The sequence below is a fragment of the Mycobacterium sp. ITM-2016-00316 genome (genome assembly GCF_002968335.2).
Taxonomy (GTDB): domain Bacteria; phylum Actinomycetota; class Actinomycetes; order Mycobacteriales; family Mycobacteriaceae; genus Mycobacterium.
The window spans coordinates 2,223,188-2,676,115 of the sequence record NZ_CP134398.1 but is presented as its reverse complement, the minus strand read 5'-3'; the positions used below and the strand labels follow the sequence as shown (position 1 = coordinate 2,676,115).

At 67.7% G+C, this 452,928-nt stretch carries 453 protein-coding genes, 4 tRNA genes and 3 pseudogenes (2 of these 460 only partly in view); 168 read left to right on the top strand and 292 right to left on the bottom strand.

The window, feature by feature from the left end; all coding sequences use genetic code 11:
* The 5 genes in view from tkt to pgl are tightly spaced (at most 41 nt apart) and all read left to right on the top strand, a layout consistent with a single transcriptional unit that may run on beyond the window.
* Window positions 1-1,455 carry the 3' portion of a transketolase gene (tkt, locus tag C6A86_RS12930; protein WP_105365080.1) on the top strand. The gene continues 636 nt to the left of window position 1, outside the view, so only the last 1,455 of its 2,091 coding nucleotides appear in the window; the start codon falls outside the window, past its left edge; its stop codon occupies window positions 1,453-1,455.
* A gap of 41 nt (window positions 1,456-1,496) precedes the next feature.
* Entirely contained in the window at window positions 1,497-2,615 is a 1,119-nt protein-coding gene (tal, locus tag C6A86_RS12925; protein WP_199196334.1) for a transaldolase, read from the top strand.
* Window positions 2,612-4,150 carry a glucose-6-phosphate dehydrogenase gene (zwf, locus tag C6A86_RS12920; protein WP_105365082.1) on the top strand — a complete coding sequence of 513 codons (1,539 nt, stop codon included), beginning with the start codon at window positions 2,612-2,614 and terminating at the stop codon, window positions 4,148-4,150. The genes tal and zwf overlap by 4 nt, the downstream gene beginning before the upstream one ends.
* A gap of 31 nt (window positions 4,151-4,181) precedes the next feature.
* Window positions 4,182-5,093 carry a glucose-6-phosphate dehydrogenase assembly protein OpcA gene (gene opcA, locus C6A86_RS12915; protein WP_105365083.1) on the top strand — a complete coding sequence of 304 codons (912 nt, stop codon included), beginning with the start codon at window positions 4,182-4,184 and terminating at the stop codon, window positions 5,091-5,093.
* A complete protein-coding gene (gene pgl, locus C6A86_RS12910; RefSeq protein WP_105365084.1) occupies window positions 5,086-5,805 on the top strand; it encodes a 6-phosphogluconolactonase in 720 nt (239 codons plus the stop codon). The genes opcA and pgl overlap by 8 nt, the downstream gene beginning before the upstream one ends.
* Window positions 5,806-5,807: 2 nt before the next feature.
* Here pgl and C6A86_RS12905 read toward each other — a convergent pair whose 3' ends face one another.
* Both C6A86_RS12905 and C6A86_RS12900 read right to left on the bottom strand, forming a co-directional pair.
* Window positions 5,808-6,893, bottom strand: a complete 1,086-nt coding sequence (locus C6A86_RS12905) for an alanine racemase (protein WP_105365085.1) — start codon at window positions 6,891-6,893, stop codon at window positions 5,808-5,810.
* Window positions 6,894-6,906: 13 nt separating this feature from the next.
* Entirely contained in the window at window positions 6,907-7,038 is a 132-nt protein-coding gene (locus C6A86_RS12900; RefSeq protein ID WP_255419479.1) for a hypothetical protein, read from the bottom strand.
* A 56-nt stretch (window positions 7,039-7,094) separates the two neighbouring features.
* Between C6A86_RS12900 and C6A86_RS12895 the strand changes: the two genes are divergently transcribed.
* Window positions 7,095-7,466, top strand: coding sequence for an ATPase (locus tag C6A86_RS12895; RefSeq protein WP_105365086.1), 372 nt, complete (start codon window positions 7,095-7,097; stop codon window positions 7,464-7,466).
* On the opposite strand, the gene C6A86_RS12890 is transcribed toward C6A86_RS12895, so the two are convergent.
* A complete protein-coding gene (locus C6A86_RS12890) occupies window positions 7,463-8,116 on the bottom strand; it encodes a TetR family transcriptional regulator (RefSeq protein ID WP_199196333.1) in 654 nt (217 codons plus the stop codon). The genes C6A86_RS12895 and C6A86_RS12890 overlap by 4 nt on opposite strands.
* Before the next feature lie 79 nt (window positions 8,117-8,195).
* On the opposite strand from C6A86_RS12890, the gene C6A86_RS12885 reads away from it, so the two are divergent.
* On the top strand, window positions 8,196-9,314 hold the full coding sequence (locus C6A86_RS12885) for an NAD(P)/FAD-dependent oxidoreductase (protein ID WP_105365088.1): 1,119 nt from the start codon (window positions 8,196-8,198) through the stop codon (window positions 9,312-9,314).
* A 3-nt stretch (window positions 9,315-9,317) separates the two neighbouring features.
* On the opposite strand, the gene ppc is transcribed toward C6A86_RS12885, so the two are convergent.
* The 13 genes from ppc to C6A86_RS12820 all read right to left on the bottom strand — a co-directional run bounded on the left by ppc (window position 9,318) and on the right by C6A86_RS12820 (window position 24,368).
* Complete coding sequence (gene ppc / locus C6A86_RS12880; protein ID WP_105365089.1) at window positions 9,318-12,113, bottom strand: phosphoenolpyruvate carboxylase; 2,796 nt, start codon at window positions 12,111-12,113, stop codon at window positions 9,318-9,320.
* Between the two features lie 115 nt (window positions 12,114-12,228).
* Window positions 12,229-12,573 carry a hypothetical protein gene (locus C6A86_RS12875; RefSeq protein ID WP_311101172.1) on the bottom strand — a complete coding sequence of 115 codons (345 nt, stop codon included), beginning with the start codon at window positions 12,571-12,573 and terminating at the stop codon, window positions 12,229-12,231.
* Window positions 12,570-12,806, bottom strand: coding sequence for a preprotein translocase subunit SecG (gene secG / locus C6A86_RS12870; RefSeq protein WP_105365091.1), 237 nt, complete (start codon window positions 12,804-12,806; stop codon window positions 12,570-12,572). Before secG ends, C6A86_RS12875 begins: the two co-directional genes overlap by 4 nt.
* Window positions 12,807-12,854: 48 nt before the next feature.
* Complete coding sequence (gene tpiA, locus C6A86_RS12865; RefSeq protein WP_105365092.1) at window positions 12,855-13,640, bottom strand: triose-phosphate isomerase; 786 nt, start codon at window positions 13,638-13,640, stop codon at window positions 12,855-12,857.
* Between the two features lies 1 nt (window position 13,641).
* Window positions 13,642-14,865, bottom strand: a complete 1,224-nt coding sequence (locus C6A86_RS12860; protein ID WP_105365093.1) for a phosphoglycerate kinase — start codon at window positions 14,863-14,865, stop codon at window positions 13,642-13,644.
* A gap of 32 nt (window positions 14,866-14,897) precedes the next feature.
* On the bottom strand, window positions 14,898-15,920 hold the full coding sequence (gene gap, locus C6A86_RS12855; RefSeq protein WP_105365094.1) for a type I glyceraldehyde-3-phosphate dehydrogenase: 1,023 nt from the start codon (window positions 15,918-15,920) through the stop codon (window positions 14,898-14,900).
* Window positions 15,921-16,007: 87 nt separating this feature from the next.
* A complete protein-coding gene (gene whiA, locus C6A86_RS12850; protein WP_105365106.1) occupies window positions 16,008-16,985 on the bottom strand; it encodes a DNA-binding protein WhiA in 978 nt (325 codons plus the stop codon).
* Window positions 16,982-18,016 carry a uridine diphosphate-N-acetylglucosamine-binding protein YvcK gene (gene yvcK, locus C6A86_RS12845; protein ID WP_105365095.1) on the bottom strand — a complete coding sequence of 345 codons (1,035 nt, stop codon included), beginning with the start codon at window positions 18,014-18,016 and terminating at the stop codon, window positions 16,982-16,984. The genes whiA and yvcK overlap by 4 nt, the downstream gene beginning before the upstream one ends.
* Window positions 18,013-18,888 carry an RNase adapter RapZ gene (gene rapZ / locus C6A86_RS12840; protein WP_105365096.1) on the bottom strand — a complete coding sequence of 292 codons (876 nt, stop codon included), beginning with the start codon at window positions 18,886-18,888 and terminating at the stop codon, window positions 18,013-18,015. The genes yvcK and rapZ overlap by 4 nt, the downstream gene beginning before the upstream one ends.
* Complete coding sequence (uvrC, locus tag C6A86_RS12835; protein WP_105365097.1) at window positions 18,885-20,993, bottom strand: excinuclease ABC subunit UvrC; 2,109 nt, start codon at window positions 20,991-20,993, stop codon at window positions 18,885-18,887. The genes rapZ and uvrC overlap by 4 nt, the downstream gene beginning before the upstream one ends.
* 10 nt (window positions 20,994-21,003) lie before the next feature.
* On the bottom strand, window positions 21,004-22,293 hold the full coding sequence (gene murD, locus C6A86_RS12830) for a UDP-N-acetylmuramoyl-L-alanine--D-glutamate ligase (RefSeq protein ID WP_105365098.1): 1,290 nt from the start codon (window positions 22,291-22,293) through the stop codon (window positions 21,004-21,006).
* Entirely contained in the window at window positions 22,286-23,617 is a 1,332-nt protein-coding gene (locus C6A86_RS12825) for a hypothetical protein (protein ID WP_311101169.1), read from the bottom strand. Before C6A86_RS12825 ends, murD begins: the two co-directional genes overlap by 8 nt.
* The gene (locus C6A86_RS12820; RefSeq protein ID WP_105365100.1) at window positions 23,610-24,368 is read right to left on the bottom strand and encodes a hypothetical protein; all 759 of its coding nucleotides are present in this window, start codon (window positions 24,366-24,368) and stop codon (window positions 23,610-23,612) included. Before C6A86_RS12820 ends, C6A86_RS12825 begins: the two co-directional genes overlap by 8 nt.
* Window positions 24,369-24,413: 45 nt before the next feature.
* On the opposite strand from C6A86_RS12820, the gene C6A86_RS29190 reads away from it, so the two are divergent.
* A complete protein-coding gene (locus C6A86_RS29190) occupies window positions 24,414-24,659 on the top strand; it encodes a hypothetical protein (protein WP_396835171.1) in 246 nt (81 codons plus the stop codon).
* 19 nt (window positions 24,660-24,678) lie between these two features.
* Window positions 24,679-24,915, top strand: a complete 237-nt coding sequence (locus C6A86_RS29185) for a GNAT family N-acetyltransferase (RefSeq protein ID WP_396835169.1) — start codon at window positions 24,679-24,681, stop codon at window positions 24,913-24,915.
* Here C6A86_RS29185 and C6A86_RS12810 read toward each other — a convergent pair.
* The 7 genes from C6A86_RS12810 to C6A86_RS12780 form a co-directional block, all read right to left on the bottom strand.
* Complete coding sequence (locus C6A86_RS12810; RefSeq protein WP_105365101.1) at window positions 24,890-25,429, bottom strand: PH domain-containing protein; 540 nt, start codon at window positions 25,427-25,429, stop codon at window positions 24,890-24,892. The genes C6A86_RS29185 and C6A86_RS12810 overlap by 26 nt on opposite strands.
* On the bottom strand, window positions 25,426-25,905 hold the full coding sequence (gene ribH / locus C6A86_RS12805) for a 6,7-dimethyl-8-ribityllumazine synthase (RefSeq protein WP_105365102.1): 480 nt from the start codon (window positions 25,903-25,905) through the stop codon (window positions 25,426-25,428). The genes C6A86_RS12810 and ribH overlap by 4 nt, the downstream gene beginning before the upstream one ends.
* The gene (locus C6A86_RS12800) at window positions 25,902-27,173 is read right to left on the bottom strand and encodes a bifunctional 3,4-dihydroxy-2-butanone-4-phosphate synthase/GTP cyclohydrolase II (RefSeq protein WP_105365103.1); all 1,272 of its coding nucleotides are present in this window, start codon (window positions 27,171-27,173) and stop codon (window positions 25,902-25,904) included. The genes ribH and C6A86_RS12800 overlap by 4 nt, the downstream gene beginning before the upstream one ends.
* A 153-nt stretch (window positions 27,174-27,326) precedes the next feature.
* Entirely contained in the window at window positions 27,327-28,955 is a 1,629-nt protein-coding gene (locus C6A86_RS12795) for a hypothetical protein (RefSeq protein ID WP_311101167.1), read from the bottom strand.
* Between the two features lie 81 nt (window positions 28,956-29,036).
* Complete coding sequence (locus tag C6A86_RS12790) at window positions 29,037-29,702, bottom strand: hypothetical protein (RefSeq protein ID WP_105362591.1); 666 nt, start codon at window positions 29,700-29,702, stop codon at window positions 29,037-29,039.
* Between the two features lie 43 nt (window positions 29,703-29,745).
* Window positions 29,746-34,383 carry an Ig-like domain-containing protein gene (locus C6A86_RS12785; RefSeq protein ID WP_105362590.1) on the bottom strand — a complete coding sequence of 1,546 codons (4,638 nt, stop codon included), beginning with the start codon at window positions 34,381-34,383 and terminating at the stop codon, window positions 29,746-29,748.
* 629 nt (window positions 34,384-35,012) lie between these two features.
* The gene (locus C6A86_RS12780; protein ID WP_105362589.1) at window positions 35,013-35,612 is read right to left on the bottom strand and encodes a riboflavin synthase; all 600 of its coding nucleotides are present in this window, start codon (window positions 35,610-35,612) and stop codon (window positions 35,013-35,015) included.
* A gap of 76 nt (window positions 35,613-35,688) precedes the next feature.
* Between C6A86_RS12780 and C6A86_RS12775 the strand changes: the two genes are divergently transcribed.
* A complete protein-coding gene (locus C6A86_RS12775) occupies window positions 35,689-36,399 on the top strand; it encodes an LppX_LprAFG lipoprotein (RefSeq protein WP_199196127.1) in 711 nt (236 codons plus the stop codon).
* Window positions 36,399-37,991, top strand: coding sequence for an MFS transporter (locus C6A86_RS12770; protein ID WP_105362587.1), 1,593 nt, complete (start codon window positions 36,399-36,401; stop codon window positions 37,989-37,991). Before C6A86_RS12775 ends, C6A86_RS12770 begins: the two co-directional genes overlap by 1 nt.
* A gap of 51 nt (window positions 37,992-38,042) precedes the next feature.
* Here C6A86_RS12770 and C6A86_RS12765 read toward each other — a convergent pair whose 3' ends face one another.
* From C6A86_RS12765 to C6A86_RS12720, 10 genes are all read right to left on the bottom strand, one after another.
* Window positions 38,043-38,927, bottom strand: a complete 885-nt coding sequence (locus tag C6A86_RS12765) for a sugar phosphate isomerase/epimerase (protein WP_105362593.1) — start codon at window positions 38,925-38,927, stop codon at window positions 38,043-38,045.
* A 148-nt stretch (window positions 38,928-39,075) separates the two neighbouring features.
* Window positions 39,076-39,225: a hypothetical protein gene (locus C6A86_RS12760; protein ID WP_158263246.1), complete on the bottom strand. Its 150-nt coding sequence runs from the start codon at window positions 39,223-39,225 to the stop codon at window positions 39,076-39,078.
* A gap of 170 nt (window positions 39,226-39,395) precedes the next feature.
* Window positions 39,396-40,397 carry a bifunctional diaminohydroxyphosphoribosylaminopyrimidine deaminase/5-amino-6-(5-phosphoribosylamino)uracil reductase RibD gene (gene ribD / locus C6A86_RS12755; protein WP_199196128.1) on the bottom strand — a complete coding sequence of 334 codons (1,002 nt, stop codon included), beginning with the start codon at window positions 40,395-40,397 and terminating at the stop codon, window positions 39,396-39,398.
* 23 nt (window positions 40,398-40,420) lie between these two features.
* Window positions 40,421-41,128: a ribulose-phosphate 3-epimerase gene (gene rpe, locus C6A86_RS12750; protein ID WP_105362585.1), complete on the bottom strand. Its 708-nt coding sequence runs from the start codon at window positions 41,126-41,128 to the stop codon at window positions 40,421-40,423.
* 5 nt (window positions 41,129-41,133) lie between these two features.
* Window positions 41,134-42,465, bottom strand: coding sequence for an RsmB/NOP family class I SAM-dependent RNA methyltransferase (locus C6A86_RS12745; protein WP_396835314.1), 1,332 nt, complete (start codon window positions 42,463-42,465; stop codon window positions 41,134-41,136).
* An 89-nt stretch (window positions 42,466-42,554) separates the two neighbouring features.
* Window positions 42,555-43,481 carry a methionyl-tRNA formyltransferase gene (gene fmt, locus C6A86_RS12740; RefSeq protein ID WP_105362583.1) on the bottom strand — a complete coding sequence of 309 codons (927 nt, stop codon included), beginning with the start codon at window positions 43,479-43,481 and terminating at the stop codon, window positions 42,555-42,557.
* Window positions 43,482-43,490: 9 nt separating this feature from the next.
* Window positions 43,491-44,033: a LemA family protein gene (locus tag C6A86_RS12735; RefSeq protein ID WP_311101163.1), complete on the bottom strand. Its 543-nt coding sequence runs from the start codon at window positions 44,031-44,033 to the stop codon at window positions 43,491-43,493.
* Window positions 44,027-45,841, bottom strand: a complete 1,815-nt coding sequence (locus tag C6A86_RS12730; RefSeq protein WP_311101162.1) for a DUF2207 domain-containing protein — start codon at window positions 45,839-45,841, stop codon at window positions 44,027-44,029. Before C6A86_RS12730 ends, C6A86_RS12735 begins: the two co-directional genes overlap by 7 nt.
* 26 nt (window positions 45,842-45,867) lie before the next feature.
* Complete coding sequence (locus C6A86_RS12725; protein ID WP_105362359.1) at window positions 45,868-47,868, bottom strand: primosomal protein N'; 2,001 nt, start codon at window positions 47,866-47,868, stop codon at window positions 45,868-45,870.
* Complete coding sequence (locus C6A86_RS12720) at window positions 47,865-48,590, bottom strand: lysoplasmalogenase (protein WP_199196104.1); 726 nt, start codon at window positions 48,588-48,590, stop codon at window positions 47,865-47,867. Before C6A86_RS12720 ends, C6A86_RS12725 begins: the two co-directional genes overlap by 4 nt.
* Between C6A86_RS12720 and C6A86_RS12715 the strand changes: the two genes are divergently transcribed.
* From C6A86_RS12715 to C6A86_RS12705, 3 genes are read left to right on the top strand one after another with little or no spacing between them, the layout of a single operon-like run.
* The gene (locus C6A86_RS12715) at window positions 48,589-49,518 is read left to right on the top strand and encodes an alpha/beta hydrolase (RefSeq protein WP_105362361.1); all 930 of its coding nucleotides are present in this window, start codon (window positions 48,589-48,591) and stop codon (window positions 49,516-49,518) included. The two genes, C6A86_RS12720 and C6A86_RS12715, sit on opposite strands and share 2 nt — an antisense overlap.
* Window positions 49,519-49,522: 4 nt before the next feature.
* Window positions 49,523-50,500, top strand: a complete 978-nt coding sequence (locus C6A86_RS12710; RefSeq protein WP_105362362.1) for an alpha/beta hydrolase — start codon at window positions 49,523-49,525, stop codon at window positions 50,498-50,500.
* 10 nt (window positions 50,501-50,510) lie between these two features.
* Entirely contained in the window at window positions 50,511-52,013 is a 1,503-nt protein-coding gene (locus C6A86_RS12705) for an NAD(P)/FAD-dependent oxidoreductase (protein WP_105362363.1), read from the top strand.
* Here C6A86_RS12705 and metK read toward each other — a convergent pair.
* From metK to mihF, 5 genes are all read right to left on the bottom strand, one after another.
* Window positions 52,010-53,209, bottom strand: coding sequence for a methionine adenosyltransferase (metK, locus tag C6A86_RS12700; protein WP_105362364.1), 1,200 nt, complete (start codon window positions 53,207-53,209; stop codon window positions 52,010-52,012). The two genes, C6A86_RS12705 and metK, sit on opposite strands and share 4 nt — an antisense overlap.
* A gap of 98 nt (window positions 53,210-53,307) precedes the next feature.
* Window positions 53,308-54,549: a bifunctional phosphopantothenoylcysteine decarboxylase/phosphopantothenate--cysteine ligase CoaBC gene (gene coaBC, locus C6A86_RS12695; protein WP_105362365.1), complete on the bottom strand. Its 1,242-nt coding sequence runs from the start codon at window positions 54,547-54,549 to the stop codon at window positions 53,308-53,310.
* Window positions 54,550-54,578: 29 nt separating this feature from the next.
* Entirely contained in the window at window positions 54,579-54,875 is a 297-nt protein-coding gene (gene rpoZ, locus C6A86_RS12690) for a DNA-directed RNA polymerase subunit omega (RefSeq protein ID WP_105362366.1), read from the bottom strand.
* Window positions 54,876-54,959: 84 nt separating this feature from the next.
* Window positions 54,960-55,538: a guanylate kinase gene (gene gmk, locus C6A86_RS12685; RefSeq protein ID WP_105362367.1), complete on the bottom strand. Its 579-nt coding sequence runs from the start codon at window positions 55,536-55,538 to the stop codon at window positions 54,960-54,962.
* A 16-nt stretch (window positions 55,539-55,554) separates the two neighbouring features.
* A complete protein-coding gene (gene mihF / locus C6A86_RS12680; protein WP_057165041.1) occupies window positions 55,555-55,878 on the bottom strand; it encodes an integration host factor, actinobacterial type in 324 nt (107 codons plus the stop codon).
* A 432-nt stretch (window positions 55,879-56,310) separates the two neighbouring features.
* On the opposite strand from mihF, the gene C6A86_RS12675 reads away from it, so the two are divergent.
* Window positions 56,311-57,360 carry a DUF2330 domain-containing protein gene (locus tag C6A86_RS12675; protein WP_105362368.1) on the top strand — a complete coding sequence of 350 codons (1,050 nt, stop codon included), beginning with the start codon at window positions 56,311-56,313 and terminating at the stop codon, window positions 57,358-57,360.
* On the opposite strand, the gene pyrF is transcribed toward C6A86_RS12675, so the two are convergent.
* From pyrF to pyrR, 7 genes are read right to left on the bottom strand one after another with little or no spacing between them, the layout of a single operon-like run.
* A complete protein-coding gene (gene pyrF / locus C6A86_RS12670) occupies window positions 57,348-58,148 on the bottom strand; it encodes an orotidine-5'-phosphate decarboxylase (protein WP_311101161.1) in 801 nt (266 codons plus the stop codon). The two genes, C6A86_RS12675 and pyrF, sit on opposite strands and share 13 nt — an antisense overlap.
* Window positions 58,145-61,492 (bottom strand): carbamoyl-phosphate synthase large subunit, encoded by a 3,348-nt coding sequence (carB, locus tag C6A86_RS12665; protein WP_311101160.1) that lies wholly within the window; start codon window positions 61,490-61,492, stop codon window positions 58,145-58,147. The genes pyrF and carB overlap by 4 nt, the downstream gene beginning before the upstream one ends.
* Window positions 61,492-62,622: a glutamine-hydrolyzing carbamoyl-phosphate synthase small subunit gene (carA, locus tag C6A86_RS12660; RefSeq protein ID WP_105361707.1), complete on the bottom strand. Its 1,131-nt coding sequence runs from the start codon at window positions 62,620-62,622 to the stop codon at window positions 61,492-61,494. The genes carB and carA overlap by 1 nt, the downstream gene beginning before the upstream one ends.
* Window positions 62,619-63,137, bottom strand: a complete 519-nt coding sequence (locus tag C6A86_RS12655) for a transporter (protein ID WP_105361706.1) — start codon at window positions 63,135-63,137, stop codon at window positions 62,619-62,621. Before C6A86_RS12655 ends, carA begins: the two co-directional genes overlap by 4 nt.
* The gene (locus C6A86_RS12650; protein WP_105361705.1) at window positions 63,134-64,462 is read right to left on the bottom strand and encodes a dihydroorotase; all 1,329 of its coding nucleotides are present in this window, start codon (window positions 64,460-64,462) and stop codon (window positions 63,134-63,136) included. The genes C6A86_RS12655 and C6A86_RS12650 overlap by 4 nt, the downstream gene beginning before the upstream one ends.
* The gene (locus C6A86_RS12645) at window positions 64,459-65,430 is read right to left on the bottom strand and encodes an aspartate carbamoyltransferase catalytic subunit (protein WP_105361704.1); all 972 of its coding nucleotides are present in this window, start codon (window positions 65,428-65,430) and stop codon (window positions 64,459-64,461) included. The genes C6A86_RS12650 and C6A86_RS12645 overlap by 4 nt, the downstream gene beginning before the upstream one ends.
* Before the next feature lie 31 nt (window positions 65,431-65,461).
* Window positions 65,462-66,004 (bottom strand): bifunctional pyr operon transcriptional regulator/uracil phosphoribosyltransferase PyrR, encoded by a 543-nt coding sequence (gene pyrR, locus C6A86_RS12640; protein WP_233212853.1) that lies wholly within the window; start codon window positions 66,002-66,004, stop codon window positions 65,462-65,464.
* A gap of 116 nt (window positions 66,005-66,120) precedes the next feature.
* Between pyrR and C6A86_RS12635 the strand changes: the two genes are divergently transcribed.
* Entirely contained in the window at window positions 66,121-67,323 is a 1,203-nt protein-coding gene (locus C6A86_RS12635) for a serine hydrolase (RefSeq protein WP_105361702.1), read from the top strand.
* Window positions 67,324-67,325: 2 nt separating this feature from the next.
* On the top strand, window positions 67,326-67,967 hold the full coding sequence (locus C6A86_RS12630) for a hypothetical protein (protein WP_105361701.1): 642 nt from the start codon (window positions 67,326-67,328) through the stop codon (window positions 67,965-67,967).
* Window positions 67,968-67,995: 28 nt separating this feature from the next.
* On the opposite strand, the gene C6A86_RS12625 is transcribed toward C6A86_RS12630, so the two are convergent.
* The 4 genes from C6A86_RS12625 to C6A86_RS12610 form a co-directional block, all read right to left on the bottom strand.
* A complete protein-coding gene (locus C6A86_RS12625) occupies window positions 67,996-69,609 on the bottom strand; it encodes a DUF222 domain-containing protein (RefSeq protein ID WP_311101158.1) in 1,614 nt (537 codons plus the stop codon).
* A 155-nt stretch (window positions 69,610-69,764) separates the two neighbouring features.
* On the bottom strand, window positions 69,765-70,244 hold the full coding sequence (nusB, locus tag C6A86_RS12620) for a transcription antitermination factor NusB (RefSeq protein ID WP_105366162.1): 480 nt from the start codon (window positions 70,242-70,244) through the stop codon (window positions 69,765-69,767).
* Between the two features lie 33 nt (window positions 70,245-70,277).
* On the bottom strand, window positions 70,278-70,841 hold the full coding sequence (gene efp, locus C6A86_RS12615; protein ID WP_105366163.1) for an elongation factor P: 564 nt from the start codon (window positions 70,839-70,841) through the stop codon (window positions 70,278-70,280).
* Window positions 70,842-70,860: 19 nt separating this feature from the next.
* On the bottom strand, window positions 70,861-71,955 hold the full coding sequence (locus tag C6A86_RS12610; protein WP_105366164.1) for a Xaa-Pro peptidase family protein: 1,095 nt from the start codon (window positions 71,953-71,955) through the stop codon (window positions 70,861-70,863).
* A gap of 33 nt (window positions 71,956-71,988) precedes the next feature.
* Between C6A86_RS12610 and C6A86_RS12605 the strand changes: the two genes are divergently transcribed.
* On the top strand, window positions 71,989-72,510 hold the full coding sequence (locus tag C6A86_RS12605; RefSeq protein ID WP_105366165.1) for a B-4DMT family transporter: 522 nt from the start codon (window positions 71,989-71,991) through the stop codon (window positions 72,508-72,510).
* Window position 72,511: 1 nt separating this feature from the next.
* On the opposite strand, the gene aroB is transcribed toward C6A86_RS12605, so the two are convergent.
* The 10 genes from aroB to C6A86_RS12555 form a co-directional block, all read right to left on the bottom strand.
* Complete coding sequence (gene aroB, locus C6A86_RS12600) at window positions 72,512-73,591, bottom strand: 3-dehydroquinate synthase (protein WP_199196431.1); 1,080 nt, start codon at window positions 73,589-73,591, stop codon at window positions 72,512-72,514.
* Window positions 73,584-74,219, bottom strand: a complete 636-nt coding sequence (locus C6A86_RS12595; protein WP_105366166.1) for a shikimate kinase — start codon at window positions 74,217-74,219, stop codon at window positions 73,584-73,586. The genes aroB and C6A86_RS12595 overlap by 8 nt, the downstream gene beginning before the upstream one ends.
* Before the next feature lie 3 nt (window positions 74,220-74,222).
* Window positions 74,223-75,428, bottom strand: coding sequence for a chorismate synthase (aroC, locus tag C6A86_RS12590; protein ID WP_105366222.1), 1,206 nt, complete (start codon window positions 75,426-75,428; stop codon window positions 74,223-74,225).
* A gap of 42 nt (window positions 75,429-75,470) precedes the next feature.
* Complete coding sequence (locus tag C6A86_RS12585; protein WP_105366167.1) at window positions 75,471-75,965, bottom strand: GNAT family N-acetyltransferase; 495 nt, start codon at window positions 75,963-75,965, stop codon at window positions 75,471-75,473.
* Window positions 75,966-75,979: 14 nt separating this feature from the next.
* Window positions 75,980-76,408: an A24 family peptidase gene (locus C6A86_RS12580; protein WP_105366168.1), complete on the bottom strand. Its 429-nt coding sequence runs from the start codon at window positions 76,406-76,408 to the stop codon at window positions 75,980-75,982.
* Between the two features lie 9 nt (window positions 76,409-76,417).
* Window positions 76,418-77,245: a shikimate dehydrogenase gene (locus tag C6A86_RS12575; RefSeq protein WP_233213261.1), complete on the bottom strand. Its 828-nt coding sequence runs from the start codon at window positions 77,243-77,245 to the stop codon at window positions 76,418-76,420.
* Complete coding sequence (gene mltG / locus C6A86_RS12570; RefSeq protein WP_105366170.1) at window positions 77,223-78,467, bottom strand: endolytic transglycosylase MltG; 1,245 nt, start codon at window positions 78,465-78,467, stop codon at window positions 77,223-77,225. The genes C6A86_RS12575 and mltG overlap by 23 nt, the downstream gene beginning before the upstream one ends.
* Entirely contained in the window at window positions 78,460-78,954 is a 495-nt protein-coding gene (ruvX, locus tag C6A86_RS12565; protein ID WP_105366171.1) for a Holliday junction resolvase RuvX, read from the bottom strand. Before ruvX ends, mltG begins: the two co-directional genes overlap by 8 nt.
* A gap of 5 nt (window positions 78,955-78,959) precedes the next feature.
* Window positions 78,960-81,650, bottom strand: a complete 2,691-nt coding sequence (gene alaS / locus C6A86_RS12560) for an alanine--tRNA ligase (RefSeq protein WP_105366172.1) — start codon at window positions 81,648-81,650, stop codon at window positions 78,960-78,962.
* Window positions 81,651-81,724: 74 nt separating this feature from the next.
* The gene (locus C6A86_RS12555; RefSeq protein WP_199196437.1) at window positions 81,725-82,114 is read right to left on the bottom strand and encodes a secondary thiamine-phosphate synthase enzyme YjbQ; all 390 of its coding nucleotides are present in this window, start codon (window positions 82,112-82,114) and stop codon (window positions 81,725-81,727) included.
* Between the two features lie 111 nt (window positions 82,115-82,225).
* On the opposite strand from C6A86_RS12555, the gene C6A86_RS12550 reads away from it, so the two are divergent.
* Both C6A86_RS12550 and C6A86_RS12545 read left to right on the top strand, forming a co-directional pair.
* Complete coding sequence (locus C6A86_RS12550; RefSeq protein WP_105366174.1) at window positions 82,226-82,537, top strand: GlsB/YeaQ/YmgE family stress response membrane protein; 312 nt, start codon at window positions 82,226-82,228, stop codon at window positions 82,535-82,537.
* 115 nt (window positions 82,538-82,652) lie between these two features.
* Window positions 82,653-83,273, top strand: coding sequence for an antibiotic biosynthesis monooxygenase (locus C6A86_RS12545; protein WP_199196432.1), 621 nt, complete (start codon window positions 82,653-82,655; stop codon window positions 83,271-83,273).
* A 1-nt stretch (window position 83,274) separates the two neighbouring features.
* On the opposite strand, the gene C6A86_RS12540 is transcribed toward C6A86_RS12545, so the two are convergent.
* From C6A86_RS12540 to C6A86_RS12495, 10 genes are all read right to left on the bottom strand, one after another.
* Window positions 83,275-83,748, bottom strand: a complete 474-nt coding sequence (locus C6A86_RS12540) for an SRPBCC family protein (protein ID WP_105366176.1) — start codon at window positions 83,746-83,748, stop codon at window positions 83,275-83,277.
* A complete protein-coding gene (locus C6A86_RS12535) occupies window positions 83,745-84,101 on the bottom strand; it encodes a helix-turn-helix transcriptional regulator (RefSeq protein ID WP_233213262.1) in 357 nt (118 codons plus the stop codon). Before C6A86_RS12535 ends, C6A86_RS12540 begins: the two co-directional genes overlap by 4 nt.
* Window positions 84,102-84,182: 81 nt before the next feature.
* Window positions 84,183-85,499: a replication-associated recombination protein A gene (locus C6A86_RS12530; RefSeq protein ID WP_199196438.1), complete on the bottom strand. Its 1,317-nt coding sequence runs from the start codon at window positions 85,497-85,499 to the stop codon at window positions 84,183-84,185.
* Window positions 85,500-85,576: 77 nt separating this feature from the next.
* Entirely contained in the window at window positions 85,577-86,407 is an 831-nt protein-coding gene (locus C6A86_RS12525) for a DUF3097 domain-containing protein (protein ID WP_105366178.1), read from the bottom strand.
* 115 nt (window positions 86,408-86,522) lie between these two features.
* Window positions 86,523-87,578, bottom strand: coding sequence for a putative zinc-binding metallopeptidase (locus C6A86_RS12520; RefSeq protein ID WP_105366179.1), 1,056 nt, complete (start codon window positions 87,576-87,578; stop codon window positions 86,523-86,525).
* Window positions 87,579-87,659: 81 nt separating this feature from the next.
* On the bottom strand, window positions 87,660-88,565 hold the full coding sequence (locus tag C6A86_RS12515) for a transglutaminase family protein (protein WP_199196433.1): 906 nt from the start codon (window positions 88,563-88,565) through the stop codon (window positions 87,660-87,662).
* Window positions 88,532-91,210, bottom strand: a complete 2,679-nt coding sequence (locus C6A86_RS12510) for a circularly permuted type 2 ATP-grasp protein (RefSeq protein WP_396835152.1) — start codon at window positions 91,208-91,210, stop codon at window positions 88,532-88,534. Before C6A86_RS12510 ends, C6A86_RS12515 begins: the two co-directional genes overlap by 34 nt.
* Window positions 91,210-94,524: a DUF2126 domain-containing protein gene (locus tag C6A86_RS12505; RefSeq protein WP_105366182.1), complete on the bottom strand. Its 3,315-nt coding sequence runs from the start codon at window positions 94,522-94,524 to the stop codon at window positions 91,210-91,212. The genes C6A86_RS12510 and C6A86_RS12505 overlap by 1 nt, the downstream gene beginning before the upstream one ends.
* A gap of 55 nt (window positions 94,525-94,579) precedes the next feature.
* Window positions 94,580-95,923 (bottom strand): hypothetical protein, encoded by a 1,344-nt coding sequence (locus C6A86_RS12500; RefSeq protein WP_105366183.1) that lies wholly within the window; start codon window positions 95,921-95,923, stop codon window positions 94,580-94,582.
* A 160-nt stretch (window positions 95,924-96,083) separates the two neighbouring features.
* Complete coding sequence (locus C6A86_RS12495; RefSeq protein WP_105366184.1) at window positions 96,084-96,581, bottom strand: helix-turn-helix domain-containing protein; 498 nt, start codon at window positions 96,579-96,581, stop codon at window positions 96,084-96,086.
* A gap of 98 nt (window positions 96,582-96,679) precedes the next feature.
* Here C6A86_RS12495 and C6A86_RS12490 point away from each other — a divergent pair, with 98 nt between their 5' ends.
* Window positions 96,680-97,864 (top strand): thiolase family protein, encoded by a 1,185-nt coding sequence (locus C6A86_RS12490; RefSeq protein WP_105366185.1) that lies wholly within the window; start codon window positions 96,680-96,682, stop codon window positions 97,862-97,864.
* A 15-nt stretch (window positions 97,865-97,879) separates the two neighbouring features.
* Here C6A86_RS12490 and C6A86_RS12485 read toward each other — a convergent pair whose 3' ends face one another.
* From C6A86_RS12485 to aspS, 4 genes are all read right to left on the bottom strand, one after another.
* Entirely contained in the window at window positions 97,880-99,244 is a 1,365-nt protein-coding gene (locus C6A86_RS12485) for a hypothetical protein (protein ID WP_105366186.1), read from the bottom strand.
* Window positions 99,245-99,329: 85 nt separating this feature from the next.
* The gene (locus C6A86_RS12480) at window positions 99,330-99,791 is read right to left on the bottom strand and encodes a nitroreductase family deazaflavin-dependent oxidoreductase (RefSeq protein ID WP_105366187.1); all 462 of its coding nucleotides are present in this window, start codon (window positions 99,789-99,791) and stop codon (window positions 99,330-99,332) included.
* Window positions 99,792-99,819: 28 nt separating this feature from the next.
* Window positions 99,820-100,686, bottom strand: a complete 867-nt coding sequence (locus C6A86_RS12475) for a DUF4436 family protein (protein WP_105366188.1) — start codon at window positions 100,684-100,686, stop codon at window positions 99,820-99,822.
* A gap of 50 nt (window positions 100,687-100,736) precedes the next feature.
* Window positions 100,737-102,509, bottom strand: coding sequence for an aspartate--tRNA ligase (gene aspS / locus C6A86_RS12470; RefSeq protein WP_105366189.1), 1,773 nt, complete (start codon window positions 102,507-102,509; stop codon window positions 100,737-100,739).
* Between the two features lie 118 nt (window positions 102,510-102,627).
* On the opposite strand from aspS, the gene C6A86_RS12465 reads away from it, so the two are divergent.
* Window positions 102,628-103,119: an SRPBCC family protein gene (locus C6A86_RS12465; protein WP_105366190.1), complete on the top strand. Its 492-nt coding sequence runs from the start codon at window positions 102,628-102,630 to the stop codon at window positions 103,117-103,119.
* Here C6A86_RS12465 and C6A86_RS12460 read toward each other — a convergent pair.
* Window positions 103,116-104,591 (bottom strand): carboxylesterase/lipase family protein, encoded by a 1,476-nt coding sequence (locus C6A86_RS12460; RefSeq protein ID WP_105366191.1) that lies wholly within the window; start codon window positions 104,589-104,591, stop codon window positions 103,116-103,118. The two genes, C6A86_RS12465 and C6A86_RS12460, sit on opposite strands and share 4 nt — an antisense overlap.
* Window positions 104,592-104,673: 82 nt before the next feature.
* Here C6A86_RS12460 and C6A86_RS12455 point away from each other — a divergent pair, with 82 nt between their 5' ends.
* Genes C6A86_RS12455 through C6A86_RS12435 form a run of 5 tightly spaced genes read left to right on the top strand, consistent with a single transcriptional unit; the run spans window position 104,674 to window position 109,107 of the window.
* Window positions 104,674-105,570 carry a neutral zinc metallopeptidase gene (locus tag C6A86_RS12455; RefSeq protein WP_105366192.1) on the top strand — a complete coding sequence of 299 codons (897 nt, stop codon included), beginning with the start codon at window positions 104,674-104,676 and terminating at the stop codon, window positions 105,568-105,570.
* Window positions 105,567-106,109: a DinB family protein gene (locus C6A86_RS12450; RefSeq protein WP_396835148.1), complete on the top strand. Its 543-nt coding sequence runs from the start codon at window positions 105,567-105,569 to the stop codon at window positions 106,107-106,109. Before C6A86_RS12455 ends, C6A86_RS12450 begins: the two co-directional genes overlap by 4 nt.
* Before the next feature lie 33 nt (window positions 106,110-106,142).
* Window positions 106,143-106,730, top strand: coding sequence for a TetR/AcrR family transcriptional regulator (locus tag C6A86_RS12445; RefSeq protein ID WP_105366194.1), 588 nt, complete (start codon window positions 106,143-106,145; stop codon window positions 106,728-106,730).
* On the top strand, window positions 106,727-108,289 hold the full coding sequence (locus tag C6A86_RS12440; protein ID WP_105366195.1) for an NAD(P)/FAD-dependent oxidoreductase: 1,563 nt from the start codon (window positions 106,727-106,729) through the stop codon (window positions 108,287-108,289). The genes C6A86_RS12445 and C6A86_RS12440 overlap by 4 nt, the downstream gene beginning before the upstream one ends.
* Window positions 108,286-109,107: a mycofactocin-coupled SDR family oxidoreductase gene (locus C6A86_RS12435; RefSeq protein ID WP_105366196.1), complete on the top strand. Its 822-nt coding sequence runs from the start codon at window positions 108,286-108,288 to the stop codon at window positions 109,105-109,107. The genes C6A86_RS12440 and C6A86_RS12435 overlap by 4 nt, the downstream gene beginning before the upstream one ends.
* 3 nt (window positions 109,108-109,110) lie before the next feature.
* On the opposite strand, the gene C6A86_RS12430 is transcribed toward C6A86_RS12435, so the two are convergent.
* Complete coding sequence (locus C6A86_RS12430) at window positions 109,111-111,453, bottom strand: arylsulfatase (protein WP_199196434.1); 2,343 nt, start codon at window positions 111,451-111,453, stop codon at window positions 109,111-109,113.
* Between the two features lie 82 nt (window positions 111,454-111,535).
* A complete protein-coding gene (locus tag C6A86_RS12425) occupies window positions 111,536-112,444 on the bottom strand; it encodes an acyl-CoA thioesterase II (RefSeq protein WP_105366198.1) in 909 nt (302 codons plus the stop codon).
* An 84-nt stretch (window positions 112,445-112,528) separates the two neighbouring features.
* On the opposite strand from C6A86_RS12425, the gene C6A86_RS12420 reads away from it, so the two are divergent.
* From C6A86_RS12420 to C6A86_RS12405, 4 genes are read left to right on the top strand one after another with little or no spacing between them, the layout of a single operon-like run.
* Window positions 112,529-113,170 (top strand): TetR/AcrR family transcriptional regulator, encoded by a 642-nt coding sequence (locus C6A86_RS12420; protein ID WP_105366199.1) that lies wholly within the window; start codon window positions 112,529-112,531, stop codon window positions 113,168-113,170.
* Between the two features lie 55 nt (window positions 113,171-113,225).
* A complete protein-coding gene (locus tag C6A86_RS12415; protein ID WP_105366200.1) occupies window positions 113,226-114,455 on the top strand; it encodes an amidohydrolase family protein in 1,230 nt (409 codons plus the stop codon).
* A gap of 13 nt (window positions 114,456-114,468) precedes the next feature.
* Entirely contained in the window at window positions 114,469-115,599 is a 1,131-nt protein-coding gene (locus C6A86_RS12410; protein ID WP_105366201.1) for an acyl-CoA dehydrogenase family protein, read from the top strand.
* Window positions 115,596-116,849, top strand: a complete 1,254-nt coding sequence (locus tag C6A86_RS12405; protein WP_105366202.1) for an acyl-CoA dehydrogenase family protein — start codon at window positions 115,596-115,598, stop codon at window positions 116,847-116,849. Before C6A86_RS12410 ends, C6A86_RS12405 begins: the two co-directional genes overlap by 4 nt.
* 9 nt (window positions 116,850-116,858) lie before the next feature.
* Here the strand turns inward: C6A86_RS12405 and C6A86_RS12400 are convergent, their stop codons facing one another.
* Window positions 116,859-117,365: a hypothetical protein gene (locus C6A86_RS12400; protein ID WP_105366203.1), complete on the bottom strand. Its 507-nt coding sequence runs from the start codon at window positions 117,363-117,365 to the stop codon at window positions 116,859-116,861.
* 157 nt (window positions 117,366-117,522) lie between these two features.
* Here C6A86_RS12400 and C6A86_RS12395 point away from each other — a divergent pair, with 157 nt between their 5' ends.
* A complete protein-coding gene (locus tag C6A86_RS12395) occupies window positions 117,523-118,269 on the top strand; it encodes a phytanoyl-CoA dioxygenase (protein WP_105366204.1) in 747 nt (248 codons plus the stop codon).
* Window positions 118,270-118,281: 12 nt separating this feature from the next.
* Here C6A86_RS12395 and C6A86_RS12390 read toward each other — a convergent pair whose 3' ends face one another.
* Both C6A86_RS12390 and C6A86_RS12385 read right to left on the bottom strand, forming a co-directional pair.
* Window positions 118,282-119,298 carry an Rv2578c family radical SAM protein gene (locus C6A86_RS12390; protein ID WP_105366224.1) on the bottom strand — a complete coding sequence of 339 codons (1,017 nt, stop codon included), beginning with the start codon at window positions 119,296-119,298 and terminating at the stop codon, window positions 118,282-118,284.
* A 48-nt stretch (window positions 119,299-119,346) separates the two neighbouring features.
* The gene (locus C6A86_RS12385; protein WP_199196435.1) at window positions 119,347-119,778 is read right to left on the bottom strand and encodes a hypothetical protein; all 432 of its coding nucleotides are present in this window, start codon (window positions 119,776-119,778) and stop codon (window positions 119,347-119,349) included.
* Window positions 119,779-120,008: 230 nt separating this feature from the next.
* On the opposite strand from C6A86_RS12385, the gene urtA reads away from it, so the two are divergent.
* Genes urtA through urtE form a run of 5 tightly spaced genes read left to right on the top strand, consistent with a single transcriptional unit; the run spans window position 120,009 to window position 124,841 of the window.
* Entirely contained in the window at window positions 120,009-121,271 is a 1,263-nt protein-coding gene (gene urtA / locus C6A86_RS12380) for an urea ABC transporter substrate-binding protein (RefSeq protein ID WP_105366206.1), read from the top strand.
* A gap of 36 nt (window positions 121,272-121,307) precedes the next feature.
* Window positions 121,308-122,192 (top strand): urea ABC transporter permease subunit UrtB, encoded by an 885-nt coding sequence (urtB, locus tag C6A86_RS12375; RefSeq protein WP_057164982.1) that lies wholly within the window; start codon window positions 121,308-121,310, stop codon window positions 122,190-122,192.
* A complete protein-coding gene (gene urtC / locus C6A86_RS12370; protein ID WP_105366207.1) occupies window positions 122,189-123,319 on the top strand; it encodes an urea ABC transporter permease subunit UrtC in 1,131 nt (376 codons plus the stop codon). Before urtB ends, urtC begins: the two co-directional genes overlap by 4 nt.
* A complete protein-coding gene (urtD, locus tag C6A86_RS12365) occupies window positions 123,316-124,149 on the top strand; it encodes an urea ABC transporter ATP-binding protein UrtD (protein WP_105366208.1) in 834 nt (277 codons plus the stop codon). The genes urtC and urtD overlap by 4 nt, the downstream gene beginning before the upstream one ends.
* Complete coding sequence (gene urtE, locus C6A86_RS12360) at window positions 124,149-124,841, top strand: urea ABC transporter ATP-binding subunit UrtE (protein ID WP_105366209.1); 693 nt, start codon at window positions 124,149-124,151, stop codon at window positions 124,839-124,841. The genes urtD and urtE overlap by 1 nt, the downstream gene beginning before the upstream one ends.
* Here the strand turns inward: urtE and dtd are convergent.
* The gene (dtd, locus tag C6A86_RS12355) at window positions 124,838-125,269 is read right to left on the bottom strand and encodes a D-aminoacyl-tRNA deacylase (protein ID WP_105366210.1); all 432 of its coding nucleotides are present in this window, start codon (window positions 125,267-125,269) and stop codon (window positions 124,838-124,840) included. The two genes, urtE and dtd, sit on opposite strands and share 4 nt — an antisense overlap.
* A gap of 22 nt (window positions 125,270-125,291) precedes the next feature.
* Here dtd and C6A86_RS12350 point away from each other — a divergent pair, with 22 nt between their 5' ends.
* A complete protein-coding gene (locus C6A86_RS12350; protein ID WP_199196436.1) occupies window positions 125,292-125,846 on the top strand; it encodes a hypothetical protein in 555 nt (184 codons plus the stop codon).
* On the opposite strand, the gene hisS is transcribed toward C6A86_RS12350, so the two are convergent.
* Window positions 125,843-127,102, bottom strand: a complete 1,260-nt coding sequence (gene hisS / locus C6A86_RS12345) for a histidine--tRNA ligase (RefSeq protein WP_105366226.1) — start codon at window positions 127,100-127,102, stop codon at window positions 125,843-125,845. The two genes, C6A86_RS12350 and hisS, sit on opposite strands and share 4 nt — an antisense overlap.
* Before the next feature lie 9 nt (window positions 127,103-127,111).
* The gene (locus C6A86_RS12340) at window positions 127,112-127,792 is read right to left on the bottom strand and encodes an MBL fold metallo-hydrolase (protein ID WP_105366211.1); all 681 of its coding nucleotides are present in this window, start codon (window positions 127,790-127,792) and stop codon (window positions 127,112-127,114) included.
* Window positions 127,793-127,929: 137 nt separating this feature from the next.
* Between C6A86_RS12340 and C6A86_RS12335 the strand changes: the two genes are divergently transcribed.
* The gene (locus C6A86_RS12335) at window positions 127,930-128,805 is read left to right on the top strand and encodes a peptidylprolyl isomerase (protein WP_105366212.1); all 876 of its coding nucleotides are present in this window, start codon (window positions 127,930-127,932) and stop codon (window positions 128,803-128,805) included.
* 4 nt (window positions 128,806-128,809) lie between these two features.
* Window positions 128,810-129,793, top strand: coding sequence for a peptidylprolyl isomerase (locus tag C6A86_RS12330; RefSeq protein WP_105366213.1), 984 nt, complete (start codon window positions 128,810-128,812; stop codon window positions 129,791-129,793).
* 10 nt (window positions 129,794-129,803) lie between these two features.
* On the opposite strand, the gene C6A86_RS12325 is transcribed toward C6A86_RS12330, so the two are convergent.
* From C6A86_RS12325 to yajC, 7 genes are all read right to left on the bottom strand, one after another.
* Window positions 129,804-130,097: a DUF4333 domain-containing protein gene (locus C6A86_RS12325; protein ID WP_105366214.1), complete on the bottom strand. Its 294-nt coding sequence runs from the start codon at window positions 130,095-130,097 to the stop codon at window positions 129,804-129,806.
* A 16-nt stretch (window positions 130,098-130,113) separates the two neighbouring features.
* Window positions 130,114-132,450, bottom strand: coding sequence for a bifunctional (p)ppGpp synthetase/guanosine-3',5'-bis(diphosphate) 3'-pyrophosphohydrolase (locus tag C6A86_RS12320; RefSeq protein ID WP_105366215.1), 2,337 nt, complete (start codon window positions 132,448-132,450; stop codon window positions 130,114-130,116).
* A gap of 65 nt (window positions 132,451-132,515) precedes the next feature.
* Window positions 132,516-133,052, bottom strand: coding sequence for an adenine phosphoribosyltransferase (locus tag C6A86_RS12315; protein WP_311101154.1), 537 nt, complete (start codon window positions 133,050-133,052; stop codon window positions 132,516-132,518).
* A gap of 19 nt (window positions 133,053-133,071) precedes the next feature.
* Complete coding sequence (locus C6A86_RS12310; RefSeq protein ID WP_105366217.1) at window positions 133,072-134,715, bottom strand: ABC transporter substrate-binding protein; 1,644 nt, start codon at window positions 134,713-134,715, stop codon at window positions 133,072-133,074.
* Window positions 134,716-134,726: 11 nt separating this feature from the next.
* Window positions 134,727-135,965 (bottom strand): protein translocase subunit SecF, encoded by a 1,239-nt coding sequence (gene secF, locus C6A86_RS12305; RefSeq protein ID WP_105366218.1) that lies wholly within the window; start codon window positions 135,963-135,965, stop codon window positions 134,727-134,729.
* A gap of 3 nt (window positions 135,966-135,968) precedes the next feature.
* Window positions 135,969-137,750 carry a protein translocase subunit SecD gene (gene secD, locus C6A86_RS12300; protein ID WP_311101153.1) on the bottom strand — a complete coding sequence of 594 codons (1,782 nt, stop codon included), beginning with the start codon at window positions 137,748-137,750 and terminating at the stop codon, window positions 135,969-135,971.
* 78 nt (window positions 137,751-137,828) lie between these two features.
* Window positions 137,829-138,188 (bottom strand): preprotein translocase subunit YajC, encoded by a 360-nt coding sequence (gene yajC / locus C6A86_RS12295; RefSeq protein ID WP_311101152.1) that lies wholly within the window; start codon window positions 138,186-138,188, stop codon window positions 137,829-137,831.
* 268 nt (window positions 138,189-138,456) lie between these two features.
* Here yajC and gabT point away from each other — a divergent pair, with 268 nt between their 5' ends.
* On the top strand, window positions 138,457-139,800 hold the full coding sequence (gabT, locus tag C6A86_RS12290) for a 4-aminobutyrate--2-oxoglutarate transaminase (RefSeq protein WP_105365291.1): 1,344 nt from the start codon (window positions 138,457-138,459) through the stop codon (window positions 139,798-139,800).
* Between the two features lie 48 nt (window positions 139,801-139,848).
* Window positions 139,849-140,949, top strand: coding sequence for a diguanylate cyclase (locus tag C6A86_RS12285; RefSeq protein ID WP_105365292.1), 1,101 nt, complete (start codon window positions 139,849-139,851; stop codon window positions 140,947-140,949).
* On the opposite strand, the gene C6A86_RS12280 is transcribed toward C6A86_RS12285, so the two are convergent.
* Window positions 140,946-141,743 carry an alpha/beta hydrolase gene (locus tag C6A86_RS12280; protein ID WP_311101151.1) on the bottom strand — a complete coding sequence of 266 codons (798 nt, stop codon included), beginning with the start codon at window positions 141,741-141,743 and terminating at the stop codon, window positions 140,946-140,948. The two genes, C6A86_RS12285 and C6A86_RS12280, sit on opposite strands and share 4 nt — an antisense overlap.
* 84 nt (window positions 141,744-141,827) lie before the next feature.
* Between C6A86_RS12280 and C6A86_RS12275 the strand changes: the two genes are divergently transcribed.
* Both C6A86_RS12275 and C6A86_RS12270 read left to right on the top strand, forming a co-directional pair.
* On the top strand, window positions 141,828-142,292 hold the full coding sequence (locus tag C6A86_RS12275) for a MarR family winged helix-turn-helix transcriptional regulator (RefSeq protein WP_105365294.1): 465 nt from the start codon (window positions 141,828-141,830) through the stop codon (window positions 142,290-142,292).
* An 88-nt stretch (window positions 142,293-142,380) separates the two neighbouring features.
* The gene (locus tag C6A86_RS12270; RefSeq protein ID WP_105365295.1) at window positions 142,381-143,451 is read left to right on the top strand and encodes a GGDEF domain-containing protein; all 1,071 of its coding nucleotides are present in this window, start codon (window positions 142,381-142,383) and stop codon (window positions 143,449-143,451) included.
* A gap of 5 nt (window positions 143,452-143,456) precedes the next feature.
* Here the strand turns inward: C6A86_RS12270 and C6A86_RS12265 are convergent, their stop codons facing one another.
* From C6A86_RS12265 to C6A86_RS12240, 6 genes and pseudogenes are all read right to left on the bottom strand, one after another.
* Window positions 143,457-144,116, bottom strand: a complete 660-nt coding sequence (locus tag C6A86_RS12265) for a hypothetical protein (protein ID WP_105365328.1) — start codon at window positions 144,114-144,116, stop codon at window positions 143,457-143,459.
* Between the two features lie 40 nt (window positions 144,117-144,156).
* On the bottom strand, window positions 144,157-144,546 hold the full coding sequence (locus C6A86_RS12260; protein WP_105365296.1) for a DUF1304 domain-containing protein: 390 nt from the start codon (window positions 144,544-144,546) through the stop codon (window positions 144,157-144,159).
* Window positions 144,547-144,551: 5 nt separating this feature from the next.
* A pseudogene (gene ruvB, locus C6A86_RS12255) lies at window positions 144,552-145,611 on the bottom strand (Holliday junction branch migration DNA helicase RuvB).
* Window positions 145,611-146,201: a Holliday junction branch migration protein RuvA gene (gene ruvA, locus C6A86_RS12250; RefSeq protein WP_105365298.1), complete on the bottom strand. Its 591-nt coding sequence runs from the start codon at window positions 146,199-146,201 to the stop codon at window positions 145,611-145,613. The pseudogene ruvB and the gene ruvA overlap by 1 nt, the downstream one beginning before the upstream one ends.
* Complete coding sequence (gene ruvC / locus C6A86_RS12245) at window positions 146,198-146,773, bottom strand: crossover junction endodeoxyribonuclease RuvC (protein ID WP_105365299.1); 576 nt, start codon at window positions 146,771-146,773, stop codon at window positions 146,198-146,200. The genes ruvA and ruvC overlap by 4 nt, the downstream gene beginning before the upstream one ends.
* Window positions 146,774-146,850: 77 nt before the next feature.
* Window positions 146,851-147,159, bottom strand: a complete 309-nt coding sequence (locus C6A86_RS12240) for a hypothetical protein (RefSeq protein ID WP_105365300.1) — start codon at window positions 147,157-147,159, stop codon at window positions 146,851-146,853.
* 31 nt (window positions 147,160-147,190) lie between these two features.
* Between C6A86_RS12240 and C6A86_RS12235 the strand changes: the two genes are divergently transcribed.
* The gene (locus tag C6A86_RS12235; protein WP_105365301.1) at window positions 147,191-147,838 is read left to right on the top strand and encodes an SDR family oxidoreductase; all 648 of its coding nucleotides are present in this window, start codon (window positions 147,191-147,193) and stop codon (window positions 147,836-147,838) included.
* Here C6A86_RS12235 and C6A86_RS12230 read toward each other — a convergent pair whose 3' ends face one another.
* The gene (locus C6A86_RS12230; protein ID WP_105365302.1) at window positions 147,839-148,594 is read right to left on the bottom strand and encodes a YebC/PmpR family DNA-binding transcriptional regulator; all 756 of its coding nucleotides are present in this window, start codon (window positions 148,592-148,594) and stop codon (window positions 147,839-147,841) included.
* Window positions 148,595-148,669: 75 nt separating this feature from the next.
* Between C6A86_RS12230 and C6A86_RS12225 the strand changes: the two genes are divergently transcribed.
* Window positions 148,670-149,899 (top strand): NAD(P)/FAD-dependent oxidoreductase, encoded by a 1,230-nt coding sequence (locus C6A86_RS12225; protein ID WP_105365303.1) that lies wholly within the window; start codon window positions 148,670-148,672, stop codon window positions 149,897-149,899.
* Here C6A86_RS12225 and C6A86_RS12220 read toward each other — a convergent pair.
* Complete coding sequence (locus C6A86_RS12220; protein ID WP_105365304.1) at window positions 149,875-150,471, bottom strand: TetR family transcriptional regulator; 597 nt, start codon at window positions 150,469-150,471, stop codon at window positions 149,875-149,877. The genes C6A86_RS12225 and C6A86_RS12220 overlap by 25 nt on opposite strands.
* 63 nt (window positions 150,472-150,534) lie before the next feature.
* Between C6A86_RS12220 and C6A86_RS12215 the strand changes: the two genes are divergently transcribed.
* From C6A86_RS12215 to C6A86_RS12205, 3 genes are all read left to right on the top strand, one after another.
* A complete protein-coding gene (locus tag C6A86_RS12215; protein ID WP_105365305.1) occupies window positions 150,535-152,247 on the top strand; it encodes a CocE/NonD family hydrolase in 1,713 nt (570 codons plus the stop codon).
* A gap of 47 nt (window positions 152,248-152,294) precedes the next feature.
* Complete coding sequence (locus C6A86_RS12210; RefSeq protein ID WP_105365306.1) at window positions 152,295-153,506, top strand: acyl-CoA dehydrogenase family protein; 1,212 nt, start codon at window positions 152,295-152,297, stop codon at window positions 153,504-153,506.
* A 98-nt stretch (window positions 153,507-153,604) separates the two neighbouring features.
* Entirely contained in the window at window positions 153,605-155,269 is a 1,665-nt protein-coding gene (locus C6A86_RS12205; RefSeq protein WP_105365307.1) for a cytosine permease, read from the top strand.
* Here the strand turns inward: C6A86_RS12205 and C6A86_RS12200 are convergent.
* Window positions 155,266-156,159, bottom strand: a complete 894-nt coding sequence (locus C6A86_RS12200) for an SDR family NAD(P)-dependent oxidoreductase (RefSeq protein WP_233213168.1) — start codon at window positions 156,157-156,159, stop codon at window positions 155,266-155,268. The two genes, C6A86_RS12205 and C6A86_RS12200, sit on opposite strands and share 4 nt — an antisense overlap.
* 49 nt (window positions 156,160-156,208) lie before the next feature.
* On the opposite strand from C6A86_RS12200, the gene C6A86_RS12195 reads away from it, so the two are divergent.
* A complete protein-coding gene (locus C6A86_RS12195) occupies window positions 156,209-156,781 on the top strand; it encodes a TetR/AcrR family transcriptional regulator (RefSeq protein WP_105365309.1) in 573 nt (190 codons plus the stop codon).
* Here the strand turns inward: C6A86_RS12195 and pdxT are convergent.
* The 11 genes from pdxT to C6A86_RS12140 form a co-directional block, all read right to left on the bottom strand.
* Complete coding sequence (gene pdxT / locus C6A86_RS12190; RefSeq protein ID WP_105365310.1) at window positions 156,778-157,368, bottom strand: pyridoxal 5'-phosphate synthase glutaminase subunit PdxT; 591 nt, start codon at window positions 157,366-157,368, stop codon at window positions 156,778-156,780. The two genes, C6A86_RS12195 and pdxT, sit on opposite strands and share 4 nt — an antisense overlap.
* Window positions 157,365-158,213 carry an acyl-CoA thioesterase II gene (gene tesB, locus C6A86_RS12185; RefSeq protein WP_105365311.1) on the bottom strand — a complete coding sequence of 283 codons (849 nt, stop codon included), beginning with the start codon at window positions 158,211-158,213 and terminating at the stop codon, window positions 157,365-157,367. The genes pdxT and tesB overlap by 4 nt, the downstream gene beginning before the upstream one ends.
* A 7-nt stretch (window positions 158,214-158,220) precedes the next feature.
* On the bottom strand, window positions 158,221-159,126 hold the full coding sequence (gene pdxS / locus C6A86_RS12180; RefSeq protein ID WP_105365329.1) for a pyridoxal 5'-phosphate synthase lyase subunit PdxS: 906 nt from the start codon (window positions 159,124-159,126) through the stop codon (window positions 158,221-158,223).
* A gap of 67 nt (window positions 159,127-159,193) precedes the next feature.
* Window positions 159,194-160,228, bottom strand: coding sequence for an NUDIX domain-containing protein (locus C6A86_RS12175; protein ID WP_105365312.1), 1,035 nt, complete (start codon window positions 160,226-160,228; stop codon window positions 159,194-159,196).
* Window positions 160,225-161,355 carry a glycosyltransferase family 4 protein gene (locus C6A86_RS12170; protein ID WP_105365313.1) on the bottom strand — a complete coding sequence of 377 codons (1,131 nt, stop codon included), beginning with the start codon at window positions 161,353-161,355 and terminating at the stop codon, window positions 160,225-160,227. The genes C6A86_RS12175 and C6A86_RS12170 overlap by 4 nt, the downstream gene beginning before the upstream one ends.
* The gene (locus C6A86_RS12165) at window positions 161,355-162,242 is read right to left on the bottom strand and encodes a phosphatidylinositol mannoside acyltransferase (RefSeq protein ID WP_233213169.1); all 888 of its coding nucleotides are present in this window, start codon (window positions 162,240-162,242) and stop codon (window positions 161,355-161,357) included. The genes C6A86_RS12170 and C6A86_RS12165 overlap by 1 nt, the downstream gene beginning before the upstream one ends.
* 92 nt (window positions 162,243-162,334) lie before the next feature.
* Window positions 162,335-163,000, bottom strand: coding sequence for a phosphatidylinositol phosphate synthase (gene pgsA, locus C6A86_RS12160; RefSeq protein WP_105365315.1), 666 nt, complete (start codon window positions 162,998-163,000; stop codon window positions 162,335-162,337).
* Window positions 162,997-163,566, bottom strand: coding sequence for an HIT domain-containing protein (locus C6A86_RS12155; RefSeq protein WP_105365316.1), 570 nt, complete (start codon window positions 163,564-163,566; stop codon window positions 162,997-162,999). The genes pgsA (C6A86_RS12160) and C6A86_RS12155 overlap by 4 nt, the downstream gene beginning before the upstream one ends.
* A complete protein-coding gene (gene thrS, locus C6A86_RS12150; protein ID WP_105365317.1) occupies window positions 163,563-165,617 on the bottom strand; it encodes a threonine--tRNA ligase in 2,055 nt (684 codons plus the stop codon). Before thrS ends, C6A86_RS12155 begins: the two co-directional genes overlap by 4 nt.
* A gap of 70 nt (window positions 165,618-165,687) precedes the next feature.
* Window positions 165,688-166,116, bottom strand: coding sequence for a TIGR02611 family protein (locus C6A86_RS12145; protein ID WP_105365318.1), 429 nt, complete (start codon window positions 166,114-166,116; stop codon window positions 165,688-165,690).
* Window positions 166,113-166,733, bottom strand: coding sequence for a PaaI family thioesterase (locus tag C6A86_RS12140; protein WP_105365319.1), 621 nt, complete (start codon window positions 166,731-166,733; stop codon window positions 166,113-166,115). Before C6A86_RS12140 ends, C6A86_RS12145 begins: the two co-directional genes overlap by 4 nt.
* Before the next feature lie 37 nt (window positions 166,734-166,770).
* Between C6A86_RS12140 and C6A86_RS12135 the strand changes: the two genes are divergently transcribed.
* Window positions 166,771-167,244, top strand: a complete 474-nt coding sequence (locus C6A86_RS12135) for a DUF1990 domain-containing protein (protein WP_105365330.1) — start codon at window positions 166,771-166,773, stop codon at window positions 167,242-167,244.
* Here the strand turns inward: C6A86_RS12135 and C6A86_RS12130 are convergent, their stop codons facing one another.
* The 4 genes from C6A86_RS12130 to C6A86_RS12115 all read right to left on the bottom strand — a co-directional run bounded on the left by C6A86_RS12130 (window position 167,245) and on the right by C6A86_RS12115 (window position 171,091).
* A complete protein-coding gene (locus C6A86_RS12130; protein WP_105365320.1) occupies window positions 167,245-168,012 on the bottom strand; it encodes an enoyl-CoA hydratase/isomerase family protein in 768 nt (255 codons plus the stop codon). It abuts the gene before it with no gap.
* 1 nt (window position 168,013) lies between these two features.
* Window positions 168,014-169,102 (bottom strand): acyl-CoA dehydrogenase family protein, encoded by a 1,089-nt coding sequence (locus C6A86_RS12125; RefSeq protein WP_105365321.1) that lies wholly within the window; start codon window positions 169,100-169,102, stop codon window positions 168,014-168,016.
* Window positions 169,089-169,967 carry an acyl-CoA dehydrogenase family protein gene (locus C6A86_RS12120; protein WP_105365322.1) on the bottom strand — a complete coding sequence of 293 codons (879 nt, stop codon included), beginning with the start codon at window positions 169,965-169,967 and terminating at the stop codon, window positions 169,089-169,091. Before C6A86_RS12120 ends, C6A86_RS12125 begins: the two co-directional genes overlap by 14 nt.
* A 71-nt stretch (window positions 169,968-170,038) precedes the next feature.
* Complete coding sequence (locus C6A86_RS12115) at window positions 170,039-171,091, bottom strand: phosphotransferase family protein (protein ID WP_105365323.1); 1,053 nt, start codon at window positions 171,089-171,091, stop codon at window positions 170,039-170,041.
* Between the two features lie 81 nt (window positions 171,092-171,172).
* On the opposite strand from C6A86_RS12115, the gene C6A86_RS12110 reads away from it, so the two are divergent.
* The 6 genes from C6A86_RS12110 to C6A86_RS12085 all read left to right on the top strand — a co-directional run bounded on the left by C6A86_RS12110 (window position 171,173) and on the right by C6A86_RS12085 (window position 180,756).
* Entirely contained in the window at window positions 171,173-173,671 is a 2,499-nt protein-coding gene (locus C6A86_RS12110) for a glycogen/starch/alpha-glucan phosphorylase (RefSeq protein WP_105365324.1), read from the top strand.
* Between the two features lie 10 nt (window positions 173,672-173,681).
* The gene (locus C6A86_RS12105; RefSeq protein WP_105365325.1) at window positions 173,682-176,060 is read left to right on the top strand and encodes a phosphoketolase; all 2,379 of its coding nucleotides are present in this window, start codon (window positions 173,682-173,684) and stop codon (window positions 176,058-176,060) included.
* A 199-nt stretch (window positions 176,061-176,259) separates the two neighbouring features.
* Complete coding sequence (locus C6A86_RS12100; RefSeq protein ID WP_105365326.1) at window positions 176,260-176,922, top strand: Abi-alpha family protein; 663 nt, start codon at window positions 176,260-176,262, stop codon at window positions 176,920-176,922.
* Window positions 176,919-178,154, top strand: coding sequence for a DUF445 domain-containing protein (locus tag C6A86_RS12095; protein ID WP_105365327.1), 1,236 nt, complete (start codon window positions 176,919-176,921; stop codon window positions 178,152-178,154). Before C6A86_RS12100 ends, C6A86_RS12095 begins: the two co-directional genes overlap by 4 nt.
* Window positions 178,155-178,242: 88 nt before the next feature.
* On the top strand, window positions 178,243-179,388 hold the full coding sequence (locus C6A86_RS12090; protein WP_311101144.1) for an LLM class flavin-dependent oxidoreductase: 1,146 nt from the start codon (window positions 178,243-178,245) through the stop codon (window positions 179,386-179,388).
* Between the two features lie 9 nt (window positions 179,389-179,397).
* Window positions 179,398-180,756 (top strand): NtaA/DmoA family FMN-dependent monooxygenase, encoded by a 1,359-nt coding sequence (locus C6A86_RS12085; RefSeq protein ID WP_105364226.1) that lies wholly within the window; start codon window positions 179,398-179,400, stop codon window positions 180,754-180,756.
* On the opposite strand, the gene C6A86_RS12080 is transcribed toward C6A86_RS12085, so the two are convergent.
* Window positions 180,740-181,843 (bottom strand): DUF1214 domain-containing protein, encoded by a 1,104-nt coding sequence (locus C6A86_RS12080; RefSeq protein WP_105364225.1) that lies wholly within the window; start codon window positions 181,841-181,843, stop codon window positions 180,740-180,742. The genes C6A86_RS12085 and C6A86_RS12080 overlap by 17 nt on opposite strands.
* Window positions 181,840-182,415 carry a TetR/AcrR family transcriptional regulator gene (locus C6A86_RS12075; RefSeq protein ID WP_105364224.1) on the bottom strand — a complete coding sequence of 192 codons (576 nt, stop codon included), beginning with the start codon at window positions 182,413-182,415 and terminating at the stop codon, window positions 181,840-181,842. The genes C6A86_RS12080 and C6A86_RS12075 overlap by 4 nt, the downstream gene beginning before the upstream one ends.
* Before the next feature lie 112 nt (window positions 182,416-182,527).
* Here C6A86_RS12075 and C6A86_RS12070 point away from each other — a divergent pair, with 112 nt between their 5' ends.
* Together C6A86_RS12070 and fdxA are read left to right on the top strand one after the other, a co-directional pair.
* Window positions 182,528-183,688, top strand: a complete 1,161-nt coding sequence (locus C6A86_RS12070; protein WP_233213073.1) for a sulfotransferase — start codon at window positions 182,528-182,530, stop codon at window positions 183,686-183,688.
* Window positions 183,689-183,742: 54 nt separating this feature from the next.
* Window positions 183,743-184,096, top strand: coding sequence for a ferredoxin (gene fdxA, locus C6A86_RS12065; RefSeq protein WP_105364223.1), 354 nt, complete (start codon window positions 183,743-183,745; stop codon window positions 184,094-184,096).
* A 3-nt stretch (window positions 184,097-184,099) separates the two neighbouring features.
* Here the strand turns inward: fdxA and C6A86_RS12060 are convergent, their stop codons facing one another.
* Entirely contained in the window at window positions 184,100-185,092 is a 993-nt protein-coding gene (locus C6A86_RS12060) for an LLM class flavin-dependent oxidoreductase (RefSeq protein WP_199196260.1), read from the bottom strand.
* Window positions 185,093-185,150: 58 nt separating this feature from the next.
* On the opposite strand from C6A86_RS12060, the gene C6A86_RS12055 reads away from it, so the two are divergent.
* Window positions 185,151-185,519 carry an STAS/SEC14 domain-containing protein gene (locus C6A86_RS12055; RefSeq protein WP_105364221.1) on the top strand — a complete coding sequence of 123 codons (369 nt, stop codon included), beginning with the start codon at window positions 185,151-185,153 and terminating at the stop codon, window positions 185,517-185,519.
* A gap of 4 nt (window positions 185,520-185,523) precedes the next feature.
* On the opposite strand, the gene C6A86_RS12050 is transcribed toward C6A86_RS12055, so the two are convergent.
* A complete protein-coding gene (locus tag C6A86_RS12050) occupies window positions 185,524-186,150 on the bottom strand; it encodes a flavin reductase family protein (protein WP_105364220.1) in 627 nt (208 codons plus the stop codon).
* A 60-nt stretch (window positions 186,151-186,210) separates the two neighbouring features.
* Window positions 186,211-186,282 (bottom strand) — tRNA-Val (locus C6A86_RS12045).
* A gap of 146 nt (window positions 186,283-186,428) precedes the next feature.
* Between C6A86_RS12045 and C6A86_RS12040 the strand changes: the two genes are divergently transcribed.
* The 8 genes from C6A86_RS12040 to C6A86_RS12005 all read left to right on the top strand — a co-directional run bounded on the left by C6A86_RS12040 (window position 186,429) and on the right by C6A86_RS12005 (window position 189,502).
* Complete coding sequence (locus tag C6A86_RS12040; RefSeq protein WP_105364219.1) at window positions 186,429-187,442, top strand: alcohol dehydrogenase catalytic domain-containing protein; 1,014 nt, start codon at window positions 186,429-186,431, stop codon at window positions 187,440-187,442.
* Between the two features lie 44 nt (window positions 187,443-187,486).
* Complete coding sequence (locus C6A86_RS12035) at window positions 187,487-187,903, top strand: DUF6636 domain-containing protein (protein WP_105364218.1); 417 nt, start codon at window positions 187,487-187,489, stop codon at window positions 187,901-187,903.
* A gap of 95 nt (window positions 187,904-187,998) precedes the next feature.
* Window positions 187,999-188,071: transfer RNA gene (locus C6A86_RS12030), tRNA-Gly, on the top strand.
* A 28-nt stretch (window positions 188,072-188,099) separates the two neighbouring features.
* Window positions 188,100-188,173: transfer RNA gene (locus C6A86_RS12025), tRNA-Cys, on the top strand.
* A gap of 13 nt (window positions 188,174-188,186) precedes the next feature.
* Window positions 188,187-188,261 (top strand) — tRNA-Val (locus C6A86_RS12020).
* Window positions 188,262-188,420: 159 nt separating this feature from the next.
* Window positions 188,421-188,585, top strand: a complete 165-nt coding sequence (locus C6A86_RS12015; RefSeq protein ID WP_233213072.1) for a hypothetical protein — start codon at window positions 188,421-188,423, stop codon at window positions 188,583-188,585.
* A complete protein-coding gene (locus C6A86_RS12010; protein ID WP_142407022.1) occupies window positions 188,582-189,163 on the top strand; it encodes a hypothetical protein in 582 nt (193 codons plus the stop codon). The genes C6A86_RS12015 and C6A86_RS12010 overlap by 4 nt, the downstream gene beginning before the upstream one ends.
* 120 nt (window positions 189,164-189,283) lie before the next feature.
* On the top strand, window positions 189,284-189,502 hold the full coding sequence (locus tag C6A86_RS12005; protein ID WP_142407021.1) for a hypothetical protein: 219 nt from the start codon (window positions 189,284-189,286) through the stop codon (window positions 189,500-189,502).
* Window positions 189,503-189,655: 153 nt separating this feature from the next.
* Here C6A86_RS12005 and C6A86_RS29180 read toward each other — a convergent pair whose 3' ends face one another.
* The 13 genes from C6A86_RS29180 to C6A86_RS11945 all read right to left on the bottom strand — a co-directional run bounded on the left by C6A86_RS29180 (window position 189,656) and on the right by C6A86_RS11945 (window position 197,564).
* A complete protein-coding gene (locus C6A86_RS29180) occupies window positions 189,656-190,009 on the bottom strand; it encodes a DUF732 domain-containing protein (RefSeq protein ID WP_158263282.1) in 354 nt (117 codons plus the stop codon).
* A gap of 118 nt (window positions 190,010-190,127) precedes the next feature.
* Window positions 190,128-190,340 (bottom strand): hypothetical protein, encoded by a 213-nt coding sequence (locus C6A86_RS12000; RefSeq protein WP_105364214.1) that lies wholly within the window; start codon window positions 190,338-190,340, stop codon window positions 190,128-190,130.
* 2 nt (window positions 190,341-190,342) lie between these two features.
* The gene (locus C6A86_RS11995; protein ID WP_105364213.1) at window positions 190,343-190,903 is read right to left on the bottom strand and encodes a hypothetical protein; all 561 of its coding nucleotides are present in this window, start codon (window positions 190,901-190,903) and stop codon (window positions 190,343-190,345) included.
* Between the two features lie 359 nt (window positions 190,904-191,262).
* The gene (locus C6A86_RS11990) at window positions 191,263-191,718 is read right to left on the bottom strand and encodes a hypothetical protein (protein ID WP_142407020.1); all 456 of its coding nucleotides are present in this window, start codon (window positions 191,716-191,718) and stop codon (window positions 191,263-191,265) included.
* A 71-nt stretch (window positions 191,719-191,789) separates the two neighbouring features.
* Window positions 191,790-192,191 carry a helix-turn-helix domain-containing protein gene (locus C6A86_RS11985; protein WP_142407019.1) on the bottom strand — a complete coding sequence of 134 codons (402 nt, stop codon included), beginning with the start codon at window positions 192,189-192,191 and terminating at the stop codon, window positions 191,790-191,792.
* Window positions 192,188-192,688, bottom strand: a complete 501-nt coding sequence (locus tag C6A86_RS11980; RefSeq protein ID WP_142407018.1) for a hypothetical protein — start codon at window positions 192,686-192,688, stop codon at window positions 192,188-192,190. The genes C6A86_RS11985 and C6A86_RS11980 overlap by 4 nt, the downstream gene beginning before the upstream one ends.
* A 550-nt stretch (window positions 192,689-193,238) precedes the next feature.
* Complete coding sequence (locus C6A86_RS11975; RefSeq protein WP_142407017.1) at window positions 193,239-193,535, bottom strand: DUF732 domain-containing protein; 297 nt, start codon at window positions 193,533-193,535, stop codon at window positions 193,239-193,241.
* A 162-nt stretch (window positions 193,536-193,697) separates the two neighbouring features.
* Entirely contained in the window at window positions 193,698-194,243 is a 546-nt protein-coding gene (locus tag C6A86_RS11970) for an LppA family lipoprotein (protein WP_158263281.1), read from the bottom strand.
* Between the two features lie 13 nt (window positions 194,244-194,256).
* Window positions 194,257-195,015, bottom strand: a complete 759-nt coding sequence (locus C6A86_RS11965) for an SPW repeat protein (protein ID WP_105364207.1) — start codon at window positions 195,013-195,015, stop codon at window positions 194,257-194,259.
* Window positions 195,016-195,106: 91 nt separating this feature from the next.
* The gene (locus C6A86_RS11960) at window positions 195,107-195,838 is read right to left on the bottom strand and encodes a hypothetical protein (RefSeq protein WP_105364206.1); all 732 of its coding nucleotides are present in this window, start codon (window positions 195,836-195,838) and stop codon (window positions 195,107-195,109) included.
* 18 nt (window positions 195,839-195,856) lie between these two features.
* Complete coding sequence (locus C6A86_RS11955; RefSeq protein ID WP_105364205.1) at window positions 195,857-196,165, bottom strand: hypothetical protein; 309 nt, start codon at window positions 196,163-196,165, stop codon at window positions 195,857-195,859.
* 48 nt (window positions 196,166-196,213) lie between these two features.
* The gene (locus tag C6A86_RS11950; RefSeq protein ID WP_105364204.1) at window positions 196,214-197,113 is read right to left on the bottom strand and encodes a PHB depolymerase family esterase; all 900 of its coding nucleotides are present in this window, start codon (window positions 197,111-197,113) and stop codon (window positions 196,214-196,216) included.
* A 19-nt stretch (window positions 197,114-197,132) separates the two neighbouring features.
* Complete coding sequence (locus tag C6A86_RS11945; RefSeq protein WP_105364203.1) at window positions 197,133-197,564, bottom strand: SRPBCC family protein; 432 nt, start codon at window positions 197,562-197,564, stop codon at window positions 197,133-197,135.
* A gap of 27 nt (window positions 197,565-197,591) precedes the next feature.
* Between C6A86_RS11945 and C6A86_RS11940 the strand changes: the two genes are divergently transcribed.
* A complete protein-coding gene (locus tag C6A86_RS11940) occupies window positions 197,592-198,422 on the top strand; it encodes a class I SAM-dependent methyltransferase (RefSeq protein ID WP_105364202.1) in 831 nt (276 codons plus the stop codon).
* Between the two features lie 16 nt (window positions 198,423-198,438).
* Here the strand turns inward: C6A86_RS11940 and C6A86_RS11935 are convergent, their stop codons facing one another.
* The 3 genes from C6A86_RS11935 to C6A86_RS11925 all read right to left on the bottom strand — a co-directional run bounded on the left by C6A86_RS11935 (window position 198,439) and on the right by C6A86_RS11925 (window position 200,860).
* The gene (locus tag C6A86_RS11935; RefSeq protein WP_105364201.1) at window positions 198,439-199,362 is read right to left on the bottom strand and encodes an AEC family transporter; all 924 of its coding nucleotides are present in this window, start codon (window positions 199,360-199,362) and stop codon (window positions 198,439-198,441) included.
* Window positions 199,363-199,398: 36 nt separating this feature from the next.
* Window positions 199,399-200,451 (bottom strand): 3-deoxy-7-phosphoheptulonate synthase, encoded by a 1,053-nt coding sequence (locus C6A86_RS11930; RefSeq protein ID WP_105364229.1) that lies wholly within the window; start codon window positions 200,449-200,451, stop codon window positions 199,399-199,401.
* 223 nt (window positions 200,452-200,674) lie between these two features.
* A complete protein-coding gene (locus tag C6A86_RS11925) occupies window positions 200,675-200,860 on the bottom strand; it encodes a hypothetical protein (RefSeq protein WP_105364200.1) in 186 nt (61 codons plus the stop codon).
* A gap of 25 nt (window positions 200,861-200,885) precedes the next feature.
* On the opposite strand from C6A86_RS11925, the gene C6A86_RS11920 reads away from it, so the two are divergent.
* The 6 genes from C6A86_RS11920 to C6A86_RS11895 are packed head-to-tail and all read left to right on the top strand — an operon-like array spanning window position 200,886 to window position 204,340.
* The gene (locus C6A86_RS11920) at window positions 200,886-201,536 is read left to right on the top strand and encodes a class I SAM-dependent methyltransferase (protein ID WP_105364199.1); all 651 of its coding nucleotides are present in this window, start codon (window positions 200,886-200,888) and stop codon (window positions 201,534-201,536) included.
* A gap of 14 nt (window positions 201,537-201,550) precedes the next feature.
* Window positions 201,551-202,054 (top strand): SRPBCC family protein, encoded by a 504-nt coding sequence (locus tag C6A86_RS11915; RefSeq protein ID WP_311101142.1) that lies wholly within the window; start codon window positions 201,551-201,553, stop codon window positions 202,052-202,054.
* A gap of 20 nt (window positions 202,055-202,074) precedes the next feature.
* Entirely contained in the window at window positions 202,075-202,791 is a 717-nt protein-coding gene (locus C6A86_RS11910; RefSeq protein WP_105364197.1) for a Clp protease N-terminal domain-containing protein, read from the top strand.
* Between the two features lie 8 nt (window positions 202,792-202,799).
* Entirely contained in the window at window positions 202,800-203,225 is a 426-nt protein-coding gene (locus C6A86_RS11905) for a PPOX class F420-dependent oxidoreductase (protein ID WP_105364196.1), read from the top strand.
* Window positions 203,226-203,273: 48 nt separating this feature from the next.
* Window positions 203,274-203,816, top strand: coding sequence for a hypothetical protein (locus C6A86_RS11900; protein WP_105364195.1), 543 nt, complete (start codon window positions 203,274-203,276; stop codon window positions 203,814-203,816).
* Window positions 203,789-204,340 (top strand): GNAT family N-acetyltransferase, encoded by a 552-nt coding sequence (locus C6A86_RS11895; protein WP_396835310.1) that lies wholly within the window; start codon window positions 203,789-203,791, stop codon window positions 204,338-204,340. The genes C6A86_RS11900 and C6A86_RS11895 overlap by 28 nt, the downstream gene beginning before the upstream one ends.
* On the opposite strand, the gene C6A86_RS11890 is transcribed toward C6A86_RS11895, so the two are convergent.
* Window positions 204,316-205,071, bottom strand: coding sequence for an alpha/beta fold hydrolase (locus C6A86_RS11890; protein WP_105364194.1), 756 nt, complete (start codon window positions 205,069-205,071; stop codon window positions 204,316-204,318). The genes C6A86_RS11895 and C6A86_RS11890 overlap by 25 nt on opposite strands.
* A complete protein-coding gene (gene zapE / locus C6A86_RS11885) occupies window positions 205,072-206,112 on the bottom strand; it encodes a cell division protein ZapE (protein ID WP_105364193.1) in 1,041 nt (346 codons plus the stop codon). It lies immediately after the preceding gene.
* Between the two features lie 35 nt (window positions 206,113-206,147).
* On the opposite strand from zapE, the gene C6A86_RS11880 reads away from it, so the two are divergent.
* From C6A86_RS11880 to msrB, 4 genes are read left to right on the top strand one after another with little or no spacing between them, the layout of a single operon-like run.
* Window positions 206,148-206,918 carry a pyrimidine reductase family protein gene (locus tag C6A86_RS11880; RefSeq protein WP_105364192.1) on the top strand — a complete coding sequence of 257 codons (771 nt, stop codon included), beginning with the start codon at window positions 206,148-206,150 and terminating at the stop codon, window positions 206,916-206,918.
* 31 nt (window positions 206,919-206,949) lie between these two features.
* The gene (locus C6A86_RS11875) at window positions 206,950-208,512 is read left to right on the top strand and encodes an alpha/beta hydrolase (protein WP_311101140.1); all 1,563 of its coding nucleotides are present in this window, start codon (window positions 206,950-206,952) and stop codon (window positions 208,510-208,512) included.
* Between the two features lie 20 nt (window positions 208,513-208,532).
* Window positions 208,533-209,822, top strand: coding sequence for an arabinofuranan 3-O-arabinosyltransferase (gene aftC / locus C6A86_RS11870; protein WP_105364163.1), 1,290 nt, complete (start codon window positions 208,533-208,535; stop codon window positions 209,820-209,822).
* The gene (gene msrB / locus C6A86_RS11865) at window positions 209,819-210,250 is read left to right on the top strand and encodes a peptide-methionine (R)-S-oxide reductase MsrB (RefSeq protein ID WP_105364164.1); all 432 of its coding nucleotides are present in this window, start codon (window positions 209,819-209,821) and stop codon (window positions 210,248-210,250) included. Before aftC ends, msrB begins: the two co-directional genes overlap by 4 nt.
* Here msrB and C6A86_RS11860 read toward each other — a convergent pair.
* The 4 genes from C6A86_RS11860 to hemE are packed head-to-tail and all read right to left on the bottom strand — an operon-like array spanning window position 210,198 to window position 215,668.
* Window positions 210,198-212,528 (bottom strand): bifunctional diguanylate cyclase/phosphodiesterase, encoded by a 2,331-nt coding sequence (locus tag C6A86_RS11860; RefSeq protein ID WP_105364165.1) that lies wholly within the window; start codon window positions 212,526-212,528, stop codon window positions 210,198-210,200. The two genes, msrB and C6A86_RS11860, sit on opposite strands and share 53 nt — an antisense overlap.
* Before the next feature lie 41 nt (window positions 212,529-212,569).
* On the bottom strand, window positions 212,570-213,262 hold the full coding sequence (hemQ, locus tag C6A86_RS11855; RefSeq protein WP_105364166.1) for a hydrogen peroxide-dependent heme synthase: 693 nt from the start codon (window positions 213,260-213,262) through the stop codon (window positions 212,570-212,572).
* Between the two features lie 4 nt (window positions 213,263-213,266).
* Window positions 213,267-214,622: a protoporphyrinogen oxidase gene (locus C6A86_RS11850; protein WP_105364167.1), complete on the bottom strand. Its 1,356-nt coding sequence runs from the start codon at window positions 214,620-214,622 to the stop codon at window positions 213,267-213,269.
* The gene (hemE, locus tag C6A86_RS11845; protein ID WP_105364168.1) at window positions 214,619-215,668 is read right to left on the bottom strand and encodes a uroporphyrinogen decarboxylase; all 1,050 of its coding nucleotides are present in this window, start codon (window positions 215,666-215,668) and stop codon (window positions 214,619-214,621) included. The genes C6A86_RS11850 and hemE overlap by 4 nt, the downstream gene beginning before the upstream one ends.
* A gap of 124 nt (window positions 215,669-215,792) precedes the next feature.
* On the opposite strand from hemE, the gene C6A86_RS11840 reads away from it, so the two are divergent.
* From C6A86_RS11840 to C6A86_RS11830, 3 genes are read left to right on the top strand one after another with little or no spacing between them, the layout of a single operon-like run.
* Window positions 215,793-216,329 (top strand): DUF3000 domain-containing protein, encoded by a 537-nt coding sequence (locus C6A86_RS11840; protein ID WP_235571392.1) that lies wholly within the window; start codon window positions 215,793-215,795, stop codon window positions 216,327-216,329.
* Window positions 216,329-217,597 (top strand): ribonuclease D, encoded by a 1,269-nt coding sequence (locus C6A86_RS11835; protein ID WP_105364169.1) that lies wholly within the window; start codon window positions 216,329-216,331, stop codon window positions 217,595-217,597. Before C6A86_RS11840 ends, C6A86_RS11835 begins: the two co-directional genes overlap by 1 nt.
* A gap of 12 nt (window positions 217,598-217,609) precedes the next feature.
* Window positions 217,610-218,095 carry a phosphate-starvation-inducible PsiE family protein gene (locus tag C6A86_RS11830; RefSeq protein WP_105364170.1) on the top strand — a complete coding sequence of 162 codons (486 nt, stop codon included), beginning with the start codon at window positions 217,610-217,612 and terminating at the stop codon, window positions 218,093-218,095.
* A 21-nt stretch (window positions 218,096-218,116) separates the two neighbouring features.
* On the opposite strand, the gene dxs is transcribed toward C6A86_RS11830, so the two are convergent.
* From dxs to C6A86_RS11815, 3 genes are all read right to left on the bottom strand, one after another.
* Window positions 218,117-220,039: a 1-deoxy-D-xylulose-5-phosphate synthase gene (gene dxs / locus C6A86_RS11825; RefSeq protein ID WP_105364171.1), complete on the bottom strand. Its 1,923-nt coding sequence runs from the start codon at window positions 220,037-220,039 to the stop codon at window positions 218,117-218,119.
* 27 nt (window positions 220,040-220,066) lie between these two features.
* Window positions 220,067-221,377, bottom strand: coding sequence for a Na+/H+ antiporter NhaA (gene nhaA, locus C6A86_RS11820; protein WP_105364188.1), 1,311 nt, complete (start codon window positions 221,375-221,377; stop codon window positions 220,067-220,069).
* Between the two features lie 171 nt (window positions 221,378-221,548).
* Window positions 221,549-221,863 carry a hypothetical protein gene (locus tag C6A86_RS11815; protein ID WP_142407016.1) on the bottom strand — a complete coding sequence of 105 codons (315 nt, stop codon included), beginning with the start codon at window positions 221,861-221,863 and terminating at the stop codon, window positions 221,549-221,551.
* Window positions 221,864-221,941: 78 nt separating this feature from the next.
* On the opposite strand from C6A86_RS11815, the gene C6A86_RS11810 reads away from it, so the two are divergent.
* A complete protein-coding gene (locus tag C6A86_RS11810; protein WP_105364173.1) occupies window positions 221,942-222,487 on the top strand; it encodes a TetR/AcrR family transcriptional regulator in 546 nt (181 codons plus the stop codon).
* Between the two features lie 36 nt (window positions 222,488-222,523).
* Window positions 222,524-223,789, top strand: a complete 1,266-nt coding sequence (locus C6A86_RS11805) for an HNH endonuclease (RefSeq protein WP_105364174.1) — start codon at window positions 222,524-222,526, stop codon at window positions 223,787-223,789.
* Here C6A86_RS11805 and C6A86_RS11800 read toward each other — a convergent pair whose 3' ends face one another.
* Window positions 223,790-224,986, bottom strand: coding sequence for a class I SAM-dependent RNA methyltransferase (locus C6A86_RS11800; protein ID WP_105364175.1), 1,197 nt, complete (start codon window positions 224,984-224,986; stop codon window positions 223,790-223,792).
* Window positions 224,983-226,977 carry an APC family permease gene (locus tag C6A86_RS11795; protein WP_105364189.1) on the bottom strand — a complete coding sequence of 665 codons (1,995 nt, stop codon included), beginning with the start codon at window positions 226,975-226,977 and terminating at the stop codon, window positions 224,983-224,985. The genes C6A86_RS11800 and C6A86_RS11795 overlap by 4 nt, the downstream gene beginning before the upstream one ends.
* 111 nt (window positions 226,978-227,088) lie before the next feature.
* On the opposite strand from C6A86_RS11795, the gene C6A86_RS11790 reads away from it, so the two are divergent.
* Window positions 227,089-227,760: a TrkA family potassium uptake protein gene (locus C6A86_RS11790; protein WP_105364176.1), complete on the top strand. Its 672-nt coding sequence runs from the start codon at window positions 227,089-227,091 to the stop codon at window positions 227,758-227,760.
* On the top strand, window positions 227,760-228,425 hold the full coding sequence (locus C6A86_RS11785; RefSeq protein WP_105364177.1) for a TrkA family potassium uptake protein: 666 nt from the start codon (window positions 227,760-227,762) through the stop codon (window positions 228,423-228,425). The genes C6A86_RS11790 and C6A86_RS11785 overlap by 1 nt, the downstream gene beginning before the upstream one ends.
* Here C6A86_RS11785 and C6A86_RS11780 read toward each other — a convergent pair.
* Window positions 228,413-229,003 carry a DUF3159 domain-containing protein gene (locus C6A86_RS11780; protein ID WP_105364190.1) on the bottom strand — a complete coding sequence of 197 codons (591 nt, stop codon included), beginning with the start codon at window positions 229,001-229,003 and terminating at the stop codon, window positions 228,413-228,415. The genes C6A86_RS11785 and C6A86_RS11780 overlap by 13 nt on opposite strands.
* A gap of 83 nt (window positions 229,004-229,086) precedes the next feature.
* A complete protein-coding gene (locus C6A86_RS11775; RefSeq protein WP_105364178.1) occupies window positions 229,087-229,458 on the bottom strand; it encodes an OB-fold nucleic acid binding domain-containing protein in 372 nt (123 codons plus the stop codon).
* 120 nt (window positions 229,459-229,578) lie between these two features.
* Here C6A86_RS11775 and C6A86_RS11770 point away from each other — a divergent pair, with 120 nt between their 5' ends.
* Window positions 229,579-230,280, top strand: a complete 702-nt coding sequence (locus tag C6A86_RS11770) for an alpha/beta fold hydrolase (RefSeq protein WP_105364179.1) — start codon at window positions 229,579-229,581, stop codon at window positions 230,278-230,280.
* Here C6A86_RS11770 and C6A86_RS11765 read toward each other — a convergent pair.
* Together C6A86_RS11765 and dut are read right to left on the bottom strand one after the other, a co-directional pair.
* Entirely contained in the window at window positions 230,277-231,008 is a 732-nt protein-coding gene (locus C6A86_RS11765; protein WP_105364180.1) for a DUF3710 domain-containing protein, read from the bottom strand. The genes C6A86_RS11770 and C6A86_RS11765 overlap by 4 nt on opposite strands.
* Window positions 230,984-231,448 (bottom strand): dUTP diphosphatase, encoded by a 465-nt coding sequence (dut, locus tag C6A86_RS11760; protein WP_105364181.1) that lies wholly within the window; start codon window positions 231,446-231,448, stop codon window positions 230,984-230,986. The genes C6A86_RS11765 and dut overlap by 25 nt, the downstream gene beginning before the upstream one ends.
* Window positions 231,449-231,473: 25 nt before the next feature.
* Between dut and C6A86_RS11755 the strand changes: the two genes are divergently transcribed.
* The gene (locus tag C6A86_RS11755) at window positions 231,474-231,962 is read left to right on the top strand and encodes a DUF3093 domain-containing protein (RefSeq protein WP_105364182.1); all 489 of its coding nucleotides are present in this window, start codon (window positions 231,474-231,476) and stop codon (window positions 231,960-231,962) included.
* Window positions 231,963-231,971: 9 nt separating this feature from the next.
* Here the strand turns inward: C6A86_RS11755 and C6A86_RS11750 are convergent, their stop codons facing one another.
* On the bottom strand, window positions 231,972-232,274 hold the full coding sequence (locus C6A86_RS11750; protein ID WP_105364183.1) for a DUF4193 domain-containing protein: 303 nt from the start codon (window positions 232,272-232,274) through the stop codon (window positions 231,972-231,974).
* A gap of 174 nt (window positions 232,275-232,448) precedes the next feature.
* On the opposite strand from C6A86_RS11750, the gene cei reads away from it, so the two are divergent.
* Window positions 232,449-233,102: an envelope integrity protein Cei gene (gene cei, locus C6A86_RS11745; RefSeq protein WP_105364184.1), complete on the top strand. Its 654-nt coding sequence runs from the start codon at window positions 232,449-232,451 to the stop codon at window positions 233,100-233,102.
* Between the two features lies 1 nt (window position 233,103).
* Here the strand turns inward: cei and C6A86_RS11740 are convergent, their stop codons facing one another.
* Window positions 233,104-233,931, bottom strand: a complete 828-nt coding sequence (locus C6A86_RS11740; protein ID WP_105364185.1) for an inositol monophosphatase family protein — start codon at window positions 233,929-233,931, stop codon at window positions 233,104-233,106.
* 72 nt (window positions 233,932-234,003) lie between these two features.
* Between C6A86_RS11740 and ppgK the strand changes: the two genes are divergently transcribed.
* Window positions 234,004-234,768 carry a polyphosphate--glucose phosphotransferase gene (gene ppgK, locus C6A86_RS11735; RefSeq protein ID WP_199196258.1) on the top strand — a complete coding sequence of 255 codons (765 nt, stop codon included), beginning with the start codon at window positions 234,004-234,006 and terminating at the stop codon, window positions 234,766-234,768.
* Window positions 234,769-234,975: 207 nt separating this feature from the next.
* A complete protein-coding gene (locus tag C6A86_RS11730; protein ID WP_233213069.1) occupies window positions 234,976-236,391 on the top strand; it encodes an RNA polymerase sigma factor in 1,416 nt (471 codons plus the stop codon).
* On the opposite strand, the gene C6A86_RS11725 is transcribed toward C6A86_RS11730, so the two are convergent.
* From C6A86_RS11725 to C6A86_RS11715, 3 genes are all read right to left on the bottom strand, one after another.
* A complete protein-coding gene (locus tag C6A86_RS11725) occupies window positions 236,388-237,182 on the bottom strand; it encodes a hypothetical protein (protein ID WP_105364187.1) in 795 nt (264 codons plus the stop codon). The genes C6A86_RS11730 and C6A86_RS11725 overlap by 4 nt on opposite strands.
* A 36-nt stretch (window positions 237,183-237,218) precedes the next feature.
* Complete coding sequence (locus C6A86_RS11720; protein WP_311101137.1) at window positions 237,219-238,052, bottom strand: SDR family NAD(P)-dependent oxidoreductase; 834 nt, start codon at window positions 238,050-238,052, stop codon at window positions 237,219-237,221.
* A gap of 66 nt (window positions 238,053-238,118) precedes the next feature.
* Window positions 238,119-238,487 carry a DUF952 domain-containing protein gene (locus tag C6A86_RS11715; protein WP_105361685.1) on the bottom strand — a complete coding sequence of 123 codons (369 nt, stop codon included), beginning with the start codon at window positions 238,485-238,487 and terminating at the stop codon, window positions 238,119-238,121.
* 135 nt (window positions 238,488-238,622) lie between these two features.
* On the opposite strand from C6A86_RS11715, the gene C6A86_RS11710 reads away from it, so the two are divergent.
* On the top strand, window positions 238,623-238,814 hold the full coding sequence (locus C6A86_RS11710; RefSeq protein WP_105361684.1) for a hypothetical protein: 192 nt from the start codon (window positions 238,623-238,625) through the stop codon (window positions 238,812-238,814).
* Between the two features lie 61 nt (window positions 238,815-238,875).
* Window positions 238,876-239,805 (top strand): YihY/virulence factor BrkB family protein, encoded by a 930-nt coding sequence (locus tag C6A86_RS11705; protein WP_105361688.1) that lies wholly within the window; start codon window positions 238,876-238,878, stop codon window positions 239,803-239,805.
* Here the strand turns inward: C6A86_RS11705 and C6A86_RS11700 are convergent.
* The gene (locus C6A86_RS11700; protein ID WP_105361687.1) at window positions 239,795-240,031 is read right to left on the bottom strand and encodes a DUF3039 domain-containing protein; all 237 of its coding nucleotides are present in this window, start codon (window positions 240,029-240,031) and stop codon (window positions 239,795-239,797) included. The genes C6A86_RS11705 and C6A86_RS11700 overlap by 11 nt on opposite strands.
* A 60-nt stretch (window positions 240,032-240,091) precedes the next feature.
* Between C6A86_RS11700 and C6A86_RS11695 the strand changes: the two genes are divergently transcribed.
* The 3 genes from C6A86_RS11695 to C6A86_RS11685 all read left to right on the top strand — a co-directional run bounded on the left by C6A86_RS11695 (window position 240,092) and on the right by C6A86_RS11685 (window position 242,436).
* Window positions 240,092-240,490, top strand: a complete 399-nt coding sequence (locus C6A86_RS11695) for a DUF3099 domain-containing protein (protein WP_233212851.1) — start codon at window positions 240,092-240,094, stop codon at window positions 240,488-240,490.
* A 147-nt stretch (window positions 240,491-240,637) separates the two neighbouring features.
* Window positions 240,638-241,597, top strand: a complete 960-nt coding sequence (locus C6A86_RS11690) for a sigma-70 family RNA polymerase sigma factor (RefSeq protein ID WP_057168796.1) — start codon at window positions 240,638-240,640, stop codon at window positions 241,595-241,597.
* A 134-nt stretch (window positions 241,598-241,731) separates the two neighbouring features.
* A complete protein-coding gene (locus tag C6A86_RS11685) occupies window positions 241,732-242,436 on the top strand; it encodes a metal-dependent transcriptional regulator (RefSeq protein ID WP_105361683.1) in 705 nt (234 codons plus the stop codon).
* Window positions 242,437-242,449: 13 nt separating this feature from the next.
* Here C6A86_RS11685 and C6A86_RS11680 read toward each other — a convergent pair whose 3' ends face one another.
* The 3 genes from C6A86_RS11680 to C6A86_RS11670 all read right to left on the bottom strand — a co-directional run bounded on the left by C6A86_RS11680 (window position 242,450) and on the right by C6A86_RS11670 (window position 245,929).
* On the bottom strand, window positions 242,450-243,490 hold the full coding sequence (locus tag C6A86_RS11680) for a DUF4192 domain-containing protein (RefSeq protein ID WP_105361682.1): 1,041 nt from the start codon (window positions 243,488-243,490) through the stop codon (window positions 242,450-242,452).
* 97 nt (window positions 243,491-243,587) lie between these two features.
* The gene (locus C6A86_RS11675; RefSeq protein WP_311101135.1) at window positions 243,588-244,589 is read right to left on the bottom strand and encodes a hemolysin family protein; all 1,002 of its coding nucleotides are present in this window, start codon (window positions 244,587-244,589) and stop codon (window positions 243,588-243,590) included.
* Window positions 244,586-245,929 carry a hemolysin family protein gene (locus tag C6A86_RS11670; protein ID WP_105361643.1) on the bottom strand — a complete coding sequence of 448 codons (1,344 nt, stop codon included), beginning with the start codon at window positions 245,927-245,929 and terminating at the stop codon, window positions 244,586-244,588. Before C6A86_RS11670 ends, C6A86_RS11675 begins: the two co-directional genes overlap by 4 nt.
* Before the next feature lie 174 nt (window positions 245,930-246,103).
* Between C6A86_RS11670 and sthA the strand changes: the two genes are divergently transcribed.
* The 4 genes from sthA to C6A86_RS11650 all read left to right on the top strand — a co-directional run bounded on the left by sthA (window position 246,104) and on the right by C6A86_RS11650 (window position 250,363).
* Window positions 246,104-247,510: a Si-specific NAD(P)(+) transhydrogenase gene (sthA, locus tag C6A86_RS11665; RefSeq protein WP_105361642.1), complete on the top strand. Its 1,407-nt coding sequence runs from the start codon at window positions 246,104-246,106 to the stop codon at window positions 247,508-247,510.
* 101 nt (window positions 247,511-247,611) lie between these two features.
* Window positions 247,612-248,592, top strand: coding sequence for a proteasome assembly chaperone family protein (locus C6A86_RS11660; protein WP_105361641.1), 981 nt, complete (start codon window positions 247,612-247,614; stop codon window positions 248,590-248,592).
* Between the two features lie 36 nt (window positions 248,593-248,628).
* Window positions 248,629-249,651: an alpha/beta fold hydrolase gene (locus tag C6A86_RS11655; protein ID WP_105361639.1), complete on the top strand. Its 1,023-nt coding sequence runs from the start codon at window positions 248,629-248,631 to the stop codon at window positions 249,649-249,651.
* 13 nt (window positions 249,652-249,664) lie between these two features.
* Window positions 249,665-250,363 (top strand): PhzF family phenazine biosynthesis protein, encoded by a 699-nt coding sequence (locus C6A86_RS11650; RefSeq protein ID WP_105361638.1) that lies wholly within the window; start codon window positions 249,665-249,667, stop codon window positions 250,361-250,363.
* A gap of 1 nt (window position 250,364) precedes the next feature.
* Here the strand turns inward: C6A86_RS11650 and nrdR are convergent, their stop codons facing one another.
* Both nrdR and C6A86_RS11640 read right to left on the bottom strand, forming a co-directional pair.
* The gene (nrdR, locus tag C6A86_RS11645; RefSeq protein WP_105361640.1) at window positions 250,365-250,826 is read right to left on the bottom strand and encodes a transcriptional regulator NrdR; all 462 of its coding nucleotides are present in this window, start codon (window positions 250,824-250,826) and stop codon (window positions 250,365-250,367) included.
* A 74-nt stretch (window positions 250,827-250,900) separates the two neighbouring features.
* The gene (locus C6A86_RS11640) at window positions 250,901-251,398 is read right to left on the bottom strand and encodes a LysM peptidoglycan-binding domain-containing protein (protein WP_158263344.1); all 498 of its coding nucleotides are present in this window, start codon (window positions 251,396-251,398) and stop codon (window positions 250,901-250,903) included.
* 175 nt (window positions 251,399-251,573) lie between these two features.
* Between C6A86_RS11640 and C6A86_RS11635 the strand changes: the two genes are divergently transcribed.
* The 4 genes and pseudogenes from C6A86_RS11635 to lexA all read left to right on the top strand — a co-directional run bounded on the left by C6A86_RS11635 (window position 251,574) and on the right by lexA (window position 253,592).
* Window positions 251,574-252,005, top strand: coding sequence for a MarR family winged helix-turn-helix transcriptional regulator (locus C6A86_RS11635; protein WP_105366297.1), 432 nt, complete (start codon window positions 251,574-251,576; stop codon window positions 252,003-252,005).
* Between the two features lie 19 nt (window positions 252,006-252,024).
* Window positions 252,025-252,446: pseudogene (locus C6A86_RS11630) on the top strand (organic hydroperoxide resistance protein).
* Window positions 252,439-252,885, top strand: a complete 447-nt coding sequence (locus C6A86_RS11625) for a hypothetical protein (RefSeq protein WP_105366295.1) — start codon at window positions 252,439-252,441, stop codon at window positions 252,883-252,885. The pseudogene C6A86_RS11630 and the gene C6A86_RS11625 overlap by 8 nt, the downstream one beginning before the upstream one ends.
* Window positions 252,886-252,917: 32 nt before the next feature.
* On the top strand, window positions 252,918-253,592 hold the full coding sequence (gene lexA, locus C6A86_RS11620; protein ID WP_105366294.1) for a transcriptional repressor LexA: 675 nt from the start codon (window positions 252,918-252,920) through the stop codon (window positions 253,590-253,592).
* 6 nt (window positions 253,593-253,598) lie between these two features.
* Here lexA and C6A86_RS11615 read toward each other — a convergent pair whose 3' ends face one another.
* Window positions 253,599-255,644 (bottom strand): hypothetical protein, encoded by a 2,046-nt coding sequence (locus C6A86_RS11615; RefSeq protein WP_105366302.1) that lies wholly within the window; start codon window positions 255,642-255,644, stop codon window positions 253,599-253,601.
* A gap of 116 nt (window positions 255,645-255,760) precedes the next feature.
* Window positions 255,761-256,918, bottom strand: a complete 1,158-nt coding sequence (locus C6A86_RS11610; RefSeq protein ID WP_105366293.1) for an acyl-CoA dehydrogenase family protein — start codon at window positions 256,916-256,918, stop codon at window positions 255,761-255,763.
* 97 nt (window positions 256,919-257,015) lie between these two features.
* Between C6A86_RS11610 and C6A86_RS11605 the strand changes: the two genes are divergently transcribed.
* The gene (locus C6A86_RS11605) at window positions 257,016-259,298 is read left to right on the top strand and encodes a molybdopterin guanine dinucleotide-containing S/N-oxide reductase (protein ID WP_105366292.1); all 2,283 of its coding nucleotides are present in this window, start codon (window positions 257,016-257,018) and stop codon (window positions 259,296-259,298) included.
* Here C6A86_RS11605 and C6A86_RS11600 read toward each other — a convergent pair.
* Genes C6A86_RS11600 through C6A86_RS11585 form a run of 4 tightly spaced genes read right to left on the bottom strand, consistent with a single transcriptional unit; the run spans window position 259,289 to window position 263,710 of the window.
* The gene (locus C6A86_RS11600; RefSeq protein WP_105366291.1) at window positions 259,289-259,858 is read right to left on the bottom strand and encodes a TetR/AcrR family transcriptional regulator; all 570 of its coding nucleotides are present in this window, start codon (window positions 259,856-259,858) and stop codon (window positions 259,289-259,291) included. The genes C6A86_RS11605 and C6A86_RS11600 overlap by 10 nt on opposite strands.
* Before the next feature lie 7 nt (window positions 259,859-259,865).
* A complete protein-coding gene (locus C6A86_RS11595; protein ID WP_105366290.1) occupies window positions 259,866-262,088 on the bottom strand; it encodes an acyl-CoA dehydrogenase in 2,223 nt (740 codons plus the stop codon).
* Window positions 262,089-262,097: 9 nt separating this feature from the next.
* Window positions 262,098-262,502, bottom strand: coding sequence for a Zn-ribbon domain-containing OB-fold protein (locus C6A86_RS11590; RefSeq protein WP_105366289.1), 405 nt, complete (start codon window positions 262,500-262,502; stop codon window positions 262,098-262,100).
* 2 nt (window positions 262,503-262,504) lie between these two features.
* A complete protein-coding gene (locus C6A86_RS11585) occupies window positions 262,505-263,710 on the bottom strand; it encodes a thiolase family protein (protein ID WP_105366288.1) in 1,206 nt (401 codons plus the stop codon).
* A 138-nt stretch (window positions 263,711-263,848) separates the two neighbouring features.
* On the opposite strand from C6A86_RS11585, the gene C6A86_RS11580 reads away from it, so the two are divergent.
* Complete coding sequence (locus tag C6A86_RS11580) at window positions 263,849-265,225, top strand: PE-PPE domain-containing protein (RefSeq protein ID WP_105366287.1); 1,377 nt, start codon at window positions 263,849-263,851, stop codon at window positions 265,223-265,225.
* Between the two features lie 71 nt (window positions 265,226-265,296).
* Here C6A86_RS11580 and hflX read toward each other — a convergent pair whose 3' ends face one another.
* The 5 genes from hflX to C6A86_RS11555 are packed head-to-tail and all read right to left on the bottom strand — an operon-like array spanning window position 265,297 to window position 270,095.
* A complete protein-coding gene (hflX, locus tag C6A86_RS11575; protein WP_105366286.1) occupies window positions 265,297-266,709 on the bottom strand; it encodes a GTPase HflX in 1,413 nt (470 codons plus the stop codon).
* Between the two features lie 33 nt (window positions 266,710-266,742).
* Window positions 266,743-267,591: a diaminopimelate epimerase gene (gene dapF / locus C6A86_RS11570; protein ID WP_105366285.1), complete on the bottom strand. Its 849-nt coding sequence runs from the start codon at window positions 267,589-267,591 to the stop codon at window positions 266,743-266,745.
* The gene (miaA, locus tag C6A86_RS11565) at window positions 267,588-268,487 is read right to left on the bottom strand and encodes a tRNA (adenosine(37)-N6)-dimethylallyltransferase MiaA (RefSeq protein WP_105366301.1); all 900 of its coding nucleotides are present in this window, start codon (window positions 268,485-268,487) and stop codon (window positions 267,588-267,590) included. The genes dapF and miaA overlap by 4 nt, the downstream gene beginning before the upstream one ends.
* 38 nt (window positions 268,488-268,525) lie before the next feature.
* A complete protein-coding gene (locus C6A86_RS11560; RefSeq protein ID WP_105366284.1) occupies window positions 268,526-269,206 on the bottom strand; it encodes a hypothetical protein in 681 nt (226 codons plus the stop codon).
* A gap of 4 nt (window positions 269,207-269,210) precedes the next feature.
* Window positions 269,211-270,095 carry a DMT family transporter gene (locus C6A86_RS11555; protein ID WP_105366283.1) on the bottom strand — a complete coding sequence of 295 codons (885 nt, stop codon included), beginning with the start codon at window positions 270,093-270,095 and terminating at the stop codon, window positions 269,211-269,213.
* A 162-nt stretch (window positions 270,096-270,257) separates the two neighbouring features.
* Between C6A86_RS11555 and C6A86_RS11550 the strand changes: the two genes are divergently transcribed.
* A complete protein-coding gene (locus C6A86_RS11550; RefSeq protein WP_105366282.1) occupies window positions 270,258-271,631 on the top strand; it encodes a DUF349 domain-containing protein in 1,374 nt (457 codons plus the stop codon).
* Here C6A86_RS11550 and C6A86_RS11545 read toward each other — a convergent pair.
* Window positions 271,628-272,236: a hypothetical protein gene (locus C6A86_RS11545; RefSeq protein ID WP_105366281.1), complete on the bottom strand. Its 609-nt coding sequence runs from the start codon at window positions 272,234-272,236 to the stop codon at window positions 271,628-271,630. The two genes, C6A86_RS11550 and C6A86_RS11545, sit on opposite strands and share 4 nt — an antisense overlap.
* Complete coding sequence (gene miaB / locus C6A86_RS11540) at window positions 272,224-273,762, bottom strand: tRNA (N6-isopentenyl adenosine(37)-C2)-methylthiotransferase MiaB (protein WP_105366280.1); 1,539 nt, start codon at window positions 273,760-273,762, stop codon at window positions 272,224-272,226. The genes C6A86_RS11545 and miaB overlap by 13 nt, the downstream gene beginning before the upstream one ends.
* An 81-nt stretch (window positions 273,763-273,843) precedes the next feature.
* Here miaB and C6A86_RS11535 point away from each other — a divergent pair, with 81 nt between their 5' ends.
* Genes C6A86_RS11535 through C6A86_RS11520 form a run of 4 tightly spaced genes read left to right on the top strand, consistent with a single transcriptional unit; the run spans window position 273,844 to window position 276,970 of the window.
* Window positions 273,844-274,572, top strand: coding sequence for an amino acid ABC transporter ATP-binding protein (locus C6A86_RS11535; RefSeq protein ID WP_105366279.1), 729 nt, complete (start codon window positions 273,844-273,846; stop codon window positions 274,570-274,572).
* Window positions 274,573-274,598: 26 nt separating this feature from the next.
* Window positions 274,599-275,411: a glutamate ABC transporter substrate-binding protein gene (locus C6A86_RS11530; protein WP_105366278.1), complete on the top strand. Its 813-nt coding sequence runs from the start codon at window positions 274,599-274,601 to the stop codon at window positions 275,409-275,411.
* A gap of 12 nt (window positions 275,412-275,423) precedes the next feature.
* Window positions 275,424-276,104: an amino acid ABC transporter permease gene (locus C6A86_RS11525; protein WP_105366277.1), complete on the top strand. Its 681-nt coding sequence runs from the start codon at window positions 275,424-275,426 to the stop codon at window positions 276,102-276,104.
* Window positions 276,101-276,970: an amino acid ABC transporter permease gene (locus C6A86_RS11520; RefSeq protein ID WP_105366276.1), complete on the top strand. Its 870-nt coding sequence runs from the start codon at window positions 276,101-276,103 to the stop codon at window positions 276,968-276,970. Before C6A86_RS11525 ends, C6A86_RS11520 begins: the two co-directional genes overlap by 4 nt.
* Here C6A86_RS11520 and C6A86_RS11515 read toward each other — a convergent pair.
* Window positions 276,949-278,178 (bottom strand): multidrug effflux MFS transporter, encoded by a 1,230-nt coding sequence (locus tag C6A86_RS11515; protein WP_105366275.1) that lies wholly within the window; start codon window positions 278,176-278,178, stop codon window positions 276,949-276,951. The genes C6A86_RS11520 and C6A86_RS11515 overlap by 22 nt on opposite strands.
* Before the next feature lie 67 nt (window positions 278,179-278,245).
* Between C6A86_RS11515 and C6A86_RS11510 the strand changes: the two genes are divergently transcribed.
* Together C6A86_RS11510 and C6A86_RS11505 are read left to right on the top strand one after the other, a co-directional pair.
* Complete coding sequence (locus tag C6A86_RS11510; protein ID WP_105366274.1) at window positions 278,246-278,686, top strand: MarR family winged helix-turn-helix transcriptional regulator; 441 nt, start codon at window positions 278,246-278,248, stop codon at window positions 278,684-278,686.
* Window positions 278,687-278,762: 76 nt separating this feature from the next.
* Entirely contained in the window at window positions 278,763-279,521 is a 759-nt protein-coding gene (locus tag C6A86_RS11505; protein ID WP_105366273.1) for a 3-oxoacyl-ACP reductase family protein, read from the top strand.
* A 16-nt stretch (window positions 279,522-279,537) separates the two neighbouring features.
* Here the strand turns inward: C6A86_RS11505 and recX are convergent, their stop codons facing one another.
* Both recX and recA read right to left on the bottom strand, forming a co-directional pair.
* The gene (gene recX / locus C6A86_RS11500; RefSeq protein WP_105366272.1) at window positions 279,538-280,065 is read right to left on the bottom strand and encodes a recombination regulator RecX; all 528 of its coding nucleotides are present in this window, start codon (window positions 280,063-280,065) and stop codon (window positions 279,538-279,540) included.
* Window positions 280,034-281,080 (bottom strand): recombinase RecA, encoded by a 1,047-nt coding sequence (gene recA / locus C6A86_RS11495; RefSeq protein ID WP_105366271.1) that lies wholly within the window; start codon window positions 281,078-281,080, stop codon window positions 280,034-280,036. The genes recX and recA overlap by 32 nt, the downstream gene beginning before the upstream one ends.
* Before the next feature lie 170 nt (window positions 281,081-281,250).
* On the opposite strand from recA, the gene C6A86_RS11490 reads away from it, so the two are divergent.
* Window positions 281,251-282,135, top strand: coding sequence for an alpha/beta hydrolase (locus C6A86_RS11490; RefSeq protein ID WP_105366270.1), 885 nt, complete (start codon window positions 281,251-281,253; stop codon window positions 282,133-282,135).
* Between the two features lie 4 nt (window positions 282,136-282,139).
* On the opposite strand, the gene C6A86_RS11485 is transcribed toward C6A86_RS11490, so the two are convergent.
* Together C6A86_RS11485 and C6A86_RS11480 are read right to left on the bottom strand one after the other, a co-directional pair.
* Window positions 282,140-282,334 carry a DUF3046 domain-containing protein gene (locus tag C6A86_RS11485; protein ID WP_105366269.1) on the bottom strand — a complete coding sequence of 65 codons (195 nt, stop codon included), beginning with the start codon at window positions 282,332-282,334 and terminating at the stop codon, window positions 282,140-282,142.
* Between the two features lie 9 nt (window positions 282,335-282,343).
* Complete coding sequence (locus tag C6A86_RS11480) at window positions 282,344-283,516, bottom strand: glycosyltransferase (RefSeq protein WP_105366268.1); 1,173 nt, start codon at window positions 283,514-283,516, stop codon at window positions 282,344-282,346.
* 42 nt (window positions 283,517-283,558) lie between these two features.
* Between C6A86_RS11480 and C6A86_RS11475 the strand changes: the two genes are divergently transcribed.
* A complete protein-coding gene (locus C6A86_RS11475) occupies window positions 283,559-284,002 on the top strand; it encodes a limonene-1,2-epoxide hydrolase family protein (protein WP_105366267.1) in 444 nt (147 codons plus the stop codon).
* On the top strand, window positions 283,999-284,409 hold the full coding sequence (locus C6A86_RS11470; RefSeq protein WP_105366266.1) for a DUF5313 domain-containing protein: 411 nt from the start codon (window positions 283,999-284,001) through the stop codon (window positions 284,407-284,409). Before C6A86_RS11475 ends, C6A86_RS11470 begins: the two co-directional genes overlap by 4 nt.
* Here the strand turns inward: C6A86_RS11470 and C6A86_RS11465 are convergent.
* The 4 genes from C6A86_RS11465 to pgsA (C6A86_RS11450) all read right to left on the bottom strand — a co-directional run bounded on the left by C6A86_RS11465 (window position 284,406) and on the right by pgsA (C6A86_RS11450) (window position 287,080).
* Window positions 284,406-285,230: a phage shock envelope stress response protein PspM gene (locus C6A86_RS11465; RefSeq protein WP_105366265.1), complete on the bottom strand. Its 825-nt coding sequence runs from the start codon at window positions 285,228-285,230 to the stop codon at window positions 284,406-284,408. The two genes, C6A86_RS11470 and C6A86_RS11465, sit on opposite strands and share 4 nt — an antisense overlap.
* An 8-nt stretch (window positions 285,231-285,238) precedes the next feature.
* The gene (gene pspA / locus C6A86_RS11460) at window positions 285,239-286,048 is read right to left on the bottom strand and encodes a phage shock protein PspA (protein WP_105366264.1); all 810 of its coding nucleotides are present in this window, start codon (window positions 286,046-286,048) and stop codon (window positions 285,239-285,241) included.
* A gap of 86 nt (window positions 286,049-286,134) precedes the next feature.
* Window positions 286,135-286,443, bottom strand: coding sequence for a transcriptional regulator ClgR (gene clgR, locus C6A86_RS11455; RefSeq protein WP_105366263.1), 309 nt, complete (start codon window positions 286,441-286,443; stop codon window positions 286,135-286,137).
* Window positions 286,444-286,486: 43 nt separating this feature from the next.
* A complete protein-coding gene (gene pgsA, locus C6A86_RS11450; RefSeq protein ID WP_105366262.1) occupies window positions 286,487-287,080 on the bottom strand; it encodes a CDP-diacylglycerol--glycerol-3-phosphate 3-phosphatidyltransferase in 594 nt (197 codons plus the stop codon).
* 42 nt (window positions 287,081-287,122) lie between these two features.
* On the opposite strand from pgsA (C6A86_RS11450), the gene C6A86_RS11445 reads away from it, so the two are divergent.
* A complete protein-coding gene (locus C6A86_RS11445; RefSeq protein ID WP_199196440.1) occupies window positions 287,123-287,632 on the top strand; it encodes an amino-acid N-acetyltransferase in 510 nt (169 codons plus the stop codon).
* Here the strand turns inward: C6A86_RS11445 and C6A86_RS11440 are convergent.
* Window positions 287,629-290,160 carry a DNA translocase FtsK gene (locus C6A86_RS11440; protein ID WP_199196439.1) on the bottom strand — a complete coding sequence of 844 codons (2,532 nt, stop codon included), beginning with the start codon at window positions 290,158-290,160 and terminating at the stop codon, window positions 287,629-287,631. The two genes, C6A86_RS11445 and C6A86_RS11440, sit on opposite strands and share 4 nt — an antisense overlap.
* A gap of 210 nt (window positions 290,161-290,370) precedes the next feature.
* Between C6A86_RS11440 and C6A86_RS11435 the strand changes: the two genes are divergently transcribed.
* The 5 genes from C6A86_RS11435 to C6A86_RS11415 all read left to right on the top strand — a co-directional run bounded on the left by C6A86_RS11435 (window position 290,371) and on the right by C6A86_RS11415 (window position 295,246).
* A complete protein-coding gene (locus C6A86_RS11435) occupies window positions 290,371-292,572 on the top strand; it encodes a bifunctional SulP family inorganic anion transporter/carbonic anhydrase (RefSeq protein ID WP_233213265.1) in 2,202 nt (733 codons plus the stop codon).
* Between the two features lie 39 nt (window positions 292,573-292,611).
* Window positions 292,612-292,926, top strand: a complete 315-nt coding sequence (locus C6A86_RS11430) for a putative quinol monooxygenase (protein WP_105366259.1) — start codon at window positions 292,612-292,614, stop codon at window positions 292,924-292,926.
* An 8-nt stretch (window positions 292,927-292,934) separates the two neighbouring features.
* On the top strand, window positions 292,935-293,753 hold the full coding sequence (locus tag C6A86_RS11425) for a mycofactocin-coupled SDR family oxidoreductase (RefSeq protein WP_105366258.1): 819 nt from the start codon (window positions 292,935-292,937) through the stop codon (window positions 293,751-293,753).
* Window positions 293,753-294,628, top strand: coding sequence for an SAM-dependent methyltransferase (locus tag C6A86_RS11420; RefSeq protein WP_105366257.1), 876 nt, complete (start codon window positions 293,753-293,755; stop codon window positions 294,626-294,628). Before C6A86_RS11425 ends, C6A86_RS11420 begins: the two co-directional genes overlap by 1 nt.
* A 138-nt stretch (window positions 294,629-294,766) precedes the next feature.
* Window positions 294,767-295,246 (top strand): NUDIX domain-containing protein, encoded by a 480-nt coding sequence (locus tag C6A86_RS11415; RefSeq protein ID WP_105366256.1) that lies wholly within the window; start codon window positions 294,767-294,769, stop codon window positions 295,244-295,246.
* 978 nt (window positions 295,247-296,224) lie between these two features.
* Here the strand turns inward: C6A86_RS11415 and C6A86_RS11410 are convergent.
* Both C6A86_RS11410 and C6A86_RS11405 read right to left on the bottom strand, forming a co-directional pair.
* Window positions 296,225-296,962, bottom strand: a complete 738-nt coding sequence (locus tag C6A86_RS11410; RefSeq protein WP_158263343.1) for an endonuclease/exonuclease/phosphatase family protein — start codon at window positions 296,960-296,962, stop codon at window positions 296,225-296,227.
* A complete protein-coding gene (locus C6A86_RS11405) occupies window positions 296,962-297,945 on the bottom strand; it encodes a hypothetical protein (protein WP_105366254.1) in 984 nt (327 codons plus the stop codon). Before C6A86_RS11405 ends, C6A86_RS11410 begins: the two co-directional genes overlap by 1 nt.
* Before the next feature lie 450 nt (window positions 297,946-298,395).
* Here C6A86_RS11405 and C6A86_RS11400 point away from each other — a divergent pair, with 450 nt between their 5' ends.
* The 3 genes from C6A86_RS11400 to C6A86_RS11395 are packed head-to-tail and all read left to right on the top strand — an operon-like array spanning window position 298,396 to window position 301,788.
* Window positions 298,396-299,358, top strand: coding sequence for an NAD(P)-dependent oxidoreductase (locus C6A86_RS11400; RefSeq protein ID WP_158263342.1), 963 nt, complete (start codon window positions 298,396-298,398; stop codon window positions 299,356-299,358).
* Window positions 299,352-301,055 (top strand): carbamoyltransferase C-terminal domain-containing protein, encoded by a 1,704-nt coding sequence (locus C6A86_RS29175; RefSeq protein ID WP_105366252.1) that lies wholly within the window; start codon window positions 299,352-299,354, stop codon window positions 301,053-301,055. Before C6A86_RS11400 ends, C6A86_RS29175 begins: the two co-directional genes overlap by 7 nt.
* The gene (locus tag C6A86_RS11395; RefSeq protein ID WP_105366251.1) at window positions 301,048-301,788 is read left to right on the top strand and encodes a hypothetical protein; all 741 of its coding nucleotides are present in this window, start codon (window positions 301,048-301,050) and stop codon (window positions 301,786-301,788) included. The genes C6A86_RS29175 and C6A86_RS11395 overlap by 8 nt, the downstream gene beginning before the upstream one ends.
* Window positions 301,789-301,870: 82 nt before the next feature.
* Here the strand turns inward: C6A86_RS11395 and C6A86_RS11390 are convergent, their stop codons facing one another.
* Both C6A86_RS11390 and dapA read right to left on the bottom strand, forming a co-directional pair.
* A complete protein-coding gene (locus C6A86_RS11390; RefSeq protein ID WP_105366250.1) occupies window positions 301,871-303,466 on the bottom strand; it encodes a ribonuclease J in 1,596 nt (531 codons plus the stop codon).
* Between the two features lie 138 nt (window positions 303,467-303,604).
* On the bottom strand, window positions 303,605-304,507 hold the full coding sequence (gene dapA, locus C6A86_RS11385; RefSeq protein WP_105366249.1) for a 4-hydroxy-tetrahydrodipicolinate synthase: 903 nt from the start codon (window positions 304,505-304,507) through the stop codon (window positions 303,605-303,607).
* 83 nt (window positions 304,508-304,590) lie between these two features.
* Here dapA and C6A86_RS11380 point away from each other — a divergent pair, with 83 nt between their 5' ends.
* Complete coding sequence (locus tag C6A86_RS11380) at window positions 304,591-305,160, top strand: nucleoside deaminase (RefSeq protein ID WP_105366248.1); 570 nt, start codon at window positions 304,591-304,593, stop codon at window positions 305,158-305,160.
* An 86-nt stretch (window positions 305,161-305,246) separates the two neighbouring features.
* Here the strand turns inward: C6A86_RS11380 and C6A86_RS11375 are convergent, their stop codons facing one another.
* From C6A86_RS11375 to C6A86_RS11350, 6 genes are all read right to left on the bottom strand, one after another.
* The gene (locus tag C6A86_RS11375) at window positions 305,247-305,969 is read right to left on the bottom strand and encodes an SDR family oxidoreductase (protein WP_105366247.1); all 723 of its coding nucleotides are present in this window, start codon (window positions 305,967-305,969) and stop codon (window positions 305,247-305,249) included.
* A gap of 82 nt (window positions 305,970-306,051) precedes the next feature.
* Window positions 306,052-307,143, bottom strand: a complete 1,092-nt coding sequence (locus tag C6A86_RS11370; RefSeq protein WP_105366246.1) for a diguanylate cyclase — start codon at window positions 307,141-307,143, stop codon at window positions 306,052-306,054.
* A 47-nt stretch (window positions 307,144-307,190) separates the two neighbouring features.
* Window positions 307,191-308,081, bottom strand: coding sequence for a haloalkane dehalogenase (locus C6A86_RS11365; protein WP_105366245.1), 891 nt, complete (start codon window positions 308,079-308,081; stop codon window positions 307,191-307,193).
* A 3-nt stretch (window positions 308,082-308,084) separates the two neighbouring features.
* Window positions 308,085-309,293 (bottom strand): winged helix-turn-helix domain-containing protein, encoded by a 1,209-nt coding sequence (locus C6A86_RS11360; protein ID WP_105366244.1) that lies wholly within the window; start codon window positions 309,291-309,293, stop codon window positions 308,085-308,087.
* 43 nt (window positions 309,294-309,336) lie between these two features.
* Window positions 309,337-309,804, bottom strand: a complete 468-nt coding sequence (locus C6A86_RS11355; RefSeq protein WP_105366243.1) for a dihydrofolate reductase — start codon at window positions 309,802-309,804, stop codon at window positions 309,337-309,339.
* Window positions 309,801-310,601: a thymidylate synthase gene (locus tag C6A86_RS11350; RefSeq protein ID WP_105366242.1), complete on the bottom strand. Its 801-nt coding sequence runs from the start codon at window positions 310,599-310,601 to the stop codon at window positions 309,801-309,803. The genes C6A86_RS11355 and C6A86_RS11350 overlap by 4 nt, the downstream gene beginning before the upstream one ends.
* 140 nt (window positions 310,602-310,741) lie before the next feature.
* On the opposite strand from C6A86_RS11350, the gene C6A86_RS11345 reads away from it, so the two are divergent.
* Complete coding sequence (locus C6A86_RS11345) at window positions 310,742-311,479, top strand: dienelactone hydrolase family protein (protein ID WP_105366241.1); 738 nt, start codon at window positions 310,742-310,744, stop codon at window positions 311,477-311,479.
* 1 nt (window position 311,480) lies between these two features.
* On the opposite strand, the gene C6A86_RS11340 is transcribed toward C6A86_RS11345, so the two are convergent.
* The 4 genes from C6A86_RS11340 to dapB all read right to left on the bottom strand — a co-directional run bounded on the left by C6A86_RS11340 (window position 311,481) and on the right by dapB (window position 313,660).
* Window positions 311,481-311,939, bottom strand: a complete 459-nt coding sequence (locus C6A86_RS11340) for a hypothetical protein (protein ID WP_105366240.1) — start codon at window positions 311,937-311,939, stop codon at window positions 311,481-311,483.
* Between the two features lie 70 nt (window positions 311,940-312,009).
* Window positions 312,010-312,411, bottom strand: a complete 402-nt coding sequence (locus C6A86_RS11335; RefSeq protein WP_199196441.1) for a flavodoxin family protein — start codon at window positions 312,409-312,411, stop codon at window positions 312,010-312,012.
* A 44-nt stretch (window positions 312,412-312,455) separates the two neighbouring features.
* The gene (locus C6A86_RS11330; protein WP_105366238.1) at window positions 312,456-312,926 is read right to left on the bottom strand and encodes a hypothetical protein; all 471 of its coding nucleotides are present in this window, start codon (window positions 312,924-312,926) and stop codon (window positions 312,456-312,458) included.
* Entirely contained in the window at window positions 312,923-313,660 is a 738-nt protein-coding gene (gene dapB / locus C6A86_RS11325; protein ID WP_105366237.1) for a 4-hydroxy-tetrahydrodipicolinate reductase, read from the bottom strand. Before dapB ends, C6A86_RS11330 begins: the two co-directional genes overlap by 4 nt.
* 37 nt (window positions 313,661-313,697) lie before the next feature.
* Between dapB and C6A86_RS11320 the strand changes: the two genes are divergently transcribed.
* Together C6A86_RS11320 and C6A86_RS11315 are read left to right on the top strand one after the other, a co-directional pair.
* Window positions 313,698-314,462: an META domain-containing protein gene (locus C6A86_RS11320; protein WP_105366236.1), complete on the top strand. Its 765-nt coding sequence runs from the start codon at window positions 313,698-313,700 to the stop codon at window positions 314,460-314,462.
* A 51-nt stretch (window positions 314,463-314,513) separates the two neighbouring features.
* Entirely contained in the window at window positions 314,514-315,416 is a 903-nt protein-coding gene (locus C6A86_RS11315) for an NAD(P)-dependent oxidoreductase (protein WP_105366235.1), read from the top strand.
* On the opposite strand, the gene C6A86_RS11310 is transcribed toward C6A86_RS11315, so the two are convergent.
* From C6A86_RS11310 to C6A86_RS11270, 9 genes are all read right to left on the bottom strand, one after another.
* Window positions 315,413-316,240: a hypothetical protein gene (locus C6A86_RS11310; RefSeq protein ID WP_105366234.1), complete on the bottom strand. Its 828-nt coding sequence runs from the start codon at window positions 316,238-316,240 to the stop codon at window positions 315,413-315,415. The two genes, C6A86_RS11315 and C6A86_RS11310, sit on opposite strands and share 4 nt — an antisense overlap.
* Entirely contained in the window at window positions 316,237-317,415 is a 1,179-nt protein-coding gene (locus C6A86_RS11305; protein WP_233213264.1) for an NHL repeat-containing protein, read from the bottom strand. Before C6A86_RS11305 ends, C6A86_RS11310 begins: the two co-directional genes overlap by 4 nt.
* A gap of 9 nt (window positions 317,416-317,424) precedes the next feature.
* On the bottom strand, window positions 317,425-318,330 hold the full coding sequence (locus C6A86_RS11300; RefSeq protein ID WP_105366233.1) for a NifU family protein: 906 nt from the start codon (window positions 318,328-318,330) through the stop codon (window positions 317,425-317,427).
* A complete protein-coding gene (locus tag C6A86_RS11295) occupies window positions 318,327-319,580 on the bottom strand; it encodes a hypothetical protein (RefSeq protein WP_105366232.1) in 1,254 nt (417 codons plus the stop codon). Before C6A86_RS11295 ends, C6A86_RS11300 begins: the two co-directional genes overlap by 4 nt.
* 16 nt (window positions 319,581-319,596) lie before the next feature.
* Window positions 319,597-319,800: a hypothetical protein gene (locus tag C6A86_RS11290; protein WP_105366231.1), complete on the bottom strand. Its 204-nt coding sequence runs from the start codon at window positions 319,798-319,800 to the stop codon at window positions 319,597-319,599.
* Window positions 319,797-320,558 carry a hydrogenase maturation protease gene (locus tag C6A86_RS11285; protein ID WP_105366298.1) on the bottom strand — a complete coding sequence of 254 codons (762 nt, stop codon included), beginning with the start codon at window positions 320,556-320,558 and terminating at the stop codon, window positions 319,797-319,799. Before C6A86_RS11285 ends, C6A86_RS11290 begins: the two co-directional genes overlap by 4 nt.
* A gap of 65 nt (window positions 320,559-320,623) precedes the next feature.
* Window positions 320,624-322,234: a nickel-dependent hydrogenase large subunit gene (locus C6A86_RS11280; protein ID WP_105366230.1), complete on the bottom strand. Its 1,611-nt coding sequence runs from the start codon at window positions 322,232-322,234 to the stop codon at window positions 320,624-320,626.
* Between the two features lie 58 nt (window positions 322,235-322,292).
* Window positions 322,293-323,258: a hydrogenase gene (locus C6A86_RS11275; protein ID WP_105366229.1), complete on the bottom strand. Its 966-nt coding sequence runs from the start codon at window positions 323,256-323,258 to the stop codon at window positions 322,293-322,295.
* A 49-nt stretch (window positions 323,259-323,307) separates the two neighbouring features.
* A complete protein-coding gene (locus tag C6A86_RS11270) occupies window positions 323,308-323,835 on the bottom strand; it encodes a DUF1641 domain-containing protein (RefSeq protein ID WP_105366228.1) in 528 nt (175 codons plus the stop codon).
* A gap of 205 nt (window positions 323,836-324,040) precedes the next feature.
* On the opposite strand from C6A86_RS11270, the gene C6A86_RS11265 reads away from it, so the two are divergent.
* Window positions 324,041-325,102: an AraC family transcriptional regulator gene (locus C6A86_RS11265; RefSeq protein WP_105366227.1), complete on the top strand. Its 1,062-nt coding sequence runs from the start codon at window positions 324,041-324,043 to the stop codon at window positions 325,100-325,102.
* A gap of 11 nt (window positions 325,103-325,113) precedes the next feature.
* Here the strand turns inward: C6A86_RS11265 and hypE are convergent, their stop codons facing one another.
* The 4 genes from hypE to hypF are packed head-to-tail and all read right to left on the bottom strand — an operon-like array spanning window position 325,114 to window position 329,861.
* Complete coding sequence (gene hypE, locus C6A86_RS11260; protein WP_311101131.1) at window positions 325,114-326,181, bottom strand: hydrogenase expression/formation protein HypE; 1,068 nt, start codon at window positions 326,179-326,181, stop codon at window positions 325,114-325,116.
* Window positions 326,174-327,274: a hydrogenase formation protein HypD gene (gene hypD / locus C6A86_RS11255; protein ID WP_105361556.1), complete on the bottom strand. Its 1,101-nt coding sequence runs from the start codon at window positions 327,272-327,274 to the stop codon at window positions 326,174-326,176. The genes hypE and hypD overlap by 8 nt, the downstream gene beginning before the upstream one ends.
* A complete protein-coding gene (locus C6A86_RS11250) occupies window positions 327,271-327,558 on the bottom strand; it encodes a HypC/HybG/HupF family hydrogenase formation chaperone (protein ID WP_105361555.1) in 288 nt (95 codons plus the stop codon). Before C6A86_RS11250 ends, hypD begins: the two co-directional genes overlap by 4 nt.
* Window positions 327,531-329,861, bottom strand: a complete 2,331-nt coding sequence (gene hypF, locus C6A86_RS11245; protein WP_105361554.1) for a carbamoyltransferase HypF — start codon at window positions 329,859-329,861, stop codon at window positions 327,531-327,533. The genes C6A86_RS11250 and hypF overlap by 28 nt, the downstream gene beginning before the upstream one ends.
* A 162-nt stretch (window positions 329,862-330,023) precedes the next feature.
* Between hypF and C6A86_RS11240 the strand changes: the two genes are divergently transcribed.
* Window positions 330,024-330,401 (top strand): hydrogenase maturation nickel metallochaperone HypA, encoded by a 378-nt coding sequence (locus C6A86_RS11240; RefSeq protein ID WP_105361553.1) that lies wholly within the window; start codon window positions 330,024-330,026, stop codon window positions 330,399-330,401.
* The gene (gene hypB, locus C6A86_RS11235) at window positions 330,394-331,173 is read left to right on the top strand and encodes a hydrogenase nickel incorporation protein HypB (protein ID WP_311101130.1); all 780 of its coding nucleotides are present in this window, start codon (window positions 330,394-330,396) and stop codon (window positions 331,171-331,173) included. The genes C6A86_RS11240 and hypB overlap by 8 nt, the downstream gene beginning before the upstream one ends.
* A 200-nt stretch (window positions 331,174-331,373) precedes the next feature.
* Here hypB and C6A86_RS11230 read toward each other — a convergent pair whose 3' ends face one another.
* Window positions 331,374-331,739, bottom strand: a complete 366-nt coding sequence (locus C6A86_RS11230) for a hypothetical protein (RefSeq protein WP_142406866.1) — start codon at window positions 331,737-331,739, stop codon at window positions 331,374-331,376.
* A gap of 45 nt (window positions 331,740-331,784) precedes the next feature.
* On the opposite strand from C6A86_RS11230, the gene C6A86_RS11225 reads away from it, so the two are divergent.
* The gene (locus tag C6A86_RS11225) at window positions 331,785-332,123 is read left to right on the top strand and encodes a hypothetical protein (protein WP_142406865.1); all 339 of its coding nucleotides are present in this window, start codon (window positions 331,785-331,787) and stop codon (window positions 332,121-332,123) included.
* 25 nt (window positions 332,124-332,148) lie between these two features.
* On the opposite strand, the gene C6A86_RS11220 is transcribed toward C6A86_RS11225, so the two are convergent.
* Window positions 332,149-332,664 carry an Lrp/AsnC family transcriptional regulator gene (locus C6A86_RS11220; RefSeq protein WP_105361661.1) on the bottom strand — a complete coding sequence of 172 codons (516 nt, stop codon included), beginning with the start codon at window positions 332,662-332,664 and terminating at the stop codon, window positions 332,149-332,151.
* A 92-nt stretch (window positions 332,665-332,756) separates the two neighbouring features.
* On the opposite strand from C6A86_RS11220, the gene ald reads away from it, so the two are divergent.
* A complete protein-coding gene (gene ald, locus C6A86_RS11215; RefSeq protein ID WP_105361660.1) occupies window positions 332,757-333,884 on the top strand; it encodes an alanine dehydrogenase in 1,128 nt (375 codons plus the stop codon).
* Between the two features lie 74 nt (window positions 333,885-333,958).
* Here the strand turns inward: ald and C6A86_RS11210 are convergent, their stop codons facing one another.
* From C6A86_RS11210 to C6A86_RS11180, 7 genes are all read right to left on the bottom strand, one after another.
* Entirely contained in the window at window positions 333,959-334,759 is an 801-nt protein-coding gene (locus C6A86_RS11210; RefSeq protein ID WP_105361659.1) for a VOC family protein, read from the bottom strand.
* 55 nt (window positions 334,760-334,814) lie between these two features.
* Window positions 334,815-335,714 (bottom strand): class A beta-lactamase, encoded by a 900-nt coding sequence (bla, locus tag C6A86_RS11205; protein WP_105361658.1) that lies wholly within the window; start codon window positions 335,712-335,714, stop codon window positions 334,815-334,817.
* Between the two features lie 17 nt (window positions 335,715-335,731).
* Window positions 335,732-337,111: a pitrilysin family protein gene (locus C6A86_RS11200; protein WP_105361657.1), complete on the bottom strand. Its 1,380-nt coding sequence runs from the start codon at window positions 337,109-337,111 to the stop codon at window positions 335,732-335,734.
* On the bottom strand, window positions 337,053-339,290 hold the full coding sequence (locus C6A86_RS11195) for a polyribonucleotide nucleotidyltransferase (RefSeq protein WP_311101128.1): 2,238 nt from the start codon (window positions 339,288-339,290) through the stop codon (window positions 337,053-337,055). Before C6A86_RS11195 ends, C6A86_RS11200 begins: the two co-directional genes overlap by 59 nt.
* Before the next feature lie 271 nt (window positions 339,291-339,561).
* Window positions 339,562-340,011, bottom strand: a complete 450-nt coding sequence (locus C6A86_RS11190; protein WP_233212976.1) for a hypothetical protein — start codon at window positions 340,009-340,011, stop codon at window positions 339,562-339,564.
* 50 nt (window positions 340,012-340,061) lie between these two features.
* Window positions 340,062-340,331, bottom strand: a complete 270-nt coding sequence (gene rpsO / locus C6A86_RS11185) for a 30S ribosomal protein S15 (RefSeq protein ID WP_105363080.1) — start codon at window positions 340,329-340,331, stop codon at window positions 340,062-340,064.
* A 99-nt stretch (window positions 340,332-340,430) separates the two neighbouring features.
* Window positions 340,431-341,414 carry a bifunctional riboflavin kinase/FAD synthetase gene (locus C6A86_RS11180; RefSeq protein WP_105363081.1) on the bottom strand — a complete coding sequence of 328 codons (984 nt, stop codon included), beginning with the start codon at window positions 341,412-341,414 and terminating at the stop codon, window positions 340,431-340,433.
* A gap of 81 nt (window positions 341,415-341,495) precedes the next feature.
* Here C6A86_RS11180 and mntR point away from each other — a divergent pair, with 81 nt between their 5' ends.
* Window positions 341,496-342,194 (top strand): manganese-binding transcriptional regulator MntR, encoded by a 699-nt coding sequence (gene mntR, locus C6A86_RS11175; protein WP_199196167.1) that lies wholly within the window; start codon window positions 341,496-341,498, stop codon window positions 342,192-342,194.
* Here mntR and C6A86_RS11170 read toward each other — a convergent pair.
* The 4 genes from C6A86_RS11170 to C6A86_RS11155 form a co-directional block, all read right to left on the bottom strand.
* Window positions 342,191-342,808, bottom strand: a complete 618-nt coding sequence (locus C6A86_RS11170; RefSeq protein WP_105363082.1) for an SRPBCC domain-containing protein — start codon at window positions 342,806-342,808, stop codon at window positions 342,191-342,193. The two genes, mntR and C6A86_RS11170, sit on opposite strands and share 4 nt — an antisense overlap.
* Window positions 342,809-343,086: 278 nt before the next feature.
* Window positions 343,087-343,926: a tRNA pseudouridine(55) synthase TruB gene (gene truB, locus C6A86_RS11165; protein ID WP_233212980.1), complete on the bottom strand. Its 840-nt coding sequence runs from the start codon at window positions 343,924-343,926 to the stop codon at window positions 343,087-343,089.
* 47 nt (window positions 343,927-343,973) lie between these two features.
* The gene (locus C6A86_RS11160; RefSeq protein ID WP_105363084.1) at window positions 343,974-344,663 is read right to left on the bottom strand and encodes a 4'-phosphopantetheinyl transferase; all 690 of its coding nucleotides are present in this window, start codon (window positions 344,661-344,663) and stop codon (window positions 343,974-343,976) included.
* Window positions 344,663-345,619, bottom strand: a complete 957-nt coding sequence (locus C6A86_RS11155; protein WP_105363085.1) for a metallophosphoesterase — start codon at window positions 345,617-345,619, stop codon at window positions 344,663-344,665. The genes C6A86_RS11160 and C6A86_RS11155 overlap by 1 nt, the downstream gene beginning before the upstream one ends.
* 140 nt (window positions 345,620-345,759) lie before the next feature.
* Between C6A86_RS11155 and C6A86_RS11150 the strand changes: the two genes are divergently transcribed.
* Window positions 345,760-346,332, top strand: a complete 573-nt coding sequence (locus C6A86_RS11150; RefSeq protein WP_105363086.1) for a DUF3558 domain-containing protein — start codon at window positions 345,760-345,762, stop codon at window positions 346,330-346,332.
* A 20-nt stretch (window positions 346,333-346,352) separates the two neighbouring features.
* Window positions 346,353-348,035: a CocE/NonD family hydrolase gene (locus C6A86_RS11145; protein WP_233212977.1), complete on the top strand. Its 1,683-nt coding sequence runs from the start codon at window positions 346,353-346,355 to the stop codon at window positions 348,033-348,035.
* Here C6A86_RS11145 and C6A86_RS11140 read toward each other — a convergent pair.
* Together C6A86_RS11140 and C6A86_RS11135 are read right to left on the bottom strand one after the other, a co-directional pair.
* The gene (locus tag C6A86_RS11140) at window positions 348,024-348,572 is read right to left on the bottom strand and encodes a DUF1802 family protein (RefSeq protein WP_105363088.1); all 549 of its coding nucleotides are present in this window, start codon (window positions 348,570-348,572) and stop codon (window positions 348,024-348,026) included. The two genes, C6A86_RS11145 and C6A86_RS11140, sit on opposite strands and share 12 nt — an antisense overlap.
* Entirely contained in the window at window positions 348,569-348,832 is a 264-nt protein-coding gene (locus C6A86_RS11135) for a DUF2277 domain-containing protein (protein ID WP_194166554.1), read from the bottom strand. Before C6A86_RS11135 ends, C6A86_RS11140 begins: the two co-directional genes overlap by 4 nt.
* Before the next feature lie 44 nt (window positions 348,833-348,876).
* On the opposite strand from C6A86_RS11135, the gene C6A86_RS11130 reads away from it, so the two are divergent.
* From C6A86_RS11130 to C6A86_RS11120, 3 genes are all read left to right on the top strand, one after another.
* Entirely contained in the window at window positions 348,877-349,644 is a 768-nt protein-coding gene (locus tag C6A86_RS11130) for an enoyl-CoA hydratase (RefSeq protein ID WP_105363090.1), read from the top strand.
* A gap of 224 nt (window positions 349,645-349,868) precedes the next feature.
* Entirely contained in the window at window positions 349,869-350,558 is a 690-nt protein-coding gene (gene deoC, locus C6A86_RS11125; RefSeq protein ID WP_105363096.1) for a deoxyribose-phosphate aldolase, read from the top strand.
* Between the two features lie 182 nt (window positions 350,559-350,740).
* Window positions 350,741-351,697: an alpha/beta hydrolase family protein gene (locus C6A86_RS11120; protein ID WP_105363091.1), complete on the top strand. Its 957-nt coding sequence runs from the start codon at window positions 350,741-350,743 to the stop codon at window positions 351,695-351,697.
* Here C6A86_RS11120 and C6A86_RS11115 read toward each other — a convergent pair.
* From C6A86_RS11115 to C6A86_RS11105, 3 genes are all read right to left on the bottom strand, one after another.
* Entirely contained in the window at window positions 351,694-353,007 is a 1,314-nt protein-coding gene (locus C6A86_RS11115) for an MATE family efflux transporter (RefSeq protein WP_233212978.1), read from the bottom strand. The genes C6A86_RS11120 and C6A86_RS11115 overlap by 4 nt on opposite strands.
* Complete coding sequence (locus tag C6A86_RS11110) at window positions 353,000-353,998, bottom strand: bifunctional oligoribonuclease/PAP phosphatase NrnA (protein WP_105363093.1); 999 nt, start codon at window positions 353,996-353,998, stop codon at window positions 353,000-353,002. Before C6A86_RS11110 ends, C6A86_RS11115 begins: the two co-directional genes overlap by 8 nt.
* A 153-nt stretch (window positions 353,999-354,151) precedes the next feature.
* Window positions 354,152-357,970: a PE family protein gene (locus C6A86_RS11105; protein WP_311101123.1), complete on the bottom strand. Its 3,819-nt coding sequence runs from the start codon at window positions 357,968-357,970 to the stop codon at window positions 354,152-354,154.
* A gap of 49 nt (window positions 357,971-358,019) precedes the next feature.
* Here C6A86_RS11105 and C6A86_RS11100 point away from each other — a divergent pair, with 49 nt between their 5' ends.
* On the top strand, window positions 358,020-358,370 hold the full coding sequence (locus C6A86_RS11100) for a hypothetical protein (RefSeq protein ID WP_142406847.1): 351 nt from the start codon (window positions 358,020-358,022) through the stop codon (window positions 358,368-358,370).
* Between the two features lie 556 nt (window positions 358,371-358,926).
* On the opposite strand, the gene rbfA is transcribed toward C6A86_RS11100, so the two are convergent.
* The 5 genes from rbfA to rimP all read right to left on the bottom strand — a co-directional run bounded on the left by rbfA (window position 358,927) and on the right by rimP (window position 364,274).
* Window positions 358,927-359,412 (bottom strand): 30S ribosome-binding factor RbfA, encoded by a 486-nt coding sequence (gene rbfA / locus C6A86_RS11095; RefSeq protein WP_105361522.1) that lies wholly within the window; start codon window positions 359,410-359,412, stop codon window positions 358,927-358,929.
* A 3-nt stretch (window positions 359,413-359,415) separates the two neighbouring features.
* Window positions 359,416-362,211 carry a translation initiation factor IF-2 gene (gene infB, locus C6A86_RS11090; protein ID WP_311101122.1) on the bottom strand — a complete coding sequence of 932 codons (2,796 nt, stop codon included), beginning with the start codon at window positions 362,209-362,211 and terminating at the stop codon, window positions 359,416-359,418.
* A gap of 112 nt (window positions 362,212-362,323) precedes the next feature.
* Window positions 362,324-362,554, bottom strand: a complete 231-nt coding sequence (locus C6A86_RS11085) for a YlxR family protein (protein WP_311101121.1) — start codon at window positions 362,552-362,554, stop codon at window positions 362,324-362,326.
* Between the two features lie 167 nt (window positions 362,555-362,721).
* Window positions 362,722-363,726: a transcription termination factor NusA gene (gene nusA / locus C6A86_RS11080; protein WP_105361444.1), complete on the bottom strand. Its 1,005-nt coding sequence runs from the start codon at window positions 363,724-363,726 to the stop codon at window positions 362,722-362,724.
* Window positions 363,723-364,274 carry a ribosome maturation factor RimP gene (gene rimP / locus C6A86_RS11075; protein ID WP_105361445.1) on the bottom strand — a complete coding sequence of 184 codons (552 nt, stop codon included), beginning with the start codon at window positions 364,272-364,274 and terminating at the stop codon, window positions 363,723-363,725. Before rimP ends, nusA begins: the two co-directional genes overlap by 4 nt.
* A gap of 136 nt (window positions 364,275-364,410) precedes the next feature.
* On the opposite strand from rimP, the gene C6A86_RS11070 reads away from it, so the two are divergent.
* A complete protein-coding gene (locus tag C6A86_RS11070; RefSeq protein ID WP_311101119.1) occupies window positions 364,411-364,947 on the top strand; it encodes a hypothetical protein in 537 nt (178 codons plus the stop codon).
* Entirely contained in the window at window positions 364,944-365,426 is a 483-nt protein-coding gene (locus tag C6A86_RS11065) for a ferritin-like domain-containing protein (RefSeq protein WP_105366609.1), read from the top strand. The genes C6A86_RS11070 and C6A86_RS11065 overlap by 4 nt, the downstream gene beginning before the upstream one ends.
* On the opposite strand, the gene C6A86_RS11060 is transcribed toward C6A86_RS11065, so the two are convergent.
* From C6A86_RS11060 to mqo, 10 genes are all read right to left on the bottom strand, one after another.
* Window positions 365,423-367,180 carry a proline--tRNA ligase gene (locus C6A86_RS11060; RefSeq protein WP_105366621.1) on the bottom strand — a complete coding sequence of 586 codons (1,758 nt, stop codon included), beginning with the start codon at window positions 367,178-367,180 and terminating at the stop codon, window positions 365,423-365,425. The two genes, C6A86_RS11065 and C6A86_RS11060, sit on opposite strands and share 4 nt — an antisense overlap.
* An 11-nt stretch (window positions 367,181-367,191) precedes the next feature.
* Window positions 367,192-367,860 carry a VOC family protein gene (locus tag C6A86_RS11055; RefSeq protein WP_105366608.1) on the bottom strand — a complete coding sequence of 223 codons (669 nt, stop codon included), beginning with the start codon at window positions 367,858-367,860 and terminating at the stop codon, window positions 367,192-367,194.
* Entirely contained in the window at window positions 367,857-369,341 is a 1,485-nt protein-coding gene (locus C6A86_RS11050) for an MFS transporter (RefSeq protein WP_105366607.1), read from the bottom strand. Before C6A86_RS11050 ends, C6A86_RS11055 begins: the two co-directional genes overlap by 4 nt.
* 167 nt (window positions 369,342-369,508) lie before the next feature.
* On the bottom strand, window positions 369,509-370,999 hold the full coding sequence (locus C6A86_RS11045; protein ID WP_233213285.1) for an MFS transporter: 1,491 nt from the start codon (window positions 370,997-370,999) through the stop codon (window positions 369,509-369,511).
* A 129-nt stretch (window positions 371,000-371,128) separates the two neighbouring features.
* The gene (cobA, locus tag C6A86_RS11040; RefSeq protein WP_105366605.1) at window positions 371,129-372,334 is read right to left on the bottom strand and encodes a uroporphyrinogen-III C-methyltransferase; all 1,206 of its coding nucleotides are present in this window, start codon (window positions 372,332-372,334) and stop codon (window positions 371,129-371,131) included.
* Window positions 372,331-373,698, bottom strand: a complete 1,368-nt coding sequence (locus C6A86_RS11035) for a cobyrinate a,c-diamide synthase (protein ID WP_105366604.1) — start codon at window positions 373,696-373,698, stop codon at window positions 372,331-372,333. The genes cobA and C6A86_RS11035 overlap by 4 nt, the downstream gene beginning before the upstream one ends.
* Window positions 373,695-374,309 (bottom strand): cob(I)yrinic acid a,c-diamide adenosyltransferase, encoded by a 615-nt coding sequence (gene cobO / locus C6A86_RS11030; RefSeq protein ID WP_105366603.1) that lies wholly within the window; start codon window positions 374,307-374,309, stop codon window positions 373,695-373,697. The genes C6A86_RS11035 and cobO overlap by 4 nt, the downstream gene beginning before the upstream one ends.
* 8 nt (window positions 374,310-374,317) lie before the next feature.
* On the bottom strand, window positions 374,318-376,192 hold the full coding sequence (locus C6A86_RS11025) for a magnesium chelatase subunit D family protein (protein WP_199196465.1): 1,875 nt from the start codon (window positions 376,190-376,192) through the stop codon (window positions 374,318-374,320).
* 2 nt (window positions 376,193-376,194) lie between these two features.
* The gene (locus C6A86_RS11020; protein ID WP_105366601.1) at window positions 376,195-376,656 is read right to left on the bottom strand and encodes a GNAT family N-acetyltransferase; all 462 of its coding nucleotides are present in this window, start codon (window positions 376,654-376,656) and stop codon (window positions 376,195-376,197) included.
* Window positions 376,653-378,092 carry a malate dehydrogenase (quinone) gene (gene mqo / locus C6A86_RS11015; RefSeq protein WP_396835305.1) on the bottom strand — a complete coding sequence of 480 codons (1,440 nt, stop codon included), beginning with the start codon at window positions 378,090-378,092 and terminating at the stop codon, window positions 376,653-376,655. The genes C6A86_RS11020 and mqo overlap by 4 nt, the downstream gene beginning before the upstream one ends.
* A gap of 121 nt (window positions 378,093-378,213) precedes the next feature.
* Between mqo and C6A86_RS11010 the strand changes: the two genes are divergently transcribed.
* Both C6A86_RS11010 and mtr read left to right on the top strand, forming a co-directional pair.
* Window positions 378,214-379,215, top strand: a complete 1,002-nt coding sequence (locus C6A86_RS11010) for an alpha/beta hydrolase (RefSeq protein WP_105366599.1) — start codon at window positions 378,214-378,216, stop codon at window positions 379,213-379,215.
* An 11-nt stretch (window positions 379,216-379,226) separates the two neighbouring features.
* Window positions 379,227-380,621: a mycothione reductase gene (gene mtr, locus C6A86_RS11005; protein ID WP_105366598.1), complete on the top strand. Its 1,395-nt coding sequence runs from the start codon at window positions 379,227-379,229 to the stop codon at window positions 380,619-380,621.
* Between the two features lie 2 nt (window positions 380,622-380,623).
* Here the strand turns inward: mtr and C6A86_RS11000 are convergent, their stop codons facing one another.
* The 11 genes from C6A86_RS11000 to map form a co-directional block, all read right to left on the bottom strand.
* Entirely contained in the window at window positions 380,624-381,454 is an 831-nt protein-coding gene (locus C6A86_RS11000; RefSeq protein ID WP_105366597.1) for a class I SAM-dependent methyltransferase, read from the bottom strand.
* 47 nt (window positions 381,455-381,501) lie between these two features.
* Window positions 381,502-381,822 (bottom strand): helix-turn-helix transcriptional regulator, encoded by a 321-nt coding sequence (locus C6A86_RS10995; protein ID WP_105366596.1) that lies wholly within the window; start codon window positions 381,820-381,822, stop codon window positions 381,502-381,504.
* Window positions 381,823-381,842: 20 nt separating this feature from the next.
* The gene (locus C6A86_RS10990) at window positions 381,843-382,565 is read right to left on the bottom strand and encodes a FadR/GntR family transcriptional regulator (RefSeq protein WP_105366595.1); all 723 of its coding nucleotides are present in this window, start codon (window positions 382,563-382,565) and stop codon (window positions 381,843-381,845) included.
* Between the two features lie 13 nt (window positions 382,566-382,578).
* Window positions 382,579-383,352, bottom strand: a complete 774-nt coding sequence (locus tag C6A86_RS10985) for a 3-oxoacyl-ACP reductase (RefSeq protein ID WP_105366594.1) — start codon at window positions 383,350-383,352, stop codon at window positions 382,579-382,581.
* Entirely contained in the window at window positions 383,353-384,717 is a 1,365-nt protein-coding gene (locus C6A86_RS10980) for an aldehyde dehydrogenase (RefSeq protein ID WP_105366593.1), read from the bottom strand.
* The gene (locus tag C6A86_RS10975) at window positions 384,714-385,565 is read right to left on the bottom strand and encodes a gamma-glutamyl-gamma-aminobutyrate hydrolase family protein (RefSeq protein WP_105366620.1); all 852 of its coding nucleotides are present in this window, start codon (window positions 385,563-385,565) and stop codon (window positions 384,714-384,716) included. The genes C6A86_RS10980 and C6A86_RS10975 overlap by 4 nt, the downstream gene beginning before the upstream one ends.
* Window positions 385,516-386,880 carry a glutamine synthetase family protein gene (locus C6A86_RS10970; RefSeq protein WP_105366592.1) on the bottom strand — a complete coding sequence of 455 codons (1,365 nt, stop codon included), beginning with the start codon at window positions 386,878-386,880 and terminating at the stop codon, window positions 385,516-385,518. The genes C6A86_RS10975 and C6A86_RS10970 overlap by 50 nt, the downstream gene beginning before the upstream one ends.
* Before the next feature lie 102 nt (window positions 386,881-386,982).
* Window positions 386,983-387,558 (bottom strand): alpha/beta fold hydrolase, encoded by a 576-nt coding sequence (locus C6A86_RS10965; RefSeq protein WP_105366591.1) that lies wholly within the window; start codon window positions 387,556-387,558, stop codon window positions 386,983-386,985.
* Window positions 387,559-387,623: 65 nt separating this feature from the next.
* Entirely contained in the window at window positions 387,624-388,283 is a 660-nt protein-coding gene (locus tag C6A86_RS10960) for a hypothetical protein (RefSeq protein WP_105366590.1), read from the bottom strand.
* The gene (locus C6A86_RS10955) at window positions 388,280-389,722 is read right to left on the bottom strand and encodes a cobyric acid synthase (RefSeq protein WP_105366619.1); all 1,443 of its coding nucleotides are present in this window, start codon (window positions 389,720-389,722) and stop codon (window positions 388,280-388,282) included. The genes C6A86_RS10960 and C6A86_RS10955 overlap by 4 nt, the downstream gene beginning before the upstream one ends.
* A gap of 44 nt (window positions 389,723-389,766) precedes the next feature.
* Window positions 389,767-390,624: a type I methionyl aminopeptidase gene (gene map / locus C6A86_RS10950; RefSeq protein ID WP_105366589.1), complete on the bottom strand. Its 858-nt coding sequence runs from the start codon at window positions 390,622-390,624 to the stop codon at window positions 389,767-389,769.
* A gap of 102 nt (window positions 390,625-390,726) precedes the next feature.
* On the opposite strand from map, the gene C6A86_RS10945 reads away from it, so the two are divergent.
* Entirely contained in the window at window positions 390,727-391,104 is a 378-nt protein-coding gene (locus C6A86_RS10945; protein ID WP_105366588.1) for a PaaI family thioesterase, read from the top strand.
* On the opposite strand, the gene C6A86_RS10940 is transcribed toward C6A86_RS10945, so the two are convergent.
* From C6A86_RS10940 to dxr, 6 genes are all read right to left on the bottom strand, one after another.
* A complete protein-coding gene (locus C6A86_RS10940; protein ID WP_105366587.1) occupies window positions 391,101-391,682 on the bottom strand; it encodes a DUF1707 domain-containing protein in 582 nt (193 codons plus the stop codon). The genes C6A86_RS10945 and C6A86_RS10940 overlap by 4 nt on opposite strands.
* A 12-nt stretch (window positions 391,683-391,694) precedes the next feature.
* A complete protein-coding gene (locus tag C6A86_RS10935; RefSeq protein ID WP_396835067.1) occupies window positions 391,695-393,482 on the bottom strand; it encodes a penicillin-binding transpeptidase domain-containing protein in 1,788 nt (595 codons plus the stop codon).
* A gap of 134 nt (window positions 393,483-393,616) precedes the next feature.
* Entirely contained in the window at window positions 393,617-394,471 is an 855-nt protein-coding gene (locus C6A86_RS10930; RefSeq protein ID WP_105366586.1) for a GNAT family N-acetyltransferase, read from the bottom strand.
* A gap of 55 nt (window positions 394,472-394,526) precedes the next feature.
* Complete coding sequence (gene ispG, locus C6A86_RS10925) at window positions 394,527-395,684, bottom strand: flavodoxin-dependent (E)-4-hydroxy-3-methylbut-2-enyl-diphosphate synthase (protein WP_105366585.1); 1,158 nt, start codon at window positions 395,682-395,684, stop codon at window positions 394,527-394,529.
* Between the two features lie 29 nt (window positions 395,685-395,713).
* Window positions 395,714-396,949 (bottom strand): RIP metalloprotease, encoded by a 1,236-nt coding sequence (locus tag C6A86_RS10920; RefSeq protein ID WP_105366584.1) that lies wholly within the window; start codon window positions 396,947-396,949, stop codon window positions 395,714-395,716.
* A complete protein-coding gene (gene dxr, locus C6A86_RS10915) occupies window positions 396,946-398,115 on the bottom strand; it encodes a 1-deoxy-D-xylulose-5-phosphate reductoisomerase (RefSeq protein WP_105366583.1) in 1,170 nt (389 codons plus the stop codon). Before dxr ends, C6A86_RS10920 begins: the two co-directional genes overlap by 4 nt.
* Before the next feature lie 121 nt (window positions 398,116-398,236).
* Here dxr and C6A86_RS10910 point away from each other — a divergent pair, with 121 nt between their 5' ends.
* From C6A86_RS10910 to C6A86_RS10900, 3 genes are all read left to right on the top strand, one after another.
* Entirely contained in the window at window positions 398,237-398,917 is a 681-nt protein-coding gene (locus tag C6A86_RS10910; RefSeq protein ID WP_105366582.1) for a fasciclin domain-containing protein, read from the top strand.
* A gap of 125 nt (window positions 398,918-399,042) precedes the next feature.
* On the top strand, window positions 399,043-399,648 hold the full coding sequence (locus C6A86_RS10905; protein WP_199196462.1) for a fasciclin domain-containing protein: 606 nt from the start codon (window positions 399,043-399,045) through the stop codon (window positions 399,646-399,648).
* A 92-nt stretch (window positions 399,649-399,740) separates the two neighbouring features.
* Complete coding sequence (locus C6A86_RS10900; RefSeq protein ID WP_105366581.1) at window positions 399,741-401,468, top strand: cytochrome c biogenesis protein DipZ; 1,728 nt, start codon at window positions 399,741-399,743, stop codon at window positions 401,466-401,468.
* Between the two features lies 1 nt (window position 401,469).
* Here the strand turns inward: C6A86_RS10900 and C6A86_RS10895 are convergent, their stop codons facing one another.
* Window positions 401,470-402,324: a TIGR03619 family F420-dependent LLM class oxidoreductase gene (locus tag C6A86_RS10895; RefSeq protein WP_105366580.1), complete on the bottom strand. Its 855-nt coding sequence runs from the start codon at window positions 402,322-402,324 to the stop codon at window positions 401,470-401,472.
* A gap of 1 nt (window position 402,325) precedes the next feature.
* The gene (locus C6A86_RS10890; protein WP_105366579.1) at window positions 402,326-403,810 is read right to left on the bottom strand and encodes an amino acid permease; all 1,485 of its coding nucleotides are present in this window, start codon (window positions 403,808-403,810) and stop codon (window positions 402,326-402,328) included.
* A 110-nt stretch (window positions 403,811-403,920) separates the two neighbouring features.
* Between C6A86_RS10890 and C6A86_RS10885 the strand changes: the two genes are divergently transcribed.
* Window positions 403,921-404,175: a DUF2631 domain-containing protein gene (locus C6A86_RS10885; protein WP_105366578.1), complete on the top strand. Its 255-nt coding sequence runs from the start codon at window positions 403,921-403,923 to the stop codon at window positions 404,173-404,175.
* A gap of 72 nt (window positions 404,176-404,247) precedes the next feature.
* Here C6A86_RS10885 and C6A86_RS10880 read toward each other — a convergent pair whose 3' ends face one another.
* A complete protein-coding gene (locus C6A86_RS10880; RefSeq protein WP_233213283.1) occupies window positions 404,248-404,835 on the bottom strand; it encodes a hypothetical protein in 588 nt (195 codons plus the stop codon).
* A 95-nt stretch (window positions 404,836-404,930) separates the two neighbouring features.
* On the opposite strand from C6A86_RS10880, the gene C6A86_RS10875 reads away from it, so the two are divergent.
* On the top strand, window positions 404,931-405,635 hold the full coding sequence (locus tag C6A86_RS10875; RefSeq protein WP_105366577.1) for a DUF427 domain-containing protein: 705 nt from the start codon (window positions 404,931-404,933) through the stop codon (window positions 405,633-405,635).
* Window positions 405,636-405,663: 28 nt separating this feature from the next.
* Entirely contained in the window at window positions 405,664-406,140 is a 477-nt protein-coding gene (locus C6A86_RS10870) for a polyketide cyclase (RefSeq protein ID WP_105366576.1), read from the top strand.
* Here C6A86_RS10870 and C6A86_RS10865 read toward each other — a convergent pair.
* From C6A86_RS10865 to C6A86_RS10840, 6 genes are read right to left on the bottom strand one after another with little or no spacing between them, the layout of a single operon-like run.
* The gene (locus C6A86_RS10865) at window positions 406,133-407,044 is read right to left on the bottom strand and encodes an alpha/beta hydrolase (RefSeq protein WP_199196461.1); all 912 of its coding nucleotides are present in this window, start codon (window positions 407,042-407,044) and stop codon (window positions 406,133-406,135) included. The genes C6A86_RS10870 and C6A86_RS10865 overlap by 8 nt on opposite strands.
* Window positions 407,045-407,049: 5 nt before the next feature.
* Window positions 407,050-407,775: an SDR family NAD(P)-dependent oxidoreductase gene (locus C6A86_RS10860; RefSeq protein ID WP_105366574.1), complete on the bottom strand. Its 726-nt coding sequence runs from the start codon at window positions 407,773-407,775 to the stop codon at window positions 407,050-407,052.
* Window positions 407,772-408,515, bottom strand: coding sequence for an HpcH/HpaI aldolase/citrate lyase family protein (locus C6A86_RS10855; protein ID WP_105366573.1), 744 nt, complete (start codon window positions 408,513-408,515; stop codon window positions 407,772-407,774). The genes C6A86_RS10860 and C6A86_RS10855 overlap by 4 nt, the downstream gene beginning before the upstream one ends.
* On the bottom strand, window positions 408,512-409,474 hold the full coding sequence (locus tag C6A86_RS10850; RefSeq protein ID WP_105366572.1) for a zinc-binding dehydrogenase: 963 nt from the start codon (window positions 409,472-409,474) through the stop codon (window positions 408,512-408,514). Before C6A86_RS10850 ends, C6A86_RS10855 begins: the two co-directional genes overlap by 4 nt.
* A complete protein-coding gene (locus C6A86_RS10845; RefSeq protein WP_105366615.1) occupies window positions 409,475-410,689 on the bottom strand; it encodes a cytochrome P450 in 1,215 nt (404 codons plus the stop codon).
* Between the two features lie 11 nt (window positions 410,690-410,700).
* On the bottom strand, window positions 410,701-411,405 hold the full coding sequence (locus C6A86_RS10840) for an NIPSNAP family protein (RefSeq protein ID WP_105366571.1): 705 nt from the start codon (window positions 411,403-411,405) through the stop codon (window positions 410,701-410,703).
* 67 nt (window positions 411,406-411,472) lie between these two features.
* Here C6A86_RS10840 and C6A86_RS10835 point away from each other — a divergent pair, with 67 nt between their 5' ends.
* Entirely contained in the window at window positions 411,473-412,276 is an 804-nt protein-coding gene (locus C6A86_RS10835; protein ID WP_105366570.1) for an SMP-30/gluconolactonase/LRE family protein, read from the top strand.
* 19 nt (window positions 412,277-412,295) lie between these two features.
* Window positions 412,296-413,111 (top strand): thioesterase family protein, encoded by an 816-nt coding sequence (locus C6A86_RS10830; protein ID WP_105366569.1) that lies wholly within the window; start codon window positions 412,296-412,298, stop codon window positions 413,109-413,111.
* Between the two features lie 122 nt (window positions 413,112-413,233).
* On the opposite strand, the gene C6A86_RS10825 is transcribed toward C6A86_RS10830, so the two are convergent.
* Entirely contained in the window at window positions 413,234-414,568 is a 1,335-nt protein-coding gene (locus C6A86_RS10825; RefSeq protein ID WP_105366568.1) for an HNH endonuclease signature motif containing protein, read from the bottom strand.
* 257 nt (window positions 414,569-414,825) lie between these two features.
* Between C6A86_RS10825 and C6A86_RS10820 the strand changes: the two genes are divergently transcribed.
* Window positions 414,826-414,957, top strand: coding sequence for a hypothetical protein (locus tag C6A86_RS10820; protein WP_255419504.1), 132 nt, complete (start codon window positions 414,826-414,828; stop codon window positions 414,955-414,957).
* Window positions 414,958-415,121: 164 nt separating this feature from the next.
* On the opposite strand, the gene C6A86_RS10815 is transcribed toward C6A86_RS10820, so the two are convergent.
* Entirely contained in the window at window positions 415,122-417,053 is a 1,932-nt protein-coding gene (locus C6A86_RS10815) for an NAD(P)/FAD-dependent oxidoreductase (protein ID WP_105366567.1), read from the bottom strand.
* Window positions 417,050-418,306 (bottom strand): cytochrome P450, encoded by a 1,257-nt coding sequence (locus tag C6A86_RS10810; protein ID WP_105366614.1) that lies wholly within the window; start codon window positions 418,304-418,306, stop codon window positions 417,050-417,052. The genes C6A86_RS10815 and C6A86_RS10810 overlap by 4 nt, the downstream gene beginning before the upstream one ends.
* Window positions 418,307-418,449: 143 nt before the next feature.
* Between C6A86_RS10810 and C6A86_RS10805 the strand changes: the two genes are divergently transcribed.
* Window positions 418,450-420,648 (top strand): glycoside hydrolase family 3 C-terminal domain-containing protein, encoded by a 2,199-nt coding sequence (locus C6A86_RS10805; protein ID WP_105366566.1) that lies wholly within the window; start codon window positions 418,450-418,452, stop codon window positions 420,646-420,648.
* On the opposite strand, the gene C6A86_RS10800 is transcribed toward C6A86_RS10805, so the two are convergent.
* Entirely contained in the window at window positions 420,636-421,811 is a 1,176-nt protein-coding gene (locus C6A86_RS10800) for a CaiB/BaiF CoA-transferase family protein (protein ID WP_105366565.1), read from the bottom strand. The genes C6A86_RS10805 and C6A86_RS10800 overlap by 13 nt on opposite strands.
* A 53-nt stretch (window positions 421,812-421,864) precedes the next feature.
* Between C6A86_RS10800 and C6A86_RS10795 the strand changes: the two genes are divergently transcribed.
* From C6A86_RS10795 to C6A86_RS10775, 5 genes are read left to right on the top strand one after another with little or no spacing between them, the layout of a single operon-like run.
* Window positions 421,865-422,995 carry a phosphotransferase gene (locus C6A86_RS10795; protein ID WP_105366564.1) on the top strand — a complete coding sequence of 377 codons (1,131 nt, stop codon included), beginning with the start codon at window positions 421,865-421,867 and terminating at the stop codon, window positions 422,993-422,995.
* Window positions 422,996-423,020: 25 nt separating this feature from the next.
* On the top strand, window positions 423,021-423,560 hold the full coding sequence (locus C6A86_RS10790) for a TetR/AcrR family transcriptional regulator (RefSeq protein ID WP_105366563.1): 540 nt from the start codon (window positions 423,021-423,023) through the stop codon (window positions 423,558-423,560).
* Between the two features lie 53 nt (window positions 423,561-423,613).
* Window positions 423,614-425,098, top strand: coding sequence for an aldehyde dehydrogenase family protein (locus C6A86_RS10785; RefSeq protein WP_105366562.1), 1,485 nt, complete (start codon window positions 423,614-423,616; stop codon window positions 425,096-425,098).
* The gene (locus tag C6A86_RS10780; RefSeq protein ID WP_233213282.1) at window positions 425,098-425,490 is read left to right on the top strand and encodes a nuclear transport factor 2 family protein; all 393 of its coding nucleotides are present in this window, start codon (window positions 425,098-425,100) and stop codon (window positions 425,488-425,490) included. Before C6A86_RS10785 ends, C6A86_RS10780 begins: the two co-directional genes overlap by 1 nt.
* Window positions 425,487-425,903 (top strand): nuclear transport factor 2 family protein, encoded by a 417-nt coding sequence (locus tag C6A86_RS10775; protein ID WP_105366560.1) that lies wholly within the window; start codon window positions 425,487-425,489, stop codon window positions 425,901-425,903. The genes C6A86_RS10780 and C6A86_RS10775 overlap by 4 nt, the downstream gene beginning before the upstream one ends.
* Window positions 425,904-425,907: 4 nt before the next feature.
* Here C6A86_RS10775 and rlmN read toward each other — a convergent pair whose 3' ends face one another.
* From rlmN to C6A86_RS10750, 5 genes and pseudogenes are all read right to left on the bottom strand, one after another.
* Window positions 425,908-427,005 carry a 23S rRNA (adenine(2503)-C(2))-methyltransferase RlmN gene (gene rlmN / locus C6A86_RS10770; protein WP_199196459.1) on the bottom strand — a complete coding sequence of 366 codons (1,098 nt, stop codon included), beginning with the start codon at window positions 427,003-427,005 and terminating at the stop codon, window positions 425,908-425,910.
* A gap of 52 nt (window positions 427,006-427,057) precedes the next feature.
* Window positions 427,058-427,927 (bottom strand): phosphatidate cytidylyltransferase, encoded by an 870-nt coding sequence (locus C6A86_RS10765; protein WP_105366559.1) that lies wholly within the window; start codon window positions 427,925-427,927, stop codon window positions 427,058-427,060.
* On the bottom strand, window positions 427,927-428,484 hold the full coding sequence (gene frr, locus C6A86_RS10760) for a ribosome recycling factor (RefSeq protein ID WP_057168055.1): 558 nt from the start codon (window positions 428,482-428,484) through the stop codon (window positions 427,927-427,929). Before frr ends, C6A86_RS10765 begins: the two co-directional genes overlap by 1 nt.
* Window positions 428,481-429,239 (bottom strand): UMP kinase, encoded by a 759-nt coding sequence (pyrH, locus tag C6A86_RS10755; protein WP_105366558.1) that lies wholly within the window; start codon window positions 429,237-429,239, stop codon window positions 428,481-428,483. The genes frr and pyrH overlap by 4 nt, the downstream gene beginning before the upstream one ends.
* Window positions 429,240-429,365: 126 nt before the next feature.
* Window positions 429,366-430,027: pseudogene (locus C6A86_RS10750) on the bottom strand (class I SAM-dependent methyltransferase).
* A gap of 51 nt (window positions 430,028-430,078) precedes the next feature.
* Here C6A86_RS10750 and C6A86_RS10745 point away from each other — a divergent pair.
* A complete protein-coding gene (locus tag C6A86_RS10745) occupies window positions 430,079-430,513 on the top strand; it encodes a MarR family winged helix-turn-helix transcriptional regulator (RefSeq protein WP_105366556.1) in 435 nt (144 codons plus the stop codon).
* Window positions 430,514-430,528: 15 nt separating this feature from the next.
* On the opposite strand, the gene C6A86_RS10740 is transcribed toward C6A86_RS10745, so the two are convergent.
* From C6A86_RS10740 to rpsB, 8 genes are all read right to left on the bottom strand, one after another.
* Window positions 430,529-432,508, bottom strand: a complete 1,980-nt coding sequence (locus C6A86_RS10740) for a primary-amine oxidase (RefSeq protein WP_105366555.1) — start codon at window positions 432,506-432,508, stop codon at window positions 430,529-430,531.
* Entirely contained in the window at window positions 432,505-434,016 is a 1,512-nt protein-coding gene (locus C6A86_RS10735) for an APC family permease (RefSeq protein WP_199196458.1), read from the bottom strand. Before C6A86_RS10735 ends, C6A86_RS10740 begins: the two co-directional genes overlap by 4 nt.
* Window positions 434,013-434,732 (bottom strand): ABC transporter ATP-binding protein, encoded by a 720-nt coding sequence (locus C6A86_RS10730; protein ID WP_105366553.1) that lies wholly within the window; start codon window positions 434,730-434,732, stop codon window positions 434,013-434,015. Before C6A86_RS10730 ends, C6A86_RS10735 begins: the two co-directional genes overlap by 4 nt.
* Before the next feature lie 2 nt (window positions 434,733-434,734).
* A complete protein-coding gene (locus C6A86_RS10725; protein ID WP_105366612.1) occupies window positions 434,735-435,244 on the bottom strand; it encodes an FtsX-like permease family protein in 510 nt (169 codons plus the stop codon).
* Between the two features lie 53 nt (window positions 435,245-435,297).
* Window positions 435,298-436,470: an ABC transporter permease gene (locus tag C6A86_RS10720; RefSeq protein WP_105366552.1), complete on the bottom strand. Its 1,173-nt coding sequence runs from the start codon at window positions 436,468-436,470 to the stop codon at window positions 435,298-435,300.
* Window positions 436,471-436,579: 109 nt separating this feature from the next.
* Window positions 436,580-437,974, bottom strand: a complete 1,395-nt coding sequence (locus C6A86_RS10715; protein WP_105366551.1) for an amidase — start codon at window positions 437,972-437,974, stop codon at window positions 436,580-436,582.
* A 91-nt stretch (window positions 437,975-438,065) separates the two neighbouring features.
* Window positions 438,066-438,893: a translation elongation factor Ts gene (tsf, locus tag C6A86_RS10710; protein WP_105366550.1), complete on the bottom strand. Its 828-nt coding sequence runs from the start codon at window positions 438,891-438,893 to the stop codon at window positions 438,066-438,068.
* Between the two features lie 20 nt (window positions 438,894-438,913).
* Window positions 438,914-439,741 carry a 30S ribosomal protein S2 gene (rpsB, locus tag C6A86_RS10705; RefSeq protein ID WP_105366549.1) on the bottom strand — a complete coding sequence of 276 codons (828 nt, stop codon included), beginning with the start codon at window positions 439,739-439,741 and terminating at the stop codon, window positions 438,914-438,916.
* Between the two features lie 303 nt (window positions 439,742-440,044).
* Between rpsB and C6A86_RS10700 the strand changes: the two genes are divergently transcribed.
* A complete protein-coding gene (locus tag C6A86_RS10700; RefSeq protein WP_105366548.1) occupies window positions 440,045-440,575 on the top strand; it encodes a M23 family metallopeptidase in 531 nt (176 codons plus the stop codon).
* On the opposite strand, the gene C6A86_RS10695 is transcribed toward C6A86_RS10700, so the two are convergent.
* From C6A86_RS10695 to C6A86_RS10685, 3 genes are read right to left on the bottom strand one after another with little or no spacing between them, the layout of a single operon-like run.
* Window positions 440,523-441,401 (bottom strand): tyrosine recombinase XerC, encoded by an 879-nt coding sequence (locus C6A86_RS10695; protein WP_396835301.1) that lies wholly within the window; start codon window positions 441,399-441,401, stop codon window positions 440,523-440,525. The two genes, C6A86_RS10700 and C6A86_RS10695, sit on opposite strands and share 53 nt — an antisense overlap.
* Window positions 441,402-441,456: 55 nt before the next feature.
* Complete coding sequence (locus tag C6A86_RS10690; protein WP_105366546.1) at window positions 441,457-442,617, bottom strand: alpha-hydroxy-acid oxidizing protein; 1,161 nt, start codon at window positions 442,615-442,617, stop codon at window positions 441,457-441,459.
* Between the two features lie 4 nt (window positions 442,618-442,621).
* Window positions 442,622-443,473 carry a siderophore-interacting protein gene (locus C6A86_RS10685; RefSeq protein WP_105366545.1) on the bottom strand — a complete coding sequence of 284 codons (852 nt, stop codon included), beginning with the start codon at window positions 443,471-443,473 and terminating at the stop codon, window positions 442,622-442,624.
* Between the two features lie 327 nt (window positions 443,474-443,800).
* Between C6A86_RS10685 and C6A86_RS10680 the strand changes: the two genes are divergently transcribed.
* The 5 genes from C6A86_RS10680 (at window position 443,801) to C6A86_RS10660 (ending at window position 451,304) form a co-directional block, all read left to right on the top strand.
* Entirely contained in the window at window positions 443,801-446,275 is a 2,475-nt protein-coding gene (locus C6A86_RS10680; protein ID WP_105366544.1) for an FAD-dependent oxidoreductase, read from the top strand.
* 46 nt (window positions 446,276-446,321) lie between these two features.
* On the top strand, window positions 446,322-447,419 hold the full coding sequence (gene solA, locus C6A86_RS10675) for an N-methyl-L-tryptophan oxidase (protein WP_396835299.1): 1,098 nt from the start codon (window positions 446,322-446,324) through the stop codon (window positions 447,417-447,419).
* Window positions 447,416-448,606, top strand: coding sequence for an aromatic ring-hydroxylating dioxygenase subunit alpha (locus C6A86_RS10670; protein ID WP_105366542.1), 1,191 nt, complete (start codon window positions 447,416-447,418; stop codon window positions 448,604-448,606). The genes solA and C6A86_RS10670 overlap by 4 nt, the downstream gene beginning before the upstream one ends.
* A 29-nt stretch (window positions 448,607-448,635) precedes the next feature.
* The gene (locus C6A86_RS10665) at window positions 448,636-449,430 is read left to right on the top strand and encodes an IclR family transcriptional regulator (RefSeq protein ID WP_105366611.1); all 795 of its coding nucleotides are present in this window, start codon (window positions 448,636-448,638) and stop codon (window positions 449,428-449,430) included.
* Between the two features lie 125 nt (window positions 449,431-449,555).
* Window positions 449,556-451,304 carry a BCCT family transporter gene (locus tag C6A86_RS10660; RefSeq protein WP_105366541.1) on the top strand — a complete coding sequence of 583 codons (1,749 nt, stop codon included), beginning with the start codon at window positions 449,556-449,558 and terminating at the stop codon, window positions 451,302-451,304.
* A 1-nt stretch (window position 451,305) separates the two neighbouring features.
* Here C6A86_RS10660 and dprA read toward each other — a convergent pair whose 3' ends face one another.
* On the bottom strand, window positions 451,306-452,436 hold the full coding sequence (gene dprA, locus C6A86_RS10655) for a DNA-processing protein DprA (protein WP_311101111.1): 1,131 nt from the start codon (window positions 452,434-452,436) through the stop codon (window positions 451,306-451,308).
* Window positions 452,433-452,928, bottom strand: the 3' portion of a protein-coding gene (locus tag C6A86_RS10650) for a YifB family Mg chelatase-like AAA ATPase (protein ID WP_311101110.1). It continues 1,016 nt past the right edge of the window; 496 of the gene's 1,512 nt are visible here — the last part of the coding sequence; the start codon falls outside the window, past its right edge — the gene reads right to left on this strand; its stop codon occupies window positions 452,433-452,435. The genes dprA and C6A86_RS10650 overlap by 4 nt, the downstream gene beginning before the upstream one ends.

Genomic DNA, 452,928 nt, shown 5'->3' with positions numbered 1-452,928 from the left:
CACGACACCGACATCGCGTTGAGCGAGAACGTCGCCGACCGGTACCGCGCCTACGGTTGGCACGTCCAGGAGATCGTCGGCGGCGAGAACGTGGTCGCCATCGAAGAGGCCATCGCCGAGGCCAAGAAGGTGACCGACAAGCCGTCGTTCATCGCCATCCGCACCATCATCGGCTACCCCGCCCCCACGAAGATGAACACCGGGGGCGTGCACGGCTCGGCGCTCGGTGACGACGAGGTCGCGGCCACCAAGAAGATCCTCGGCTTCGATCCGGACAAGAAGTTCGAGGTCCGCCCCGAGGTGATCGAGCACACCCGCAAGCTCGTCGACCGTGGCCGTGAGGCACACGAAAAGTGGCAGACCGGCTTCGACGCATGGGCCGAGCGCGAGCCCGAGCGCAAGAAGTTGCTGGACCGTCTGACGGCCGAGGAACTGCCCGAGGGCTGGGATGCCGACATCACCTACTGGGAGCCCGGTTCCAAGGCCGTCGCCACCCGCGCCGCGTTCGGCCAGGTGCTCAACGACGTGGCCCCGAAGCTGCCCGAATTGTGGGGTGGCTCAGCCGATCTCGCCGGCAGCAACAACACCACCATCAAGGGCGTGAAATCGTTCGGTCCGCCGAGCATCTCCACCGAGGACTTCACCGCCGACTGGTACGGCCGGGTGCTGCACTTCGGTATCCGCGAGCACGCCATGGGTTCGATCCTGTCCGGCATCGTGCTGCACGGGCCGACCCGCGCCTTCGGCGGAACGTTCCTGCAGTTCTCGGACTACATGCGCCCCGCGGTCCGACTGGCCTCGCTGATGGTGATCGACACCATCTACATCTGGACCCACGATTCCATCGGTCTCGGCGAGGACGGCCCCACCCACCAGCCGATCGAGCACCTGTCGGCGTTGCGCGCCATCCCGAACCTGTCCGTCGTGCGTCCGGGTGACCCGAACGAGACGGCGTACGCGTGGAAGAGCATCATCGCCCGCGGCAACACGGCCGGTCCGGTCGGATTCATCCTCACCCGCCAGGGCGTTCCGGTGCTGGAAGGCACCGACTCCGACGGGGTGGCCAAGGGCGGATATGTGCTCGGCGGTGACAACGCGGCCGACGCCGAGGTGATCATCATCGCCACCGGATCAGAGCTACAGCTGGCGGTGGAGGCCAAGAAACTGTTGGCCGACAAGGACATCGTAGCCGCCGTGGTGTCGATGCCCTGTGTCGAATGGTTCGAGTCCCAACCCAAGGAGTACCGCGATTCGGTGCTGCCGCCCGACGTGTCGGCACGCGTGGCGGTCGAGGCCGGCATCGCGCAGTCCTGGCACAAGCTCGTCGGCGACACCGGCGAGATCATCTCGATCGAGCACTACGGCGAATCCGCCGATGACAAGACGTTGTTCCGTGAGTTCGGTTTCACCGCTGAAGCCGTCGTCGCTGCTGCCGAACGCACACTGGACAACTGACCGCCCAGCGGTCGGAAGACAACTAGGGAGTAAGGCCAAACATCATGTCTCAGAACCCGAATCTCGCAGCACTGTCGGCCGCCGGCGTCTCCGTCTGGCTCGACGACTTGTCCCGTGAACGCCTGCAGACCGGCAACCTCGCCGAGCTGATCGCCACCAAGAGTGTCGTCGGCGTCACCACCAACCCGTCGATCTTCCAGGCCGCCCTGTCCAAGGGCAATGCCTATGACGAGCAGGTCAACGAACTGGCCGCGACCGGCTCGGATGTGGACGCCACGATTCTGGCCGTCACCACCGACGATGTCCGCAATGCCTGCGATCTGTTCACCGAGCGGTACGAGGCCTCCGACGGTGTCGACGGCCGGGTGTCCATCGAGGTCGACCCGCGCCTGGCGCATGACACCGACAAGACCGTCGAACAGGCCAAAGAACTCTGGAAGATCGTCGACCGGCCCAACCTGCTCATCAAGATCCCGGCGACGCTGGCCGGTCTGCCCGCCATCACCGCGGTGATCGCCGAGGGCATCTCGGTGAACGTGACGCTGATCTTCTCGGTGGAGCGGCACCGTGCCGTGATCGACGCGTACCTGAGCGGGCTGGAGAAGGCCAAGGACGCCGGTCACGATCTGTCCAAGATCCATTCCGTCGCTTCGTTCTTCGTGTCCCGGGTGGACAGCGAGATCGATGCCCGGCTGGACAAGATCGGCACCCAGGCGGCGCTGGATCTGCGCGGTCAGGCCGGTGTGGCCAATGCCCGTCTCGCCTACGCCGCCTACGAAGAAGAGTTCGGTGGCGAGCGCTTCACCGCGCTGAAGGGCGCGGGGGCCCGGGCGCAGCGCCCGCTGTGGGCATCCACCGGCGTCAAGAATCCCGACTACTCGGACACCCTCTACGTCACCGAACTGGTGGCGCCGAACACGGTGAACACCATGCCGGAGAAGACTCTCGACGCGGTCGCCGACCACGGCGTGGTCACCGGTGACACCGTCAGCGGAACCGCCGATGCCGCCCAGGGCGTGTTCGACGGACTGGTCGAGGTCGGTGTCGATCTCGACGATGTGTTCAAGCTCCTCGAAGAGGAGGGTGTGGACAAGTTCGAGAAGTCCTGGGCCGAGTTGCTCGAAGCCACCCAGGGACAGCTCGACGCCGCGAAGAAATGACCGATACCGCCGCCGCCTGGCGTAACCCGCTGCGGGACAAACGCGACAAGCGCATGCCCCGGATCGCGGGGCCCTGTGCGGTGGTGATCTTCGGGGTCACCGGAGACCTGGCCCGCAAGAAACTGATGCCGGCGATCTACGACCTGGCCAACCGCGGTCTGCTGCCGCCGAGTTTTGCGCTGGTCGGGTTCGCCCGGCGCGACTGGGCGGACGAGGACTTCTCCAAGGTCGTCTACGACGCCGTCAAACAGCACGCCCGCACACCGTTCCGCCAAGAGGTGTGGGACCGGCTCGCGGAGGGATTCCGGTTCGTCCAAGGCGCTTTCGATGATGACGAGGCCTTCGGACGGCTCGCAGAGACCCTGCACACCCTGGACACCGAACGCGGTACCGGCGGCAATCACGCGTTCTACCTGTCGATCCCGCCGAAGGCATTCCCGCAGGTGCTCGAGCAGCTGTCGCGGTCGGGTCTGGCCGAGAAGCCGGGCGACACCTGGAGCCGGGTCGTCATCGAGAAACCGTTCGGGCACGACCTGTCCAGCGCCGAGGAGCTCAACGCCTTGGTCAACAGCGTCTTTCCGGAATCCTCGGTGTTCCGCATCGACCACTACCTGGGCAAGGAGACGGTGCAGAACATCCTGGCGCTGCGGTTCGCCAACGAGATGTTCGAGCCGATCTGGAACGCGCACTACGTCGACCACGTGCAGATCACCATGGCCGAGGACATCGGACTGGGCGGGCGAGGTGGGTACTACGACGGTGTCGGCGCCGCGCGCGATGTCATCCAGAACCACCTGATCCAGCTGCTCGCACTCACCGCGATGGAGGAGCCGGTCAACTTCTCCCCCGCCGAGTTGCAGGCCGAGAAGATCAAGGTGCTCGGCGCCAGCCGGCTCGCCGAACCGCTGGACGAGACCACCTCCCGGGGTCAGTACGCGGCGGGCTGGCAGGGCGGCGAGAAGGTGGTCGGACTGCTCGACGAGGAAGGATTCTCGAAGACCTCCGGCACCGAAACCTTCGCGGCCATCACGGTTGACGTCGACACCCGCCGGTGGGCGGGCGTGCCGTTCTACCTGCGCACCGGAAAGCGCTTGGGCCGCAGGGTCACCGAGATCGCTCTGGTCTTCAAGCGGGCGCCGCACCTGCCCTTCGACGCCACCATGACCGAAGAGCTGGGCAAGAACGCGCTGGTGATCCGGGTACAGCCCGATGAGGGCATCACCCTGCGGTTCGGGTCCAAGGTGCCCGGCAACGCCATGGAGGTCCGCGATGTCAGCATGGACTTCTCCTACGGCTCCGCGTTCGCCGAGGAGTCACCCGAGGCCTACGAACGGCTGATCCTGGACGTGCTGCTGGGCGAGCCATCGCTGTTCCCGGTCAATGCCGAAGTCGAATTGTCCTGGAAGATCCTGGATCCCGCGCTGGAGTACTGGGCGTCGCACGGCACACCGGATACCTACGAGTCGGGCACCTGGGGCCCGGAGTCGGCCTTCGAGATGCTGCACCGGACCGGGCGCGAATGGAGGCGACCGTGATGAGCGCTCGCGCGGAGAACCGAGGATCCCGATGATCATCGACCTGCCGGACACCAACACCGGTGCCATCAACAAGAAGATCGTCGCCCTGCGCGAGGAGGGCGGTGCGATCACGCTGGGCCGGGTGCTCACGCTGGTGATCGCCCCGGATACCGAAGCGATCCTGGAGGATTCGATCGAGGCGGCCAACGCCGCCAGCCGCGAGCACCCCTGCCGCGTCATCGTGGTGATCCCCGGGGACCGGCTGAGCACCGAGGCCCGCCTCGACGCCCAGCTGCGGGTCGGCAGCGATGCCGGGGCCAATGAGGTCGTGGTGCTGCGACTGTCCGGACCGCTGGCCAACCACGCCAGCAGCGTCGTCACCCCGTTCCTGCTGCCCGACACCCCGGTGGTGACCTGGTGGCCGGATCTCGCGCCCGAGGTACCCGCGCAGGATCCGCTGGGCCGCTTGGCGATCCGCCGGATCACCGACGCCACCAACGGCGAGAACCCGTTGGCCTGCATCAAGAGCAGGCTGGCCGGATACACCGCCGGTGACACCGACCTGGCCTGGAGCCGGATCACCTACTGGCGCGCCCTGCTGACCGCCGCGGTGGATCAGGCACCGCACGAGCCGATCACCGAGGTGGTGGTGTCCGGTCTGAGGGAAGAGCCTGCGCTCGACATCCTGGCCGGCTGGCTGGTCGGCCGGCTGGACTGCCCCGTCACCCGCGCGGTCGGCGAGCTGAAGATCGAACTGACCCGGCCCAGCGAGACGATCACCCTGAGCCGCCCCCAGGAAGGGGTGACCGCGACGCTCACCCGCACCGGCAAGCCGGATGCCCAGATTCCGTTGGCCCGCAGGGAGACCCGCGACTGCCTGGCCGAAGACATGCGGCGCCTGGATGCCGATGAGATCTACTTGGAAGCGTTGCGCGGAATCGACAAGGTGACTTATGTCTGAACAGGTGATCGAGACCTACGTCGACGCCGGGGAACTCGCCGCGGCAGCCGGAGCCCGGCTGGTCGGTGCCATCACCTCGGCGATCGCCGGCCGCGGACACGCGGTGGTCGTGCTCACCGGTGGCACCGTCGGGATCGCACTGTTGCGCCATGTCGCGGCCTATGCCCCCGATGTCGACTGGTCCAAGGTGCAGCTGTTCTGGGGCGATGAACGCTTCGTGCCCGCCGAGGACGCCGACCGCAACTACCGCCAAGCCCGCGAGGCGCTGCTGGAGACCATCTCCATCCCGTCGGCGAATGTGCACGAGATGGCGGCCAGCGACGGGGAGTTCGGCGACGATATCGAGGCAGCGGCGCAGGCCTACGAGAAACTGCTGCCCGAGGAGTTCGATGTGCACCTGCTCGGGATGGGCGGCGAGGGCCACATCAATTCGCTGTTCCCCGACACCGACGCGGTGCGCGAGGACTCACGGCTGGTGATCGCCGTCACCGAATCCCCCAAGCCTCCGCCGCGCCGCATCACGCTGACGCTGCCCGCGGTGCGCCGGGCCCGTGAGGTGTGGCTGGTGGTGGCCGGAGCCGAGAAGGCCGAGGCGGCCGCGGCCGCGATCGGCGGTGCCGCGGCTGTCGACATCCCCGCGGCGGGCGCGGTCGGCCGGGAGGCCACCGTGTGGCTGCTGGACAAGGCCGCGGCGAGCAAGCTGCCGGGCTGAACCTAGGCGTTCCTGCCCCGGGCGACCAGCTGCCACCGGTCGATCACCTGACCGTCGTCGACGACGACGTACTCGTCGAACAAGTTCACGGCCGTGCAGATGTGATTGGGCAGCACGGAAACCATGTCGCCGACGGCGAGGCCCGAGATGTCGACGTCGTCGAGCATGCCGTGATGCTCCGAAACCCGGGTGACGACCGCATTTCCCAGCTCGGGGACGATTCCGAAGCCATCCAGCCAGCTCGGCCGCTCACCGGTGAGCGCTTTCGATCCGGCATCGATGACCACCCGCCCTTCGCGTGCACTGACCACAGTGGCCGCGATCCAGGCGGCGCAGCCGTCTTGCCGCTGGGCGTCCAGCGCGACCTGTTGACGGTCCCCGAACACGTAAGTCCCCGGGCGCTCCTCGGTGACGACGGGTGGGCGGGCGGCACGCCAGGTGGGTGTCGATCCCGCGCTCACCACCGAGACGGCGAAACCCGCGTCATTCAGCGCGCGGGCCGCGTATTCCAGGTGATATCCCTCGTCGGTCCCGGCGGCGTGCGGTGCATCGGGGCCCGCGTACGCGTGGCCGCCGTGGGTGAAGACACCGGCGACGCTCACACCCACTCGCCGGCACTGCGCGGCGAGCGCGGCCGCGTCCGGCGCCCGCACCCCGGTCCGGTGCTGCCCGCTGTCGATCTCGATCAACACCGAGACATCTGTGCCCCCGGACGCCTCGGCGATGGCCGCGGCACCCGCGGCACTCTCGACCCCGACACGGAGCCGAACGCCCTCGGCGAGTTCGCGGAATCGCCGCGCTTTGGCGCCGACCGGCACCACCGGGTAGGCGATGAAGATGTCGTCGATCCCGTGACGGGCGAATGCCTCCGCTTCCGAGACCGTCGCAACGGTGATGCCGACCGCGCCCGCCGCCATCTGGAGCTCGGCGATCTGGATGCTCTTGTGCGTTTTGGCATGCGGCCGCAGATCGACCGCCTTGGCGCGTGTACTTTCCGCCATCGCCGTCACGTTGGCCTTCAGCCGCCCGAGATCGACCACCAAGGCCGGTGTTTCGACACCGAGCGGTCGCGTCAGCACCGTCGCCATTCAAGCAGAGTTCTCACTCGTCGGGCTGGAGTTCTGGGCACTGGTCGGCCAGCGCCTCGCCGTAGCCGGCCAGATAGTCGGCGACCGCCCGGGCCGAACCGGCGTCGGGACGCAGCCGCGGGCTTCCGTCACAGAAGTTCGCCATACAAGATCAGACGCACCTTGGCGCGTTTTGGTTCCCTGGGCCGCCATACTGACCCCATGGCAGACAAAGGCGACGGCCGTACCCGTCCGGCGACGCGGCGCATCAAGACGCTGACGCAGGCGGCGCTGAACGCCGACGCCACCGTCGTCCAGGTGGAAACACTGCTCACCGACCTCGACCGCACGGTGGTCACGCTGAACCATTCGATCGGCGACCTCGACGTCACCCTCGACCGGTTCAACAAGACCATCACCAGCATCGACGAACTGGCACCGCGACTGATCGCCATGGTGGATCGGCTCGAGCAGATCGTGTCCCGGGTGGAGGCCATCGTCGAGATCGGCGAGGCCGTCGCGTCACCGCTGGCCACCGTGGAGAGTGCGATCCGCGGCGCCGTCTCCCAGGTTCGCCGGGTGGCCCGGCTCTAACGCTCCGTCCGGACGCTGGCCAGGATCAGGTCGATGCCGAAGAGGAACTGCTCGCGATCGTCATGCTCGCGCAGTTGGGCCGCGATCCGGTGCACGAACGGGTAGTCGTCGGGATCCTGCCGTGTCCATTGCGCCGCAACGGTATCCAGGAACGCCGATCGATCCGTTTCGCCGGGGCGCAGTCCGGCGACCGATGAGTACTGCGCGGCGAGCCCCAGGATGTATCCGACGAGCGCGGACGCGCAGTCGAACTGCTCCGGTTCGGGTATGCCCATGGCCTGGAACTGACCGCCGATGCCCTCGAAGATCCGCAGCATGGCCGACTGCCACGGTTTGCGCGCCAGTTGGGTACCCACCCACGGGCGCGTGTCGATGGCGTCGAAGACCCGGATGGCGATATCGCGGATCACCCGCCGCGGCTCCGTGCCGCCCACCCCCGCCAACGCACGGGCGATCACGTCCTCGGTGGTTGCCTCCAGCAGGTCGTCCTTGTTCGCGACGTGCCAGTAAATGGCCCCGCTCCCGGTGGAGAGGCGGGCGGCGAGCGCACGGAACGTCAGCGCGTCCTGTCCGTCGGCGTCCAGGATCTCGATTGCGTTCTCGATGATCCGCTGCTTCGACAGCGCATCCGCGCGCCCCTTGCCTGCCATCCCGCCATTTTGACACAACTGGAACGTTGTTCCATGATAATCACTGGAACAGCGTTCCAGTCGTTCGGGAAGGAACATCATGCAGGCACCCGTCACCATCGTCGGCGCCGGCCTCGGCGGTCTCACCCTCGCCCGGGTGCTGCACGTCCACGGCATCGCCGCGACGGTCTACGACTCGGATCCCTCACCGGCCGCGCGCACACAGGGCGGCCAGCTCGACATCCACGAGCACGACGGGCAGCTCGCGCTCGCCATGGCGGGGCTCACCGATGAGTTCCAGACGATCATCCATCGCGGCGGCGAGGCGACAAGAATCCTCGACCGGCACGGGGCGGTGCTGCTCGACATTCCCGACGACGGCACCGGGGTACGCCCGGAGGTGCTGCGCGGTGACCTCCGCCGGATTCTGCTCGACGCACTGCCCGCCGGCACGGTGCAGTGGGGACGCAAGGTCACCGGGGCCCGGCCGCTCGGTGATGGTCGTCACGAGTTGTCCTTCGAGGACGGCTCCGCCGCCGCGACGGATCTGCTCGTCGGGGCCGACGGCGCCTGGTCGAGGATCCGGCCGCTGGTGTCCGACGCGACGCCCGAGTACGTCGGCGCGGTGTTCGTCGAGACGTACCTGCATGACGTCGACGCGCGGCACCCCATGGTGGCCGGCGCGGTCGGCGGCGGCGCCATGTATTCGCTCAGCCCGGGACAGGGTGTCGTCGCGCACCGCGAGGCGGGCGATGTCATCCACACCTATGTCCTGCTGAAACGTGCCGCAGAGTGGGTCGACGCCATCGATTTCGCCGACGCCGGCGTCGCGGTGTCCCGGGTGGCTGCCGAATTACACGGGTGGGCACCAGAACTCACCGCGCTGATCACCGCCGGCGAAACTGCGCCGATGCCACGGATGGTCTACACCCTTCCGAACGGACACCGCTGGGACCGGGTCCCGGGGGTGACTCTCCTGGGCGACGCCGCGCATCTGATGCCGCCATCCGGTGACGGCGCGAACTTAGCGATGCTCGACGGCGCCGAACTCGCCGCGGCGATCGCCGCGCATCCCGGAGCGGCTGAGGACGCGCTCGCCGCCTATGAAGACCGACTCTTCACCCGCAGCGCGGCGGTCGCCGCGGAAGCGCACGAGACCCTCGACCTGTGCCTGGGTGAGCGGGCACCCCTCGGCCTGATCGACCTGTTTGCCGGGTAGCCCTCAGCCGGAGTTTCGCAGCGCGCTGGCCAGCCCGCTCATGGTCAGCAGGATGCCACGCTGCACGAGTTCGTCCTCGTCACCGGACCGGAACCGGCGCAGCAGTTCGACCTGCAGGTGGTTCAGCGGCTCCAGGTAGGGGAACCGGTTGAACACCGACCGGGCCAGCGCCGGGTTGTCGGCCAGCAGGTCATCCTGGCCGGTGATCAGCCCGTGGATCCGCACCGTGCGCTCGTGTTCGGCAACGATCTTGTCGAACACCCGGGCCCGCAGATCCTCGTCGGCAACCAGTTCGGCATATCGGGCGGCCAGGCCGAGATCCGATTTTGCCAGCACCTGAGCCATATTGGACAGCACCGTCCGGAAGAACGGCCAGCGCTCATACAGGTCGCGCAGCGTGTCCAGCTTGGCGTCGTCGCCGGCGATGTACTCCTCGAACGCGGTACCGGTGCCGTACCAGCCGGGCAGCATCACCCTCGACTGGCTCCAGGCCAGCACCCAGGGAATCGCCCGCAGATCCGAGATGGCGGTGGTGGGTTTGCGCGAGGTCGGGCGACTGCCGATGTTGAGCGCCCCGATCTCACTGACCGGTGTCGATTCCTTGAAGTACTGCACGAATCCCGGTGTCTCATGCACCAGTTCGGCATAGGCCCGCTGCGCCCGCGCGGCCAGGTCGTCGAGCACCGTGTAGGCACTCTCCGCGAAGTCCCCCAGCCCCTCGGTATCGAGCAGGGTGGATTCCAGGGTCGCCGCCAGCAGGGTCTCCAGGTTGCGATGCGCGATCCTCGGCTCGGCGTACTTGGCGGCGATCACCTCACCCTGTTCGGTGATCCGCAACGACCCCTTCACCGCACCGGGCGGCTGCGCCAGGATCGCGTCATAGCTGGGTCCACCACCGCGCCCCACGGTGCCGCCGCGACCATGGAAGAGCCGCAACCGGATTCCGGTCTTGCGCGCCGATTCGACCAATTCCAGTTCGGCCCGGTACAGCGCCCAGTTCGCCGCCAGGTAGCCGCCGTCCTTGTTGGAGTCCGAATAGCCCAGCATCACTTCCTGATGACCGTGGCGCGCGGCGACCGCCGCCGCGTAGACCGGTACGTCCAGGGCGGCTTCCAGGATCGCGGATCCGCGCTGCAGATCGTCGATCGTCTCGAACAGTGGCACGATGCCCACGGGTGCGTAGGGTGCGTCGCCCGAGACGTCCAGCAGGCCGGCCTCCTTGAGCAGTACCGCCGCCTCCAGCATGTCCGACACCGATTGGCACATCGAGATGATGTAGTTCGGAACCGCCTCGCGCCCGAACACCTTCACCGCGCGCGCCGCCGCCGTCACGATGCCCAGTTCCTTCGCGGCCAGCTCCGACAGATCGGCGCCGGGACCGATCAGCGGACGCCGCGTGCCGATCTCGGCGGCCAGCAGCGTCACCCGCTCATCTTCGGGCAGCGAGGCGTAATCGGGATGGACGCCGGCCCAGGCCAGCAGCTCCGCGATCACCTGTTCGTGCACCTCGGAGTTCTGCCGCATATCGAGCCCGGAAAGGTGAAAACCGAAGACCCGCACCGCTTCCCGCAACCGGCCCAGCCGATCGTCGGCGAGCACCGCGGAGCCGTTGGCGCGCAGCGATGCGTCGACGGCGTCGAGATCGACGAGCAGCTGGGTGGGCGTGTCGTAGGCCGGCAGCCCCAGATCGAGTCCGTGTTCGGGCCGGCGGTCCAGGATCTGCGCGGCGGTGGCGGTGAGCCGGGCGTGGATGACCCGCAGCGCGCGCCGGTAGGGCTCATCACTGCGGGCGGGCTCGGCGCAGGCGCCGGCCAGCGCCTCCACATCGGCGCTTACCTGCACCAGCCGCGCCGACATCGACAGCTCCTCCTCCAGCGTGGTGATCTCGCCGAAGTAATGGGTGAACGCCGTGAACGCGGCCCGTCCGGTGGCCAGCCGCACCACCTCGGCGGTCACGTTCGGGTTGCCGTCGCGGTCACCACCGATCCAGGAGCCGGGCCGCAGGATCGGCTCGGCCAGCAGCGCCGTATCCGGGAACCTCTCCTGCAGCGCGGTGCGGACCTCGGCGTTCACCCGCGGGATGACCTCGAGGAAGGCGGCCGGGTAGTAGCGCAGCCCGGTCTCGATTTCGTCGGAGATCTTCAGCCGGGACAGCCGGACCAGGGCGGTCTGCCACAACGTGAGGATGTGCCTGCGCAGTTCGGTCTCGATATCGCGGCCGGTATCGGTGCGGGTATGCCCGTGTAGGCGCAGCCGCATCAATTCGGTGATGTGGTGTTGGGTGTCGAACACGGTGCGGCGACGGGTCTCGGTCGGGTGTGCGGTGATCACCGGCGACACCAGTGCACCGGTCAGTGCGTCGGCGACCGCGGCGGCGTCGAGCTGTGCGTCGTCGAGCTTGCGGTAGGTGGCGGCCAAACTGCTGTCCTGCGGCGGTTCCCCGGCGGCCTCGTGCACCGCTCTGCGCCGTTCCCGGTGAATGTCCTCGGCCACGTTGGCCAGCAAGGCGAAATGGGTGAACGCCCGGATCACCGGGATGGCCTGGTGCACGTCGATATCGCGGAACAGCCCGGCGAGCTCGCCGCGGTCGATCTCGGAGCGCCGCACCCGGAAGGACTCCACCCGGGCCCGTTCCACCAGATCGAACACCGCATCGCCGTTCTGGTCGCGGACGGTGTCGCCCAGGATCGCGCCGAGCAACCGGATGTCCTCGCGCATCGGCTCGGTGGCTTCACGTCCGACCTGCGTGCGATGTACCGATCCCATGGGGGCGAGCGCAATGTCAGTACCGTCAGCCATCCACCGATTATCGACGCCGGCCGGCGTGCCCGCAGAACGAGGGGTGATCAGAGGATGATCAACAGCATCAGCAGGCTCACCACGACGCTGACCGCCAGCACCACCAGGATCGGGATCAGCCCGCGGTAGCGCTGCGGGGCGGGCCCAGTGAGCCTTTACCGAGGGTCCACAACGGTGGTTTGTACTCGACCTCGGTCCACTGCCCGGCGGCCACGTCCGCGTCATAATCGGCGGGGCCCATCCGGGCGGGTACCAGGTAACGCAGATGCACGTGAATCCGGTAGCGCCCCGGCGGTGCGGGAATGCTGTTGCGGCCCTGGCGCGGTGCGGGTAACGGCCGGCCGTTCACGATGATCACCGGTGGCGCCAGCCGCGCCCACGACACCGGCAACGGCGGTGACTTCAGGGTGAGGATCACACCCTCACCCGGCTGCGGTCCATGCCACTGTGGGTCGGTCAAACGTTGTACTTGATGCGCAGCGCCATACCGACGATCGACACCAGCCAGATGCCGATGACGAAAAGCGTCAGGCGGTCCAGGTTCTTCTCCACCACGGTCGAACCGGACAGGCTGGACTGCACGCCACCACCGAAGAGTGTCGAGAGACCGCCGCCCTTGGCCCGGTGCAGCAGCACGAGCAGCACCACCAGGAGACTGGTGATGATCAGCACGATCTGCAGCGCGAGTTCCATGCCGCAGAGTTTACCGGGTGCGATTCCGTCTTTCCGGAGCGACCCGCGTTACGGCAGCGGCCCCCCGGCAGCGATCGCGGACAGGGTGGCGAACTGCTCGCCATCCAGCGAGGCGCCACCGACCAGCGCACCGTCCACATCGGTCTGGCCGACGATCTCGCCGACGTTCTTGGCGTTGACCGATCCGCCGTAGAGCACCCGCACACCGGCGGCGATCTCCTTCGAGGACAGCGCAGCCAATTCCGTTCTGATGGCCGCACACACCTCCTGAGCATCCGAGGCACTGGCCACCCGGCCGGTGCCGATCGCCCACACCGGCTCGTAGGCGATCACCACCTGCTTGATCTGCTCGGCGGACAACCCGGCCAGCGAGCCGCGCAACGAATTGACGTTGAACTCGACGTGATCGCCGGCCTCACGCACGTCCAGCTGCTCACCGATGCAGACGATCGGGGTGAGCCCGTGCTTGAGCGCGGCCAGCGCCTTGGCCGCCACCAGCGCGTCATCCTCGTGGTGGTAGGTGCGACGCTCGGAATGCCCGACGACGGCGAAGGTGACACCCAGCTTGGCCAGGAACGCGCCACTGATCTCACCGGTGTAGGCACCGGAATCATGTCGGGAGACATCCTGGGCCCCGTAGGTCAGCCGCAACTTGTCCCCGTCCACCAGGGTCTGCACACTGCGCAGATCGGTGAACGGCGGGATGACGGTGACATCGACCTTGTCGAAGTACTTGTCCGGCAACGCGAATGCGATTTTCTGCACCAGCGCGATGGCCTCGAAATGATTGAGGTTCATCTTCCAGTTGCCGGCGATCAGCGGCTTACGTGCCATGTCAGGACTCCAGGACGTCTATGCCGGGCAGGGTTTTGCCCTCGAGGTATTCCAGCGACGCGCCGCCGCCGGTCGAGATGTGTGAGAAGCCGTCCTCGGGCAGGCCGAGCTGACGCACCGCGGCAGCCGAGTCACCGCCGCCGACGACGCTGAACGCGCCCTTGCCGGTGGCACCGATGATCGCCTCGGCGACACCCTTGGTACCCGCGGCGAAGGCCGGGAACTCGAACACACCCATCGGGCCGTTCCAGAACACCGTCTTGGCGTTGGACAGCAGCGCGGTAAAGCGCTTGACCGACTCGGGGCCGATGTCCAGGCCCATTTTCCCGTCCGGGATCTTGTCGGCAGCCACCGTCTCGTGCGGCGAATCGGCGGCGAACCCGTCGGCCACCTCGATGTCCACCGGCAGGTGGATGACATCGCCGTAGGTTTCCAGCAGCTTCTTGCAGGTGTCGATCATCTCCACCTGACACAGCGAGTCGCCCACCGAAAGCCCTTGCGCGGCAAGGAAGGTGTAGCACATGCCGCCGCCGATGACGATGCTGTCGGCCTTGGTCGCCAGGTTCTCGATGACCGCGAGCTTGTCGGACACCTTGGAACCGCCGAGCACCACCGCGTAGGGCCGCTCGGACGAGCTGGTCAGCTGCTCGAGCACCTTCACCTCGGTGGCGACCAGCGTCCCCGCGTAATGCGGCAGCAGGGTGGCGACGTCGAACACCGAGGCCTGCTTGCGGTGCACCACGCCGAAACCGTCGGAGACGAAGGCACCCGGCGAACCGTCGGCGCCCTCGACCAGTCCGGCCAGCGCCGTGGCCAGCGCCCGGCGTTCGGCGTCGTCCTTGCTGGTCTCGCGCGCGTCGAAACGGATGTTCTCCAGCAACAGCACATCGCCTTCGGTGAGGCCCTCGGCACGCGCCAAGGCGTCGGTGCCGACCACGTCACCGGCGAGCTGGACGTGGCGTCCCAGCTGTTCGGACAGCGCCGCGGCCACCGGGGCCAGCGAGAACTTCGGGTCCGGCTCGCCCTTGGGGCGGCCGAGGTGAGCGGTCACGACGACCTTGGCACCGGCCTCGGCCAGCGCCTTCAGCGTCGGCACCGAGGCGATGATGCGGCCGGGATCGGTGATGGCACCGGTGTCGTCGAGAGGGACGTTCAGGTCGGAGCGCACGAGCACGCCCCGACCTTCGACACCCCCGGCCAACAGGTCGGAAAGTGTTGCAACCACTGTTTCTCTTTCCCGTCGCTTCGCTCGCCCGACTAGAGCGACTTGCCCACCAGCGCAACCAGATCCACCAGGCGGTTCGAGTAGCCCCACTCGTTGTCGTACCAGGAGACGACCTTGGCCTGGTTGTCGATGACCTTGGTCAGGCCCGAGTCGAACAGTGAGCTGTGCGGGTCGGTGACGATATCGCTGGACACGATCGGCGCGTCGTAGTACTTGAGGATGCCCTTGAGCTTGCCCTCGGCGGCGGCCTTCATGGCGGCGTTGATCTCGTCGGCGGTGGCCGACTTCTTCAGCTCGGCGGTGAGGTCGGTGACCGAACCCGTGGGGATCGGCACCCGCAGCGCGTAGCCGTCCAGCTTGCCCTTGAGTTCGGGGAGCACCAGGCCGATGGCCTTGGCCGCACCGGTGGAGGTGGGCACGATGTTGATGGCGGCGGCGCGGGCGCGACGCAGGTCGCTGTGCGGGCCGTCCTGCAGGTTCTGATCCTGGGTGTAGGCGTGGATCGTGGTCATCAGGCCCTTGACGATGCCGAACTCGTCGTTGAGCACCTTGGCCAGCGGGCCCAGGCAGTTCGTGGTGCACGAGGCGTTGGAGATGATGTTCTGGCTGCCGTCGTACTTGTCGTCGTTGACGCCGAGCACGATGGTGATGTCCTCATCGCTGGCGGGCGCGGAGATGATGACCTTCTTGGCGCCGGCGTCCAGGTGCCCCTGCGCCTTGTCACGCTTGGTGAAGATGCCGGTGGACTCCACGACGATGTCGACTCCCAGGTCGCCCCAGGGCAGCGCCGCCGGGCCTTCCTTGACCTCGAGCGCCTTGATCTTGGTGTCGCCGACGACGATGGTGTCCTCACCCTCCAGGGTGACGTCGTAGGGCAGCCGGCCCAGGATCGAGTCGAACTTCAGCAGATGCGCCAGGGAGGCGTTCGAGGTCAGGTCGTTGACCGCGATGATCTCGATGTCGGTGTTCTTGCCAGCGGTCTTCTGCGCATCGAGGGCGCGGAAGAAGTTGCGCCCGATGCGGCCGAAGCCGTTGACGCCTACCCGAATGGTCACAGTGTCTCTCCTAGATCGTCGAGGGAAATCGCGGTGAACTGCTCGCAGGCCAGCCTAGTGGTGACGGCTTCAGCACGTGCACGCTGGTCAGGCGTCCTCAAGCAGATCGGGAGTGACCGCCGATTCGGTATCGGGGATCCCGTCCTGCTTGGCCTTGCGGTCGGCCATCGACAGCAATCGCCGAATCCGGCCTGCCACCGCGTCTTTGGTCATCGGCGGCTCGGCCAGCCGGCCCAGCTCCTCCAGCGAGGCCTGCCGGTGCTCGACCCGCAACCGCCCGGCCTGCGCCAGATGGTCCGGGACGGTGTCACCGAGGATGTTCAGCGCCCGCTCCACGCGGGCCGCGGCGGCGACCGCCGCCCGCGCCGAGCGCCGCAGGTTGGCGTCGTCGAAATTGGCCAGCCGGTTGGCTGTCGCCCGGACCTCGCGCCGCATCCGGCGTTCCTCCCAGGTGAGCCGGGTGTCCTGGGCGCCCATCCTGGTCAGCAGGGCCCCGATCGCCTCACCGTCGCGCACCACCACCCGGTCGCTGCCTCGCACCTCGCGGGCCTTGGCGCTGATGCCGAGCCGGCGCGCCGCGCCGACCAGTGCCAGCGCCGCCTCCGGACCCGGGCAGCTGACCTCCAGCGCCGACGAACGCCCGGGCTCGGTGAGCGAACCGTGCGCCAAAAATGCTCCCCGCCAAGCTGCCTCGGCATCGTTGACGCTGCCGCCGACCACCTGGGCGGGCAGCCCACGAACCGGGCGGCCGCGCAGATCGAGCAGCCCTGTTTGTCTCGCCAAGGCTTCACCATCTTTGGCAACCCGCACCACGTAGCGGGTGCTCTTGCGGATACCGCTGGCCGACAGCACGTGCACCACGGCGCTGTAGCCGTACAGATCGTGGATGTCTTTGCGCAGTCGGCGCGCAATGATGCCCAGGTCCACTTCGGCCTCGACAACGACCCGGCCGGCGACGATGTGCAGACCGCCGGCGAAGCGCAGCAGCGCCGACACCTCCGCGCGGCGCGCGCTGACCGAATTCACGACCAGGCGGCTCAGCTCGTCCTTGACCTCGGCCGTCATCGCCACGAGTCGTCCCCCCTCGGTCCGTTCACTGTCTGTTGTCCGTCCTGGTCCTGCTCACCGGGCGGGCCGGGCCCCCGGCCGCGCACTCGCACCCCTTCCAGCGCCGCTGCCAGCATCGACGGGTCGTGTAACTGTGTACCAGGTCGGGATACGGCGGCAAACTCCACGTTCGCGCCGAGCAGCGTGGCGGTTCGTGCCAGTTGTTCGCGCTCCCGGTCACTGGGAACCCGCGAGGCGTCGATGATGATGTCGTCCACCTGAAATCCGGGAGCGTGCTGGGCCAGGACGTGAATGTGACGTTCGGCGGAGAATCCTGCGGTCTCCCCTGGCTCGGCCGCCAGATTCAGCACCAGCGCCCGCCGCGCGGTGGTCGCGTTCAGTGCCGACGCCAACCCGGGAACGAGCACATGCGGGATCACACTGGTGAACCACGACCCGGGCCCCAGCACCACCAGATCGGCGGCCATGATCGCGTCGACCGCCTGCCGGGTCGCGGGCGGATCGCCCGGGAGCAGCCGTACCCGGCGCACCTGGCCCACCGTGGTCGCGACGGCGACCTGCCCGCGGATCACCCGGAACATCCGCGGATCGGACTCCAGCCCCGCCACATCCGCCTCGATCTGCAGCGCCAGCGGGCACATCGGCAGCACCCGGCCCTTGAGGTCCAGGATGCGACCCAGTTCGTCGAGCGCGGCCACCGGATCGGCGAGCACCTCGCTGAGCCCGGCGAGCAGTAGGTTGCCGATCGGGTGACCGGCCAATGCGCCGCTTCCGCCGAAACGGTGCTGGATGATCGTCGCCCACAGCCGTCCGTGTGGTGAATCAGAGGCCAACGCGGCCAGGGCCATTCGCAGATCACCGGGCGGCACGACATCGAGTTCGCTGCGCAGCCGTCCCGAGGAGCCACCGTCGTCGGCAACGGTCACGACGGCGGTGACGTGCGGGGTGAGCCGGCGGGCCGCCGACAGCGTCGCGTACAGGCCGTGGCCGCCACCGAGCGCGACGACGCGCGTGGGACCGGCCGTCATTCGCGACCCAGATCCCGGTGCAGCGCCCGCACCGTCAGATGATCATCGGCTTCCAGCCGGCCGGCCAGCGCCTCGGCGATGGCGACACTGCGGTGTTTGCCGCCGGTGCAGCCGATGGCGACCGTCATATACCGCTTCCCTTCCCGGCGGTAGCCCTCGATCACCACCCCCAGCAGCCGATGATAGGTATCGAGGAATTCCGCGGCACCGTCCTGACCGAGCACGAAGTCGCGCACCGCCGGATGCTGTCCGGTGTGCGGGCGCAAATCGTCCACCCAGTGCGGGTTGGGCAGGAACCGGACATCCATGACGGTGTCGGCGTCCATCGGCAGCCCGTACTTGTAACCGAAGGACTCCACGGTGACATTGGTGTGCGCGACCGCCTCGCTGCCGAAGGCGCGTTCGATGCTCTCCCGCAGCGCGGGCACCGCAAGCGTCGTGGTGTCGATGACCAGGTCGGCCACCGCGCGCACCGGGGCCAGCATGGCTCGCTCGGCGGTAATGCCTTCGGCCAGAGTCTGATTGCCCTGCAACGGGTGGCTACGGCGGTTCTGCTCGTAGCGGCGCACCAGGATCTCGTCGGCCGCTTCCATGAACAGCACCCGGGGCCGGATACCGCGGGTGGCCAGCTCGTTGCGCACCGAATCCAGGTCACCGGTGAAACCGCGCGACCGCACGTCCATCACCAGGGCCAGCTGGGTGATGCGGGAACCGGCGGCCAGACCCAGGTCGACCATCCGCGCGATCAGTTCGGGTGGCAGGTTGTCGGCGACGTACCAGCCGAGGTCTTCGAGCACTTTGGCGGCGGTGCCGCGGCCGGCGCCCGACAATCCGGTGACCAGGACGACTTCGATGCCTGATTCCTCGCTCATTCGCTGGTCTGCCACTCCGATTTCTGTTCTGAGTTCTTCTCGGCTGGTCGTTCGGTCGGTTGGTCCTCGGCTCGATCATCGTGCAAAAGCGGCCCGGGCGTGTCCGAATCGATGGGCGTGTCCATCTCATCACCTACCGCCGCGGATGCCGCAACCCCCAACGCTTCCAGCACCGCCTTTGCCGTGGCGACGCCGATACCGGGCACCGTGGTGATCTCCTCGACGCTGGCCGCGCGCAACCGCGACACCGAACCGAAGTGCGTCACCAACGCCTTTCGCCGGTGCTCCCCCAATCCTCGCACCGAATCCAGCGCCGAGGCGGTCATCCGCTTGGACCGCTTGCTGCGATGGAAGGTGATCGCGAAGCGGTGGGCTTCGTCACGGATGCGCTGCAACAGGTAGAGCCCCTCGCTGGTACGCGGGAAGATCACCGGGTCCGCCGACGGACCGGGCACCCAGACCTCTTCCAGGCGCTTGGCCAACCCGATCACGGCGACATCGGTCACCCCGAGATCCCGCAGCGCGGCGGCCGCGGCGTTCACCTGCGGGGCGCCGCCGTCGACGACGTAGAGGTTGGGCGGGTAGGCGAATCTTCGCGACTTGCCCTCGGCCACCATCGGCTGTTCGGCATCGGCGACGTGCCGGGCGAACCGGCGCCGGGTGACCTCGGCAATGGACGCGACGTCATCGGAGCGGCCGTCGCCCGCGGCCTCCCGGATCGCGTAGTGCCGATAGTCGGATTTGCGCGGCAGACCGTCCTCGAAGACCACCAGCGAGGCCACCACATCTGTGCCCTGGACATGGCTGATGTCGACACATTCGATCCGCAGCGGCGCATCGGCGAGATCCAGCGTTTCCTGGATGTTCTGCAGCGCTTCGGATCTGGCGTTGAAGTCACCGGCCCGCTTGAGTTTGTGCTGCGCCAGCGCGTCCTGGGCGTTGCGCTGTACCGTCTCGGCCAGCGTCCGCTTGTCACCGCGCACCGGCACCCGAAGGTCCACCCGGGACCCACGCAGCCCGCTCAGCCAGTCGGTCAGTTGCTCGGCGTTCTCGGGAAGCACCGGCACCAGCACCTGTTTGGGCACCGGGTTGGTCGCCTCGTCCTGCGGGCCACCGACGGACCCGAGTTCGGCCTGATCGCCGTAGAACTGGGTGAGGAACTGCTCGACCAGACGCGCCTTGCCCGAATCCTCTGGCTCTGAGCCCTTTTCGGCCGTCTCCGGCTCCGTGGCCTTCTCGACCACCCACCCGCGCTGCCCGCGCACCCGCCCGCCGCGCACGTGGAACACCTGGACCGCCGCCTCCAGGTCGTCATCGGCGAAGGCCACCACATCGGCGTCGGTACCGTCGCCGAACACCACGGTCTGCTTTTCCAGCGCGCGCTTGAGCGCGCCGATGTCGTCTCGCAACCGGGCCGCCCGCTCGAAGTCGAGTTCCTCGGCCGCGGCGTTCATCTGCCGTTCCATATCGCGGACCAGCCGGTCGGTCTTGCCGGCCAGGAAGTCGCAGAAGTCCAGCACGATCTGCCGGTGCTGTTCGGCGCTCACCCGCCCGATGCACGGCGCCGAACACTTGTCGATGTAACCGAGCAGGCAGGGCCGGTCGATCTGCCTGTGCCGCTTGAACACTCCGGCCGAGCAGGTGCGCGCCGGGAACACCCGGGTCAGCAGATCCAGGGTCTCCCGGATGGCCCAGGCATGGGAGTACGGCCCGAAATAGCGCACCCCCTTGCGCCGCGGCCCGCGATAGACGAACAGCCGGGGGTACTCCTCGTTGAGCGTCACCGCGAGCACCGGGTAGGACTTGTCGTCGCGGTAGCGGATGTTGAACCGGGGATCGAACTCCTTGATCCAGTTGTATTCCAACTGCAGCGCCTCGACCTCGGTGGACACCACGGTCCACTCGACGCTGCCCGCCGTCATCACCATCTGACGGGTGCGCGGCGCCAGGCCGGAGATATCGGCGAAGTAGGAGTTGAGGCGGCTGCGCAGGCTCTTGGCCTTGCCGACGTAGACCACCCGGCCGTGCGGATCACGGAACCGGTAGACCCCGGGTTCGACGGGAATCGAACCCGGCGCGGGCCGGTAGGTTGCTGGATCGGGCACGGGGTCCAGGTTAGAGCGTGTCTATGACGTCGATATACCCGCAGTACACGGCGGCTTTTTCTTCGTAGTTGCGGAAGATGTCGTAGCTTGCGGCGCCCGGGGACAGCAGCACCACGTCGACGCCGGGGACCGCCGCGGCCACCCGGACCGCGTCTTGCAGGCTGTCCACGCGGTGCGTGCGGTCGGGATGCGCCGCGGCGAAACCGGTACCGATACGCGCACCGTTGGTCGGGCCCTGGATGAGGGTGACCCGGCGCCGGCGGCTGCACAGGTACGCGTCGAGTTGCCGGTAATCCAACGCCCGGTCCATGCCGCCGACGATCAGCGCGATCTCCTCATCGGACCGCATGGCGCTCAGCGCGGCCACCACCGCTTCCCCGGTGGTCGCCAGCGTGTCGTCGATCCAGCGGATCCCACCGGTGCGCCGGACGGTCTGCAGCCGGTGCGGCAGACCGCTGAACGTGGCGGCCGCGGCATCCACCTCCGCCTCGGTCACCGGGCGTCCGAGCACCTGCTCGGCGGCCAGCGCCGCCAGTGCGGCGTTGACGGTGTTGTGCGCGTAGGACAGCACCGAATCCCCCGCCGGCGTCCTGACCGCAGCGGGGTCCAGTGCACGCAGCGGGGGAAGATCCGAGATGCCGATGCGCCGAAGTGCCTCGACGACAGCGGGTGTCGTGACGAGGCAGCGCGTGGCGGCGCCGAACACATGGGATTTCGCCTCGTAGTAGGCGGTGATGTCGCCGTGGAAGTCCAGATGATCCTGGAACAGGTTGGTGATCACCGCCACCGCGGGCGGCGTGCGCAACAATGCGCACTGCTGACTCGACAGCTCGGCCACCACCCACTCGCCTGCGGCCGGGTCTAGGTCCGACAGCGGTGTGCCGATATTGCCCGCCGCCACCGCGGGCACGCCCAGCCCTGCCAACAGATGCGCCAGGAACGCGGCGGTGGTGCTCTTGCCCTTGGTACCGGTGATCCCCACGGTGCGGGCGCCGTGGCGCGCCATGAACCAGTCGGCGGCATTCGACACCACCGGCCCGGTGTCACGCATCTGCGCGAACACCGGGTGCCGCCAGGGCACGCCGGGGCTGACGAACACGATATCGGTGTCGCGCAACCGTTCCGGGGCCTTGGGACCGCTGCTGACCGTCAGATTGGGGATGCCGGGCACGACGATGCCGGCGCGATCGTCGACCGCGATGATGCGGGCGGCCCCCTGCGCGGCGGCGGTACGGGCCATGGACAGCCCCTCCTTGCCCAGCCCCCAGATTCCGACGACCCGTCCGGCCAGCTCAGTCATCGACCGGCTTCGTATCGAGCAGGTTGGCATACCGCTCGGGCACATGATGTTCGGCCGGCGAAGGATCCGGGTCGACAGCGACCACCGCCAGTTGCGCGCGGTGCTCGGCGAAATCGTCGACCAGTTCCAGGCCCTGCCACTGCGGGTCGTCGATCACCGCGAGCATGGACTGGGCCGCCTCGTGGTACTCCCCAACACATTCGAACGGTTTGTGCACGCCGATACCGAGGATGTCGGCCATGCCGTCCCGGTTCCCGTTGTCGGCGAACAGGTTGCGGCCGAAGATCTTCTCCAGCGTGGGCCGGCCCAGTCGCGGCGCCAGCAGCACGAAGACGAACTGGCACTTCGGGCAGTGCCCACACCAGGAACTGGCACGCCGGCTCGGATCCAGCGCGAACAGCCGGTTGCAGCTCGTGAAAACGCCGAAATACTCTCCGCTGGTGGCGAACCGGTCGGCGATCTGGGATTCCGACAGCCCGCGCAGCAGCGAGAAGTAGCGATCCGGGTTGAATCCGTGGCGCGCCAGGGTGTCCCGCAGCAGCGTCTCGTACGCCAGGCTCTTGGACCACTGGTGGTTGATATCGCGGCCGAGCCACTCGACATTGCCGACGTTGGAGGACCGCTCGTTGGACAGCACCACCGGACCGAAACCGTGGGCGTCGGCCACGATCAAGCCGATCACACTGTTGATCGCGGTCACCGGCACATGCCCGTTGTAGGCGCCCTCGGCGTTGGCCCGGATGAGCCGGCGGTCGATGCTGCGGCGCACGTGCACACTGCTGAGACCGCTCACCTCGATGCACCGATCGATGGGGTCATACCGGTTGACACTGAACAACATCGGCGCCACGCCGTGCCGACGGAACGCCTCGATGCTGACCACCGAGTCCTTTCCGCCGCCGACGGGAACCAGCGGGGTTGCCGCCGGATCCCAAGCGTCACCGTCGCGGGGCCGGTCGGTCGCCACCGGACCGTCGATCTCGGGGGTCAGCGCATCGGGCAGCTGGTTGGTGTACGCGAACTCACCCAGACCGCCCTCGATGAGCGCGCTCAGGTAACGCTTCTCGAAATCGTGTGTGGGGAAAGCGATCTCGATGCGGGGCGGGGCGGCCGCCTTGTAGTAGCTCAGCGAGCAGGTGAGCGTCAGCAGACGGGCCAGCAACGGGTCCGGCGCGGCGCCGATGTCACCGAAATCGATCACCTCGGTGAAGCTGACCGGGTCCGGACCGCGCAGCGTGTAGTGCAGCTTGAGCCGGCCGTCAACCCAGTCGTTGCCGTCGATCACCAAGGCGTCGAAGGATTCCGGACGGAATGACTCACTCATTCGGCGCCACCTCGAATCGACGGGCGCCGATGGCGCTGACGGGATGGGTCTCGAAACGCGGTGACACCCAGTGGGCACGTGCAGCGCCGGAGACCGGGACGGGCGCATCCGAGTAGCGCACGCCGTCCAGCAGACCGGCGGCCCGCAGCAACTCCAGTCTGTCCGCGCCGGTGCCGACGGCCCCGCCGGCGGTGTCGAAGACCAACGCGCCCAGTCGCGGAGGGTGCACCAGGTCGCCGTCGGCGAAAACCTCGTCGGCGTAACCGGCGGCCCGCAACTCGCGTTCGGCGAGATCGGCCTCGGCCTGACTGCCGGTGCGCCCCGCCATCCGACGCCAGTGTGGCATCGGCTCGTCGGACGGGCCCGATGTGATGTTCAGCACCACCGGCTCGTTCCGGACCGGGTCGATCACCGATGCGGACACCACGAACCGGGACTGCCCGTCGACCTCGGCGACCATCACCCGCGCCGCCAGCGTGACCGGCCCGTGCCGGGCGGTCGCCTCGTCGAGGAAGCCCGTCACGGTGTCACGCAGCGCGGTGACCGGCGGGATGTCGATGCCGAAGAAGCGGGCCGTTTCGTCCAGTCGCGCCCAGATGAGCCCGGTGTCGGCCTCGCGGCCACTGACCAGCGGCACGGTGAGCGCCGGTTGGGTGCCCAGCGCCGCAACCAGGGCGGGTGCGCAGACGAGTGGCGCGTCGCTTTCGGCGATGCCGCCGGCCGACGTCGACACGAATTCCAAGGTACTCATCGACTTGCCGATCCTACCGCAGCCAGCAGCGGCGATACTGATGCGATGGGGATGGCGCAGGCGCGGATAGCGCGGCTGACGGAGACGGACTGGCGGGCCTTCGCGGGCGTGCGGCTTCGCGCCCTCACCGACTCGCTGGGCGCCGAGGACCCGCAGTACCGGCACGAGTCCACCTTCACCGCGGCGCAGTGGCGCCGCCGGCTGCGCGCCCACGCGCAGTTCGCCGCCGTCGTCGACGGCCGGCCGGTCGGCCTGATCGGCGCGCAACGCCAGAGCCCGGAGGCGGTGTAAACGCCAGAGCCCGGAGGCGGTGTATCTGTACTCGCTGTGGCTGGATCCCGCGGCCCGCGGGCGCGGACTGGGGCGCACGCTGGTCGCCGAGGCGGTGGATTGGGCCCGCAATCAGCGGGTGCAACGGGTGACGCTGCGGGTGCACGCCGCCAACGAGGCGGCACGCGCCGTCTACGACAGTCTGGGGTTCACCGTCAGTGCCGGCGACACTGCCGGGACCGTCGGTGAGATCACGATGATGCTGAATGTGAATTGAGGTCGGGGCGGTAGCGATCCATCAGCGCTCGCAACCGGTCCATCGCCTGCACCGCGCGGTCCTTGTCGACCGCCTGGATCGCCATGATCGCGGTGTACTCGTCATCGGGCAGGTCGACTCTGGCCCACCGCGCGCCCACCGGGAAGGACACGTCAACCACCTCGGACCACGGGATCAGCTTGTACGCCACTGCATTGCGCACCGAAATTCCCGCCGCTCCCGCGCGCAGCCGCGGGCGGGCCAGCAACAGGGTCACACCCGCGATGGTGATCCCGACCAGTGCGATGCCGACCTGGTCTGCGGTGCGGAACACCACACCGCTGGAACCGACCTTCAGCAGGAAACCGACACCGATGTGGGCGGCCGCAATCAGGAAAGCCGCCCCGTAGACGAAGTACGGCGTCAGGTGCGGCCGGACCTCCAGCTCCCATGGGGCATTCCCCGGGTCGCTGTGCTCCCCGCCGGAGCCTTTCCCCGGGTCGCTCCGCTCCTGCCCGCCGGAGTCCTGGCTCATGACGCCAGGTCGCGCAGCACCAGTGCGGTCGACAGGGCCGCGGCGGCGGCCTGGGCGCCCTTGTCCTCGCTGGAACGCGGCAGTCCGGCGCGGTCGAACGCCTGCTGCTCGGTATTGGTGGTCAGCACCCCGTTGGCCACCGGCGTCGCGAGATCCAGCGACACCCGGGTGAGCCCCTGGGTGACCGCGTCACAGACATAGTCGAAATGCGGTGTCTCGCCGCGGATCACCACACCGAGGGCCACCACCGCGTCGTACTTGCCGGCCAGCGCCTGCGCGACGACCGGGATCTCGATCGCGCCGTGCACGCGCACCACGGCGGGATCGGTCACGCCCAGCCGTTTGGCCGCCCGCAACGCCCCGTCGAGCAGGGCGTCGCAGATCTGCGCGTGCCAGGTGCTCACGACGATGCCCAGCGACACCGAGGAGGCGTCGATATCGGGCAGGTCGGGGACCGCCCCGCCCGCGCCGCTCATCGGGCGCCACCGAGTTCGCCGGGGGCCACCTCGTCGTAATCCTCGAGGCCGGTCAGGTCATGGCCCATCCGGTCGCGCTTGGTCATCAGGTAGCGGATGTTCTCGGCGTTGGCACGCACCGGCAACGGCACCCGCTCGGTGATGTGCAGGCCGTAGCCGTCCAGCCCGACGCGCTTGGCCGGGTTGTTGGTGAGCAGACGCATCGACCGCACACCGAGGTCGACCAGGATCTGTGCACCGATACCGTAGTCACGCGAATCGGCGGGCAGCCCCAGCTCCAGGTTGGCGTCCACGGTGTCTGCACCCGCATCCTGCAGCTGGTAGGCCTGCAGCTTGTGCAGCAGGCCGATCCCCCGGCCCTCGTGGCCGCGCATGTACAGCACGATCCCACGGCCTTCCTGGGCCACCATGGCCATCGCGGCGTCCAGTTGCGGACCGCAGTCGCAGCGGCGTGACCCGAACACATCGCCGGTCAGGCATTCGGAATGCACCCGGACCAGGACGTCGTGACCGTCGAACTCCGGTCCGGAGATGTCCCCACGCACCAGGGCGACGTGTTCGACATCCTCGTAGATCGACGTGTAGCCGACCGCCCGGAACTCGCCGTGCCGGGTCGGAATCCGAGCCTCGGCGATCCGCTCGATGTGCTTTTCGTGCTTGCGGCGCCATTCGATGAGATCGGCGATGGAGATGAGCGCCAGGTCATGATCGTCGGCGAAGACCCGCAGCTCATCGGTCTGCGCCATGGCGCCTTCGTCCTTCTGGCTGACGATCTCGCAGATGGCGCCCGCCGGCTGCAGACCGGCCAGGCGGGCCAGGTCGACCGCGGCCTCGGTGTGCCCGGGGCGACGGAGCACGCCGCCGTCCTTGGCTCGCAGCGGCACCACGTGGCCGGGTTTGGTGAAATCTTCGGCGATGGCCGCCGGGTCGGCGAGCGCGCGCATGGTGGTGGCGCGGTCGGAGGCCGAGATACCGGTGCCGACGCCCTTCTTGGCATCGACGGTGACCGTGTACGCGGTGCCGTGCTTGTCCTGGTTCACCGCGTACATCGGCAGCAACCCGAGCCGGTCGCAGACCGCCCCGTCCAGCGGCACACACAGATAACCGGAGGTGTAGCGGACCATGAACGCGACCAGCTCAGGGGTGGCCTTCTCGGCCGCGAAGATCAGATCGCCCTCGTTCTCGCGGTCCTCGTCGTCGATGACCACGACTGCCTTGCCCGCCGCGATGTCGGCCACCGCCCGTTCGACGGAATCCAGCCTTGTCATCCTGTGCCACCTTCATCAGATTCGTGAGCGTCGACCTGCGCGCACGCGCGCGGGTAGCCCGGTGCCATCAGTATGAACCACGGGACCTCAACAGTTATTGCCCGCCGGTCCCGGAGAGCACCGGCGGGCAATCGAGCGGGGGTTCTGGGCGATCTAGAACAGGTATTCCGCGATCACGGCCGCGGGGGTCCCGTCGGCCTTGAGGTGCCCGTCGTAGAAGGTGATCGTGAATCTCTCGCTGGGGTACCAGGTGCCTGCCCGTACCGATGTCGATTCGTAGTGCACAGTGAACGCGCCGACCCGGTTGCGGCTCACCGACACCACGCCGGTGGGGTTGCGCTGGGTGATGCTGTAGGTGATGTCGTCACCGTCGACGTCGACGACGCTGGTGGTCCAGTCGCCGGTCCGCAGGCCACGGGTGCGGCCACTGCCGCCGGTCGTGCCCTGTGTCGGGGTGTTGTTGTACGGGTGCAGCTGCACCGTCACCAGAACCGGGGTGCGGCGCCCGTCGGCGTGTTCGGCGAGGACGGAGAAGGTATCGGCCTTGTCGGCGGCCAGCGCATCGACCGCGGCGGCGCCGTGCCCCACCCCGAGGTTCTGCGCGCTGGAATAGGTGAAGGTGCCGTCCGCGGCGATGTAGGCCGAGCTGCCCTTGGTCGACAGCACCGTGCCGCTGGTGAAGCGTTCGGCGCCGGGAGCGGCGATCATGCCCCTGGTGGTCTGGTCGCCCATACCGTTGACCGCCGACTCGAACACCACCACCGTGGCAGCCACCGGGGCGACGGTCGTCAGCGGCGGGCACACCGCCACGACCGCCACGGTGATCGAGCGGCCGTAGTCGTCGGTGCCGACGATGGTGAAGCTGTCGGCGGCGGTGATGCCGTGTCCGAGCCCGGGGGTCCGCGTGTAGACGTAGGCGCCGTTGCGGTCCACCTGCACGGTGCCCTTGCGGGGACCGGTGCCCACGCGGAACGACAGCGGACCGTCCTCGCTGACCGCCAGCCTGCCGCACTGGACATCGGGGGCGGTGCTGACGGTTTCCACACCGATCGTCAGGTGCGCCAACGGATTCACCGTCACGTCGGCGGAACCGCCGAGGGTGTTGGTCACCGTCACCGTGAACGTGTCGGTGTCCAGGCCCGCGATGGTGGCCTGCGAGATCGTCGGGACGAAGACGAAATGGCCGGTGACCGGATCCAACTGCACCAGCCCGCCCTTGCGCGAGTATGCCGATTCGTCGGTGGAGCCGGCGGGGTTCGATGAGTTCGCCAGGCTGTACACGAGGGTGCCCCCGTCGCGAGCGGCGCCCTGGATATGGCCGGTGACAACGCCATTGGCATCCGGAAGCCCCAGGATCGGAGCACCGACCGGCGGTACCTCGGCGGTGAGGATCTCCACCGTCACCGGCACATCGGTGGCGCCACCGTACAGATCGGTGACGGTGACACCGAAGGTGTCCACCCTGTCGTCCAGATCGGCACTCGACGTGGCCAGCAGGCGCGCCTGATCCGACGGGGTGTAGCTGAACCGCCCGGACAGCGCGCCCACCGAGACCAGCCCACCCTTGGCGGTGGTGAACAGCACCGGGCCGTAGCTGAGCGCCCCGGTGTTACGGCTGATCACCGCGCCGGTCACCGTTCCGGTGGGCCGCTTGGGGTCACCGACCTCGGCGAAGGCGGTCGGCGGGGTGTCCGCGCGCACCACCATGTCCACCACGTGTGAATGCGTGGAAAACGTGGTGGGCGCCTCGAGGTGGGTGCCGACATCGGGTCCGAGGTTCACCGCGATCGACGAGTCGAAGCTGCCGCGGTGAATGTCATCGATGGTGATGGTGCAGGTCTCCTTCTATCAGCTGAATTCGGCTCAGTAGGTGTAGGTCCGGTCGGTGTGGGACCCGGACGGGTCCGTCACCCGCAGCACCACGCTGCCGGCCGGCCCCTTGTTGAAGTAACCGCCGCCGGAGGAGGTGAAGGTCAGGGTGTGGTCACCGGCCGGTCCGACGCTGAGCGCGGACGTGCCACCCGATGTCGACAGGATGGACACAGATCCGCCGTCGGTGGTGATCGGGGACCACTGCACCTCTTTGGCACCGAGCATGGTGTTGGTCTTCAGACCACCGCTGGGTTGTGCCGCACGGTCGGCGCAGGCCCGGCCGGCTCCTGCCGCCTCGCCGAGCGGGACGTGTGCGGCGAGGATCTCGACAACGACGTGCGCCTCGGCCCGGGAGCCGTGGGCGTCGACGACGTCGACGGTGAACGTGTCGACCTTGTCCCGGTAACTCGTACTCGTGCGGGAGACCTGCCGGGCCGCCACCGACGGGGTGTAGGTGAAGCGTCCGGTCCGGGGATCGACCGCGACGAGGCCACCCTTGGCGGTGCTGGACTGCTCCGGTCCGAAGCGCACCGCCCGGTCGCCCTGCTCGACGATCCGAACCGACCCGCGCACCAGAGCCGTCTGCTGGTCCGGCTCGCCGAGATCCACCCACGGCTCCACCGGGGCCGGACTGCGCGACAGGCCGTCGATCGTCATGGTGCGAATCCCTCGGGGGCGGTGCGCATCTCGGACGGCAGGCTTACCAGGTCTTCGTCACGGTGGACGGAGTGCCGGTGACGACGCCGTTGGCGGTGACGTAGTAGCCGTCGGTGACGGTGAGCCGGTCACCGCTCCACAGCGTGCTGGTGTACAGGCCCCGCCCACCGAAGGTGAAGCTGGACCCGTTGTGGCTGAAGGTCAGGGAGTCGCCGTCATCGTCATCGACGTTGATCCCGCTGACCGTGCCCAAGAACTTGCTGCCACCGGAGATGGTCGGCGTCTTGTTGATCGCGTAGATCGCCACCGACACCGAGTAGCTGGTGCTGCCGCCGAACCCGTCCACCGCGGTGGCCGTGAAGGTATCGGCGACCGCGCCGCCCGAAGCGCCGATCTTGGCCGCCCCGTGGTAGTACGAGAAGCCCTCGTTGATGGTGTAGGTGAAGGTGCCGTCGGCATTGACCGCCACCGTGCCGCCGTTGGCCGTGGAGAACGAGCCCGCCGTGAAGCTCACGGTGTCCCCGTCGGCGTCGGTGGCCTTCAACTTCCCGGTGGTGGTCTGCTTCAGGGTGCCGATGCCGAGGATCCGGTTGTCATCGATCGACGAACCGGTGAAGTCCGTGCTGCCGGCCACCGGTGCGGTGTTGGTGACCGTCGGGGTGACGTTCACCGTCGCGATGATCACCGAGTTGCCGTTGGCGTCGGTGGCCCTGATGGTGAACGTGTCGCCCGGGGTCTGGGTGTGCCCCAACGCACCGTTGCGGGTGTAGGTGAACGCACCCGTGGCCGTCACCGTGACCGTGCCCTTGGTCCCCTGGCCGCCCACGCTGTAGGTCAGGCCGGTGTTACCGGCCGTATTCAGCTGTCCGGTAACCACATTGGGTGTCGCGGTGTTCACGTTGGTGGTCGGTGACGGGGTGCCGAGCCCGGTCAGGCTGATGGTCGCCGTCGAGACGCCGCCGTGGCCGTCGTTGACCTGGACCTGGAACGAGTCCGTGCTCTGGCCCGCGGTCGGGATGTAGGTGAACGAGTTGCCGCTGAACCGGATGATGCCGCCGTTGGCGGTCGACGCGGTCCCGTTGCTTCCGCCGATCAGGGTGTAGGTCAGCGAGTCGTCGTCATCGTCGGAGCCGTTGATCGTGCCGCGCACCACACCGAGGGCATCGGTGGTCTTGCCGCCCACCGACACGCTCGAGGACGGTGCGTCATTCAGCTTCTCGATCGGGATGGACACCACGATGGTCGAGCTGGCGCCGAACGAGTCGGTGACCGTGATGCTGAAGGTGTCGTTGACAGCGTTGCCGGTGGCCCCGGTCGCCGCCGCGTCGTGGTAGTAGGAGCGGAACTTGCCGATGCGGTAGGTGAACGACCCGTCCTCCGACACGTACACCAGGCCGCCATTGTTGGTCGACTTCCCCAACGGTGTCGTTTGGTAGTCCAGCGCATCGCCGTCCGCGTCGACCGCGTTGATGTTGCCCTTGGTCTCCTGCCAGTACACGCCCAGCACGTTGGTCACATCGGACTCGGTGATGGTGGTTGATCCCGGGGCCGGGGCGGCGTTGGAGATGATCGGGGTGACGGTGACGGTGGCGACCGTGATGGTCAGCCCGTAGGCCGTGCCGATGATGTCGAAGGTGTCGCTGCTTCCGCCCACATGCCCGGTGGAGGTCCGGGTGTAGGTGTAGGTCACGCCGTCGAAGGTCACGGTGCCGTGGCTCGCGCCGCTCCCGGTGAACGAGCTGAACAGCCCGTTGTTGGCCGACGATCCCAGCCCGACCGTGCCTGTCACCACACCGGGCGCCCCGTTGGTCTTCGTCACGGTGACGCCGTCCAGCGACGGGGTCGGCGCGATGACGGCGCCCAGGCCGACGAGCACGTTCGTGGTTCCACCGCGGCCGTCGTCGACCGTGACGCTGAACGAGTCGTAGTAGCCGAGCGCTCCGCCGAGCCGCGGGACGTACACGTAGCTGCCGTCCGCGTTGACGTGGGCGATGCCGCCCCCGTCGGTATAGGCGGTGCTCGCGCCGTTGGAGCCGGTGATCGAGTACGTCAGCGGATCGCCGTCGAGGTTGATGACACCGGCGATCTGGCCGCGCACCACGCCGTTGCTGTCGGCGATGATGTTGGACGCCACACCGCCGGCCGGCGGCAGGTTCCACTGCGGAATCGTCACGGTGACCAGCACGTCGACACTGGCGCCTGCGGGATCGGTGACCGTGATGGTGAAGGTGTCGATCTTGTCGGAGGCCGACGCGCCGCTCGCACTCGCGGCGTTGCGCGCTTCGATCGAAGCGGTGTAGATGTAGTCGCCGGTCAATCCGCTCACCAGGACCGATCCCTTGTCGGTGGTGATGACGAGCGGTGTGTAGGTGTGGATGAGGTCATCGTCGGTGGTGACGATCGTGCCCGTCACCGTGCCGAGAAGGCTGCTGCCGCCGGTGTTCTGGTAAGTCGCCGACGGGGTCTGGTTGACCTGGGTCGAGAGCTGGACGAGGAACGTCGCACTGTCGCCGGAAAGCAGCCCACCGTCCCATGCGGTGATGGTCACCAGATCGGTGGTGATCGCCAGCGGCAGCGAGGCGGCGTGCGGGTTGTAGGGCGTGTAGGTGAAGGTGTAGGTCACCCCGTCCGCCGCGGGAGTCGGATCGACCGCGATGGTTCCCAGCAAGCCCAAACTGGTGAACGTCAAGGTGTCGCCGTTGTCATCGCGAACCTGGAACGTGCCGGTCAACACACCTGTGGTGTGGTCGGTGTTGGTGATGGTCGGAGTCGACTCGAAGACCGGCGCCACGTTGATCTGGGCGATGGTGACCGTGATCGACACCTGGACGGTGCCGCCGTGACCGTCGTCGGCCGTGACCGTAAAGGTGTCGGTCCCGCCCTGACCGCGGGCCTGCAAGGACGGCAGATAGGTGTAACCGAGCCCTGTCACCGTGACGAGGCCACCACGGTTGGTCGTCAGGATCCCGGGCGAGAAGGTGACGAGATCGTTGTCGTCATCATCGATGTCGAATCCACCGGCGATCAGGCCGGTCAGCGGATCGGAGATCGCGGGCGGATTGACGGTGACCGTGGGCGCGTTGTTGGCGCCCACGATATCGACGGTGACGACCGTCGGCAGCAGCGTGATGCCGCCGCGGCCGTCATTGGCCCAGATGCTGACGAGGTCCTTGTCCAGTCCGAGGGCCGCGGCCAGGTCGCTGGCCGCGGCGTGGCGGGCGGCGTCGTTCGGGGTGTAGGTGAACGTGCCGTCCTCGTTGCGCGTCACGGTGCCGAAAAGCGAGGTCGCCGTGTAGGTCAGCGGGTCACCGTCGGCATCGGTGGCTTGTGCGCTGATGGTGACCTTGCCGGTGGTCCCGTCGGTGCCCACCACGGTCGCCTGGCCGGGCGAGGTGAAGACGGGCAGGTTGTTGATGCCCAGACCCGGGTAACGGAAGGACACGGTGTAGAAGGCGTCGTTGCCCTCGGGGTTGATCGGGTGCTCCAGCATGCCGAGGCTGTCGTTCACCCGGACGGTGAAGGTGACGTCGGTGCCCTCGTTCAGGTCGGTCAGCGAGCTGGGGATGAAGCTGAAGGTGCCGTCCGGGCTCATGGTGATCAGGCCGTTGCCGGGCTGGCCGCTCAGGTCGACGGAGTAGACGAGCAGGTCACCGTCAGGATCGACGCTCTTGAGCTTCCAGGTCAGCGGCAGCGGGCCGGCCGAGATCGTCGGCTCGCCCGGCAGGTGGTTCGTGGCGACACGCTCGTAGCGGGCGTACGCGGCCGTCACGAGTACTAGGGCGCCGAAGGTGAACGGCGTGGGTTGACCCTGCCAGTAGGTGCCCTGCAGGCCGGCGAACAGGGTCATCACATAGCCGGCGGCAACCTGGGTCGGGCTGAGCAGCGGATCGGCGGCGTAGGGCGGGAAGATCTGGTCGACCCAGCTCGCGAGGCCGTTGATGATGCCCATCAGCGGCGCGAACGCCGGAATCACCGGCGGTTTGGGCACGATGTCGAGATCGATGTCGAGCAGCGCCGAGGCCAGTGCCGTCGGGGTCGGCGACGGGTCGGACCCCTTGAGCGACAGCGAGGAGGCCGATTGATCCGAGGACGGGATCTCGATGACGTCCACAACCGGGGTGGTGTCGGGGGTGTTCGGGGTCTCCACGACCTCGGGCTCCACGACGACGGGCTCCACGACGACGGGCTCCACGACGACCGGCTCGACGACCTCGGCTCCGGTCGAGCCGGTGCCCGTCCCGGTGACCGGCGGCGCGACTTCTTCACCCTCGCCGGCCTCATCGCCGTCTCCGGCGTCGGTTTCGGTTTCGGTTTCGGTTTCGGTTTCGGTTTCGGTGTCGGTTTCGACGCCTGTCTCGGCGACCTCGGACTCGTCGTCGACGTCCTCGCCCTCGGGGAGGGCGTCTTCTTCATCCTCTTCGGCGATTGCCGCCTGCGTGCGCAGCGAAGTCCCGTCGCCGGCGCCGGTCTTACCGGACTTCGCGGTCTTCGGTCCGGTCTTGGGTGCTGTGGCGTCGGAGGCGCCGCCCTTGTCTGCCGAGGGCCCGGTGGATGCGCCGTCGGAGGTGTCAGCTGTCGCGATGGCCGGCGCGGCGGTGACCGCGAGGCCGAGGAACGCGGCGACAGCGAATTCGCCGGTCCGGATCCGCCTCTTCGCTGACTTCTTCCGATGTGTCGCCATGTTGCTCCTCAACGTTCCACCGCTCGGCCGGGCAATCGTTGCCGTGACCGAGCGCACAGTCCTATTGACTGCGCCGTAAGTTAACACGGCCGTTAATAACTGGAAAGTGCAAACTGAGGAAATCCTGAGGTGATTTCGGCTGTGTCCACCGATTAGCCGACACGCGATCACCGGGCTTGGGTCGGGCCCCGGTGGGACGCCGGCGGCATAGCCGCCTACCAGCCCTATCTGCCAGCAACGATGCCGCGCCGCAAACGCCGCCGACGCCGCAAATCGGCCACGATTCCGTCTGTCATCGAGGTCGGCGCGGCCGCGGCGGCCCATCCCCTGCGCCGACACTTCCACCTGGACAAATGATGCCGGCCAAGCCGAGCGCCGTGAGATGAAGGTGACCATCCGGCATGAGCGGAATCCCGTTCCGGTGCCGACACCCGAACCCGGCTGCGGATTACGCAGATACTTCCGCAATCAAGTGACTGTCACCGACACTTTCGTGGACCCAACCGGCGGCCGCGCCACCCGATCCGGTGGCCGTCGAGAGGACAAAACGACACGGTCGGCGAGTCGACACGCCGGGGTGACATCCGTTGCTGATCGTTCAGGGAGCAAAGTTCAAACGATCGCCCGGCTCACTGCCCGCGGTCGGCCATCAACCGTTCGACATACTTCGCGATGACGTCCACCTCGAGGTTGACCGGTGTGCCAACCGCCGCACCACCGAGCGTCGTCAAGGACAGCGTGGTCGGAATCAAGGACACCTCGAACCAGTCGTCCCCGAGCCCGGAGACCGTCAGCGAGATGCCGTCGACGGTGATCGAGCCCTTCTCCACGACGTAGCGGGCCAGCTCGCCGGGCAGCGAGATCCGGACGATCTCCCAGTTCTCCGAAGGGGTTCGGGCGATCACCTCGCCGGTGCCGTCCACGTGGCCCTGCACGATATGGCCGCCGAGACGGCTGTTGACCGCCGCGGCGCGCTCCAGATTGACCTGGCTGCCGACATGCACCGCGCGCAGGCTGGACCTGTTGAGCGTCTCGGCCATCACATCGGCGGTGAACGCTCCGTCCGGACGCACCTCCACGACCGTCAGACAGACACCGTTGACCGCAATGGAGTCGCCATGACCTGCGTCGGAGGTCACCACGGGCCCGCGGATCACGAACCGCGCCGCATCCGAGAGGTCCTCTTTGCCGACGATTTCGCCGAGCTCTTCAACGATTCCGGTGAACATGGCTAAAGATTAGTGCCGGGGCTGCCACGTCCACGTAGCTCGGGGGCACTCGGGCAGACCCACTACGATGCAGAGCATGCAGACGCGCCCCCGTGCAGTCCGGATCCTTCTTCCCTTCCTCGCCATCCTGATGGTGGCCGCAGCGCTCGTCGCCTGCGGGTCGAAGACCAACGACGCCCCGCTCCCCGAAGCGGCCACGCTCATCACCGAATCCGCCGAGACCACCCGCAGCCAGCAGAGCGTGCACCTTGAGCTGCTCGTCGGCGGTGAGATCAAGGAACTCCCCATCGCCAGCCTCAGCGGCGATCTGACCAATGCCCCCGCCGTCGCAGCGCAGGGCGAGGCCGACATCATCTTCCTCGGCCAGAAGCTGACCGACGTCGCCTTCGTCGTGGCCGACGGCGATCTGTACGGCGCCATCACCAAGGGCGGCAACATGCAGAACTTCGGTCCTGCCGCCGACATCTATGACGTCTCGGCCATCCTGAACCCGGACACCGGCCTGGCCAACATCCTGGCCAATTTCTCCGACCCCAAGGCCGAGGGCCGCGAGGCGATCGGCGGTTCCGACGCGGTCAAGATCACCGGCACCGTCAGCGCCGAAGCGGTCAACAAGATCGCCCCGCAGCTCAACCAGAGCGCCCCGGCCCCGGCCACCGCATGGATCCGCGAGGACGGCGACCACCAGCTGGCGCAGGTCCAGATCGCGCCATCGGCGGGTAACACCATCACCATGACCCTGACCGACTGGGGCAAGACCGTCACCGTCGCGAAGCCCGGTAGCTGATGACGGCGGCCAACAGCCACCGGGCAGCGGGTTCGGCGGGCACCAACCGGCGCCTGGCCATCAGTGCCGGTGGCCTAGCGGTCACCCTCGGTGCACTCGACACTTACGTCGTCATCACCATCATGACCGACATCATGCGCGATGTCGGCATCCCGATAAATCAGATTCAGCAGGTCACGCCCATCGTGACGAGCTATCTGCTCGGTTACATCGCGGCCATGCCCCTGTTGGGCAAGGCCTCCGACCGGTTCGGGCGCAAGCTCATTCTCCAAGCCGGACTGCTCGGATTCATGGCCGGATCGGTGGTCACCGCCCTCGCCGGCGACCTGACCACCCTGGTCATCGGGCGCACCATCCTGGGTATCGCCAGCGGCGCCCTGCTTCCCGTCACCCTGGCACTGGCAGCCGACCTCTGGTCGGCACGCGGGCGCGCCACCGTGCTCGGCGGCATCGGTGCGGCACAGGAACTCGGCAGCGTGCTGGGTCCGCTGTACGGCATCGCGGTCGTATGGGCGCTGAGTACCTGGCGTGACATCTTCTGGATCAACATCCCGATGGCCGCCGCCGCGATGATCATGATCCACTTCAGCGTGCCGTCCCGGGACCGGGATCAACCACAGCAGAAGGTGGACGTCATCGGCGGCCTGCTGCTGGCGATAGCGCTCGGCGCGGCCGTCGTCGGCCTCTACAATCCGGCACCGGACGGCAAGAACCTGTTGCCCAGCTACGGAATTCCGCTGCTGATCGTGGCGGTGCTGACCATGGTCGGGTTCTTCGTCTGGGAGAAGAAGGCCACCACCAGACTGCTGGAGCCCGCCGGGGTGAAGTTCCGCCCGTTCCTCGCCTCGCTGGCCGCTTCGCTGACCGCCGGTGCCGCACTGATGGTGACGCTGGTCAACGTCGAACTGTTCGGCCAGGGCGTGCTCGGCATGGACAAGAACGAAGCCGTGGTGCTGCTGCTGCGGTTCCTCATCGCGCTGCCGATCGGTGCGTTGCTCGGCGGCTGGCTGGCCACCCGCATCGGCGATCGGCCCATCGCGGTGGCCGGACTGCTGATCGCCGCGTTCGGTTACTGGCTGATCTCGCACTGGGATGTCAACGTGCTCTCGGCACGTCACGATCTCGGGGTGTTCACGCTGCCCGCGTTCGACACCGACCTGGCGCTGGCCGGTTTCGGACTCGGACTCGTGATCGGTCCGCTGACCTCCGCGGCGCTCCGGGTGGTGCCGGTCGCCGAACACGGCATCGCATCGGCGTCGGTGGTCGTCTCCCGGATGATCGGCATGCTCATCGGTATGGCCGCGTTGTCGGCCTGGGGTCTGTACCGCTTCAACCAGATCCTGCAGTCGCTGCCCGTCGTCGACACCGGCAATCTGCTGGACGCCGGCCGACAGCTGATGGAGAACACCCGGATCGCCTACACCATGCAGTACGGCGAGATATTCGCCATCACCGCGGTGGTGTGCGTCATCGGCGCTCTGGCATCGCTGATGATCAGCGACCGCAATCACCACGACGAGCAGGACGATCACGCCGCCCCGGCAGTGAAAGATGAAGACAGTGCGGCGTTTCCGGCGCCGCCGCCGTCGTGACCGCGTCGGGGTGACCGCGTGATCGACGGGCGCGTGCGGGTGGCGGGTTGACTACGCGGCGGGACGAGTGCGGCGAGTACCGAAACTGCATCCGCCGGCCTCGTCGGCCAGCGCCAGCACCTCGCGCGCAGCCCGCGCCGCCGCCGCCGCCCGGACCGCCGCCGGTGCGTCGCTGTGCAGCGGGGCCTCCACACTGATCGGGATACCCGCCGGCAGCGCACGCAACATCGAGACCAAATCGATACCTCCGGCGCCCGGAAGTAACCGCGCTTCGCGGCCCTGGTGCATCATTTCCGCCACCGTGCCCGGACGTTCGGCAGGCGCGTCACAGATCTGCGCGTAGCGAATCCACTCCTGCGGCAGCGCGGCCAGCTCGGCGGGCGAGTTCATGGCGCGGTCGTAGTGGATGGCGTCCACCAGCAGACCGACTCCCGCCGGGCACGCCGTCAGAATCGCCACACCCTGACGAAGATCCTTGACCTCGGTCCACGGCATCGGCTCCAGGCTGGGGGTCAGCCCGAATTCGGCTGCCAGCAAAGCCAGCTCAGCGAGATTCTGCGCGGTCCGGCTGTGGTCGGGGTCGTTGCCCGTGACCAGGACCTCGGTGGCCCCGAGATACGCTCCGGTCTCCAGGAAGGCCTCGAAATCTGCGCGGACCCTGGTCTCCGGACGTAACCGCAGCACCTCGATATCCACCAGGCGCAGTCCCGAATCATCAAGGCGGCGCTTGGTTTCCAGGATCAGTGGAGTTCGGCCGATGGTCGGCCGCAGCGGCTCCTGGGCGGTCGCGCGGATCAGTCTCAAGCCGACGGCGTCATATCCCGCCGACGCCGCACAATCGACGAGTTCGGCCGGATCGAGTTCCAGCACCGTGAGCGGCGCCAGCGAAAGAACGCGCCCCTCGCCGGGGCCTCGGGATTCTGCCGACGTGCTCATCACCATCTCCTTGCCGCCCGCGGGAATCTGCGGGAAAACCGCTCCGCAGAACATCATCGCGGATCAGCGGCAGGAATTGGGCGCTACCTGGACGCGCACGGGCCCCCAGACGGTGTGGTTCTGCGCCCCGGAACGCTGGTACAGCAAATCAGCAGCGCTCGAGGCCGCGCTTCATGATCTTGGGGGCACGCGGGTATAGAACCTGCTGAGGCCCCATCCGCAGCACACCGAAGACCAGCGATCTGACGTTCTGCGGGTTGACCGGCCCGCTGTTGAGCCAGTCCTGCAAAGCAGTCATGCTCGTCATCCTTTGCTAGTGCAATCCCCGAGCGACTCGTCGGTGAAGGCGCTTTGACCGAAGTCTACCGGCGCGCCGACCCCGGCACCCGGCTACAACACCCGGCAAGGCCACTCCGGCAACAGGATTGAACGTCACATCACCAGCGACACTGTGGTTGCGATCACAACTCAGTGCGGCACCAGACTGAGTCGGACATCGGGCCCGATCGCCTCGATTCCGTCGAAACGCCAGCGCTGGGCGCCGGCCATGCTGAGCACCCCGACATCGTCGACCGCCGTGATCGGCCCGCCCAGCAAAATGGGAGCCACATACGCCAGAATCCGGTCGATCACACCCGCGCGCAAGAACGCCCCGGCCAGCGTCGGGCCACCCTCGAGCAGGACAGCGGTCCGGTCGGACAGGGCGCGCATCACCTCGTGCGGGTCGCGGGTGCGGATCACCATGGTGCGCGAGTCGTCATTGAGCACGTTCGATTCCGGTGATATCTCCCGCTCCCCGACCACCACCCGCAACGGTTGACGGCCGGCGAGGCTGCCGTCGGGCAGGCGCGCGGTCAGCGTCGGGTCGTCGAAAAGCACCGTGCCGGTGCCGACCACGATCGCCTCGACCACGCCGCGCCGACGGTGCACGTCGGCTCGGGCGGACTCACTGGTGATCCACTGGCTGCTGCCGTCGGCGGCAGCGCTGCGCCCGTCCACGCTGGTGGCGAACTTCCACGTGACGTGCGGCAGCCCGGTGCGTTGCTTGTGCAGCCACTCGCGCAGCGGTCCGCCGGCGACATCGGCACCGAGTACCCCGGCGTGCACCTCGACACCGGCCGCACCCAGACGCGATGCCCCACCCGCAGCCACCGGGTTGGGATCCGGTACGGCGTACACCACGCGCGACACCCCTGCTGCCAGAAGACCTTCCACGCAGGGAGGGGTACGACCGTGGTGATTGCACGGTTCCAGGGTGACCACCGCTGTTCCCCCGCGCGCCAACTCACCCGCCCGCCGCAGCGCCACCACCTCGGCGTGTGCTCCCCCGGTCGGCTCGGTCGCACCGACGCCGACCACCTCGCCCGCGGCGTCCAGGATCACCGCGCCCACGGGTGGATTCGGGTAGGTGGCGCCCTTGACCCGGTCGGCCTGCTCGACGGCGAGCCGCATCGCGGCTTCCAGGGTCACCGGTCGCTTCGCGGCGTCACCACTCATAACGTGAGGTGTGGTGAGGCGGCGGCGGCCTGCCTGCGCAGTCGCCGCACCGCCTCGGCCGGATCCTCGGCGCTGTAGACCGCAGATCCCGCGACGAAACAGTCCACCCCGGCCTCGGCGGCGGCCTCGATGGTGTCGGCGTTGATGCCGCCGTCGATCTCCACCACGATCGTCAGCTCCCCCGCATCCACCAGGCGGCGCACGGTGGACACCTTCGAGAGCACCTCGGGGATGAACTTCTGGCCACCGAATCCGGGCTCCACCGACATCACCAGCAGGGTGTCGAACTCCCGCAGGATCTCCAGGTAGGGCTCCAGCGCGGTGCCCGGCTTCACCGAGAGTCCCGCCCTGGCGCCGGCGGCGCGGATATCGCGTGCGACACCCACCGGGTTGTCGGTCGCCTCGGCGTGGAAGGTGACGTTGTAGGCGCCGGCCTCGGCGTACGGCGGCGCCCACCGCTCGGGCTGATCGATCATCAGGTGACAGTCCATCGGGATGTCGGTGACCTTGAGCAGGCTCTCGACCACGGGCAGCCCCAGCGTGAGGTTCGGCACGAAGTGGTTGTCCATCACATCGACGTGCAACCAGTCCGCACCGGCGACGGCGGCGACTTCGTCGGACAGCCTGGCGAAGTCGGCGGCGAGAATGGACGGCGCGATGAGCGGGGCCTGGGCGAGCGGGGCGACGGGCGATTGACCAGACATGGCGGTCAGCCTACTTTCAGCGCCGCGGCGAACATCGCATCGGTGCCATGCAGGTGCGGCCAGAGCTGCACGTATGGTCCGTCGCCGAGCTGATCGACGCCCGGAAAAAACTCCCGGGTGTCCAGCGCCGTCACCGGGTGCCTGCGCAGCGCATCGGCCACCACGCCGACGGTCTCGGCCAGATGCGGCGAACACGTGGCATAAAGCACCACGCCACCGGGCCGGGTCAGCGCGATGGCCGCCGCCAGCAGCTCCCGCTGCAACTTCGCCAGCGTCGGCACATCGCCGGGCTGGCGCCGCCAGCGCGCCTCGGGCCTGCGCCGCAACGCACCCAGACCGGTGCACGGCGCGTCGACCAGCACCCGGTCGAAGCTCGCCGGTTCCAGGCCCGATTCCCGGCCGTCCACTCGCAGCACATCGACGGGCAGTCCGGCGGTGTTGCGTTCGACGAAATCGGCCCGGTGCTCGGCGGGCTCCACCGCCGTGACACGGGCATCCCCGGCCAGCGCCGCGATCAGCGCGGTCTTACCGCCCGGTCCCGAGCACAGGTCCAGCCACCGGCCGTGGTCGGGGCCGTCCACGGTGGCCAGGGTCACGGCGCGCGCCACCAGCTGCGACCCTTCGTCCTGCACCAGCGCGGCGCCTTCCCGCACCGCGACCAGCTCGCCCGGGTCACCCCCGGACAGATAGACCGCATACGGCGAGTACCGGCCGACGGTTCCCTCGGCCTGGGCAGCGAGGTCCGCGGCGGTCAGCACCCCGGGCCGGGCGGCCAGGTGAACGACGGGCCGCTCGTCATCGCTGGCGAGCAGCGCGCCGAGCTGCCCGGCACCGGCACCGAGCGCATCGACGAAGGCCTGGGCCACCCACCGTGGGTGAGCGTTGACGAAGGCGGCATGCCCGATCGGATCGCTGGCCTGCGGCGGTGCGAGTTCGGCGATCCAGGCCTGCTCATCCTGGCCGGCGATCTTGCGCAGCACACCGTTGACGAAACCTGCTCGTACCGAATCGAATTCGATTCCCGCCTGATCGACGGTGGTGTCGAGGGCGGCGTGCGCGTCCACCCTGGTGCGCAGCAACTGGTAGCTGCCCAGCCGCAGCAGGTCCAGCAGAACCGAGTCGATCTGGTCGACGGGCCGGTCGGCCGCCGCGCTGATCACGGCGTCGAGCAGGCCCCGGGTGCGGCAGGTGCCGTAGGCGAGTTCGGTGGCGAAGGCGGCGTCGAGACCCTTGATTCCCCGGTCGCGCAGCAGGGCCGGCAGGGTCAGGTTCGCGTAGGCGTCGCGTTCACTGACCGCGCGCAGCACGTCGAACGCCGCGCGCCGGGCCGGGTCCAGCGGCTTGCGTGCCGGCCCCTTGCGCTGCGGCGCGTTGGTGGAGTGATGACGCGACGGGCGCCCGCCACGCCCGGACGACGAGGGCCGGCTCACAGCGCCCGCACCGATGCGTCCGGACGTGCTCCGCGCGCCCAGTCGGCGGCGTTCATCGGCTTCTTCCCGGGCGGCTGAACCCAGCTCAGCGCCACCGCATCGGAACCGGTGCCGATCCATACGTCACGCCTGCCGACTTCGAGCTCCCCCGCGGCGAGCACCTTCGAGTCGTCGGGACGCACCGGGCCGACCTTGACGCGCACATCGCCGATCATCGTCCACGCACCGGGGTTCGGGGTGACCGCCCGGACCCGGCGATCGACCGCGTGCGCGGGCAGTTCCCAGCGCACCCGCGCCTCCTCGACGGTGATCTTGGGTGCGACGGTGACCCCATCGGCGGGCTGAGGTACCGGGTCGAGCGTTCCGTCGGCGATACCGTCCATGGTGGCCTCCAATAATCCCGCGCCCGAAACAGACAGGCGCTCAAGCAGATCCCCGGCTGTGTCGGTCGGGCGGATGGTCTCGGTGACGACGCCGTAGACGGGTCCGGAGTCCAGGTCGAGTTCGATCTGGAAGGTGGTCGCCCCGGTGACCTCGTCCCCCGCGGCGATCGCGGCTTGCACCGGGGCGGCTCCGCGCCAGGCCGGAAGCAGCGAGAAGTGCAGATTCACCCAGCCCCGCGGCGGCACGGCCAGTAGGTCCGCGCGCAGCAGTGCGCCGTAGGCGACCACCGCGCAGGCGTCGGGCGCCAGGGCGGTCAGTTCGGCGACGAACTCCGCGGTGTTGGGTCGCTCGGGCTTGAGCACCGGGATGCCGTGCTCGGTGGCCAGCTGAGCCACCGGGGACGGCGCCGGCGTGCCGCGCCGGCCGGCCGCGGCATCGGGCCGGGTCAGTACCGCGACGACATCATGGTTTTCGGAGTCGATCAGTCTGCGCAGCGAGGGCAGCGCGGGCTCCGGGGTTCCGGCAAAGATGAGTCGCACCGAGCCAGTCTAGGGAAGACGTGGAGTCTGGTAGAACTCGCGTTCCTGCACACCGGCGATCGGGGCCACGAACATCCACGGCATCGTGGTGATCAGCCGGTTCACCCCGGCGACCGCGTCGTTGTAGTACTGCCGGGCGAAGGCCAACTTGTTCTCGGTGTCGGTCAGGTTCTCCTGCAGATTCAGGAAGTTGGTCGACGAGTTGAGCTGTGGGTAGCTCTGCCCGAGCGCCAGCACCTGGCCGAGCGCGGTGTCCAGTTCACCCTCCGCGGCGCTGCGCCGGGCCACCGATTCGCCGCCGGTGGCGGCGTTCAGTGCGGCCCGGGCGTCGGTGACGTGATCCAGGATCGCCTTCTCGTGGGTGGCGAACGAGCCCACCGTGTGCACCAGGCTCGGGATCAGCGCCGCGCGGCGGGTCAGTTCGACATCGATCCCGGACAGCGCTTCGGCCACCCGCACGTCGGCCGACTTGAGCTTGTTGTAGCCGACCACCAACCCGATCAACACCAGCACGGCGATCGCCAGTACCAGAATCAGCAAGAACCTCACCATGATCCGCCTCCACCTCCTCCGCCGCCGCCACCGCCACCGCCGCCTCCACCGCTGCTACTGCTGCCGCCGCTGGAGGACGACGACTGCGACGCGGTGTAGGCGCCGATCGATGACGACAGCGCCGATTCGAAACTGTCGAATCCGGCACCGCCGGAACCTCCGGACAGGCCCCAGGACGTGCTGGACGACGAGTGGTACCACTCCGGTTGTGGTGCAACCGCCCCGGTGACGTCGCGGTATTTCTGCGCCCACAGCGCCGCGCTGCCCGCGGCCACCGCGAACGGCACGTAGGCCGCGTAGAGGTCCTTGCGCGCCCCGAAATCGAACCGGCTCTCCGCCGAGTCGGTGGACAACAACCGGTGGAATCCGCCTGCGCGTGACCACAGTTCGCGACCCGCCGCGGTACGCCTGGTGCCCACCCCGGCACGCCACGACGCCGCGGAGAACAAGAAGAACACCGCGAACGGCAGCGCCCACAGGGTGATCGGAAACCCCCACCGGAAGAACCCGCACACCATCAGGATCGCCGCGACGGCATTGGCGGCGCGCAACCACAGTTCCTTGCGGCGTTTCACCATCAGGCCCTCCTCGAGGGCCCACTTCTGCACCGCGTCGGCCATGTCGGTCTTGGCCTTACTGAGCTTCTCCCCCGATCTGGCGGATTTCCTGGCCTTGAACTCGGCGCCGGGGCCGATGATCTTCAGCGCCGAACCGACCGCGACGCCGACCGGGTCGATATCGGCCCAGGCGCCGGGCGCAGCGGTGCCGGTGACGTTCCAGTCGTTCTTGCTGATCTGGCGCAGGTCGACGAGTTCGCGTTCGGCGAGGTGGAAAAGCGTCGCGGTCAGGCCGTTCTTGGGCACCGATTCGGTGCGGATGTACTCGGTCTGCACGGGGCCCAGACCAGGCGGCGGCGCGTACTGGATCGGGAATCCCGGCGGCGCCTCGACGGTGCTGCGCGACCACAGAACGGCCGCCAGCCCGGCAAGCAGAGCCAGGCCCAACAGCACCACCACCCGGGTGGTCGACTGCCCCAACACCCGGTCCCAGTGGTAGGTCCACAGCAGCTCGGCGCGCGGCGGTGTCGGCATGTCCATGCCCGCCCGCAGAGTGACCGGGGTGTGCGGTCCCAGCCATTGCGCGGCCAGCCGCACGGTGTTCCCGTCGACGGTGAGATCGCTGCAGGCGGTGCCCCGGCCGTATCCGACCGAGCACTGGGCGCCGACCACCGGCTCCGGCAGGGTGACGGTGATGTCGACATTCTGGATCCTATTGTTCCAGGCCGGTGCGAAGACGTTCCAGAAGAACACCGTCGGCGCGCTCGCCTCACCCGTCGAACCGCCGAATTGCTTACCGGCGCCCGAGGTTCCGGGGTCGAGCACGCCGGGGATGCGGTACCGGATCTCGAACACGTGCGGCCCGGGGGTCAGCGTGCTGTCGGGGCTACCGATCTTGGCCACCCGGAACCGGTCCCGGCCCTCCCAGAGCAGCTGATAGGGCGCCGGTTCACCGTCCCACAGGATCGACTGGATCTGCGGGACCTGCCGGACCTTGGGGCTGTTCTGATTGGCCACATCCCAGTGCCGGAAGATGCCGTGCCGTCCGACGGGGAACTCACCGGTGATGGTCTCGACGGCGTCCATGTCACCGTCGGCGTTCACCGTGTAGTGGGCGGTGTAGTCACTGATGACCACCGGATCCGGGGAGGCGTCGCCACCACCGGTGGGGGTCGCGCTGAACACCACCGGCCACAGCAGGCCAAACGCGATGAGCACCAACGGGATCAGTAGCTTGAACAGCCGCCCCATACCCACCTCCGCACCAGTTGTGCTGCCTACCCTATGTGCAAGGGGTCCATTTGGACACGCACCGGCTGCTGATCGTGGCGGGCGCTGAGCCCGTTCACCGCACGACGCAGGGCCGCCGCAAGGTCCAGACCGCCGGTGCGTGGCACCCGCACGAGCATCCGGCTCACCACACTGTCCACCGCGATACCCGGCGGTCGGCGTGCGCCGGGTGGGAGCTCCACCGGCCCCAGCGGTTCCGCTGCGGGCGGCAGTTCGGCGGCCGCCAGCAAGGCGGTGACGGCCTCGGGCACCCCGTCGAGCACCGCGAGATGGACCGCGGGCGGCAGCGCCACCTCGTCGCGGGCGTTGAGCTCGGATTCCGCGTGGCCGACCGGGTCCCAGCGGATCAGCGATTGCACGGTCGGGATCGTCGACTCGGCGATCACCGCCACCGAGCCCCCGTCGGCGCGGCTGCGGACCAGAGCCGCCGCGGCCATCCAGCGGCGCAGCGTGTCCTCGGCAGCCCGCAGATCCTGGCGTCCCAGCAGTGCCCAGCTGTCGAGCAGCAATGCGGCGCCGTAGCCGCCCTCGGCCACCGGCTCCGCGCCCGGGGTGGCGACGACGACGGCGGGTTTCGGTCCCACCGCGGACAGCACCGACTCTCCGCCGGAGGTGATGACGCTGGCGCCCGGCAACGCCCGGCCGAGCTCCTCGGCGGTCCGTCGCGCACCGACCACCACCGCACGCACCGCATCCGATCCACAGCTCACACATCGCAGCGTCAGTTCGGCGCGGGCGCACCAACGACACACCGCGCCATGGGTATCCCGGTCGGGCAGCGACAGCGGCCCGGTGCAGTGCCGACACCGCGCCACGGTGCGGCAGCGGGCGCAGGCCAGTGCCGGCACGTATCCCCGCCGCGGCACCTGCACGAGCACCGGGTGCCCGGCCTCCAGCGCGGCGCGGGCGGTGCGCAGCGCCATCGACGGCAGCCGCGCGGTGTGTGCCGCCGGGTCACGTTCCTGGTCGAAAGCGTTGTCGTCCAGAGCCACCACCCGAGGCGCGTGGTTGCGCACCACCGGGCGGGTCGCGACGAGGTCGTGGGCCCACCGGCTACGCACCAGTGCGTGCGCCTCGGCGGTCCTGGCGTACCCGCCGATGATTGCCGCACAACGCAATTGGTGTGCGCGCAGCATCGCCACCTCGCGGGCGTGCGGATACGGCGCGCGCGGTTCGGCCAGGTTGTCGTCGCCGTCGTCCCAGACGATGACCAGCCCGAGATCGGCGATGGGCGCGAACACCGCGCTGCGGGTGCCGATGACCAGCCGGGCCTGACCCCGAAGCACCGCCAGCCAGCGCCGGTAGCGCTGCGAGGGGCCCAGCCCGGCGGACAGCGCCACCACCCGGGATTCGTCCACGCAGCCCACCGCCGCCGCGTGTACGGCGTCGACATCCCGTTGATCGGGCACCACGATGAGGGCACCGCGCCCGGCGTGCACGGTGGCCGCCGCTGCCTCGGCGAGCCGCAGCGCCCAGTGCTCACCGGGCAGGGCCTGCCAGACGGCCCGAGCCGCCCGGCCCTCCCGGATCGCGGCCAGGAACTGTTCGCCGCGCCCGTACTGCGCCCAGCCCGACTCGTCGACCGGCTGGTGTGCCAACGGTGGCAGCTCGGCCGGTGGCTTCTTCTCGACGCCGGCGTGCCGCGGCGGGATGGCCAGCCGCAGCACGTCGGGGCGGGTTCCGACATAGCGGGCCGCGACGGCGTCGGTGAGCCTGCGGATATCCGGCGTCAGCACCGGCTCGGCGGAGACCACCCGGTCCAGCCAGCCGAGTTTTCCCGAATGATCGGTGTCCGAACGCCTTTCCAGGACGAAGGCGTCCACCAGCCGGCCGTGGAAACGCACCCTGACCCGCACGCCGGGCTGGGCATCGTCGGACTGTTCGGCCGACACCAGGTAGTCGAATTCGCGGTCCAGGTGCGGCACGGACAGCATCGGCAGCACCCGCGCGATCGGCTCGTGTTCGGCGGCGCGGCGGGTCTGGGTCACCCCTGCGGCCCCCGGACGCCGATATCGCGCTGCCGGCCGAAGTAGAAACCGGCGGTGATCAGGAACAGCGACGCCGCATAGGCCCACCAGATGGGGACCGCCAGGGCCTCCGACCCGAGCACGAACTTGCTGATGCCGATCATCGAATCCGAGACGGCGAAACACACCGCGCCCAGCGCCGTCCACGGCGTCGGCAGTGCAGCCAGCAGCGCGGCACACACCATCGCGCCGAGCACCGCCATGTACACGGTGACCGGCAGCGCCATGCCCTGCTCCAGCAGGGCCGGCCAGAACCACGCCAGCATCGCCACGCACGCCAGCACCACGACGGCCGCCGCGACCAGCCGCGAGGTGCGCCTGGCCACCAGCGGGACCAACGCGGCAAGAAAGCACAGGTGGGCGATCAGGAACGACGCCAGGCCCAGCACGAAGGACGGCTCCCACCACGGCATCGCGAGCAGATAGTCGCCCGCCGCGGACCCGATCAGCGCCGCGATCAGCCAGCGCCGTTCCCGGGCGATCGGGTGACGCAGCGCGGCCACCGCCAACAGCACCGCCGCGGCCGCCTTGACGGCGGGCTGCTGGGCGAACTGTCCGGTGAGCTCGGCACCGGCGGGCACCCGCAGCGCGACGGTGACGAGAAATACCCCGTAGCCGGCGCCGACGGCGACCGCCAGCACCCAGAACAGCCGGGTCCACGGCGCTGCGTACGGTGAACCCATGCCTGAATCCGGTACCGACAGACCCGCCTTGGACGCCATCCTGGAGAAGGTACTGGAAGCGGTGCCGTTCCAATTGACGATGGAGGGTGGTCCCGCCGCCGCGCGGGAACGTTTCCGCGCGCTGCCACGCCGCGAGGTGCACCAACAGCTGCGCGTCGAGGACCGTGCGATCGAGGGCGTGCCGGTGCGGATCTACTGGCCGGAGACCCCGCATCCTAGCCCGCCGGTCGTGCTCTTCTTCCACGGCGGCGGCTGGGTCGTCGGCGATCTGGACACCTATGACGGCACCGCCCGCGAGCATGCGGTCGGGCTGGGTGCGGTGGTGGTCTCGGTGGACTACCGGCTGGCCCCCGAGCATCCCTACCCGGCGGCGGTCGACGATGTCTGGGCGGTGACACGCTGGGTGGCCGCCCACGCCGACGAGCTGGGCGCCGACCCAACCCGCATCGCCGTGGCCGGGGACTCCGCCGGCGGCAACCTGGCCGCGGTGGTGGCCCTGCTGGCCCGTGACGCCGGGCTGAACCTGCGCGCCCAGCTGCTGTGGTACCCCGCGACCACCTGGGACACCAGGTTGCCGTCGTTCACCGAGAACGCCGACGCACCGATCCTCGACCGTGGCTCGGTCGGCGGCTTCTCCAAGCTGTACGCCGGTGACGCCGATCTGAGTGATCCGCCGGCCACCCTGGTGCCGGCTCGCGCCGCGTCGCTGGCCGGTGTGGCGCCGGCCTATATCGCGGTGGCCGGATACGACCCGCTGCGCGACGACGGAATCCGCTATGCGGAACTGCTGGCCGCCGCCGGGGTGCCCGCCCAGGTGCACAACGCCGAGACGCTGGTGCACGGCTATCTGGGCTACTACGGGGTGGTACCGGCGGCCACCGAGGCGGCCGATCTCGCCTTTGCCGCGCTGCGGGGCGGGCTAGCCTGACGTCATGGCTCCCTCCGCGCCGTCCTCCGGCGCCACACGCCCTGACGTCGACCCCAACCTGAAGGCACTGTTGGACGCCGTGCCACTGGAATTCACCGTCTCCGACGGTGTCGATCTGGCTCGCGAGAAGCTACGCGCGCTGAAGCCGCCAGCGGAGATACTCCCGCAGCTGCGGATCGAGGAGCGCACCATCGGTGACGGCGATCTCGCCGATATTCCGGCGCGGATCTACTGGCCGCCGGTGCAACAGCACGACAACCTGCCGGTGCTCGTCTACTACCACGGTGGTGGCTGGGCGATCGGCGACCTGGACACCCATGACCACGTGGCCCGCGCACATGCGGTCGGTGCCGAGGCGATCGTGGTGTCAGTGGACTACCGACTCGCCCCCGAGCACCCGTACCCGGCCGGCGTCGAGGACTCCTGGGCGGCGCTGCGCTGGGTGGGCGAGCACGCCGCCGAACTGGGTGGTGACCCGACACGCATTGCGGTGGCCGGGGATTCGGCCGGTGGCAACCTGTCGGCGATCATGGCGTTGCGCGCCCGCGACGCCGGCGGACCGCCGCTGGTGTTCCAGCTGCTGTGGTACCCGGTGGCCGTCGGCGACCTGACGGCGCCGTCGTTCATCGAGAACGCCGACGCCTACATCCTCAACCAGGATGTGATGAATGCCTTCCTGACCTGGTATCTGCCCGGAGTCGACCTCGACGATCCGGCATCGCTGCCGACCGATGTCGCACCGGCCAACGCCGAGTCGCTGCGCGGTCTGCCGCCGGCCTTCATCGGCACCGCCGAGCACGATCCGCTGCGCGATGACGGCGGCAGGTACGCCGAACTGCTGACCGCGGCCGGCGTTGCGGTGCAGCACAGCAACGAACCGACGATGGTGCACGGTTACGTCAGCCTCGCGCTGGCCTCCCCCGCTGCCACCGAGGCCACCGAACGCGGGATCGCGGCCCTGCGGGCCGCGCTGCATCCGTGAGAGTGCTTTCATGACACCGGAATTCCACACCGTCATCATCGGCGCCGGGTTCTCCGGCATCGGCGCGGCGATCGCCCTGGACAGGGCCGGCCTTGGCGACTACCTGATCGTGGAGGCCGGAGCCGGAGCCGGCGGCACCTGGTACTGGAACACCTATCCCGGTATCGCCGTGGACATCCCGTCGTTCTCCTATCAGTTCTCTTTCGAGCAGAGCCCGGACTGGTCGCGCACGTACGCCCCGGGCCACGAGCTGAAGGCCTACGCCGATCACTGTGTGGCCAAGTACGGGATCGCGTCCCGGATCCGGTTCGACACCCAGGTGACCGCGGCCGTGTTCGACGAGGACGCCGACCTGTGGCGGCTGCGAACTGAGGCGAGCGAAGCGACGGGGGAAAGTACCAGCGGCGCCGACATCACCGCGCGGCACCTGATCAATGCCGCGGGTGTGCTCAACGTGCCGAAGCTGCCGGACATCCCGGGCGTCGACACCTTCGCGGGCATCACCGTGCACACCGCCCGCTGGGATCACGGCGCCGACCTGACCGGCACACGGGTGGCGGTGATCGGTACCGGGGCATCGGCGGTGCAACTGATCCCGGAGATCGCCACCGAGGTGGCGCAGCTCAGCGTGTTCCAGCGCACCCCGATCTGGTGCTTCCCCAAATTCGACGTGCCCCTGCCCGCGCCGGCCCGCTGGGCGATGCGACTGCCGTTCGGCAGTGCCGCCCAGCGGCTGCTCAGTCAGGCCTATGTCGAGGTGACCTTTCCGCTGTCGGCGCAGTATCACAGCGTGTTGCCGCTCAGCGGGGGCGCCGAGCGGATGGCGAGGAACTATCTGCGCCGCGAGGTCAACGATCCAGTGTTGCGGGACAAGCTGACCCCGCGCTACGCGGTGGGCTGCAAACGCCCGGCGTTTCACAACAGCTACCTGAGCACCTTCAACCGGGACAACGTCGCCCTGGTCACCGAGCCGATCGAGCGGATCACCCCGGCCGGCGTGGTCACCGCGGACGGACATGTCCACGAGGTCGACGTGCTGGTGCTGGCGACGGGTTTCCGGGTGATGGACGTCGACTCCGGGACCTTCCCGTTGATCGGGCCCGGTGGCCAGTCACTGGCCGATTTCTGGACCCGCAACCGGATGCAGGCCTACGAGGGTGTCAGCGTGCCCGGCTTCCCCAACTTCTTCAACGTCTGCGGGCCCTACGGGTACGTCGGCTCCTCGTATTTCGCGTTGATCGAGACCCAGACCCGGCACATCGTGCGCTGCCTGCAGCAGGCCGACCGGACCGGCGCGGCCCGCGTCGAGATACGCCCCGAGGCCAATGCCCGGTACTTCGACGAGATGATGCGCAAACGGCACCGTCAGATCTTCTGGCAGGACAGTTGCGCGTCGGCCAACAGCTACTACTTCGACAAGAACGGTGACGTGCCGCTGCGGCCGGCCAGCACACCCGAGGCGTACTGGCGCAGCCGCAGCTTCCCGCTCAGTGACTACGAGTTCAGCGGTTAGACGGAAGCCTTCAGGTCGTCGACCTTGTTGGTCTGCTCCCACGGCAGCTCGATATCGGTGCGTCCGAAGTGACCGTAGGCCGCTGTCTGCGCGTAGATCGGGCGCAGCAGGTCCAGGTCGCGGACGATCGCGCCGGGACGCAGGTCGAACACGCTGCTGATCGCCTTCTCGATGCGGGCCGGGTCGACCGTCTCGGTGCCGAACGTCTCCACGAACAGCCCGACCGGGGCGGCCTTGCCGATCGCGTAGGCAACCTGCACCTCGACCCGCTCCGCGAGCCCGGCGGCGACCACGTTCTTGGCCACCCAGCGCATCGCGTAGGCCGCCGAGCGGTCCACCTTTGACGGATCCTTGCCCGAGAACGCGCCGCCACCGTGGCGGGCCCAGCCACCGTAGGTGTCGACGATGATCTTGCGGCCGGTCAAGCCGGCGTCACCCATCGGGCCGCCGAGCACGAACTTGCCGGTCGGGTTGACCAGCAGCCGGTAGTCGGAGGTGTCCAGGCTTTGGTGCCCGAGATCGGCGAGAACGGTGTTGACGACCTTCTCGCGGATGTCGGGGGTCAGCTGACCGTCCAGGTCGATGCCATCGGCGTGCTGCGTGGACAGCACCACGGTGTCCAGGCGCACCGGCGTCTTGCCGTCGTACTGAATGGTGACCTGGGTCTTGCCGTCCGGGCGCAGGTAGTCCAGCACGCCGTTCTTGCGGACCTCGGTGAGGCGGCGGGCCAGCCGGTGTGCCATCGCGATCGGCAGCGGCATGAGTTCGGGGGTGTCACCGATGGCGTAGCCGAACATCAGGCCCTGATCGCCGGCGCCCTGGGAGTCCAGCGGGTCGCCCGCGCCCTCGACCCGGGCCTCGTGCGCCTTGTCGACGCCCTGCGCAATATCCGGGGACTGCGCGCCGATGGCGATGTTCACGCCGCAGGATGCGCCGTCGAAACCCTTGGTCGAGGAGTCGTAGCCGATCTCCAGGATGCGCTCACGCACGATCTTGGGGATATCGGCGTAGGCCGATGTGGTGACCTCGCCCGCGACATGCACCTGGCCGGTGGTGACCAGCGTCTCCACCGCAACCCGCGATGCGGGATCCTGCTCCAGCAGCGCGTCGAGCACCGAGTCGCTGATCGCATCACAGATCTTGTCGGGGTGACCTTCGGTGACCGACTCACTGGTAAACAGCCGACCTGCGCTCACGTGGCATCCTCCATTAATTAGATAGACGAATCATCATTGTGCTCATTGGCAGCCAACCGTGTAAACGCCCATGACGCAACAGTTACCCGCACGCGGTGTCACCCCTGCAGGAGTGCCCCGATCGCGTCCACGATACGGCTGGCCATCAAAGTCTTCGAACCGTGCTCCAGTGCGGTCTCGGTGCCGTCGGCGGCCAGTATCCAACCGTCATTGTGATCGACCTCGAACGCCCTGCCCTCACCGACGGCATTGACCACCAGCAGCTCGCAGCCCTTGCGCTTCAACTTGGCCCTGGCGTGGAACAACACGTCACCGTTGGCATCGCCGGTCTCGGCGGCGAAACCGACGATGGCCCGCATGTTGGGCAGCTGACCGTCGACACGGGCGCGGACGGCGCCGGCCAGTACATCGTCATTGCGGACGAGTTCAACCGACGGCGCGTCCGTCTCGTCGGCGCTCTTCTTGATCTTGGCGGTGGCCACCTGTGCGGGCCGGAAATCTGCGACGGCGGCGGCCATCACCAGGACATGGGCCTCGGGCGCGTGTTTGGACACCGCGTCGCCGAGTTGAGCGGCCGAGCCGATGTGCACCACGTTCACCCCGGCCGGGTCGATGAGCCCGGCGGTGTTTCCGGCGATGAGGGTGACCTCGGCCCCGCGCTGGGCCATCACCCGCGCGACCGCATAGCCCTGCTTGCCCGAACTCCGGTTGCCGATGAAGCGCACCGGGTCGAGCGGTTCGCGGGTGCCGCCCGCGGTGACCAGGACCTTGACGCCGGCCATGTCATAGGGCAGCGCATCGCCGCGCTCCAGCAGCAGTCGGGCCAGGGTGGTGATCTCCTCGGCCTCGGGTAGCCGGCCCGGACCGGTGTCGGCGCCGGTGAGACGTCCGGACGCCGGTTCCAGCACGACCGCACCGCGACGCCGCAGCGTGGCCACGTTCTCGACGGTGGCCGGGTGGAACCACATCTCGGTGTGCATGGCGGGTGCGAACAGCACCGGACAGCGGGCGGTCAGCAGGGTCGCGGTGAGCAGATCATCTGCGCGGCCGGCGACGGCACGCGCCAGCAGGTCCGCGGTCGCCGGTGCCACCACGACCAGATCGGCCTGCTGGCCGAGCCGGACATGAGGCACCTCGTCGACGTTCTCGAACACGCCGGTCTGCACCCGGTGCCCGGACAGCGCTTCGAAGGTCGCGGCGCCGACGAACTTCAGCGCCGATTCGGTCGGGATCACCCGAACCTCATGGCCCGCCTCGGTGAGTTGACGGACGACCGTGCACGCCTTGTAGGCGGCGATGCCCCCGGCGACACCGACGATGATGCGTTTCCGGTCGGTCATATCCGCCCTTCGGCCGCGAGCCTCACAGGTCAGGCTGAGTGATCGCCCTCGGAATGCTCAAGCAGATCGGCGTGGATCTCGCGCATCGCGATCGACAACGGCTTCTCCTGCAGCCCCGGCTCGACGAGCGGGCCGACGTACTCCAGGATGCCGTCGCCGAGCTGGTTGTAGTAATCGTTGATCTGGCGTGCCCGCTTGGCGGCGTAGATGACCAGCGCATACTTGCTGGATGCGCGGTCGAGCAACTCATCGATGGGCGGGTTGGTGATGCCCAGCGGCGTGTCGTAGGCGTTGGCGGCGTCAAGGTTCTCGACAGGCGTGCTCACAAAATTCTCCCAAGGCTGTAATCAAGATTCGGTGTTAGAGATGTTGCTGTTGATGAGGTTGAGGCGGCTGTCGGATCGAACCGGCTAACGGGCCACCAGCAAGGATACCAATTCTGCGCACGCCGACTCCAATTGAGTGTTGACCACCACGACATCGAAGTCGCCTTGGGCGGCCATTTCCTCGCGCGCGGTGCTCAGTCGCCGGGCCTGTACCTCCGGGCTCTCGGTCCCGCGGCCGATCAGTCGCTCCTCCAGCACCGCCCAACTGGGCGGGGCGAGGAACACCGTCGTGACCTCGGGCATGGCGGCTTTCACGGCGCGGGCGCCGGCCAGGTCGACCTCGATCAGTACCGGGACGCCTTGCCGGGTGGCGGAGCGCACGGGTGCTGCCGGGGTGCCCGAGCGGTGCAGACCGCCGTGGATATCGGCCCATTCGAGGAGTTCACCCTGGTCGATCATCCGCTGGAACTGCTCGGCGGAGACGAAGGTGTAGTCCACGCCGTCGACCTCACCGGGTCGCGGCGCACGTGTCGTCGCGGACACGCTGAAATGCAGGTCGGGAATCCGGTCGCGCAGACAGCGCACCACTGTGGACTTCCCGACGGCGGACGGGCCGGACAGGACCACCACTGCAGCCTTGTCCGGCCCACCACCAGGCTTCACTTGTCTGTACTGCGTTTTAGTCGGCGGTGAAGTCGAACTTCTCCAGGAGTGCCTTGCGCTGACGATCGCCGAGGCCGCGCAGGCGGCGGGTCGGAGCGATCTCCAGTTCGGTCATGATCTCCTGCGCCTTGACCTTGCCGACCTTGGGCAGGGCCTCCAGAAGTGCGGAGACCTTCATCTTGCCCAAGACCTCATCGGACTCGGCGTCCTTCAGTACCTGCTTGAGGTTGGTGCCGCCACGCTTCAGCCGATCTTTGAGCTCGGCTCGCGCTCGACGTGCGGCAGCAGCCTTCTCCAACGCTGCCGCGCGCTGTTCGTCGGTCAACTGGGGAAGGGCCACGGGGTTCCTCCGTCTCTTGCCATCTGTTGTTTCATTACGGCTGGATCACGTAACCAGCCAGCGACGACGACCGTACCCACGCATCCTGACGAAAGCTAACCCCACCCCCGGGTTACGGCGCCAAAAGGCCAGCGTGTACGGCATGCACACGCAATGCCCGTTTTCGGCGTGTCCGCCACGAGCGCGCCACCTGGATTTCTGATCTCCCTGCATATCAAGGGTTTTCAGCACTCCAGCAGGTCGGCGGGTGTTTCCGCCGACTCGCCGCAAGTTCGCTGAATCCCGAATCCTGGCGGTCGAATGAGAAATTTTCGCTGGTCATGGCGTGTCGGGCGTGTCGTCGGCCGTACCCGCACCGGGCCGCGGACCGGTCCCCACGTACGCCTAGGTCAGCTAAACAAAGATTCGCTACTGAGGAGTAAGATGCCGCGGATGTCTGCGGTGATCCGGGCGTTCGGCGCGGTCCTCGCGCTGCTGCTGACCGGCGCCGTGATGAGCCTGGCCGCTCCCGCCGGGGCCTGCGGGTGCGGGGCGTACATCCCCGACCGGGCCGGCGCGACCGTCGTCGACGAGCGGGCGCTGATCGCCTGGGACGGCAGCACCGAGGACATCCTGATGTCCTTCGGCGTCAGCGGTAGCTCGGAGCGCGCCGCCTGGGTGATGCCGGTGCCGTCGGCGGCCCGGGTGACCCTGGGTGACAATGCGGTGTTCGACGATCTCGCCGCGCTGACCGCGCCGCGCATCGAGTACCGCGACAGCTGGTGGCCGACCTTCACGTGGCTGACCCACGGCTCCGCCGGCGCACCGGAGGGTGTGGGCGGACGCCCGCCGGGCGGGGTCAGTGTGCTGGCCACCCAACGCATCGGCCCGTTCGAGGTGACCCGGCTGGCCGGTGACAGCACGGCGGCCCTGGCGGCGTGGCTGGGTGACCACGGGTTCCCCCGGCCCGCCACTCTCGATGACAACCTGGCGCCCTATGTGGAGCGGGGCTGGGAGATCGTGGCCATCCAGCTCGCACCGGGCGGCAGCGGCGCGTTGGCCGGCACGCTGCAGCCGCTGCGGCTGTCCTTCGCCTCCGACACGGTGGTCTACCCGATGCTGTTGTCGCGGGCGGCCACCGTGCCGCAGTCGGTGGAGCTGTCGGTGCTGGCCCAGCACCGGATGGATCCGAGCACCGTGCCGGTCGCCGGCACCGAGCCGAGATTGCTCTACGCCGGGCGACTAGACGAGCAGACGGCGCCCGACGCGCTCGCGCCCTACCTGGCGGCCGGCACCTTCCTGACGAGTTGGACCGACGTCATCGGCCGGCCCGCACGGATCGAGCACGACTACGTGTTCACCCGGGCCGACAGCGACACGACCTATCAGCAGGTCATCTACCGCACCCGTGAGCACGGTGACCTCACCGGCGCGCTGCTGATCCTGGCCGTGGTGGCGACCGCGACGTTCCTGGTGCTGCGCCTGGTGCGTCAGGCCAGGTAGGCGACCTGGTCGCGCAGCGTCGCCGCGGCGGCCCGCAGCGCACCGACATCCGGTCCCGCCCGCAGGATCTCGCGCGACACCGCGGGCAGCACCCGGGCGCCGAGCCTGCCCAGATCCTCGGCACGCCCGCCCTGCGCGCCCACCCCGGGCGCCAGCACCGGGCCGTCGAGCGCACCCAGGTCCGGCAGCACCTCCAGGGTCGCCCCGATCACCACTCCCACTGAACCGGTTGCCGTGGAACGGTTCTCGGCGCCCGCGGCGTCGACGATGGACTGCGCAACGGTGCGCCCGTCCGCGGTGGCGCGCTGCACGCTCGCGCCCTCGGGATTCGATGTCGCCGCCAGCACGAAGACTCCGTGCCCATGTGCCGCGGCGACGTCCAGCAGCGGTCGCAACGATTCGAAGCCCAGGTACGGCGAGGCAGTGACCGCATCGGCGGCCAGCGGCGACTCCCCCACCCAGGCCTGGGCATAGGCGGCCATCGTCGAGCCGATATCACCGCGTTTGGCGTCGGCGAGCACCAGCACGCCGGCGGCCTTCAGCCCCGCGATCGTCTGCTCAAGGACCGCGAACCCGGCCGAGCCGTAGGCCTCGAAGAAGGCCACCTGCGGCTTGACGATCGCGAAATCGGCGAAGGCCTGCACGCAGATCTCGCTGAACGCGCGCAGCCCCGAGACATCCACGGGCAGTCCCCACGACGACAGCAGTTCGGGATGCGGGTCGATACCGGGGCACAACGGCCCCCTGGCTGCGACGGCGTCGGCCAGGCGCGCCCCGAAGCCCGTCACGGCCGGCCGTTCCCCAACTGGCTGTGCAACTCCTGCAGGGACCGCACGCCGATATCCCCGCGGATACCAGCTTCGATGCCCTGCACCGCAGCCGAGGCGCCCTGCACCGTCGTCACGCACGGGATGTTCATCGACACCGCCGCCGAACGGATCTCGTAGCCGTCGATACGTGGCCCGGAGTTGCCGTACGGGGTGTTGATCACCATGTCGACCTCGCCGGAACGGATGGCGTCCACGGCAGACCGCGCGGGCCTGCCCTCGCCCGGCTCCTCGAAGTTCTTGCGAACAACGTCACAGGGAATGCCGTTGCGGCGCAGCATCTCCGCGGTGCCCTCGGTGGCCAGCACCCGGAACCCGAGATCGGCCAGGCGCTTGACCGGGAACACCAGTGAACGCTTGTCCCGGTTGGCCACCGAGACGAACACCGTGCCCGAGGCGGGCAGCGACCCGTAGGCCGCGGTCTGGCTCTTGGCGAAGGCGGTGCCGAAATCGCGGTCGATGCCCATCACCTCGCCGGTGGACTTCATCTCCGGCCCGAGCAGCGAATCCACCTGCGAACCATCGGCCTTGCGGAACCGGTGGAAGGGCAGCACCGCTTCCTTCACCGCGATCGGAGCGTCCGGGGACACCGTCGCGCCGTCCCCCCGCGCGGCGAGTACGCCCTCCTCACGCAGCTGGGCGATGGTGGCGCCCAGCATGACCCGCGCGCACGCCTTGGCCAGTGGGATCGCGGTCGCCTTCGAGACGAACGGCACGGTGCGGCTGGCCCGCGGATTGGCCTCCAGGACGTAGAGCACATCGTCCTTGAGCGCGTACTGCACATTGAGCAGACCGACGACGCCGATACCGTGCGCCAGCGCCTCGGTGGCCTCGCGGACCTTCTCGATGTCGGTGCGGCCCAGCGTGACCGGCGGCAGCGCGCATGCCGAATCACCGGAGTGGATACCGGCCTCCTCGATGTGTTCCATCACGCCGCCGATGTAGACCTCGGCTCCGTCGCAGAGCGCGTCGACATCGATCTCGATGGCGTCCTCGAGGAACCGGTCCACCAGCACCGGATGCTCCGGGGACAGCTCGGTGGCCCGGGTGATGTACCCCTGCAGGGTTTCCTCGTCGTAGACGATCTCCATACCGCGTCCGCCGAGCACATAGGACGGTCGCACCAGCACCGGATAACCGATATCGGCGGCGATCCTGCGCGCCTGGTCGAAACTGGTCGCGGTGCCGAACCGGGGTGCGGGCAACCCGGCCCGGCGCAGCACCTCACCGAACTCACCACGGTCCTCGGCCAGATCGATGGCCTCGGGCTTGGTGCCCACGATCGGCACACCGGCCTTCTCCAGCCGCGCGGCCAGCCCCAGCGGGGTCTGCCCGCCCAGCTGAACGATGACACCCACGACACCGGGACCGCCTGCACCGGAAGCCTGTTCGGCGTGATAGACCTCCAGCACATCCTCGAAGGTCAGCGGTTCGAAGTACAGCCGGTCGGCGGTGTCGTAGTCGGTGGACACCGTCTCGGGGTTGCAGTTGACCATGATGGTCTCGAAGCCGGTCTGGCTCAGCGTCGTCGCGGCGTGCACGCAGCTGTAGTCGAACTCGATGCCCTGCCCGATCCGGTTGGGCCCGGATCCCAGGATGAGCACCTTGGGCCGCTCGGTCTGCGGGGCGACCTCGGTCTCGGCGGAGGGGTCCAGCTCGTAGCTGCTGTAGTGGTACGGCGTGCGCGCCTCGAACTCCGCGGCGCAGGTGTCCACGGTCTTGTAGACCGGGTGGATGCCGAGCCGCTCGCGCAGCGCCCGCACCCCGGTCTCACCGGCCAGTTCCGGCCGCAGTGCCGCGATCTGGCCGTCGGACAGCCCGCTGTGCTTGGCGTGGCGCAGCAGCGTCTCGTCCAGCACGGGCGCGTCGACCAGCTCGCCGCGCAGCGTCACCAGGGTGGCGATCTGGTCGACGAACCAGGGATCCACCCCGGAGGCCGCCGCGACCTGCTCGACCGAACCGCCCAGGCGCAGTGCCTGCTCGATCACGTAGATCCGGCCGTCGGTGGCGATGCGCAGATCGGCCAGCAGTTCCTCGAGGGTGGCCTCGCGGTCGGGTTGGGTCCAGAAACCGGCACGCTTGGTTTCCAGCGAGCGCATCACCTTCCCGAGGGCTTCGATGAAGTTGCGGCCCAGCGACATCGCCTCGCCCACCGATTTCATCGTGGTGGTCAGCGTCGGGTCGGCACCGGGGAACTTCTCGAAGGCGAACCGGGGCGCCTTGACCACGACATAGTCCAGGGTCGGCTCGAAACAGGCCGGGGTCTCCTTGGTGATGTCGTTGACGATCTCGTCCAGGGTGTAACCGATGGCCAGCTTGGCGGCGATCTTGGCGATCGGGAAACCGGTCGCCTTGGACGCCAGCGCCGACGAGCGCGACACCCGCGGGTTCATCTCGATGACGATGAGACGCCCGTCCTTGGGGTTGATGGCGAACTGAATGTTGCAGCCACCGGTGTCCACGCCGACCTCACGCAGGATGGCGATGCCGAGATCGCGCATGGTCTGGTACTCGCGGTCGGTCAGCGTCATCGCCGGGGCCACGGTCACCGAGTCGCCGGTGTGCACGCCCATCGGATCGAAGTTCTCGATCGAGCAGACCACCACCACGTTGTCGTGGTGGTCGCGCATCAGCTCGAGCTCGAATTCCTTCCAGCCGTAGATGGATTCCTCGATGAGCACGTTGGCGGTGGGTGAGGCCGAGAGGCCGTCCCCGGCCATCCGCTCGACATCCTCGGTCGAGTAGGCCATGCCCGACCCCAACCCACCCATCGTGAACGAAGGGCGAACCACGACGGGCAGTCCGAGGTCGGCGACGGTCTCGCGGACCTCGTCCATGGTGAAGCAGACCCGTGACTTCGCCGACTCACCGCCGACCTTGGCGACGATGTCCTTGAACTTCTGCCGGTCCTCGCCGCGCTGGATGGCATCGAAATCGGCGCCGATCATCTCGACGCCGTACTTTTCCAGGATGCCTTGATCGTGCAGGGCCACCGCGGTGTTGAGTGCGGTCTGCCCGCCCAGGGTGGCCAGCACGGCATCGATCTTGTTCCCGCGCTCGGCCTGCTGGGCGAAGATCTTCTCCACGAACGCCGCGGTGATGGGCTCGACGTAGGTGTGATCGGCGTACTCCGGGTCGGTCATGATGGTCGCCGGGTTCGAGTTGATCAGGCTGACCTGCAGACCCTCGGCACGCAGCACGCGGCAGGCCTGGGTGCCCGAGTAGTCGAACTCACAGGCCTGCCCGATGACGATCGGGCCGGACCCGATCACCAGAACGTGGTTGAGATCGCTGCGACGCGGCATTACTTGCTCTCCCCGGACAGAAGGTCGATGAACTGGTCGAACAGATACTCGGCGTCGTGCGGGCCGGCGGCGGCCTCTGGGTGGTACTGCACCGAGAAGGCGCGTCCGTCAACGAGTTTGATGCCCTCCACGGTGCCGTCGTTGGCGCAGGTGTGGCTGACGATGCCGCGGCCGAACGGGGTGTCGAACTCCTCGCCGGCCTCGCCTTCCAGCGCGAACCCGTGGTTCTGGGCGGTGATGGCGACATTGCCGGTGGCGTGATCCATCACCGGGATGTTGATACCGCGGTGCCCGAAGGTCATCTTGTAGGTGGACCGGCCGAGCGCCCGGCCCAGGATCTGGTTGCCGAAGCAGATACCGAACAACGGGATACCGGCGCCGAGCACCTGCCGGGTGACCTCCACGATGTGGTCGGCGGTGGCCGGGTCACCGGGCCCGTTGGACAGGAACACCCCGTCGGGCTTCAGTTCGCTGATCTCGTCGAAGGTGGTCGCCGAGGGCAGCACGTGACTGCGCACCCCGCGGCGGGCGAAGTTGCGGGGCGTGTTGGTCTTGATGCCGAGGTCGATCGCGGCGACCGTGAAACGGTGCTGCCCTTCGGCTTCGACCGTGTAGCGAGAGTCGGTGCTGACCTGGCCGGCCAGATCGGCCCCGAGCATCGAGGGCTGGCTGCGTACCCGCTGCACCAGGGTCTCGGCATCGGCGAGGGCGGGTCCGGAGAACACCCCCGCCTTCATCGAACCCGCGGAGCGCAGATGCCGCACCACGGCGCGGGTGTCGATGCCCGCGATGCCGACGACGCCCTGACGCACCAGCTCGTCGTCGAGGGTGCCGGTGGCGCGCCAGTTCGAGGCGCGCGGCGAGGGGTCGCGCACCGCGTATCCGGCCACCCAGATCTTGTCGCCGCGGCTCTCACCGTCCTCACCGTTCCATCCGGTGTTGCCGATCTGCGGCGCCGTCGCCACCACGATCTGGCCGTGATAGCTCGGATCCGTCAGCGTCTCCTGGTAGCCGGACATCCCGGTGGAGAACACCGCCTCACCGAGTGTCTGACCGATCGCGCCGAACGGTGTGCCGGTGAAGACCCGGCCGTCCTCCAGAACCAACAGCGCGCGCTCCTGTGAGCTCACACGTCCTCCTCATTGCCTGAATTACTGGCGACCCATTTACTGATTTCACCGCGGTCATCGGCGCGGAAGCCGGTGTCGATCTCGGTGCCCGACGGCAGTTTCCAGCGGATCGCAAGGATGCCGTCGTGGGTGAGCGCCTTGCCCGCGATGGCGCGTTCGCTGCGCACCGCCGCGATGGACTCGTCGGGGATCCAGATCGGTCCGATACCGGTGCGCTGGACCATGATCCCCTCGGGGTACCGGGTCAGCACCGCCTTGGCGCGGAATCCCAGTGCCGCCGCGGCGACCTTGTCATTCCAGTGCGGGGCGATGGTGCTGCCGACGTAGAGCCCCTTGGTGGGTCCGGTCAGCACCGGCCCGACCGAGTCGGGCAGCGGGGGCAGGTTGCCGATCAGTTCGGCCTGCCGGGCCATCCGGTTGCGCCAGCCGGTGAACAGCCTGCGGACGAAGAACCCGATCAGCAGGGCGATGACGGCCGCCACCACAAGCGATCCGATCAGGGTCTGGTCGTTCATGCTGTGCTGCTTCCCCGGGTCGCTGCGCTCCAGCCCTCCGACGCGGACACTCCGCCACGCGCGGTGATCTTGCCCCGCAACAAGGTCAGCGTCACCGACGCCGGTAGTTCCATCGACTCGAACGGGGTGTTGTCCGAGCGGCTGGCCAGCTTCGATCCGGTGACCGTCCAGGTGGTTTCGGGGTCGACGACGGTGAGGTTGGCCGGCTCCCCCACCTCCAGCGGGCGGCCCTGATCCGGCAGGCCGACGATGGCCGCAGGCGCCTCGCTCATCACCCGCGCGACATCGCGCCAGGTCAGCAGGCCGGGCTTCACCATGGTGGCGACGACCACCGAGAGGGCGGTCTCCAGGCCCAGCATGCCCGGACGCGCGTTGGCGAATTCGCAGCACTTCTCCTGCTCGGCGTGCGGTGCATGATCGGTGGCCACGCAGTCGATGACACCCTCGGCGAGCGCACGCCGCAGCGCCTCGACATCGCTGGCCTCACGCAGCGGCGGGTTGACCCGGTTGCGGCCGTCGTAGCTGCTCAGCCGGGCGTCGTCGAGCAGCAGATGATGCGGTGTGACCTCCGCGGTGATCGAAATACCTTGCGCCTTCGCCCATTTGAGCAGCTCGACAGTGCCTGCCGTGGACGCGTGGCAGATGTGTACCCGGGCACCGGCATCACGGGCCAGGATCGCGTCGCGCGCGACAATGGACTCCTCGGCCGAACGCGGCCAGCCGGCCAGGCCGAGCTTGGCGGCGTTGGGCCCTTCGTGAGCGACGGCACCGACGGTGAGCCGCGGTTCTTCGGCGTGCTGCGCGATGAGCACACCGAGTCCGCTGGCGTACTCCAGCGCGCGCCGCATGATGAGCGGGTCGTGTACGCAGATGCCGTCATCGGAGAACATCCGGACCTGCCCGGCGCCGGCGGCCATCAGGCCCATCTCGGTGAGTTGCTTGCCTTCCAGACCTACGGTGACCGCACCGACCGGGTGCACGTCGACCAGGCCGACCTGCTGGCCACGGTGCCACACGTGGTCGGTGACCACCGGGCTGTCGGCGACCGGGTCGGTGTTGGCCATCGCGAACACCGCGGTGTAGCCGCCGAGCGCGGCTGCCGCCGAGCCGGTTTCGATGTCCTCGGCGTATTCACGGCCCGGTTCGCGAAGGTGGGTGTGCAGATCGACGAAACCGGGTAGCAGGATCTGACCGGCCGCCTCGATGACCTCGGCATTCTCGGACTCGATACCGGAGCCGATCTCGGCGATCTGGCCGTCGGCGATACGCACATCGACGGGTTCGCCTTCACCGTAGAGCCGTACGCCCTTGATCAGGACCGTCATGCCGTCACCGCAACCTCTCCGGACCCGGCGCCGACCAGCAGGTGGAACAGCACCGCCATCCGTACGTGAACTCCATTGGAAACCTGTTGCAGCACCGCTGATTGCGATGAATCGGCCACCGAGTACGCGATCTCCATACCGCGCAGCATCGGGCCGGGGTGCAGCACCACCGCGTGCTCGGCAAGCTTGGCCTGCCGCTTCTCCGAGAGTCCGTAGAGCACCGAGTACTCCCGCGCCGACGGAAAGAAACCGCCGTTCATCCGTTCGGCCTGCACCCGCAGCATCAGCACCGCGTCGGCGGCGGGCAGTTCGGCGTCCAGGTCGTGGGATACCGTCACCGGCCATCCGGACACGCCGACCGGCAGCAGGGTGGGCGGGGCGACCAGCACCACCTCGGCGCCCAGCGTGGCGAGCAGTTCGACATTGGAACGCGCCACCCGGCTGTGCAGCACATCGCCGACGATCACCACACGCCTGCCCTCGATGGAGCCGAGACGCTGGCGCAGCGTCAGCGCATCGAGCAGCGCCTGGGTGGGGTGCTCGTGGGTGCCGTCACCGGCGTTGATGACGCTCGGTCCCCCACTTGCCCCCGGACCACCGCCGCTTTCCCGGGTCCACTCGGAGAGTTGTTGGGCCGCACCGGAAGCCGGGTGCCGAATGATCAGCGCGTCGGCTCCGGCGGCCCGCAGGGTCAGCGCGGTGTCACGCAGCGATTCGCCCTTGACTACCGAGGAGCCCGAAGCGCTGACGTTGATGACGTCGGCACTCATCCACTTGCCCGCGACCTCGAACGACACCCGGGTCCGGGTGGAGTTCTCGTAGAACATGGTGATGATGGTGCGACCACGCAGGGTGGGCAGCTTTTTGACTTCACGCCCGAGCAGCGCCTCGCGGAAGCGGTCGGCGTCATCGAGCAGCGCGACCGCCTCATCGCGCGACAGGTCGGCTGCCGCCAACAGATGTTTCACCGCGTTTGTCCGTTCTTCGCGCAAGCGCTCATCACCGCAGGGGCCCCCCTCTGGGCGCGATCTTGACTCCGTCATATCCGTCGGGCTCCTGCAGGCGCACCTTGACGTTCTCGGCGCGCGACGTGGGCACGTTCTTGCCGACATAGTCGGCGCGGACCGGCAGCTCCCGGTGGCCGCGGTCGACCAGCACCGCCAGCTGCACGATGCGGGGCCGCCCGATATCACGCAGCGCATCGAGCGCCGAGCGCACCGAACGACCGGAATAGAGCACGTCGTCGACGAGGATCACCAGGGCGCCGTCGATACCGCCGGCCGGGATGGAGGTCGACTCCAGCGGCCGCGGTGGTTTGGAATTCAGGTCGTCGCGGTAGAGCGTGATGTCCAGCGCGCCGTGCGGCAGCGTGACATCGGCGAATTCCTTGACCTTCTCGGCGAGCCTGGCGGCCAACGTCACACCGCGGGTGGGGATGCCCAGCAGCACGACGCGCGGGGCATCCGGCGCGTCGAGCGCGGTCTTCTCGATGATCTGGTGCGCGATGCGCGAGATCGTCCTGCTCACATCGGCGGCGGACATCAATTCCCGGTCGGGAACGGCAGGGTTTGCGGCAGCCACGAGTAAACCCGGACCTCCTTCTCCGCCTCTCGGGACGGATCGTTAAAGGACGTCGAACTGCCGGTTACTTTAGCAGGGTGAACCTCGACAACAATCGCGCCTCCATCTCCGAGGCCATCGACGGGGGCCTGCTGGCCGGCGCCGTCACCCTGGTCTGGCATGCCGGGCAGGTGGTGCAGGTCAACGAGCTGGGCCACCGCGATATCGAGGCCCGGCTGCCGATGCAGCGTGACACGATCTTCCGCATCGCCTCGATGAGCAAACCGGTCACCGTGGCGGCGGCGATGACACTGGCCGAAGAGGGACTGTTCGGGCTCGACGACCCGGTGGCTCGGTGGCTGCCCGAGATCGCCGGCCTGCGGGTACTGATCGAGCCGCGCAGCGCGCTGGACGACACCACCGGCCTGCGCCGTCCCATCACGTTCGACGATCTGATGACCCATCGCGCCGGCTTCGCCTACCCGTTCTCGATCACCGGGCCGCTCGCCAAGGCATACGGGAGGCTGTCGTTCCGACAGAACGAGGAGCGCTGGCTCACCGAACTGGCCCAGTTGCCGCTGGCGCATCAGCCCGGGTCCCGGATCACCTACAGCCACGGCACCGATGTGCTGGGTATCGCGATCTCCCGGATTGCGGGCAAGCCGCTGCACCAACTGCTCGCCGAGCGCATCTTCGAGCCACTGGGCATGTCCGACACCGGTTTTGCCCTCAGTCTGGCGCAGCGACGCCGAATGGCCACCATGTACGGGCTTGGTGCGGACGAGACCTTGAAAAATGACGTGATGGGTCCCCCAGCGTTGTCGCCGCCCGAATTCTGCGCGGGCGGTGCGGGTTTGATGTCGACGGCCGACGATTACCTGACGTTTGCCCGGATGCTGCTGGGTGAAGGCACGGTGGACGGCGTGCGGGTGCTGTCCCCGGAGTCGGTGCGGTTGATGCGCACCGACCGGCTGACCGCGGACCAGAAGGAACAGAACTTCCTCGGGGTGCCGTTCTGGATCGGCCGCGGATTCGGCCTGAGCATGTCGGTGGTCACCGATCCCTCCCAGTCCGAACGGTTCTTCGGCCCCGGCGGTCTCGGGACCTTCGGCTGGCCCGGCGCCTTCGGCACCTGGTGGCAGGCCGACCCGGCAAATGATGTCATCGTGCTGTATCTGATCCAGAACTATCCGGACCTGACCGCCGACGTCGCGCAGGTCGCCGGGAACACCTCGATGGCCAAACTGCGGATGGCGCAACCAAAGTTCGTCCGGCGCACCTATCAGGCGCTCGGCGTCTAGGAGTGCCCGGGCGCCAGGCGGCAGAAGCGGACTGGACCGTCTTTCCCGGAAAGGGACTCGGAAAACTCGAATTCGGCATGCCTGGGGCGCAGGTGGACGCGCTGTCCGATACGTACGGCGCGGTTACCGGGCAAATGAATGACCGTGTCCCCGACGACATTCTGCGCGACACCCTGGAGGCGTTCGGCGAAGCGATGAGCGCGGACGAAAAACGCGCCTTCATCGCGGCGTACGAGGACAACGCCCCTACCGCTGACAGTGTGACCGAAACCCGTGGCGACCCCGGCCTCGTTCTGAGTTACCGGGCCGACCGACTTGTCGAGATCATGCCGGCCATATTGCAGCGCCCACTGTTCGTCGATGGCATGGACATATTCGCGCTGCGGGAGCTGGAGCCACTGGCGCTGCTGGAGCGGCTCAATGCGCACCCCGGCCGCTACGCCGGCACCGAGGCGGCGTTCGACAACCTCGCCATCTCGGTGGACGGGTTCTCCATCACCGACCCGGCTACCGGTGTCCGCACGCTCAACGAGACCGACGAGCGATTTCTGCAACGCACGGTGATCCTGCGGTCCAGTCCCTATCTGCCTGCGCACGAGATGGATCGGTTCATCCTTCATTCGGTGACCGACAGCCCCCGCTAGTCACCGCCGAGCTCGATGCATCAAGAGCTCAGCCATCCTCGTCGGAATCGGGTGGTGGGAAGAGTTCTTCGGGGTGGAAGTGGTGGTTGAGGGTGTCGCCGCCGGTGTCCATCAGTGGTGGTGGGTGCCAGTGCACGCGGCCGGTGACGGGGTCGATGGTGTTGGTCCAGCCCAGTTCGGCGAGCTGGTTGTCGGGTCCGCAGCCCAGGCCGAGGTCGGGTGCGTCGGTGAGTCCGCCGTTGTTCCAGCTGGGGTTGGCGTGGTGGGCCTGGCAGCGACACGCTGCTTGGGTGCAGCCGGGTCGGGTGCAGCCACGATCCCGGTTGTAGAGCAGCAGGCGTTGGGCTTTGGTGGCCAACCGTTTGGAGCGGCCCATGTAGAGCGGTTCGGCGGTGTGGTGGCGGTAGACGATCAGGTAGTGGTGGGCGTGTTCGGCCAGCCGGATCAGATCCCGCATCGGCATGAGGGTGCCCGATCCGGTGACCGCGATCCCGGCGGCGGCCTCCAACTCTTTGAGCGTGGTGGAGACGACCAGGGTGACGGGTAGGCCGTTGTGTTGGCCGAGCCTTTTCGACATCAGGGTGTCGCGTAGGACGGCTTTGATGGCGTCGTGGTTGCGTTGGGACTGAGTGCGAGGGTCGCGCAGAAATTCGTCGGGGTCCCACTTCACCGGTGGGCCGGCGGGCCCGGGTTGCTCAGGCTCGGGCACCTCGAACTCGACCTCGGCCTGAGGCTGGGGCTCAACCTCCGATTCGGGCTCAACCTCCGGTTCGGCCTGTGCTGATGCGGCCTCTGCCTCTGTCTCGCCTTCGTCCTCGGGTTCGTCCTCGGCCTCGGGTTCGGTGTCGGTGTCGGTGTCGGTGTCGACAGCGTCTTCGTCGAGTGGGTTGGGGTCCGGATTGTGCTGGGGCTGCTCATCGTCGGGGTTGTTGATCCCGGGGCGTGCCCAGACATCGAGGATGGTGCGCAGGTAGGCGGCGAACTCGGCGTCCACCCAACCCGACACTTTGGCCATACCGTCGACGTCCTGGGGACCGATGCTCAGCCCCCGCCGGTGGCGTGCCGGGTCGGGGCCATCACCGTCGGGGTTGATCAGAGCCAGCGCGTGATCGGCGGCCTTCTGCACCGTCTCGGGGGTATTGGTGGCGGCGATATCGACCAGTGTGGATTCCAGCTGCCCGCGCGCGGTGGCATCCAGATAGGCCGAGGCCTTGTTCAGCGTGGCCCGGATGATCGCGATGTGCCCGCTGGTGATCCTGCCGGCGGCCAGCGCGGCCGCGCACGCCACCAGCACCGGCTCCAACACTTCGCCGGTCATCGTGTGCCGCGGCCCCAGATCGCGGGCGGCGGTGATACGCCGGGCGGCTTCGGTGGCGCTGAGGCGGTCGCGGGTGGCCAGCACATCGGTCCAGGTCTTGCCGCCGATCTCGTGCGGGGTGGCCCGATCCATCAGGGCGGCCAGGATCCGGTGATCGACCGCGGTATCGGCGCGGGCCTGCTGCTCACGCTCAGAGAGCAGGCCCAGCAGTTCGGCGGTGTCGAACATCGCGAAATCGGCGTCCAGCAGCGCCTTGACCGATGCGGCGCGGTCGGACAGCGCGTGCTGCACCGCGTCCCGGCCGCCGGCCACATCACTGATCATGACTCGAACATACGTGCGACCACCGACAAGAAACCCGAAAAAGTGACCGGTGTGATCAATGAGTCCAAAGAAAATTCTGAGACTCGGCTGCCGCTCGAAAGTCACTGACAGCCGGGCACTTTCGCACCCGAAGCTCCGCTACATCGAGTGGGACATCAATCCCCGGTCTCCGAGGGGCGCAACGCCGCCGCGGCCGCCCGGATCTGCGGGGTCACCAGCATGACCTGACCGAGCACGCCGTTGACGAAACCCGGGGACTCGTCGGTGGACAATTCCTTGGCCAGCTCGACGGCCTCGTCGACGGCCACCGGCTCCGGCACATCCTCGGCGTGCAACAGCTCCCACACCGCGACCCGCAGGATGGCGCGGTCCACCGCGGGCAGCCGCTCCAGCATCCAGCCCTGCAGATGCGAGGAGATCAGGTCGTCGACATGCGCCGACTGCTCGGTGACGCCGCGGGCCACCGTCACGGTGTACGGGTTCAGCGGATTGATATCGGCCTGGGTGTGGGACAGCGCATTGCGGCCGTCGGCGGCCTCGGCGGCGGTGATCCCGCGCGCCTCGGCCTCGAACAGCAGGTCGACGGCACGCTTGCGCGCCTGGTGCCGACCGCGGTCACCACGACGGTCACTCATCCCGTCGCTCCGCTGCGCTTCGCTCGCCCGCGGTCAGGCATTGACCCTTCCCAGGTAGTTGCCGTCGCGGGTGTCGACCTTGAGCTTGTCGCCGGTGTTGATGAACAGCGGCACCTGGATCTCGGCGCCGCTCTCCATGGTGGCCGGCTTGGTGCCCGCGCTGGAGCGGTCGCCCTGCAGGCCCGGCTCGGTGTGGGAGACCAGAAGTTCGACGGAAACCGGGAGCTCCAGGTACAGCGGCGCGCCCTCGTGGAAGGCGATCTGCACACCGATGCCCTCGAGCAGGAAGTCGGCGAGTCGGCCCACCAGTGCCTCGGACAGCGGATGCTGCTCGAAGTCCTCGGAATCCATGAAGACGAAGTCGCTGCCATCGCGGTACAGGTAGGTGGCGTCACGACGGTCGACGGTGGCGGTCTCCACCTTGACCCCGGCGTTGAACGTCTTGTCGACGACCTTGCCGGTCAGCACGTTCTTGAGCTTGGTGCGCACGAAGGCCGGGCCCTTGCCGGGCTTGACGTGCTGGAACTCGGTGATCTGCCACAACTGGCCTTCGATCTGGAGAACGAGTCCATTCTTGAAGTCGGCGGTTGATGCCACGGTCTGTACAGCTCCTAGATCAGGTGATAACAGCCAGTTCCTTGGGGAACCGGGTGAGTAACTCGGGTGTAGGTGCGCTCTCGCTGCCGACAACCAGGGTGTCCTCGATGCGGACACCGCCCCGGCCGGGCAGATAGACGCCGGGCTCCACGGTGACCGCAGCGCCAGCAAGCAGTGTACCGACGGCTGAAGCGCCGATACCCGGCGCTTCGTGGATCTGCAATCCGACCCCGTGCCCGAGGCCGTGCCCGAAGTTCTCCGCGAATCCGGCGTCGGCGATGATCTGCCTGGAAGCGCCGTCGACATCCTTGAGGTTCGCACCCGCCACCAACGCCTCCCGGCCGGCGCGCTGTGCGGTTGCGACCAGTTCGTAGAGGTCGCGCTGCCACTGCGCGGCGCGGCCCAGCACGAAGGTGCGCGTCATGTCCGAGTGGTAGCCCGCGACCAGGGCACCGAAATCGATCTTCACGAAATCGCCGTCGGCCAGCACGGCTTCGGTGGGCCGGTGATGCGGGATGGCCGAGTTGGCGCCGGCGGCCACGATGGTCTCGAAAGACACCCCGTCGGCGCCATGGTCGAGCATCAGCGATTCCAGTTCGCGCCCGACCTCCTTCTCGGTGCGGCCGGGGCGCAGGCCACCGCGGGCCACCAGATCGTGCAGTGCCGCGTCGGCCGCCTCGCAGGCCAGCCGCAGGATGGCGATCTCTCCGGCGTCCTTGACCTCACGCAATCGTTCGACCATGCCCGCGGCGCGGACGAACTCCACGCCCGCTCCTGCGCGTTCCAGCAGACCGAACCCGTCGACGGTCACGACGTGGCTCTCGAACCCGAGCCGGCGCACACCGTCGGCGACCGCACGGCCCGCCAGATGGGGGCCCACGGCCCGTTCGATGACCAGTTCGGCATCGGGTGACTGCGCAGCGGCCTGCGTTACATAACGGCCGTCGGTTGCCAACACCGGCGTGTCCTGGTCCGCGCGCACCAAAAGGGCCGCGTTGGAACCGGTGAATCCGGACAGATATCGGACGTTGACCAGGTCAGTTACCAACATGGCGTCCAGTTCGGCGGCCGCCAATCGGCGCCGCAACCGGTCCCGGCGCTGAGAAATCGTCACAGCCGCTGACGGTACTCGCTACGCTGTCCCCTCATGAGCAAGTGGTTGCTGCGCGGACTCGTGTTCGCGGCGGTCGTAGTTGTCCTCCGGTTGATCCAGGGAGTGCTGGTCGACACCTTCCCGACGCAGGCCGGATGGATCAGTCCCACGCTGGGTCTGTTCCTGGCGATCCCCGCGATCCTGTGGGCTTATTTCGACGGCCGCGCCGACGCCAACGCGCAGTCCGACCCGGACCGTCGTCAGGATCTCGCGATGGTCTGGCTGATTGCCGGCCTGATCGCCGGACTGCTCGGAGACCTCGTGTGCTGGTTCATCGGGCTGTTCTACCCGGTGCTCTACACCGGCGGCCTGATCAGCGAACTGACCTCGTTCGCGGCGTTCACCGCGTTGCTGATCTTCCTGGCCGGGGTCATCGCGGTGACCATCGGCCGTTGGAGCGTCGACCGCAAGGCGCCGCCGTACGTCCGTCGCCGTGAGGGCGACGAGGAGCGGGCCGACACCGACGTCTTCGCGGCGGTGCAGCCCGGCGCGGAAGAGGAAGCCAAGCGCTCCTGATTCAGCGGGTTCCCACCACGGAGTAGGCCGCGGCCAGCAGCGTCGGGTCCGGCCCTTCGAGGCGGCCCGGCTTGGCCAGTCCGTCGAGCACCACGAAGCGCAGCACCCCGGAGCGGTTCTTCTTGTCCCCGGCCATGTATTCGAGCAACTGGGGCAGCGCGTCGGCGTCATAGCTGACCGGTAGCCCCAGCGCCGCCAGCACCCGGGCGTGCCGGTCGGCGGTGTCGTCGTCCAGACGGCCGGCCAGCCGGCCCAACTCCGCGGCGAACACCAGACCCACCGACACCGCGGCCCCGTGACGCCACTTGTAGCGCTCGCGGCGCTCGATGGCGTGGGCCAAGGTGTGTCCATAGTTCAGAATCTCGCGCAGCGCCGATTCCTTCTCGTCGGCGGCCACCACCTCCGCCTTGACGGCGATGGCACGGCGGATCAGTTCGGGCAGCACGGATCCCGACGGGTCCAGCGCGGCCTCCGGGTCGGCCTCGATGAGGTCCAGGATCACCGGGTCGGCGATGAAACCGGCCTTCACGATCTCGGCCATCCCGGCCACGATCTCGTTGCGCGGCAACGTCTGCAGGGTGGCGAGGTCGACCAGGACCGCCAGCGGCTGATGGAAGGCGCCGACCAGGTTCTTGCCCGCGTCGGTATTGATCCCGGTCTTGCCGCCGACAGCGGCGTCCACCATGCCCAGCAGCGTGGTCGGGACGTGCACGATGTCGACGCCGCGCAGCCAGGTGGCCGCGGCAAACCCGGCGACGTCGGTCGCGGCACCGCCGCCGAGGCTGACGACGGCATCCTTGCGCCCGATGCCGATCCGGCCCAGCACCTCCCAGATGAACCCGACGACGGGAAGTTCCTTACCGGATTCGGCATCCGGGATCTCGATGCGGTGCGCGTCGATTCCGTTGCCCGCCAGGTGTTCCCGGATGACCTCGGCGGTCTGGGCCAGGGTGGGTTGGTGCAGGATCGCCACCTTGTGGCGCCCCGCCAGCGTGCGGCCGAGGTCCGCCAGCAGACCGGTGCCGATGATCACCGGGTACGGCCGGTCGACCAGTACGTCGACAGTCACGGGTTCACTCATTGCGTGCCTCTGCTCGTCGGGCCAGCGCCGCCGGAGTGGGCGGGGCCTCGGTGGTGGGTGCCGGATTCAGGACAGTGGGACCACGCCGCCAGGCGGGCCTGCGCCGCCGCCGCGGCCGGGCAGGGCCACACCCGGACAGCCGGCCGACGATATGGCGTACCACCGCGCCGGGATTGCGCCGGTTGGTGTTCACCCGCATGGTGGCGACCTCGCGGAACAACGGTTCCCGCTGCTTCATCAGGGCACGGTACGTCGCCGCCGGGTCATCGCCGGCGAGCAGCGGTCGGGCGCTGCCGGTGGTGCGCCGAACACCTTCTGCGGCGCTGATTTCCAGATAGATCACGGTGTGACCCTTGAGCGCTTCGCGCACCTCCGGCGTGGTCACCGCGCCACCGCCGAGAGACACCACACCCTCGTGTTCGTCCAGCGCAGCGCGCACCACGTCGGCCTCGATCTGACGGAACTGCGGCTCACCGTCGGTGAAGATCTCGGCGATGCTGCGACCGGTGGTCTCCACGATCTTGGCGTCGGTGTCGAGCAGCGGCACGCCCAGTGCCTTGGCCAACCGGCGGCCGATGGTGGACTTGCCGGAACCCGGCATGCCCACCAGTACCACTTGGGGAGCCATCAGCTATCCCGAGGCCGTCGTGGACGGCTCGTGCTCGGCAACCGAGGCCAGGTAGCTCTCGACGTTTCTGCGGGTCTCGGCCAGCGAGTCACCACCGAACTTGAGCAGCGCGGCGCGCGCCAGCACCAGGGCCACCATCGTCTCGACGACGACACCGGCGGCCGGCACCGCGCACACGTCGGAGCGCTGATGGATCGCCACGGCCTCGTCGCCGGTGGACATGTCGACGGTGGCCAGCGCGCGCGGCACCGTGGAGATCGGCTTCATCGCGGCGCGCACCCGCAGCGGCTGGCCGTTGGTCATGCCGCCCTCGAGGCCGCCGGCGCGGTTGGTGGAACGGGTGATGCCGTCCGGGCCCGGGTACATCTCGTCATGGGCGACGCTGCCGCGGCGGCGTGCCGTCTCGAACCCGTCGCCGATCTCAACACCCTTGATGGCCTGGATACCCATCACCGCTGCGGCGAGCTGGCTGTCGAGGCGGTCGTCGCCGCTGGTGAAGGAGCCCAGTCCGATCGGCAGCCCGGTGACCACGACCTCGACGATGCCGCCGAGGGTGTCACCGTCCTTCTTGGCGGCTTCGATCTCGGCGATCATCAGCTGCTCGGCGTCCTTGTCGAAGGCACGCACCGGGCTGTCGTCGATGGCGGCCAGGTCCTGCGGCTGCGGTGGCGGGCCGTCGTAGGGCTTCGAGGCACCGATGGAGACGACGTGTGAGATCACCTCGACGCCGAGTGCCTGCCGCAGGAAGCCCCGGGCCACGGTGCCGGCGGCGACGCGGGCCGCGGTCTCGCGGGCGCTGGCGCGTTCCAGCACCGGACGGGCGTCGTCGAAGCCGTACTTGAGCATGCCCGCGTAGTCGGCGTGGCCGGGGCGCGGACGGGTCAGCGGGGCGTTACGGGCGGCGTCGCTGTCGAGCCGGTCGGCGGGCACCGGGTCCGACGCCATCACGGTCTCCCACTTGGGCCATTCGGTGTTGCCGATCTCGATGGCGATCGGTCCGCCCAGGGTGAGGCCGTGGCGCACGCCGCCCAGCACGGTCACCTGATCCTTCTCGAACTTCATCCGCGCACCGCGGCCGTAGCCCAGCCGGCGGCGCTGCAGCTGGACCGCGATGTCGTCGGAGGTGACGGACAAACCCGCAACCATGCCTTCGACCATCGCTACCAGGGCACGGCCGTGGGATTCACCTGCGGTAGTCCATCGCAACACGGATGACATTCTCCCATGCGGTCATCTGTGCGACCGAATCCGTCAACCTGCGCTCCATTGCAGCAGCAGCGTGTCGATCCAGCGACCGTGTTTGTGACCGACCCGGACCAGCCGTCCGGCGTCCCGAAATCCCAGCCGACGGTGCAGACCGGCGGAGGCCGGATCCCCGGAGTCGGCGATCACCGCGATGATCTCGCGTACCCCGATCGTCCGGCAGCGCTCCAGCAGTGCGGTGAGCAGTTCGGCACCGCAGCCCGCGCCCAGTGCCCACGGCGCCACGTACACCGAGTCCTCGACGGTGGCCCGGTAGGCGCGGCGTTCCTTCCACGGCGCGCAGTAGCCGTATCCGGCGACCGCGCCGTCGCGTTCGGTGACCAGGAAGGGCAGATCGCGGTCGGCGATGGCGGTGAAACGCCGCGCCCACTCGTCGACGTCGGGGGCGTCGATCTCGAAAGTGGCCACGGAGTGGACGACGTAGTGGGCATAGATGGCCGCGATGGCCGGCAGGTCATCGGTGGTGGCGGGCCGCACGGACATGGCTCAGCGTAGGACTACCACCACGCCAGGGCGACCGATGCCGCGCTGGCCGCACACATCGACGGGCCGTGCGGCACCGTCGATCCGCCCCGCAACACCACTACGACGATTCCGGCGAGCGCGCTCAGCAGCACCGCGCCGAGCGCGCCGAGCAGCCACACCTCCGGCCCGAACGCCCCGGTCAGCCCGCCCAGCCCGATCGCGAGCTTCACATCCCCGGCGCCGAGCGCGGCCGGACCGATCAGGTGGACCACCAGATAGAGCAGGCTGAGGGCGAGGGCGCCCAGCACGGCGGGCATCCCCCGGCCCGCCGACACGGCCGCCACGAGGACGAGCCCCGCACCGGGCAGGGTCAGCGCGTTGGGCAGGCGGCGGTGTCGTAGGTCGTGCACGCTCAGTGCGATCAGCCATCCGACAACCAACCCGGCTGCGCCAGCCCCCATGGATAAAGGCTAGGACCCCGGCAGTGCCCGCCTCATCACCTCTTTGGGCGCCGGCAACCCGGTGAATTGTTCGACCTGCGCAACGGCCTGGTGCAGCAGCATCTGCAGCCCGCTGATCACCCGGCCGCCACGCGCCTGCACCGCGGAGGCCAGCGGGGTGGGCCAGGGATCGTAGATCGCGTCCAGCAGCACCGGCACGTTCTCGATGGTGTGGGCGTAGCCGGCCGCGATGTCGACGGGCAGGGTGTTGACCGCGACGTCCACGTCGACCGGAGTGCCGAGTTCGACCCACCGGATGCCCACACCGAGCGGTTCGGCCAGCGCGACCAGCGGTTGAGCCCGCTCCGGGTTGCGGGCCAGCACCGCGATGTCGGTGACACCGAGGGCCGCCAGGGCCACCGCCGCGGCCGGGGCAGTACCGCCCGAGCCGAGCACCGCGGCACGGGGACCCCGCTGTGTGTGTTTCCCGTCGCTTCGCTCGCCCAGGTCCTTCAGGGCGCCGATCACCCCGTCGATATCGGTGTTGTCGGCCCGCCAGCCCGTCGCGGTGCGCACCAGGGTGTTCGCCGAGCCCACCAGCGTGGCGCGGGCCGTCCGTTCGGAGGCCACCGCCAGCGCGGCGAACTTGTTGGGCATGGTGACCGAAAGACCGACCCATTCCGGTCCCAGCCCGGCCACCAGTGCCGGCAGCTGCTCGGCCGTGCACTCGATGCGGTCATAGGTCCACGACGTCAGACCCAGTTCCCGGTACGCGGCCAGGTGGATGTCCGGCGAGCGGGAGTGTGAGATCGGCGAACCCAGTACCGCTGCGCGCCTACCGGGCACTGTCGAGAACACCGTTGTTCCTGGCCAGTTCGATGCTCGCCAGGTGCTGCTCGTAATCGCGGGTGAACAAAGTCGTGCCCTGCATGTCGATGGTGACGAAGTACAGCCAGTCCCCCGGCTCCGGATTCTCGGCCGCCGCCAGCGCGGGTTGGCCCGGCGAACAGATCGGCGTCTTCGGAAGGCCAAGGGAGGCATAGGTGTTCCACGGTGTCACCCGGGCACGATCACCGTCGGTGGTGGCGATCTCGGTGCGGTCCAGGGAGTAGTTCACCGTGGAATCGAACTCCAGCTTGCGGTTCTCGGCGAGCCGGTTGAAGATCACCCGCGCCACCTTGGAGAAGTCCTGCGGCTTGGACTCGCGCTGCACCAGTGAGGCGACGATCAGGATCTCGTACGGCGACATCTGGGTGGTCTCCGCGGCGGCAAGCAAGCCGTTGGCCTCGTACTGGGCGGTGCTCGCTCCGATCAGGCTGGCCAGGATCTCCTCGGCCGAACCCGACGGATTGACGTTCCAGCTGCCCGGCGCGATCAGGCCCTCCAGCCGGCGGTGATCGCTGCCCATCTCGGTCACCCCGGAGTTCGCCCAGCCGGGCACCGACAGCGCCGCCGGGTCGGCGGTACCGGCGGCCAGCCTGAGATCGTCGGCTGAAACACACGCCCGGGTGCCGTCGAGGTCGACGCAGGAGGCGTCCGAGATGAGCGAGAGGATGCCCTTGGTGACGGCGTTGGTCTTGACGTCGGCGACGTCGTCGAGCTGGCGGCCCTCGGGGATGACCATCTGGCCGACCCGGTTCTCCGGATCGGCGAGCTTCTGCACGGCGCTGGACGCGGGGATTTCGGTGCGCAGTTTGTAGAACCCGGGCTGGATCGCCGCGATCGCCGGATTGGTGGCGGCGGCCTCGACGAATGCCTTCGACGAGGAGACCACGTTCTGTTCCTGCAGCGTCTGCCCGATCGCGGTGGTCGAGTCGCCGCTGTGCACCTCGATGACGACATCGGCAGTGCCTTCGCCGGCGAAATCGCTGGTGCCGCCGAACAGGCCGTGCCACATCTTGGAGCCCACGAACACCACCCCGACGACGACGACCACGAGCGTCACCAGCGCGGCGACCGAGAACACCCGGCGGCGCCGTGCGGTGCGTCGTTCCTGCGCCCGGGCGGCGCGACTGAGCCGGCGGCGCGGTGGCCCGACCGACTGCGGTTCGCTGCGCTCGGGACTCCAGTGATCACTCATCAACAACCCTTAATGCGGACCGGCGCTGGTCCAACCAGTTCTGCAGAATGCCCACTGCGGCAACCTGATCGACCATGGCCCGCTGATTCTTGGCGCGTACCCCAGCTTCGCGCAGCGACCGCTGGGCGGTCACCGTGGTCAGCCGCTCGTCGGCCAGTCGCACCGGTGTCGGTGCGATCCGGGCCGCCAGGGCATCGGCCAGTTCGACGGCGTCCTGTGCTGAGGAACCCGAACGGTTCGCCAGCGTGCGCGGCAGGCCTACGACGACCTCGACCGCTTCCCACTCGTGCGCGAGCCTCACCAGCCTGCGCAGGTGACGGCCCGATCTGTCCCGCTGCACGGTCTCCAGCGGGGTGGCCAGAATGCCGTCCGGGTCGCTCCCAGCTACCCCGATGCGGACGGTGCCGACGTCGATGCCGAGCCGGCGACCCGGTCCCGGGTCATCGGGACCCGGCCTGTCCGGCAGGCGGTCGACCTCGGCACTCACTGTGGCTAGCTCCGGGCGATCTCTGCGTGCAGCGCGGCCAATGCCGCGTCGATACCCGCCGCCCCCTTACCGGAACCCTGGGCCAGATCAGCCTTTCCGCCCCCACGGCCGTTGACGGCCGCGCCCAACGTCTTCACCAGGTCATTGGCGCTCAGGCCGAGGTCCTGCGCCGCAGGATTGACCGCGACCACGAAGGGCACCGCGTCGTCGTCACCCTCAGCGATGAGCGCCACCACGCCGGCCTCGGAGCCGAGCTTGCCCTTGATGTCACCGACCAGGCTGCGCAGATCTGCCGCGGTGATTCCACCGGCCATGCGCTGAGCCACGAGACGCACCTTACCGACAAGCTCCGCCCCGGCGGCCGCATTTGCGGCCGCGGCGCGCGCGTTTGCCAGCCGAGCCTTGTCCAGTTCCTTTTCCGCGGCCCGCAGCCGTTCCACGAGGTTGGCCACCCGCGCCGGCACCTCCTCAGAGGGCACCTTCAGCGAGGACGCCAGCCCGGCCATCAGCGCGCGTTCCTTGGACAGGTGGCGGAACGACTCCAGTCCGACGTAGGCCTCGACCCGGCGTACGCCGGAGCCCACCGAGGACTCGCCGAGCACGGTGACCGGTCCGATCTGTGCCGAGCTGGCCACGTGCGTGCCGCCGCACAGTTCCAGGGAGAACGGCCCACCGATCTCGACCACCCGGACCTCGTCGGGGTAGTTCTCGCCGAACAGCGCCATCGCGCCCATCGCCTTGGCCTGCTCCAGCCCGGTGTTGAAGGTGTTCACCGCGAAGTCGGCCTGCACCGCTTCGTTGGCGACCTCTTCGATCTGCGCACGCTGCTCATCCGACAGCGAGCCCTGCCAGTTGAAGTCGAAGCGCAGGTAGCCCGGCCGGTTCAGCGAACCGGCCTGAACCGCGTTGGGACCCAACACCTCCCGTAGTGCGGCGTGCACCATGTGGGTGCCGGAATGACCCTGCGTCGCCCCGTGTCGCCACTTCTCGTCGACGGTGGCGGTGATGGTGTCGCCCTCTACGAACTCCCCGGACTCTACCGAGACACGATGCGCCCAGAGGGTTTTCGCGATCTTCTGCACATCGGTGACCGCGGCCTTGGCGGTCTCCGACGCGCCGGTGCCGGCGATGGAGCCCTCATCGGCGATCTGCCCGCCGGATTCGGCGTAGAACGGTGTGCGGTCCAGGATCAACTCGACCTGCTGACCCTTGGTGCCTTCGTGGGATACCACGGGAACTCGCTTGCCGTCGACGAAGATGCCGAGAATGCGTGCCTGCGAACTCAACTCGTCGAAACCGGTGAATTCGGTGGGGCCGCCGTCGACGAGTTCGCGGTAAGCGGACAGGTCCGTGTGGGCCTGCTTGCGGGCGGCCGCGTCGGCCTTGGCGCGCTGGCGCTGTTCGGCCATCAGGCCGCGGAAGCCCTCTTCGTCGACCGTCAGGCCGGCCTCGGCCGCCATTTCCAGGGTCAGGTCGATCGGGAAACCGTAGGTGTCGTGCAGCGTGAAGGCGTCATTGCCGGACAGCGTGGACTTCCCGGCGGCGCGGGTCGCGTCCGCGGCATCCTCGAACAGCCGCGAACCCGAGAGCAGCGTGCGGTTGAACGCCGTCTCCTCGGCCACCGCGATGCGGCTGATCCGGTCGAAATCGGTGACCAGTTCCGGGTAGGAGGGTCCCATCTCGTCACGCACGGTCGTCATCAGCTCGGCCATGATGGGACGTTCCACGCCGAGCAGGCGGGCCGCGCGGATGATGCGGCGCAGCAGCCGGCGCAGCACGTAACCGCGACCCTCGTTGCCGGGGGTGACACCGTCGCCGATGATGATCGCCGCGGTGCGGCTGTGGTCGCCGATGATCCGATAGCGGACATCGTCGGTGTGGTTGCCCTGCCCATATCCACGGGGCGCGATGCCGGCGACCAGGTCGATGACGGGGCGCACCAGGTCGGTCTCGTAGACGTTGTCCACGTCCTGCAGCAGACAGGCGATGCGCTCGACACCCATGCCGGTGTCGATGTTCTTGCGCGGCAGCGGGCCGAGGATCTCGAAGTCATCCTTGCTGGTGCCGTCGCCGCGCTCGTTCTGCATGAAGACGAGATTCCAGATCTCGATGTAGCGGTCCTCGTTGGCCTCGGGGCCGCCGTCGATGCCGTATTCCGGGCCGCGGTCGTAGTAGATCTCCGAGCACGGCCCGCACGGGCCGGGGATGCCCATCGACCAGTAGTTGTCGGCCATGCCGCGGCGCTGAATGCGCTCCAGCGGCAGCCCGGCCACTTCCTGCCACAGCCCGATTGCCTCGTCGTCATCGAGATAGACGGTGGCCCAGAGCTTTTCCGGATCGAATCCGTAGCCGCCCTGGTCCTGCGGGTTGGTCAGCAGGGTCCAGGCCAGCTCGATGGCGCGCTTCTTGAAGTAGTCGCCGAAGCTGAAGTTGCCGGCCATCTGGAAGAAGGTGTTGTGCCGGGTGGTGATTCCGACTTCTTCGATGTCCGGGGTGCGGATGCACTTCTGCACGCTGACGGCGGTGTCGTAGGGCGGGGTGCGCGCGCCGAGGAAGAACGGCACGAACTGCACCATGCCGGCGTTGACGAACAGCAGGTTCGGGTCGTCGAGGATCACCGAGGCGCTGGGCACCTCCGTGTGTCCCGCCTTCACGAAATGATCGAGGAAGCGTTTCCTGATCTCGTGTGTCTGCACGTGCTGCTGTCCTTTGGTCAACCTGCGATAACTTCGACCGCACCACAGTACCGTTTGGTTACCGGTCGGAATCTTCAGCCCGACACGAAGCTCAACCGCACCGATCGTCGCGGGTTGTCCCTGTTCAGGTCCACCAGCACGATGCTCTGCCAGGTGCCCAGCAACGGCTCTCCGGCACCGACCGGGACCGTCACCGACGGGGACACCCGGCCCGGCAGCACGTGATCGGCGCCGTGACCGGGTGAACCGTGCGCGTGCCGGTACCGGTCATCGCGCGGGAGCAACCGCTCCAGCGCGTCGAGCAGGTCGTCGTCGGAGCCGGCACCTGTCTCGATGACGGCGACGCCTGCGGTCGCGTGCGGCACGAAGACATTGCAGAGGCCGTCTCCCTGAGTGGCGCAGAATTCGCGCACCTGGGCGGTGAGGTCGATGATCCGGCGGCGCGACGTGTCCAGTTCGAGCACTTCGGTGTTCACGTTTCCAGCCTACGAGCCCCCGCTCGAATTGACGCTGGCGTTTGTTCACAGGCGACCGAGGGTACTTGTGCGGCAACCAAACCCCACACGGAGGAACCCATGACCGTCACCGGCATCTTCACCGCAATTCTGATCGGCATCGTGGTCGGCGTACTCGGCCGGCTGCTCCTACCGGGCAAGCAACCGATCGGGATGCTGCTGACCATTCTGGTCGGGATCGTGTCCGCACTGGTCGGCACCGCCCTGGCCCGCGCCATCGGGATCCCGACGGCGACCGGCGGCATCGACTGGCTCGAACTGCTCGTTCAGGTCCTCGTCGCCGCGGCGGGTGTGGCGCTGCTCACCGCGCTGATGGGCCGTCGCAAGACCGGCCTGCTCGGCAGCCGCCGGCGTTCCGGCATCTTCCGCTGACCCTGCCGGGTGATGTGCGCCGGTCAAAGCCATTGTGCGGGGCGGCCGCCGGGAGGACAGTTGAGGTGACCGGTGGCGCCGGCGGGGCGCTGCCCTGTAGCGAAGGAGGTGGACCGTGTTCGCACGATCTACCACAGTGATGGCGCGCCCCGAATCCGTCGACGACGGCATCGCCCATGTCCGCGACGAGGTGATGCCCGCGCTTCTGGAACTACCCGGCTGCATCGGCCTGTCGCTGATGGCCGACCGGCAGACCGGCCGGTGCATCGCCACCAGCGCCTGGCACGACGCGGACGCCATGCGCGACAGCGCCGAGCAGGCCGACCGGTTGCGCGCGCAGGCCGCCGAGCGGTTCGGCGGTCCGGCCACCGCACAGGATTGGGAGATCGCGGTGCTGCACCGGGAGCACAGTTCCGATCCGGGCGCCTGGGTGCGGGCCACCTGGGTGACAGTGCCGCCGGAGCTCACCGAGGCCGGTATCGAGTACTACCGCAGTGCGGTGCTCCCCCAGATCGAACACCTGCCCGGGTTCCGCAGCGCCAGCCTGCTCGTCGACGCCTCGTCGGGGCGGGCGGTGTCATCGGTGTCGTTCGTCAGCCGGGACGTGATGGAGCAGAACCGCGACTACGCGTCGACACTGAAGGCCGAATCGATCCGGGCGGCCGGAGCCAGCGGGGTGGACGAGGGCGAGTTCGAACTCGCCATCGCCCACCTGCGGGCGCCCGAGTTGGTCTGAGTCAGAGGGTCGTGAGCAGGGCGTCCAGCTTCTCGTAGCCCTCCGTCATGCCGCCCTCCATGCCGGAGGACAGCAGGGCGTCGCGCGCCTCGGTGTTGGGGCAGATCGAGCGGCCGCGCAGCCGGGACCGGCCGTCACCGAGGTCCTCGAACCACAGGTACTCGATGTTGACCATGTCGGGGGCACCCTCGAACTCGAAGGTCTGCAGGATGAATTCGTTGTCTCGCACGGTGTGGAAGGTGCCGTTGAATCCGTAGGTCCCGCTCCCGTCCGAGTGCGAATAGCGGTATCCACCATGGTTTTTGAAGTCCCACTCGGTGATCTCCAGCTGCAGGCCGTGCGGGCCGAGCCACTGCTTGACCAGCTCGGGTTCGCTGTGTGCCCGGAACAGGGCGTGCACCGGTGCGTCGAAATCGCGGCTGAACTCCATCGCCAGCGTGTCAACCGGCGCGGTCAGGTCGAGTGCGTTGGTCATGTCGACTCCTTGTTGTCGTGTGATTCTGCGGTGAGTGTCGCCAGCAGGCCGTCCAGCCGGCGGTAGTTGCGTTCGGCGTCCAGGCGGTATTTGTCGATCCACTCGGTGAGCCGCTCCAGCGCCGCGGAATCCAGGTGCACCGGCCTGCGCTGCGCCTCCCGGCTGCGGGTGACCAGTCCGGCCCGCTCCAGCACCTGAATGTGCTTGGAGACCGCCTGTTTGGTGATGTCGAACGGCGCGGCCAGTTCGTTGACCGTGGCCGGCCCCCTGGCCAGCCGCGCCACCATGGCGCGCCGGACCGGATCGGCCAGCGCCAGGAACGCGCGGTCCAGATCGTCGTCGAGCATGCCCATTAATCAATCTTTCAGTTGTGCAACCAATTGGTTGATTACAAATCTAGGCGACAGCGGCGACGGGGTCAAGAGTGTGTCGGCCTACCGCTTGCGCCGGATGATGGCCCGCAACTTCTCCAGCCGGCTGGCGATCTCCCGCTCGGCGCCGTAGCTGGTGGGCCGATAGTAGTCGACACCCACCAGTTCGTCGGGCGGATACTGTTGGGCCGCAACGCCACCCGGCGCATCATGGGCGTATTTGTAGCCGACGGCGTTGCCCAGCTTCTCGGCCCCCGAATAGTGCCCGTCGCGCAGATGCGCGGGCACGAGCCCGGCCTTGCCGGCGCGGATATCGCCCATCGCCGCGCCGAGGGCGATCGTCACGGCGTTCGACTTGGGCGCGGTCGCCAGATGCACCGTCGCGTGCGCCAACGTCAGCTGCGCCTCGGGCATGCCGATCAGCGCCACGGTCTGAGCCGCGGCGACCGCGGTCTGCAACGCCATCGGATCGGCCATGCCGATGTCCTCGCTGGCCAGGATCACCAGCCGGCGGGCCAGGAAACGCGGGTCCTCCCCCGCGGTCAGCATCCGGGCCAGGTAGTGCAGCGCGGCATCCACATCCGAGCCGCGTACCGACTTGATGAAGGCGCTGATGACGTCGTAGTGCTGGTCACCGTCGCGGTCATAGCGCACCGCCGCCTGATCCAGGGACTGCTCCACCACCTCGACGGTGATGGTGCCGCCCGCGCCACCGGCGGTTTCGGCCGCGACCTCCAGCGCGGTCAGCGCGCGGCGGGCATCCCCGGCCGACAGCTTGATCAGCAGTTCCAGCGCGTCGTCGGCGATGGCGACCGAGCCGGCGAGACCACGCTCATCGGTCGCGGCCCGCTGCAGCACGGCGCGGATGTCGTCGGCACCCAGCGGTTGCAGCTGCAGGATCAGTGATCGACTCAGCAGCGGAGCCACCACCGAGAACGACGGGTTCTCCGTGGTCGCCGCGACCAGCAGCACCACCCGGTTCTCCACGGCCGCGAGCAGCGCATCCTGCTGAGTCTTGGAGAACCGGTGCACCTCGTCGATGAACAGCACGGTCTGCTGGCCACGGATGGCCGCGTGCCGGGCCGTCTCGATGACGGCACGCACCTCTTTCACCCCCGCGCTCAGGGCCGACAGCGCCTCGAACCGGCGTCCGGTGGCACCGGAGATCAGCGAGGCCAGCGTGGTCTTACCGGTGCCGGGCGGCCCGTAGAGGATGACGCTGGCGGCGCCGGAGCCCTCCACCAGGCGACGCAGCGGGGAACCGGGTTTGAGCAGATGCTGCTGCCCGACCACATCGTCGAGGGTGGCCGGGCGCATGCGGACGGCCAGCGGGCTGGCGCCCGTCGGCATATCGGCAGCGGCCGGCGCGTCGCCCGGCATGTCGAACAAACTGTCTGACACGCGTTCTGCTTACCACGCCGAGCCGATGTGCTGGCTCACGCGGGTGCCATGCCGTCTCAGGCTGGTGCCGTCACGAAGTCAATGAGCTCTTCGACCCGGCCGATCAACGCGGGCTCCAGGTCATTCCAGTCGCGCACCCGGCCCCTGATCCGCTGCCAGGCGCCCGCGATATCGGCCTGGCTGGCGTGCGGCCAGCCCAGCGCCTCGCAGATCCCGTGCTTCCACTCGATGCCGCGCGGGATCACCGGCCACTGCGGCAATCCCAGCCGCGCGGGTTTGACCGCCTGCCAGATGTCGACATACGGATGCCCGACCACCAGGGTGTGCTCACCCGCCACTCGCATGGCCTCGGCGGCGATCCGGGACTCCTTCGACCCGGCCACCAGGTGGTCGACCAGTACGCCGAGACGCCGCCCCGGGCCCGGCCTGAACTCGGCCACGATGCCGGCCAGATCGTCGACACCGCCCAGGTACTCCACGACGACACCCTCGATGCGCAGGTCCGCGCCCCACACCTGCTCGACCAACTCGGCGTCGTGGCGGCCCTCGACGTAGATGCGGCTGGACAGCGCGACCCGGGCCTTGGCCCCGGACACCGCCACCGATCCCGACGCGGTGCGGGCCGTGGCGGCCGCGACCTTCGGCTTGACCAGGATGACCGGCTTGCCCTCGACCAGGAACCCGGGACCCAGCGGGAACGATCGAACCCGGCGGTTGCGGTCCTCCAGTTCGACGCGGTTGTTCTCGATGCGCACCACCGCGCCCACGAAACCGCTCGACGGGTCCTCGACCACCAGCCCCTTGTCGGCCGGATGCTCGACGGATCGAACGCGCGCCGGGGTGTGCGGGTTTCGGGCGAGGATGTCGGAGCCGTAGCGATCAGTCACGCGGGCGATCCTAGAAAGAGCACTACCGGAATCGGCGGTGCGACATGCCACGGTGAGTCATCGTGATCGTGCCGTTGCCTGGGCGACGCGGTGACCGCCACCGCGGCGAGCCTGCTCAGCCGCTGACCGCGGCCAGCTTCGTCGGCGATGAGGTGATCTCGTCGATCACCGTGTGGATGAAGCGCATCTTCTCCAGCACCGCCGCGGGCAGCACGAACGGGTACAGGTCATCGCGGCCCATGGATCGGTTCACCATGTTCAGCGCCCACGACAGCGGCAGCCACATCTCGATGATGGTGTCGAATCCGCTGGGGCCCAGCGCCCGTCGGTCGAAGGTGGCACCGGCCGGGGCCAGGCTGAATGCGGCGGCGGTGTCCAGGGTGTCGCGGATGTGCAGATAGTGGGCGAAGGTTTCGGCCCAGTCCTCGGCGGGGTGCATGGTCGCGTAGGAGGAAACGAAGTCGCTCTTCCAGCCCGCCGGCGCACCCTGGTTGTAGTGCCGGTCCAGCGCGGCCTGGTAGTCGAGGTCGGGATCGCCGAACAATGCGTTGAAGCCCGCGAGATACTCCTGCGACGGGCTGACCAGGCGGTAGAAATAGTAGTGCCCGAGTTCGTGGCGGAAGTGCCCGAGCAGGGTCCGGTAGGGCTCCTCCATCGCCACGCGCAGCTGTTCGCGGTGCACGTCATCGCCTTCGGCGAGATCGAGGGTGATGACACCGTCGGCGTGCCCGGTGAACACCTTCTCCTGGACGCTGCTCAGCAGGTCGAAGGCCAACCCGAACTGCGGGTCCTCGTCACGGCCGACGATCGGAAGCTTGAGTTCGTGCAGCTCGGCGATCACCCGGCGCTTGGCCCGCTCGGCGCTGGCGAACTTGGCGAGAGCATTGGCGTCGGCATCGTGGGGCCGCGTTCGGGTCAACGCGCAGGATGCGCACAGCTTGACGACGGGCCCCCGCTCCACCAGCCAGTTGCATTCGGCCAGATGAAGATTGGCGCACAGCCGGTACTTCTGCTCATCGACCGCGCCCGCGTGCTCGCTCTCCTCTTCGGGCGCAATGACCAGCAATGCCATATCGTCGAGCGAGAAACCCAGCCTGGAACCGCACGACAGGCACTTCGAATTCTCGAAGGCCAAGCGCTGTCCACAATTCGGGCAGTTGAAATCCCGCATATCCCACCCTCCTTGATGACGCGGTCGACACCGCGCCCGCGTGGACGTTCCCCGTGCGGGCCGTCCTCAAACCGATTTCCGTCAGTGCGGGGCCACGTCGACGGAGACCTCGATCACGCTACTCTCCGAGTCGGTGTAGATGATGCCGCGCAGCGGCGGGACGTCGGCGTAGTCACGGCCGAAACCGACCACGATATAGCGCTCGTCGACCATCTGGTCGTTGGTCGGATCCAGCCCCAGCCACTGATTCTGCGGGGTCCACACCGAGGCCCAGGCATGGGTGGCGTCCACCCCGACCATCCGCTCCCGTCCGGGCGGCGGGTCGGTGGCCAGGTAGCCCGACACATAGCTGGCGGCGAGGCCGTTGGCGCGCAGGCAGGCGATCGCCAGCCGGGCGAAGTCCTGGCAGACGCCCTCTCGGACGGCCAGCACCTCGGACACCCGGGTGGACACCGTGGTCGACCCGGAACGGTAGGTGAAGTCGTTGTTGATCCGCGAGTTCAGGTCGCGCAGCACCTCGATCAGCGGCCGCTCCGGGGTGAAACTCGGCGCCGCATAATCGCGCACCTCATCGGTGATCTCGGCCGACGCCAGGTCGAGGGTGAACTCGGTGGCCAGCGCGCCGTCCGGGCCGACCGGGCGGGCGATCTCCCACGGGGCGCGCGCCGAGCCGCCGCCGTAGAGATCGGGTGCCGGTGGGTCGACCTCGACGATCGAACGGCTGGTCACGATCAGCGTGCGGTGCCGCTGCGTGACGTGGAAGTACGAGCTGAGATTGCCGTAGACATCGCGGCTGGTGGTGCTGTCCGTGGTGTCCGGGTCGATGACCAGCTCATGGGACAGACAGCGTTGGGTGTCGGTCTCCCGTGGGGTCAGAAAGCCCCGGCCGTAGGAGCTCGTCACATCGTCGGAGTACCGGTAGGTGGTGCGGTGAGTGATCGCGTAGGTGCGCGTCACGGCAGCAACCTCCGCTCGTCGGGGCCCCACAGCGGCTGGATACCGGTCGGCAGGGACAGGTGGGCGGCGGTGATCAGGTTGGACAGCTCCCGCAGGTCGGCGTGCAGACGGTCGAGCAGCTCCACGAGTTCGGTTCGGCGGCCGTCGGATCCGACGGTCTCCAGATCGGCCGGGTCGACCCGGCGCAACGTGGCGGCGATCTCGTCGGCCCAGCGTTCCGGCCGCGAGGATCCCGACGACGACGGCAACCGTTTCAGGTTCGTGCGCAGCCGCTCCAGTTGGAACACCAGCGATCTGGGGTTCTCCTCGTCGAAGAGCACCAGATCCGCGATCGCCGACACGCTGACCTTGCCGAGCGTGCGGCGCCGGTAGATCACCGAGGACTCGCAGGCCACCAGCATCGACTCGGTGACGGTCTGTTCGGCACCGGGCCGGCGCACGGTGGTCAGGGTGGCCCGCAGCAGCGCGGTCAGTCCGAGACCGCGCTCGATCCGTTTGCCGATGTCCATCATGGTCCAGCCGATGTCGTGCACCATCGATTCGGCGGCCATCCCGGACAGCGCCAGCATCCCGGCCAATGTCTGGGATTGCGCGGTCAGCAGGTAGGCGTCGCCGGCCGCCTGTGATTCGGGCGGGGCGCCGTAGCTGTTGCCTTTCCCGTCGTTGCGCTCGCCGCGGTGGACCACGGCGCGTTCGACGGCGGCCAGCACCATCCAGGTGTCGTTGGACATCTGGTCGCGCACACCCCTGGCCGCCAGGCCCAGTCGTTCCACCGACTGCGCCAGTGAGCCGGGTCGGCGCCGATCGGCGGTCAGCGCCCAGAGTGTGCTGGGCGCCACCGCGATTGCCTCGTGATCGTCATCACCCGCGCCGGTGTCGGTGCCGGTGATCGAGCCGATGGCACCGAGAAGTACCGGCACGCACTGGCTCTCCTCCGTGTCCTGGCGGTACCGGTATTCGTGGTAGCGCTCGCGGGTGACGGTGAGCAACCGGGCCATGTGCTCGGCGCGCTCGGCGTAGCGGCCCAGCCAGAACAGATCGGACAGCACGCGCGGCGAGCTCACGGCGCGGGTGGGGCTCGGCGTCATGACCGGCAGATCCACCGCCGGGGCGGGCACCGCCGTGGCCCGGTCCGGGGTGCGCACCCAGACATCCTTGGCGGCAACAGTATCCAGGGTGTAGGCGGCGTTTCCCGGGGCCGGCAGGAACCCCAGACCGCCGATCATCGGTGCGTAACCGCCGCGCTGGGCGACGGTGAACAGCCGCACCCCGACATCGGCCGCGGACACGCCCCCGGAGTAGTAATCGGTTGGCGCCGAGGAGAATTGCGGAAGGTCCTGGCCCACCCAGCGCCACGGGTGGGCACTGATCCGCGCGGCCAGCAACTCGCGGTCGGCCACCGTGAGCGTCGGACCCACGATGGTGTGACCACCGGAGGTCGGTTTGATCAACAGCGTGGACAGGTTGGCCAACAGGTGAGAGCGCTCCAGATCGGTGCCTCCCCAGTAGGTCTGCGGGGAGGCCAGCAGCGGTGTCTCCCCCACCAGCATCTCGCTCAATCGGGGCAGGAAATGAAGCAGCCCTGGGCTTTCCAGGATCCCACTGCCCAGGGTGTTGACCACGGTGACGGCGCCGCGGCGCAGCACCTCGACCAGTCCGACCACCCCGAGACGCGAGTCGGCGCGCAGATCGAGGGGGTCGACGTAGGCGGCGTCGACCCGGCGCAGCACCACGTCGACGCGCTTGAGGGTGCCCAGCGACCGCATCCACAAGGTGCCGTCGCGCACCACCAGATCGGCGCTCTCCACCAGTGGGAAGCCCAGCACACTGGCCAGGTACGCCTGGTCGAACGCGGTCTCGGACTGGGTGCCGGGGCTCAACACCACCACCACCGGCTCCTCGGCGGCCTCGGGCGCGGCGTCGATGAGCGCCAGCCGCAATGCCTGGGCCCACGGGGACACCGGGCGTGGCGCGATCCGTTCGTACAGGTCGGGAGCGGCGTGCGCGATCACGCGACGGCCCGCAAGGGCATAGCCGGCGCCCGAAGGCGCCTGGGTCCAGTCGGCGTTCGCGCGGAAACTGCCGTCGGCGGCCCGGCTGACATCGCATCCGTGCAGGAACAGCTGATGGCGGCCGGGTACCTCGATGCCGTGCGCGGCGCGTACGTAGGCCGGATGCGCGAAGAGCAGCTGCGCGGGCAGCACGCCGCTGGTGATCGACCGGCGTTCGCCGTAGAGGTCGGTGAGCACGGCGTCGAGCAGCCGGGAGCGCTGGACCAGACCTGCTTCCAGGATGTCCCAGTCGGCGGTGGAGATGAGCAGCGGCAGCCCGTCGAGGCGCCACGGCTCGGCCACCGCGTCGTCGGTGAGCGCATCCTGGTCGACGTGCACGAAGGTGATGCCGTCGTCATCGACGAGGTTGCGCACCGTGTCGCGCAGCCGGTCCAGTCCGTCGGGGCCTCGGTCCCCGACGCATTCGGCGAGTTCGTGCCAGGCCGGGCGGATGTTGCCGGTGGCATCGATGAACTCGTCGTAGCCGGTACCCCGCGTGCCCCGGACGTCGAACAGGGCCTGCTGGGTGCGCCTGGCGCGGTAGCCGGCCAGTACGTCGACGGTCCGCGCCGGCGCGCCGGACAGCCCGGAGTTGGGCTCCATGGAGCCGGTGCGAAGAACCATCAACGCAGAACGGTACGCACCCGGCGCAGGTCCAGGATGCCGGGCGCGCCCGTGTCGGTCGACTGGCGCGCCTGCTTCTCCCGCAGGTCCGCCATATCCACACGTCCGGGGGTGAACCCCGTGGCCTCGAAGCGGCGCCCGCGCCGCGACTCGGCCTCCACCGCGTTCACCGGCGGGCTGTCATAGGCCCGGCCGCCGGGGTGCGCCACGTGATAGGTGCAGCCACCCCGCGACGTACCGGTCATGGTGTCGACGAGTTCGAAGCGCAGTGGTCCGTCGACGGTGATGGTGGGATGCAACGCGCTGGGCGGTTGCCAGGCCCGGTACCGCACGCCGCCGACTTGGATGTCGGTCTTGTCGGTGGCCAGCAGCGGTATCGGGTGGCCGTTCGCGGTGACGATGTAGCGGTGCCGATCGGCCCCGACGAGTCGCACCTGGATGCGCTCCACCGAGGAATCGACGTACCGGGCGGTGCCGGTTCCGGAGGACTCCTCCCCGAGCACATTCCAGGGTTCGATCGCGCCGCGCAGTTCGATCTCGACGCCGTCGAAGACCGCGGTGCCGATACGCGGGAACCGGAACTCGGTGAACGGGTCCAGCCAGCTGGTCTCGAAGTTCACCCCGTGCGCCCGCAGATCGGCGGCCACATCAGCGATGTCTTGAATAATGAAGTGCGGCAGCAGGTATCGACCGTGCAAGTTCTCGCCGTGCCGGATCAGTGGCGCCTTGAGCGGTTCGTCCCAGAACCACGAGATCAACGAACGCACCAGCAGCGACTGCACCATCGCCATCTGGTGATGCGGCGGCATCTCGAACCCGCGCAGTTCCAGCAGGCCGAGCCGGCCGGTGGGGCTGTCCGGGCTGTAGAGCTTGTCGATGCAGAACTCCGCGCGGTGGGTGTTGCCGGTGATATCGGTGAGCAGATGGCGCAACGCCCGGTCGGGAACCCACGGTTTGGCAGCGCCGTCATCGGCCAACCGGGCGATCTCGGCGAACGCGATCTCCAGTTCGTACAACGATTCCGAGCGCCCCTCGTCCACCCGCGGAGCCTGGGACGTGGTGCCGATGAAGCGCCCGGAGAACAGATAGGACAATGCGGGATGGCGCTGCCAGTAGGTCAGCATCGACACCAGCAGATCGGGCCTGCGCAGCATCGGTGAATCGGCGGGAGTGACCCCGCCCAGGGTGATGTGGTTGCCACCGCCGGTGCCGCCGTGGGTGCCGTCCACATCGAACGCCTCGGTGGACAGCCTGGCTTGGCGGGCCTCTTCGTAGAGCGTCTCCAGCTGGGCCTTCTGCTCGGCGAAGCTGCGGGTGGGGGCGACATTGACCTCGATGACCCCGGGGTCGGGCGTGACGCTCATGGAGGTGATCCGACCGTCACGCGGAGGTCCGTAGCCCTCGATGACCACCGGCACGGCGATGGCCGCCGCGGCCTGTTCGATCCGGGTGATCAACTCCACGAAGTGGTCCAGATCGGTGGTGGGCGGCAGATAGACGTAGAGCACCCCGTCGCGCACCTCGGCGACCAGCGCGGTGGTCGGCGCCTCATCGGCCTCTTCCACCGGCGCCGGGGGCTGGGCGAGCTCGGTGGTGCGCAGCGTGGCACGCCGCGCGGTCGGGTCGGCATCGAAATCCCGCCGGGGCGCCCGCCAGCTGATTGAGTTCAGCGGAAGCCGCAGACCGGCCGGGGAATCACCGGCCAGCAACACAATTCGCCCGCGGCGCAGCTGCCAGTCGGCGCTGGCCCACCCGGAGTCGTCATCACGGCGGTGCAGCGGCATGACATAGGCCGCGGGCTCATCGGTCGAGTCGTCGAGCCGGGCGAGCAGCTTCGCCCGCCGTGCGGTGTCGTCCTCGGCGAGATCGTCACCGCTGGCAACGGGGTCCCCCGCCGGGCGGCGCACCGCGGCGGCCAGGCGCTCCAGCGGGTCCTCATAGGCCGGCCGGACCTGGCCGGCGGGCAGCCCGAGACCCTCGGCGATCACCCCGAGCAGCCGGGCGCCGGCATCGGAGGGGGCGTCATCGGCCTTCGTCTCCGCCCACGGGTCGGCCAGCAGCGCCGGATCGTTCCACAGCGGCTCACCGTCGTTGCGCCAGATCAGGCCGATCTGCCAGCGCGGCAACGGTTCTCCGGGATACCACTTACCCTGGCTGCGCTGGATGAGGCCGTGCGGCGCCCATACCTTGCGCAGCCGCTCGGCCAGCACCGAGGCGCGCTCGCGCTTGTGCGGGCCATCGGCGGTGGTGAGCCATTCAGGATCGGTCTGGTTGTCGATCGAGACGAAGGTGGGCTCGCCGCCGACAGTCAGGCGCACGTCACCGGCGGCCAGCCGTTCGTCGATCTGCGCTCCGAGGCTGTTGATGGAGGCCCACGCTTCGGGCGTGTAGGGCAGCGTGACCCGCGGATCCTCGTGGATCCGGGTGACGATGTTGGCGAAGTCGAGCGTCGATTCGCAGGGCCCGACGGCGCCGGTGATGGGCGCCGCGGACGCGGGATGCGGAGTGGCCGACAACGGGATGTGGCCCTCACCGGCGAACAGGGCCGAGGTCGGGTCCAGACCGATCCAGCCGGCACCGGGAATGTAGACCTCGGTCCACGCGTGCAGGTCGGTGAAATCGGCGGCCGGTCCGGAGGGTCCGTCGAGGGCTGGCACGTCGGAGGTCAGCTGCACCAGATAACCGGAGACGAAGCGCGCCGCCAGGCCCAGCTGGCGCAGGATCGAGACCATCAGCCAGGCCGAGTCGCGGCAGGAGCCGATCCCGGTGCGCAGCGTGTGATCCGGTGTCTGGACTCCGGGTTCCATCCGGACGCTGTAACCCACATCCGCCCGCACGGCGGCGTTGAGCTTGACCAGGAAGTCGATCGTGCGGGTGCCCGGGACGATGCTGAAATTCTGCACCCAGGACCTGGTGATCTCACCGGGGCCCGATCCCACACCGTCCTCGTCGACCGGCCGCAGGAAGGGCTCCAGGTCGGCGAGCAGCTCCTTCGGGTATTCGAAAGGGAACTTCTCGGCCCATTCCTCGATGAAGAAGTCGAAGGGGTTGATGACCTTCAGATCGGCGATCAGTCCGACGGTGATGCTCAGGCTGCGGGCACGGTTCGGGAACACCAGCCGTGCCACGAAGTTGCCGAACGCGTCCTGCTGCCAGTTGACGAAGTGGTCGGCCGGTTCCACCTGGAGCGAGTACGCCTCGATCGGCGTTCGTGAGTGCGGGGCCGGACGCAGCCGCACCACGTGCGGATGCACGTCCACCAACCTGTCGAAGGTATAGGTGGTCCGGTGCTCCAGCGCCACTTTGATTCCCATAGCGTCCGATCCCATCACAGGTAGCGCGGGATCGCATTGTGCGTGCCTGCGGCCGCTATTCCATCACCGCGGTCAGATCGAAATCATAGAACGCTTCTTTGACCGACTGCATAAGGGCCTCTTTGGTATTCGGTGCGCCCGGTTCCCAGGACGCCACCGAGATGCATACCGCACCCCCGACGGTGCCCGCGGCGACCAGCATCCGGCCGCCCATCCGCTCCAGGTCGCCCGCGGTCAGCCCCGGCTCCGGCGAGCCCGCCACGAAGAAGTCCGCCGGCGTCCCATCGGGACGATTGACCTCGTCGGGCAGCTGGCCGCTGTTGGAGGATCCGATGGGCTTGCCGACCTTGAGAACCAGTTTCTCCAGGCGGCGCAGCAGGAACTTCGGGGAGTACGGGACCAATGGCAGCGGAGCGAGCAGCCACTCGCGCCTGCCGGCCAGTTCGGTGAGCGCGGCCTTGATGCCGGCCCGGATCTCGCTGAGGTCGACCGGCGAGCGCTCCCCGTCGGCCATCACCGTGATGGTGTTGAGCGCGTTGCCCCGGGTGTCACCGTCGACGCGTTCACTGACCGGCAGCGACAACATCGCCTTTCCTTCCGCGTCGACCCTGCCGACGATGGTGGCGATCCGCGCTGCGATACCGGCCAGCAGCACATTGCTGGAGCCGCCGAGTGCTCTGGCGCGGGACTCCCACTCGGTCTGGTCGACGCGCACCGAGATGGTCGGCAGGTGCACGGGCTGCTGCGGGTGTCGTACCGCCGAGACGGGTGCGGCGGCCCTGGCCGATTCGGACAGTTCCGCGGACTGTGCACGGGCGATGCGCACCGCACCCAGCGCCGCGGACGGAACGTCGCGCAGCGCGAGCAGGGTGGTGCGGGCGTCCTGCCGCAGGGCCGATGCGCGAGGGCGGGACCTGGCAGCGGGATAGTCCAGATCGCGGCCGGTGCCGTTCACTGCGTGGGTGATCGATTCGATGAGGGCGCCGGCGTCGGCGACTGTGTGCGACACCACAAGGGTGACCACCGCGCCACCTTCGACGAGCGGCTGCACCCCGATATGCCACGGCGGGCCGTGTTCGGGGTCCACCGGCACATCGGCGCGTTCGTTGACGAAGTCCCAGACCTCGTCGCGGCGGCGCTCGGCCGCGGAGATGTCGATGGCGCCCGGTTCACCACAGGACACCCAGTGGTGCCTACCGAACGGGATGGACGATCGTTCGACCAGCCTGCCCAGCAGCCCGTCGGCCAGGTTGCGGTGGAACCGCCGCAGTCCGTCCATGTCCACGCCGCGCTCGTAGATCCACGAGTACTGGATCACCGGTCCGCGCCGCAGGGCCCGCAAACCGAGATAGGAGCCTTGGTCCATGTAGGCGAGCGTGTTGTCAGCCGGGTACGTCATTTGCCGGGGCCTCTCTTGACACGGAATATCCATCGCCATGTGCGGGCCCCCCGTACACCTGATCGACGTAGCGAACGGATTTTAACGAATTAGTCAATATCGCGGGCGGCTATGCACGGAAGTCGGATGACTTTAACCCGAAACCGTCGACGGTGCGCGGTTACGGTCGCGCCTGCGCGGGCCCTCCACCGGCGCGGATCAGCCGCATGCCCAACTCGTCAAAAGGCACGGAATGTCCTTTTTCGCAAACAATCTCGACGTGGGCATCGGCATCGCAGCCGAGGTGGGTGAGCCCCATCCGGCCGTTGTAGGGCAGGTGTTTGCGACCCCATTCGAACATCGACCAGACCACCGGCATGAAGTCGACGCCGGCCCGGGTGAGGACGTACTCCTGGCGCTCCCGCTGCCCGAATTCGCGGTACGGACGCTTCTCCAGCAAACCTGCGCTCACGAGCTCGGACAGCCGTGCCGACGTCGCCGCCTTGGTGATGCCCACCCGCCTGGAGAAATCGTCGAATCGGGTTGTGCCGTAATAGGCCTCCCGCATGATCAGCATCGCCGACTTCTGGCCCACGACGGTCATCGCCTTCTCGATCGGGCACTCCCCGATCGCCGACCACGCGTCACGATCGGCCAGCGGACCCTGCAGCACTGTCATAAAGATCACTCCGAAGCTGGGTTGTTGTTACTAGACCTAGGTGTTGGATCTAAGTATAGAGAGCAGTACTCAGCGACGAGTTCTTTCGAGGAGCAGACATGTCGGGATTCTCAGATCGGGACGCGGTCATCGTCGGCGCGGTACGGACACCGGTCGGCAAGGGCAAGGCCAACGGCGCGCTGCACGGCGTGCTGCCGGCCGATCTGCTGGCCCACAGCCTGCGCGAGCTGATCACACGAACCGGTGTCGACCCCACCCTGGTCGACGACGTCATCGCCGGAGCGGTGACGCAGGTCGGCGACCAGTCGGTGAACATCGCGCGTAATGCGCTGTTGGGTGCCGGATTTCCCGAGTCGGTGCCCGGCACCACCGTGGACCGGCAGTGCGGCAGCAGCCAGCAGGCGATCAGCTTCGCCGCTCAGGGCGTGCTCGCCGGGGCGTACGACATCGTGATCGCGGCCGGCGTCGAGTCGATGTCACGGGTGCCGATGGGCTCCTCGGTACTGCCCGGCAGCGACCCGTTCGGCCTGGACATGGCCGCCCGCTACCCCGAGGGCCTGGTCCCGCAGGGCATCAGCGCCGAACTGATCGCCGCCAAGTGGAACCTGTCGCGGGCCCAGCTCGACGAGTTCTCCGCGGGCAGCCACGAGAAGGCGGCGGCCGCCACCAAGGCCGGCCTGTTCGACGCCGAACTCGCACCGATCGCCGGGCTGAGCACCGATGAGATCATTCGCCCCGGGACGACCGCGGAGACCCTGTCCGGTCTGCGGCCGGCGTTCTACCACGAGGCGTACGCGGCCCGCTTCCCGCAGATCAACTGGGAGATCACCCCGGGCAACTCCTCGCCGCTGTCCGACGGCAGCGCCGCGGTGATGATCACCAGCGGCGCGACCGCCAAACGGCTGGGTCTGCGAGCGCTGGCCCGAATCCACACCACCACCGTGGTGGGCTCCGATCCGCTCTACATGCTGACCGGCGTCATCCCGGCCACCCAGAAGGTGCTGCAACGCGCGGGACTGACGCTGGCCGATATCGACCTGTTCGAGGTGAACGAGGCGTTCGCGCCGGTGGTGCTCAGCTGGGCCGCCGATACCGGCGCCGACCTGGCCAAGGTGAACGCCAATGGCGGCGCCATCGCCATCGGCCACCCGCTGGGGGCCAGCGGTGCGCGCATCATGACCACCCTCGTCAACGCGCTGCACCAGCGCGGCGCCCGCTACGGCCTGCAGACGATGTGTGAGGGCGGCGGTATGGCCAACGCCACCATCATCGAACGGCTCTAGGCATTTTCAGCGCGATCACCATTCGATCTTCGGCGCCAGCCCGAAGTCGGCGAATGCCGCGGCGACGGCATCCGCGAGGGCCGGCGCCGAGTTCGGACCACCGACCTTCCACGACGCGATGCTGATCGCCACGGTGCCGCTCGAGATCGTGACGCCGAGCGCCAGGTGTCCACCGCGGCGCGCGAAAGCGGCTTCGGTGACTCCGTTCTCGATCATCCGCCCGATGAAGAAGTCCGCCTCGGTGCCGTCGATCCGGCTCAGCGCGGGTGGCATGTCACCGGCGTTGGAGCAGCCGATCGGCTGCCCCTCCTGCAGCACGGCCTTTTCCACCGTGGCCATCAGGAACTTGGGGACGAACGGGATCAGCGGGAGCGGCGCCATCATGGCGTCCCTGCTCGCCGCCATCCCGATGAGGGCGTCCTTGACGGCCTTGCGCAGCGGCCCGAGATCGACGACCACGGTGTCCGGGTCCACGGTCACCGTGATGGCATTCAGGGCGTTGCCGCGGGTGTCGTTCTCGGTGCGTTCACTCACCGGGAAGATCAGCGTCACCATCCCGTCGTCGTCCACCCGGCCCAGGGCGTGGCCCAGCCGGGCGGCCAGCGCGGCCACGAACGCGTTCCGGGTGCCGCTGAGTTCGGCCACCTTCGCATCGAAGGTCTCCACATCGACGCTCGCCGCCACCATCGGCACGGTGACCGGCTCCCGCGAGCGAGACGTCGCGACAGGTTTCTTGGCCTTCGCCGTCTTGGCCTTCGTCTTGGCCTTCGGGTTGGCCGCGGCCTGCTGACGCTGCAGCCGCACCGTCCCGATCAGCGAGGACGGAAGTGCGGGCAGCAAGCGGGCCGTGGCGCCGAGGTCCTCACGCAGCGCCCGGCCGAGAGTGCGCGATCCGGGCTCCGGGTATCCCAGCTGCCACGCGTGGCCCTCGACGGCGGACACGATCGACAGTGTGGACGCGGCGCCGTCGGCGATGGTGTGCGAGAACACCAGCGACACCGCCGAGGCGCCACCGGCCAGCGGTTGCACCGCCAGATGCCAGGCCGGCCCGGTTTCCGGATCGACCGGTATCTTGGCGCGCTCGTTGGCCCATTGCCACACCTCGCAGCGTGCCCGCTCGACGGTGCCCACCTCGATGCTGTCGGGTCCGGCGCTGCGCACCCAGCGGTGTCTGCCGAACGGGAGCGGCGACCGTTCGATCCGGCGGCCCAGCAGGGTGTGTCCCAGGTTGCGCTGGAAACGGCGCAGACCGTCCAGGTCGACACCGCGTTCGTAGATCCACACCGATTGCCCGACCGGCCCGCGCCGCAGCGCGCGCAGCGCCACATAGGACGCGTGGTCCATGTAGTCGACGGTGTTCGGCGCACCGGTGTTTCCCATGTCAGCTCCCCGCAGCACACACAAGCTCGATAGTCGCAGGTGAGCGTACGGTCAGGACACCGTCAACGACCGCACTTCGGCAAACTCAGGCGCGCACCAGCTCGAACAGCGGGATGGCTCGCGAGGTCTTGGCCTGGTACTCGGCGAACACCGGGGCCACCGCGACGATCTTCGGGTAGGTCGCGTCACGCTCGTCGTCGGGCAGTTCGCGCGCGGTCACGTTATAGGCGTCGGTGCCGATCTCGATATGCGCCTTCGGTTCCGCCCGCAGATTGTGCACCCACGCCGGGTGGGTCGGCGCACCGGCATAGGACCCGACGATGAGCACCTTGCCGTCGATCTCGAGGTAGGCCAGCGGTGAGAGCCGCGGCCGGCCCGACTTGGCGCCGACGGTGTGCAGCAGGACCAGGGTGGCACCCTCGAACGGGCCGCCCACCTTGCCCGCGTTGGCGCGGAACTCCTCGACCACGCCGCGGTTGAAAGCGTCGAGTGCCGCGGTGTCCGCAACGAGCTTGCTCTTGTCGAGATCGTCCTGGGATTCGGTCATGAACAAGTCAGCCTTTCCGCCCCGGCGTCTATTCCGGCCGGGTCTGTCGCCACCACGCAATGATGTACAGCACCATCGCCGCCGCCAGGGCCACCAGTACCCAGACCACCACCGCGAGGTCGATCCAGGCGCCGGCCGGTGGTGCCCCGGGCAGCACGTTCCGCAACGGCACCACGGCGAAGAGCATCGCCGCGAACCAGGTGATGAACGGCGGCTGCAGCTTGCGTCGATCGAGGACGGTCTCGATCGCCACGAACAGCGCCGCCGCGGGCAGCGCAAGCAGCACCAGCAGGATGCCGGCGATGAGCACCAGCGCCTCGCGGGTGCGCTGCAGCTCGAACTCCACGGCCGGCCCGGTGGCACCGGGTGAGCCGACCGTGCTCAATCGGCTGTCGATGACCCATCCGTTGACGCCGCCGCCGACCACGATCGGCGCGGCGATCGGGCGCTGATCGTCGCCGCTGCCGGCGAAGAGCTGCATGCCGATGGTGTCGGTGACATAGCTGTCGAACGGCCACTCGTCCGGGTCGCCGACCGCCACCAACGAGGTGGTGTGCTCGTTACCCACCAGATCGTCGTGGAGGTAGATGAGCTCGCCGGAGTCCGTCCACGAGCTCAGCCGGACCACATACTGGTCCGGTGGGTCGGCCTGCAGCTGCGTGCCCGGATGCACCAGCACGTCGATCACCAGCCGGTTCTCCGATGTGTCCACCTGACGCAGCCGCACGATGACGGCGGTCTCCGCGCTCGCCGCGGCCTCCGGGAACTCGAACTGTGCGGGAGGCTGCTCCAGCACGCTGTACCCGATGAGTGAGGCGACGTACACGACGGCCACGATCACGACGGAGGTCAGCACCGTCACTCGTCGTGACGACTGACCCCCCGCGCGCTGCACGCGCGGATCGTAGCCCCGCCGCGGACCCGTCGGCAGGCGTTTGCGAACGACTACTTGGCGTCGGCGCCGGGCTTGGCGTCGATGCCCGCCTCCTTACGCTGCTGCGCGGTGATCGGCGCAGGCGCATCGGTCAGCGGGTCCACCCCACCGCCGGACTTCGGGAACGCGATGACCTCACGAATCGAGTCGACCCCGGCCAGCAGCGCGGTGATGCGGTCCCAGCCGAAGGCGATACCGCCGTGCGGCGGGGCGCCGAAGGTGAAGGCGTCCAAAAGGAATCCGAACTTGTCCTGAGCCTCGTCGTGATCGATGCCCATCATCGCGAAGACCCGCTCCTGAACGTCGCGGCGGTGGATACGGATCGACCCGCCGCCGATCTCGTTGCCGTTGCAGACGATGTCGTACGCGTTGGCCAGTGCGGTGCCGGGCTCGGTGTCGAAGGTGGCCTCGGACTGCGGCTGGGGCGCGGTGAATGCGTGGTGCACGGCGGTCCAGGCGCCGGAGCCGACGGCGACATCGCCGGAGGCCGTCGCGTCGTCGGCGGCCTCGAACAGCGGCCAGTCCACCACCCAGGTGAACGCCCAGGCGGCCGGATCGATCAGGTCCAGGCGCTTGGCGATCTCGATGCGGGTCGCGCCGAGCAGCGCCCGGCCGGCCTTGGCCGAACCCGCCGCGAAGAAGATGCAGTCGCCGGGCTTAGCGCCGACGTGGGCGGCCAGTCCGTCGCGCTCGGCGTCGGTGAGGTTCTTGGCGACCGGGCCACCCAGTGCACCGTCCTCGCCGACCAGTACGTAGGCCAAGCCCTTGTGCCCGCGCTGCTTGGCGAACTCCTGCCAACCGTCGAGGGTGCGGCGCGGCTGGGACGCCCCGCCCGCCATCACGACGGCACCGACGTAGTCGGCCTGGAAGACCCGGAAGGTGGTGTCGGAGAAGTATTCGGTGCACTCCACGAGTTCGACCGCAAAGCGCAGATCGGGCTTGTCCGAACCGAACCGGCGCATCGCGTCGGCGTAGCTGATCCGCGGGATCGGCGTCGGCAGGTCGTAGCCCACCAACGCCCACAGCGCCTTGAGGATCTCTTCGGAGATCGCGATGACGTCATCGGCCTCGACGAAGCTGAGCTCCATGTCGAGCTGGGTGAATTCGGGCTGGCGGTCCGCGCGGAAATCCTCGTCGCGGTAGCAGCGTGCGATCTGGTAGTAGCGCTCCATCCCCGCCACCATCAGCAGCTGCTTGAACAGCTGTGGGCTCTGCGGCAACGCATAGAACGAGCCGGGCTGCAGACGTGCGGGCACCAGGAAGTCGCGGGCGCCCTCGGGGGTCGAGCGGGTCAGCGTCGGGGTCTCGATCTCCACGAAGTCGTGCTCGGCCAGTACGCCACGGGCGGCGGCATTCACCTTGGACCGCAACCGGATTGCCTGTCCGGGGCCTTCGCGGCGCAGGTCCAGGTAGCGGTAGCGCAGCCGGGCCTCCTCGCCGGCTGTCTCGTCGAGCTGGAACGGCAGCGGTGCGCTCTCCCCCAGCACCGTCAGCTCGGTGGCGTTGACCTCGATGTCACCGGTCGCGATGTCGGTATTCGCGTTGCCCTCGGGGCGCACCTCGACGACACCGGTCACCGCGACGCAGAACTCGGCGCGCAGCCGGTGCGCCTGCTCCAGCACCGCGGCGTCCCGGAAGACGACCTGAGATGTCCCGGACGCATCGCGCAGGTCGATGAAGATGACACCGCCGTGGTCGCGCCGACGCGCCACCCAGCCCGCCAAGGTCACCGTCTGACCGGCGTCGGTGGACCGTAACGATCCGGCGGCATGGCTGCGCAGCACAAAAACTCCTCATGACGATGGGTGAGACGACAGCCCAGTCTAATGGGGTGGGTGCGGGCACCAGCGACCGCAGTCCGCGGCTGGTCACGAGCCCGGCTAGGGTCAGCGGGTGGCGAAAATGTACCCGTGCGAGCGCGTCGACCTGGATTTCATCTCCGATGCCCCGTTCCGCTTCGTCAGCACCGTCGACCTGACCGTCACCCCCGAGCAGCTGTTCGAGGTGCTCTCCGACGCCGGGTCGTGGCCACAGTGGGCAAGCGTGATCACCGACGTGACCTGGACCAGCCCGCAGCCCTATGACATCGGCACCACCCGTACCGTCACGATGCGTGGCGGGATCATCGGCGATGAAGAGTTCCTCGCCTGGGAGCCTCACAGCCACATGGCCTTTCGCTTCAACGATGCGTCGACGACCAGCATCGCGGCTTTCGCCGAGGACTACTGGATCGTGCCGACCGCGCACGGGTGCCACCTGACCTGGGTGATGGCGATGAAGCCGAACGGCACCGCCGCCCGGCTGGGCATGTCGGCCGGAAAACCGGTGATGGCGTGGATGTTTCAGCGGTTCCTGCACAACCTGCGCCGCTACACCGACCGGCATTACGGCTAGTACACCCCGTCCCAGGCCGCGCGCCGGATCGCATCGGGGTCCTCGACGGTGACATCGCGCGTCGAGCGGATCACCAGGGTGCGCCGGGCTTCGGCGTCATAGCGCGGCCACACGCTCCGGCCGTCGGTGGCGAAGTCCAGCCAGGTGCGCTGCATCCGTCTGCCCACCGAGGGTTGCACCCGCCGGCCCAGCGGATGCAGCTTGCGCCCCAGGTAGGAACCGTAGCTGTGCTGGATGTGCACGATCTCACTGCCGTGTGTCGCGCCGAGACCCAGCGCCTTGAGCGTCCAGGTGGTGTGGTCGAAGCGGTACACGTGGGTGGGTGCATCGGCACTGTAGGCATCGGCGAACGCCCAGGTGGGCGCGCCGAACATGGCATCGGAACCGAAATCGATCAACGCCCGCCTGCGCGGGAATCCCGGGTACGCGGCCAGCACCCGGTCCCTGGCCTGCGGGGCCCGGCGCGCGAAGAAGCCGTCGATGCCGGCGGCCGTGGTGGGCAACATGGGTGGCTTGCCCCAGGCGAACATCGACGCCTCGTGGCTGTTGGTCCCGATGATCAATGGGGTTGTGGCTACCCGCCCCAGCCGCGCCGCATCGATCGGGTGAAGCGGCAGCAGGTCGACCCCGTGGGTCAGTCCGTAGGCCAGGGTGGGTGTCTGGGCCGCGCTCTCCAGCTGGATCTGACCGGCCGCCCGGCGCAGCTTGCGCTGGGGTAGCGCCTTGAGCTCGTCGATGCCGACGCCGAGTTCGGCGAGGAACGCGTGCGACTGACGTGCCCGGCTCTCCCGGTCGGCGATCAGCGGCAGCGCCGGACTCTGCGCGATGGCCCGGTCGAACAGGCCCTCGGCGGCCGGGCTGGCCAGCAACGCAAGCACCGAGGTCGCGCCGGCCGATTCACCGAACACCGTGACCTGTTCGGCGTCCCCGCCGAACGCCCCGATGTTCTCCCGGATCCAGCGCAGTGCCGCGAGCTGATCACGCAGACAGAGGTTGTCGTCGAAACCGGGCCCGAGATCGCCGAGCTCGAATCCGCCGAAGACGCCGAGACGGTAGGTGACGTTGACCACCACGACGTTGCCGTTGGCCGCCAACCGGGAGCCGTTGTAGAGCTGGAGTTGACCGGCGCCATACACGAACGCGCCACCGGGGATCCACACCATCACGGGCAACGATGCGGACACATCGGGTGACCAGATGGTGACCGTCAGGCAGGCTTCGTCCCGAATCTTCGGGTCGTCGCGGCCGCCGCCCACGAACGAGCGACCCTGCGGCGGCAGCGGGCCGTGATCGATGGCGTCGCGCACCCCCGGCCACGGCTGCAGCGGGCGGGGCGCCATGAAGCGCAGCGCGTCCACGGGTTGTTCGGCGTAATCGACGCCGCGCCAGACTCCCACCGCACCGTCGGTGGTGCCTCGGAGCAGCCCGTGCGCCGTCTCCACGATCGTCGTCAGTTCGGCGACAGGGGGCACCTCGCAATCGTAGTGTGGAAAGCTGAGCCCGGCCTGTGCCAGGCGACGAGTGCCGGCACGCAGATGGGGTTGGTGGGCAACGATGACCTTCAACGAAGGTATGCAGATCGACACGAGCACCACGTCGAGCAGCGGCGGGCGACGCGGTGGAGGCGGACGGGGCATCGCCGTCGGTGGCGGTCTCGGCGGGTTGTTGATCATCGTGGTGGCCCTCTTCCTCGGGGTGGACCCCGGCAGCGTGATGCCGCAGACCCAGGGCGGTGGGTATGACACCGAAGGGGTTTCCGCACCGGGGTTCGACCTGGACCAGTGCAAGACCGGCGCGGACGCCAATGCGATCGTGCAGTGCCGGGTGATCGCCACCGGCAACTCGGTGGACGCCGTATGGGCCCAGCAGCTGCAGGGGTATCAACGGCCGCAGGTGCAGTTGTTCACCGGGTCGGTGGATACCGGTTGCGGCCCGGCCACCAGCGAGGTGGGTCCGTTCTACTGCCCGGCCGACCGCACCGCCTATTTCGACACCGACTTCTTCGATGTCCTGCGCGATCAATTCGGTTCCAGCGGTGGCCCGTTGGCCCAGGAGTATGTCGTCGCTCATGAGTTCGGACACCATGTGCAGAATCTGCTCGGCGTGCTGGGGCGCGCCCAGCAGGATCCGCAGGGCCCCACCGGCGGCGGGGTGCGCACCGAGCTGCAGGCCGACTGCTATGCCGGGGTGTGGGCCCACTACGCGGCCATCACCAAGCAGGAAGGCACCGACGTCACGTTCCTGGAACCGTTGAGCGACAAAGATATTGCCGATGCGCTCTCGGCCGCGTCATCGGTCGGCGATGACCGTATCCAGAAGCAGGCCACCGGCCGGGTGAATCCGGAGGCCTGGACGCACGGATCCTCCGAGCAGCGACAGAAGTGGTTCACCCAGGGTTACCGGACCGGTGACCCCAACCAGTGTGACACCTTCGCCCCCGGCGCATTGTGACCGAAGGCATCGTCCCCGACGACAAGGACTGGACCTGGGTACTGACCCGGCCCTGCCCGGACTGTGGTTTCGACCCCGCCACCGTGCACCCCACCGGCGTCGCCGGGCGCATCCGCCGTGACGCCGCGGGCTGGGTCACCCGCCTGGCGCAACCCGGCGTCCGGGTCCGTCCGGCGCCCGGGGTGTGGTCGCACCTGGAATACGGCTGTCACATCCGGGACGTGCACCGCATCTTCGATCACCGCGTGCAGTTGATGCTGACCGAACCCGATCCGCTGTTCCCGAATTGGGACCAGGATGCCACCGCGATCGCCGACGATTACGGGTCTCAGGATCCCGGGGTGGTCGCCGGCGAACTGTGCGACGCGGCGGCCGCCGTCGCCGACCGCTACGACCGGGTATCCGATGACGGCTGGAACCGACGTGGATTACGCAGCAATGGAAGCGAATTCACCGTCGCCACCATCGCCGTATACCACCTGCACGATATCGTCCATCACGCCTGGGACGTGTCCGGGACAGTTTCCGGAATTTCCTGAACACATTGCACACATCTGACTAATGTGTCCAACATGTCCCGCACCGGTTCCCGCTCACCGGCGCTGCTCGCCGCCACCGCGGACACCCTGCGCAGACTGGGCCCCCGCCAGTTCAGCCTGACCGCCGTGGCCGAGGCCGCCGGGGTATCTCGCGGCACGGTGCACAACGCGTACGGCAGCCGCGACCACGCCATCACGGTCGCGCTCGAGCACCTGGCAGCACGTTTCGTCGACGCCATGGCCACCGAGGTGGACCGCCACGACACCCTGGCTGATCAGGTGGCTGCCGCGGCGGTGCTCATCTGTGCACACCGTAGGCGTTCGGATTTCGTTGCCGCAGACGGAATCAACGAGAGCATCTTGGTGCTGCTGCTGCGCAATATCGGCGACGACCTGGTGACCCGGGCGGTGGCGTTGTGGCGGCAGCGGGTCAAGGCCGCCCAGAGCCGCGGCGAGGTCGGTGCCACACTCGATCCCACCCGGGCCGGCGAATGGATCGTGCGGGTGCTCTTCAGTTTCGAGTTGCTCCCCCCGATGGGCGTCAATCTGGACAGCCCACGGGCGGTGCGCACATTCGTGGCCGGCCACATCATCGACGGACTCAACGGGAGACCCACGTGAACGATCCCGATCATGAGGTGGTCATCATCGGCGCCGGCCCCGGCGGGATCGCCTCCGCCCACTATCTGCGGCGTCAGGGCATCGATGATTTCGTGATCATCGAACGCGGAGATGATTTCGGCGGAACGTGGCGCGACAACCACTACCCCGGCCTGGCCGTCGACATCCCCAGCCTCTGGTATCAGCTGTCGTTCGCGCCGAACCCCGATTGGTCACGCCTGTTCGCGCCCGGCCCGGAGCTCTACCGATACCTGCGCGACACCGCCACCCGACTCGGTCTCTACGACCACCTGATCACCGGTGCCGAAGTCACCCGACAACGCTGGGACGACGCCGCCGGGTTGTGGCGGCTCACCATCGCGGGCCGGCCCGAATTGAGTGCGCGTTTCCTGATCAGTTCGGTGGGCGGCTATGTCAACGCCAAACAACACATCGACATCGACGGCGCCGAGGACTTCGCGGGAACCATCCTGCGGCCCAACGCCTGGGACGACTCCTACGTCACCGCAGGCAAACGCATCGCCGTGATCGGCACCGGCTCCAGCGGAGTGCAGATCTCGGCCGCACTGTCCGCCGAGGCCGGGCAGCTCGATATCTATCAACGCACGCCGGCCTGGGTGCTGCCCAAGATCGACTTCGATCTGCCCCCGGCCCTACGGCGGATCCTGCGCATTCCCGGTGTACTGGCGACGGTGAACGCCGCCGGGCGCCTGCTGATGGACGCCGCGATGATCGCACCGATCGTGCACGTCTTCTCCCGGCTCCCCGACCGGATCCTGGTGCGGCTGATACCGATGTACGACGCCTACTGCCGGGCGCTGTACCGGCTGCTGCTCACATGCACCGTGCGTGACCCGGCCACCCGGACCGCACTGGTGCCCGACTACGGCATCGTCGCCAAACGGCCGGTCATCTCCAGTGCGTTCTTCCGCGCACTGAACAACCCGAACACCCGATTGATCACCACACCCATCGAGCGGATCACCCGCGACGGTGTGCAGACCGCCGACGGTGTGCATCGCCCCGCCGACCTGCTGGTGGCGGCCACCGGCTACGAACTGTGGACCGATCCCGAAACCTACCGCCCGGGAACGATTCTGGGTACCGACGGCTTCGACCTCGCCGAGCATTACCGCACCCACGGGTTGGCGAGCTATGCCGGCACCGCCCATCCCCGGCTCCCGAACCGGTGGGAGATCGTGGGTCCGCACGGGTTCGTCGGCTTCGCGTGGTGCGATTTCGTCGAGACCATGGCCCGGCACGCGGCGCGGGTGATCGGACAGACCCGCCGGCAGGGCTGCCAGGTCGCGGCGGTCACCGGGGAGGCCTTCGACCGCTGGAACGCCGCGATGGCCCGGCGTGGCAAGACCGCGCATCTGTACTTCACCGCCTGCAATCCGGGCCTGCGCACCTATTTCATCAATTCGCGCGGCGAGACCGTCTACCACCGGCCGCAAACCATCACGGCGTCACGGCGGTTCGCCCGCCGCGGTCCGCTCGATGACTACCGATACAGCCGGCGCAGTGTGCCGGCACTGACCGAGGAGCAGCCCGCATGACCGACCTGCCACTGGCCGGACGCGTTGCCTATGTCACCGGAGCCGCTCGCGGACAAGGCCGTTCGCACTGTGTCCGGCTGGCCCGGGCCGGCGCCGACATCGTCGCCATCGACGCGTGCGGGCCGGTCGCCGCGAGCAACGGGTACGCTCCGGCGACCGCCGCCGACCTCGCCGAGACCGTCGCCCTCGTCGAGGGTGAAGGCCGCAAGATCCTGGCCCGCGAGGTCGACGTCCGCGACGCCGACGGACAGCAGCGGGTCATCGCCGACACCGTCGAGCAGTTCGGCAGGCTCGACATCGTGGTCGCCAATGCCGGGGTGCTGAACTGGGGCCGGCTGTGGGAGATCTCGCCGCAGCAGTGGCAGGACACCCTGGACACCAATCTGACCGGTGTGTGGAACACCATCCGGGCCGTCGTGCCACCGATGATCGAGGCCGGCAACGGCGGCTCGATCATCAACATCAGTTCGGCGGCGGGCATCAAGGCGGTGCCCGGCTGCGGACACTACTGCGCCACCAAGTTCGGGGTGGTGGCGCTGACCAACTCGCTGGCCGTCGAACTGGGGCCGTACGGCATCCGAGTGAACTCGGTGCATCCCTACGGCACCGACACCCCGATGGGCAATGACGTGGCCATGTACCAGATGTTCGCCGACAACCCGACCTACATCCACAGCTTCTCGCCGGGCGCGCTGCCGACCGATTCGCTGGCCGCACCGGATCTGGTGTCCGATATCGTGCTGTGGCTGGCCGGTGACGGCTCGTCGCTGGTCACGGCCGCCCAGATCCCGGCGGACAAGGGCTATCTGAAGGTGTGAGGCCTACTGGCGCGCCATCGCGAGGTTGAATCGCTGCTGTGCGGTGATGAGGTGGTCATGGTTGTCCTCGCCGATATCGAGCTGCACCCAGTCGATCTGGCCGGTGAAACGATTGCCGGTCGGACCGTAATCCGGCGAGGCCGGTGATCCGGTGTCCGAGCCCACATCGCAGGCCTCGTCGGCCGAATATCCCATCGGGATGGTCCGCTCGACGCGACCGGCGCCGACGGCTTTCCCGTCGTAGTACAGCGTCACGTCACCGCCCTTGGCCAAACCGCCGCCGTCGTAGGCGAACTCCATTCGCACCTGATGTCTACCGGCAGGGATGGGCTCGTCGGCGGCCGTGATGTAGTGCTCGATTCCGAAGAAGTTGAAGCAGTACTTGAGCCTGCCCTCGTGCGCATACAACGACCACCCGCCGACGCTGCCGCCCTGGGTGATGATGACACCGTTGGCCCCGGACTCGGGCACCACGATATTCGCGGTCACCGAGTACGACTTGTTCTTCAGGGTCAGGACACACCATTCGCTGACCCGCATCCGGTCGAAGAGCAACTGGGTGTTGCCGCGGATCAGCTGCGGGCGGCCCGCGATATCCGGGTTGATGCGTTCGAAACCGCGGTCGTCGAGCGGGACCACGTTGTACTTGACCGCCTCGATGAGCCAGAGCCGTTGCAGCTCGGCCAGTTTCTGCGGTTTCTCGGAGGCGAGATCGCGGGCCTGCGTCCAGTCGTCGGGTGCATAGAGCTCCCAGACGTCGTCGTCGAACGGCGGCGGGGTGTCGGCCTTCCACGGTGTGCGATGTTTGGTCACCGCCGTCCAGCCCTGGAAGTAGATGCCGCGGTTGCCCATCATCTCGAAGTACTGGACTTCGTGGGTCTCGGCCGCTTCGGCGGATTGCAGCGTGCCGAGCATGCTGACCCCCTCCAGCGGTGCCTGCGCGATCCCGTTGACCAGGGTCGGCGCCGGCAGCCCGGCCGCCTCCAGGATCGTCGGTGCCACGTCGATCACATGGTGGAACTGGGACCGGACCGCACCGGTGTCGGTGACACCCTTGGGCCAGTGCACGATGGTGCCGTTACGGGTACCACCCCAGTGCGAGGCCACCTGCTTGGTCCACTGGTACGGGGTGCACAGCCCGTGTGCCCAACCCACCGCGTAGTGGTTGTAGGCGTCCGGTGTGCCGAAGTCATCGATCTTGGATAGCAGGAACTCCGGCGTCTCGATCCCCGGCATTCCGTTGAGGGTCGTCATCTCGTTGAAGCAGCCGTTGAGCGTGCCCTCGGCCGAGGCGCCGTTGTCGCCGATGATGTAGTAGATCAGGGTGTCGTCGAGGAATCCGAGTTCGGCGATGGCGTCGACGAGTCGACCGATCTCGTGATCGGTCTGCTCCAGGAAGCCTGCGTAGATCTCCATCTGCCGCGCCAGCACCGGTTTCAGTTCTTCGGGCATCTCATCCCAGGCGGGGATCTCGTCGTGCCTGGCGGTGAGTTCGGCATCGCCAGGAACGACGCCGAGCTTCTTCTGTTCGGCAATGATTCTCTCCCGCAACACATCCCAGCCGTCGTCGAACTTGCCCTTGTACTTGTCCGACCATTCCTCGGACACCTGGTGGGGGGCGTGGGTGGCGCCGGGCGCGAAGTACATGAAGAACGGTTTGTCGGGCAGCAGCGCCTTCTGCTGCCGCACCCAGGTGATCGCGTGGTCGGCCAGATCCTCGGTCAGCGAGTAGCCCTCCTGGGGTGAGCGTGGCGGCTCGACCGCGGTGGTGCCTTCGTAGAGCCCCGGGTAGTACTGGTTGGCCTCGCCGCCGACAAAGCCGTAGAAGTATTCGAAACCCGATCCGGTCGGCCACTGATGGAACGGGCCCACGGGCGTCACTTCCCAGCCCGGCACCTCATGACACTTGCCGAACTGCGCCGTCGAATATCCGTTGAGTTTCAGGGTTTCGGCGATCGGCGCCTTGTCCTTCGGCCGGATGCTGTTGTTGCCCGGCGCCGACGTCGCCATCTCGGTGATGGCGCCCATGCCCACCGAGTGGTGGTTTCGTCCGGTCAGCAGCGCCTGCCGCGTCGGCGAGCACAGCGCGGTGGTGTGGAAACGATTGAGCTTCACCCCGCCCGCGGCCAGTCGTTCGGCCACCGGCGTCTGGCACGGACCCCCGAACGCCGAGGACGCTCCAAAACCGACATCGTCGATCAACACGATCAGCACATTCGGCGCGCCGGCGGGCGGCCGGAGTTCCCGGATGGGCGGGTATTTGGTGTTGGGATCCTTGGCGTCGTACGTGGTGAGCCCGACGTACTTGGTGTCGGGGATGGGCAGTTGCTCGCGCGCCAGACTCATATCACCCATCCCATCAGCCGAACAAATCTGACGGAACCCTACGTCGGTGACGATCTGGCGTCAGCCGAATGTCACGACGGGTCTACAGCCGGGATTGCTCCTTGATGCCGGTGTCGGTGGTGCGCAGCGGACGGATCAGCGCGTCCTGACTGAATGACGCCAGCAACTCGCCCTCCTCGGTGTGCACGGTGCCGCGCACGTAGGACATGCCGGCACCGACCTGGGTGCTCTCGTGGCCGTAGAGCAGCCAGCCCTGCCACTGCACGGGCTCGTGGAAGCTGACCGAGATGGTCATCGGTGCGGTCGACACCGTCAGATGTGCCTGTGCGGTGCCGATACCGGCGTGTGCGCGCATGGTCGTTGAAATCCCCAGGTGTCCGGTGAAATACGCAATCAATGCCTTGGCCAGGTCGTCCCGGGCCGGGATCGGATCGTAGTGCAGCCAGGCGAACAGTTCGGGCGGGCCGACCTCGTCGGGGCTGTTGACGTCGACGACGTCGACGAGCTTCAGCTGCCTGCCGGTCATCGGCATCGCACCCTCGTTCGCGTCCGCTGGTGCGGTGACGTCCGGGCGCGGCAGCTGGTGCCGGATGACGTCACCGGAGGGCACATCGGCCAGCACGGTGATGGTGATGCACCGCTTGCCGTTCTGCGAGGCGGTCACCACCGCGGTGGCCGTCGAACGGCCCTCGGCCACCACGTCGATGTCGAGTTCCACCGGCGGGCCGACCAGCACCACACGGGCGAACACCGCATAGGCCGAACGCACCGACTTGCCCGGAAATCTCTGTGCCACAGCGACTATGGCCTGGGCGAGAACCTGGGTCCCCTCCACCACCTGACGATCGTCGGCACCGGCGAGACCGGTCTGAGCTATGAAGCGGTTCTCCCCGTCGGGTTGCGGAGCGAACAGCTCGAGCAATCCCTCGAGAGTCCAGAGCACCTGTTCGGGCGTCTGGTCCGAAATTGTTGTCTTGTCCGATGTCGTCATGCGTCCCTTCCTGGCGGCTCTACAAAAACGGTAACGTCATTCTCACGTGTTGCACAATGGTTCCGGTCCAGAGGGGGTCCGCAAATGGCCAAGTCGACGGCGCGCACACCGGCAGCCGCGGAGGAAGCCGAGTCGCGGCCCGCGCGGTTCATGAAGTCCGCTCTGGAGATCCTCGGCGAGACGGGCCGCACCGATTTCACCGTGCTGGCGGTCGTCGAACGGTCGAAGACGTCGCTGCGGTCGTTCTACCAGCACTATTCGACCAAGGACGAGCTGCTGCTCGCGCTCGTCGACAGGATCATGTCGGAGTCGGCGGCCCGCTGGCGCGCAGACGTGGCGGATCTGGACGCCATCTCCGCGCTACGCAGCCTGATCGACCGGATCAGCGCCCCGGCCGCATCGACCAAACAGGACAGCATCAACCGCGGCCTGACCTTCTACAACGACCATCTCGCCGAGACGCTGCCCCGCGAGTACGCCCGTGTGTTGTCGCCGCTGCACCTGCTGATCAGCGACATCATCGCCGCGGGTATCGCCGAAGGCGTGTTCCGCGAGGCGTCGGCCACCGAGACGGACACCGCGTCCGCGCTCATCATGCAGACCGTGCTCGGCGCGCTGCGCCTCCGCGTGCTCGGCGCGGAGCTGAACGGCGCCCCCGTTGAGGGAAGCCACATCTTCGAGTTCTGTGTCCGCAGCCTGCTGCGCGACCCCGGTCACCCCCTCTGACGATCGTGGTAACGTCATTACCACTCCACGGAAACCAGCCTTTCAGGAGACGGAAATGCCCTCACGCACCCTGTCGTATCCGGTGTTCGACGCCGATAACCACTTCTACGAGCCCAAGGAAGCGCTGACGCAATTCCTTCCGGACCACCGCAAAGGCGTCATCGACTACATCGAGGTCCGGGGCCGGACCAAGATCATGGTCCGCAACCAGGTCAGCGACTACATCCCCAACCCGACCTTCGAAGTGGTCGCAAGGCCCGGCGCGCAGGAGGACTACTTCCGGCACGGCAGCGGCGGCAAGAGCTACCGCGAGGTGATGGGCAAGCCGATGAAGGCCATCCCGGCGTTCCGCAATCCGGCAGCCCGCCTCGAGGTCCTGGACAGCCTGGGCCTGGACTACACGTTGATGTTCCCGACACTGGCCAGCCTCGTCGAAGAGCGCCTGAAGGACGACCCGGATCTGATTCTCGACATCGTGCATGCGCTGAACCGGTGGATGTACGAAACCTGGCAGTTCAACTACGAGGACCGCATCTTCTCCACCCCGGTGATCAACCTCGGCAATGTCGAGCGCGCCCTGGAAGAACTCGAATGGTGTCTGGAGCGCGGCGCCAAGACCGTCCTGGTCCGGCCCGCACCGGTGCCGGGGTACCGCGGCAGCCGCTCCATGGGTGTGGAGGAGTTCGATCCGTTCTGGGACGCGTGTGTCAAGGCCGGCATCCCGGTGGCGATGCACGCCTCCGACAGCGGCTACTCCAACTACCTCAACGACTGGGAACCGGCCACGGAGTTCAAGCCGTTCTCTCCCACGTCTTTCCGGATGGTCGCGATGGGCAAGCGTCCCATCGAGGACACCATGGCCGCGCTGGTCTGCCACGGTGCGCTGACCCGCAACCCGGACCTGCGCATCCTGTCCGTCGAGAACGGCGCCTCCTGGGTGCCCTACCTGCACTACCAGTTCAAGGACGTCTACTCGAAGATGCCGGACTCCTTCCCCGAGGATCCGATCGAGGCGTTCCGGCGGTGCGTGTATGTCGCTCCGTTCTGGGAGGACAACTTCAAGGACATGGCCGATCTGTGCGGAATCGACCGCATCATCTTCGGCTCGGACTGGCCGCATCCCGAGGGCCTTGCCGATCCGATCAACCTGGTGGGCGACCTGGAGGCCAACGGCCTCGACGATGAGGGTGTGCGGAAGGTCATGGGCGCCAACTTGATCGACCTTTTCAAGGTGCCCAACCAGATCGTGCACAAGCCCGACGTGCCCGCCATGACATTCGCCTGAGGAGGAGATTCCGATGACCGCTGCGGCCAATCCGGAACAGATGCTGTTCGCCTCGACCGCGCAGGCCTTCCTGGACAAGGAGGTCCCGCTGAGCACGGTGCGCGAGATACAGGGCAGCGGGGGCTCTTTCGACGCCCGGTGGTGGCAGCGCGCGGCCGAGCTGGGGTGGACGAGCCTGCTGGTGCCCGAAGAACTCGGCGGCGGCAGCGTCTCCGGTGACGGAGTGGCCGATCTCGCGCTACTCGCCGAGCAGGCCGGACGCACCGTCGCCCCCGGCCCGCTGCACCCGGTCAGCGTGGTGCTGGCCGGACTCGTCGAGGCGCCGGACGGTCACGAATCGACGATCGAGTCGCTGGTCTCCGGCGAAGCGGTGGCGAGTTGGGCGGTCTATGAACCCGGTAATCCGTTCTCCCCGTTGACCGCCGACGTGACGGCGGCCGCCGTCGATGGCGGCTACCGGCTCGACGGCGTCAAGGACCGCGTCGAATCCGGCGATGCGGCCGACGTGCTGCTGGTGACGGCGAGGCTGGACGGCGCGGTGCGGCAGTTCGTGGTGCCCGCCGACGCGGCCGGCGTGAGCATCGAGACCCAGCGCTCGGTGGACATGGTGAAGCGCTACGCCCGAATCTCATTCGACGGCGTCCGGGTCGATGCCGCCGCGGTGCTGGGCTCGGCCGAGCAGACCGCCGAGGTGATCGAACGCCAGCGCCAGGTGGCGCTGGTGCTGCAATGCGCCGAGACCGTCGGCATCCTGGACGCGGTGCTGGCGATGACCAATCAATGGCTGCTCGACCGGCACAGCTTCGGCCGGCCGCTGGCCTCCTATCAGGCCCTCAAGCATCGGTTCGCGGATATGAAACTGTGGTTCGAGGCCGCCCGGGCCACCACCGCCGGTGCCGCCGAAGCCGTCGGCGCCCGGTCCCCGGACGCACGCAAGTTCGTCAGTGTCGCGAAAGCCTATGTCGGCGAACGTGCCCCGGTGATGCTGCAGGACTGTGTGCAGCTGCACGGCGGCATCGGCGTGACCTGGGAGCATGACCTGCACCTGTATCTGCGGCGGGCGGCCCTGAACCGGGCGATGTTCGGCTCGCCCGAGGACCACCACCGAGTCATCTTCGAACTGAGCCGAAAGGTTCCCGCATGACCGACACCGCGATCTCCACCCACACCGATGAGTCGGTCGCCGATTTCAGCGCCAGGGCACGGGCATGGCTGGCAGAGAACATGCCGCCGATCGACCCGGAAAATCCCCCGTTCATGGTGCGCGCCGAACAGCAGTCGTGGGACCGCGCCAAGGAACTGCAGCAGAAACTGCACGCGGGTGGGTTCGCCGGCATCTGCTTCCCCCGCGAATACGGCGGACTGGGACTGGATCTGGCCTACCAGAAGGCGTTCAACGCCGAATGCCGCGCCTACGAGATGCCACTGATCCTGAACACCCCGTCATTCACCATCTGCTCGGCGACCATCCTGGACGTCGGCAGCGAGGACCAGAAGCGCGAGCGCATCTCGGCGGCCATCCGGGGTGAGGAGATCCTGTGCCAGCTGCTGTCGGAGCCCAGCGGCGGATCCGACTTGGCCGGGGTGATCACCCGGGCCGACCGGGTCGGCGACAAGTGGGTCATCAACGGCGCCAAGACCTGGAGCACCAGTGCGTTCGCGGCCGACTACGGCTTGATGCTGGCCCGCACCGACTGGACCGTGCCCAAGCACGCGGGCCTCACCATGTTCCTGGTACCGCTGTCCGCGCCCGGGATCACGATGCGCCGGATCACCGAGGTCAACGGCAACGAGGAGTTCTGCGAGGAGTTCTTCGACGGTCTCGAACTCGGCGATGACGCCGTGGTCGGTGCGGTCAACGACGGCTGGACCGTGGCGTCGCGCCAGTTGCACCACGAGCGGCGTGCCGTCGGTGGCGGATCCGAATTCGCCAGTGGCACAGGCGCCGAGAACGCCAGCGAGATGCCGCCCGATCATGTGGGCCTGGCCGAGGCCACCGGACAGGGCGGCGACGCCCGGGTGCAGGACCTGGCCGGCCGTGCGCTGGCTCGTCGCATCGTCAAGGATCAGCTCATCGACCACGTGTCCCGGTGCATCGCGAACGGCTCGCTGCCGCCGAACGCCGGCACCTTGATCCGGTTGTTCCACGCCGAGACCACCGAACTCGAGGTCGACACCGCGCTGGCCATCGCCGGCACCGCCGGGGTGATCGATGACGGCACCGGGCTGCAGGAGATCGGCGTGCGCTACCTGTCCCGGCAAACGGGTTCACTGGGCGGCGGCAGCTCCGAGATGGCCCGCAACGTCATCAGCGAGCGGGTTCTCGGCTTCCCTCGCGAACCGGCCGCCGATCGTGGCGTTCCGTTCAATCAGGTCAAACGCAACAAGGTCTAGATGTTCGGTTCACCGGCTGTCGCGCTTGGCCTGGCGCCGGGCGCCCGCGGCGATCGAGCTCGCCTCGCGCTTCTTGCGGCCGGGTGACTGCCTGGTCTTGTCGGCCAGCACGCGCGTCGTGACCCCGGAGCTGCGTGCCACTTTCGCGGGCGGCGCAGCCTTCGGGGACTCGTTGCGCGCCATCGCCAGACGCTCATCCTTGAGATCGCGTGCACTCTGCCGGGCGGCGGCACCGAGTTGGCGACTCACCCGTGCCAGCGCGTCCTCGAAGATCTCGGCGCGGGCGGCGTTGTTGGCATTGGCCGGACGCGCCTTGCCGCGAGCACCCTTGGCCGGCACCCGCGCGGAGGCTTGGCGCCGATACATCCCGACATGCTTGTTGCGCGCGCGACGCACCCGCGCGTGCAGGTCGAGGAGTCCGTCTTCGTCGAGCGCACTCAGTTCGCCCTGGGCCGTTTCCCGCACCAACAGCAGGTCGGATTCGCTCAACGAACTCAACAGTTTTTGCGTGGTCATACTTCGAATACATACTCGCTTCCGCGACCCGCGGGGCGCGAAAGCGTAAAGCCGTGACACGGCGGGCGGGTGGCGCGGCCTGCGCATGTGTCGGATCTTGCTGCGGATGCCGGAAATTCGGTTGCTTCGGTGCTCCGGCAGCAACAAGGATGGCTGCATGCTCGACGTGGACCGCTTCATCAGTGACGGCTACCTCAAAATCGAGTCCGCCTTCGACCGCGAACTGGGCCTGCGCTGCCACGACCAGCTGTGGAGGGCCACCGGCCTGGACCCTGCCGATCCCACGAGTTGGACGGAATCGCTGATCAGGGTGACCGCCATGGCGACCCCGGATTTCACGGCGTCGGCCAACACCGACGTTCTCACCGAGGCGTTCGATGTCCTTGTCGGGCGCGATGGTTGGCAACCCCGGCTCGGGATGGGTACCTTCCCCCTGCGCTTTCCGAGCACCGCGGCGCCACCTGAGGCGGGATGGCATGTCGAGGCATCGTTCCATGACGCCGAGGGTCCGCGGTTGAGCCTGCGGTCCCGCGGCCGCGCATTGCTGATGCTGTTCCTGTATTCCGACGTCGGCCCCGATGATGCACCGACCGCGATCCGGGTCGGCTCGCATCTGGCCGTACCGAAAGTGTTGGCCGAGTACGGGTCCGACGGCGCTCCATGGATGCCGATCTGCGAGAAGGTGGTCCCGGCCACCGAGAACTGCGATGTCGTCTCGGCCACCGGACGCATCGGTGACGTCTACCTGTGCCACCCGTTCGTGGTGCACACCGCGACCGCGCACCGTGGCGCGGTCCCCCGGTTCATGGCCCAGCCTCCCCTGGAACCCACCGGCGAACTCGACCTCGAGGCCGAGCATCCGAGCCCGGTGGCCGCCGCGGTAGTGCGCGGGCTCACGCCGTGACGGCTCCACTCGTCAGAACAAGGTGGGGTGCGCCGGTGCCGTGACTTCGGAGGAAACGGCACCGGCGCGCGCCATGGGCCCACGCCCAGTCAATCGGTACCGCGTGAGCAGCGGCGCCACCCGGGCACGCAGCTCATCGCGGTACTCCGGCGGGAGATAGGCCCCGCGCCGGTACAGACTCCGGTATCGGAAGACGAGCTCGGGATGCGCACGCTGTAGCCACTGCATGAACCACCCCCGGGTGGAACCGCGCAGGTGCAGCCCGAACACGGTGGCGCCCGTCGCGCCCGCGTCGGCGATGGCGTGCAGCAGCGCATCGAGATGCTCGGTGGAATCGGTCAGGCCGGGCAGCACGGGCGCGACCATCACGTGGCAGTTCAGGCCCGCGTCACGGATGGCCGAGATCAGCGCCAGCCGCGCCTGCGGGGACGGTGTGCCGGGTTCGATGTCACGCTGAAGCTCCGGATCGATCACCGCCAGCGAGATCGACACACTGGCACCCGGCCCGTCATGCTCGGCCTCGGCGATCAACGGCAGATCGCGGCGCAACAGGGTGCCCTTGGTCAGGATCGAGTACGAGGTACCGGATTCGGCGAGCGCGGTCAGGATGCCCGGCATCAGCCGGTAACGTCCCTCGGCCCGCTGATAGGGATCGGTGTTGGTGCCCAGCGCGACCGTCTCCCGGGCCCATGAGGGTCGACGGAGCTCACGGGAAAGCACTTCGGCCACATTGGTTTTCACCACGACCTGGGTGTCGAAGTCGGCACCGGGATCGAAATCCAGGTACTCGTGGGTTGGCCGGGCGAAACAGTACCGGCAGGCATGCGAGCAGCCGCGGTAGCCGTTGACGGTGTACCGGAACGGCAGCATGGCCGCATCGGGCACCTTGTTCAGCGCGGATTTGCACAGGATCTCGTGGAAGGTGATCCCGTCGAACTCCGGCGTGCGGACGGTCCGGACGAAACCGAGCCGGGCCAGACCCGGCAGCGCACCGTCGTCGGCGCGCACACTCTGCCCGTCCCATCGCATGATTCCCATCGAACATCTGTTCGATGGGAATGTCAAGCCGTCAGACGGTCACCACTGGGTGCCCTGGCACGTGACGCTGTAGGGGTTGTCCTGCGCGGCGATGATCTGGTCGCCGGCAGCGATATCGCAATGCGCGTTCGGCGGGCCGACCGACCCCTTCGTCGTGCTACTCACCTGCAGGATGGCCCACTGCGGATCGGCGAGCGTGGTTTCGAACACCCACGGCGCCCCGGGACCCACGGTGATGGTCTCGCGCTTCGCGAAGGTGTAGGCGTCGGCGTTGTAGGCCTCCATGCTCGGCGGCTGCGCCGTCAGGTAGAACACCTGGAACTGATAGGGCGCCCCCGAGGTCAGGGTGTAGCGCACCAGCTGACCGTCCGGCTCAGCACTGGCCGTCGCGGTGCCGAAGGCGAGCGCCGCGCCCGCCACCATCGCCGCAGCGCCGGCGACAGCTCCTACCTTGCTCGTGGTTTTTCGCATGCCCATCACATCGCCGGACGCTACCGGATCGTTACAACCGACCGTTGCGCACCGCCCGGCGGCGACTTGTACCCGGTGAATGAACGGATAACACCCGTCGAGCCACAGGTTAATTTGTTCGTCACATAGAGAAATTTCACAGAAACCTAGGCGTCCTAACGTGCCGATTCGACACCCACTCGGGTTCCGAAAGTTCTGACGATGCACCGAAATCGAAGGAAAGGCCTTAGATGCGACTCCCCCGACCGATGTTCAACAGATCAGCATTGATAGCGGGGAGCGTCGTGGTCACCGCCTCGATGGTGCTCTCTGCGTGCGGTAGCAAGGCCAGCGACGAAGAGGGCGCTGCGGCTGCCTCCTGTGTGGACACCTCGGGTTCCACCGTCAAGGTCGGTTCCCTGAACTCGCTGTCGGGCACCATGGCCATCTCCGAGGTCACCGTGCGTGATGCCATCAAGCTCGCCGTCGACGAGATCAATGCCGCCGGTGGCGTGCTGGACAAGCAGATCGAGATCGTCGGCGAGGACGGCGCCTCCGAACCCACCGTGTTCGCCGAGAAGGCCGAGAAGCTGATCAGCAGCGACTGCGTCGCAGCCGTTTTCGGTGGCTGGACCTCGTCGAGCCGCAAGGCCATGCTGCCGGTGTTCGAGAGCAACAACTCGCTGCTCTACTACCCCGTGCAATACGAGGGCCTGGAGTCCAGCAAGAACATCTTCTACACCGGTGCGACGACGAACCAGCAGATCGTCCCGGCGCTGGACTACCTCAAGGAAAAGGGCACCAAGTCGCTCTACCTGGTGGGCAGCGACTACGTCTTCCCGCAGACCGCCAACCGGATCATCAAGGCGTACGCAGCGGCCAACGGGATGGAGATCAAGGGCGAGGACTACACGCCGCTGGGCTCGACCGATTTCTCCACCATCATCAACAAGGTCCGCACGGCCGACGCCGACGCGGTGTTCAACACCCTCAACGGCGACTCCAACGTGGCGTTCTTCCGTGAGTACAAGAACGTGGGCCTGACCCCGCAGGCGATGCCGGTGGTCTCGGTGTCCATCGCCGAGGAAGAGGTCGGCGGCATCGGCGTGCAGAACATCACCGATCAGCTGACCGCGTGGAACTACTACCAGACCATCGACACCCCGGTGAACAACGCGTTCGTGGCCGCCTACAAGAAGGCCTACGGCGAGAACAAGCCGACCTCGGATCCGATGGAGGCCGCCTATGTCTCGGTGTACCTGTGGAAGAACACCGTCGAGAAGGCGGGGTCGTTCGACGTCAAGGCAATTCAGGACAACGCCGGCGGGGTCAGCTTCGACGCCCCCGAGGGCAAGGTGACCATCGACGGTGAGAACAACCACATCACCAAGACGGCCCGCATCGGCGAGATCAAGCCCGACGGCCTCATCTACACGGTGTGGGAGTCCCCCGGCCCGATCGAGCCGGACCCGTACCTGAAGTCCTACCCGTGGGCCGCCGGACTCTCCGGGTGATCGGGGCGAGCGAAGCGACGGGGGAATAAGTACAGCATGGATGTCCTGATCGGACAGCTGGCAACAGGATTGAGCCTCGGCTCGATCCTGTTGCTCGCTGCACTAGGCCTCTCACTGACCTTCGGCCAGATGGGCGTCATCAACATGGCGCACGGCGAATTCATCATGGCCGGCTGCTACACCGCCTATGTGGTGCAGCAGGTCATCTCGAACACCGGTGCCTCACTGCTGATCTCCCTGGTCGTCGGCTTCCTCGTCGGCGGCGCGATGGGCGTCCTGCTGGAGGTCACGCTGATCCAGCGGATGTATGACCGGCCCTTGGACACCCTGCTGGTGACCTTCGGTGTCGGCCTGATCCTGCAACAGATCGCGCGTGACATCTTCGGCGCTCCGGCGGTCAACGTCGTTGCGCCGGAATGGCTTTCCGGTGGTGTAGAGATCCTGGGCGCGGTGGTGCCCAAGACCCGCATCTTCATCCTGGTGCTGGCCGCCGTGGCCGTCGTGGCACTGGCGACGGCACTGAAGGCCAGCCCGATGGGCCGGCGGATCCGCGCGGTCGTGCAGAACCGGGACCTGGCCGAGACCAGCGGAATCTCGTCCCGACGCACCGATATCACCACGTTCTTCATCGGTTCCGGCCTGGCCGGGGTGGCCGGGGTGGCACTGACGCTGATCGGCTCGACCAGCCCGACCACCGGGCAGAGCTATCTGATCGACGCGTTCCTGGTCGTGGTGGTCGGTGGCCTGGGACAGATCAAGGGCACCGTCATCGCCGCGCTCGGGCTCGGCTTCCTGAATTCGTTCATCGAGTACAGCACCACGGCCTCGCTGGCCAAGGTGATTCTGTTCGTGATCATCGTGTTCTTCCTGCAGGTCCGCCCGCAGGGCCTGTTCACGGTTCGAACGAGGAGTCTGGTGTGAAACAACTCATCGGTCGTTGGCAGACATGGGCCGGCTTCGGTGTCGGCGCCATCGTGTTGTTCGGTCTGGCTCCCGCGATCCTGTCCGATTTCCGGCTCGGGCTGCTGGCGAAGTTCCTGTGCTTCGCGATCGTCGCCGTCGGTATCGGATTGGCTTGGGGCCGTGGCGGAATGCTGGTGCTGGGTCAGGGCGTGTTCTTCGGCCTCGGCGGCTACATCATGGGCATGCACCTGAAGATCTCCGACGCGGCGCTGACCAACCAGGACGTGCCGGACTTCATGCAGATCGCCGGTGTGCGGGAACTGCCCGGGTACTGGCAGCCGTTCGCCTCCCCGGTCGTCACCCTGGTGGCCATCGTGGTGATCCCCACCGGGATCGCGGCGCTGCTCGGGTTCGGTGTGTTCAAACGCCGGGTCAAGGGCGCCTATTTCGCGATCCTGTCCCAGGCGCTGGCGGCCGCACTGGCCATTCTGCTGATCGGGCAGACCAGCGTCGGGGGCAGCAACGGGTTGACCAACTTCCGCACGTTCTTCGGGTTCTCGCTCAAGGACCCGGTGAACAAGCAGATGCTCTACTTCATCGCCGCCGCGGTGCTGCTGGGATCGGTCGCGGTGGTGCGCCAACTGATGCAGAGCCGCTACGGGGAGCTGCTCGTCGCCGTGCGTGACGGTGAGGAGCGGGTGCGCTTCCTGGGCTACGACCCGGCCAATATCAAGGTGGTCGCCTATGTGGTGGCCGCGCTGTTCGCCAGCATCGCCGGTGCACTGTTCGCCCCGATCGTGGGCTTCATCGCACCGTCGCAGGTGGGCATCCTGCCCTCGATCGCGTTCCTGATCGGCGTCGCCATCGGCGGGCGCACCACCCTGCTCGGGCCGGTCCTCGGCGCCATCGGGGTGGCCTGGGCGCAAACCCTGCTGTCCGAACGCTTTCCGTCGGAGTGGACCTACGCGCAGGGTCTGTTGTTCATCGTCGTCGTCGGCTTCTTCCCGGCCGGGCTGGCCGGGCTGGGCGTGTTCCTGCGCCGGCGCCGCAAGGGCAAGCCGGATCTGGGAGAAGGACCGGCGCCCGACCCTGCATCGTTACCCGACCCCGACCCGGAACCAGAGAAGGCCGGAGCCAACGCATGAGCGCAGTAGAGACCGAAGCCCACCCGGAGCCCGCTCCCGGCGGCAACGTCGGCATGGGTACCCAGTATCTGGAAGTCCGTGGACTCACCGTCGATTTCGACGGTTTCAAGGCCGTCAGCGATGTGGATCTCACCCTCTTCCAAGGCGACCTGCGCTTCCTGATCGGCCCCAACGGCGCCGGCAAGACCACCGTGATCGACGCGATCACCGGCCTGGTGTCGGGCACCGGTTCGGTGAGCAAGTCCGGCGTGGAACTGCTCGGCAAGAAGGTGCACCAGATCGCTCGGCGCGGTGTCGGGCGGACGTTCCAGACGGCCAGCGTGTTCGAGCAGCTGACGGTGCTGCAGAACCTGGACATCGCGGCGGGTGCGGGACGGTCCGTGCTGACATTGCTGCGCCGTCGCTCCAGTGTGCTGCCCGCCATCGAAGAGGCCCTGGAGATCACCGGGCTGGCCGATCTCGCCGACAAGCCCGCCGGGGTGCTGGCGCACGGTCAGAAGCAGTGGCTGGAGATCGGCATGCTGCTGGTGCAGAACGCCGATGTGCTGCTGCTCGACGAGCCGGTCGCCGGGATGAGTCACGAGGAACGCGAAGAGACCGGAAACCTGCTGCGCCGCATCGGCGGTGAGCGCACCGTGGTGGTCGTCGAGCACGACATGGACTTCATGCGGGCGTTCGCGACATCGGTGACGGTGCTGGCCCGCGGTCAGGTGATCGCGGAGGGTTCGGTGGCCGAAGTGCAGGCCAACCCGAAGGTGCAGGAGGTCTACCTCGGCACCGCGGCGGCGGGCACCGAGGGCGTACCCGATGAACTCAAGGAGGAGTCCTGATGCTCGAACTCGTCGACGTCCGGACCGGCTACGGCCGCTCCGAGGTCATTCACGGGGTCAACCTGCAGGTTCCCTCCGACGGGGTGGCCGCGGTGATGGGCCACAACGGTGCGGGCAAGACCACCCTGCTGCGCGCCGCGGTCGGGCTGCTGAAATGCAGTGCGGGCAAGGTCCTGTTCGACGGTGACGACATCACCAAGTTGCGGCCCAGCGCCCGGGTGGCCAGGGGCCTGGCCTATGTGCCACAGGGCCAGCAATCGTTCGGGCAGCTCACCACCGCGGAAAACCTCCAGGTGGTGGCCGACGGACGGAAGAACGGCAAGAAGCTGATCGACGAGCAGCTCGACCTGTTCCCCGCGCTCAAGGAATTGCTGACCCGACGGGCCGGGTTGCTCTCCGGAGGTCAGCGCCAGCAACTGGCGATCGCGCGTGCCCTGATCACCACCCCGAAGTGCCTGATCCTCGACGAACCGACCGAGGGCATCCAACCGTCGGTGGTGGCCGAGATCGAGGCCGCGATCACCGCGTTGACGGGCCGCGGCGATCTCGGTGTGCTGCTGGTCGAGCAGCACATCGGCTTCGCCCTGGAATCCGCGCAGCGCTACTACATCCTGGAGGCCGGCCGGGTGACCTCCAGCGGCACCGGCGGATCGGCGTCGGAGGCCGAGGTGCGCGCGGCCATGGCGATCTAAAGCTCCAGCAGCACCGTCACCGGGCCGTCGTTGACGAGCTCGACGTCCATGTGCGCCCCGAACACGCCGGTCTGCACCGACGCACCGAGCGCACGCAGGGCATCGGCGAACGCGTCGATGAGCGGTTCGGCGACCGGGCGGGGCGCGGCGGCGTTCCATGACGGGCGGCGACCCTTGACGGTGTTGGCGTACAGGGTGAACTGGCTGACCACCAGGATCGGCGCGCCGGTGTCGGCGGCGGCCTGCTCCTCGTCGAGAATCCTTAACCGCCAGAGCTTTTCGGCCATCTTGGCGGCCAGGGCGCCGTCATCGGTGTGGGTGATCCCGACCAGGGCGAGCAGGCCCTGACCCGCCGGCTCGATCTGCCCGACGGTCGCGCCGTCCACCACCACCCGCGCCGATGTCACCCGTTGCACCAGAACTCGCATGCTCCGACCCTAGAGTGTTCTCATGACCTCACCGGGCGGGCCACGCATCCTCGCCGAGCAGGGCGGCCTGGTGGTCGCCGAGGACGGGCCGCACGTGCTGGTGATCGATCGCGGCAGCGGCCTCACCCAGATCGCGGCGTTCGTGCTGCTGGTCATCACCCTGGTCTTCGGCGGCTTCGGTGTCGTGTCCACCTCGATGGCGCTCGGCGGCGGCGAGAGGAACCCGCCGCTGGTGGTGAGTCTGGTGATTCTCGCGGTCGGCATCGCCGCCGCGGCGGCCCTGGTCTTCACCGTCCGCTCGTTGCGCCGCATCCGGTCGGCACCGTTGAGCGCCTTCGTGCCGGTGGCCGTCTTCGATCGCAGCGACGGCACCTACCGGGATGGGGTGGGACAGGTCGTCGGCAGGCTGGATCAGGTGCGCTTCGAGAAGCGGATGCAGATCGGGTCCAGCTCACCGAAGCTGGTGGCCGTCACACCGCACGGCGCCTATGTTCTCAAGCGCGGCAACCCGTTCGGCGGACGTATCCACGGTATGGACGCGGTGCTGTCCACCGCGATCTTCGGCACGGAGCGCTAACTCAGGCGGGAAAGCACCTCGGCGGCCACCGCGTCGATCGCGATGTCGACCTGCTCGCCGGTGCCGAGGTCCTTCACCCCGACGGTGCCCGCCTCGATGTCCCGGTCCCCCGCCACCAGGGCGATCGAAGCACCGGATCGGTCAGCGCCACGCATCGAGGCCTTGAGGCTGCGGTCACCGTAGGCCAGGTCGACACGAATACCGTTGGTGCGCAACGCAGCAGCCAGCTTCGCCAATTCGAGCTTGGCCGTCTCCCCCAGAGGCACGCCGTACACGTCGACCCGGTTGGTGGCGCCGACGGACTTGCCCTCGGACTTGAGCGCCAGCAGTGTGCGGTCGACCCCGAGCCCGAATCCGATCCCGGACAGCTCCTGCCCGCCGAGCTGGCTCATCAGGCCGTCGTAGCGGCCACCGCCGCCGATACCGGATTGGGCGCCCAGTCCGTCGTGGACGAACTCGAAGGTGGTCTTCGTGTAGTAGTCCAGCCCGCGCACCATGCGCGGGTTCACCACATAGGGCACCCCGAGCGCGTCCAGGTGGGCCAGCACGGTCTCGAAGTGTGCCTTGGCCACATCGGAGAGGTGATCGAGCATCAGCGGCGCTGCGGCGGTCATCTCCCGCACCGCGGGACGCTTGTCGTCGAGCACCCGCAGCGGGTTGATCTCCGCGCGCCGGCGGGTCTCCTCGTCCAGGTCGAGCCCGAACAGGAACTCCTGCAGCAACTCCCGGTACTGCGGGCGGCACGTCTCGTCGCCAAGCGAAGTGATCTCCAGGCGGAAACCGTCCAGCCCGAGAGACCGGAAACCGCCATCGGCCACGGCGATCACCTCGGCGTCGAGCGCCGGATCGTCGACCCCGATGGCCTCCACCCCGACCTGCTGCAGCTGGCGGTAGCGACCGGCCTGCGGGCGCTCGTACCGGAAGAACGGGCCCGCATAGCAGAGTTTGACCGGCAACTGCCCGCGGTCCAGGCCGTGCTCGATGACCGCGCGCATGACACCGGCGGTGCCCTCGGGCCGCAGCGTCACCGACCGCTCACCGCGGTCGGCGAAGGTGTACATCTCCTTGCTGACCACGTCGGTGGACTCGCCGACGCCGCGGGCGAACAGCGCGGTGTCCTCGAAGATCGGCAACTCGACATCGCCGTAGCCGGCGCGCCGGGCAGCGCCCAGCAGGCCGTCACGCACCGCCACGAACGCGGCGGAGTCGGGCGGCAGATAGTCCGGCACGCCCTTCGGCGCCCTGAAATCAGTCACGGTATTCACTCACAGAGTCAGACCTTCGAGGAACGGATTGGTTCGGCGTTCGATGCCGATGGTGGATTTTTCACCGTGGCCAGGTAGTACCACGGTGTCGTCGTCGAGCACCAACAGTTTTGTCACGATCGAGGTCAGCAGCTGACGGCCGCTGCCGCCGAGCAGATCACTTCGGCCGATCGCACCTTTGAACAAGGTGTCGCCGGTGAACGTCATCCCGTCGACCCGGAAGCAGACCGATCCCGGCGTGTGTCCGGGCGTGTGGTCGACCGTCACGGCGATACCGCCGAGGTCCAACTGCACACCGTCCTCGACCAGCTCGACGACCTGGCGTGGTTCGGAGAAGAACGCGGACACCGCGCGCTTGCCGAGCCCCAGCACCAGCGACTGCGCTCGCCCGGCCGCATTGAGATCCATGATCGGATCGGTGAGCATCGCGCGGTCCTCGGGATGGATGTACACCGGGCAGCCGTAGGTGTCGGCCACCTTCTGCGCCGACCACATGTGGTCGATGTGCCCGTGGGTCAGCAGTACCGCCGCCGGGGTGAGCCGGTGCTCGTCGAGAATCGCGCTCAACCGCCCGAACGCCGACTGACCGGGGTCGACGATGACGGCGTCGGCACCGGCGTGTGGTGCCAGCACGTAGCAGTTGCACGCCAGCACCCCCGCGGGGAATCCGGTGATCAACACCGGGCAAGTTTCCCACGTCCACTTTCCCGACCGGTATTCGCGCGGGTCGCACGGCCCGCACTCAGAAACGCCTGGCACACTCGGTGCCGATGTGAACGCGCGGCCGACGCTGCGCAGACCCGAGGAGGACAGCGGCGGTGCCGACCAACGAACAGCGACGGGCAGCGGCCAAGCGCAAGCTCGAGCGCCAACTCGAACGCCGGGAGCAGCGGGCCAAGCGGCAACGTCTGATCACCATCATCGCCTCGGTGACCGGTGTGCTCGTGGTGGTCGGCGCGGTGGTGGCCACCGTGGTCATCACCAACAAGGACTCGCCGGAGACCACGTCGGCTTCGACGACCACCAGCCTGGACCCGGCGGCCCCGCAGCCCGCCTCCGATGGCAAGCTGCCGCCCTTCGTGGCGCCGGCCGGTCTCGGCCAGGACTGCCAGTACCCGGGGGCGGGCGAGGCGAGCAGGAAGGTCGATCCGCCGCGCACCGGCAAGATCCCGATGGACGAGGCCGAGATCAGCGTCAGCATGGCCACCGACCAGGGCAACATCGGCCTGATGCTGAACAACGCGCAGGCGCCGTGCACCTCGAACAGCTTCGCCAGCCTGGCCGGGCAGGGCTACTTCAACGACACCCCCTGCCACCGGTTGACCACCAGCGACAGCCTGTCGGTCCTGCAGTGCGGTGACCCGACCGGCCAGGGCACCGGCGGCCCTGGCTACGAATTCGCCAACGAGTACCCGACCAACCAGTACCAGCCGGACAACCCGGCGCTGCAGCAGCCGGTGCTCTACCCGCGCGGCACGTTGGCCATGGCCAACGCCGGTGCCGGTACCAACGGCAGCCAGTTCTTCCTGGTCTACCGGGATTCGCAGTTGCCGCCGAACTACACCGTGTTCGGCACCATCGACGAAACCGGTCTGGCCACCCTGGACAAGATCGCCGGCGCCGGGGTGGAGGGCGGCGGCCAGGACGGCCCGCCGGCCACCAAGGTTCAGGTGAAGACGATCCAGCTGGACTGAGTCGATGAGCGTCCCGCCGTACGGGTCCTATCCGCCCGGCTACCCACCGGCGTACGGCTATCCGCCTCCGCCCCGGCCGACCAATGCGCTGGCCATCGCCTCGCTCATCTGCGCCTTCCTGCTCGCGCCGCTGGGCGTCGTGTTCGGCCACATCTCGCTGTCCCAGATCAAGCGCAGCGGTGAGGACGGGCGGGGGCTGGCCATTGCCGGTCTGGTGATCGGGTACCTGCTCACCGTGCTGGGCGCGCTGGTGTTGGTGTTCACGTTCGTGGTGACGCGGGCGATCGTCGAGGACATCCGCCAGTACGACCCGGACTCGCCGGGCTATACCGCCGCGCCGGGCGTCGCCGCCGAAGAGCTGCCGCCGTTCGCACCGCGGGCCGCGCCCGGCTTTAACTGCCAGTACCTGACGACCTCGGAGCCCGCCGCCAGGCCGGTTGCGCCGCCGAGGATGGGCAGGGTGCCGACGACACCGGCGACCGTGAACGGCGTGATCACGACCGACCGGGGAGCAATCGGCGTGCGACTGAACAACGCGCAGGCCCCGTGCACGGTCAACAACTTCGCCAGCCTGGCGCAGAAGGGCTACTTCAACGGCACCGACTGTCACCGGCTGACCACCTCCGCCGAGCTCGGGGTGCTGCAGTGCGGCGACCCGCTGGGTACCGGCAAGGGCGGGCCGGGCTATCAGTTTCCGAACGAGTACCCGACCAACCAGTACCGGCTGACAGACCCCGCGATGAAGATCCCGGTGATCTATCCCCGCGGCACCCTGGCCATGGCCAATGCCGGCCCCGGCACCAACGGCAGCCAGTTCTTCCTGGTGTACCGGGACTCCGAACTACCGCCCACCTACACGGTGTTCGGCACCATCGACGAGGCCGGACTCGCGGTGCTGGACCGGATCGCCGCCGGCGGCGTCGGCGACGGAAGCGATGACGGCGAACCGGCCACCCCGGTCACCATCGAGACGGTGCGGGTGCAGTGAGCGCGGTGGGTCAGCTGTCCTTGAGCTTGGACTGGATGTAGAACTCGACGTTCTCACCCTCGACCTTGGTGACCTTGACGTTGGCGACGTAGTCGCCGTCCGGCCCGGTGAACGTGCACTCGAACTCGGTGCCCGCCTCGGCCTTGACACCGTCCGGGCAGGTGACATCCTTCGGGGTGAATCCGGTCTCCTTGGAGACCAGATCGGTCACCGACTGCGCGGCGCCCTCGGGCTTGATGGTGGACCCGCAGCCGGTGACGATCAGGGCCAGCGACGCAAGAACGATCATGAAGGCTCTACGCATGCGCGCAGTATCGCACCTAGGCCGCTGACGTGACCCGATACACGTCATAGACACCCTCGACATTGCGCACCACGTTCAGCACGTGCCCGAGATGTTTCGGGTCACCCATCTCGAAGGTGAACCGGCTGATCGCCACCCGGTCGTTGGAGGTGGTCACCGACGCGGACAGGATGTTCACCTTCTCATCGGCGAGCACACGGGTCACATCGGAGAGCAGACGGTGCCGGTCGAGTGCCTCCACCTGGATCGCGACCAGGAACACCGAGGACGGCGACGGCGCCCACTGCACCTCGATGATGCGCTCGGACTGGTCCTGCAGCGACTGCGCATTCGTACAGTCGGTGCGGTGCACGCTGACGCCGCCGCCGCGGGTGACGAACCCCATGATGACGTCGCCGGGCACCGGGGTGCAGCACTTGGCCAGCTTGGTCAGCACCCCCGCCGCGCCCGGCACGGACACGCCGACATCGTCGCTGGTGCGTTGCCGGACCGGCATGGTCGCCGGGGTGGACCGTTCGGCGATCTCGTCCTCGGCCTCTTCGTCGCCGCCGAGCTGAGCCAGCAGTCGCTGCACCACATGGCGCGCCGAGGTGTGCCCCTCGCCCACCGCGGTGTAGAGCGCGGAGACGTCGGCATAGTGCAACTCGCGCGCGAGCGCGCTCATCGAGTCGCCGTTCATCAACCGCTGCAACGGAAGTCCGCCGCGGCGCACCTCCTTGACGATGGCGTCCTTGCCGGCTTCGAGCGCCTCTTCGCGGCGCTCCTTGGCGAACCACTGGCGGATCTTGGCCTTGGCGCGCGGCGACACCACGAAGGTCTGCCAGTCCCGTGACGGCCCGGCGTTTGCCGCCTTGGAGGTGAAAACCTCGACCTGGTCCCCGTTTTCGAGTTTGCGTTCGAGCGCCACCAACCGGTGGTTCACCCGGGCGCCGATACAACGGTGCCCCACCTCGGTGTGCACGGCGTAGGCGAAGTCCACCGGTGTGGAGCCGGTGGGCAGGGTGACCACGTCACCCTTGGGGGTGAAGACGAAGATCTCCTGCACGGCGAGGTCATAGCGCAGCGATTCCAGGAACTCACCGGGGTCGGCGGCTTCCCGCTGCCAGTCCAGGAGCTGGCGCATCCAGGCCATCTCGTCGATCTCGGTGGAGGTACTGCCCGCCGGTAGGCCGTTGCGCCCCTTGGCCTCCTTGTAGCGCCAGTGCGCGGCGATACCGAACTCGGCGGTGTCGTGCATCTCGTTGGTACGGATCTGCACCTCCAGCGGTTTGCCCTCGGGGCCGATCACCGTGGTGTGCAGCGACTGGTAGACGCCGTAACGCGGCTGGGCGATGTAATCCTTGAAACGGCCCGCCATCGGCTGCCACAAGGAGTGCACCACACCCACCGCCGCGTAACAGTCCCGCATGTCGTGACACAGGATCCGCACCCCGACCAGGTCGTGGATGTCATCGAAGTCGCGGCCCTTGACGATCATCTTCTGGTAGATCGACCAGTAGTGTTTGGGCCGGCCCTCCACCGAGGCATTGATCTTCATGGCGGCCAGCGATGACCCGATCTCGGCGCGTACCCGGGCCAGGTAGGTGTCGCGGGACGGGGCCCGGTCAGCCACCAGCCGTACGATCTCCTCATAGCGCTTGGGATGCAGGATCGCGAACGACAGATCCTCCAGCTCCCACTTGACCGTGGCCATCCCTAGCCGATGTGCCAGTGGCGCAATGACTTCCAGGGTCTCACGGGCCTTGCGCGCCTGCTTCTCCGGCGGCAGGAAACGCATCGTCCGCATGTTGTGCAGCCGGTCGGCGACCTTGATCACCAGCACCCGTGGGTCGCGCGCCATCGCGATGATCATCTTGCGGATGGTCTCGCCCTCGGCGGCGCTGCCGAGGGCCACCTTGTCGAGTTTTGTCACCCCGTCGACGAGATGGCCGACTTCGCTGCCGAAGTCGTCGGTCAGGGATTCCAGCGAGTAGCCGGTGTCCTCCACGGTGTCGTGCAGCAGCGCCGCCACCAGCGTCGTGGTATCCATGCCCAGCTCGGCCAGGATGTTGGCGACCGCCAGCGGATGGGTGATGTAGGGGTCACCCGAGCGGCGCAGCTGATCGGCGTGACGCTCCTCGGCGACATCGTAGGCGCGCTGCAGGATGGCCAGATCGGCCTTCGGGTGGAACTGCCGGTGCACCGCGACCAGCGGCTCGAGCACCGGGTTCACCAGGCTGCGCTGCGAGGTCATCCGGCGCGCCAGCCGCGCGCGGACGCGTCGTGATGCGCTGATCTTCGAGGTATCCGGCGAGGTGACCTCGGCCGCGGGCGCGGGCGCGACGACCTGTCCGTTGCCGGATTCGTCCGCCATGTTCACCTCCTCGCCGAGTGGAGTTCTCAGCCTGACGTTCTCAGCTTGAAATTCGACAATAGCCCTCAGTCGATGATGAGGCTGGTGACCTGCAGCGGTTGCACCGCCGCGCGCCCGTTCAGCGCGGTCAGCTTGAGTACCACCGCGGCGCCGGCCACCCGGGCACCACCCTTTTCCAGCAGCTGGGCCGCCGCGGCCAGCGTGCCGCCCGTCGCCAGCACATCGTCGATCACCAGAACGCTGCGACCGGCCAGATCGATACCGTCGGCGGGGATCTCCAGCGTCGCCGACCCGTACTCCAGGTCGTACTGCACCGTGTGCACCGGCGGCGGCAGCTTGCCACCCTTGCGGACCGCGAGCACCCCGGTGCCCATCTTGAGCGCGACCGCGGCGCCCAGGAGAAACCCCCGGGCATCCACCCCGGCGATCAGATCCACCCCGTCGGCCACCTCGGCCAGCGCGTCGGTGACGACGGCCAGCCCACGCGGATCGGCCAGCACCGGGGTCAGATCCTTGAAATCGACGCCGGCGATCGGGAAGTCGGCGACATGACGGGTCAGGGCGCTGATGAGCGAGGCGGCTTCCTGCCTGCTGCCGGTCATGTCAGTGGACCGACGGGCTTCACGTCAGCGACCATCGGTCCATATTCCATCCTGCTCCCCATCGGGTCGGGTTACTGCTCACGGCGCTCACCTGCTTGGAGGTCAGCAGGGTCCGCTGCTGACGGTACAGCGGCAGCGTCGGGACGTCGGCCCACAGGATCGGTCCGCTCTCCCCCAGCAGGCGGGCCTGTTCCTTGGGGACCGTCGTCACCACCAGCGCGTCGATGATGCCGTCGATGCGCTCGTTGCTGTACCCGGACAGGTTGTTGCCGTTACCGGTGTGCAGATCGTAGGCGTCCAGGGTCGACGAGCCCGTCGAGCCGCTGCCCGGGGAACCTCCGGTGCTGGCGATGAGCACGTCGATCGTGTTGTCGCGCAGGCTCAGCGGGCCCACGGAATCGCCGGCGGCCTCGGTGACGGTGATCCCCGCGGCGGCACAGGCCTGGGCGATGGCGCCGACGGTGGCGGCCAGTCGCGGGTTGGGGCTCTGGTATCCGATCCGGACGGTCAGCGGCTGGTTGTTCAGCGCCTGCCGCGCGCCCTCGATATTGGCGACGCTGAACTGCCCTGCCTCCCCCGCACTTTCGGCGGCCGAGACGGCATCTTCGGTGGTGGGGTTGAGCCGGGCGTTGGCGATCGGCACCTGCGCGTTGCGCGCGATGGTGTCTCGCGGTGTGCACAGCGACAGGGCACGCCGCGCCGGCGGTGCGGCCATCGGCCCCTGCGCCGAGTAGATCAGCTGCTCGATACCGGCCGATGCGGTGTCGGTGCGGGAGTACCCCGCGGGCAGGTTCAGGGTGCCCGATGAGCCGGTCGAGATGTCGACGACGTCGAAGGCCCCGCTGTTGATCCGATCCTGGATATCGGCGCCGCGCGCCCACACCGTCACCCGCGGCGCGGCCGGCTTGGCCCCCCACCACTTGTCATTGGCCACCAGCACGACCGCGCCCTCCGCGGTCACCGAATCCACCTTGTACGGGCCGGAGGACGGCAGCCGCTTCAGGTCGACGTCGGTGCTCAGGTCCCAGGTCGAGTTCCAGGCCCGCGCAATGCGATCCAGGGCCCCGACATCGCTGGTCTGCACGGCGGTGGTGACCCCGCCGTCACCGAGGTCCAGCTCGTCGGCGAGTACATGCGACGGCAGCATCGCGGTCGCCCCGAACAGCTGGCCGTAGTCCACGACGGCGCGATCCTGGGCGAAGGACACCCGGGCCTTCTTCTGGCCCGGCACACAGTCGATGGTGGCGATGTCGCGGTAACCGGCGGTGCTGGCCGCGTCGAAGGCCGGGAACCGGCCGGACTGCGCGGCCCAGGTCAGCACCATGTCATCGCAGGTGATCGGTTTGCCGTCGGAGTAGACGGCGTTGGCGTTGATCTCGTAGTCGAGCACCAGCGGTGCGCGACCGACCACCGAGACCGTGCCGTAGTCGCGGTCGCTGACGATCTGACCGTCCGGGCCGCGGTAGGTGAAGCCGGTGAGCACCCGCGCGAAGGCCTGCGGACCGCCGGATGCTGCACCCGCCACCGAATTGGTGTTGTAGGTGGCCAGCAATCCGTCCACGGCGTAGTCGATGACGTCGTCGGAACCGGACGAGCAGCCCGCCAGCACCAAACCCACCGACAGCGACAGCGCGGCCACCGCCGTGCCGGTCCGCTGCTTCACAGACCGGGACACTAGGTCCGCCGTTTGCCCGACGGTCGGGTGGGCCGGTTCGGGCGCGCGCCGGGGGCGGGCTTGTCCGGTGCGGGGGCCGAGGGTGCGGCGGTCACGCTCACCGTGTCCTCGCCGCCTTCGGCATCGGTGTCCTCATCGGTGTCGATGTCGGCGTCGGCACCGGACTTGGCCGCGGCCGCTGCGCGGCGGCGCAGCACCCGCTTGGTGTGCTTGCTCACCAGCTCGGTGCGCTCCCGCAGGGTCACCAGCAGCGGGGTGGCGAAATAGATCGAGGAGTAGGTGCCGACGAGGACACCGACCAACTGCACCAGCGCCAGATCCTGCAGGGTGCCCACGCCGAGCAACCAGACCGCGATGACCATCAGCGCGATGATCGGCAGCGCCGAGATGAGGCTGGTGTTGATCGAGCGCATGAACGTCTGGTTCACGGCGAGGTTGGCCTGTTCGGCGAACGTCCGGCGGGTGGTGTGCTCGAATCCGTCGGTGTTCTCCTCCACCTTGTCGAACACGATGACGGTGTCATAGAGGGAGAAGCCGAGGATGGTCAGCAGGCCGATCACGGTGGCCGGAGACACTTCGAAACCCACCAGCGCGTAGACGCCCGCCGTGACGATCAGGTCGAAGAACAATGCCGCCAGCGCCGCGAGCGCCATGTATCGCTCGTAGCGCACCGTGATGTAGATGGTGACGAGCACCAGGAACACCACCAGCGCGATGAGGGCCTTCTGGGTGATCTGCCCGCCCCAGGTCGAGGACACCGCCGAGTCGCTGATGGCCAGCTTGCTGGGCTCGCCGTTCGCACCCTTGGGCGCGAAGGCATCGAACAGCGCGACGCGCAGCTTCTCGGTGTCCTCGTTGTTCAGCGTCTCGGTGCGGATCTGCACGCTGGCCGACGGGCCGTTGCCGACGATGACCACCGTCTCGGGTGGTCTGCCGAACGTGTCGCTGTAGACCGTCTCGACCTGTTCGGTGGTGGCCTGGCCCTTGGCGCCGTCGACCGGCATCGAGAACTTGGTGCCGCCCTCGAAGTCGATACCGAAGGTGAACCCGCGCACCAGCATGGCCAGTAGCGAGATGCCGACGATGACGCCACTGATGGCGTACCAGAGTTTGCGCTTGCCGATGACCTCGAAGGCGCCGGTACCGGTGTAGAGGCGCACGAAGAAGCTGTGCTTCGGGATCCCGCCGGACGCGGTCTCAGCCACGGTGGTCTCTTCCGAGGAGTGCTTGGCCGACATTGACTAACCCCGTCCTGTCGAGTGCACGGCACGCCGCTCGCGGGCGATCTGCTGAACCGCGCCGAGCCCGTTGTACGCCGGCTTGGCCAGCGTCGCGGACTTCGACGTCAGGTACACCAGCGGCCAGGTCACCAGGAACACCACCAGGACGTCCAGGATGGTGGTCAGGCCCAGCGTGAAGGCGAAGCCCTTCACCTGGCCGACGGCCAGGAAGTAGAGCACCGCGGCGGCCAGGAAGGTGACGGCGTTGCCGGACAGAATCGTCTTGCGGGCACGGGCCCAACCGCGCGGCACCGCCGAACGGTACGAGCGGCCCTCGCGGATCTCGTCCTTGATGCGCTCGAAGAAGACCACGAACGAGTCGGCGGTCGTCCCGATACCGATGATCAGACCTGCGATGCCGGCCAGGTCGAGCGTGTAGCCGATGTATCTGCCGAGCAACACGAGCAGGGCATAGACCATGGCACCGGCCAGGATGAGCGACAGCGCGGTCAGCAATCCCAGTACCCGGTAGTAGAGCAGCGAATACAGCAGCACCAGCGCCAGTCCCACCGCGCCGGCGATCAGCCCCGCCTTGAGCGAGGTCAAACCGAGTGTGGCCGAAACGGTTTCGGCTTCCGAGGACTCGAAGGACAGCGGCAGCGAGCCGTACTTGAGCACGTTGGCCAGCTCGCGCGCCGAGGAGTCGGTGAATTGTCCGGTGATCTGGGTGCGGCCACCGGGAATCGCCTCCTGGATTTCCGGGGCGCTGACGACCTGCGAGTCCAGCGTGAACGCGGTCTGGGTGCCGACGTTGGCGGCGGTGAAGTCGGCCCAGGTCTGGGAACCACCGCTCTTGAACTCGACATCGACGACGTAGTCACCGCGCTGCGGATCCAGTCCGGATCCGGCGGTCTTGATCTCTTCACCGCTCATGATCGATTTGTCGAGCAGGTACACGGTGTTGTGGTCCACCGAGCAGGTGACCAGCGGGAGGTTGGGATCGTCGTTGCCGGCGAGCACATCCTCCTCGTTGCAGCGGGTGGCCTGGAACTGCAGCGCCAGCAACTGGATGCTCTGGTCGGTGCTCTGCCGCAGCTGCTTCTCATCGGCGATGCGCTGCGCCAGGTCGGCATCCTCATCCGGTGTGCCGGGGGCAGCGGGGGGCTGGCCGGGTGCGGGCGGCTGCCCGGGCGCCGGCGTGGGTGACGGCGAGGGTGCGGGCTCCAGCGGATAGGGACGCGGCTGGGCGGGCGGCGGGGCGGGGGCGCCCGGCTCGGCGGCGGGTTCACCGGGAGTGCGGATAGGGGCCTCGGGCTCGGCCGGCGCCAGCAGCGGCGGCATCCCGGGGTCGCCGCCGGGCAGACCGGGCATACCCGGCGCGCCCGCGGGGGGCGCCTGGGCGGCCGGATCGCCGGGAGCCTGCGCCGGCATGGCGTGGATCACCGGGCGGATGTAGAGCCGCGCGGTCTGACCGAGGCTGCGGGCCTCGGAACCGTCATCGCCGGGAACGGTGATGACCAGGTTGTCGCCGTCGATGATGACCTCGGAGCCCGAGACGCCGAGCCCGTCCACACGCGAGCTGATGATCTCCTGCGCCTGTAACAACGATTCCCGCGAGGGCTGCGAGCCGTCCGGCGTGCGCGCGGTGAGAGTGACACGGGTGCCGCCCTGCAGATCGATGCCCAACTTCGGTTCGGCCTGCTTGTCCCCGGTCAGGAAGACCAGCAGGTAGACACCGACGAGAAGCACCATGAAGAGCGTCAGATAGCGGGCAGGGTGGACCGGCGCCGAAGACGAAGCCACGGTTCTTGGGTCTCCTTGAAACGATCAGGGGATAGCGCACTGCTTGGCGCTACCGGGAGGGTACGCGGTGAAGCTGAGTCAGTTGCCGTCAGTCTTGGGTGCCGGCCTGTCGGTCAACTCCACGGCGCCGGACTCGTCTTCGTAGCTGTCGGTTTCGTCGTCTTCGTATTCGTCGTCATCGGCGTCCTCGATGCGGTCCCGGACGGCCAGCTTCATCCAGGTGGTGACGACGCCGGGAGCGATCTTGAGGTCGACGTGGTCGTCGGTGATACCGGCGATGGTGCCCTGCAGACCCGACGTGGTGTGCACACGATCGCCGATGGTCAGCGACTCGTGCAGATCAATGGTGGCCTGCATGGCCTTCTTCTGCCGGCGCGACGCGAAGAACATGAAAGCGCCCATGATGAGGATGAGGGGCAGGAATACGACGAGATCCATGAAACTGCTGTCCTTCGCGGTTGTTCAGCGGGTACGGCACACCAGTGTGCCATTACCGCTGCTCCCCTCCATCGGCTCACCCCTGCAGCTTCCGACGGCGGGGTACGACGTAACACGTCTGCCGCACGGTGCTGAGCCAACCGAATTCGTGGCACAATTCCTTCCAATACACGCATTCCGAAGGTGTATCCCGTGTCAGCAGTGGTTTTCACCCGCATCCGCGGCCGGCGGATTAGGGTTTAGCCCACCCCCCGATCAGGAGTCAGCCGTGACTGCCGTCGAACAGACCCGTCATCTCGCCACCGCCATCCCAGGGCCGAAGTCGTCGGCCCTGATCGACCGCAAGAACGCCGCGGTGTCCCGCGGCGTCGGCACCACGATGCCGGTCTATGCCGCCCGCGCCGGGGGCGGCATCGTCGAGGATGTCGACGGCAACCGGCTCATCGACCTGGGGTCCGGTATCGCGGTCACCACCATCGGCAATGCCGCGCCCCGGGTGGCCGAGGCGGTCGCCGCCCAGGCGGGCCAGTTCACCCATACCTGTTTCATGGTGACGCCTTACGAGCAGTATGTGGACGTCTGCGAACACCTCAACCGGCTGACCCCCGGTGCCGGCGAGAAACGTTCGGCGTTGTTCAACACCGGATCCGAGGCCGTCGAGAACGCGATCAAGATCGCCCGCTCCTACACCCGCAAGCAGGCGGTGGTGGCCTTCGACCACGCCTACCACGGCCGCACCAACCTCACCATGGCGCTGACCGCGAAGTCGATGCCCTACAAGAACGGGTTCGGCCCGTTCGCGCCCGAGATCTACCGGGCGCCGCTGTCCTATCCGTTCCGGGACGCTGAGTTCGGCAAGGAACTGGCCACCGACGGTGAACTGGCCGCCCGGCGCGCGATCAGCGTGATCGACAAGCAGGTCGGGGCGGACAACCTGGCCGCTGTCATCATCGAGCCGATCCAGGGTGAGGGCGGGTTCATCGTTCCCGCCCAGGGCTTCCTGGCCACCCTGCTGGCCTGGTGCCGGGACAACGATGTCGTGTTCATCGCCGACGAGGTCCAGACCGGATTCGCCCGTACCGGGGCCATGTTCGCCTGCGAGCACGAAGGGATCGAGCCGGACCTCATCGTCACCGCCAAGGGCATCGCCGGCGGCCTACCGCTGTCAGCGGTCACCGGCCGCGCCGACATCATGGACGCACCGCACGTCTCCGGCCTGGGCGGCACCTACGGCGGCAACCCGGTCGCCTGCGCGGCAGCGCTGGCCACCATCGAGACCATCGAATCCGACGGTCTCGTGGAACGCGCGGCTGCGATCGAGACGCTGATGAAGGATCGGTTGCACCAGTTGCAGGCCGATGACGACCGGATCGGCGATGTGCGCGGGCGCGGCGCGATGATCGCGGTCGAACTCGTCAAGCCCGGTGGTATCGAGCCCGATGCCGATCTGACGAAGGCGCTGTGCGCGGCCGCCCACTCCCAGGGGGTCATCGTGTTGTCGTGCGGCACCTACGGGAACGTGCTGCGTTTCCTGCCGCCGCTGGCGATCAGTGACGAGTTGCTCAACGAGGGTCTGGACGTGCTGGCCGCAGCGCTCAAGGAACTTGGGTAACCGGTTTTCCCGGTTCAACGGGCATGGGATCGCCTAGCATCCGACCGAATGACCGCGTACCCGGCCCTGCTGCGCTCGTGGTGGCGCCAGCCCGACCACTACGACTGGCTCTCCGGCTATCTCGACGCCCAGCGACTGCGTGGGTTCACCCGGTCGATGATGGTGGCCGTCATCGTGGCGCTGGGTACCGCACCGGTGCTGATGCACTGGAGCCCCGGCGGGCCCGCTGACGGTCTGCCCACCCTGCTGTCGGGCATCCTGGCGCTGATCACGGCGACCATGGCGGCGCTGTGGGCCCGCCGCTGGCCGACGCGCGAGCAGTCGAAGGCATTCGCCGTCACCGCGACACTGTGCATCGCCGCGGCCTGCCTGCTGGACCGCGACCCGGTGGCCGGACTCCTCGGCTGCGCATGTTTCGCGGCGATGGCCGGTTACGTCGCGTTCTTCCACACCAGCCCGTATCTGGTGGCGGTCATCGGTGTGGCCGTGACCACCACCGGGATCAACGCGGTCCGCTTCGCTCTGGCCGGGGATCCCGCCGGCGCAGTAAGCAAGTTCCTGGTCATCCTCGTCGGTGTGCTGGCGGTGCCGGGCTCGATTCAGGTGCTGGTCCGGCTGCTGGGTAGCGACGCCGCGGAATCCGATGTCGACTCCCTGACCAATATCCTGAACCGGCGCGGATTCCACCGTGCCGCATACGAATTGATAGGCCGGGCCGCCCGGCACGGCGGCACCCTCGGTGTGATCCTGGTAGATCTGGACGGTTTCAAACGCATCAACGACACCCGCGGGCACGCCGCGGGCGACAGGCTGTTGATCACCGTCGCGGAGATCCTGCGCGAGCAGGCCGCCGGCGACGATATCGTCGCCGCCCGCTTCGGCGGCGAAGAGTTCCTGGTGTGTGGCCATCTCGACGACGCGGCTACCGCGGCACTGGCCGAGCGGATCCGCCTCGACGTGGCCGCCCTGCCCGACGCGATCACCGTCAGCATCGGTTCGGCTCTGGCGAAGATCGGCAATCTCACCGACCAGGAGATCTCCCAGTTGGTCGACCGGCTCGTCGAGGCGGCCGATGACGCGATGTACCGCGCCAAACGCGCCGGCGGAAATCGGGCGCACCGCAACAATCACGAATTCGGCGCGCTCTAGCGCGCCCGGGCACCACTCCAAAACCGTTGCAGGCCGGCGATGACCGACTCGCGGTCGATCAGCAGCGGCGAGGAGTGCCCGGAGCCGCGGACTCCCACCACGGTGGCGTCGGCCATCCCGTCCGCGACGGTCTGGGCGTCGGCCGGCCGCCAGCCGGTGATGTCGTCTCGGCCTGCCATCATGAGCACCGGGGCGGCAATCCGGGCCATGTCGGCGGACATGTCGGGACGGTTCAGCATCATCGACCGCATGGCACGGAACATCGAAGGCCTGTCCGCTCGGATGAAAGCACTCATCACCTCGTCCGCGAGGTTCGGTGCAGCAGAATATGATTCCCGCCCCACCAGCGCGTCGGCGAGCGGCTTCAGCAGCACTGGGTTCGGCCCGGTGAACCGATAGAGCTGCACGAGCGGCCAGGCTTTGGTCCAGCGTTCGACCGCTCGCAGAGCATGGGCGGGTGTGCCGATCGTGGTGAGGGTGCGCACGCGCTCCGGCCGGTGCACGGCCAGTTGGATTCCCACGTGCCCGCCCCAGGCGTTGCCCACCCAGTCCACGGGTTCGTCGATGCCGAGCGCGTCCAGCACCGACACGGCCGCGGCTACACAGTCGGCAAAGCCGAAGTCGCGCCCGATGGCTTCGCTGCCGCCGTGCGACGGCCCGTCGATCACCACCACCGAGCGGCTGCCCGCCAGGTCCTCGGCGGCGCCGCACCACGATCGAGAATCCAGAAACAGGCTGTGCCACAGCACCACCGGCCGACCGGCGCCCAGCGTCTCGACGTGCAGCCTGCCCACATCGGTGACGATTTGCTCGACGGCCATGACTCTCCAATTACTTCGGAAGCCGAAACTTCGGTAACCGTAGTATGCTGATCGTCCATGGCTCCGTCAAGTGAGCACCCCGACGACCGTCTGGCGGTCGGCCAACTCCTCGTCCGGCTGCTGCGGCTGTTCCGCGATGACCTGACCGAGCCCCGCGCGGCCGCCGGCTTCGGCGATGTCCGCGAACCGCACTTCCAGATATTCGGCAACATCCGCACCGGTGGCATCCGACTGACCGAACTGGCTGACCGGGCACAGCTGAGCCTGGCGGCGGCGTCGGAGCTGATCAACGATCTCGTCGAGTCGGGATACCTCAGCCGTCGCCCCGACCCGGCAGACGGTAGAGCCAAGCTCATCGACCTGACCGCACGGGGGCGCGCTCTCATGGCCGCTGCCGGAGACCGAGTCATCGATCTCGAGCAACGCTGGGCAGACGTCGTCGGTCGCGACCGTTTCACCCAGATGTGCCGCACGATGCAGCAGCTGCTCGACGAACTGGACCCCGAGCAGTCCCGCAGCTAGCTGCGCATCGGTGTGCTGAGCACCTGCTTGAACGCCGTACAGTGATACCGGACACAATGGAGCTCGATCTTTCACACGAACTGACTCGATGAACACGATTCGCCGGTGGTGGCGGCAACCCGACCACTATGAGTGGCTTTCGGTGTACCTGGAGTCGCAACAGCTCCGCTGGCCCCTGCAGTTGATCATGGCCACCACGGTCACCGGACTCGGATTCGTGCCGTTGCTGCTGCTGTGGAGCCCGGCTGTGCCCTCCGGATGGCCGACCTACGTCATCGCGATCTCGGCGACCGTGCTGTGCTGGAGCATGACGGTCGCATGGCTGATCCGATGGCCGTCGCGGCGGGTGTCCCGCATCTTCGCGGTGCTGTCCGCGGTGAGCGTCTCGGCGGCCTGCCTGATCGTCTTGGAGCCACAGCACGGACTGCTGGCATGCGCCATCTTCTCGGCGATCGGCGGACTGGTGGCGTTCACCCAGAACAGCCCCTTCCTGGCACTGGTGCTCGGAATCGGAGTAGGTACCGCGGCGATCTGCGGCGTGCGGGCCGCCATGATCGGCGATCCCGCCCTGGCGATCAGCCAGCTTCTGCTGATTCTGGCGAGCATGCTCACCGTGCCCATGATGGGCCAGATACTGGTCCAGCTGCTGGGCGCTGACGCGGTGAACTCGGACGTCGACGTTCTCACCGGCCTGCACAACCGGCGTGGGTTCTACCGGGCCGTAGGACATCGGGCCGGTCGCATCCTCCGCGGGCGCGGGGCGCTCGGGCTGGTGATGGTCGATCTGGACTGCTTCAAACAGATCAATGACACCTTGGGACACGCCGCCGGCGATGAGGTACTCAAAGCGGTGGCCGCTGTGCTGCGCAGGGTCGCCGGAGGCGATGCCGTCGTGGCCCGTATCGGCGGCGAAGAGTTCTGCATCGCCGCCACGACCGGTGACCGACACATACTTCACCTCGCCGACCGGGTTCGCGCCGCGATCGCAGGCATACCGGACGGCGTCACCGCCAGCGTCGGCACCGCCTTTGCCGCGCGTCTGCCGTCCTCCAGGGAGGCACTCGATGAGCTGCTCGGCGCCGCGGACCGCGCGATGTACGCCGCCAAGCGGGCCGGCGGCAATCAGGTCCGCCACGCGTCGGACACCGTGCCACCGTAGATCAGTCAGTGGTGTGCAAGCTCGCTGTTGCGGTCGCGCCGCCCGAAGATGCCCCGCCAGCCGCGCTTGCGGCCGGCCTCCGCGGTGGGTCCGATGACCTCAGTCTTCTGATCCGGCATCACCACCGGCTGCGCGCCCGTCGTGGCGACCGGGGTGGCCGTTTCGGTATGGCCGATCTCCACGTCCCGGACGCTGCGCACCGACAACCGCCCGACCGCGACCGCGGCCAGAAAGACGATCAGCGCGCCGAGGCCGGAAAAGTACGCCAATTCCAACACCACCCGCTTGGCCTCGGTGACAGCCACCGGGTTACCGACGTTGCCGAGGGCCAGCGGCGCCGCCAGCGCACGCCCGACCACGAACCACGCACCGGCAGCCACGGCCAGCCATCCGCCCAGCATCGCGGTGGCGCGATTGCGCGACACCAGCAGCAGGAGGCCACCGATCACGGCCACCACACCCGGCAGCACTTCCAACCAGCCCCGGCCCAGCGTCCACGTCCACGGCGAATCAGGGGTGTACGCGAAATCGAAATAGGGGCCGACGAACGGGATGAAGGCACCCCACAGGCCGAGCAGGATCAGCAAGAATCCGCTGAGCGCACCGCGGCTGCGCGATATCGCCAGTCTGCCGCCACGGGCGGGACGTACTCGGGTATCGGACATGGTGGCCTCCTCGGTCATGGCGAGGGATTACCCACCTTGATCAAGCGGTAACCAGGTTGACCGCGACGAGCAGGACCGCAATCAACGGGAACACCCCCTGGGTGACGGCGGCGCGGGCTTTGTCCGGCGAGGACACCAACAACACCAGTGCGGCCGCCAGCATCGATCCCACCCCGGCCAGCACCAGGGCGGTCCCGACCGAGCAGTGGCCGACGAGCGCTGCGCCGACCCCGATCCCGGTGACGATGGCCAGGAACAGGTTGTAGAAGCCCTGATTGAAAGCCATTTCCTTGGTGGCCTCCGCCTCTTGGGCGCTCAGCCCGAAGGTCGCGCGGGTGCGGGGCGCGGTCCAGGTCAGCGACTCCATCACGAAGATGTACACGTGCAGCAGGGCGGCGAGGCTGGCGACGATGAGACCGGCGGTGAGCATGGGGACTATTCAAACAGCCCGGTCTGGCCGAATCCGGTGACCGGCGGTTGCAGACCGAGATGTGTCCATGCCAGCGGTGTCGCGACCCGGCCGCGCGGGGTGCGGGCGATCATCCCGGCCCGCACCAGGAACGGCTCGCACACCTCCTCGACGGTGGTGGCTTCCTCCCCCACCGCGACGGCCAGGGTGGACACCCCGACCGGTCCGCCACCGAAGCTGCGGGTCAGGGCGGAGAGCACCGCACGGTCCAGGCGGTCCAGGCCGAGTTCGTCGACGTCGTAGACCGCCAGCGCCGCCTTGGCGATATCGCGGGTGATGATGCCGTCGGCACGTACCTCCGCGTAATCGCGGACCCGGCGCAGCAGCCGGTTGGCGATACGCGGGGTGCCTCGGGAGCGGCGGGCGACCTCGGAGCCGGCGGTGGCCTCCAGTTCGATCCCGAGGATCCCGGCCGAACGGTGGAGCACCCGTTCCAGATCGGCCGGCTCGTAGAAATCCATGTGCGCGGTGAAACCGAAGCGGTCGCGCAGCGGGCCGGTCAGCGCGCCGGAGCGGGTGGTCGCGCCCACCAGGGTGAACGGTGCCACGTCGAGCGGGATCGAGGTCGCCCCAGGGCCTTTGCCGACCACGACGTCGACCCGGAAGTCCTCCATCGCCAGATACAGCATCTCCTCGGCGGGCCGCGCGATGCGGTGGATCTCGTCGATGAACAGCACATCACCCTCGACGAGATTGGACAGCATCGCCGCGAGATCCCGGCGCGTTCCAGCGCCGGGCCGGACGTCACCCGCAGCGCCGAGCTCAGCTCGGCGGCGATGATCATCGCCAGTGAGGTCTTGCCCAGGCCGGGCGGCCCGGACAGCAGGATGTGATCCGGTGTGCCGCCCCGGTTCTTGGCACCCTGAGAACCAGCTGGAGCTGTTCGCGCACCCGGTGCTGCCCGATGAACTCCCCCAGCGTGCGCGGCCGCAGGCTGGCGTCGACGTCGGCCTCACCGACGGTCAGCGCCGGCGATACGTCCCGCTCCTCGATGTCATCGTCGGGTTCTGAATCGAAACGGCCCATTACTTCTTACCCAGCATCGACAGTGCCGCGCGCAGCGCGGTCGACGTGGTGGCCGCCGGATCATCGGCGAGCACCTTGTCGGTGGCCTCCTCGGCCTGCTTGACCGCGAAGCCAAGGCCGACAAGGGCTTCCACCACCGGCATGCGCACCGCGTGTCCGGTGACCGTTGCCGAACCGCCGGCGCCGGGCACCGCACCGATCTTGTCGCGCAGTTCCAGCACCAGCCGCTCGGCGCCGCGCTTTCCGATGCCCGGCACCCTGGTCAACGCGGTGACATCACCGTCGGCCAGCGCCTGGCGCAGCGAGCTCGCGTCGTACACGGCCAGGGTGGCCAGCGCGATCTTCGGGCCGACACCGGAGACCCCCAGCAGCGTGCTGAACAGGTCGCGCGATTCACCGTCGGCGAAGCCGTACAACGTCATCGAGTCCTCGCGCACGATCATGGCGGTGATCAGCCGGGCCTCCTCGCCGCGGCGCAGCGTGGACAGCGTCGACGGGGTGGCCATCACCTTGTAGCCGACACCGGCGGCCTCCACGACCGCGTGATCGAGGGCGATCTCGATGATCTCGCCGCGCACCGAGGCGATCATGCCCGCACCGCCTTCAACTTCGCCTGCTCCTTGAGCTTGGCCTGATACAGCTTCTTCTGCTCGGCGGCCTTGGCTTCGGCCTCGGCCATCCGGGCGATCATCGGCGCCCTCCAGCAGTGGCAGATGGCGAGTGCGAGCGCATCCGCGGCGTCGGCGGGCGTCGGCTTCTGTTGTAGACCAAGGATTTTGGTGACCATGGTGGTGACCTGCGCCTTGTCGGCCCGGCCGTTGCCGGTGACCGCGGCCTTGACCTCGCTGGGGGTGTGGAAGTGCACATCGATATCGCGGCGGGCGGCGGCCAGCGCGATCACGCCGCCGGCCTGCGCGGTGCCCATCGCGGTGTTGGCATTCTGGTTGGCGAACACCCGCTCGATGGCGATCACGTCGGGGCGGTGGGTGTCCATCCAGTATTCGACGGTGTCACTGATGGTGAGCAGCCGCCGCTCCAACGCCTCGCCGGCCGGGGTCCGCACGACGTCGACGTCGAGCGCGATGACATGGCGACCGCGACCGGTCTCGATCACCGACAACCCGCAGCGCGTCAACCCGGGATCGACTCCCATTACCCGCACGCCAGCCCCTTCACCGATCAGAACACGTGTTCGATAGCGTAGCCGCCGAGCCCGACACAATCGGAGAGGGACACGCCTCAGATCGCGAAGTGCCCGGAGCGCCAGCCCCTGGCCACCTGCAGCGCCAATTCGTCGATGCGCGCGCCGGAGCGTCGCCAGCCCCGGACCAATTGCGCCTCCATCTCCGTGCCCTCGCGCTCGACGACGACCCGCCACCGCACCCCGAGCATCTTGCCCAGTAGCCAGAACGGCCATAGCAGCAGAAACGGTGCCGCCAGCAGCAGCCCGATCAACCCGTCGAAGGCCAGGTCACCGACATCGGGGAACGGCCACCAGCTCCGGTGCACCGACCACTGCGTGCCGTTGGGGTCCGTCACGACTGCCATCCGCGGTATTTTGCCGTGCCACCATGGAGAGATGCGAGTGGTCATAGCGGGCGGGCACGGCAAGATCGCGTTGATTCTGGAACAGCTCCTGGCGGCCAGGGGCGACGCGCCGGTCGGACTGATCCGGAACCCGTCGCACGGCCCCGATCTGGAGGCGGTCGGCGCGCAGGCGGTGGTGCTGGATCTGGAGAGCAGCACGGTGGAGCAGGTCACCGAAGCGCTGCGTGGGGCCGATGCGGTGGTGTTCGCCGCCGGGGCCGGCCCGGGCAGCGGTGTGGCGCGCAAGCAGACGGTGGATCGGGACGCGGCGATCCTGCTGGCCGACGCGGCCGAGGCCGCGGGTGTGCCCCGGTATGTGATGGTGTCGGCGATGTCGGCCGATGACCGCAGCCTCGACGACGGGTACGACGAGGTCTACCTGGCCTACATCAGGGCAAAGTCCGAGGCCGACGCGAACGTGCGGGGCCGCAGCGGTCTGCACACCACCATCGTGCGCCCTGGCCGGCTCACCGACGACGCCGGCACCGGCACGGTCGAGATCGCCGAGTCCACCGGCCGCGGCGAGATCGCACGCGCCGATGTCGCGGCGGTACTGCTGGCGGTGCTGGACTCCCCCGCGTCGGCCGGCCGGACCTTCGAGGTCATCGGTGGCCGGACGCCGATCGCGGAAGCTCTCTGACTACTCCTCGTCGAGCTGAGCCGCGACGTCGTCCGGGATGTCGATATTGGTGTAGACGTCCTGCACGTCGTCGCTGTCTTCGAGCGCGTCGATCAGCTTGAGCACCTTGCGGGCGCCCTCGAGGTCCACCTGCACGCTGACCGACGGCTGGAACCCGGAGTCCGCCGAGTCGTAGTCGATACCGGCGTCCTGGAGCGCGGTGCGCACGGCCACCAGGTCGGTGGGTTCGGAGATGATCTCGAAGCTCTCGCCGAGGTCGTTGATCTCCTCGGCGCCGGCTTCCAGCACGGCGGCGAGCACGTCGTCCTCGGTGAGGCCGTTCTTGTCGAGGGTGACGACACCCTTGCGGGAGAACAGATAGGACACCGATCCCGGGTCGGCCATGTTGCCGCCGTTGCGGGTCATGGCGACGCGCACCTCGCCGGCGGCCCGGTTGCGGTTGTCGGTGAGGCATTCGATAAGCACCGCAACACCATTGGGCCCGTAGCCCTCGTAGGTGATGTTCTGCCAGTCGGCGCCGCCGGCTTCTTCGCCGCCACCGCGCTTGCGGGCGCGCTCGATGTTGTCGTTGGGCACCGACGACTTCTTGGCCTTCTGGATGGCGTCATACAGCGTCGGGTTGCCCGACGGGTCACCACCACCGGTGCGGGCGGCGACCTCGATGTTCTTGATCAGCTTGGCGAACATCTTGCCGCGCTTGGCGTCGACGACGGCCTTCTTGTGCTTTGTGGTGGCCCACTTGGAATGGCCGCTCATGCAGGTACGCCCTCTTTCTGGTCAAACGTCGACTACCCAGTCTACGGGCACCCTCATTCGTGACACCCTGCTTGGGTGGGCAAGGTTCTCATCATCGGGTCGGGATTCGCCGGTTTGTGGGCCGCCCTGGGTGCGGCGCGACGGATCGACGAGCTCGGATTGCCACCGGACTCCGTCGAGATCACGGTGCTGTCCCGTACCGCCCACCACGACATCCGGGTGCGCAACTACGAGCGGGATCTCGGTGCGTGCCGACTACCTCTCGATGGGCTGCTGGCGCCCGCCGGTGTCTCGCAGCTGCTCGGCACGGCCACCGCCATCGACGCGGACGGCCACACCGTCACCGCACGCACTTCGGACGGCACCGTCGCCGTCGACTACGACCGGCTGGTGCTGGCCGCCGGCAGCCAACTGGCGCTGCCGGACATCCCCGGTCTGCGCGACTTCGCGTTCGATGTCGACACCTACGACGGCGCAACACGATTGGGCGAGCACCTGGACTCGCTGGAACCCGACATCCCGGGCGCGGGCACGGTCGCGGTGGTGGGGGCCGGGCTGACCGGTATCGAAACGGCGTGTGAACTGCCCGCCCGGCTGACCGCGCATTTCGGGCCTGCACTGACGCCCCGGGTGCTGCTCATCGACCACAACCGGGCCGTCGGCTCCGATATGGGCGCCGCGGCGCGGCCGGTCATCGAGGAGGCACTGACCCGGTGCGGGGTCGAAGCAATCACCGGAACCGGGGTGGCCGCGGTGGCCGCCGACTCGGTGACGTTGTCCTCGGGCGCGGTGATACCGGCAGCCACCGTCATCTGGTGCGCCGGAATGCGGGCGAATCCGTTGGCCGCGCAGCTGCCCGTCACCACGGACCGGCTGGGCCGCATCCCGGTCGACGGCCTGCTGCGCGTCGAGGGGGTGCCCGACGTCTTTGCCGCAGGCGATGTGGCGGTGGTGCAGGTCGACGACGGGCATTCATCGGTGATGTCGTGTCAGCACAGCAGGCCGATGGGCCGCTACGCCGGCCACAACGTGATCAGTGATCTGGTGGGCGCACCGCTGCTGACGCTGCGGATCCCCTGGTATGTGACGGTGCTGGACCTCGGTCCGGCCGGGGCGGTGTACACCGAGGGCTGGGACCGCACGGTCAGCTCCACCGGCGCGGCGGCGAAGGCCACCAAGACGATCATCAACACCGAGCGGATCTATCCGCCGTTGACCGGCGACCGGGCCGCGCTGCTCGCCGCGGCCGCCCCCGAGGTGCAGACACCACCGGCGACCGGTCAGGACACGTCCCCGTCGACATAGCGCTGCAGGTTCGGCGCGATCGCGGCCACCAGGGCGTCCTCGCTCATCGAGGCCACCGGTTCGACCCGCCAGACATAGCGCATCATGGCCAGTCCCATGATCTGCGAGGAGATCAGTCCGCTGCGAATGCGCCGGTCCCGCTCGTCGTCGCCCACCTGCGAGGCACCCATCAGGCTGCCTTCCACGACCCTGCGCAGCTTCTCCCGCGTCGATTCCTCGTGCGCCGCGGTCAGCAGGATGGCCCGCAGTACCGGCCCTACCTCGTCGTCGGCCCAGGCGCCCAGCATGAGCCGCAGCAGCGCCCCGCCCAGTTCCGCCGGCGGCGTGGCCCAGGTGGCGGCGACGGCCTCCAGCCAGCGTGCCGGCGGGGTGGTCGCGGCGTCGAGCAGTGCCTCCTTGGAACCGAAGTAGTGGTAGATCAGCGCCGGGTCGACGTCGGCGCCACGGGCGATCGCACGCAGGGTGGTGCCGGCCCAGCCGTGCTGGGCGAACTCCTCGCGAGCGGCGGTCAGGATGCGCGCCGAGAGCACCCCGCGGTCGTCGCGCGGCCCGGGCGGCGGCTTCTTCGGCATGCCGGGAACACTACCAAGAGTTTCACGTTGCGTTGAGACTAGTTTCAACGTAGCGTGAAACTCATGACCTTGAACGGTCCCCAGACCACCGGCCGCACCTTCCGCAATCTCAGCGAGCCGGAGCATGCCATCCGCCACGACATCAACGTGGCCGTGCCGGTGCGCGACGGCATTTCGCTGATGGCCGACGTACATCGCCCCGACGGCCACGGCCGCTTCCCCGCGCTCATCGCCGCATCTCCCTACCCCCGCCAGATCCAGGATCTCGGCGCGCCGATGGGTTTTATCGAGGCCGGCAACACCGAGTTCTGGGTGTCCCGCGGCTACGTGCATGTCATCGCCAACCTCCGCGGAACCGGCGGCTCCGGTGGCGAATTCGGCTTCTTCGATGCCAATGAGCGGCGCGATATGCACGATCTGGTCGAATGGGCGGCCGCCCAGTCGTGGTGTGACGGCAATGTCGGGATGATCGGCATCAGCTATTTCGCGATGACGCAGTTGGAGGCCGCCGTCGAGCGACCCCCGCATCTCAAGGCGATCTTCCCGCTGGCGGTCACCGCGGATCTGTTCGAGGCGTCGTCCCATCACGGACTGGTGAGCTCGGCGTTCATCACACCGTTTCTGTCCATGATGGGCCTGACCGCGGCACGCGGCGACGAGTTCTGGCGCAGCCTGCCCGTGCAATTCGCCCGTAAGGTGCTCAATCTTGCTCCGCTGCACCGCAAGTTCGGCACCATGAACGGCGAGGCGGCGGTCACCATGATGCATCAGCTGCTCAAGCTGCCCCACGATCCGCACCCCTGGGACCAGCTGTGGCTCGACGTCTTCGTCAACCACCCCGTCCGCGACGAGTGGTGGGATGAGCGCGATCTCACCCCGCTGCTGTCCCACATCGATATCCCGGTCTATCTCGGATGTGACTGGGAGAACGTGCCGCTGCACCTGCCGTCGACGTTCATCGCCTGGAAAGGGCTGGCGCACAACCCCAATGTGCAGATGGGCATGCTGGACAGGTTCGGACTGACCTGGCCGTGGGAGAGCCTGCACGAGGAGGCCCTGGCGTGGTACGACCACTGGCTCAAGGGCCGCGACACCGGCATCCTCGACGGTGATCCCGTCCGCTACGCCCTGCCCGGCGCGCCGGGCTGGCGTTCCGCGCCGACCTGGCCACCGAAGGCCGACCTCCACGAGTTCGCGCTGCGGGCCGACGGCACTCTCGGGGCCGACGAAGGCGACAGCGGCGCACGACAATTCATGACGTTGGGCGCCGGAACCGGCCGGGTCAAAGCCAGCGCAATCGACCCGCCGGCGAGCCTGACCTGGACGTCGGCTCCGCTGGAGACCGAGGTGGACATCGTCGGCGAGATCGAGCTGCGGATGATCGCCTCGACCACCGCCGCCGACACGGCGTGGATCGTCACGATGCAGGACGTGGCACCCGACGGGGAGGTCACCGATGTGACGGCAGGCTGGTTGCGGGCAGGCCTGCGGGCGGTCGACGAGGCGGCCAGCACGCCCGGCGCCCCGGTGCTCCCCTGCCGGATCCCGGTCGCCGTGCCCATCGGCGCGGATGTGGAGTATCGGATCCCACTGGTGCCCAACGCGCGGCGGTTCGCCGCCGGGAACCGCATCCGGCTGGTGATCGCCGGCGACGACCAGGATCCGCAGACACCGGCCATCATGAACTTCCGGCACGCCGGGGTGGGGACCAGCAGCCGCAACACGGTGCGGTCATCGTCGCGCCTGCTGCTGCCGGTCCTCGCCAGTGTTAATTGAGCCACAGTCGGCACCGGAGTAACTTACTCCAAAGTAAGGTAGCCGCCATGACCTTCTCCCTGGAGTTGTCCTCCGACCTGCTCGACGTGCAGAAGTGGGTACACGAATTCGCCGCCGACGTCGTGCGGCCCGCCGCCGCCGAGTGGGATGAGCGCGAGGAAACCCCCTGGCCGATCATCCAGGAGGCCGCCAAGGTGGGCCTCTACTCGCTGGAGATGATGGCCGAACAAACCGCCGAACCCTCCGGCCTCGGCATGATCGTCGTCTTCGAGGAACTGTTCTGGGGCGATGCGGGTATCGCGCTGTCCATCCTGGGCACCGGACTGGCCGCAGCGTCCGTCGCCGGATCCGGCACCCCCGAGCAGATCGGTGAGTTCCTGCCCCAGATGTTCGGCACCGTCGACAAGCCCGAGGTCGCCGCGTTCTGCGCATCCGAACCCAACGCCGGCTCCGATGTCGGCTCGATCCTGACCCGGGCCCGCTATGACGAGGCCACCGACGAATGGGTGCTCAACGGCACCAAGACCTGGGCCACCAACGGCGGCATCGCCAACGTCCATGTCGTCGTGGCCTCGGTACACCCCGAACTCGGCACCCGCGGGCAGGCGTCGTTCATCATCCCGCCCGGCACAAAGGGTCTCAGCCAGGGCCAGAAGTTCCTCAAGCACGGTATCCGCGCCTCACACACCGCCGAGGTGGTCCTCGACGATGTCCGCATTCCCGGGCGCCTGATCGTCGGCGGCAAGGAGAAGTTCGACGCGAAGATCGCCAAGGTGCGCGAGGGCAAGAAGGCCGCCGGCCAGGCCGCGATGGCGACCTTCGAGCGGACCCGCCCCACCGTCGGCGCGATGGCCGTCGGCGTCTCGCGCGCGGCCTACGAGTACGCGCTCGACTACGCCTGCGAGCGTGAGCAATTCGGCCGCAAGATCGGCGATTTCCAGGGTGTCGCGTTCAAGCTGGCCGACATGAAGGCCCGCATCGACGCCGCCCGCCTGCTGGTGTACCGGGCCGGCTGGATGGCGCGCAATGGCAAGCAGTTCGAGAACGCCGAGGGGTCGATGGCCAAACTGGTGGCCAGCGAGACCGCCGTGTACGTCACCGATGAGGCCATCCAGATCCTCGGCGGCAACGGCTACACCCGCGAGTACCCCGTCGAACGGATGCACCGTGACGCAAAGATCTTCACGATCTTCGAAGGCACCAGTGAAATCCAGCGTCTGGTGATGGGCCGCGCCATCACCGGCCTGCCCATTCGCTGAAACGACTTACGCCAGAGTCAATTTCGGGGCGCGAACCTCGCAGCGGGTCGGAACACGGCCGTCACGCCGGGGAAACACGGTCGGCCTAATTTTGCCGAATGACACAGGAGATCGGCGATGAGGTGCGCCATGCGGACCTCGACACTGACCTTGATCGGCTGACTGCCACCAAGGAGACGCTGGAGGACTACACGCTGCGCTTCGCGCCGCGCAGCTACCGCAAGTGGTCCACCCGGGTGGTGGGCATCTCGGCACTCGGCGGGATCGCCTACCTCGCCGATTTCGCGATCGGCGCCAATATCGGCATCGCCTACGGGACCACCAACGCGTTGTGGGGCATTCTCATCTTCGCGGTCGTGGTGATGGTGACCGGATTCCCGCTCGCCTATTACGCGGCGCGCTACAACGTCGATCTCGACCTGATCACCCGCGGCAGCGGCTTCGGCTACTACGGCTCGGTGGTCACCAACGTCATCTTCGCGACGTTCACCTTCATCTTCTTCGCTCTCGAGGGCTCCATCATGGCGCAGGGCCTCGAGCTCGGACTCGGCATCCCGCTGTGGGTGGGTTACGCGCTGTCCACCATCGTCATCTTCCCGCTGGTCATCTACGGCATGAAAGTCCTTTCCACACTGCAGGTCTGGACCACACCGCTGTGGCTGGTGCTGATGGTCGCACCCTTCGTGTACCTGGTGATCAGCCATCCCGAATCGGTCGGGGAATTCTTCGCCTTCCAGGGTGAAAGCGGCACCGGCGGTTTCGACCTGGGCATGACGCTGCTGGCCGCCGGCGTGTGCCTGTCGCTGATCGTGCAGATCGCCGAACAGATCGATTACCTGCGCTTCATGCCGCCTCGGACACCGGAGAACAGCCGCAGCTGGTGGACGTGGATGTTCCTGGCCGGACCGGGCTGGGTGATCTTCGGCGCCATCAAACAGGTGGTCGGCCTGTTCCTGGCGGTGTACCTGATCGCCAACGTCTTCGACGGCGCAGTGGCCAGCGCGAACGAACCCGTGCACCAGTTCCTGGAGATTTACCGCAACTTCCTGCCACCCTGGCTGGCCATGACGCTGGCAGTGATCCTGGTGGTGATCAGCCAGGTCAAGATCAACGTCACCAATGCCTACTCCGGCTCGCTGGCGTGGACCAACTCGTTCACCCGCGTCACCAAGCACTACCCCGGTCGGCTGGTGTTCCTCGCGTTCAACCTGCTGATCGCGCTGATCCTGATGGAAGCCAACATGTTCGCGTTCCTGAACTCCATCCTGGGGTTCTACGCCAACTGCGGTATCGCCTGGGTTGTGGTGGTGGCCTCGGACATCGTGTTCAACAAGTACCTGTTGAAACTGTCGCCGATGCAGCCCGAGTTCCGCCGCGGCATGCTGTACGCGGTCAATCCGGTCGGTTTCGTCTCCCTGTTCGTCGCGGCCGGGGTGTCGCTGCTGACGTTCTTCGGCATGCTCGGCGAGGCCATCCGGCCGTACTCGCCGCTGGTGGCCATCGTGCTGGGCCTGGTGCTTCCGCCGATCATTGCCGTCGCCACCAGGGGCAGGTACTACCTGCGCCGCACCGATGACGGCATCGACCTGCCGATGTACGACGAACTCGGCAACCCGTCCGGAGAACACCTCAAATGCCATGTGTGCCATCACGACTACGAGCGGCCCGACATGATGAAATGCGAGACCCATGACGCGTTCGTCTGCTCGCTGTGCCTGTCGACCGACAAGGTCGCCGACCACGTGCTGCCCGCGCAGACCTAGCCCACGACGGCCCGGAGACGCCCGTCCTCCCCGGGAAAATGCGGGCGCAGCGCGGCGGCGAAGATGCGGTCGAGCGCACGGTCGGGCAGCAGCGGCAGCCAGCGGATCATCGCGGCTTCTCGGCCGACCGTATAACGCGTGCGCGGCTTGCGCGCGGTCACCGCAGTGACGATCACCTCGGCCGCGGCGTCTGCGGGTACGCCCGCCCGGGTGGACGACACCGCCTGTGCATGCACAGCCTGCACCAGTGCGCCGTAGCGGCGGCTCTGCGCGGGCGTCATGACCGACACCAGCTCGCCGGCGGTGGCAATCGCACGCCCGAGCATCTCCGTGCGCACGGCCCCCGGTTCGATTACCACCACCCCGACACCGAATGGAGCCATCTCGCGTCGCAGTGCGTCGCTGACGGCTTCGAGCGCGAACTTCGTTGCGGCATAGGGACCATAGGTGGCCATCGCGACCCGGCCGCCGACCGAGCTGATGTTGACCACCCGCCCCTTGGAACACATCAGCGCCGGCAGCAGCGTCTGGGTTACGGCCACCTGACCGAAGAGGTTGACCTCGAACATGCGTCGCCATTCGTCGATCGCGTATACCTCGATCGGCACGTTGGCCTGGATGGCGGCGTTGTTCACCAACGCCCGTACCGACCGGCCCTGCGGGTCGTCGTTCACCCGGTCGCCCAGCGCCCGGATGTGGTCCGCGTCGGTGATGTCGAGGATGACCGGCTCGATACCGGGTGCCCGGATCGCGTCGCCGTCCTGCCCGCGCCGGACACCGGCAAGGACGTGGAACCCCCGCCCGGCCAGTGCGCGTGCCGTGGCGGCGCCGATGCCGGTGGACGCTCCGGTGACCACGGCCAGCTCCCGAAGTTCAGATGACATTGTCATCTGACAGAGGCTACGCTGTCAGATGACAATGTCAACATAGGATGGGCACATGGTGACCCGCGTTGAATCCGCCGCCGCCACCCGACGCACGCTGCTCGACGACGCCGCCGCACTACTCGACAGCGGAGGCCCTGACGCCGTGACCCTGCGTGAGGTCGGCGCGCGGGCGGGCCTCAGCCGCGGTGCGCCCTACCGGCACTTCGCGAACAAGGAAACCCTGCTGACGGCGGTCGCCGCCGAGGGCTGGGAGCGCATCGGCGATCGCATGCACGCCCTGCGGACAGACTCCCGCCTCCTCCCCGCCGACACGCTGCGCAGGGCACTGCTCGGCGTCATCGAGATCAGCCGGCGCCAGCCACACCTATACCACCTGATGTTCAGCGCACCCGCGGCAGACCCCACCGCGGTGGCCCGCGCCGCACAACGCATGTGCGATGAGTTCACCCACATCGTCGCCGCGGTCGTCGGCGAACAGCACGCACAGCGCTGCGCGGCCCTACTCCTGACCGGCGCGCACGGTGCGGCAGGGCTGGAAATGAGCGGCCTGCTCAGCACCGACAAATGGCACACCACCGCAGAGGAACTCACCGACAGCCTGATCGCTGCGATCGCCCCGACCTAGCGGCCGGCCACCATGTCGACGAACATCGCGTGCACCCGCCGGTCGCCGGTCATCTCCGGGTGGAAGGAGGTGGCGAGCATCCGGCCCTGGCGTACCGCCACCGGATGACCGGCGGCGGTGGCCAGCACCTCGACCTCGGGCCCGGTCCGTTCCACCCAAGGGGCCCGGATGAAGACCGCGTGCACCGGACCGTCGATACCGGTGAACGCCAGGTCCTCCTCGAAGGAATCGACCTGACGACCGAACGCATTGCGGCGCACGGTGATGTCTATGCCACCGAGTGGTAACGCCGCGCGCCCGGGAACCCCGGCGTCCAGGATCTCCCGGGCCAGCAGGATCATTCCCGCGCACGAGCCGTAGGCGGGCATCCCGTCGCGCAACAGTCCGCGCAGCGGCTCCAGGAGCTCGAACTCGCGCAGCAGATGACTCATCGCCGTCGACTCGCCACCCGGAATGACCAGTGCGTCGACGGATTTCAGCTCGGCGAGACGCCGCACCGTGACGGCCTCGGCGCCGGCTTCGTTCAGTGCCGCCAGATGCTCACGGGTGTCGCCCTGCAGAGCGAGGACCCCGACAGCGACGCTCACTGGCCGGGTGGGGTGAAGCCACGCTGATAGCGGGTCAGCCCCTCCTGCATCACCGATGCGACCATCTCGCCGTACTGGTTGAACAGCTTGCCCTCGGTGAGCGCACGCCCGCCGCAGGCCGACGGCGAGGACTGGTCATAGAGCAGCCACTCATCGGCGCGGAACGGACGCATGAACCACATCGCGTGATCCAGCGACGCGATCATCAGATGCTTGCGCTCGTCGGGGTGATTGACCTGCGCCGAACCCAGCAGGGTCAGATCGCTCAGGTAGGCCAGCGCACAGATGTGCAGCACCGGGTCATCCGGCAGCGGATCGCGGTGGCGAAACCACACCTGCTGCTGAGAAGCCTTGCCGGGCAACAGGTTCACCTGATCACGGGGGACGATACGCACGTCCCACTCATCGAACTGACGGAAACTGGCGTCGTCGAAGACCTTCGAGTTGGTCTTGAATCCGGGAATGTCATCGGGTGCGGGCGCCGACGGCATGGCGTCCTGGTGCTCGATACCGCTCTGATCGCTCTGGAACGACGCCGACATGCTGAAGATGGTCTGCCCGTGCTGGACGACACTCACCCGGCGGGTGGCGAACGAGCCGCCGTCACGGATCCGTTCCACCAGGTACACCGACGGTGCGCGGGCGTCTCCGGGGCGCAGGAAGTAGCCGTGCAGCGAGTGCACCTGGAACTTCGGGTCCACCGTGCGCACCGCCGACACCAGCGACTGGCCCGCCACATGCCCACCGAAGGTGCGCTGCAGGAAGCCGGACTCCGGGCTGAACACCCCGCCGCGGTAGATGTCGACTTCCAGTTGCTCGAGGTCGAGGATCTCTTCGATCGACACAGGCGGACTACCAGCCGCGCTCGGCGAGCCGGTGGGGCTGCGCGATGTCCTCCACGTTGATACCGACCATGGCCTCGCCCAGGCCGCGCGACACCTTGGCCAGCACATCGGGATCGTCGTAGAAGGTGGTGGCCTTCACGATCGCCGCGGCACGTGCCGCCGGGTCACCGGACTTGAAGATGCCCGAGCCGACGAACACGCCCTCGGCACCGAGTTGCATCATCATCGCCGCGTCCGCCGGGGTGGCGATACCACCGGCGGTGAACATCGTCACCGGCAGCTTGCCGGCCCGGGCCACCTCGACCACGAGGTCATAGGGGGCCTGGAGCTCCTTGGCCGCCACGAACAACTCGTCCTCGCTCAGCGAACCCAGCCGGCGGATCTCGCCACCGATGGAACGCATGTGCGTCGTCGCATTCGAGACGTCGCCGGTGCCGGCCTCACCCTTGGAACGGATCATCGCCGCGCCCTCGGTGATCCGGCGCAGCGCCTCACCCAGGTTGGTCGCCCCGCACACGAACGGCACGGTGAACTTCCACTTGTCGATGTGGTTGGCGTAGTCGGCCGGGGTCAGCACCTCGGACTCGTCGATGTAGTCGACTCCGAGGCTCTGCAGGATCTGGGCCTCCACGAAGTGACCGATGCGCACCTTGGCCATCACCGGGATGGTGACCGCGGCGATGATGCCCTCGATCATGTCCGGGTCGCTCATCCGCGAGACGCCACCCTGGGCGCGGATATCGGCGGGTACCCGCTCCAGGGCCATCACCGCCACCGCGCCGGCGGCCTCGGCGATGCGGGCCTGCTCGGGGGTGACGACGTCCATGATGACCCCGCCCTTGAGCATCTCGGCCATCCCGCGCTTCACCCGCGCGGTGCCGGTCTGACTGCCGGAACCAGGTGCGGTTTCCATCGCTATCTCCTTCACATCGCTACTGATTCAGTCTAAGGGTGGTGACAAATCAATTGGATCCGCAGTCTCAGCGGATCAGCTGAGGCTGCGTACCGGGCCCGGCACCCCGCACATCGGCCAATTGGCCGGCCTGGGCCAGGAGTTCGCCGAGCTGCAGCGGATACACGGTTTCTCCCTTGGCGACCAGCTCGCCGATCATTGTCTCATCGCACCAGAGGTGACCGTGAATGTAGCGACGCTCCAGGGCGGTGTGACCTGTGGTAGAGGGTTCGAAGCGAGTGGTCCGGTGCAGGAAGAACAGTTCCTCGCTGCGCATCACCGACCCGTTGAAGTCGATGACCGCCTCCCGCCGCCACACCGGGCCCACCAGCTCGGCCGGCGACACGGTCAGCCCCGTCTCCTCGGCCAGCTCCCGCGCCGCGGTCTCGGCGAGCTCTTCCCCGGGCTCCACCGCACCACCGACGGTGAACCACCAGCGCCGCGCGCCCGTACCCGCACGAGCCGGGTCGGAGCCACAGAACAACAGCACCTTGCCGTCCTCGTCGAGCAGCATGACCCTGGCCGAGACCCGCCTGCTGAACTGACCGGTATCGCGAGCCGCCGGACCCGCCCGCTCCGCAATCTCGAAGTACGTCGGCAGCGCGGCGGTGCCGCCGAGGTGCAGCAGTCGCACCAGCGGACGATCCCGCAAGGCCAGGGTGTCGCGCACGGCATCGTTGTGGAATCGGCGGGCCAGCAGCACCCGGGCTTCCGCATCGGCGAGTTCGGCGACCAGTGCCACCGGCAACGACAGCGGGTCGACGGTCTCCAGCGCGGCCGACAACTCGTTCTCCGCGGCCTCGCGCATGTTGCGCGGCGCTCGTTCGGCGGCAGCGGCCAGGACAGCCAACCGTTTACCCTCCGGCGCCCGCCCGTAGGCGTCGACGGCGACCGCGCGGGCGACCACGGCGCGCCGCGCCAACAGACCGTCCAGCGCCTGCCAGGACAGGTCGTAGCGCACGTGCAGGCGATCCAGCCGGTTCGCCGTCAGGTATGCCCAGCTGCCGAGCAGCAGCAGCACGACGCCGACGAGGACCAGCAGCACGATGAAGATCCAGCTCACGTTGTCACCTGAACCTTGGCTCCCACGCTGCTCACCGTCTCGTAGACCCGCATGATCTCGCCGGCTACCACCGACCAGTCGTAGCGCTGCACCGCCTCCGATGCCGCGGCCACATACTGCTTGCGCGCCTGGTCGTCGCCGAGCAACTCGATCAGGCTGGTGGCCAACGCATCCGAGTCGCCGACCGGCACCAGGCGGCCGGCTTCGCCGTCGTTCAGCACCCGCCGAAACGCGTCGAGATCACTGGCCACCACCGCGGTGCCGGCGGCCATCGCCTCCACCAGCACGATCCCGAAACTCTCACCGCCGGTGTTGGGGGCGCAGTAGAGATCGACACTGCGCAGCGCCGAGGCCTTGGTGGCATCGTCGACGGCCCCGAGGAACCGCAGGTTCGCGGCGCACTCGCCGGCTTCCTCGGCCAGTTCCTGCTCATCGCCGCGGCCGACCACCAGCACCTCGACGTCGGGGAATTCAGCCACCAACCGCGGCAGCGCGCCCAGCAGTACCGCCATCCCCTTGCGCGGCTCGTCGAACCGGCCGAGGAACAGTATCGAGCGCCCCGGCCGCGGGTAGCCCTCCAGCGTCGGCGCCGAAGCGAACTCCGAAACCGTGACACCGTTCGGGATTTCGACGGCGTCGGAGCCCAGGGCCTCCATCTGCCAGCGCCGCGCGAGGTCCGACACCGCGATCCGGCCGACGATCTTCTCGTTGAGCGGGCGCAGCATTCCCTGGAACACGCTCAGCGTCAACGATTTTGTGGTCGAGGTGTGGAAGGTCGCGACGATCGGGCCCTCGGCGATCATCAGCGCCAGCATGGACACGCTCGGCGCGTTCGGCTCGTGCAGGTGCAGCACATCGAAATCTCCGCCGATGAGCCACTTCTTGACCTTGCGGTGAGTGGCCGGCCCGAACCGCAGCCGCGCGACGGATCCGTTGTAGGGAATGGGAACGGCCCGGCCGCCGGACACCACGTAGTCGGGCAGGTGTGTGCCGGCGTCGGCCGAGGACGGGGCCAGCACGCTGACGTGGTGGCCGCCGGCCAGGAACACCTCGGCCAGTTGCAGCACGTGGGCCTGCACACCGCCGTGCACGTCGAACGAGTACGGGCACACCATCCCGATACGCATCAACGCTCCAGACCTGACCCCGGGTCGCTGCGCTCCAGCCCGCCGAGCCGCGCGCGGCGCTCGTCAGAAAGGTCGGCGAGCCACTGCGGTTGCAGCATGTGCCAATCCGCGGGGTACTCGGCGATCCCGGCGGCGAAGTGATCGGCCAGGGCCTGGGTGATGACGCCGATGTCCGACGACGAGGTGTCCAGCGGCGGGTGCAGCCGAAGACCCCACCCGTCACCTTCGAACCAGGTGTGCGCCGGTAGCAGGGCGGCGCCGGTCTCCAGTGCCAGCTTCGCCGGCCCCGACGGCAACCGGGTCTGCTCACCGAAGAAATCGACCGGAACTCCCGAGCGGGTCAGGTCACGGTCGGACATCAGACACACCAGTCCGTTGTCGTTGAGGCGGTCGACCAGGATCTCCGCGGGCGGCCGCGCTCCCCCGGTCAACGGCAGCACCTCGAAGCCCAGGCTCTCCCGGTAGGCGACGAAACGGTTGTAGAGCGACTCCGGTTTGAGCCGCTCGGCCACGGTGGCGAACTGTCCGTAGGTGTTCGTCAGCCACACCCCCGCGATGTCCCAATTACCGCTGTGCGGCAACGCGAACACCACACCCCGGCCGGCCGCCAGTGCATCCTCGACGTGCTGCTGTCCCTCGACACGCGCCTGCACCTGCGCGGCGACGTCCCGGTGGTTCATCGACGGCAGCCGGAACGCCTCGCGCCAGTATCGCCCGTAGGAGGCCAGCGAGGCGCGGACCAGGCTGCCCGGCACCTGGGCGGCGGGCACGCCGAGCACCCGGCCCAGATTCTTGCGCAACTGCTCGGGTCCCCCGCCGCGCGCCGCGTACAGCGCGCCGGCGTCGAACATGTTGCGGGCCGCGAACTCCGGCATGGCACGCACCATGCGCCAGCCCGTCGCGTAGCCGAGATCGGACAGCTGGCCGCCCAGCGGAACCCGGAAGCCGCCGAATCTGGGCAGCCCCGATGTCGGCGTGCTCACGCGGCGTCCCCTTCGGAAGGCGGAGTCGACGGCTGCTGCGGCATCGGGTCCATCGCGCCCGGCGAGGTGCGCACGGCGTGCAGGCGCTGCGCGAGGGTCACCAGGCTGGCCGCGGCCAGCCCCCACATGGCCACATCCAGCAGCACCGGCCACCCGAAGAGACCGGACAGGCCGGCACCGGTCAGCACGATGGCGAGCCGTTCGGGCCGTTCGATGATGCCGCCGTCGCCGCGCAGCCCGCTGGCCTCGGCACGCGCCTTGATATAGGAGATGACCTGCGAGGTCACCAGGCAGATCAGGGTGGCGACGACCAACGCGGTGTGGTGCGCGCCGAACGCGGCCCACCAGACCAGTCCGCCGAAGATCGCGCCATCGCTGAGCCGGTCGCAGGTGGCGTCCAGCACGGCACCGAATCGGGTGCCGCCGCCACGTTCCCGCGCCATCGCACCGTCGAGCATGTCGGCGAGGACGAAGAAGAAGACGGCCACCGACCCCCACCACAGCTGCCCGATCGGGTACAGGGTGAGGGCGGCGACGACCGAACCGGCGGTGCCCAGGATGGTGATGCTGTCCGGGGTCAGTCCGGTGCGCAGCGCCGCCCGCGCCACCGGGCCCGACAGCTTGGTGTAGGCCGCCCGCGTCATGAGATAGAAGTTGCTCACTGCGCGGCCTCGTCCATGCGATCCCACTCGGTGGCCAGCAGCCGCCGGGTCTCCCCGAGCAACTGCGGGATGATCTTCGACCCGCCGATGATGGTGATGAAGTTGGCATCCCCGCCCCAGCGCGGGACCACATGCATGTGCAGGTGTTCGGCCAGCGAGCCGCCCGCCGAGGTGCCCAGGTTGAGGCCGACATTGAAACCGTGCGGCCGCGAGACTGCCTTGATCACCCGAATCGCCTTCTGGGTGAACGCCATCAGCTCGGCGGTCTCATCGATGCTGAGGTCTTCCAGTTCGGACACCCGCCGGTAAGGCACCACCATGAGATGGCCCGGGTTGTACGGGTAGAGGTTGAGCACGGCGTAGACCAGCTCCCCGCGCGCCACCATGAGGCCGTCCTCGTCGGACATCGCCGGGATGTCGGTGAACGGCTCGGTGGACTGCGCCGAACCCGCACCCTTTTTCATCGGCGACTCGGCGATGTAGCTCATCCGGTGCGGAGTCCACAGCCGCTGCAGATGGTCGGGGTCACCCACCCCGGTGTCGACGATGCCTTCGGCGTCGCTCACGGATCCACCCTGAACAGCTCGGCGTTGGGGGTTGCGTTCTCCCGCCGCGCGATCCAGTCCACGATGGCGTCGACGGCGGCTTCGCGCGGCACCGCGTTGACCTGGCTGCGGTCTGCGAAGCGGAAGGAGATTGCCCCCGCCTCGACGTCCTTGTCACCGGCGAGCAGCATGAACGGCACCCGCTGATTGGTGTGGTTGACGATCTTCTTGGCCATCCGGTCATCGCTGGAGTCCACCTCGATCCGGACACCACGGCTACGCAGTTGGGCCGCAACCTCTTCCAGGTAGGGCACGTGCGCGTCGGCAACGGGCACGCCGACCGCCTGCACGGGCGCCAGCCAGGCCGGGAACGCGCCCGCGTAATGCTCGGTGAGCACACCGAAGAATCGCTCGATGGATCCGAACAGCGCGCGGTGGATCAGCACCGGCCGCTGCCGCGTGCCGTCGGCGGCGGTGTACTCCAACTCGAACCGGTCGGGCATGTTGAAGTCGAGCTGGATCGTCGACATCTGCCAGTTCCGGCCCAGCGCGTCCTTCACCTGCACCGAGATCTTCGGTCCGTAGAAGGCGGCGCCGCCGGGATCGGGCACCAGGGCCAGCCCGGAGGCCTCGGCCACCTCACGCAGCGTGGTGGTGGCCTCCTCCCACACCTCATCGGAGCCGACGTACTTCTCCGGATCCTTGGTCGACAACTCCAGATAGAAATCGTCGAGCCCGTAGTCGGACAGCAGGTCGAGCACGAACTGCAGCAGCGAGCTGAGTTCCGCACGCATCTGCTCGCGGGTGGTGTAGATGTGCGCGTCGTCCTGGGTCATGCCGCGCACCCGGGTCAGGCCGTGCACCACGCCGGACTTCTCATAGCGGTAGACCGAGCCGAATTCGAAGAGCCGCAAGGGAAGTTCGCGATACGACCGTCCGCGGGAGCGGTAGATCAGGTGGTGCATGGGGCAGTTCATCGGCTTCAGGTAGTAGTCCTGGCCGGGTTTGCGCACCGCACCGTTCTCGTCGAATTCGGCGTCGATGTGCATGGGCGGGAACATGCCGTCCGCGTACCACTCCAGGTGGCCCGAGGTGATGTACAGGTTCTCCTTGGTGATGTGCGGGGTGTTGACGAACTGGTAGCCGGCCTGTTCGTGCTTGCGCCGCGAGTAGTCTTCCAGCTCCTTGCGCACGATGCCGCCCTTGGGGTGGAACACCGGCAGACCGGATCCCAGTTCATCGGGGAAGCTGAAGAGATCCAGTTCCACACCCAGCTTGCGGTGGTCGCGGCGCTGGGCCTCCTCGATCAGTTCGAGATGGCGGTCCAGGGCCTCCTGGGATTCCCAGGCGGTGCCGTACACGCGTTGCAGACTGGCGTTGTTCTGGTTGCCACGCCAGTACGCGGCGCTGCTGCGGGTCAGCTTGAACGCCGGGATGAAACGGGTGGTCGGGATGTGCGGGCCGCGGCACAGATCGCCCCAGACCCGTTCCTTGGTGCGCGGGTTCAGATTGTCGTAGGCGGTCAGCTCGTCGCCGCCGACCTCCATGACCTCGGGGTCATCGGCGCCGGACTTGTCGTCGACCAGTTCGAGCTTGAACGGCTCATCGGCGAGTTCAAGGCGTGCTTGATCTTTGGACTCGTAGACGCGACGGGAGAACAGCTGGCCGTCCTTGACGATCTTCTGCATCCGCTTCTCCAGCTTCTGCAGATCCTCGGGAGTGAACGGCTCGGCGACATCGAAGTCGTAGTAGAAGCCGTCGGTGATCGGCGGGCCGATGCCGAGCTTGGCCTGCGGGAACAGATCCTGTACCGCCTGGGCGAGCACATGCGCGCACGAGTGGCGGATGACGCTGCGGCCGTCCTCGGTATCCGCGGCGACGGCTTCGACCTCCACGTCGGTGTCGGGCACCCAGTTCAGGTCACGTAACCGGCCGTCGGCGTCGCGCACCACGACGATGGCGTCCGGGGCGCCCCGCTCCGGCAGACCCGCCTCGCGCACCGCCGCCCCTGCGGTAGTCCCGGCAGCGACCCGGATCGGGGCTGCGGGGGCGGAACTGGCGGCGGCGGTCATCGGTGGATCTCCTACTCAGATGTGGGCGTGTGATCGCGACCATGTTATCGGGGGTACGTGCGCGAGAAAGCTAGGACCCGATGCCGATCGGGCTCTTCAGCCAGGGCCAATCGATGCCGACCCAGCCGGCGACCAGACCGACCGCCCCGAACAGCCACAGGGTGATGACGACGAAGGCGGCGGTGAACAGCGCGCTGAGCGCCTTGACCGCGATGTGCTGGCGGCTGAACCAGGCCATCACCGCGTCGTATCGGACCCGCGCGTGGTGCAGCACGACCTGCGCGGCGCGGAACTCGGTGGCCAGGATGCCCAGCCCCAGAAAGACGATGGCCCAGCCCGGTCCCGGGTATGGAATGGCGATGATGCCGACCACCAGCACCAGCGTGCCGACCACACCGACGGTGATCCGGTAGGTCAGATCCGCGACGGGACGGTCGCGGATCTTGTCGCGCCAGCGGGCCCACGCGCGCTTGCGTTGGCCGCGATCCGGCTCCGTCATGGCTGCCCCGGCTTGAGCCGGACGAACAGCGCGTCACCCTCGGTCAGCACCACGCCATCGTCGAGCACCCGTCCGCTGACGAAGATCTTGCGTCCGTCGATGCGATCGATCCCGGCGTCCACCTGCAGTTCCTTGCCGATCGGCACGATCTTGCGATAGTCGATGCCCAGATGCGCGGTGCGCTGATACATGCTCTTGGTCAGCTTGGCGGCGGTGAAGCCGAGCAGCGAATCGAACAGCAGGCCGAGCACTCCGCCGTGCACCGCGCCGTTGCGACCCAGGTGATAGCGGCGGAACTGCGCGGTGCCCCCGATGCGCCCGTCCTCGGTGACGTAGAGATCGACCGGCACCGACATGATGTTTCCCCGGTTGGGCAGGTCCATCCGCCGCCCCGACGGCGAATGCCATTCGTCGGCCTCATACGGCGCCAGCAGCGCCGACACCTTCTCGATCAGCTCGGCGGCCTCGGTGATCACCGCGTCGGGCGCGTCCGCGGCGCGGGCGTGATCCTGCAGGGTGCGCACCGCCTCGATGAAACGTCCGTAGTCGGGCCCGCCACGGTCGGTGGGATCGGGCGGATTGAATCCACCGCCTGTATGCGCTGCACCGGTCGTCACCCCGCCACGGTATTGCACACCTGCGATAGTGGTGGATGTGGATCTGACCTATCCCGACGTGGGCGCCACCAGGGGCCCGCTGCCCGACGGTTATCAGCACGTCCGCGCGCATGCCGTCATCGGTCACGGCCGGACCCGATTCGAGGACGCCGCCGACGCCGTCCTGCACTGGGGCATGCAACGGGGCGCCGGGGTGCTGGTCGAGGCCGACGCGGATGTCGCCACCGTCGGCGCCGAGGTGACGGTCGGATTCTGGCCGCTGCGGGCGCCGTGCCGCGTGGTCTACGTCCTGGAGGAGACCGACCGGCGTGGGTTCGCCTACGGCACCCTGCCCGGACATCCAGAGACCGGCGAGGAACTGTTCGCGGTCCGCTACGACCCGGCCGACGGCACGGTGCACGCCGAGGTGACGGCGTTCGCCCGGCACGCCACGTGGTGGAGCCGCCTCGGCGGGCCGATCACCCGGCTCGCCCAGCGGATCATCACCCGCCGCTATCTGAAGGCCGTGTGACTACTTGCTGCTCTGCAGCAGCCGCGCCACGTTCGCCTTCAGCTCGTCGGTACCGAAGGTGAGTTCCTCGGCGGTGGTGGCGTAATCGAGCGTCATCATCACCTGACGCTCAAGCTGGATGTTCAGGATGCGCTTGGTGGACTCGACGGCCTTCTGCGGCAGATCGAGGATCTTCTTCGCCGCCGCGATCGCCTCGGTGAGCGGATCGGCGACCACGTGGTTGGCCAGGCCGAGCTCCACGGCCTTGGCGGCCGGGATGCGTGCGCCGGTCAGCGCGTACTCCTTGGCCTGCAGGATGCTCATCTGCATGGGCCAGATCAGCGGCCCGCCATCCGCGGCGACCAGACCGACCTGCACGTGCGGGTCGGCCAGGAAGGCCTTCTCCGCCATGTAGACGATGTCGGACAGCGCCACCACGCTGCAGCCCAGGCCGACCGCGGGGCCGTTGACGGCGGCGATCACCGGAATCCGGCAGCGCGCCATGCCGATCACGATCTCGCGGCCGTCGGCAATGGTCTTGGCCCGCAGGTCGGCGTCCTCGCTGATTTGCTTGATGTAGTTGAAGTCGCCGCCGGCCGAGAACGCCTTGCCCGCACCGGTGATCACCGCGGCCCGCGCCGTGCGGTCCAGACTGAGCCTGCTCCACAGCCGGGCCAGCCCGACGTGCAGATCATCGTTGACGGCGTTGAGTTCCTCGGGCCGGTTGAGCGTGATGAGGCGCAGCGGGCCGTCGGCCTCGACCTGGATCTCCTTGGGCATGTCGTACATGTCAAACCGCCATTCTGAGGATTCGGCCCGCGATGATGTTCTTCTGGATCTGGGAGGTGCCGCCCATGACACTCTGCGAACGGCTGTAGAGATAGGTGTTGAACAGGTCGGTGTCGGTGGTGCCGGTCTGCGCCAGCACCGCGTGCCCCACCGACTGCTCGACCCAGGTCATCAGCAGCTTGTCGATGGAGCCTTCCGGCCCGTGCGAGATTCCGTCGAGCTGTTCGGACAACCGTCGCCGCACGTGCTGGCGCAGCACGTGTACCTGCACGGTGGCCCAGGCGAGTTCGTCACTGGTGGCCGCAGCACTCTTGCGGGCGAGTTGGTTGACGGTCTTCTCGTAGCGCGCCGCATATCCGAGTGTGGACGGCTCACGCTCGTGGCCGACGACCGTCATCGCCAGCGCCCAGCCGTCGCCGGGGTTTCCGACCATCTGGCTGGCCGGCACCCGCGCTCCGTCGAACAGCACCTGGCCGAACTCGTTGCTGACACCGTTGATCATCTTCAGCGGCCGCTGCTCGATGCCCGGCTGGTGCATGTTGACCAGAAACGCCGAAATACCCTTGTGCCGCTTCACATTCTTGTCGGTGCGGGCCAGTAGCAGGCACCAGTCGGCCACGTCGGAGTAGCTGGTCCAGATCTTGTGGCCGTTGATCACGTACTCGTCACCATCGAGGGTGGCGGTGGTGGTCAGCGAGGCCAGGTCCGACCCGGCGCCCGGCTCGGAGAAGCCCTGGCACCAGCGCTCGGTGCCGTCGATCATGCCGGGCAGGAAACGCTGCTGCACGTCCTTGCTGGCATGGCGCCCCAGTCCGGTCACCAGGTAGCCCAGGCTGGGTCGCGGCGGGGCACCGGCGCGGGCCAGTTCCTCGTCGACGATGACGTCGTAGACCGGTGGCAGCTCCAGGCCGCCGAATTCCTTGGGCCAGGTGGCACCGAAAAACCCTGCGGCGTGCAGGGATTGGTGCCACTCCCCCTGGCGGGCCCAGTACTCCTCGGTCGATTTCGGGAAGGTGGGCGCCTGTTCGGTCAGCCAGGCGCGCAACCGCTCCCGGAAGGCCAGTTCGGCTTCGGAGTCACGAAAGTCCAACGGAGATCTCCTTCAACGACACCGGCCACAGGCCGGTGGACACCAATACCCGGCGCAGGTGGACATGGGCCGCACACTCCCAGGTGTTGCCGATCCCGCCGTGCACCTGGATCGACGTCTCACAGATGGTGTGCGCGGATTTCGCGCAGTACACCTTGGCGACGCGGGCGGCTTCCAGTGCGACGCCGGGCTCCTCCTCGTCGACCGCCCACGCGGCGTAGCGCAGGATGCTGACCGAGCCCTCGATGAGCACCAGGCTCTCGGCGAGCAGGTGCGCCACCGCCTGGTAGGAGCCGATGGCCTTGCCGTACTGCTCGCGCACCTTGGCGTAGTCGCAGGCCAGGTCGAATGCCCCGCGGGCCGCACCGAGGATGTCGGCGGCGGTCACCACCAGCGCCAGCGCCTGGGCGCGCTGGGGATCGATCTCGCCCACCACGGCGGCGGTGCCGGACACCGGTGCGGCCCATCGGGTCAGGTCCACACCGGGGCTCGCTTCACCGAGATCGGCGATGGTGACGCTGCCGCCGTCGAGCCAGACTCCGTGGCCGAGACCCCGGGCATCGGGCGCGGTGCCACCGAAGACGACCGTCGCGTCGCCGTGTCCCAGATCGTCGGCCAGCACCGGGCCGAGAAACGGCACGTCGACCAGTCCGCGGCCGAACTCCTCGGCGACCAGCGCCACCTCCACGCCGGAGGCGCCGTCGGAGCGCAGCGAGCGCCAACCGGTGGCCGCCACCGTCTTCTCCAGCCGGGCGACACGGTCCCCGTCGTCCAGTTCTCCGACAGCTCCCGGGCCGAGATCGTCGGCCAGTTTCGCGGCCGCATCCCGCAATTGTTGCTGCTCACTGGTCAGCCGAACATCCATGAGAGGAGCCTATCCTTTCTGGAGAATCCGATTCTCATCAGGCCAGAACTTTACTATCACACGGCCGATTGTCACAGCCCGCCGGCCAACGCCCAGGCTCGTTCGGCCAGCCCGCGGTAGCGGTCCCGGAACAGATCGGTGCCCGCACGCGCGTCGGAGGCGTTCCCGTCCAGCCCGCGCCGCCACACGCCGGCCACGATCGACGCCAGCCGGAACATCGAGAACACCACGAAGATGGGCAGATCACCCGGAACGTCCCGGTCGGCTTCCCGGCAGTACTCGGCCACGAACTCCGACTCGTCGGGAATCCCGGTGCCGGCCAGATCCTCGCCCGCGACCCCCATCAGCGGGTCCGCGTCACCGGGCAGGTGATAGGTCATCGCCGCGTAGCCCAGGTCGGCCAGCGGGTGGCCGATGGTCGCCAGTTCCCAGTCCAGCACCGCGACGATGCGCGGTTCGGTGGGATGCAGCAACACATTGCCCAGCCGGTAGTCACCGTGCGCGATGCACGCGTCGTCCCCGTCGGGCAGGTGGGTGGGCAGCCAGGTCGCCAGCCGGTCCATCTCGGCGCATTCCTCGACCTTGACGGTCTCCCACGTCCTGGTCCACAGCGCGACCTGCCGGGCCAGATAGCCGTCGGGCCGCCCGAAATCCGTGAGCCCGACCGCCCGCCAGTCCACCTTGTGCAGGCGGGCCAGCACCTGGGCCAGGTCGCGGTACACCGCGGCCCGGTCGGCCGGCGTGCCGTCGCGGAGCACCCGGTCGGGAAAGATCCGGCCCGGCACGTGGTCCATCACGAAGAACGGCGTACCCAGCACCGAGTCGTCGGTGCACATGACCCGCATCCGGGGCACCGGCACCTCGCTGTCGGCCAGCGCCGACATCACCCGGTACTCCCTACCGACATCGTGTGCGCGCGGCAGCAGGGTACCGGGTGGCTTCTTGCGCAACACGAATTCCCCTGCAGGACTGTGCACATGAAAGGTCGGGTTGCTCTGTCCGCCCTGAAACTGCCGGATCTGCAGTGGGCCGTCGATGCCGTGGCCGCCCAGATACCGGAGCAGTGCCGCGTCGTCGAAGCGGTGCTGGGGCAGGACGTCGACGAGTTCGGGTACACCGGACATCTCGGCAGCGTCTCACATCCGTTAACCCGGCCGACGCTCATTGCGCGCGCGATGTGCACGAACCCCTGACAGACTCTTTCCATGACTGATCTTGTTGCGCCCTCCCCCGCCGCCGAACGCGCCCGCACCGGGCTGTCCTCCGACGCCCTGCGCCGCGCGATCATCGACCATGTGCGGTACTCCATCGGCCGCCCGGCCGCGGCACTGCGACCCGAGCACTACTACCGGGCGCTGGCGCTGGCGGTGCGGGACCGCATGCAGGACAACCGGGTTGACTCCACCCAGACCTCGCTTGACCTGGGCAGCAAGGTCACCTGCTACCTGTCCGCAGAGTTTCTGATGGGACCGCAACTGGGCGCGAACCTGCTCAACCTCGGCATCGAGGCTGCCGCGCGGGACGCACTCGCCGAGTTGGGACAGGACCTCGACGAGGTACTGGCCTGTGAGGAGGAGCCCGGACTGGGCAACGGCGGCCTGGGCCGGCTGGCGGCGTGCTACCTCGACTCGCTGGCCACCCTGGAACGGCCGGCCATCGGCTACGGCATCCGCTACGAGTTCGGCATCTTCGACCAGGAACTGCACGACGGCTGGCAGGTGGAGAAGACCGACAACTGGCTGGACGCCGGAAACCCCTGGGAGATCGCCAAACCCGACGTGAGCTACCTGGTGAACTGGGAGGGACACACCGAGCACTACCTCGACGATGCGGGCGTGTCCCGGATTCGCTGGTGGCCCGGCCGGGTGGTCAAGGGCGTGGCCTACGACACCCCGATCCAGGGCTATGGCGTGAAGACCTGCAATGTCCTGACGCTGTGGAGCGCCCGCGCGGTGCAGGAGTTCGCCCTGGACGCCTTCAACACCGGGGACTACTACAAGGCCGTCGAGGAGGAGGTCAGCGCCGAGACCGTCACCAAGGTGCTCTACCCCAATGACGAGCCGGACGCCGGCAAGCGGCTGCGGCTGCTGCAACAGTTCTTTTTCGTCTCGTGTTCGCTGCAGCACGTCGTGCACATCATGGACGATCTCGCCGACGCCTCGCTACACGACCTACCCGAGCGATTTGCGCTGCAGCTCAACGATACTCACCCCTCGATCGGGGTCGCCGAGCTGATGCGGATCCTGGTCGACGAACGCCGCCTGGAATGGAACGAGGCCTGGGCGATCACCGTGGCCACCTTCGGCTACACCAATCACACCCTGCTGCCGGAGGCCCTGGAGAAGTGGCCGCTGGAGCTCTTCGGGGAGAGCCTGCCGCGGCACCTGGAGATCATCTACGAGATCAACAACCGGTTCCTCGACGAGGTGCGTGCCCGCTTCCCCGGTGATGAGGACCGGGTGCGCCGGATGTCGCTGATCGGCGAGGACGGCGGCAAGAGTGTGCGGATGGCCCACCTGGCCACCGTCGGCAGCCACGCCATCAACGGTGTGGCTGCGCTGCACTCCGAACTGCTCAAGGAAAGCGTGCTCAAGGACTTCTACGAGCTGTGGCCCGAGCGGTTCTCGAACAAGACCAACGGCGTGACACCGCGGCGCTTCGTCGCGCTGTCCAATCCGGGCCTGCGCGGGTTGCTGGACCGCCGGATCGGCGACGGCTGGCTGACCCACCTGGACCGGCTGCGCGGACTGGAAGCCTTCATCGAGGACGACGCCTTCCGGCAGGAGTGGCGGGATGTCAAGCGGGCCAACAAGGCTCGACTGGCGGAGTTCGTCCTCGCCGAGACCGGCGTGCAGCTGGACCCGACCTGGTTGTTCGACATCCAGGTCAAGCGGATCCACGAGTACAAGCGCCAGCACCTCAACGTGCTCAACATCGTCACCCAGTACCTGCGGATCAAGCACAACCCGGGCATCGACATGGCCCCGCGGGCGTTCATCTTCGGCGGTAAGGCCGCGCCCGGCTACTTCCTGGCCAAACGCATCATCAAGCTGATCACCGCGGTCGGCGACATGATCAACTTCGATCCCGAGGTCAACCGCTACATGAAGGTGGTGTTCCTGCCGAACTTCAACGTGCAGAACGCCCACCTGATCTACCCCGCGGCCAACCTCTCCGAGCAGATCTCGACCGCGGGCAAGGAGGCCTCCGGCACCGGCAACATGAAGTTCATGATGAACGGCGCGCTGACCATCGGCACGCTCGACGGCGCCAATGTCGAGATCCGCGAGGAGGCCGGCGCGGAGAACTTCTTCCTGTTCGGCCTCACCGTCGACGAGGTCGAGGCCCTCAAGCACGACGGCTACCGCCCGGCCTCCTACGTCGCCGCCAACCCGGAACTGCGTGCCGTGCTGGACCTGATTGCCGGTGGGCACTTCTCCCACGGTGACACCGAGGTGTTCCGGCCGCTCGTCGATAACCTCACCCATGACGATCCTTTCCTGGTACTTGCGGACTACGCCTCCTACGTGGAGTGCCAGGATCGGGTGAGTGCCGCCTGGCAGGACCGCGACGCCTGGTCGCGGATGTCCATCCTCAATGCCGCCCGCAGCGGGAAGTTCTCCTCCGACCGCGCCATCGAGCAGTATTGCGACGACATCTGGGGTGTACGTGCCGTACATGTGAAAGCCGCCAACAACGGGTAGACCGGTAGGTATGACTGCACCGACTGAATCTGTACCGCTCTCCGACGATGAGGTCGCCCTGCTCGACGCGTACTGGCGGGCGGCCAACTATCTGTCGGTCGGACAGATCTATCTGCTGGACAACCCGCTGTTGCGGGAGCAGCTGGTCGCCGAGCACGTCAAACCCCGGCTGCTCGGGCACTGGGGCACCACCCCAGGCCTGAACCTGCTCTATGCCCATCTGAACCGGGTGATCACCCAGCGCGACGCCGACGTCATCTTCATCACCGGACCGGGCCACGGCGGTCCGGGCCTGGTCGCCAACGCCTACCTGGAGGGCACCTACTCCGAGGTGTACACCGGGATCGGCCAGAACGCCGTGGGCATGCAGAAGCTGTTCCGCCAGTTTTCCTTCCCCGGCGGTATCCCCAGCCATGTGGCGCCGGAGACCCCGGGCTCCATCCACGAGGGCGGCGAACTCGGCTATGCGCTGGTGCACGCCTACGGCGCCGCGTTCGACAACCCGGACCTGGTGGTGGCCGCCGTGGTCGGCGACGGTGAAGCCGAGACCGGCCCGCTGGCCGCGAGCTGGCATTCCAACAAGTTCCTCGACCCGGTGCGCGACGGCGCGGTGCTGCCGATCCTGCACCTCAACGGTTACAAGATCGCCAACCCCACCGTGTTGGCCCGCATCCCGGCCGACGAGCTGGATTCCCTGATGCGTGGCTACGGCTACGTGCCGATCACCGTCGCCGGCGACGAGCCCGCCGATGTGCACCGGCAGCTGGCGGCCGCCCTCGATGACGCGTTCGACCAGATCGCCGCCATCCAGCGCGCCGCCCGCGAGGACGGGCAGACCGGCCGGCCACTGTGGCCGATGATCATCCTGCGCACGCCCAAGGGGTGGACCGGGCCCCGCGAGGTGGACGGTAAGAAGGTCGAGGGCACCTGGCGTTCCCATCAGGTGCCGCTGTCCGAAACCCGCACCAATGCAGACCATCTCGAAGCACTCGGCACCTGGATGCAGAGCTACCACCCCCAGGAGTTGTTCGATGACACCGGCGCGCTGCGCCCGGATCTGAGGGCGCTCGCGCCCGCCGGGGACCGGCGGATGAGCGCGAATCCGCACGCCAACGGCGGCGTGCTGCTGCGCGAACTGGATCTGCCCTCCATCACCGACTACGCCGTCGAGGTGCCGAACCCGGCCGCGTCCACCGGCGAGGCCACCAAGGTGCTCGGCACTTTCCTGCGCGATGTGATTGCCCGCAACACCGACAACTTCCGGCTGATGGGTCCCGACGAGACGGCGTCGAACCGGCTCTCGGCGGTCTTCGACGCCACCGACAAGGCTTGGCAGGCAGAACAATCCGAGGATGACGAGCACCTGGCCCCAGACGGCCGGGTGATGGAGGTGCTCTCCGAGCATCTCTGCCAGGGCTGGCTGGAAGGCTACCTGCTGACCGGCCGGCACGGGTTCTTCAGCTGTTACGAGGCCTTCGTCCACATCGTGGATTCCATGGCAAACCAGCACGCGAAATGGCTGGCCAGCACCAACCACCTGGACTGGCGTCGCCCCATCGCGTCGCTGAACTACCTTCTGACATCGCACGTCTGGCGCCAAGACCACAATGGGGCCTCGCACCAGGATCCGGGCTTCATCGACCACATCGCCAACAAGCGGCCCGAGGTGGTGCGGGTGTATCTGCCACCGGATGCCAACAGCCTGCTGTCGGTGGCCGATCACTGCCTGCGCAGCCGCCAGTACATCAACGTCATCGTCGCCGGTAAGCAGCCCGCGCTGAACTACCTGAGCATGGACGAGGCCGTTGCGCACTGCGCCCGCGGCGCCGGGATCTGGGAATGGGCGGGCTCAGAACACGGCACCGAAGCCCCCGATGTGGTGCTGGCCTGCGCCGGCGACGTACCGACGCTGGAAACCGTTGCGGCGGCAGATATCCTGCGCCGGAAGCTGCCGGGGTTGTCGGTGCGCGTGGTCAACGTGGTGGACATCATGCGGCTGCAGCCGCAGTCCGAGCATCCGCACGGGATGACCGATCACGAGTTCGATGCGTTGTTCACCACCGACAAGCCGATCATCTTCGCCTACCACGGATATCCGTGGCTGATCCACCGGCTGGCCTACCGGCACGCCAACCACAGCCAGCTGCACGTCCGCGGCTTCAAGGAGCGCGGCACCACCACCACACCGTTCGACATGGTGATGCTCAACGACCTGGACCGGTTCCATCTGGTGATGGACGTCATCGACCGCGTCGACGGGCTGGGCAGCAACGCCGCGGGCCTGCGACAGGAGATGGTCGACGCCCGGCTGGCCGCCCGCGCCTACACCCGCGAACACGGCGAGGACGACCCCGCCATCACCGGCTGGACCTGGGAGCCCATCGACTGACGCTGCTGTCGTGTTTGCCGTCGGCAAGCGCGGCGGCCTCGGTCCATCGACGCGCTGTCCACCGAACGGCGGACCAAATCGACGGATAGCGTGCGCATACCGCACACAATGCGGTGAGCGCGGGATCGGTGCACGGCCCGTGAGTGCGGGTAACTATGGTGCTACCCATAGTTGCTGATTTCCGACACTGAGGGGTTCCGTGGACCTGGAGGGTCTGATCGGCGGGGGGCTGTCACTCCTCGGCGGCGTTGCCAAGCGGGCTCCGCTCGCCGGTGACGTACTGCCGCTGCTCGCCGACGCCGAGCGCGCGGTGGTACGGGTGATGCGCAGGCACCTCACCGACCTCGATCCGCCCGCCGCGGTGACTTCCGGCGAGGACGAACCGACCCTCACCCCGAATCAGCTGCTGCGCACCTTGCTGGACCGGTCGATGTACACCAGCCCCGACAAGAGCCGCGACGTCCTCTACCTGGCTCTGCTGCAGGCGCTGGTGCCCGATGAGGCACGGATTCTGGCCGCCCTCTCCGACGGCTCCGCCTATCCCGTCATCCACGTGGCCGAACCGGGAACCGGAGGCAGTGCCGCCTACGCGCTCAAGAACGCCTCGACGGTGGGCCGTTCGGCCGGGGTGTCGCTGCCGCGTCACACCCCGCTGTATCTGACCCGGCTGCTGCGACTCGGCCTGGTGCGACTGGGCCCGGAGGCCTCGTCCATGTACGACGAGTACGAAATGTTGCTGACCGACTCTGCGGTGAACGTCGCCATGGCCACCGCGCGACGCGGTGTCCGATCCGCTCGGGTGGTCCGGCGCACCGTGCGCATCAGCGATCTCGGTCAAGAGTTGTGGGAGGCAGCGAAGTGAGCGACTTCTGGGAGAACGCGTTCTCCTATCCGTTGTGGGTGTACATCACCATCCCGTTCGGCGCGGCCTTCGTCGGCTGGATCACCAAGATCCTCGCGCTGAAGATGATGTTCTATCCCGTCGAGTTCAAGGGGATCAAGCCCTATTTCGGCTGGCAGGGCCAGATCCCCCGGCGTGCCCCGAAAATGGCTGCGGTGGCGGTCGATTCGCTGACCTCCGGGATCTTGAAACCCGAGGAACTCTTCGACAAGATCGACCCGGACGAACTGGTCAAGGAACTCGGCGAACCGCTGCGCGAGGCCGCCCAGGAACTCGTCGACACGATGATGATGTCCTTTCAACCACAGGTCTGGCGCGCCACACCCGATCAGGTGAAGAACCTCATCGTCAGCAACGTCGAGGGTCGCATCCCGTCCGCGGCACGCGGCATGTTCGAGGAGTTCCGCGGCCAGGTCGACCAGATCTTCGACATCAAGCACATGGTCGTGACCAACCTGGTCCGCGACAAGGCCACCCTGAACGCGGTTTTCGAGGACATCGGCCGACCGGCATTCACCTTCCTGATCAGATCCGGGCTGGTCTTCGGATTCATCATCGGTCTGGTCCAGATGCTGGTCTTCGGTGCCACCGGCTGGCACCTAGCGCTGCCGCTGTTCGGCCTGCTGACCGGTGGCCTCACCGACTGGGTGGCGCTTCAGATGATCTTCCGGCCGCTGGAACGCAAGAACGTGTTCCTCGGCATCAAGTGGCAGGGCGTGTTCCAGGCCCGCCGCAAAGAGGTCATCCGCGGGTACGCCGCACTGATGGCCCGAGAGATCTTCACCCCGAAGGCCATCATGGAGAGCCTGCTCACCGGTCCGATGTCGGACAAGTTCTTCGACATCGTCCAGGCCGAGATCGGCCGCACCATCGACGATCAGATGGGATTCGCGGGCCGGGTGGTCAACGTGCTCGGTGGACGCCAGTACCAGGAGATGAAGGTACAGATCGCCAACTCGATCATCGAGAAGCTCCCGGAGACGTCGTCGTATATCGAGCAGTACGCGGCCAGCCGCCTCGACCTGGAGAACGTGATGGTCGAGAAGATGGACGATCTGGACTCACAGTCCTACGAGAACCTGTTGCGGCCGGCCTTCAAGGACGACGAATGGATCATCGTCGTGTTGGGTGCGGCCCTCGGATTCCTGTGCGGTGAGCTGCAATTGCAGCTCATCCTACTGTTGGCGCACTGAGCCGAATCCGGCTGCGCGGATCTGTTGCCGGAATGCCCGGTCGTCGGCGACCGTTGTGTGGTGAAACCGTGCACCGTGAGGAGATCTCGTGGCTGATCGCCCGAACCGCCTGCACCTCGGCGTCGCCCTGGACGGCACCGGCTGGCATCCGGCGTCGTGGCGGCGGCCCGATGCCCGGCCCGCGGACCTGCTGACCGCGCCCTACTGGACCGACCTGGTCTTCGAGGCCGAGCGGGGTGTGTTGGACTTCGTCACCATCGAGGACGGGCTGGTGCTGCAGTCCGACCATCCGTGGCGACCCGATCAGCGCACCGACCGCGTCCGGGGTCGGCTCGATGCCGTGCAGATCGCGGCGCGGGTGGCGCCCAAGACCCGCCACATCGGGCTGATCCCCACCGCCATCACCACCCATACCGAGCCGTTCCACCTGTCCAAGGCGGTGGCCACGCTCGACTATGTCAGCGGCGGGCGGGCGGGCGTGCGGGTGCAGGTGTCGGCCAACCCCGAGTCCGCGGGACATTTCGGGCGCGAGGTGGCCGATGACGCGCTGGCCGAGGCCGCCGACCACGTCGAGGTGATGCGCCGGCTGTGGGACTCCTGGGAGGACGACGCCGAGATCCGCGATGCCGCCACCGGCCGGTTCATCGATCGGGACAAGCTGCACTACATCGACTTCCAAGGGCGCTGGTTCTCGGTCAGGGGCCCCTCGATCACTCCGCGGCCGCCGCAGGGCCAGCCGCTGGTGGCCGCGCTCGGTCACGGCGATCCCGCCTACCGGTTGATCGCCGCCGGCGCCGATATCGGGTTCATCACCCCACACGGTGCCGCCGAGGTCGGCACCATCATCGAGACCATCACCGCGCTGCGCGCCGACAACACCACCCCGCTGCGCATCCTGCCGGACCTGGTGGTGTTCCTCGCCGACACCCCGGCCGCGGCTGCGGCGCACCGCGCGCAGCTCGATGAGGCGCTGGGCCGCGAATACATCAGTGATGCGGAGGTTTTCGTCGGAACTCCGGCGCAGCTGGCCGACCTGCTGCAGCAGTGGCAGGCCGCCGGCGCGGACGGTTTCCGGCTGCGGCCGGCCAGCATCCCGCACGATCTTCAACAGATCACCGGCGCACTGGTACCCGAGCTGCAGCGCCGCGGCGCCTTCCGCGGTGGCTATGAGCACTCCACCCTGCGTGGCCTGTTCGGACTGTCCCGCCCCGCCAACCGGTACGCACACCCTTAGGACACTCCGATGGCCAAGCCGCTCAAACAGATTCATCTCGCCGCGCACTTCCCCGGTGTCAACAACACCACGGTCTGGAGTGACCCGGGTTCGGGCAGCCATATCGACTTTGCTTCGTTCACCCATTTCGCGCAGACCGCCGAGCGCGGCAAGTTCGACTTCCTGTTCCTGGCCGAGGGCCTGCGCCTGCGCGAGCAGGGCGGGCAGATCTATGACCTCGATGTGGTGGGGCGCCCGGACACGTTCACCGTGCTCGCTGCGCTGGCCGCCGTCACCGAACGGCTCGGGCTGACCGGCACCATCAACTCGACGTTCAACGAACCCTATGAGGTGGCAAGGCAGTTCGCGTCGCTGGATCACCTGTCCGGCGGGCGGGCCGCCTGGAACGTCGTCACCTCGTGGGATGCGTTCACCGGGGAGAACTTCCGGCGCGGCGGGTTCCTGGCCGAGGACCAGCGTTACGCCCGCGCCGAGAGTTTCCTGGCCGCCGCACACACCCTGTTCGATTCGTGGCGCGGTGACGAGATCATCGCCGACAAGCAGACCGGCACCTTCCTGTCCGACCCCGACGCCGGCAGATTCTCCTACCGGGACGAACATTTCGACATCTCCGGCCGGTTCAATGTGCCGCGCAGCCCGCAGGGCAGGCCGGTCATCTTCCAGGCCGGCGACTCCGATCACGGCCGCGAGTTCGCGGCCCGCGCGGCCGATGCCATCTTCTCTCGGCACGCGACGCGCTCCGAGGGGCAGGCGTTCTATGCCGATGTGAAGGGACGGCTGGCCGGCTACGGCCGGCGTCACGATCAGCTGCTGATTTTGCCCGCGGCGACGTTCGTGCTCGGCGAGACCGATGCCGAGGCCGCCGATATCGCGCAGGAGGTCAGATTGGCTCAAGTTTCCGGGGCCACCGCGGTCAAGTTCCTGGAGCAGCTGTGGAACCGGGATCTGTCCGACCATGACCCCGACGGGCCGTTGCCCTCGGTCGACCCGGTCGTCGGGGAGAACACCATCGCCCGCGGCCGCGCCAGTGTGCGGATGCACCGTGATCCGGTCGCCGTCGCCGACGAGTGGCGTGCGAAGGCCGAGGCCGAAAACCTCAGTAGCCGTGAGCTGATCATCGAGGTGACCGGGCGGCAGAACTTCATCGGCTCACCGGCGACGGTGGCCGAGGAGATCAACACGCTGGTGCAAGCAGATGCCAGTGACGGTTTCATCCTGGTACCGCATGTCACCCCGGCCGGGCTCGATCCGTTCGTCGATGCGGTGGTGCCGCTGCTGCAGGAACGCGGGGTGTTCCGGGCCGAGTACGAGGGCACCACCCTGCGCGAGCACCTCGGTCTGACGCCCGAGGTCAGTCCACCTCGGTAGGCGCCTGCGAGGCCTTCACCAACTGCACGACGGGCTTGTCCGGCACTTCGTCGGCGAGGAACCAGCGGAACGCCAGGTTGCCCCGCGGATAGTCCAGTGTCGTCAGCGAATTGGGGTGTTCGGTCAGTCCGCGGGACAGCACCACGGTCACCGAGCCGTCGGCGTTGGGCACCGCGGTGTGGCCGTTGAGCGAACTGCGCGCATCCCGCACACCCGGGGTCGCCATGAACTGGTTCCAGACCACCAGGTTCCAGAACCGGCAGGCGGGTGGGCGGTGGGTGATCACCAGCGCCTCGTCCTCGGCGAGGTCGAAGCTGCCGTAGGCGTAGCAGGCATCGCGCGCCGACCATCCGAAGTTCGCGTCCGGCACCTGGTAGGGCGCCGCGAAATCATTGGCCGCCATCGCGGTTTCGTGGCCGAGTTCGTGGTTGTCGGCGACCTTGGCGCCGACGGCCAGCGGCAGGATCGCGAACATGGTGCGCATCCAGGCCGCGCTCGCGCGCAGTGCCGCGGCCGTCTCGGTGTCGCCGTGCCGGAACGGTTCCGGTGCGTCGAGTGCCTCGATGTGCCAGGTGACCACGGTGCCGGTATGCGGGTCGGCCTGGTAGTCGCGGGTCATCAGCACGGCGGCGTCGGGCGCAGGCCCGAACTCGAAAGAGAAGTTCCCGTCGGCGTCGAAATCGAGGTCGTCATCGCGGAACACCGCGATGATCCGGTCCGACCAGGCCCCGGGTGCCGGTTCGTTGTACGCGGTGACCGAGAAGTACACGCTGTCACCGCGGTTGCCGGTGATCCGATAGCGGCGTTGCGGGTCGACCGGGCACATGAAGTAGATGGCGTCGGTGTTGTCTCCGCCCCAGCGCCGGTCCGGGCGCCAGGGCGAGTTGACCTCCAACCACTGCGGGCGACTCGGGTCGGCGAACAGGTAGGTGTCCAGCGCGACGCCCAGCGTGGTGGCCAGCATTCGGTAGCCGTCGCCGATGTGGCGGTCGTCGGTCACCGCCTTGTCCCCCTCCAGGAACGAGCGGTCCAGGTCACGCAGGGTGTCGAGCAATTCCCGCCAGGCCGTTGTCGATTCGTGTGTCATGTACTGATTCCTCTCACGATCAGGGTGGCGGTGCGCTCGATCCACGCATCGTCGGGGACGGCACCGCGGGCCAGCAGTGCCACAAAGGTGATACCGGCAATGGACTCGGCGAGGTCGGTGGCGGTGACCTCGGCACGCATCTCACCGCGGGTCACGGCGGCGTCGAGATACTCACCGAGGCCGCGCACGAGGATGTCACCGAAACGTTCCAGCAAGGTGGCGTGCAGGGCCGGGTCGGCGGCCATCTCCCCGACCAGTCCGGGTAGTGCCGCGCGGGCGGCGGGAGTGCTGAACACGGCCAGTGTGCGGCGCACCATCTCTCGGATATCTCCGAAGAGCGTGCCGGTGTGCGGTAATTCGGTGCTGGCATCGAGCGGGAACACCGCCTCGTGGACGAGTGCGGCCTTGCTGGGCCAACGTCGGTAGATGGCCGGCTTGCTGGTGCCGGCGCGCACCGCGATGGCACCGACGGTGAGCTCGGCGTAACCGGTCTCACCGATCAACTCCACCGTGGCGCGCAGCACGGCGTCGTCGATCAGTGGATTTCGGGGTCGTCCGATCTCTGTCGTCATTACGGAACTCAGAGTAACATAAGTCGATGTGACCGACACCACAGCGGGAATCGTCCATCTCGACGACCTGGCCGAGCCGCGTTATAGCGCTGAGGCCCAACAGATCCGGGACATGATGGCCGCCATCGCACCGGACTTCCCGTTGGACTCCGCGGTCCTGCATGCCCGTGCGCGAGCCGACACCGGCCTCACCGACTTCGGGCCCGATGACTACCGCGAACGCCTGGACCGGTACGTGGCCGAGCTGCGCGAGATCGACATGCATGGCCCCGGGGTGGTGAACTTCCACGCACAACTGGTGCAGTGGCTCAAGAATCGGCTGCTGCTGACCGACCTGCTGAAGCGTCACCCCGAGATCCGCGATATCGAGGTGCTGGCACCGGTGGTCATCGCCGGACTGCCCCGCACCGGGACCACCCACCTGCACAACCTGCTGGCGGCTCCCCCGACGTTCCGCAGCCTGCCGTACTGGGAGGGCGTCGAGCCGTTTCCTCTGCCGGCCGAGGCGGGCCTGACGCCCGACCCTCGCGTGAGCAGGATGGACATGGCGGTACAGGTGATGGACACCCTGATGCCGCATTTCGCGCTGATGCACGAGATGACCACCGAGCATGTGCACGAAGAGATTCAGCTGCTGGCCAACGACTTCTCCACGATGCTGATGGAGACACTCGCCGACGTGCCGCGGTGGAGCGACTACTACTGGTCGCAGGATCAGACGAGCTCGTATGAGTATCTGCGCACCCAACTGCAGGCGTTGCAGTTCCTGCGCGGCGGGCGGCGCTGGGTGCTGAAATCGCCGCAGCACCTCGGCCAGCTCGCGGTGCTCGACGCCGTCTTCCCCGGTGTGATCGTCGCTTTCACCCACCGCGATCCGGTGCCGGTGGCCTTGTCCATGATCACGATGATCACCTACAGCGAGCGGATGCACCGCGACCGGGTGGATGTCCCGCGGATCGCCGCGGGCTGGGTGATCCGGCTGGAGAAACTGCTGGGCGAGTGTGTGCGCCAGCGCGACATCATCCCGGCCGAGCGCTCCGTCGATATCCGGTTCGACGATTTCATGGCCGACGAACTCGGCACCGCCGAACGGCTGTTCGCGTTGGCCGGCGAACCGTTCGACGAGCCGGTGCGCACCGCGGTCACCGAATACCTCGACGGTCACCGCCGCGGCAGGCTGGGCCGGGTCGCGACATCGGCGCAGATGTTCGGCCTGGACGAGGACGACCTGCGGGCGCGATTCGCCGAATATTCGCAGCGGTTTTTGGCCTGATGAAGGGACCAAAGTCCCTTCCGCCGGTGCAGCCCTGTTTCCTACTGTTGGCTCATGACCTACGTGATCGGCTCGGCATGCGTTGACGTGATGGACAAGTCGTGTGTGGCGGAATGCCCCGCGGACTGCATCTATGAGGGTGCCCGTTCGCTGTACATCAATCCGAACGAGTGCGTGGACTGCGGCGCCTGCAGAATTGCGTGCCGACTCGATGCGATCGAGTACGAGACCGATCTGCCCGAGGAAGAGCAGGCACACCTGGCCGACAATGCGGAGTTCTTCCTGACAGTGCTGCCGGGACGCGACGCACCGCTGGGTTCACCGGGCGGCGCGCACGCACTCGGGCCGGTCGGCGTGGACACCCCGTTGGTGGCGGCGATGCCGGCGCGGGACGTCCCGGCGCACTAGCCGTCATCGGGTGGGAATGACCCTGCACTGCCGCACCAGTTCGGCCAGCGCGTCGTCGTCCCCGGCCGGCAACGCGATCGTCAGCCCGTCACACAGTCCGGCGTACCACTGCTCGAGCAGCTCCGGAATCTCGTCATAGGTGCCGTGCGGCAGCAGCTGTTCGAGCACATCATCGGTGAACAGCCTGCTCATATCGGCCCACTGGTTGTCCTGCGCCATGGCGCTGAGAGCAGCACCGAGTTCGGCGATCCCGAAGTGTTCAAGCTGACGGCGGTAAGCGGGCGTGCTGTACAGGAACGCCAGTTCGCCGCGGCGGGTGTCCCGCAGCGCACGCACTCCCTCCCCTGTCGCGGCCATCAACGGCTGCGGATTGGCGATCACCCTCGGTGACCCACCGGCCAGCGCAGGCAGCGTCTGGGTACGCAGGATCGTCGGGTGGGAGTTGGTCGGATGGCAGACGAAGCCGTCGGCCAGTTCGCCGGCCATGGCGACCATGCGCGCGTTGACGCCGCCGGTCCAGATGGCCGGAGCGGGATTATCCAGCGGGCCGGGATTGAAGTAGGGCTGCAGCTTGTCGAAGGTGTAATGCGCGCCAACATAATTGAGCCGCTCGCCGGTCTGGAAGGAGTGGAAGATCGCCCGCAGTGAGCGGATGTAGTCGGCCATCCGGGACACCGGCTCGGACCACGCCGTAGAGAAGCGGCCGACGATGTTGCCGCGCACCTGGGAGGCGATGCCCAGCTGGAACCTGCCACCGGACAGGCGCGCCAGATCCCACGCGGCGTAGGCGGTGATCATCGGGCTGCGCGGAAACGCCAGCACCATGCTGGTACGCACGGTGATCGCGGTGGTGGCCTGCAGCGCGAAGGCGGCCACCGTGAAGGGGTCGTGGATGGTTTCCGAGACATGCACGGTGTCGAAGCCGAGGCGTTCGGCGCGCGCGGCAAAGGCGCCGATCTCGGCCGGACCCAGGGTTGCCGGCGCGGTGGCCACCATTTCCACTCCTATGTCATAGCAGGAGGAGGACCCTGGACCTTGGCGAAAGGGGACACAGATGATCGAGGTACTCCCAGATATGCCGGACGGGGTGACCGGCATCCGGGCGTCCGGGCGGATCAGTGGCGAGGATTTCCGTGCGTTCGCACCGACCATGGAGGCACTGGGCGCGGCGAAAGAGATCCGCATCGTCGAGGTGATCGCGCCGGATTACGAAGGGTTCGGGCCGGGAGGTCTGGCCGAGGACCTGAAGATGGGGTTCGGCACAATGCTGCAGCACCATTCGGCGTTCAAGCGGATAGCGGTGGTGTCCGACAAGGACTGGGTCCGCCACACCATGCACGCGCTGGGCTGGATGGTGCCCGGCGAGGTCGCGGTGTTCGGCCTCGATGAGCTGGACGGGGCCAAGGAGTGGGCGGCGGGCTGAGCTCTCAGCTCGTCGGCCGGTCCATCGTGAACACGCTCTCGGGTCCGACCTCCGAGTAGTTGGCGGGCCCGCCGGCGCGCAGGATCGGGCGTGGGCCTGCGGTGTCATACACCCCGTCGACCAACCACTGCCGATCGATGTGCACGGCGATCACCTGGCCCAGCACCATCCAGGTGTCGACGGGAGTGCCCTCGACATCGGTGAGCTGAATGAGTTGGGTGAGTTGGCATTCGAAGTTGACCGGACTCTCCAGCACGCGCGGGGCACCGACGGTGGTGGAGTCGACGGCGGTCAGCCCGCTACGGTCGAATTCGTCCTCACCCGATGGCAGCGGGGCGGAGGTCTCGTTCATGGCCGCAGCGAGTTCACGGGTCGCGAGGTTCCAGACGAACTCTCCGGTGGCCTCGATGTTGGCCACACTGTCCTTCCAGCCGACCGAGGCGAACCCGATGATCGGCGGACGGTAGTTGAAACCGTTGAAGAAGCTGTAGGGCGCCAGGTTGCGCACACCGTCGGCGTCGCGGGTGGAGATCCAGCCGATCGGCCGGGGCCCGACGATGGCGTTGAACGGATCGTGCGGAAGCCCGGTGCCCTCCGCGGGCCGATAGAAATGGGCGCCGTCGCCTGCCATGACACCTCTTCCGGTCGGCCTGAGAAAGCAAAAGAACCGCCCGAGGGCGGTTCTTGCTTGTGGTCCCGACTGGGATCGAACCAGTGACCTTCCGCGTGTGAGGCGGACGCTCTCCCCCTGAGCTACGAGACCGGGGAACGAGGACGAAGACTAGCACGCGGCTACCGGCTAGCTGGAATTGGCTGGTCAGGGTGGCGCCAGTTTTCCCGCAAACCGGGCTGCCCAGAGACCCATGCGCGGGTAGACATAGATCCACACGCCCGAGAGTGAGGATTGAGATGGCACGACATCTTGCGGTTCATGTCGCATCGGCCGGAGCAGCGCTGGAACTCGCCGAGGTGGACACCACCCCGCCGGGTCGCGATCACGTACGTATCGCGGTGCAGGCCTGCGGTGTCTGCGGGACTGACCACGCGTTCGTCAACGGCGCCTTCCCGGGCCTGACCTGGCCGCTGACGCCCGGGCACGAGATCGCCGGCACCATCGCCGAGATCGGGGACGGCGTTCAGGATTACGCGGTCGGCGACCGGGTGGCCGTCGGCTGGTTCGGCGGGCACTGCGGACGCTGCGTGCCGTGTCACCAGGGTGACTTCATCCACTGCGCCAACGGGCAGATCCCGAGCTGGCACTACCCCGGCGGGTACGCCGAATCGGTCACCGTGCCCGCCAACGCGCTGGCCCGCATCCCCGACGAACTGTCCTTCGCCGAGGCCGCGCCGATGGCCTGCGCGGGGGTGACGGTATTCCACGGGTTGCGCGAGACCAGGGCCAAGCCCGGTGACCGGGTCGCGGTGCTCGGTGTCGGTGGCCTCGGGCACCTGGGCGTGCAGTTCGCCCGCGCAATGGGCTTCGAGACCATCGCGATCGCCCGCGGAGCGGACAAGAAGCAGGACGCACTCGATCTCGGTGCGCACCACTATGTCGACTCCAAGGCCGGCGATGTGAGTGAGGCGCTGCAGGCGCTGGGCGGGGTGTCGGTGGTGCTGGCGACGGCCGCCAACTCGCAGGCCATGGCCGACACCGTGGGCGGGTTGCTGCCGCGCGGGGAGCTGATCGTGGTGGGTGTGACGCCGGATCCGCTGCCGATCAGCCCCTTGCAGCTGATCACTCCGGGCGTGAGCATCACCGGCCATCCGTCGGGGACCGCGCGCGATGTCGAGGACACCCTGAAGTTCGCCGTGCAGTCCGGGGTGCGGGCCCGCATCCAGGAGCTTCCGCTGGCTCAGGCCGCCGAGGCGTATGCGGCGATGGACACCGGCAAGGCCCGCTACCGGATGGTGCTCACGGTCTGATAATTCGCGCTGACCAGCGGATGGTTGCCCGCTAGGGTCGTTTCATGATCCTTCGAGTGTTCGCGGTCGCCGCAGCGACCGGGGCCGTTGCGACGTTCTGCGCGGCTCCAGCTGCCGCGGAGGACTTCGCTCATTTCACGTCGCCGAGCGGGAACGTCAGTTGCATTCTGGACTCCGAGTACCTGCGATGCGATATCGCCGAGCGGGACTGGGCTCCCCCGCCGCGGCCGGCGGACTGTGAGTTTGATTACGGCCAGGGCATCGCGCTGGAGCCCGGCGAGCCGGCGGCCTTGGTCTGCGCTGGGGATACGACGTTGGGCGGGCCCGACGTACTGGCCTACGGCCGGTCGATCACCCGCGGCGCGCTCAGTTGCACCAACGCGGAGAGCGGAATGTCCTGCCGAGACACCGACAGCGGTCGCGGCTTCACTCTCTCGCGCCAGGTTTACCAGCTGTTTTAGCGCCGATTGCCGAGCGGTTACAAGTGATTTGTAGTTACTCGTGTGGTTGGACTAATGTTCCTTTCCGCACCGGGTGACGATCTCACCCGAGGCACGCGGACGTGGCGCAGTTGGTAGCGCACAACCTTGCCAAGGTTGGGGTCGCGGGTTCGAATCCCGTCGTCCGCTCGAAGGTGCAGTGGCATCAACCCCAAATGGTGGAGTGGCCGAGTGGTGAGGCAACGGCCTGCAAAGCCGTGCACACGGGTTCGATTCCCGTCTCCACCTCCAAAGTTACGACCCGGCGCGATTAGCTCAGCGGGAGAGCGCTTCCCTGACACGGAAGAGGTCACTGGTTCAATCCCAGTATCGCGCACCACAGTTCTTCCAGGTCAGAGTTAGTTTTAACACTCCGACCTTGGCGACATGCCAGATACGTGCCAATTGAGGTAGGCAACCTCGCATCGCGATCGCGATACGAGAGGTCTGTATGTCCACACCAAACGAGGTTGTCGGTCACCCGGCGCAGATTGCCGCCATGACGACACTTGCAGCCGAGCGCACGCCTCTGGCGCTCACCGTGCGCTGCCCAATCTGCGACGCTCTGCCCGACAACCCTTGCGAGGATGCCGTGCGCGGCTGGATTCGTCCGGTCGGGCCGCACCTCTACCGCATCGCTGTTGCCCTGGAGGTCGCGCGATGACCACGACCGAACCGCATCGAGCCCTGCGGCACCCTTGCCCGTTCTGCCACGCGGATCCCGGCCAACCGTGCCGGACCGAGCGAGGCCGAGGCCGCGAACTTGAAAACTTCCATACCCGGCGTCGCGCTATCGATGACGCCTGGTTGCGACGTCGCACCGAGGGCGAACAACTACAAGCACTCTGCTGCGAATGCGGCCACCTCCGCATCCTCAAAAGCAACTACTCCTTCGGCTATAAGGACGAGAACCGTTCCTGGGACACCCTGGATCACCCCCACGGGTCGCGCGTTACCGGAACACTCAAATGCTCCGAACGCGGTGCCCGCACCCGGCATGCGCTGCTGCGGGAAGACAACGACTACCGCGATAGTGCGGAACACCGCCAGCTTGTGGCCCTTGGTGTCGAGAAGGCACGCGACCACTGCGAAGACGTGAACCGCTTGCGGGCGGAATACCAGGCACAGCTCCCCCGTAATCCCAAACTGCACCATCGGTATTGGATTAGTGAGGCCGAGAAAGCATGGGATGCCGGCGCCCGCACCGTCGCCGCAGTGTGCGGGGATTTGATGCCCCTCTAGAAAGACCCACGAACGGTCGACCGAAGCGACGACGGCTCGCCATACGAAGCTGTCCAGCCGGATCGCATTGATTGGGACACCGAGTTCGAAGACCCCGAGACTGGGTTGTGGTGGGTCGACATGGATTGCGTGAATTGCCTTCGAGTCGCGAACGACCGCCGCATTGCGAGGGCTCCAGATCGCGCCAAAGACTTGATTGATTGGTACGCGGAGAGCATCCAGCATCTCAAACACGACGAGGCCACTGATCTGATCGAATTTTTGGAGCCTGCTGCTACCGCCACGTTCGAGCGCTGGGAGCAGGAGAAGCAAAAGACTCCGAATCCCACCGACAAGTAGCCGAACGAAACTGGTGCGATAGCCAACACCGCAACCGCGTCGGGTTCTAAAGCGTCGGCCCGTCACCCTGCGCCCCGAGGGTGACGGTCCGAATCGCCTCTCAAAGCTGCGCCCCGGCCCGACGACTCGGGTCGTATTGCTGTCGGTTCACAACTAGTCAGGCAAAGCACCGGGCAGCGCGCCCGCCCCTGGGCATAATTCGGTGATTGCGTAGACAACGAACCATCTTGCGAGAGTGAGACTTAGCGCGTATCGCGGCTCATCGTCCTGACCGTACGCAGAGGTGTAAAACAGCTCGGCGGCGAGGTCTTCACCCGCCTCTCCGTTGAACAGGTCTCGGCAGATCTCGCGCCCGACGTCTAGGAGAGCCGCCTCGCCGCCTTCATTCTCTATGCCGACTTTCTCTAGCCTCGCCAGGAAGCCGGCGTCATCGGCATAAGCGGGCGGTGAGTGAAGTAGCGCTGCGACGACTGCAACGGCAGCGGGCAGTAGTCTGCGAATCGTCACCGGTGGCACCCCTCTCGTGGCGACTCAACGCCGCCCAAGAGTCGAGTATGGAGCTGGAGCGGGTTCCGTGCGCCCTAAACGGAACGCGTGACCGACTTGCACCTTGTTGTGTCAGCAACTAGCCCCGCAGCACAACCGTCAGTACGTCGTTTTTGTTCTGATCAGGCTGCAACAGGTTCAGCATGTTGTAGACGTGCCGCTGCGCCGCTTTCTTCGCGTCGTGGACGTGCCGTAAGTCCACCAGGTCGTCAGTCCACTCGACCGCCCACAGTTCCGAACCAAGCTCATCAGACGGCTCAACCTCGAGCGCCACTATCCGGGTGACACCCACGCTTAGCGGTCACTTCTGAAAGTCCGGCCAAGAGGTTTTCGATCTTCTTTTGGCTTTGGCAGCTTGAGACCTGACCACGTCCGCGCCGCGTCCGACTTGTCTTCGAGGCGGTGCCAAGAGATCAGCACTTCGTCGCCAAGACCCCCAGCGGGGATAGCCCTGAACTGCATTGAGCTGCGCCCGTCAACCCGCTCTGCCACCTGCGGATTGATGAGCTTCGGGCCGTCAATCGCGACGTGGAATTTTGGTTTGTCTGATTCATTGCGAGCTTCGTAAAGGTCGCCGCGGTGATGCGCGAGCCTCCAAGGAACGCCTTCCGCGGATTCCGCCTGCTCGGCTTCGCGGCGAGCACGTTCCGCCTCGATATCGGCTGACCGACTCAACTGTTCAGCTATGTCACGTTGTGCCGCAACAGCAGCCCGCTCAGCTTTGACCGCCGCTTCGGCTCGGTCGTCGGCTACCAGTTGAGCTTGCCTCGCCGCGCGTGCGGAGGACGCCGCCCAGATCGCCGACCCACCAGCGATGACGACACCTGCCAGGCTGATCCAGTCACCAACGTCCATGGGCTACAACTCTAATCGCGGCGCACGACAAGTCAGCAGCACATCGTCCTTGCTCGAACTAGGCGTTATCTCTTCGCTCGACACCCCAGGCAATCGGCGGCCACTTGTCACCCCTTGCCGATACGGTCGACTAGCCCGCCTAACCCACTGCGGGAACCGCCAACAGCGAGAGATAGGACCTAAATCGATGGCTGAGTTACGTGCACTGTCCGAAGCCGCCGCGGAGGCTCTACTCAAACAAATCGCCGCAGAAGCCCCCAGCTACACCGGCGTGCAGCTTGAGCACCTCGCTAATGCCTACGCGGCAGTTGTCACAGCCATGCCGCGTAAGACCGCCAGCCCGCGCAGTATCTAACGGGCTATTGCGTGGACTCGACTGACGTTTCGTCATCAGGAATCTCGATGAAGATTTCAGTGCCGTCGTCTTCGCCATGGAACGGGTTATAGATCAAGTCAAGGGTCGCCGGCGCGTAATTCATTCGCGCGGAAACGCTCTGCACGGTCTCTCGCGCATAAGGGTGGCAAGTAAGTGCGCCTTGCCCTATCGCGAAGCATTGAGCGTCGTGTGGGGTTACGTCCTCAGAGGTGAGCAGCCAATGGGCGAGGAATGACGCATCGATGCGCCATACCGTGTTGTCTGGCGTTGGTTCGTCGGCATCTTCGTCGTCGACCGCAAAAACTGAGTAGCGTGAGATCGTCGAGAGCTCAGCGCCTTCCAGGTTTGCGCTGACACCCAGCCGTGTCACAAGGGTCAACGAATCGCCCTCGAACGGCTTAAACGATTGGCAATGAAGTTCGTCCAACCGGACCGTCACGAGGTGGTCGATCTGCCTGATGACTCGAATATTCGCGTCACGCCCCGCGGGGGGTGTTACCCCAACCCTCGTCATCCAGCAACCATTTCTGGCGCCTCACTTTTTACCGTCATGGGACGCACTCGGGTTGTGCGATACGAGGGATGAGCGAGCGGAGTCTTGCGTCGCTGCTTGAAGGTCATCAAATCGTCCCGTGGAAGCTCATGAGCTTTCGTGACAGGGCGAATGGAAAGCGTGGCTTCGTAGCCAAGCGCGTGGAGCATCGCAGCGAGAGAGCGGACGGTCAGGTTTCGTCGTCCACTCAGTCTCTGGCCGATCTCGCTCTTGGAAACACCCAATCGCTCGGCAAGTACCTTCTTCGGAACGTCGGCGCAATGCAACGCCTCGTGGACCTGCTCCGTTGCTGACAGGATCAACCGCTCCTCGCTGAGGAGGCGCTCACTCGATGGGGTGGCATTGAACCAATCGCTCATTTTTCCTTCTCCACTTCCCTGGCCTTCGCGGCCTGATAGGCAGTTCGAGCGCGCACTGCGTGCTTCCTCACTGCCCTCGGTTTCGGCTTCCGCACTCCGTGCGAGACGACGAACCTGGATTCCTCTTGGACACCGAACAAACGGTGCCCGTTTCGCGTCTTGATCTCGTGCACTCGGACCTCGACGCCGCTCTCCTCGATGATGCGCATCTCTTCGGGGCTGCGTAGATAGCCGACTTGCGTGTAACGCTCGAACCGTGCCTTGAATTGTGCCTGGTCTACCTCGGTCAGGGCTGCGAGGTAGTCGAATGCCTCGCAGCTACCGTTTTCACCGACGATGGCATCGATGTTTTTAGCTGTTCCATGCTCAATCTCCCGGTACGGAGGTGAAGTTTTATCTTCACCGCTGTCACCATCGTAAGCATCGCTGTCAACCGAGTGGTCAGAACGTGACGAATTGCTCAATTCGTCGTCGTCTTCGGATCCGCCCGCACTCAAAAACTGACCCTCTCGGCTGGAAATGTCACCCCCCCGTCGGCGGATGAAATCATGCCAGCCCTCCCTGCATCAGATTCACAGCATGTGTCGACCAAACGGAGGACACCAGGAGCGAGACGGCTTTCGCCGCCCCGACTCACCGGTTCGACGGACGTCACAGCCCCACGGGGCGGGGGTGCCGCGAGAACCAGCGCCCACCCAAGACAGTCGGGAGACGCAACATGTACGGAGTCTGGGGATTTTCAGACTCTGCAGATCTCCCAGACCCGTACACATCGCGAAGCCTGACTGGCAAGAGGTCCGAGAGCGGCGACCGCGCCGGTCTCGCTGGCAATGCTCGGATTCATCATTCACCTAGACCGGCACGGTGTCTCATCTATCGGTCCGTCTCAGGGCAACGTCGATGTACACCGCCCGAGCGATCTGTTCCGACGTCGCCAAGCCAAAGCCGTACTCGTCGGCGATGCCGTGGGGCGATGCCCCCTTGCAGATGGCCTCAACTCCCAGGCGATTCCCGCAGCAGCGAGCGCGACGATTCCGAGTCTGGTCATCATTGACCGCCCACCGGGCACAAGAACAGCGAGGCACCGTAGGCCAAATCTCGTAGCCCCTGATCCGACGCCCCGGGATACGGGACCCGAACCTGGTCAACCGGCACGCCCCGCGCGATATCGGCGCATGCAGCATTGCCACCGCCCAATAGGAAGCCCCGCGTGAACGGCGTGACCGTCGCGCCGTGCTGCGACATGTAGCCGAGGAAACCTTCCTCATCCGCAGCGGAAGCGACCGGAGCACTGAGCATGCCGATTGAGAGCGTCGCCAGCACGATGGTCAGCAACTTCGTCATGGCGGTCATCCTGTCACTCCACCCAGACCGCCGTTTTTGAAATTGTTCTAGTCGAACTCCGACGGCGCACGGAACTGGTAGAGACGAGGGCGATGTTGTGAGGCACCCGCCTCACCGGTCGGTGCGTACCTGCCCCCAGCCGACCGTCCCCGTTGCCGCGATTCAAGGGATGTCCACTGGCAAATCCGCCCGGCGCAGCCGGCAATCTGACGTGGCAGACAAGACGCCCACGGCCTTGGTGCCGAATTCCACCGCGACGCCGTCACTACCGGCGAAAACGACATCGTGATCGCGAGGTGTATCGACGGGGGTGGTGACAGTGGTGGCGCCCAACTGAGCCGCACCCTGTCGCACCACGTCGAGCGCTCGCGGCCATGACTCATCGGGGACCGGCCCGTCGAACACGACATAGATGTAGGCGTGCACCCCGGGAGTGTTGGCGTAGTCACCGCTGCACCCAACCCAGCTGTCTTCTTTCACACGCCAGGTCAATCCCGTTGACATCGAAACGATCTGGGCGGCCCACCCCTCGACGGCCGCCCGGTATTGCTGTCGCGCGTCTTCGAATGAGGGCCTGGCGCGCAGGTTGGCTTCCACATCACTGCTGGTCGTCGCTGCGCCTTCGTCGCCGCCGCTTGTCGTACCGCACGCGCTCAGCGCAGCGACCGACAGCGCGGCGGCAATGCCGCGCCTCACGCCCTGCAGCACACAACCCCCACCATCAGCGAAACTGTTCGCGGTACCGCTCAGCCGAGTCATCCCGAACGGCGGTGGCGAAGTCCATACGCTCATCACGCAAGTAGCCCGCGACGCCGAGCCCCGTGGCCAGCGCACCGGCCACCCATGCCGCCCACGCCATGGTGTCTCCCGCGTATCCCGCCGCCCACGGCGACAGGAACATCGCGAACCCCACCATGGCGAGCAACAGGAAATCGTGGGTCGGCTCGGAGGCCAGCAGTGACCACACGGCGACCACCGCGATCATGGCGCCCAGGCCGATGGTGACAGCGGTCCCGGCTATCGACGAGTGGGACGCGATACCCACGAGCACGCTGCCGGCGCCCACCGCCAACGCGAGTCGGCCAATCCAGTAGCTCCAGCGGTGGCGCAGCCGCTGGCTGTCGCCCCATTCGCTCATCCCGTCCTGGGTCTGGGTCTTGTCGTGCGTCCAGCCGATGCCACCGAGGACGAGCGCCAGGCCCCCGGCCACCCAGCAGGTCCAGGCCGCGCCCCGGTCGACGTTGAAGCCGCCGCTGAGGAACGGCAGGGCCACCATGACCACCCCGACCACCACCAAACCCCAATGATCGGGGGCCCGGTTGTGAGCGAGGACCGACATCGCCCCGAAGAACGCGATGAACGCTCCGAACCCGAATGCGAGTCCCTGCCCGGCCTGCGTCGAACTGACCACGAACGCCGACACCGCGGCACACACACCGATGGCTACTGCGACCCAGCCAATCCACAATTTCGAGTTCATACCTAGAATCAACGCCGATACCGCGGGGACAACTAGGGCCTTTTGGGCCATACTTTGTACCCCTGTCACGCCCGACGCGGGGACCGTGGCACTACACCGCCTCGCCCACCCGACCCGCCGTCAACGGCGTCACGACCGTGTTCCCCTGGTCACCGCACTCGTCGGTGTCGACGACGGTGGTGAGCGCGCCGGTGAACGATCCGTCCGGGCGCGGGGTGAAGCCCAACGTCACCGTCGTCCACGACTCCCCCGCGACCGATCCGTCGTCATAGGTACAGGTGGACTTCACCCGCGCGGGCGCGATGTCCTCCCAGGTCCCATTGGTCAGCTTGAACGTCAGCGTGCGGGCACCGGCGAGCCGCTCGCGGTCCTGGCCGAGGACCTCGCCGGTGGCGATGCAGTCGGTGTCCGTGCAGGCCGAGGTCAACGTCAGCCAATCCTGGGCCGGCCCGGCATCGGCCCCCCCACCCCAGTTCGTGTTGCCTTCGGCCTCGCGATACGTGGCCTGATCCCAGTGATATTCGACGCGGTACACCCCGTTGAGCAGGTCGGGCCGCGGCGCCGGCTCGGCCGCCGGCTCACCGTCGCTCAGGAACCACACCGCAATCCCGGAGGCGGCAGCGATCACCACCACCGCCGCGGCGACGGCGAACGCCGTGATCCGCCCGGGTGTGAACCGCGGCGGCTCGGGCTCCGGATCCTCATCGAACGCCCACGCGTGCGCCGCCTGGGTGTGCGCGTCGGCGACACCGGCGAGCTCGGTGGGCGCACCGGCATCGGCCAGGTAGCCGGTCGGCTCCTCGCCCTCCGGCGGCTGCGTCATAGCGGGGACACTAACGAACTACGCCTTGACCGTCAGCATCCATGCCGGAACCCAGTGCGTCACCGGCCTTTCCGATGCACCGAAGGTGATCGAATACGTCACCAGACCCCACCAGGCTCCCTGCTCGCAGAGTCCCCAGCAGGTCAGCTCCCCCTCGACCACCTTGTGCATCTGCAGCCCGAGCGGGTGATAGCGCCCCCACTGGCAGTGCGGCTGCCGCGGGAACAGGGCGCCCAGATCAACCAGCACAGCGCGCGGCGGGTCGACGCGGCGGAAGACGTCCCGCGCCGGCTGGCCGCCGTGCCCGATGCTCTGCATCTCGCCCACTGTTCGATCATATGTTCGAACGGAGCAACCGGGAACACCGGGAACGAACTACCGGCCGTGCGCGTCGAAGAACTGCGCCGACACCTCCGAGGCGTCGAACGCACGCGTGGCCGGCCCCACCTGGTCCGCAGGCAGGATCTCCGGGGCACCCGGCCAGGTGTGCCCACCGCCGTCGACCCGCAGGAACACCACTTCGGTGCCCGCTGCGCACGCGTAGCTGACGCGTTCGGCACTCGTCCCGTCACCGGAACCGGGCACCGGCGCGATCACCGGGTCCGGCGCGCAGCCGTTGAGTTCGCGCCAGCGGTCCACCACGGCGTAGGCCGCCAGGATGGTGCTGGGACCGCCCCGACCGATCATCGGACCGCCGTTGAACGGCACGATCGGATCGACGGTGCCCTGTGAGGTGAGCACCGATACTGGCTGCGACGGGTTACATGCGACCTGATCACCGAGGGTCGCGCCGATCGGAGCGATCGCGGCGAACATGTCCGCGCGATCACACGCCAGCCGGTTGGCCATGAATCCGCCCGCCGAGAGCCCGGTCGCGAACACCCGGCCCGCCGGGATCCCCAACTCGGCGGTCAGCCGATCCACAAGGGCGACAATGAATCCGACATCGTCGACACCGGTGCGGTCCGGGACCGACGCGCCGCGCCCGTCGGCCCAGCTGAGGTCGATACCGTCCGGGTACACCACCGCATATCCATGAGCGTCGGCCACCGCGTCGTAGTGGGTGAGCGCGGCATGCTGCCGACCGTTCTGGCCGGCGGCGTGCATGTTGACCACCAGACCGGTCGGCGGTCCCGGCGGCAGGTGCAGGTAGTACGTGCGCTGCAGGCCCCCGACGTCGATCTGCGCCGTCGGCGGTTCCGCCTGCGCCACCGATACCTGTCCCAGCACGCAGAGCAGGACCACCAGCAACGTCACGGCGACTCTGCCCCTCACCCACGCGAGCTTAGAGGCGTCAGGTGTAGAGCGTCTCGAACTTCTCGATGGAACGCTCGATATCGCCCTTGACCGTGCGGGCGGCGACCGATCCGATCGGGCCGAACAGCGGCGGACCGCCGAGCTCGAGGGTGACGGCGAACTTGCTGCCCGACGAGGTGGGCTGCACGCTGAGCTTCAGCCCGTACTTGGTGCCGCCGACGCCCTTGCCCACGACTTCCAGCAGATGCGGTGCGTCGAGCTTGCGTACCGTCCAGGTGACGCGATTGCGCATCCCCTTGGCCCCGGCCACCCCGATCAGCGTGGTGCCGACGGTCAGCTCGTCGGGAATGTCGCTGCGCCAGCCTTCGTGCATCACCAGCCAGTCCCCCAGCTCGTTCAGATTCGATGCGTGATCCCACGCCGTCTGCGGGTCGAGCGCCAGTTCGCGGGAAAGTTCGAGCTTTGCCATGCGCGGAATGCTAGTAGCTTCGGTGTAGTGGACAGCAGCAGAGCCGACGCCGGCCACCTCACCGGAGTGTCCGAAACCGCATTGTTGACGCTCAACGCCCGCGCGCACCAGGCCCGCCACCCCAAGGCCGTCATCGACGACCCGATGGCGATCCAACTGGTCGACGCGATCGATGTCGATTTCGACAAGTTCGGCCGCAAGGGCCAGGAGATGGCATTGCGGGCCGTCGGCATCGACCGGGCGGCCACGGCGTATCTGTCGACGCATCCGGGGGCCACCGTGGTCGCGCTCGCCGAGGGACTGCAGACCAGTTTCTGGCGGCTCAGCGCGGCACTGCCCGATACCGATTTCCGGTGGATCACCGTCGATTTCGCGCCGATTGTCGAGCTACGCCAGCGACTGCTCCCCACTTCGGAGCGGATCACCAACCTCGCGCAGTCGGCGCTGGATTACAGCTGGATGGACCGGGTGGACACCGACAAGGGTGTGTTCATCACCGCCGAGGGCCTGCTGATGTACCTGCAGCCCGAGGAGGCGATGGGGTTGATCACCGAGTGCGCCAAGCGTTTTCCCGGTGGTCAGATGATCTTCGACCTGCCGCCGGTGATCGTGAAGAAGCTGACCCGCAAGAAGGGCATACGCGCCTCGACCCGGTACCGCGTCCCACCGATGCCGTTCAGCCTGTCCCCCGCCGAGCTGGCCGACCTCGTCAATACCGTTCCCGGCATCCGCGCGGTGCACGATCTGCCCATTCCCAAGGGCCGCGGACTGTTGTTCGGCACGCTGTTTCCCGCGTTCTGGCAGTGGAAGTGGAGCAAGCAGCACCGCGGGGCCTACACGCTGCTCGAGTTCGGCTGATGCACCCGCTGGACGCTCAGAGCCCCAGCAGATAAGCGATGCCGGCGATCACCGGGACCGAGGCAAGCGTGGTGATCAAGGTGGCATCGCGGGCCAATTTCTCACCACGTTCGAACACCGAGGCATAGGTGTTGAGGTTCTGCGCGGCGGGCAACGCCGCCAACACGGTGGCGATCGCGGTCTGTTCCGGCGAGAGCCCGAACGCCCAGCGGGCGAGCACATAGGCCAGCGCCGGCATGAGCAGGACCTTGAACACCACGGCCAGCCAGAGATCGACCCGGCTCTCCTTGCCCGTGCCGCCGGTCTGGGTGACCAGGGCGATACCGAAGGCCAGCAGCACGGTGGGTATCGCAAGGTCGGCCAGCAGTTCCAGCGGTTGGTGAATGGCCCTGGGCAGGGTGGTCCCGGTGATCCCCAGGACGGTGCCGATGGCACTGGCGACGATGATCGGATTGGTCACCAGGCCCTTGATCTGAGCCGCCACCGACCCACCGTCGCGCCCGCCGGAGTTGATGATGGCCACGCCGAGCGGCACCAGCACCACCGTCTGGAACACGATCAGCGCCGACACCTCGGTGATGCTGCCCAGCACGTACGCACTCAGCGGGATACCGAGATTGCCGGCGTTGACCCACGATGCGGCCCACGCGCCGATGGTGGCGTCGACCCGGTCGCTGCGCCGCAACGTCACCGCGATGACGAAGTAGCCGGCGAACACGATGAGTGTGGTGACGGCCGAGACCAGCAGCGGCCACGAAAACACCTGCGCGGGATCGGAGTCCGATAGGGACAGCAGTACGAGCGCGGGCACCCCGACGTGGAAGGCGACCCGGTTGAGGACCATCCGCGCGTTGTCGCCGAGAACGTTGCGGCGGCCCACGACGGCGCCGACGACAATGATGATGGCGATGACGGCGAAGGCCTCCAGCACCGCCAGCACCGCGCACCCCTTTCCCCGTACGTAGAGTAGCGCGCCTCAGCGCGCGGCGAGCTCCCGCAACACCAGATCGGTTGCCGCCCAGTCCATGCACTTGTCGGTCACCGATTGGCCGTAGGTCAGCGGACGCGCCTCGGGCGCCTGGGCGCCGGCGACCAGGAAGCTCTCCAACATCACACCGCTGACCGGCACGCCGTCACGCACCAGCTGGGCCACCTCGGCGGCCACCCCGGCCTGCCGGATGTGGTCCTTGCCGGAATTGGCGTGGCTGCAGTCGATCACGACCCGGCCGGGCAGTCCGGCCGCGGTCAGCTTGGCCGCAGTGTCGCGCACCGCGCCGGCGTCGTAGTTGGGGCCCCCGGTGCCGCCACGCAGGATGACGTGGCAGTCCTCGTTGCCCTCGGTGTTCACCAGCGCACCGCGGCCCATATCGTCCATGCCGAAGAAGACATGCTGAGCCGCAGCGGCTTTCACGCCGTCGACGGCAACCTGGATGTTGCCGTCGGTGCCGTTCTTGAACCCGACCGGCATCGACAATCCCGACGCCAGCTGGCGATGCACCTGGGATTCAGTGGTCCGGGCGCCGATGGCACCCCATGCGACCGCGTCCGCGATGTACTGCGGGCTGGTGGGTTCCAGGAATTCACACCCGACCGGCAAACCGATATCGATGATGTCGAGCAGCAGTTGCCGTGCGGTGCGCAGTCCCCGGGTCACATCGAAGGTGTTGTCCATGCCGGGATCGTTGATCAGGCCCTTCCAGCCGATGGTGGTGCGCGGCTTCTCGAAGTACACCCGCATCACGATCTTCAATCGGTCACCGAGTTCGTCCGCGAGCTTGACCAGCCGGCTGGCGTAATCGAGCGCCGCCTCCGGGTCGTGCACCGAGCAGGGACCCACGACGACGAGCAGGCGATCGTCGCGCCCGGCCAGGATGTCGGCGATCTCGTCGCGGTCACGGGCGACACGTTCGGCGCGGCGGGCGCCCAGCGGGAACTCGGAGAGCACGTCATGGGGGCTGGGGATCTCGCTGAAACTGCGTATCCGCCGGTCCGAGGTGGCGGGTGCGGTGGCGGTCTGCGCCAGGTTCACGGTGGTGCCTTTCTGGTATGGACACCGCAGTGACATTCCCGGCGCCCTTTAATGACGAAAGGCAGCGACCCAAATGGGGTCACTGCCTGGGCTCCGGGTGGATGCGTCGCTTAGTGCTGCGCTTTATCGGCTCCGCCCGGAGCCTCGATAAAGCGCCAATAGCCGGCGCGCACGCGGATGTTCACGACGGTCAGGCTACACCGCGGTCGACGAACGTCAAAAGTCAGGGCTTGAGTCGCCAGGCGTAGCCCGCGATGCCCACCCCGATCAGCGCGATGATCGGCCCGAGCACCGACCAGGTGGTGGTGCCGCTCATCGGACTGCCCCCGACCACCCCGAATCCCTGGAACGCGAACAGCGTTCCGAACAAGGCGACGACGATTCCGATGACCAACACCGCGATACGCATACCGTCGACAGTAGCCTCAGCGTCGATGGCTGAAACCCCGTTCCTGGACCGCACCCGCGACGGCTATGACCGCACCGCCGCGGGATACGTCACCGCCTTCGGACACCACCTGGACGACAAACCGCTCGACCACGCGATGCTGGCGGCGTTCACCGCCATGGTTCCCGCGGGCCGGCGTGTCATCGACATCGGCTGCGGCACCGGCGCTGCCACCGCGGTGCTGCGCGATCACGGCGCCCAGGTATCGGGAATCGATCTGTCCCCCAACATGATTGCTCACGCCCGCCGACTCCATCCGGATATCGCGTTCAGCGTGGGGTCGATGACCGACCTGGACCTGCCCGATGGCTGCGTCGGCGGCGTGTGCGCCTGGTACTCGGTGATCCACATCCCGGACGAGCAGTTACCCGCCGTGTTCGCCGAGTTCCATCGCGTGCTCGTCCCGGGCGGTGTGGCGCTGCTGGCGTTCCAGATCGGCGACCGGCCCCGCCATCTGACCGAGGCATTCGGCGAACGCGTCGACCTGCTTTTTCACCGCCGCCGACCCGAGGCCGTCGCGCAGCTGCTCCTCGACGCCGGCCTACCCGTGCACGCCCAACTGGTCCGTGACCCCGACGGCGACGGTGTTGAATCGACACCGCAGGGGTATCTGGTCGCCCGCAAACCCGCCACCTGAGGAGCTCACCCGCCATGACCGAACGCATCGAAGTGCAGCGCACCATCGCGGCGCCGGCCGCCGATATCTTCGCGGTGCTGGCCGACCCGCAGGGGCACGTCGCCATCGATGCCTCCGGCATGCTGCAGGACGCGACCGGCGCCCCGGCGTCACAGGTCGGCGACCAGTTCGTCGTGCACATGGATCGTGAAGCGCTGAACGACTTTCCGATGGGCCGCTACGACGTCACCGTCGACATCACCGAGTACGAGCAGGACCGGCTGATCGCCTGGACGATCCTGGGGCAGATCAAGCCGCAGATCGGCCACGTCTACGGCTACCGGCTGGAACCGGCCGATGGTGGCACGCTCGTCACCTCGTTCTATGACTGGTCGAAGATCGCCGACACGTGGCGCGAGGCCGGCATCTTTCCGGTGATCCCGGAGAGCGCACTGCGGGCCACCCTCGGAATCCTGGACCGCACGGTGCGCCGCGGCTACCCGACCCCCGACGTCAACTCGCAGTTGACGAGAGCTTGAAGTCAACCTACGGTTGACGCATGACCGATTCCGTCAGCCTCGACACCCTCATCCGCGCCATCAAATCCGTCCACACCGACGCCCTCGAACAACTCACCGATGCGGTGCTGGCGGCCGAACACCTCGGCGAAGTCGCCGATCACCTGATCGGCCACTTCGTGGACCAGGCTCGCCGCTCCGGCGCATCGTGGACCGACATCGGCACCAGCATGGGGGTCACCAAGCAGGCCGCCCAGAAACGCTTCGTGCCCAAGGCCGATACCGCCGGCATCGATCCCAACGAGGGGTTCGCGCGGTTCACCCCGCGAGCACGCAACGCCGTGGTCACCGCACAGACCGCCGCCCGCGATGCGGAGAACATCGAGATCGGTCCCGAACACCTGATCCTCGGCCTGCTCGGCGACACCGAATCCCTGGCCATCGCCATCCTGGCCGCCCAAGGCGTCGAACCCGACCAGATCAGGGCCACGATCACCCTGCCGGCGGCGACGGGCCAGGCGCTGGAACTGGTGCCCTTCAGCGGGCCGGCCAAGAAGGTGCTGGAATTGACCTTCCGAGAAGCACTTCGATTGGGCCACAACTACATCGGCACCGAGCACATCCTGCTGGCGCTGCTGGAATCCGAGGACGGCGACGGTCCGCTGCACGGTCTGGGCGTCGACAAGGAGCGCACCACCGCCACACTCATCGAACTGCTCGCCTCCATCACGGGAATGAAACCGGACGCGCCGCTGTAGAACAGCGCATGGAACTGAACGCAGCCGCACGCGAACTCATCGGCGCCGGGGTGGACACCACGCTGGTCACCATCAACGCCGACGGCAGCCCGCAGGCCTCACTGGTCTGGGTCGCATGGGAGTCCGGTCCCGACGGTGACGAACTGGTCGCCGCGCACCTATCCGACAAGTACCAGAAGGTGCGCAATATCCGGCGGGATCCGCGGGTCACCGCGACCATCCTGGCGCCGGCCCAGCCCGGCCAGCAGCGGCAGTACCTGTCGGTGACCGGCACGGCACGCATCGTCGAGGGCGGCGCACCCGAACTGCTCAAGGACTTGGCCATCGCGCTGCTCGGTTCCGACGAGCACTTTCCGCCGGCCGACGCACCGGACGGTTTCCTGACTCGCATCCGCATCGAATCGGTCGGCGGCCAGGGGCCCTGGGTCGGCTAAACCGCCGAACACCGGAGTGTGCGCCGGGCATGTGCCAAGATGCCAGGCATGCGATTGGCAAAGGTCCGCACCTGGTTCGCGGTTCTCCTGACGAGCCTGACCGCCGCGGTGACAGTCGGCATCGCGCCGCCCGCCGCGGCAGCGGTCACCCCCATCGGCAACCTGGGTGAGACGTTGCGCGTGCAGTTCGACGACTTCGTCGCCGACGTGACCGTGCACGACGTGGTGGGCGTGCCGGTGCCTCCGGGGTGGGGCTGGAACGGCTCTCCGCGCTGGCGCGCCCAGGGTGGTCCCTGGCGCGCCGGGGTGACGGTGCACGTCATCTCCGCGCCCAACCCGTACAAGCTGGCCATCGCCACCACGTTCAGCGGCGTGACCCCCTATGCCGACGCATACGCCGCCAAACACACCGACGCCCCGGACGCGCTGGAGAAGGCACTGCTGAACGCACCCCCCGGCGCCACCGTCAACGGTGGCGTCTACTGGGACGTGTACCGCGCGCTAGTCACCAACGTCGTGATGATCAACCCGCAGACCGGCGCGCACCTGGCCCAGTGGAACATCTGGCAGCCGGGCTCGCCGCTGCCCTGATCGTCGTGCGCGTCGAGGTACCCGGACCGGCGGATCTGACCGAACTCGCCGCCGTCGCCGCCATCACCTTTCCGCTGGCCTGCCCGCCCGGTGTCACCGCAGCGAACGTCAAGGCCTTCATCGCGGCGAACCTGTCGGTGCAGGCGTTCGCCGGCTATCTGGACGACCCGCAGCGCGTCGTGCTGATCGCCCGCGACGACACCCGAATCCTCGGCTACGCCATGTTGATTCGTGGCGTACCCGAGGACGCCGATGTGCAGCGGGCAGTACCGCTGCGCCCGGCCGTGGAGATCTCCAAGATGTATACGCTGCCCGATATGCACGGCGCAGGGGTGTCCGCGGCGTTGATGGCCGAATCCCTGCGGCGCAGCACCGATGCCGCCTGCGTGTGGCTGGGCGTCAACCAGGAAAACCAGCGGGCGCAACGCTTCTACGCCAAATCCGGATTCCGGGTCGGCGGCACCAAGACGTTCCGGCTCGGCGACAGCGTCGAGAGCGACTACGTGATGGTGCGGCCGGCCTGAGCACGCTGCAGGACATCGCGCACGGCCTCGAGTACCTCGTCGGGATGGGTGAGGTGCACCGAGTGCGTGGAACCGGGCCAGCAGAGTAGCGGTTCGCCGAGCACGTCGGCGATGCGCTGGTGGGCCGATCGCACCGCATGGGCGGGCTTGCGGTCCGCGGTGATGACGGCGGCCGGCACCCGCGGCACACCGTTCTCGTCGAACTGCGCCGACAGGTCCGAAAACCCGGCCACCACCCGGCCCAGGCTGACCAGATCCGCCTCCGCGGCGACCCGGGCATGGGCCGCCGCACAGTCCGGCCGCATCTGCACCCTGTCGGCCTCGCGCACCGCTGCCCGCACCGCCTGTGCCTTCACCACACGGTGGATCACCGGGATTCGGCAGACGAAGGCCACGGCGCGAAGCGCGCGCTCGGCGCGCCGGCACTGCACCGTCTCGTTGATCGGCGTGGCATCCAGCAGCACCAGCCCTGCCACATCGCCGGGGTGCTCACACGCGAGCAGCAGCCCGACCGCACCGCCCAGGCTCTGTCCGACGACGACGACCGGTCCGGCGCCCAGCCGCGCGACGAGTTCATGCAGTTGCGCCGCTGCCGTGCCCAGCGGTTCCGGGAGATCCTGGCTGATGACACGGCAACCCGGTTCGGCGGCAAGCGAATCGGCCAACCCGGGAAAGAACCCGTCGCAGCGCGCGCCGGCCCCCGGGAGCAGCAGTACCGCGGGCCCGGCCATTCAGCTCGTCGAGGACTGTGCCGCGGCAGTCAGCGCCAACATGCGCGATGTGGCGCGCAGGTACTTCTTGCGGAACCCGCCGGCCACCATGTCGTCGCTGAAGATGGTGTCCAGCTTGGTGCCCGAGGCCAGGATCGGGATTCCGGCGTCATATAACCGGTCCGTCAGTGCCACCAGGCGCAATGCCACGCTCTGGTCGTCGATCGGGTGCACCCCGGTGATGAACACCTCGGTGACATCGTCGATCAGCGCGTGATAGCGCGACGGGTGCATGGTGGCCAGGTGAGCACACAGCGCGTCGAAATCATCAAGGGTGGCACCACTTTTCGCCGACGCCGCGGTGCGCACCTCGTCATCGGTCAACGGTTCGGGCGCCGGAGGCAACCCGCGGTGCCGGTAGTCGGGGCCCTCGATGCGGATGGTGGTGAAAATCGCCGACAGCGTGTTGATCTCACGCAGGAAGTCCTGCGCGGCGAAGCGGCCCTCACCGAGCTGCTCGGGCAGCGTGTTCGACGTCGCCGCGATCGACACGCCGCGCTCCACCAGTGCCGAGAGCAGCCGGGAGATCAGCGTGGTGTTACCCGGATCGTCGAGTTCGAACTCGTCGATGCAGACCACCGCATAGTCGGCGAGCAGGTCGATGCACTCGGTGAAGCCGAACACCCCGGCCAGCTGGGTCAACTCGCCGAACGTCGCGAACGCCACCGGGGCATCGCCCTGGGACATCGTGTAATACGTCGACGCCAGCAGGTGGGTCTTGCCGACACCGAACCCGCCGTCGAGGTACACGCCGACACCGGGCAGCACCTCACGCTTGCCGAACAGCTTCTTCTTGCCGGCCCGGCGTTGCATGGCGAGCTCGCAGAACGAGCGGCAGTGCCCGACGGCCGCCGCCTGCGACGGTTCGGACGGATCGGGCCGGTAGGTGTCGAAGCTGACATCGGCAAATGTGGGCGGCGGGACCAGCTGTGCGACCAGCCGTTCGGGGGTGACACTCGGCCGCCGATCGACCAGACCCGCGACGGCGCCCGTGCTTTGCATGTCAGGCACCCTAGCGACGTGCTGCAATGTTGCCCATGTCGGATAGCGCCGCTGGGACGGATCTCACAGCCTTCGGGCCGGTCTCCACCGTCGAGGAGGACCGCCTCGGGCAGTACTACGCCTACCCCGAGAACCTGGCCTCCTGCTGGGTGCGGGCCAATTTCATCAGCAGCCTCGACGGCGCCGCGACGGCCGACGGCCGCTCCGGGGCCCTCGGCGGCGCCGGGGACCGCGCCGTGTTCCGGCTGATGCGTGAGCTGGCCGATGTGGTGGTGGTCGGCGCGGGCACGGTGCGCATCGAGACCTACTCCGGCGCCCAACTCGGCGTCCCCGAACGGCAGCGCCGCTGTGCGCGAGGGCAACGCGAGGTGCCACCCATCGCGATCGTCACCCGCTCCGCCGACCTCGACCACGACCTGCCGGTGTTCACCCAGACCGAGGTCCCCCCGCTGCTGCTGACCACCCACGACACCGCCGCCGAAGCGCGCGCCCGGTTCACCGGCCTGGCCGAGGTCTACGACTGCTCGGACACCGATCCCGGCGGCGTCGACCTCGGTGCCGCCCTGCGCACCCTGGCCGGCCTCGGGTTGACCCGGGTGCTCGCCGAAGGCGGCCCCAGCCTGCTCGGCACCTTCATCGCCGACGGTCTGCTCGACGAACTGTGCCTGACCATCGCCCCGACGGTCGTGGGCGGCGGATCGACGCGGATCGCCGACGGGCACCGTGAGCTGATCACCCGCCTGCAACGCAGGCACGTGCTCGGCGACGACGAGGGCTATCTGTACACGCGCTACAGCCGCGACTGATCCGGAGCAGGCGATCGCTACTGTGGTCGGCATGCGTGTGGGGATTCTGTCGACGATCGCCCTGTCGTCGGTCGCAGTACTGCTGACCTCGTGTGCCCCGCTGCTGGCCGCCAACCCGCGTTTCGCCACCGATGACGGCGCCGGGCCGCAGGGCGCACCGACCACCACCGCCGAGGCCGACGGACCGCCCGCGCTGGAGGTGCCCAAGAACGACTTGTCCTGGCAGGACTGCACCTCCCGGGTGTTCGCCGATGCCGCCGTGCCCGCGCCGCCGGGCGTCACCCTGGACTGCGCCACCTACGACGCCGACCTCGATCCGATCAAGGGCGCTGGCGGTAGCCCCCTCTCCATCGGGGTCGTGCGGGCCACCTCGGTCGATACGCCCGCCGATGCCGGACCGCTGGTGATGACCACAGGGACGGACCTGCCCTCGTCATCGCAGCTGCCGGTCTGGCTCTCCCGTGCCGGCGCCGACATTCTCAAGACCAACCCCATCGTCGCCGTCGACCGCCGCGGCACCGGGCTGTCGGACCCCATCGACTGCCGCGACCTGTTCGACCGGCAGGAGATGATCGACCAGGCCCAGTTCGAGCCCGGCGACGACCCGGTGGCCAACCTGAGCGCCATCGTCCAGACCGCCACCACCACCTGCACCGACACCATCGCCCCCGGCGATTCGGCCTATGACAACGCCCACGCCGCCGAGGACATCGAACGGTTGCGCAGCACCTGGGACGTCCCGACGATCGCGCTGATGGGCATCGGCAACGGTGCCCAGGTCGCGTTGGCCTACGCCGGATCTCACCCCGACAAGGTGGCGCGGCTGGTGCTGGATTCTCCGCTGCCGCTGGCCATCGGCGCCGAAGCGGCCACCGAGCAGAAGGTCAAGGGACAGCAGGCCGCCCTCGACGCGTTCGCCGCGCAGTGCGCCGCCACCAATTGCGCGCTGGGTCCGGACCCCAAGGGTGCCGTCGATGCACTGCTCACGGCCGCCCGCAACGGCGACGGCCCCAACGGCGCCTCGGAAGCGGCGGTGGCCGACGCCATCACCACCGCGCTGGCCTTCCCGCGCGGAGACCGGGTCAGTGCCACCAATGCGCTGGCCGGTGCCATCGCCGGCGCCCGCGCCGGTGACACCAATGCGATGACCAATCTGATCACCCAGGCCGAGACCATCCGCCAGACCGACGGACAATTCGTCAACAGCTGCAGCGACGCGCTCAATCGGCCCACCCCCGACCGGGTCCGCGAACTCGTCGTTGCCTGGGACCGGCTGTACCCGCAGTTCGGCACCGTCGGCGCCTTGCGGATGGTCAACTGCCTGAGCTGGCCCAGTGGCACCGCACCGCAGGATCCCGAGAACCTCAATATCCCGGTCATGCTGCTCGGCGTGCAGAACGATCCCATCGTCGGCAACGAGGGGGTGGCCGCGGTGGCCGCCACCATCATCAATGCCGGCTCCAACAGCAAGCGGGTGATCTGGCAGGGCATCGGGCACGGCGCGAGCATCTACACGTCCTGTGCGCTGCCGCCGGTCATCGGTTATCTGGAAAGCGGCAAACTGCCCGAGACCGACACGTTCTGCCCCGCCTGATCAAGCCACGACCAGCTGCGGTGTACGGTGCGCTGGTGTCGTTCCTGCCTTCCGGTGTGCTGAACGCCTTTCGCCCCAGCACCACACCGCCCAGCACCGCCACCATTCTGCGGTCGATCCTGTGGCCCGTCGCCATCCTGTCGGTGATCCACCGCAGCTACGTGCTGGGCACCAACGGCTACATCACCGATGATTTCGGCCCGGTCTACCGGGCGGTCATCAATTTCAAAATGGGCTGGGACATCTACAACGAGAACTTCGGGCACGTCGACCCGCACTATCTGTATCCCCCCGGCGGCACCCTGCTGCTCGCCCCGTTCGGCTACCTGCCCGTCGACGCCGCGCGCTACTGGTACATCACGTTCAACGTCATCGCCTTCCTCATCGCGGCCTACCTGCTGCTGCGGATGTTCGACTACACCCTGAAATCGGTCGCCGCGCCGGCGCTGCTGCTCGCGATGTTCTGCACCGAATCCGTCACCAACACTTTGGTGTTCACCAACATCAACGGCTGCATGCTGCTGGGCGGAGTGCTGTTCTTCACGTTCCTGCTCAAGGGCGGACGCAACGCCGAACTGCTGGCGGGCGCGGCCATCGGCCTCACCCTGGTGGTCAAACCGTCGCTGGCCCCGCTGTTGTTGCTACCGGTGCTCAATCGCCAGTTCTACACATTGATCACCGCTTTCGGTGTTCCGCTGGTGTTCAACGCGGCCGCATGGCCACTGGTGTCCGATCCGATGAGCTTCGTGCACCGCACCGTGCCGTACATCATGGAGACCCGCGACTACTTCAACTCCTCGATCCTGGGCAACGGCATCTACTACGGGCTGCCGATGTGGCTGATCCTGGGGCTGCGCATTCTTTTCACGCTGCTGGCCGCGGGCAGCCTGTACCTGCTCTACCGGTACTACCGCGAACGTGATCCGCTGTTCTGGCTGCTGACCTCCTCGGGTGTGCTGCTGACCGCGTCGTTCCTGGTGCTCTCGTTGGGCCAGGGCTACTACTCGACCATGCTGTTCCCGTTCCTGATGACGGTCGTGCTGCGCAACTCGGTACTGCACAACTGGCCGGCCTGGCTGGCGGTGTACGGGTTCATGACGATGGACCGTTGGCTGCTGGGCCATTGGCCGACCACCGGACGCTTCCTGGAGTACATGAAGATCACCTACGGCTGGTCGCTGTTGTTGGTGGTCGTGTTCTGCGTGTTGTACTTCCGCTATCTGGATGCCAAGTCCGAGGGCAGGCTGGATTCCGGCATCGATCCGCCGTGGATGACGGATGAGCGTCGGCGCGCTAGCGTTGAATCATGACGACACCCTCCGGTCCCAAGCTCGAGCTGACCGACGACCAGTGGCGCGAAAAGCTCAACCCCGCCGAGTTCGCGGTGTTGCGCCGCGCCGGCACCGAACGGCCTTTCACCGGCGAGTACACCGACACCAAAACCGACGGGGTCTACGCCTGCCGGGCCTGCGGCGCCGAACTGTTCCGCAGCACGGAGAAGTTCGAATCCCATTGCGGCTGGCCGTCTTTCTTCGACCCCGCCGACTCGGAAGCGGTGATTCTCAAACGCGACGATTCGCTGGGCATGACCCGTATCGAGGTGATCTGCGCGAACTGCCACAGCCACCTCGGGCACGTCTTCGAGGGCGAGGGTTACCCGACGCCGACCGATCAGCGGTACTGCATCAACTCGATATCGCTGCGTCTGGTGCCGGCCGGCGCAACCTCAGCAGACTGAGCATGTCCGGCGGCGTCAGCGGCGCGGTGTACAGGTAACCCTGCGCCACCTGACAGCCGTAATCCCGTAGCAGCGCCGCGGTTTCGGCATCCTCCACACCCTCGGCCACCGTGGTCAGACCGAGCTCGCGGGCCAGGTCGATCACGGCACGCACGATCGCCGCGGCGCGGCGGTCCTCCCGCACCCTGGTGACGAACGCCCGATCCAGTTTGAGTTCGTCGACATCGAGCTCCCACAGGTAGGACAGCGCCGAATAGCCGCTGCCGAAGTCGTCGATCGCGACCCGCACCCCACCGTGGCGCAGCTGCTCGATCGCCGCGCGGGCACGATCGTGGTTGCCCAACAACAGGTCCTCGGTGATCTCCACGGTCAGCACCTCATGGGGCAGGCCGCGCTCATCGAGCGCCCGTTCGACGGTCCACGGCAGGCCGAGATCGCTCAGCGACGGCGCGAACACATTGACCGCGACCGGCACCAGCAGGCCCTCATCCCGCCAATCCGCGACCTGGTTGAGCGCCTGGGTCAGCACCAGCTCGGTGATCGGCCGCATCAGCCCGTGGTCTCGGACGAGTTGCAGGAACTGGTCGGGCACCAGCAGACCCCGCTCGGGGTGCGGCCAGCGCACCAGAGCCTCCACCCCGACGATCGAGTCGTCGTGCAGGTCGAACTTTGGCTGATACGCCAGGGTGAGTTCCCGGTTGTCGATGGCGTGCCGGAGCTGTCCCAGCAGCAGCAGCGCCACCGCGCTCTCGCGCGCCGCAGCCTCGGCGGCTCCCCTCGCCTCGGCCCCCAGGTGCGCGACATCGGCCATGTCACCGGCGGAGTACACGTGCACCCCGCGTAGCCGCGACCGCTTGGCGACGTACATCGCCACATCGGCCTGCTTGAGCAGGGCGTCGGCGGACATCTCCGGGTCGTCCGCGGTGGCGGCTGCCAGGCCGGCGCTGGGACACAACGACAGGGCGTGACCGTCGATCGCGAACGGCTCGTCGAAGGCGCGCAGCACCTGCAGGGCCACCTGACGGGAATCCTCGGTATTGCCCTCCATCAGCACCACGAACTCGTCGCCGCCGAGGCGTGCGACCGTATCGCTGGATCTGGCGGCGCCCAGGATGCGCTGGGCGGCCTGCACCAGCAGCAGGTCACCGGCGGGATGGCCGAGACCGTCGTTGACGAGCTTGAAGTCGTCGAGGTCCAGTGAGAGCACCGCCACCGACTGCTCATCGCGGCGGTGCAGCGCCATCGCATGCGTCAACCGGTCCAGGAACAGCGCGCGATTGGCCAGGCCGGTGAGCGGGTCCCGCAATGCCTGCGCCTCGACGGCCTTGAGCAGTCGGCGATTCTCCCCCACCACGATGAACTGTCTCAGCAACACCAGCACGATCAGCACCACCGAGGCGAGCAACGCCGGCGGCAGTCCAGGCGTGCGGGCAAACCGCACCAGCGCGACCGTCATGGCCAGGACGATCGGCACGTACGGCAACCACATCGCCGCGCGGGAGATCTCCCGATCTGCGGTGCCGCGCCGTCGGGCGCCCCGCTCCGGGCTCAACGCGGCAAGTGCGATCAACAGCAAACCCGCCGCCCAGCCGATGCTGCCGTACGTGACGGCCGTGAGATTCTCGTGGGAGTTCGTATAGACGAAGACACCGTCGGCCACCGCGATCAACACCATGCCGCTGACCAGCAGTGTCAGCGATCGCCGCTCGGCCAGGCGCGCCCGGCCCAGCACCAGCACCGCCACGGTCAACACGCCCAGGTCCAGTACCGGGTAGGCCAGCGCGACGCCGACCGCGAACCGGCTGGCCCCGCCGTCCCGGAACACCTGATCCAGCACCGTCCACCAGCCGATCTGGAAGAACGCGACCGCCACGATGATTCCATCGAGCGCCAGCCGGCTGTGGGTGTACCGAGACGCGCCGACAGGCACCATCAGCAAAGCAATGCAGACGAACACCGGGAGCAGCAGATAACCGAAGTCCGCGACGGTCGGGAAGGGTGATTCGGCGAGCCACCACTCGTAATACGCCCAGATCGCCGACCCCACGGTGTACCCGGCCATGCCGATCGTGACGCAGACCCAGATGGTGCGCTGACGACCACGGAACCGCCAGGCAGCGTGGGCGCAACAGCCGGTCACGAACATTGCGAGAACGACGAAACCGAGATCCTCGATGGCGATCCGAGCCTGTGGGGAACCCCATCCACCCAGCAGCCAGACGCAGAAGGCCAGGGTTGCGACCGTAGCCACCGCCCCCACCCGGCCGACCGTCGGCATCCTCAGACGCTAGCAAACTAATTCGACACCGGGCCCCAAATTTACGGCAGCTTCATCAACAACTGTTCGACGCTCACTCGCGGGCCGGTGAAGAACGGCGTCTCCTCGCGCACGTGGCGGCGCGCCTCGGTGTAGCGGAGCTTCCACATCAGTTCGACGATGCGGCCCAGATCGGGGCCCTCGAAGGCCAGGATCCACTCGTAATCGCCGAGCGCGAAGGCCGGCACGGTGTTGGCCCGCACATCCGGGTACTCGCGGCCCGCCATACCGTGATCGACGAGCATCTTGCGGCGCTCGTCGTCGGGCAACAGGTACCAGTCCAGTGACCGCACGAACGGGTAGACGCAGATGTAGTCACCCGGATCCTCACCGGCGACGAAGGCCGGGACGTGGCTCTTGTTGAACTCGGCGGGGCGGTGCAGCGCCACCACACTCCACACCGGGTCGCTGGCCACCCCGAGAGTGGTCCGGCGAAACGCCGAGTAGGTGGCCTGCAGGTCTTCGACCCGCTCGGCGTGCGTCCAGATCATGAAGTCGGCGTCGGCCCGGAAACCGGTGACGTCATACAGGCCGCGGACGACGACGCCGTTGTCCTCCTGCTGCTTGAGGAACGTCGCGGTCTCATCGATCACGGACGAACGATCCTGGTCGAGCGCCTCCGGCTGGACGGCGAAGACCGAGATCATCATGTACCGGGTCATCGAGTTGAGCTTGTCGTAATCGAGCTTGGCCATGGGCCTATCGTGCCACGCCGAAGGCCACCAGTTTCGCGGCCGCCCTGGTGGCAGAGCCCACACATGCGGGCACCCCGATACCGTCCAGATAGCCACCGGCGACGGCCAGGTTCGGCGGCAGACCGGCCCGCACCTCGGCCACCAGATCCGCATGGCCGGGCCCGTACTGGGGCATCGCGTCGATCCAGCGCTGCACCCGGTAGTCCACCGGGTCGGCGGCGATGGAGAACACGTTTTGCAGATCCTCCAGCGACCAGTTCAGCAGCTCGTCATCGCCGACGCTGCGCGCCAACGTGTCCCCGAACCGTCCGTAGGACAGCCGGACCAGTTCCACGTTGCCGCGGCGGCCCCATTTGCGCGACGTGAGGGTGATCGCCTTGGTGTGCAACTGTTCTCCGGTGGCAACGAGCACCCCGGACTGGTCGGGCAACGGGGTGCCGCCCGGCAGTGCGAGCGCCACCAGCGCGGTCGAGGCCACCCCGATGCGGCGGGCGGCCGCCGCGCTGCGCGGGGCGATGTGTTCGACCAGGCGGACCAGGCGCGGCGCGGGCACCGCGAGCACCACCGCGTCGGCGGACCAGTGCCCGCCCTCATCGTCGATCAGCTCCCAGCCGTGCGCGGCGCGCTCCATCCGGGCGATCCCGACGTGCGCCCAGCGCAGGTCGGCCCGGCGGGCCAGTTCGTCGATCAGGACCCGGTAACCGCCGTCCAAGGCGCCGAACACCGGGCCGGGTTGCGGGGGCGGCAGCGCATTGCGGACCGCCTCGGTGAGACTGCGCGCGCCACGGTCCAGCGCGGCGGCCAGCGTCGGCAACGCCGAACGCACCCCGATGGTGGCGGCCGACCCGGCGTACACACCGGTCAGCAGCGGCTCCACCGACCGGGTGACCACCTGCGCGCCGAACCGGTCACCGACCAGCTCGCCGACCGACGGGTCCGCGCCGGAGCGCCAACTGAAGGCGCGGCGGGGTTCGTCGGCGATCTGGGCCACGGTGGCGGCGTCGACAAGCCCGGCCACCGACTCGGCCTGCGCCGGGATCCCCTGCAGGGTGCCCGCCGGCAGCGGATGCAGCCGGCCCTGGCTGTAGATCAACGGCCGCGCGCCGGCGCTGGCGACCTGTCGGCCGGACAGTCCCAGCTCGGCCAGCAGGGCGATCACCTCGGGGCGGCGGGTGATGAACGCCTCGGCCCCGACATCCATCGACATCCCGCCGACCTGCTCGGTGCGCAGCACCCCACCGAGGCGGTCGGCCGGGTCGAACAACGTTATCGAGGCATCCGGACCGGCCGCGACCCGCAGCCGGTAGGCCGCGGTGAGGCCCGAAATGCCGCCTCCGACAACGCAGTACGTGGATCTCACAATGAATGCACCAGGGATACGAGCTCGGTCACCACCCCGGGGTCGGTGGGCGGCAGCACACCGTGACCGAGGTTGAAGACATGACCGGACGCGCCGGCGGCCATGGCCGCGCGGCCGTCCTCGACGACTGCCCGGGCGGCACGCTCGACGACCGGCCAGCCGGCCAGCAACACCACCGGATCCAGGTTGCCCTGCAGCGCCGTACCGGGCCGGACCCTGCCGGCCGCGGCTTCCAGCGATGTCCGCCAGTCCACACCCACCACCGTGGCCCCGGCCTCACCCATCGCTCCGAGCAGCTCTGCGGTGCCGACCCCGAAATGCGTCATCGGCACACCGCGGGCCGCCAGTGCCGCGAAAATCCTTGAGCTGTGCGGCAACACGTGACTGCGGTAGTCGGCCAGCGAGAGCGTGCCGGCCCACGAATCGAACAACTGGATGGCGTCGACGCCGGCATCCAGTTGAGCCGACAGGAACTCGATGGTCAGGTCGGTCAGCGAGGTCATCAGCGCGTGCCAAGTATCCGGCTCGCCGAACATCATCGCCTTGGTCTTCTCGTGGTTGCGGCTGGGGCCACCCTCCACGAGGTAGGACGCCAGCGTGAACGGCGCCCCGGCGAATCCGATCAGCGGCACCTCACCCAGCGCAGCGACCAGCAGCGATACCGCGTCGCTCACCGGCGCCACCTGGGAGCGCTCCAGCGGCTTGAGGGTGCCGACATCTGAAAGGGAGCGGATCGGGTGCTCGATGACCGGCCCGACGTCGGGCACGATGTCCAGCGCGACACCGGCGGCCTTGAGCGGCACCACGATGTCGGAGAACAGGATCGCCGCATCCACGCCGTGCCTGCGTACCGGCTGCAGGGTGATCTCGCAGACCAACTCGGGGTCGAAGCAGGCATCCAGCATCTTGTGGTTGGCGCGCAGGGCGCGGTACTCGGGCAGCGAGCGTCCGGCCTGGCGCATGAACCACACCGGGGTGTGGCTCGGGGTGCGGCCGGCGGCAGCGGCGAGATAGGGCGACTCTGGCAGGTCACGGCGGGTGTTCATCGAGCCCTATGGTGCCATGTGGCCGGCGATCGGCGCGCCTGCGCACGGGTGAGACGAGATGGGTCTAGCGTCCCACACTGTGACGTCCGCCGAACCGGCTCAGTTCCGCACTGCGGTTGCGGCCATGAATGCGGCCACCGTTCGGCCGGAAATCGAGCTGGGACCGATCCGACCGCCGCAACGCCTGGCCCCCTACAGCTATGCGCTGGGCGCTGAAGTGCGCCATCCCGATGCCCCGGTCGTGCCGGAACGCTCCGAGGGCGATGCCTTCGGGCGGCTGATCCTGCTGCACGACCCCGAAGGCGCCGAGGCCTGGGACGGCACCATGCGCCTGGTCGCCTACATCCAGGCCGACCTGGACTCCACCGAGGCCGTCGACCCGCTTTTGCCGGAAGTCGCCTGGAGCTGGCTGGTGGACGCGCTGGCCGAACACGGCGAGGCCGTCACCGCCCTGGGCGGCACGGTCACCGCGACCACGTCGGTGCGGTACGGCGACATCTCCGGCCCACCGCGCGCCCATCAACTCGAGCTCCGCGCTTCCTGGACGGCCACCAACCTCGAGCTGGGTCCGCACGTGCAGGCTTTCTGCGAGGTCCTCGAGCACGCGGCCGGTCTGCCGCCTGCCGGAGTGACCAGCTTGGGATCCCGCACCCGCGCCTGATGACCGAGCCCGAAGAAGAATCCGGGGACACACCCGAACCGGAAGCGACTCCCCTGCTGGCCCCCGCCGACGGCGTGCCGCCGCTCGCCAGCTATCCCAGCGATATCGCGCGGGCGGCCGAACTGCTGGCCGGCGGCACCGGCCCGTTCGCGATAGACGCCGAGCGCGCCTCGGGTTTCCGCTACTCCAACCGTGCCTACCTGGTGCAGATCCGCCGGGCCGGCGCGGGCACGGTGCTGATCGATCCGGTGAACCACGGCGGCGATCCGCTGCAGGTGATGGCACCGCTGGCGAAGGTACTGGCGACCGACGAGTGGGTGCTGCACGCCGCCGACCAGGACCTGCCGTGCCTGGCCGAACTCGGGATGACCCCGCCAAGCCTGTATGACACCGAATTGGGGGCCCGGCTGGCCGGATTCGAGCGGGTGAACCTCGCCGAGATGGTGCGTCGCCTGCTGGGCTTGGGCCTGGTCAAGGGTCACGGCGCCGCCGACTGGTCCAAGCGCCCGTTGCCCGCGGACTGGCTCAACTACGCCGCACTCGACGTGGAGGTGCTGCTGGAGTTGCGGGCCGCGGTCGCGGCCGCGCTCGACGAGCAGGGTAAATCCGATTGGGCCGCACAAGAATTCGAGTTCCTACGCACCGCTGAACCCACCGTCACCCGGCGTGACAGGTGGCGCCGCACCTCGGGCATCCACAAGGTGCGCGATCCCCGGGCGCTGGCCGCGGTGCGCGAATTGTGGACCGCCCGTGATCAGATCGCGCAGCGCCGCGATATCGCACCCGGCCGGATCCTGCCCGACGCGGCGATCGTCAACGCCGCCACCGTGGATCCCGACACGGTCGAAAAGATCGTCGCCCTACCGGTTTTCGGTGGCAGCCGGCAACGGCGCAGCGCGCAGGTCTGGCTGGACGCCCTGGCCAGGGCCCGCCAGGACCCCAACCCGCCGACGGGTTCCGAACCACTCACCGGCCCGCCCCCGCCGGCCCGCTGGGCCCGGCGCAAACCGGAGGCCGCCGAACGGCTGGAGGCCGCCCGCAGCGGTTTGTCCGAACTCTCACAGCGGGTTTCGGTTCCCACCGAGAATCTGCTGACACCCGACACCGTCCGGCGACTGTGCTGGGACTGGCAGCCCGTCGAGGACATCGCGGCGGCCGTCGAGGAGTTCCTGGTGCAGGCCAAGGCACGGCCGTGGCAGCGCGAACTGACGGTGCCGGTGCTGGCCGCAGCATTGACGAGCGGGAACGCCCCACCACCTGCGAGCTGAAGGACGCCCAACGTGGCCGAAAAGGCAGAAACGCACGACGAGAAAGACCGCCAGCGGTTCGCCGACCGCGTCCTTAGCATCGCCGAGGACGCCGTGTACTGGGCCATCGCGGTCATCCTGGTAGCCGGGGCGGCGGCCCTGCTGGTGGCCCAGGTCAGAACCATGTTCTCGTTACTGGACAAGCCCACCACCAACGTCATGCTGGAACTTCTGGACGGCGTGCTCCTGGTCTTCATCTTCGTCGAATTGCTCTACGCCGTGCGGACCAGCCTGCGGTCCCACGAGATCGCCGTCGAGCCGTTTTTGATCGTCGGAATCCTGGCCTGCATCAAGGAGATTGTGGTGCAGTCGGTGGAAGCGGCCAAGCTCGTGGGCCAGGGTCCGGAGTTCGCCAGGACCATCGTCCAGACCGGGGTGCTCGGCGGACTGGTACTGGTACTGGCGGTGGCAGCGTGGGTGCTGAGGCAGCGCAGCCTGGCGGCTCCGCCTGAAGGCTAGGGCAACTGAGACCGGAGTCGCCTACTCGGACCTCCGCACCGACATGTCTGCGTCGGCGTCGAGTCCGGAATTGTTCAGCGCCGCAACCCAACCGGTGATCTGACGTGCGATGTGCTGATCGGTCAGCCCGATGTCGGTGAGCACCTCACTGCGCGAGCCATGCGTCTGGAATTCCTGTGGCACACCGACATCGCGGCATGGCACATCGATTTCGACGGCCCGCAGTGCGGCGGACACCGAGGACCCGATGCCACCGTGCACGCCGTTGTCCTCCAGGGTCACGACGAGCTTGTGCGCCGAGGCCAGCGCGTGCAGCGCCTCGGGCACCGGAAGTACCCAGCGCGGATCGACGACGGTCACACCGATGCCGTGCTGCTGCAGACGCTGCGCGACCGCCAGGCCCATCCGGGCGAACGATCCGACGGCGATCAGCAGCACGTCGTCGGAGGACCCGGCGCTCGGCTTGGCCAAGATGTCGACCCCGTCGCGCCGCTCCAGCGCCGGGATGTCTTCACCGACGGAACCCCTCGGGAACCGGATGGCCGTCGGGCCGTCCTTGACCTCGAGTGCCTCGCCGAGTTCCTCACGCAGGCAGGCGGAGTCACGGGGTGCGGCGACCCGCATCCCGGGCACGATGCCCAGGATCGAGAGGTCCCAGACACCGTGGTGGCTGGCGCCATCGGGGCCGGTGACACCCGCGCGGTCCAGCACGATCGTCACCGGAAGCTTGTGCAGCGCAACGTCCATCATCATCTGGTCGAAGGCGCGGTTGAGGAACGTCGAATAGATGGCCACCACCGGGTGCATGCCACCCATGGCCAGTCCGGCGGCCGAGGTCATCGCGTGCTGCTCGGCGATACCGACGTCGAAGAGGCGGTCCGGGTACAGCTGGCCGAAGGCGGCCAGGCCGGTCGGGCCGGCCATCGCCGCGGTGATCGCGACGATGTCGCGGCGACGCTTGGCGATCTTGATCAGCTCGTCGGAAAAGGTGCCGGTCCAGCCCGGGGCGGACACGGCGGTCGCCTGGCCGGTGATCGGATCGATGATGCCGCAGGCGTGCATCTGTTCGGCTTCATCGGCCTCGGCGGGCGCGTAGCCCATCCCCTTGCGTGTGACGACATGCACGATGACCGGTGCGTTGAAGCCACGGGCGTGCCGCAGGGCCGCTTCGACGGCGTGCTCATCATGGCCGTCGATGGGACCGACGTACTTCAGGCCCAGATCGGTGAACATGGCCTGCGGCTGCAGCGCGTCCTTCAGGCCCGCCTTCACGCTGTGCATGCACTGATAGCAGATCTCCCCGATGACGGGCACACCGCGAACCACGTCGCGGCCCTTCTCCAGGAGCTTCTCGTAGCCGGGTTGCAGCTGCAGGGCCGCGAGGTGATCGGCCAGCCCGCCGATGGTGGGCGCATAGCTGCGGCCGTTGTCGTTGACGACGATGACCACCGGCCGCTTTGCTGCGGCGATGTTGTTGAGCGCTTCCCAGCACATACCGCCGGTCAGCGCGCCGTCACCGACGACGGCGACGACATGCCGGTTGCGGTGCCCGGACAGTTCGAAGGCCTTGGCCAGACCGTCGGCGTAGGACAGTGCCGTGCTGGCGTGGCTGGACTCGACCCAGTCGTGCTCGCTCTCGGCGCGCGCCGGGTAGCCCGACAATCCGTCCTTCATCCGCAGCTGGTCGAAGTCGTCGGCGCGTCCGGTCAGGATCTTGTGCACATAGGACTGGTGTCCGGTGTCGAAGATGATCGGATCGTGCGGCGAATCGAAGACCCGGTGCAGCGCCAGCGTCAACTCGACGACGCCGAGGTTCGGGCCCAGATGCCCACCGGTTGCAGCGACCTTGTGAATCAGGAATTCACGGATTTCACCGGCCAGCTCGACGAGCTGTGACTGGGACAGGTGCTGCAGATCGGCGGGACCGCGGATCTGTTTAAGCATCCCGCCAGTTTAGCCACGCAACACCCATCAGTCCTGTCGAGGCTGGTAGATGTCGGGCACTCCATCGTGGTCGGTGTCCATGGTCTCCTCCTGCTCGATACGCCGATATGTGGCGTTTCGGGTGGCCAGGAGCACCGAGGCGAGCAACGCCGCAAGCAGGGAGCCGACCAGCACGCCGACTTTCACAAATTCGTCACGTTCCGAACCGAGCCCGTAGGCGAGGTCACCGATCAGCAAGGACACCGTGAATCCGATGCCGGCGAGCATCGACACCCCCAGCACGTCCACCCAGCGCAGCGAGGAATCCAGCTCGGCTCTGGTGACCTTGGACAGTGTCCAGGTGGTCAGGAAGATGCCGATGGGTTTGCCGAGCACCAGGCCGAGCACGATGCCCAGCGTGATGGGGTCGGTGAGGGCTCTGGCCAGGCCGCTGAATCCGCCCAGACTCACCCCGGCCGCGAAGAACGCGAACACCGGGATGGCGATGCCCGCCGAGATGGGTCGCGAGCGGTGCTCGAAGTATTCGGCCATGCCGGAATCGGTCTCGACGCCGCGGCGTGTCGCGGCCCGGTGCACCGGGACCATGAACCCGAGCAGCACACCGGCGACGGTGGCGTGCACGCCGGACTCGTGCATCAGCACCCACGTCGCGATGGACAGCGGGATCAGAATCCACCAGGCCTGAACGCCGCGCTGGACGCAGACCGCGAAGATGGCCAGCGGAACCAGCGAGAGCCCCAGGGCCGCGATGTTGAGGCTGTCGGTATAGAAGACGGCGATCACGGTGATGGCCAGCAGATCGTCGACCACCGCCAACGTCAGCAGGAACATCCGCAGCGCCGAGGGCAGGTGGGTGGAAATGACGGCCAGCACGGCCACCGCGAACGCGATATCGGTCGCCGTCGGGATGGCCCACCCCTTGAGCGCGCCTTCTCCCCCCTGCGCAGCGACCGCGACGAAGATCAGCGCGGGCACCACCATGCCACCGACCGCGGCGGCGATGGGCATTGCGGCCCGGCCGGGGTCCCGCAGATCACCGGCGACGAACTCGCGTTTGAGTTCCAGGCCGACGACGAAGAAGAAGATGGCGAGCAACCCGTCGGCCGCCCAGGCGCCGAGGCTGAGGCTCAGGTGCAGGCCGAAGGGCTCGCCGCCGACTTCCAGATCTCGCAGCGCGAAATAGCTTTCCGCCCAAGGCGAGTTGGCCCAGACGATCGCGGCGGCGGCGGCGATCAGAAGAATGATGCCGCCGACGGTCTCCTTACGCAGGATCTCCGAGACCCTGCGGGTTTCCGGCCACGAGCCGCGACTCAACAGTCTGTTGCGGTGTTCGGTCATCGATTCTCCCTTGGTCAGCGTGGCGCGAACGCCGACCAGACTTCCCGGCACACCGGGTGTCAGGTTACCGGTGGGTGGGAGTTGATGCGGAACGAGTCCAGGGGCGTCGGCAGCTCGGGCCGTTGCCCAACTCAGCCTGCGTGCCGGCGGATTGCTGCGCACGACCTGCCGTCACGCGGCCCGCTGCGTCGACTCAGCGTGGTCGACGGCGGGCGGGACGGTCAGCTCGCCGCGTCTGTACGTGGACAGGTAGCGATCCACTTCGCCGGACACCACATTGTCCGCCCAGATGTTCTCGACCCGGCTCGAACCGGCGCGGAACGCTGCGACGGCGAGCGTGAAGGTGCCCACCAACGCGATCCCTGCCCACACGACCAGGGAACTGCCGAATGCCAGGGCAGCCACGAACAGCCCCAGGGAGACGAAGCCAAGGAGGAAGAACACATACGCGACATAAATGACCGTCGTTCCTGACGGTCCTCTCATCACCCTCATTGCAATCCTTTCGTAGCGCTACGCTACGTGAAGCGTAGCGCTACGTCGATCGTAGCGCATAATGGCGCCATGACGACCGCCCCCGACGTCGGAGATCGCATCGCCGACACGGCCCTGCGACTGTTGCGCTCAAGCGGACCGCGATCGGTCACCGTCCAGGCGGTTCAGTCACAATCCGGGATCGCAAAGACCACGATCTACCGCCGCTTCCGTGATCGTCGCGACATGCTGCGGGCGGCGTTGTCCCAGTTGATCGCCACGGCACCGGCGCCACCGCGAGCCGATGCCGATGCTCGGCTGCACTGGCTCATTCGACAGGCGGTCGGCGCCGTCGGCGATGGAATCGGCTTCGGCGGGTTCGCTTCCCTGCTGACCGAGGAGGACCCAGAGTTCAGCAGACTCTTCAGAGAAGTCCTCGTCGCGCAACGCGCGCCGCTCGTGACAGTGATCGAAGAGATGAAAAGCGACGGGGATATCGGCCCTGGCACGGACCCCGACATGTTGATCGACGCCATCGTGGGCGCCTATATCGCCGAACGCGCCCGCACCGGGCACGTGCGGAAGGACTGGGAGTCGCGGCTGATCGCAACGTGGTGGCCGACTCCGCCGAACTGATCGACACCACCGTCCGGGTCGTGTACCATCGAACACATGTTCGAACAGTCGGCGACCGACGAGCTGCAGGCCCGCGAAGCGGAGCTGCGGGATCGTATCGCCGACCTGGAACGACACAAGTCCGCCGCCGCTGCCGAGCAGGCGCGCAGCGCTGCAGAATGGGACGCCATCCGCCGCCAGCTCGAAGCGCGGGCCGGCGTTCCGGCCCAGCGGCGCGGGCGCGGCCTTTCCTCGGAGATTGCGCTCGCGCGCCGGGATTCGACCACAAAGGGCGATCAACACCTCGGGTTTGCCAAGGCATTGGTCCATGAAATGCCCTGCACGTTGGCCGCTTTGGAGGCGGGAGTGCTCTCGGAATGGCGAGCCACCATCATCGTGCGGGAGTCGGCGTGCCTGACGGTCGAGGATCGTCGTCGGCTCGATCATCGGATGTGCGGCGATCCGGCCGCACTCGACGGGCTGGGCAACAAACGGATCACCGCGAAGGCCAAAGCAATCGCCTACGAACTCGATCCGCACGCCGTCGTCGATCGGGCCGCCAAGGCGCCCGAGGAACGCAACGTGACCACCCGCCCGGCACCGGACAACATGCTGTACCTGACTGCGCTGCTGCCGATGGCGCAGGGAGTCTCGTGCTACGCCAGCCTGAAACACGCCGCCGACACCACTCCCGACGGCCGCTCGCGCGGGCAGACCATGGCCGACACCTTGGTCGAGCGCGTCACCGGACGCCCGGCCGACGTCCCGGTGCCGATGACGGTCAACATGGTGCTCTCCGACGAAGCCCTCCTGGCCAACGGTGACGACGCCGCCGCAGTCCAGGACTACGAGCCGATTCCGGCGGCGGTGGCCCGCAGGATGATCACCGATGCCATCGACGCACAGGGCTGGGTCGAGCTGCGCCGGCTGTACGCCGCCCCGGAGAGCGGCGCGCTGGTGGCGATGGACTCTCGCGCCCGGGCGTTCCCGAACGGTCTGGCACAGTTCATCCGGCTGCGCGACCACACCTGCCGAACCCCGTACTGCGATGCGCCGATTCGCCATATCGATCATGCCGAGCCGCATGTACGGGGCGGCCGAACGAACGCATTGAACGGTCGAGGCTCGTGCGAACGGTGCAATCACGTCAAGGAACAGCCGGGCTGGACGGTGCGCACCCTGTTCGATCCGGGTGGCAGACACGTGGCCGAGCACACCACCCCCACCGGGGCCACCTACCGATCGACCGCGCCACCGATCGCCGGCGGTCTGCGCATCCTGACCCGTGACGTACACCTCGTCACCGTCCACCGCGCGGCCTGATTACCGGCTGAGCACCGCCACACATTCCACGTGGTGGGTGAGCGGGAACGAATCGAACACCCGCAACTGCTCCACGGTGTACCCCTGCCGCCGATACTCCCCCACGTCACGGGCGAATGATGCTGCCTCACAGCCGATATGGATGATGCGCGGCACCTCGGCTGCGGCCAGCTGTTCGATGACCTCCCGGCCCGCGCCGGCACGCGGTGGATCCAGCACCACCACATCGGCCCGGCCCTTCTCCGCCGACAATGCGCGACGCACCGAATCCGTCACCACCGACACCTGCGGCAGGTCGGCAAGCGCCGTCCGCGCGGACCGGGCCGCGCCACGTGAGGTGTCGACGGTGAGCACCCGCCCGGTCGGCCCCACCACCTCGGCCAGCACGGCAGCGAAAACGCCTGCCCCGCCGTAGAGATCCCATGCGGTCATGCCGGGCTGCACATCCGCCGCCTCACTCACCAGTGCGCTGTAGACGCGGGGCGCGTCACGGTGCGCCTGCCAGAACGCGGTGACCGGGATCCGCCACTGCCGCCCGCCGATCTCCTGCACCGCCTCATAATCACCCTCGACGACCTGCGTGCTCGCCTTGCGCCCGCCGTTACGCGGGCCGGCCTGCACCACATGCCGGCGCCCGGCATCATCGAGCGCCACGTGGAGTTGCGCCCCCGGCGGCCACCGGGGCCCATCCAGGCCGTCGAGCATCCCGTCGGGCAGCTGCGCACAGTTCAGATCATCGGCCAATTCGGCGCTGTGGTAGCGGTGGAAGCCCGCCCGGCCGGCGTCCGAGACGTCCAGGCGCACCCGGGTGCGCCAGCCCGTCGCCCCACCCTCGCCGACTTCCTCGGCCACACCTGACCATTCGTGGCCGCCGAGTCGCTCCAGCTGATTGGCGACCACCGCCCCCTTGAGCCGACGCGCGGCGGCGGGTTCGGCGAATGCCAGATCACAGCACCCTGCACCGTCGCGTCCGGCAATGGTGCACAGCGAGTCGATCCGGTCCGGTGACGGCTCGATCACCTCGACAACGTCGGCATGCCAATACGATCCACGTTCGGAGACCACCCGTACCCGCACCACCTCATCGGGTAGCGCGTAGCGCACGAAGACGACACGGCCGTCGTGGCGTGCCACGCAACTACCGCCATTGGCGGCCGGCCCTGTGGTCAGGATCAGGTCAGCCTCGGGTGCGGTCAATCAAGAAATCCTCTTCGTGCATCGCCGGGCGCGGACTGCGGCTCCAGTGTCTTGAGCCGCTCCGACGAGTTGAGCTGCCAGGGTACCGAAGTCACCATGACGTTCGGCTCGAAGAGCAGTCTGCCCTTCAACCGCAGCGCGCTCTGGTTGTGCAGCACCTGCTCCCACCAATGGCCGACCACGTACTCCGGGATGAACACCGTGACCACGGTGCGCGGCGATTCCTTGGTGACCCGCTTGACGTAATCCAGTACGGGCCGGGTGATCTCGCGGTAGGGCGAGGCAATGACCTTCAGCGGTGTGCTGACATCGCTCTCCTCCCAGGTGTGCACGAGCTCGCGGGTCTCGGCGTCGTCGACGCTGACCGTGATCGCCTCGAGCACGTCCGGGCGGGTCGCCCGCGCATAGGCCAGCGCCCGGCGGGTCGGCAGATGCAGCTTGGACACCAGTACCACCGCGTGGTTGCGGCTGGGCAGCACGACGTCTTCCAGGTTGGCCTCCTGCTCGTCGAGCTCCCGGGCCACCGTGTCGTAATGCTTGCGGATCAGTTTCATGATCACGAACAGCACCGCCATCGCCACGATCGCGATCCAGGCGCCCGCCAGGAACTTCGTGACCACCACCACCAGCAGGACCGTGCCGGTACACACGCACCCGATCGCGTTGATCACCCGCGAGCGCATCATCGTGCGTCGGGTCGCAGGGTCGGTCTCGATCTTCAGGAAGCGGGTCCAGTGCCGCACCATGCCGAGCTGGCTGAGCGTGAACGACACGAACACCCCGACGATGTAGAGCTGGATCAGCGCCGTGGTCTCGGCCTGGAAGGCGACCACGAAGGCGACCGCGGCGAACGCCAGGAACAGGATGCCGTTGGAGAATGCCAGCCGATCACCGCGGGTGTGCAACTGCCGAGGCAGATAGCGATCCTGCGCCAGAATCGATCCGAGCACCGGGAAACCGTTGAACGCGGTATTGGCCGCCAGCACCAGGATCAGCGCGGTCACCAGCGCGATGAGGAACAACCCGACCGGGAAATCGTGGAACACCGCATCGGCCAATTGCGCGATCAGTGTCCGCTGGTGGTAGCCCTCCGGGGCCCCCACCAGCTGCTCGTCGGGCCGCTCGGCCATCTTCACGCCGGTTTCCTTGGCCAGCAGAATGATCCCCATGAACAGCGTGGTCGCGATCCCACCGAGCAGCAGCAAGGTGGTGGCGGCGTTACGCGACTTGGGTTTCCGGAAGGCCGGCACACCGTTGCTGATGGCCTCCACACCCGTCAGGGCCGCAGACCCCGAGGAGAAGGCCCGCGCCACCAGGAACACCAACGCGAACCCGAGGATCTCACCGTGCTCGGAGCGCACCTCGAAATCCGCTGATTCGGCCTTCAGCTCGTGGTCCAGCACGAAGATCTGGAAGAACCCCCACGCCAGCATGACGATCATGCCGACCATGAAGGCATAGGTGGGGATCGCGAAGGCCGTGCCCGACTCCCGGATGCCGCGCAGATTCAGCGAGGCCAGCACCAAGATCGCCACCACCGCGAACCACACCTTGTGCTGGGCGATGAACGGTACCGCCGATCCGATGTTGGCCATCGCCGAGGACATCGACACCGCCACCGTCAGCACATAGTCCACCAGCAGCGCGCTGGCCACCGTAAGGCCCGGCGTCGGGCCGAGATTGGTGGTCACCACCTCGTAGTCGCCACCACCCGATGGGTAGGCGTGCACGTTCTGGCGGTAGCTGGCGATCACGATCAGCATGACGGCGGCCACTGCCAGGCCGATCCACGGCGCAAACGAGTACGCCGACAGTCCGGCCACCGAGAGCACCAGGAAGATCTCCTCGGGTGCATAGGCGGTCGACGACAAGGCATCGGAGGCGAAGACCGGCAAGGCGATCCGCTTGGGAAGAAGCGTGTGACCGAGCTTGTCGCTGCGGAACGGTCTCCCCAGGACCAGCCTGCGCGTGGCGGTCGATAGCTTGGACACGAGTGCCAAGAGTAGGCGCACCCGGGTTTGGCTGTAGCGTTCCGGGTGCGCTGAATCAACGGCGTGTTCGATGTTGCGGTATTCCTGGGCAGCGGCCAGAGAGGACCGAGGGTGCGGGTAGTGGTGATGGGGTGCGGCCGGGTCGGCGCATCGCTGGCGGACGGCTTGGCCAGGATCGGCCATGAGGTGGCCGTCATCGACCGGGATGCGACGGCGTTCAACCGGCTGTCCCCCGAGTTCCCCGGTGAGCGGGTGCTCGGCATGGGTTTCGACCGGGATGTGCTCCTGCGCGCCGGGATTCAGGACGCCGGAGCCTTCGCCGCGGTGTCCTCCGGCGACAACTCGAACATCATCTCCGCCCGGGTGGCGCGCGAGACGTTCGGCGTCGAACGCGTCGTCGCGCGTATCTACGACGCCAAACGTGCCGCGGTCTACGAACGTCTGGGCATCCCGACGGTGGCCACCGTGCCGTGGACCACCGACCGCCTGCTCAACGTGCTCACCCGGGAATCCGAGACCACCAAGTGGCGGGATCCGTCCGGCAACGTCGGAGTGGCCGAACTGCCGCTGCACGAGGACTGGGCCGGCCACGCGGTGACCGAACTGGAAGCCGCCACCGGAGGCCGCGTCGCGTTCATGCTGCGCCTGGGCACCGGACTGCTACCCGACAACAAGACCGTCATCCAGGCGGGTGACCACGTGTTCCTCGCCGCCATCTCCGGGCACATCGGCGAGGCACTGGCGATGTCGGCCCTGCCGCCGAGCGAGGACAACGATCGCTGATGAAAGTCGCCATCGCCGGAGCCGGCGCAGTGGGCCGTTCCATCGCCCGCGAACTCGTCGCAAGCCACGACGTCACGCTGCTGGAGCGTGATCCCGCACACATCGACGCCGACGACATCCCGGCAGCGCACTGGCGCCTCGGCGACGCCTGCGAGATCAGCCTGCTGGAATCGGTGCGGTTGCAGGAGTTCGACGTGGTGATCGCCGCCACCGGCGACGACAAAGCCAATGTGGTGCTCAGCCTGCTGGCCAAAACCGAGTTCGCGGTGCCCCGGGTGGTCGCACGGGTCAACGACCCGCGTAACGAGTGGCTCTTCGACGAGAACTGGGGCGTCGACGTGGCGGTGTCCACACCGCGCATGTTGGCCTCGCTGGTCGAGGAGGCCGTCGCGGTGGGTGACCTGGTGCGGCTGCTGAGCTTCCGGAAGGGCCAGGCCAACCTGGTCGAGATCACCCTGCCCGACGACACCCCGTGGGGTGGCAAGGCCGTCAAGCGGCTCAATCTGCCGCGTGACGCGTCCCTGGTGACGATTCTGCGCGGCCCGCGGGTGATCGTGCCGGAGGCCGACGAGCCGCTGGAGGGTGGCGACGAGTTGGTGTTCGTGGCCACCGCCGACGCCGAGGACGAACTACGCGTGCTGCTGCTGCATCCTCAGGCGCGCTGAGCGGGCTCGTGGGCGTGTAGTGCCCGCTGCGCGACCTTGATGGCGAAGTAGGTGATGACGGCCGCCACCCCGGTCAACGGCCAGCCCATGGCGATCCGGGCGACCCCGAGCAGACCGGTCTCGTCGGCGTCATAGAGGTAGTGCTGGACCAGGAAACGGGATGCGAAGACCGCCACCCAGGTCAGTGTCGCGATATCGAAGGCGAGAACCGCCCGGCGCACCTTCCGCCAGTCGCGGTCGTGGTTGTTGACCCAACCCCAGATGTAGCCCACCACGGGACGCCGGATCAGCACCGAGAGCGCGAACACCGAGGCCCACACCAGCGACGACCAGATGCCCAGCAGGAAATAGCCTTTGGACTCGCCGACCAGGTAGGCAATGAGCGCACTGATGCCGACGCCCATGAATCCGGACACGGCCGGCTGCAAGGACTCCTTGCGGATCAGCCGCCACACCAGGACGAGCGCCGCCACCCCGAGGGCGGCGTAGATCGCGGGCATCAAGCCGAAGTTGGTCGACACCGGCACGAACACCAACACCGGAAGAGAGGAGTAGATCAGGCCACTGATGCCGCCCATCTGCTCCAGAACGGCCTGGGCGCCCTTCTTGGGCGGCTCCTCGGCGGCGGCGTCGGCGGTGGATTGCTCGGAGTTCTGCTCCGTCACTTCTGAATCTCGTAGAGCGGGTTGTAGATGGCCTTGGTGCCGTTGTCGAGTTGGCCGAGGCGGCCGCGCACACGCAGTGTCAGACCGGACTCGATACCCGCGATGCGGCGCTGTCCCAGCCACACCAGGGTCACTGAATCGGTGCCGTCGAACAATTCGGCCTTGACGCCACCGGCGCAGCCCTTGCCGTTGCACTCGACGCTGCGCAGCGTGCCGACCATGGTGACTTCCTGGCCGCGCTGACAGTCGATGGCCTTTTGCGCGCCGGTGCCGGCGGCCTCATCGCTGAGCTGATCGACGTCGACTTGCTCGGGGTCTTCCGTCAGTCGGCGGGTGAGCCGACGCAGATACCCTTCGGCCGTAGCCATACCTCTCCCTGCCGCGAATCCGTCGTGGATCCACTACCTGACCAACGCCACCGTAGACCTGTTGGTTCCGATTCGCCACGTCGCGCGCGGGCAACGCTGCGGAACTGTCACCATCGTGTGATGGCCGTCAACTTGCGTGGTGTGACAACGGTTCTGTTGGCCGGGACCGGCTCCGATGACGACTATGTCTACCGGGCCTTTTCCGCAGCGTTGCACGACGTCGGTGCGATCGTCGTCACACCGGCGCCCGAACCGTCCAGGCTGATCGCCGGATACCTCGCCGCCCTGGACGAGGCCGCGCGCAGCGGCGCGCCGATCGCCGTCGGCGGGGTGTCCATCGGCGCCGCGGTGGCCACCGCCTGGGCGCTGAAGCATCCCAGCAGGACCGTGGCAGTACTGGCGGCGCTGCCCGCCTGGTCCGGTGCGCCCGGCGACGCGCCCGCCGCGCTGACCGCCCGCCATTCGGCCCAGCAGCTGCGCGAGGAAGGGCTGACCGCCACCGTCGCCGCGATGCAGGCCGGCAGCCCGCCGTGGCTGGCCGCCGAGTTGACCCGGTCCTGGCTGGCCCAGTGGCCCGCACTGCCCGATGCCATGGCCGAAGCGGCCGCCTATGTGGCACCGACGGTCGAGGAACTGAGGGCGCTGACGGTACCGATGGGCCTGGCGGCCGCCGTGGACGATCCCGTGCACCCCGCCGACGTCGCGGTCGAGTGGGCGGCAGCGGCCCAGCATGCGGTACTGCACACGCTGACGCTCGAGGAGATGGGCGCCGACCCCGCCCGGCTGGGCGCGGCCTGTGTCGCCGCCCTGCTGGAGAACTAGCCGCCGGTGATGGTGCTGCGCATCTGCTGCATCGCCGAACCCTCGGCGCTGCGCCGTGCCGCCGGCTCCGGCGGCAGCTGGCCCTGCGCCTGCGCCTGGGCCTGCGCCTGTTCGGCGGCAGCGCGCAGCTGAGCGGCCATCGCTTCGGGCAACTGCACGGTCAGTGGCGTGCGCACCGGCAGCGGCGTGTCACCACGGCGAACCACAGTGTCGGCCAACGCTTCCCGCGCCTCCGCGGCCAACGCATCGGCATTCTCGGGCAACCCGTTGACGACACAGCGGATCATCCAGCGGTAGCCGTCCACGCCGATGAAGCGGACCACCCCGGGCTGCTGTCCCTCCGGCGCCGACGTGCTGGCCCCGACCACCTCACGGCCCCAGGGTCCGTCCTCGACCCGAACCTTCACATTGTCCTTGCGCAGCGACTCGGCCAACTCCGCAGCCACCTCACGCCACAGGCCGGCCGATTTCGGGGCCGCGTAGGCCGCGACGGTGAACCGGCCGTTGGGGGTCACCACCCACACCGAACTGGGCACCCCCTGGTCGGTCAGTTCCACCTGCACCTGGCCCGCCGCGGGCATCGGGACCAGAACGGACCCGAGATCCAGCCGCGCATGCTTCGCCGACTCCGGGTCGTCGAAATCCTCGATATCGAACGGTCCGTCGAACTCTTCGGCTTCGTCAGTCACGTTGTCGCCCTCTTTCACAAACTCGAATGTCCGCCGGATGAACCGTGCCCACCCGCGCCGCGGGTCGTCTCGGCCAGCCCGGCCTCGTCGAACGATGTCACCTCGACGAGCTCCGGCAGTTCCACCCGCTGGACCAGCAGCTGGGCGATGCGATCTCCGCGCCGCACCACGATCGGCTCCCGCGGGTCGAGATTTATCAGTGTCACCTTGATCTCGCCACGGTAACCGGCGTCGACGGTGCCGGGCGTGTTGACGATCGAAAGCCCCACGCGGGTGGCCAATCCCGACCGCGGATGGATCAATCCGACCATCCCGTGCGGGATGGCGACGGCGATCCCGGTCGGTACCAGCGACCGGTGGCCGGGCGCCAGTTCGACATCGACGGCGCTGAACAGGTCGACGCCGGCGTCGCCGTCATGGGCCCGGCTGGGCATGGGCAGGTCGCGATCCAATCGCACGACCGCCAGAGAAGTGGGCACGGCGGATGAGATTACTCTTGGGCAGGTGTCAGACACGCGCGCCATCACCCAAACCGTGCGCTACCGCGAGCGCCTGCGGCTGCCGTGGTGGTTCTGGTTGCCCGGATTGGGACTTGCCGCCCTCATCGCCGCCGAAGTGAACATGGGCGTGGAGGGCCTGCCGGACTGGGCGCCCTATGCGGTGCTGTTGCCGGTCGCCGCGGCCGCGCTGATATGGGCGGGCCGGATGGAGATCAAGGTCGTCCAGAACGGGGAGGGACCTGATGGCGCCGTCGAGCTGTGGGCCGGCCCGGCACATCTCCCGGTGAGCGTCATCTCGCGGTCCGCCGAAGTGCCCAGGTCGGCCAAGTCGGCGGCGCTGGGCCGCCAACTCGACCCTGCGGCCTACGTCCTGCACAGGGCATGGGTCGGCCCGATGGTCCTCATCGTGCTCGACGATCCGGACGACCCCACCCCGTATTGGTTGGTCAGCTGCCGACACCCCGACCGGGTGCTGGCCGCGTTGCGCAGCTGACCGCTGCGATCACGCCGCGCAGTCCGTGCAGACGAACAGTCCGTTCTTCTCACTGGCCAGCCGGCTGCGGTGATGCACCAGGAAACAGCTGGAGCAGGTGAACTCATCGGCCTGCTTCGGGACGACCCGAACGGACAGCTCCTCACCGGACAGATCTGCACCCGGGAGTTCGAACGATTCCGCGGACTCTGATTCATCGACGTCCACAACGGCCGATTGGGCCTCGTTTCGTCGCGCTTTGAGCTCTTCCAGCGAATCCTCGGACACATCGTCTGTCTCGGTTCGCCGTGGAGCGTCGTAGTCGGTAGCCATATTCATCCCCTCCGGTACCGTTTGCAGCACCCTTGCAGCAGTGCTTTGTACCAGCGTCGAACGCCTACACCAAATGATTCGTGCCCGGAATCGGCGCAGATTGACTGTGATTTATATCACACAGCAAAACCCCTGGTAGGAATGCATGCCCTGGCATGGCCTTAAGGTGCAGGGGTGGTCGCATCCATCACCGAGGGCACGGCGTTCGACAAACACGGTCGTCCGTTCCGTCGCCGCAACCATGTGCCCGTGCTGTGCCTGTTCCTGGCGCTCGCCTTGGTGACCGGCGTGGTGTGGGTGATCGCGCTCAATCAGACCACCGAGGCGACTCAGGCCGTCGCCTGCAACGCACCACCCCCACCCACCGGCGACGCCAGCCAGCCCGTCCTCGGTCAGCAGGTGTCCCCGACCGAGATGACCGAGGTGATGCCGGCGCGGCTGGCCGACACCAAGGTGCAGGTACTCAATGCCAGCGGCCAGGGCGGGCAGGCGGCCGAGGTGTCCGGCGCGCTGCGCGACCTTGGCTTCGCCCAGCCCACCGCGGCCAACGACGCGGTGTACGCCAACAGCCGGCTCGAATGCCAGGGCCAGATCCGGTTCGGTGAAACCGGACGCGCCGCGGCCGCCGCCGTCTGGCTGGTCGCGCCGTGCACCGAACTTTTCCTGGACGGCCGCACCGATGACACGGTGGATCTGGCCGTGGGCACCGAGTTCAGCGAGTTCAGCCGCAGCGACGATATCGACGCCATGCTGGCGGGGCTGCGCCCGGACGCCACCGCGCCCGCCGATGCGTCGCTGCTGACCAAGATCCACAGCGCGACCTGCTGACCTACCCGACCTGCCCCAGGGCCTCGTCGAGTGCGGCCGCCACGCCCGGCGCGGCGGCCACCAACACGTCCTGCGCGTCACCCGTCACCGCCGGTAGCCGCAGCACCGCGCCGGCCTCGGCGGCGATCACCGCCCCCGCCGCCCAGTCCCACACGTGCACGCCGTCCTCGAAATAGGCGTCGAGGCGCCCGGAGGCCACCATGCACAGATCCAGCGCACACGATCCGATCCGGCGGATATCGCGCACGCCGGGCAGCAGCGCCGCCAGCACCGCGGCCTGCCGCCGCCGCTGTTCGGCGTCATAGGAGAACCCGGTACCCAGCAGCGCCAGCGACAGGTCATCGATCGCGTTGCACCGCAACGCGGTTGACACGCCGTCGCGGGTCACGGTGGCGCCGTGCCCGACCGCGGCCGAATACAGCTCGCCGGTGGCCACATTGACCACCGCACCGGCCACCGAGACGCCGTCGATCTGCACGCCGACCGACACCGCATACGCCTCGATGCCGTAGACGAAGTTGACCGTCCCGTCGATCGGGTCGATCACCCAGACCGGCACGCCGGGCTCAGCCACCGCCGAACCGCCCTCTTCCTCGCCGAGGACATGATCATCGGGCCGGCGTTCGGCGAGGCGCTCGCGCAGCAGCCGCTCGGTCTCGGTGTCCACCACGGTGACCGGATCGGTCGGGCTGCTCTTGGCGCGGACGGCACCGGCGGCGGGCGCCCCGCCGAACACCTCGAGCCGTCGGGTCCGCACGAAAGCGGCCGCCTCCGTGGCCAGTTGCCCCGCCACCGCGCGCAGCGTCCGGGGATCGTTGTCATCGGGCATGGCTACATCGCACCACAAGCCTCTATTGTGGTGGCGAATTACCTTGTCCGCCGCCTGCTTAGGAGCGTGCCAGTGACCGAATCGACCAACACCGGATTCGGCGTCGACGTCGGCGGCAGCGGAATCAAGGGCGGCATCGTCGACCTGGACACCGGCGAACTGGTCGGAGAGCGCTTCAAACTCGCCACGCCACAACCGGCCACCCCGGCCGCGGTGGCCACCACCGTCGCCACCGTGGTCCGCGAGTTCGGTTGGACCGGCAAACTCGGCGTGACCTACCCGGGCGTGGTGGCCAACGGCATCGTGCGCACCGCGGCCAACGTGGACAAGGACTGGATCGGCGTCGACGCGGCCACGGTCATCAGCGCCGAACTCGGCGGGCAGCACGTCACGGTGCTCAACGACGCCGACGCCGCCGGCCTGGCCGAGGAGCGCTACGGCGCGGGCAAGGGCCACACCGGCGTGATCGTGCTGCTCACGTTCGGCACCGGTATCGGATCGGCCGTCATCCACAACGGGGTGCTGCTACCCAACACCGAGTTCGGCCACCTCGAGGTGGGCGGCAAGGAAGCCGAGCACCGGGCCGCATCCTCGGTGAAGGAACGTAAGGAATGGAACTACCAGCGCTGGACCGAAGAGGTCACCAAAGTGCTGGTAGCGGTCGAGAACGCGATCTGGCCGGACCTGTTCATCGCCGGCGGCGGCATCAGCCGCAAGGCCGACCGCTGGATCCCGATGCTCAAGAACCGCGTCCCGGTGGTGCCCGCCGCCCTGCTCAACAGCGCCGGGATCGTGGGTGCCGCGATGGCCGCAGAGGGCATCCACGTCAAGCCCTGATTTCGCCGAACACGACGCGCGCGCCGAGTCAAATTTGCCGCTCGGCGCAGTGCGCGCCCACACTGTCGTTACAATGGTCAATGGCGGCCGCCTACCGAGATAGCGGCGGATATCCGAGCAGAGATCAAACGCCAATATTCGAGACAGCCGACGATTTTCGGTGACGCCTGCGCGCGCCATCGGATCCGCAAGACCGAGAGGGTGTACGTGGCAGCGACAAAGACCAGCCCGGCAACCGATGAGCTGGTAACGCCCACCGCAACCAAGACGCCTGCAAAGAAGGCGCCCGCCAAGGCCGCTGCAAAGGCGCCTGCCAAGCGGGCCGCCAAAAAAGCTCCCGCCAAGAAGGCCCCGGCCAAGGGTGCCGGGTCCCGCACCAAGAAGGACGAGTCCGCCGAGGGCGTCACCGATGGCGAAGACATCGAGGCCACCGACGATCTCGAAGTGGAGCCCGGCGACGTCCTCGACGTCGAGGATGTCGAGATCGACGACGTCGAGATCGAGGACGACGCCGAGGACCCCGAAGAGGCCGAGGCCGAGGGTGACGAGGCGGAAGCCACCGACGGCGCCAAGGCCAAGCCCGTCAAGGCCGATGAGGGGATCGCCGAGCCGTCCGAGAAGGACAAGGCCTCCGGTGACTTCGTCTGGGATGAAGAGGAATCCGAGGCGCTGCGCCAGGCACGCAAGGATGCCGAGCTCACCGCGTCCGCGGACTCGGTCCGCGCCTATCTGAAGCAGATCGGCAAGGTGGCGCTGCTCAACGCCGAAGAGGAAGTCGAGCTCGCCAAGCGCATCGAGGCCGGGTTGTACGCGACTCAGCTGATGACCGAACTGACCGAGAAGGGCGAGAAGCTGCCCGCCGCCCAGCGCCGCGATATGCAGTGGATCTGCCGCGACGGTGACCGGGCCAAGAACCACCTGCTCGAAGCCAACCTGCGCCTGGTGGTCTCGCTGGCCAAGCGCTACACCGGCCGCGGCATGGCGTTCCTGGACCTCATCCAGGAGGGCAACCTCGGTCTGATCCGCGCGGTCGAGAAGTTCGACTACACCAAGGGCTACAAGTTCTCCACGTACGCCACCTGGTGGATCCGGCAGGCCATCACCCGCGCCATGGCCGATCAGGCCCGTACCATCCGCATCCCGGTGCACATGGTCGAGGTGATCAACAAGCTCGGCCGCATCCAGCGCGAACTGCTGCAGGACCTGGGCCGCGAGCCCACGCCCGAAGAGCTGGCCAAGGAAATGGACATCACGCCGGAGAAGGTGCTGGAGATCCAGCAGTACGCCCGTGAGCCCATCTCGCTGGACCAGACCATCGGCGACGAGGGCGACAGCCAGCTCGGCGACTTCATCGAGGACTCCGAGGCCGTGGTGGCCGTGGACGCGGTCAGTTTCACGCTGCTGCAGGATCAGCTGCAGTCGGTGCTGGAGACACTGTCCGAGCGCGAGGCCGGCGTGGTCCGGCTGCGTTTCGGCCTGACCGACGGCCAGCCCCGCACCCTCGACGAGATCGGCCAGGTCTACGGCGTCACGCGGGAGCGCATCCGTCAGATCGAGTCCAAGACGATGAGCAAGCTGCGCCACCCGAGCCGCTCTCAGGTCCTGCGCGACTACCTGGACTAGTGCTTGACGCGACGGGTCCGCAGTTTGTAGCTCATCGGCCACGACTCGCGTGACTCGTCGCCGGTCAACGGCACTCCCTGGCTGCCCAGCTTGACGTCGTAGGCCTCCAGATCGGGTCCTGCCTCACGCTCGGCCCGTTCGCGGGCGAGGTAGTACAGCTGGTCGATCTCGAGCTCCTTGAACGCGACGAAGGTGCTGCGCCGGACGGCGTGCGGGCTGGTGGCCTCGGCGACCATCCGTTCGGTCAGCACCCGGCCACCCAGCACCGCCGCACCGAGCAGCGCGAACGGCAGCACCCAGTAACAGATGAACGACAGCGGGGTCTTGGTGTCCAGGATCGTCGCGTCGCCGTACACGATCGGCGGGATCGCCGAGGAGATCGTCATCCCGGCGAATGCTGCCACCCAGATCCAGGTGATCCGGGTCGTGATCGCGGCGAACAGTTCGCTCTTGATCACCTCGGCCGGCTGATCGGCTTCGGCGAACTCGCGCACGAACGGCCTGCCGGCCAGCACGCCGATGAGCGCGACCAGAAAGATGCCCAGGCTGCTCAGCGGCTGGAGCCAGCGCTCCATGAAGACCTGGCTGACGGTGAGGGTCAGCACCGTCAGCACCGCGAACGTGGCGATGGCGCCGATCTCCAGAGTGCGGGCCGCGCCGCCACGCACCCGCCCGATGACATAGGAGGCCACCGCGACCGCGAGTGCCACCAGCACCGCAACCGTGAAGGGCACGTTGCCGACCAGAATCCAGTAGACGATCCACGGCGCGAAGCCGGACAGTGTTGCCACAGTCAGCCAGTTTACAAAGTCATCGGCATTTGTTAATCAGCGAATCACCACGGCGCTGGGTTCTCTTGGCGAACCGAGCATTTCGCGGTGCGACGGCGGCCGGCGCCCGTCCTCGTCGGTGATCCCGTAGCGGTTCGCCAGTTCGGCGGCGATCAGCGTCCGCCCGCTCAGGGCGGCCAGTTCCGGATCGGCGAACAACGCGTCGATCAGATGCCCGGTGAACTCCGGGGTTTCGGCGTGCCGGGCGGTCGCCGCCAGTGCATCCGGTGTGCCGGCGAACGCCGAGCGCAGCCGTTCGGTCAGCAGGATGCCCATCCAGATGGACACGCAGGCCACCGTGGTACCGCCGAAATCGACGGCCATATCGGCCGCCATCTTGTCGATGCCGGCCTTCTGCGCGCCATACGCGGGGCCGTGCATGTAGCAGACCGATCCCGGCGAGGAGGTGAAGGCGATCAGCCCGCGCGGGCGGGCGGTCAGCAGGGGCGCCGCGTGCCAGGACGCGACGTAGGCCGAGCGCAGTCCGACGTCCAGCACGTCGCCCAGACCGACGGGCTTCTCCCAGAAGGGCTTCGCACCGGTGAGCTCGTCGTGGATCACGGCCGCGTTGTTGACCAACAGGTCCAGCCCGCCGTTCTCGTCACGCACACGGGCGAACAACTGCGCCACCGCGTCATCGTCGGCATGGTCGACCGGCACCGCCACCCCGACGCCGCCGGCCGCGCTGACCAGATCAGCGGTGCCGGAATCCGCGACGGAGCGGCCGGTGACGTAGACCCGCCAACCGTGGGCGCCGAGGGCCGCCGCGATACCGCGGCCGGCGCCACGGCTGGCGCCGGTCACCACTGCGACGCGCCCGGATGCACTCACTCCCCCAACCTAACGTCCCAGCTTCCGCGTCTACGATGGCGGCGTGGATTTCGAGGCGGCCGTGGGCTATTCGGGAGTCGCCGGCAACTCAGCGAACGAGCCGTCCGCGGCGGGCAGATAGCGCGTGACACTTGTCACAGCGTCAGCGGGCAACGGGCCGTACAGGTGTGGGAACAGCATCGATTCAGGATCGGTCGGCACCCCCGGCTCCCAGCGGACCGGATCGACGAGCCGGGAAGGATCGATGCTCAGCAACACGAGATCAGTGCGCCCCGCGTACAGGCGGTTGGCCGGCAAATGAACCTGCTCAGGGGACGACAGATGAATGAAACCGGCTTCGGCCAGCGAGGCGGGCCGGTGCACACCGACCTCCGACGCGCGCTGCCATTCCTGGTCGGCGCACAGGTGCACCAGGACAGCGTTTTGGGTACCCATGGTTTCCAGCTTGCTCCCCCGGTAACGCGACCGCAGTGAGACACGACACACCGGTGAACCCCCGGGGAACAAGGCCAGAACCGAAAACGTCTGACACAGTAGACATACGCACCAAAGCTGAACGGAGGATGTGCCGTGAACGCAACTCTGATAAGTCCGGAACTGACCCGGGCCGATCGCTGCGACCGCTGTGGTGCCGCCGCGCGTGTACGCGCGAAGCTGCCGTCCGGCGCCGAACTGTTGTTCTGCCAGCACCACGCCAACGAACACGAAGCCAAGCTGATCGAACTGGCTGCCGTGATCGAGGTCAGCGCAGTCGACGCCTAGCGACCCGTCCGCCCGGTGCTCCCGGGCGGTGGAGTCCGTCGTCGGGAATGCTGGTCTGGTGATGACCGATCAGTCCCCGGCGAAGCCATCACGCCATCACGTCTGGCCGATCACCAAACGCACCCTGAGCAAATCCTGGGACGACTCGATCTTCTCCGAATCGGCCCAGGCCGCCTTCTGGTGTGCGCTGTCGCTACCGCCACTGCTGCTGGGCATGCTCGGCAGCCTGGCCTACCTGGCACCGCTGTTCGGTCCGGACACCCTGCCGACCATCGAGAATCAGCTCATCGGCACCTCGGAACGGTTCTTCTCGCAAAACGTCGTCAACGAGATCATCGCGCCGACCATCTACGACATCGTGCGGTCCGCCCGCGGCGAGGTCGTGTCGCTGGGATTCGTCATCTCGCTGTGGGCGGGATCCTCGGCGGTATCGGCCTTCGTCGACTCGGTGGTCGAGGCGCATGACCAGACGCCGCTGCGCCATCCGGTGCGGCAGCGCTTCTTCGCCCTCGGGCTGTACGTGATCATGCTGGTGAGCGCCGTGCTGACGGCGCCGTTCATCGCGCTGGGCCCGCGCAAGATCACCACCTACATCCCGGACAGCTGGTCGCATGTGCTGCAGTACGGGTACTACCCGGTGCTGGTGATCGCGCTGATCCTGGCGGTGACCGTGCTGTACCGGGTGTCACTGCCCAGCCCGTTGCCCACCCACCGGCTGGTGGTCGGTGCCGCGCTGGCGACTGCGGTGTTCCTGATCGCCACCTTCAGTCTGCGGTTCTATCTGACCTGGATCACCGCGACCGGCTATACCTACGGCGCGCTCGCCACGCCGATCGCGTTCCTGCTGTTCGCGTTCCTGGCCGGATTCGCCGTCATGATCGGCGCGGAACTCAACGCCGCGATCCAGGAGGAGTGGCCGGCCCCGGACACCCACGCGCGGCGGCTGCGCGTATGGATCGCGGGGAAGACCGAGAAGAGCGCTACTTCTTGAGCTGCTCGTAGATTCGCTTGCAGTCCGGGCAGACCGGAGAACCCGGCTTGGCCGACTTGGTGACCGGAAAGACCTCACCGCACAGCGCCACGACATGCGTGCCCATGACGGCACTTTCGGCGATCTTCTCCTTCTTCACGTAGTGGAAGAACTTGGGGGTGTCGTCGTCGGTCCCGTCATCGACGCGTTCGTCGGTATCCGGCCGCTCGATGGTCTCGGTCTGCATTGCTCCATTGTGCCCGAGACCGGCCACCCCACGCGCCCGAAGATGTGCAACAGTGGAGGTATGAAACACGGCCCCGAGCTGAGTTTCGACGACGAAGGTCGCCCGGTCCTCATCACCCGCGCTGCACTCCCCCAGGACGAGCAGCACCGCGAACGTGTCCGCAAGTACCTGAAGATCATGGCTTTCCGCATCCCGGCCCTGATCCTGGCCGCCGGCGCCTACGGGATCTGGCAGAACGGGCTGATCTCACTGGCGATCCTGCTGGTGTCGATCCCTTTGCCGTGGATCGCCGTACTGATCGCCAATGACCGTCCGCCGCGCAGCGCAACCGAGCCGCGCCGCTACCAGGATGCCGGCCCCAGACGCACTCCGCTGTTCCCCACCGCCGAACGCCCGGCGCTGCAGCCACCGGTCCGGCCGACCCCGAGCGCCGGTGGCGAACCCGGCGTTCCCGGCTGAGCGGCATCTTCTCCACTTCTCAGGACATTCTCAGGTCAGAGGTTTGAAACCGCAGGTCAAGTGGTACGCCACCGAGACCGGGCGGGAACTCTGAGGCACCCTCGGGCGTTGTACGTCATGACAGTTCAACCGAGCAGGAGGCCGTAAATGGCGATCGCCACCGCAAGCCGCTTCGATTCCGATCTGGACGCCCAGAGCCCAGCTGCCGACCTTGTCCGTGTGTACCTCAACGGCATCGGTAAGACCGCGCTGCTGACCGCCGCCGACGAAGTCGAGCTCGCCAAGCGCATCGAAGCCGGCCTGTTCGCCCAGCATGTGCTGAACACCAAGAAGCGTCTCGGTGACGCCCGCAAGCGCGACCTGGCCGCCGTCGTCCGTGACGGTGACGCGGCCCGTCGGCACCTGCTGGAGGCCAACCTGCGCCTCGTGGTGTCGCTGGCCAAGCGTTACACCGGCCGCGGCATGCCGCTGCTGGACCTGATCCAGGAGGGCAACCTCGGACTGATCCGCGCCATGGAGAAGTTCGACTACGCCAAGGGATTCAAGTTCTCGACGTACGCCACCTGGTGGATCCGGCAGGCCATCACCCGCGGCATGGCCGATCAGAGCCGCACCATCCGGCTGCCCGTCCACCTCGTCGAGCAGGTCAACAAGCTGGCCAGGATCAAGCGCGAGATGCACCAGAACCTCGGCCGCGAGGCCACCGACGAGGAACTGGCCGAAGAGTCGGGTATCCCGGCCGAGAAGATCGCCGATCTGCTGGAGCACAGCCGCGACCCGGTGAGTCTGGACATGCCGGTCGGCAGCGACGAGGAAGCCCCGCTGGGCGACTTCATCGAGGACGAGAACGCCATGTCCGCCGAGAACGCGGTCATCTCCGAGCTGCTGCACACCGATATCCGTTACGTGCTGGCCACGCTCGATGAGCGTGAGCAGCAGGTCATCCGGCTGCGGTTCGGCCTGGACGACGGTCAGCCCCGCACCCTCGACCAGATCGGCAAGCTGTTCGGTCTGTCCCGTGAGCGGGTCCGCCAGATCGAGCGCGAAGTGATGTCCAAGCTGCGTAACGGCGATCGTGCCGAGCGCCTGCGTTCCTACGCCAGCTGACCCAAACCTGCACCACAGTGATGCCCGTCGCGACTCGCGGCGGGCATCACAGCGTCGCAGGGGATGTTGCACCCCTGTTCAGGCAGCCGGACAGCTAGACTGGGACCCTGACAGCAGGGCCTGGAAGGTAGGGCATGAACGATCTCATCGATACCACCGAGATGTACCTGCGGACCATCTACGACCTCGAAGAAGAGGGAGTGGTGCCGCTGCGTGCTCGGATCGCCGAACGGCTCGAGCAGAGCGGTCCGACGGTCAGCCAGACCGTGTCCCGGATGGAGCGCGACGGGCTGCTGCATGTGGCCGGCGATCGCCACCTCGAACTCACCGAGAAGGGCCGCTATCTCGCGGTCTCGGTGATGCGTAAGCACCGCCTCGCCGAGCGGCTGCTGGTCGACGTGATCGGACTGCCCTGGGAGGAAGTTCACGCCGAGGCATGCCGCTGGGAGCACGTCATGAGCGAAGACGTGGAGCGCCGGCTGGTCCAGGTGCTCGACAACCCGACCACCTCGCCGTTCGGTAACCCCATCCCGGGGCTGTCCGAGCTCGGCTTCGGCGGCACCGGTAGCGGCGAGGACGCCAGCCTGGTCCGCCTCACCGAACTGCCCGCCGGTTCACCGGTCGCGGTGGTGGTTCGCCAACTCACCGAGCACGTGCAAGGCGACGTCGAGCTGATCGGCCGTCTGAAGGAGGCCGGTGTGGTCCCCAACGCACGCGTCACCGTCCAGGTCACCGACGATCCCAGCGAGCACGGCGGTGTGCTGATCCTGATCCCCGGGCACCAGGAAGTCGAGCTGCCCCATCACATGGCGCACGCCGTGAAGGTCGAAAAAGTCTGAGGGAGGCCGGTGTTCAGCCGGCCCGCTGACCGAACGCGAGCCGCGGCGGCAGCTTTACACCGAGCTTGCCGGCGGTGCGATAGCCGGACAACGCCATCCCGCGGATCTGTTCCGGGCGCATGCCCGACTGCAGCGCGCTGTCGAGCATGGCCGCCATCCGGTGTGCCGGATCGATGCGCACCGCCTCCTCCAGGGCGATACCGGCCAGCGGACCGTCCCCGCGCGCATAGGCCGAGAAGGCCAGCAGCGACAACGCGTCGGGGCGCCGGCGCTGCGGAAGTACCCGCGCCATCAGCGCCCACAACGACTCGGCGGCAGCAGCACAATCGCCCACCGCCAAGGCGTACAGGGTGTCGCGGACCCGCGGATCCGCGAGCGCACAGACCACCGACACCAATTCCGCATCGGCCGGTTCGGTCCCGTCTGCGAGGCGGGCCGCGGTGGCCATCGCCGCGTGCACGGCCTCACGCGCCGTCCGGGTCGTCAGCCGGACCACCCCGCGGGAGGCAATGACCTCGGCGAGGCGCTCGCGGCGATCGGTGTCGGTGACGGCGATGACCTGCTGCAGGTCGGCGCGGCGCCGGTAAAGCCGGCGACCGTCCAGCACCGCGGCCGCCGCCAGCGGTGAGGCCCCGGGGTCGTCGATCTCACCGTGCGCGCCGCATCCGTCGGCGCAGAACCACCGCCCGCCCGCCGCCACCCGGTCCACCACCAGCACCGCGAGCAGCTCGACCCCTTCGGCCGCCAGCGACCGCGAGAGCGCGTCGGCCAGCACCTCATGATCGGTGCCGCACGCCTCACAGTCGGCGCCGAACTCGTCGATGACCACCGCGATCGCCTGATCGGGGGCCGCCGCACCGATCACCTCGGCCAGCTGCCCGGTGTTGTCGGCCAGACCGGGCGACAGGTCGACCCGCATCACGCAGCCCAGTTCGGCATCATCGACGGTCACCACCGCCAGCGAGTGCTCGGGGACGAAGCCCAACACGGCGGGCAGTGCGGCGATCAGCGAGGCGGGTCGACCGATGTCGAAACCGCGGGATTGTGTTGTCATGCGCTCCACGGTGACGGGCGGCGCCCACAGAAAACCGGGCCACTGCCCTCGCGTGGGGGCCGGCTGTGCACGAATCTGTGATTGTGGAGGAAGCCGGTCAGCTCGTTGAATCCGCGGTCGGCAGCAGCCTTTCCAGGACATCGGCCAGCGTGATGAGTCCACGGACCCGGCCGTCGTCGACGACCACCACGAGATGACTACGGGTCTCCCGCATGGTGCGCAGCGCGGCGTACACCGGGGTGTCGGCCGCCAGTTTCAGCGCCGGCCGCATGAGGTCGGCGGCGGTGATCGTGCCCGGCGCATTCACCGTGTCGCGCACGTGCACCACACCGTCGCCCTCCACCAGCAGCCGCAGATGGCCGGTGGCCCGTGACCGGGTCTGGATTTGGGCGGGTGTGGCGTCGAGGGCCACGCTGCTGGGTGCCGCGCCGTCGCGGACCATGTCACCGATCGTCAGCGCCTGCAGCTCCAGCGCACTCAACAGATGACCGTGATAGCGCTCGTCGAGGGTTCCGACGGTCGCCGAGTGCTCGACCAGGTGCCGCAGGGCATCCGGATCCTGGCCGGTGGCGACCTGATCGACCGGGTCGACACCCACCTTCTTCAGACACCAGTTGGCCACCTGATTCAGTGCGCCGATCAGCGGCCGGGTCACCCACATGAAGGCCCGCATCGGAAGTGCCAGCAGGGTCGCCGACCGCTCGGGATGGGCGATCGCCCAGGATTTCGGTGCCATCTCACCGACCACCAGGTGCAGGAAGGTGACGACGATCAGCGCGAGCACGAAACCGCCCACGTCGGCCAGCCAGGCCGGCGCGCCCCAGCCCGCGATCGCGGGCGTGAGCCAATGGTGCACAGCGGGTTTGGTGATGGCACCGAGGGCCAGCGTGCAGACGGTGATGCCGAGCTGGGACCCGGCCAGCAACACCGAGAGCTCCGAGGCCGAACGCAGCGCCGCACGTGCCGAGCGGCTGCGCGGGGCGGCGTCTTCGAGGCGATGCCGCCGCGCCGCGATCAGTGCGAACTCCACCGCGACGAAGAAGGCGCTCGACGCGATCAGCAGCGCGGTGACGAGCGCGACCGCCCACGGGCTGCTCATCGCACCTCCACCAGAACACTTGCCGGAACGTGCTTGTCGACGCCCCGCACGGTCGCGTGCAGTTGCCGCGCGGCGGGCGGGTCCTCGGCGATCAGTTCGGCGGCTTCCACACCGAGATCGACGGTGATGGTGTCGCCGACGGCGGGCAGACCGCCGAACTCGGCGATGATCAGACCGGCGAGCGTCTCGTAGTCACCCTCGGGCAGATCGTGACCGACGGCGCGACTGACCTCGTCGAGCGCGACATCGCCGCGGACCAGCCAGCCCTCGGGGGTCGCGACGATATCGTCGTCGGCGCCCGCACCGTCGTGCTCGTCGTCGATCTCGCCGACGAGTTCCTCGGCCAGATCCTCCATGGTGAGCACCCCGGCGAAACCGCCGTATTCATCGATCACCAAAGCCATTTCGTCGCGCGCCTCGTTGAGTGCACGCAGCGCCGATGGCAACGGCAGCGTGGTCGGCAGGATGACCGCCTGCCGGCTCATCGAGGCCGCGGTGGCATCCGGATCGGTGGCACCGAGCAGGTCGTGTAGATGCACGACGCCGATCAGGTCGTCGGCGGCCCCGTCCACCACCGGATAGCGGGTGTGGCCGGTGGCCATCTTGTCCAGTACCTTGCGCACGGGTTCGTCGCCGAGCACCACGTCGACGCGGGCCCGCGGGATCATCGCGTGTTCGGTATCGCGAGTCGGAAAATCGAGGATGCGGTCCAGCAGGGTGGACAGGTCCTCGGGCAGTTCGCCGGTCTCCCGGGAGTCGGCCACGATGTGCTCCAGATCGCGCGGGGTGGCCGAATGCTCGACGTCGTGCACCGGTTCGATGCGCAGCGCCCGCAACAGCAGGTTCGACGAGGCGTCGAAAAGCTTGATGAGCCAACCGAACACCGCGAGATAGATCGTGGTGGACAGCGCCAGCTTGTCGGCGACGGCCTCCGGCCGGGCGATGGCGAGGTTCTTCGGGAAGAGCTCACCGAACACCATCTGCACCACCGTGGAGAACAGCACCGCCAGCACGGTGCCGATCGCGACGCCGACCGCGATGGGCACGCCCACATCGCCGAGCAGCTCGCCCAGGCCCGCACCGATGAGCGGTTCGGCGACATAGCCGACCAGCAGGCCGGTCACCGTGATACCGAGCTGGGCGCCGGACAGCATGAACGAGGTGCGCCGTGTCACCTTCAGCGCGCGCGCCGCCGCAGCATCCCCGGCCTGTGCCCGTGCCTTCAGCCGGGACCGGTCCACGGCCATGAAGGCGAATTCCTGAGCCACGAAGTAGCCGGTCAGCGCGGTGATGGCCAACACGACCGCGATGCCGGCGAGGATTCCCAGTGCGGTCAGCACGGCGAGTCGGGGCGCGGTCTTCGGCGTTTGCGCTTGGCGCGTCTCATATCGGTACATACGAACGGCGCCGCGGCGAAGTTCCCGAGCCGACTGTGCCGAATTTGTTCACAAGCAATTAGCCGTGCAGACATCGGGATCGGCCATTACCGGCGTAGGACTTCAGCCATGGGTTCCATGCAGGAGTACGACCTGGTCGTCATCGGTTCCGGCCCCGGGGGCCAGAAGGCCGCGATCGCGGCCGCCAAGCTGGGCAGGACGGTGGCGGTGATCGAACGCGGGCTCATGCTCGGCGGCGTCTGCGTCAACACCGGCACCATCCCCAGCAAGACTCTGCGCGAGGCGGTTGTCTACCTCACCGGGATGAACCAGCGCGAACTGTACGGCGCCAGTTACCGGGTCAAGGAGAACATCACTCCCGCCGATCTGCTGGCCCGCACCCAACACGTCATCGGCAAGGAGATCGACGTGGTGCGCTCGCAGCTGATGCGCAACCGCATCGAGCTCTACGTCGGGCACGCCCGCTTCCTCGACGCGCACACCGTGCACGTCGATGATCCCAACCGGGCCGAGCGAGTGTCGGTCAGCGGCCGCAAGATCGTGATCGCCACCGGCACCAAACCGGCCCGCCCGGCCGGCGTCGAATTCGACGAGCACCGGGTGCTGGATTCCGACGGCATCCTCGACCTCAAGTCCATCCCGACCTCCATGGTGGTGGTCGGCGCCGGCGTCATCGGCATCGAGTACGCCTCGATGTTCGCCGCACTGGGCACCAAGGTCACGGTCGTCGAGAAGCGCCCCAACATGCTGGAGTTCTGCGATCCGGAGATCATCGAGGCCCTCAAGTTCCACCTGCGCGATCACGCCGTCACCTTCCGCTTCGGCGAGGAGGTGACCGCCGTCGACGTCGGCGCCTCCGGCACCGTGACGACACTGGCCAGCGGCAAGCAGATCCCCGCGGAGACGGTGATGTACTCGGCGGGCAGGCAGGGCCAGACCGACCACCTGGATCTGCCGAGCGCGGGCCTGGAGGCCGACAACCGCGGGCGGATCTTCGTCGACGACAACTATCAGACCAAGGTCGACCACATCTACGCCGTCGGCGATGTCATCGGATTCCCGGCGCTGGCCGCGACCTCGATGGAGCAGGGGCGGCTGGCGGCCTATCACGCGTTCGGTGAGCCGACCCACTCGATCACCGAGCTCCAGCCGATCGGGATCTACTCGATCCCCGAGGTCTCCTACGTCGGGGCCACCGAGGTCGAGCTGACCAACGAGTCGGTGCCCTACGAAGTCGGGGTGTCCCGGTACCGCGAGCTGGCCCGCGGGCAGATCGCCGGCGATTCCCACGGCATGCTCAAGCTGCTGGTCTCGACCGAGGATCTGCGACTGCTGGGTGTGCACATCTTCGGCACCAACGCCACCGAGATGGTGCACATCGGCCAGGCGGTCATGGGGTGCGGCGGGACCGTCGAATACCTGGTGGACGCGGTGTTCAACTATCCGACGTTCTCCGAGGCCTACAAGGTCGCCGCACTGGATGTGATGAACAAACTGCGGGCGCTCAGCCAGTTCCGGCGCTGACGGGATTTCCGGCCGCCTCCCCCGTGTTGGCACAGATGTCCGGGGTCGCACACGACGACCGCGACAACGTGCGAGACACTAGTGAACAGGAGGTGAACCACATGGCCGAAAACCAGGAACAGCACTACCAGCCCGACCAGAACGGTATGTACGAGCTGGAGTTTCCTGCCCCCCAACTGTCCACCACGGACGGACGGGGGCCCGTGATGATCCACGCGCTGGAGGGGTTCTCCGATGCCGGTCACGCCATCAAGCTCGCGGCGCAACACCTGAAGGACACCCTCGACACCGAACTGGTCGCATCGTTCGCCATCGATGAGCTGCTGGACTACCGGTCGCGGCGGCCGATGATGACGTTCAAGACCGATCACTTCAGCAGCTACGACCAGCCCGAACTGAACCTGTACGCGCTGCACGACAGCGTCGGCACCCCATTCCTGCTGCTGGCAGGCATGGAGCCCGACCTGCGCTGGGAGCGTTTCGTGACGGCGGTACGGCTGCTGGCCGAGCGCCTCGGTGTGCGTCAGGTGATCGGGCTGGGCACCATCCCGATGGCGGTCCCGCACACCCGGCCGGTCACCCTGACCGCGCACTCAGCGAACACCGAACTGATTGCCGAGTACACCCCGTGGGTGGGCGAGGTCCAGGTCCCCGCGAGCGTGTCCAGCCTGCTGGAGTTCCGGATGAGCCAGCACGGCCACGACGCGGTCGGTTTCACCGTGCACGTGCCGCACTACCTGGCCCAGACCGCGTACCCACCGGCCGCCGAGAGCCTGCTCATCGAGGCGGCCAGGGCGGGCGCGCTGCAGATCCCGCTGAATGCGCTGGGAGAGGCCGCCGCCGAGGTGCACACCAAGATCAACGAGCAGGTCGAGGCGAGCGCCGAAGTCGCTCAGGTGGTGGCACAGCTGGAGCGTCAGTACGATGCGTTCGTTGCCGCTCAGGAAAATCGCTCGTTGCTGGCACGTGACGAGGAACTTCCCAGCGGCGACGAACTGGGTGCGGAGTTCGAACGTTTCCTCGCCCAGCAGACGGACGGCACGTTCGGCGAGGGCTTCCCCGACGGCGACGAGACCACCTGACCGAGCGCCGCTACCGGATTGCGAGGAGTGACCGATATGACCGATCGCAAACCGAACCTGCGCAGCGTGCGGGAAATCTCGCCCACCTTGCAGTTCCGCACCATTCACGGCTACCGGCGGGCGTTCCGGGTCGCCGGCTCGGGCCCGGCGATCCTGTTGATCCACGGAATCGGTGACAACTCGACGACCTGGCACACCGTGCAGTCGATGCTGGCCCGGCGGTTCACCGTGATCGCCCCGGATCTGCTGGGCCATGGCCAGTCCGACAAACCGCGCGCCGACTACTCGGTGGCCGCCTACGCCAACGGCATGCGCGATCTGCTCAGCGTGCTGGACATCGACCGGGTGACGGTTGTCGGACACTCGCTCGGCGGCGGCGTGGCCATGCAGTTCGCCTACCAGTTCCCTCAGCTGGTGGACCGGCTCGTCCTGGTGGGTGCGGGCGGTGTCAGCAAGGACGTCAATGTGGCGTTGCGCGTCGCGGCGCTGCCGATGGCCACCGAGGCGCTGGCGCTACTGCGGCTGCCGCTGGTGCTGCCGGCCCTGCAGGCCATCGGACGCGTCGGCGGGGCCATGCTCGGTTCCACCGGGCTGGGCCGCGATCTGCCCGACGCGCTGCGAGTGCTCGCCGACCTGCCCGAGCCGACCGCGTCTGCGGCGTTCGCCCGTACGCTGCGCGCGGTGGTCGACTGGCGCGGCCAGGTGGTCACCATGCTGGACCGCTGTTATTTGACCGAATCCGTTCCTGTGCAACTGGTCTGGGGTTCCCACGATTCGGTGATCCCGGTCAGCCATGCCCGGCTCGCGCACGCGGCGATGCCGGGTTCGGCACTCGAGATCTTCGAGGGCTCAGGGCATTTTCCGTTCCATGACGATGCCGAACGATTCGTCGATGTGGTGCAACGCTTCGTCGACACCACGATTCCCGCCGAGTACGACCACGAGATGCTGCGCGGACTGTTGCGCGCGGGCCTCAGCGAACGCGCGATCACCGGCTCGCCGGGCACCAGGGTCGCCGTGCTCGATGCGATGGGAGCCGACGAGCGCAGCGCCACCTGACTACCATCGGGGTATGGCCGTCGATGTGACCGTTCTGCGGGTGTTCACCGATTCGCGAGGCGAGTTCGGCAACCCGCTCGGGGTGATCGATGCCGCGACCGTCGATCCGGCCGACCGGCAGCGCATCGCCGCCGAACTGGGCTACAGCGAGACCGTCTTCATCGACATCCCGGAGCCCGGCGCGGCCAGCGCGCACGTCCGGATCTACACGCCGGTCACCGAGATCCCCTTCGCCGGGCATCCGACGGTGGGCACGTCGTGGTGGCTCAAGCAGCGCGGCACGCCGGTCCGGACCATGCACGTCCCGGCCGGCCTCGTACAGGTGGAGTATCTGTCCGAACCCGACGGCGAATGGACCGCGATCAGCGCGCGCTCGGACTGGGCCCCGGAACTGGTCATCTACGACCTGGCTTCGATCGACGAGGTGCTCGCCGCCGACCCGGCCGATTACCCCGACGATGCCGAGCACTACCTGTGGGCGTGGACCGACCGCGAGCGGGGAGCGCTGCGGTCGCGGACATTCGCGCCACAGCTCGGGATCGCCGAGGACGAGGCCACCGGTTCGGCAGCGGTGCGGATGACCGACTATCTGAGCCGGGACCTGCTCATCACGCAGGGCAAGGGATCCGAGATCCGCACCTGGTGGGATGCGACGGGTTGGGTGAAGATCGCCGGCCGGGTCGTCGAGGACACCGGGGTGCGGCTCGACTGATTCAGCCGGACGTGGAGACGCGGTGCGCGCGCAGCGCTTCGATCTCGCGCTCGAAATCGTCGGCCGAGGTGAACGACCGGTACACCGAGGCGAACCTCAGGTAGGCGACCTCATCGAGATCGCGCAGCGGCCCGAGGATGGCCAAACCCACTTCGTTGCTGGGGATCTCGGGTGATCCCGCGGCACGCACCGCATCCTCGACCTGCTGGGCAAGGAGGTTGAGCGCATCGTCGTCGACCTGCCGGCCCTGACATGCCCGGCGCACACCCTTGATGACTTTCTCTCTGCTGAACGGCTCGGTGACACCGCTGCGTTTGACGACCGCGAGCACCGCGGTCTCCACGGTGGTGAACCGTCGCCCGCATTCCGGGCAGGATCGACGACGCCGGATGGCCTGGCCCTCATCGGTTTCCCGGGAGTCCACGACACGCGAATCCGGGTGACGACAGAACGGACAGTGCATCACCGCTCCTTTGCCGCACCGCAGGTGGACGAGATCGAATGTCTTCGAGCCTACCTGGGTGAAGCGGGGCGGCATCAACCGATCGGTGCGATGAGGGTCTGCCCGGCCTGCACCGTGCCGGTTTCGAGCTTGTTGAGCTCGCGGATGCGCTCGACCACCGGGGCCGTGGGCACATCGGGTGCCACCCGGTGTGCGATGTGTTGCAGCGTTTCACCGTCCTGCACGTAGACCACCGACAGCCGGGTGGGCATCTGCACGGGCTCCTCGATGGGGCCGCCCAACTGTGCAACCAGCCCGAGCCACAACGTGATCCCGCCGGCCAGCAGCGCCAGCAGCACCGTGGCGCCGGGGGTGATCGGGCGACGCCGGCGCGAGGCGCGCGACATCAGCACGCCGGTGCCGCGGTGGCCCAGTGGCGCACCCCCCGGACGACGCGCCGGCTGCACGCGGCGGCGGCGCACCACGACATCGCGGGGCAACGGCCACACCTCGGCGGCCGTCGACGGCTGCGCCGCGGGGGCCGGGGCATAGGCACTGTGCCGGGTGATCGGCCGAGCTTCGAGAATTGTCATCTGACTGCCTCTCCGAGTAGGTGGCGTTCGCTTCTGTGTTCGAATGCTAGTCGATCATGTGTTCGATGAATAGAACATGTGATCGAACTGTTGCGAAACGATAGACGAGGCCACCGACAAGCGATTCGGGCCGATTTCAATTGCGCACAATTTAATTGTGCAATACGCTTGCAGCGTGCAGACCGCCCGACTCGACGACCAGTTGTGCTTCGCGCTGTACTCCGCGTCGCGGGCGGTCACGGCGGCCTACCGGCCGCTGCTGGACGAACTCGGCATCACCTACCCGCAGTACCTCGTGCTGCTGGTGCTGTGGGAGGAAGAGCACTGTTCGGTCGGGCACCTGGGCCATCGCCTGCACCTCGATTCCGGCACGCTGTCGCCGCTGCTGAAGCGGCTGGAGAACAGCGGACTGGTGGTCCGGCAGCGCGCCGCCGATGACGAACGTCGCGTCGAAGTGACCGTGACGCCCGCCGGGCGAGCATTGCAGGCGCGTGCCGCCTGCATACCCGAACGGCTGCTGCGGTCGTCGAACACCTCCGAGGGTGACCTCGCGGCGCTGCGCGACGTGCTGCGCGGACTGGTGGACCACCTGGATTCCCTGCAGTGACAACACGAAAGGACCGACCATGAAGACGCTCTACACCGCGGAGGCACTCGCCACCGGCGAGGGCCGCGACGGACACGGACGCACATCGGACGGGAAGGTCGATGTGGCACTGAGCATCCCGAAGGAAATGGGCGGCTCGGGCGCGGGCACCAACCCCGAGCAGTTGTTCGCCGTCGGATACGCCGCCTGCTTCCACTCCGCGCTGCGCCTGGTCGCGCGCCAGCAGAAGGCCGACGTCTCCGATTCCGCGGTCGGCGCCCGGGTGGTGCTCGGATCCGGCGACGACGGCGCCTTCGGCCTGGCCGTCGAGCTCAGATCACCCTGCCGAACGTGGATCACGCGACGGCACAGCAGCTCGCCGAGGCCGCCCACCGGGTCTGCCCGTACTCCAACGCCACCCGCGGCAACATCGAGGTCACCCTGACGGTGGCCGATGAGTGAGCTTCCGGCCCCACCGCCGACCACCCGGGCACGCACCATCGCGCGGCTGGCCCTTGCGGGCGCCATGATCTTCGCCGGTTTCAGTCACCTGTTCTGGGCGCGCGAGGAGTTCCAGGCCCAGGTCCCCACGTGGGTGCCGATGGACGCCGACGGCGTGGTGATGGCCTCGGGCGGTGTCGAGATCACCCTCGGCGTCGGACTGGCCCTGCTGCGGCGCGACCGTGTGCTGGTCGGCCGGCTACTCGCCGCGTTCTTCGTGCTGATCTTCCCCGGCAACATCGCGCAATTCGTCAACCACGCCGACGGTTTCGGTCTCAACAGCGATACCAGCCGGTTCGTCCGCCTGCTGTTCCAGCCCGTGCTGATCGCGTGGGCACTGTGGTCGACGGCGGTGCCGCGGGGCGCAGGCGGATCCGACACGCCTCGAACACATGTTTGATTATCTGCGCGTCGGCGACTACATTCGGCGCCATGAGCGACAGCACCGAAACCCCTGAGGCACGCTCCAGCCTGACCGAGCGTCAGCGCACCATCCTGGAGGTCATCCGCACCTCCGTGACCAGTCGCGGCTATCCACCCAGCATCCGCGAGATCGGCGATGCCGTCGGCCTGACGTCGACGTCGTCGGTGGCCCATCAGCTGCGCACCCTGGAACGCAAGGGCTACCTGCGCAGGGACCCGAACCGTCCACGCGCGGTGGATGTCCGCGGTTCCGACGAAATGGTGACCCCGGTCGTGGCCACCGATGTCACCGGCTCGGACGCCCTGCCCGAACCCACCTTCGTCCCGGTTCTCGGCAGGATCGCCGCGGGCGGGCCCATCCTGGCCGAACAGGCTGTCGAGGAGGTCTTCCCGCTCCCCCGCGAGTTGGTCGGCGAGGGGTCACTGTTCCTGCTGAAGGTGGTCGGCGAGTCCATGATCGACGCCGCCATCTGCGACGGTGACTGGGTGGTCATCCGTCAGCAGAACGTCGCCGACAACGGTGACATCGTCGCGGCGATGATCGATGGTGAAGCCACCGTCAAGACCTTCAAGCGCACCCGGGGTCAGGTGTGGCTGATGCCGCACAACCCGGCGTTCGACCCCATCGACGGTAACGACGCGGTCGTGCTCGGCAAGGTCGTCACCGTCATCCGCAAGATCTGAGGACGCTCAGTCCGCCCGGACGAATCCGTTCGTCCGGGCGAAGTCCTCACTGGCGAACCAGATCTCGGCCTCGGTATCGCGATATCCCGGGCTACCCGGAGCCCAGTACAGCCCGGTCTTGGTATCTGCCTTGATCGGATAGCCCTCCGGCGCGCGGTAGCGGTCACCGGTGGCGAGCCGCATCGAGGTCCAGCCGGCGTCCTCGGGCTCCTCGTCCTGGATCGCGGCGTGGCGGCCACTGGGAAAATCGGGCTCGTACTCGGGTACGACCATGGTCGGTGGATCGAACTGCCCCGCCGACGTCTCGGGAAGAGTTTCGATGCGCGTGGGCGCGGTGTCGACCGCATCCGGATCATGGTCGAAACTCAGCGGCTCCTCCTGCGGCGCACGCAGTTCCTCGAGCTCATCGCCCTCGACGTCGTGATCGTCGGAGCCGTACTCATCGGAGCCGTACTCGCCGGGTTCCTCGTCGTACTCGTAGTCCTCGTCACCGGATTCGTCATCGGCGGCGCCGGAATCGTTGCCGGTGCCGGTGTCGCCGGGGAGCACCGACGCCCACGGGCTCTGCGGCGTGTAGACGGCCGGTTCGGGCCGGCTGGGATAGCCGGACTCGAAGCGGTCCTCGTACCCGCCGTCGTAGCCGCGCTCGTAGGGGTCGTCGCCGAACTCGTCATCCTCGCGGGGGCGCCGGTTGCGCAGTACGGCGATGGCGACCAGCGCGATCACACCCACCAGCGGGATCAGGCCCAGCAGCCACCACCACGGCGAGGAGTACCACTTGTCGCCGCTGCCCGAGCCGCCGCCGGTGGCTCCCGGCGCGTCGGCCGGCGCCTCCGGCGCGTCCGCACCGGGGACCTCCAGGCCCGCGAGCTGAGACTGCAGGCCGGCGGGCTCGGTGCTGAAGGTGTTGGTCGCCTTGTCCCACGAGATCGACCCGCCGTTGAACTGCTGGCTGATGACGGTGCCGTTCTCGGTTTGATCGCCCTTCGGCGCACCGAGTTCACCCGTCGCCCCACCGAGCTTCTCCCAGGCCGCGTTCATCGCACCGCGCACGATCACCGCACCGAAATCGGGCGTCCAGAAGATCACCGGCTTGTCCGCGGCGGCGAAGGTCGCCACCCGGCTCTGCGGTGTCAGCCCGCCGTCGGCCTCACTGGCGGTGGGGAACCCGAGGTCCCCGGTCGGTCCGCCGACACTCTCGTATTTGGCCAGCACCTGACCGGTGACCACATTGGCCCCGGTGTCCGGGCGGTAGAAGATCTTGCCGCCGGCGTAGTTCTGCCCGACCCCGTCGGCGCCGATCGCGTACTGCGCGCCCTCCTCGGCCCCCAGCGGGCCCAGCGCACCGCCGGCGGCCCGGCGGGCGGCGGCGATGGACGAGGTGGCGTCCGAGGGGACCTCGATGGCCCCGAGCTGACCTGCCAGCTCGGGCGGCACCGTGGTGAAGGCCTTGGTCTTGCGATCCCAGGAGATCTCACCGCCGGTGAACTTCTGGGTGACGGTGTCGCCGTTGGTGGTCTCGTCTTCGCTGGGCACTCCGAGCACGCCGGCCGAACCACCGAGGGCATCCCAGGCCTGGTTGATGGCCCCGCGGACGACCCGGGCACCGGTGTCCGGGGTCCAGAAGATGACCGGCTGGTCGGGCGCGCTGAACGTGGAGTTGCGGCTGTTGGCCGCACGGCCCGGGCCCTCGTCGATCGTCGGGAAGCCCAGATCACTGTCGGCGGGGCCGCCGAGGGATTCGTACTTCTCCAGGATGGCGCCCGTGATGATGTGCGCACCGGTGTCGGGGGTGAAGAAGATCTTGCCCGACGCGAAGTTCTGCCCGAAGCCGTCCCCGGCCGGGTAGACCCCACCGTCCTTGGGGCCCAGTGGCCCTCCGTCACCGCCGCCGGTCTCCCAGGCCGCGGTGATCGCCGCGTCGGCGTCACCTTCCGGTGTCGCCGCGACCGGTGGCGCCAGCAGCACCGTGCCCGCGATCAGTGCGGCACTCACCAGCCCTGTCGCCGCCAGGCCGACAAGCCTGCCCAGCCGGGTCCGCTGCCTGGTCATTCGGTCCTCCCCGAAGTAGCGCAAAACCACACGAAAGTATCGCGTTCGTCAACTTTGCGTCAGTGGACGGCGAACTCGTGGGATATCGCGACCTGCGCCGAAACGTGTCGGGGCGCTCAGACCCCCAGGCCGCGACCGATGATCTCCTTCATGATCTCCGTCGTTCCGCCGTAGATCGTCTGGATCCGCGAGTCCAGGAACGCCCGCGCGATCGGGTATTCCCGCATATAACCGTAGCCGCCGTGCAGTTGCAGGCAGCGATCCACCAACCGCACCTGCGCCTCGGTGCTGTACCACTTGGCCATGGCGGCCTGCTCGACGGTGAGCTTGCGGTCCAGGTGCAACCGGATGAATTCGTCGACCATGATCCTGATCGCGGTCGCCTCGGTCGCCAGCTCGGCGAGCACGAACCGGCTGTTCTGGAAGCTGCCGATCGGCTTACCGAAGGCCTTGCGCTCCTTGGTGTACTGCAGGGTCTGCTCGAGGGCGGACTCCATGGCCGCGGCGGCCATCACGGCGATGCTGATGCGTTCCTGGGGCAGATTCTGCATCAGGTAGAGGAAGCCCATCCCCTCCTGGCCGAGCAGGTTCTCGACCGGAACCTTGACATCGGTGAACGAGAGTTCGGCGGTGTCCTGGGCATCGAGGCCGATCTTGTCGAGGTGGCGACCACGCTCGAAGCCCTCCATACCGCGCTCGACGACCAACAGGGAGAAGCCCTGGGCACCCTTTTCGGGATCGGTGCAGGCAACCACGATCACCAGGTCGGCGTGGATGCCGTTGGTGATGAACGTCTTCGAACCGTTGAGGATGTAGTGGTCACCGTCGCGAACCGCGCGGGCCTTGATGCCCTGCAGGTCGCTGCCGGTGCCGGGTTCGGTCATGGCGATCGCCGTGATCAATTCGCCGCTGCAGAATCCGGGCAGCCAGCGCTGCTTCTGCTCCTCGGTGCCCAGTTCGATCAGGTACGGCGCGATGACGTCGTTCTGCAGCGTGAAACCCAGGCCGCTGTGACGGCCGGCGCTGGTCTCCTCGGTGATGACGACGTTGTAGCGGAAGTCCGGATTGCCGCCGCCCCCGTACTCCTCGGGCACGGCCATCCCCAGAAAGCCCTGCTTACCGGCCTCCCGCCAGACCTCGCGGTCGACGATCTTGGCCTTCTCCCATTCCTCCTGGAACGGCGCGGCGTGGCGGTCCAGGAAGGCGCGATAGGACTCGCGGAACAGATCGTGCTCCGGCTCGAACAGCGTGCGGTCGAACTTGACGGCGCCCATGCGTGACCTCCGGTACTGGTATCAGGGTGTGTGGCGCCCAACATATACCAACCGGATGGTTGGTCGAGCGGTGCGTCCAGCGACCTAGGATTGGTGCGTGTCACGAGCCAGCCTGGCCCACTGGGGCGCCTTCACCGCCGAGGTCAGGGCCGGCGACATCGCGGCGGTGGCGCCGCAGACCGGCGACGCCGATCCATCCCCCCTGCTGCACAACCTGCCCGGTTCGATCCGGCACCGCTCGCGGGTCACCGGCCCCGCCGTGCGCCGCGGCTGGTTGCGCGGCGGTCCCGGCCCCAGCGACCGGCGCGGCGACGACGAGTTCGTGGCGGTGTCCTGGGACGAGCTGACCGAGCTGCTCGCCGGCGAACTGCGCAGGGTGATCGACACCCACGGTAACGAGGCCATCTACGGGGGGTCCTACGGCTGGGCCAGCGCAGGCCGGTTCCACCACGCCCAGAGCCAGGTGCACCGGTTCCTGAAACTCATCGGTGGCTATACCTCATCGCGGCACTCCTACAGCCTCGGCGCCACCGGCGCGATCATGCCCCGCATCGTCGGCACCCATGACGACCTCTTCAAGCGGTCCACCCAGTGGGAGGTGATCGTCGAGCACACCGACCTGCTGGTGGCCTTCGGTGGTCTAGCCCTCAAGAACACCGGCATCAATCACGGCGGTACCACCGCACATCCGGCCCGTGCGGCCCTGCGCCGGTTCCGCGAACGGGGCGGACGCATCGTGTCGTTCTCACCGCTGCGCGACGATGTCGACGGCGAGCACGAATGGCACGCACCGGTACCGGGCACCGATGTGGCCGTCATGCTGGCCCTGGCCCATGTGCTGGCCACCGAGGGCCTCGCCGACCGCGCCTTCCTGGACACCTACTGCACCGGGTATGAGCGGTTCGAGCGGTATCTGCTCGGGACCGACGACGGTGTGCCGAAGTCCCCGGCATGGGCGTCGGCCATCAGCGGGTTGGCGGCCGAGGATCTGCGGGCACTGGCCCGCCGGATGGCGGCGGGCCGCACCGTGGTCACCATCAGCTGGTCGCTGCAACGTATCCGCCACGGCGAGCAGGCCCCGTGGATGGGCCTGACGCTGGCCGCGATGCTCGGTCAGATCGGCCTTCCCGGAGGAGGTTTCGGGCACGGATACGGGTCGATGAACGAGCCGGGACTGGCCCCGCTGCGGGTCCGGCTCCCGGTGCTGCCACAGGGCCACAACCCGGTGCCCACCTTCATCCCGGTGGCCGCCGTCAGCGACATGCTGCTGCACCCCGGCCGGGAGTATGACTACAACGGGCTGCGCCTGACGTTCCCCGACATCCGGCTGGTCTACTGGGCCGGCGGGAATCCGTTCCACCACCACCAGAACATCCCGCGGTTGCGCCGCGCGCTGGCCCGGCCGGACACCATCGTCGTGCACGATCCCTACTGGACGGCGATGGCCCGGCACGCCGATATCGTGGTGCCCTCCACCACCGCCTATGAGCGCGACGACTATTCCGGTTCACGCAACGACCCGATGCTGACGGCGATGCCGGCGCTGACCGAGCCCTACGCGCAGTCGCGGGACGACTACACGACCTTCGCCGAACTCGCGCAGCGCTTCGGTGTGGCCGAGCAGTTCACCGAGGGCCGAACCGCCCGACAGTGGCTGGCGCACCTGTACGACACGTGGTCGGCGGACCTGGATTTCGCCGTACCGTCCTTCGACCAGTTCTGGGCCGACGGCCAACTGCGGCTACCCACCGAGCCCGGGCTGACCCTGCTGGCCGACTTCCGCGCCGACCCGGATACGAACCGGTTGAACACGCCGAGCGGACGGATCGAGATCTTCTCCTCCGAGATCGACGGCTTCGGCTATGACGATTGCCCGGGGCACCCGGCCTGGTTGGAACCCACCGAATGGCTGGGCGGCGAGCGCGCGCAGACCTACCCGCTGCACCTCATCGCCAACCAGCCCGCCAGCAGGCTGCACAGCCAGCTCGACGGCGGCGCCACCAGCCAGCGGTCGAAAGTCCAAGGCCGCGAGCCGATCCGGATCCATCCGGGAGATGCGGCCGAACGCGGACTGGCCGACGGCGACGTGGTGCGGGTGTTCAACGACCGCGGCGCCTGCCTGGCCGGGGTGGTGATCGACGACCGGCTGCGCCCACAGGTGGTCCAGCTGTCCACCGGCGCCTGGTTCGATCCGCTCGACCCGGCCGACCCGGATTCACTGTGCGTGCACGGCAACCCGAACGTGCTGACCGACGATATCGGCACCTCGGCACTGGCCCGCGGCTGCACCGGCGCACATGTGCTGGTGCAGCTGGAGAAGTTCACCCAACACCTGCCACCGGTGAAAGCGCATGAGCCGCCGGTGATCCGTCAGCTCTGAGACAGCCGCGGGGCGACGAGGTCGACGAAGGCGTCGACGACCCGGTAGGCGTCGGCGATCGGATGGCCGTGCACCAGTGCACCGGAGAGCATGGTGCTGATGATGCCCCACAGCATGATCGCGGTATCGGCCGATTCCCGGGCGCCCAGCGCCGCGAAGTCCGCGGACAGGGTCTGCTGGGCCACCGCGGCGAACTCCTCCATCAGTGCCGCCGCGTTGGCGTCGGCGGTGTTCTGCAACAGCATGCAGACCTTGAAGAAGGCCGGACGCCGCTCGAAGGTGGCGATGATGCCGCGCACCTTCTCCCGCACCCGGTGTTCGGCCGGGCGGGTGTCCGCGGCCGCGGGCGCGAAAACCGGTTGGGCCCAGTCCATCAGGACCGCGGCGTACACATGCTCCTTGGAACTGAAGTAGCGGTACAGCGTGCCCAGCGCCACGTCGGCCGCGTCGGCGACATCGCGCATCTGGATCTGGTCGTAGTCCTGCGCCTTGAGCAACGCCTGCGCGGCGGCCACGATCTGGGACCGGCGGGCCTGCTTGTAGCCGGGCATATCGGTCATGGCGGCCTCAGTTCCTCGGCAGCCCGAGGATCATCGTCGCGATGATGTTCAGCTGAATCTCGATGGTGCCGCCGCCGATGACCTCGGCGGGCATCATCAGACTCTGCCCCACCGCAGGCTGCTCGCCGCCGCCGACCATGGCCGCGCGGCCGCTGAAGGCCAGCGCGTCCGCGGTCACCCGACGCACCAGCAGCGCGGTGCCGACCTTTCCGACGCTGCTCGCCGGACCCGGGCCGTGCCCGGCGAGCCTGCCCAGGGTGTCGCGCACCGCGAGTGCGCCGATGGCATTGGTCGCCGCCCGGACCTCACCGAGAGCCCGGCGCACCGCCTCGTCCTGCGGGCCGGCCCGGCGGGCCAGGGTGCGCAGCTCACTTTCCTTGTCCAGCTTGACATAGGCACCGATCGCCACCCGCTCATTGGCCATCGTGGCCAGCGCATGGGACCAGCCCGCGGTGGGTTCACCCACCAGCATCGCGTCGGGAACGAAAACGTCGTCGAAGAAGACCTCGTTGAAATGTTCGTCTCCGCTGGCGGTGCGCAGCGGCCGGACCCGGATACCCGGTGAGGTCATGTCGACCAGAAAGTACCCGATACCCTTGTGCTTCTTGGCCTCCGGATCCGTGCGGGCCAGCAGGGCGCCCCAGTCCGCACGCTGGGCCGAGGACGTCCAGACCTTCTGCCCGTTGATCCGCCAGCCGCCGTCGACCTTGGTCGCCCTGGTCGACAGCGCGGCCAGATCCGATCCGGCACCCGGCTCGGAAAACAGCTGACACCAACCGATCTGACCGCGCATCGTCGGTACCGCGAACCGGTCACGCTGCTCATCGGAGCCCGCGGTGAGCACCGTGGGCAGGATCCACTGGGCGATCCCCAGCGACGGCCGGCTCAGATAGGGCCGCTTGTCGTACTCCTCGTCGATGATGAGTTGCTGCGCCGGTGAGGCACCCAGCCCCCAGGGCGCCGGCAGATGCGGCGCGACCAGGCCGGCATCGGCCAGCGCCGTGCGTTGTGGGCCGGTCCAGTACTCCGCATACTCGGGGTTCTGCCGACCGGGTTTCTCGTTGCGCAATGCGGCTGCCGCGTCCAGAGCCGCGGCGACACCGGCGCGGAAGTCCGGCTCGACCTCGGTGAGCTCGATGGCGAAATCACGCCCGGGCAGGTCCGGATCGCCAAGGGCACCTGCCCAATCCGTCACCGGACCGATGGCGGCGGCCAGGCTGATGGCACGCTTCCAGTACAGGTGCAGGTCGTGCTCCCAGGTGTAGCCGATCGCGCCGAACATGGTGAGCGCATCGACGACGAGTTCGGGAAGCCGGCCGATGGCGCCGACCGCGGCACCGGCGGCGGCGATGCGGTGCTGCACCGCCGACTGGTCGGCGCCGCGAATCGCGTCCCACGCCGAGGCCGCGGCGAGTTCGCTGTTGATGAACAACGTCGCCGCCTTGTGCTGCAGGGCCTGGAAGGCCCCGATCGGTCGGCCGAACTGCTCGCGCACCTTCAGATAGGCGACGACGTTGTCCACGCACCAGCGCGCGATACCCGCGGCCTCGGCGGCGATCAGGCCGACCGCGATTCCCTGCGCGGTCTGCTCATCCATCCCGGTGAGCACGTCGCCTGCGGTGACGCCGTCACAGTGCAGGGTGCCGACATCGCGGGTCAGGTCGGTGGGCGACTGCGCCTGCACCGTGACGCCCGGCGCGCCGGCGTCCAGGACGAACCAGCGGGTCTCGCCCGCTTCGGTGGTGGCGCCGACCACGAGATGCTCCGCGGAGCCCAGTCCGAGCTGCGGCCCGGCCGAACCGTCCAGCTGCCATCCCCGGTCGCCGGCGGTGGCCCGGATGTCACCGTCTCCGGGCAGCAGCAGCGCCGCCGTGCGGCCCGTCCCGATGGCCCGCAGCAACACCCGGGCGGCGGGCCCGTCGGGATCGGCGGCGGCCACCGCGGCACCGGCGATGACGGTGGGCAACAGCGGACCGGGCAGCAGGCCGTAGCCGGCGGCGTCGATGACGCATGCGGCCTCGGCCAGCGTGCCGCCCTGGCCGCCGAACTCCTCGGGCAGGTGCACCGCGTGCAACCCCTGGGCGACCAGGGTGGGCCAGAAGTCGGGCCGGGCTCCGGCCGCGATCTCCTCGAATTGCGATCTGGTGAGTTCCAGTCCCCCGTGGCGCCGGGCGAAGCCGGCCATCGAGTCGGTGAGCTGGATCTGTTCGTCGGTCAGGGCCACGACCACGGGAGTCTCCTATCGCGCCGCGGTGTAGTGCAGCAGGGTGATGTCGGCCTCGGGGTGCTCGGCGAACACCGGAGACACTGCCATGCCGACCCGCAGCTGCGCCGCGTCGACGTCGACGAGTTCGGTGGCCAGCCGCGGCCCCTCGTCCCACTGCACCACGCCGAGCAGATGCGGCACCGCGTCGGCGAACTGCGGTGCGACCGGCCGCTGCGCGACGGCGAAGCTGACGAGCGTGCCCGCACCGGAGATCTGGCGCCATTGCAGGTCATCGGCGAGAGTGCCGGGAGCGAGCACGCGCGGGTAGAAGACATAGGCGTCCAGCGACGGCGAGAACTGGATCCACACCTCGTGGCGGCGCAGGCCGTCCCAGAACGGGGCCGAGGTCGGGGTGGGCAGCGGTACCGGGCGTGCCATGGCTAGTCCCCCTCCAGCACGAGTGCTTCTTGTTCGCTGAGCACGCCGCCGTTGCCGGACACGAAAGCGCGGTGACAGTCCGCGATCTGGGTCGCCTCGGCACGGCCCATCAGTTGCCGGGTGGCGTCGCAGACGTGGTGCATGCCGCCGGCGTTTCCGGGCTGCCCGTAGCCGAGTTGCCCGCCCGCGGTGTTCATCGGGAAGTCACCGCGGAAGGTCAGGTCGTGGTCGGTGACGAATTGCATGCCCTTGCCCTTCTCGCAGAAGCCGGCGTCTTCGAGGGTGAGCAGCGCGGTGATGGTGTAGCAGTCATAGATCGACACCATGTCCATGTCCGCGGGCGTCGCGCCGGCCATGCCGAACGCGGATTCGGCGACCTTGACCATCGGTGTCTGCAGCGGGTCGGCGGCGTACACCGGTGACTTGTAGGGCACGCGTTCGCCGAAACCCTTGATCCACACCGGACGGTTGCGGCCCTTGCGTGCGAGGGCGGCGTTGGTGACCAGCACCGCCGAACCGCCCATGCAGGGCATCACGATCTCCAGCATGTGCAGCGGCGAGGCGATGATGGGGCTGTCCAGCACGTCGGCGATGCTCAGCGTTTTGTCCTTGAACACCGCACCCGGGGTGTGGTTGGCGTTGACCCGTTGGTCGACCACGATCTTGGCCATCGCCGACTCGTCGTACCCGTATGCGGCCGCGTACATCTGGGCGACCTGCGCGTAGGGACCGTTCTGGCCGAGGTAACCGTAGGGAATCTCGAACTCGGCCTGTGGTGAGCCGTAGCGGTAGCTGGACGCGCCGAAGTACAGCGCGTCGCCCGGATCGTAGGGACGTTCGGGCGACATCGGGGTGAGGTAGTTGGCCGGGATCGCGCACAGCACCGCCTGGCAGATACCCAGTTCGATGGCCGCCGCGGCCCGCCACACCATGGCCGCACCGGACGCACCGCCCAGGTCGACCAGTTCGGCGTAGTTGACCGCCAGCCCCAGGTATTCGGCGACGGTGGACGGGACGAACAGCTGGGATTCCATCACCCCGCACGTCACGAGGCCGTCGACCTGGTCCACCGTCAGCCCGGCGTCCGCGACCGCGGCGGCGGCCAGCCGTGCCCACTGCTCCAGGATGAACTCCGGCGCCCCGGTCGGTTTCCGCGTCGCGGGCAGCTCGTGGAAACCGACGATCGCGGCCTCGCCCCGTAGGCCCATGTGATGCTCCCTCCGATCGGTCAGCCCCACATTATTAGAACGAGATTCTAGTTTCAATTCGGGTCCGGTTTTCGGTTCTGTCAACGCCACGGCGGCCGGGGTGCGACGATCCGATGAGCGCTTACCCGGGGGTGCCAGATGCGGACTGCACGACGATCGATCACGACCCTGCTGACGTTGCTGACCGCGGTTCTCATCACGGTCGCCTCGACCCTGACGATGGCCGTCGCCCTCGCCGCGACGGCGCTCATCGTGCCGGGCACCGGGACACCGAATGCCAACATCGTCGGCGACTACATGGAGAACGCCCGCGACTACTACATCTCGCCGTTCAACCCCGCGTGCACCGAGGACAACGCCTGCGCGTTGCAGGGCATCGACTACCCCGCGCAGTTCTGGCCGATCCCGCTACCCGGCTGGGGCGGGCTGCAGGGCGCCAAGTGGGATGTGTCCACCGGCGAGGGGCTGACCACGCTCAACTCCACATTGGTGGACGCCCTGGCGCAGAATCCGCCGAACACACCGGTCGTCATCTTCGGCTACTCGCAGGGCGGCAACATCGTCAGCCGGGAGAAGCGCAACCTGGCCGGGCTACCCAAGGACCAGACCTACCTGTCCTTCGTGATGATCGGAAACACCAACCGGCCCAACGGCGGACTCTTCGAACGACTGGCGTTCCTGGGGCACGTACCCATCCTCGACGCCACCTTCGGACTGCCCGCACCGACCGACACCTGTGACCACATCTGCGCCACCGATATCGCGTTCCGCTATGACGGAGTCGCCGACTTCCCGCTTTACCCGCTCAACGCACTGGCAGTCCTCAACGCGATCGCCGGATTCTGGTACATCCACGGCACCTACCTGGCGCCCAATCAGGACAGCGATGTCGGGGAACTACCGGACGGCTACACACCCGAGGAACTGGCCGAGCAACTCGCGAACGAGGACAACTGGGACGAGCGCGGCGACACCCGCTACATCACCATCCCGACCAAGACGCTGCCGATCGTGCGACCGTTCCTGGAGTTCGCCGGATTCACCGGGACCGGGTTCATCATCAAGCCGATCGTCACGCTGCTGACCCCGGTGCTCGAGGTGCTGATCGAGGCCGGCTACGACCGCTCGCTGAGCTACGGTGTGCCCGCTCCCTTCCGGCTCATTCCGCGGATCAACCCGTTCGTGCTGGCCCGCGATGTGGTCGACGCGATCGGCGAAGGCATCCATGATGCGTTCGGGGGCGGTTCGGCGCCGCAGCAGGCGCCCGAGCAGCAGCAGGCCCCGGTGAGCACGGCGGCCGCGGTCGAGGTAGCCGAGAGCGCCGAGCCGGCCGACGTCACCGGGCCGGCCGAGGACACCGATGTGCTCGAAGACACCGAAGCACTCGTCGAGAGCGAAGAGACCGACATGCCCGAGGAGATCGAGGAGCCGGCGCAGCGCGCGCGGCTCACCGAGGCCAGGACCTCGCCGAAGACCGCCAAGTCCACCACCCGGTCGGTGCGCCAGGCCGCTTGAGCGGCGCGGGTGGGCGCATCGGCCGCGGGAATCCGGGGGATCCTTCGACGACGGTGCGCCTACCCGCGCGACTACCAGTTGCTGAACTCGCGCAGGCTGGCGGCCAGCGGAACCGGCACCCGCGCAGTGATTTTGGTGCCCGTCTCGGTGTGCTCGGTGGTGTCGATCCGGCCCTCGGTGTGCACCCGGGCGACCAGGTCACCGCGGTCATACGGCAGTGTCACGTCGACGAAGGCGTCGGTGGGTTCGACCAGCTCCACCAGGCGGGCGCGCAGCTGATCGAGACCCTCGCCGGTGTGCGCGGACACGAACACCGCATCCGGTAAGGCGCGTCGCAACTGGGCCAGGGCGAGATCGTCGGCGGCGTCGATCTTGTTGACCACCAACAGTTCCGGGGCCGGTGAGCCGTCGTGATCGGAGTAGACATCGCGGACCACGTGGCGGACCGCGTTGATCTGCGCCAGCGGGGTGGCATCGGAGCCGTCGACCACGTGCACCAGCAGATCGGCGTCGACGACCTCCTCCAGCGTGGAGCGGAACGCCTCCACCAATTGGGTGGGCAGGTGCCGCACGAAGCCGACGGTGTCGGTCAGCACGAAGGGCCGGCCGTCGTCGAGTTCTCCGCGACGGGTGGTCGGCTCCAGCGTGGCGAACAGGGCGTTTTCCACCAGCACCCCGGCGCCGGTCAGCGCGTTGAGCAGACTGGACTTTCCGGCGTTGGTGTAACCGACGATCGCGACCGCGGGCAGGTCGGCGGCCCGGCGCTTACCGCGCTGGGTGTCGCGGATCTTCTTCATGTCCTTGATCTCGCGGCGCAGCTTCGACATCCGCTCGCGGATGCGGCGACGGTCGGTTTCGATCTTCGTCTCACCCGGCCCGCGGGTCCCGACACCGCCGCTGCTGCCACCCGCGCCACCGCCCTGGCGGGACATGGATTCACCCCAACCGCGCAGTCGCGGCAGCATGTACTCCATCTGGGCCAGCGACACCTGGGCCTTGCCCTCGGCGGACGTGGCGTGCTGGGCGAAGATGTCGAGAATCAGCGCGGTCCGGTCGATGACCTTGACCTTGACGACCTTTTCCAGCGAATTCAGCTGGGCGGGGCTCAGCTCGCCGTCGCAGATGACGGTGTCCGCGCCGGTGGCGGTGACGATATCGCGCAGTTCGATGGCCTTGCCGGAGCCGATATAGGTCGACGCGTCCGGTTTGTCGCGGCGCTGCACCAGGCCTTCGAGGACCTCCGAGCCCGCCGTCTCGGCCAGTGCGGCCAGTTCGGCCATGCTGGCGTCGACATCGGCAGCGGTGCCCTCGGTCCAGACCCCGACGAGCACCACCCGCTCCAGGCGCAGCTGTCGGTATTCGACCTCGGAGATGTCGGTGAGTTCGGTGGAGAGCCCGGCCACGCGGCGCAGTGCCGCACGGTCCTCGAGGGCCAGTTCGCCGGTGCTCGGAACGGGGTTGCGCGTGAAGTCAGATTCAGTCATATGTTCTTTCGATGGTGGCACGGTGGCCGGGGGTCACGCACCTGAATATTCGCCGTGCGCGACGAGCACCGACGGGCCACGCAGGTAGCTGGTCGCCTCGGTGATGGTGACGGTGACCGCACCGCCTGGGACGCGGACCGTCAAGGTGCCGGTCTGCTCCCCCAGATGGTTCAGCGCCGCCACCGCAGCGGCCACGGTTCCTGTTCCGCAGGAACGGGTTTCACCCACTCCGCGCTCGTGGACACGCATGTCCACCGCGTCCTGCGTCGGTCTCGTCAGGATCTCCACATTGACCCCGTCGGGGAACTGGGCGGTGTCGAAGGACACCGGGGCACCGACATCGAGGGCGGCCAACTCGGCCGCGTCGAGGTCGGTGACGCATGCCAGGTGTGGATTGCCGACATCGACTCCCAGCCCGGTGAAGCGCTGTCCGCCGACCACGGCCGTTCCGGCGCCCAGCCGGTTGGCCTTGCCCATGTCGACGGTCACCTCGGCGTGGGTGGGGCTGAACTGCTCGATCACCACCGGTCGCGCGCCGGCCAGCGAGCCGACCACGAATTCGTCGCGGGTCTCCAGCCCGGCAGCACGCAGGTAGTGCGCGAAGACCCGCACCCCGTTGCCGCACATTTGGGCGATGGACCCGTCGGCATTGCGGTAATCCATGTACCAGTCCTGGGCCGACACCCCCTCGGGCAGCGTCTCGAACACCCCGGCGGCGGCCGCGGCACCGGCCGTCGTCACCCGCAGCACACCATCGGCGCCCAGCCCGCGGCGCCGATCACACAGCGCGGCCACCATGTCCGGGGTCAGCGCGAGCGCGGCGTCCAGGTCGGGCAGCACCACGAAGTCGTTCTGCGTGCCGTGACCTTTCGCGAACCTCATTTGTCCAGGATACGCAGCGCCGCGGCGGTCAGGTCCGACGCCGAACCGTCGAGCCAGTTCACCCGGTGATCGCGCCGGAACCAGGACCGCTGCCTGCGCACATAGCGGCGGGTACCGACGAAGGTGGGTTCTCGCGCGGCGGAGCCGTCGCCCAGGGCGTCCAGGTCGGCCAGCACCTGCGCGTAACCGAGGGCGCGCGATGCCGTCACCCCGGCCCGCAGGCCGCGCTCGATCAGTCCGGTCACCTCGGCGACCAGACCTTCGGCGAACATGCTGTCGGTGCGCTGCCGCAGCCGCTCATCCAGAATGCTTGTGTCCCAGTCCAACCCGAGGATCACAGTGCCCCAGCGCGGGGTGCCGATGCGGGGCGCCGACGCGGCGAACGGTTTGCCGGTGAGTTCGACCACCTCGAGGGCACGCACGATGCGGCGTCCGTCGGTGTCCAGGATGGCGGCACCGGCCGCCGGATCGACGCGGGTCAGCTCGGCGTGCATCGCGGCCACCCCGACCTCGGTGAGGCGGGCCTCCCAGCGGGCCCGGACCGTCGGGTCGGTGGCCGGGAACGTCCACTGGTCCAGCAGGGACTGGATGTAGAGCATGGACCCGCCGACGATCACCGGCACCGCGCCGCGGGTCATGATCGCCTCGATATCGGCCGCCGCGTTCTCCTGGTACCGCGCGACCGAGGCGTTCTCGGTGACGTCGAGGACGTCGAGCTGGTGGTGCACGATGCCGCGGCGCTGCTCGGGCGGCAGTTTGGCGGTGCCGATGTCCATCCCGCGGTAGAACTGCATGGCATCGGCGTTCACGATCTCGCCGCCGAGCCGCTCGGCCAGGGCCAGCCCGAGTGCGGACTTGCCGGTCCCGGTCGGCCCGATGACGGCGACGGGCCGGATGTCGGGGTGAGCGGAGCGACGGGGGTGCAGGGTGCCGCTCACGGGAGCCAGGTGCCCACGAAATAGCCGACGCCGAACGGTGCCCCGCGGTAGAGCTCGCGGGCGCGGACCGGCCGCCGGCCGGCGAGGCCGGCCAGCAACTCATAGGCGCTCTGGCCCACCGCGCCTTCCGCGCACCCGATCACCGCGTCGGCGTCGCCGGCCGCCAGCGCGTCATCCAGCGCCGCCTGGGCGGACACCGAATCCGGCTCGAAGCCGCCGGGTGCGGACTCGGACAGCGTGTTGGCGCCGTCGGCGACCACCAGCACGCCGATCGGGTCCGGGGATTCGTCGAGCTCGCTGCGCAGCGTCACGCCGCGGTGCACGGCCGCCTCGCCGACGTCGGCGTGGACCCGCACCTCGGCGAGGCCGCCGGCGTTCACCTGCGCACGCACCCAGCCGGCGATCAGCGCGGCCAGCGGCAGCTCGGTTACCGGGCCGTCGGCCTCCGGACCCAGCGAGACCCGGATATCAGCGCCGTACCCGGCAAAGGTGCCGGCCGCGGACGCCGGGATGACCTGATCGGCACCACCCGCGCCGATGACGATCCAGCGCCCCGGCAGTCCGGCGGCCGCCGTCAGCACCACGGCACGCAGGTCGGCCACTTCGGCCGCCGCGGCACCGGCGAGTTCGGGCACCAGCACCGGCGCCGAGGGGATCAGAGCAATGGCCGCCAACACGCCATCACGCTATCGCCTTACCGGTGTCGGGCTGCTCGGCCCAGCCTGCCTCCCCGCGGGCCAGCGCCGCGGTCGCGACCATCATCACCGCCACCGCCGCGATCAGGGTGATCCAGCCGGCCTCGCCGGGGCGCAGCGTTTCACCGAGGACGACGACGCCCAGCACCGAAGCCACCACCGGTTCGGTCACCGTCATCGTCGGCAGCGAGGCCGTGATCGATCCGGCCCGGAAGGCGGCCTGCTGATAGGCGGTGCCCGCCACCGCCACCACCGCCCAGGCGTAGAGCTCCGGGGTGCGCAGCAGTTCCCACACACCGTCGCCGATCCGGTCGACCACGCCCTTGGTGAGGATCGCGAAAAGTCCCCAGAGCGCGCCGGATACGCACGCCAGCAACATCGCGCCGATCTTCCCTCCCAGCACGCGGGCACCGACGATGCACAGCACCAGCAGCGGCCCCAGCACTGCGCCGACGGCCAGCCAGGTGTCGGTGTCGGCCCGCGAATGCCCGGCCGTCGGGTTACCGACGGTGACGATCACCACCACCGATGCGGCCAGCAGCACCGCCCAGGTCCACTGGAATCTGGTCACCCGGTGATGGGTGGCGCGGGCGTTCAGCGGCAGCGCGAACAGCAACGAGGTGACCAGCAAGGCCTGCACCAGCAGCACCGAACCCAGTCCCAGCGCGGCCGCCTGCAGGCCGAACCCGACCGCCGAGACGAGGCTGCCGACCCACCAGTCGCGGTCCTTGAGCAACCGCAGGAACAGCTGGAGATGGCTGACCTGCTCGTCGGTGACCTCATGCGCGGAACGCTGGTGGATGACATCGCCGATGGCGATGAACAGCGCAGCGCCCAGTGCCAGCAGTGCGGCGATATCCGCCTTGTCCAACGGGGGCCTCCCAACCGGTCAGGGCACTGAGGGTGCCGGTAAACACGTGCCGATCGCAACCGCGGTTCGACCCGACCTGCTTGAATAGCCATCGGAAGCTATCGGCGCCGCGTCGCGCGGCAGGTGCGTGGGTCAGACCACGCGGAGTGCGAGGGAATGAATATGACGACCAACGACTCAGGTTCCGGCGAGAACACCGGGGAATCGGCGGCTGCGGCCCCCACTCCCACTCCCAAGCCCACGCCCAGGCCGGGTCCGCGCCCGACCCCGCACCCCCGTCCGGCCGCAGCCGTGGCCGCCGCGCCCGTTGTCCCGGCACCTGCATCGGTGGACCCGCACCGGTTCGGCCGCGTCGACGAGGACGGCACCGTCGTCCTGATCACCGCCGCCGGGGAACGCGTCATCGGCTCCTGGCAAGCCGGCGAGACCGAGGCCGCCTTCGCCCACTTCGGCCGTCGCTACGACGATCTGCACACCGAGGTCGCCCTGCTGGAGACCCGGCTGGCCTCCGGCAGCGGGGACGCCCGCAAGATCAAATCAGCCGCATCCGCACTGCTGGAGACCCTGCCGACCGCCGCGGTGCTCGGTGACGTCGACGCCGTCGAACAGCGTCTGAAGTCCATCCTTGAGCACGCCGACGGGGCGGCCGCCGAGGAACGGGCTCGGCGCGATGAGCACCGCGCCGCCCAGACCGCCCGCAAGGAGGCGCTGGCCGCCGAGGCCGAGGAGATCGCCGACGCCACCGGCCAGTGGAAGTCCGCCGGTGACCGGCTGCGCGCCATCCTCGACGAGTGGCGCACCATCACCGGCCTGGACCGCAAAACCGACGATGCGCTGTGGAAGCGGTACTCGGCGGCCCGGGAGACGTTCAACCGGCGCCGGGGTTCCCATTTTGCCGAGCTGGACCGCGAACGCGTCGGTGCCAGGCAGGCCAAGGAGGCCCTCTGCGAGAAGGCGGAGAAGCTCAGCGATTCCACCGATTGGGCGGGCACCGCGGCGACCTTCCGGGATCTGCTCGCGCAGTGGAAGGCCGCCGGCCGAGCCGCCAAGGATGTCGACGACGCGCTGTGGGCGCGGTTCAAGGCCGCCCAGGACACCTTCTTCGAGGCCCGCAACGCCATCAACGCCGAACGCGACGCCGAGTTCGGCGCCAACGCGCTCGCCAAGGAGAAGCTGCTGGCCGAGGCCGAGCGCATCGATGTCTCCGACCCCAAGGCCGCGCAGGCCGCGTTGCGGAACATCGGTGACAAATGGGACGCGATCGGCAAGGTGCCGCGCGAGAAGTCGGCCGATCTGGAGCGCCGGCTGCGCTCGGTGGAGAAGAAGGTGCGCGAAGCCGGGACCGCCGATCAGACGGACACCGAAGCGCAGGCGCGGGCCGACCAGTTCCGCGAGCGCGCCGAGCAGTTCGAGCGCCAGGCGGAGAAGGCCGAAGCGGCAGGCAAGGCCAAGGACGCCGAAAAGGCACGGGCCAGCGCCGCACAGTGGCGGGAGTGGGCGGAGACCGCTGCGGAAGCCGTCACCAAGAAGCGTTAGGGCTTCGGCTGGTCCTGTTCGGGGCCCGCATCAGGACCGAGGTCATCGAGCAGCGTCTTGTGCTGACGCTGAGCGACGGCCCGGCGGCGCTCCTCTTCGGCGGCCAACTGCACCGCGGTGCGGGACCACACCACCCGCGCCCAGTGGAAGGCCAGCAGCAGGACCGCGATCCAGCCGATGATGAGCCCGATACCGGGGCCCGGCAGGCCCTCGCCGGCGGTCTGGCGGGACCAGACCGCGAGCATGCCGGCCGGGCAGGCCACCGTGGTACCGGCCAGCGCGATCCAGGCCAGTGTCCAGCGCCGGGTCAGCAGCGCCAGGACGGAGAATCCGATGCTGAAGATCAGCGCCAGCCACACGAACACCCGCGACGGCAGGGACAGCCCGTCGGCGATCGCGGTCTCGTTGGCGATCAGCACATCGATGCCTCGGGAGGACCCGGTGTGCGGCAGCAGGAACGACACCAGCACCACGAACACCAGGATCGCCACCACCAGTGCACGGGCACCGGGGTCGATCTCGGCGGCGACCCGGCGTTCGGCGGCCTCGATATCGCCCTTGAACGCCTCGAAGTCCCTCGGGTCCTGGCCGCTCACAGCGCACACCCTCCGGTGACGGGGGCGGCAGGCGGTGCGCCGATGCCCGGCATACCCAGGCCCACGCCGGTCACCGGGCGTACACCGGCGGCGTGCGCGTCCCCGGCCCGGGTGCGGCGGTGCGACAGCACGGTGCCATCGGCGACCAGGAAGTGCGGGGCGGCGCGGGTCACGGTCGTGGTGACGATGTCACCGGGACGGATCTCGGCGCCCCCGGCGGCGAAGTGCACCAGCCGGCCGTCGCGGGCACGCCCGGACATCCGCGCGGTGGCGGCATCCTTGCGGCCCTCCCCCGCGGCGACCAGCAGTTCGACCTGCGTGCCGACCTGAGCCTGGTTCTCCTGCAACGAAATCTGCTCCTGTAGCTCGATGAGCCGCTGATAGCGTTCGCTGACAACCTCTTTGGGCAGTTGGTCGGCGAGCACGGCGGCAGGTGTGCCCGGACGCTTCGAGTACTGGAAGGTGAAGGCGTTGGCAAAGCGCGACCGCGCCACCACGTCCAGGGTGTCCTGGAAGTCCTGCTCGGTCTCGCCGGGAAAGCCGACGATGATGTCGGTGGTGATGGCGGCGTGCGGTATCGCGGCACGCACCCTGTCGATGATGCCCAGGTAGCGCTCGGCGCGGTAGGAGCGCCGCATCGCCTTGAGCACGCGGTCAGAACCCGACTGCAGCGGCATGTGCAGCGTGGGACACACGTTGGGTGTTTCGGCCATGGCCTCGATGACATCGTCGGTGAACTCGGCGGGATGCGGTGAGGTGAACCGCACACGCTCCAGCCCGTCGATGTCCCCGCACGCCCGCAGCAGGTCGGCGAAGGCACCGCGGTTGCGCGGGGTCTCTGGGTCGGCGAACGACACCCCGTAGGCGTTCACGTTCTGCCCCAGCAGGGTGACCTCGAGCACACCCTGGTCCACCAGGGTCTGCACCTCGGCCAGCACATCGCCGGGGCGACGGTCCACCTCTTTGCCGCGCAGCGCGGGCACGATGCAGAACGTGCACGTGTTGTTGCAGCCCACCGATATGGAAACCCAAGCAGCGTAGGCGGATTCGCGAGCGGCCGGCAGTGCCGACGGGAACTCCTGCAGCGCCTCGGCGATCTCGACCTGGGCCACCCGCTGATGGCGCGCCCGCTCCAGCAGCACCGGCAACGAGCCGATGTTGTGGGTGCCGAACACCACATCGACCCAGGGCGCCTTCTTCAGCACGGCCTCGCGGTCCTTCTGGGCCAGGCAGCCCCCGACGGCGATCTGCATATCGGGTTCGGCGTTCTTGCGGGGCGCCAGATGGCTGAGGTTTCCGTACAGCTTGTTGTCGGCGTTCTCGCGCACCGCGCAGGTGTTGAACACCACGATGTCGGCGTCGGTGCCCTCGACGGCGCGGACGTAGCCCGCGGCCTCCAGCAGCCCGGACAGCCGCTCGGAGTCGTGCACGTTCATCTGGCAGCCGTAGGTGCGCACCTGGTAGGTGCGCACGGGGGCCGCGGGTTGAGCACCCGCCTCCACAGTCGAGGCCAACACGGAAGTCACGACGATCATGTTACGGGGGTGTCGATACGCCCCATCCTGAGCATTACCTGGGTAGGGTTCCCATCCATGACCACCGCGGCTTCGGTCCCGATGATCTCGCTACAGGGTGTGAACAAGCACTTCGGCGATCTGCACGTGCTCCAGGACATCGACCTCGATGTGCCGCGCGGTCAGGTCGTGGTGGTGCTGGGCCCCTCGGGTTCGGGGAAATCAACGTTGTGCCGCACCATCAATCGGCTCGAGCCGATCGATACCGGCACCATCTCCATCGACGGTGAGGTGCTGCCCGAGGAGGGCCGCAAGCTCGCTCAGCTGCGCTCGGATGTCGGCATGGTGTTCCAGTCGTTCAACCTGTTCGCACACAAGACAATTGTCGAGAACGTGATGCTGGCGCCGGTCAAGGTGCGAAAGCTGGCCAAGGACAAGGCCCGTAGCGAGGCGATGGCCCTGCTCGACCGGGTCGGCATCTCCAATCAGGCCGACAAGTACCCGGCGCAGCTCTCCGGCGGGCAGCAGCAGCGGGTCGCGATCGCCCGCTCGCTCGCGATGAGCCCCAAGGTGATGCTGTTCGACGAGCCGACCAGTGCGCTGGATCCGGAGATGATCAACGAGGTGCTGGCCGTCATGACCTCGCTGGCGTCGGAGGGCATGACCATGGTGGTCGTCACCCATGAGATGGGCTTCGCGCGCCGCGCCTCACACCGGGTCGTGTTCATGTCCGACGGCGCGATCGTGGAGGACGCCGAACCCGAGGAGTTCTTCAACAATCCCAAGTCCGACCGTGCCAAGGATTTCCTCGGCAAGATTCTCAACCACTGATCGTCCACCACCGAAAGGACCATGACATGTCGTCTCTGCGCTTCCGGGTGGCTGCCGCCGCCATTGTGGCCGCAGCGCTACCGCTGACCCTCGCCGCCTGCGGCGGAGGCGGTGGCGACGAATCCAAGGTCGTCATCGGCACCAAGTTCGATCAGCCCGGTCTGGGGCTGAAGAACCCGGACGGCACCATGAGCGGGTTCGACGTCGATGTCGCCACCTATGTCGCCGAGCAACTCGGCTACGCCCCCGAAGACATCGAGTGGAAAGAGTCGCCGTCCTCGCAGCGCGAGACGCTGATCCAGAACGGTCAGGTCGATTTCATCGTCGCGACGTATTCGATCACCGACGCCCGCAAGGAGAAGGTGGATTTCGCCGGGCCGTACCTGATCACCGGGCAGAGCCTGCTGGTACGCGCCGACAACTCCGACATCGTCGGCGCGGAATCGTTGGAGAACAACAAGAAGCTGTGTTCGGTCACCGGCTCGACCCCGGCCCAGCGCATCAAGGACAAGTACCCCGGCGTGCAGCTGCAGCAGTACGACACCTATTCGGCCTGTGTCGAGGCACTCAAGACCGGAGCCATCGACGCGGTGACCACCGACGAGGTCATCCTGGCCGGGTATGCCGCGCAGTCCCCCGGAACCTTCAAGATCGTCGGTGAGCCGTTCTCCGAGGAGCGTTACGGCATCGGCCTGAAGAAGGACGACACCGAAATGCGCACCAAGATCAACGACGCCATCACCAAGATGGAGGCCGACGGCGCCTGGAAGGAAGCCTTCGACAAGAACCTCGGGCCCGCAGGCATCACCGCGCCCGAGCCGCCGGCCGTCGACAAGTAGCCGCGCAGGCACGTGGAGATCTTCACCGAGTACCAGGACCGGATCTATGCCGCGTTCTGGATCACCATCCAGCTGACGGTGCTCTCCGGCGTCGGTGCGCTGGTGCTGGGCACCGCACTGGCGGCGATGCGACTGTCGCCGATACCGGTGATGCGGGGGTTGGGCACCACGTATGTGAACGTGGTGCGCAACACCCCGCTGACCCTGATCCTGGTGTTCTGCTCGCTGGGTCTCGCCAACACGTTGCACATCACGCTGACGGATCCGGACTCGCCGACCTCGATCGTGGACAGCAACTTCCGGCTGGCCGTGCTCGGATTGACGGTCTATACCGCGGCTTTCGTGTGTGAGGCGATCCGGTCCGGGATCAACACCGTGCCGCTGGGACAGGCCGAGGCCGCGCGGTCTCTGGGCCTGACCTTCTCGCAGAACCTGCGGATCATCATGCTGCCGCAGGCCTTTCGCGCGGTGATCATCCCGCTCGGTTCGGTGTTGATCGCCCTGACCAAGAACACCACCATCGCCTCGGCGATCGGCGTGGCCGAGGCGGCGTTGTTGATGAAGGAGATGGTGGAGAACACCTCGGCACTGCTGCTCGTCGGCGGGATCTTCGCGATCGGTTTCGTCATCCTGACGTTGCCGACCGGGTTGCTGTTCGGCTGGCTCGGCAAACGACTGGCGGTGCTGAGGTGAGCGGCGCGACGGTTCTCTTCGATGCACCGGGTCCGCGCGCCCGGGTCCGGCACCGGATGCTGGCCGGCCTGACGGTTGTCGCCTTCGCACTGATCTTCGGCTGGGTGATCTGGAAGTTCGCCGCCGCCGAACAGTTCACCGCCGCCAAGTGGGAGCCCTTCCTCACCCCGGACCTGTGGACGACGTATGTGCTGCCCGGTATCGAGGGCACCCTGACCGCGGCGGCGGTGTCCATCGTGCTGGCGCTGGTGCTCGGGTGCCTGCTCGGGGTGGGCAGGCTGTCCCCTATCCCGGTGGTGAGCTGGGCGTGTGCGACCTTCGTGGAGTTCTTCCGGGCCGTGCCGGTGCTCATCATGATGTTGTTCTCCTACGCGTTGTTCGCGCAGTACAACGTCTTTCCCTCGGAGTACCTGGCGCTGGCCGGCGTGATCACCGGCCTGACCCTGTACAACTCGGCGGTGATCGCCGAGATCGTGCGCAGCGGCGTGCACTCACTGCCGCGGGGACAGGCCGAGGCCGCGTCCGCGCTGGGCATGACGTGGAGCCAGACCATGGGCTCGATCCAGTTGCCGCAGGCCATCACCTCGATGCTGCCGGTGCTGGTGTCACAGATGGTGGTGGTGCTCAAGGACACCGCGATCGGCTACCAGATCACGTTCGTGGAAATGGTGCGCCAGGGCCAGAGCATCGGCTCGTCCTACGGCAACTACATCCCCGCGCTCATCGTCATCGCGGCCCTGATGATCGGGCTGAACTTCGCCCTGTCGTCCTTGGCCACCCGCCTCGAGGCCCGGTTGCGCCGGTCCAAGAAGGGACCCGCGCCGCTGGCTGCCCGACCCGTCATTCAGGACGGGCCCGGCGTCTGATTGCGGGCCAGTACCAGGCCCGCACCCGCGATCACCGAGCAACAGACCATCACGATGCCCAGCGGGCCGGCCGTGCGCTCGCCGGCCAGACTGACCAGCGGTGAGACGGCGGCGGCCAGCAGGAACTGGGTGGCCCCCAGCGCGGCCGAGGCGGTGCCGGCCGCCCGCGGGGCGGCCGAGAGCGCCAGCGCGGTCGCATTGCCGAAGATCAGGCCCATCCCCGCCACGGCGCTGAACAGTGGGATCGCCAGCCAGCCGGCCGGGACGCCCGTCCAGGACAGGGCCAGCACGCCGATGCTGGAGACCGTGATGACCGCCAGGCCGACGCCGGCCAGGGTGTGCGGCTCGGTGCGGGCGGACAACCGGGCACTCAGCGCGCTCATCAGCAGCAGACCGAAGGCATTCACTCCGAACACCGCGCCGTACTGCGCGGCACTCAGCCCCATCATGGTCTGATAGACGAACGGCGAGGCCGAGATGTAGGCCATCATCACGGCGAACGCGAATCCGAAGGCGACGACGTTGCCGACGTATCGACGACTGATCAGCTGCCGCAGCGGCGAGCCCGCGGTGGCCCTGTCGGCCCGCAGTGCGGTCCGCCGTTCCTCGGTGTGGGTTTCGCGGATCACCACCAGCGCGGCGACCAGCATCAGCACGACCAGCACCAGGATGACCGCCAGTGCGCCGCGCCAGCCCAGCGGGCCGACCAGGAATCCGCCGGCCAGCGGGGCGGCGATCGGGGCGAGGCCACCGACGATCATCATCAGGCTGAACGCCCGGGCGGCGGACCGGCCGGTGGCCAGGTCGGAGATGATCGCGCGGCCGATCACCATGCCCGCGGCGCCGGTGAGGCCCTGGGCCAGCCGGGCGGCGATGAGCACCTCGATGGTCGACGCAAACATGGCCACGACGCTGGCGACCACGCAGATGGCGGCGCCGATGATCAGCGGCCGGAGCCTGCCGTAGCGATCGGACAGCGGCCCGAAGATCAACTGCCCCAGGGCAAGACCGATGAGGAAGGTGGTCAGGGTGAGTTGCACATTCGTCGGTGAGGTGTGCAGATCGGCGACCATTTCGGGGAATGCCGGCAGGTAGAGATCGGTGGCGAACGGTGCCACCGCCGACAGCAGCGCGAGGGTGATCAGCAGGCCGGTGGTGATGCGCGGTCCGCTCTCGGTGCGCGCGGGGGTGTCGACCGGGGTCGTCATGGGCAGCTCCAGAAATGGTTATCGGATAATAATTATCATTACATAACTATCAGGTAGAGTCATCCCCATGCAAGCCCGAGTGCGTCACACCGAGCAGCTCGCCGACCTGGCCGATGTCGTCATGGCGGTCTCCCGCGCCATCAAACAGCGCACCGCCGCAGACCCTGCGGTCCTCGACCTCTCGACCACCGAGGTGACGGTGCTGCGCTTCATCGACCACCACCCCGGGGTCAGCCCCAGCGTGGTCGCCACCGCGACAGGGCTGCAGCGCAGCAATCTGAGCCGGGCGCTCCGCGCATTGGAGGCCAAAAAGTTGGTCAGACGCTCCGCCGATCCCGCCGACAACCGCCAATCGCTGCTGCAGTCGACCGCCCTGGCTGCCGAGAACCTGGCCCACATCAGAGCCATCTGGTCCGGGCTGCTGCGTGACGCACTCAAGGGCTCCGGCGATCACGACATCGCTTCGGCGCTCGCACTACTCGGCACGCTGGAGCGCGGCCTGATGTGATGCGGATCACAGTCGGAATGATCGCGCCCCCGTGGAGCTTGACCTGTACGAACCTACCCAGCCTTCGGAGGACGTCATGACCGACACCACCCACACCCCAGTACTGGCCGGCCGTCGGGCCCTGGTCACCGGAGCCTCCCGCGGCATCGGGGCCGAGATCGTGCGCCGACTGGCCGCCGACGGCGCCGCCGTGGCGTTCACCTACAACTCCTCGCCGGCACCGGCCGAAGCCCTGGCAGCCGAACTCACCGCAGCCGGCGCAAAGGTGGTGGCCATCCGGGCCGACAGCGCCGACGCAGCGGCCACCGCGGCCGCCGTGGACACCACGGTGGCCGAGCTGGGCGGTCTCGACATCTTGGTCAACAACGCCGGCGTCGCCTCTGGGGCACTCATCGAGGACTTCACCCTTGAGGAGTTCGACCGGATCGTGAACATCAACGTGCGCGGCGTATTCGCCGCCAGCAAGGCCGCGGTGCCCCACCTGGGCAAGGGCGGCCGGATCGTCAACATCGGCAGCGTGAACGCCGATCGTGTTCCGGTGCCCGCCTTTTCGGTGTACGCACTGTCCAAGGCCGCGGTCGCCGGCTTCACCCGCGGCCTGGCCCGTGAACTCGGCCCGCGCGGGATCACCGTGAACAATGTTCAGCCGGGCCCGATCGCCACGGACATGAACCCTGCCGACGGCCCACTGGCCGAACAGATGACTCCGCTGCTCGCCGTCGGCCACTACGGCCACACAAGCGACGTTGCGAGCGCCGTCGCGTTTCTGGCGTCACCGGATGCCGGCTACATCACCGGCATCGCCTTGAACGTCGACGGTGGCTTTCTGGTCTGACCGCCACGCAGGTGGCCTAGACCGAACGGCGTTCGCGCTCCTGGGCGAGTTGTGTGCTGACGACGTCGAAGGCCATCCCCTGGTGGTATCCGCGCCGGGCCAACATGCCCACCAGCCGCCTGGTGACCTTCACCTCGTCGTCGAGCTTCTCGCGACGCAGCTTGCTGGCCACCAGCTCCTCCGCCCGCACCCGCCACTCCCCCGCGTCCACGCTGTCGAGGGTCTCGGCGATGAGCTCGGGGTCGACGCCTTTGGTGCGCAGCTCGGAGGCCAACGCGCGCTTACCTTTTCCGGCATTGGCACGGCGTGTGTGCACCCACTGCTCGGCAAAGGCGGCGTCATCGAGCAGCCCGACTTCGACCAGCCGGTCGAGCACGCGAGCACTGACATCGTCGGGGTAGCCGCGCTTGGTCAGCGCAGATTCCAGCTCGGCACGTGTGCGCGCCCGAACGGTGAGCAGGCGAAGGCACACGTCCCGCGCCTGCTCCTCCCGTTTGGGCTCGGCCGGCTTCTCAGAAGTCGACGGGGGCGGGGAGAACGTCATCGTCGGCAGTCAGCACGGCACCGATGCCGAGCTTTTCCTTGATCTTCTTCTCGACCTCGTTGCCCACATCGGGGTTCTCCAACAGGAACTTCCGGGCATTCTCCTTGCCCTGGCCGAGCTGCTCGCCCTCGTAGGTGAACCACGAGCCGGACTTGCGGATGAAGCCGTGCTCGACACCCATATCGATGAGCGAACCCTCGCGGCTGATGCCGTGGCCGTACAGGATATCGAACTCAGCCTGCTTGAACGGCGGCGACACCTTGTTCTTGACGACCTTGACGCGGGTGCGGTTACCGACGGCGTCGGTTCCGTCCTTGAGGGTCTCGATGCGCCGGACATCCAGACGCACGGAGGCGTAGAACTTCAATGCCTTACCGCCCGTGGTCGTCTCGGGCGAACCGAACATCACACCGATCTTCTCGCGCAACTGGTTGATGAAGATCGCCGTGGTGTTCGAGTTGCTCAGCGCACCGGTCATCTTGCGCAGCGCCTGGCTCATCAGGCGGGCCTGCAGGCCGACGTGACTGTCGCCCATCTCACCCTCGATCTCGGCGCGCGGCACCAGCGCGGCCACCGAGTCGATGACGAGCAGGTCGATGGCGCCGGACCGCACCAGCATGTCGGCGATCTCGAGGGCCTGCTCACCGGTGTCGGGCTGGCTGACCAGCAGTGCATCGGTATCCACGCCGAGCTTCTGGGCGTAATCCGGGTCCAGCGCGTGCTCGGCGTCGATGAACGCCGCGATGCCGCCGGCAGCCTGGGCATTGGCCACCGCGTGCAACGCGACGGTGGTCTTACCCGAGGATTCCGGGCCGTAGATCTCGACGACGCGGCCGCGCGGCAACCCGCCGATACCGAGCGCGACATCGAGGGCGATGGATCCGGTCGGGATGACCGCGATGGGCTGGCGTACCTCGTCGCCGAGCCGCATCACCGAACCCTTGCCGTAGTTCTTCTCGATCTGAGCCATCGCCAGTTCGAGTGCTTTTTCGCGGTCAGGAGCCTGTGGCGCCATGGGAGTACCTCTCCGGTAGTCGTGCGGTTGACCGGGGTTCCGGTCGGTTGGCTGTCAGGTTAGGGCCAGCCACCGACAAGTAATTCTCGGTCGAACGAACACCAGGTTAGCGAACAGGTGTTCGAAGGCAAGCGGACACGCCGCGAGACGCAGACCGGTATGGTCTGCCCGTGACCCAGCGCGAAGATCTCCGAGTGCCCCATGCAGGTGAGCACCTCGCGGTCTACCTGTATCGCCCCGATTCGCCGGACCGCGACACCGCCTGCATCGTGATGGCCCACGGCTTCTCCGGCACCCGCGATGACGGACTGCCCGCCTACGCCGACGCGTTCTGCGCAGCCGGGTACACCGTCGCGCTGTTCGACTACCGGGGATTCGGCGCATCGACCGGCGAACCGCGCCAGGTCATCGACATCGCCGCCCAACACGCCGATTACCGCGCGGTCGTGCGATGGGCCCGCACGCTCGACGGTGTCGACCCCACCCGCATCGCGCTGTGGGGGTCGTCGTTCAGCGGCGGTCACGTCCTGGCCGTCGCAGCCGATGACCCGTCCATCGCGGCGGTCGTCTCCCAGGCTCCGTTCACCGATGCCCTGCCGACACTGGCCAAGGTTCCGCCGACGACATCGGTCCGCATCACCGTGCTGGCGCTGCGCGATCAGATCCGGGCATGGCGTGGCGCGGCACCGCTGCTGGTGCCGGCCGTCGGCGCACCCGGCACGGTGGCCGCCATGACCGCCCCCGACGCCGAACCGGGCCTGGCGGCCATCGTCGGGCCGGATTCACGCTGGCGCAACGAGTTCGCGGCGCGGCTCATGCTGCGGTTCCCGTTCTACCGACCGGTGCGCAAGGCCGCGCGGCTGCGCATGCCGGTGCTGGTGTGCGTCTGCGACGAGGACACCACCGCGCCTCCCGGCTCGACCATTGCCACCGCGCAACGGGCGCCGCTCGGCGAATTACGGCACTACCCGTACGGCCATTTCGCCATCTACCTCGATCCGCAGGTCAGGATCGACCAACGCGAGTTCCTCGACCGCGTGCTCGCGCAACCCTGAGCGCTCACCACTGGTCGCGCGGTACGTCGAAGTCGGCGCACAGCGCCCGCCACACGGTCCGTGGCTCGACCCCGGCCTCGATGGCCTGAGCGGCGGTGCGTCCGCCCAGCGCGCTCAGTACGTGATCGACGAGCACCGAGGCCCCATAGGCGCCACCGAACAGACCGGTGACACGTTCGTTGAACTCGGTGATGCGCACGCCGACAACCTACCGAGTCGCCGCCGGTGCGTCATGGCACACCCGTACCGGATCGGCCACCTCACCCGCCCCGGCCCCGGCCCGGACGGCGGCGGCCCGATATCCCGGGTCAGCCAGCACCGCGCCCACCGCGGCGGTCAGCGCATCGGCCGTCAGCGGCCGGATCAGCCGTCCACTTCCTTGCCGCACAACGCGATTGGCGATCTCCCATTGATCGCCCCCACCGGGCACCGTCACCAGCGGGACACCGTGCAGCAGTGCTTTCGCCACGATGCCGTGGCCTCCCCCGCACACCAGCACGTCCGCCTCGGCCAGCAGTTCGTCCTGGCGGCCGAGCCCGACGACCGCCCACTCCGGCACCTCCACCTGCGCACCGGCCAGCCGCGACACCGCCACCCGCAATCCGTCGGGCAGTCCGCGGCCGGGCCCCAGCGCGGTCAGCGCCAGTTCCGCCAGGCCGGCGGCACCGGTGCTCGCCGTCGAGGGCGCCACCACGACCAGCGGGCCCGGTCCGGGTGGCGGCGTCAGCACCGCCTCGGTGGGCTCGAAGTGCAGCGGGCCGACGACGACGGCCTCGGCCGGCCAGTCCGGGCGGGGCACCTCCAGGGCGGGCAGCGTCGCGATCAGCCGCCGCAGCGGACCCGGATCCCGCCCGGGCAATCCGATGCCCAGGCGCGCGGCCGACCGGTCCCGGTCCCCGGCCCGGATGGAACGCGCGGTCAGCGCCCGCATCACCGTGTCGCGTGCCCGTCCGCGCAGGCCGACACCCGGGGCCAGCCCGCTCCCCAGCGGGGGCAACCCCTTCGACGGCAGGTAGAGCGGATGCGGGACGACCTCGATCCACGGGATGCCGATCAGTTCGGCCGCCATCCCGCCACAGGCGGTGATCACATCGGAGCACACGAGATCGGCTGCCAGCGCGCGTAGGACGGGGACGTTCAGGACCGCCATCCGGGCGGCCCGCTGATGGATCTTCGCACCGGCATCGCCGTCGTCATCGCCGACTTCGAGGTCCAGACCCTCAAGCAGAACGGCCTCGACGCCGGCCGCCCGCGCGGTGTCGAGCCATTGCCGGCCCGTCAGCAGCGTCGCGGTATCGCCGGCCGCCAGGAATTTCAGGCACAGCGCGATCGCCGGGAACGCATGTCCGGGATCGGGCCCGGCGACCACGGCAACTTTCACGCGCCCACCCTGCCACAGCTCCGACGATCTACCCTGTGGGGTATGACCGAGCAGGTATCGCCCACCAGCACCGAAGCCGACAACATCGCGACGGTGGAGAAGTTTCTGTTCTCGCTACGGGGTCCCGATCTGGATACCGCCGGCGCGCTGATCGACGAGAACCTCGTCTATCAGAATGTCGGATTCCCGACCATCCGTGGCAGGCAACGCACCCTCAAGGTGTTCAAGGCACTGGACCGCCCGGGGTTCGCCTTCGACGTCGCCATCCACCGCACCGCCGCCGACGGCGCCGTCGTGCTCAACGAGCGCACCGACGTACTCGCGTTCGGGCCGGTCCGCCTGCAGTTCTGGGTGTGCGGGGTGTTCGAGGTGCACGATGGCCGCATCACCCTGTGGCGGGACTACTTCGATCAGTTCGACTTCGCCAAGGCGATGGTGCGGGGCCTGGTGGGAGCGGTCATCCCGGCGCTTCGCCCGAGCCTGTGAGCAGGACCAAACCCAGCTTCTTCCAGCTGGTCGGCTACTGCCTGGGCAAGCGGCTGCCCGATTCGATGCTGGACTGGGTGCGCAACGACCTGGCCGGGCCGGGCGCCACCCGACGGCTGATGCTGCGGGTACTGGTGCCGGCGGTGCTGATCCTCGCGCCGTTCTGGCTGATCCCGACGACGTTGTACGTCCACCTGAGCATGACGGTGCCGATCCTGATCCCGTTCGTCTACTTCTCGCACGCGCTGAACAAGATCTGGCGCCGGCACATGTTGCGGGTCCACGGCCTGGACCCATCGCTGGTCGACGCGTTGGCCCGCAAGCGCGATGCCGCCAAGCACCAGTCCTATGTCGATCGGTTCGGGCCCCGCCCGGATTCCGCGGAGCTGGGCACCCACGACATCTAGGCCCCGCGCAATTGGCCCAACTCGCTGTAGGCCTGCGCCCAGCCCTGCAGACGATCGGTGGCATTGACCAGCTCGTCGCGGTAGCGCCGGCCGGCCAGCGGGTTGTTCGCACCCGCGTTCACCGAGGACACCAACTGTGCTGCCGCGGTGACCATTTCGTCGTACTGGCGGGCGCCCTGGTGCAGCTGCGTGCTGAATGCCTGGATGGTCGGTGTCAGATGGGCACGCGATTGCGGGGATGCCCCGGCCGCCCGCTCCATCGCCACCACCTCATTGGCGGTGGCCGCCATGGTGGCTGCCGTCTGTCCGGCCGTATCCGCGATCTCGCGCAAGTCCCCCGCGGGCAGCAGCCGGCCTCGTTCGAGCACGCCGAGCAGGGAGAACAAGCCCCGTTCCGAGGACGCCAAGGCGGCCATCGGTTTACGTGCCGCGGACCCGAACGGCGGCATCCGGCGGGCGGTCGGACCAACTGGCAGCGGTTCGGCGCGCAGCCACCGGTAGCGCAGGAACAGCAGCGTGGCCGGGAAGGCGGCACCGGCGGCGACCACCCCGGTGACGATGAGCGCCCAGACCGGGGTGCTCCACGACGCCAGCACCGCGGTCACCAGGATCCAGAACAGGCTGCTGACAGCGAAGAACACGGCCAGCCGCAACGCCCAGCGCCGCTTGCGCAGCAGCTTGGCGCGCGGATCTGCCAGGGCGGCGAGCTTCTGGGCGAGCGCGCCGGAGAACTCGGCGGCGGTGTCTATCCCGCCCTGCACGCCGCGTTCGGCCAACGCGCGCCAGCCGCGCGGTCGCCCTGCCCTCGGGTTCGTCGCCATGACCAAACCTATTGCTGGAGCGGGTTTTCGGGTGCAGCGGCGGGCGGGTTGGCGGCGGGCGTCGCGGGTGCGGCGGCGCCACCGGAGGGCAGCGCGTCACCGCGCATCGACGCACGGATCTGCTCCAGGCGAGAGTGTCCGGCCATCTGCACACTGGCCGACTGGACTTCCATCATCCGGCCCTGCACCGAGTTCTGCGCGAGTTCGGTGGCGCCCATCGCGTTGGCGTAGCGACGCTCGATCTTCTCGCGCACCTCATCGAGGTTGGGCGTGGTGCCCGGCGCGGCGATCTCGCTCATCGACCGCAGCGAGGCGCTGACCTGCTCCTGCATCTTGGCCTGCTCCAGCTGGCTGAGCAGCTTGGTGCGCTCGGCGATCTTCTGCTGCAGGACCATCGCGTTCTGCTCGACGGCCTTCTTGGCCTGTCCGGCGGCCTGCAGCGACTGGTCGTGCAGAGCCTTGAGGTCTTCGACGCTCTGCTCGGCGGTGACCAGTTGGGCGGCGAACGCCTCGGCGGCGTTGGTGTACTCGGTGGCCTTCGCGGCGTCGCCGCTGCCGGCGGCCTGATCGGCCAGGGTCAGGGCCTGGCGGACATTGGCCTGCAGCTTCTCGATATCGGCGAGCTGGCGGTTCAGCCGCATCTCCAGCTGACGCTGGTTCCCGATGACCTGGGCGGCCTGCTGGGTCAGCCCCTGGTGCTGACGCTGGGCATCCTCGATGGCCTGCTGGATCTGCACCTTCGGATCGGCGTACTCGTCGACCTTCGAGCTGAACAGCGCCATGAGGTACTTCCACGCCTTGACGAACGGATTGGCCATGGGTTCATTCCACCTTCACGTGTTCGGGTGTGCGCAACTGCCGGTGTGCAACTTGTTGGGTGCCAACCTATCGTTTCCGCACCCGGTCAGGCCACCGCCATGGACACAACCTGCGGAATCACGACCTTCGTGGTGGCGTCGATACCGGTGACACCGCCCTCGTCGCGGGCCATCTGCTCACCCGCGGTGAAGAGCACTCGCGACATCGGGATCGCGAGGGCGTCGCAGATGGCGCTGAGCAACTCGCTGGAGGCCTCTTTGCGGCCCCGCTCCACTTCGGACAGATATCCCAGGCTGACCCGCGCGGAATCGGACACCTCACGCAGGGTGCGACCCTGAGTCGTCCGGGCTTCGCGCAGCACGTCGCCGATCACCTCGCGCATCAGTGTCGTCATACAGGGATCAACGCCATCGGGTCCCCGCTGGTTCCCGAATGTCTCAGGTTGCCGGACGGGTCCGGGAATCACGCGCCGCCGAGACCACGTAGTCCACGCCGGTGAGCACCGTCAGCACCACGGCCAACCACATGATCCAGGTCGCCACCAGCAGCCACGCGCCGGACAGCGGAAGGATGAAGAGTCCGATCGCCACGGCCTGGACCAGCGTTTTCAGCTTGCCGCCGCGGCTGGCCGGGATCACTCCGTGGCGCAAGACCGCCAATCGGAGCACGGTGATGCCGACCTCGCGGACCAGGATGACGATGGTGATCCACCACGGCAGGTCGCCCAGCAGCGACAGCCCGATCAGCGCGGACCCGATGAGCAGTTTGTCCGCGATCGGATCGGCCAGCTTCCCGAACTCGGTGACCATCCCGTAGGCGCGTGCCAACGCCCCGTCGAAATGGTCGGTGATGACGGCCACCGCGAACACCACGAAAGCGATTGTTCGCCAGAATGTCTGATGCCCGTCCTCGACGAACAGCGCCACCACGAACACGGGGACGAGGAGAAACCGGATACCGGTCAGCAGGTTGGCGACGTTCGCGACGGACGCACGGGGCACCACTGGATCGGTATCTGATTGGCCCGGCACCGCAACAGAATATCGGTAGCCCATGCCGATACTCTCGCAGCTGTGAGCGAGGTGGTTGAACACGTGACGGTTCGTCGGGCCAGTACATCCGATGTGCCGGCCATCAAGGAGCTCGTCGACATCTATGCAGGCCGGATTCTGCTGGAAAAGAACCTGGTCACGCTGTATGAGGCGGTGCAGGAGTTCTGGGTCGCCGAGCTGGCCGGCGAGATCGTCGGCTGCGGTGCACTGCACGTGTTGTGGGCGGATCTCGGCGAGGTGCGCACCGTCGCGGTCGACCCGAAGGTGCGCGGACACGGGGTCGGTTACCGCGTGGTGGACCAGCTGCTCAAGGTCGCACGGGATCTGCACCTGAGCCGGATCTTCGTGCTCACCTTCGAGACCGAGTTCTTCGGCAGGCACGGCTTCACCGAAATCGACGGAACGCCGGTCAGCGCCGAGGTCTTCGAAGAGATGCGCCGGTCCTATGACACCGGTGTTGCCGAGTTCCTGGACCTGTCCTACGTCAAGCCCAATACCCTCGGCAACACCCGGATGATGCTCAACCTCTAGAAGTCGTCCTCGTCGTCGGCGTCGTTGGCGTCCGCCCCGCCGCGGATGAGCGCCAGGGTGCCCGCCAGCTCGTCGGGCTTCACCAGCACCTCACGCGCCTTGGAACCCTCCGACGGCCCGACGATCTGGCGGGTCTCCATCAGGTCCATCAGCCGGCCCGCCTTGGCGAAGCCGACCCGCAGCTTGCGCTGCAGCATCGAGGTGGACCCGAACTGGCTGGACACCACCAGTTCGACGGCCTGCAGGAAGACATCCATGTCATCGCCGATATCGGGATCCACATCGGTGCGCTCACCGGTCGGCTTGGCCTTGGTGACACCCTCGACGAACTCGGGTTCGGCCTGCGCCTTGGTGGCCTCGACGACGGCCTGGATCTCCTCGTCGGTGATGAACGCGCCCTGCATGCGCTGTGGCTTGTTCGCACCCATCGGCAGGAACAGCCCGTCGCCCATACCGATGAGCTTCTCGGCACCGGGCTGGTCCAGGATGACGCGCGAATCGGTCAGCGACGAGGTGGCGAACGCCAGCCGCGAGGGCACATTCGTCTTGATCAGACCCGTGACGACATCGACCGACGGTCGCTGGGTGGCCAGCACCAGGTGGATGCCCGCGGCGCGGGCCTTCTGGGTGATCCGCACGATCGACTCCTCGACTTCGCGCGGAGCCGTCATCATCAGATCGGCGAGCTCGTCGACGATCGCCAGGATGTAGGGGTAGGGCTTGTAGACCCGCTCGCTGCCCAGCGGTGTGGTGATCTCCCCGGAGCGCACCTTCTCGTTGAACACGTCGATGTGGCGCACCCGCGAGGCCTGCATGTCCTGGTAGCGCTGTTCCATCTCCTCGACCAGCCAGGCCAGCGCCGCGGCGGCCTTCTTGGGCTGAGTGATGATCGGCGTGATGAGGTGCGGGATGCCTTCATACGGCGTGAGTTCCACCATCTTCGGATCGATGAGGATCATCCGGACCTCTTCGGGAGTGGCCCGCGCCAGCAGGGACACCAGCATCGAGTTGACGAAGCTGGACTTGCCCGAGCCGGTGGAACCGGCGACCAGTAGGTGCGGCATCTTGGCCAGGTTGGCCTTGACGTACTCGCCCTCGATGTCCTTGCCGAGCCCGATCACCAATGGGTGGTGATCGGCACGCGTCGTCGGCGCGGTCAACACGTCGGCCAGCCGCACCATCTCGCGGTCGGTGTTGGGCACCTCGATGCCGACCGCCGACTTGCCGGGGATGGGCGCCAGCATGCGGACGCTCTCGGTGGCCACCGCATAGGCGATATTTCGGTGCAGCGCAGTGATTTTCTCGACCTTGACGCCGGGGCCGAGCTCCACCTCGTAGCGGGTGACGGTCGGCCCGCGAAGGCAACCGGTGACCGCGGCGTCGACCTTGAACTGCTGCAGCACCGAGGTGATGGCGTCCTTCATGGTCTCGTTGGCGGCGGTGAGCGTCTTCGGCGGATCGCCGGCGACCAGCAGCCCCAGCGACGGGAGCACGTAGGGGCCCTCGACCACCCGGTCCATGACCAGGGTCTCCTCGACCTTCTTCGGCTTCTTCGGTGGTTCGGCCTTGGGCTTACGCGGTTTGGCCGCAACGGGTTCCGGGATGGTCGGGGTGTCCACCACCTCGGGCAACGGGTAGTTGTCCATCGGCGAGCCGGCGGGCAGCTCGGGGGTCGGCCACTGCTGGGCGTCACCGTAGTCATCGTCGTAGTAGCCGTCGGAGAAGTCCTCGGTGACGGCCTCGTCGGCGTATTCGGCGTTCTCGTCGTCGTAATCGTCATCGTCGTAGTCGTCGTACCCGCGGGTGCTGAACATCGAGCGCAGTGTCTCGGGCAGTTCGCGGATGGTCGTTCCGGTCAGCAGCAACAGACCGAAGAGCACGCCGATGACGAGCAGCGGGGTGGCGATCCAGACCGTCAGCCCGTCCGAGAGCGGCCCGCCCAGGACGAACCCGATGAAGCCGGCCGCACCTTGCCGCGCGGCCGGGTCCAGTGGAGCGCCGGACCAGATGTGCCACAGGCCGAGCACCGGCAGGGCGATCATCGCCGATCCGAGGATGAGCCTGGGCCGGGCGTCGAGGTCGGGTTCGGTGCGCATCAGCACCACCGCGATGCCGGCGAGGATGATCGGCACCAGCACCACGGCGCCGCCGATGACGGTGCGCACGACGGTGTCGATCCAGCCGCCCACGGGCCGCGCGGCGTCGAACCACGAACTCGCGGCGACGACGACGGCGATGCCGAGCAGCGCCAGCGCTATCCCGTCGCGCCGATGGCCCGGTTCCAGGTCGCGGGCCCGTCCCACGGATCGGGCGGTGGAACCGGCCCCCTTGGCCACCATCAGCCAGCCGGCGCGGGTGCCCCGGCCCACTGCGGCGCCGGCGGAGGCAAAGCGCGAAGGGTTGCGACGTGGCGCCGGCTTGCGGCGAGGAGCCGCCGGGCGCGCCGATTTCGATCCGGTCCGCGCGCTGGAACTGGCCTTTGACCTGCTCGAACGGGCTCCGGACCGGGCGGCGGTCTTGTTAGCCATGGGTGTCAGCCTAGTCGCTTGCGCCCCATTTTCACCATCTGCCACACGTGTCACAAACAGGTATCAAAATGCGCCGCATGCGGCCACTTGTCACAAGACGACTGATTTCGTTGCGGCCAAAACGATCCCCCACCTGCCCTATTCCAAACGTGGGCAGCGTCACGGAGCCACGGAACGACGAATTCCGTTCCGGTCGCTACCCTCGGAGCGGTGAGCCTGCCGTCCAAGCGCCGTCATGTTAACCCGTTGTTACACACGGTATTTCGCTATGACGTACCGGCATCGCTGGTCGTCTTCCTGGTAGCCCTGCCGTTGTCCATCGGTATCGCCGTCGCCTCCGGCGCGCCGGTGGTCGCCGGCCTCATCGCCGCGATCGTCGGCGGCATCGTGTGCGCCGTCGTCGGCGGCTCTCCGCTGCAGGTCAGCGGCCCGGCTGCCGGTCTGACCGTCGTCGTCGCCGAGCTCGTCGCGCAGTTCGGGTGGAAGGCGACGTGCGCCATCACCGCCGCCGCGGGTGTCCTGCAGGTCCTGCTGGGGTTGAGCCGGATCGCGCGCGCCGCGCTGGCCATCGCGCCCATCGTCGTGCACGCGATGCTAGCCGGTATCGGCATCACCATCGCCCTGCAGCAGGTACACGTGCTGCTCGGCGGCGGCCCGCGCGGCAATGCCTGGGAGAACCTGGTGTCACTGCCCGGCCAACTCGCCGCACCGCAGTGGTCCAATGTCCTCATCGGCGGGCTGGTCATCGCCGTCATGCTGTCCTGGCGGTTCACCCCGGCCGCGGTCCGCGCCGTCCCCGGCGCACTGGTGGCGATCGTCCTGGCGACCGCCCTCAATTACCTGCCGGGCCTGGGGACCGAGCGGATCGTGCTCGACGAATCCGTCGTCGACGCCATCGGGCTGCCCGAGATGCCGCAGGGCAGCTGGAGTTCCATCGCGCTCGCCGTGCTGACCGTTGCCCTGATCGCCAGCGTGGAGAGCCTGCTCTCGGCGACCGCAGTGGACAAGATGCACAACGGGGCACGCACCGACTTCAATCGCGAACTGGTCGGGCAGGGCGCCGCGAACGTGTCCTCGGGCCTGCTGGGCGGGCTCCCCGTCACCGGGGTCATCGTCCGCAGCACCGCCAATGTCGGGGCAGGTGCCAAGACCCGGGCGTCGGCCGCGCTGCACGGTGTGTGGCTGCTGCTGTTCTCGGTGCTGCTGGTCGACGTCGTCGAGATGATCCCGATGGCCGCACTGGCCGGGCTGCTGATCGTGATCGGCGTCCAACTCGTGAAACTCGCACACATCGACCTGGCACGCCGCACCGGTGAACTGCTCATCTACGGCATCACGCTGGGTTGTGTGGTGTTCCTGAACCTGCTGGAGGGCGTGCTCATCGGCCTGGTGCTGGCCATCGCCCTCGCGGCCTGGCGCATCGTGCGGGTGTCCATCGTGGCCGAAGACCTCACCAGTCGCATCGGGGCCGGCGGCCCACCGCGGTGGCATGTGGCGATCACCGGGTCGTGCAGCTTTCTGGCACTGCCACGGCTGAACTCGGTGCTCTCGGACATCCCGCACGACGCCCAGGTGTTCATCGACCTCAACGTCGACTACCTCGATCACGCCGCGCTGGACGCCCTGCAGGAGTGGATCACACAGCACCGCGACCACGGCGCGGAGGTCACCGTCACCGAGACCGGAACCGCGCGAATGGAGTTCGCACACTCCCAGCCGCCGCGCCGGCACACCGAGGGCCGCCGGGTGGTCAGCGCGCTGCGGATGATCTGGCCGGCGCAGCTCGCGGGCGGGGTGGACAGGTTCAGCAACGGACTGGCCCCGCTGCTGCGGGCCCGGATGGAATCGGCAGGCACCGAACATGATCCGCACACCATGCTGGTCAGCTGCGCCGACGCACGGATTCTGCCGAACCTGATCACCGACAGCGCACCCGGTGAAATGCTCAACGTGCGCAATGTCGGAAACCTGGTGGGTGACGACCTGTCGGTCGAATCGGCGCTGAGCTACGCGCTGGGCCGACTGTCGGTGCGGACCGTCGTGATCTGCGGACACTCGGGCTGCGATGCCATGCACGATCTGATGCACGAGGCGGCCGAAGGTTCGGTGGGGCGCTGGCTGGATCACGGCGCCGACGCACTTGCCGCATTCCGGGCCTATCACCCGGTGGCGGCGGCCGCCGCGGACGCCGGATTCACCGGCGCCGATCAGCTCAGCGTCGTCAACGTCGCCGTGCAGGTGCGTGCGGCCCAACAGCACCCGCAGGTCGCCGCACGACTCGCCGAAGGCACGGTCAGCGTGGTCGGGCTGTTCCTGGATCTGGCCACCGCGCGGCTGTACCTGGTGAGCGCGGACTCGGTCACCGAGATCGACCAGCACGGTGCCACGGTGACGGCCGCCACACCCAAGTAATGTGACTCGGCGAAACACTGGAGAGCCGAGGAGTAGTCCATGCCTGTAGTCGTCGTCGCCACCATGACCGCCAAGCCCGAGTCCGTCGATATCGTCCGCGCTGCCTGTACCGATGCCATCGCCGAGGTGCACGGTGAGCCGGGCTGTGAGCTCTATTCGCTGCATGAGGCCGACGGGACCTTCGTGTTCATCGAGCAGTGGGCCGATGCCGAGGCGCTCAAGACGCACAGCACCGCGCCCGCGATCGGCAAGCTGTTCGGCGGGGTGGGTGAACACCTCGACGGTGCACCCGATATCAAGATGCTGACGCCGGTGGTGGCCGGAGATCCCGCCAAGGGTCAGCTGCGCGGCTAGACGCGGACATGGGATCCCTATCCGGCAAGACCGCGTTCATCACCGGGGCGGCGCGTGGGCAGGGGCGCGCGCACGCAGTGACACTGGCGTCCGAGGGCGCCGACATCATCGCCGTCGATCTGTGCCATCAGATCGCCTCGGTGCCCTACCCGTTGGCGAGCCCCGATGACCTCGCGGCCACGGTCAAGCTGGTCGAGGAGACAGGGGCACGCATCTACGCTGCCGAAGCCGATGTGCGCGATCGTGATTCGCTCAAGAGCGCGCTGCGCGCCGGGACCGAAGCCCTCGGGGATCGACTGGACATCGTCATCGCCAATGCCGGGATCGCTCCGATGGCGGGTGAGGATGCCTGGCAGGACGTGATCGACGTGAACCTCACCGGCGTCTACAACACCGTCGATGTGGCGATGAAGCCGATGGTCAAGTTCGGCAACGGCGGTTCGATCGTGCTGACCAGTTCGGTGGCCGGACTGGTCGGGCTGGGCTCCCCGATCGCGGGCTCGGTGGGTTACGCCGCCGCCAAGCACGGCATCGTCGGTCTGATGCGGGTGTATGCGAATGTGCTGGCGCAGTTCAACATCCGGGTGAACTCCATCCATCCGGCCGGTGTGGACACCCCGATGATCGACAACGACTTCACCCGCAGCTGGCTCGAAGGCATGGCCCAGCAATCCCAGCGCGGGCCCGACATGACCAACGCACTGCCGGTGCAGACGCTGAAGGTCGAGGACATCGCCAACGCGGTGCTCTGGCTGGTCACCGATGCTTCCCGCTACGTCACCGGGGTCGCGCTGCCCCTGGACGCCGGGTACGTGAACAAGCGCTAGTGGCACCGAACCCGGCTGCGCAGACGGCCTTCGGGCCGATGGTGCTGGCTGCCATCGAGCAGTTGGAGGTGCCCGAGCGCCGCCTGGTTGACGACGACCTCGCGGAGTCCTTCCTGCCCGGCAGACTGCGTGCGGTGGTACGGCTGGCGCGGTTCGGACCGCTGCGCCGCATGCTCATCGCCGCCTCGGACCGGTCCGGCCCCGGGCTGTGGGCCAGCGTGGTCTGCCGGAAACGGTACATCGACGAGAAGGTGTCCGATCCGGTCAGCGAGATCGATGCCGTGGTGATCCTGGGTTCCGGGCTGGACACCCGGCCCTACCGCATCGCCCGGTACAGCGATCTGCCGGTGCACGAGCTCGATCAGCCCGTCAACATCGAACGCAAGACTGCAGCGGTGCAACGGGCCCTGGGCGGCGTACCCGCATCGGTGCATCTGGCGGGCGTGGATTTCGAGCATGACAATGTGATGAGCGTGTTGGCCGACAACGGATTTCGCGATACCGGGCGGACGCTGTTCATCTGGGAGGGTGTGACCCAGTACCTCACACCCGAAGCCCTGCACCGCACGTTCGAGCAATTGCGGGCCGTCACACCGGGCAGCCGGCTGGTCTTCACCTATGTCCGGCAGGACTTCATCGACGGCACGAATCTTCACGGCGCCGGGTCCGTATACCGCAGGTTTCGGCGGCGCAGCCAGGTCTGGAAGTCAGGTCTGGAACCCGAACGCGTCGAGGAGACCCTGCGCGGCTACGGATGGCGGGTGCTCGAACAGGTCGGACCCAGCTACTACCGGGACCTCTACATCCGGCCGACGGGACGCACGATCAGCGCTTCGCCCATCGAGTGGACCGCGCTGGCGGTGCGTTCGGACTAGTGACATACGAGTAGGCGTGACTTTGTGCCCGTCAGCGAGCGAGACAGTTGACCGACCCGCGGAGGCACCAGATCAAAACTAACAGAAGTCGACGGTGGCAGGCGTGCACGCGCACTCCAGTGACTGTTAAATGGAGTAGTGGCAATTCCAAGTTTCATCTCCGAGCTGCGCCGCCATATCGGCAACGCGCCCTTGTGGCTAACCGGCGTAAGCGCCGTGGTCCTTCGGAACCAACACGTTCTTCTAGTCCGCAGTGCTGACACCGGGGAATGGGGGCATGTGTCTGGCATCGTCGAACCGGGCGAAAATCCTGCAGACTGCGCTGCCCGTGAAGTCCTCGAAGAAAGCGGAATCCGTGCTGTAGCAAAGCGACTTGCATGGGTGCACGTAACGAAGCAAGTGACCCACCTCAACGGCGACCAGGCTCAGTACCTCAATTTGGTGTTCGCGATGAATTGGGTTGCTGGCGAGCCATTTCCAGCCGATGACGAGATCATCTCCGCGGGCTGGTTCGACTTGCAACGGCTGCCAAACATACCTGCCGACAGGCTGCGCGAATTGGAGGTGGTATGCAACGAGAAGCGCTCCACTACGACAATCTTCGATACATCAGAGTGAACTAGTCGCGGTGACCTTATCCGACGGTTTTCGCAAAGACCAGCCTACGACTCTGGCAATAAAGTTGTGTTTACGCCATTGACCTCCAAACAAATATGCGGAGGGAATAAGCCATGCGAGGGCCAGACATCTTCGGGTACGCCGGTTCGAAGTCCTGGTGCGACAGCAATATCCACTGCACCTGCAGAATTGAAATACCCATGGAATAGCGGCTCACGGATGCGACTGCCCCACCAGGCAACTGGCAACTGGCAACTGGCAAGACGTTCACGCTCTGCTCAGAAGAACCACCGGGAAGCGGCGAGCTAAGCAGACGGTCCGAGCAAACGGATCGAGCTTAGGGCTGCCGAATTGAATTCTTAGCTAGACCGACAACGTAGTCGATCTGATCCGCACCCAGCGGGGTCGGTCTGACCTCCCCTACTGGTCGCACACCACGAGGCAAGAACACCTCCGAATGAAAGACTAGAGGCTGCCCAGTCAAAACGATCGTCAACAATTCTGACTGGCTAACCGCGTAGAACCTATGAATGTGACCGGCTTCTCCTCCAGAGTATTCGCCAGCTCGGCGAGTGCATAAAGTCGCGCGCCGTAAACATGTGTCGCGTGTTGTGGAGCCGATCTCGAAGGTGGCGCCCGACTGCGGAGCATAAGAGTGGCTCGTCATTGGCTGACCTGAACCCTCCTCATATACCTCTTCGCAAGAACTACCACGAAGAACCAAAGATGCATATGCCCAGCCGTGATTGTGTACATCACCGCAATTAGTACCAGACTCCGGCCAGTAGTGAAGACGTACTTGCCATTTCGACAGAGAACCACCCAGGATTCGTAACTTCCAGAAGCCGTTCGGATGTATGTAGGCATCCGCGGCAGAAAATCGTGGTTCCGCGCTTAAGCGGCGGATCAAATGCGGTGAGCCGATAACGCCACGCAGAGCGTGCAATGCGTCGTGGTGCGTCTTTACAGATGCGAAGTCTAGTTCAAGAATGTTAGCGCTCCTTCGACCAGATGGTGGTCGGACGGAGAAGCAACAATTTCAATTGTTGCGAGCGCTAGGTTTGGACCCACAAATATGTTGTCGTGTGAAGCACCGGAATCTCTCGTTTGAGAGCTAACCAAACCCTGCAGGCCGGCTAAAGTACGCTCAGAACGGTTAAAATCTCCACCGACGATCACTATGCGCGCGGCCGAGTTAAGGGCACCGACAACCGATTCCAACTCTGACCATTGAAATGTCGCAGGATCAGTCGCCGGGTCGTACCCGAAACTATGAAAAGGAAGGAGATGAACACATGCAACATGAATATCAAGCCCGCGCGTAGACACCATCGCGGTCAGCGCTCCCTTCTCGTCGCTCTCCCAGTGGTCACCATTGACGGTGGCATGAAGGCGTGGGTTCACGAATGGATGAATCTTGACCTCACGGAGGTGAGACCTAGCGGCCACCAACAACCCAGCGCCTACTCCCACCTCCCGGTTGTACGCCGCATCGAGTTGATGCCATGCACGGCAGACAAGCCCGCACCGATCCAACATTGCCTCAAGGGTGCCTTCGAGTTTGCCGCCGATCAATGGCACCTCCTGCACAAGAAACACGTCGAGCATTGCCAACTTTTGCTCAAGTGCACCGAGATTGAACTGGAAAGCGACGCCTTCTGGCGAGCGACCTGCGTTGCAGTTCCAGGTCGCTAGCCGAATAGATCCGTCGTTCACTACACCATCGCCCTGGCTATTACAGCTCGTTCGAGCGCCGATAACCCCTGGTACATCATCCATATAGGTGCCTCGGAATTCCACCAGAAGGCCCCATCGCGAAAGCGCGACATCACAGCCTTTGACAACGCTTCGTGCCTTTCAACGCTTCGTCCGGACTCAGCCAGCGTTCGCAGAACCAGCGCGGCCGTGAAGTGGCGCACTACCAAAACGTCAGTGCCGCCGTCGACGCTCCGTTCGATGCTCTCGGTGTCGAGACCAAAGTCATCTGGATCAAGGGACTCAAGATAGTCCAAGCCGCTATCCAGCTGTGCCTTCTGACCAGTGTTGAGGATGCCGAGATTATTCGCGCGCGCTAGGGCCGTTACAGCGCGCGCCGTGTGCGCCGCCGAAGCCTCCTCCGGCACAGACATTGTGACCTGTCCCCAAGCTACTCCGTGCGGCTGAGGTGTTGCTCCACTGCACAACTGTACGATTAGAGCAGGAATCGCTTTGCTCTGTGGATTGACACTAACCAGACTGCAGATCACCGACGTGATCGCAAATACGCGGGGTCTGCCGGCGTAGTCAGTGAGTTTGGATGCGTTCGCCTCGATTATCTCCACTGCATCTTCGGTAGTCAGCAGGCCCACGCTCGTCACGACGCCAGTGAGAATTGTTGCTGAAATCTCGGCGCTCTCCCACTGCTGAGTACGTGCGCGCCACAGGCCATTGCTGCCACGCTGGGTGAGAATCCATCTAGCGACTGCTTCCTGCTGGCGGAGAGGAACGGGGTCACCAAGGCTGCGATTGACTTTGAGCCCGTACGCGCTCGCTAACGCGGTAGTGGGCTTGTCGGTTGACTGACCGACACTCTTGACGTTGTGACCCCATCCCACGTCGTGGCCAATCTGGCTTCTCAATGCCAAGTCGTGCTGGAGGGTCTCCGCGCACTGCCGCCGAATCTCCGTAAACGGTAGTTGGCCTTCAGAAGCTGCGATCATACGTCTCGTGCTATCACGAGATCTCCACCACGAACCGATCGCGGAACCCCAGCCTGACACGACGAGGAAAACGAGCACTTGAAAAGACAAGAGCGCAGTTCCAGGTAACCCGAAGCTGTTCCGATCGAAGACTGCCACGAGACCGGCATACGCTAAGCCAGCTGCCACAAAAGGGCCGCCGACCGGAATGATTAGCGCGAGGACACGCGTCTTTACCCCTTGGCCCCAACTCGGTTTGTCGACCAAGCCTCCCCCGCTCCGCAATCCGAGTTTCCCATCGATAGATTCGCTAGTCAGCATCGTAGCGTTGCAGGAGCCAGTGTGCGGCCCTTACGCAATGACGCCCGAGCTTTGCCATGACACAATCTCCCACTCACGGGATCTAGTCGTAGACTGCCGTATCGATCGATCTACCCAGATACGAGATTGACTGAGATTTTAGGGGGATGCTTGCGAGACGGTTCAACGGTTCTCGTCACCGGTGCAGCAGGCTTCATTGGCAGCAATCTAGTTGGCGCCCTGTCGGAGGCTTTGCCAACCGCACGGATCGTCGGCCTAGATCGCGAACCGAACCCTGGAAACTACAAGAGATGGCTGACCGTCGACCTTGCAGATAAGGATGAGGTACGCCAGACACTCGCGACTCTTGAAGTTGACCTAGTAATTCACCTTGCTGCACAGGCTTACGTACCCGGATCGCTTGAGCGGCCCGAAGACTATGTGCGCGATAACGTGCTCGCAACCAGCAACCTCCTCGTTGCCCTCCAGGAGCGGATCGTCATACCACCGATAATTCTGGCGTCGTCATGTGAGGTATACGGCGATCAACTGGACCAGACCGACGAAGCCGTCGATCCTGCGCCCAAAAGTCCATACGCGGCTACAAAGCTTGCGCAGGAACATCTAATTGAAGCGAGCGCTGCAGCATTTGATGTTAGATACGTAATCTGCCGGCTCTTCAACAATTTTGGTCCAGGTCAGCAACACAATCGACTCGTCCCGAGCGCTATTCGCGCCGCACTTCGCAACGAGCCGTTCCAACTTTGTGGCGACGGGACTGCAGTTCGAGACTGGATCGATGTCCGCGACACATGTGCAGCAATAGCCCAAATAGCGAGACTCCGTTGTGAAGGCGTGCCCACCCGGCTGAATCTTGGGGCTGAATGTCCCCTCGCTGTCGCGGAGGTTCTGGCAGAGGTCGAACATACATTTCAATTAAGGTTGTGCATAACCCGACAAGACGACATGCCAGGCCACCTCAGAACGACAATTGCAAATTCTCAACTCGCTCGTGACGCATTGGGCTGGCTTCCTACGCGACACCTGCGAGACTACCTAAACGAGGTCTTGGAACTCATTACCTCGGACCATTCTCGTTACTTAACGCCACCAGCGCCAGGCTCGCCATGGTGACATCGAGCAGTAGAAACCACGGTGCGCGGAATTCCGGCAAGTCGCGCTGGTTCTTAGGTACCAACTTCGGCCACGACGCAGCGGTAGCGCTGATCAACGGAAAGGGTGAGCTAGTCTTTGCCCTCGAAGAAGGTCGAGTAACATCCGAAAAAAACTGCTCTCGCTTTCCGGTCAATGCAATTGCATCGGCGTTGAAAATCACGGAAGGCGGCGACCTAGTGTGGGGTGAAGGATGGCATTGGCCGAAACGGCTGCTGCACAAGGGAATCGCCGCAACCATTCAGTATGGATTTCGCGAACCGTTACTACTTCGAGTAAGGCTTCGGAAAGAGTTGCTTAGGTTCGGGCGCTCCATATATTTCACGGTTCGGTACCGTAGGAAGCTAGGCACTCCCGTTTTCACGGGGCATCATCTAGCGCATGCTCTTAGCCTCGTTCCCTGCGATCTACCTAAATCGACAGTTGTTCTGGTAAGCGACACTACGGGCGAACAGGATTCCTTGTCCGCGTACTACTGGGACGGTAAGTGCATGACGCTGCTGAACCGTTCTCCTTGGCCCAACAGTCCGGGCACGATATTCCATCAAGCAGCCTACTTTGCCGGTTTTCCAGGCGAACGAGGGCCTGGAAAACTTATGGCGCTTTCAGCGTACGGAAAGCCTCACGAGTTTACTCAGTTGCACAATGCTACATCTGTCCGTTCGGGACGTTTCAGGGTCGATACCGCCCTTTACCCTGCATTTCGATACACCGATGCAATCGAGCGTACACTCTCTAGCGAGCCTGCCGCTAGTCGCTGTCGTCTCGCCCGCGCGCGTCATGCGGAAGCCAATGCAAGCGACTTCGCCGCTACTATGCAGCATTGGTTCGAAGACATTCTCAGGCGACTGGTCGATGATACGTGCGAAACCGCTAGGAACGCTGGCTTGCAAGTTCACGCGGTTGGTTTATCTGGTGGCGCGGCTCTTAATTGTCAAGCAAATGGGCGTTTGGCGAATCACCTGGTACACCAGGGTATCGAGAAGCTCGTAGTCAGCCCATGGTCCAGCGACGCAGGCACTGCGGTCGGCGCGGCAGTTCATGTTGCGCTTCGGGCTGGAGTTACTAAGTTTCGGGCAACCACTCCGCTACTCGGCCCTCGACACGAGGACGCGCGAGAGGCCGCCGACGACGATGTGTCCGACGCTGCCGACGCTATCTTGAGAGGTGAGATAGTGGCACTTGTAAGCGGCGGAGTGGAGTTCGGCCCGCGCGCACTCGGTGGACGCGCGTTACTCGCTGACGCCAGGCGCGCAGATGCAGTAGAACGATTGAATCACGTCAAAGGGCGTCCGGCTTTCATGCCGTTCGCCCCTGTTGCACGGGCCGAGGAGTGCCACCGCTGGTTCGCCGGTACACCGTCAGCAGATATGGCATGGACTGTAAACGTGAAAGACGGTGCCGCCACGGCATTCCCCGGCATACGCCACCCCAGTGGGGAAGCGAGGGTTCAAGCAGCCGTTCGCGAACGATGCCCGTTGTTGTACCGGCTCCTTCAGCAGTGCGAAAAGCGCGGAATGCCAATGCTCCTGCTAACTTCACTCAATGGCGCAGGAGAGCCCATGCTCGCGAACGTGCGATCGTCAATTATGACCGCAAGAGTATTGGGAGCCGCGGGATGCCTGACAGACAAGGGTTGGACAGTCTTCGATGACTGAGATATCCCAGGAATATCTCGATATGATCTTCGACTTGGCGGACCAATGCGGCGAAAGTGGAACCGAATATCTCGACGCCCGACAGACGCTGCAGAGTCAGGTCGTTTCGATTCTAGAGCACACGCAGATAGGCGCCGGCCCCATTCTTGTCGGTTCGTGGGCAAACCACGACTTCCACTTGACGTTCGATGGCTTTTCTTACAGCGATGTCGACCTAGTCTGGGAGGGTTCGTCGAATTCCGACCGGCGCACTCTACAGGCAACCGTACAGAGTGCCCTAGAAAAATTCCCATCCATTCAGTTACCAAAAGTTTCGATTCACCCACACTACTCGTTCAATGCAATGCCACTAGCTGAGCAACGCTACTTCTCGATCGCCGAATTAGTCATTAGCATGAAGCGAATACCTCGGGATGGAACGTCCTACGCCGCAGCGAAGTGCATACTGCTTCTGAATCGCATCCGGTTCGACGAGACTTCTTGGGAAGTCTCTAAGCGCCTTCAGACTCCGGGCCTAATGGCGGCAAGAATAGGTATGACCGGACGATTGATCGAGACGGATTTACGTGCATATCTTGATCAGCCCGGATTCGCTGACGTCACTGTTCGAACAATGATGGAGGAACCCGAGAAAACGGCCCATCTATTGCAGAAGTACTTTCAAGAAAGATCGTCGTCCAAAGACTGGATATATCACCGAGTTCTTACAAAACTCAAGGATGCCAGCAATTAAAACGTTCGTAAACGTGGGTGGTGCAGGGTGGCACCTTTGTATTGGCGACTTCGGAATTATTTTTACGGCCCACTGAGCGAAGTTATTCGCCTGACTGTTTCAACTCGATAACTGTGGTGGCGACAAGAGGCTTCGATCGGTACTCATGTTTAATAAACTGTCGCACAGATTGAGTCACGCGCATCTCTAGCTTGAGCGAGTCAACCTTGCCATTTGCCTTAGCGATCTCGACCTTGGCCAACTCGACGCAACGCACCCATAAGTCATTGTCTTCACTAATTCCGAAGAAACTGACAACTGGCTCAGCCACCAATTGGCGGCTTCCTGAGTCTATCGGCACAATAATCTGAACGGTTCCGCCATCCGACATCCTCGCACGTTCACGGAATATGCTGCGCTCGATATGCCCTACGGTACTTCCATCGAGATAGAGATCACGGTGCCCGTATGTGCCGGACACTCTGCTGGTAGTCGACTGAAGGTCGAGCGCGTCTCCGTTCGCGAGCACTATTACGTTGACTTGGCCCACTAACGCTCGTTCTGCAATCCGTGCGTGGGCTTGAAGATGTCGCCACTCCCCGTGCACAGGAACAAAACACTTCGGGCGCAGCAGTCTAATCAAATCCTCCAGATCGGGCGCTGGTGCGTGACCCGAAGCGTGAATCTTGCTGGTATCGCGAGTGTGCACTCGCACGCCACGTCTGCTCAGCGCGTTCACGACCTGAAAAATGTCGGTTTCGTTGCCGGGAATCAGCCGCGCAGATAGCAACACGGTGTCATCGGAGGACACTTTGATCTGGTGCTCACCACGGGAGATCCGAGCTAGCGCAGACAGCGGCTCGCCTTGGGAGCCGGTACAAATTATTGCCAGTTCACGCGGAGGATGAGCGGCACACTCCTGGTACGAGATCTCTGCACCAGATGGAATTTTAAGATAGCCAAGTTCTTGGGCTATCCCCATGTTCCTGACCATAGACCTGCCAATGAAACACACTTTGCGACCATCAGCTACTGCCAGGTCCACCGCTTGCTGCACCCGATGGATGTTGCTCGCAAAGCAAGCGAATACCAACTTGCCTGCAGTACTCTGAAATTCAGATTGTAGTGTTTCAGTGATGTCACCCTCCCCAGCTACCCGAGCTGTGACTTCCGCATTTGTGGAGTCGCTGAGCAAAAGATCCACTGGCCCACCGTCCGAAGGCAAAAAGCGTTCTAAAACGGTGTTTCGGCCGTCAAGAACGGTAGCGTCCACCTTGAAATCACCTGTATGCACCACTGTCAGCTCGCCCACCCGCATCAACAGCCCGATCCCATCTGGGACCGAGTGCGCCACAGGGACAAACGTTAATGCGAACGGGCCGAGGTCAACAGTGTCCCCCCCGCTTATCTCCTTCATAGGTGGATTCAGCCCGTGTTCGCTAAGTCGTCCACGAGCCAAGGCGAGCGTTAACTGCGTCCCGACGATTGTTACGTTCGGAAACGATCGAACAAAATAAGGAAGGGCCCCGATATGGTCTTCGTGGCCGTGGGTTAGCACTACCCATGACGGCGAGACGTTTGCCCGCTCAAAGATCTCCAAGTCAGGCAGTATCAAGTCGACCCCGGGAGTATACGTCGACGGGAAAAGCACACCCATATCAAGCACGAAGGACACGCCTTCGTACTCGAATACAGTCATGTTTCGACCAATCTCACCCAAGCCGCCTCCAGCAAATAGCCTCAGTGTTTTCGGCAGCAACTTTGGCGGCAACTCACGTCGCAGTACTGTATTAATCAATGCTTCGCCCCCGACCAATCGTAATAAGACCAACAAATATCATCTTAAGACGCCTGCCGACCGCATATCAGCGGCCAGTTCGTCGATTTCGGAAGGAGTGGCAGGGATCTGCGGTAACCGGGGTTCGCCGGCGTCGACGCCGAGCAAGCGAAGGCCTTCCTTGGACATGGTCACGCCACCGAGTCGGTTCTGCGCGTAGTTCAGCGGCCCCAGGGTCGCGTTGATCTTGCGGGCGGTGGCGATGTCACCGGAGTTGAACGCCGACAGCATCTCTCGCAGCTGCGCGGCGGCGACGTGGCCCCAGACGCTGATGAAACCGACGGCGCCCATCGCCAGCCAGGGCAGGTTCAGCGCGTCGTCACCGGAGTAGTAGGCGATGCCGGTCTGTGCCATCAGCTGGGCGGCGCCGTGCAGATCGCCCTTGGCGTCCTTGACCGCGACGATGTTCGGGTGCGCCGACAGGGTGCACAGGGTGTCCCAGTCGATCGGGATGATCGAGCGGGGCGGGATGTCGTAGAGCACCACGGGAAGCTCGGTTGCGTCGGCGACCGCGGTGAAGTGCGCGACCAGGCCGCGTTGCGACGGGCGCGAGTAGTACGGGGTGACGACCAGCAGACCGTGCGCCCCGGCGGCGGCGCTGGCCTTGGCCAGGTGCACGCTGTGCGCGGTGTCGTAGCTACCGGCTCCGGCGATGATGCGGGCGCGGTCACCGACCTCCTCGAGGACGGCCTCCAACAGCGCGATCTTCTCGTCGTCGTTGGTCGTGGGCGACTCCCCGGTGGTCCCGGAGATCACCAGACCGTCGCAGCCCGCGTCGACCAGGCGCTTCGCTACCTTCTTGGCGACAGCCAGCTCCACCGAGCCGTCCGGGCCGAACGGCGTCACCATGGCAGTCAGCACGCTGCCCAAGCGCGTGCTGACGTCGATTCCACCGGTGCTCACGGGCGTCAGATTACCCGGTAGTACCAGTGGTTTATGCATCGCCGCCGCACTGCGCGGCCGTTGTCGCGGCGTTAGAGTGCCGCATGAGCCTCCCCCGCCGCCTGCTCGATGTCATCGACCTCGACGTTCTGCCCTTGACCGAGGCCGGCGTGGCCGCGGGCAACAAGGTGTTCGGTGCGGCAATCCTGCGCAAATCCGATCTGTCGCTGGTCCTCGCGGGCACCAATGACGAGACCACCAATCCGTTGTGGCACGGCGAGGTGCACACCCTCACCCAGTTCTACGCACTGCCCGAGCACCCGCCGCCCTCGGATCTGCTGTTCATCTCCACCCATGAACCGTGCACCATGTGCATGTCGGCGATCACCTGGGCGGGGTTCGACAATTTCTACTACTTCTTCAGCCACGAGGATTCCCGGGACAGCTTCGCCATTCCGCACGATCTGCGCATCCTGCGCGAAGTGTTCGGGCTGGAACCCGGCGGCTACCGCCGCGCCAACGCGTTCTGGACCGCGTACTCGATTCCCGCGCTGGTCGACGCCGAGGACGATCCGGAGCTGCGCGCCCAGCAGGCACGGATCACCCAGCGGTACGCCGCGCTGTCGCAGCGATACCAGGACACCAAGGGCGACAACGACATTCCGTTGAACTGAGCCGCGGGTTCGGCTCAATTGTGTGCCTTGTGTACGCGCAATGGAGGAATTCCGTACACAGGCCCCACAGTCAGCGAGCTGAGCGCCTACGCGGTGCGCAGGTACTCCGACCCACCCACGTAAACGATGCCCGGGTGGTACTGCGAGTTCGCGGCACCGGCGATGGCGGCCGCGAACTCGTCCGTCGACGGCAGCGGTGTGCTGCGGCGCGGTTCGAGAGCGGGCCCCTGCAGACGGGTCAGCACGTTCGTCCCGTCGATCATGTCGCCGGACACAACGGTGAAATGAATTCCGCGCCGGGCGAATTCGTGGCGCATGCCGTACATCGCGGTCTCGCCGGCGCGCATGCTCGCCGCGATCGGCGCGTAGCCCATCGGCACCGCCTTGTGCGGGTAGAAGTGCGCCTGGTGGCTGGTGACGAACACGACGCGAGCGCCGGCCGGCATCAGCGGCAGCGCCAGCGCGACCAGGCGCCGCTGGGCGTCGCGGTTGAGCCGCATCGCGTAGCCAGGCTCGGCGTCGCGCTCCAGGCCACCGGACGCATTGAGCACCAAGGTGTCCAGCCGGCCGAAGCGCTGGCGGATACCGGCGATCATCGCCTCGGCGGCGGACTCGTCGGAGATGTCGGCGGCCACCGCCGACGCGTGTCCTCCCGCGTCACGGATGGCGTCGGCCACGGCATGGGCCCGGCCCGCCTTTTCGCGATAGTTGACGATCACGTGGGTCCCCGGGTGGGCGAGCTGATGTGCGACCTCCGCGCCGATTCCGCGAGATGCGCTGGTCACCAGGGCGATCTGTGGTTCGTGCATGTTGGGTCCTTTCACCAGGCCGTCACGTCACGTACTCGGCTCACGGTACACCCAATTTAAGAAAAATAAGAGATCTTTAAGGTCACGGTGAGGTGGCGGTCGCATCGCTGCGATGTATCCGGTTGCCGCCCTCGCGCTTGGACCGATACATCGCCAGGTCAGCGGCCCGGATCAGCTGGTCGAGGAACTCCGTCGGGTCCGCTGCGGCGCCGGGGCCGATCGCCGCGCCACAGGTACCCAGGCTGGCAGTGATCTGCACCGGCAGTGCGGCAATACCGAGCCGGATACGTTCGACGGTTTCGGCGTGACTCTCGACGCTCGCAGTGTCGGCGATCACGAACTCCTCGCCGCCGAGACGACCCACGACGGCATCCGCACCACAATTCTGGATGAGGACGGCACCGATTCCGACCAGCGCCTCGTCGCCGGCGGCGTGCCCCCTGGTGTCGTTGAGCCTCTTGAAGTCGTCGATGTCGATCATCGTCACGTTCATCTCGACGCGTGCCCCGCGACGCTCCAGGAGCATCTCGTGCACCGAGTTGAAGAAGGATCGGCGATTCGGCAGCCCGGTCAGCGGATCGAAATCGGAGGACCGCAATTCCGTGTGCAACGAGTGCACCAGCGCATGGATACCGAACGGCACGCCGAGATTGAGCCCCAAGACCAGCAGCAGCGACGCGACCACGACGGCGGCGTCACCGGTGTCGGCGAACAACCGGGCGGCGGCGATCGCCGCACAGCCGACGGCCACCGCAAAATTGGCGAGCACGTGCACGAGCGCGTGGAAGTAGGCGAGCAGGCCGCCGATGGCCGCGAACATCGCGCAGCCCATCAGGGCGCCGTAGGAGGTCGACAGCGCCAGGGTGCCCGCGGCGATCGACAGGCAGCACACCGCGTGGTAGATCAGGGACTGCCTGCGGGTGGGCCAACCGATCAGCCAGATGGAGCTGACCGCCAGCCCACACACAGACGCCCCGATCGCCACGGCGCGCGTGGCTGCGGTGTCCGGCCCATAGGGACTGGTCAACATCACCACCGGCACAGCCGCAAACAGCAGCGTGAACCCGAAGGTCGCCAGCCGCCACGGCAGGTCCAGCCCGCGGTCCTGCAGGTAGACGCTGAACCAATGGAATTGGTCGGCCTGTCGCCACCACCGGCCGCCCCGCCCCGCCATCTGGAACAGTCTGCCCGTTATTTACGTATCCGTCACCCCGTACGCCGCTACCCCCGGTTGACGAAGTCCACCACCACACCGGCGAGTTCGCGACCCTTGTCCTCCTGCAAGAAGTGCCCGCCGCCGGCGATCGTCACGTGCGCCTGCCCGGCGGCACCGGGAATGAGCTTGCGCAGCGGGGCGTCGGCGCCACGGGTGATCGGGTCCGCGTCGGAGAACGCGCACAGAAACGGCCGATCGAACCGTTGCAGCCCCGCCCAGGCGGCCCGGTTCGGGGCCGCCGCCGGGTCGTCCGGGCTGGTCGGCACCAGCGTCGGGAACTGGCGTGCGCCCGCCTTGTACGTCTCGTCGGGGAACGGTGCGTCGTAGGCCGCGATCACCTCCGGCGTCAGGTCCGATACGCAGCCGCCGTTGATGATGTTGCCGACCGGGAACTCCTGAGTCTCCTGGCTGAACCGTTGCCAGGCCAGAAACGCCTCGCCGGGGTGCTGATCCCCCGTCGGCAGAGTGGTGTTGGCGGCCACCACGCGGGCGAACCGCTCGGAGTGCTCACCGACCAGGCGCAGCCCGATGAGACCACCCCAGTCCTGGCAGACCAGCGTGATGTCGGTGAGCCCGATCGCCTCGATGGCCCCCCAGGTCCAGTCGACGTGCGACTGATAGGTGTAATCCTGGCGCGTCGCCGGCTTGTCGCTGCGCCCGAAGCCCACGAGGTCGATGGCCACCGCCCGCAGGCCGGCGTCCACGAGCACCGGGATCATCCAGCGGTACAGGTAGCTCCAGGACGGCTCCCCGTGCAGCAACAGCACCACCGCCGCGCCGGCCGGGCCCTCGTCCAGGTAGTGCACGCGCAGCCCGTCGACCTCCACGTAGTGCGGCGCGAACGGAAAGTCCGGCAGGTCGGCGAAGCGCTCATCGGGGGTGCGCAGAACGTCCATGGCTCAGCTAAGCAGGGCGGCCCGCAGTTGGGGGACCAAATCACCGCGGTCACCGACCGCGACGTCATCGAGGCCCAGCCACCCGGCCATCGACCGCAGCTCGGCCGCCATCCCCGCGGCCACGTGTGCGCGATCGCGGCCGTCCTCGGCGAAGGCGCCCACCACATGGAGCACCCCGTCGGCGCGCTTGAGGTCGACGCGGCCCACGAGCTCGCCGTCGAGCAGGAAAGGCCATACGTAGTAACCGAATTGGCGCTTGTGGGCCGGGGTGTAAATCTCGATCCGGTAGTGGAAACCGTCGAACAGGCGCTCCATCCGGGGCCGGAAGAAGACCAGCGGATCGAACGGGCACAGCAGCGCGGTACCACGGTCGCGCCGCGGCACCTTCTGCCCGGCACGCAGGTAGGCCGGGGCGTTCCAGCCCGCCACCTCGACCGGCTCCAGCTCGCCCTCGGCCACCAGCGCGGCGACCGCGGGCTTGCTCTGTTTGGGGTTGAGCCGGAAATAGTCACGCAGATCCGGTTCGGTCCCCACCCCCAGCGCGCCGGCGGCCCGCAGAATCAGCTCGCGCACCGCCTCCTCGTCGGACACCTCCCGCGCCAGCACGTCCGGCGGCAGCACACGTTCGGTGAGGTCGTAGTGGCGGGCGAACCCGACCCGGGTCGCGGTGGTCAACACACCCGAGGACCAGAGCGCCTCGGCCACCCACTTGGTATCGCTGCGGTCCCACCACGGACCTTTGCGGCCACGGGGTTCGGCCTCCAGGTGCGCCTCGATCTGTCCGGCGGTGGACGGGCCCCGCTCGGCGATCGCGGCGACGATGTCCTCGGCCAGCCGGGCGTTGCGCTTGACGATCTCGGTGCCCCAGCGGCCGTGCTCGTACTCACGCATCCGCCACCGCAGCAGCGGCCAGTCATCCACGGCCATCAGTGCGGCCTCATGCGCCCAGTACTCGGTGAGCAGGCGTGGCGCTCGCGCGGTGTGACTCCAGGCCGCCCGATCCAGCACGTCGCGGTCATAGGGGCCGAGCCGGCTGAATACCGGCGCGTAGTGCGCGCGCACGCAGACCGACACCGAATCCAGTTGCAGCACCTGAATCCTGGAGATCAGGCGTTTGAGGTGTCCGCGGGTCAGCACGCCCGGCTTGGGCTCGTGGAAGCCCTGGGCGGCGACGGCGACCCGGCGGGCCTGCGCGGCGGTCAAAGTAGGCACGCCGCCATCGTTCCCTACGGCACCGACAACTCCGTCGGCGCGGTCAGGTGCGCAGGTAGCTGCTGAACCGGTACCGCAGGCCCGAATCGCTGGTCAGCCAGTCCCCCTCGGTGCCGACCCAGGTTTCGTCGAGCACCGGTGCGGTCGCGTCGTCGTCATCGCGCGGCAGGTCGATGTCGACCTCGGTGATCTCGCATCGGTCGGCCAGCGGCAGCGCCGCTGCATACAGCTGCGCACCGCCGATCACCCAGATGTCGCGGGACGCCGGTAGTTCGGTCACCACGTCCGCGCCCTCGGCGCGGTACCCGGGATCCCGCGAGACCACCACGTTGCGGCGCCCGGGCAGCGGGCGCACCTTGGCCGGCAGCGACTCCCAGGTCAGCCGGCCCATCACGACGGTCTGCCCCATGGTCAGCTCCTTGAACCGGGCCTGATCCTCGGGCAGCCGCCAGGGGATGCCGTTGTCCCGTCCAATCACCCCGGAGGTCGACTGCGCCCAGATCAGTCTCATACCGCCACCGGGGCCTTGATGCCCGGGTGCGGGTCGTAGTTCACGATGGCGATGTCCTCGTAGGTGTAGTCGAAGATCGAATCCCGGGGCGCCAGCACGAGTTCGGGATAGGGACGCGGATCGCGGGACAGCTGCAACGCCACCTGGTCGACATGGTTGTCATAGATGTGGCAATCCCCGCCGGTCCAGATGAACTCGCCGACCTGCAGGCCGGCCTGAGCCGCCATCATGTGGGTCAGCAGCGCATAGCTGGCGATGTTGAAGGGCACGCCGAGAAAGAGGTCCGCGCTGCGCTGGTACAGCTGGCAGGACAGCTTGCCGTCGGCGACATAGAACTGGAAGAACGCGTGGCACGGTGGCAGGGCCATCTGCGGGATCTCCCCGACGTTCCAGGCCGACACGATGTTGCGCCGGCTGTCGGGGTCGCGCTTCAACAGTTCCAGCGACGCGCTGATCTGATCGATGTGCGCACCCGACGGTGTCGGCCAGGAGCGCCACTGCACGCCGTACACCGGTCCGAGATCACCGGTGTCGGAAGCCCATTCATCCCAGATGGTGACGCCGCGCTCCTGCAGCCAGCGCACGTTCGAGTCACCACGCAGGAACCACAGCAGTTCGTAGACGATGGACTTGGTGTGCACCTTCTTGGTGGTGATCAGCGGAAAGCCGGCGGCCAGGTCGTAACGCAGTTGATGGCCGAACATGCTGCGGGTCCCGGTGCCGGTGCGATCAGATTTCGGTGTCCCCCGGGCCATCACCAGGCGCAGCAGATCCTCATAAGGGGTCGCAATGGGCACACGGTCAGCTTAAAGGAACCGACGCGGGCCTGATCGCAATGTCGCGCTGGGAGCGGCGTCACGCCTATATATCCATGGCGAAGCTCCCAGGGTGACATTGGGTGACCCCACGCTCGGTGCCGTCGGGTAGAACGGACACCATGCCGACCACCACAGACACCATCACCACCGCCGAAGGCGCCTGCCGCGTCACGGTCGCGACTCCCGAGGGGGACGGGCCCTGGCCCGCGGTGGTGATGTACCCCGACGCCGGCGGCGTCCGGGCCACCTTCGACGAGATGGCCGCCCAGCTCGCCGGGTACGGCTACGTGGTGCTGGTCCCCGATGTCTACTACCGCGACGCCGGGTGGACGCCCTTCGACATGGGCACGGTGTTCGCCGATGACGACGAACGCAAGCGGCTCTTCGGGATGATCGCCAAGGTCACCCCCGAGATCATGGCCGCCGACGCGGCCGCGTTCTTCGACTACCTGCAGGCGCGCCCCGACGTCTCCGGCGACACCTTCGGCACCACCGGGTACTGCATGGGCGGGCGGACCTCGCTGATCGTCGCGGGCCGGGTCCCCGACCGGGTGGCGGCGGCGATGTCGTTTCACGGCGGCGGGCTGGCCGCCGACGATCCGGGCAGCCCGCACCTGCTGGCCGACAAGATCAAGGCCCGGGTCTACGTGGGCGGAGCCCGCGACGATGCCTCGTTCACCGTCGAGGACTCGCTGGTCCTGGAGGCGGCGCTGACCGAGGCCGGGGTCGATCACACCATCGAGTTCTACTCGGCCGCCCATGGTTTCGCGGTGCCGGACAACCTGCCCTATGACGAGTCGGCGGCCCGCCAGCACTGGGAGGCGATGGCGCAGGTGTTCGGCAGCACGCTGAGCTGACTCATTCGGCGCGCCGGCGGCCGTGCAGGAACGTGGCGAGCGCCCGGAAGATGCCGCGGGCGGCATACACCGCGGCGAGGATCGACAGCACGATCAGCAGGATGAACATCACCAGCCAGTTGCTGCGGGCGTGGCTGACATTCCACCAGACGATGGCGAACAGCACCGTGCAGATGAACACCACGATGTCTCGCCAGTTCCCGGTGTAGGAGGCGGCCATCTCGCGGATCTCGCGGTTCTTGTCCACGGCCGCGACGATGTCGTCGATGCGCAGATCGATGGACCGCTGCAGCGCCGCGCGCCGCTCCACCTGCTCGGCGGGCAGCTTCTCCAGCAGCTCCATATCGGCCTGGATCGCGCCGCGGATATCGGGGCCCTTGAACGCGCCGGCCGCCAGACCCAGCAGCGCGCCGCCGGCGATCGGTGCGGCACCGAGGGCAAGTTCGGCGATTCCCGGCATGGCTACCCCTGTCGTCTGTACGTGACCGTCGCGGTCAGTGTGCCATTCGATTCCCGCTCTGATACCCGCGTCACTGCATCAATTGCGCGGCAACGGTCGCCCCGAGGTTCCAGCACGCCTCCAGGTCGGCCTTGTCGGGTTTCCCGGAGACCACCACGTGGTCGGCCACTTTCACCCAGCCCAGACCCGCCGTGATGCCGTCGACCGCCCGCTCGGCACCCTCGGTGCCCTCGTTGCCGTGCAGGTACAGCCCGAACGGCCGACCGCGGGTGCTGTCCAGCAGCTGGTAGTAGGCGCCGTCGAAGGCGTGCTTGAGCGCGCCCGAGATGTAGCCCAGATTGGCCGGTGAACCCAGCAGGTAACCGTCGGCGTCGAGCATCTCCGCCGGTGACACCGTGAGCGCCGGGCGACGGATGACCTCCACCCCCTCGATATCGGGGTCGGTCGCGCCGGCGATGACGGCCTCGAACATCTCGTGGCAGTGCGGCGACGGCGTGTGGTGCACCACGAGCAGCTTCACGGGCGGCTCCCGCGCTCCATCTCCACGGCGGTGCGCATGGTCTCGCGCGCCCTGGAGCGGTCACCGGCATAGTCGTAGGCCCGTGCCAGCCGGTACCAGCGCACCCAGTTGTCCCGGTCGGCTTCCAGCTCCTCGCGCGTTGTCTCGAACAACGCGTCGGCGGCGTCGCGCTCGATCCGGCCCGACGGCCTGCGCGGCAGCGCGCTGACGTCGAGATCCATATCGGCCTCGCGGGCCAGCCGGACCAACCGCTGGTGTGCCAGCCCCGCCCGCAGCGTGGCCAGCATCGCCCACAGCCCGATGATCGGCAGCGCGAGCAGCGCCACGCCGAGCCCGATCGCGGCCGGCTCACCAGAGGCGATGAACGCCAGCGCCGTTCGGCCCAGCATCAGGAAGTAGACCACCAGCGCGACACACATGAACCCGATCAGCAGCTGGATGCGCAGCGCCCGCGCGCCGTCGTTCATGACAGGTCGAGCAGCGGCTCAATCCCGACGGTGAGGCCCGGCCGCTCGGCCACCTTGCGCACCCCGAGCAGCACGCCGGGCACGAACGACGTGCGGTCCATGCTGTCGTGCCGGATGGTCAGTGTCTCCCCTTCGGTGCCGAACAGCACCTCCTGATGGGCGATCAGCCCGGCCAATCTGATCGAGTGCACCGGGACACCGTCGACGTCGGCGCCGCGGGCGCCGTCGAGCCCGGTGCTGGTGGCATCAGGATTGGGCGGCAAGCCTTTTCGCGCTTCCGCAATCAGCTTGGCGGTGCGTACAGCGGTGCCCGACGGAGCGTCGGCCTTGTGCGGGTGGTGTAGTTCGATCACCTCCACAGACTCGAAATGCCGGGCGGCCTGCTTGGCGAAATGCATGGTCAACACGGCGCCGATGGCGAAGTTCGGCGCGATCAGCACCGCGACGTCGGGCCTGGCCGACAGCCAGATGTGCACCTGGGTGATGCGCTCCTCGGTGAATCCGGTGGTACCCACCACCGCATGAATGCCGTTGTCGATCAGGAAGTTCAGGTTGTCCATCACCACATCGGGATGGGTGAAGTCGATGACGACCTCGGTGCCGGTATCGGTGAGCATCGACAACGGATCTCCGGCATCGACCTGGGCCGACAATTCCAGATCGGGGGCGTCCGCAACGGCCTTGACCATGGTGGCGCCGACCTTGCCCTTGGCGCCCAACACTGCAACTCGCATGGAGGGCAGCCTACTGCGGCGGGCGTAGCGTGTACGCATGCGCCTGATCGTGTTGCTGCTGGCCGCGTTGGTGACCGCCGGCTGTGCGAGTACCGCCGCCGCCGAGGAGACCACACCGGAGGGCCGTACGTTCGTGTCGGTGTCGGTGACGGGCGAGCAGATCCCCGGTGGCGGTCCGCTGACCCTGAGTTTCACCGACGGTCAGCTGTCGGCGTACGCAGGCTGCAACCGCGGATCCGGTCCGGCCGATCTCGCCGACGGGCACCTGAGCACCCGGCTGGCCACCACGATGATGGGCTGCCCGCCGCCCTACGGGGACGCCGACGGGTGGATGGGTCGCTTCCTGGAGGCCCAGCCGGCGTGGTCGCTCGCCGGTGACGACCTCATCCTGACGACCTCGACGAGCACGGTGACCCTGCGCGACAAGGCGGTCGTGGACCCGGATCGCCCGCTCGTCGGCAACACCTGGCGGGTGGACAGCCTGGTCTCCGCCGACGCGGTCATGACGTCAGCCACCCTCGAGCAGGTCAAACCCACGCTGACGATCGGACCCGATCAGTCCGTTACCGGGTGGACCGGCTGCCACACCTTTTATGCTCGCGCCGAGGTCAGCGGGTCGGCCGAGGAGACCGTGACGTTCGGGCCCATCAACGTCGGGGGCCCGGTGTGCCCTGGTGAAATCGGCGACATCGAGCAGTCGATCCTTCGCGTGCTGGACGGTTCCGTCCAGGCCGTCGTGGACGCCGATCGGCTGCGGTTGACCGGCGCCGATGGCAACGGTCTGCTGCTGCGCGCCGAGTAAGCCGACGGCATTTCGCATCGCGAGACCGCGACCGGTGGTTAGCATCTGGCCATGCGTGGCGCAAAGATCCTCATCACCGGTCCCACCGGACAGGTCGCGTCGCCGCTGGCGTTATCGCTCGCGGCGGACAACGAGGTGTGGGGCATCGCCCGCTTCACCGATGCCGCGGCCCGCGAGAACCTGGAGCGCGCCGGAATTCGCTGCCAGAAGGTCAACCTGGCCGCCGGCGACTTCAGTTCCATCCCGTCGGATTTCGACTACGTCCTCAACCTGGCGGTCGCCAAGAGCGGGCGCTGGGACAAGGACCTGGGAGCCAACGCCGAATCCGTCGGCCTGCTGATGGCGCACTGCGCCGACGCCAAGGCGTTCCTGCACTGTTCGTCGGCCGCGGTGTACGACCCGCCGGACGATGAACCACGCACCGAGACCGCGGCGCTCGGCGACAACCACAAGTCGCTGTTTCCGACGTACTCGATCTCCAAGATCGCCGGCGAGGTGGTGGCCCGGACGATGGCCCGCGCGCTCGGTGTGCCGACGGTGATCGCCCGGCTCAACGTGCCCTACGGCGACAACGGCGGCTGGCCGTTCTTTCAGATGGAGATGATGCGCTCGGGTGTGCCGATCCCAGTCCCACCCGGCGGGCCCGCCCGCTACAACCCGATTCACGAGGATGACATCATCGCGACGCTGCCGAAGATGCTGGAAGCCGCCTCGGTGCCCGCCACGACGGTCAACTGGTGCGGAGATCAGGCGGTCAGCCTGCAGGAGTGGTGTGCCTATATCGGCGAACTCGTGGGCAGCGCACCGGTGTTCGAGGAGAGCGAGGCGGCCCTGCGCGGCGGCCCGACCGATACGACGCTGATGCACGAACTGGTCGGCGGCACCTCGGTGGACTGGCGCGACGGCATCCGCCGGATGGTGACGAAATTCCACCCGGAACTGGTGGGGGCCTAGAGAGCGAGAAGCCCGGGATCGAATGTCGCCCTGGCCGCAGCCGAGGCCGCCGCTGCCCCGACGATCAGGCCCGCGTCCGACTCATAGCCCTTGGGGAACACAATCTCAGCACTGTCCGGGCCCTCGCGGTGCGCCATCAGCCAGTCGTACAGCAGCCAGTCGAGCGCACAGGTGACGGCCATCGGGTCGGCATCGGCAACGAGGGCCGCGCCGACCACGGACCGCAGTGCTTCCAGGTGTTCTTTGCGCGACGCTTCTTTGTTCACCCCCGAACTGTCGAACAACAACATCGACAAGGTCAGTGGATAGCGTTGCCCCGCTTCCGTTCTCACGATCCAACGACCCCCTTTCCAGGGCCGGTCCGGGTCGACCTGCACCATCTCGCCGAACCCGCCGATGACGCCGATCGCCGGATCGTCGAGCTCGCCGTCCAACGGTGCGGGCCCGAGCAACCCGAGCGGCTCGCGAGCCAGGATGGATACCAGCGCCGCGGTGCCGATGATCTTGCCCGCGCGAAGATCCGCGGTGCACGCAGTGGCCTCCAGCGCGGAGGCGTACTCGTGGCAGAGCCGATCGAGCGAACGATGCAGATTGCGTAGCTCGTCGCATTCCTGGCGGGTCGGGCGCCGCCCTCCGCCGAGTATCTCGCCGAACCGCCCGGCGGCGATGATCAGCGCGTCGTCGATCGCCTCCAGGTGGGTGGCGACCAACCGGTCCGGCTCGTCGTCGGCGGTGACCAGGGCCGGCAACGAAGTCGGCACGCCGCGTGCGGTGGCCCAGAAGAAGCCCAATTGACCTTCGTCCTGGACAATTCGTGGCCTCACGATCGATGCCAGATCATCACGCGGTTGTTGCCGGAGTCCGAGACTGCCAACCGGTCGCCGTGCAACGAGATCCCGTACGGCCAGCACAGCGTGTCCGGCTGCACCGATGTCCACCGGTTCTCGCCGTTGGACGCGAAATCCGGTTGGGCCAGCACATGATCCGCCGCGCGGCCGTCGGTGGGCACGCCATCCCACAACAGAATCCGGTTGTTCGCGGTGTCGGCGATCGCCAGGCGCCCTGCGTCCAGACCGATCGCGTAGGGGAAGCGGAACCGGTCGCCGGTGTGCGGTCCGTACGGCCACTCGGCGACACTGGAGAAGTCCGGTTGACCCAGGACGATATCCGCCGATCGATCGGTCTCGGGGTGCGGTGACCAGCCGAGTATCCGGTGGTCGCCGGCATCGGCGACCAGCAGCATGTCATCGTGGCCGGCGATATCGTGCGGCCAGCGAAAACTGGCCGGGCCGGCATCGTCGCCGCGGTTCTCCTCGCGGTGGGTGTCATCGGGCTGCCCGAGCACGATATCGGCCGGACATCCCGGGCCGGGGATGCCGCCGTCCCAGCCGAGCACCCGCCGGTTACCGGTGTCCGCGACCCAGAAGCGGGTACCGACGATGGCGATGCCGAACGGCCAGTAGAACGTCGACGCCGAACACTGTCCACCTTGATTCGGGGCAATGCTCCAGGGATCGGGCTGCCCGAGAATGTGATCCGGCGGTGTGTCACTGAGCACGGGGACCTCGTCCCACACCAGGATGCGGTGGTGCCAGGCGTCGGCGACGATCAACCGCCCCTCGTGCACCAGGACCCCTGTCGGCAAGTTCATCCCGCGTTCGGGCCCGCGCCCGTTGGCCGCCCGGCCCTCCGTCGTGCCGTCGGGCTGACCTAGCACCACATCGGCGGGTTGCTCATCGTCGGTGGGAATGCCGTGCCAGATCAGCACCCGGTGATTGCCGGAATCTGCTACCACGAAATGGTTTTCGCCGAGGAACACACCGCGCGGCGAGTACATCCAGGCCATCGTCGGGCTCGCCGGCGGCAGCGCCAGCCCACCTGGCGCGGGCGCGCCCAGCCATACCTCAGGAGACCAGCCGCCGCGCATATCGACCTCGGGGGCGATATCGCGCCGGTCGGGTCGTCCGCTGACATTCATCCGCACGGTGTAGCGGCTCACGTGGTCAACTCATCCCTGCCCGACCCGAACCCAGACGTCGCCGTTGTCGATCCGTAGCGGCAGCTGCTCCAACTGGGCTCCCGGCGCGGTCAGGCACTCCCCCGAGGTCGCGTCATAGCAGAAGCCATGCCAGGGACAGGTGAGTGTTCCGTTGCTGACGTCGAGCATCGCGTTGTCCAACGGCAATGCCTCATGGGCACATTCGTTGCGGTACGCCGTCATCTTGTTGGCGACGCGGACGATGATGACCTCCGCGTAGGCGCCTGAGTCCGCCGTCAGGCTCCTCGAGGTGATGTTGCCGTCGGGGACACCGGCGACCGGGCCGAGCTGCACCCAGCCTTCGTTGGCCGGGTTCAGCCCGATGGTCAACGACTCCACCGATATCAGGGTGGGTGACGGTTCGTTGGGCAGCACTTCGACCAGGCGCACGCCGGGGACGCCCTCGGTGAGCGCGCCCTCGACCAGGGTGCGCAGCGTCACCGACGACATCGAGCAGCCATTGCACGCGCCTTCGAGCCGGACGAACGCGGTGCCGTCCTCGATACGTACCAGCGCGACATCGCCGCCGTGGCTCTGCAGCTGCGGGCGCACCTCTGCCAGCACACGATTGGCCAGTGTCATCGGATCGGGCCTGACGATCTCATGAATCGACAGCAGCAGGTGCACCACCGGGTCGTCGACGAGTTCGAACAACGCGGCCCGAGTCGCCTCGTCTGCCTTGAGCCTGCGCACGATGCTGATCAGTCCGGCCCGGTGAATCGCCTCGACGGCTGCCTTGACCTCCTCGGCGATGGCCCGCGACATCGGATCCAAACCCGCCAGCGCCCGCATCGCGTCGTCGACGCGCTTGGCGAGCATCTCGAATTCCGGCTCATCAACACCGCCGGCAGTGGATTGTTCAGCGGTGGTGGTCATCTGGGCGGGACCTCGGTTCGATTCAGCGTGATCTGGCGGGCCACCTCATCGAGGACACCGCGCACCGCACGCACCGATTCCTCGTCGCTCAACTCCTCGAACAGCGACCGCGCCTCGTACAACTTGGCTTTGGCCTCCATGAACGCGCCGAGGTGGGCGAGCACGTTGCCCTGGTTGGCCAAAACCCGCGCCCTGCCGAGCGGATCGGTGTGCCGGTCTCTGGCATCGAGCACCGCCTCGTAAAGCTCCACGGCCTCGACGAGGTTGTCGGCCTGATGCTTCGACGGTGTGTACACCAGCGAATTGGCAAGATTGAGTTGGACACTGGCCCACTGCTCCGGGTACTCCGCACGGGTGTAGACCGTCAGCGCTGACCGCAGCGACTGCGATGCCACACCGAGTCGCAGCTGACTGGAAGCCTCGACCATCGGCATGGTCAGGTAGGCGGTCGCGAGGTTGGCGTGCGCCGACGCCCACAGCAGCGGTGCGTCCTCGCGCCGCACCAGTTGCAGAGCCGAGTGGTAGTGCGGCACGGCCTGCGCGATCAGGCCCGGGTTCTCCTGGGCCTGTTCGTGCAGCACGCCCGCGGCGCTCAGATGCAGTTCGGCGCGTTCGACGGGCAAGCCGTCGGCGTCGGCGAGCAGCCTCAGCGCTTTCTCGATGCGCTCATGCGCTTCGCCAGGGTCATCGGTGGCGATGCAGACCGAAGCCGACGCGCCCAGGAGGACCCCCGCCAATGGCCTCGATACGCTGCGCGCAATATCAACGGCCGAATCGAGGGTGGCGATGGCCGACGGCGGATTGTCGGCCAACAGGTCGCTGGCGCGCGCCGCGAGCACGACGGCGGCCAACTCGCCGTCGGCGACACCCACCTCCGGCGGTACGTCGACGCGGCCGAGCGCGAACAGGACCACGTCGACAAGCGGCGCGAATTCGCCGAGCGCCGAACGCAGTTCGTCGGCATCTTCCAGATCGGGGTCCAGCACGAATCGGTTGTAACGAGTCACCGGATCGGTTCCGTCCAGCGCGGCCAGGGCGGCGGTCCGGTCACCGGCCAGCGCGTGCCGGTGTGCAGCGAGTCGGGACGGCCAGTCTTCGGGCAGGCGGCCCGCCAGCAGTGCCGCGCGCGCCGGCTCGGTGTCCGCACCGGCGGGAACCAGCAGGTAGCCCAGGGGAAGGCCGAACGCACCGAGCGGTTGTGGACGCACGGCGAGCTTCGCCGAGGTCTCGGCGATCGCAGTATCGGTCACGGCGCTCCCATCGATATCACCCGTTCCGGGGCCCTGTGCGGTCCCGCTCGGCGGCGCGCTTGATCAGCCCGGCCGCCAGTTCGGCCCGCCGGCGGGTGTGGTGGGTGTTGATGCGCTTGCGCACCACGCCCTCGGCGAACACCACCACGATGTCAACGGCGAACTGTCCGCGTTCCTCCACCACCAGGGTCTCCACGGTGTGCGCCGGTTCGGCCGTCATGTCGCCGGCTCCAACGGGATGCGCAGCGCGCCCCGCTCGTCATCCCAGAAGGCGCCGCGAATACCGACGGGAATGCGACCGTAGAGCACCTCGTGAACGAGTGCACTGCGATCCCCCGCCGGATTGCGCTGCTTGAGCAGCAGCCCGCCGCTGCGCGGGCCACGAAGCGGAATGAGCCACAAGTCGTCATCGCGTACCACGGCCGCGACCGCATCGGAGGCGAATCTACTCCCGGCCAGCGCCGCGTCGAGGCGGATGTACCCGTCGTCGGTGAACTCGACGGTCACCTCGGTGGCCGTCGCGGGCCGCAGCGCGGAAAGGAACTCCCGCTCGATGATGTCCATGACGGTGCGCATCCCGGCCTGCACCGGTTCGGACAGATCGGCCCCGTACTCGACGCCTGCCACCTCGATGAGGAACACCGTGATATCGGTCGGGCAGCCATCTCCCAATGCCCAGCGGGCAAAGGCGATGGCATGATCCCACCGGAACGAATGGGTGTGCAGCCCTTGCAGGGGCGGCAGTTCGGCGAACTCCTCGCCTGGGACCCGGTAGACCGTGCCGGGCTTCACCCCGGTGGCGGCGGCATCGACGATGACGACCCGCCGCGCGCCCCGCATCCGGAATGCGGTATCCATGCCTGCGGTTCCGCCATCGACCATCTGCGCGCCGTCGGGCACGCCGAGCTCCCAGAGATGGCGCACCAGAACGGGCCCGACACCGTCGTCGCCGCGCAGCAGATTGCCGCAGCCGACCACGAGTACCTCGCAACCCGGCGGCTCGAGATCGATGACCCCGGTATCGGGTTCGGTAGCCGTCAGGATCACACCATCCCGTTGATCACGAACTTCGACATCTCTTTGCCTGTCTTACCGTCGTAGGCGTGCACGGTACAGACCAGGCATGAGTCGAAGCTGCGGGCCACGTGGCCGAGTTCTACCGGGTCTTCGATATCCACGATCGGTGAACCGATCAACGCCTGTTCGATCGGGCCCAGCACATCTGCGCCGTCCCGCGGTCCGATGTTCCACGCCGTCGGCGTCACCACCTGATAGTTCTTGATCTTGGAGTCCTCGATGACGATCCAGTCCGCCAGCGCGCCCCGCGCCGCCTCGGTGGCGCCGAAGCCTTTGCCCTCCGCGTACTCGGTGGGCTTGGTGTAGAAACTCTCCTTGAGGTCGATATCGTCGAGCCACTGCCGGGCCCACTTGTAGTACTTGGGTGCCTCGTGCATGCGCGCCATCTGGCGGACGAACACGCTGGGACCGATCGAGTTGTACAGATTGGGGAACAGCGGGTCGTTGTCCTGATGCGGCAAGGCATCAGGACCGCCTGCGGCCATCCGACGGGCCAGTGGGCCGGCCTCCAACGGAACGTTGCCCAGTCCGCCGCCGATGTCGTAGCGCGGGGACTTCGCCCAGCTGTACTTGCCCTGCTTGCGGCCGGCCTCGGGATCGATCGGGATGGTCTCGCCCTCGAACGGGTGCAATGGCCTACTGCCCTCATAGAAGGAATGCGTCACGTCCTCGCGCACGTTCGCCTGGTCGAAGTCGTGCCAGGCGCCTCCTGCGTAGATACCGGAACGGCCGATCAGCGCGGCATTGCGGCCGTCGATGGTCGGGTTCTCGTAGCGGGCGGGGTCGAAGTAGGTGCCCATGGCGAGGTAGTTGCCGACGCCCTGGCCGTACTTGTCGAGTCCGACGTCGAGGCAGTACCGGATGAAGAATCCGCAGTCGCTGTTGTACTGCGACTCGTTCTCATCGACCCAGGCGAGCATGTCCTCCCAGGTCTTGACCTCCAGCCAGCGGTCGACGCTGCAGCCCAGCCACTGTCCTTCCAGCCAGGCGTCCTTCCAGTGCTCGAGGATCGCGATCGAACGGGTCACGTCCGATAGTGTCGGTGCGCACATCACGCCGCCGGGCACCATGAAGCTCGAATGCGGCCACTGTCCGCCGAAGATCGCGTACACCTCGACCGGTTTGCCGGAAAGCACAACTCCCGGTTGATAACTCGTCCCCACATAGGGCGCGAAGCGGCGTACGGCCTCGGCGTACAACGGCGACTTGGCGTAGTTCTTGTTGGTCAGGTCGATCGCGAACAGCGCATAGAAGTAGCGCGGGATCGACTGGAGGGTCTCGGCGGCCTGGCAGATATTGCGCACCAGGGTCGCATTGTTCGGCATGTGGGTCTTCCAGGCCGTGTCGAGTGCGTACGCCGATTTGTAGAGATGGCTGCCGCCGCAGATACCGCAGATACGCGGGCACACCACGAGTCCGGCCTGAGGGTCCTTGCCGCGCAGGATGATCTCGAAGCCGCGGAACATCGCGGCCTCGGTCCAGGCGGAGGTGACGACACCGTCTTCGACGGTGACCCGGACGTCGAGGTCACCCTCGACTCGCCCGAGTGGACTGACATAGAGGTCGAGTACGGTCATTGCGGTTTGGCCCTTCCATGAACCCGGTGTTGACGGACTGCGCGGCTTCGCACCGCTGCTAGACCACGAACATGTCTTCCTTGGACCACTGTGGTGCGGCGATGCGGGCCGCCGCGGCGTGCGCCATATAGGTCAGGTGGTCGGTGCCCTCGGGCACCTCTTTGGGGATGATCCCGCTGACCTTCTGGGTCTTGAACACCGTGCCCGGCGCCAGATCGAAGTGCGGGAATTCCGGCTCGGTGCAGCCCAGGCACGGCATCCCGGCCCGGGTCTTGGAGGATTGACGGTTCCACAGGATCCGGTTGCACGGCGAATGGGTCATCGGCCCGCGGCAGCCGAACTCGTAGAACAGACAGCCGGTGCGTGTTCCTTCGCCGAAAGACATCGTCGACTGTTTGTATTCGAAGAATTGCACACGGGTGCAACCGGTTTGAGTGAAGGTCTTGAAGAAGGTCTCGGGCCGGTGCAGTTCGTCCAGGGTCAGGTCTCCGGCGCGGCCGGTGGCCAGTGCGACAAGGATCTGGGTGATCCAGTCCGGGTGGGCCGGGCAGCCGGGGATGTTGATGACGGGCAGTCCCATTTTCGATTTGAAGTCGGGGCCCAAAAAGCCACCCTTGCCACGTTTGTGGAACTGCAGTCCGGTGGACTGTGACGGGTTGGGCTCCATCGCAGGGATGCCACCCCAGCAGGCGCAGTCGCCGATCGCGACGACGATCTGTGCCGCCCCGGCGAGGTCGGTCACCCAGTCCTTCATCGGTCGGTCGGCGAACATGTCCATCCGCCCGCCGTGCGCTTCGATGACGCTGCCCTCGAACACGAAGATGTCAAGGGGGCGTTCGCCGCTGGCGCAGTCGTTGAAGACCTTCTGGGCGTTCTTTCCCAACTCCAGACCAAGGGACGGATGCCAGATCAGATCGAGCCCGAAGTCGACGATCAGGTCGACGACATTGGGTTCCTCGGCGTTGAGGAACGACATGGTGTTGCCACTGCACGCACCTCCTTGAAACCACAGCACCGAAGCCATGCGAACTCCTCTCCTGCAGCCCCGTCACCGGGACCTGGTCGTGCGGGTGTCACCTGGTGGCGAGTTGCCTACCGAAGGCCTTGGCCACCTGCAGCATGAAGCCGAGGCCGCGCGCGACATCGGGATCCTTGGCGGACTTGAGGATTCCGAAGAATCCTCTGGGGCCCTCGGGGTTGCGCGTGGTGGCCGTCTTCGCCTCGACCAGCGCCGTGCCCAGTTGCGCGAGTACCTCGGCGGCCTGCGGATCGGTCAGGCTTGATCCGAGGAGGGAGTTCAGGGTGGGCGTCGCCTCGATCACCTTGCCCGAGAGCGTGGCGAAACTGTTCGCCAGTCCGGCGAGATCCACCGATTTCAGCGGCGTATTCGCCTCACCCTTGAGCTCGCCGATCGCCGACGTCAGGTTCTCGCTGATCTCATCGCTACGGCGCACCAGTGCGTCGAGGCCGGAGACCAGAATTGCCAGCAGGTCGGCGTGTTCGAGGAGATCGTTGAGCGCTCCGGCCACCCGGGGGTCGTCCAGCTTGGCGCGGACCTGATCGGCCGGCGACAGTTCCAGAACCTGGCCGTTCGCTGTCATTGCGCCTCCGTGCCTGAAGATGTGGCCCCGTTCACAAGCTAGCGCTCCGAACTGGCTGCGCCTATCGCTATCACGCAGCTATTGTCAGGATTGCGCACACTTCAATGCGCTGGTGCGCAGCGGGATTGGTGTGAACTTGCGTGAACGCTGTCATTCATTTAGGTGAGCCTCTGCTTATGCTGCCGATACCAACGCGGCGGCCCCGATGTCACGACTGAAACGCCTCGGATTCATCGATGTCCGCCATACCGAAGACCCGGTCCGGCGAAAAGTCCGGTCCCGCGGAGTACCTCCGGCGCTGACCGGCAATGAGATCTTCTACACCGAGAACATCCGCGAGGCCACCACGTTGATGGGACAGGCATTGTCCCCGCTGGCGCTGCACGTGGCCGACGAACACCTCGACAGATTCGCCGCAGGCATGCACGGGGTGCGCCTGCGCAACGTCAGCATGCTGTACTTCGACCTGCACGTGCCCGCCACGATCGATATCCCACGACTGGGCAACTATGTCGCCGTGCACATGCCGATGAACGGCAGCGCACTGGTCAGCCACCTCGGCAGCACCTTCGAGGCGAACAGCATCTGCTCAGCGGTATGCAGCCCCGGCAACCCGCTGACCATGCACCTCGACCTGGATTCCCCACAGCTGGTCATCCGGATCGAGGAGCCGGCGATGGCCGCGTATCTCACTCGGATCATCGGTCGCAGCCTCGCGCACCGCCTGGCATTCGAGCCCCAGTTCGACCTCACCAGCGAGGCGGCGATGCGTTGGCATGCTGCGGTACAGCTCATCCACACCGAGGTGTTTCACCCCGGTTCGCTGGTGGGGCGCGGGCAGGGTATCGGCGCCGTCGAGGATCTGGTGCTGAGCAGCCTGCTGCACCTGCAGCCGTCCAACTACCACACCGAATTCACCTCACCGGGGCGCACAGACAAACGCAAGACGGTCGTTCAGGCAGCTGTCGACTATCTGGATGACCATCTCGCCGAGCACATCACGATGAAATCGGTCGCCGACGCCGTGCACATGAGTGTGCGGGCGGTCCAACAGGGTTTTCACGAGCAGCTCGGCATGTCACCGATGACCTACCTGCGCGAGCGACGCCTGGAGCGCGTCCATGAGGAACTCATGGACGCCACACCGGCCGACGGCATCACGGTGACCTCGGTTGCCGAGCGATGGGGGTTTCACCACCTCGGCAGTTTCGGCGGCGAGTACCGCAAGCGCTGGGGTGAGGCACCGTCGCAAACGCTGCGGCGCTGATGCCCGCCGTATCAGCAAATGCGCGGAAGCTGTTCGCCCAGATCACGTTCGATGACCCGAGTGGTACCGAATGACGTACGCCCGACCGCCATGCCCGGGTGCTCGGCGACCACCCGGCCGATGACGGCGGCGCCGGTCCCCTCCGGCCGGGCGCGCATCGCCGCCAACACCGCCCCGGTCGCCGCCGGGTCGACGAATGCCACGAGCTTGCCCTCATTGGCCACCTGAAGCGGATCCAGGCCCAGGAACCCGCATGCCGACGCGACCGCCTCCGGTACCGGGATCGCTGCTTCGTCGAGCGCGATCCCAACCCCAGCCGCCCTGGCTATTTCGACCACCGCTGCGACCAGGCCGCCGCGGGTGGGGTCGCGCAGGGTGTGGATACCGCCGGCCGGCGCATCCGCGGCCAGCATTGCGGCCACCAACCGGTGCAGCGGGGCGCTGTCGGTGGTGACGACGGTGCCGAAATCGATACCGGCGCGGACACTCATGATGGCCACGCCGTGCTCACCGATGGCCCCGGAAACGATGATGTCGTCACCGACCGAGGCCCGCTCGGGTCCGATGTCCACCCCGGCCGGGATCACCCCCACCCCCGCCGTGTTGACGAAGAGGTGGTCTGCGCTGCCCTTGCCCACCACCTTGGTGTCGCCGGTGACGATCCCCACCCCCGCATGGTCGGCCGCCTTGCCCATCGACTGGGCGATCCGGCCGAGCACTTCGAGTTCGAGGCCCTCTTCGAGGATGAAGCCGGCCGTCAAACCCAGCGGTTGGGCGCCGCTCATCGCGAGGTCGTTGATCGTGCCGTTGACGGCCAGATCGCCGATGTTGCCACCGGGAAAGAACAACGGCTGCACCACATACGAGTCCGTCGACACCGCGATGCGGCCGGCGGGCACGGCCAACACCGCCGAGTCTCGCGACGGTCCGCCGCCGCCGAACGCGGGTAGGAAGAGGTTCTCGATCAGCTCCTCGGACAATATGCCGCCACCACCGTGGCCCAGCACGATGCGCGTGGTCTCCCGCAGAGGAAGTGGGCATACCCAGTCCGCCGGATCGATCGCGGTCACATCAGACATGGGCGAGGTCCAGCCGGCGGAACTGATAGTAGGCGGCGCACGCCCCCTCGCTCGATACCATCGTCGCGCCCAGCGGCGTGCGAGGAGTGCAGGAATTCCCGAAAGCCGGGCACTCATTGGGTTTCAGTAACCCCTGCAACACCTCGCCACTGTGGCATTCGGAAGACTCTGCGACCTGCAGGTGGCCGACCCCGAACTTCTTCTCGGCGTCGAAGTCGGCGTAACGCGGTGACAGCGTCCAGCCCGATTTCGGGATCACGCCGATACCGCGCCACGGCCGGTCGGTCACGACGAAGACATCCTTCAACGTCTGTTGGGCGACCAGGTTCCCGGATTCGGTCACGGCCCGCGGGTAGGCATTGCGCAACTCAGCCTTACCGTCTTCGAGCAGGTCGACCAGCTGGCGGACTCCTTCGAGCAGATCGAGCGGCTCGAAGCCCGACACCACGATCGGGACACCGAACTTCTCCACCAGCGGCCCATATTCGGAGGTGCCCATCACGGTGCAGACGTGGCCTGCGCCGAGAAAGCCCTGCACCCGGTTGGTCGGCGAGGACAAGATGGCCGTCATCGCCGGCGGCACCAGCACGTGGGATACCAGCAGATAGAAATTCTTCAGGCCCAGCCGCTGGGCATGCACCACCGACATGGCGTTGGCCGGGGCGGTGGTCTCGAAGCCCACCCCGAAGAACACCACATCCTTGTCCGGGTGCTCGGCGGCGATCTGCGTCGCGTCCAGCGGCGAGTACACGATCCGCACATCGCCGCCGCGGGCACGCACGCTGAAGAGGTCCTCACGACTGCCCGGTACGCGCAGCATGTCGCCGAACGAGCAGAAGATGACGTTCTCGCGCCCGGCGATCTCCAGGGCCCGGTCGATCATCTCAAGGGGCGTCACGCACACCGGGCATCCCGGGCCGTGGATGAACTCGACGGCGTCGCCGAGTAGTTGGTCGATACCGTTGCGGATGATCGAATGAGTCTGACCTCCGCACACTTCCATGATCGTCCAGGTGCGGCCGGCTCGGCGTTTGATGTGATCGACAAGCACCCGGGCGGCAGCGGGGTCGCGGAATTCATCGAGATATTTCACGCCGGCTCCCGACGTTCCCCGGTTTCCGCCGAAGACTGGACGCCCGCGAGTTCTTCTTCGAGGATGCCGAGCTCGGCGAACATCTTGAGGGTGTTGTTGGCCGATTCCTCGTCGAGCCGGTTGAGGGCGAATCCGGCGTGCACGATGGTGTACTCACCGACCTGTAGGTCGGGCAGGTAGGCCAGGCAGACCTTCTTGGTGGTGCCACCGAAGTCGACGGTGGCCATCCGGGTACCCGATTCCTCCCAGATGTCGATTATCTTGCCGGGGATTCCGAGGCACATATGCCACTTCCTTCTGTCGAGGATCGCCAGCCTGCGGCCGCGACGGCGGCCTGGCCGAGGGCCAGCCCGCCGTCATTGCACGGCACGACGCTGTGGGTGAGCACTTCGAAGCCACGGTCAGCCAGACCGTTTCGAATACCTTCGAGCACAAGACGATTGGCGAAGACACCACCGGTCAGGCCGATGGTGGGGATGGCGGCGGCCAGCGCACATCGGGCGGCAATGTCGACGCTGGCCCTGATCACGGCCTGGTGGAACGCCCACGCCAACTCCTGCGTGGCCGCACCCGCCCGCATCCCGTCGACCAACCCGATGATCACCGGCGTCGGGTCCATGACGCCGTCACGGATCCTGAAATCCAGGGCAGGCACTCCCGGCCGGCGGGCCCGCGCCACCTGCTCCAGCTCGATGGCGGCCTGGCCTTCGTAAGTGACCTGCTGGCACACTCCCAGCAAGCTGGACACGCCGTCGAACAGCCGCCCCATGCTGGTCGTCGCCGCGCAACCTATTCCACGCGGAATCTGCTGGGCCAGCACGTGTAGTCCGTTGCGTCCCATGGCGGAGACCGGAGCAAGGTCTTCGTCCCACGGCACACCCGCCCGGTGCAGGAGGTCGAGCGCGATCCGGGCAGGCTGGCGTGCGGCACCGTCCCCGCCGGGTAACGCAAAGGGCGCCAGATGCCCCACCCGGGTGAATCCGCACGCACCCGAGAGCGCCAGAACTTCGCCGCCCCAGATGGTTCCGTCCGGGCCGAATCCGGTTCCGTCGTAGGTGAGCGCGAGCATCGGGCTGCCGAGGCGGCCGTGCTCGGCCAGCAGCGACATCGCGTGCGCGTGATGATGCTGCACGTAGCTGATCGATGCAGCCTGGCGTTGCGCCCAGCGGGTGGTCGCATATCCGGGGTGCATGTCACAGGCGATCAGCTCGTAACGACGGTCCGTCATGTGCTCCAGGTGCCGGAGCGTCGCTGAGAAACAGGACTGCGTGCGTGGGTCTGCCATATCCCCCAGGTGTGACGACAGGTGTGCATGTCCGTCTGAGCCCAGTAAGCAGAAGGTCGTTTTGAGATCGCCCCCCGTCGCCACGATGACGGGTCCGTCGTCGATCGCAACGGACACCGGCAGCGGTGCATATCCCCGGGACCGGCGTACCGGCAGTGGGGCGCCCCGGCCGTCGATGGTGAGCACCGAGTCCTCGCAGGGAATGTGGATCGGCCGGTCGTGCGAGAGCACGCCGTCGGCAAGCCCCGAGATCCAACTCAGGTCGCCATCCCGGAAAACAATCGGTGATCCTCCCGCGTTGGCAGAAGTCATCACCAATGCGGTCGTGCCCAACCGCTGGAAAAGCAGATGATGGATCGGCGAGTAGGCCACCATCACCCCGATATCGCACAGGCCCGGCGCCACCAGCGCGCAGATCCTGTCGCCGCGTCGGGGAACCAACACGATCGGCGCCGCGACCGACGTCAAGAGCCGCGCCGACGCATCGGAGATGTCCGCGATGCCGCGGGCGGCCTCGAGGTCGGGTGTCATCACCGCGAACGGCTTGGCCGGCCGGGATTTTCGCCGCCGCAGTTCGGCGACGGCCGCGGTTGCGTCCGCCCGGCAGGCCAGGTGGTAGCCACCGATCCCCTTCACCGCGACGATCCGGCCGGACTCGATCGCTGCGGCGGCCGCGCCGATGGGATCCGCATCGGTGCCCGGCCCCGACCACTGCAACACCGGGCCACAATCGGGACAGGCGATGGTCTGGGCATGAAACCGGCGATCCCGGGGATCCCGGTACTCGGCGGCACACCGCTCGCACATCGCGAACGTCGCCATCGTGGTGGCGGGCCGGTCGTAGGGCAGGCCGGTGATCACGGTGTAGCGCGGACCGCAGTTGGTGCAGGTGATGAACGGGTGCCCGTATCGCCGGTCGGCGGGGTCGCGCATCTCGCGCAGACAATCGGCACAGCTGGCGATATCGGGTGGCACGAGGGTGCGGCCCCGCCCCGCCGGGGTGCTGTCGATGATGCGGAACTCGCCGGCACCGGTGGGCGCAAGGACGGTCAGCACGATGCGGTCGATGCGCGCCATCGGTGGCGGTGCCGTGCGGATGTCGGCTACGGCACCGTCGACGTCAACCGCGGCACCCTCGAATTCGCAGTGCACCGAGCCGGCATCGTTGTACACGAAACCCGTCACACCGCGTGCAGCAGCGATCCGCGCAACAGCGGGACGGAACCCGACACCTTGGACTACTCCAGTGATGTCGGCCCTCGTCCGCACTGTCGTGACGGGCGCTCGCAGGACACGCTTCATCGGCCTCCCGAACAGGGCAACCCGATCGCACCTTGGGCTGTCGGCGCGCACCGGTCACCCAAGGCTAGACCCGTTTCTTGATGCCGGTTCCGTATCCGCGCATCCGGATGAGGATTAAGGTGCGCACTATCAACGACGAACTCGGATCAATGGCGCCCCACGATGCATGAGCTGTCACTGTGCCAAGCAATAGCCGGTGTCGTGAAATCCCACGCCGCCGGCCGGCCGGTGAGCGTCGTGCGGGTTCAGGTCGGCGCCCTTCGTCAGGTGGTACCCGATGCTCTGGCGTTCAGCTGGACTCTGCTGCGCGACTTCGAGGACCTGGCCGAGGCCGAGCTGGAACTGGATCTCGTGGTCGCCGAGGTGTCATGCCGTCCGTGCGGGGCCGGTTCGCAGATCGCATCGCGGTTCTCTGTCGCCTGCCCGGTGTGCGGCAGCGCCGACGTCGAGGTTGTCCACGGCGACGAGTTTCTGGTCACATCGATCGAGGTCGGCGACCAACCGGGTGTCGCATCGACGGAAGGCGTTCACCATGGGTAGATTCCACCGGCACGACGACGGCACAGTGCACAGCCACGAGGCTGATCACGACCACGGCGACCACAGTGGGTACGACACCGGATCGCAACGGATCGACGTGCTGGAGTCGATCTTCGCCGAAAACGATGTGCGGGCCGATATCAATCGGGCCGCCTTCGAGAGCAACGGTGTCCGCGCGCTCAACCTGATGAGTTCTCCGGGGTCAGGCAAGACCACGGTGCTCGCGGCCACACTCGACGAACTCCGCGGCGATATCACGGTCGGTGTGATCGAGGGAGATATCGCCACCGACCTCGACGCCGCCAAGCTCGCGGGCCGCGGCGCCCAGGTATCACTTCTGAACACCAGCAACGGTTTTGGCGGAGAGTGCCACCTGGACGCCCCCATGGTCAACCGGGCGCTGACCGGGCTCGATCTGGCCGTCCTCGACCTCGTCATCATCGAGAATGTCGGAAACCTGGTCTGCCCAGCCGAGTTCGATGTCGGCGAGCACGCCAAGGTGATGGTGTACTCACTCACCGAAGGTGAGGACAAGCCGCTGAAGTATCCGGTCATGTTCCGCTCGGTGGACGTGGTGCTGCTCAACAAGATCGACCTCGAACCGCATCTGGATGCCGATATCGCGACATATGTCGACCATGTGCGTCAGGTCAACCCGGACGCATTGGTACTTCCGTTGAGTGCGCGCACTGGGGAAGGCATGTCGGCGTGGTTCGACTGGCTGCGCGATTTCGCCCGCCATGTCCCGAAGCCCACTGCCCCTTCGGATTGATTCTGGACCAGTTCAGCAGTCCCGGGTGCTCGGGACGCCAGTCCAGGAGCTTGCGAGTTACCTCGCTGGACGTCGGATTGTCCAGTGCCGCAATTGCACCCACGAAGCCGTGACGGTCGGTCGAGCCGGACGGTCTTCCGTCACTTCACCGACAAGCGCGAAGTGCTGTTCCGAGGCGACGGCCGGCCCGCTGGCCGAGCTCAGGTCGGCGACTCACCCCTGAGCTCGGCGAGCGCCGAATCAGCCTGCGCGAGTTCATCATTTGCATCGTGCAGCTGCTGTTCCGCGCCGGCCACGGCCTGCTCCGCCGCGCTCAGTGTGTGCAGCACTTCCTCGTAGCGGCGGCGCGCCGTCGCCAGGGCGGCCGTCCGCTCCGATACCGCGGTCATGGCGTCGCTGTGCGCGCGTTCGGCGGCGGTCAGTGCGCGACGACGCTTCTCGGCGGCACGACGGTCGACCCGCGGTTCCGGTTCGGGCGCGGGCGTCCGGCGTGGCGTGCGGACCTCCGTCGGGGCGCCGAAGTCGCCGAAACCCGACCACTCCTGCGCCTTCTGCAGCCGACCCAACTGCGCCGCGACCTCGGGATCGGCGATCGCAGCCTCAGGGTGCCGGTGACATCTTCGCGAATCGCCGCCGACGGGTCGGACATACCGGCCGCCGCGAACCCGATGCGCGCCAACTGGCTCACCAGTTTCCGCTGGGTCGTGGAGAGTTCGCGGATCCGGGCACCGTCCATCGCCGCATGCGCGGCCCGCAGTTGCGCGGTCAACTCGGCAAGCCTGACCTTCGCGGTCGGATCCGCCCGGATGAGTTCGTTGACCACCCAGGCCGCCGTGGTCGGGCGCCGCGCGGCGGCGATCACCCGCGCCGCGTCACCCTCGCCGCGATCCTTGGCCGCCGTCGCCAGCGCCTTACGCAGCGCGGTGAACTCCTCGGGCGGCACCCCGTAGAGAGCGTCCAGATCGTCCTCGACGCTCACAGCGGCGAGGCCCCGCGCAGATGCTCGAAGATCAGCGACGTCTGGGTGCCGGCCACATCGGCGTCGGCGTTGAGGTTGTCGACCACAAAGGCCCGCAGGTCCTCGGTGTCGCGCGCCGCGACATGCAGGATGAAGTCATCGCCGCCGGCCAGGAAGTACACATTCATCACCTGCGGTCGCCGGCGGATCTGCTGGATGAAATCGCGGATCCGGCCACGGGCAGTGGAATTCAGGCTCACCGAGATCATCGCCTGCAGGGTCAGCCCGACCGCCGACGGATCGATATCGGTGAAGAAACCCCGGATCACCCCCAGATCCTGCAACCGCCGCAGCCGTCCATGACACGTCGACGGTGCGATGCCGACCGCCTCGGCCAGCGCGCTGTTGGAGATGCGGGCGTCGGCATGCAGTGCCAGCAGCATGCGCCGGTCGATATCGTCGAGCTCGGCCGGCCGAACATCCTTCGGCGCGGGCGCCAGGCGAGCCCTCGGGGTCGATGATTGTTCACCCATACGGCGATCTTAACGAAGTGTTGCCATATTTATTGCCACACCACCGGAGTTTCTTCACAATTATCTCACCACCTCAATCGCAAGGAGCGATCATGCTCGTCGGCATCCCGACCGAGATCAAGAACAACGAATTCCGCGTCGCCATCACCCCGGCCGGCGTTGCCGAACTCACCCGGCGCGGCCATGACGTCGTCATCCAGGCCGGCGCCGGTGCCGGTTCTGCCATCTCCGACAACGACTTCAAGGCCGCCGGCGCCCAGATCGCCGTCACCGCCGAACAGGTCTGGGCCGAGGCCGACTTGCTGCTCAAGGTCAAGGAACCGATCGAGGCCGAATACGCCCGCCTGCGCAAGGGCCAGACGCTGTTCACCTACCTGCACCTGGCCGCATCCAAGCCGTGCACCGACGCGCTGCTGACCTCCGGCACCACGTCCATCGCGTACGAGACCGTGCAGACCGCCGGCCCGGACAACTCTGTCGCACTTCCTCTCCTGGCCCCGATGAGTGAGGTCGCCGGGCGACTGGCCGCGCAGGTGGGCGCCTACCACCTGATGCGCACCCAGGGCGGTCGCGGCGTCCTGATGGGCGGCGTCCCCGGCGTCGCACCGGCCAAGGTCGTGGTCATCGGCGGCGGCATGGCCGGCGACAATGCGGCCGCCGTGGCCTGGGGCATGGGCGCGCACGTCACCGTGTTCGACCTCAACATCAACATCCTGCGCAAGATCGATGCCGAGTACGGCGGCGCCATCGAGACCCGCTACTCGTCGAGCCTGGATCTGGAGGACGCGGTCAAACAGGCCGACCTGGTGATCGGTGCGGTCCTGGTGCCCGGGGCGAAGGCGCCCAAGCTGGTCACCAATGCGACTGTCGCCCAGATGAAGTCCGGCGCGGTCTTGGTCGATATCGCGATCGACCAGGGCGGCTGCTTCGAGGATTCCCGGGCCACCACCCACGATGACCCGACGTTTGCGGTGCACGACACCGTGTTCTACTGCGTGGCGAACATGCCGGGTGCCGTGCCGCGGACATCGACCTATGCGCTGACCAACGCGACGATGCCCTATGTGCTCAAGCTGGCCGACAAGGGTTGGCAGGCCGCGTGTGCGGCCGACGCCGCGCTGGCCAAGGGCCTGTCCACCCACGAAGGTGCGCTGCTGTCCGAGCAGGTGGCCGCCGACCTGGATCTGCCGTTCACCGATCCCGCGAGCCTGCTGGCGTAACCGCCGGCCCCCACCGTCGCCCGGCTGAAGCACTTCGGCCGGGCGACGTGTATTTCAGATATCGGGTGTGTATCTCACATGCCGGCCGGCGGATGACCGAGGCAGATCAGCGCACCCAGCGGATCCCTGATCACCGCCAGGGTGCCGTACGGGGTCTCTTCGCCGGGCATCAGGATCTCCCCGCCCTGGGATTCGGCGAGCGCGACGGTGGCCGCCACGTCGTCGACCATCACGTACACCTGCCAGAACGACGGCACCTCGGGCGGGAAGAGCTTGGCAGAGTCCATGATTCCCGAGTAGGCGTTCTCCCCGACGAACACCTGGGAGTACCGGTCTGGCCCTACCGCCGCGGGGTCGCCGCCGGTGCCGATCTCCTCGATGCGAGCGCCGATGACATCGCGGTAGAACGTCACGGACTTCTCGTAATCCTTGCTCTGGCACTCGAACCAGTACGGCGTGCCGTGCTCACCCCACTCGGTGAAGCCGGCGTGCGTGCCCGGCTGCCAGAATCCGATGACCGCGCCCGCGGTGTCGGCGGCGACCATCATCGAGCCCATGTCACCGACGGGCATCGGGGGCACCATCACCGATCCACCCGCGGCTTCGATCGCACCGGCGGTCGCAGCGGCGTCCTCGGTCTGCAGGTACACCGACCACACGTTGCCGACGCCGCCGGCCTCGGCCATGTGCGGGGCCAGACCGGCCACCCGCTTCCCGTTGCGCAGGAAGTTCTGATATCCGCCGAACTCGGGCTGGGCCGGCCCCTCGACCTCCCAGCCGAAGATCGCCCGGTAGAACGCGGCGGCCGCCGCGGGATCACTGCTCATCAGGTCGAACCAGACAGGCGCCCCCACCGGGGCGGAGTAGTCGGACATCGGAGTTCCTTTCGTCGGTGGCGTCACCCAGAAAGACCGCGCAGCCGACCGAAACTCATCGCCGGCCGAGCAGATGCGGCAGCACCAGCGCCGCGACCTCGCCGATCAGCGGCCGCAGACCTTCGGCCTCGGGATCGGCGGATTGTGTCCTGGTCATGATGGTCAGCAGCACCCGGGCGCCATCGGGCCCGTACGCCACACCGGAATCATTGGTGGTCGCGTAATCCCCGCTGCCCGTCTTGTCTGCGGTGGTCCACCCGGGTGGCAGGCCGGCCCGCATGCTGGAGGTCTGATTGGCACGCATCCAGCCGTCGAGCAGTTCACGCTGGGCGGGCGGTAGTGCGTCTCCGGCCAACAGGTTGCGGTAGCCGGCCGCCAACGCCCGCGGCGTGGTGGTGTCCCGCGGATCGCCCGGTATCGCCGAGTTCAGCTCGATCTCCCAGCGGTCCAACCGGGTGCGGTCATCGCCGATGCTGCGGGCGAACGCGGTGATGGCCTGCGGGCCGCCGATGGTCTCCAACAACAGATTGGCCGCGAGGTTGTCACTGCGCTGCAGCGCCGCCTGCGACAGCTCGGCCAGCGTCATCTCCTGGCCGAGCCGCTCGCCGGTGACCGGCGAGTTCGGCAGTATGCCTTCGGGCTTCACGAAAACTGGCTGTTCCAGCGTGAATTCGCCATCGGCGACACCCCGCAACACCCGCGCGGCGGCGTAGGTCTTGAAGGTCGAGCACAGCGCGAAGGCCTCGTCGGCGCGATTCTCCAACGAGAGACCGGACTCCAGATTCACCGCGTACAGACCGATGAAGGCGTTGTCGCGCGCCTCCAACTCACGAATCTGCTCTTCGAGCGTGAGCGCCGGGGCCGCCAGCGCGGATTCGTCCGTGCAGCCGGCCAAGGCCCCCGCCGCCGCCAATGCCATACCGCCGAACAGAACTCTTCGTCGTGACAGGAGCATTACCCGACTGTACCCACCTAGCCCGCGATATCCCGAAGCCGCTGCGGCAAGGACTTTCTGGATTTGTGCGGTCCGAGCACCGCCGCGCCCATCGGCCTGGCCAGCAGACGGCGCGCGACGCCATTGACCTCGTCGAGGGTCACCGCGTCGATCTGTTCGAGGGTTTGGGCGATGGTGCGGTGCGCGCCGTAGTTGAGTTCGCTGCGCCCGATCCGGTGCATGCGTGACCCAGAATCCTCCAGACCGAGCACCAGGCCGCCACGCAGCGATCCCTTGGCGATCCGACACTCGGCCTCGGTGATGCCGTCCCGCGCCACATCGGCCAGTACATCGGTGGCCACCCGGACGACCTCGTCGAAACGTTCCGGCAGGCATGCCGCGTAGACCGAGAACGCCCCGGTGTCGGAAAACGTATCGATCGTGGAGTAGACGGAGTAGGCCAGTCCCCGGGTTTCCCGAATCTGTTGGAACAGGCGCGAACTCAGGCCACCACCGAGAGCGGAATTCAGCACCGACAAGGCCCAGCGGTGCTCCCACTGCCGGCCCGGTGTCCGGACACCGAGTGACAGGTGGGTCTGTTCGGCGTCCTTGTTGACCACCTGCAGGCCGGGCTTGCCCGCCACCCGTCCGGTGCCTTTGCGGTGCGGTACGGCGGTGCGGCCGCGGACCAGGCGCGGCCCGAAGTACTCGCGCGCCAGGGCAACAACCTCGTCGTGGTCGATGTTGCCGGCCACCGCGAGGATCATCCGCTCCGGGGTGTAGCGCCGCTGATGGAACGAGTGCAGCTGCGTGCGGGTCATCGCCGAGATGGACTCCACGCTGCCGATGACCGGCCGGCCGACGGGATGGGACCCGAACATCGCCGACAGGAACACATCACCGAGGGTGTCCTCGGGATCGTCGTCGCGCATGGCGATTTCTTCGAGTACGACGTCGCGCTCGATCTCGACATCGTCGGCCGCGCACTGGCCGCGCAGGACGACATCGGCCACCAGGTCGACGGCCAGTTCCAGGTCGGCGTCGAGCACATGCGCGTAGTAGCAGGTGTGCTCGCGGGCGGTGAAGGCGTTCAGTTCACCGCCGACCGCGTCGACGGCCTGCGCGATCTCGACCGCGCTGCGCGTCGGTGTGGATTTGAACAGCAGGTGTTCCAGGAAGTGGGCGGCACCCGCGACGGAGCTGCCCTCGTCGCGTGAACCGACGCCCACCCAGACACCCACCGAGGCGGAGTGCACCGAGGGGATGTACTCGGTGACCACCCGCAGCCCTCCGGGCAGTGCGGTCACCCGCACTGCCTCGGAGGTATCTGCGCCGCGGGTTGCGCGGCGTAAGGCCGGCTTAGGCGTCAGCGGTCGCGGCCTCGGTGGGCACCTCGGCCGGAGCCTCGGTTGCCTCATCTTCGGCGACGAGCACCAGCGAGATCTTGCCGCGGTTGTCGATATCGGCGATCTCGACGCGCAGCTTGTCGCCCACCTTCGCGACGTCCTCGACCTTGCTGATCCGCTTGCCGCGGCCCAACTTCGAGATGTGCACCAGGCCGTCGCGGCCCGGCAGCAGCGACACGAACGCACCGAAATCGGTGGTCTTCACCACGGTGCCGAGGAACCGCTCGCCGGCCTTGGGCAGCTGCGGGTTGGCGATGGCGTTGATCATGTCGATCGCCGCCTGCGCCGACTCGCCATTGCTGGCGCCGACGAAGATGGTGCCGTCGTCCTCGATCGAGATCGACGCACCCGTCTGCTCGGTGATCGAGTTGATCATCTTGCCCTTGGGGCCGATGACCTCACCGATCTTGTCGACCGGCACCTTGATGGTGGTGATGCGCGGCGCGTACGGGCTCATCTCGTCGGGCTCGTCGATGGCCTCGGCCATCACCTCGAGGATGGTGATCCGGGCGTCCTTGGCCTGGGCCAGGGCCCCGGCCAGCACCTTGGACGGGATGCCGTCGAGCTTGGTGTCGAGCTGCAGTGCGGTGACGAAGTCCTTCGTGCCTGCGCACTTGAAGTCCATATCGCCGAACGCATCCTCGGCGCCGAGGATGTCGGTGAGCGTCACGTAGCGGGTCTCACCGTCGATCTCATCGGAGACCAGACCCATGGCGATACCGGCGACCGGGGCCTTGAGCGGCACACCGGCGTTCAGCAGCGACAGCGTCGATGCGCAGACCGAGCCCATCGAGGTGGAACCGTTGGAGCTCAACGCTTCCGACACCTGGCGGATGGCATACGGGAATTCCTCGACGCTCGGCAGCACGGGCATCAGGGCCCGCTCTGCCAGCGCGCCGTGGCCGATCTCGCGGCGCTTGGGCGAACCCACCCGGCCGGTCTCACCGGTCGAGTACGGCGGGAAGTTGTAGTGGTGCATGTAGCGCTTGGACTTCTCCGGCCCCAGCGAGTCGATCTGCTGGGCCATCTTGACCATGTCGAGGGTGGTGACGCCCATGATCTGGGTCTCGCCGCGCTCGAACAGTGCGCTGCCGTGTGCGCGCGGGATGATGGCGACCTCGGCGGACAGCGCGCGGATATCGGTGACGCCACGGCCGTCGATGCGGAAGTGGTCGGTCAGGATGCGCTGGCGCACAAGCTTCTTGGTCAGCGAGCGGTACGCCGCGCCGATCTCCTTCTCACGGCCGGCGAAGGTGTCGGCCAGGCGCTCCAGCACCTCACCCTTGATCTCGTTGGTGCGGTCATCACGCTCGGCCTTGCCGGAGATGGTCAGCGCCTGCGACAGCGCATCGGTGGCCACGGCGGCAACCTGGGTATAGACGTCGTCCTGGTAATCGGGGAACAACGGGTACTCCGCGGTCTCCTTACCGGCGGCCGCGTGCAGTTCCTCCTGCGCGGTGCACAGCGCGGCGATGAACGGCTTGGCGGCCTCCAGGCCCTCGGCGACGACGGCCTCGGTGGGCGCACCCGCGCCACCGGCGACGAGCTCGATCACGCGGTCGGTGGCCTCGGCCTCGACCATCATGATGGCGACGTCGTCACCCGCCTTGCGGCCGGCGACGACCATGTCGAACACGGCACCTTCGAGCTGCTCGACGGTCGGGAACGCGACCCACTGGCCGTCGATCAGCGCCACGCGCACACCGCCGACCGGGCCGGAGAACGGCAGGCCGGAGATCTGGGTGGACGCCGACGCGGCGTTGATGGCGAGCACGTCGTACAGATCCTTGGGATCCAGGCTCAGGATGGTGACGACGACCTGGATCTCGTTGCGCAGGCCCGAGACGAAGGTCGGGCGCAGCGGCCGGTCGATCAGGCGACAGGTCAGGATCGCGTCGGTGGAGGGACGGCCCTCGCGGCGGAAGAACGAGCCGGGGATACGGCCCGCGGCGTACATCCGCTCCTCGACGTCGATGGTCAGCGGGAAGAAGTCGAAATGGTCCTTCGGGGTCTTGCTGGCGGTCGTGGCGCTCAGCAACATGGTCTCGTCGTCGAGGTAGGCGACGACGGCGCCGGCGGCCTGCTGGGCCAGCCGGCCGGTCTCGAAGCGGATGGTGCGGGTGCCGAAGCTCCCGTTGTCGATGACGGCGGTGGATTCGAACACGCCTTCGTCGGTTTCAACTGCAGACATAGGCAGCCTTTCTGGGTATACAGCTGTTTTGCGTCGTCACGCGCCAGCGATGCCCTGAACTCGGCTACGGCCGTCGATCGAAGCGGCCGGGGCTGTCCGGTGAAGGACGCTCCGGCCACCACTACCGAAGACCGCCCGATCTAGGCGGGTGCTGCTGTGACGCGCGGGAACGGTGCACGCGGTACTGCGCGAACCGCACCCTGTCCGGGCCGACCCGTCAGAAAGGTGGCCCAAAACGATTCCATGCTACACCGGGCCAGGTCACCGACTGTCAATCGACGTCCTCGACGCAGACGGTGAACTGCCGTTGGTCATAGGGATAACCCATGCCGCTGCGGCACTGGTCGGCGTTGGCGACGCCCTGCAGGATCTGGGTGGCACGCTGGCGGTGCGGCTGGCTGCCGTCACTGCAGTCGACGCGCACCGGGTCCCGGCCGTTGTCGGGGTCGATGCTCATGCACTGCCCCACCACCCAGTCGACATCCATGCACACGGTGTTGCTGGAATCGCTGAATGTGCTGTGCATGGCGTAGTAAGAGTCCACGTCGGTGGGGCACTGATCACTGTCGGCGACCGTGGCGATGACCTTGAAGGTCGAGTCGGGGCTACCGCATTCGGCCTTGACGGCGTCCGGCTTGTCGGGCGTGCCGGCCACTCTCAGGCAGTCTCCGACCTGAAAAGCGGCGGCAGCGGCCGACGAACAACCGGTGATTCCCCCCATGACTCCGACAACCATGGCGCCGAGGACGGCGCAGGTTGAGCGAAGTGGTGTCAGCGACGCAGACCGAGGCGCTCGATCAGCGTCCGGTAGCGCGCGACGTCGACCTGAGCGACGTACTTGAGCAACCGGCGCCGACGACCGACCAACAGCAGCAGCCCCCGCCGCGAGTGGTGGTCATGCTTGTGCATCTTGAGGTGTTCGGTGAGATCGAGGATCCGCTTGGTCAGCAGCGCGACCTGAGCCTCCGGCGAACCGGTGTCGGTGTCATGCAGGCCGTACTGGCCGAGGATCTCTTTTTTCTGTTCGGCTGTGAGCGCCACGAAACAACTCCATCAAAATAGGTCCGCGAAGGTAATCGAGAGGCGCGGCCGCCGCGAACTGCAGCGCGCGCTGGGTCGGTAGGAGATACTAGCAGCTAGTCAGCCTGCGCCGAGAATCGTGCGGGCCCGTTCGGTATCGGCGCCCATGGCCACCACCAGATCGTCCACCGAATCGAACTTCTCCTGCCCGCGGATCCGGGCGACGAAGTCGACGGCGACATGCTGGCCGTACAGATCGGCCTCGGTATCCAACACGAAGGCCTCGACGGTGCGGGTGCGCCCGGAGAACGTCGGGTTGGTGCCCACCGACACCGCCGCCTGATAGCGCTCGCCGGGGATGACGGTGCCGACCACCGGCCCATGCCCGAGCACCGTGAACCACGCCGCGTACACCCCGTCGGCCGGGATGGCCGAATGCATGGGCGGCGCCACATTGGCGGTCGGGAAGCCGAGGACCCGGCCCCGGCCGTCACCGCGCACCACCACACCTTCCACCCGGTGCGGTCGGCCCAGCGCCTCGGCGGCAGCGACCACATCACCGGCATCCACGCAGGAACGGATATAGGTGGACGAGAAGGTGACGGTCTCGTCGCGGGCAGGTTCACTTACCTCGGACACCAACGTCATCCCTTCCACGGCAAAACCGAATCGCTCGCCGGCCCTGCGCAGCAGGTTCACGTTGCCGGCGGCCTTCTTGCCGAAGGTGAAGTTCTCCCCCACCACGACCTCCACCACGTGCAGGCTCTCGACGAGCAGCTCGTGGATGTAGCGCTCCGGGGTGAGCTTCATGAAGTCGGCGGTGAACGGCATGACCAGGAACACGTCGATACCGGTTTCCTCGACCAGTTCGGCCCGCCGGGTCAGCGTGGTCAGTTGTGCCGGATGGCTGCCCGGGAACACCACTTCCATGGGATGCGGGTCGAAGGTCATCAGCACCGTGGGAACCCCGCGCGAACGCCCGGACTTCACGGCGTGGCTGATCAGCTCGGCGTGGCCGCGGTGGACACCGTCGAATACGCCGATCGTCAGGACACATCGGCCCCAGTCCGTGGGGATGTCGTCCCGGCCCCGCCACCGTTGCACGACTGTCAGCCTACGACGCGCCGTCGCCGCCGTCTGCTTCGGATACCCGGATCAGGCAATGATTGCCTAAACTTCATAGTCGTGGATTCCAACAGCAACCCGCAGGACCTGACGACGGTTGCGCAGGACTACCTGAAAGTGATCTGGACGGCCCAGGAGTGGTCACCGGACAAGGTCAGCACCAAACTCCTCGCCGAGCGCATCGGCGTGTCGGCGAGCACCGCCTCGGAATCCATCCGCAAGCTGGCCGATCAGGGGCTGGTCGACCACGCGAAGTACGGCGCGGTGACCCTCACCGAGGCCGGCCGCCAAGCCGCCCTGGCGATGGTGCGCAGGCACCGGCTGATGGAGACGTTCCTGGTGCGCGAGCTCGGCTACGGCTGGGACGAAGTGCACGATGAGGCCGAGATCCTGGAGCACGCGGTGTCCGATCGGATGCTCGACCGGATCGACGCCAAGCTCGGTTTCCCGACCCGCGACCCACATGGCGATCCGATTCCGGCGCCCGACGGGCGGGTGCCCACTCCCCCGGCGCGGCAGCTCTCGATCTGCGCCGACGGCGAGGACGGCACCGTGGCGCGCATCTCCGATGCCGACCCCGAGATGCTGCGCTATTTCGACAGCGTCGGTATCGCGCTGGATTCCCGCCTACAGGTGGTGGCCCGGCGAGATTTCGCCGGGATGATCTCGGTGGCGGTGCACAGCCCGACCGACACAACGGGGTCAGCCACCACGGTGGACTTGGGAAGCCCTGCCGCAGAAGCGATCTGGGTCGTCTAGCGCGCCATCTTCAGGTGCGCACCACCGGTCCGGCGCGGCCCTTCGGTGCCGGCAGGCGCCGAATGCACCAACCGCAGCGACGGACGGGCGGGCTGCTCGGGGACCGCGATGGCGAGGTCCTCCAGCAGCGCAATGCTGAGATCCAGCTGCTCGGCGCCGTCCTGTTCGATGGCACCGACGATCGAATCGGTCAGCAGTTCACCGGCCACCTCGGAGGTGACGGTGAGCTTGGAGCCTTCCTCGGCGGGGCTGATCCAGAACGTCAGGCGCGTCCGCATGCCGGACTCGCCGGCGCCGATCAGCACCAGCGTCCCGGGAGCGATCGCCGACTCGACCGTCCACTCGACGGTGTTGGAGACCCCGAGCATCAGCGTCTCGGCCGTCATTCGGGCGCCGGGCACGAACTGGGCGCGTGGCTCCGCCATCCAGCGGTGGTGCACGGTCAGCCAGTCCGACCAGGTGCGCGGATCTGCGAGCACCGACCACAGCGCGGCCGGGGTTGCCGACAGCGTCGCGTGACGGGTCACGTGTGCGACCGTCGCGGCGCGGCTCTTCGTCCACGCGGGCTGGTAGTTGAACAGCGGGTGGTCGCAAATCGGTGCATGTGCGCTCATGACTGTTACAACGCCCGGCGTTGGGCAAAAGTTCGCCGAAAGCCTGGGATTTGGCTAATAAAACCCGCCCGAAACTGACGGCAACCTGATAACGACGTCTGCGTTGCACAGCTTGGCCGATATCGGACGCGGGCCGGGGGCCGAAATGCCCCGTTGTGCTGTGCCCCAGCTCGGAGTTTGAGTGAACGGTTGTGCGCCGAACCGGGGCCTCCGAGTGCCCTCGCGACACGGGTCAGGGCACTGTTTCAGCAAATCGTGCGCGCGCAAAACGGCGATGCTCACAGGGTGGCCGGCCGCAGCACCACCACGGGCTTGGTACGCGAGGGACCGTCCTCCAGCAGCGCGATCACCCGGCCGTCGGGCGCGGTGGCCGCATAGATCCCCGAGATCCCCGCCGGTTCCAGGGGACGGCCGTGACCGGTGTCGATCACCTGCGACTCGGTGAGATCGCGGCGCGGAAAACCCAGCAGGCAGGCCTCGTCCAGGCTGTAGGACAACCGGGCCTGCTCGGCCAGATCGTCGAGGGTGCGGGCCTCGTCGAGGCCGTATCGGCCGACGGCAGTGCGGCGCAGCGCCGTCAGGTGCCCGCCCACCCCGAGCGCGTCACCGACATCGCGCGCCAGCGCCCGGATATAGGTCCCCGATGAGCAGTCCACCACGACGTCCACATCGGTGAAGCCGGCCTGTCTGCGCACCGTGAGCACATCGAATCGTTCGATGCGCACCGACCGGGCGGCCAACTCGACCGCGCGGCCCTCACGGGCCAGCTTGTAGGACCGCTCCCCGGCCACCTTGATCGCACTGACCGCCGAGGGCACCTGATCGATGCTGCCGCGCAGCGACGACACCGCGGTGGCGATCTGCTCGTCGGTCACCTGCTCGGCCGGCACCGTCTGCAGCACCTCACCCTCGGCGTCCTCGGTGGAGGTGGTCTGCCCGAGGCGGATGGTGGCGGCATAGGACTTGTCGGTACCGGTGATCAGACCCAGGATCTTGGTGGCGCGCTCGATCCCGATGACGAGCACCCCGGTGGCCATCGGGTCCAACGTGCCGGCGTGGCCGACCTTGCGGGTGCCGAACAGCCGCCGGCAACGGCCGACGACGTCGTGGCTGGTCATCCCGCCCGGCTTGTCGACGATCACCAGACCGGGGGCAGGTGGAACACTCACAGCGTGATCGCGGTGAGGGCGATACCTGCGGCCACCGACCATCGACCATCGAGCGCGGTCAGCGGCGGACCGTGCTCGGCGGCGGGGTCGATCAGGATGCGGGAGCGGAACGTGCCGGCGGTGCCCGAGGCGTCGAGGGTGAACGTGATGTGGGCATCCTCGAATCCCAGCCAGCGATGCGTCAACGGGTACCAGGCCTTGTAGGTCGCCTCCTTGGCGCAAAACAGGATGCGATCCCAGTGCAGATCCGCCGGGAGGGTCGAGAGCTGCGAGCGTTCGACCGGCAGGCTGATCGCGTCCAGCACGCCCTTGGGTAACACATCGTGGGGCTCGGCATCGATACCCACCGAACGGATGTCGCCCTGGCGCCCCACCACCGCGCCGCGGAATCCGTCGCAGTGCGTCAGGCTCCCGACGACGCCGTCCGGCCAGCACGGTTCCCCCTTGTCGCCCTTGAGGATCGGTACCGGTGCCACCCCGATCTCACCGAGGGCGATCCGCGCACAGTGCCGCACGGTGACAAACTCGTTGCGGCGCTTGGCCACCGAACGAGCCACCAGTGGCTCCTCTTCGGGCAACGGCATCAGATCCGGCGGATCGTCGTACAACTCGGCGGTGAACACCCGCTCCGGTACGACCGCGGGGAGCAGCACGCCGTGCCCGTGGCTCTTCGCGCGGGCGCTCATCACAAACCCCTCCGCGACTTGATCCGATCCTGCATCTTCTGCGCGTTCTCGCGCATCTCGTCGGTGATCTCGAAGTGTCCCCCGAAATCGTTGAGATAACCGGGGGCGTACTTCGGGTCCGGCAAGATCTGGCGCAGCCAGCGATATGGCTTGCGGCGCCGCCATTCTCGGGGATAGCCGACCGACACCTCCTCGAACCGCACCCCGTCATACCAGGTGGTGCGCGGAATGTGCAGGTGACCGTAGACCGAGCAGATGGCGTTGTAGCGGGTGTGCCAATCCGCGGTGGCCGTCGTCCCGCACCACAACGCGAACTCCGGGTAGAACATCGCATCGCATGGTTCGCGCACCAGCGGGAAGTGGTTCACCAACACCGTCGGCGTCATCCAGTCGAGGTCTTCGAGCCGCTTGCGGGTGTGGGCCACCCGGTCACGACACCAGGCGTCGCGGGTCGCGTACGGCTCGGCCGAGAGCAGGTACTCGTCGGTGCCGACGATATTGCGCTCCTTGGCCAGCGCCAGACCCTCGGCCTTGGTGGCCGTGCCCTCGGGCAGGAACGAATAGTCGTAGAGCAGGAACATCGGCACGATGGTGGCCGGCCCGCCCTCTTCGTTCCAGACCGGGAACGGATGCTCGGGCGTGAGGACGCCCATCTGGTCGCACATGTCGACCAGGTAGTCATAGCGGGACCGCCCGAAGATCTGCATCGGGTCCTTGTTGGTGGTCCACAGCTCGTGGTTTCCGGGCACCCAGATGACCTTGGCGAAGCGCTTCCGCAGCAGATCGAGCGCCCAGCGGATCTCATCGGTGCGTTCGCCGACGTCGCCGGCCACGATCAGCCAGTCGTCCGGGCTCGACGGGTACAGCGATTCGGTGACCGGCTTATTACCGGTGTGACCGGTGTGCAGGTCGCTGATCGCCCACAGCACCGGTCGTCGTTGTTCTCGTGACGGCATGGACACAACGGTCCAGCCTACTGGCAGGCCCGGATGCGTTCGAGATGACCGAAGGGGGCAAACTAGAACTTGTTCTCGTTTAGACTCCCGGCAGGGCTCCGCTCGGACCCTCGGGTCGGATGACGATGTATGGGGGTGTGATGGCTGCCAAGCTGCGGCTGTTGTCGGCGCTGTGTGCGCTCGTCGCCGCGGTGATCGTGGTGTGGCAGGCAAATCCGGTCGGGACTCCGGCTCAGGTCCGGGCCAGTGACCTGCCCATGACCAATGTGTCCACGACCATCAAGTGGCCGGTCATCGAGACCGTCGATCCCAAGCCGTTCGACCCCTGCACCGAGATCCCTCTGGACGTCGTGCAGCGGATCGGACTGGCGGTCACCCCGCCCACACCCGAAGACGGGCTGCGCTGCCACTATGACGCGGGCAACTATCAGATGGCGGTCGAGGCGTTCGTCTGGCGGACCTATGAGGCGACCCTGCCCGCCGACGCCGTCGAACTCGACATCGACGGGCACCGCGCCGCCCAGTTCTGGATCATGAAGCCCACCGACTGGAACGACCGCTGGTGGGTGACCTGCATGATCGCCTTCAAGACCAGTTACGGCGTGCTGCAGCAGTCGGTGTTCTACTCCCCGATCCATTCGCCGGACCGACCGGACTGCCTGCAGGTCAACATGCAGCGCGCGCGCGAACTGGTGCCGTACTACAAGTTCTGAGCCCGCGTAACCTTCATTAGGTGAGCTCACGAACCTCGCGGTATGCCCGGCAGACACTGAGCCGAGCCCTGCGCCTGCCCGCCCCGACCACCGACTATGTCGTACACCGCCGGGTGCCGGTACCGATGCGTGACGGCGTCGAATTGCTCGCCGACCACTACGAACCGCTGACCGCGAAACCCGCGGGCACCCTGCTGGTGCGTGCACCCTACGGCCGGCGGTTCCCCTTCACCGTACTGTTCGGCAGCGTCTATGCCACGCGCGGATATCACGTCGTATTCCAGAGCGTGCGAGGCACATTCGGCTCCGGCGGCGAGTTCACCCCGATGGTCAACGAGGCCGACGACGGCGCCGACACCGTCGTGTGGCTGCGCGAACAACCCTGGTTCACCGGGACCTTCGCCACCATCGGCCTTTCCTATCTGGGGTTCACCCAGTGGGCGCTGCTCACCGACCCGCCGCCCGAACTGGCTGCCGCCGTCATCACCGTCGGCCCGCACGATTTCGCCCAATCATCTTGGGGCACCGGGTCGTTCTCGCTCAACGACTTCCTGGGCTGGAGCGATATGGTCTCCCACCAGGAAGACCCCGGCCTGGCCCGCACGGTGGTCCGCCAGGCCACCGCCGGCCGCCGGGTCGGTGCGGCCGCGCTGAACCTGCCGCTGGGCGCGGGCGGGCGGACGCTGCTCGGTGACGGGGCGCAGTGGTACGAGTCCTGGCTGCAACCCCCCGAGGAGAACCCCGAGCACTGGCGGCGACTGGCGGCCGCCGAGGCGCTGGACCGGGTGAACATCCCGGTGCTGCTGCTCAGCGGATGGCAGGACCTGTTCCTCGATCAGACACTGGACCAGTACCGGCACCTTCGTGCACGCGGGGTGCCGACGGCCATGACCATCGGGTCCTGGACACACACCCAGATGATGACCAAGGGTGGCCCGACGGTCATCCGGGAGACGCTGCACTGGCTGGACACGCACCTGGCTTCCGGCGGGCAGGAGCGAAGCGACCCGGGAATCAGTTCCGGAGCGGAGACCAAGCGAAATCCGTTGCGCCTCAACATCCACGGTGACGGCTGGGTCGAGCTGCCCGACTGGCCGCCGGCCACCGGGTTCCGGGATCTGTATCTGCTCGCCGGCGGACGGCTGGGTGATGCGCCGCCCGACGATCCGGGGCTGACGTCGAGCTTCACCTATCAGCCCGCAGACCCCACCCCCACCATCGGGGGGAGGCTGCTGTCCCCCGACGGCGGCTACCGTGACGACTCGGCGCTGGCCGCCCGCCCCGACGTGCTCGCCTTCACCGGCGAGCCGCTACCGGCCGACATCTATACCGTCGGTGTCCCGGTGCTCGAGTTGGCGCACCGGTCCGACAATCCGCACCACGATGTGTTCGTCCGGGTCAGCGAGGTCGATGTCCGGGGCCGCTCACGCAACGTGAGCGACGGGTACCGAAGTTTCTCTGCCGCTGCCGATTCCGAGACGGTGCGTATCGAACTGGACGCCGTCGCCCATCGGTTCACGGCGGGATCCCGGATCCGGGTGTTGGTGGCCGGCGGCTCACACCCCCGCTACGCCCGCAATCTCGGCACCGGCGAACCGGCGGTTTCGGGCGAGGCACTGCGGCCGGCCACCCACACCGTTACCCATGACGTGCGGTCCAGGCTGATCCTGCCCGCCGCAGCGGGTCCGCCGTCAGCCCACTGAGTCGCGCACCCTCCGCGCGATGGCGGTGAGGGTGTCGATGTCGTGCACCGGTGCGGCATAACAGGTTTCGGATACCGGAAGCTGGACCCAACTGGAGCAGCCGGCATAGTCGGGGCGGCGTGGCAGCTCGACCGGTACGGTCAGCGCGCGGGCCTGCACCACCAGCACCGTCAGCCTGCGCTTCGGGCGGAAATCCAACCGATCCGCACGCACCGATTCCTCGGTCCAGATGTGCAGATCGGCGATGTCGGCGATCGCCTCCGGCCGGTTCACCTCAATGGCGGCAACCACTTTCGCACCCGCGCGCACGATGACAGCCTGCTCGGTGCTGTCCGGGGCGCCCTCGAGCAGTTCACGATGCTCGGGGCGCACCCGCTGGGCGTGGCTGTGCGCGACCGTCGGGAACAGCAGGAACTCACCTGCAGCCAGATCGAAGCGTTTCTCGTGGATACCGCCCTTGCGCAACAGCACCGTCTGGCGGCCGTCGAGCAGGGCGTGCACGGCCGCGTCCCATTCCTTGAGCGCGGTGGCCGTCACAGACCGAGCCGCGCCCGCACCTCGGGCCGACGCAGCGGCGGCACCGTCTTGGGCGGCTGCCTGCGTGGCGGGAGCTGAGCCAGCAGCCGTTCGGTGGTGGCGGTGACCTCGGCGACGGCGGCCTCGAAGGCGTCGACGTTGGCCGCGGTGGGACGGGTGACACCGCTGATCTTGCGGATGTACTGCCGCGCGGCGGCCTCGATCTCTTCGGATGTCGCTGCCGGTTCCAGACCACGCAGCTCGGTGATGTTTCGGCACATGACCTCCACGATAGGCGCTTGACGGGTGTCGATACGGTGTGGCGATGAGCAATGCCGCCGAGAACGTCCTGCTGATCGACACCACCGACCGGATCCGCACCCTGACCCTGAACCGGCCGCAGTCGCGTAACGCGCTGTCCCTTGCGCTGCGCACCGAGCTCTTCGCCGCGCTGCGCGCCGCCGAGGCCGATGAGGCGGTCGACGTGGTGATCCTGACCGGCGCGGATCCGGTGTTCTGCGCAGGCCTCGATCTCAAGGAATTGGGCGATACCACCGAGCTACCCGATATCTCGCCCAAATGGCCGGCGATGCGTAAGCCGGTGATCGGCGCCATCAACGGTGCCGCAGTCACCGGCGGGCTGGAGATCGCGCTGTACTGCGATGTGCTGATCGCCTCGGAGCTGGCCCGCTTCGCCGACACCCACGCCCGGGTGGGGCTGTTGCCGACATGGGGGCTGTCGGTGCGGCTGCCGCAGAAGGTCGGGGTCGGCATGGCCCGTCGGATGAGCCTGACCGGTGACTACCTGTCGGCGGCCGACGCACTGCGCACCGGGCTGGTGACCGAGGTCGTCGCCCATGCCGATCTGCTGCCCGCGGCACACCGGATCGCGGCCGCGATCGTGGGCAACAACCAGCGCGCGGTCGGGGCGCTGCTGGACTCGTATCACCGCATCGATGCCGAGCAGACCCAGGCCGGGCTGTGGATCGAGGCCGAGTCGGCGCGAGCCTGGATGGCCGTGGCGACCGGTGACGATATCGCCGCGAGCCGGGCGTCGGTCATGGAACGCGGCCGGTCTCAAGTGCAGGCATAGCGCGCCGAGCAAGGGCGAAGGCCGAACTACATGGCTTCAGTCAGGCTGGGTCTGGGCGCACCAGCACTGAAGCTGCGTACGATTTCCGGCCGGATCACGTCCTGCGTTTCAGTTTCGCGGCAGGATCGGCCTCACGGCTGAAACCAGGTATGCAGCGATAGCGACAGGAGCCCACGTTCGGCCCGAGTGCTGCCTGCCCACCACGGATGAGAACTGAGGAATTCATGAGCACCCCCACCGCCACGGTCGCCGAGGTGGCCGCGATGATCGACCACACCCTGCTCAAGCCCGAAGCCACCGCCGCCGAGGTCGCGGCCGTGGTGGCCGAGGCCGCCGAACTCGGCACCTACTCGGTGTGCGTCTCGCCGTCCATGCTGCCGCTCACCGTGCCCGATGGTCTGAAGGTTGCTGTGGTGTGCGGCTTCCCGAGCGGGAAGCACACCTCGGCGGTCAAGGCCGCCGAGGCGGCCGAATCGGTGCGCCACGGCGCCGACGAGATCGACATGGTCATCGATATCGGCGCCGCCAAGGCAGGTGATTTCGACCGGGTGCAGGCCGATATCGCCGCGGTGCGCGCGGCCGCACCCGCCCCGGCGGTGCTCAAGGTGATCATCGAATCCGCCGCCCTGACCGACGACGAGATCGTCGGCGTGTGCCGGGCCGCGGTCGCCGCGGGCGCCGACTTCGTCAAGACCTCGACCGGATTCCATCCGTCCGGCGGAGCCACCGTGCACGCCGTGGAACTGATGCACCGCACGGTCGCCGACGCCGGACTGGCCGTGAAGGCCTCCGGCGGGGTGCGCACGCTCGAGCAGGCACGCGCGATGATCGCCGCCGGGGCCACCCGGCTGGGGGTGTCCGGGTCACGGGCGCTGTTGGCATCCGCCGTCGACGGCGCCGGCTCCGGGTACTGACGTCGCCGGGTTTACCCACGGCAGATTCATCCAACGTTTCAGCCGCAGCGCGGTTTACCCCACGAGACTGAAACCAGGTCGACCGCGACTACTGATCGAGAACTCATCGCTGTAACGAAAGGTGTTCACCGCACGACGTATTCGATGGGTCGGGGGGCTCGCCCGGAAGGACGGCACACCCCATGCACAATCGTCATCACCTGCACACCTTGATCCGCCGGCTGACGGTCGGCCTGCTCACCTCGCTCCTGCTCATCGGAGCGCTCCAGCCATCCACCGCGGCGGCGTTCTCCCGCCCCGGCCTGCCGGTGGAGACGCTGATGGTGCCCTCGGCGGCGATGGGCCGCGATATCCCGGTCCGCTTTCAGGGCGGTGGGCCGCGCGCGGTCTACCTGCTCGACGGACTGCGGGCCCGCGATGACAACAGCGGTTGGGACATCGAGACCGCGGCCTTCGAGACCTTCTTCGAGTCCGGCGTCTCGGTCGTCATGCCGGTGGGCGGCATGTCCAGCTTCTACACCAACTGGCAGGGGCCGGCCGTCGGCAACGGCACCACCCAGAACTACCAGTGGGAGACCTTCCTGACCTCCGAGTTGCCCGGTTACCTGGCCGCCAACAAGGGCATCTCCCCCAGCGGGAACGCCGTGGTGGGACTGTCGATGTCGGGCAGCGCCGCGCTGACCTTGGCCGCCTACCATCCCGGCCAGTTCAGCTATGCGGCATCGCTGTCGGGCTATCTCAACCTCTCTCAAGGGCTGTGGCCGCTGCTGGTGACCTTCGCCATGGGCGACGCGGGAGGCTTCAACTCGGTGGCCATGTGGGGTCTCGGTGGCGGGCCGGCCTGGCGGCGCAACGATCCCACCGTCAACGTCGGCAAGCTCGTCGCCAACGGCACCCGCATCTGGGTGTACTGCGGCACCGGTCGGCCGGGCGAGCTGGGCGGCGGCGGTGACATCGCCGGGCAGGTGCTCGAGACGATCACCTTGGACAGCAACCGCAATTTCGCCCGCCAGTACCAGAATGCCGGCGGCACCAACGGCACCTTCAATTTCCCGTCCAACGGCACCCACGGCTGGGGTTACTGGGGCGGGCAGCTCAACGCCATGAAGGGCGACATCCAGCGCACCCTGGGGGTTTAGCCGGTGCCTGCCACCAGCCAGCGACCCGAGAAGGTGCGCCAACCGACGAAGGCCAGGCGTAGCACCATGAACAGTGACAGGCCCGACCAGATGCCGACCAGTCCCCAGCCGTAGCCGAGCGACAGCCAGATCATGGGCAGGAACCCGAGCAGGGCGCTCAGCAGGGTCGCATTGCGCATGAATCTGGCGTCGCCGGCGCCCAGGAGCACGCCGTCGAGGGCGAAGACGATGCCGGCCACCGTCAACTGCCCGACCAGGAACCACCACGGCACCGCGATCTCGTCGAGCACCGCCTGATCGGTGGTGAACAGTCCCGGCAGCACCGTGGAGCCGGCGGCAAACACCAGCGCGAACACCGCGGCCGCCGCGGTGGAGAAGATGGTGACCCGCCAGGCGACGAACTTGGCGTGATTGAGCTGGCCCGCGCCGAGTGCGGCGCCGACGAGGGACTGTGCGGCGATGGCCAGTGAATCCAGCACCAGGGCAAGGAAATTCCACAGCTGCAGGACCACCTGGTGGGCGGCCACCGCCGCCGCACCGAACCGCGCGGCCACCGCACCGGCGGACACGAAACAGGCCTGGAAAGCCAGCGTCCGCAATGCCAGGTCGCGGCCCATCACCATCTGGGCACGCAACACCGCGGGCTGCACCCGCAGCCCCACCCGCTCGGTGAGCAGCGCCCGGCAGAACAGCACGGCGGCGATCCATTGCCCGATGACATTGGCCACCGCAGATCCGGTCAGCCCGAGCTGCGGCAAACCCAGCCAACCGAACACCAGCGACGGACACAACACCGCCGAAACACCGAAGCCGACAACGACATAGCGCAGGGGGCGAATGGTGTCCTGTACCCCACGCATCCAGCCGTTGCCGGACATCGAGATCATGATGGCCGGCGCCCCCAGGATCGCAACCCGCAGCCAGGGCAGCGCGGCGTCGGCGATCTCACCGCCGCCGGAGATCACATTGAGTACCGGGACGGCCAGCGCCTGGACGGCGATCACCACGATCAGTCCCAGCCCCAGCGCCAGCCAGGTGGCCTGCACCCCCTCGCCGACCGCGGCGTCCCGGTCACCGGAGCCGAAGAAGCGCGCCGAACGGGCCGTGGTGCCATAGGACAGAAACGTCAGCTGCGAGCTGACCAACGCCAGCACCAGCCCGCCGATCGCCAGACCGGCCAGGCTCAGCGCGCCGAGGCGCCCCACGACCGCCAGGTCGAACAGTAGGTAGATGGGTTCGGCGGCAAGCACTCCCAAGGCGGGCAGCGCCAGTCCGGCGATCCGCCGGGCGCTGACAGGTTCGTCAGCCAAGAGCACCCTGCAGGGCGGCAACCACCTCGTCGGCGGATCCGGTCGCCGAGTAGCCGGCGGCCTTGCGATGACCACCACCGCCGAAGCGGCTGGCCACCGCCGCGATGTCCAGCGACTTCGATCGCATGGACACCGACCAGTGCGCCGGCTCGATCTCCTTGAACACCGCCGCGACCTCGGCCTGGGCGGTGGTCCGCACGATATCGACGATGCTCTCCACTTCCTCCGGGCGCGCCTTGGCCCATTCCTCATGTGCCACAACCGCATAGACCAGGCCGCGCCCGTCGGCGGCCTCCTCCATCAGCCGAGCCGAGCCCAGGACCCGGGACAGCATCGGCAGCCAGGCGAACGGGTGGGTGTCCATCAGGGTCCGGCTGATACCGGCGTTGTCCACGCCGATGTCGAGCAACCGCGACGCCAGTTGATGCGCCCGCGCGCTCGCCCACCGGAAGGAACCGGTATCTGTGGTCAGCCCGGCATACAGACAATGTGCCACCGCGCGGTCGATCGGCTGGTCCCAGGCGTCCATCAGGTCGGCCACCAGCATCGTGGTCGAATCCGCCTTGGGATCGACGAAATTGGCGGTGCCGAACAGGGTGTTGGAGGCGTGGTGATCGATCACCAGGACCTCAGGCGCCGCAGCGGCCAGTTCGCTCAGACTGCCGAGCCGGTTGATGGTCGGGATGTCCACGGTGACCACCAGATCGGCGTCGCGGCGTACGCGTTCGGGGGCGACCAGCAGGTGCCCGCCGGGCAGCGTTCGCAACGACTCGGGCAACTCATCCGGCGCGGCGAAGCTCACCGCCACACTCTTGCCCACCCGCTCCAGCACCTGTGCCAGGGCCAGGCCCGCGCCGATGGTGTCGGCATCCGGGTAGACGTGCGCGACGATGACGACGGATTCGGCGCCGCTGAGCAGATCGGCGGCCCCGCCCGCATCGACACGGGAGCCCACTGAGGCTGTATCAGTCATCGGATCGATCGCCGTCATCGTTGTCCTCGGAGTCGTACGCTTTCGGTCCCCCGCTACCCCCACCTCAGTGACCACGGTACGGGTCGAACTCACCCTTCACACCGGCACCCTCCTCACAGATGAGGTCCCGCACACCGGGGTGTGCGGGACCTCACTCTGCGTGTCGGCGGCCTACGGGGCCGGCGTTCCGGCGCCGCCGTTGGATCCAGGCGTGCCGTCGGCCTGACCGGGCGTGCCGTCGCCGCCGTTGCCACCGGTTCCGCCGGTGTTCACGGACGCGCCGCCCACGCCGCCGTTGCCGCCCGCACCGCTGCTGCCGGCGTCGACGAAGGTCCCGCCGGCACCACCGGCACCGCCCGCGCCTCCGATTCCGATGAGGCCGGTGCCCTGCCTGATGCTCGCCGCGCCGCCCGCGCCGCCGCTACCGCCGACAGCACCGTTGATGCCGCCGTCACCGCCGGCACCGCCATCGCCGCCGCCGGCCTGACCGCCGGTGATGACGACGTTGGTCGCCTCGACGATGGCGGCGCCGCCCTGACCACCGAGACCGCCGGTTCCGTCACCGTCTACACCTCGAGCACCCGCAGCACCACCGATTGCGGTGCTGTCGGTGATCGAGCCCGACACGGTGTTCAGACTCGCGGCACCGCCGGCGCTGCCCGTTGCCCCGGCACCGCCGGTCGCGCTGCCGCCGACGACGGCATTGTTCTGCCGGGCATTGAGCGTGGCCCCGCCGCCCGCGCCGCCGTTGACGCCGTCCAGTCCTGCCCCGCCGGCACCGCCGGTCGATACACCCTGCGCGGTGCTGTTGACGCCGGCGATACCGGAGCTCTGTCCCGAACCGATGGTGGCCTGACCGCCGGCACCACCGATGGCACCCGCCCCGCTACCGCCGGCACCCGCCGTAACGGTGCCACCGGCGCTGGATCCGTTGCCCTGGGCCGTGGTCTGCGCCCGCCCTCCGGCGCCCCCGGTGCCCGCCGAGGATCCGGCACCGCCGGCACCGCCGTAGGCGGCACCGTCGGCAGTCGAACCGGTCCCGGACGCGATGACGGTGGCGAAACCACCGGAACCTCCCTTGCCGCCGGTCGACGCGGCGCCACCCGCGCCGCCGACAGCCACACCGCCGGCCTCGCCGTTGTTGCCGATGCCCGCGGTGAGGCCGGTCTGCACCGTGCCGCCGGCACCGACGCCACCGACACTGCCCGCGCCGTCGGCGTCACCGCCGGCACCACCGATGGCGGTGCCCGACGCGGTGCTACCCGCGCGCTGCGCGAACACTCCGCCCGCGGCGCCGGCACCGCCGACACCACCGTTGGTCCCATCACCGCCGATGCCGCCGCGGGCCTCGGCATCGACGACGGCACCACCATTGGTCGCCGAGACGGTGCCCGCGCCGCCGGCACCACCGATCCCACCGTTGGTATCGCCGATACCCGCGTCACCGCCGGTGGCGGTCGCATCGGTGACGGTGCTGCCGGCTCCGGTCGTCGAGATCGAGGCGCTGCCGCCGGCCGCCCACGCCGAGCCGGCACCGGCAGTCGCCGAACTGTTGATGATCGAACCCGAGGCGGTGTTGAGACTTGCTGTGCCGCCGGCAATTCCGGCCACCCCATCCGCGCCGGTCGCGGTGCTGCCGGTGATCGAATCATTGTTCTGTCTGGCTGTGATGGTCGCGCCACCACCCGCGCCTCCATTGACGCCGGCCTGGCCCGACCCGCCGTCACCACCGTTGGCAGTGCCTTGCGCGACGCTGTTCAGACCGGCACCCGAGCTCTGCCCCGCGCCGATGATGGCCTGGCCGCCGGCGCCGCCGGTCGCACCCGCGCCGCTACCACCATTGCCGGCCGTGACAACGCCACCGGCCAGCGATCCGTTCCCGAACGCCGTCAGCTGCGCCCGCCCACCGGCGCCGCCGGTTGTGCCGGCAGAGCCCGCCCCGCCGGCACCGCCGTAAGCGCTGCCGTCGGCCGTCGAGTCATTCCCGGAAGCGATGACGGTGGCGAAACCACCGGCCCCACCCACGCCACCGGTCGACGCATCGCCACCGACTCCGCCGACAGCCAGGCCACTGGCGTCGCCGTTGGTGCCGTTGGCATTTCCGGAAAGACCGGTCTGCACCCAGCCGCCCGCACCGGCGCCACCGACACTGCCGGCCCCGTCTGCGTCACCACCGGCGCCACCGGTGGCCGTGCCGGTGGCGGTACTGCCCGCGCGCTGCGCGAAGACCCCACCTTCGGCGCCCACGCCGCCGACACCGCCGTTGCTGCCGGTGCCGCCGGCGCCGCCGGTGGCCATCGCAGCCAGGACAGCACCACCATTGGTGGCCGAGACCGCGCCCAAGCCACCGGCGCCGCCGGTACCGGTGCCGGTGGCGTCACCACCGGCGCCGCCGGTCGCCTGCCCGTCGCTGACGGTGCTACCCGCACCGTCCGCGAGGACCGCCGCATTACCACCGGTGCCACCGGTACCGCCGGCCGCGGCTGCGGTGGCATCGGCTCCCGTCCCGCCGGCCCCACCCTGAGCGGTGCTGTCGGTGGCGACACCACCGTTGGACTCCAGCACGGTGGCGCCACCGCCGCCGCCTCCGCCGCCGCCGCCGAGACCGGGTGCGGCCACCGTGCCCACACCTCCGGCGCCGCCTGCGCCGCCCACGCCGGCGAGGGCACCGGTACCGGTGCTGCCGCCGTCACCGCCGGTCCCGCCCGTCCCGCCGTTGCCGTAGCCGGTGCTGGTGTCGAACACCAAGAACCGGCCCGCACCGCCCGCGCCACCGAGGCCACCTTGACCGCCGGCGCCACCGGCAGCGGCCGCGAGCGTGTCGGTGCCCGCGTATCCCGCTCCGCCGCGGCCACCGCGTCCGCCGACACCGGCCAGACCGCCAAGGCCGATGATCAACGAGCCGACCCCGCCGTTGCCGCCGGCGCCACCTGTGCCGCCCACACCGGCCGCCGAAATCGCGGTGCCGGCAAGCCCGTTTGCGCCCGCGCCGCCGGCACCACCGGCACCGCCGCTGCCGAACAGCGACTGTGCGCCCACGTTTCCACCCTGGCCGCCGCGGCCACCGAGAGCACCCACATCGAGGGCCTCGCCGCCGGCCCCGCCGATGCCGCCGCTGCCGATCACCAGCCCGCCGGCGCCGCCGGTTCCGCCGTCGCCACCGGTGCCACCCACGCCGCCGGCCCCGCCGGCAGCGCCCCAGCTGATCAGACTGAACGCGCCGGCCGCACCGCCGTCACCCCCGGTGCCACCGACACCGGTCAGGGCGCCGACACCACCGACACCACCCTCCCCTGCGACGAAGAACAGGCCGCCGGCCCCGCCGGCACCACCCGCGCCGCCGTCTTCACCACCACCACCGGCACCACCGCCGCCACCCGATCCGATGATCGACAGCTGTCCCGCGTCGCCCCCGTTTCCGCCGGCACCGCCCACGCCGGAGAGGATGTCCGCGCCGACACCGCCACGGCCGCCATTACCGGCGAACAGCCCGCCCACGCCGCCGTTTCCACCGGCGCCGACGTTGAAGATGATCACCCCGGCCCCGCCGTCGCCGCCGTTGCCGATCCAGCCGGCGGAGCCGCCGTCGCCGCCGTTGAAACCCGTGCCGCCGTCACCGAACAAGCCGCCGTCGCCGCCCCGGCAGACCACCGCGACGCAGGTCACCGCCGTCCAGGTGTAACCGTTGCCGATGAGCAGGCCACCATTGGGATGGGTTGCCGTGCCGTTGCCGATGAGCAGCACCTGACCGATCCAGATCTGGAAGGGCGCTCCCACCGAGCTCGCCACCGCCGGCACAGCGGCCGCATTCACCAGCCCCAGCGGTGCCATCTCGGCCCCGTCGTCGGCCGTTTCGGCCGAGTACACGGCGACCGTGTCCGCGGCGACGCCGCGGATGCGGGAGGTCTCCTCACGACGGACAGCACCCGCCGACGCCGGTGCAATCACCGGGTCGGCCACCACCGGCGCAGTGACAGCGGGAGCTGTCACGCCAGGCTCGGCCGCCACGGGCGCCTCACCGGCCGCGACCGGGTGGTTGGTGTCATCGGCTGCCGGAGCCGACTTCACCTCGAGGGTGGTCGACGAGCCCGGGCCGGAGCTGGCGGAGGGATTTCTCGCCTCGCGGGGCGAGCGGGACAGCGCGGGCGGGCGGTGGTCGCGACCGGACCGCGGCTGCACCTTCGGCGGTGACGCCTGCGTGCCGTCCGACGCACTCTCGCCCGAGGACGAATCTGCGTCGCCCGATGGCGCACCCTCTGCCGAACCCGCGCTCGGGCCCGCCGACGAATCGCTCGAACTTGTTGCGTCGGCAAATGCCACCGGCATCCAGGCCGTGATCGCCGCACCGATTCCCAGCGCCACCGCCAAGGCCCCGACCCGGCCGATGTGACTCAGGGAAGGGAGTTCAGCTTCGGCATTGCATGCTTTGCTGTCGCGCGCTTCGGCGTCGCATTTTTCGGAAGTGCATGCTTGGCCGAGGTGGGATTCGGTGCGTCACCAATCGGGTTCATCGGGCCCATGGGTATCCCCTTGCTCGCGTTGCAGCGCGTCTAGTAGCTGCTATCGGCGATTGATAGCCCGGCTAGCGAATGACCCTATACGCCGGAAACTGCCTATTCGGGCACTTTCGCGAGAATGGCCGGTGAGCGCCCGATCGCAGAGCGCTGCAATTAACTGAAATGGTAAGGTCGGGTCACGACGGCGCATCGCGACACGGCCGTGGCAACACCGCCGCGATGGTGGATATCTGGTGCACTTCTGTACAGCACGCACCGAGCGCAAGGTTTAGCAAATTATTTGCGTGGCGAATCCAGGCGCGCACCGAACCGATATGGACGCAGCGGTGAAATCCGTTGGCAGGGGCCAGAATCAGGCCTTCAACGACGGAAACGGGAAGGCCGACAAGGCCTTCCCGTTTCCGGTGTGCGAATCAGTTGTGCGAACGGTCAGTTCGGTCGCGGGTCGTCGGCGTCCTCAGCGTCGGTCGCCTCGTCACCCTGCACCGCGGTCACGCGGTACGGGTCGGCCTCCCCAGCCGGCTTGGCGCCTTCCCGGATCCGGGCCAGATCGGCGTCCGCCGCTCGGGCCCGGGCCAGCAGGGCCTCCATATGCGCCGAGGTTTCCGGCACCTTGTCCAGCACGAATGCCAGCGTCGGGGTGAAGCGCACTCCGGTGGCCGCGCCGACCTTGCTACGAAGAATGCCCCGGGCCCGCTCAAGCGCCGCCGCCGCACCCTCGTAATCGGGTTCGTCCTGCAGAGTCGCCCCGCGGACCGTGTAGTAGACGGTGGCGTCGTGCAGGTCTCCCGTGACCTTCGTGTCCGTGACGGTCACGAAGGCCAACGGGGGATCCTTGATCTCGAACTCGATGGCGGTGGCCACGACCGTGCCGATGCGCTTCGACAACCGGCGTGCACGCCCAACATCAACCATGGCTTAGGTGCGTTCCTTCTCGACGAGTTCGTACGCCTCGATGACGTCGCCCTCTTTGATGTCGTTGTAGGTCAGCGTGAGACCACACTCGTAGCCGTCGCGCACCTCGGTGGCATCGTCTTTCTCCCGCTTCAGCGACGAGATGGTGACCGTCTCGGCAACCACCACGTTGTCACGCAGCAGACGTGCCTTCGCGTTGCGGCGCATGATGCCGGAGGTGACCAGGCAGCCGGCGATGTTGCCGACCTTCGACGACCGGAAGATCGCCCGGATCTCGGCGCGGCCGAGTTCCTTCTCCTCGTAGACCGGCTTGAGCATGCCCTTGAGCGCGCTCTGGATCTCGTCGATGGCCTGGTAGATCACCGAGTAGTACCGGATGTCGACACCCTCGCGGTTGGCGAGCTCGGTGGCCTTGCCCTCGGAGCGGACGTTGAAGCCGATGATGATGGCATTCGACGCCGACGCCAGGTTGACGTTGGTCTCAGTGACACCACCGACACCGCGGTCGATGACACGCAGTTCCACCTCGTCGTCGATCTCGATACCCAGCAGGGCCTCCTCCAGCGCCTCCACGGTGCCGGAGTTGTCGCCCTTGAGGATCAGGTTCAGCTGCGAAGTCTCCTTCAACGCTGCATCGAGATCGTCCAGGCTGATGCGCTTGCGGGAGCGGGCCGCCAGCGCGTTGCGCTTGCGGGCGCTGCGGCGATCGGCGATCTGCCGGGCGATCCGGTCCTCGTCGACCACCAGCAGGTTGTCACCGGCACCGGGCACCGACGTGAAGCCGATGACCTGGACCGGCCGCGACGGCAGCGCCTCGTGGATGTCCTCGCCGTGCTCGTCGACCATGCGGCGCACACGACCGTAGGCATCGCCTGCCACGATCGAGTCACCGACCCGCAGCGTGCCGCGCTGGATCAGCACGGTGGCCACCGGGCCACGGCCACGGTCCAGGTGCGCTTCGATCGCCACACCCTGGGCTTCCATATCGGGGTTGGCCCGCAGGTCCAGCGACGCGTCGGCGGTCAACAGCACCGCTTCCTCCAGCGCCTGGATGTTGACACCGTTCTTCGCCGAGATGTCGACGAACATGGTGTCGCCGCCGTACTCCTCGGCCACCAGGTTGTATTCGGTGAGCTGCGCCCGGATCTTGGCCGGGTCGGCACCTTCCTTGTCGATCTTGTTGACCGCCACCACGATCGGCACATCGGCCGCCTGCGCATGGTTGATCGCCTCCACCGTCTGCGGCATGACGCCGTCGTCGGCGGCGACCACCAGGATCGCGATATCGGTGGCCTTGGCACCACGGGCACGCATGGCGGTGAACGCCTCGTGACCGGGGGTGTCGATGAAGGTGATGAGACGCTCGATGCCCTCATGCTCGACCGTGACCTGGTACGCGCCGATGTGCTGGGTGATGCCACCGGCTTCGCCCTCGCGCACGCTGGCGTTCCGGATGGTGTCCAGCAGGCGGGTCTTGCCGTGGTCGACGTGACCCATGACGGTGACGACCGGCGGACGGAATTCGAGATCTTCCTCGCCGCCCTCGTCCTCGCCGTAGGTGAGGTCGAAGGACTGCAGCAGCTCGCGGTCCTCGTCCTCCGGGGACACGACCTGCACGACGTAGTTCATCTCGCTGCCGAGCAGTTCCAGCGTCGAATCGTCCACCGACTGCGTGGCGGTGACCATCTCACCGAGATTGAACAAGGCCTGCACCAGCGATGCCGGGTTGGCGTTGATCTTGTCGGCGAAGTCCACCAGCGACGCGCCGCGGGCCAGCCGGATGGTCTCACCGTTGCCGTGCGGCAACCGCACACCACCGACGACCGGGGCCTGCATGTTTTCGTATTCGGCGCGTTTTGCCCGCTTCGACTTGCGGCCGCGGCGGACCGCGCCGCCGGGACGACCGAAGGCACCTGCGGCACCGCCGCGCTGGCCGGGACGGCCACCGCCGCCACCGCCACCGGGACGGCCACGGAAACCACCGGCTGCTGCACCGCCGGCACCGGCACCTGCACCGGCACCGCCGCCTGCGCCGCCGCCGCGGTAGTTACCGCCGCCGCCACCGCCACCGGGACGGCCACCGGGAGCCGGACGACCGCCCGGGCCGGGACGCGGGCCGCCGGGACGACCGGTCGCGCCGGGACGTGCGCCCGGCGGACGAGGAGGCATGTTGCCTGGTGAAGCACCGCCGGGACGCGGTGCGCCCGGACGCGGGCCACCGGGACCGGGACCCGGACGGGGACCGCCGGGGCCGGCAGCCGGACGCGGGGCCGGGCGCTCGGCCGGCGCCTGCGAGGAGAACGGGTTGTTGCCGACGCGCGGTGCGCGCGGCGCGGGTTTGGGCCCCGGACGGGGACCGGGGGTCTGGGTACCGGCCGATGCGGCGGGAGCCGCCGGGGCAGGCCCGGGGGTGGCCGGGGCCTGAGGTGCTGCCGGAGCTGCCGGAGCAGCAGGCATCGGGGCCTGGGCTGCGGGAGCCGCGGGGGCCGGAGCCGGAGGTGCCGCGGGTGCCGGAGCCGGGGGTGCCGGCGGAGCCTGCGGTGCCGGCTTCGGGCCGGGCTTGGGGCCGCCACCGGCGGATGCCGGCTTGCTGGGCGCTTTGGCTGCGGGAGCATCGGCCGGAGCGGATTTTCCGCCCCCGAACGACTCACGCAGACGGCGCGCGACGGGTGCTTCCACCGTCGACGACGCGGATTTGACGAATTCGCCCTGATCGCTCAGACGGGCGAGAACTTCCTTGCTGGTGACACCGAGTTCCTTAGCCAACTCGTGTACACGGGCCTTACCTGGGGCTGCCACTACTTCTCCTCGTTTGGAGGCGACAGCGGTGGTGGGGCCGCGCCTCGGTTTTAGCTATGACGCATGGTCATCGGGACTTCACGGTGTGCTCATGTTCTTCGCTACCTGTTCTCTAGCCGGTGGGGCCGGATTCGCCAGCGCCTCGGGAGGCACTGAAGTACTCGACCACCGCGGATGTTTCCGGTGAACCGGTGATGCGCAACGCTCGGACGAACGCTCGCCGGCGGAGTGCCGCATCGAGGCACTGCTGGTCGGGATGCAGCCACGCACCCCGCCCGGGCAGGTTACCCGCTGAGTCCACAGTCACGGCGCAATTGCCGGGCCTGTCGGATACAGCGGCCACTCGAAGCAGTTCGACGGCCAGTTCTCGCTTCCGGCATCCCACACACGTCCGCACCGGTCCGTCTGGGCTCCGATGCGCACGAGCCGGGATGGCCGAAGTCTCGCGCTGGATCACGGCTGAGTCTACCGTTCCCGGACGTCCAGACTTCAATCGCGTGTCGGGATGCCTCACCCAGCCGCGGGTTCGGGTGCCGCATCACTGCGGATATCGATGCGCCAGCCGGTGAGGCGGGCCGCCAACCTGGCGTTCTGCCCTTCCTTGCCGATCGCCAGCGACAGCTGGAAGTCCGGCACGACCACCCGGGCCGCCCGGGTGCTCTCGTCGATGACGGTCACCGACACGACTTTGGCCGGCGACAGCGCATTGGCCACGAACCGGGCCGGGTCCTCGTCGAAATCGATGATGTCGATCTTCTCGCCGGACAGCTCGCTCATCACATTGCGGACGCGCTGCCCCATCGGGCCGATGCACGCCCCCTTGGCGTTCAGGCCCGACACCCGCGAGGCCACGGCGATCTTGGACCGGTGACCGGCCTCACGCGCCACCGCGACGATGTCCACCGATCCGTCCGCGATCTCGGGCACCTCCAGGGCGAACAGCTTGCGCACGAGGTTCGGGTGGGTTCGAGACAGCTCGATCTTGGGCTCCCGGGCACCGCGGGACACCCCGATGACATAGCAGCGCAGCCGGTCGCCGTGCTCGTATCCCTCGCCGGGCACCTGCTCGGCGGGCCGGATCATGCCGTCGGAACCCTTGGCCTCGGTGCCGACCCGGACCACCACGTTGCCGCGGGTGTTCTCCCGGGCGTCCCGCTGCACCACGCCGGCGACGATATCGCCCTCACGCGCCGAGAACTCGCCGTACATCTGCTCGTTCTCGGCATCGCGCAGCCGCTGCAGGATGACCTGGCGCGCGGTGGTCGCCGCGATGCGGCCGAATCCTTCTGGGGTGTCGTCCCATTCGTTGATCAGGTTGCCGTCGTCATCGGTTTCCCTGGCCATCACCTTGACCACACCGGTCTTGCGGTCGACGTCGATACGCGCGTCGGCCTCATGGCCCTCGGTGTGCCGATACGCGGTCAGCAACGCGGATTTGATGGTGTCCACGACGATATCGACCGAGATTCCCTTGTCGGACTCGATGGCATGAAGCGCCGCCATGTCGATGTTCATTCGTCGCCCCCCTTTCCAGACTGCTCAGACAGTTCCAACTCACGCCGATTCGGCGGCGAAAATTCAACTTGCACAAAGGCTTTGGCAATCCCGCCAACCTCGACGGGGCGGATCTCGAAGTCCTTACCCACCGCGACGACGAGGTGCACGACACCCTCGGCGGTCTGCCCGATCCGGCCCGTCAGGCTCGATCCGTCGGCGAGTACGACCTCGACCTTGCGGCCGCGGGACCGCCGGAAGTGCTTCTCGGTGGTCAACGGGCGGTCGACGCCGCGCGAGGTCACCTCCAGCACGTAGGCGCCGAAGTCCCCGGTGGCCTGCTCGGCGGCGTCCAGGGCCGCCGAGGCCACCTTCGACAAGGTGGCGATGGCATCCAGGTCGACGCCGTCCTCGGCGTCGGCGATCACGGTGAGGCGTGGCGGCCGGCCACCGCCGAACACCACATCTTCGACTTCGTAGCCCGCCCGGGTGAACTCCTCGTCGAGAAGTTCGATCACCTGCTCCCGCGACGGTAATCGCGCAGACCGCAGCGGGTCATCCGATGCCACGGCGAGCTCCTCATCTTGAGTTGTGCGGTCACATTCCCCGGTCGGCTGGACCCGGGATCGGTTAACAAACGATACGCCAGGCGCGACGCACCAATCACCAAACGAGCAGCGCCACCGAACATGGCAGGATGTGGGCGTGCCGAGCGCCCCACCCACCCTGACCCGGCGCCGCCTGCTGATCGCCGCGGTCCCCGCGACTCTGGCGGTGGGACTGCTCGCCGGGACGACGGCCTGTTCACCGCCCCCTCCACCGGCCGATCTGGCCGACCTGCAAACCCAGTTCGACCGCGCGAACGCCGACAGCCTGCTCGCCGGTGAGGCCGCGACAGCACCGCCCGGGCGGACGCTGACGCCGGACATGGTGGCCACGCTCACGGCCATCGCCGCCGAGCGCACCGCGCACGCCCGCGCCCTCGCCGACGAGATCACCCGATTGACCGACGGCCAGGCGCCCACCACGAGTGCCGCGCCGACCACCACCAGCGCCACGGCAGCGCCGGCCGCCGCACCGACTGTCGCCGCCGTCGCCAAGGCGCTTCGCGAGTCAGGCGAGGACGCCGCCCGGGTCGCCACCCAGATGGCCGGCTACCGGGCCGGGCTGCTGGGCTCCATCGCGGCCTCCTGCACCGCCGCTTATCAAGTGGCACTGGGTGATCCGGAGAAAATGGCATGACCTCGCCGCAGCCCAGTCCCGATCCCGAGCGGCCGACCGACGCCGCGCAGGCGGCGTTGTTCGACGCGGTCGCAGGCGAGCACGGCACCATCTACGGCTACGGCGTGGTGTCGGCGCATTCCACGCCCGAGGACAACGCGCTGGTCGCCGAGGCGATGGCCCAGCACCGGGCACGCCGCGAAGAGGCGCTGGTCATGCTCGCCGAACGCACGGTGACCGCGCCGCTGCCTGCCGCCGGCTATGAGCTGCCGCTGGAGGTGACCGACCCCGGCGATGCCGCCGAATTGGCGGTGCGGATGGAGTCCGACACCGCCACCGCGTGGCGGGCGGTACTGGAACAGGCGCAGACACCGGAGGATCGCCGCTTCGCGGTGACCGCGATGACGCAGGCCGCGGTGCTGGCCGCCCGCTGGAACCAGGTGCTCGGTGTCCCCCAGATCACCATGGCTTTCCCGGGCGGGCCAGAGACGACCGGCTAGGCCCGCAGCGCGGCAGCCACCTCGGCGGCGGCACCGTCGGCCGCGAGTTCGCGCACCTCGCCGGTGAACCGGTTGCGCAGTTCGACCACACCGTCGGCCCAACCCCGTCCGACCACCACGATCCACGGCATCCCGAGCAGTTCGGCGTCCTTGAACTTGACCCCGGGCGAGGCGGTGCGGTCGTCGAAGAGCACCTCGAATCCCAGCCGGGACAGTTCGCCGGCCAACTCGGTGGCGCCCTCGCGGGCGGCGGCGTCCTTGTTGGCGATCACGACGTGCACATCGAACGGTGCGACCGACGCCGGCCAGCGCAGGCCGATCTCGTCGTGCTGCTGTTCGGCGATCACCGCGACCATCCGCGAGACACCGATGCCGTAGGAGCCCATGGTGAGTCGCACCGGCTTGCCGTTCTCACCGAGCACATCGGCGCCGAACGCGTCGGCGTACTTTCGGCCCAGCTGGAAGATGTGGCCGATCTCGATACCGCGGGCCGAGGTGAGTACTCCGGCGCCGTCCGGTGAAGGATCGCCGTCGCGCACATCGGCGGCCTCGATGGTGCCGTCGGGAGTGAAGTCGCGGCCGGCGACCAGCCCCACGACGTGCTTGTTGGGCGCGTCGGCGCCGGTGATCCAGGACGTGCCGGAGACCACCCGCGGATCGACCAGATAGCGGACACCATTGTCCTGCAGGGCTTTCGGACCAACATAACCCTTCACCAGGAACGGGTTGGCGGCGAAGTCGGCATCCTCGAGGAGCGTGAACTCCGCCGGTTCGAGCGCCGCCCCGAGGCGCTTCTCGTCGATGTCACGGTCGCCGGGGACGCCGATCCCGAGCAGTTCCCACTCACCCCCGGGTTCGCGGGTCTTCATCAGGACGTTCTTGAGGGTGTCCGCCGCGGTGACCGCGCGCCCGCCGAACTGCGCCAGGTCGGCCGAATTCGCCCAGTCCACCAGGGTCGCGATGGTCGGGGCGTCGGGGGTGTCGTGGATCTGCGCGGCGGGCTGACCCTCGATGGGCACATCGGCCGGCGCCCGGGTGATCACGGCCTCGACGTTTGCGGCGTACCCGGATTCCAGGCAGCGCACGAAGGTGTCCTCACCGACCTCGCTCTCGGCGAGGAACTCCTCCGAAGCGCTGCCGCCCATGGCGCCGGACACCGCCGAGACGATGACGTACTTCACCTTCAGCCGGTTGAAGATGCGTTGATAGGCCTCGCGGTGCGCGTGGTAGGCGGTCTTGAGTCCGTCCTCGTCGACGTCGAAGGAGTAGGAGTCCTTCATGACGAACTCGCGGCCGCGCAGAATGCCTGCACGCGGACGCGCCTCATCGCGGTACTTGGTCTGGATCTGATAGAGCAGCACCGGAAGGTCCTTGTAGGAGGAGTACTCCCCCTTGACCGTCAGGGTGAACAGTTCCTCGTGCGTCGGGCCCAGCAGATAGTCGTTGTTGCGCCGGTCCTGGAGCCGGAACAGGGTGTCGCCGTACTCGGTCCACCTGTTGGTGGTCTCGTAGGGGGCGCGCGGCAGCAGCGCGGGCAGCAGGATCTCCTGGCCGCCGATCGCGTTCATCTCGCTGCGGACGATGTTCTCGATCTTGCGCAGCACCCGCAGGCCCAGCGGCAGCCAGCTGTAGATCCCGGGGCCGACGGCGCGCACGTAGCCGGCGCGGATCAGCAGCTTGTGGCTGGGGACTTCGGCGTCTGCGGGATCGTCACGCAGGGTTCGCAGGAACAGCTCGGACATACGGGTGATCACGAGCGGCAAGCCTAGTCGCGCCCCTGCCAGGTGCAGACGCACGCCTCGTTGCCTTCGGCATCGGCGAGCACCCAGAACGCGGGTGCGGCGTGATCGCTGAGCATCACACCGCCCGCGGCCAGCGCCGCCGCGATGCGCGCGGCGGCCACGTCGTGTGGGACGTCGACATCGAGGTGAATCCGATTGCGGGTCTCATGGCGTGGCGAATCCATCTGCTGGAACCAGATCGCCGGGCCGCGCCCGGCCGGGTCGAGCAGGCCCTGGTTCAGATCGGTCGTGCTGCGGGCGTCGCGGTAACCCGTCACAGCCTTCCAGAACGGCCGCACCGCGGCGATGTCGAGGGCGTCGATGGCGATCTCGAAGGCATGCAGGGCGGCGCCCCCGGGCTGCAGCTGGTGATCCGCTGCCAGCAGGACAGCGGTCAGTCGTTGCGCGAGTTCCAGATCCTGCTCGGTCACCGACCCGTCCACCTCGGACTGCACACGCAGCAACGCGCGATCTGCGCGCAGATCCAGCTGCAGATGTCCGGGCGTGGCGGCACACGCCGCGGCGGACAGCGTGGCCACCTCGGCGGCTTCGGCCAACGTGCGCACCCGCACCTGCGCGTGAATCGCCCCGAGGACCAGCCGCCAGCCCAGCGCGCCGGTGGCATCCGAGATCTGCCGGCGGGTCGGGTTCACAGTTCCCCTGCCTCGACGGCTTCCTTGGTGTGTTGTGCGCTGGCGATCTGGCCGGCGGTGAATCTGATGCCCAGTGCGGCGACACCGACCAGCACCGCGATGCCGGCCACCCACAGCAGCGAGTAGGTGTATCCGTGTCCGAGGGCGTCGAGTTGGGCGGGCGTCATATCGTGCACCGGCCCCGTCGTTCCGCCCAGGTACAGCGTGCGCGAGGTCTGCACGGCCTGGATGACGACGAGCACGATCGGGCCGCCGAGGTTGTAGACCATCAGGGTCACCGCCGACACCGGTCCGATATCCCGCGGTGCGACGTCGGCGACCGCACACAGCGGCAGCACCACCGAGATCACGCCGATGCCGAGCCCGCCCAGCACGAACAACACCACCAGATCCGGGAAGTACGGCACATCGCGTTCCAGCGTCGACCCGAACAGCATGGCGGCCAGCACCAGGCTGCCGGCACCGATGACCAGCCAGCGCGGCGCGAAGCGCGGCGCGAACCGGGTGGCGGCCAGGTTGCCGACACCCATGCCGAGCGCGAACGGGATGAAGCAGATGCCGGCGTGCAGCGCGGAGTAGCCGAGCACATCCTGGACCAGCAGGCCGATCATCACGCTGACCGTCAGCATCACGCCACCGGCCAGGAAGTACGCCACGAAGGTCGCGACCCGGCTGCGGTTGTCGAACACCGAGAACGGCACCAGCGGGTTGTCCGCACGCCGTTCGACGACGACGAAGGCGACCAGTGCCAGCACCGTCGCGGCCCCTGCGGCGAACACCCACGGATCGATCCAGCCCCGCGGCGGGCCCTGGGTGAACACCAGCACCGCCGCGGTGCAGGCCAGCGTCGCCAGCAGCGCACCGGCGACATCCAGGGTCAGCCGTTCGTGCCGGGTCTCGGCCAGCCACAGCGCGGCGACCACGATGATCGCGATGCCGATCGGCACATTGATGAGAAAGGCCCAGCGCCACGACAGCTCGGTGAGCGCACCGCCCAGGATGAGCCCGAGTACCGAGCCGATGCCCTGCATCGCCGCCGATACCGCCAGCGCCTTGTTGCGGGCGTGCCCGACGGCATAGGTGGTGGCGATCAGGGCAAGGCCGGTCGGGGCGGCCACTGCGGCGCCCAGCCCCTGCACGCCGCGCGCGGCGATGAGGGTGATCTCGTCGGTGGCCACGCCGCAGATCAGCGAGGCGATGGTGAAGGTGCCGACGCCGGCCAGGAATGCGCGCTTGTGGCCTATCGCGTCGCCGATCCGGCCGCCCAGCAGCAGCAGACCACCGAACGCGAGAACGTAGGCGGTGATGACCCAGCTCTTGCCGGCATCGGAGAGCGCCAGCTCGGCCTGCATGCGGGGCAAGGCGACGATCACGATGGTGCCGTCGAGGGTGGCCATCAACTGCATTCCGGTGATGGCCACGATGGCCGGGCCGAGAACAGTTTCCGACAGCCGCGTACCCGAACCCTGCGACCCCGACATGGCTTCCCACCCTACCGACGGCCCCAGACGGGGCAGTTATCCACAGGGTTGTGCACAAATGTGGAGGAATTACACGAGTGTGATTTCGCCGCGCACCGAGCTAGACATGCATTCCGACGAATGTCGAGAGCACACCGGGGCGAGGTCGCGCCGCCGGCGCGGGATCCTCAGCCGTCCAGCTCTCCGGCATCGATCGCGTCCTTGACTTCCTGGGCGTGCGCCACTTCCTCCGCGGTGTAGCGGATGAACAGCGCCACCGCACCCACCACGACGGCGACCGCGGCGACCCACAGCAGGCCATAGGTGTAGCCCGCGTCGAGGGCGTTGTGCTGCGCCTCGTTCATGTTCTTGACCGGGCCGGTGGTGCCACCGAGGTACAGCGTGCGCGAGGTGATGACGGCCTGGACGATGGCCAGCACGACCGGGCCACCGAGGTTCTGCAGCATCAGCGCGATCGCCGACACCGGACCGATCTCGTCGAACCCGACCCCGGCGATCGCCGACACCGTCAGCGGGACCACGATCATGCCGATGCCGAAGCCACCGACGGTGATGGGGATGACCAGATTCGGGAAGTACGGGATGTCGCCGTTGAGCGTCGAGCCGTAGATCATCGCGGCGAGCACGAACACGCCACCGGCGATGACGATCCAGCGCGGAGCGAACCGGGAGACGAGTTGTGAGGACAGACCCAGACCGACCCCGAGCGCGATCACGAACGGGATGAAGCCGATACCGGCCCTCAGGGCGCTGTAGCCCATGATGTCCTGCACGTACAGACCGATGAGCACCGTCAGGGTGAACATCACGCCGCCGGCCAGGAAGACCGCGATGAAGGTGGCCACCCGGTTGCGGTCACGGAACAGCGAGAACGGCACGACCGGGTTCTCCGCGGTGCGTTCGACGTAGAGGAACGCGAGTCCGAAAATGCAGGCCGCGGCACCGGAGCCCAGCGTGAGCGGCGACAGCCAGCCCTTCTCCGGGCCCATCGAGAATCCGAACACCGCGGCGGTGCAGAACAGCGTCGCGAGGATCGCACCGGTGGCGTCCAGCTTCATCCGGGCGCGGTGGGTCTCGGTCAGGTGCGTGCGGGCCAGGTAGAGCATGATCAGGCCGATCGGCACGTTCACCAGGAACGCCCAGCGCCAGGACACCTCGGTGAGCGCGCCGCCGACGACCAGACCCATGACCGAACCGACGCCGGTCATGGCGGCGAACACGGCGGTCGCCGAGTTCCGGGCCGGCCCCTTGGGGAAGGTGGTGGCGATCAGCGCGAGGCCGGTCGGCGAGGCGATGGCGGCGCCGACGCCCTGCAGCAGGCGCGCGATCACCAGGGTGGCCTCGTCCCACGCGACACCGCACAGCACCGAGGCGATGGTGAAGAGCGCAACACCGACGATGAAGGTGCGTTTGCGGCCGATGGTGTCGCCGAGGCGTCCACCCAGCAACATCAGGCCGCCGAAGGTCAGCACATAGGCCGTGATGACCCAGCTGCGACCTGCATCGGAGAGGCCCAGTTCGTCCTGGATCTTAGGAAGAGCCACGATCGCGACGGTGCTGTCCATCGTCGCGAGCAGCTGCATACCACCGATGGCAATAACCGCGGCAATGAAGTTCCAGGGCGGCACCCATGCCGGTAACCTGCTGTTTTGCCGCATATCCCCCCGGCCGACGTGTACTGGAAGGGCCCGGTTGCTGCCATCTGCGTCGTCCCGGCGGCTGGATTTGCGCCCAGCGTCGTTGAGAGCAGTCATACCGGGTTACCTTACAGTAATCTTAAGAATCCTTTAACTGCCGAAGCCCGCCACGGGCCCGATGACGATGATCGCGGGCGGCCGAATCCCCTCCGAACGCACCCTCTCACCGACGTCGGCAAGCGATGCACGCACCGTCCGCTGGGCGGCCGTCGTGCCGTGCTGCACCACCATCACCGGCGTATCCGCAGGTCTACCGCCCGCCAGCAACGCACCGGCGAACAGCTCGATACGTTCGACGGCCATCAGCAGCACGATCGTGCCCGACATCGCGGCCAGCGCATCCCAATTCACTAACGATTCGGGATGGTCCGGCGCAACATGGCCGCTGACCACCACGAACTCATGGGTGACGTGCCGGTGGGTCACCGGAATGCCGGCCAGGGCAGGAACCGCTATGGCGCTGGTCACACCCGGCACGACGGTGACCGGGACACCGGCCTCGGCGCACGCGATGACCTCTTCATAGCCGCGGGCGAAGACGAAGGGGTCCCCGCCCTTGAGCCGCACCACGAACTTGCCCGCCTTGGCGCGCTCGATCAGGACGTTGTTGATCGCCTCCTGCGCCATCGCGCGGCCGTACGGGATCTTCGCGGCGTCGATCACCTCCACATGCGGCCCCAGCTCGGCGAGCAGTTCCGGCGGGGCAAGCCGGTCGGCGACCACCACGTCGGCGTGCGCCAGCAGCCGCCGGCCACGCACCGTGATCAGCTCCGGGTCCCCCGGACCGCCACCGACCAGCGCCACACCCTCGCGCACCACATCGTCGGAGTCACCGCTGCGATCGGCGATGGCCCCGGTCTGCAAGGCTTCGTGGATGGCGGTGCGGATACCCGCCGAACGACGGTGCTCACCGCCGGCCAGCACGCCGACCGAAAGGCCGTCATGGTCGAAGGTTGCGGGCGTGACCGCGGTGCCCTCGATGGCCACGTCGGCACGCACACAGAAGATGCGCCGACGTTCGGCGCCCGCCACGATCTGGGCGTTGACGTCCGGGTCATCGGTGGCGGCCAGCACATACCAGGCGCCGTCGAGATCTTCGTCACGGAAGTCGCGCAACTCCAACGTCATCGGCGCGAACGCCTCCACCGATGGGGTGGCTGCACGGGCGATCACATGCACATCGGCACCGGCGGCGATCAGCAGCGGCAGCCGCCGCTGGGCCACCGTGCCCCCGCCCACCACGACGACCTTGCGGCCTTCCAGGCGCAGGCCGACCAGGTAGGCGTTCTCTGTCACCCGCCGAGCTTAAAGGTTGCGGCCGCCGCGACGAAGCGGGAGCTGGCCTGCGGGTGCGCCGCCGGATGTGTGTGCAGGTACCCGGCGTGCACACCGCCGTGCACCACTCCGTCACCGGCGCGCCGGCCGGCTGTCGAGCTGTAGCCCCAGGCGCTCGGATAGTCCTGACCGAAAGTCACTGCAGTGCGGTGAAATTCGTGTCCACTGACCCGCTCGCCGACGGTGTGTAGCGGCGATTCGGTGACCGCCACGGCATCCCGGTAACCCAGGGTGAGACGCTCGGTGAATCGCGCCGAACCGGCCAGCACCCCGCACATCGGAACCCCGTCGAGATCCTCGACCAGATAGGTCAGGCCGGCGCACTCGGCGTGCACCGGGGCGCCCGCCGCCGCCAGCGCCCGGATCTGGCCACGCACGGTCTCATTGGCCGACAGTTCGGCGGTGAACTGTTCGGGGAAGCCACCCGGGATGACCAGGGCGGCGGTGTCTTCGGGCAGCACATCGAGCAGCGGATCGAAGTCGACGACGTCGGCGCCGGCGGCGGTCAGCAGTTCCCGGTGCTCGGCGTAGCCGAAGCTGAATGCCCGCCCCGCGGCCAGCGCGACGGTCACTCCGGCGGTCCGGGGCGAGTGAAAATCCGGTGACCAGGCTTCGGCGCTGACATTGCTCGCCGCCGCGGCGACCAGGGCCGCGATATCGATGTGTTCGGCCACCAGATCCGTCATCGCCGCGACGGCACGATCGGCGAGCGCGCCGTACTCGACGGCGGTGACCAGACCGAGGTGGCGTGAGGGCACCTCGAGTTCAGCGGTGCGCGGAATCGCCCCGAGCACCGGGACCCCGGCGTGTTCGCACGCCTGGCGCAGGACCTGCTCATGGCGCGGGGAACCGACTCGGTTCAAAATGACCCCGGCCATCCGGATCGACGTGTCGTACGTCGAAAAGCCGTGCAGCAGAGCGGCAATGCTGTGACTCTGACCCCGCGCATCGACCACCAGCACGACGGGAGCGCCCAGCAACCCCGCGACGTGTGCGGTGGATCCGCGCGCCGGGCCCACCCCGTCCTCGGCGATCCGGCCGTCGAACAGCCCCATCACCCCTTCGACGACGGCGATATCGGCGCCTGCGGTGCCGTGCCGGTACAGCGGGCCGATCAACGACTCCCCCAGCATCACCGCATCCAGGTTGCGGCCGGGCAGCCCGGTGGCCAGGGCGTGATAACCCGGGTCGATGAAGTCGGGTCCCACCTTGAACGGTGCGACGCGGTGCCCGGCACGGCGCAGCGCCCCCATCAATCCCGTTGCCACGGTGGTCTTTCCGCTTCCCGATGCGGGAGCGGCGATGATGACCGCGGGGATACTCACCATTCGATGCCGCGCTGACCCTTGCGGCCGGCGTCCATAGGGTGTTTGACCTTGGTCATCTCGGTCACCAGATCGGCGGCCTCGATCAGCGCCTGCGGGGCGTCCCGGCCGGTGATCACCACATGCTGGTTGCCCGGCCGGTCGGCCAGCGTCGCGATCACCTCATCGGTGGAGATCCAGCCCCATTTGAGCGGGTAGGTGAACTCGTCGAGCACATAGAAGTCGTGGCTCTGCTCGGCGATCCGGTGTTTGATCTCGGCCCATCCGTCGCGCGCGGTCTCCGCGTGGTCGACATCGTTGCCCTGCTTGCGCGTCCACGACCAGCCCGAGCCCATCTTGTGCCACTGCACGGCCCCACCGGTGCCGTGCTCGTCGTGCAGCCGGCCGAGCTCCCGAAAAGCGCTCTCCTCGCCGACTTTCCATTTGGCACTCTTCACGAACTGGAACACCGCGATATCGAAACCCTGGTTCCAGGCCCGCAACGCCATGCCGAACGCCGCGGTCGACTTCCCTTTACCGGGACCGGTGTGCACCGCCAGCAGCGGCGCGTTGCGGCGCGCCCTGGTGGTCAGCCCGTCATTGGGCACGGTCAGCGGTTGTCCCTGTGGCACGGTGCCTCCTACGCAGCGGTCTTGACCAACGAGGTCAGCTCGCCGGCCTGCAGCTGGGCCAGTCGCACGGCGGGCGCTTCCAGCTGCTGGGCCAACTGCTCGGCCAAACCCAGACGCACAAAGGACGTCTCGCAGTCCACCACGACGGCCGCGGCGCCCTCGGCGACCAGCAGGCGGGCGGCTGTCCGGGTCCGGCCCAGCGGGTCCGGCCCCCCTGTGGCCCGCCCATCGGTGAGCACCACCACCAGCGAGCGGCGGGCCCGATCACGCGCCTTCTCGCGCAGCACCACGTCGCGGGCGGCCAGCAATCCCTGTGCCAGTGGCGTTTTGCCGCCGGTGTCGAAGTGGGCCAGGCGCCGTCCGGCGATGTACACCGAGGAAGTGGGTGGGAGCAGCACATCGGCACGCTGGCCCCGGAAGGTGATCACCGCGACCTTGTCGCGACGCTGGTAGGCATCGCGCAGCAGCGACAGCGTGGCCCCGCCGACCGCGGACATCCGGTCCCGCGCGGCCATCGACCCGGAGGCGTCGACGACGAAGATCACCAGGTTGCCTTCCCGGCCCTCCCGCACGGCCCGGCGGACATCGTCGGGCTGCACCCGCGGGCGGCCCGGCCGGCGCTGGTTGTGGACCGCGGCCAACAGGGTCGCGAACACGTGGGTACCGTGCCCCTCGCCGGGCACCTCGGTCGAGCCGACGGTGCTCCCGGTGCGGTTGCGCGCCCGGGAGCGGCGACCCGGGGCGCCCTCACCGACTCCGGGAACCACCAGCGCCTTGGTCCGGAAGGTGGCCGACGGCGGCGCGCTGGACCGGGTCGGCGGTGCGCCGTTTCGCTTCGGCCCCTCGGATGGCTCGCCGTCCTGCCCGCTGCTCTGCGAATCTCCTTGCGGGGCCGGGCCGTCGATCGGGGTGTCCGATCCGCCACCACCGGGCGGCTCGGGATCGGGTTCGGGGTCTTCGGGTGCCTCGTCGGTCTGCGCGAGTGCCTCATCGAGGCGTTCGGGGTCCAGGCCCGGGTCGTCGAACGGATCGCGGCGACGCCGGTGCGGCAACGCCAATTCGGCCGCCACCCGGATGTCCTTCTCCTCGACGGTCGAACTCCCCCGCCACGCCGCGTGCGCCACCGCGGTGCGCGCGAGCACCAGGTCGGCGCGCATGCCGTCCACGTCGAAGGCAGCACACAGTGCCGCGATGCGCCGTAACTCGTTGTCGGGCAGCACGACACCGGCCACCGCCAGCCGCGCGTCGGCGATCTGCGAGGCCAGCTCGGCATCGGCATCGGCATAGCGTGCGGCGAACCCGGCCGGATCGGCCTCGAAGGCCAGCCGGGAGCGGATCACCTCGACCCGCACGTCGACATCGCGTGAGGCGGCCACGTCGACGGTGAGCCCGAAACGGTCGAGCAACTGCGGGCGCAGCTCCCCCTCCTCGGGATTCATCGTGCCGATCAGCACGAAACGCGCATCATGGGAATGCGATACGCCGTCCCGTTCGATGTGCACCCGGCCCATCGCGGCCGCGTCGAGCAATACATCGACGAGGTGGTCGTGCAGCAGGTTGACCTCGTCGACGTACAGCACGCCGCCGTGGGCGCGGGCCAGCAGCCCCGGCGAGAACGCGTGCTCACCGTCGCGCAGCACCTTCTGCAGGTCCAGCGATCCGACCACCCGGTCCTCGGTCGCGCCGATCGGCAGCTCGACGAGACGCGCGTCATCGTCGACCTGGGCCAGCACTGTTGCCAGTGCGCGCACCGCGGTCGATTTCGCGGTGCCCTTCTCGCCGCGGATCAGCACGCCGCCGATATCGGGGCGCACCGCGCAGAGCACCAGCGCCAGTCGCAGCCGGTCATGGCCCACCAGCGCGCTGAAGGGAAAGTGGGTGATCGTCACAGCGCCACTGCTCCCGGCCGGATCATCGGCACGTGCGGGATCCCGTCTTCCAGATATTCGTCACCGTCGCGCACGAATCCGTGTGCGCCGTACATGTCCTGCAGATAGGTCTGTGCGTCGATGCGGCACGGATAGTTACCCACCTCGGCGATCGCGGCCTGCATCAACCGTGCGGTGTGTCCGTGCCCGCGGTCGGCGCGCTTGGTGCACACCCGCCCGATCCGGAAGACCTTCTCCCCACCGGGATGTTCCTCCATCAGGCGCAACGTCGAGATCACCTGAGCGCCCTCGCCTTCCAGCCAGAAATGGCGGGTCTCGGCGAGCAGATCGCGGCCGTCGAGTTCCGGGTACGGGCAGGCCTGCTCGACCACGAAGACCTCGACACGCAGCTTCAGCAGCTCATAGAGCGTGGCGGCGTCCAGATCCTTGGCCCAGCTACGGCGCAGCGCGACCGTCATACGGGCGCGGGAGCATCCAGCTTGAGGACCTTGGTGCCGTAGTCCCACACTTCGCGGAACAGCGCGGGCTCTCCCGACAGCTTGGTACCCAGTGACGGGACCATCTCCTTGAGCTTGGGCAGCCAGCCCTGGTACTGGTCGGCGAAGCAATGCTCCATCACCTCCAGCATGGCGGGCACGGCCGTGGAGGCGCCCGGTGAGGCGCCCAGCAGACCGGCGATGCTGCCGTCGCCGGCAGTGAGCACGGTGGTGCCGAACTCCAGCACGCCACCGGCGCCCTTGCTGCGGATCACCTGGACCCGCTGACCGGCGATGTCCAGCTCCCAGTCGGAATCGACTGCACTGGGCGCGAATTCGCGCAGTGTGTCGACGCGCGCACTCTCGCTCAGCAGCAGCTGGCCGATCAGGTACTTCAGCAGGCCCGTCTCGGTCAGGCCGACGCCCAGCATCGAGGCCAGGTTGTTGGGCTTGACCGACAGCGGCAGATCGGTGACCTTGCCCTGTTTGAGGAACTTCGGCGACCACCCGGCGAACGGGCCGAACAGCAGCCAGGACTTGTGATTGATGACGCGGGTGTCCAAGTGCGGCACCGACATCGGCGGGGCACCCAGCGGCGGCAGGCCGTAGACCTTGGCCTGGTGGGCCGCGGCCAGCTCGGGGTTACCGGTGCGCAGGAACGCGCCGCCGACCGGGAAACCACCGAAGCCCTTGGCCTCCGGGATACCGGCCTTCTGCAGCAAGGGCAGCGCGCCGCCACCGGCGCCGACGAACACGAACTTGGCGTTGATCTTGCTCTTGGCCCGGGTGCGCCGGTTGACGACCTTCACCGTCCAGCTGCCGTCGGACTCCTTGTGCAGATCGCGCACATCGTGGCCGAACAGGGTGGTCATGCCGTTGTCGGCGGTGTAGCCGATCAGCTGACGTGACAGCGATCCGAAGTCCACGTCGGTGCCGGCCTGCGTCCAGTTCAGCGCGACCGGCTCACTGAAATCGCGTTTGGCCGCCATCAAAGGCAGCCGGCGGGCGAACTCGTCCTTGTCGTCGATGTACTCCATCGAGGCGAACAGCGGGTTGGTCACCAGCGCCTCGTAACGCGCCTTCAGGTACTCGGCGTTCGCCGCCCCGTGCACGAAGCTCACGTGCGGGATCGGGTTGAGGAAGCTGCGCACGTCGGGCAGCACACCGTTCTCGACGGCGTAGGCCCAGAACTGGCGCGACACCTGGAACTGCTCGTTGACGGTGATCGCCTTGGCAATGTCGATGGAGCCGTCGGACTTCTGCGGCGTGTAGTTCAGCTCACACAGCGCGGAGTGACCGGTGCCGGCGTTGTTCCACGGATCGCTGCTCTCGGCGGCCGCACCGTCGAGGCGCTCGATCATGGTGATCGACCAGTCCGGTTCCAGGAGGCGCAGCAGCGCACCGAGCGTGGCGCTCATGATTCCGGCGCCGACGAGCACGACGTCTGTCTTGGCTACTTTCGGGTCAGACACGCAATAAGGTTATCCCGCCGGTGGCAAGACAAGCGGTCGGGCCGTGCAGGTCACTACAGTGGCTACCGTGACCGGCTGGGAGCCCGACGTATTACCTGGCTATTGGCAGCAGCCGCTGGCCCTCGGCGCCGATCCCGATGGGGAGGGCGACCTGGTCGCCACCCTCATTTCGCGCGGCGAGCCGCCGCGGGACGGTCGCCGCCCGGATCGTGCGGTGTTGTTGGTGCACGGCTACACCGACTACTTCTTCCACACCGAACTGGCCGACCACTTCTCCGGACGCGGGTTCGCCTGCTACGCCCTGGACCTGCCCAAGTGCGGCCGATCCCGGCGGGACGGTCAGACCCCGCACTTCACCTCCAACCTGGCGCATTACGACGCGGCGCTCGAGGCGGCGCTGGAGGCCATCGGCGCCGCCGACGTGCTGATGTACGGGCATTCCGCGGGCGGGCTGATCGTGTCGCTGTGGCTGGACCGCCTGCGCCGGCGCTCGGCGACGGGCCCGATCAGCGGCCTGGTGCTCAACAGCCCGTTCTTCGATCTGCACGGCCCGGCGATCCTGCGCACCCCGCCGACATCGGCGGCACTCATCGCGCTGGCCCGGTTCCGCAAAATGCAGGTGGTGCGCAGACCGACCACAGGTGGGTACGGGACGACGCTGCACCGCGACTTCGCCGGGGAGTTCGACTACAACCTGGACTGGAAGCCCGTCGGCGGATTCCCGGTCACCTTCGGCTGGATCAACGCGATCCGGCGCGGACAGAAGCGCCTGCACCGCGGCCTGGACGTCGGCGTGCCGAGCCTGGTCCTGCGCTCGGACCGCAGCGTCACCGAGGCCGGCGATCCCGATCTGATCCAGCGCGGCGATGCGGTGCTGGACGTCGCGCAGATCGCCCGCTGGGCAGGCTGCGTCGGCGACCGGCTTACGGTGGTCCCGATCACCGACGCCAAACACGATGTGTTTCTATCGGTCGCCGAGCCCAAGGCGACCGCCTACCAGGAACTCGACACCTGGCTGGACTGGTATCTCAAAGCCGGGACGCCATCGACCACACCACATTCCGGATAAGGCGGCCCAGCGTGGAGCACTACGACCTGACGATCATCGGCACCGGTTCGGGCAACAGCATCCCCGATGCCGGGTTCGACGCCCGGTACGGCGATATGCGGGTCGCGATCTGCGAGCAGGGCACCTTCGGCGGCACCTGCCTCAACGTCGGCTGCATCCCGACCAAGATGTTCGTCTACGCCGCGGAGGTCGCCCAGACGGTGCGCGAGAGCGCGCGCTACGGCATCGACGCGCATGTGGACAAGGTGCGCTGGCCCGACATCGTCTCCCGGGTGTTCGGCCGCATCGATCCGATCGCCTCCGGCGGTGAGGCGTACAAGCGGAGCCTGCCCAACATCGACGTGTACGGCAGCCACACCCGGTTCACCGGCACCGCCGACGGCCGCTACACGCTGCGCAGCGAGGACGGCGCCGAGTTCAGCTCGGATCGGGTCGTGATCGCCGCCGGCGCCCGTGCCGTCGTGCCGCCCGCCATCACCGACTGCGGGGTGCGGTACCACACCAGTGACGACATCATGCGGATCAGCGCGCTGCCCGAGCATCTGGTGATCGTGGGCGGCGGTTTCGTGGCCGCGGAGTTCGCCCACGTGTTCTCCTCGCTCGGGGTCAAAGTGACCATCGTGGTGCGTGGCCCCGGGATGCTGACCCACTGCGATGAGACGATCTGCCACCGGTTCACCGATCTGGCGGCGGCCAAATGGGACCTGCGGCCCCACACCAACGTCGTCGGGTCACGCCCGTGCAGCGGCGACGGTATCGTCCTGGAACTCGACGACGGCTCCGAGTTGGCGGCCGACATGCTGCTGGTGGCCACCGGTCGCCGGCCCAACGGCGACCTGCTGGACGCCGAACTGGTCGGGATCCAGCTCGACCACAGCATGGTCGTGGTCGACCAGTACCAGCGCACCTCCGCGCGCGGGGTGTGGGCGCTGGGCGACGTGTCCTCGGCCTATCAGCTCAAGCATGTGGCCAACCACGAGATGCGGGTGGTTCGGCACAACCTGCTGCGCGACTGGGACGACACCGCGGGCATGGTCGCCAGCGATCACCGGTTCGTGCCGTCGGCGGTGTTCACCGACCCCCAGATCGCCACCGTCGGCCTCACCGAGGCCCAGGCCCGCGAGGCCGGCCACGACATCGTGGTGAAGGTGCAGGATTACGGCTCCACCGCCTACGGGTGGGCGATGGAGGATCACACCGGAGTCGCGAAACTGATCGCCGACCGCGGCACCGGCACGTTGCTGGGCGCGCACATCATGGGGCACCATGCGTCCTCGATCATCCAACCGCTGATCCAGGCGATGAGCTTCGGTCAGACCGCCAAAGAGGTTGCCACCGGACAGTATTGGATTCACCCCGCGCTGCCCGAGGTGATCGAGAACGCGCTGCTCGGCCTCCTGGACTGAGCTCAGCGCCGGGTCGCGGTGACCAGCAGGTACTCGGCCTCCCACCGGCCGTCGCGCTGGGTCGAGGCCAGGAAATCGAGGAAGGCGTCATCCAGCGCGGCAACCTGTTCGGGCTTGTCGGCGTTGTATGCGTACACCGCGATGGTGGGCCCGTAGTTGCGTTTCCAGTACTCGCGGAACTCCAGCGGCCCGCTGCAATGATCCAGCGCCACCGTCTGGCGCCGCATGCTGACATCGGCGACCCGGTCGCCGAACAATTCGGTCACATGCGCTTCATCGCCCCACAGCGGTGCCGGACTCGCACCGGGAGGTGGCGGCGGCGCGAAGGGTTTCATGGTGGCGAACAGTCGCCCGATGAAACCCGTTGGAGTCCAGTTGATCAGCCCTATCGTGCCGCCCGGACGGCATACCCGCACGAGTTCGTCGGCGCTGCGCTGGTGCCGGGGCGCGAACATGACGCCGACGCAGGACATCACGATGTCGAAGGCGTCGTCCTCGAACGGTAGCGCCTCCGCGTCGGCCTCCTGCCAGTCCACCTCCACACCCTCCTGCACCGCGCGGGCACGGCCCGCCGCGAACAGTTCCGGGGTGAGGTCGGCGGCGGTCACCGATGCCCCGGCGCGCGCGGCCGGGATGGCGGCATTTCCCGCGCCCGCGGCGACGTCGAGAACCCGGTCACCGGCGCCGACGCGGCAGGCCCGCACCAGTTCCGGACCGAGTTCGGGGATGAGTTCGGTGGCAACGGCGACATAGTCGCCGGATGCCCACAGTGCACGATGCTTGATCTTGAGTGCGCGGTCGGCGTCGGCCGCGTCGGATTCATTGGCGTCCATGAACCCATGGTGATCCGAATGCGGCCCGATATCTCCGAAATCGCCAGTCAGTTGTGGCTCGCACCGATCCAATGCAGCAGGTCGTGCACGATCTCGTCGGCCAGCCGATAGCTGACCGAACGGCCCGCCCGGCTGCTGGTCACCCAGCCCTGTCCGCGCAGCACCCGAAGCGCCTGGGACACCGCGTTTTCCGATCGTCCCAGCGCGGCGGCCAGGTCGCTGACGCAGATGCCGGGAACCCGGTGCAGACTGAGCAGGATCTCCAGGCGATGCGGATCGGAGAGCAGATCGAACCGGCGTGCCCATTCGGAGGTGTCGACGTCGGCAAGCGCCGATGACGCCTGCTGCACCACCGACGCATCCTCCATGACAGGCAATCTAGTACGGGTCAGTCCAGGAAGCCGTGCAGCAGCGCCGCCGAGCCGGCCAGGTGCGCGCACATGGCGTCGGCCGCCGCAGCGGCGTCGCCGGTGAGGATGGCACCCACGATCGCCTCGTGCTGTTCGTCGGAGTGCGCGATGTTGCGGGGCAGCAGCGGGATCTGGTCCAGCAGGGCGTTGACCCGCATCCGGTTCTCGGCCACCAGCGGCACCAGCGACACCGAGCCCGCCGCCTCCGCGATCGCCAGATGCAGCCGCGAGTCCAGCCGCCGGTAATCCCCGGGGGCGGCGCCGCGCACATCATCGAGCCGGCAGCGCAACTGGGCGGCCTCGGCCTCGGTGAGCGTGCGGCCCGCCGCCGACCGCGCCGCCCCCACCTCGAGGATTTCGCGCAACCGCAGCGCGTCGTCGAGATCGGCCCGCGTGACATCCTCGGTGCCGGGCGCGAGCCTGGGTATCTCGTCGGCAAGAAAGGTGCCGCCGTACCGTCCGCGCCGTGACACCAGATAGCCGGCCTCGGCCAGCGATTTGATGGCCTCCCGGACGGTGTCCCGGCTGACGCCGAGCCGCGCCGCCAACTCGCGTTCCGGTGGCAGTGACTCACCGGGCGCCAGCACCCCGAGCCGGATGGTCTGCAGCAGCCGCGCGACGGTGTCCTCGAAGGCGTTGCCCAGCCGCACCGGTCGAAGCAGGCTTCCCGACGTCGTCTGCGGATCCGGTGGGGAGGTCATGGCCGGATCTGTCTCACAGCGGTGTGACGTAGGCAGAACTGATACCGCCGTCGACCAGGAAGCTCGATCCGGTGATGAAGGACGCGTCATCGCTGGCCAGGAACGCCACCGCGGCCGCCAGTTCCTCGGGCTCGGCGAACCGGCCCACCGGCACGTGCACCAGCCGACGTGCCGCACGTTCGGGGTCCTTGGCGAACAGTTCCTTGAGCAGTGGGGTGTTCACCGGGCCCGGGCACAGTGCGTTGACCCGGATGCCCTGGCGGGCGTACTGCACGCCGAGCTCGCGCGACATCGCGAGCACGCCGCCCTTGGAGGCGGTGTAGGAGATCTGCGAGGTCGCCGAGCCGAGCACCGCCACAAACGATGCGGTGTTGATGATCGACCCCTTCTGGGCCGGCACCATGTGCCGCAGCGCCGCCTTGGAGCACAGGAACACCGATTTGAGGTTGACGTCCTGCACCCGTTGCCACGCGTCGAGGCTGGTGTTCTCGATCAGATCGTCCTCGGGCGGGCTGATCCCGGCGTTGTTGAACGCGATGTCCACCCCGCCGTGCACGTCGTAGGCGGTGTCGAACAGGTTGTCCACCGCGGCCGGATCGGACACGTCGACCTGCACGAACTGGACGTTCAGATCGTTGGCGACGGTCTTGCCCGCGGCCGGGTCCACATCGCCGATAACCACGATCGCGCCCTCGGCCTGCATGCGCTTGGCGGCCGCCAGTCCGATACCGCTGGCGCCGCCGGTGATCACGGCGACCTTGTCCTTGAGTCGCTGGGTCAGATCCATCTAGATTTCTCCAATCGCAATGAAAACGTTCTTGGTTTCGGTGAAGTGCAGTGGCGCATCGGGACCCAGTTCGCGGCCGAGGCCGGACTGTTTGAAACCGCCGAACGGGGTGCTGTAGCGCACCGATGAGTGCGAGTTGACGCTCAGGTTGCCGGCCTCCACCGCACGCGAGACCCGCAGTGCCCGTGACACGTTCTCGGTCCAGATCGATCCGGACAGCCCGTAACTGGTGTCATTGGCCAGGCCGATGGCGTCGGCCTCGTCCTCGAACGCCAGCACCGTGACCACCGGCCCGAAGATCTCCTCGGTGACGGTCCGATCGGTGCGCTGCGGTGTCAACACCGTTGGCGGGAACCAGAACCCGGGTCCGGACGGGGCCGATCCCCGGAAGGCCACCGGTGCGTCCTCGGGGACGAAGCCGCGCACCGAGTCCCAGTGCTTGCGCGACACCAGCGGACCCATTTCGGTGTCGCGGGAGGTCGGGTCGCCGACCTTCACACCCGCCACGGCCGGCTCCAGCAGCTCCATGAAGCGGTCGTAGACGTTGCGCTGCACCAGGATCCGGCTACGTGCGCAGCAGTCCTGGCCGGCATTGTCGAACACGCCGTAGGGGGCCGTGGCGGCCGCCCGTTCCAGGTCGCAGTCGTCGAACACGATATTGGCGCTCTTGCCGCCCAGTTCCAGGGTGACGCGTTTGACCTGCGCGGCGGCACCGGCCATCACGCGGGTACCGACGGCGGTGGATCCGGTGAACACGATCTTGCGCACCTGCGGGTGGGTGACGAAACGCATCCCGACGACCGGTCCGGCACCCGGCAGCACCTGGAACAGGTCGGGGTCCAGTCCGGCCGCGACGGCCAGCTCGGCGAGGCGCAGGCTGGTCAGCGGCGTCCATTCGGCCGGCTTGAGCACCACGGCGTTGCCTGCGGCCAGCGCCGGGGCGAATCCCCACGACGCGATGGTCATCGGGAAGTTCCACGGCGTGATGATGCCGACGACCCCGAGCGGCTCGTTGAAGGTGATGTCGATACCGCCGGCCACCGGGATTTGCTGGCCGATAAGGCGTTCCGGGCTGGCCGCGTAGTAGGTCAGCACATCGCGGACGTGCCCGGCCTCCCATTCGGCCTGCCCGATCGGATGCCCGGAATTGGCGACCTCCAGGGCGGCGAGCTCACCGATATGGGCGTCGACCACTGCGGCGAAGGCCCGCAGCGCGCCGGCCCGCTCGGCCGGCGCGAGCCGGCCCCACCGTCGCTGCGCGACGACCGCACGCGCCACCGCATCATCCACCGCGTCGACGTCGAGCAGTTCGACATCACCCACGACGTCCTCGGTGGCCGGGTTGATGACCGTCGAGGTGCTCATCGGGATGCCCTTTCTGTGGTGTATTCGCGGGCCGCCTCGGCCACCGCCGTGAACAGGCGCACATCGTCGAGCCGCTCCTCGGGATGCCACTGCACCGCGAGCACGAAGGTGTCGCCCTCGATTTCGACCGCCTCGATGACACCGTCGGCGGTGTCGCGGGCGCTGATGATCAGCCCGTCACCGAGCCGGTCGATCGCCTGGTGGTGGTAGCACTGCGCATCGGAGGTCTCACCGATGATCGCGGCGAGCCGGGTGCCGGGCACGGTGCGCACCGAGGAGGTGCTGAACACCGCATTGCCCTGCTGGTGGCGGCTGTGCCCGAGCACATCGGGCAGGTGCTGGTGCAGCGTGCCGCCGAGCGCGACGTTGAGCACCTGGGCGCCGCGGCAGATTCCGAGCACCGGCATCCCGCGCCGCAGCGCGGCGTTGAGCAGTGCGAACTCCCAGGAGTCCCGTTCCCCCATCGGTTCATCGGTGGTCGGGTGCCGTTGGCTGCCATAGCTTTCCGGGTTGACATCGCGTCCGCCGGTGATGATCAGACCGTCGATCCCATCCAGGATGCGCTCGGCCGCCCCGGTGCCGCCGGGTTGCGGCGGCAACAGCATCGCGGTGGCACCGCCGCGGTTGACGCCGTCGATGTAGATGGCGGGCAGGAAGCTGGCATCGACGTCCCAGACGCCGGTCTGGGCGCGCTGCAGGTAGGTGGTCAGGCCCAGTACCGGCGGGCTGGGGGCACCTCCCGCTTGCGGGGGAGAGCGTAGCGACCCGGGAATTGAATCGGGTCTGAGCTCGTCATTGTCAGAGCCGCTCAAAGCCGCGCACCCTCTCCCAGTCGGTGACCGCGGCATTGAAGGCGGCGAGTTCGATGTGCGCGTTGTTCAGGTAGTGGGCCACGACCTCGTCGCCGAATGCGGCCTTGGCCACCTCGGAGTGCTCGAACAGCGCGGCCGACTCGGCCAGGGTCTGCGGAAGCTTCTCTGCACCACCGGTGTAGGCGTTGCCGGTGCAGGCGTCCTCCAGTTCCAGGCCCTCCTCGATACCGTGCAGACCACCGGCGATCAGCGCCGCGACGGCCAGGTACTGGTTGACATCGCCACCGGGCGCCCGGCACTCCACCCGCATCCCGAGGCCGTGCCCGACCACCCGCAGCGCGCAGGTGCGGTTGTCCATCCCCCAGGCGATGGCGGTCGGTGCGAAGCTGCCGTCGGCGAAACGCTTGTAGGAGTTGATATTCGGCGCATAGAAGAAGGCGAGCTCGCGCAGCGTGGCGATCTGTCCGGCCACGAAACTGCGGAACATCGCCGACATGCCGTCCGGATCGTCCTCATCGGCGAAGACGGCGGCCCCGTCCGTGCCGCGCAGCGAGATGTGGATGTGGCAGCTGTTGCCTTCGCGCTCGTCGAACTTGGCCATGAAGGTCAGGGACTTGCCGTGCTGGTCCGCGATCTCCTTGGCACCGTTCTTGTAGATGGTGTGGTTGTCACAGGTGACCAGGGCCTCGTCATAGCGGAACGCGATCTCCTGCTGCCCCAGGTTGCACTCGCCCTTCACCCCCTCGCAATACATGCCCGCACCGTCCATGCCGAGGCGGATATCGCGCAGCAGCGGCTCCATCCGGGTCGACGCCAGCATGGCGTAGTCGATGTTGTAATCGGTGGCCGGTGTCAGGTTCCGGTAACCGGCTTTCCAGGCGTCTCGGTAGGTGTCGTCGAACACCATGAACTCCAGCTCGGTACCGACGAACGCGGTCAGCCCGCGTTCGGCCAGCCGGTCGAGCTGGGTGCGCAGGATGGTGCGCGGGGAGACCACGACGGGCCTGCCGTCGGTGAAGGACAGATCGGCCATCACCAGCGCGGTGCCCGGCAGCCACGGCAGCAGGCGCAGGGTGGCGAAATCCGGGGTCATGACCATGTCGCCGTAGCCGGTCTCCCAGCTCGACATCGCATAGCCCTCGACGGTGTTCATGTCGACATCGACGGCCAGCAGGTAGTTGCAACACTCGGCGCCGTGCGCGGCGACCTCTTCGACGAACAGCCGTGCAGACACCCGCTTACCGATGAGCCGGCCCTGCATGTCGGGGAACGCGACGATGACGGTGTCGATCTCGCGGGCGGCGACGAGCTGTTCCAGATCGGTCTGCGACAGCATTCCGGTGTCAACCATGGGGCGCACTCCCTCGTCGGCTACGGCGCGGGATCGGCGGTGAACCGGCGCCACCTCTAAAGGTAGGCCATCAGACCAATGGAATGCGAGAGCACCCCGCCGTCACCAGGTGCTGGTGCGCATCACGATCTCGGCGGCCAGCTGCGCGGTGGATTCGCCGGCATTGCGCCGCCCGAGCAACTCGACCAGCCGGAAATCGCCGTAGACGAAGCGCTGGCTGGCACGCGCCACCTTCGCGGCCGCCGCGGTGCTCACCAGTGCGGTGGTGGCCACCTCCACCGGCGGGCAGTTCTCGTCGCGGACGGCGCCGGCCTCGTCGGGTGCGCGCGGGTGCCCGCGGTCGATCACGACCAGCCCGGTGAACCGGTCCAGCCGGGTGGCGGCCAGCTCCCAGGCCAGCTCGGCCCCGACCCGGTCGCCGACCAGGGTGCCCCAGCGCACCTGCAGGGCGTCCAGGATGGCGATCACCGAACCCGCGGTCAGACGTGGCGACGGGGCGATGACGACGGTGCGCAGCGACGCGGTGTGCAGCCGCTGGCAGACCGCGTCGTAGGCGGCCGGTGCGTGCTGGACCGAACCCAGCAGCACCACCACGCCGGCGTTCTCCGGGCCCGCGACCTCGACGGCGAAGGGGACACCGTCGACGGTCACGGTGGACCCAGCGGTCTCGGGGGGCATGGGGGTCACGCTAGGACATCCGCGGGCCCGGTGCAGGCGTTTTCCCGGTCTTTCAGGTGCGCCATCTACGGTGTCTGCAGACGTTGTGCCTGTTTGCCCGTGACATCCAGAAAGGTCTGCGGCAGCGTGGCTTTGACTCCGATCGCCGGGTTCGGCGTCGGGAACGCGACGGCGAAAACCGCCATCGAATCGACGTTCTCGAAGGAGAACCAGACACTGCTCTGCGCGCCGGCGAGATCCATCGTCTGCTGGTACACCAGCGCGTCCGGGCGCTCGGAGTCCAGGCGCTGCGTGGTCATCGGGATGGGTGCGGCGTTGCGGTCGAAGTAGGTCTTGAAGGTGGCGCACTTCTGCGCGGTCGCCTCCAGCCCCGCCATGTCCAACGGCCAACTCAGCACGGTCACCAGCATCCGCGCGCCGTCATAGCTGACGGTGTATTTGGCGGCACTGCCCGCGCCGCGCTCGGCGGATGCCGTGATCACCTTGGTGAAGCCCTCGCTGCAGCCGGGCGGATCGGACAGCATCGCCGGCGGGGCCCCCGCGCCGTCGGGTTCACCGGGGTTCTCGATGATGCGGTCGAACTGCACGCCCGGCGGGAAATCCGCCGCGCTCAGCAGCACCCGTTCCAGTCGCTCCCCCGGCCACGTCGGGCTGCCCGCAACGGTGCTGCCGCAGCCGGTCAGCGCGGCCAGCACCGTGAGCAGTGCCGGCAGCCGTCTCGTCATGGCCCCAGGCTACCCAGCGCCGAGCCGATCACCGGCCGTGGTGGAGCACCGTCGAGCAGTCCCAGCAGCGCATCGAGGTCGACGTGGGCGGTCAGCGCATCGGCCATCAGGTCCAACTGGGCGTCACGGCGGGCGAGCACGCTGACGTCATCGGCCACCTCGAAACCGGAGCGGCCCGCCGCTTCGGCAACCTCGGCCAGCCAGGCCCGCCGGAGGGCATCGTTGTCGAGCAGTCCGTGCCAGTGCGTGCCGTAGACCGCGCCGCGGCGGATCCCGACGCCCAGCCAGTCGTCATCGCCGCTGCGGGTCACCTGCCCGTGATGGATCTCGTAACCGTGCAGCGGGGTTTCCCAGTGCCGCAATGTCTTCTCCGGCGCGAACACGATGTCGGCGTCGAGCAGCCCGAGTCCGTCGAGGGCCCCGGCACCGGATTCGACGGCGTCCTCGATGGACCGGCACAGCATCTGGAACCCGCCGCACACACCGAGCACCGGCCGGCCCGCCGCCGCGTGCTCGCGCACCGCGGCGGCCAGGCCCCGCTCACGCAGCCACGCCAGGTCGGACACCGTGGCCTTGCTGCCGGGCAGCACCACCACATCGGCGTCGGCGATCTCGGCGGCGTCGGCCACCCAGCGCACCGCCACCCCCGGCTCGCAGGCCAGCGCCTCGACGTCGGTGGAGTTCGAGATGCGCGGCAGGCGCACCGCGGCCACCGTCAGCCAGTCGGTTCCGCGGGGGGCGACCGGCTGCCCGAGGCTCTGCCCGGCCTGCACCGACAGCGAGTCCTCGGTGTCCAGCCACAGACCGTCCAGGTACGGGATGACCCCGTAGGTGGGGCGACCGGTCAGGTCCTGCAGTTGACGCAGGCCCGGCTCCAGCAGCGCCGGATCGCCGCGGAACTTGTTGACCAGGAATCCGCTGATCAGCCGCTGATCCTCGGGTTCGAGCACGGCGACGGTCCCGAACAGGTGGGCCAGCAGTCCGCCGCGGTCGATATCGCCGACCACCACCACCGGCAGTTCACCGGCGCGTGCCAGCCCCATGTTGGCCAGGTCGGTGGCCCGCAGGTTGATCTCGGCGGGCGACCCGGCCCCCTCGCAGATGACGACATCGAATTCTGTTCGCAGCGCGGCTAATTCACCGTTGACGACATCGGCGAGCTGTCGCCGCCTGGTCAGGTAGTCACCGGCGGCCATGGTGCCGGCGACCTGCCCGCGCACCACCAGTTGCGATGTCCGGTCGCTGCCCGGTTTGAGCAGCACCGGGTTGAACCGCACGCTGGGCGCCAGCCCGGCGGCGCGCGCCTGCATGGCCTGGGCCCGCCCGATCTCCCCGCCCTCGACCGTGACGGCGGAGTTGTTGCTCATGTTCTGCGCCTTGAACGGCGCGACCCGAATCCCCCTGCGCGCCAGCAGCCTGCACAGCCCGGCGACCACCATCGACTTACCGGCGTCCGAGGTGGTGCCGGCGATCAGCAGCGCGCTCACACGAGCGTCAGGATCTCGGCACCGTCCTCGGTGACCACCAGCGTGTGCTCGAACTGGGCGGTCCACTTGTGGTCGCGGGTCGCCACCGTCCAGCCGTCGTCCCAGATCTCGTAGTCCAGCGCGCCGAGGTTGATCATCGGTTCGATGGTGAAGGTCATGCCGGGTTCGATGACGGTCTCCACGGCGGGCTGGTCGTAGTGCAGCACCACCAGTCCGTTATGGAACGTCTCGCCGATGCCGTGGCCGGTGAAATCGCGGACCACGTTGTAGCCGAACCGGTTCGCATAGGCCTCGATGACCCGGCCGACGATGGACAACGCCCGGCCGGGTTTGACGGCCTTGATGGCGCGCATGGTCGCCTCGTGGGTGCGTTCGACCAGTAACCGGTGCTCCTCGGACACATCGCCGGCCAGGAAGGTGGCGTTGGTGTCGCCGTGCACACCGTCGCGGTAGGCGGTGACGTCGATGTTGACGATGTCACCGTCCTCGATGACGGTGGAGTCCGGGATGCCGTGGCAGATGACCTCGTTCAGCGAGGTGCAGCAGGACTTGGGAAATCCCTTGTAGCCCAGGGTGGACGGGTACGCGTGGTGGTCGAGCATGTATTCGTGCGCGACGCGGTCCAAGTGGTCGGTGGTCACCCCGGGGGCGACGGCCTTGCCGGCCTCGGCGAGCGCCCCGGCCGCGATCTGCCCGGCCACCCGCATCTTCTCGATGACCTCCGGGGTCTGCACCCACGGCTCGTGGCCCTCGATCGCCGTCGGCTTCCACGCGTACTCCGGACGCGGGATGGACTTGGGCACCGGCAGCGTCGGAGAGATCTCACCGGACCGAAGGGGCGTGCGAACAGGCATGCTGACAGCCTAATCGCCGACCACCGGGACACCGTATGGCCGCTCACCGCTCCCCCGGAGAGCGGCACTCTCCGCAGGTGGTAATGGTGTTACCGTACGGCGGTGAGCGAAACGCACATCCTGAACCGGCTGGGTTACCGGGAGCTCGAATCGACCGATGACCGGCTGGTGCTGGAGATGGAGAACCGGCCGGATCTCGCCAACGTCCGCGGCGCGCTGCAGGGCGGACTGGTCGCGACGCTCATCGATATCGCGGCGGGCATGCTGGCCGGCACTGCCAGCGGCGCGGGGCACGACGTGACGACCGCCGATCTCAACATCCATTTCCTGGCGCCGATCATGGGCACCGCCCGCGCCGAGGCCAGGATCGTGCGGTCCGGGAAACGGCTCATCGTGACCTCGGTCGATGTCACCGATGTCACCCGCGACCGACTCGCCGCGCGCGCGACGCTGACCTTCGCGGTGCTCGAACCGCGTTAGGACCGGCGAAAACCGGGCTTCCAGTTCCGGCGTGGCCCACGGATATCCACCGAACCGCACACCACCTTTCCGGTGAGCACGATATGCGGGGTGCCCTCGGCGGGCGCGTCGCGACGATGGTCATTGGCGCTGCCCACCACGACCTCGACATCGTCGATGGAGGCGCTCGCGCCATCGGGCAGACGCAGGTCCAGACCACCGAATCGCATGTCGAGTTCCACCACGATCATCGGGCCCGCGAACCGCGCCCGGGTCAGGTCCAGATCCACCGACCCCATCCGCCGGTGCAGCGCCAGCCGGGTCGGAACCACCCATTCCCCATGACGTTTCAGCGAGCCAAGCACACCGCGCAGCTCGACCCGGTCGGCGGCCGAGGTGATGATGGCGCCGGGGCCGGGCAGATCACCGACGAGCGCTTCCAGATCGGTGTGCAGCCGGGCCTGCGACACCAGCGCCGAGCGTTCCTCGAACTCACCGATGTCGATCAGCCCGAGGGCAACCGCATTGTGCAGCCGTCGCAGGGTGCCGTTGCGGTCGGCGTCGGACACCCGCAGTGTCGTGAGGTCGTCGTTGTTCATCCCACAGACAGATTAGGCCAGATAATCCGGCGGCAATCCGTTGAGCATGTCGCGGCACATCCGCACCGCGTACTCGGAGCTGCCGCCGCCGACGATGAGCGCTGCGAACGCCATATCGCCGCGGTATCCGGTGAACCAGGCATGCGAGCCGCCGTTGAACTCCGCCTCACCGGTTTTGCCGCGCACATCGCCGAGTCCATTGAGGTCCTTGGCGGTGCCGTTGGTCACCACCAGCCGCATCATCGGGCGCAGACCGTCGATGATCTCCGGGCTCAGCGGCTCGCCGGTCTGTCCGTTCACCTCGGTCTCGCGTCCCTCGATCAGGTGCGGCACCGGCGTCCTGCCGGCCGCCACCGTCGCGGCGACCATGGCCATGCCGAAGGGGCTGGCCAGCACCTTGCCCTGCCCGAAGCCGTCCTCGGTGCGCTCGGCCAGATCCACCGTCGGGGGCACCGATCCGGTCACCGTCGGCACCCCGTCGACGACAAAGTCGGGACCTATGCCGTATTGGGCGGCCGCGGTGGTCAGGCCCCGCGGCGGCATGGTGCTGGCCAGTTCGGCGAAGGTGGTGTTGCAGGAGTTCGCGAACGCCCGCGACAGCGGCACCGTGCCCAGGTCGAAGGCGTTGTAGTTGGTGACGGTGCGATGGCCGATATCGAGTGTGCCCGGGCAGCCCAGCAGGGTGTTCGGGGTGGCCATATCGCGTTCCAGCGCGGCGGCGGCGGTGACGATCTTGAATGTCGACCCCGGTGGGTACAGGCCCATGGTGGCCGTCGGCCCGTCGACATCGGCGGCGGCGTTCTGCGCGACGGCCAGGATCTCGCCGGTCGACGGTTTGATCGCGACGATCATCGCCTTCTTGCCCACCATGTCCACCGCGTCCTGGGCGGCGTTCTGCACGGCACGGTCCAGGCTGATGGTCACCGAGGGTGCCGGGGTTCCGGACTCCTCGTTGAGCACGGCGACGTCCACGCCGTTCTGATTGACGCTGACCACCCGCCAGCCGGGCTCCCCGACCAGGTCCTGCGTGACGGCCTTCTTGACCTCCGTCACGATGGCGGGCGCGAAGGTGTCGTCGGTGGCCAGCATCTCGGGTTGCGGGGTGATGACCACACCGGGCCGGTTGGCGATCGCGGGGAACACCTGGTCGTAGTCGCTTTTGCGCAGCGTGATCAGGCTCAGCGGGGTGGTGCGCGAGCTGGCTTCTTCGGCGAGCCGCTGGGCGTCCATGGTGTTGTCGAACGGGCGCAGCGCATCGGCGACCGCGCGGGCGGTGGGCATCAGGTCGGCGCCGGCCGCCCTGGCATCCAGCGCGTAGTGATAGAGGTATCCGGGCACCAGCACATCGCTGCCGCCGCGCTCGTTGACCGAGGCCCGTCCCGGCGGATCGGCGCGCAGCGCCAGCGTCTGGTTGGCGCCCAGCCCCGGATGCAGCGCGGTGGCATTCCAGCGCACCTGCCACAGGCCCTCGTTGCGCACCATGTTGAGCTCGCCGTCGTAGGTCCAGGTCCGGTCCTTCGGCAGGTGCCAGGTGTAGCGGAACTTCACGGTGCCGGTGTCCAGCGCGTACTTGGAGCCGGTGATCTGGGTGTCCAGCCGCCGGGCCTGTAGCCCGGACCACGCCTCGTTGAGGGCGGACTGCGCCTCGGCCGGCTTGTCGGACAGGTGAGCGGCACCGGCCGTGTCCCCGGTGACCAGCGCCTCGAAGAACTGCGCGGCAATCGGTTCGGGCCCATCCGGTTTGGGCGTGCAGGCAGTGAGGGAAGCAACCGTCGCCAGGGCGACGAAGATCGCGGCCATGCTCAGCACGCGAGATGCCCGTGATGCTGTTGAGGTTATTGATGCCAGCGATGTCATTGTGGCTGATGTTACGAGCGTGACGGTCGCATCCGCCGCAGGCGCACCGAGACGGAACCGTGATGCCCTCGAGATGCTCAGTCGAGCAGGATGGTCGCAAACGTGCCGACCTGGGTGAAACCGATCTTTGCGTAGGCGGCCCGGGCGACTTCGTTGAATCCGTTGACGTACAGGCTGGCGATCCGCCCGCCGCGCAGCACCGCCTCCGACACCGTGGCGGTGCCCGCCGCCCCGAGTCCGCGGCCCCGCCATTGCGGGTGCACCCAGACGCCTTGGATCTGGCCGACGGTCGGCGACTGCGAACCGATCTCGGCCTTGAACACGACCTCGCCGCGCTCGAACCGCGCCCAGGCCCGGCCCGCCGCGATCAGACCCGCCACCCGGCGCCGGTAGCTGCGGCCACCGTCGCCCAGGCGCGGGTCGATGCCCACCTCACCGATGAACATCTCGATCGCCGCGACCAGGTAGGCGTCCAACTCCTCCATCCGGACCGGCCGCACGAACGGGTCGGCCGCACAGAGCGCCGGGCCGTCCAGCGCCATCAACGGCTGGTCGGCCCGGACATCGCGCGCGGTCCCCCAGCCCGGTTCCAGCCGCTGCCACAGCGGCAGCACCAATTCGGCCCGGCCCACCAGCGAGGAACATCGGCGTGGCGCGCTGAGCGCCTTGTCGGCGAAAGCCGACACGTCATCGGCACTGCCGCGCAACGGAATCAGATTCGCCCCGGAGTAGCACAGGGATTCGGCCGGGTTGCGGCGCGTCCACAGCTCGCCACCGATCGCATTGGGGTCCACACCGAAATCGAGCACCCGGCAGGCCACCATGCACGACGCGACCGGATCCGATTCGAGCACCACCCGCACCGCATCGAGGTCGCGAACCACCGACACCTGTCGGTCGTCAGTGACACGTGACAGCGGTGGAGCCGACATTCGGGACTCTTTCTGGGCCAGCCGGATCAGGTGACCCCGCTCACAGGGCCGAACTTCAGCTTACGGTGACAACCGGCGGTCCGGAGGAAGTTCCTGCGGCCTCGGACTCCTCGGCGATGCGCATGGCCTCTTCGATCAGCGTCTCGACGATCATCGCCTCCGGCACCGTCTTGATCACCTCGCCCTTGACGAAGATCTGCCCCTTGCCGTTCCCCGAGGCCACGCCGAGGTCGGCCTCGCGCGCCTCGCCGGGTCCGTTGACGACGCAGCCCATCACCGCGACGCGCAACGGGATCTCCATGCCCTCCAGACCCGCGGACACCTCGTTGGCGAGTTTGTAGACGTCCACCTGGGCACGCCCGCAGGACGGGCAGGACACGATCTCCAGGCCCCGCGGACGCAGGTTCAGCGACTCCAGGATCTGGTTGCCGACCTTGATCTCCTCGATCGGCGGCGCCGACAGCGACACCCGGATGGTGTCACCGATGCCCTTGGACAGCAGCGCGCCGAAGGCCACCGCGGACTTGATGGTGCCCTGGAAGGCCGGCCCGGCCTCGGTGACACCGAGGTGCAGCGGGTAATCGCATCGCTCGGCCAGTTGCTCGTAGGCGGCCACCATGATCACCGGATCGTTGTGCTTGACGCTGATCTTGATATCGCCGAAGCCGTGTTCCTCGAACAGGGAGGCCTCCCACAGCGCCGATTCGACCAGCGCCTCCGGGGTGGCCTTGCCGTACTTCTTCATCAGGCGGGGGTCGAGCGAGCCGGCGTTGACCCCGATGCGGATCGGGATGTTCGCGGCCGCAGCCGCTTTCGCGACCTCTTTGACCCGGCCGTCGAACTCCTTGATATTGCCCGGGTTGACCCGAACCGCGGCGCAGCCTGCGTCGATGGCGGCAAAGATGTACTTGGGCTGGAAGTGGATGTCGGCGATGACCGGGATGTTGGCCTTCTTGGCGATCGCCGGCAGCGCATCGGCATCCTCCTGCCGCGGGCAGGCCACGCGCACGATATCGCAGCCCGACGCGGTCAATTCGGCGATCTGCTGCAGCGTCGCGTTGATGTCGTGGGTCTTGGTGGTGCACATCGACTGCACCGCGATCGGATACTCGCTGCCGACACCGACATCCTTGACCATCAGCTGACGGGTCTTGCGGCGTGGGGCCAGCGTGGGCGGTGGCGGGGCGGGCATGCCCAGACCGATGGACGTCATATGGATCGTCTCCTACTGGCTGTGCAGATCTACTGGAAAAGTCGGATGGGATTGACCAGGTCCGCGGTCACGGTCAACAACATGTAGCCGACCACGAACACCAGCACGACATAGGTGGCGGGCATCAGCTTGAGATAGTTGACCGGCCCCGCGGCGACTTTGCCACGGGCCGCCCGAATCATATTGCGGATCTTTTCGTACGTGGCGATCGCGATGTGGCCGCCGTCGAACGGCAACAGCGGGATCAGGTTGATCGCACCCAGGACGAAGTTGAGTTGCGCGAGGAAGAACCAGAACGCCACCCACAGCCCGTGATCGACGGTGTCGCCACCGATGATCGAGGCGCCCACCACCGAGATCGGCGTCTCCGGGTCGCGTTCGCCGCCGCCGATGGCGTCCACCAGGGCACCGATCTTGGTGGGGATCTTGGCCAGCGCCTTGCCGAGTTCGACGGCGAGATCCCCGGTGAACGCGAAGGTGGCCGGGATCGCCGACAGCGGGTTGTAGTGGGTGGGACCTGGGGGCAGCGCGGCGCTGACGCCGATGGCGCCCACGGTTTCGGGGGTCTCGGCCTCGGTCGAGGTGAAGCGCTGGGTCTGCGCGACGTCCACGACGGTGGACAGCCGCTGTCCGTCACGCTCGTAGACGACCTGCACGGGCCCGTCGAGCTGGCGGATGGCGGCCGCCATATCGGCGAACGTCGCCACATCGGTGTCGCCGACCTTGACGATCGTGTCACCGCCCTGGATGCCGGCCAGCGCGGCAGGACCCGGCCCGGGCTGCGGGCACGGACCGTAGGGATCCTCCCCGCCCTTGGCGACCTGCGGTGCCACACAAGCGGTTTCACCGACGATCGCGGTGGTCGGCGGATGCAGGTTGGGCAGGCCCCAGATGATGGCGATGGAGTAGATGAGGACCAGCCCGATGATGAAGTTCATCGCCGGACCGGCGAACAGCACCGCGACGCGCTTCCACACCTTCTGCTTGTACATCGCGTAAGGGCGGTCCTCGGGTGCCATCTCCTCCACCGAGGTCATCCCCGCGATATCGCAGAAACCGCCCAGTGGGACCGCCTTGACGCCGTACTCGGTGCTGCCGAGCTTGTTGGGCCGATGCGTCGACCACAGCGTGGGCCCGAAGCCCACGAAATAGCGACGCACCTTCATTCCGGTGGCCCTGGCCACCCACATGTGGCCGCATTCGTGCAGAGCCACCGATACCAGGATGGCCAGCGCGAACGCCACGATGCCGAACGCGAACATCATCGGCTTGCTACTACCTCCCGGTCAACGGCACTGCGGGCCCGGTCGCGGGCCCAGTCCTGCGCGTCAAGTATTTCTTCCACGGTAGCGGGTTCGGCCGCCCATTGATCTGCGGCGTGCAGCACATCGGCGATGGTGCGCACGATCGCCGGGAACTTCAGCCGGCCCGCCAGGAACGCCTCGGCAGCCTCTTCGTTGGCGGCGTTGTAGACGGCGGTCAGGCTGCCGCCCCGCCGGCCGGCCTCGCGGGCGAGGTTCACCGCCGGGAACACCGCGTCGTCCAGCGGCTCGAATGTCCAGGTCGACGCCGTCGTCCAGTCACAGGCCGTGGCGGCGCCGGGCACCCGTTGCGGCCAGCCCAGCGCCAGCGCGATGGGCAGCCGCATATCGGGCGGGCTGGCCTGCGCGATGGTCGAACCATCGGTGAAGGTCACCATGGAGTGCACGATCGACTGGGGGTGCACGACCACGTCGATGCGGTCGTAGTCGATACCGAACAGCAGATGCGTCTCGATGAGCTCAAGTCCCTTGTTGACCAGCGACGCCGAGTTCAGAGTGTTCATCGGGCCCATCGACCAGGTCGGATGCGCGCCGGCCTGGTCGGGGGTGACGGCCTCCAGGTCCGCGGCGGCCCAGCCCCGGAACGGCCCTCCCGAGGCGGTCAGCACCAGCCGGGCGACCTCATCGGCGCTGCCCGACCGCAGACACTGCGCCAGCGCCGAATGTTCGGAGTCGACCGGCACGATCTGCCCGGGCGCGGCGGCCCTGAGCACCAGCGGCCCGCCCGCGACCAGTGACTCCTTGTTCGCCAGCGCCAATCGGGCGCCGCTGTGCAGCGCGGCCAGCGTCGGCTTGAGTCCGAGCGCACCGACCAGCGCGTTGAGCACCACATCGGCCTCGGTCTCCTCGACGATGCGGGTGGCCGCCTGCTCTCCGATATGGGGTACATCGCCGAGCTGGTCGGCGGCCCGCGGGTCGGCGACGGCGATGTTCGTCACCCCGGTCTGCGCCCGCTGCGCGGCAAGCACATCGGGGTTGCCGCCTCCGGCGGCCAGCCCGACCAGTTCGAACCGGTCCGGGTTGGCGGCGATGACCTCGAGCGCCTGGGTGCCGATGGAACCGGTGCTGCCCAGGATCAGGACGCGACAGCGTGCGGCGGGAGAACTCACCGGTTCATTGTGCCCCTTTTTGCGGCCGGACCCATCCGGACGCACGGTTGCGCCGAATGAGGTGTGTAAGGCGAAACGGGCATGGCATTGGGCCGGCCCGCCAACAAGGAAGTTGAGCCATATGACTCTCACACCCAATCGGATCGCCGTTGTCGGGTTCGCCGCGGTGGCAGCGCTGGGGCTGTCCGCCTGTTCGGGCGGAAGTTCGTCCACCGAAAGCAGTGCCAGCGAGGCCAGCTCGTCGGTCTCCTCCATGACCTCGTCGATGGCGCCGGAGACCACGAGCTCCGCTGCAGCCGCGCCCGCAGGCGCGTTGATCGGTACCGGATGCGCCGCCTACGCCGAGCAGGTGCCGACCGGCCCCGGCTCGGTCACCGGCATGGCCGCAGATCCGGTCACCGTCGCCGCATCCAACAACCCCGTGCTCACGACGCTGACGCAGGCCCTGTCCGGCCAGCTGAACCCCGACGTCAACCTGGTCGACACCCTCAACGGCGGCGAGTTCACCGTCTTCGCACCGACCGATGACGCGTTCGCCAAGATCGACCCGGCCACCATCGAGACGCTGAAGACCGACTCCGAGCTGCTGACCTCGATCCTGACCTACCACGTGGTGCCGGGCCAGGCGAGCCCCGACCAGGTGGCCGGTGACCACGAGACCGTGCAGGGCGAGTCGGTGACCGTCACCGGCGCCGGTGACGACCTCAAGGTCAACGACGCCGGCCTGGTGTGCGGTGGCGTGCAGACCGCCAACGCCACCGTCTACATGATCGACACGGTGCTGATGCCCCCGGCAGCCTGAGCCGCACTGCCCGGGTGACCCGATGAGCCGGCGGGGCAGCCTTTTCCCCGACCTGGCTGCCCCGCCTCATCGGAACCCCTCCCTCCCCAACCAGAAGCCACGACGATCAAAGAAGGATCACCTCGATGAATTTCTCGATGAACACCCAGAAGATCGCCGGCGTCGCATGTGCCGCGGCGGCCGCCTCCGGCCTCCTGTTCGCCTCGACCGGCGTCGCGAACGCCGAACTCGTCGGCCCCGGCTGCGCCGCCTACGCCGCACAGAACCCGGAGGGCCCGGCCTCGGTGACCGGTATGGCCATGGATCCGGTCGCCGTCGCGGCATCGAACAACCCGATGCTCAAGACGCTGACCCAGGCCCTTTCCGGTCAACTGAACCCCAACGTCAACCTGGTCGACACGCTCAACGCCGCGCCGTCGCTGACGGTGTTCGCGCCCACCGACGAGGCGTTCGCGAAGATCGACCCGGCCACCATCGAGACGCTGAAGACGGATTCGGCTCTGCTGACCAGCATCCTGACCTATCACGTGGTCGAGGGACAGGCCAGCCCCGAGCAGGTCGTCGGCATGCACAAGACCATGCAGGGCGCCGAGGTGAACGTCACCCACGCGGCCATGATGGGTATGCCCGCCAATCTCAAGGTCAACGACGCGTCAGTGGTGTGCGGTGGCGTGCAGACCGCCAACGCCACCGTCTACCTCATCGACACGGTGCTGATGCCCCCCATGTGATCGCCCTCCGTCGACACCAGCCCGGCCGTTTCCACGGCCGGGCTGGTTCGTTGGTCTGCCATCCAAAAGCGTTGTGGTGACGAATAACTCACATGACGACTCTGATCGCGATCGGCTTCCTCGGCGGTCTCATCACCGGTATCTCACCGTGCATCCTGCCGGTGCTGCCGGTGATCTTCTTCTCCGGTACCCAGGCCGGGAGCCCCGCAGCCGCCGAGCCCGGCGCCGTGGTTACCGCACCCGCGCTGTCATCGCGACTGCGGCCCTACCTCGTGATCGCCGGCCTGGTGCTGAGCTTCAGCACCGTCACCCTCGTCGGTTCGGCCCTGCTGTCATGGGTGCACCTGCCCCAGGACACCATCCGCTGGGTGGCACTGGTGGCACTCGTCGCGATCGGCCTCGGCCTGATCTTCCCGCAGTTCGAGGCGCTGTTGGAGAAACCGTTCTCCCGGTTGCCCCAGAAGCAGTTCGGCTCCGGTAACGGAGGTTTCGGCCTCGGGTTGGCGTTGGGCGTGCTGTACGTGCCGTGTGCCGGTCCGGTACTGGCCGCGATCGTGGTCGCCGGTGCCACGGGCACGATCGGGGCCGACATCATCGCCTTGACCCTGGCCTTCGCGGTCGGGGCGGCCCTGCCACTGCTGTTCTTCGCCCTGGCCGGGCGGCGGGTGGCCGAACGAGTCGCCGCGTTCCGCCGCCGGCAGCGCGAAATCCGGTTGTTCGCAGGCGTGGTCACGATCCTGCTGGCGGTGGCGCTGGTGTTCAACCTGCCCGCGGTGCTGCAGCGCGCGATCCCCGACTACACCGCCGCCCTGCAGGAGCAGGTGGGGGGCGAGGAGACGCTGCGCGAACAGCTCAACCTGGGTGGTCTGGTCAACGAGCAGAACGCCGAGCTCTCGAACTGCACCAACGGCGCACCCGAACTGGAAAGCTGCGGAACCGCACCGGATATCAGGGGCATCACCACGTGGCTCAACACCCCCGGCGGTGCACCCGTCGACCTGAAGTCCCTGCGCGGCAAGGTCGTCCTGATCGACTTCTGGGCGTACTCCTGCATCAACTGCCAGCGGGCGACACCTCATCTGGTCGACTGGTACGACGCCTACCGTGATCGCGGTTTCGAGGTGATCGGCGTGCACACACCCGAGTACGCGTTCGAGAAGGTCCAGGCCAACGTCGTCAGCGGCGCGAAGGACCTCGGCATCACCTATCCCATCGCGATGGACAACGCGTTCTCGACGTGGACCAACTACCGCAACCGCTACTGGCCCGCGCACTATCTGATCGACAAGCAAGGCGTGGTGCGGCACATCAAATTCGGCGAAGGCGACTACGCCACCACCGAAAGGTTGATCCGGCAGCTGCTTACCGACGGTGACGAGGCGGCCCTGCCTGCCGCGACCGAACGCTCGGACAGCACCCCGACGGCGCCCACCACCCCGGAGACGTACTTCAGCGTGGGCAAGGTCGTGAACTACGGCGGTACCGGCGTGTACGACGAGGGCACCCACACCTACGACTTCCCCGCCCGATTGGCCGAGGACCGCTTCGCCCTGCGCGGGCCGTGGGCACTGGACTACCAGGGGATCACCGCTCAGTCCGACGGTGCCGCGATCAAGCTGAACTACCACGCCCGCAACGTCTATCTCGTGGTCGGCGGCACCGGCACCGTGCGGGTCACCCGCGACGGCGTCAGCACCGAGCTGGCGGTCAGCGGTCCGCCCAACATGCGCCAGATCATCGCCGACGACAACGACGGCGCGGGCACCGTCGACGTGTCGTTCAGCGAGGGCCTGCAGGCTTTTTCGTTTACCTACGGATGAGTCACCGGAAGCGGCTGATGATCTTCTCGGCGAACCGCAGCGTGGCGCTCCGCTGATCCTCGGCGGCATGTGCAGCAGCCCATGGAGCAACCATGACGGCGGTGATACCGGCGTCCTCGGCCCGCCGATACAACTCCACCGACGGCGGATCCAGCAGCGCGAGCAGCACGTCGAAGGGCTCGTCGGCGCGCCCGTACTCGCGGCGCAACGCGGTGAGCCGATCGACATGGCGCACCGCTTGCTCCAGCACGTAGGCGGTGCCGATCCAGCCGTCGCACAGCCGGGCGGCCCGGCGCAGCGCCGCCTCGGACTCACCACCGCACAGGATCGGCACCGGCGCGGGCGGATGAGGCTCCAGCATCAACTCCGGAACCCGATAGTGCTCGCCGCTCCAGGACACCCAGCCGCCCTGCCACAGTGCCCGAAGCGCCGGGATCATCTCGTCGAGCCGCGTGCCGCGGGTCGAAAAGTCCTGCCCCATCAGCTCGTATTCCTCGCGCATCCAGCCCACCCCGACACCGAGGGACACCCGGCCCGCGGATACCTCCGCGGCCGTCGCCACCACCTTGGCGACCTCCAGCAGCGGCCGCGCGGGCGCCACATAGATTGCGTTGGAGAAGCGCAGCCTCGTCGTCAGTGCCGCCATCGCCCCGATCAGCACCCAGGAGTCCGGCCACGCGGTGTCGGGCGCCCAGCCCGGTTTCCCGCTCTCGGAGGGATAGGGCGACGTCAGCTCCCTCGGGTAGATCATGTGGTCCGCGCAGATCACGCCGTCGAACTCGGCCTCGTCGAGCAGCTGGGCCAGTTTCAGCGCCTGCCGGGCGGGCATGAACGGTGTCCCGCTCCAGAATTGCACGTCAGTTGACTCCCGGCGGGATGCCGGCCTCGCGCTTACCGAGCAGCGAATGCCGCTTGCCGTAGCACAGGTAGACCACCACCCCCAGCGCCATCCAGGCGGCGAACCGCACCCAGGTCAGGCCGGTGAGATTCAGCATCAGCCACAGGCAGGCCACGATCGAGGCGATCGGCAGCAGCGGCACCCACGGCACCCGGAACCCGCGTTTGAGGTCGGGGCGCGTACGACGCAGCACGATCACCCCGGCCGAGACGAGCACGAAGGCGAACAGTGTGCCGACGTTGACCATCTCCTCCAGCTTGCCCACGGGGAAGACCGACGCCGCGATGGCGATCAGCACCGCGACCAGCACGGTGATGCGCACCGGCGTGCCGTGCTCACCGGTGCGTGCCAGCGGCCGCGGCAACAAGCCGTCCCGCGACATCGCGAACAGCACCCGCGACAGGCCCAGCATCAGCACCATCACCACCGTGGTCAGGCCCGCCAGCGCACCGATCGAGATCATCTTGGCGGCCCAGCCCACCCCGTTGAGTTCGAACGCGGTCGCCAGGTTGGGGTGTCCGTCGCCGGCCTCTCGAAGTTCCAGATACGGGGCCATGCCCGCGAGGACGATGGCGACGGCCACGTAGAGCACCGTGACGATGGCCAGCGACGCCAGGATGCCCTTGGCGACATCGCGCTGCGGGTCCTTGGTCTCCTCGGCGGTGGTGGCCACCACGTCGAAGCCGATGAACGCGAAGAACACGATGGAGGCCCCGGCCAGCAGACCGTAGACACCGTAATGACTGCCGGCCGCCCCCGTCAGCAGGGAGAAGACCGACTGGTCCAGGCCCGAGCCGGTCGCCTCGGTGCCGGACTCGGCGGGCGGGATGAACGGGTCGTAGTTGGCCATCTTGATGTAGAAGGCGCCGACGATCACCACCAGCAGCACGACGGCGACCTTGATCGCGGTGATCACCAGACTGACGTGGGAGGACAGCTTGGTACCCATGACCAGCAGGCTGGCCACCACCGCGACGATCAGCAGGGCGCCCCAGTCGACGTTCAGCGGCCCGACCTCGGCGATGCCGCCGGAGAACCCGAACACCGTGCCCAGATAACTCGACCACCCCTTGGCGACCACGGCCGCACCGATGGCGAATTCCAGGATCAGGTCCCAGCCGATGATCCAGGCGACGAACTCGCCGAAGGTGGCATAGGAGAAGGTGTAAGCGCTGCCGGCCACCGGAACCGTGGACGCGAACTCGGCGTAGCAGAGCGCGGCCAGCCCGCAGGTGACCGCGGCGAGCAGAAACGACACGGATATCGCCGGCCCGGTGATGTTGGCGGCGGTCGACGCGGTGACCGTGAAGATGCCCGCACCCACCACGACCGACACCCCGAACACGGTGAGGTCCCACCATGTCAGGTCTTTGCGGAGCCGGGTTCCCGGTTCGTCGGTATCGGCGATCGACTGTTCGACCGATTTCCTGCGCCAACTGGTCATCACGCTCGCAAGGTACCCACTGGCGGCCCGTTCTCATGCCCCATCGGGCGATATCGCTGCGGTATGTCAGAATGGCCGCAGTAATCCGGGCATTCGCGTGAGGAGCAACCGTGGGCAAGACCGAGGTCGAGCGCTACAACGGCGTCGACGTGGAAGACGTGCCGTCGGCGAAATGGGGCTGGTCCACCGAGAACCCGCGCGTCCTGCACCTCATCGGCATCTTCTCGGCGCTGCTACTTGTCGCCATGACCCACGGCAATCACGTCGGGCATGTCGAGGACATCTTCCTCATCGTCTTCGCGGTGATGATTCTCGGCATCGTGGCGCGGGACTGGATCGCGCGTAGCCGGGGCTGGTACCGCTAGCCCGCACCGCACCGAAACGCCCCGGAACCTCGGACAGGTTTGCGGGGCGGATCTTTTTGTTTCGTTGCGCCACTAGCGGACGGCGGTGAGATCCGGTCCGTCCGCCGGGTACCAGAGCGCGCAGCTGTGGAACTGTTCGACGGCGCCGACCGTGGCGGTGGTGACTCCGGCCGCGGCCAGTGCGTGCGTCTTGAAAGCCCGTGCGGCGGGGCTGAGCCGGTACTGCGTGCGATCGACGCGGTAGCCGACATCGGCGGTGGCGCAGTCGCCCCACATGGTCACTTCGGCGGTGCCGCGCTTGAGTGCGCCGGTCACATGGCGGCGCAGCCCACGATCAGATTCGAACAACCGGGCGGGCACGGCCAGGGCGGCGGGCTCGGCGGGCAGGTCCTCGGCGTCACGTCCGGCGACATAGGTGGACACGCCGAGAATCTCCAGCGGCCGCACGTCGCAGGAGGCCGGGACGACGACACTGACTTTCCATCCCGCCCGGACCCGGTCATAGAGCCAGCCACCCGCTCCGGCAACCACATCGGCCGCATCCGTGGTCACCACCGTCAGGTCGTAGGACAGCAGAGTGGTGGCCGATGCGCGCACCCCCACGCCTCGGCGCTCGCCGAACAGCTGACGCTCATCGGGCCGGATCGAGTTGGCTTTCACGCGGGACGTCTCCTTCGCAAACCTGAACTGGGCGGAGTCGGCAGGGCCGTGCCACACAGCGTGACATTTAATCGGGAATCTGTAAAGCTCTCGGAATGACGCTCTACGCCGGACGCGGGCCGCTGAGCCGTGATCCCGCCGGCTGGTTCTTTCCCTCGATACCGGACGAACTCGTCTTCATCGAACCGCATCCCCGTCGGGTGCAGGCGGTGCTCAACGGACGCACGGTGATCGACACCGAGACCGCCCTGATGGTGCACCGCCGCGACCACCCGCTCAGCTATGCCTTTCCCGTCGCCGAGATCGACGGACTGCCCACCGAAGCGGTACCGGAGAAGCCGGGATACGTGCGGGTGCCCTGGGACGCCGTGGACAGCTGGATCGAGGAGGGGCGCACCCTGGTGCACTACCCGCCGAATCCCTACCACCGGGTGGACTGTCTGCCCACCAATCGGGGTCTGCGGGTCAGCGTCGGCGGCACCGTGCTGGTGGACACCACCGACACCGTGATCGTGTACGAGACCTCGCTGGCGCCACGACTGTACGTCGATCCGGCCGCGGTGCGCACCGATCTGCTGCGCCGCAGCGAGACCACCAGTTACTGCAATTACAAGGGTTACGCGACCTACTGGTCGGCGGTCGTCGGCGAGCAGGTCTTCGCCGATGTGGCGTGGAGCTACGCCGACACCCTGCCGGAATCGGTTGCCATCAAAGGCTTTCTCAGCTTCGACGACACGCGCACCGATATCCTCGCCGAGCTGCCCGTTGGCGGCAACGGCGACTGCGGTTGCGCCACCTGAGTTTTCACCACACGAGAAAGGCACCCTGTTGGGCATCGTCACCACCAGTTCGGAAACCGCGTTCACCCAATCCGCGGAAGCCATCTACGATTTCGTCACCAACCCGGCCAACTGGGCCAAGACCTACCCGGGCGGACCGCGTATCACCGGTGTGCGGGAGACGTTGCCGCTGAGAGTCGGTGACACCTGGCAGGAGGCCCACCCCACCGAGGACAGGGTGTTCACCTGGCAGCTGGCGATCGCCACCCGGCCGCGGATGTGGGTGTTCAGTTCGGTGGGCCGCCTCGGCACCGACTACGACGGCAACGGCGGATTCGAGGGCCGGATGACCATCGAATATCACTTCAGCCGACCCGATCCCGGCGTCACGCTGTTCGCGCGGACCATGACCATCGAAGCGTATCGCGATGCGCCGATGGGTGACGGGTTCTTCCGGATCGTCAACCCGTCCCACATCGACGCCTATCACGCCGCGGTGGCCCGCGAGCTCGACGCGCTCAGCTGAGCGCCAGGGCGCGGCGCAGTGCCGCGGCGTGGCGGTCGAGCATCTGCCTGCTGAGCTCCCAACCCGGGACCAGCGAGTCGAATCCGTGGCAGGTGCCCGGGACCACGTGCAGTTCGGTCGGCACCCCCGCCCACATCAGCCGCAGTGCGTAGTCGACGGCCTCATCGCGCAGCGGGTCGAGCTCGGAGCAGCTGATGAAGGCCGGCGCCAGACCGGTCAGGTCGGTGGACCGGGCAGGCACCGCACCGGCCGGGGGGCGTTCACCGGCCAGGTAGTGGCGCCACATCAATTCCGCTGCCGGACCGTCGAATCCGGGCGTATGGGTGAACTCCTGCTTGGACGGGGTAAGGCCGTCATCGAGCACCGGTTGGTGCAGCAACTGGAATCGGAGCGGCGGCGCGGACCCGGCGGCGGCGCATTGCGCCAGCCCGGCGGCCAGCGCTCCCCCGGCGCTGCTGCCCGCGACCGCCAGCCGATCGGTGGCCACTCCCCAGTGCGCTGCGTTGTCCGCCGTCCAGTGCAGTACCGCCAGCGCATCGTCGAACCCCGCCGGATACGGATGCTCCGGGGCCAGTCGGTAGTCCACCGAGATTACCGTGACGGCGGCGCGGCGCGCCAGCTCCAGGCACTGCAGATGATCGGTGTCCAGATTTCCCAGCACGAACGCACCGCTGTGGCAGTAGACCACCGCACCCCGGGCGCCGCCCCGGTAGATGCGCACCGGCACCTCCTCGCAGGCCACCGTGTCCTCGATATCCACGCCGGCGGTGTCCAGTTGGGCGGCGCTGTCGGCGCGGCGCTGATTCAGGAAGGCGCGCACCGCCGGCAGCAGCTCTTCGGACAGGTCGGTGCGGGCCGCGACCAGGTGCCGTAGCGCCGGATCCAACCGGTGGATGATATCCATCCCGGTCAACCGATCCGCAGGATCTGGCCGCCATCGATCACCAGCTCCGAACCGGTGATGAACGACGCCTGGGCCGACACCAGGAACGCCACGGCGTCGGCCACCTCGGTCGGGGTGCCCAGCCGACCCGCGGTGGAGGTATCGGCCAGCCGGGCCTGGGTGCGTTCATCGAGCATGGGGGTGGCGATCGGGCCGGGGAACACCGCGTTGACCCGAATACCCGTCGGTGCGAGTTCGACCGCGACGGCCTGGGTGAGCCCGCGCAGCGCCCACTTCGACGAGCCGTAGGCGGCATGATTCGGGAACGGCCGGATCGCGCTGGTGCTGCAGGTGTTGACGATCGCGGCACCTTTGGCGCCGGTCAGGTGCGGCAGCGCGGCCCGGATGCCGAGGAACGGGCCGAGACAGTTGACCCGCCAGCTGTTTTCGAATCCGGCGGCGGTCTCGTCGGCGAGGGCGGCCCGGTGCAGTACCCCGGCGTTGTTCACCAGGGCGCTCAACGCGCCGAAGCGTTCGACGGTCGCGGCGACGACGGCGTTCCACTGCGCCTCGGAGGTCACATCGAGCTCCAGAGCGATGACGTTGCCACCGTACGCTGCTGTGCTGCTGCGCAATTCGTCGAGTAGCAGATCACAGGCCGCCACCCGGAACCCGTCGGCGTGCAGCCGGGCGACGATCGCCGCACCTTGTCCCCGGGCCGCTCCGGTCACCAGCGCCACCGGTGGGGTCATGACTGGGCCTCGCTCAGGTGTGCGGCTGCGCCGCGGCGCAGCGCCTGGGATTCCGATGTCAGCGTGATCATCCGGAAACCGAGCTCGGCCATGGCCTTTCCGGGCTTGCCCGCTCCGGCGTGGATACCGGCGACCAGTCCGGCAGCGGCGGCGGTGTCCTGGATCTCTGCCACCGCCGCGTGCACGTCGGGGTGGGTCCAGGCGTCGGCGAGCCGGTGGCCCATGGAGATGGCCAGGTCGGCGGGCCCGACGTAGACACCCGTCAGGCCCGGCACCGCGCAGATCTCGTCGAGCGCGGCCAACCCCCGCACGGTTTCGATCATCACGTAGACGTCGGCGGCGGCCTCCAGCGCGGCGGTGTCGACGCCCAGGGAGGCCCGCAGCGGCCCGAAGCTGCGCACACCGGCCGGGGCGTAGCGGGTGGCGGCCACCGCGGTGGCGGCCTGGTCCGCCGATTCGACCATGGCGATGATCACCGCGTCGGCACCCGCGTCGAGCACCCGGCCGATCGGCGCCGGGGCGGCCGACGGCAACCGCACGGCCGTGGCGATCGGCACGTGCTCGAGGCGGCGCAGCAACAGCGCGACGTCGGCGTCGTCGAGATAGCCGTGCTGGACGTCGAATCCGACGTAGTCGTAGCCGGCCTGGGCGAATTCCTCGGGCCCGATGATGGTCGGCCCGACCACCCAGCCGCCCCAGATGTGCTCCTTGGCCGCCAGCACGTCCTGCAGGCGGCTCACGCGACGATCGCGATCTTGACCCGCTTCGGGTCGGGCCGGCAGGCCTGTTCGAAGGCGGCCTGTGCCTCATCGGGGCCGAAGAAGTGCGTCAGGTAGTCGGGCAGCAGCTGCGGGTGCCGGCCGGCGAACGCGTCGGCGGCGGCCAGTACCCGCCGGCGTTCCAGCGTCACACCGGATTTCAGGGTCAGATTGTTGCGCAGCATGGTGCGCATGCTGATCGGGTAGCTGTCGTCATCGGGCACCCCGAAGTAGAACACCGTCGCGCCGAACGCGGCGGCGTCGAGAGCGTGGTTGAGGGTGGCGACCTGATGCCCGACCGTCTCGACGACGACGTCGAACTTGTCGGTGACGTGGCGGACCCACCGATCGCTGGTCGCGCGGACCACCTCGTCGACACCGAACGCCGGGCCGAGCGTCTCGCGGTCGACCGGGTCGACACCGGTGACGTGGGCGGCGCCGGCGGCCTTGACCACGTAGGAGAACAGCAGTCCGATCGAGCCCTGCCCGATGACCGCGACCCGTTTGCCGGTCAGGTCGCCGAGTTGCTCGACGGCGTAGAGCACGCAGGCCAACGGTTGCAGCCCGATGGCGTGCTGCGGTGTCAGATCTGGCCGGTACCGGGACAATCCGTCACCGTCTGCCACCACCTGGGCCTGCAGCCCGTCGAACCCGGAGGCCCAGCCGACCACCCGGTCCCCCACCGCGTGCGCCGGGTGGGCACTGACCAGTACCTCACCGGCGATCTCGTGGATCGGGAAGCCATCCATCTCGGCGGCGCAGCATCCGGTGTCGCCGGGCAGCTTCCCCTGCGCTCCCCGGAAACCGGGCAGGTCGCTACCGCAGATCCCGGCGGCCAGGAAGCGCAGCAGCACCTGTCCGTCGGCCAGTCGCTGCGGATCGGGCTCGGGCAGGTCGGCGCGCTCGAATGTGAACGGCGCGACCAGTCGGTAACTCCACATCTAGACCTCCACCGGGATGTTATTCCAACCCCACTGGAAACTCGATGGTGGCCGCGACGCACGCTCGGTGCGGATGCGGTACTCGGGAACCCGTTTCAACCATTCCTGGATCATGATGGTCACCTCCAGTCGCGCCACGTGCACACCGAGGCAGAAATGCTGGCCGTGCCCGAAGGACAGCAGCCGTTCGATCGGCCGGTTCCAGATGAACGCGTCCGGCTCCGGGTACTCGCGTTCGTCGCGGGCCGCCGAGGCCATCAACGCGATGATGCGCTGGCCGGGATTGATGGTGGTGCCGTGAATCTCATACGGGCGCCGGGCCGTTCGGGCGAACCACTGGGCCGGCGCGGTGTAGCGCAGGATCTCCTCCCGCGCGATCGGCACGTTGCCGTCCAGGTCGGCGCGCACCTCGGCGAGCTGATCGGGATGCTCGGCGAGTTGCCACAGACCGGTCGCGGTGATCTTGGGGACCGTCTCGGTGCCACCGATGAAGACGCCCAGCATCTGGGTGGCGGCCTCGGTGTCACTGAAACCGGAGCCATCGGGCAGCACGAAGTTGATCAGACTGTCGGCGATCGGGACACTGCCGTCGGCGCCTTCCACCCGGCGCCGCTCGATGATCGGTGTGAGGTAGGACAGGTAACCCGGCCGGGAATTGGCGACCTCGACGCCCTCCCCCGGCTGCGCCAGACTGCCCGCATTGACGGTGGCGAGCACCTCGGGAGCCAGTTCGACTGGCAGTCCGACGAACTCACACACCATCGCGGCCGCGACGTGCCCTCCGTAGTCCTGGGTCAGGTCGAAGGTGCCGCGAGGCAGCAACTCGTCGAGTCGTTCGTTGGCCAGCGTCCGGATCCGGTCGCCGAGCTTGGCCGCCGACCGTGGCCGGAACTGCGACGAGGTGCAGCGCCGCACGTTCTCGTAGATGGGCGAATCGAAGTTCGCGTGAAACGGCATGGGGTGCAGCGGCGGATCGTCGACCGGGCCGGTGTTGTGGTGTTCCAGCACGGCCGCGGACGGCAGCGTGCTCTCCGACGCCACGAAGGTGCCGTCGGTGAGCCGCAGCGCCTCCCAGATGTCGGCGAACCGGGACAGCGCGTAGGTGTCCCACTGCGGCAGGAAGTAGACCGGATGCTCGTCGCGCAGTACCTGGTAGTACGGCAGTGGGTCGGCCATCACGGCCGGGTCGAACGGATCGTACGAAAAGTTCGACATCGCAGTGTCTTTCACTGCAGTGGGGACGCCGGTAGTGCGGCCAGGATCGAGTCCTCCCAGCCGTCGCGCAGCGCGGGCGCCACGGACATCCAGGTGACGATCTCCGCGGGTGGGGCGTCCTTCCAGGACGGATAGTGGTTCTCGAAACAGTCCCACCCGCCGTCCAGCGCCCAGTAATGGATGACCTCGTTGAACCGAAAGGTGGTGGTGAACGATCCGAGCCAGCGCTTGCCGGTGCTTTCCGACCACGGCACGTAGAGGCGTTCCAGTTCCCGGATGTAATCGTCCTGCTTGCCGGGCTTGGTCTGCATGACCTCCTGGATCACCAGCTCGGCGGTGAAGCGTTCCTCCCGCAACTGTGCGAGGTTGCGGTTCTGCGGTGCGGCATACATGATCCGGCCCTCGCCGTGCGCGCCGATCCCGGACAGGTAGGCCGCCCATGCGGTGGCGGCGGCGGCGTGGCTGCCGCCGCGGGCCTGCGCCTTGCCGATCCTTGCATAGTCGGCGAACGCGTCGATCTCCCAGATGATGGTGACCTGGGGCCAGTGCCCGTCGTAGGGCGTCGCCTCCCACAGCGCGAACAACCGGGCTCCCAGTTGCTCCATCATCGGCTGATAAATGCCGGTGAAGCGTTCGCTGAACTCATCGCTGCCACCGCTGCCCAGCTCGATGGTCTCGTGCAAGTACAGCAGTGTGTGGCGGTGGTATTTACGCACCCAGCGAGCGTGACATTTGAGCCGTGTTTTGTAAAGGCGCGGCAGTCGAGTCGGCTATCGTGAACCCATGACCATCCAGCCGTTGGCCAACGGGTTCTGCTTCGGCGAGGGCGCACGCTGGTTCGAGGGCCTGGTCTGGTTCTCCGACATGCTCGGCGAGGCCGTGCACACCGTCACGTTGCACGGTGAGATGTCGACCCTGCCGCTGCCCGGCCATGCGCCGTCCGGACTGGGGTTCCGGCCGGACGGTACCTTGCTGATCGCGTCCACCCGGCGGCGCGAGATCCTGGCCTATGACGGTGAATCCGTTTCGGTGCTGGCCGATGTCGCCGATCTGGTGCCCGCGGACCTCGGCGATATGGTCGTCGACTCCGCAGGACGGGCGTACATCGGGTCGCAGGCCCGTGAGGGCGGCGTGATCGTCCGGCTGGACCTCGATGACCGGGTGTCGGTGGTCGCCGAGGATCTCAACTTCCCCAACGGCATGGTGATCACCCCCGACGGCACCTTCGTGGTCGCCGAGTCGACCGCGCGGCGCCTGAGCGCGTTCACCCTCGCCGACGACGGCGCCCTGCACGATCGGCGGGTGTTCGCCGAGGGGTTGGACGGCCCACCCGACGGGCTGGCCGTGGACGCCGATGGTGGCGTGTGGGCGGCGATGACCCTGGCGCATGCGTTCGAGCGCATCACCCCCGAGGGCGTCACCGACCGCATCGACATGGCCGGGCGCACCGCCATCGCCTGTGCGCTGGGCGGGCCGGAGGGACGGACCCTGTTCCTGCTGTCCAGCACCGACGCGTACCCCGAGCGCCTGATCGGCACCAAGCTGTCCACCCTCGACGCGGTCAGCGTCGACATCCCCGCTGCCTGACCCTCTGGAGACAACGACCGTGTCGGACTGCTACTACGAGCTCCTCGACGCCGACGACCCCGTCGGTGAGCGATTCGCCGCCACCGATCTGGTGCGCAGCACCTGGTCGGCGTCCATCCAGCACGGCGCCCCGCCGTCGGCGCTGCTGGTGCGTGCCCTGGAACGCTGCGAGCAGCGCGAGGACACCCGGCTGAGCCGGGTGCTGATCGACCTACTGGGTCCGGTGCCCGCCGAGGGTGACCTGTGGGTGCGGGCGCGCCGGGAACGCGCGGGTACGCAGATCGAGTTGATCACCGCCGAGATGCTCGCCCCCGGCCCGGACGGCTCCCCGCGCGCCGTCGCGCGCGCCAGCGGGTGGCGGTTGCAGCAGCAGGACACCACCGAGGTGGTGCACGCCCCGGCCCCGCCACTGCGTCCGCTGGCGCAGGCACGCAGCCGGGACATGGCCAAGGATTGGGATACCAACTACGTGCACAGCATCGACTGGCGTTGGCTGACACAACCTTTGGCCGACGGTCCCGGTGAATCCTGGTTGAGTCCCACCGTCGACGTCGTCAAGGGCGAAACGATGACACCGTTGCAGCGACTGTTCACGGTGGCCGATGACGCGAACGGGATCGGCACCAAGATCGACATCCGGCAATGGACATTTCTCAATACCGACCTGGTGGTGCACATCCACCGGGTGCCGGAGGGGCCGTGGATCGGCATCCGGGCCGAGACGAACTACGGCCCCGACGGCATCGGCACCACCCTGGGCACCCTGTTCGACGAACAGGGCCCGGTCGGCGCCATTCAACAGTCGGTGCTGGTGCGCCGCAGGCAGAGTCGCTAGCGGTCCGACTCCGACCGGAGCGCCGGCCTGGTGCGGCGTGGCGGGTCCGGCGCGGTTGTCTATGCCGGTTCCCGCCTCCGCTCAATGTCTCTGTGGAGTTTTCAAGGTGCGTGGAACGTTGGTTATGCGGCGGTGGGCAGGGTGGTCATGGTGCGTCGGGCGTGGGAGCGCAGGTGTGCCGGTTCGGGACCGGCCGGGTCATGCGGTGGGATGAACCAGGGGTGGCGGTCAGCGCCGAGGTAGACCTGCCAGCCGCCGTGGTGGATCGCGGTGTGGTGCAGTCGACACAGCAGCACCCCGTTGTCGATGCTGGTGTGCCCACCGCTGCTCCAGGGAGTGATGTGGTGGGCATCGCACCAGGACACCGGCCTGCCGCAGCCGGGGAATGCGCAGCCCCGGTCGCGGATACCCAGTGCTTTGCGCAGCGCCGGGGTGAACAGTCGCTCGGCGCGCCCGAGGTCCAGGGGTATGCCCGAGTGGTCGACGAGCACCGTGGTCAGGGTGCTGTCGCAGGCAATCAGGTCCGCGGTGCGGGTGCTGACCGGGCCGGTGAACCCCAGTGAATCCACAGCCCCCTCGGCCCCCGCTGCGGCGCCCACTGGTGCGGCGGGGCGGATGAGGGTGACGTGCGGCAGCACACCACCGCTCATCGGGCGCTGCGAGCTCGACAGGTAGGTCCGCATGATCTGACCGAACGCGTCGGCGCGGCGCCGCCCGGTCGGGCGGGGGTCCGGTGACCCGTCGGGCAGCGGGATGGGCCGGCACAGCGGATCCAGCGCGGCGAGTAGTTCCTCCGCCGTGAGCGCGTCGAGATCGAGGCTGGCCGTTACCCGCCCGTCCTCGGTCTGCACCACGGTCATGTCGTTGAGGTCGGTGTTTTCGGCGACCGGCACCGCCCCGTCGTCCTGCGGCGATGTGGCGGCTTTCGCGATGGCGATCTCGCGGGCCTTCTTGTCCACCCCGGGCGGGGTGGTCTGAATCATCAACGACGTCACCACGCCCGCCCGGTCCTGCTCGGACAACGCAACCCTGCCCGACACATGCGCGACTCCTTTGCCGATGGCGTCGGCGAATTCGATACCGACCCCGCCCAGACGCTGAGCCCGCGTCAACGCCGGCAACGTCGGCGCCGCCCGCCCCACCCGCGCCGCGCGGTACGCCGCACCGGGAGCCATGCCGCAGCTGATGAGCAGGTCGCTGCCCGTGCGCAGGTGTTTGCGCGCCGGGATCCCGACGCGCTCCGCGGCCGCAACCGCCTGGGCGATCACGTGATCGAACAGGTTGCGCAAGGTGACTGCCGCCGCCAACACCGCCAGCAGCGGTTGCTCATCGAGCACCCGCCGCGGAGAGTCCAACAGATCAAACAACCGGCGATCGGCATCGTCATCGGGCGGCGGCGCAACAGCAAGATCATCGATCAGCGCATCAATGATGGAATCGAGATGGGTGGCGTCCATAGGGATACCGACTTTCACAGAAGGTGCCCAACGGGCACGATCAGTCAATACGGCTCGCACAGTCCCGTAGGACCGTCGAACCTCGCGGCGACCGGAGTCGCGGTCTGTGCTCACCGGGTGGAGATGGGAGCAACGTCGCATTCGAACTTGTGTTCGATATTACTCCGAATCATGGCCCCGTGCAAGCACTGACATCAAGACATCGGTGACGGTTCGGATGACTTGGTGACCGACCTTCTGCCTCGCGGAGTGGGTTTGTGGTTGTCGATGAACCCATCGATCCCGGCGTCGGTCTGGCCATCGCGCAGTGGCCCGGTGACGCGCCCCGCGAGGCGCTCTCGGCGTTCCGTGTCGAGCACGGCATCTCGCGGAAATCGTTCTACGCGTGACCCAAACGGGTCAGGACCGCTGCGTACCGCACAGGAAACGTCCGGACTCGATCATGGGCTGATCAGTGTGCACGAACGGATGCACGCGATGGGCTTGGACCAGGTGCCTTCCACAGCCCCGCGCAAGGGAAATTTCAAGGATATGGGTGGCAGCTCGGCTGGTGTCAGCCCAGCACGTGATCCCCATCGGCGAGCACGCCGGTGCGCTTCCAGTACTCCACCGACCCGAACGGACTCAGCACGTAGACACCACCGTCGGGCGATTTGTACCAGGAGTGCTCGATGGACGGATGCCCCCACATCAGGGTGGCCACCTCGTCCTGAAGCTCACGGTTGTAGCGCGCATAGGCCTCGGCGGTGGGTTCGATGGTGCGCTTGCCCCGCTCGATCACCGTCCGCAGCGCCGCACCGATGTAGCGCATCTGGCATTCCAGCATGAAGATCACGCTGCCGGCGTGGGCGAGGCCGGTACCCGGCCCGGCCATCATGAAGAAGTTCGGGAATCCGTTCACCGAAACACCGTTGAAGGCGGCGGGTTTACCCTCCCAGACCGCGGATATCGGTACCCCGTCGCGGCCGATCACCTCCATCGGGCAGAGCACCTCCGAGGCGCGGAAACCGGTGGCCAACACGATGACGTCAACCTCATGGCGGCCTTCTGCGGTGCTGATCGAAGTCCCGTCGATATCGGTGATCGGATCGTTGACGAACGTCACATGCTCGCGCCGCAAGCAGCGCAACCAGCTGCCGTTGTCCTGCAACATGCGTTTGGCCATCGGCGGATAGTCCGGGGTGACCTTGGCGGCGAGATCTGGCATATCGCCGACTTGGTCCTGGATCCACTTCGCGAAGAACTCGCGCCGGGCGGCGCTGGCCTCGTTCGCGGTGCGCGGGAAGTCATGCCAATCAGGGTCCGCGCGAACCAGTTCCAGCATCTTGTCGCTGGACTGCCACATGAGCATGAAGCGATACCAGCGGGAGTACCCCGGCAGGTGACGCATCGCCCAGCGCTCACCGTCGGTGACGCTCGCGTGGTAACGCGGGTTGGGCGCCATCCACTGTGCGGTGCGCTGGAACACCACCAGGTGTTCGACCTCGTCGACGATGGCGGGGCCGATCTGGAAACCACTGGCGCCGGCGCCGATGAGGGCGACCCGCTTACCGCGCAGGTCCACCGAATGATCCCACTGGGCCGAGTGGAAGGCCGGGCCCGCAAAATCTTCCAGCCCGGGAAGATCCGGGATGAGCGGCCGGTTGAGGAAGCCGACGCCGGAAACGATCGCCGAGGCCGTCCGCTGCTCCGTCGAGCCGTCGGCATCGCGCAGGGTCACCGTCCACTGACCCGTCCGGTCATCCCACTGCGCGCGCGTCGCCTCTCGGCCCCACGAGACATGGGCGTCGATCTGGTGGTCCTTCATCACCGAGCGGAAGTAGTCGTACAACTCGGGCTGGCGAGTGTAGTAGGCGCTGAAATCGCCGACGTGCTCGAAGGAGTACGAGTAGAAGTGGCTCGCCACGTCCACCCGGCAGCCGGGATAGCTGTTCTCGAACCAGGTACCGCCGACATCGGGGTTCTTGTCGACGACCTCGAACGGAATTCCGGCCTCCTGCAACCGGATCGCAGCCAGCAGACCCGAGGCGCCGAAACCGATGATGAGCACCGAGAATCCCGGTGGCGGCGTCAGGCCGTCAGGACCGGCGATCGCGCGGGGATTGGCTCCCTGCAGGTCCATCTCCTCGATGTAGAGCGCGGCATGGTCATCAGGTACTGGCTCGCAGGCGATCCAGTCCATCAGTTCGCGGATCAGTTCGGTGCCGATCGGCGGCGTTGGTGGGCACCCGGCATCCCGCCAGGCGCAGATGGCCTCGAGCGCGAAAAAACGTAGCTGTGATTTGCTCGGCTCGTCGAGCATGCCCTGAAATTCGTTCTGCACGAACTGGACCGGCCGTATCGACCCGTGGATGAAGGACGGGTCACCGGTGATCTGCACGACCGAGGCGATCAGCGCCGGGACCGACAACTGCTCGAGCGCGGCGGCGATGGTCGCGTCATCGACGCCACCGATCGGCTCCGTGCCGAGGTGCCGCGCATTCATCGCACGTGCGCGGGTAGCCGTTTGATGCCGTGCACGAAGCTGCTGTACAGCAGATCGGGCTCCCCCAGTTCGATGGTGGTGAGCCGGGTCAGCAACTCGCGGAAGATGTTTCGCAGCTCACTCTTGGCCAGCTGGTTGCCCAGGCAGAAGTGCGGGCCGCCCGCGCCGAAGCCCACCTGCGGGTTGGGTGAGCGGCTCAGGTCGAACTTCTGTGGGTCGGCGAACACGCTCTCGTCGCGGTTGGCCGAACAGTAGAACAGGCCGACCTTGTCCCCAGCGCTGATGCGCCGACCCGCGACCTCGACATCCTGGGTGGCGAACCGGGCGAACTGCAGCACCGGGGTGGACCAGCGCACGAACTCCTCGGTGGCCATCCCGATCCGGCCGTCGAAATCCTCCATCAGCCAATCTCTTTGGTCCGGATTGGCCGCCAGCGCCAGCATGGCATGAGTCGTCGATTGTTTGGTGGTGTCGTTGCCCGCCGAGGCCAGCAGGATGAGGAACGCGCCGATCTCCTCATCGGTGAGGCGATGCCCGTCCACCTCGGCGTTGACGATGCTGGTCATCAGATCGTCGCCCGGGTTGGCGCGCCGGAACTTGGCCAGTTCCACGCCGGTACCCGAGATCAGCATGATCTCGTTGATGGTGGCCATGGCCCGTTCTTCCAGCGTGGAGAATTCGTCATCGCTCATGCTGAACAGCTTTTCGGCCGCCTTGGCCAAAGCCGGCTGGTCGGCTGTCGGTACCCCCAGCATGTCCGAAATCGTCCGCATCGGCAGCTGCGCCGAACAGGCCTCGACGAAGTCGATGTCACCGGCGCCGACGAGATCGTCGACGATGGCGACGGCGTTGGCGTGGATCTGTTCCTCGATCCGGCGCACATTGCGTGGTGTGAAAGCCGAACTGATCAGTCGCCGATAGGTGGTGTGCTGCGGCGGATCCATGCCCAGGAAGAAGGTCGCGAACTTCTGCACCTCGGCGGGCATCGGATCGAGCGCCACCCCCTGGGCCGATGTGAACAGATCCGGGTTCTGGCTGGCGAATTGGACGTCGGCGCGCCGGGTCAGCGCCCAGAACCCCGGCTCTTCGATGTCGAACAGCGTCGGTAACGGCGGATGCCAGCTGATCCCGTCGAGGACGCGCAGTTCGGCGAAGGTCCGGTCGCGGATATCGAACGGCTGACTCCAGAAGTCGTGTGAAGTGATGTCGAACGGGCTGTATTCGCGTGCCTGCGGCGTGCTGGCAACCGTCACCGATGTTTCCTCCTCCAGCGCGTGCGACATCGACGTCGCGACAGATTCAGCGTGACAGTTCAGCAATAGTTTGTAAAGCTATGCCGCCGCCCTGAGCGCCGCTGAGTTCCTCGTCCGATTGGGACATGCGGCGAGGGTGAAGAATGGGAACGGTGACCGACTCCCTCGAAGAGCAGGCCGCCCTCGGCAGCGGCGCCACCTTCTGGACCACCAAGGCGGTGGGCGACGTCCCGTCCATACTGCTGACCGACGGCCCGCACGGGGTCCGCAGACAGGCCGGCAGCACCGGCGACCATCTGGGGCTGGGCGGTAGCGAACCGGCCACCTGTTTCCCGCCGGCGGTCGGGCTCAGCCAGACCTGGGATCCCGAACTCGTCGAACGGGTGGGCGCCGCACTGGGCGCCGAAAGCCGGGCCCTGGGCGTGCACGTGCTGCTCGGCCCCGGCGTCAACCTGAAACGGGATCCGCGGTGCGGGCGCAATTTCGAGTACTTCTCCGAAGACCCGCTGATCGCCGGGGCGCTCGGTGCGGCGTGGGTGCGCGGCGTGCAGGGTCAGGGCGTGGGCGCCTCGCTGAAGCACTTCGCCGTGAACAATGCCGAGGATGACCGGATGCGGTCGAGCTCGGATGTGGATGAGCGGACGCTGCGTGAGCTATACCTGCGTGCCTTCGAGCACGTCGTCACTGCGGCCCGACCCTGGACGGTGATGTGCGCCTACAACCGGATCAACGGGGTCTACGCGGCCGAGAACGCCTGGTTGTTGAGCACGGTGCTGCGCGAGGAGTGGGGTTTCGACGGCGCTGTCGTCAGTGACTGGGGCGCGGTCGGCGACCGGGTCGCCGCAGTGGCCGCGGGCCTCGATTTGGAGATGCCTGGCGGCAACGAGGCGAGCGACGCCGACGTTGTCGCCGCCGTCGAGGCCGGCACCCTGGACGCGACGGTGGTGGCCCGCGCCGCCGACCGGGTGGCCACCCTGGCCGCCCGGGTCACCGAGAACCGCAGTAGCACAGCCACCTTCGATGCCGATGCGCACCACGATCTGGCCAGGGAGGCGGCCGCGCGATCGATCGTGCTGTTGCAGAACGAGAACGACCTGTTGCCGCTCGCACCGTCCTCGCTCGCGGTCATCGGCGGGTTCGCGGTGAGGCCCCGCTATCAGGGCGGTGGCAGTTCCCATGTGAATCCGACCCGGGTCGACGTGCCGTTGGAGGAGATCCGCCGCTACGCCGACGGCCATCAGGTCACCTATTCCGAGGATCTCACCGCCGAGACCCTCGCGGCGGCCGCCGATGCCGATGCCGCGGTGGTGTTCCTCGGGTTGGCGGCCGAGGACGAATCCGAGGGCTTCGACCGCACTCACATCGACCTGCCCGCAGACCAGCTCCACCTGCTGTCCGCGGTGGTGCAGGTGCAGCCCCGGACGGTCGCCGTGCTGGCACACGGCGGGGTGGTGGCTCTCGACGGGGTGGCCGGCCTGGCCCCGGCGATCCTGGACGGCGCGCTGCTCGGACAGGGCGGCGGGCGCGGGATCGCCGACGTCCTGTTCGGCGCGGTCAACCCGTCGGGACGCCTCGCCGAGACGGTGCCGGTGCGGCTGCAGGACAGCCCGGCCTATCTCAACTTTCCCGGCGAGGACGGCCACATCCTCTATGGGGAACGGGTATTCGTCGGATACCGCTGGTATGACGCCCGTGCGACGGCGGTCACGTTCCCGTTCGGGCACGGGTTGTCCTACACCCGGTTCGACTACGCCGACCTGGCCGTGGTTTCCGACGCCGAGGGCCTGACGGTGCGGGTGTCGGTGGTGAACACCGGCGACCGCGTGGGCCGCGAGGTGGTCCAGGTCTACGCCGGGCTGCCGGCGTCAAAAGTATCGCGCCCGCCACGGTGGCTGGCCGGTTTCGCCGGTGTCACCGTGGCGCCCGGCGCGCTGGTCGACGTCGAGATACGGGTTCCCCGTGACGAACTCGGATACTGGGACATACGGGCCGGGCGGCGGCAGGTCGAGGCTGGTGAGTACGCGGTGTCCGTGGGGGCGTCGAGCCGGGATCTGCGCCTGCACACCCAGGTGACCGTCGACGCAGACGTTGCCCCGGCCGTCGCGTTCACCATTGATTCCACGCTCGGCGAGCTGCTCGGCGACCCGGTGGCCGCCCCGATCGTGGCGGCGGCGCTGGCGAGCGCGGCGCCCGAGGGCGCGGCGGGTTCCGCGCTGGGCACCGACATGCTGCGCATGCTCGGGTCCATCCCGGTCGGGCGGATGGTGTCGTTCAGCGGTGGCGCGGTCAGCCGGCCGCAGCTGACCGAACTACTCGACGAGGTGAACCGTCAGCGGTCCTGAGTGCCGCCGAGTTCGGCGAGGATCTGTTCGGTGTGCTCACCGAGTTCGGGCGCCGGACCGCGCGGGCGCCACGGCGTGGCCGAGAAGTCGGCGGGGCTGGCCACCATCGGCGTGCTCGAATCCCCCTCGGGCACATACACGATGCCGCCGGCGGCGTGGAATTGTTCGTCGGCCACCACGTCGTCGAGCGAATTGATGGGCGACCAGAAGAAGTCGGGTTCGCCCGCGAAGATCTGCTCCCATTCCGCTAGCGTCCTGGACGCGAAAAGGGTGTCCAATTCGGCGATGATGTCCCGGGCATGGGTGAACCGGTCCCGTGGCGTCGGGTACCGGGTGAGCCACTCCGCACGCCCGACCGACCGGCACAGGGCCGGCCAGTGCCGCGCCACGTCGAGGCCGACGATCCAGAATCGCCTGCCGTCACCGGCGGCGTAGTTGTTCATGCACGGGTTGCCCATCGCCTCCCGTTGCCCGATGGCCACCTGCTGACCGGACATCAGCAGGGTGTTGAGATCGAAGCTCACCGTGTAGGCACCTTGGCGGTACAGCGAGGTGGTCACCAGTTGCCCTGTGCCGGTCCGGGTTCTGGCAAGCAGTGCCGCGCACACCGCCGCCGCAAGCGTCATCCCCGCCGAGTGATCCCCCATTCCGCCGCGCTGAAACGGCGGGGTGTCACCGGGCCTGGTCAGCAGGTCGGCGATCCCGGCACGCGCCCAGAAGGCGGCCACGTCGTAGGCCGCCCGGTCGGCATCGGGACCTTCGGTGCCATACCCGGTGATGAGCCCGTACACCAGCCGCGGGTTGTGCGTGGCTGCCGAACTGAAATCCAGGCCCAACCGGGCCAACGCCGCCGGACGGATGTTGGTCAGGAAAACGTCTGCGCCGGTGATCAATTCGATCGCGGTCCGCCGACCGTCCGGGGTTCCGAGATCGAGCACGATGCTGCGCTTGGACCTGTTGTCCATCTGAAAGGGCGGATTGGACGCGGTACCGAGGTCGCTGTCGAGCCCCATCATCCGGCCGAATGAGCGGGCCGGATCACCGGCGGGCGGTTCGATCTTGATGACATCGGCACCCCAGTCGGCCAGGATCGCCCCCGCCGCCGGTGCCGCCACCCAGACGCCGAGCTCGACAACCCGGAACCCCTCCATCGGTCCAGACATGGGAATCCCCTCAATAAGCTTTACAATATTGATTTGATTTGTAAGCTTGCACAATGCCTCCGCAGGTCAGCAGTGTCGCGCCGGTGTTCGGCCTGGCCGCACATCTCGGGCGCGGGATGCAACGTATCGCAACCGACGCGATCTTCGGGCGGGCGCGCGCAATCCCCCGCCACATCGGCGGTCTGGACGCGGCCTATCTGTCGGGCCTGCTCGGGCGCAGCGTCACCTCGGTGTCCCTGCTCGACGGCGACGCCGGCACCTCGTCGCGGGCCCGGCTGGCCCTGACCGGTGCCGACGTGCCCGGCTCGGTGTTCGTCAAGATGCCCGCCGAAACCGCAGCCACCCGAATGATGGGCGAACTCGGACGGCTTGCCGACACCGAGGTGCGGTTCTATCGGGAGCTGTCCGGCCAGCTCGGCGATGTGCCGGCCTGCCACGGGGCGACCTTCGACCCCGTCACCGGGCGGTTCGTGCTGGTATTGGAGGATCTGGCGGCCGACGGGCAGCCGGCCTGCGAATTCCCCGACACTCTGCACCCACTGGACCCGGACCGCGCGGCGCTCATCGTGGAACTGCTGGCCCGGGTACACGCCACCTTCTGGCGACGACTGGACCCCTACCCCTGGGTGTACACGGCGTCGGGCGATGCGACCTCGCTGCTGACCGGATCACTGGCCAACGCCGCGGCCCGCCGACTGGAGGGCAAGACCGCGATCCCGGTGCGCACGGGTCAGTTCATCAATGACAACTACCGGGCGGTGGCCACCCTGATCGACCGTGGTCCGCACACCATCATGCACGGCGACGCACATCCGGGAAACGTCTACTTCCGCAACGGAAAAGCCGGACTACTCGACTGGCAGGCGGTGCGCAGCGGGCATCCGTCCCGGGAGCTGTCCTACACCTTGATCACCAGCATGACCACCGACGCGCGGGTCGGGAACCAGCGCGAACTGCTGGATGTGTACCGCGCTGCCCTGCACGCCGCGGGCGGACCCGAGATGGACCGCGACGAACTGTGGCAGCGGTACCGCCAGGCGGCGCTGTACGCCTATGTCGCCACCCTGATCACCGCCGGGATGGGCGGGATGCAGGACGAGGGCATCGCCCTGGAGGGCCTCGGCCGGGCGGTGTCCGCGCTGGAGGAACTCGACACGGTTTACGCGCTGAAGGCCTCTTTGTGATGGCACAACCACTACCATCGGTACCGTGAACAAGCCCCTTTCCGCGCACGCCGACGCCGCCGAGGACACCTCGACGCGGCGCCGGATCCTGGCCGCGACGGCTGAGGTGCTCGGACGCAGCGGGCAGACGAAGCTGAGCCTGTCCGAGGTGGCGCTACAGGCCGGGGTGTCCCGGCCGACGCTGTACCGCTGGTTCGCCTCCAAGGAGGAACTGCTCGGTGCGTTCGGCGTCTACGAGCGCGAGATGTTCGACACCGGGATCAGCACTGCGACCGCCGGCCTGCGTGGCACCGAAAAGCTGGACGCCGCACTGCGGTTCATCGTCGAGTACCAGCAGTCCTACTCCGGGGTCCGGGTCGTCGACATCGAACCCGAGGTCGTCATCGCCCAGTTGACCCACGTGATACCGGTGATGCGGGCACGTCTGCTCAAACTGCTCTCCGGGGCCAACGCCCAGGTGAAGGCGTCCACCGCGATTCGGGTCGCGATCTCGCACTACATCGTCCGCAGCGATGACGAGGGGGATTTCCTCGCACAGCTGCGGCACGCCGTCGGCATCAAGTAACCGATTCGGCCCAAGGGGCTGACACTGCCACGTCGATTTGTAATGCTGAGCAGATGACCAGCGTGCAGAGTGACACAGGAGTCCTGGCCGGCGAACAGCGCATGCTCATCGACGGGGAGCTTCAGCTCACCGCCAGCGGAGCGCTGTTCGATGTGATCCACCCGGCCGACGAGCAGGTGGCCGGTCAGGCCACCGACGGCACCACCGACGATATGGCGCGTGCCGTCGGCGCGGCCCGGCGGGCCTTCGACGACACCGACTGGAGCCGCGACCTCGACTTCCGTCATCACTGCCTCACCCAGTTGCACGAGGCGCTGGAGCGCAACAAGGAATATCTGCGCCGGGTGCTCATCACCGAGGTGGGCTGCCCGGTCAAGGTCACCGGCAGCCAGATCGAGAGCCCCATCGAGGAAGTCAAGCACTGGGCCGAGCACGGCAAGAACTTCGAGTACCTGGCCGACAACGGCGTGCACGACACCCCGCTCGGGCCCGCCCGGCGCAAGATCCACTATGAGGCGGTCGGCGTCGTCGGCGCCATCACCCCGTGGAACGTGCCGTTCTATCTGAACATCGCCGAGACGGTGCCCGCCCTGATGGCAGGCAACACGGTGGTGCTCAAACCCGCGCAGCTCACCCCATGGTCGGGCAGCGAGTACGGCCGCATCGTGGCCGAGGAGACCGACATCCCGCCCGGCGTGTTCAACGTGGTGACCAGCAATGCCAATGCGGTGGGCGCCGCGCTGGCGGCCGACCCACGGGTGGACATGATCACCTTCACCGGGTCGACGGCGACCGGCCGGGCGATCCTGGCCGCCGGTGCGCCGACGGTGAAGAAGACGCTGCTGGAACTCGGCGGCAAGAGCGCCCACATCGTGCTCGACGATGCCGATTTCACCATGGCCCTGCCGATGGCCGCGTTGATGGCCTGCGTGATGAGCGGCCAGTCCTGCATCCTGCCGTCCCGAATCCTGTTGCCGCGCAGCCGCTATGACGAGGGCATCGAGATCATGAAGAACATGATGGAGAACTTCCCGATCGGCGATCCGTGGGATCCGGCCAACATGCAGGGCCCACAGATCAGCGAGACCCAGCGACAGAAGGTGCTCGGACTGGTCAAGAACGCCGTTGAATCCGGAGCGCGCCTGGTCACCGGCGGCGGTGTGCCGGAGAAACTACCGGTGGGCTACTACACCCAGGCCACCCTGCTCGCCGATGTCGACCCGGACAGCCAGATCGCACAGGAGGAGGTCTTCGGGCCGGTGCTGGCCGTCATCCCCTACGAGGGGGACGACGAGGCCGTCTCGATCGCCAACAACTCCATCTACGGACTTTCCGGGGAGGTCAGCGGCGGCGATCTGGACCGGGCGTTCGCGGTGGCCACCCGGATGCGCACCGGCAACGTCACGATCAACGGCAAGAGCCACTTCGGTATCGACAGCCCGTTCGGCGGCACCAAGCAGAGCGGTCTGGGCTACCGCAACGGCGCGGAGGGCTATCGGGAATACCTGGCCGCCAAAACCATCGGCATGCCCGAATAGTGTCGGTCACCGACGCACTGGAGATCGAAGCCCTGCTGAGCCGATACTGCCGCGCGGTCGACTCCAAGGACTGGGCGTCCTACCGCGCGTTGTTCACCGATGACGCGCGGGTCGACTATGCGGCGGCAGGTCTGGTCGTGGGGACCGTGGACGACGCGGTCGACTTTCTGGGGCGTCATCAGCAGTCGATATCGGTGGGCATGCACTACGTCACCAATATCGAGAGCACCGTCGAGCAGGATCGCTCTCGGACAGTTGCCATGTGGTTCAACGTCGTTCAGTTGCCCAGCTCGACCGAGATCAGCTACTTCGCCGGCCGCTGGCATGACGATCTGGTGCGCACGCCGGCGGGTTGGCGGATCCGCAATCTGCGACTGGAGGTGGCAGCGTGAGTTGGGCGGACGATCAACTGGAGATCCGGGCACTACTGGCCCGTTACGCCCGCGGCGTGGACACCAAGGACTGGGAGGTATACCGGTCGGTGTTCACCGAGGACGCACATATCGACTACACCTCGGCGGGTGCCATTGCGGGTGACCGGGATGAGGTGATCGATTGGCTCTCAGCGGGTTTCGCAGCGATTCCGTGGAGCATGCACTACATCACCAACATCGAGGCCGATATCGACGGCGATGGTGCGACGGTGCGGGCCATGTTCTACAACCCGATGCAGCTTCCCGGGATGTCGACCCAGAGTGCGTGCGGTGGGTACTACCACCACGAACTGGTGCGGACCGCGCAAGGGTGGCGCAGCCGGAGCCTGCGCGAGGAGAACGTCTGGTTCAGCAACCCGCCTGCCCGCTGAGGGATCAGCCCTCGGCCGCCAATTGCCCGCAGGCGGCGGCGATCTCGCGGCCGCGGGTGTCCCGCACCGTGCAGGAGACGCCCTTGGCGATGACGCGCTTCACGAATTCGCGCTCGACGGGTTTGGGGCTGGCGTCCCATTCGCTGCCCGGTGTCGGGTTCAGCGGGATGAGGTTGACGTGCACCAGCGGACCCAGCTTGCTGTGCAGCTTCTTGCCGAGCAGGTCCGCGCGCCACGGCTGATCGTTCACATCGCGGATCAACGCGTACTCGATGGACACCCGCCGGCCGGTGCTGTCGGCGTAGTAGCGCGCGGCGTCGAGCACCTCATCGACGCTCCAGCGGTTGTTCACCGGCACCAGGGTGTCGCGCAGTTCGTCGTCGGGAGTGTGCAGCGACACCGCCAGCGTCACGCCGAGGCGTTCGTCGGCAAGCTTGCGGATCGCCGGAGCCAGCCCGACGGTGGACACCGTGACGGAGCGCGCGCTGATCCCGAAACCCTCCGGCGGTGGCGCGATGATGCGCTTCACGGCGGCCAGCACGCGGTTGTAATTGGCCAGCGGCTCCCCCATGCCCATGAAGACGATGTTGGAGAGCCTGCCGTCATGCTCGGCACGCATGGTCGCCGAGGCGGCCCGGACCTGTTCCAGGATCTCGGCGGTGGACAGGTTGCGCTGCAGCCCGCCCTGGCCGGTCGCGCAGAACGGGCAGGCCATCCCGCAGCCGGCCTGTGACGAGATGCACACGGTGTTGCGCTGCGGATAGCGCATCAGCACCGACTCGAAGGTGCTGCCGTCGACGGCACGCCACAACGTCTTCCGGGTCTCCCCGGCGTCGCACTGAATCTGCTTGGCCGGTGAGATCAGGGTCGGGAACAACGCTCCGGCGACCTGGTCACGCACCGCGGCGGGCAGATCGGTCATCTCATGCGGGTCGGCGATGAGGCGCCCGTAGTACTGGTTGGCCAGCTGTTTGGCCCGGAACTTGGGCAGGCCCAGCTCGGCAACGGCGGCCACCCGGCCGTCCGCATCGAGGTCGGCGAGATGCCGCGGCGGCAGAGCGCGTCGCGGGGGATCGAAAACAAGCGGAAGGGAAATGGCCATGATGTCCGTCCAGTATCTCACCGTGGACGGTACGGCCACGAATCCGCTGGGGTTACGTCAACACCGTCAGCACGATCCAGGTGGCCACCGCGGACGGCAGCACCGAATCGAGCCGATCCATCAGACCGCCGTGCCCGGGCAGCAACGTGCCCATGTCCTTGATGCCGAGGTCACGCTTGACCTGTGACTCGACGAGATCGCCGAGAGTGCCGGTGACGACCAGCATGATCCCCAGCGGGATACCCACCCAGGCCGGCTGATCCAGCAGGTACTGCACCGTCAGCACCGACACCGCGATGCCCAGCACCAGCGAGCCGACCAGCCCTTCCCAGGACTTCTTGGGGCTGATCGCCGGCACCATGGGGTGCTTACCGAACAGCACGCCCGCGGCGTACCCACCGATATCGGAGGCCGCCACGCCCAGCATGAGGCAGAACACCCGACCGGCGCCGTCCTCGGGGTAGATCAGCAGCGCACCGAAGGCGCCGAACAGCGGGATCCAGGCGGCCAGGAAGATGGTCACCGCGACATCGCGCAGATAGTTGGTGGGCGCGGCGCTCAGGCCGCCGCTGACCAGCCGCCAGATCAGACACAGCACCACGGTCGCGCCGAACGCGCCCAGCGCGCCGGTGGCGCCGTAGGGCCAGGTCAGCCAGACGATGGCCTGCCCGCCGATGAGCAGCGGGATGACCGGGATGGAGAATCCGCCGTCCCGCAGGCGGCGCACCACCTCGTGGGTGGCCACGGCCATCGCCGCGGCGACGACACCGACCCAGACCAGCGGCGCGAACAGCAGGATGGCGATGAGGGATCCGCCGAGGAGGGCGCCGACCGCGATGGCGGCCGGCAGGTCGCGGCCTGCGCGCGATGTTTTCTTCGGTGGTTCGGGGTCTACCACTGGACTGCCCTGCTGAAAGGTCATCAGACCTCCAACAGCTCGCCTTCTTTGTGTTTGACCAGCTCGTCGATCTGCGTCGTGTACTGCCCGGTGCTCTTGTCGAGATCCTTCTCGGCGCGCCCCACCTCGTCCTCGCCGGCCTCGCCGTCCTTCTTGATCCGGGCCAGTTCCTCCATCGCCTTGCGGCGGATGTTGCGGATCGAGACCTTGGCGTCCTCACCCTTGGACTTCGCTTGCTTGACCAGCTCGCGGCGGCGTTCCTCGGTGAGCTGCGGCACCGAGATCCGGATGACGTTGCCGTCGTTGGACGGATTGACGCCGAGGTCCGAGTTGCGGATGGCGTCCTCGATCGGCTTGAGCTGGCTGGCCTCGTAGGGCTTGATGACGACCAGCCGTGCCTCGGGGACATTGATGCTGGAGAGCTGGGTGATCGGCGTCGGCGAACCGTAGTACTCGATGTTCAGCCGGGAGAACATGCCCGGGTTGGCCCGGCCGGTGCGGATCGACGACAGGTCGTCGCGCGCCACCGTCACCGCCTTCTCCATCTTCTCTTCGGCGTCGAAGAGGGTTTCGTCGATCACGGTGTCTCCTTGTCCGTGGTGACCAGTGTTCCGATCTTCTCACCTGCAACCGCTCGCGCGATATTTCCGTCGGTGAGGAGATTGAACACGAGGATCGGCATGCCGTTGTCCATACAGAGGCTGAAAGCGGTGGAATCGGCGACCTGCAGTCCCCGATCGATCACCTCGCGGTGGGTGATCGCGGTCAGCAGCGTGGCATCGGGGTTCTTACGGGGGTCGTCGGTGAACACGCCGTCGACGGCCTTGGCCATCAGCACCACCTCGGCACCGATCTCCAGGGCGCGTTGCGCGGCGGTGGTGTCGGTGGAGAAGTAGGGCAGTCCCATGCCGGCGCCGAAGATGACCACGCGGCCCTTCTCCAGATGCCGTCGGGCGCGCAGCGGGATGTACGGTTCGGCGACCTGCCCCATGGTGATGGCGGTCTGCACGCGGGTGTCGATGCCTTCCTTCTGCAGGAAGTCCTGCAGCGCAAGGCTGTTCATGACGGTGCCGAGCATGCCCATGTAGTCGCTGCGGGTGCGTTCCATCCCCCGCTGCTGCAGTTGGGCGCCGCGGAAGAAGTTACCGCCGCCGATGACGACGGCCACCTGGGCGCCGGCGCGGACGACATCGGCGATCTGCCGGGCGACGAGGGCCACGACATCGGGGTCGAGACCCACCTGCCCGCCACCGAACATCTCGCCGCCGAGCTTCAGCAGCACACGTGAATACGCGGGCCGGATGACCCCCGGGCCGGCCTTGTCTGGCTCCGCCATCAGACTCCTTGCTGTCCCGACACAGAATCGCCACCCAGGCGAATCCGCACGGACGGCGTCACCAATCCTGCCTCATGACGGCGCCCCCGCCACGTTCGGGTGGCGGGGGCGCCGTATGGGGTGGGATCACCCCAGGTGCGCAGCCAGCAACCACGCCCCGACCGACCTGCGGCCATCGCCCTCATCGCGGATGTCGTTGCCGGCGAAAATCCCGGCGTCGACCACCGCATCGGGCAGATTGGCGTGAATACGGGCGGCCCGGATCTCGTCGATCTGCCAGTACCTGCCGACCACGTCACGCAGTTCCTCGGCGGTCACCGCGTTGATCGGGCCGCCGGCGGGTACCGCCGCGGCGTCGAAGACCAACACGAAGTAGGAGGCTCCGGAGCGGCCGCGCGCACGATGGACTGCTGATATCCCTCGCGCAGTTCCACCGGCATGGAGTGAAAAAGCGTGCTGTCGATGATGGTGCCGAACCGCCCGTCATACCCGGTGAAGGCGCTGATATCGGCCACCTCGAAGGTGACGTTGTCCAGGCCACGCCTGGCGGCCTCGGCCCGGGCCAGCTCGATCGCGGTCGGCGCATTGTCCAGACCGACCGTGGTGAACCCCCGCTCGGCAAGAGCGAGCGCGGTAGCGGCCTCGCCGCACCCGGCGTCGAGGACATCGCCGTGCACCTTGCCCGCGTCGATCAGCGCGGCGATCTCGGGCTGTGGCGCGCCGATACTCCACGGCGGACGGGCGCCCTCGAGCTCCGGTGCGTCGCCGCGGTAGGCGGATTCGAACATATCGTCTGTGCTCATGGTTCCGGTATATCAATCTAGTTGATATGTGTCAAGATGATTGACATGGCTGAGCACCCGCACGATCAGCCGCTCGGCTATCTCCTGCACCGGGTGGCACAGACACTGCGCACCGAGGTCACCAGCACTGTGCTGGAGCCGCTGGAATTGGGCTTCCCGCAATACATCTGCATGCGGATCCTGTCCAAGGCGCCGGGCCGTTCCAATGCCGAACTGGCCCGCGATCTCGCGGTCTCGCCGCAGGCGATGAACATGGTGCTACGCGGGCTGCAGAGCCGCGGGCTGGTCTCGCGGCCGACGAGCGTCTCGTCCGGCCGGGCGCTGCCCGCGCAGTTGACCCGCGAAGGCCTGGCGCTGCTCAAGCGCACCGACGCGGGCGTGCGCGCGGCCGAACTCCGCGTGCTCGGGCATGTCAGTGACGGCGACCGGGATGCACTCAAACGCATCCTGGCCGCCGTCGGCACGGACTGACGAGCGCTGGACGTTCTAGTGCCCGTGGCACGCCTTCGGCGGTGACGGCGGCAGGTCCAGCGCCGGGTTGCCGTCGAAGAAGCCGATCGGCTTGAGGTGGAAACCGGTGTACGCGCACGGCATCACCGGCCAGTCCTCCGGCCGCACGATGTGATGCGCGCCCAGGGTGTACCAGAGCACCACGTCACTGTCCTCCAGTGGCGCATCGTCGGTGACGAACTCCGGCAGCCCCTGAACGTCGGCCGATTGGTACATGTAGTCACCGGCGGCGAACTTCTCGGCCGGGTCGTACTTCGTCACCCAGAGGTTGTGTTGCAGGAACCGGGCGCGGTCGTAGATGAAGGAGCCCTCCTGCACCATGACCGGCACGACGTCCTTGGGTACCAGCTTGTAGGCCACCGGGATCCCCAGTTCGTTCTTCTTCGACGGGTTGGTCACCTTCCAGTACCGGCCGGTCGACCAGTTCCAGTCGCGCGCACCCTCGGACTCGGAGGCCACCAGCGTGTCCTGGGTGATCCAGGCATTGTGGTGCGGGTTGAGCTCAGGGTCCGGCTCGGGAATCGAATCCACCTCATAGACACTGTTCCCCGCGCCGTCGACGCTCATGTCGAGCCGGAAGTTGAAGAAGTGCTGGTGATTCGGACCGTAGATGCCGGGCGCGACCATCTTGCCCCAGCGCGGCTGCTCACCGGATTCGACCTCGACCGCACCGGTGGTGAGTACGCCGGAGAGCTTCACCTCGACCTCGATGGAGGCATCGTTGTAGAAGTACCAGAAGAACCCGTACTCGTAGTTGCCGACGGTGCAGATCATCGAGACGACCAGCCGCCGCGACCGCCGCACCTCGACCTCACCGGTGCGGAAATCGGTGTGCTTCCAGGAGATGCCGAAATCCTCCTCGTGCATACAGATGGCATTCGGGATGGTGACCGCATTGCCGTCGGAGTCGTTGACCGTGCCGTCGAAGTAGTGGATCTCCCCGAGGCAGTCACACCCCAGGGTGAGCGGGTTGGCCGAGAAACCCATCCCGACCTCGCCCATGTCGAAGACGTTCTTGTTCCAGTGCGTGGGTGCCGTGTCGCCGTAGGGCACCACCATCTCCGACAGCGACCCCCGGTACAGGATCGGACGCGTCTGGCCACGGTCGGTGTAGGTGACCTCGTGCAGGGTGATGCCCTCGCGCGGGTTGAACCCGATACGCAGAGACCACTTCTGCCACTGCACCTTCCACCCGTCGACGGTGAAGCTCGGCCCGTCGGGCTGGGTGATCTCGATGGGTTTGACATCATCACGGAACGCTGTGAACGCCGGCCGGTTGTTCTCGTCGAACATGAACTTCGGGTCGTAGTTGCCCGCCGTCGGAGGCAGCGGCACCACGCCGTGGTCCTCGATGTCGAGGACCTCCATGTTGTCCAGGTCGAAGGTGACGATCAGCCCCTCGACCGGGCGGGCGTAGCCGTGCTCGGACGGCGCGGCCCGCATGAACGTCAGCGGACGGCAGATCAGTGGCGAGTTGTCGTAGTGGTCCCCGGCACCGTAATAGCCGGCGGGCCACGGATCGATCATCGCGAGGCTGAAGTCGGTGACGCCACGTTTGCGCATCGCTTCCTGCCAGCGCGGGTCCTCCCGGACCTTTTCCTCCACCCCGGTCATGTGCTCGACGAGGTAGGACGGGAAGCGGCCCGGGATCGGCGTCCACGAGTCGATCACCCGTGTGTCGATATCGACGACGGCCTCGTAGATCAGTTTGGCCGCGGCGTCATACATCGTCACGAACGCCTGCCGCGGTACCTGCGCGCCGGCGAAGGTCAGCTCCGCAGTCTTGGCCGGCTCCGCCAGGCTGATCATGACGAACTTCAGCGTCGGTGTCGCGTAGTCGGATTCGGAGATGATGGCGGCGGCCGCCTCGATCTCCGCCCCGCTCAGCGGGTCCAGAGGGTACCGGGTGGCGTCCTCGGTGAGATCGGTAGTCAGCACCGTGCTGTCCATCGTCATTTGGCTGTGTCCTCCGCTGTCTTGGTGAGGTCGAAAACGGCCAGGTGGGCCAGTGCGTCGTCCTGGGAGACCTTGCGCGCCGAGCGGCGCCCGAAGATGTAGACGGTCAGGCCGAGCGCGAACATGCCCAGGCTGATCCCGCCCACCCAGGTCATCCACGTCGCCTGCGGTACGTCGATCCAGGGCGTGACGAACGAGTAGTAGATGCCGCCGACGGTGCCGATGGAACCGACGACGGCGACCGTCCACACCCCGGCCATCCCGCCCGGAATCCGCCAGAACGTCTCGGCGGCATACCGATCCGCGTACTTCTTGCGGGCCACGATGACCGGGATCAAGAAGAAGAACCCGGACAGCAGCCAGACGGTGCTCAGGCCGCCCTGCAGGTAGATCGTCACGTTGGCCATGCTGCTCTGCGAGTACAGGCCGACCAGGATCAGCGAGGACAACACACCTTGAATCAGGATGGCCGACACCGGGTTCCGGGTGCGCGGGTTGAGGTGGGTGAAGATGCGCGGGAGGTGGCGCTCCAGGCCGGAGACGAAGATCAGCCGGGAGTAGGCCACCTGGTAGGTCATCAACGCCACGATGATGATGAACGCCAGCACGATGGCGCAGATCTCCATCAGCCCGGGGAACCCGGCGACGTCCAGCATGCCGATCACACCGGTCACCGGATCGATCTGGTCACCGGGCAGCGCCATCATGGTGCCCAGCGTGGTCATCAGGTAGATCGCGACCAGCGCCACCGACCCCCACAGGATCATCTTCGGGCCGCTCTTGCGCACCGAGAGGAACTCCGCGCCCATGTTGTACGGGGTCTCCACACCCAGCAGGTACAGCAGCACGGTGCCGTACAGGAAGCCGGCCACGGCGAAGTTGGGAATGGTGGCCTCGGCCCAGCTGAACGGCGTCGCCGATCCGTTGTTGACGGCGAACAGCAGACCCGAGATGAAGATCGTCAGCGTCAGAATGCCGTACACGACGAAGACGATGTTCATGATCTTCTGGCTGGCCGCGAGTTTGGCCAGTGCCAGACCGATCACGGTCCACAGAATGACCAGCTGCAGGATGATGCTGGTGGTCAATCCCAGTTCGGTGTGGAAGGCCAGCAGCAGGAACTGCAGCACCACCGCCGGTGAGGATGCGGCATTGAGGATCACCGGCACCCAGGACAGGTATCCGCCGATGAAACCCCACGTCTCGCCCATCGTTCGGGTGGCCCAGATGTACACACCACCCTGCCCCGGCCACAGATTTCCGAGTTCGACGACCGCCATTCCCGCCGGGATCAGGAAGGTCAGGATGCCGAGCACCCACATCGGGATGGCGGTCCAGCCGCCGCCGGCCATCACCGAGGATCCGGTGATCCAGCAGATGATGAACACGTATGCGGCGGTGAGGCCGAACGTCGTCATCACCTTGGGCAGGATCTGTTCGGGGACAAGCTCGGTGGTCATGAGCTTGTCGCGGTCTGCTGACGTCGGCGCCTCTAATTCTGCAGTCATACGATCTGTCCGTCCTTCATTCGAACGACACGGCTCGCTTCGTCGGCCACCGTGGGGTCATGGGTGCTGGCGACGACGGTGACACCGAGCGTCGAGCACAGGTCGCGCAGCATGCGCACCACCGTCTCCCCCGTACGGTGGTCCAGGTTGGCCGTGGGTTCGTCGGCCAACACAAGCGTGGGGTTGCTGATCAGCGACCGCGCGATGGCGGTGCGCTGCTGTTCGCCGCCGGACATCTTCGTCGGCTGGTGGTGCACCCGATGGCCCAGGCCGACGATCTCCAGCAGTTCGGTGGCGCGCCTGCGCAGCGCCTTGCGGTCGTAGGGCTCGAACATCAGTGGCAGTTCCACGTTTTCGACGGCCGACAGGAACGGGATCAGGTTGTAGCTCTGAAAGATGAAGCCGATGGTGTCGTGCCGCAGCGCGGCGAACTGGCTCTCGCTGAGCTGTGCGGTGTCCTGGCCGGCCACCGCCACCGAGCCCTTGGTCGGCCGGTCAAGCCCGCCCATGATGTTCAGCAGGGTGGACTTGCCGCTGCCGCTGGGCCCCATCAGGCAGACGAATTCGCCCGGCATGACCCGGAGTTCAACGGCGATGAGGGCCTTGACCACCTCATCGCCGAGCTTGTGCAGCTTCCAGACGTCGGAGATGTCGACGACGGGAGCCGGTGTCGCCGATGCGGCAACCTTGACGGGAGTCTCCTCGATGGCGGTCATGGTCAGCCTCCACTGCTCAGGGATCGGATCGGTGGCCGCGAAGCGGCATTCCAGGTGGGGACGATGCTGGTCGCGACGGCCGCGACGATGCTGACCACGACCGCGATGGCCGCCCCGAGGGCCAATCCGCCGAGGTCGACTCCGGCGGGTGCGAGGCCGGTGACGTCGAGGGCGATGCCGGTGAGTACGGCCAGCCCCGCCCCACCCACGGCACCCACCACCGCGGCGATGACCGGCTCCACGAGCAGGGCCGCCACCACCGGCAATCGTGGGATGCCGTTGGCGCCAAGGACTCCGAGCTCACGGGTGCGGTTGGCCACGGTGCGGGTGGTGGCCACCGCCACCTCGACGACACCGACCAGCAGGACCGTCACGGCAATGAGCACCACCGCCGCACCGATCTCATCGGCGTTACCGAGTGCGGCGGACTGTGCACCGATACCGTCGGACATCCCGAACACGATGACCACCAGGAAGGCTCCCGTCGCGGTGGTGACGGCGGGCAGGATCATCTCGCGCAGTCGGCGCCGCGCCGACAGCCAGCCGTAGCTGAGTCCGTACTTCACTACCGGCCCCCCAGCAGGTCGACGGGCCGCTGCTGCAGCAACCGGTGCACGGGGACCAACGCGCCGACAATCGCCATCGCGGGGATGAACGCCGCAACCATCCCCGCGGCCTGCCCCCATGCGGTGAGCGTCGCGATCTGCGGGATCACCAGGGCAACAGCCACTCCCGCACCCAGCACGCCGACGAGATAGGCGACCAGGAAGGTGATACCGGATTCGACGAGGAAGAAGTACAGCACCTCGTCGGCCAGTCCGATGCTGCTCATGATGCCGAACTCGCGTTTGCGTTCGGCCACCGCCGCCAGGAACGAGGACACCGCGATGACGAAACCCAGGATCAGGCCGATGGTCGAGATCACCCCGAGGGTGGAGCTGGTGACCTTGCCGGAGAACAGCGCCGAGAACTTCTGCTCGAAGGTCAGCGGCCCAGATCCCCCCACCGTGTCGTAGATCAGTCCGGGGCCGGTGGCGTCGGGCTGCACGGACGGGTCCGCCGTGGCGGGCAGACCGGTGGCGGTCCCGAACTCGCTCGCGAGGTCGCGCCGGTGTTCCTGCCCGGCGGGTGCGCCGACCGTCCACCACCCGTTCTCGCCGATGACCGTTCGGGCCAGATCTGTTGACACGGTGATGGATTGGCCACTACCCGCGATCTCGGCTAGCAGGGGCTGCCCACCGATGTCGAGGGTCGCCCCCGGTGCGATGCCGAGCCGATCGGCGATGCCCGCGCCGACGACGGCCTGCCCGCCGGGGATCCCGTCGGCGCCGCGCAGGGACACGGTGGTGCCGTCGAGGGTGGTGGTGCCCGACAGTATCCGTGTCGTGGCCCAGCCCTGGGGCGCGGCGAAGGTGGGCGCGGACCCGTCGGCGACCAGCGCCTGAGCGTCGGGGTCATAGTGCACGCCGCCGGCAGGCACCACCCACAGCTGGGCGTCGCCGAGCACGTCGGTGACCGAATCTTCGCCGGTGATGGCGAAACTCGCCGAGATGGTGCGCACGACGGTGACACAGGCGATCGCCAGGGCGATGCCGAGGACGGCTAGCACAAAGCGTTCAGGACGCCGCCGGATGTTCGCGACCGCGAATCGGACAAGGCACCCGAAGGTGTTTCCCGACGTGCGGGCGATCTCCGGTGACCGAACGATTGTGGGTGCGAGGGGCTCCACGAGGATGATGGTGGGCGCGCCGTGTTTCGTCGAGCGCGATTCGCGGTATCGGCGGAGTTACGCGATTCCTCGTGCGATTACAACAAGGTGACCCCCGCGCAACGGATTTCGTCGCCGATCAGTCCTGGATGCGCGCAAACGGGCTGGCTTCTTCGAGCTGAAAGGCCAATTGCAGCAGGCGGCGTTCCTGGCCGGTGGTCGCGCCGAACATCATCCCGATCGGCAGCCCGGTCGCGGATCGGCCCAGCGGCAGCGAGATCGCGGGGTCTCCGGTGATGTTGGCCAGCGGGGTGAACGCCACCCAATCGGTGAGCCGGTCGATGATCTGCTGATAGTCCGCGGTCGGGTCCAGATGCCCCACCGGCGGAGTCACCTCGGCCAGGGTCGGGGTGAGCAGCACGTCGTACTGAGCACCCAGTCGTGCGGTGATCCTGCGCGTCCGGGACAGCCGTGCGATGGTCAGCGGCATCCGGTGCAGATTGCGGGCCGCCAGTTGTTCCAGCCCGAGGGTGAGGTTGTCCAGTTTGTCACGGTCGAAGCTGGACCCGAACGTCTTCTTTCCGCCACGCACCAGGGCGAACGCCAGCAGCGACCAGTACAGCAGGAAGTCGTTGATGAAGGCCTGCGGAATCGGGTTGGCGATCTGGGTGACCCGGTGCCCGAGCCCCTCCAGCAGAGCGGCAGTCTTCAAGGTCGCTTCGCGGATCTCCGGACTGGCTTCGCGGGCAATCGATTCCGTGGTGAAGGCAATCGTCAGCGGACGGTCACCGGGCCCGGTCACGTCGCCGATGGCAGGCATCTTCGGGTTGCGCCACAGCAGTTCGGCCTCCCGATAAAAGGCCGCGGTGTCGCGCACCGACCGGGTGAGGACGCCGTTGGCGACGATGCGCAGCGGCATCTGACGCATCTGCTTGTCCAGCGGCAGCCTGCCGCGCGAGGGTTTCAGTCCGACAAGGCCATTGCAGGCCGCCGGAATCCGGATGGAGCCACCGCCGTCGTTGGCGTGCGCGATGGGGACCACACCAGCGGCCACGAAGGCGCCCGAGCCCGACGATGATGCGCCGGCGGTGTGTTCGGTGTTCCACGGGTTGCGCACCGCACCGAGGCGGGGATGCTCGGCGGCGGCACTGAAGCCGAACTCGGAGAGCTGGGTCTTGCCCAGCGCCACCAGACCGGTGCCCAGGTAGGTGCGTGCGAAATCCCCGTCGGCCGGGGCGGGCCGCGGCGTCCAGGCGTCGGTGCCGTCCATGGTGGGCATGCCGGCGACATCGGCGTTGTCCTTGACGAAGGTGGGCACGCCGGAGAAGAAGCCGCCGTGCGGGCGGGCACCGCGGGCGGTGTCGAACGCCCGGTGGGCCATTCCGTTCAGTGCGGGATCGACGGCCTCGGCGCGGGCGATCGCGGCCTCGATCACCTCGGCGCGCGATACCGCGCCGCTGCGCAGCGCGGCGGCCAGCCCGACCGCGTCCAGATCACCGAGAGCGTCATCGCCGAATGCGTGGATGCGTGCCATGGCGCCGACGGTACCAGCACGTACCAGAACGTTGCGCAAAAGCACAGAACCCCGCGTCACCGAGATGACGCGGGGTTCTGCTGGGGTCTTACTAGGCCTGACCGACCTCGAACCGGACGAACCGGGTCACGGTCACGCCGGCCTCGTCGAGCAGCGCCTTGACGGACTTCTTGTTGTCCGACACCGACGGCTGATCGAGCAGCACGACGTCCTTGTAGTAGCCGGTGACGCGACCCTCCACGATCTTGGGCAGAGCCTGCTCCGGCTTGCCCTCCTCCTTGGCGGTCTCCTCGGCGATACGACGCTCGTTGGCGACGATGTCCGCAGGCACGTCCTCGCGGGTGAGGTACTTGGCCTTCAGCGCGGCGATCTGCAGTGCGACCGCGTGAGCGGCTGCTTCACCCTTTTCGGAGTCACCGGCCTCGAACTCGACCAGCACGCCCACCGCGGGCGGCAGGTCGGCGGCGCGCTTGTGCAGGTAGGTCTCGACCTGACCGTCGAAGTACGCCGCGCGGCGCAGTTCGAGCTTCTCGCCGATCTTGGCCGACAGATCCGCGATCGCCTGCTCGACGGTAGTGTCGCCGATCTTGGCGGCCTTGAGGGCGTCGACGTCGGCAGCCTTGGCGGCTGCGGCGGCGGTGACGACCTGCTCGGCCAACGCCTGGAACTCGGCGTTCTTCGCGACGAAGTCGGTCTCCGAGTTCAGCTCGATCAGTGCGCCGTCCTTGGCTGCCACCAGGCCCTCGGCGGTCGCGCGCTCGGCGCGCTTGCCGACATCCTTGGCACCCTTGATACGCAGCACCTCGACGGCCTTGTCGTAATCGCCGTCACTCTCGGCCAGCGCGTTCTTGCAGTCCATCATTCCTGCGCCGGTCAGCTCCCGCAGTCGCTTGACGTCGGCAGCGGTGTAGTTCGCCATAACAGCTTTCTCCTACGAGATTAAGAAGCGTCGGTGGTGGGCTCGGCGGCAGCAGTGCTGTCGGCGGCGGGGCTGGTCGTGGCTCCCGCCAACAACTCCTGCTCCCACTCGGCGAGCGGCTCGACGGCGCCTTCCTGGCCGGCCTCGGTCTTGCCGGCACCGGAACGGGCCTGCAGGCCCTCGGCGACCGCGGAGGCGATCACCTTGGTCAGCAGGGCGGCCGAGCGGATCGCGTCGTCGTTACCCGGGATCGGGTAGTCGACCAGGTCGGGATCGCAGTTGGTGTCCAGAATCGCGATGACCGGGATGTTCAGCTTGCGAGCCTCGGCAACCGCCAGGTGCTCCTTGTTGGTGTCGACGACCCAGATGGCCGACGGAACCTTGACCATGTCCCGGATACCGCCGAGGCTGCGCTCGAGCTTGTTCTTCTCACGCGTGAGCATGAGGATTTCCTTCTTGGTGCGACCCTCGAAGCCACCGGTCTGCTCCATGGCCTCAAGTTCCTTCATCCGCTGAAGGCGCTTGTGCACGGTGGAGAAGTTGGTGAGCATGCCGCCCAGCCAGCGCTGGTTGACGTAGGGCATACCGACCCGGGTCGCCTCTTCGGCGATGGATTCCTGAGCCTGCTTCTTGGTGCCGACGAACATGACCGATCCGCCGTGAGCGACTGTCTCTTTCACGAACTCGTAGGCCGAGTCGATGTAGGTCAGCGTCTGCTGCAGATCGATGATGTAGATGCCGTTGCGGTCGGTGAAGATGAACCGCTTCATCTTGGGATTCCAGCGTCGGGTCTGATGCCCGAAGTGAGCGCCGCTGTCGAGCAGCTGCTTCATGGTTACAACAGCCATGGCTGTGCCTTGCTTTCGTTGTCGGTTGACGTCCGGAATCGGCTGAATCCGGACCCTGGCGACTGCGGCTGCCGGACCTGACTCGGTTTCCCGGTTCAGGACCGCCCGGCATGCTGGTTGCAACCTGAGATGCGGGTTGCGGTGCAGACGCGCGAAGTCAGCCCACGGATGTGAGCTGCGGGAAGAAGTTTACACCGTGGGAACCTGTGCTTTGACCACGCGAGTAATGCACAACCGCCGGTTCGTCCACAGTGTGCCCGGACGGGGCTTCCCTGGCCTGGATTGAGGCGCTGAACTGGGCTGATGAGGGTTCTGGCGTTGCTCTTCGTGGTGGCATTGGCCGCCCTTGCCACCGCCACCGCGACGGCGGAGGCGGGCCGGCTGCAGTGGCCGTTGCGGCCCACCGCGATGGTGACGCGCGGGTTCGACGCACCGTCGCCGAACTGGACGCGCGGGCATCGCGGCGTAGATCTGGCCGCAAGCGCAGGTCAGACCGTGTTTGCGGCCGCCGGCGGCACGGTGGTGTTCGCCGGTGAGCTGGCGGGCCGGCCACTGGTGTCGGTACAGCATCCGGGTGGGTTGCGCACCAGCTACGAACCGGTGCGCCCGGCCGTGCGGACCGGGCAGCGGGTGGCGGCCGGCGCCGCGCTCGGTGTGCTGCTGGACGGGCACGCGGGCTGCCCGATGCGGGCCTGCCTGCACTGGGGTGCGATGTGGGGGCCGGCCTCGCGCGCGGACTATGTGGACCCGCTGGGACTGCTGGCGTCGACGCCGATCGTGCTCAAGCCCGTGGATGGGCCTGATCGTGGACCGCACGCAGCCGCGCGACCGTGACGTGGGTGTAGAGCTGGGTGGTGGCCAGCGTCGAATGGCCGAGTAGTTCCTGGACGACGCGCAGATCGGCACCCCCTTCCAGGAGGTGGGTCGCGGCGCTGTGGCGCAGCCCGTGCGGGCCGATGTCGGGGGCACCGTCGACGGCGGCCATCGTCTGGTGCACCACGGTGCGAGCCTGCCGCTGGTCGAGGCGGGCACCGCGCGAGCCCAGCAGCAGCGCCGCGCCGGACGACGGTTTCACCAGCTCCGGGCGGCCGCGGTCCAGCCAGGCCGCCAGCGCGTCCTCGGCGGGCTCGCCGAACGGCACCGTGCGCTGCTTGTTGCCCTTGCCGAGCACCCGCAGCAGCCGGCGCGAGCGGTCGACATCGTCGATGTCCAGCCCGCACAGCTCACTGACCCGGATACCGGTGGCGTACAACAGCTCGACGATCAGCCGGTCCCGCAGGGCCATCGGATCACCTTGTTGCGCACCCGAAGTCAAGGCGTCCATGGCGTCGAGCGCCTGATCCTGACGCAGCACCGACGGCAACGTGCGGTGCGCCTTCGGGGTCTGCAGCCGGGCCGCCGGGTCGGTGCTCAGCAGGCCGCGGTGCAGCGCCCACGCAGTGAACGTCTTGATTGCCGAGGTGCGCCGGGCCAGCGTGGTGCGCGCCGCCCCGGCACCGGCCTGGGCGGCGAGCCAGGACCGCAGCCTGGGCAGGGTCAGCGTGTCCAGACCGCCGCCGATGAAATCGAACAACGCCCGCAGATCACCCAGGTAGGCGCGGCGCGTGTGCGCCGAACGACCGCGTTGTAGCGCCAGGTACTCGTCGAACTCCTCCAGCAGGGGTTCGAGGTTGGGCTTGCTCACTGTCCTACCGTCGCAGATGCCCGCGGGCTGTCTACTGGACGCGCCGCAGCGTGTCCGGGGTGAGATCGGCCAGCCCCGGGTAGCCGTCGATGGCCATGGTCAGGTCGAGCTCGGCCAGCAGTGAACGCAGCACGTGCACCACACCCTCGGTGCCGCCGAGCGCCAGGCCGTAGACGTAGGGCCGCCCCACGCCGACCGCGGTCGCCCCCAGCGCGAGGGCCTTGACGATATCGGCGCCGCTGCGGATGCCGGAATCGAACAGCACCGGCAGCCCGTCGGCGGCGGCCACCACATCGGGCAGGCAGTCGATGGCCGGGATGCCGCCATTGGCCTGGCGGCCACCGTGGTTGGAGCAGTAGATGCCGTCGACGCCGGTGTCGCGGGCGCGGCGCACGTCATCGGGGTGACAGACGCCCTTGACCAGCAGCGGCAGCCGGGTCAGCGACCGCAGCCAGGTGACATCGTCCCAGGTGACGGGCTGACCGAAGGTGGACACCCATTTCAGGATGGCGCCCTGCGGGTTCTCCTCCGGCGACTGCGGCAGGCTCGCCCGGAAGACCGGGTCGCTGAAGTAGTTGGACAGGCAGTGTCCGCGCAGCTGCGGGAAGTTCGAGGTGCTCAGGTCGCGGGGCCGCCAGCCGGGCACCCAGGTGTCCAGCGTCACCACGATGGCCTTGTAGCCCGCCGCCTCTGCCCGGGCCACGAAGCTGGCCGCCAGATCGCGGTCCTTGGGTGTGTAGAGCTGGAAAAACCCCGGGGTGTCGCCGAACTCCGCGGCCACATCCTCCAGCGGGTCGGCGGTCAACGTGGACACCGTCATCGGCACCCCGGTGCGTGCGGCGGCGCGGGCCGCGGCCAGATCGCCGTGGCCGTCGCGGCTACAGATGCCGGTGACCCCGATCGGCGCCATGAACACCGGCGAGGGCAGCGCGATCCCGAAGAGGTCGACACTCAGGTCGCGTTCGGTGGCGCCGACGCCCATTCGCGGCATCAGGCCCCAGTGGTCGAAGGCGCTGACATTGACGCGCTGGGTGCGTTCATCGCCGGCACCGCCGGCGACGTAGGACCACACCGACGGCGACATCGCCGCCTGCGCCCTGGCCTCCAATTCGGCGAAGGCCATCGGCAGCGAGGGCACCACCCCGGCCAGTCCCTGCAGATAGATCTCGAGCTGGTAATCGCCGAATGCCATGGGGTCAGTCTCGCTGGCCCGCCTCCGCCTTGGCCAGCTCCGCCTTCCATTGCCGGAAAGTTTCTTCGGTGCGCCCGCGCCGCCAGTACCCCGAGATGGACGCCCACTTCGCCTCCACCCCGCGTTCCTTGCGCAGGTAGGGACGCAGATTATGCATGACGGCCTGCGCCTCGCCATGGGCGAACACCTGGACCTGGCCGGGCAGCCACAACATCTCCTTGACTGCGGCGACCAGTGGCGCGTTGTCCCCGGCCTTGTCCTCGCTGACCAGGTCGGCGCGTCCGCCACGGTAGATCCAGTGCACATCGACCCCGTCGGGCGCGGTGAGTTCAATCTCGTCGTCGGGTCCGCTGACCTCGATGAAGGCCTTGCCGATCGCATTGGGCGGCAACGCTTCCAGCGCCGCGCTGATCGCCGGGAGACCGGACTCGTCACCGGCCAGCAGATGCCAGTCCGCGGCAGGGTCGGGTGCGTACGCGCCGGAGGGCCCCATCAGGTAGGCCGGTTGGCCGGGCTGGGCGGCGGCGGCCCACGGGCCGGCCACGCCCTGCTCCCCGTGCACGACGAAGTCGATGGCGATCTGGCGCAGTGAGTCGTCGACCGATCGCACGGTGTAGGTGCGCACGGCGGGGCGCTTGTTCTCCGGAAGCACGTTGAAGCTGTCCAGGGTGAGCGGGTGCGGCAGCGAGACGATGTCGACGTCCGGGGCGACGATGACGATCTTGACGTAGGAATCGGTGTAGTCGCCGGGGGTGAAGGTGTCGAATCCGACGCCACCGAGCACCAGTCGGATCATGTGCGGTGCCAGCTGTTCGCTGCTGATGACCTCAAACGTGTGAATCGGACGTCCCGCCATAGTGAGCCTCCCACAATACTTTTAGCTGATCTCATGACCACTGTACGAGCAGCCGCCCACCGGTGGTCGGCTACCGCGGCATACCCGCGCGCAGCCCGGACCATCCGCGGACGATCGTGAACGGACGACACCGCCGACCACATCATCGGTGAATTCTCTTGCTGTCAAGGGCATTTCACGCTCGCCGAGCGACGGCGGTCACCAGCCCGGCACTCCCGTCACCGCCGTCCGGGAGTCACGGGGTGCCACATCTTGCGGGAACCACACACCGGCGTTATTGTTGCGCGATACGCAGTAGTTGCTTAATGCGCAACAGGAGCCCAGGGTATGTCACAGCCCAAGATCGTCATCATCGGTGCCGGGATCGTCGGCACGTCACTGGCCGATGAACTCACCGCCCGCGGGTGCACAAAGGTCACCGTCCTGGACCGCGGGCCCCTGTTCACCACCGGCGGTTCCACCTCGCACGCCCCGGGCCTGGTGTTCCAGACCAACGGGTCGAAAACCATGAGCGAGTTCGCGCGTTACACGGTCGAGAAATTCGTGGGCCTCGACGCGTTCAACCAGGTCGGCGGGCTCGAGGTGGCCACCACCGAAGCCCGCTGGACCGATCTGCACCGCAAGCACGGCTGGGCGCAGTCGTGGGGAATCCAGGGCGAGCTCATCGACCCCGCCCAGTGCAAGGCACTGCATCCGCTGCTCGACACCGACCGGATACTCGGCGGCTTCCACACTCCCTCCGACGGCCTGGCCAGGGCACTGCGCGCGGCGACCGCGCAGGCCGAACGCGCCATCGAGCGCGGCGCCCGGTTCCTCGCACACCATGACGTGGTGGACGTCCTGCAGCGGGGCGGGCGCGTCGTCGGCGTGCGCACCGCCGGGGGTGACGAGTTCGACGCCGACGTGGTGGTGTCCGCCGCCGGCTTCTGGGGCGCCGAACTCGGCGCGCGGGTGGGACTGACGGTGCCGCTGGTCCCGATGGCGCATCAGTACGCCAAATCCGGCCAGGTGGCGGCGTTGCGGCGCGTGGGAATCGCATCGGATGACGCCCGGCTGCCGATCCTGCGCCACCAGGATCAGGACCTGTACTTCCGCGAGCACGGCGATCGTCTCGGTATCGGGTACTACGGTCACCGGCCGATGCCGGTGACGATGTCGACCCTGCTCACCGACACCGCCGGCGGGCAGGAGCGGAGCGACCGGGGGATCAGCACAGCCGAGACCATGCCGTCGATGCTGCCGTTCACCGAGGACGACTTCGCGCCCGGCTGGGCGGCCAGCACCGAACTGCTTCCCGCGCTGGGTGATTCGAAGGTCGAGGAGGCCTTCAACGGCATCTTCTCCTTCACCCCCGACGGCTTCTCCCTCATGGGCGAGCACCGCGATCTGTCCGGTTTCTGGGTCGCCGAGGCGGTCTGGGTCACCCACTCCGCCGGGGTGGCCCAGGCGATGGCCGAATGGATCCTCGACGGCGCCCCCACCACCGATGTCCACGAATGCGACCTATACCGGTTCGAGGAGCCCGCCACGAGCCCGGAGTTCATCCTCGCCACCAGCTCGCAGGCCTTCGTCGAGGTGTACGACATCGTGCATCCGCACCAATACCGCACCGAGCCGCGCGACCTGCGGGTCAGCCCGTTCCACGCACGGGAGCGGGAGTTGGGCGCGCATTTCTTCGAGGGTGGGTGCTGGGAGCGGCCGGCCTGGTACGAGGCCAACGCGGCGCTGGTGGCCGAACTCGCCGATGCCGGAATGACGTTCCCGGACCGCGACGACTGGTCGGGGCGGTTCTACTCCCCCATTTCCATCGCCGAGGCGCGCTGGACCCGCGAGCACGTCGCCCTCTACGACATGACCCCGCTGACCCGCTACGAGGTCAGCGGACCCGGGGCGTGCGCCTTCCTGCAGCACCTCACCACCAACAACATCGACAAGCGCACCGGGTCGGTCACCTACACCCTGATGCTCGACGAATCCGGCGGCATCCGCAGCGATCTCACGGTTGCGCGGCTGAGCGACGACGTGTTCCAGGTGGGCGCGAACGGCCCGCTCGACATCGACTGGATGCTGCGCCGGTTGCCGCAGAGCGGTGTGGCGGTGCGCGACATCACCGGCGGTACCTGCTGTATCGGGGTGTGGGGCCCGCGCGCCCGCGACCTTGTCACACCGTTGTGCGCCGCCGACATCTCCCACGAATCCTTCGGATATTTCCGTGCGCTCAAGACGTTCATCGGAGCGGTGCCCGTGACGATGATGCGGGTGTCCTACGTCGGCGAACTAGGCTGGGAGATATACGCTTCCGCCGAACACGGGCTGAAATTGTGGGATCTGCTGGCCGCGGCGGGCCGGCCGTACCGCGCGATCGCCGCCGGCCGCATCGCATTCAACAGCCTGCGCCTGGAAAAGGGTTACCGGTCCTGGGGCACCGATATGACCACCGAACACCAACCCGCCGCCGCCGGTGTCGGGTTCGCGGTGTCGGGCAAGAAGGGTGACTTCCTCGGCAAGGCGGCACTGGACACCGCATCCGCGCCGGCAAAGATGCTGCGCAGCATCGTCTTCGACGACCCCGCTGCGGTGGTGCTCGGCAAGGAGCCGGTCAGCATCGAGGGCACCGTGCGCGGCTACGTGACCAGCGCCGGCTACTCGGCCACCCTCGGTCGCAGCATCGCCTACGCGTGGCTGCCTGCCGACACGGCGGTGGGGTCGGCCGTCAGCGTGGCCTACCTGAGCACCACGTTCTCGGCGACCGTGCATGCCGAACCGGTCGTCGACCCCGACATGTTTCTGATCCGGAGATGATGTGAGCGACAACAGTTATGACGTCATTGTCGTCGGCCTGGGCGGGATGGGCAGCGCCGCCGCCTATCACCTGGCGCGCCGCGGTGTCCGGGTGCTCGGCCTGGAGAAGTTCACCCCCGCCCACGACCGTGGCTCCAGCCACGGCGGCTCGCGCATCATCCGGCAGTCCTATTTCGAGGATCCCGCCTACGTGCCCCTGCTGCTGCGGGCCTATGAACTGTGGGAAGAACTGCGGCGGAGCACCGGCGCGGAGGTCTACCGGCTCACCGGTGGCGTGTTCGTCGGGCCACCCGACTGCCTGACCGTGGCCGGGAGCGAGCGCGCCGCCCTGGAATGGTCACTGCCGCACGAGATGCTGGATGCTGCCGAGCTGCGCCGCCGCTTCCCCACCTTCACACCCGGCCCGGGCGATGCCGCACTGTATGAGGCCAAGGCCGGCTTCGCCCGACCGGAGCTGACCGTGCAGGCCCATCTCGACCTGGCGGCGCGCGAGGGCGCCACGCTGCGCTTCGGCGAGGAAGTGTCGCAGTGGCTCGACGGTCCGCGCGGAGTCACCGTGCATACCGCGGCCGGCAGCTACACCGCCGGGCAGCTGGTGATCTGCCCCGGGGCGTGGGCGCCGGAGTTGTTGGCCGAGATGGGAATCCCCATCACGATCGAGCGCCAGGTGCTGTACTGGCTGGACCCCGCAGGCGGAACCGCGCCGTTCGAGGATCATCCGATCTTCATCAACGAGAATGCCCGCGGCCAGCAGATCTACGGTTTCCCGGCCATCGACGGCGCCGACGGCGGCGTGAAGGTCGCCTTCTTCCGCAAGGGCCAGGTGTGCACACCGGAGACCATCGACCGGGCGGTGTACCCCCAGGAGATCGACGAGATGCGCGAACGGGCCGGCCAGCTGTTGCCCGCGCTGACCGGACCCGCGGTACACACCGCGACCTGCATGTACTCGAACACCCCGGACGAGCATTTCGTCATCACCCGCCCGGACCGCTTCACCAATGTGACGGTGGCATGCGGCTTCTCGGGGCACGGGTTCAAATTCGTCCCGGTCGTCGGCGAGGTGCTGGCAGACCTGGCCACCACCGGCACCACCGGGCACCCCATCGGACTCTTCGACCCCACACGACTGGTGACCGCATGACCACGATCGACGAATCGCGACCGCTCCCGGTCAACACACCGGCCACCGGCAACCTGATGCCCACCTTGAGTGGCCGATACTATTACGACACAGCGATATTCGAAGCCGAACAGGACCGCATCTTCGAGCGCATGTGGTTCTGCGCGGTGCGCAGCGCAGATCTGCCCTCCCCCGGCGCATTCCGCAGAGTTCAGGTGGGCCGGGAGAGCGTGCTGGTGGTGCGCGGACGCGACGGCGCTCTGAATGCCTTCCTCAATGTCTGCCGGCATCGCGGGGCGATGCTGTGCTCGGAAGACTCCGGAGTGGTCAACCGGCACCTGAAGTGCCCGTACCACGGGTGGACCTACGGGCTGGACGGAAAGCTTTTCGCGGCACCCAATCTCGGCACTCTGACCGATGCGACGGGCGCTCGCATCGACCGCACCGAGTACGGTCTGGTGCCGGTGGCGCTTCGGGAATGGCTCGGATACGCCTGGGTCTGCCTGGACGCGCAGCCGCCGTCGTTCGACGACGAGGTCATCGGCACCGTCACCGATCGGCTCGGCAACGCCGAGGCCATCGAGCACTACCAGCTCGCCGAGCTGTCCGTGGGCCGACGCATCGTCTACGACGTGGCGGCCAACTGGAAGCTGATCGTCGAGAACTTCATGGAGTGCTACCACTGCGCGTCCATCCATCCGGAGCTCACCGAGGTACTGCCCGAGTTCGCCGGCGGCCTCGCCGCGCAGTACTTCGTCGGGCACGGCGCACTGTTCGGTGCGGACGTGGCCGGTTTCACCATCGACGGCAGCGCGGGACTGGACGTGATTCCCGGCGTGACACCCGAGCAGGACCGCAGGTACTACGCGGTCACCGTCCGGCCCAACGTGTTCATCAACCTGGTGCCCGACCACGTGATCTTTCACCGCATGTACCCGATGGGCCCCGACCGCACGGTCGTGGAATGCGACTGGCTGTATCTGCCGGACGTGGTCGCCCAGGGCCATGACCTGGAACGATCGGTGCAGCTCTTCCACCGGGTGAACGAGCAGGATTTCGACGCCTGTGAACGCACCCAGCCCACGATGTCCTCGCGCGCCTACCGAAAGGGCGGCGTGCTGGTGCCCTCCGAGCACCACATCGGCGAGTTCCACCAGTGGATCGAAGACCGGTTGCGCGACGGGCCCGAGTCGGGGGCGCCGGGATGACTGCGGCCGTTGTCTACACTGGTGCCGTCATGGCTGCCGACACCGACGACGTCGCGCCGCGGGAGAAATCCGTCGCGGCAGTGCAATCGGTGGACCGGGCGCTGATGGTCCTGGAGATCCTGGGCAAGCTGGGCACCGCCGGGGTCACCGAGATCGCCACCGAACTCGGCGTGCACAAGTCCACGGTGTCCCGGCTGATCACCGTCCTGGAGTCCCGCGGGTTCGTCGAACAACTCTCCGACCGCGGCAAGTACCGGCTGGGGTTCGCCCTGGTCCGGCTGGCCGGTTCCACCAGCGCACAGATGGACCTGGCCAAGCAGAGCCAGGTCACCTGTGACCGGCTCGCCGAACAGTGCGGGGAGACCATCAATGTGGCGATCCTCGACGGCGACAGGATCATCAACATCGTCGAGACGCTCGGCCCCGCCGAGATCACGCTGCGCACCTGGATCGGTCAGAACTGCCCCGCGCACGCCACCTCGAGCGGCAAAGCGCTGCTTTCGGCTCTGCCCGCCGACAGGGTTCGCGAGCTCCTCGGGGACAGGCTCGCGACGTTCACCGCCAACACCATTTCCGACGGTGTGGCGCTGGCCGCGGAGCTGGCCGAGGTCCGCAGCAGGGGGTGGGCCAGCGTGTGCGAAGAACTGGAGATCGGCCTCAATGCCGTCGGCGTCCCACTGCGCGACAGCACCGGTAAAGCCATTGCCGCGCTGAGCGTTTCGGGACCGGCATACCGCTTGGATCCCTCGCGATTCGATGAGGTGGCCGAGATGACCATGGCGGCCGCCGAACAGATCAGCCGTCGCCTCGGGTTCACCGGCTGACGTCGAGGTCGTCGCACGCTGACGAACGACCCCGGTTCGGCACGCGCCCACTCCCAATGTGTTGTTTAATACGCAACTAGTGCGTTATTCGCAACATCTCGTCCCTCTGACGTGAGGACAGCACGATGTCGCTCGACACGAACGGCGCCTCCGGGCCCGACGACGTGGCCGACGGGGCCGCCTCGCAACAGGAGCACCCGCTGGCCCCCATCACCGGCCGCATCGCGCCCGTCGACGCCAACCCCGGCCGGGACTGGGTGGTGTTCGGCGTCACCGGCGTCATCTCGATCGCGTTCGTCGTGTGGGGCCTGGTGGACACCCCGGGGCTGTCCGCGGTGTCCGCGGGCACCAAAGATGCGGCCATCAAGGGGCTGGGCTGGTTCTTCGTCCTGGCGGCCAGCTTCTTCGTCGTCTTCGTGCTGTGGCTGGCCGCCAGCAAGTACGGTCGCATCCCGCTCGGCTGCGATGACGAACAACCGGAGTTCAGGACCATCTCGTGGATCGCGATGATGTTCAGTGCGGGCATGGGCATCGGCCTGATGTTCTGGGGTGTCGCCGAGCCGCTGAACCATTTCGTCACCCCGCCGCCGGGCACCACCGCGGCGCAGTCCGATGAGGCCTTCCAGACGGCGATGGCCACCACGATGTTCCACTGGGGTCTGCACCCGTGGGCGATCTACGCGGTGGTGGGGCTCGCGATCGGTTACGGGATGTACCGCAAGGGCCGCTCGGGGCTGCTGTCGGCCGCGTTCACCTCGTTGTTCGGGGACCGCGCCAACGGGCCGGCCGGCAAGGTCATCGACATTCTCGCGATCTTCGCCACGCTGTTCGGGTCCGCCGCCTCCCTGGGGCTCGGAGCCCTGCAGATCGGCGACGGCCTGGAGTTCAACGGCTGGGTGGGCACCGTCGGCACCCCCATCCTGGTGACGATCATCGCGGTGCTGACGGTGGCGTTCATCGTGTCGGCGGTGTCGGGCATCGCCCGCGGCATCCAGTGGCTGTCGAACATCAACATGGTGCTGGCCTTGATTCTGGCGGTGTTCGTGTTCGTCGCGGGGCCGACACTGTTGATCCTCAACCTCGTTCCGAGCGCACTGGGTGACTACCTCCGCGATTTCGTGGCGATGAGCGCGCGCACCGACGCCAACGGTGACGCCGAACTGGCGGCCTGGCTGTCGGGATGGACCATCTTCTACTGGGCGTGGTGGGTGTCGTGGACGCCGTTCGTCGGCATGTTCATCGCCCGCATCAGCCGCGGCCGCACCATCCGGCAGTTCGTCACCGGGGTGCTGCTGGTCCCGACGACGGTCAGCCTCGTGTGGTTCGTCATCTTCGGCGGTGCCGGGATCGAGCGGCAGCGCACCGTCGGCGATATGGTCGATGCGGAGGGCGGCGTGGACAGCACCGGTGCGCTGTTCCAGTTGCTCGACACCATGCCGCTGGCCGGGATCACCACCGTGCTGGTGATGGTGTTGGTGGCGATCTTCTTCGTCTCCGGTGCGGACGCCGCCTCGATCGTCATGGGGTCGTTGTCCGAGAAGGGCTCTCACGAGCCGCGTCGCGCCACGGTGGTGTTCTGGGGCGCCCTGACGGGTGCGGTCGCCGCGATCATGCTCATCATCGGCGGGGGCGGCGCGGACGCGCTGACCGGGCTGCAGAACCTCACGATCGTGGCCGCGGTGCCGTTCGTCATCGTGATGGTCCTGCTCTGCGTGGCGCTCTACAAGGATCTGCGCACCGACCGGATCGTCGTGGTCGACCGGCGCAGTACCGAACTCGTCGAGCGCGCCGTCGTCACCGGCGCGGGCCACTACGGCGACAACTTCGATCTGGTCACCCGCTACCACAAGCTCGACGCGACCAAGCCTGAGTAGGTCAGCTCTTCACGATCCGCCATTCCCCTTCGTGGCACTCGACGCGACCGGTGATCTTGAGCAGCGCCAGCGGACCGAGTACCTGCTCGGCCGGTATGCCGGCATCCACGGCGATCTGCTCGATACTGCGCAGACCCCGCGCCGGCAGCGCCTCGTACACCAGCGCCTCCTCCCGGGAGAGCCCGTCCAGCGGGGTGTGTGGATGCTCGGGATCGTCGGCGAGTTCGCCCATCTTCCCGACGATTTCGATGATCTCCTCGGCGCGGCTGATCAGCTGCGTCCCCTGCTTCCGCAGCAGCACGTGGCAGCCCGCCGACGCCGCGGAGGTCACCGGGCCCGGCACCGCACACACCACCCGTCCCATCACGTCCGCCCACGCGGCGGTGTTGGCCGCCCCGCTGCGCAGGCCCGCCTCCACCACGACCGTCGCACCGCTCAGTGCGGCGACCAACCGGTTGCGGGTCAGGAACCGGTGCCGCGCGGGCCGCACCCCGGGTGGGTATTCGGTCACCAGCAGGCCACTGCCAGCGATCCGGTGCAGTAGCGCGGAATGCCCTGCGGGATAGGGCACGTCGATCCCGCCGGCCAGCACCGCCACCGTGACCCCGTCGACGCCGAGCGCCGCACGGTGGGCCGCGCCGTCGATACCGTAGGCGCCGCCGGACACCACCGCGACGTTGCGTTCGGCCAGTCCCGCGGACAGGTCGGCGGCGACGTGCTCGCCGTACGCGGTGGCCGCCCGGGTGCCGACGATCGCCGCGGCCCGGGCAGCCACCTCGTCGAGCCGGGCCGGCCCGATCGCCCAGAGCACCATCGGGTGCCGGCCGGATTCCTTCTTCTGCACCAGATCGGCATTGAACACGGTGAAGGCCAGATGCGGCCATTCCGCATCGTCGGGGGTGATCAACCGGCCGCCGCGACGGTCCAGCATCTCCAGATCCGCTGCGGCGCTGTCGATGCGGAAACGCGCAGCCACCCGGCCCTGTAGCTCGTCGGGCGCCCGACCGCCCCGGATTGCGGCCGCAGCCTCCACCGGACCGACATCGGCCACAAAGCCGGCCAGGCCCGCGCACGGTGACTCGGCCACCCGCGACAGATACGCCCACGCGCGCCGCACGGTGTCGTCGGTCATGACACACCGCCCTGCCGGAAACTCAGCGCCGTCGCGACATGCTCCGGCGTCGGTGAGTTCACCCCGGCCAGATCCGCGATCGACCACGCGATGCGCAGGGTGCGGTCGGCACCGCGCAGGTTCAGCTTGCCGCGGTCGACGGCGGCGCGCAGCACCGCCATCGTGGCGTCACTGGGACGGAATTGCTGGCGCAGAGTGGGTCCCGGCACCTCGGCATTGGTCCGCACCCCGATCGGTTTCCACCGCTGCGCCGCCGCGGCGCGCGCGGCGGCCACTCTGCTGCGCACCGCGGCGGTCGATTCGCCCACCTCATGGGTGAAGGCGCCCGCCCGGATCGGGTGCATCTGAACTTTCAGATCGACCCGGTCCACCAGCGGGCCCGACAGCTTGCTCTGATAGCGGCGCTTGGCACCGGCATTGCACAGGCAGTCCTGCGGGTCGGTCGGCGCGCACGGGCACGGGTTGGCGGCCAGGATGAGCTGGAACCGGGCC

What these genes read in the sequence shown, in the direction of transcription:
- zwf (WP_105365082.1), top strand. Translation starts at nt 2,612, where the DNA reads ATGACCGATACCGCCGCCGCCTGGCGTAACCCGCTGCGGGACAAACGC.
- opcA (WP_105365083.1), top strand. Translation starts at nt 4,182, where the DNA reads ATGATCATCGACCTGCCGGACACCAACACCGGTGCCATCAACAAGAAG.
- pgl (WP_105365084.1), top strand. Translation starts at nt 5,086, where the DNA reads ATGTCTGAACAGGTGATCGAGACCTACGTCGACGCCGGGGAACTCGCC.
- C6A86_RS12905 (WP_105365085.1), bottom strand. Translation starts at nt 6,893, where the DNA reads ATGGCGACGGTGCTGACGCGACCGCTCGGTGTCGAAACACCGGCCTTG.
- C6A86_RS12900 (WP_255419479.1), bottom strand. Translation starts at nt 7,038, where the DNA reads ATGGCGAACTTCTGTGACGGAAGCCCGCGGCTGCGTCCCGACGCCGGT.
- C6A86_RS12895 (WP_105365086.1), top strand. Translation starts at nt 7,095, where the DNA reads ATGGCAGACAAAGGCGACGGCCGTACCCGTCCGGCGACGCGGCGCATC.
- C6A86_RS12890 (WP_199196333.1), bottom strand. Translation starts at nt 8,116, where the DNA reads ATGGCAGGCAAGGGGCGCGCGGATGCGCTGTCGAAGCAGCGGATCATC.
- C6A86_RS12885 (WP_105365088.1), top strand. Translation starts at nt 8,196, where the DNA reads ATGCAGGCACCCGTCACCATCGTCGGCGCCGGCCTCGGCGGTCTCACC.
- ppc (WP_105365089.1), bottom strand. Translation starts at nt 12,113, where the DNA reads ATGGCTGACGGTACTGACATTGCGCTCGCCCCCATGGGATCGGTACAT.
- secG (WP_105365091.1), bottom strand. Translation starts at nt 12,806, where the DNA reads ATGGAACTCGCGCTGCAGATCGTGCTGATCATCACCAGTCTCCTGGTG.
- tpiA (WP_105365092.1), bottom strand. Translation starts at nt 13,640, where the DNA reads ATGGCACGTAAGCCGCTGATCGCCGGCAACTGGAAGATGAACCTCAAT.
- whiA (WP_105365106.1), bottom strand. Translation starts at nt 16,985, where the DNA reads ATGACGGCCGAGGTCAAGGACGAGCTGAGCCGCCTGGTCGTGAATTCG.
- yvcK (WP_105365095.1), bottom strand. Translation starts at nt 18,016, where the DNA reads ATGACGGCCGGTCCCACGCGCGTCGTCGCGCTCGGTGGCGGCCACGGC.
- rapZ (WP_105365096.1), bottom strand. Translation starts at nt 18,888, where the DNA reads ATGAGCGAGGAATCAGGCATCGAAGTCGTCCTGGTCACCGGATTGTCG.
- murD (WP_105365098.1), bottom strand. Translation starts at nt 22,293, where the DNA reads ATGACTGAGCTGGCCGGACGGGTCGTCGGAATCTGGGGGCTGGGCAAG.
- C6A86_RS12825 (WP_311101169.1), bottom strand. Translation starts at nt 23,617, where the DNA reads ATGAGTGAGTCATTCCGTCCGGAATCCTTCGACGCCTTGGTGATCGAC.
- C6A86_RS12820 (WP_105365100.1), bottom strand. Translation starts at nt 24,368, where the DNA reads ATGAGTACCTTGGAATTCGTGTCGACGTCGGCCGGCGGCATCGCCGAA.
- C6A86_RS29190 (WP_396835171.1), top strand. Translation starts at nt 24,414, where the DNA reads ATGGGGATGGCGCAGGCGCGGATAGCGCGGCTGACGGAGACGGACTGG.
- C6A86_RS12810 (WP_105365101.1), bottom strand. Translation starts at nt 25,429, where the DNA reads ATGAGCCAGGACTCCGGCGGGCAGGAGCGGAGCGACCCGGGGAAAGGC.
- ribH (WP_105365102.1), bottom strand. Translation starts at nt 25,905, where the DNA reads ATGAGCGGCGCGGGCGGGGCGGTCCCCGACCTGCCCGATATCGACGCC.
- C6A86_RS12800 (WP_105365103.1), bottom strand. Translation starts at nt 27,173, where the DNA reads ATGACAAGGCTGGATTCCGTCGAACGGGCGGTGGCCGACATCGCGGCG.
- C6A86_RS12790 (WP_105362591.1), bottom strand. Translation starts at nt 29,702, where the DNA reads ATGACGATCGACGGCCTGTCGCGCAGTCCGGCCCCGGTGGAGCCGTGG.
- C6A86_RS12785 (WP_105362590.1), bottom strand. Translation starts at nt 34,383, where the DNA reads ATGGCGACACATCGGAAGAAGTCAGCGAAGAGGCGGATCCGGACCGGC.
- C6A86_RS12780 (WP_105362589.1), bottom strand. Translation starts at nt 35,612, where the DNA reads ATGTTCACCGGAATCGTTGAAGAGCTCGGCGAAATCGTCGGCAAAGAG.
- C6A86_RS12775 (WP_199196127.1), top strand. Translation starts at nt 35,689, where the DNA reads ATGCAGACGCGCCCCCGTGCAGTCCGGATCCTTCTTCCCTTCCTCGCC.
- C6A86_RS12770 (WP_105362587.1), top strand. Translation starts at nt 36,399, where the DNA reads ATGACGGCGGCCAACAGCCACCGGGCAGCGGGTTCGGCGGGCACCAAC.
- C6A86_RS12765 (WP_105362593.1), bottom strand. Translation starts at nt 38,927, where the DNA reads ATGAGCACGTCGGCAGAATCCCGAGGCCCCGGCGAGGGGCGCGTTCTT.
- C6A86_RS12760 (WP_158263246.1), bottom strand. Translation starts at nt 39,225, where the DNA reads ATGACTGCTTTGCAGGACTGGCTCAACAGCGGGCCGGTCAACCCGCAG.
- rpe (WP_105362585.1), bottom strand. Translation starts at nt 41,128, where the DNA reads ATGTCTGGTCAATCGCCCGTCGCCCCGCTCGCCCAGGCCCCGCTCATC.
- C6A86_RS12735 (WP_311101163.1), bottom strand. Translation starts at nt 44,033, where the DNA reads ATGGTGAGGTTCTTGCTGATTCTGGTACTGGCGATCGCCGTGCTGGTG.
- C6A86_RS12730 (WP_311101162.1), bottom strand. Translation starts at nt 45,841, where the DNA reads ATGGGGCGGCTGTTCAAGCTACTGATCCCGTTGGTGCTCATCGCGTTT.
- C6A86_RS12715 (WP_105362361.1), top strand. Translation starts at nt 48,589, where the DNA reads ATGCCTGAATCCGGTACCGACAGACCCGCCTTGGACGCCATCCTGGAG.
- C6A86_RS12720 (WP_199196104.1), bottom strand. Translation starts at nt 48,590, where the DNA reads ATGGGTTCACCGTACGCAGCGCCGTGGACCCGGCTGTTCTGGGTGCTG.
- C6A86_RS12710 (WP_105362362.1), top strand. Translation starts at nt 49,523, where the DNA reads ATGGCTCCCTCCGCGCCGTCCTCCGGCGCCACACGCCCTGACGTCGAC.
- C6A86_RS12705 (WP_105362363.1), top strand. Translation starts at nt 50,511, where the DNA reads ATGACACCGGAATTCCACACCGTCATCATCGGCGCCGGGTTCTCCGGC.
- coaBC (WP_105362365.1), bottom strand. Translation starts at nt 54,549, where the DNA reads ATGACCGACCGGAAACGCATCATCGTCGGTGTCGCCGGGGGCATCGCC.
- C6A86_RS12675 (WP_105362368.1), top strand. Translation starts at nt 56,311, where the DNA reads ATGTCTGCGGTGATCCGGGCGTTCGGCGCGGTCCTCGCGCTGCTGCTG.
- carB (WP_311101160.1), bottom strand. Translation starts at nt 61,492, where the DNA reads ATGCCGCGTCGCAGCGATCTCAACCACGTTCTGGTGATCGGGTCCGGC.
- C6A86_RS12655 (WP_105361706.1), bottom strand. Translation starts at nt 63,137, where the DNA reads ATGAACGACCAGACCCTGATCGGATCGCTTGTGGTGGCGGCCGTCATC.
- C6A86_RS12650 (WP_105361705.1), bottom strand. Translation starts at nt 64,462, where the DNA reads ATGACGGTCCTGATCAAGGGCGTACGGCTCTACGGTGAAGGCGAACCC.
- pyrR (WP_233212853.1), bottom strand. Translation starts at nt 66,004, where the DNA reads ATGTCCGCCGCCGATGTGAGCAGGACGATCTCGCGCATCGCGCACCAG.
- C6A86_RS12625 (WP_311101158.1), bottom strand. Translation starts at nt 69,609, where the DNA reads ATGATCAGTGATGTGGCCGGCGGCCGGGACGCGGTGCAGCACGCGCTG.
- nusB (WP_105366162.1), bottom strand. Translation starts at nt 70,244, where the DNA reads ATGAGTGACCGTCGTGGTGACCGCGGTCGGCACCAGGCGCGCAAGCGT.
- C6A86_RS12605 (WP_105366165.1), top strand. Translation starts at nt 71,989, where the DNA reads ATGAGCAAGTGGTTGCTGCGCGGACTCGTGTTCGCGGCGGTCGTAGTT.
- aroB (WP_199196431.1), bottom strand. Translation starts at nt 73,591, where the DNA reads ATGAGTGAACCCGTGACTGTCGACGTACTGGTCGACCGGCCGTACCCG.
- C6A86_RS12595 (WP_105366166.1), bottom strand. Translation starts at nt 74,219, where the DNA reads ATGGCTCCCCAAGTGGTACTGGTGGGCATGCCGGGTTCCGGCAAGTCC.
- C6A86_RS12585 (WP_105366167.1), bottom strand. Translation starts at nt 75,965, where the DNA reads ATGTCCGTGCGGCCCGCCACCACCGATGACCTGCCGGCCATCGCGGCC.
- C6A86_RS12580 (WP_105366168.1), bottom strand. Translation starts at nt 76,408, where the DNA reads ATGGGGGCTGGCGCAGCCGGGTTGGTTGTCGGATGGCTGATCGCACTG.
- mltG (WP_105366170.1), bottom strand. Translation starts at nt 78,467, where the DNA reads ATGAGTGATCACTGGAGTCCCGAGCGCAGCGAACCGCAGTCGGTCGGG.
- C6A86_RS12550 (WP_105366174.1), top strand. Translation starts at nt 82,226, where the DNA reads ATGACCGTCACCGGCATCTTCACCGCAATTCTGATCGGCATCGTGGTC.
- C6A86_RS12540 (WP_105366176.1), bottom strand. Translation starts at nt 83,748, where the DNA reads ATGACCAACGCACTCGACCTGACCGCGCCGGTTGACACGCTGGCGATG.
- C6A86_RS12535 (WP_233213262.1), bottom strand. Translation starts at nt 84,101, where the DNA reads ATGGGCATGCTCGACGACGATCTGGACCGCGCGTTCCTGGCGCTGGCC.
- C6A86_RS12530 (WP_199196438.1), bottom strand. Translation starts at nt 85,499, where the DNA reads ATGCCGGGCGACGCGCCGGCCGCTGCCGATATGCCGACGGGCGCCAGC.
- C6A86_RS12520 (WP_105366179.1), bottom strand. Translation starts at nt 87,578, where the DNA reads ATGCGGGATTTCAACTGCCCGAATTGTGGACAGCGCTTGGCCTTCGAG.
- C6A86_RS12510 (WP_396835152.1), bottom strand. Translation starts at nt 91,210, where the DNA reads ATGGTTCTTCGCACCGGCTCCATGGAGCCCAACTCCGGGCTGTCCGGC.
- C6A86_RS12505 (WP_105366182.1), bottom strand. Translation starts at nt 94,524, where the DNA reads ATGGGAATCAAAGTGGCGCTGGAGCACCGGACCACCTATACCTTCGAC.
- C6A86_RS12500 (WP_105366183.1), bottom strand. Translation starts at nt 95,923, where the DNA reads ATGACGTACCCGGCTGACAACACGCTCGCCTACATGGACCAAGGCTCC.
- C6A86_RS12495 (WP_105366184.1), bottom strand. Translation starts at nt 96,581, where the DNA reads ATGACAGTGCTGCAGGGTCCGCTGGCCGATCGTGACGCGTGGTCGGCG.
- C6A86_RS12490 (WP_105366185.1), top strand. Translation starts at nt 96,680, where the DNA reads ATGTCGGGATTCTCAGATCGGGACGCGGTCATCGTCGGCGCGGTACGG.
- C6A86_RS12485 (WP_105366186.1), bottom strand. Translation starts at nt 99,244, where the DNA reads ATGGGAAACACCGGTGCGCCGAACACCGTCGACTACATGGACCACGCG.
- C6A86_RS12480 (WP_105366187.1), bottom strand. Translation starts at nt 99,791, where the DNA reads ATGACCGAATCCCAGGACGATCTCGACAAGAGCAAGCTCGTTGCGGAC.
- C6A86_RS12465 (WP_105366190.1), top strand. Translation starts at nt 102,628, where the DNA reads ATGTACCCGTGCGAGCGCGTCGACCTGGATTTCATCTCCGATGCCCCG.
- C6A86_RS12455 (WP_105366192.1), top strand. Translation starts at nt 104,674, where the DNA reads ATGACCTTCAACGAAGGTATGCAGATCGACACGAGCACCACGTCGAGC.
- C6A86_RS12445 (WP_105366194.1), top strand. Translation starts at nt 106,143, where the DNA reads ATGTCCCGCACCGGTTCCCGCTCACCGGCGCTGCTCGCCGCCACCGCG.
- C6A86_RS12435 (WP_105366196.1), top strand. Translation starts at nt 108,286, where the DNA reads ATGACCGACCTGCCACTGGCCGGACGCGTTGCCTATGTCACCGGAGCC.
- C6A86_RS12430 (WP_199196434.1), bottom strand. Translation starts at nt 111,453, where the DNA reads ATGAGTCTGGCGCGCGAGCAACTGCCCATCCCCGACACCAAGTACGTC.
- C6A86_RS12425 (WP_105366198.1), bottom strand. Translation starts at nt 112,444, where the DNA reads ATGACGACATCGGACAAGACAACAATTTCGGACCAGACGCCCGAACAG.
- C6A86_RS12420 (WP_105366199.1), top strand. Translation starts at nt 112,529, where the DNA reads ATGGCCAAGTCGACGGCGCGCACACCGGCAGCCGCGGAGGAAGCCGAG.
- C6A86_RS12415 (WP_105366200.1), top strand. Translation starts at nt 113,226, where the DNA reads ATGCCCTCACGCACCCTGTCGTATCCGGTGTTCGACGCCGATAACCAC.
- C6A86_RS12410 (WP_105366201.1), top strand. Translation starts at nt 114,469, where the DNA reads ATGACCGCTGCGGCCAATCCGGAACAGATGCTGTTCGCCTCGACCGCG.
- C6A86_RS12405 (WP_105366202.1), top strand. Translation starts at nt 115,596, where the DNA reads ATGACCGACACCGCGATCTCCACCCACACCGATGAGTCGGTCGCCGAT.
- C6A86_RS12400 (WP_105366203.1), bottom strand. Translation starts at nt 117,365, where the DNA reads ATGACCACGCAAAAACTGTTGAGTTCGTTGAGCGAATCCGACCTGCTG.
- C6A86_RS12395 (WP_105366204.1), top strand. Translation starts at nt 117,523, where the DNA reads ATGCTCGACGTGGACCGCTTCATCAGTGACGGCTACCTCAAAATCGAG.
- C6A86_RS12390 (WP_105366224.1), bottom strand. Translation starts at nt 119,298, where the DNA reads ATGCGATGGGACGGGCAGAGTGTGCGCGCCGACGACGGTGCGCTGCCG.
- C6A86_RS12385 (WP_199196435.1), bottom strand. Translation starts at nt 119,778, where the DNA reads ATGCGAAAAACCACGAGCAAGGTAGGAGCTGTCGCCGGCGCTGCGGCG.
- urtA (WP_105366206.1), top strand. Translation starts at nt 120,009, where the DNA reads ATGCGACTCCCCCGACCGATGTTCAACAGATCAGCATTGATAGCGGGG.
- urtB (WP_057164982.1), top strand. Translation starts at nt 121,308, where the DNA reads ATGGATGTCCTGATCGGACAGCTGGCAACAGGATTGAGCCTCGGCTCG.
- urtD (WP_105366208.1), top strand. Translation starts at nt 123,316, where the DNA reads ATGAGCGCAGTAGAGACCGAAGCCCACCCGGAGCCCGCTCCCGGCGGC.
- urtE (WP_105366209.1), top strand. Translation starts at nt 124,149, where the DNA reads ATGCTCGAACTCGTCGACGTCCGGACCGGCTACGGCCGCTCCGAGGTC.
- dtd (WP_105366210.1), bottom strand. Translation starts at nt 125,269, where the DNA reads ATGCGAGTTCTGGTGCAACGGGTGACATCGGCGCGGGTGGTGGTGGAC.
- C6A86_RS12350 (WP_199196436.1), top strand. Translation starts at nt 125,292, where the DNA reads ATGACCTCACCGGGCGGGCCACGCATCCTCGCCGAGCAGGGCGGCCTG.
- C6A86_RS12330 (WP_105366213.1), top strand. Translation starts at nt 128,810, where the DNA reads ATGAGCGTCCCGCCGTACGGGTCCTATCCGCCCGGCTACCCACCGGCG.
- C6A86_RS12325 (WP_105366214.1), bottom strand. Translation starts at nt 130,097, where the DNA reads ATGCGTAGAGCCTTCATGATCGTTCTTGCGTCGCTGGCCCTGATCGTC.
- C6A86_RS12320 (WP_105366215.1), bottom strand. Translation starts at nt 132,450, where the DNA reads ATGGCGGACGAATCCGGCAACGGACAGGTCGTCGCGCCCGCGCCCGCG.
- C6A86_RS12315 (WP_311101154.1), bottom strand. Translation starts at nt 133,052, where the DNA reads ATGACCGGCAGCAGGCAGGAAGCCGCCTCGCTCATCAGCGCCCTGACC.
- secF (WP_105366218.1), bottom strand. Translation starts at nt 135,965, where the DNA reads ATGTCGGCCAAGCACTCCTCGGAAGAGACCACCGTGGCTGAGACCGCG.
- yajC (WP_311101152.1), bottom strand. Translation starts at nt 138,188, where the DNA reads ATGGATCTCGTCGTATTCCTGCCCCTCATCCTCATCATGGGCGCTTTC.
- C6A86_RS12285 (WP_105365292.1), top strand. Translation starts at nt 139,849, where the DNA reads ATGACCGCGTACCCGGCCCTGCTGCGCTCGTGGTGGCGCCAGCCCGAC.
- C6A86_RS12275 (WP_105365294.1), top strand. Translation starts at nt 141,828, where the DNA reads ATGGCTCCGTCAAGTGAGCACCCCGACGACCGTCTGGCGGTCGGCCAA.
- C6A86_RS12270 (WP_105365295.1), top strand. Translation starts at nt 142,381, where the DNA reads ATGAACACGATTCGCCGGTGGTGGCGGCAACCCGACCACTATGAGTGG.
- C6A86_RS12265 (WP_105365328.1), bottom strand. Translation starts at nt 144,116, where the DNA reads ATGTCCGATACCCGAGTACGTCCCGCCCGTGGCGGCAGACTGGCGATA.
- C6A86_RS12260 (WP_105365296.1), bottom strand. Translation starts at nt 144,546, where the DNA reads ATGCTCACCGCCGGTCTCATCGTCGCCAGCCTCGCCGCCCTGCTGCAC.
- ruvA (WP_105365298.1), bottom strand. Translation starts at nt 146,201, where the DNA reads ATGATCGCCTCGGTGCGCGGCGAGATCATCGAGATCGCCCTCGATCAC.
- C6A86_RS12240 (WP_105365300.1), bottom strand. Translation starts at nt 147,159, where the DNA reads ATGGCAGTCGTGACGGACCCCAACGGCACGCAGTGGTCGGTGCACCGG.
- C6A86_RS12235 (WP_105365301.1), top strand. Translation starts at nt 147,191, where the DNA reads ATGCGAGTGGTCATAGCGGGCGGGCACGGCAAGATCGCGTTGATTCTG.
- C6A86_RS12230 (WP_105365302.1), bottom strand. Translation starts at nt 148,594, where the DNA reads ATGAGCGGCCATTCCAAGTGGGCCACCACAAAGCACAAGAAGGCCGTC.
- C6A86_RS12220 (WP_105365304.1), bottom strand. Translation starts at nt 150,471, where the DNA reads ATGCCGAAGAAGCCGCCGCCCGGGCCGCGCGACGACCGCGGGGTGCTC.
- C6A86_RS12215 (WP_105365305.1), top strand. Translation starts at nt 150,535, where the DNA reads ATGACCTTGAACGGTCCCCAGACCACCGGCCGCACCTTCCGCAATCTC.
- C6A86_RS12210 (WP_105365306.1), top strand. Translation starts at nt 152,295, where the DNA reads ATGACCTTCTCCCTGGAGTTGTCCTCCGACCTGCTCGACGTGCAGAAG.
- C6A86_RS12205 (WP_105365307.1), top strand. Translation starts at nt 153,605, where the DNA reads ATGACACAGGAGATCGGCGATGAGGTGCGCCATGCGGACCTCGACACT.
- C6A86_RS12200 (WP_233213168.1), bottom strand. Translation starts at nt 156,159, where the DNA reads ATGACAATGTCATCTGAACTTCGGGAGCTGGCCGTGGTCACCGGAGCG.
- C6A86_RS12195 (WP_105365309.1), top strand. Translation starts at nt 156,209, where the DNA reads ATGGTGACCCGCGTTGAATCCGCCGCCGCCACCCGACGCACGCTGCTC.
- pdxS (WP_105365329.1), bottom strand. Translation starts at nt 159,126, where the DNA reads ATGGAAACCGCACCTGGTTCCGGCAGTCAGACCGGCACCGCGCGGGTG.
- C6A86_RS12170 (WP_105365313.1), bottom strand. Translation starts at nt 161,355, where the DNA reads ATGCGTATCGGGATGGTGTGCCCGTACTCGTTCGACGTGCACGGCGGT.
- C6A86_RS12165 (WP_233213169.1), bottom strand. Translation starts at nt 162,242, where the DNA reads ATGGTGCGTGCCATGCCGGAGTTCGCGGCCCGCAACATGTTCGACGCC.
- thrS (WP_105365317.1), bottom strand. Translation starts at nt 165,617, where the DNA reads ATGACCGCCGCCGCCAGTTCCGCCCCCGCAGCCCCGATCCGGGTCGCT.
- C6A86_RS12145 (WP_105365318.1), bottom strand. Translation starts at nt 166,116, where the DNA reads ATGACGGAGCCGGATCGCGGCCAACGCAAGCGCGCGTGGGCCCGCTGG.
- C6A86_RS12130 (WP_105365320.1), bottom strand. Translation starts at nt 168,012, where the DNA reads ATGTACGACATGCCCAAGGAGATCCAGGTCGAGGCCGACGGCCCGCTG.
- C6A86_RS12120 (WP_105365322.1), bottom strand. Translation starts at nt 169,967, where the DNA reads ATGGATGTTCGGCTGACCAGTGAGCAGCAACAATTGCGGGATGCGGCC.
- C6A86_RS12115 (WP_105365323.1), bottom strand. Translation starts at nt 171,091, where the DNA reads ATGTCCGGTGTACCCGAACTCGTCGACGTCCTGCCCCAGCACCGCTTC.
- C6A86_RS12110 (WP_105365324.1), top strand. Translation starts at nt 171,173, where the DNA reads ATGACTGATCTTGTTGCGCCCTCCCCCGCCGCCGAACGCGCCCGCACC.
- C6A86_RS12105 (WP_105365325.1), top strand. Translation starts at nt 173,682, where the DNA reads ATGACTGCACCGACTGAATCTGTACCGCTCTCCGACGATGAGGTCGCC.
- C6A86_RS12085 (WP_105364226.1), top strand. Translation starts at nt 179,398, where the DNA reads ATGGCCAAGCCGCTCAAACAGATTCATCTCGCCGCGCACTTCCCCGGT.
- C6A86_RS12080 (WP_105364225.1), bottom strand. Translation starts at nt 181,843, where the DNA reads ATGACACACGAATCGACAACGGCCTGGCGGGAATTGCTCGACACCCTG.
- C6A86_RS12075 (WP_105364224.1), bottom strand. Translation starts at nt 182,415, where the DNA reads ATGACGACAGAGATCGGACGACCCCGAAATCCACTGATCGACGACGCC.
- C6A86_RS12070 (WP_233213073.1), top strand. Translation starts at nt 182,528, where the DNA reads ATGATGGCCGCCATCGCACCGGACTTCCCGTTGGACTCCGCGGTCCTG.
- fdxA (WP_105364223.1), top strand. Translation starts at nt 183,743, where the DNA reads ATGACCTACGTGATCGGCTCGGCATGCGTTGACGTGATGGACAAGTCG.
- C6A86_RS12060 (WP_199196260.1), bottom strand. Translation starts at nt 185,092, where the DNA reads ATGGTGGCCACCGCGCCGGCAACCCTGGGTCCGGCCGAGATCGGCGCC.
- C6A86_RS12055 (WP_105364221.1), top strand. Translation starts at nt 185,151, where the DNA reads ATGATCGAGGTACTCCCAGATATGCCGGACGGGGTGACCGGCATCCGG.
- C6A86_RS12050 (WP_105364220.1), bottom strand. Translation starts at nt 186,150, where the DNA reads ATGGCAGGCGACGGCGCCCATTTCTATCGGCCCGCGGAGGGCACCGGG.
- C6A86_RS12040 (WP_105364219.1), top strand. Translation starts at nt 186,429, where the DNA reads ATGGCACGACATCTTGCGGTTCATGTCGCATCGGCCGGAGCAGCGCTG.
- C6A86_RS12035 (WP_105364218.1), top strand. Translation starts at nt 187,487, where the DNA reads ATGATCCTTCGAGTGTTCGCGGTCGCCGCAGCGACCGGGGCCGTTGCG.
- C6A86_RS12015 (WP_233213072.1), top strand. Translation starts at nt 188,421, where the DNA reads ATGACGACACTTGCAGCCGAGCGCACGCCTCTGGCGCTCACCGTGCGC.
- C6A86_RS12010 (WP_142407022.1), top strand. Translation starts at nt 188,582, where the DNA reads ATGACCACGACCGAACCGCATCGAGCCCTGCGGCACCCTTGCCCGTTC.
- C6A86_RS12005 (WP_142407021.1), top strand. Translation starts at nt 189,284, where the DNA reads ATGGATTGCGTGAATTGCCTTCGAGTCGCGAACGACCGCCGCATTGCG.
- C6A86_RS11995 (WP_105364213.1), bottom strand. Translation starts at nt 190,903, where the DNA reads ATGGACGTTGGTGACTGGATCAGCCTGGCAGGTGTCGTCATCGCTGGT.
- C6A86_RS11985 (WP_142407019.1), bottom strand. Translation starts at nt 192,191, where the DNA reads ATGAGCGATTGGTTCAATGCCACCCCATCGAGTGAGCGCCTCCTCAGC.
- C6A86_RS11975 (WP_142407017.1), bottom strand. Translation starts at nt 193,535, where the DNA reads ATGACGAAGTTGCTGACCATCGTGCTGGCGACGCTCTCAATCGGCATG.
- C6A86_RS11965 (WP_105364207.1), bottom strand. Translation starts at nt 195,015, where the DNA reads ATGAACTCGAAATTGTGGATTGGCTGGGTCGCAGTAGCCATCGGTGTG.
- C6A86_RS11960 (WP_105364206.1), bottom strand. Translation starts at nt 195,838, where the DNA reads ATGACGCAGCCGCCGGAGGGCGAGGAGCCGACCGGCTACCTGGCCGAT.
- C6A86_RS11945 (WP_105364203.1), bottom strand. Translation starts at nt 197,564, where the DNA reads ATGGCAAAGCTCGAACTTTCCCGCGAACTGGCGCTCGACCCGCAGACG.
- C6A86_RS11925 (WP_105364200.1), bottom strand. Translation starts at nt 200,860, where the DNA reads ATGCGTATCGCGGTGTTGGTCATCGGAATCGTCGTCGCCTTGTTCGGA.
- C6A86_RS11920 (WP_105364199.1), top strand. Translation starts at nt 200,886, where the DNA reads ATGGCTGAAACCCCGTTCCTGGACCGCACCCGCGACGGCTATGACCGC.
- C6A86_RS11915 (WP_311101142.1), top strand. Translation starts at nt 201,551, where the DNA reads ATGACCGAACGCATCGAAGTGCAGCGCACCATCGCGGCGCCGGCCGCC.
- C6A86_RS11910 (WP_105364197.1), top strand. Translation starts at nt 202,075, where the DNA reads ATGACCGATTCCGTCAGCCTCGACACCCTCATCCGCGCCATCAAATCC.
- C6A86_RS11905 (WP_105364196.1), top strand. Translation starts at nt 202,800, where the DNA reads ATGGAACTGAACGCAGCCGCACGCGAACTCATCGGCGCCGGGGTGGAC.
- C6A86_RS11900 (WP_105364195.1), top strand. Translation starts at nt 203,274, where the DNA reads ATGCGATTGGCAAAGGTCCGCACCTGGTTCGCGGTTCTCCTGACGAGC.
- C6A86_RS11890 (WP_105364194.1), bottom strand. Translation starts at nt 205,071, where the DNA reads ATGGCCGGGCCCGCGGTACTGCTGCTCCCGGGGGCCGGCGCGCGCTGC.
- zapE (WP_105364193.1), bottom strand. Translation starts at nt 206,112, where the DNA reads ATGCAAAGCACGGGCGCCGTCGCGGGTCTGGTCGATCGGCGGCCGAGT.
- C6A86_RS11880 (WP_105364192.1), top strand. Translation starts at nt 206,148, where the DNA reads ATGTCGGATAGCGCCGCTGGGACGGATCTCACAGCCTTCGGGCCGGTC.
- C6A86_RS11875 (WP_311101140.1), top strand. Translation starts at nt 206,950, where the DNA reads ATGCGTGTGGGGATTCTGTCGACGATCGCCCTGTCGTCGGTCGCAGTA.
- msrB (WP_105364164.1), top strand. Translation starts at nt 209,819, where the DNA reads ATGACGACACCCTCCGGTCCCAAGCTCGAGCTGACCGACGACCAGTGG.
- C6A86_RS11860 (WP_105364165.1), bottom strand. Translation starts at nt 212,528, where the DNA reads ATGCCGACGGTCGGCCGGGTGGGGGCGGTGGCTACGGTCGCAACCCTG.
- hemQ (WP_105364166.1), bottom strand. Translation starts at nt 213,262, where the DNA reads ATGGCCAAGCTCGATTACGACAAGCTCAACTCGATGACCCGGTACATG.
- hemE (WP_105364168.1), bottom strand. Translation starts at nt 215,668, where the DNA reads ATGAACACCCGCCGTGACCTGCCAGAGTCGCCCTATCTCGCCGCTGCC.
- C6A86_RS11840 (WP_235571392.1), top strand. Translation starts at nt 215,793, where the DNA reads ATGAATGCGGCCACCGTTCGGCCGGAAATCGAGCTGGGACCGATCCGA.
- C6A86_RS11835 (WP_105364169.1), top strand. Translation starts at nt 216,329, where the DNA reads ATGACCGAGCCCGAAGAAGAATCCGGGGACACACCCGAACCGGAAGCG.
- dxs (WP_105364171.1), bottom strand. Translation starts at nt 220,039, where the DNA reads ATGCTTAAACAGATCCGCGGTCCCGCCGATCTGCAGCACCTGTCCCAG.
- nhaA (WP_105364188.1), bottom strand. Translation starts at nt 221,377, where the DNA reads ATGACCGAACACCGCAACAGACTGTTGAGTCGCGGCTCGTGGCCGGAA.
- C6A86_RS11815 (WP_142407016.1), bottom strand. Translation starts at nt 221,863, where the DNA reads ATGAGAGGACCGTCAGGAACGACGGTCATTTATGTCGCGTATGTGTTC.
- C6A86_RS11810 (WP_105364173.1), top strand. Translation starts at nt 221,942, where the DNA reads ATGACGACCGCCCCCGACGTCGGAGATCGCATCGCCGACACGGCCCTG.
- C6A86_RS11805 (WP_105364174.1), top strand. Translation starts at nt 222,524, where the DNA reads ATGTTCGAACAGTCGGCGACCGACGAGCTGCAGGCCCGCGAAGCGGAG.
- C6A86_RS11785 (WP_105364177.1), top strand. Translation starts at nt 227,760, where the DNA reads ATGAAAGTCGCCATCGCCGGAGCCGGCGCAGTGGGCCGTTCCATCGCC.
- C6A86_RS11780 (WP_105364190.1), bottom strand. Translation starts at nt 229,003, where the DNA reads ATGGGCGGCATCAGTGGCCTGATCTACTCCTCTCTTCCGGTGTTGGTG.
- C6A86_RS11775 (WP_105364178.1), bottom strand. Translation starts at nt 229,458, where the DNA reads ATGGCTACGGCCGAAGGGTATCTGCGTCGGCTCACCCGCCGACTGACG.
- C6A86_RS11770 (WP_105364179.1), top strand. Translation starts at nt 229,579, where the DNA reads ATGGCCGTCAACTTGCGTGGTGTGACAACGGTTCTGTTGGCCGGGACC.
- C6A86_RS11750 (WP_105364183.1), bottom strand. Translation starts at nt 232,274, where the DNA reads ATGGCTACCGACTACGACGCTCCACGGCGAACCGAGACAGACGATGTG.
- C6A86_RS11740 (WP_105364185.1), bottom strand. Translation starts at nt 233,931, where the DNA reads ATGCCCGATGACAACGATCCCCGGACGCTGCGCGCGGTGGCGGGGCAA.
- C6A86_RS11715 (WP_105361685.1), bottom strand. Translation starts at nt 238,487, where the DNA reads ATGGGTACCCAAAACGCTGTCCTGGTGCACCTGTGCGCCGACCAGGAA.
- C6A86_RS11705 (WP_105361688.1), top strand. Translation starts at nt 238,876, where the DNA reads ATGACCGATCAGTCCCCGGCGAAGCCATCACGCCATCACGTCTGGCCG.
- C6A86_RS11700 (WP_105361687.1), bottom strand. Translation starts at nt 240,031, where the DNA reads ATGCAGACCGAGACCATCGAGCGGCCGGATACCGACGAACGCGTCGAT.
- C6A86_RS11695 (WP_233212851.1), top strand. Translation starts at nt 240,092, where the DNA reads ATGAAACACGGCCCCGAGCTGAGTTTCGACGACGAAGGTCGCCCGGTC.
- C6A86_RS11690 (WP_057168796.1), top strand. Translation starts at nt 240,638, where the DNA reads ATGGCGATCGCCACCGCAAGCCGCTTCGATTCCGATCTGGACGCCCAG.
- C6A86_RS11685 (WP_105361683.1), top strand. Translation starts at nt 241,732, where the DNA reads ATGAACGATCTCATCGATACCACCGAGATGTACCTGCGGACCATCTAC.
- C6A86_RS11680 (WP_105361682.1), bottom strand. Translation starts at nt 243,490, where the DNA reads ATGACAACACAATCCCGCGGTTTCGACATCGGTCGACCCGCCTCGCTG.
- C6A86_RS11675 (WP_311101135.1), bottom strand. Translation starts at nt 244,589, where the DNA reads ATGAGCAGCCCGTGGGCGGTCGCGCTCGTCACCGCGCTGCTGATCGCG.
- sthA (WP_105361642.1), top strand. Translation starts at nt 246,104, where the DNA reads ATGCAGGAGTACGACCTGGTCGTCATCGGTTCCGGCCCCGGGGGCCAG.
- C6A86_RS11660 (WP_105361641.1), top strand. Translation starts at nt 247,612, where the DNA reads ATGGCCGAAAACCAGGAACAGCACTACCAGCCCGACCAGAACGGTATG.
- C6A86_RS11655 (WP_105361639.1), top strand. Translation starts at nt 248,629, where the DNA reads ATGACCGATCGCAAACCGAACCTGCGCAGCGTGCGGGAAATCTCGCCC.
- C6A86_RS11650 (WP_105361638.1), top strand. Translation starts at nt 249,665, where the DNA reads ATGGCCGTCGATGTGACCGTTCTGCGGGTGTTCACCGATTCGCGAGGC.
- nrdR (WP_105361640.1), bottom strand. Translation starts at nt 250,826, where the DNA reads ATGCACTGTCCGTTCTGTCGTCACCCGGATTCGCGTGTCGTGGACTCC.
- C6A86_RS11640 (WP_158263344.1), bottom strand. Translation starts at nt 251,398, where the DNA reads ATGACAATTCTCGAAGCTCGGCCGATCACCCGGCACAGTGCCTATGCC.
- C6A86_RS11625 (WP_105366295.1), top strand. Translation starts at nt 252,439, where the DNA reads ATGAGTGAGCTTCCGGCCCCACCGCCGACCACCCGGGCACGCACCATC.
- lexA (WP_105366294.1), top strand. Translation starts at nt 252,918, where the DNA reads ATGAGCGACAGCACCGAAACCCCTGAGGCACGCTCCAGCCTGACCGAG.
- C6A86_RS11615 (WP_105366302.1), bottom strand. Translation starts at nt 255,644, where the DNA reads ATGACCAGGCAGCGGACCCGGCTGGGCAGGCTTGTCGGCCTGGCGGCG.
- C6A86_RS11610 (WP_105366293.1), bottom strand. Translation starts at nt 256,918, where the DNA reads ATGGGCGCCGTCAAGTTCGACCGCACGCTGTTCGAGCCGGAGCACGAT.
- C6A86_RS11600 (WP_105366291.1), bottom strand. Translation starts at nt 259,858, where the DNA reads ATGACCGATATGCCCGGCTACAAGCAGGCCCGCCGGTCCCAGATCGTG.
- C6A86_RS11590 (WP_105366289.1), bottom strand. Translation starts at nt 262,502, where the DNA reads ATGGCACGCCCGGTACCGCTGCCCACCCCGACCTCGGCCCCGTTCTGG.
- C6A86_RS11585 (WP_105366288.1), bottom strand. Translation starts at nt 263,710, where the DNA reads ATGGGCCTACGGGGCGAGGCCGCGATCGTCGGTTTCCACGAGCTGCCC.
- C6A86_RS11580 (WP_105366287.1), top strand. Translation starts at nt 263,849, where the DNA reads ATGCGGACTGCACGACGATCGATCACGACCCTGCTGACGTTGCTGACC.
- hflX (WP_105366286.1), bottom strand. Translation starts at nt 266,709, where the DNA reads ATGACTGAATCTGACTTCACGCGCAACCCCGTTCCGAGCACCGGCGAA.
- dapF (WP_105366285.1), bottom strand. Translation starts at nt 267,591, where the DNA reads ATGAGGTTCGCGAAAGGTCACGGCACGCAGAACGACTTCGTGGTGCTG.
- C6A86_RS11550 (WP_105366282.1), top strand. Translation starts at nt 270,258, where the DNA reads ATGACGACCAACGACTCAGGTTCCGGCGAGAACACCGGGGAATCGGCG.
- miaB (WP_105366280.1), bottom strand. Translation starts at nt 273,762, where the DNA reads ATGATCGTCGTGACTTCCGTGTTGGCCTCGACTGTGGAGGCGGGTGCT.
- C6A86_RS11535 (WP_105366279.1), top strand. Translation starts at nt 273,844, where the DNA reads ATGATCTCGCTACAGGGTGTGAACAAGCACTTCGGCGATCTGCACGTG.
- C6A86_RS11530 (WP_105366278.1), top strand. Translation starts at nt 274,599, where the DNA reads ATGTCGTCTCTGCGCTTCCGGGTGGCTGCCGCCGCCATTGTGGCCGCA.
- C6A86_RS11515 (WP_105366275.1), bottom strand. Translation starts at nt 278,178, where the DNA reads ATGACGACCCCGGTCGACACCCCCGCGCGCACCGAGAGCGGACCGCGC.
- C6A86_RS11510 (WP_105366274.1), top strand. Translation starts at nt 278,246, where the DNA reads ATGCAAGCCCGAGTGCGTCACACCGAGCAGCTCGCCGACCTGGCCGAT.
- C6A86_RS11505 (WP_105366273.1), top strand. Translation starts at nt 278,763, where the DNA reads ATGACCGACACCACCCACACCCCAGTACTGGCCGGCCGTCGGGCCCTG.
- recX (WP_105366272.1), bottom strand. Translation starts at nt 280,065, where the DNA reads ATGACGTTCTCCCCGCCCCCGTCGACTTCTGAGAAGCCGGCCGAGCCC.
- recA (WP_105366271.1), bottom strand. Translation starts at nt 281,080, where the DNA reads ATGGCGCCACAGGCTCCTGACCGCGAAAAAGCACTCGAACTGGCGATG.
- C6A86_RS11475 (WP_105366267.1), top strand. Translation starts at nt 283,559, where the DNA reads ATGACCGAGCAGGTATCGCCCACCAGCACCGAAGCCGACAACATCGCG.
- C6A86_RS11465 (WP_105366265.1), bottom strand. Translation starts at nt 285,230, where the DNA reads ATGGCGACGAACCCGAGGGCAGGGCGACCGCGCGGCTGGCGCGCGTTG.
- pspA (WP_105366264.1), bottom strand. Translation starts at nt 286,048, where the DNA reads ATGGCCAATCCGTTCGTCAAGGCGTGGAAGTACCTCATGGCGCTGTTC.
- clgR (WP_105366263.1), bottom strand. Translation starts at nt 286,443, where the DNA reads ATGACGACACTGATGCGCGAGGTGATCGGCGACGTGCTGCGCGAAGCC.
- C6A86_RS11440 (WP_199196439.1), bottom strand. Translation starts at nt 290,160, where the DNA reads ATGGCTAACAAGACCGCCGCCCGGTCCGGAGCCCGTTCGAGCAGGTCA.
- C6A86_RS11430 (WP_105366259.1), top strand. Translation starts at nt 292,612, where the DNA reads ATGCCTGTAGTCGTCGTCGCCACCATGACCGCCAAGCCCGAGTCCGTC.
- C6A86_RS11425 (WP_105366258.1), top strand. Translation starts at nt 292,935, where the DNA reads ATGGGATCCCTATCCGGCAAGACCGCGTTCATCACCGGGGCGGCGCGT.
- C6A86_RS11405 (WP_105366254.1), bottom strand. Translation starts at nt 297,945, where the DNA reads ATGATCGCAGCTTCTGAAGGCCAACTACCGTTTACGGAGATTCGGCGG.
- C6A86_RS29175 (WP_105366252.1), top strand. Translation starts at nt 299,352, where the DNA reads ATGGTGACATCGAGCAGTAGAAACCACGGTGCGCGGAATTCCGGCAAG.
- C6A86_RS11395 (WP_105366251.1), top strand. Translation starts at nt 301,048, where the DNA reads ATGACTGAGATATCCCAGGAATATCTCGATATGATCTTCGACTTGGCG.
- C6A86_RS11390 (WP_105366250.1), bottom strand. Translation starts at nt 303,466, where the DNA reads ATGACTGTATTCGAGTACGAAGGCGTGTCCTTCGTGCTTGATATGGGT.
- C6A86_RS11380 (WP_105366248.1), top strand. Translation starts at nt 304,591, where the DNA reads ATGAGCCTCCCCCGCCGCCTGCTCGATGTCATCGACCTCGACGTTCTG.
- C6A86_RS11375 (WP_105366247.1), bottom strand. Translation starts at nt 305,969, where the DNA reads ATGCACGAACCACAGATCGCCCTGGTGACCAGCGCATCTCGCGGAATC.
- C6A86_RS11370 (WP_105366246.1), bottom strand. Translation starts at nt 307,143, where the DNA reads ATGGCGGGGCGGGGCGGCCGGTGGTGGCGACAGGCCGACCAATTCCAT.
- C6A86_RS11365 (WP_105366245.1), bottom strand. Translation starts at nt 308,081, where the DNA reads ATGGACGTTCTGCGCACCCCCGATGAGCGCTTCGCCGACCTGCCGGAC.
- C6A86_RS11355 (WP_105366243.1), bottom strand. Translation starts at nt 309,804, where the DNA reads ATGAGACTGATCTGGGCGCAGTCGACCTCCGGGGTGATTGGACGGGAC.
- C6A86_RS11345 (WP_105366241.1), top strand. Translation starts at nt 310,742, where the DNA reads ATGCCGACCACCACAGACACCATCACCACCGCCGAAGGCGCCTGCCGC.
- C6A86_RS11340 (WP_105366240.1), bottom strand. Translation starts at nt 311,939, where the DNA reads ATGCCGGGAATCGCCGAACTTGCCCTCGGTGCCGCACCGATCGCCGGC.
- C6A86_RS11335 (WP_199196441.1), bottom strand. Translation starts at nt 312,411, where the DNA reads ATGTTCGAGGCCGTCATCGCCGGCGCGACCGACCCCGATATCGAGGGG.
- C6A86_RS11330 (WP_105366238.1), bottom strand. Translation starts at nt 312,926, where the DNA reads ATGAACGACGGCGCGCGGGCGCTGCGCATCCAGCTGCTGATCGGGTTC.
- dapB (WP_105366237.1), bottom strand. Translation starts at nt 313,660, where the DNA reads ATGCGAGTTGCAGTGTTGGGCGCCAAGGGCAAGGTCGGCGCCACCATG.
- C6A86_RS11320 (WP_105366236.1), top strand. Translation starts at nt 313,698, where the DNA reads ATGCGCCTGATCGTGTTGCTGCTGGCCGCGTTGGTGACCGCCGGCTGT.
- C6A86_RS11315 (WP_105366235.1), top strand. Translation starts at nt 314,514, where the DNA reads ATGCGTGGCGCAAAGATCCTCATCACCGGTCCCACCGGACAGGTCGCG.
- C6A86_RS11300 (WP_105366233.1), bottom strand. Translation starts at nt 318,330, where the DNA reads ATGACCACCACCGCTGAACAATCCACTGCCGGCGGTGTTGATGAGCCG.
- C6A86_RS11290 (WP_105366231.1), bottom strand. Translation starts at nt 319,800, where the DNA reads ATGACGGCCGAACCGGCGCACACCGTGGAGACCCTGGTGGTGGAGGAA.
- C6A86_RS11280 (WP_105366230.1), bottom strand. Translation starts at nt 322,234, where the DNA reads ATGACCGTACTCGACCTCTATGTCAGTCCACTCGGGCGAGTCGAGGGT.
- C6A86_RS11275 (WP_105366229.1), bottom strand. Translation starts at nt 323,258, where the DNA reads ATGGCTTCGGTGCTGTGGTTTCAAGGAGGTGCGTGCAGTGGCAACACC.
- C6A86_RS11270 (WP_105366228.1), bottom strand. Translation starts at nt 323,835, where the DNA reads ATGACAGCGAACGGCCAGGTTCTGGAACTGTCGCCGGCCGATCAGGTC.
- C6A86_RS11265 (WP_105366227.1), top strand. Translation starts at nt 324,041, where the DNA reads ATGTCACGACTGAAACGCCTCGGATTCATCGATGTCCGCCATACCGAA.
- hypE (WP_311101131.1), bottom strand. Translation starts at nt 326,181, where the DNA reads ATGTCTGATGTGACCGCGATCGATCCGGCGGACTGGGTATGCCCACTT.
- C6A86_RS11250 (WP_105361555.1), bottom strand. Translation starts at nt 327,558, where the DNA reads ATGTGCCTCGGAATCCCCGGCAAGATAATCGACATCTGGGAGGAATCG.
- hypF (WP_105361554.1), bottom strand. Translation starts at nt 329,861, where the DNA reads ATGAAGCGTGTCCTGCGAGCGCCCGTCACGACAGTGCGGACGAGGGCC.
- C6A86_RS11240 (WP_105361553.1), top strand. Translation starts at nt 330,024, where the DNA reads ATGCATGAGCTGTCACTGTGCCAAGCAATAGCCGGTGTCGTGAAATCC.
- hypB (WP_311101130.1), top strand. Translation starts at nt 330,394, where the DNA reads ATGGGTAGATTCCACCGGCACGACGACGGCACAGTGCACAGCCACGAG.
- C6A86_RS11220 (WP_105361661.1), bottom strand. Translation starts at nt 332,664, where the DNA reads ATGGGTGAACAATCATCGACCCCGAGGGCTCGCCTGGCGCCCGCGCCG.
- ald (WP_105361660.1), top strand. Translation starts at nt 332,757, where the DNA reads ATGCTCGTCGGCATCCCGACCGAGATCAAGAACAACGAATTCCGCGTC.
- C6A86_RS11210 (WP_105361659.1), bottom strand. Translation starts at nt 334,759, where the DNA reads ATGTCCGACTACTCCGCCCCGGTGGGGGCGCCTGTCTGGTTCGACCTG.
- bla (WP_105361658.1), bottom strand. Translation starts at nt 335,714, where the DNA reads ATGCTCCTGTCACGACGAAGAGTTCTGTTCGGCGGTATGGCATTGGCG.
- C6A86_RS11200 (WP_105361657.1), bottom strand. Translation starts at nt 337,111, where the DNA reads ATGAGGCAACCGAGGCTCCGGCCGAGGTGCCCACCGAGGCCGCGACCG.
- C6A86_RS11195 (WP_311101128.1), bottom strand. Translation starts at nt 339,290, where the DNA reads ATGTCTGCAGTTGAAACCGACGAAGGCGTGTTCGAATCCACCGCCGTC.
- C6A86_RS11190 (WP_233212976.1), bottom strand. Translation starts at nt 340,011, where the DNA reads ATGGGGGGAATCACCGGTTGTTCGTCGGCCGCTGCCGCCGCTTTTCAG.
- C6A86_RS11170 (WP_105363082.1), bottom strand. Translation starts at nt 342,808, where the DNA reads ATGAGCGCACATGCACCGATTTGCGACCACCCGCTGTTCAACTACCAG.
- truB (WP_233212980.1), bottom strand. Translation starts at nt 343,926, where the DNA reads ATGACCAGCCACGACGTCGTCGGCCGTTGCCGGCGGCTGTTCGGCACC.
- C6A86_RS11160 (WP_105363084.1), bottom strand. Translation starts at nt 344,663, where the DNA reads ATGAGCGCCCGCGCGAAGAGCCACGGGCACGGCGTGCTGCTCCCCGCG.
- C6A86_RS11155 (WP_105363085.1), bottom strand. Translation starts at nt 345,619, where the DNA reads ATGCCGTCACGAGAACAACGACGACCGGTGCTGTGGGCGATCAGCGAC.
- C6A86_RS11150 (WP_105363086.1), top strand. Translation starts at nt 345,760, where the DNA reads ATGGCTGCCAAGCTGCGGCTGTTGTCGGCGCTGTGTGCGCTCGTCGCC.
- C6A86_RS11135 (WP_194166554.1), bottom strand. Translation starts at nt 348,832, where the DNA reads ATGTGCCGAAACATCACCGAGCTGCGTGGTCTGGAACCGGCAGCGACA.
- C6A86_RS11130 (WP_105363090.1), top strand. Translation starts at nt 348,877, where the DNA reads ATGAGCAATGCCGCCGAGAACGTCCTGCTGATCGACACCACCGACCGG.
- deoC (WP_105363096.1), top strand. Translation starts at nt 349,869, where the DNA reads ATGAGCACCCCCACCGCCACGGTCGCCGAGGTGGCCGCGATGATCGAC.
- C6A86_RS11120 (WP_105363091.1), top strand. Translation starts at nt 350,741, where the DNA reads ATGCACAATCGTCATCACCTGCACACCTTGATCCGCCGGCTGACGGTC.
- C6A86_RS11110 (WP_105363093.1), bottom strand. Translation starts at nt 353,998, where the DNA reads ATGACGGCGATCGATCCGATGACTGATACAGCCTCAGTGGGCTCCCGT.
- rbfA (WP_105361522.1), bottom strand. Translation starts at nt 359,412, where the DNA reads ATGGTTGATGTTGGGCGTGCACGCCGGTTGTCGAAGCGCATCGGCACG.
- nusA (WP_105361444.1), bottom strand. Translation starts at nt 363,726, where the DNA reads ATGAACATCGACATGGCGGCGCTTCATGCCATCGAGTCCGACAAGGGA.
- C6A86_RS11065 (WP_105366609.1), top strand. Translation starts at nt 364,944, where the DNA reads ATGACCTCGCCGCAGCCCAGTCCCGATCCCGAGCGGCCGACCGACGCC.
- C6A86_RS11050 (WP_105366607.1), bottom strand. Translation starts at nt 369,341, where the DNA reads ATGTCGGGGTCGCAGGGTTCGGGTACGCGGCTGTCGGAAACTGTTCTC.
- C6A86_RS11045 (WP_233213285.1), bottom strand. Translation starts at nt 370,999, where the DNA reads ATGCGGCAAAACAGCAGGTTACCGGCATGGGTGCCGCCCTGGAACTTC.
- C6A86_RS11020 (WP_105366601.1), bottom strand. Translation starts at nt 376,656, where the DNA reads ATGACGGTCGCGCTGCGCCGTAGCTGGGCCAAGGATCTGGACGCCGCC.
- mqo (WP_396835305.1), bottom strand. Translation starts at nt 378,092, where the DNA reads ATGAGCGCCACGCTCGGTGCGCTGCTGCGCCTCCTGGAACCGGACTGG.
- C6A86_RS11000 (WP_105366597.1), bottom strand. Translation starts at nt 381,454, where the DNA reads ATGGACGCCAATGAATCCGACGCGGCCGACGCCGACCGCGCACTCAAG.
- C6A86_RS10995 (WP_105366596.1), bottom strand. Translation starts at nt 381,822, where the DNA reads ATGGAGGATGCGTCGGTGGTGCAGCAGGCGTCATCGGCGCTTGCCGAC.
- C6A86_RS10990 (WP_105366595.1), bottom strand. Translation starts at nt 382,565, where the DNA reads ATGACCTCCCCACCGGATCCGCAGACGACGTCGGGAAGCCTGCTTCGA.
- C6A86_RS10985 (WP_105366594.1), bottom strand. Translation starts at nt 383,352, where the DNA reads ATGGATCTGACCCAGCGACTCAAGGACAAGGTCGCCGTGATCACCGGC.
- C6A86_RS10980 (WP_105366593.1), bottom strand. Translation starts at nt 384,717, where the DNA reads ATGAGCACCTCGACGGTCATCAACCCGGCCACCGAGGACGTCGTGGGT.
- C6A86_RS10975 (WP_105366620.1), bottom strand. Translation starts at nt 385,565, where the DNA reads ATGCCGCGGTCACCGACTGGGAGAGGGTGCGCGGCTTTGAGCGGCTCT.
- C6A86_RS10970 (WP_105366592.1), bottom strand. Translation starts at nt 386,880, where the DNA reads ATGGTTGACACCGGAATGCTGTCGCAGACCGATCTGGAACAGCTCGTC.
- C6A86_RS10965 (WP_105366591.1), bottom strand. Translation starts at nt 387,558, where the DNA reads ATGCCCCCCGAGACCGCTGGGTCCACCGTGACCGTCGACGGTGTCCCC.
- C6A86_RS10960 (WP_105366590.1), bottom strand. Translation starts at nt 388,283, where the DNA reads ATGACGAGACGGCTGCCGGCACTGCTCACGGTGCTGGCCGCGCTGACC.
- C6A86_RS10955 (WP_105366619.1), bottom strand. Translation starts at nt 389,722, where the DNA reads ATGGTGGTCGCCGGGCTGTGCAGGCTGCTGGCGCGCAGGGGGATTCGG.
- map (WP_105366589.1), bottom strand. Translation starts at nt 390,624, where the DNA reads ATGCCTGTTCGCACGCCCCTTCGGTCCGGTGAGATCTCTCCGACGCTG.
- C6A86_RS10940 (WP_105366587.1), bottom strand. Translation starts at nt 391,682, where the DNA reads ATGAACAACGACGACCTCACGACACTGCGGGTGTCCGACGCCGACCGC.
- C6A86_RS10935 (WP_396835067.1), bottom strand. Translation starts at nt 393,482, where the DNA reads ATGGCCGCGATCTTCGTCGCCCTGGCGACGGTTGCTTCCCTCACTGCC.
- C6A86_RS10930 (WP_105366586.1), bottom strand. Translation starts at nt 394,471, where the DNA reads ATGTCGGCTCCACCGCTGTCACGTGTCACTGACGACCGACAGGTGTCG.
- ispG (WP_105366585.1), bottom strand. Translation starts at nt 395,684, where the DNA reads ATGACGTCCATCGGTCTGGGCATGCCCGCCCCGCCACCGCCCACGCTG.
- C6A86_RS10920 (WP_105366584.1), bottom strand. Translation starts at nt 396,949, where the DNA reads ATGATGTTCGCGTTCGGCATCGTGGCGTTCGCGCTGGCCATCCTGGTA.
- C6A86_RS10910 (WP_105366582.1), top strand. Translation starts at nt 398,237, where the DNA reads ATGACTCTCACACCCAATCGGATCGCCGTTGTCGGGTTCGCCGCGGTG.
- C6A86_RS10905 (WP_199196462.1), top strand. Translation starts at nt 399,043, where the DNA reads ATGAATTTCTCGATGAACACCCAGAAGATCGCCGGCGTCGCATGTGCC.
- C6A86_RS10900 (WP_105366581.1), top strand. Translation starts at nt 399,741, where the DNA reads ATGACGACTCTGATCGCGATCGGCTTCCTCGGCGGTCTCATCACCGGT.
- C6A86_RS10890 (WP_105366579.1), bottom strand. Translation starts at nt 403,810, where the DNA reads ATGACCAGTTGGCGCAGGAAATCGGTCGAACAGTCGATCGCCGATACC.
- C6A86_RS10875 (WP_105366577.1), top strand. Translation starts at nt 404,931, where the DNA reads ATGACGCTCTACGCCGGACGCGGGCCGCTGAGCCGTGATCCCGCCGGC.
- C6A86_RS10865 (WP_199196461.1), bottom strand. Translation starts at nt 407,044, where the DNA reads ATGGATATCATCCACCGGTTGGATCCGGCGCTACGGCACCTGGTCGCG.
- C6A86_RS10860 (WP_105366574.1), bottom strand. Translation starts at nt 407,775, where the DNA reads ATGACCCCACCGGTGGCGCTGGTGACCGGAGCGGCCCGGGGACAAGGT.
- C6A86_RS10850 (WP_105366572.1), bottom strand. Translation starts at nt 409,474, where the DNA reads ATGTGGAGTTACCGACTGGTCGCGCCGTTCACATTCGAGCGCGCCGAC.
- C6A86_RS10845 (WP_105366615.1), bottom strand. Translation starts at nt 410,689, where the DNA reads ATGTCGAACTTTTCGTACGATCCGTTCGACCCGGCCGTGATGGCCGAC.
- C6A86_RS10835 (WP_105366570.1), top strand. Translation starts at nt 411,473, where the DNA reads ATGACCATCCAGCCGTTGGCCAACGGGTTCTGCTTCGGCGAGGGCGCA.
- C6A86_RS10825 (WP_105366568.1), bottom strand. Translation starts at nt 414,568, where the DNA reads ATGGACGCCACCCATCTCGATTCCATCATTGATGCGCTGATCGATGAT.
- C6A86_RS10815 (WP_105366567.1), bottom strand. Translation starts at nt 417,053, where the DNA reads ATGAATGCGCGGCACCTCGGCACGGAGCCGATCGGTGGCGTCGATGAC.
- C6A86_RS10805 (WP_105366566.1), top strand. Translation starts at nt 418,450, where the DNA reads ATGGGAACGGTGACCGACTCCCTCGAAGAGCAGGCCGCCCTCGGCAGC.
- C6A86_RS10800 (WP_105366565.1), bottom strand. Translation starts at nt 421,811, where the DNA reads ATGTCTGGACCGATGGAGGGGTTCCGGGTTGTCGAGCTCGGCGTCTGG.
- C6A86_RS10795 (WP_105366564.1), top strand. Translation starts at nt 421,865, where the DNA reads ATGCCTCCGCAGGTCAGCAGTGTCGCGCCGGTGTTCGGCCTGGCCGCA.
- C6A86_RS10785 (WP_105366562.1), top strand. Translation starts at nt 423,614, where the DNA reads ATGACCAGCGTGCAGAGTGACACAGGAGTCCTGGCCGGCGAACAGCGC.
- rlmN (WP_199196459.1), bottom strand. Translation starts at nt 427,005, where the DNA reads ATGGCCATTTCCCTTCCGCTTGTTTTCGATCCCCCGCGACGCGCTCTG.
- C6A86_RS10765 (WP_105366559.1), bottom strand. Translation starts at nt 427,927, where the DNA reads ATGACCTTTCAGCAGGGCAGTCCAGTGGTAGACCCCGAACCACCGAAG.
- pyrH (WP_105366558.1), bottom strand. Translation starts at nt 429,239, where the DNA reads ATGGCGGAGCCAGACAAGGCCGGCCCGGGGGTCATCCGGCCCGCGTAT.
- C6A86_RS10745 (WP_105366556.1), top strand. Translation starts at nt 430,079, where the DNA reads ATGATTGACATGGCTGAGCACCCGCACGATCAGCCGCTCGGCTATCTC.
- C6A86_RS10740 (WP_105366555.1), bottom strand. Translation starts at nt 432,508, where the DNA reads ATGACGATGGACAGCACGGTGCTGACTACCGATCTCACCGAGGACGCC.
- C6A86_RS10735 (WP_199196458.1), bottom strand. Translation starts at nt 434,016, where the DNA reads ATGACTGCAGAATTAGAGGCGCCGACGTCAGCAGACCGCGACAAGCTC.
- C6A86_RS10730 (WP_105366553.1), bottom strand. Translation starts at nt 434,732, where the DNA reads ATGACCGCCATCGAGGAGACTCCCGTCAAGGTTGCCGCATCGGCGACA.
- C6A86_RS10725 (WP_105366612.1), bottom strand. Translation starts at nt 435,244, where the DNA reads ATGATCCTGCCCGCCGTCACCACCGCGACGGGAGCCTTCCTGGTGGTC.
- C6A86_RS10715 (WP_105366551.1), bottom strand. Translation starts at nt 437,974, where the DNA reads ATGGCACGCATCCACGCATTCGGCGATGACGCTCTCGGTGATCTGGAC.
- tsf (WP_105366550.1), bottom strand. Translation starts at nt 438,893, where the DNA reads ATGGCGAACTACACCGCTGCCGACGTCAAGCGACTGCGGGAGCTGACC.
- rpsB (WP_105366549.1), bottom strand. Translation starts at nt 439,741, where the DNA reads ATGGCTGTTGTAACCATGAAGCAGCTGCTCGACAGCGGCGCTCACTTC.
- C6A86_RS10700 (WP_105366548.1), top strand. Translation starts at nt 440,045, where the DNA reads ATGAGGGTTCTGGCGTTGCTCTTCGTGGTGGCATTGGCCGCCCTTGCC.
- C6A86_RS10690 (WP_105366546.1), bottom strand. Translation starts at nt 442,617, where the DNA reads ATGGCATTCGGCGATTACCAGCTCGAGATCTATCTGCAGGGACTGGCC.
- C6A86_RS10685 (WP_105366545.1), bottom strand. Translation starts at nt 443,473, where the DNA reads ATGGCGGGACGTCCGATTCACACGTTTGAGGTCATCAGCAGCGAACAG.
- C6A86_RS10680 (WP_105366544.1), top strand. Translation starts at nt 443,801, where the DNA reads ATGTCACAGCCCAAGATCGTCATCATCGGTGCCGGGATCGTCGGCACG.
- solA (WP_396835299.1), top strand. Translation starts at nt 446,322, where the DNA reads ATGGGCAGCGCCGCCGCCTATCACCTGGCGCGCCGCGGTGTCCGGGTG.
- C6A86_RS10670 (WP_105366542.1), top strand. Translation starts at nt 447,416, where the DNA reads ATGACCACGATCGACGAATCGCGACCGCTCCCGGTCAACACACCGGCC.
- C6A86_RS10665 (WP_105366611.1), top strand. Translation starts at nt 448,636, where the DNA reads ATGGCTGCCGACACCGACGACGTCGCGCCGCGGGAGAAATCCGTCGCG.
- C6A86_RS10660 (WP_105366541.1), top strand. Translation starts at nt 449,556, where the DNA reads ATGTCGCTCGACACGAACGGCGCCTCCGGGCCCGACGACGTGGCCGAC.
- dprA (WP_311101111.1), bottom strand. Translation starts at nt 452,436, where the DNA reads ATGACCGACGACACCGTGCGGCGCGCGTGGGCGTATCTGTCGCGGGTG.